402 protein-coding genes, 14 tRNA genes, 3 rRNA genes and 6 pseudogenes (2 of these 425 running past the window's edge) are annotated in these 461,373 nt (G+C 66.0%); 275 read left to right on the top strand and 150 right to left on the bottom strand.

Annotation, left to right across the window (positions count from 1 at the left end; all coding sequences use genetic code 11):
* The 3 genes in view from DM992_RS08370 to DM992_RS08380 are tightly spaced (at most 57 nt apart) and all read right to left on the bottom strand, a layout consistent with a single transcriptional unit that may run on beyond the window.
* Positions 1-843 carry the 5' portion of a benzoate/H(+) symporter BenE family transporter gene (locus tag DM992_RS08370; RefSeq protein ID WP_111016398.1) on the bottom strand. The gene continues 369 nt to the left of window position 1, outside the view, so only the first 843 of its 1,212 coding nucleotides appear in the window; its start codon is at positions 841-843; the stop codon falls past the left edge of the window.
* Between the two features lie 57 nt (positions 844-900).
* Entirely contained in the window at positions 901-2,076 is a 1,176-nt protein-coding gene (locus tag DM992_RS08375; protein ID WP_034184810.1) for a VWA domain-containing protein, read from the bottom strand.
* 24 nt (positions 2,077-2,100) lie between these two features.
* Positions 2,101-2,943 carry a MoxR family ATPase gene (locus tag DM992_RS08380; protein ID WP_034184811.1) on the bottom strand — a complete coding sequence of 281 codons (843 nt, stop codon included), beginning with the start codon at positions 2,941-2,943 and terminating at the stop codon, positions 2,101-2,103.
* A 245-nt stretch (positions 2,944-3,188) separates the two neighbouring features.
* Between DM992_RS08380 and DM992_RS08385 the strand changes: the two genes are divergently transcribed.
* Together DM992_RS08385 and DM992_RS08390 are read left to right on the top strand one after the other, a co-directional pair.
* The gene (locus DM992_RS08385; RefSeq protein WP_011885616.1) at positions 3,189-3,548 is read left to right on the top strand and encodes a cytochrome c; all 360 of its coding nucleotides are present in this window, start codon (positions 3,189-3,191) and stop codon (positions 3,546-3,548) included.
* Between the two features lie 40 nt (positions 3,549-3,588).
* On the top strand, positions 3,589-3,948 hold the full coding sequence (locus tag DM992_RS08390; protein ID WP_034184812.1) for a cytochrome c: 360 nt from the start codon (positions 3,589-3,591) through the stop codon (positions 3,946-3,948).
* Between the two features lie 99 nt (positions 3,949-4,047).
* On the opposite strand, the gene DM992_RS08395 is transcribed toward DM992_RS08390, so the two are convergent.
* On the bottom strand, positions 4,048-4,482 hold the full coding sequence (locus DM992_RS08395) for a DUF1841 family protein (protein ID WP_034184813.1): 435 nt from the start codon (positions 4,480-4,482) through the stop codon (positions 4,048-4,050).
* 289 nt (positions 4,483-4,771) lie between these two features.
* On the opposite strand from DM992_RS08395, the gene DM992_RS08400 reads away from it, so the two are divergent.
* On the top strand, positions 4,772-5,701 hold the full coding sequence (locus DM992_RS08400; RefSeq protein ID WP_111016399.1) for a DMT family transporter: 930 nt from the start codon (positions 4,772-4,774) through the stop codon (positions 5,699-5,701).
* A 90-nt stretch (positions 5,702-5,791) separates the two neighbouring features.
* Here DM992_RS08400 and nth read toward each other — a convergent pair whose 3' ends face one another.
* Positions 5,792-6,436, bottom strand: a complete 645-nt coding sequence (gene nth / locus DM992_RS08405) for an endonuclease III (protein ID WP_111016400.1) — start codon at positions 6,434-6,436, stop codon at positions 5,792-5,794.
* Positions 6,433-7,437: an electron transport complex subunit RsxB gene (rsxB, locus tag DM992_RS08410; protein ID WP_111016401.1), complete on the bottom strand. Its 1,005-nt coding sequence runs from the start codon at positions 7,435-7,437 to the stop codon at positions 6,433-6,435. Before rsxB ends, nth begins: the two co-directional genes overlap by 4 nt.
* Positions 7,438-7,593: 156 nt before the next feature.
* Here rsxB and DM992_RS08415 point away from each other — a divergent pair, with 156 nt between their 5' ends.
* On the top strand, positions 7,594-8,226 hold the full coding sequence (locus DM992_RS08415) for a TetR family transcriptional regulator (RefSeq protein WP_111016403.1): 633 nt from the start codon (positions 7,594-7,596) through the stop codon (positions 8,224-8,226).
* 81 nt (positions 8,227-8,307) lie between these two features.
* Here DM992_RS08415 and phaZ read toward each other — a convergent pair whose 3' ends face one another.
* Together phaZ and DM992_RS08425 are read right to left on the bottom strand one after the other, a co-directional pair.
* Positions 8,308-9,786, bottom strand: coding sequence for a polyhydroxyalkanoate depolymerase (gene phaZ / locus DM992_RS08420; protein ID WP_111016405.1), 1,479 nt, complete (start codon positions 9,784-9,786; stop codon positions 8,308-8,310).
* Positions 9,787-9,997: 211 nt separating this feature from the next.
* Positions 9,998-11,827 carry a glycoside hydrolase family 15 protein gene (locus tag DM992_RS08425; RefSeq protein WP_111016407.1) on the bottom strand — a complete coding sequence of 610 codons (1,830 nt, stop codon included), beginning with the start codon at positions 11,825-11,827 and terminating at the stop codon, positions 9,998-10,000.
* A gap of 163 nt (positions 11,828-11,990) precedes the next feature.
* On the opposite strand from DM992_RS08425, the gene DM992_RS08435 reads away from it, so the two are divergent.
* Positions 11,991-13,235 carry a lactonase family protein gene (locus DM992_RS08435; RefSeq protein ID WP_111016409.1) on the top strand — a complete coding sequence of 415 codons (1,245 nt, stop codon included), beginning with the start codon at positions 11,991-11,993 and terminating at the stop codon, positions 13,233-13,235.
* 100 nt (positions 13,236-13,335) lie between these two features.
* On the opposite strand, the gene DM992_RS42640 is transcribed toward DM992_RS08435, so the two are convergent.
* Both DM992_RS42640 and DM992_RS08445 read right to left on the bottom strand, forming a co-directional pair.
* Entirely contained in the window at positions 13,336-18,027 is a 4,692-nt protein-coding gene (locus DM992_RS42640) for a DNA translocase FtsK (RefSeq protein ID WP_111016411.1), read from the bottom strand.
* Positions 18,028-18,204: 177 nt separating this feature from the next.
* Positions 18,205-18,750, bottom strand: a complete 546-nt coding sequence (locus DM992_RS08445; RefSeq protein ID WP_111016413.1) for an META domain-containing protein — start codon at positions 18,748-18,750, stop codon at positions 18,205-18,207.
* 212 nt (positions 18,751-18,962) lie between these two features.
* Between DM992_RS08445 and purT the strand changes: the two genes are divergently transcribed.
* The 4 genes from purT to DM992_RS08470 all read left to right on the top strand — a co-directional run bounded on the left by purT (position 18,963) and on the right by DM992_RS08470 (position 22,796).
* Entirely contained in the window at positions 18,963-20,177 is a 1,215-nt protein-coding gene (gene purT, locus DM992_RS08450) for a formate-dependent phosphoribosylglycinamide formyltransferase (RefSeq protein ID WP_111016415.1), read from the top strand.
* A gap of 18 nt (positions 20,178-20,195) precedes the next feature.
* A complete protein-coding gene (locus tag DM992_RS08455; protein WP_072440792.1) occupies positions 20,196-20,381 on the top strand; it encodes a DUF6726 family protein in 186 nt (61 codons plus the stop codon).
* Between the two features lie 79 nt (positions 20,382-20,460).
* Positions 20,461-20,841, top strand: a complete 381-nt coding sequence (locus DM992_RS08460) for an MliC family protein (protein WP_111016417.1) — start codon at positions 20,461-20,463, stop codon at positions 20,839-20,841.
* 395 nt (positions 20,842-21,236) lie between these two features.
* Complete coding sequence (locus DM992_RS08470) at positions 21,237-22,796, top strand: DEAD/DEAH box helicase (protein WP_111016419.1); 1,560 nt, start codon at positions 21,237-21,239, stop codon at positions 22,794-22,796.
* Positions 22,797-22,974: 178 nt separating this feature from the next.
* On the opposite strand, the gene gluQRS is transcribed toward DM992_RS08470, so the two are convergent.
* Entirely contained in the window at positions 22,975-23,868 is an 894-nt protein-coding gene (gene gluQRS / locus DM992_RS08475; protein ID WP_111016420.1) for a tRNA glutamyl-Q(34) synthetase GluQRS, read from the bottom strand.
* A 19-nt stretch (positions 23,869-23,887) separates the two neighbouring features.
* Complete coding sequence (locus DM992_RS08480) at positions 23,888-24,742, bottom strand: sulfurtransferase (protein ID WP_111016422.1); 855 nt, start codon at positions 24,740-24,742, stop codon at positions 23,888-23,890.
* A 330-nt stretch (positions 24,743-25,072) separates the two neighbouring features.
* Between DM992_RS08480 and dnaE the strand changes: the two genes are divergently transcribed.
* The 3 genes from dnaE (at position 25,073) to DM992_RS08495 (ending at position 31,328) form a co-directional block, all read left to right on the top strand.
* Positions 25,073-28,606, top strand: coding sequence for a DNA polymerase III subunit alpha (gene dnaE, locus DM992_RS08485; RefSeq protein ID WP_111016424.1), 3,534 nt, complete (start codon positions 25,073-25,075; stop codon positions 28,604-28,606).
* 269 nt (positions 28,607-28,875) lie between these two features.
* The gene (locus DM992_RS08490; protein ID WP_111016426.1) at positions 28,876-29,964 is read left to right on the top strand and encodes a glycosyltransferase family 9 protein; all 1,089 of its coding nucleotides are present in this window, start codon (positions 28,876-28,878) and stop codon (positions 29,962-29,964) included.
* Positions 29,965-30,149: 185 nt separating this feature from the next.
* Positions 30,150-31,328 carry a glycosyltransferase family 9 protein gene (locus DM992_RS08495; protein WP_111016428.1) on the top strand — a complete coding sequence of 393 codons (1,179 nt, stop codon included), beginning with the start codon at positions 30,150-30,152 and terminating at the stop codon, positions 31,326-31,328.
* A 139-nt stretch (positions 31,329-31,467) separates the two neighbouring features.
* On the opposite strand, the gene DM992_RS08500 is transcribed toward DM992_RS08495, so the two are convergent.
* From DM992_RS08500 to DM992_RS08510, 3 genes are all read right to left on the bottom strand, one after another.
* The gene (locus DM992_RS08500) at positions 31,468-32,748 is read right to left on the bottom strand and encodes an O-antigen ligase family protein (RefSeq protein WP_111016430.1); all 1,281 of its coding nucleotides are present in this window, start codon (positions 32,746-32,748) and stop codon (positions 31,468-31,470) included.
* 132 nt (positions 32,749-32,880) lie between these two features.
* On the bottom strand, positions 32,881-33,723 hold the full coding sequence (locus tag DM992_RS08505) for a glycosyltransferase (protein ID WP_111016432.1): 843 nt from the start codon (positions 33,721-33,723) through the stop codon (positions 32,881-32,883).
* A gap of 132 nt (positions 33,724-33,855) precedes the next feature.
* Positions 33,856-34,608, bottom strand: a complete 753-nt coding sequence (locus tag DM992_RS08510; RefSeq protein WP_111016434.1) for a glycosyltransferase family 2 protein — start codon at positions 34,606-34,608, stop codon at positions 33,856-33,858.
* Between the two features lie 225 nt (positions 34,609-34,833).
* Here DM992_RS08510 and msbA point away from each other — a divergent pair, with 225 nt between their 5' ends.
* A complete protein-coding gene (msbA, locus tag DM992_RS08515) occupies positions 34,834-36,585 on the top strand; it encodes a lipid A export permease/ATP-binding protein MsbA (RefSeq protein ID WP_239511330.1) in 1,752 nt (583 codons plus the stop codon).
* Positions 36,586-36,676: 91 nt separating this feature from the next.
* Positions 36,677-37,060, top strand: a complete 384-nt coding sequence (locus DM992_RS08520) for an RcnB family protein (RefSeq protein ID WP_111016438.1) — start codon at positions 36,677-36,679, stop codon at positions 37,058-37,060.
* A 48-nt stretch (positions 37,061-37,108) separates the two neighbouring features.
* On the opposite strand, the gene DM992_RS08525 is transcribed toward DM992_RS08520, so the two are convergent.
* The 13 genes from DM992_RS08525 to upp all read right to left on the bottom strand — a co-directional run bounded on the left by DM992_RS08525 (position 37,109) and on the right by upp (position 48,667).
* On the bottom strand, positions 37,109-37,675 hold the full coding sequence (locus DM992_RS08525) for an FUSC family protein (protein WP_034184836.1): 567 nt from the start codon (positions 37,673-37,675) through the stop codon (positions 37,109-37,111).
* Between the two features lie 41 nt (positions 37,676-37,716).
* Positions 37,717-38,985 carry an MFS transporter gene (locus tag DM992_RS08530; protein ID WP_111016440.1) on the bottom strand — a complete coding sequence of 423 codons (1,269 nt, stop codon included), beginning with the start codon at positions 38,983-38,985 and terminating at the stop codon, positions 37,717-37,719.
* A complete protein-coding gene (locus tag DM992_RS08535; RefSeq protein ID WP_111016442.1) occupies positions 38,982-39,947 on the bottom strand; it encodes a PRC-barrel domain-containing protein in 966 nt (321 codons plus the stop codon). Before DM992_RS08535 ends, DM992_RS08530 begins: the two co-directional genes overlap by 4 nt.
* Positions 39,948-40,332: 385 nt before the next feature.
* Positions 40,333-40,668 (bottom strand): 50S ribosome-binding protein YggL, encoded by a 336-nt coding sequence (locus tag DM992_RS08540; RefSeq protein WP_034184839.1) that lies wholly within the window; start codon positions 40,666-40,668, stop codon positions 40,333-40,335.
* 126 nt (positions 40,669-40,794) lie between these two features.
* On the bottom strand, positions 40,795-42,264 hold the full coding sequence (rng, locus tag DM992_RS08545; protein ID WP_111016444.1) for a ribonuclease G: 1,470 nt from the start codon (positions 42,262-42,264) through the stop codon (positions 40,795-40,797).
* An 8-nt stretch (positions 42,265-42,272) separates the two neighbouring features.
* A complete protein-coding gene (locus DM992_RS08550) occupies positions 42,273-42,905 on the bottom strand; it encodes a Maf family protein (RefSeq protein ID WP_111016445.1) in 633 nt (210 codons plus the stop codon).
* A 51-nt stretch (positions 42,906-42,956) separates the two neighbouring features.
* Positions 42,957-43,427, bottom strand: a complete 471-nt coding sequence (gene rlmH / locus DM992_RS08555) for a 23S rRNA (pseudouridine(1915)-N(3))-methyltransferase RlmH (RefSeq protein WP_006484265.1) — start codon at positions 43,425-43,427, stop codon at positions 42,957-42,959.
* A gap of 19 nt (positions 43,428-43,446) precedes the next feature.
* Positions 43,447-43,896: a ribosome silencing factor gene (gene rsfS, locus DM992_RS08560; protein WP_111016447.1), complete on the bottom strand. Its 450-nt coding sequence runs from the start codon at positions 43,894-43,896 to the stop codon at positions 43,447-43,449.
* Between the two features lie 4 nt (positions 43,897-43,900).
* Positions 43,901-44,626, bottom strand: coding sequence for a nicotinate-nucleotide adenylyltransferase (locus DM992_RS08565; protein ID WP_204356114.1), 726 nt, complete (start codon positions 44,624-44,626; stop codon positions 43,901-43,903).
* 14 nt (positions 44,627-44,640) lie between these two features.
* Positions 44,641-45,564 carry an oxygen-dependent coproporphyrinogen oxidase gene (gene hemF / locus DM992_RS08570; RefSeq protein WP_111016451.1) on the bottom strand — a complete coding sequence of 308 codons (924 nt, stop codon included), beginning with the start codon at positions 45,562-45,564 and terminating at the stop codon, positions 44,641-44,643.
* Between the two features lie 117 nt (positions 45,565-45,681).
* Complete coding sequence (gene purD, locus DM992_RS08575; protein ID WP_034184846.1) at positions 45,682-46,962, bottom strand: phosphoribosylamine--glycine ligase; 1,281 nt, start codon at positions 46,960-46,962, stop codon at positions 45,682-45,684.
* Positions 46,963-47,066: 104 nt separating this feature from the next.
* Positions 47,067-47,795 carry a YebC/PmpR family DNA-binding transcriptional regulator gene (locus DM992_RS08580; RefSeq protein ID WP_111016453.1) on the bottom strand — a complete coding sequence of 243 codons (729 nt, stop codon included), beginning with the start codon at positions 47,793-47,795 and terminating at the stop codon, positions 47,067-47,069.
* A 221-nt stretch (positions 47,796-48,016) separates the two neighbouring features.
* The gene (gene upp / locus DM992_RS08585) at positions 48,017-48,667 is read right to left on the bottom strand and encodes a uracil phosphoribosyltransferase (RefSeq protein WP_111016454.1); all 651 of its coding nucleotides are present in this window, start codon (positions 48,665-48,667) and stop codon (positions 48,017-48,019) included.
* Between the two features lie 209 nt (positions 48,668-48,876).
* On the opposite strand from upp, the gene DM992_RS08590 reads away from it, so the two are divergent.
* The 16 genes from DM992_RS08590 (at position 48,877) to DM992_RS08665 (ending at position 66,165) form a co-directional block, all read left to right on the top strand.
* Positions 48,877-49,656 (top strand): SDR family oxidoreductase, encoded by a 780-nt coding sequence (locus DM992_RS08590; protein ID WP_072440755.1) that lies wholly within the window; start codon positions 48,877-48,879, stop codon positions 49,654-49,656.
* A gap of 55 nt (positions 49,657-49,711) precedes the next feature.
* Positions 49,712-50,104, top strand: coding sequence for a methylglyoxal synthase (locus DM992_RS08595; RefSeq protein ID WP_111016456.1), 393 nt, complete (start codon positions 49,712-49,714; stop codon positions 50,102-50,104).
* A 177-nt stretch (positions 50,105-50,281) separates the two neighbouring features.
* Positions 50,282-51,256, top strand: coding sequence for a quinone oxidoreductase (locus DM992_RS08600; protein ID WP_111016458.1), 975 nt, complete (start codon positions 50,282-50,284; stop codon positions 51,254-51,256).
* Positions 51,257-51,555: 299 nt separating this feature from the next.
* Entirely contained in the window at positions 51,556-51,648 is a 93-nt protein-coding gene (kdpF, locus tag DM992_RS08605) for a K(+)-transporting ATPase subunit F (protein WP_006752209.1), read from the top strand.
* Positions 51,645-53,450 carry a potassium-transporting ATPase subunit KdpA gene (gene kdpA, locus DM992_RS08610; protein ID WP_111016460.1) on the top strand — a complete coding sequence of 602 codons (1,806 nt, stop codon included), beginning with the start codon at positions 51,645-51,647 and terminating at the stop codon, positions 53,448-53,450. The genes kdpF and kdpA overlap by 4 nt, the downstream gene beginning before the upstream one ends.
* 54 nt (positions 53,451-53,504) lie before the next feature.
* The gene (gene kdpB / locus DM992_RS08615) at positions 53,505-55,589 is read left to right on the top strand and encodes a potassium-transporting ATPase subunit KdpB (RefSeq protein WP_111016462.1); all 2,085 of its coding nucleotides are present in this window, start codon (positions 53,505-53,507) and stop codon (positions 55,587-55,589) included.
* Positions 55,590-55,607: 18 nt separating this feature from the next.
* The gene (gene kdpC / locus DM992_RS08620) at positions 55,608-56,189 is read left to right on the top strand and encodes a potassium-transporting ATPase subunit KdpC (RefSeq protein WP_111016464.1); all 582 of its coding nucleotides are present in this window, start codon (positions 55,608-55,610) and stop codon (positions 56,187-56,189) included.
* A gap of 163 nt (positions 56,190-56,352) precedes the next feature.
* Positions 56,353-59,196 (top strand): DUF4118 domain-containing protein, encoded by a 2,844-nt coding sequence (locus DM992_RS08625; RefSeq protein ID WP_111016465.1) that lies wholly within the window; start codon positions 56,353-56,355, stop codon positions 59,194-59,196.
* Entirely contained in the window at positions 59,189-59,887 is a 699-nt protein-coding gene (gene kdpE, locus DM992_RS08630) for a two-component system response regulator KdpE (protein ID WP_111016467.1), read from the top strand. Before DM992_RS08625 ends, kdpE begins: the two co-directional genes overlap by 8 nt.
* A 158-nt stretch (positions 59,888-60,045) precedes the next feature.
* Positions 60,046-60,327 (top strand): DUF333 domain-containing protein, encoded by a 282-nt coding sequence (locus DM992_RS08635; protein ID WP_111016469.1) that lies wholly within the window; start codon positions 60,046-60,048, stop codon positions 60,325-60,327.
* A gap of 165 nt (positions 60,328-60,492) precedes the next feature.
* Positions 60,493-60,813, top strand: coding sequence for a quaternary ammonium compound efflux SMR transporter SugE (gene sugE, locus DM992_RS08640; RefSeq protein WP_111016471.1), 321 nt, complete (start codon positions 60,493-60,495; stop codon positions 60,811-60,813).
* A gap of 221 nt (positions 60,814-61,034) precedes the next feature.
* Entirely contained in the window at positions 61,035-61,652 is a 618-nt protein-coding gene (locus DM992_RS08645; RefSeq protein ID WP_072440937.1) for a DUF4126 domain-containing protein, read from the top strand.
* A 47-nt stretch (positions 61,653-61,699) separates the two neighbouring features.
* Positions 61,700-64,261: an FtsX-like permease family protein gene (locus DM992_RS08650; RefSeq protein WP_111017864.1), complete on the top strand. Its 2,562-nt coding sequence runs from the start codon at positions 61,700-61,702 to the stop codon at positions 64,259-64,261.
* A gap of 43 nt (positions 64,262-64,304) precedes the next feature.
* Positions 64,305-64,715: a group II truncated hemoglobin gene (locus DM992_RS08655; RefSeq protein ID WP_017331548.1), complete on the top strand. Its 411-nt coding sequence runs from the start codon at positions 64,305-64,307 to the stop codon at positions 64,713-64,715.
* A gap of 105 nt (positions 64,716-64,820) precedes the next feature.
* Positions 64,821-65,552: an alanyl-tRNA editing protein gene (locus DM992_RS08660; RefSeq protein WP_111016473.1), complete on the top strand. Its 732-nt coding sequence runs from the start codon at positions 64,821-64,823 to the stop codon at positions 65,550-65,552.
* Positions 65,545-66,165, top strand: coding sequence for a DUF924 family protein (locus DM992_RS08665; RefSeq protein ID WP_111016475.1), 621 nt, complete (start codon positions 65,545-65,547; stop codon positions 66,163-66,165). Before DM992_RS08660 ends, DM992_RS08665 begins: the two co-directional genes overlap by 8 nt.
* A 200-nt stretch (positions 66,166-66,365) precedes the next feature.
* On the opposite strand, the gene DM992_RS08670 is transcribed toward DM992_RS08665, so the two are convergent.
* The 11 genes from DM992_RS08670 to DM992_RS08720 all read right to left on the bottom strand — a co-directional run bounded on the left by DM992_RS08670 (position 66,366) and on the right by DM992_RS08720 (position 75,875).
* The gene (locus DM992_RS08670) at positions 66,366-68,258 is read right to left on the bottom strand and encodes a glycosyl transferase (protein ID WP_111016476.1); all 1,893 of its coding nucleotides are present in this window, start codon (positions 68,256-68,258) and stop codon (positions 66,366-66,368) included.
* A gap of 229 nt (positions 68,259-68,487) precedes the next feature.
* Positions 68,488-69,249: an SDR family oxidoreductase gene (locus DM992_RS08675; RefSeq protein ID WP_111016478.1), complete on the bottom strand. Its 762-nt coding sequence runs from the start codon at positions 69,247-69,249 to the stop codon at positions 68,488-68,490.
* A 22-nt stretch (positions 69,250-69,271) separates the two neighbouring features.
* Positions 69,272-69,853: a TIGR00730 family Rossman fold protein gene (locus tag DM992_RS08680; RefSeq protein WP_111016480.1), complete on the bottom strand. Its 582-nt coding sequence runs from the start codon at positions 69,851-69,853 to the stop codon at positions 69,272-69,274.
* Complete coding sequence (locus DM992_RS08685; RefSeq protein ID WP_111016482.1) at positions 69,850-70,608, bottom strand: TetR/AcrR family transcriptional regulator; 759 nt, start codon at positions 70,606-70,608, stop codon at positions 69,850-69,852. The genes DM992_RS08680 and DM992_RS08685 overlap by 4 nt, the downstream gene beginning before the upstream one ends.
* 206 nt (positions 70,609-70,814) lie before the next feature.
* The gene (locus DM992_RS08690) at positions 70,815-71,351 is read right to left on the bottom strand and encodes a diacylglycerol kinase (RefSeq protein ID WP_111016484.1); all 537 of its coding nucleotides are present in this window, start codon (positions 71,349-71,351) and stop codon (positions 70,815-70,817) included.
* Positions 71,348-72,382 carry a glycosyltransferase family 1 protein gene (locus tag DM992_RS08695; RefSeq protein WP_111016486.1) on the bottom strand — a complete coding sequence of 345 codons (1,035 nt, stop codon included), beginning with the start codon at positions 72,380-72,382 and terminating at the stop codon, positions 71,348-71,350. The genes DM992_RS08690 and DM992_RS08695 overlap by 4 nt, the downstream gene beginning before the upstream one ends.
* 29 nt (positions 72,383-72,411) lie before the next feature.
* The gene (locus DM992_RS08700; RefSeq protein ID WP_111016487.1) at positions 72,412-73,350 is read right to left on the bottom strand and encodes a UDP-2,3-diacylglucosamine diphosphatase; all 939 of its coding nucleotides are present in this window, start codon (positions 73,348-73,350) and stop codon (positions 72,412-72,414) included.
* A gap of 224 nt (positions 73,351-73,574) precedes the next feature.
* Positions 73,575-74,090: an RDD family protein gene (locus DM992_RS08705; RefSeq protein ID WP_111016489.1), complete on the bottom strand. Its 516-nt coding sequence runs from the start codon at positions 74,088-74,090 to the stop codon at positions 73,575-73,577.
* Positions 74,087-74,848, bottom strand: coding sequence for a DUF3106 domain-containing protein (locus DM992_RS08710; protein WP_111016491.1), 762 nt, complete (start codon positions 74,846-74,848; stop codon positions 74,087-74,089). The genes DM992_RS08705 and DM992_RS08710 overlap by 4 nt, the downstream gene beginning before the upstream one ends.
* Positions 74,849-74,874: 26 nt before the next feature.
* Positions 74,875-75,315: a DUF3619 family protein gene (locus DM992_RS08715; protein WP_111016493.1), complete on the bottom strand. Its 441-nt coding sequence runs from the start codon at positions 75,313-75,315 to the stop codon at positions 74,875-74,877.
* Complete coding sequence (locus DM992_RS08720) at positions 75,312-75,875, bottom strand: RNA polymerase sigma factor (protein WP_111016494.1); 564 nt, start codon at positions 75,873-75,875, stop codon at positions 75,312-75,314. The genes DM992_RS08715 and DM992_RS08720 overlap by 4 nt, the downstream gene beginning before the upstream one ends.
* 355 nt (positions 75,876-76,230) lie before the next feature.
* Here DM992_RS08720 and DM992_RS08725 point away from each other — a divergent pair, with 355 nt between their 5' ends.
* From DM992_RS08725 to DM992_RS08755, 6 genes are all read left to right on the top strand, one after another.
* Positions 76,231-77,994: an acetolactate synthase 3 catalytic subunit gene (locus DM992_RS08725; protein ID WP_072440714.1), complete on the top strand. Its 1,764-nt coding sequence runs from the start codon at positions 76,231-76,233 to the stop codon at positions 77,992-77,994.
* A 112-nt stretch (positions 77,995-78,106) separates the two neighbouring features.
* Positions 78,107-78,598, top strand: a complete 492-nt coding sequence (gene ilvN, locus DM992_RS08730; protein WP_006750445.1) for an acetolactate synthase small subunit — start codon at positions 78,107-78,109, stop codon at positions 78,596-78,598.
* Positions 78,599-78,702: 104 nt separating this feature from the next.
* Positions 78,703-79,719, top strand: a complete 1,017-nt coding sequence (gene ilvC / locus DM992_RS08735) for a ketol-acid reductoisomerase (RefSeq protein WP_047898620.1) — start codon at positions 78,703-78,705, stop codon at positions 79,717-79,719.
* Between the two features lie 127 nt (positions 79,720-79,846).
* On the top strand, positions 79,847-80,491 hold the full coding sequence (locus tag DM992_RS08740; protein ID WP_034184876.1) for a phosphatidylserine decarboxylase: 645 nt from the start codon (positions 79,847-79,849) through the stop codon (positions 80,489-80,491).
* A gap of 16 nt (positions 80,492-80,507) precedes the next feature.
* Entirely contained in the window at positions 80,508-81,380 is an 873-nt protein-coding gene (gene pssA / locus DM992_RS08745; RefSeq protein WP_111016497.1) for a CDP-diacylglycerol--serine O-phosphatidyltransferase, read from the top strand.
* 313 nt (positions 81,381-81,693) lie between these two features.
* Positions 81,694-83,238, top strand: a complete 1,545-nt coding sequence (locus DM992_RS08755) for a 2-isopropylmalate synthase (RefSeq protein ID WP_111016499.1) — start codon at positions 81,694-81,696, stop codon at positions 83,236-83,238.
* 71 nt (positions 83,239-83,309) lie between these two features.
* Here the strand turns inward: DM992_RS08755 and DM992_RS08760 are convergent, their stop codons facing one another.
* The 3 genes from DM992_RS08760 to DM992_RS08770 form a co-directional block, all read right to left on the bottom strand.
* Positions 83,310-84,860, bottom strand: coding sequence for a SulP family inorganic anion transporter (locus DM992_RS08760; protein WP_111016501.1), 1,551 nt, complete (start codon positions 84,858-84,860; stop codon positions 83,310-83,312).
* Positions 84,861-84,896: 36 nt separating this feature from the next.
* Entirely contained in the window at positions 84,897-85,538 is a 642-nt protein-coding gene (locus DM992_RS08765; protein ID WP_111016503.1) for a carbonic anhydrase, read from the bottom strand.
* Between the two features lie 383 nt (positions 85,539-85,921).
* Entirely contained in the window at positions 85,922-86,434 is a 513-nt protein-coding gene (locus tag DM992_RS08770; RefSeq protein WP_111016505.1) for a hypothetical protein, read from the bottom strand.
* Between the two features lie 170 nt (positions 86,435-86,604).
* Here DM992_RS08770 and DM992_RS08775 point away from each other — a divergent pair, with 170 nt between their 5' ends.
* The 28 genes from DM992_RS08775 to DM992_RS08915 all read left to right on the top strand — a co-directional run bounded on the left by DM992_RS08775 (position 86,605) and on the right by DM992_RS08915 (position 113,441).
* Positions 86,605-87,864 (top strand): branched-chain amino acid ABC transporter substrate-binding protein, encoded by a 1,260-nt coding sequence (locus DM992_RS08775; RefSeq protein ID WP_111016506.1) that lies wholly within the window; start codon positions 86,605-86,607, stop codon positions 87,862-87,864.
* Between the two features lie 106 nt (positions 87,865-87,970).
* The gene (rpsO, locus tag DM992_RS08780; protein WP_006398792.1) at positions 87,971-88,240 is read left to right on the top strand and encodes a 30S ribosomal protein S15; all 270 of its coding nucleotides are present in this window, start codon (positions 87,971-87,973) and stop codon (positions 88,238-88,240) included.
* A 292-nt stretch (positions 88,241-88,532) separates the two neighbouring features.
* Positions 88,533-90,680, top strand: a complete 2,148-nt coding sequence (gene pnp / locus DM992_RS08790) for a polyribonucleotide nucleotidyltransferase (RefSeq protein ID WP_111016508.1) — start codon at positions 88,533-88,535, stop codon at positions 90,678-90,680.
* 145 nt (positions 90,681-90,825) lie between these two features.
* On the top strand, positions 90,826-91,845 hold the full coding sequence (locus DM992_RS08795) for an NAD(P)H-quinone oxidoreductase (RefSeq protein WP_111016510.1): 1,020 nt from the start codon (positions 90,826-90,828) through the stop codon (positions 91,843-91,845).
* Between the two features lie 141 nt (positions 91,846-91,986).
* Positions 91,987-92,742: a triose-phosphate isomerase gene (gene tpiA / locus DM992_RS08800; protein ID WP_111016512.1), complete on the top strand. Its 756-nt coding sequence runs from the start codon at positions 91,987-91,989 to the stop codon at positions 92,740-92,742.
* A 72-nt stretch (positions 92,743-92,814) separates the two neighbouring features.
* Complete coding sequence (gene secG, locus DM992_RS08805) at positions 92,815-93,192, top strand: preprotein translocase subunit SecG (protein ID WP_034184886.1); 378 nt, start codon at positions 92,815-92,817, stop codon at positions 93,190-93,192.
* Between the two features lie 110 nt (positions 93,193-93,302).
* A tRNA-Leu gene (locus DM992_RS08810) sits at positions 93,303-93,387 on the top strand.
* Between the two features lie 153 nt (positions 93,388-93,540).
* On the top strand, positions 93,541-93,900 hold the full coding sequence (locus DM992_RS08815; protein ID WP_006398798.1) for an NADH-quinone oxidoreductase subunit A: 360 nt from the start codon (positions 93,541-93,543) through the stop codon (positions 93,898-93,900).
* A gap of 62 nt (positions 93,901-93,962) precedes the next feature.
* Complete coding sequence (locus DM992_RS08820; RefSeq protein WP_006398799.1) at positions 93,963-94,442, top strand: NADH-quinone oxidoreductase subunit B; 480 nt, start codon at positions 93,963-93,965, stop codon at positions 94,440-94,442.
* 20 nt (positions 94,443-94,462) lie between these two features.
* Positions 94,463-95,065: an NADH-quinone oxidoreductase subunit C gene (locus DM992_RS08825; RefSeq protein WP_006478264.1), complete on the top strand. Its 603-nt coding sequence runs from the start codon at positions 94,463-94,465 to the stop codon at positions 95,063-95,065.
* Positions 95,066-95,074: 9 nt separating this feature from the next.
* Positions 95,075-96,328 (top strand): NADH-quinone oxidoreductase subunit D, encoded by a 1,254-nt coding sequence (locus DM992_RS08830; protein ID WP_111016514.1) that lies wholly within the window; start codon positions 95,075-95,077, stop codon positions 96,326-96,328.
* Between the two features lie 174 nt (positions 96,329-96,502).
* Positions 96,503-96,988, top strand: a complete 486-nt coding sequence (gene nuoE / locus DM992_RS08835) for an NADH-quinone oxidoreductase subunit NuoE (RefSeq protein WP_006756903.1) — start codon at positions 96,503-96,505, stop codon at positions 96,986-96,988.
* Entirely contained in the window at positions 96,985-98,295 is a 1,311-nt protein-coding gene (gene nuoF / locus DM992_RS08840) for an NADH-quinone oxidoreductase subunit NuoF (protein ID WP_034184889.1), read from the top strand. The genes nuoE and nuoF overlap by 4 nt, the downstream gene beginning before the upstream one ends.
* An 82-nt stretch (positions 98,296-98,377) precedes the next feature.
* Complete coding sequence (gene nuoG, locus DM992_RS08845; protein ID WP_111016516.1) at positions 98,378-100,708, top strand: NADH-quinone oxidoreductase subunit NuoG; 2,331 nt, start codon at positions 98,378-98,380, stop codon at positions 100,706-100,708.
* Entirely contained in the window at positions 100,709-101,776 is a 1,068-nt protein-coding gene (gene nuoH / locus DM992_RS08850; RefSeq protein WP_047898607.1) for an NADH-quinone oxidoreductase subunit NuoH, read from the top strand.
* 12 nt (positions 101,777-101,788) lie between these two features.
* Complete coding sequence (nuoI, locus tag DM992_RS08855; protein WP_006478270.1) at positions 101,789-102,277, top strand: NADH-quinone oxidoreductase subunit NuoI; 489 nt, start codon at positions 101,789-101,791, stop codon at positions 102,275-102,277.
* Between the two features lie 103 nt (positions 102,278-102,380).
* The gene (locus DM992_RS08860) at positions 102,381-103,031 is read left to right on the top strand and encodes an NADH-quinone oxidoreductase subunit J (protein ID WP_034184892.1); all 651 of its coding nucleotides are present in this window, start codon (positions 102,381-102,383) and stop codon (positions 103,029-103,031) included.
* Between the two features lie 17 nt (positions 103,032-103,048).
* Positions 103,049-103,354, top strand: a complete 306-nt coding sequence (gene nuoK, locus DM992_RS08865; protein ID WP_004185739.1) for an NADH-quinone oxidoreductase subunit NuoK — start codon at positions 103,049-103,051, stop codon at positions 103,352-103,354.
* 17 nt (positions 103,355-103,371) lie between these two features.
* Positions 103,372-105,426: an NADH-quinone oxidoreductase subunit L gene (gene nuoL / locus DM992_RS08870; RefSeq protein WP_072440691.1), complete on the top strand. Its 2,055-nt coding sequence runs from the start codon at positions 103,372-103,374 to the stop codon at positions 105,424-105,426.
* Positions 105,427-105,444: 18 nt separating this feature from the next.
* Positions 105,445-106,935, top strand: coding sequence for an NADH-quinone oxidoreductase subunit M (locus tag DM992_RS08875; RefSeq protein ID WP_111016517.1), 1,491 nt, complete (start codon positions 105,445-105,447; stop codon positions 106,933-106,935).
* Positions 106,936-106,974: 39 nt separating this feature from the next.
* Positions 106,975-108,429: an NADH-quinone oxidoreductase subunit NuoN gene (gene nuoN, locus DM992_RS08880; protein WP_034184895.1), complete on the top strand. Its 1,455-nt coding sequence runs from the start codon at positions 106,975-106,977 to the stop codon at positions 108,427-108,429.
* The gene (locus DM992_RS08885) at positions 108,429-108,725 is read left to right on the top strand and encodes a DUF2818 family protein (RefSeq protein WP_111016519.1); all 297 of its coding nucleotides are present in this window, start codon (positions 108,429-108,431) and stop codon (positions 108,723-108,725) included. The genes nuoN and DM992_RS08885 overlap by 1 nt, the downstream gene beginning before the upstream one ends.
* Positions 108,726-108,761: 36 nt before the next feature.
* Positions 108,762-109,352 (top strand): NUDIX hydrolase, encoded by a 591-nt coding sequence (locus DM992_RS08890; protein ID WP_111016521.1) that lies wholly within the window; start codon positions 108,762-108,764, stop codon positions 109,350-109,352.
* 136 nt (positions 109,353-109,488) lie between these two features.
* The gene (locus DM992_RS08895) at positions 109,489-109,911 is read left to right on the top strand and encodes a DUF1178 family protein (protein ID WP_006478278.1); all 423 of its coding nucleotides are present in this window, start codon (positions 109,489-109,491) and stop codon (positions 109,909-109,911) included.
* 201 nt (positions 109,912-110,112) lie between these two features.
* Entirely contained in the window at positions 110,113-111,309 is a 1,197-nt protein-coding gene (locus DM992_RS08900) for an acyl-CoA dehydrogenase family protein (RefSeq protein ID WP_111016523.1), read from the top strand.
* 25 nt (positions 111,310-111,334) lie between these two features.
* The gene (locus tag DM992_RS08905; RefSeq protein WP_111016525.1) at positions 111,335-112,468 is read left to right on the top strand and encodes an acyl-CoA dehydrogenase; all 1,134 of its coding nucleotides are present in this window, start codon (positions 111,335-111,337) and stop codon (positions 112,466-112,468) included.
* A 38-nt stretch (positions 112,469-112,506) separates the two neighbouring features.
* A complete protein-coding gene (locus DM992_RS08910; protein ID WP_034184920.1) occupies positions 112,507-112,968 on the top strand; it encodes a MaoC family dehydratase in 462 nt (153 codons plus the stop codon).
* Entirely contained in the window at positions 112,965-113,441 is a 477-nt protein-coding gene (locus DM992_RS08915; protein ID WP_111016527.1) for a MaoC family dehydratase, read from the top strand. Before DM992_RS08910 ends, DM992_RS08915 begins: the two co-directional genes overlap by 4 nt.
* Before the next feature lie 47 nt (positions 113,442-113,488).
* On the opposite strand, the gene DM992_RS08920 is transcribed toward DM992_RS08915, so the two are convergent.
* From DM992_RS08920 to DM992_RS08925, 3 genes are all read right to left on the bottom strand, one after another.
* Positions 113,489-114,181 carry a glutathione binding-like protein gene (locus DM992_RS08920; protein WP_111016529.1) on the bottom strand — a complete coding sequence of 231 codons (693 nt, stop codon included), beginning with the start codon at positions 114,179-114,181 and terminating at the stop codon, positions 113,489-113,491.
* Positions 114,182-114,242: 61 nt separating this feature from the next.
* Positions 114,243-114,416: a hypothetical protein gene (locus tag DM992_RS41555; RefSeq protein ID WP_162631560.1), complete on the bottom strand. Its 174-nt coding sequence runs from the start codon at positions 114,414-114,416 to the stop codon at positions 114,243-114,245.
* Positions 114,417-114,438: 22 nt separating this feature from the next.
* The gene (locus tag DM992_RS08925; RefSeq protein ID WP_111016531.1) at positions 114,439-115,230 is read right to left on the bottom strand and encodes an enoyl-CoA hydratase; all 792 of its coding nucleotides are present in this window, start codon (positions 115,228-115,230) and stop codon (positions 114,439-114,441) included.
* Positions 115,231-115,431: 201 nt separating this feature from the next.
* On the opposite strand from DM992_RS08925, the gene DM992_RS08930 reads away from it, so the two are divergent.
* A complete protein-coding gene (locus DM992_RS08930; RefSeq protein WP_111016533.1) occupies positions 115,432-116,088 on the top strand; it encodes a glutathione S-transferase in 657 nt (218 codons plus the stop codon).
* Between the two features lie 44 nt (positions 116,089-116,132).
* Here the strand turns inward: DM992_RS08930 and DM992_RS08935 are convergent, their stop codons facing one another.
* Positions 116,133-117,305, bottom strand: coding sequence for a pyridoxal phosphate-dependent aminotransferase (locus tag DM992_RS08935; protein ID WP_111016535.1), 1,173 nt, complete (start codon positions 117,303-117,305; stop codon positions 116,133-116,135).
* Between the two features lie 33 nt (positions 117,306-117,338).
* Positions 117,339-117,836, bottom strand: a complete 498-nt coding sequence (locus DM992_RS08940; protein ID WP_111016537.1) for a putative toxin-antitoxin system toxin component, PIN family — start codon at positions 117,834-117,836, stop codon at positions 117,339-117,341.
* A gap of 56 nt (positions 117,837-117,892) precedes the next feature.
* Between DM992_RS08940 and yaaA the strand changes: the two genes are divergently transcribed.
* Positions 117,893-118,675 carry a peroxide stress protein YaaA gene (gene yaaA / locus DM992_RS08945; RefSeq protein ID WP_111016539.1) on the top strand — a complete coding sequence of 261 codons (783 nt, stop codon included), beginning with the start codon at positions 117,893-117,895 and terminating at the stop codon, positions 118,673-118,675.
* A gap of 137 nt (positions 118,676-118,812) precedes the next feature.
* Entirely contained in the window at positions 118,813-119,967 is a 1,155-nt protein-coding gene (locus tag DM992_RS08950) for a M14-type cytosolic carboxypeptidase (protein WP_111016541.1), read from the top strand.
* Positions 119,968-120,049: 82 nt separating this feature from the next.
* Here DM992_RS08950 and DM992_RS08955 read toward each other — a convergent pair whose 3' ends face one another.
* The 4 genes from DM992_RS08955 to DM992_RS08970 all read right to left on the bottom strand — a co-directional run bounded on the left by DM992_RS08955 (position 120,050) and on the right by DM992_RS08970 (position 123,858).
* Positions 120,050-120,703, bottom strand: a complete 654-nt coding sequence (locus DM992_RS08955; protein ID WP_034184908.1) for a hypothetical protein — start codon at positions 120,701-120,703, stop codon at positions 120,050-120,052.
* Between the two features lie 139 nt (positions 120,704-120,842).
* Positions 120,843-121,517: an energy-coupling factor ABC transporter permease gene (locus tag DM992_RS08960; protein WP_111016543.1), complete on the bottom strand. Its 675-nt coding sequence runs from the start codon at positions 121,515-121,517 to the stop codon at positions 120,843-120,845.
* A gap of 74 nt (positions 121,518-121,591) precedes the next feature.
* On the bottom strand, positions 121,592-122,428 hold the full coding sequence (locus DM992_RS08965) for a response regulator transcription factor (protein WP_111016545.1): 837 nt from the start codon (positions 122,426-122,428) through the stop codon (positions 121,592-121,594).
* Positions 122,429-122,640: 212 nt separating this feature from the next.
* A complete protein-coding gene (locus DM992_RS08970) occupies positions 122,641-123,858 on the bottom strand; it encodes a DUF2863 family protein (RefSeq protein ID WP_111016547.1) in 1,218 nt (405 codons plus the stop codon).
* A gap of 567 nt (positions 123,859-124,425) precedes the next feature.
* Here DM992_RS08970 and DM992_RS08980 point away from each other — a divergent pair.
* The 8 genes from DM992_RS08980 to DM992_RS09020 all read left to right on the top strand — a co-directional run bounded on the left by DM992_RS08980 (position 124,426) and on the right by DM992_RS09020 (position 131,140).
* Positions 124,426-125,958 (top strand): 16S ribosomal RNA (locus DM992_RS08980).
* 63 nt (positions 125,959-126,021) lie between these two features.
* A tRNA-Ile gene (locus DM992_RS08985) sits at positions 126,022-126,098 on the top strand.
* Between the two features lie 36 nt (positions 126,099-126,134).
* Positions 126,135-126,210 (top strand) — tRNA-Ala (locus DM992_RS08990).
* A 291-nt stretch (positions 126,211-126,501) separates the two neighbouring features.
* Positions 126,502-129,383: ribosomal RNA gene (locus DM992_RS09000) — 23S ribosomal RNA — on the top strand.
* A 152-nt stretch (positions 129,384-129,535) separates the two neighbouring features.
* Positions 129,536-129,648 (top strand): 5S ribosomal RNA (gene rrf, locus DM992_RS09005).
* Together the 16S, 23S and 5S rRNA genes with 2 tRNA genes alongside form the textbook arrangement of a ribosomal RNA operon.
* Before the next feature lie 241 nt (positions 129,649-129,889).
* On the top strand, positions 129,890-130,294 hold the full coding sequence (cueR, locus tag DM992_RS09010; RefSeq protein WP_111016549.1) for a Cu(I)-responsive transcriptional regulator: 405 nt from the start codon (positions 129,890-129,892) through the stop codon (positions 130,292-130,294).
* Between the two features lie 216 nt (positions 130,295-130,510).
* Entirely contained in the window at positions 130,511-130,657 is a 147-nt protein-coding gene (locus tag DM992_RS09015; protein ID WP_072445473.1) for a DUF3563 family protein, read from the top strand.
* Between the two features lie 114 nt (positions 130,658-130,771).
* Entirely contained in the window at positions 130,772-131,140 is a 369-nt protein-coding gene (locus DM992_RS09020) for a hypothetical protein (protein WP_111016551.1), read from the top strand.
* Positions 131,141-131,155: 15 nt separating this feature from the next.
* Here DM992_RS09020 and rlmJ read toward each other — a convergent pair whose 3' ends face one another.
* Both rlmJ and DM992_RS09030 read right to left on the bottom strand, forming a co-directional pair.
* On the bottom strand, positions 131,156-132,001 hold the full coding sequence (rlmJ, locus tag DM992_RS09025) for a 23S rRNA (adenine(2030)-N(6))-methyltransferase RlmJ (RefSeq protein WP_072445471.1): 846 nt from the start codon (positions 131,999-132,001) through the stop codon (positions 131,156-131,158).
* A gap of 110 nt (positions 132,002-132,111) precedes the next feature.
* Positions 132,112-133,083: an aldo/keto reductase gene (locus tag DM992_RS09030; RefSeq protein ID WP_111016553.1), complete on the bottom strand. Its 972-nt coding sequence runs from the start codon at positions 133,081-133,083 to the stop codon at positions 132,112-132,114.
* Between the two features lie 163 nt (positions 133,084-133,246).
* Between DM992_RS09030 and DM992_RS09035 the strand changes: the two genes are divergently transcribed.
* Positions 133,247-134,035: a 3-hydroxybutyrate dehydrogenase gene (locus DM992_RS09035; protein WP_034183481.1), complete on the top strand. Its 789-nt coding sequence runs from the start codon at positions 133,247-133,249 to the stop codon at positions 134,033-134,035.
* A gap of 119 nt (positions 134,036-134,154) precedes the next feature.
* On the opposite strand, the gene DM992_RS09040 is transcribed toward DM992_RS09035, so the two are convergent.
* Positions 134,155-135,354 carry an amino acid aminotransferase gene (locus DM992_RS09040; RefSeq protein ID WP_111016555.1) on the bottom strand — a complete coding sequence of 400 codons (1,200 nt, stop codon included), beginning with the start codon at positions 135,352-135,354 and terminating at the stop codon, positions 134,155-134,157.
* 251 nt (positions 135,355-135,605) lie between these two features.
* Here DM992_RS09040 and uvrB point away from each other — a divergent pair, with 251 nt between their 5' ends.
* From uvrB to DM992_RS09070, 5 genes are all read left to right on the top strand, one after another.
* On the top strand, positions 135,606-137,696 hold the full coding sequence (gene uvrB, locus DM992_RS09050; RefSeq protein WP_111016557.1) for an excinuclease ABC subunit UvrB: 2,091 nt from the start codon (positions 135,606-135,608) through the stop codon (positions 137,694-137,696).
* 227 nt (positions 137,697-137,923) lie between these two features.
* Positions 137,924-138,475 (top strand): iron transporter, encoded by a 552-nt coding sequence (locus tag DM992_RS09055; RefSeq protein ID WP_034183484.1) that lies wholly within the window; start codon positions 137,924-137,926, stop codon positions 138,473-138,475.
* 55 nt (positions 138,476-138,530) lie between these two features.
* Positions 138,531-138,863 (top strand): cupredoxin domain-containing protein, encoded by a 333-nt coding sequence (locus DM992_RS09060; protein WP_072445375.1) that lies wholly within the window; start codon positions 138,531-138,533, stop codon positions 138,861-138,863.
* A gap of 58 nt (positions 138,864-138,921) precedes the next feature.
* Positions 138,922-139,764 carry an FTR1 family protein gene (locus DM992_RS09065; protein ID WP_111016559.1) on the top strand — a complete coding sequence of 281 codons (843 nt, stop codon included), beginning with the start codon at positions 138,922-138,924 and terminating at the stop codon, positions 139,762-139,764.
* A complete protein-coding gene (locus tag DM992_RS09070; RefSeq protein WP_111016561.1) occupies positions 139,761-141,158 on the top strand; it encodes a 4Fe-4S binding protein in 1,398 nt (465 codons plus the stop codon). The genes DM992_RS09065 and DM992_RS09070 overlap by 4 nt, the downstream gene beginning before the upstream one ends.
* 312 nt (positions 141,159-141,470) lie before the next feature.
* On the opposite strand, the gene DM992_RS09075 is transcribed toward DM992_RS09070, so the two are convergent.
* From DM992_RS09075 to DM992_RS09085, 3 genes are all read right to left on the bottom strand, one after another.
* Positions 141,471-141,716: a hemin uptake protein HemP gene (locus DM992_RS09075; RefSeq protein ID WP_111016563.1), complete on the bottom strand. Its 246-nt coding sequence runs from the start codon at positions 141,714-141,716 to the stop codon at positions 141,471-141,473.
* Between the two features lie 137 nt (positions 141,717-141,853).
* Entirely contained in the window at positions 141,854-142,336 is a 483-nt protein-coding gene (locus DM992_RS09080; RefSeq protein WP_111016565.1) for an SRPBCC family protein, read from the bottom strand.
* A gap of 100 nt (positions 142,337-142,436) precedes the next feature.
* On the bottom strand, positions 142,437-143,309 hold the full coding sequence (locus DM992_RS09085) for a pirin family protein (RefSeq protein WP_111016566.1): 873 nt from the start codon (positions 143,307-143,309) through the stop codon (positions 142,437-142,439).
* 122 nt (positions 143,310-143,431) lie between these two features.
* On the opposite strand from DM992_RS09085, the gene DM992_RS09090 reads away from it, so the two are divergent.
* Together DM992_RS09090 and DM992_RS41560 are read left to right on the top strand one after the other, a co-directional pair.
* Positions 143,432-144,406, top strand: a complete 975-nt coding sequence (locus DM992_RS09090; protein WP_111016567.1) for a LysR family transcriptional regulator — start codon at positions 143,432-143,434, stop codon at positions 144,404-144,406.
* A gap of 121 nt (positions 144,407-144,527) precedes the next feature.
* A complete protein-coding gene (locus DM992_RS41560; RefSeq protein WP_162631615.1) occupies positions 144,528-144,758 on the top strand; it encodes a hypothetical protein in 231 nt (76 codons plus the stop codon).
* 46 nt (positions 144,759-144,804) lie between these two features.
* Here the strand turns inward: DM992_RS41560 and DM992_RS09100 are convergent, their stop codons facing one another.
* From DM992_RS09100 to DM992_RS09140, 9 genes are all read right to left on the bottom strand, one after another.
* Positions 144,805-145,233 (bottom strand): biopolymer transporter ExbD, encoded by a 429-nt coding sequence (locus DM992_RS09100; RefSeq protein WP_006478310.1) that lies wholly within the window; start codon positions 145,231-145,233, stop codon positions 144,805-144,807.
* A 13-nt stretch (positions 145,234-145,246) separates the two neighbouring features.
* Positions 145,247-145,978 carry a MotA/TolQ/ExbB proton channel family protein gene (locus DM992_RS09105; protein WP_111016568.1) on the bottom strand — a complete coding sequence of 244 codons (732 nt, stop codon included), beginning with the start codon at positions 145,976-145,978 and terminating at the stop codon, positions 145,247-145,249.
* 35 nt (positions 145,979-146,013) lie between these two features.
* Complete coding sequence (locus DM992_RS09110; protein WP_111016569.1) at positions 146,014-146,748, bottom strand: energy transducer TonB; 735 nt, start codon at positions 146,746-146,748, stop codon at positions 146,014-146,016.
* A 218-nt stretch (positions 146,749-146,966) separates the two neighbouring features.
* Positions 146,967-147,203 carry a (2Fe-2S)-binding protein gene (locus DM992_RS09115; protein WP_111016570.1) on the bottom strand — a complete coding sequence of 79 codons (237 nt, stop codon included), beginning with the start codon at positions 147,201-147,203 and terminating at the stop codon, positions 146,967-146,969.
* Positions 147,204-147,353: 150 nt separating this feature from the next.
* A complete protein-coding gene (gene murI, locus DM992_RS09120) occupies positions 147,354-148,217 on the bottom strand; it encodes a glutamate racemase (RefSeq protein ID WP_111016571.1) in 864 nt (287 codons plus the stop codon).
* A 28-nt stretch (positions 148,218-148,245) separates the two neighbouring features.
* On the bottom strand, positions 148,246-148,722 hold the full coding sequence (bfr, locus tag DM992_RS09125; protein ID WP_111016572.1) for a bacterioferritin: 477 nt from the start codon (positions 148,720-148,722) through the stop codon (positions 148,246-148,248).
* A gap of 193 nt (positions 148,723-148,915) precedes the next feature.
* On the bottom strand, positions 148,916-150,439 hold the full coding sequence (locus DM992_RS09130) for a fumarate hydratase (protein ID WP_034183495.1): 1,524 nt from the start codon (positions 150,437-150,439) through the stop codon (positions 148,916-148,918).
* A 35-nt stretch (positions 150,440-150,474) separates the two neighbouring features.
* Positions 150,475-151,083: a TIGR00645 family protein gene (locus tag DM992_RS09135; protein WP_111016573.1), complete on the bottom strand. Its 609-nt coding sequence runs from the start codon at positions 151,081-151,083 to the stop codon at positions 150,475-150,477.
* Between the two features lie 113 nt (positions 151,084-151,196).
* The gene (locus DM992_RS09140; RefSeq protein WP_111016574.1) at positions 151,197-152,105 is read right to left on the bottom strand and encodes a DMT family transporter; all 909 of its coding nucleotides are present in this window, start codon (positions 152,103-152,105) and stop codon (positions 151,197-151,199) included.
* A 302-nt stretch (positions 152,106-152,407) separates the two neighbouring features.
* On the opposite strand from DM992_RS09140, the gene acs reads away from it, so the two are divergent.
* The 3 genes from acs to DM992_RS09160 all read left to right on the top strand — a co-directional run bounded on the left by acs (position 152,408) and on the right by DM992_RS09160 (position 156,839).
* Positions 152,408-154,390: an acetate--CoA ligase gene (acs, locus tag DM992_RS09150; RefSeq protein WP_111017865.1), complete on the top strand. Its 1,983-nt coding sequence runs from the start codon at positions 152,408-152,410 to the stop codon at positions 154,388-154,390.
* A gap of 85 nt (positions 154,391-154,475) precedes the next feature.
* Positions 154,476-154,820, top strand: a complete 345-nt coding sequence (locus DM992_RS09155; protein ID WP_111016575.1) for a DUF4212 domain-containing protein — start codon at positions 154,476-154,478, stop codon at positions 154,818-154,820.
* Between the two features lie 3 nt (positions 154,821-154,823).
* Entirely contained in the window at positions 154,824-156,839 is a 2,016-nt protein-coding gene (locus tag DM992_RS09160) for a sodium:solute symporter family protein (protein WP_111016576.1), read from the top strand.
* 215 nt (positions 156,840-157,054) lie between these two features.
* Here DM992_RS09160 and DM992_RS09165 read toward each other — a convergent pair whose 3' ends face one another.
* The gene (locus tag DM992_RS09165; protein ID WP_111016577.1) at positions 157,055-158,524 is read right to left on the bottom strand and encodes a PLP-dependent aminotransferase family protein; all 1,470 of its coding nucleotides are present in this window, start codon (positions 158,522-158,524) and stop codon (positions 157,055-157,057) included.
* A 92-nt stretch (positions 158,525-158,616) separates the two neighbouring features.
* Between DM992_RS09165 and DM992_RS43495 the strand changes: the two genes are divergently transcribed.
* On the top strand, positions 158,617-160,689 hold the full coding sequence (locus tag DM992_RS43495) for a PepSY domain-containing protein (RefSeq protein WP_111016578.1): 2,073 nt from the start codon (positions 158,617-158,619) through the stop codon (positions 160,687-160,689).
* Here DM992_RS43495 and DM992_RS41565 read toward each other — a convergent pair.
* The gene (locus DM992_RS41565; protein WP_162631616.1) at positions 160,686-160,907 is read right to left on the bottom strand and encodes a hypothetical protein; all 222 of its coding nucleotides are present in this window, start codon (positions 160,905-160,907) and stop codon (positions 160,686-160,688) included. The genes DM992_RS43495 and DM992_RS41565 overlap by 4 nt on opposite strands.
* Here DM992_RS41565 and DM992_RS09175 point away from each other — a divergent pair, their 5' ends adjacent.
* On the top strand, positions 160,908-161,651 hold the full coding sequence (locus tag DM992_RS09175; RefSeq protein WP_105391874.1) for a DUF4198 domain-containing protein: 744 nt from the start codon (positions 160,908-160,910) through the stop codon (positions 161,649-161,651). It begins immediately after the preceding gene.
* A 130-nt stretch (positions 161,652-161,781) separates the two neighbouring features.
* Positions 161,782-162,936 (top strand): porin, encoded by a 1,155-nt coding sequence (locus DM992_RS09180; protein WP_105391903.1) that lies wholly within the window; start codon positions 161,782-161,784, stop codon positions 162,934-162,936.
* Between the two features lie 239 nt (positions 162,937-163,175).
* Here the strand turns inward: DM992_RS09180 and DM992_RS09185 are convergent.
* Positions 163,176-163,266: transfer RNA gene (locus DM992_RS09185), tRNA-Ser, on the bottom strand.
* 50 nt (positions 163,267-163,316) lie between these two features.
* Here DM992_RS09185 and DM992_RS09190 point away from each other — a divergent pair.
* From DM992_RS09190 to DM992_RS09220, 7 genes are all read left to right on the top strand, one after another.
* Positions 163,317-163,628: a hypothetical protein gene (locus DM992_RS09190; protein WP_204356072.1), complete on the top strand. Its 312-nt coding sequence runs from the start codon at positions 163,317-163,319 to the stop codon at positions 163,626-163,628.
* A gap of 353 nt (positions 163,629-163,981) precedes the next feature.
* Positions 163,982-165,070: a toxic anion resistance protein gene (locus DM992_RS09195; protein WP_111016579.1), complete on the top strand. Its 1,089-nt coding sequence runs from the start codon at positions 163,982-163,984 to the stop codon at positions 165,068-165,070.
* A 10-nt stretch (positions 165,071-165,080) separates the two neighbouring features.
* Positions 165,081-165,821: a VWA domain-containing protein gene (locus DM992_RS09200; protein ID WP_111016580.1), complete on the top strand. Its 741-nt coding sequence runs from the start codon at positions 165,081-165,083 to the stop codon at positions 165,819-165,821.
* 43 nt (positions 165,822-165,864) lie between these two features.
* Complete coding sequence (locus tag DM992_RS09205; RefSeq protein ID WP_111016581.1) at positions 165,865-166,881, top strand: DUF475 domain-containing protein; 1,017 nt, start codon at positions 165,865-165,867, stop codon at positions 166,879-166,881.
* A 92-nt stretch (positions 166,882-166,973) separates the two neighbouring features.
* Positions 166,974-167,630, top strand: coding sequence for a TerD family protein (locus DM992_RS09210; protein WP_111016582.1), 657 nt, complete (start codon positions 166,974-166,976; stop codon positions 167,628-167,630).
* Between the two features lie 51 nt (positions 167,631-167,681).
* Complete coding sequence (locus DM992_RS09215) at positions 167,682-168,548, top strand: hypothetical protein (protein WP_111016583.1); 867 nt, start codon at positions 167,682-167,684, stop codon at positions 168,546-168,548.
* Between the two features lie 136 nt (positions 168,549-168,684).
* Entirely contained in the window at positions 168,685-169,305 is a 621-nt protein-coding gene (locus DM992_RS09220; RefSeq protein ID WP_111016584.1) for an HAD family hydrolase, read from the top strand.
* A 24-nt stretch (positions 169,306-169,329) separates the two neighbouring features.
* Here the strand turns inward: DM992_RS09220 and DM992_RS09225 are convergent, their stop codons facing one another.
* A complete protein-coding gene (locus DM992_RS09225) occupies positions 169,330-170,439 on the bottom strand; it encodes a fatty acid desaturase (RefSeq protein WP_111016585.1) in 1,110 nt (369 codons plus the stop codon).
* Positions 170,440-170,673: 234 nt separating this feature from the next.
* On the opposite strand from DM992_RS09225, the gene DM992_RS09230 reads away from it, so the two are divergent.
* Positions 170,674-171,711, top strand: a complete 1,038-nt coding sequence (locus DM992_RS09230; RefSeq protein WP_111016586.1) for an AraC family transcriptional regulator — start codon at positions 170,674-170,676, stop codon at positions 171,709-171,711.
* Between the two features lie 60 nt (positions 171,712-171,771).
* Here DM992_RS09230 and DM992_RS09235 read toward each other — a convergent pair whose 3' ends face one another.
* The 5 genes from DM992_RS09235 to cysD all read right to left on the bottom strand — a co-directional run bounded on the left by DM992_RS09235 (position 171,772) and on the right by cysD (position 178,610).
* Positions 171,772-172,821, bottom strand: coding sequence for a beta-propeller fold lactonase family protein (locus tag DM992_RS09235; protein WP_111016587.1), 1,050 nt, complete (start codon positions 172,819-172,821; stop codon positions 171,772-171,774).
* Positions 172,808-174,175, bottom strand: a complete 1,368-nt coding sequence (locus DM992_RS09240) for an MFS transporter (RefSeq protein ID WP_111016588.1) — start codon at positions 174,173-174,175, stop codon at positions 172,808-172,810. Before DM992_RS09240 ends, DM992_RS09235 begins: the two co-directional genes overlap by 14 nt.
* 299 nt (positions 174,176-174,474) lie before the next feature.
* Positions 174,475-175,662: a helix-turn-helix transcriptional regulator gene (locus DM992_RS09250; RefSeq protein WP_111016589.1), complete on the bottom strand. Its 1,188-nt coding sequence runs from the start codon at positions 175,660-175,662 to the stop codon at positions 174,475-174,477.
* 132 nt (positions 175,663-175,794) lie between these two features.
* A complete protein-coding gene (gene cysN / locus DM992_RS09255) occupies positions 175,795-177,714 on the bottom strand; it encodes a sulfate adenylyltransferase subunit CysN (RefSeq protein ID WP_111016590.1) in 1,920 nt (639 codons plus the stop codon).
* Entirely contained in the window at positions 177,714-178,610 is an 897-nt protein-coding gene (gene cysD / locus DM992_RS09260) for a sulfate adenylyltransferase subunit CysD (protein ID WP_111016591.1), read from the bottom strand. The genes cysN and cysD overlap by 1 nt, the downstream gene beginning before the upstream one ends.
* Before the next feature lie 212 nt (positions 178,611-178,822).
* Between cysD and DM992_RS09265 the strand changes: the two genes are divergently transcribed.
* The 4 genes from DM992_RS09265 to DM992_RS09280 are packed head-to-tail and all read left to right on the top strand — an operon-like array spanning position 178,823 to position 182,953.
* Positions 178,823-179,932, top strand: coding sequence for a DUF1214 domain-containing protein (locus DM992_RS09265; RefSeq protein WP_111016592.1), 1,110 nt, complete (start codon positions 178,823-178,825; stop codon positions 179,930-179,932).
* Entirely contained in the window at positions 179,929-181,122 is a 1,194-nt protein-coding gene (locus tag DM992_RS09270; RefSeq protein ID WP_111016593.1) for a sulfotransferase, read from the top strand. The genes DM992_RS09265 and DM992_RS09270 overlap by 4 nt, the downstream gene beginning before the upstream one ends.
* A gap of 41 nt (positions 181,123-181,163) precedes the next feature.
* On the top strand, positions 181,164-181,955 hold the full coding sequence (locus DM992_RS09275; RefSeq protein ID WP_111016594.1) for an SDR family oxidoreductase: 792 nt from the start codon (positions 181,164-181,166) through the stop codon (positions 181,953-181,955).
* A 17-nt stretch (positions 181,956-181,972) separates the two neighbouring features.
* Positions 181,973-182,953, top strand: a complete 981-nt coding sequence (locus DM992_RS09280) for an acetyltransferase (RefSeq protein WP_111017867.1) — start codon at positions 181,973-181,975, stop codon at positions 182,951-182,953.
* 68 nt (positions 182,954-183,021) lie between these two features.
* Here DM992_RS09280 and DM992_RS09285 read toward each other — a convergent pair whose 3' ends face one another.
* Together DM992_RS09285 and DM992_RS09290 are read right to left on the bottom strand one after the other, a co-directional pair.
* Complete coding sequence (locus tag DM992_RS09285; protein WP_111016595.1) at positions 183,022-183,474, bottom strand: nuclear transport factor 2 family protein; 453 nt, start codon at positions 183,472-183,474, stop codon at positions 183,022-183,024.
* Between the two features lie 13 nt (positions 183,475-183,487).
* Positions 183,488-183,967 (bottom strand): SRPBCC domain-containing protein, encoded by a 480-nt coding sequence (locus tag DM992_RS09290; protein ID WP_111016596.1) that lies wholly within the window; start codon positions 183,965-183,967, stop codon positions 183,488-183,490.
* 321 nt (positions 183,968-184,288) lie between these two features.
* On the opposite strand from DM992_RS09290, the gene DM992_RS09295 reads away from it, so the two are divergent.
* A complete protein-coding gene (locus DM992_RS09295) occupies positions 184,289-185,767 on the top strand; it encodes a deoxyribodipyrimidine photo-lyase (RefSeq protein WP_111017868.1) in 1,479 nt (492 codons plus the stop codon).
* A 30-nt stretch (positions 185,768-185,797) separates the two neighbouring features.
* Here the strand turns inward: DM992_RS09295 and DM992_RS43370 are convergent, their stop codons facing one another.
* The 3 genes from DM992_RS43370 to DM992_RS09305 form a co-directional block, all read right to left on the bottom strand.
* On the bottom strand, positions 185,798-185,920 hold the full coding sequence (locus DM992_RS43370; RefSeq protein WP_006478335.1) for a hypothetical protein: 123 nt from the start codon (positions 185,918-185,920) through the stop codon (positions 185,798-185,800).
* On the bottom strand, positions 185,911-187,143 hold the full coding sequence (locus DM992_RS09300; RefSeq protein WP_111016597.1) for an MFS transporter: 1,233 nt from the start codon (positions 187,141-187,143) through the stop codon (positions 185,911-185,913). Before DM992_RS09300 ends, DM992_RS43370 begins: the two co-directional genes overlap by 10 nt.
* 170 nt (positions 187,144-187,313) lie before the next feature.
* Positions 187,314-188,255 (bottom strand): LysR substrate-binding domain-containing protein, encoded by a 942-nt coding sequence (locus tag DM992_RS09305; protein WP_111016598.1) that lies wholly within the window; start codon positions 188,253-188,255, stop codon positions 187,314-187,316.
* A 218-nt stretch (positions 188,256-188,473) separates the two neighbouring features.
* Between DM992_RS09305 and DM992_RS09310 the strand changes: the two genes are divergently transcribed.
* Positions 188,474-189,514, top strand: coding sequence for an alpha/beta fold hydrolase (locus DM992_RS09310; RefSeq protein ID WP_111016599.1), 1,041 nt, complete (start codon positions 188,474-188,476; stop codon positions 189,512-189,514).
* A gap of 183 nt (positions 189,515-189,697) precedes the next feature.
* Complete coding sequence (locus tag DM992_RS09315) at positions 189,698-190,453, top strand: 4'-phosphopantetheinyl transferase superfamily protein (protein WP_111016600.1); 756 nt, start codon at positions 189,698-189,700, stop codon at positions 190,451-190,453.
* A gap of 21 nt (positions 190,454-190,474) precedes the next feature.
* On the opposite strand, the gene DM992_RS09320 is transcribed toward DM992_RS09315, so the two are convergent.
* A complete protein-coding gene (locus tag DM992_RS09320) occupies positions 190,475-191,395 on the bottom strand; it encodes a glutamate/aspartate ABC transporter substrate-binding protein (RefSeq protein ID WP_111016601.1) in 921 nt (306 codons plus the stop codon).
* A gap of 214 nt (positions 191,396-191,609) precedes the next feature.
* On the opposite strand from DM992_RS09320, the gene hutH reads away from it, so the two are divergent.
* The 10 genes from hutH to DM992_RS09375 all read left to right on the top strand — a co-directional run bounded on the left by hutH (position 191,610) and on the right by DM992_RS09375 (position 204,131).
* Positions 191,610-193,133, top strand: a complete 1,524-nt coding sequence (hutH, locus tag DM992_RS09325; RefSeq protein ID WP_111016602.1) for a histidine ammonia-lyase — start codon at positions 191,610-191,612, stop codon at positions 193,131-193,133.
* A 4-nt stretch (positions 193,134-193,137) separates the two neighbouring features.
* Positions 193,138-193,833 (top strand): histidine utilization repressor, encoded by a 696-nt coding sequence (gene hutC, locus DM992_RS09330; RefSeq protein WP_111016603.1) that lies wholly within the window; start codon positions 193,138-193,140, stop codon positions 193,831-193,833.
* A 39-nt stretch (positions 193,834-193,872) separates the two neighbouring features.
* Complete coding sequence (gene hutU / locus DM992_RS09335) at positions 193,873-195,561, top strand: urocanate hydratase (protein ID WP_111016604.1); 1,689 nt, start codon at positions 193,873-193,875, stop codon at positions 195,559-195,561.
* 2 nt (positions 195,562-195,563) lie between these two features.
* On the top strand, positions 195,564-196,187 hold the full coding sequence (locus tag DM992_RS09340; protein WP_111016605.1) for a HutD family protein: 624 nt from the start codon (positions 195,564-195,566) through the stop codon (positions 196,185-196,187).
* A 4-nt stretch (positions 196,188-196,191) separates the two neighbouring features.
* The gene (gene hutI, locus DM992_RS09345; protein WP_111017869.1) at positions 196,192-197,415 is read left to right on the top strand and encodes an imidazolonepropionase; all 1,224 of its coding nucleotides are present in this window, start codon (positions 196,192-196,194) and stop codon (positions 197,413-197,415) included.
* 152 nt (positions 197,416-197,567) lie between these two features.
* Complete coding sequence (locus DM992_RS09350) at positions 197,568-198,944, top strand: formimidoylglutamate deiminase (protein WP_111016606.1); 1,377 nt, start codon at positions 197,568-197,570, stop codon at positions 198,942-198,944.
* A gap of 59 nt (positions 198,945-199,003) precedes the next feature.
* Positions 199,004-199,804 carry an N-formylglutamate deformylase gene (gene hutG / locus DM992_RS09355; RefSeq protein ID WP_111016607.1) on the top strand — a complete coding sequence of 267 codons (801 nt, stop codon included), beginning with the start codon at positions 199,004-199,006 and terminating at the stop codon, positions 199,802-199,804.
* Between the two features lie 744 nt (positions 199,805-200,548).
* A complete protein-coding gene (locus tag DM992_RS09365; protein WP_111017870.1) occupies positions 200,549-201,355 on the top strand; it encodes a gamma-glutamyl-gamma-aminobutyrate hydrolase family protein in 807 nt (268 codons plus the stop codon).
* 12 nt (positions 201,356-201,367) lie between these two features.
* On the top strand, positions 201,368-202,705 hold the full coding sequence (locus tag DM992_RS09370) for a glutamine synthetase family protein (RefSeq protein ID WP_111016608.1): 1,338 nt from the start codon (positions 201,368-201,370) through the stop codon (positions 202,703-202,705).
* A gap of 28 nt (positions 202,706-202,733) precedes the next feature.
* Positions 202,734-204,131 (top strand): aspartate aminotransferase family protein, encoded by a 1,398-nt coding sequence (locus tag DM992_RS09375; protein ID WP_111016609.1) that lies wholly within the window; start codon positions 202,734-202,736, stop codon positions 204,129-204,131.
* A 210-nt stretch (positions 204,132-204,341) separates the two neighbouring features.
* Here the strand turns inward: DM992_RS09375 and cysC are convergent, their stop codons facing one another.
* Both cysC and DM992_RS09385 read right to left on the bottom strand, forming a co-directional pair.
* A complete protein-coding gene (cysC, locus tag DM992_RS09380) occupies positions 204,342-204,884 on the bottom strand; it encodes an adenylyl-sulfate kinase (RefSeq protein WP_111016610.1) in 543 nt (180 codons plus the stop codon).
* 858 nt (positions 204,885-205,742) lie between these two features.
* Entirely contained in the window at positions 205,743-206,303 is a 561-nt protein-coding gene (locus DM992_RS09385; RefSeq protein ID WP_111016611.1) for a hypothetical protein, read from the bottom strand.
* A 155-nt stretch (positions 206,304-206,458) separates the two neighbouring features.
* Here DM992_RS09385 and DM992_RS41570 point away from each other — a divergent pair, with 155 nt between their 5' ends.
* Positions 206,459-206,713, top strand: coding sequence for a hypothetical protein (locus DM992_RS41570; RefSeq protein ID WP_162631617.1), 255 nt, complete (start codon positions 206,459-206,461; stop codon positions 206,711-206,713).
* 238 nt (positions 206,714-206,951) lie between these two features.
* Here DM992_RS41570 and DM992_RS09395 read toward each other — a convergent pair.
* Positions 206,952-207,026: transfer RNA gene (locus DM992_RS09395), tRNA-Val, on the bottom strand.
* An 82-nt stretch (positions 207,027-207,108) separates the two neighbouring features.
* Positions 207,109-207,591, bottom strand: coding sequence for an Lrp/AsnC family transcriptional regulator (locus tag DM992_RS09400; protein ID WP_111016612.1), 483 nt, complete (start codon positions 207,589-207,591; stop codon positions 207,109-207,111).
* Positions 207,592-207,782: 191 nt separating this feature from the next.
* Here DM992_RS09400 and DM992_RS09405 point away from each other — a divergent pair, with 191 nt between their 5' ends.
* From DM992_RS09405 to DM992_RS09420, 4 genes are all read left to right on the top strand, one after another.
* Positions 207,783-208,997, top strand: a complete 1,215-nt coding sequence (locus tag DM992_RS09405) for an amino acid aminotransferase (protein ID WP_111016613.1) — start codon at positions 207,783-207,785, stop codon at positions 208,995-208,997.
* Positions 208,998-209,028: 31 nt separating this feature from the next.
* On the top strand, positions 209,029-209,415 hold the full coding sequence (locus tag DM992_RS09410) for a RidA family protein (RefSeq protein WP_111017871.1): 387 nt from the start codon (positions 209,029-209,031) through the stop codon (positions 209,413-209,415).
* A gap of 104 nt (positions 209,416-209,519) precedes the next feature.
* The gene (locus tag DM992_RS09415) at positions 209,520-210,557 is read left to right on the top strand and encodes a porin (protein ID WP_204356115.1); all 1,038 of its coding nucleotides are present in this window, start codon (positions 209,520-209,522) and stop codon (positions 210,555-210,557) included.
* Positions 210,558-210,648: 91 nt separating this feature from the next.
* The gene (locus DM992_RS09420; protein WP_111016614.1) at positions 210,649-212,067 is read left to right on the top strand and encodes an amino acid permease; all 1,419 of its coding nucleotides are present in this window, start codon (positions 210,649-210,651) and stop codon (positions 212,065-212,067) included.
* A gap of 17 nt (positions 212,068-212,084) precedes the next feature.
* Here the strand turns inward: DM992_RS09420 and DM992_RS09425 are convergent, their stop codons facing one another.
* Positions 212,085-212,987 carry a LysR family transcriptional regulator gene (locus tag DM992_RS09425; protein ID WP_111016615.1) on the bottom strand — a complete coding sequence of 301 codons (903 nt, stop codon included), beginning with the start codon at positions 212,985-212,987 and terminating at the stop codon, positions 212,085-212,087.
* Between the two features lie 172 nt (positions 212,988-213,159).
* Between DM992_RS09425 and DM992_RS09430 the strand changes: the two genes are divergently transcribed.
* The 3 genes from DM992_RS09430 to DM992_RS09440 all read left to right on the top strand — a co-directional run bounded on the left by DM992_RS09430 (position 213,160) and on the right by DM992_RS09440 (position 217,619).
* Positions 213,160-214,911: an acyl-CoA dehydrogenase family protein gene (locus DM992_RS09430; protein ID WP_111016616.1), complete on the top strand. Its 1,752-nt coding sequence runs from the start codon at positions 213,160-213,162 to the stop codon at positions 214,909-214,911.
* Positions 214,908-216,104, top strand: coding sequence for a CoA transferase (locus DM992_RS09435; RefSeq protein ID WP_111016617.1), 1,197 nt, complete (start codon positions 214,908-214,910; stop codon positions 216,102-216,104). Before DM992_RS09430 ends, DM992_RS09435 begins: the two co-directional genes overlap by 4 nt.
* Positions 216,105-216,206: 102 nt before the next feature.
* On the top strand, positions 216,207-217,619 hold the full coding sequence (locus tag DM992_RS09440) for an MFS transporter (RefSeq protein ID WP_111016618.1): 1,413 nt from the start codon (positions 216,207-216,209) through the stop codon (positions 217,617-217,619).
* Between the two features lie 109 nt (positions 217,620-217,728).
* Here DM992_RS09440 and DM992_RS09445 read toward each other — a convergent pair whose 3' ends face one another.
* Together DM992_RS09445 and argA are read right to left on the bottom strand one after the other, a co-directional pair.
* Positions 217,729-218,004 (bottom strand): oxidative damage protection protein, encoded by a 276-nt coding sequence (locus DM992_RS09445; protein WP_006478357.1) that lies wholly within the window; start codon positions 218,002-218,004, stop codon positions 217,729-217,731.
* A 51-nt stretch (positions 218,005-218,055) separates the two neighbouring features.
* The gene (argA, locus tag DM992_RS09450) at positions 218,056-219,435 is read right to left on the bottom strand and encodes an amino-acid N-acetyltransferase (RefSeq protein WP_111016619.1); all 1,380 of its coding nucleotides are present in this window, start codon (positions 219,433-219,435) and stop codon (positions 218,056-218,058) included.
* Positions 219,436-219,458: 23 nt separating this feature from the next.
* Between argA and hrpA the strand changes: the two genes are divergently transcribed.
* The 5 genes from hrpA to DM992_RS09475 all read left to right on the top strand — a co-directional run bounded on the left by hrpA (position 219,459) and on the right by DM992_RS09475 (position 227,547).
* A complete protein-coding gene (gene hrpA, locus DM992_RS09455; protein ID WP_111016620.1) occupies positions 219,459-223,661 on the top strand; it encodes an ATP-dependent RNA helicase HrpA in 4,203 nt (1,400 codons plus the stop codon).
* A gap of 154 nt (positions 223,662-223,815) precedes the next feature.
* Positions 223,816-224,805: a beta-propeller fold lactonase family protein gene (locus tag DM992_RS09460; RefSeq protein WP_111016621.1), complete on the top strand. Its 990-nt coding sequence runs from the start codon at positions 223,816-223,818 to the stop codon at positions 224,803-224,805.
* Positions 224,806-224,821: 16 nt separating this feature from the next.
* The gene (locus tag DM992_RS09465) at positions 224,822-225,796 is read left to right on the top strand and encodes a sterol desaturase family protein (protein WP_111016622.1); all 975 of its coding nucleotides are present in this window, start codon (positions 224,822-224,824) and stop codon (positions 225,794-225,796) included.
* Positions 225,797-225,907: 111 nt separating this feature from the next.
* Positions 225,908-226,735 carry an EI24 domain-containing protein gene (locus DM992_RS09470; protein ID WP_111016623.1) on the top strand — a complete coding sequence of 276 codons (828 nt, stop codon included), beginning with the start codon at positions 225,908-225,910 and terminating at the stop codon, positions 226,733-226,735.
* Complete coding sequence (locus tag DM992_RS09475) at positions 226,732-227,547, top strand: molybdopterin-binding protein (protein ID WP_111016624.1); 816 nt, start codon at positions 226,732-226,734, stop codon at positions 227,545-227,547. Before DM992_RS09470 ends, DM992_RS09475 begins: the two co-directional genes overlap by 4 nt.
* Before the next feature lie 110 nt (positions 227,548-227,657).
* Here DM992_RS09475 and DM992_RS09480 read toward each other — a convergent pair whose 3' ends face one another.
* Complete coding sequence (locus DM992_RS09480; RefSeq protein WP_111016625.1) at positions 227,658-228,122, bottom strand: rhodanese-like domain-containing protein; 465 nt, start codon at positions 228,120-228,122, stop codon at positions 227,658-227,660.
* 405 nt (positions 228,123-228,527) lie between these two features.
* Between DM992_RS09480 and glnA the strand changes: the two genes are divergently transcribed.
* The 4 genes from glnA to DM992_RS09500 all read left to right on the top strand — a co-directional run bounded on the left by glnA (position 228,528) and on the right by DM992_RS09500 (position 235,016).
* Positions 228,528-229,943, top strand: coding sequence for a type I glutamate--ammonia ligase (gene glnA / locus DM992_RS09485; RefSeq protein WP_006755024.1), 1,416 nt, complete (start codon positions 228,528-228,530; stop codon positions 229,941-229,943).
* A 162-nt stretch (positions 229,944-230,105) separates the two neighbouring features.
* Positions 230,106-231,248, top strand: a complete 1,143-nt coding sequence (gene glnL / locus DM992_RS09490) for a nitrogen regulation protein NR(II) (protein WP_034183539.1) — start codon at positions 230,106-230,108, stop codon at positions 231,246-231,248.
* A gap of 46 nt (positions 231,249-231,294) precedes the next feature.
* Positions 231,295-232,809, top strand: a complete 1,515-nt coding sequence (gene ntrC / locus DM992_RS09495) for a nitrogen regulation protein NR(I) (RefSeq protein WP_111016626.1) — start codon at positions 231,295-231,297, stop codon at positions 232,807-232,809.
* Positions 232,810-232,898: 89 nt separating this feature from the next.
* A complete protein-coding gene (locus tag DM992_RS09500; RefSeq protein WP_111016627.1) occupies positions 232,899-235,016 on the top strand; it encodes a prolyl oligopeptidase family serine peptidase in 2,118 nt (705 codons plus the stop codon).
* Positions 235,017-235,036: 20 nt separating this feature from the next.
* Here DM992_RS09500 and xth read toward each other — a convergent pair whose 3' ends face one another.
* Positions 235,037-235,813: an exodeoxyribonuclease III gene (gene xth / locus DM992_RS09505; RefSeq protein WP_111016628.1), complete on the bottom strand. Its 777-nt coding sequence runs from the start codon at positions 235,811-235,813 to the stop codon at positions 235,037-235,039.
* Positions 235,814-235,996: 183 nt separating this feature from the next.
* On the opposite strand from xth, the gene DM992_RS09510 reads away from it, so the two are divergent.
* Positions 235,997-236,073, top strand: a tRNA-Met gene (locus DM992_RS09510).
* A 107-nt stretch (positions 236,074-236,180) separates the two neighbouring features.
* Here the strand turns inward: DM992_RS09510 and DM992_RS09515 are convergent.
* Positions 236,181-236,873 (bottom strand): aspartate/glutamate racemase family protein, encoded by a 693-nt coding sequence (locus DM992_RS09515; protein ID WP_111016629.1) that lies wholly within the window; start codon positions 236,871-236,873, stop codon positions 236,181-236,183.
* A 150-nt stretch (positions 236,874-237,023) separates the two neighbouring features.
* On the opposite strand from DM992_RS09515, the gene dinB reads away from it, so the two are divergent.
* Positions 237,024-238,187 carry a DNA polymerase IV gene (gene dinB / locus DM992_RS09520; RefSeq protein WP_111016630.1) on the top strand — a complete coding sequence of 388 codons (1,164 nt, stop codon included), beginning with the start codon at positions 237,024-237,026 and terminating at the stop codon, positions 238,185-238,187.
* 58 nt (positions 238,188-238,245) lie between these two features.
* On the opposite strand, the gene DM992_RS09525 is transcribed toward dinB, so the two are convergent.
* The 4 genes from DM992_RS09525 to fixL all read right to left on the bottom strand — a co-directional run bounded on the left by DM992_RS09525 (position 238,246) and on the right by fixL (position 244,824).
* Positions 238,246-240,333 (bottom strand): M3 family metallopeptidase, encoded by a 2,088-nt coding sequence (locus DM992_RS09525; protein WP_111016631.1) that lies wholly within the window; start codon positions 240,331-240,333, stop codon positions 238,246-238,248.
* Positions 240,334-240,581: 248 nt separating this feature from the next.
* Positions 240,582-241,442: a bifunctional methylenetetrahydrofolate dehydrogenase/methenyltetrahydrofolate cyclohydrolase FolD gene (gene folD / locus DM992_RS09530; protein WP_111016632.1), complete on the bottom strand. Its 861-nt coding sequence runs from the start codon at positions 241,440-241,442 to the stop codon at positions 240,582-240,584.
* 230 nt (positions 241,443-241,672) lie between these two features.
* Positions 241,673-242,311 carry an oxygen response regulator transcription factor FixJ gene (gene fixJ, locus DM992_RS09535; protein WP_006493245.1) on the bottom strand — a complete coding sequence of 213 codons (639 nt, stop codon included), beginning with the start codon at positions 242,309-242,311 and terminating at the stop codon, positions 241,673-241,675.
* Complete coding sequence (gene fixL / locus DM992_RS09540; protein WP_111016633.1) at positions 242,308-244,824, bottom strand: oxygen sensor histidine kinase FixL; 2,517 nt, start codon at positions 244,822-244,824, stop codon at positions 242,308-242,310. Before fixL ends, fixJ begins: the two co-directional genes overlap by 4 nt.
* Positions 244,825-245,097: 273 nt before the next feature.
* Here fixL and aceE point away from each other — a divergent pair, with 273 nt between their 5' ends.
* From aceE to lpdA, 3 genes are all read left to right on the top strand, one after another.
* Positions 245,098-247,794 carry a pyruvate dehydrogenase (acetyl-transferring), homodimeric type gene (aceE, locus tag DM992_RS09545; RefSeq protein ID WP_111016634.1) on the top strand — a complete coding sequence of 899 codons (2,697 nt, stop codon included), beginning with the start codon at positions 245,098-245,100 and terminating at the stop codon, positions 247,792-247,794.
* A 68-nt stretch (positions 247,795-247,862) separates the two neighbouring features.
* Entirely contained in the window at positions 247,863-249,512 is a 1,650-nt protein-coding gene (gene aceF / locus DM992_RS09550) for a dihydrolipoyllysine-residue acetyltransferase (protein ID WP_111016635.1), read from the top strand.
* Between the two features lie 274 nt (positions 249,513-249,786).
* Entirely contained in the window at positions 249,787-251,553 is a 1,767-nt protein-coding gene (gene lpdA / locus DM992_RS09560) for a dihydrolipoyl dehydrogenase (RefSeq protein WP_111016636.1), read from the top strand.
* Between the two features lie 206 nt (positions 251,554-251,759).
* On the opposite strand, the gene DM992_RS09565 is transcribed toward lpdA, so the two are convergent.
* Complete coding sequence (locus tag DM992_RS09565) at positions 251,760-252,326, bottom strand: phasin family protein (RefSeq protein WP_034183551.1); 567 nt, start codon at positions 252,324-252,326, stop codon at positions 251,760-251,762.
* Positions 252,327-252,980: 654 nt separating this feature from the next.
* On the opposite strand from DM992_RS09565, the gene pbpG reads away from it, so the two are divergent.
* Positions 252,981-254,147, top strand: coding sequence for a D-alanyl-D-alanine endopeptidase (gene pbpG / locus DM992_RS09570; RefSeq protein ID WP_111016637.1), 1,167 nt, complete (start codon positions 252,981-252,983; stop codon positions 254,145-254,147).
* A 100-nt stretch (positions 254,148-254,247) separates the two neighbouring features.
* Here pbpG and DM992_RS09575 read toward each other — a convergent pair whose 3' ends face one another.
* On the bottom strand, positions 254,248-255,057 hold the full coding sequence (locus DM992_RS09575) for an IclR family transcriptional regulator (protein ID WP_034183553.1): 810 nt from the start codon (positions 255,055-255,057) through the stop codon (positions 254,248-254,250).
* 183 nt (positions 255,058-255,240) lie between these two features.
* On the opposite strand from DM992_RS09575, the gene DM992_RS09585 reads away from it, so the two are divergent.
* From DM992_RS09585 to iscX, 12 genes are all read left to right on the top strand, one after another.
* Positions 255,241-255,963: a (Fe-S)-binding protein gene (locus tag DM992_RS09585; protein ID WP_111016639.1), complete on the top strand. Its 723-nt coding sequence runs from the start codon at positions 255,241-255,243 to the stop codon at positions 255,961-255,963.
* A 34-nt stretch (positions 255,964-255,997) separates the two neighbouring features.
* Positions 255,998-257,410: a lactate utilization protein B gene (locus DM992_RS09590; protein ID WP_111016640.1), complete on the top strand. Its 1,413-nt coding sequence runs from the start codon at positions 255,998-256,000 to the stop codon at positions 257,408-257,410.
* A gap of 129 nt (positions 257,411-257,539) precedes the next feature.
* On the top strand, positions 257,540-257,767 hold the full coding sequence (locus DM992_RS09595; protein WP_034183556.1) for a hypothetical protein: 228 nt from the start codon (positions 257,540-257,542) through the stop codon (positions 257,765-257,767).
* A gap of 101 nt (positions 257,768-257,868) precedes the next feature.
* The gene (locus DM992_RS09600) at positions 257,869-258,351 is read left to right on the top strand and encodes a low molecular weight protein-tyrosine-phosphatase (protein ID WP_111016641.1); all 483 of its coding nucleotides are present in this window, start codon (positions 257,869-257,871) and stop codon (positions 258,349-258,351) included.
* Between the two features lie 114 nt (positions 258,352-258,465).
* A complete protein-coding gene (gene iscR / locus DM992_RS09605; RefSeq protein ID WP_009691731.1) occupies positions 258,466-259,005 on the top strand; it encodes a Fe-S cluster assembly transcriptional regulator IscR in 540 nt (179 codons plus the stop codon).
* 65 nt (positions 259,006-259,070) lie between these two features.
* Entirely contained in the window at positions 259,071-260,294 is a 1,224-nt protein-coding gene (locus DM992_RS09610) for an IscS subfamily cysteine desulfurase (RefSeq protein WP_111016642.1), read from the top strand.
* 67 nt (positions 260,295-260,361) lie between these two features.
* Positions 260,362-260,769 (top strand): Fe-S cluster assembly scaffold IscU, encoded by a 408-nt coding sequence (iscU, locus tag DM992_RS09615; protein ID WP_006481982.1) that lies wholly within the window; start codon positions 260,362-260,364, stop codon positions 260,767-260,769.
* 71 nt (positions 260,770-260,840) lie between these two features.
* A complete protein-coding gene (gene iscA, locus DM992_RS09620; protein WP_011885413.1) occupies positions 260,841-261,164 on the top strand; it encodes an iron-sulfur cluster assembly protein IscA in 324 nt (107 codons plus the stop codon).
* Between the two features lie 94 nt (positions 261,165-261,258).
* Positions 261,259-261,786 (top strand): Fe-S protein assembly co-chaperone HscB, encoded by a 528-nt coding sequence (hscB, locus tag DM992_RS09625; RefSeq protein WP_111017873.1) that lies wholly within the window; start codon positions 261,259-261,261, stop codon positions 261,784-261,786.
* Positions 261,787-261,840: 54 nt separating this feature from the next.
* Positions 261,841-263,709 (top strand): Fe-S protein assembly chaperone HscA, encoded by a 1,869-nt coding sequence (gene hscA, locus DM992_RS09630; protein WP_111016643.1) that lies wholly within the window; start codon positions 261,841-261,843, stop codon positions 263,707-263,709.
* 87 nt (positions 263,710-263,796) lie between these two features.
* Complete coding sequence (gene fdx / locus DM992_RS09635) at positions 263,797-264,138, top strand: ISC system 2Fe-2S type ferredoxin (RefSeq protein ID WP_034188939.1); 342 nt, start codon at positions 263,797-263,799, stop codon at positions 264,136-264,138.
* 17 nt (positions 264,139-264,155) lie between these two features.
* Positions 264,156-264,365: a Fe-S cluster assembly protein IscX gene (iscX, locus tag DM992_RS09640; RefSeq protein WP_021157676.1), complete on the top strand. Its 210-nt coding sequence runs from the start codon at positions 264,156-264,158 to the stop codon at positions 264,363-264,365.
* A gap of 123 nt (positions 264,366-264,488) precedes the next feature.
* Here the strand turns inward: iscX and DM992_RS09645 are convergent, their stop codons facing one another.
* The 5 genes from DM992_RS09645 to DM992_RS09665 form a co-directional block, all read right to left on the bottom strand.
* Positions 264,489-265,229: a glycine zipper 2TM domain-containing protein gene (locus tag DM992_RS09645; RefSeq protein WP_111016644.1), complete on the bottom strand. Its 741-nt coding sequence runs from the start codon at positions 265,227-265,229 to the stop codon at positions 264,489-264,491.
* A gap of 348 nt (positions 265,230-265,577) precedes the next feature.
* Positions 265,578-267,104, bottom strand: coding sequence for a lysine--tRNA ligase (gene lysS / locus DM992_RS09650; protein WP_111016645.1), 1,527 nt, complete (start codon positions 267,102-267,104; stop codon positions 265,578-265,580).
* Between the two features lie 82 nt (positions 267,105-267,186).
* Positions 267,187-268,291, bottom strand: a protein-coding gene (gene prfB, locus DM992_RS09655) for a peptide chain release factor 2 (RefSeq protein WP_111016646.1) whose coding sequence is annotated in 2 segments (ribosomal slippage) — positions 267,187-268,209 and positions 268,211-268,291 — 1,104 coding nt in all. Because the reading frame shifts where the segments join, the coding sequence is not laid out codon by codon here.
* Between the two features lie 152 nt (positions 268,292-268,443).
* The gene (recJ, locus tag DM992_RS09660; RefSeq protein WP_034183564.1) at positions 268,444-270,141 is read right to left on the bottom strand and encodes a single-stranded-DNA-specific exonuclease RecJ; all 1,698 of its coding nucleotides are present in this window, start codon (positions 270,139-270,141) and stop codon (positions 268,444-268,446) included.
* Positions 270,142-270,155: 14 nt separating this feature from the next.
* Positions 270,156-271,220: a regulator gene (locus DM992_RS09665; protein WP_111017874.1), complete on the bottom strand. Its 1,065-nt coding sequence runs from the start codon at positions 271,218-271,220 to the stop codon at positions 270,156-270,158.
* A 161-nt stretch (positions 271,221-271,381) separates the two neighbouring features.
* On the opposite strand from DM992_RS09665, the gene DM992_RS09670 reads away from it, so the two are divergent.
* The 9 genes from DM992_RS09670 (at position 271,382) to ftsB (ending at position 282,352) form a co-directional block, all read left to right on the top strand.
* The gene (locus DM992_RS09670) at positions 271,382-272,635 is read left to right on the top strand and encodes a lipoprotein-releasing ABC transporter permease subunit (RefSeq protein WP_034183566.1); all 1,254 of its coding nucleotides are present in this window, start codon (positions 271,382-271,384) and stop codon (positions 272,633-272,635) included.
* A 55-nt stretch (positions 272,636-272,690) separates the two neighbouring features.
* Positions 272,691-273,386 carry a lipoprotein-releasing ABC transporter ATP-binding protein LolD gene (gene lolD / locus DM992_RS09675; protein ID WP_111016647.1) on the top strand — a complete coding sequence of 232 codons (696 nt, stop codon included), beginning with the start codon at positions 272,691-272,693 and terminating at the stop codon, positions 273,384-273,386.
* Positions 273,387-273,452: 66 nt separating this feature from the next.
* A complete protein-coding gene (locus DM992_RS09680; protein ID WP_111016648.1) occupies positions 273,453-274,241 on the top strand; it encodes a TatD family hydrolase in 789 nt (262 codons plus the stop codon).
* Between the two features lie 57 nt (positions 274,242-274,298).
* Positions 274,299-276,782 carry a DNA internalization-related competence protein ComEC/Rec2 gene (locus DM992_RS09685; protein ID WP_111016649.1) on the top strand — a complete coding sequence of 828 codons (2,484 nt, stop codon included), beginning with the start codon at positions 274,299-274,301 and terminating at the stop codon, positions 276,780-276,782.
* 137 nt (positions 276,783-276,919) lie between these two features.
* The gene (locus tag DM992_RS09690; RefSeq protein WP_072437005.1) at positions 276,920-277,765 is read left to right on the top strand and encodes an alpha/beta hydrolase; all 846 of its coding nucleotides are present in this window, start codon (positions 276,920-276,922) and stop codon (positions 277,763-277,765) included.
* Between the two features lie 180 nt (positions 277,766-277,945).
* On the top strand, positions 277,946-279,604 hold the full coding sequence (locus DM992_RS09695) for a CTP synthase (protein WP_034183570.1): 1,659 nt from the start codon (positions 277,946-277,948) through the stop codon (positions 279,602-279,604).
* On the top strand, positions 279,601-280,455 hold the full coding sequence (gene kdsA, locus DM992_RS09700; RefSeq protein ID WP_034183571.1) for a 3-deoxy-8-phosphooctulonate synthase: 855 nt from the start codon (positions 279,601-279,603) through the stop codon (positions 280,453-280,455). Before DM992_RS09695 ends, kdsA begins: the two co-directional genes overlap by 4 nt.
* 106 nt (positions 280,456-280,561) lie before the next feature.
* Positions 280,562-281,845 (top strand): phosphopyruvate hydratase, encoded by a 1,284-nt coding sequence (eno, locus tag DM992_RS09705; RefSeq protein ID WP_011352544.1) that lies wholly within the window; start codon positions 280,562-280,564, stop codon positions 281,843-281,845.
* A gap of 81 nt (positions 281,846-281,926) precedes the next feature.
* The gene (ftsB, locus tag DM992_RS09710; RefSeq protein ID WP_039364737.1) at positions 281,927-282,352 is read left to right on the top strand and encodes a cell division protein FtsB; all 426 of its coding nucleotides are present in this window, start codon (positions 281,927-281,929) and stop codon (positions 282,350-282,352) included.
* A gap of 86 nt (positions 282,353-282,438) precedes the next feature.
* On the opposite strand, the gene DM992_RS09715 is transcribed toward ftsB, so the two are convergent.
* From DM992_RS09715 to DM992_RS09725, 3 genes are all read right to left on the bottom strand, one after another.
* Entirely contained in the window at positions 282,439-282,789 is a 351-nt protein-coding gene (locus DM992_RS09715; RefSeq protein ID WP_111016650.1) for a hypothetical protein, read from the bottom strand.
* 134 nt (positions 282,790-282,923) lie between these two features.
* On the bottom strand, positions 282,924-283,874 hold the full coding sequence (gene hslO / locus DM992_RS09720; RefSeq protein WP_111016651.1) for an Hsp33 family molecular chaperone HslO: 951 nt from the start codon (positions 283,872-283,874) through the stop codon (positions 282,924-282,926).
* A 25-nt stretch (positions 283,875-283,899) separates the two neighbouring features.
* Positions 283,900-284,424, bottom strand: a complete 525-nt coding sequence (locus DM992_RS09725) for a gamma carbonic anhydrase family protein (protein ID WP_034183575.1) — start codon at positions 284,422-284,424, stop codon at positions 283,900-283,902.
* A 147-nt stretch (positions 284,425-284,571) separates the two neighbouring features.
* On the opposite strand from DM992_RS09725, the gene DM992_RS09730 reads away from it, so the two are divergent.
* The 10 genes from DM992_RS09730 (at position 284,572) to DM992_RS09775 (ending at position 293,644) form a co-directional block, all read left to right on the top strand.
* Complete coding sequence (locus DM992_RS09730; RefSeq protein ID WP_111016652.1) at positions 284,572-285,429, top strand: ferritin-like domain-containing protein; 858 nt, start codon at positions 284,572-284,574, stop codon at positions 285,427-285,429.
* Positions 285,430-285,606: 177 nt separating this feature from the next.
* Positions 285,607-286,497 carry an alpha/beta hydrolase gene (locus tag DM992_RS09735; protein WP_111016653.1) on the top strand — a complete coding sequence of 297 codons (891 nt, stop codon included), beginning with the start codon at positions 285,607-285,609 and terminating at the stop codon, positions 286,495-286,497.
* A gap of 79 nt (positions 286,498-286,576) precedes the next feature.
* Positions 286,577-287,407, top strand: a complete 831-nt coding sequence (locus DM992_RS09740) for a 3',5'-nucleoside bisphosphate phosphatase (protein WP_111016654.1) — start codon at positions 286,577-286,579, stop codon at positions 287,405-287,407.
* Positions 287,408-287,479: 72 nt separating this feature from the next.
* Positions 287,480-288,112 carry an L-threonylcarbamoyladenylate synthase gene (locus DM992_RS09745; RefSeq protein WP_111016655.1) on the top strand — a complete coding sequence of 211 codons (633 nt, stop codon included), beginning with the start codon at positions 287,480-287,482 and terminating at the stop codon, positions 288,110-288,112.
* Positions 288,113-288,163: 51 nt separating this feature from the next.
* Positions 288,164-288,826, top strand: a complete 663-nt coding sequence (locus DM992_RS09750) for a site-2 protease family protein (protein WP_111016656.1) — start codon at positions 288,164-288,166, stop codon at positions 288,824-288,826.
* Positions 288,827-288,834: 8 nt separating this feature from the next.
* Positions 288,835-290,037 (top strand): tryptophan--tRNA ligase, encoded by a 1,203-nt coding sequence (locus DM992_RS09755; RefSeq protein ID WP_012328807.1) that lies wholly within the window; start codon positions 288,835-288,837, stop codon positions 290,035-290,037.
* 14 nt (positions 290,038-290,051) lie between these two features.
* Positions 290,052-290,654, top strand: coding sequence for a class I SAM-dependent methyltransferase (locus tag DM992_RS09760; RefSeq protein ID WP_111016657.1), 603 nt, complete (start codon positions 290,052-290,054; stop codon positions 290,652-290,654).
* Between the two features lie 46 nt (positions 290,655-290,700).
* Positions 290,701-291,606, top strand: a complete 906-nt coding sequence (dapA, locus tag DM992_RS09765; RefSeq protein ID WP_034183581.1) for a 4-hydroxy-tetrahydrodipicolinate synthase — start codon at positions 290,701-290,703, stop codon at positions 291,604-291,606.
* A 111-nt stretch (positions 291,607-291,717) separates the two neighbouring features.
* Positions 291,718-292,863 carry an outer membrane protein assembly factor BamC gene (gene bamC, locus DM992_RS09770; RefSeq protein ID WP_111016658.1) on the top strand — a complete coding sequence of 382 codons (1,146 nt, stop codon included), beginning with the start codon at positions 291,718-291,720 and terminating at the stop codon, positions 292,861-292,863.
* Positions 292,864-292,867: 4 nt separating this feature from the next.
* The gene (locus DM992_RS09775) at positions 292,868-293,644 is read left to right on the top strand and encodes an MBL fold metallo-hydrolase (RefSeq protein WP_111016659.1); all 777 of its coding nucleotides are present in this window, start codon (positions 292,868-292,870) and stop codon (positions 293,642-293,644) included.
* 610 nt (positions 293,645-294,254) lie between these two features.
* On the opposite strand, the gene DM992_RS09790 is transcribed toward DM992_RS09775, so the two are convergent.
* Positions 294,255-295,475, bottom strand: a complete 1,221-nt coding sequence (locus tag DM992_RS09790; protein WP_111016660.1) for a cupin domain-containing protein — start codon at positions 295,473-295,475, stop codon at positions 294,255-294,257.
* Between the two features lie 32 nt (positions 295,476-295,507).
* Between DM992_RS09790 and DM992_RS09795 the strand changes: the two genes are divergently transcribed.
* Positions 295,508-296,050, top strand: a complete 543-nt coding sequence (locus DM992_RS09795; RefSeq protein ID WP_034183585.1) for a peptidylprolyl isomerase — start codon at positions 295,508-295,510, stop codon at positions 296,048-296,050.
* On the opposite strand, the gene DM992_RS09800 is transcribed toward DM992_RS09795, so the two are convergent.
* Both DM992_RS09800 and mutS read right to left on the bottom strand, forming a co-directional pair.
* The gene (locus DM992_RS09800; RefSeq protein ID WP_111016661.1) at positions 296,030-297,301 is read right to left on the bottom strand and encodes a hypothetical protein; all 1,272 of its coding nucleotides are present in this window, start codon (positions 297,299-297,301) and stop codon (positions 296,030-296,032) included. The two genes, DM992_RS09795 and DM992_RS09800, sit on opposite strands and share 21 nt — an antisense overlap.
* The gene (gene mutS, locus DM992_RS09805; protein WP_111016662.1) at positions 297,282-299,939 is read right to left on the bottom strand and encodes a DNA mismatch repair protein MutS; all 2,658 of its coding nucleotides are present in this window, start codon (positions 299,937-299,939) and stop codon (positions 297,282-297,284) included. Before mutS ends, DM992_RS09800 begins: the two co-directional genes overlap by 20 nt.
* A 294-nt stretch (positions 299,940-300,233) precedes the next feature.
* Here mutS and DM992_RS41575 point away from each other — a divergent pair, with 294 nt between their 5' ends.
* Genes DM992_RS41575 through DM992_RS09815 form a run of 3 tightly spaced genes read left to right on the top strand, consistent with a single transcriptional unit; the run spans position 300,234 to position 302,224 of the window.
* Complete coding sequence (locus DM992_RS41575; protein ID WP_162631619.1) at positions 300,234-300,653, top strand: hypothetical protein; 420 nt, start codon at positions 300,234-300,236, stop codon at positions 300,651-300,653.
* A complete protein-coding gene (locus tag DM992_RS09810) occupies positions 300,595-301,863 on the top strand; it encodes an IS256-like element ISBcen18 family transposase (RefSeq protein WP_081938342.1) in 1,269 nt (422 codons plus the stop codon). Before DM992_RS41575 ends, DM992_RS09810 begins: the two co-directional genes overlap by 59 nt.
* 4 nt (positions 301,864-301,867) lie before the next feature.
* Positions 301,868-302,224: a hypothetical protein gene (locus tag DM992_RS09815; protein WP_162631620.1), complete on the top strand. Its 357-nt coding sequence runs from the start codon at positions 301,868-301,870 to the stop codon at positions 302,222-302,224.
* A 106-nt stretch (positions 302,225-302,330) separates the two neighbouring features.
* Here the strand turns inward: DM992_RS09815 and DM992_RS41580 are convergent, their stop codons facing one another.
* On the bottom strand, positions 302,331-302,639 hold the full coding sequence (locus DM992_RS41580) for a hypothetical protein (protein ID WP_162631621.1): 309 nt from the start codon (positions 302,637-302,639) through the stop codon (positions 302,331-302,333).
* Between the two features lie 1,133 nt (positions 302,640-303,772).
* Between DM992_RS41580 and DM992_RS41585 the strand changes: the two genes are divergently transcribed.
* Positions 303,773-304,219 (top strand): hypothetical protein, encoded by a 447-nt coding sequence (locus DM992_RS41585; RefSeq protein WP_155687620.1) that lies wholly within the window; start codon positions 303,773-303,775, stop codon positions 304,217-304,219.
* Between the two features lie 179 nt (positions 304,220-304,398).
* On the opposite strand, the gene DM992_RS41590 is transcribed toward DM992_RS41585, so the two are convergent.
* From DM992_RS41590 to DM992_RS09825, 3 genes are all read right to left on the bottom strand, one after another.
* Entirely contained in the window at positions 304,399-304,707 is a 309-nt protein-coding gene (locus tag DM992_RS41590; RefSeq protein ID WP_162631622.1) for a hypothetical protein, read from the bottom strand.
* Positions 304,708-305,280: 573 nt separating this feature from the next.
* Positions 305,281-306,903 (bottom strand): NAD(P)/FAD-dependent oxidoreductase, encoded by a 1,623-nt coding sequence (locus DM992_RS09820; protein WP_111016664.1) that lies wholly within the window; start codon positions 306,901-306,903, stop codon positions 305,281-305,283.
* 473 nt (positions 306,904-307,376) lie between these two features.
* Positions 307,377-308,180, bottom strand: a complete 804-nt coding sequence (locus DM992_RS09825) for an inositol monophosphatase family protein (RefSeq protein WP_111016665.1) — start codon at positions 308,178-308,180, stop codon at positions 307,377-307,379.
* 280 nt (positions 308,181-308,460) lie between these two features.
* Between DM992_RS09825 and DM992_RS09830 the strand changes: the two genes are divergently transcribed.
* Positions 308,461-309,285 (top strand): RNA methyltransferase, encoded by an 825-nt coding sequence (locus tag DM992_RS09830; protein ID WP_111016666.1) that lies wholly within the window; start codon positions 308,461-308,463, stop codon positions 309,283-309,285.
* Between the two features lie 294 nt (positions 309,286-309,579).
* Positions 309,580-310,353: a serine O-acetyltransferase gene (gene cysE / locus DM992_RS09835; RefSeq protein WP_111017875.1), complete on the top strand. Its 774-nt coding sequence runs from the start codon at positions 309,580-309,582 to the stop codon at positions 310,351-310,353.
* A 48-nt stretch (positions 310,354-310,401) separates the two neighbouring features.
* Here cysE and DM992_RS09840 read toward each other — a convergent pair whose 3' ends face one another.
* From DM992_RS09840 to DM992_RS09855, 4 genes are all read right to left on the bottom strand, one after another.
* Positions 310,402-311,202, bottom strand: a complete 801-nt coding sequence (locus DM992_RS09840; RefSeq protein ID WP_111016667.1) for a UDP-2,3-diacylglucosamine diphosphatase — start codon at positions 311,200-311,202, stop codon at positions 310,402-310,404.
* 23 nt (positions 311,203-311,225) lie between these two features.
* Positions 311,226-311,717 carry a peptidylprolyl isomerase gene (locus tag DM992_RS09845; protein WP_006478428.1) on the bottom strand — a complete coding sequence of 164 codons (492 nt, stop codon included), beginning with the start codon at positions 311,715-311,717 and terminating at the stop codon, positions 311,226-311,228.
* Positions 311,718-311,805: 88 nt separating this feature from the next.
* A complete protein-coding gene (locus tag DM992_RS09850; protein WP_111016668.1) occupies positions 311,806-312,381 on the bottom strand; it encodes a peptidylprolyl isomerase in 576 nt (191 codons plus the stop codon).
* Between the two features lie 39 nt (positions 312,382-312,420).
* A complete protein-coding gene (locus DM992_RS09855; protein ID WP_162631623.1) occupies positions 312,421-313,146 on the bottom strand; it encodes a tetratricopeptide repeat protein in 726 nt (241 codons plus the stop codon).
* Positions 313,147-313,380: 234 nt separating this feature from the next.
* Here DM992_RS09855 and cysS point away from each other — a divergent pair, with 234 nt between their 5' ends.
* From cysS to DM992_RS09890, 6 genes are all read left to right on the top strand, one after another.
* Positions 313,381-314,778: a cysteine--tRNA ligase gene (gene cysS, locus DM992_RS09865; protein ID WP_111016670.1), complete on the top strand. Its 1,398-nt coding sequence runs from the start codon at positions 313,381-313,383 to the stop codon at positions 314,776-314,778.
* 43 nt (positions 314,779-314,821) lie between these two features.
* Complete coding sequence (locus tag DM992_RS09870) at positions 314,822-315,646, top strand: DNA-3-methyladenine glycosylase (protein ID WP_111016671.1); 825 nt, start codon at positions 314,822-314,824, stop codon at positions 315,644-315,646.
* 103 nt (positions 315,647-315,749) lie between these two features.
* The gene (locus tag DM992_RS09875; protein WP_006478433.1) at positions 315,750-316,721 is read left to right on the top strand and encodes an acetyl-CoA carboxylase carboxyltransferase subunit alpha; all 972 of its coding nucleotides are present in this window, start codon (positions 315,750-315,752) and stop codon (positions 316,719-316,721) included.
* A 46-nt stretch (positions 316,722-316,767) separates the two neighbouring features.
* A complete protein-coding gene (gene tilS, locus DM992_RS09880) occupies positions 316,768-318,186 on the top strand; it encodes a tRNA lysidine(34) synthetase TilS (RefSeq protein ID WP_111016672.1) in 1,419 nt (472 codons plus the stop codon).
* 343 nt (positions 318,187-318,529) lie between these two features.
* Positions 318,530-319,780 carry an aspartate kinase gene (locus tag DM992_RS09885; protein ID WP_034184693.1) on the top strand — a complete coding sequence of 417 codons (1,251 nt, stop codon included), beginning with the start codon at positions 318,530-318,532 and terminating at the stop codon, positions 319,778-319,780.
* Positions 319,781-319,893: 113 nt separating this feature from the next.
* A tRNA-Ser gene (locus DM992_RS09890) sits at positions 319,894-319,987 on the top strand.
* 160 nt (positions 319,988-320,147) lie between these two features.
* On the opposite strand, the pseudogene DM992_RS09895 reads toward DM992_RS09890, so the two are convergent.
* A pseudogene (locus DM992_RS09895) lies at positions 320,148-320,666 on the bottom strand (DUF932 domain-containing protein); the annotation flags it as partial.
* Positions 320,667-320,757: 91 nt separating this feature from the next.
* Positions 320,758-321,510 carry a hypothetical protein gene (locus tag DM992_RS42655; protein ID WP_239511260.1) on the bottom strand — a complete coding sequence of 251 codons (753 nt, stop codon included), beginning with the start codon at positions 321,508-321,510 and terminating at the stop codon, positions 320,758-320,760.
* Positions 321,511-321,916: 406 nt separating this feature from the next.
* Between DM992_RS42655 and DM992_RS09910 the strand changes: the two genes are divergently transcribed.
* The 15 genes and pseudogenes from DM992_RS09910 to cyoD all read left to right on the top strand — a co-directional run bounded on the left by DM992_RS09910 (position 321,917) and on the right by cyoD (position 342,904).
* Positions 321,917-331,372, top strand: a complete 9,456-nt coding sequence (locus DM992_RS09910; protein WP_239511261.1) for a hemagglutinin repeat-containing protein — start codon at positions 321,917-321,919, stop codon at positions 331,370-331,372.
* Positions 331,369-331,782: a hypothetical protein gene (locus DM992_RS41595; protein ID WP_162631624.1), complete on the top strand. Its 414-nt coding sequence runs from the start codon at positions 331,369-331,371 to the stop codon at positions 331,780-331,782. Before DM992_RS09910 ends, DM992_RS41595 begins: the two co-directional genes overlap by 4 nt.
* 40 nt (positions 331,783-331,822) lie before the next feature.
* A complete protein-coding gene (locus DM992_RS41600; RefSeq protein ID WP_162631625.1) occupies positions 331,823-332,068 on the top strand; it encodes a type IV secretion protein Rhs in 246 nt (81 codons plus the stop codon).
* Positions 332,065-332,433 (top strand): hypothetical protein, encoded by a 369-nt coding sequence (locus tag DM992_RS09920; RefSeq protein ID WP_111016674.1) that lies wholly within the window; start codon positions 332,065-332,067, stop codon positions 332,431-332,433. The genes DM992_RS41600 and DM992_RS09920 overlap by 4 nt, the downstream gene beginning before the upstream one ends.
* A 69-nt stretch (positions 332,434-332,502) precedes the next feature.
* Positions 332,503-332,856 carry a hypothetical protein gene (locus DM992_RS09925; RefSeq protein WP_162631626.1) on the top strand — a complete coding sequence of 118 codons (354 nt, stop codon included), beginning with the start codon at positions 332,503-332,505 and terminating at the stop codon, positions 332,854-332,856.
* Between the two features lie 71 nt (positions 332,857-332,927).
* Positions 332,928-333,629 (top strand): annotated as a pseudogene (locus tag DM992_RS09930) (POTRA domain-containing protein); the annotation flags it as partial.
* 62 nt (positions 333,630-333,691) lie between these two features.
* A complete protein-coding gene (locus DM992_RS09935) occupies positions 333,692-333,937 on the top strand; it encodes a hypothetical protein (protein WP_111016676.1) in 246 nt (81 codons plus the stop codon).
* A gap of 266 nt (positions 333,938-334,203) precedes the next feature.
* Positions 334,204-334,374, top strand: coding sequence for a hypothetical protein (locus tag DM992_RS41605; protein WP_162631627.1), 171 nt, complete (start codon positions 334,204-334,206; stop codon positions 334,372-334,374).
* Positions 334,375-334,416: 42 nt separating this feature from the next.
* Positions 334,417-334,746, top strand: coding sequence for a hypothetical protein (locus DM992_RS43375; RefSeq protein WP_111016677.1), 330 nt, complete (start codon positions 334,417-334,419; stop codon positions 334,744-334,746).
* A 105-nt stretch (positions 334,747-334,851) separates the two neighbouring features.
* Positions 334,852-336,612 (top strand): ShlB/FhaC/HecB family hemolysin secretion/activation protein, encoded by a 1,761-nt coding sequence (locus DM992_RS09945; protein ID WP_111016678.1) that lies wholly within the window; start codon positions 334,852-334,854, stop codon positions 336,610-336,612.
* 653 nt (positions 336,613-337,265) lie between these two features.
* Positions 337,266-338,795: an NADH-quinone oxidoreductase subunit M gene (locus DM992_RS09950; RefSeq protein ID WP_111016679.1), complete on the top strand. Its 1,530-nt coding sequence runs from the start codon at positions 337,266-337,268 to the stop codon at positions 338,793-338,795.
* Positions 338,796-339,065: 270 nt separating this feature from the next.
* Complete coding sequence (gene cyoA / locus DM992_RS09955) at positions 339,066-339,953, top strand: ubiquinol oxidase subunit II (protein WP_111016680.1); 888 nt, start codon at positions 339,066-339,068, stop codon at positions 339,951-339,953.
* 3 nt (positions 339,954-339,956) lie between these two features.
* Complete coding sequence (gene cyoB, locus DM992_RS09960; protein ID WP_111016681.1) at positions 339,957-341,963, top strand: cytochrome o ubiquinol oxidase subunit I; 2,007 nt, start codon at positions 339,957-339,959, stop codon at positions 341,961-341,963.
* Positions 341,963-342,571: a cytochrome o ubiquinol oxidase subunit III gene (gene cyoC, locus DM992_RS09965; RefSeq protein ID WP_111016682.1), complete on the top strand. Its 609-nt coding sequence runs from the start codon at positions 341,963-341,965 to the stop codon at positions 342,569-342,571. The genes cyoB and cyoC overlap by 1 nt, the downstream gene beginning before the upstream one ends.
* Positions 342,572-342,904 (top strand): cytochrome o ubiquinol oxidase subunit IV, encoded by a 333-nt coding sequence (gene cyoD, locus DM992_RS09970; RefSeq protein WP_011352504.1) that lies wholly within the window; start codon positions 342,572-342,574, stop codon positions 342,902-342,904.
* A 99-nt stretch (positions 342,905-343,003) separates the two neighbouring features.
* Here the strand turns inward: cyoD and DM992_RS09975 are convergent, their stop codons facing one another.
* On the bottom strand, positions 343,004-343,300 hold the full coding sequence (locus tag DM992_RS09975; RefSeq protein ID WP_111016683.1) for a DUF4148 domain-containing protein: 297 nt from the start codon (positions 343,298-343,300) through the stop codon (positions 343,004-343,006).
* 218 nt (positions 343,301-343,518) lie between these two features.
* Between DM992_RS09975 and DM992_RS09980 the strand changes: the two genes are divergently transcribed.
* From DM992_RS09980 to DM992_RS09990, 3 genes are read left to right on the top strand one after another with little or no spacing between them, the layout of a single operon-like run.
* Complete coding sequence (locus DM992_RS09980) at positions 343,519-344,193, top strand: response regulator transcription factor (protein ID WP_006483985.1); 675 nt, start codon at positions 343,519-343,521, stop codon at positions 344,191-344,193.
* Between the two features lie 11 nt (positions 344,194-344,204).
* On the top strand, positions 344,205-345,596 hold the full coding sequence (locus DM992_RS09985; RefSeq protein WP_111016684.1) for a HAMP domain-containing sensor histidine kinase: 1,392 nt from the start codon (positions 344,205-344,207) through the stop codon (positions 345,594-345,596).
* Positions 345,597-345,615: 19 nt separating this feature from the next.
* Positions 345,616-346,281 (top strand): response regulator transcription factor, encoded by a 666-nt coding sequence (locus DM992_RS09990; RefSeq protein ID WP_111016685.1) that lies wholly within the window; start codon positions 345,616-345,618, stop codon positions 346,279-346,281.
* Positions 346,282-346,354: 73 nt separating this feature from the next.
* On the opposite strand, the gene DM992_RS09995 is transcribed toward DM992_RS09990, so the two are convergent.
* The 4 genes and pseudogenes from DM992_RS09995 to DM992_RS10010 all read right to left on the bottom strand — a co-directional run.
* Complete coding sequence (locus DM992_RS09995) at positions 346,355-346,597, bottom strand: DUF4148 domain-containing protein (RefSeq protein ID WP_111016686.1); 243 nt, start codon at positions 346,595-346,597, stop codon at positions 346,355-346,357.
* Positions 346,598-346,707: 110 nt separating this feature from the next.
* Positions 346,708-347,637, bottom strand: a pseudogene (locus DM992_RS10000) (TolC family protein).
* Positions 347,630-347,800: pseudogene (locus DM992_RS42660) on the bottom strand (efflux RND transporter periplasmic adaptor subunit); the annotation flags it as partial. The pseudogenes DM992_RS42660 and DM992_RS10000, both read right to left, overlap by 8 nt.
* Positions 347,801-347,817: 17 nt before the next feature.
* Positions 347,818-347,976, bottom strand: a pseudogene (locus DM992_RS10010) (efflux RND transporter permease subunit); the annotation flags it as partial.
* Positions 347,977-348,273: 297 nt separating this feature from the next.
* Here DM992_RS10010 and DM992_RS10015 point away from each other — a divergent pair.
* The 6 genes from DM992_RS10015 to DM992_RS10040 all read left to right on the top strand — a co-directional run bounded on the left by DM992_RS10015 (position 348,274) and on the right by DM992_RS10040 (position 355,321).
* Positions 348,274-348,633 (top strand): hypothetical protein, encoded by a 360-nt coding sequence (locus DM992_RS10015; RefSeq protein ID WP_111016687.1) that lies wholly within the window; start codon positions 348,274-348,276, stop codon positions 348,631-348,633.
* A 140-nt stretch (positions 348,634-348,773) separates the two neighbouring features.
* Entirely contained in the window at positions 348,774-350,657 is a 1,884-nt protein-coding gene (locus tag DM992_RS10020) for an extracellular solute-binding protein (RefSeq protein WP_111016688.1), read from the top strand.
* Positions 350,658-350,709: 52 nt separating this feature from the next.
* The gene (locus tag DM992_RS10025) at positions 350,710-351,753 is read left to right on the top strand and encodes an ABC transporter permease subunit (RefSeq protein WP_111016689.1); all 1,044 of its coding nucleotides are present in this window, start codon (positions 350,710-350,712) and stop codon (positions 351,751-351,753) included.
* Between the two features lie 48 nt (positions 351,754-351,801).
* Positions 351,802-352,899 carry an ABC transporter permease gene (locus DM992_RS10030; RefSeq protein WP_111016690.1) on the top strand — a complete coding sequence of 366 codons (1,098 nt, stop codon included), beginning with the start codon at positions 351,802-351,804 and terminating at the stop codon, positions 352,897-352,899.
* Positions 352,896-354,518, top strand: a complete 1,623-nt coding sequence (locus DM992_RS10035; protein ID WP_111016691.1) for a dipeptide ABC transporter ATP-binding protein — start codon at positions 352,896-352,898, stop codon at positions 354,516-354,518. Before DM992_RS10030 ends, DM992_RS10035 begins: the two co-directional genes overlap by 4 nt.
* 128 nt (positions 354,519-354,646) lie before the next feature.
* Positions 354,647-355,321, top strand: a complete 675-nt coding sequence (locus DM992_RS10040; RefSeq protein WP_111016692.1) for a C40 family peptidase — start codon at positions 354,647-354,649, stop codon at positions 355,319-355,321.
* Positions 355,322-355,477: 156 nt separating this feature from the next.
* On the opposite strand, the gene DM992_RS10045 is transcribed toward DM992_RS10040, so the two are convergent.
* Positions 355,478-356,404, bottom strand: a complete 927-nt coding sequence (locus DM992_RS10045; RefSeq protein WP_111016693.1) for a patatin-like phospholipase family protein — start codon at positions 356,402-356,404, stop codon at positions 355,478-355,480.
* A 280-nt stretch (positions 356,405-356,684) separates the two neighbouring features.
* On the opposite strand from DM992_RS10045, the gene gltX reads away from it, so the two are divergent.
* The 9 genes from gltX to DM992_RS10090 all read left to right on the top strand — a co-directional run bounded on the left by gltX (position 356,685) and on the right by DM992_RS10090 (position 360,077).
* Positions 356,685-358,094 carry a glutamate--tRNA ligase gene (gltX, locus tag DM992_RS10050; protein ID WP_111016694.1) on the top strand — a complete coding sequence of 470 codons (1,410 nt, stop codon included), beginning with the start codon at positions 356,685-356,687 and terminating at the stop codon, positions 358,092-358,094.
* A gap of 128 nt (positions 358,095-358,222) precedes the next feature.
* Positions 358,223-358,298 (top strand) — tRNA-Ala (locus DM992_RS10055).
* A gap of 140 nt (positions 358,299-358,438) precedes the next feature.
* Positions 358,439-358,514 (top strand) — tRNA-Glu (locus DM992_RS10060).
* Between the two features lie 78 nt (positions 358,515-358,592).
* A tRNA-Asp gene (locus DM992_RS10065) sits at positions 358,593-358,669 on the top strand.
* A gap of 63 nt (positions 358,670-358,732) precedes the next feature.
* Positions 358,733-358,808: transfer RNA gene (locus DM992_RS10070), tRNA-Glu, on the top strand.
* 80 nt (positions 358,809-358,888) lie between these two features.
* Positions 358,889-358,965: transfer RNA gene (locus tag DM992_RS10075), tRNA-Asp, on the top strand.
* 65 nt (positions 358,966-359,030) lie between these two features.
* Positions 359,031-359,106, top strand: a tRNA-Glu gene (locus DM992_RS10080).
* A gap of 73 nt (positions 359,107-359,179) precedes the next feature.
* Positions 359,180-359,256, top strand: a tRNA-Asp gene (locus tag DM992_RS10085).
* 356 nt (positions 359,257-359,612) lie between these two features.
* Entirely contained in the window at positions 359,613-360,077 is a 465-nt protein-coding gene (locus DM992_RS10090) for a GNAT family N-acetyltransferase (RefSeq protein WP_111016695.1), read from the top strand.
* Positions 360,078-360,096: 19 nt separating this feature from the next.
* On the opposite strand, the gene DM992_RS10095 is transcribed toward DM992_RS10090, so the two are convergent.
* Entirely contained in the window at positions 360,097-360,975 is an 879-nt protein-coding gene (locus tag DM992_RS10095) for a helix-turn-helix transcriptional regulator (protein ID WP_111016696.1), read from the bottom strand.
* Positions 360,976-361,228: 253 nt separating this feature from the next.
* Here DM992_RS10095 and DM992_RS10100 point away from each other — a divergent pair, with 253 nt between their 5' ends.
* Complete coding sequence (locus tag DM992_RS10100; RefSeq protein ID WP_111016697.1) at positions 361,229-361,642, top strand: gamma-glutamylcyclotransferase family protein; 414 nt, start codon at positions 361,229-361,231, stop codon at positions 361,640-361,642.
* A gap of 124 nt (positions 361,643-361,766) precedes the next feature.
* Here the strand turns inward: DM992_RS10100 and aceB are convergent, their stop codons facing one another.
* Together aceB and DM992_RS10110 are read right to left on the bottom strand one after the other, a co-directional pair.
* A complete protein-coding gene (gene aceB, locus DM992_RS10105; RefSeq protein WP_111016698.1) occupies positions 361,767-363,359 on the bottom strand; it encodes a malate synthase A in 1,593 nt (530 codons plus the stop codon).
* Between the two features lie 65 nt (positions 363,360-363,424).
* Complete coding sequence (locus tag DM992_RS10110) at positions 363,425-364,186, bottom strand: haloacid dehalogenase type II (RefSeq protein WP_111016699.1); 762 nt, start codon at positions 364,184-364,186, stop codon at positions 363,425-363,427.
* Between the two features lie 153 nt (positions 364,187-364,339).
* Between DM992_RS10110 and DM992_RS10115 the strand changes: the two genes are divergently transcribed.
* Positions 364,340-365,245 carry a LysR family transcriptional regulator gene (locus tag DM992_RS10115; RefSeq protein WP_111016700.1) on the top strand — a complete coding sequence of 302 codons (906 nt, stop codon included), beginning with the start codon at positions 364,340-364,342 and terminating at the stop codon, positions 365,243-365,245.
* A 165-nt stretch (positions 365,246-365,410) separates the two neighbouring features.
* Complete coding sequence (locus DM992_RS10120; protein WP_111017878.1) at positions 365,411-365,845, top strand: universal stress protein; 435 nt, start codon at positions 365,411-365,413, stop codon at positions 365,843-365,845.
* A gap of 191 nt (positions 365,846-366,036) precedes the next feature.
* Here DM992_RS10120 and aceA read toward each other — a convergent pair whose 3' ends face one another.
* The 3 genes from aceA to DM992_RS10135 all read right to left on the bottom strand — a co-directional run bounded on the left by aceA (position 366,037) and on the right by DM992_RS10135 (position 369,903).
* Complete coding sequence (aceA, locus tag DM992_RS10125) at positions 366,037-367,344, bottom strand: isocitrate lyase (RefSeq protein WP_111016701.1); 1,308 nt, start codon at positions 367,342-367,344, stop codon at positions 366,037-366,039.
* Positions 367,345-367,732: 388 nt separating this feature from the next.
* Complete coding sequence (locus tag DM992_RS10130; protein WP_111016702.1) at positions 367,733-369,274, bottom strand: DEAD/DEAH box helicase; 1,542 nt, start codon at positions 369,272-369,274, stop codon at positions 367,733-367,735.
* Between the two features lie 359 nt (positions 369,275-369,633).
* A complete protein-coding gene (locus DM992_RS10135) occupies positions 369,634-369,903 on the bottom strand; it encodes an acyl-CoA-binding protein (protein WP_011352486.1) in 270 nt (89 codons plus the stop codon).
* A gap of 147 nt (positions 369,904-370,050) precedes the next feature.
* Between DM992_RS10135 and tsaB the strand changes: the two genes are divergently transcribed.
* From tsaB to DM992_RS10155, 4 genes are read left to right on the top strand one after another with little or no spacing between them, the layout of a single operon-like run.
* Positions 370,051-370,818 carry a tRNA (adenosine(37)-N6)-threonylcarbamoyltransferase complex dimerization subunit type 1 TsaB gene (tsaB, locus tag DM992_RS10140; RefSeq protein WP_111016703.1) on the top strand — a complete coding sequence of 256 codons (768 nt, stop codon included), beginning with the start codon at positions 370,051-370,053 and terminating at the stop codon, positions 370,816-370,818.
* Entirely contained in the window at positions 370,815-371,315 is a 501-nt protein-coding gene (rimI, locus tag DM992_RS10145) for a ribosomal protein S18-alanine N-acetyltransferase (protein ID WP_111016704.1), read from the top strand. Before tsaB ends, rimI begins: the two co-directional genes overlap by 4 nt.
* On the top strand, positions 371,302-372,420 hold the full coding sequence (locus DM992_RS10150) for a uracil-DNA glycosylase (protein ID WP_111016705.1): 1,119 nt from the start codon (positions 371,302-371,304) through the stop codon (positions 372,418-372,420). Before rimI ends, DM992_RS10150 begins: the two co-directional genes overlap by 14 nt.
* Entirely contained in the window at positions 372,417-373,382 is a 966-nt protein-coding gene (locus DM992_RS10155; protein WP_111016706.1) for a DUF1853 family protein, read from the top strand. Before DM992_RS10150 ends, DM992_RS10155 begins: the two co-directional genes overlap by 4 nt.
* 18 nt (positions 373,383-373,400) lie before the next feature.
* Here DM992_RS10155 and thiD read toward each other — a convergent pair whose 3' ends face one another.
* Together thiD and lplT are read right to left on the bottom strand one after the other, a co-directional pair.
* On the bottom strand, positions 373,401-374,210 hold the full coding sequence (thiD, locus tag DM992_RS10160) for a bifunctional hydroxymethylpyrimidine kinase/phosphomethylpyrimidine kinase (protein ID WP_111016707.1): 810 nt from the start codon (positions 374,208-374,210) through the stop codon (positions 373,401-373,403).
* A 58-nt stretch (positions 374,211-374,268) separates the two neighbouring features.
* Positions 374,269-375,576, bottom strand: a complete 1,308-nt coding sequence (gene lplT / locus DM992_RS10165) for a lysophospholipid transporter LplT (RefSeq protein WP_111016708.1) — start codon at positions 375,574-375,576, stop codon at positions 374,269-374,271.
* Positions 375,577-375,793: 217 nt separating this feature from the next.
* Here lplT and alr point away from each other — a divergent pair, with 217 nt between their 5' ends.
* The 3 genes from alr to DM992_RS10180 all read left to right on the top strand — a co-directional run bounded on the left by alr (position 375,794) and on the right by DM992_RS10180 (position 378,665).
* A complete protein-coding gene (gene alr, locus DM992_RS10170) occupies positions 375,794-376,864 on the top strand; it encodes an alanine racemase (RefSeq protein WP_105390452.1) in 1,071 nt (356 codons plus the stop codon).
* Between the two features lie 11 nt (positions 376,865-376,875).
* Positions 376,876-378,252 (top strand): DNA repair protein RadA, encoded by a 1,377-nt coding sequence (gene radA / locus DM992_RS10175; protein ID WP_111016709.1) that lies wholly within the window; start codon positions 376,876-376,878, stop codon positions 378,250-378,252.
* Positions 378,253-378,398: 146 nt separating this feature from the next.
* The gene (locus DM992_RS10180; protein ID WP_034184728.1) at positions 378,399-378,665 is read left to right on the top strand and encodes a DUF2866 domain-containing protein; all 267 of its coding nucleotides are present in this window, start codon (positions 378,399-378,401) and stop codon (positions 378,663-378,665) included.
* 166 nt (positions 378,666-378,831) lie between these two features.
* Here the strand turns inward: DM992_RS10180 and DM992_RS10185 are convergent, their stop codons facing one another.
* A complete protein-coding gene (locus DM992_RS10185) occupies positions 378,832-380,763 on the bottom strand; it encodes an ATP-binding cassette domain-containing protein (RefSeq protein WP_111016710.1) in 1,932 nt (643 codons plus the stop codon).
* Between the two features lie 136 nt (positions 380,764-380,899).
* On the opposite strand from DM992_RS10185, the gene DM992_RS10190 reads away from it, so the two are divergent.
* A complete protein-coding gene (locus tag DM992_RS10190; protein ID WP_111016711.1) occupies positions 380,900-381,379 on the top strand; it encodes a glutathione peroxidase in 480 nt (159 codons plus the stop codon).
* A 63-nt stretch (positions 381,380-381,442) separates the two neighbouring features.
* Here the strand turns inward: DM992_RS10190 and cls are convergent, their stop codons facing one another.
* The 6 genes from cls to dapC all read right to left on the bottom strand — a co-directional run bounded on the left by cls (position 381,443) and on the right by dapC (position 387,614).
* On the bottom strand, positions 381,443-382,891 hold the full coding sequence (gene cls / locus DM992_RS10195) for a cardiolipin synthase (protein WP_111016712.1): 1,449 nt from the start codon (positions 382,889-382,891) through the stop codon (positions 381,443-381,445).
* Between the two features lie 107 nt (positions 382,892-382,998).
* On the bottom strand, positions 382,999-383,907 hold the full coding sequence (gene prmB / locus DM992_RS10200; RefSeq protein ID WP_111016713.1) for a 50S ribosomal protein L3 N(5)-glutamine methyltransferase: 909 nt from the start codon (positions 383,905-383,907) through the stop codon (positions 382,999-383,001).
* Positions 383,908-383,918: 11 nt separating this feature from the next.
* Complete coding sequence (gene dapE / locus DM992_RS10205) at positions 383,919-385,058, bottom strand: succinyl-diaminopimelate desuccinylase (protein ID WP_111016714.1); 1,140 nt, start codon at positions 385,056-385,058, stop codon at positions 383,919-383,921.
* 83 nt (positions 385,059-385,141) lie between these two features.
* Positions 385,142-385,510, bottom strand: a complete 369-nt coding sequence (locus DM992_RS10210) for an ArsC family reductase (protein ID WP_111016715.1) — start codon at positions 385,508-385,510, stop codon at positions 385,142-385,144.
* Positions 385,510-386,337 (bottom strand): 2,3,4,5-tetrahydropyridine-2,6-dicarboxylate N-succinyltransferase, encoded by an 828-nt coding sequence (gene dapD, locus DM992_RS10215; protein WP_111016716.1) that lies wholly within the window; start codon positions 386,335-386,337, stop codon positions 385,510-385,512. The genes DM992_RS10210 and dapD overlap by 1 nt, the downstream gene beginning before the upstream one ends.
* Before the next feature lie 44 nt (positions 386,338-386,381).
* The gene (gene dapC, locus DM992_RS10220; protein ID WP_111016717.1) at positions 386,382-387,614 is read right to left on the bottom strand and encodes a succinyldiaminopimelate transaminase; all 1,233 of its coding nucleotides are present in this window, start codon (positions 387,612-387,614) and stop codon (positions 386,382-386,384) included.
* A gap of 159 nt (positions 387,615-387,773) precedes the next feature.
* Between dapC and DM992_RS10225 the strand changes: the two genes are divergently transcribed.
* The 5 genes from DM992_RS10225 to def all read left to right on the top strand — a co-directional run bounded on the left by DM992_RS10225 (position 387,774) and on the right by def (position 396,501).
* On the top strand, positions 387,774-388,715 hold the full coding sequence (locus DM992_RS10225) for a DMT family transporter (protein ID WP_111016718.1): 942 nt from the start codon (positions 387,774-387,776) through the stop codon (positions 388,713-388,715).
* A 139-nt stretch (positions 388,716-388,854) separates the two neighbouring features.
* The gene (gene smc, locus DM992_RS10230; RefSeq protein WP_111016719.1) at positions 388,855-392,367 is read left to right on the top strand and encodes a chromosome segregation protein SMC; all 3,513 of its coding nucleotides are present in this window, start codon (positions 388,855-388,857) and stop codon (positions 392,365-392,367) included.
* Between the two features lie 85 nt (positions 392,368-392,452).
* Entirely contained in the window at positions 392,453-393,730 is a 1,278-nt protein-coding gene (locus tag DM992_RS10235) for a cell division protein ZipA C-terminal FtsZ-binding domain-containing protein (protein ID WP_111016720.1), read from the top strand.
* 165 nt (positions 393,731-393,895) lie between these two features.
* Positions 393,896-395,971: an NAD-dependent DNA ligase LigA gene (gene ligA, locus DM992_RS10240; RefSeq protein ID WP_111016721.1), complete on the top strand. Its 2,076-nt coding sequence runs from the start codon at positions 393,896-393,898 to the stop codon at positions 395,969-395,971.
* The gene (gene def, locus DM992_RS10245) at positions 395,968-396,501 is read left to right on the top strand and encodes a peptide deformylase (RefSeq protein WP_111016722.1); all 534 of its coding nucleotides are present in this window, start codon (positions 395,968-395,970) and stop codon (positions 396,499-396,501) included. Before ligA ends, def begins: the two co-directional genes overlap by 4 nt.
* Positions 396,502-396,619: 118 nt before the next feature.
* On the opposite strand, the gene DM992_RS10250 is transcribed toward def, so the two are convergent.
* The 3 genes from DM992_RS10250 to map are packed head-to-tail and all read right to left on the bottom strand — an operon-like array spanning position 396,620 to position 401,910.
* Positions 396,620-398,455, bottom strand: a complete 1,836-nt coding sequence (locus DM992_RS10250; RefSeq protein ID WP_111016723.1) for a pseudouridine synthase — start codon at positions 398,453-398,455, stop codon at positions 396,620-396,622.
* Positions 398,456-398,471: 16 nt separating this feature from the next.
* Positions 398,472-401,048, bottom strand: a complete 2,577-nt coding sequence (locus DM992_RS10255; RefSeq protein WP_111016724.1) for a [protein-PII] uridylyltransferase — start codon at positions 401,046-401,048, stop codon at positions 398,472-398,474.
* A 46-nt stretch (positions 401,049-401,094) separates the two neighbouring features.
* The gene (gene map / locus DM992_RS10260; protein WP_034184742.1) at positions 401,095-401,910 is read right to left on the bottom strand and encodes a type I methionyl aminopeptidase; all 816 of its coding nucleotides are present in this window, start codon (positions 401,908-401,910) and stop codon (positions 401,095-401,097) included.
* A 379-nt stretch (positions 401,911-402,289) separates the two neighbouring features.
* Here map and rpsB point away from each other — a divergent pair, with 379 nt between their 5' ends.
* The 16 genes from rpsB to DM992_RS10345 all read left to right on the top strand — a co-directional run bounded on the left by rpsB (position 402,290) and on the right by DM992_RS10345 (position 417,917).
* A complete protein-coding gene (gene rpsB / locus DM992_RS10270; RefSeq protein ID WP_011352461.1) occupies positions 402,290-403,030 on the top strand; it encodes a 30S ribosomal protein S2 in 741 nt (246 codons plus the stop codon).
* Between the two features lie 162 nt (positions 403,031-403,192).
* Entirely contained in the window at positions 403,193-404,074 is an 882-nt protein-coding gene (gene tsf / locus DM992_RS10275) for a translation elongation factor Ts (protein ID WP_111017879.1), read from the top strand.
* A gap of 156 nt (positions 404,075-404,230) precedes the next feature.
* Positions 404,231-404,944: a UMP kinase gene (pyrH, locus tag DM992_RS10280; RefSeq protein ID WP_006402648.1), complete on the top strand. Its 714-nt coding sequence runs from the start codon at positions 404,231-404,233 to the stop codon at positions 404,942-404,944.
* A 91-nt stretch (positions 404,945-405,035) separates the two neighbouring features.
* The gene (gene frr / locus DM992_RS10285) at positions 405,036-405,596 is read left to right on the top strand and encodes a ribosome recycling factor (protein ID WP_021159105.1); all 561 of its coding nucleotides are present in this window, start codon (positions 405,036-405,038) and stop codon (positions 405,594-405,596) included.
* Positions 405,597-405,645: 49 nt separating this feature from the next.
* Positions 405,646-406,428 carry a polyprenyl diphosphate synthase gene (gene uppS, locus DM992_RS10290; RefSeq protein ID WP_006478494.1) on the top strand — a complete coding sequence of 261 codons (783 nt, stop codon included), beginning with the start codon at positions 405,646-405,648 and terminating at the stop codon, positions 406,426-406,428.
* Positions 406,422-407,243, top strand: a complete 822-nt coding sequence (locus DM992_RS10295) for a phosphatidate cytidylyltransferase (protein ID WP_111016725.1) — start codon at positions 406,422-406,424, stop codon at positions 407,241-407,243. Before uppS ends, DM992_RS10295 begins: the two co-directional genes overlap by 7 nt.
* A gap of 15 nt (positions 407,244-407,258) precedes the next feature.
* Positions 407,259-408,455 (top strand): 1-deoxy-D-xylulose-5-phosphate reductoisomerase, encoded by a 1,197-nt coding sequence (locus DM992_RS10300; protein ID WP_111016726.1) that lies wholly within the window; start codon positions 407,259-407,261, stop codon positions 408,453-408,455.
* 11 nt (positions 408,456-408,466) lie between these two features.
* Positions 408,467-409,852, top strand: a complete 1,386-nt coding sequence (rseP, locus tag DM992_RS10305; protein ID WP_111016727.1) for an RIP metalloprotease RseP — start codon at positions 408,467-408,469, stop codon at positions 409,850-409,852.
* A 62-nt stretch (positions 409,853-409,914) separates the two neighbouring features.
* The gene (bamA, locus tag DM992_RS10310) at positions 409,915-412,224 is read left to right on the top strand and encodes an outer membrane protein assembly factor BamA (protein WP_105390464.1); all 2,310 of its coding nucleotides are present in this window, start codon (positions 409,915-409,917) and stop codon (positions 412,222-412,224) included.
* Between the two features lie 64 nt (positions 412,225-412,288).
* Positions 412,289-412,786 (top strand): OmpH family outer membrane protein, encoded by a 498-nt coding sequence (locus DM992_RS10315; RefSeq protein ID WP_204356074.1) that lies wholly within the window; start codon positions 412,289-412,291, stop codon positions 412,784-412,786.
* Between the two features lie 16 nt (positions 412,787-412,802).
* A complete protein-coding gene (gene lpxD, locus DM992_RS10320) occupies positions 412,803-413,885 on the top strand; it encodes a UDP-3-O-(3-hydroxymyristoyl)glucosamine N-acyltransferase (protein ID WP_111016729.1) in 1,083 nt (360 codons plus the stop codon).
* Positions 413,886-414,014: 129 nt separating this feature from the next.
* On the top strand, positions 414,015-414,482 hold the full coding sequence (fabZ, locus tag DM992_RS10325; RefSeq protein ID WP_006495559.1) for a 3-hydroxyacyl-ACP dehydratase FabZ: 468 nt from the start codon (positions 414,015-414,017) through the stop codon (positions 414,480-414,482).
* A 53-nt stretch (positions 414,483-414,535) separates the two neighbouring features.
* Entirely contained in the window at positions 414,536-415,324 is a 789-nt protein-coding gene (gene lpxA, locus DM992_RS10330; RefSeq protein WP_111017880.1) for an acyl-ACP--UDP-N-acetylglucosamine O-acyltransferase, read from the top strand.
* Positions 415,325-415,327: 3 nt separating this feature from the next.
* Positions 415,328-416,497 carry a lipid-A-disaccharide synthase gene (gene lpxB / locus DM992_RS10335; RefSeq protein ID WP_034184750.1) on the top strand — a complete coding sequence of 390 codons (1,170 nt, stop codon included), beginning with the start codon at positions 415,328-415,330 and terminating at the stop codon, positions 416,495-416,497.
* A complete protein-coding gene (rnhB, locus tag DM992_RS10340) occupies positions 416,494-417,138 on the top strand; it encodes a ribonuclease HII (protein WP_111016730.1) in 645 nt (214 codons plus the stop codon). The genes lpxB and rnhB overlap by 4 nt, the downstream gene beginning before the upstream one ends.
* Complete coding sequence (locus tag DM992_RS10345) at positions 417,135-417,917, top strand: RNA methyltransferase (RefSeq protein ID WP_111016731.1); 783 nt, start codon at positions 417,135-417,137, stop codon at positions 417,915-417,917. Before rnhB ends, DM992_RS10345 begins: the two co-directional genes overlap by 4 nt.
* 101 nt (positions 417,918-418,018) lie before the next feature.
* On the opposite strand, the gene DM992_RS10350 is transcribed toward DM992_RS10345, so the two are convergent.
* A complete protein-coding gene (locus DM992_RS10350) occupies positions 418,019-418,834 on the bottom strand; it encodes a pyruvate, water dikinase regulatory protein (protein ID WP_034181125.1) in 816 nt (271 codons plus the stop codon).
* Between the two features lie 158 nt (positions 418,835-418,992).
* On the opposite strand from DM992_RS10350, the gene DM992_RS43380 reads away from it, so the two are divergent.
* From DM992_RS43380 to DM992_RS10370, 4 genes are all read left to right on the top strand, one after another.
* Positions 418,993-419,118: a hypothetical protein gene (locus DM992_RS43380; RefSeq protein WP_275427568.1), complete on the top strand. Its 126-nt coding sequence runs from the start codon at positions 418,993-418,995 to the stop codon at positions 419,116-419,118.
* Positions 419,119-419,211: 93 nt separating this feature from the next.
* Positions 419,212-421,611 carry a phosphoenolpyruvate synthase gene (gene ppsA, locus DM992_RS10360; RefSeq protein WP_111016732.1) on the top strand — a complete coding sequence of 800 codons (2,400 nt, stop codon included), beginning with the start codon at positions 419,212-419,214 and terminating at the stop codon, positions 421,609-421,611.
* A 253-nt stretch (positions 421,612-421,864) separates the two neighbouring features.
* Positions 421,865-422,299 (top strand): NfeD family protein, encoded by a 435-nt coding sequence (locus DM992_RS10365; protein ID WP_111016733.1) that lies wholly within the window; start codon positions 421,865-421,867, stop codon positions 422,297-422,299.
* Positions 422,300-422,332: 33 nt separating this feature from the next.
* On the top strand, positions 422,333-423,268 hold the full coding sequence (locus DM992_RS10370; RefSeq protein ID WP_072437102.1) for an SPFH domain-containing protein: 936 nt from the start codon (positions 422,333-422,335) through the stop codon (positions 423,266-423,268).
* A 240-nt stretch (positions 423,269-423,508) separates the two neighbouring features.
* Here DM992_RS10370 and smpB read toward each other — a convergent pair whose 3' ends face one another.
* Complete coding sequence (gene smpB, locus DM992_RS10375; protein WP_006478511.1) at positions 423,509-423,955, bottom strand: SsrA-binding protein SmpB; 447 nt, start codon at positions 423,953-423,955, stop codon at positions 423,509-423,511.
* 98 nt (positions 423,956-424,053) lie between these two features.
* Between smpB and DM992_RS10385 the strand changes: the two genes are divergently transcribed.
* Positions 424,054-424,491: a type II toxin-antitoxin system RatA family toxin gene (locus tag DM992_RS10385; protein WP_034181130.1), complete on the top strand. Its 438-nt coding sequence runs from the start codon at positions 424,054-424,056 to the stop codon at positions 424,489-424,491.
* A gap of 4 nt (positions 424,492-424,495) precedes the next feature.
* On the top strand, positions 424,496-424,819 hold the full coding sequence (locus DM992_RS10390) for an RnfH family protein (RefSeq protein WP_111016734.1): 324 nt from the start codon (positions 424,496-424,498) through the stop codon (positions 424,817-424,819).
* 61 nt (positions 424,820-424,880) lie between these two features.
* On the opposite strand, the gene DM992_RS10395 is transcribed toward DM992_RS10390, so the two are convergent.
* From DM992_RS10395 to DM992_RS10405, 3 genes are all read right to left on the bottom strand, one after another.
* A complete protein-coding gene (locus DM992_RS10395; RefSeq protein WP_111016735.1) occupies positions 424,881-425,864 on the bottom strand; it encodes a DMT family transporter in 984 nt (327 codons plus the stop codon).
* A 178-nt stretch (positions 425,865-426,042) separates the two neighbouring features.
* A complete protein-coding gene (locus tag DM992_RS10400) occupies positions 426,043-426,729 on the bottom strand; it encodes a glutaminyl-peptide cyclotransferase (protein WP_111017881.1) in 687 nt (228 codons plus the stop codon).
* Between the two features lie 31 nt (positions 426,730-426,760).
* Positions 426,761-427,981: a helix-turn-helix domain-containing protein gene (locus DM992_RS10405; protein ID WP_111016736.1), complete on the bottom strand. Its 1,221-nt coding sequence runs from the start codon at positions 427,979-427,981 to the stop codon at positions 426,761-426,763.
* A gap of 114 nt (positions 427,982-428,095) precedes the next feature.
* On the opposite strand from DM992_RS10405, the gene DM992_RS10410 reads away from it, so the two are divergent.
* The 6 genes and pseudogenes from DM992_RS10410 to DM992_RS10435 all read left to right on the top strand — a co-directional run.
* Complete coding sequence (locus DM992_RS10410; protein ID WP_111016737.1) at positions 428,096-428,860, top strand: DUF899 domain-containing protein; 765 nt, start codon at positions 428,096-428,098, stop codon at positions 428,858-428,860.
* A gap of 30 nt (positions 428,861-428,890) precedes the next feature.
* A complete protein-coding gene (locus tag DM992_RS10415) occupies positions 428,891-429,697 on the top strand; it encodes a DUF2182 domain-containing protein (RefSeq protein ID WP_111016738.1) in 807 nt (268 codons plus the stop codon).
* Between the two features lie 277 nt (positions 429,698-429,974).
* A complete protein-coding gene (guaB, locus tag DM992_RS10420; RefSeq protein WP_034181136.1) occupies positions 429,975-431,435 on the top strand; it encodes an IMP dehydrogenase in 1,461 nt (486 codons plus the stop codon).
* A gap of 6 nt (positions 431,436-431,441) precedes the next feature.
* The gene (locus tag DM992_RS10425) at positions 431,442-432,041 is read left to right on the top strand and encodes a hypothetical protein (RefSeq protein WP_111016739.1); all 600 of its coding nucleotides are present in this window, start codon (positions 431,442-431,444) and stop codon (positions 432,039-432,041) included.
* A gap of 114 nt (positions 432,042-432,155) precedes the next feature.
* Entirely contained in the window at positions 432,156-433,775 is a 1,620-nt protein-coding gene (guaA, locus tag DM992_RS10430; protein ID WP_111016740.1) for a glutamine-hydrolyzing GMP synthase, read from the top strand.
* Positions 433,776-433,996: 221 nt separating this feature from the next.
* Positions 433,997-434,272: pseudogene (locus tag DM992_RS10435) on the top strand (Arm DNA-binding domain-containing protein); the annotation flags it as partial.
* A gap of 9 nt (positions 434,273-434,281) precedes the next feature.
* Here DM992_RS10435 and DM992_RS10440 read toward each other — a convergent pair.
* Both DM992_RS10440 and DM992_RS10445 read right to left on the bottom strand, forming a co-directional pair.
* Complete coding sequence (locus DM992_RS10440; protein ID WP_239511262.1) at positions 434,282-434,881, bottom strand: type VI secretion system accessory protein TagJ; 600 nt, start codon at positions 434,879-434,881, stop codon at positions 434,282-434,284.
* Positions 434,878-435,600, bottom strand: coding sequence for a TagK domain-containing protein (locus DM992_RS10445; RefSeq protein WP_111016741.1), 723 nt, complete (start codon positions 435,598-435,600; stop codon positions 434,878-434,880). The genes DM992_RS10440 and DM992_RS10445 overlap by 4 nt, the downstream gene beginning before the upstream one ends.
* Positions 435,601-436,087: 487 nt before the next feature.
* Here DM992_RS10445 and tssH point away from each other — a divergent pair, with 487 nt between their 5' ends.
* The 15 genes from tssH to DM992_RS10520 all read left to right on the top strand — a co-directional run bounded on the left by tssH (position 436,088) and on the right by DM992_RS10520 (position 459,042).
* The gene (gene tssH, locus DM992_RS10450; protein WP_111016742.1) at positions 436,088-438,769 is read left to right on the top strand and encodes a type VI secretion system ATPase TssH; all 2,682 of its coding nucleotides are present in this window, start codon (positions 436,088-436,090) and stop codon (positions 438,767-438,769) included.
* Positions 438,770-438,808: 39 nt separating this feature from the next.
* On the top strand, positions 438,809-439,351 hold the full coding sequence (gene tssB / locus DM992_RS10455) for a type VI secretion system contractile sheath small subunit (RefSeq protein WP_111016743.1): 543 nt from the start codon (positions 438,809-438,811) through the stop codon (positions 439,349-439,351).
* Between the two features lie 27 nt (positions 439,352-439,378).
* Complete coding sequence (gene tssC / locus DM992_RS10460; protein ID WP_111016744.1) at positions 439,379-440,872, top strand: type VI secretion system contractile sheath large subunit; 1,494 nt, start codon at positions 439,379-439,381, stop codon at positions 440,870-440,872.
* A gap of 91 nt (positions 440,873-440,963) precedes the next feature.
* Entirely contained in the window at positions 440,964-441,449 is a 486-nt protein-coding gene (locus tag DM992_RS10465) for an Hcp family type VI secretion system effector (RefSeq protein WP_111016745.1), read from the top strand.
* Positions 441,450-441,534: 85 nt separating this feature from the next.
* Positions 441,535-442,035 carry a type VI secretion system lipoprotein TssJ gene (gene tssJ, locus DM992_RS10470; RefSeq protein ID WP_111016746.1) on the top strand — a complete coding sequence of 167 codons (501 nt, stop codon included), beginning with the start codon at positions 441,535-441,537 and terminating at the stop codon, positions 442,033-442,035.
* A 31-nt stretch (positions 442,036-442,066) separates the two neighbouring features.
* Entirely contained in the window at positions 442,067-443,413 is a 1,347-nt protein-coding gene (gene tssK / locus DM992_RS10475; RefSeq protein ID WP_111016747.1) for a type VI secretion system baseplate subunit TssK, read from the top strand.
* 51 nt (positions 443,414-443,464) lie between these two features.
* Complete coding sequence (tssL, locus tag DM992_RS10480; protein WP_111016748.1) at positions 443,465-444,727, top strand: type VI secretion system protein TssL, long form; 1,263 nt, start codon at positions 443,465-443,467, stop codon at positions 444,725-444,727.
* Positions 444,728-444,752: 25 nt separating this feature from the next.
* Complete coding sequence (gene tssM / locus DM992_RS10485; protein ID WP_111016749.1) at positions 444,753-448,823, top strand: type VI secretion system membrane subunit TssM; 4,071 nt, start codon at positions 444,753-444,755, stop codon at positions 448,821-448,823.
* Positions 448,824-448,841: 18 nt separating this feature from the next.
* Positions 448,842-450,107 (top strand): type IVB secretion system protein IcmH/DotU, encoded by a 1,266-nt coding sequence (icmH, locus tag DM992_RS10490; protein ID WP_111016750.1) that lies wholly within the window; start codon positions 448,842-448,844, stop codon positions 450,105-450,107.
* A 41-nt stretch (positions 450,108-450,148) separates the two neighbouring features.
* Positions 450,149-450,400 carry a PAAR domain-containing protein gene (locus tag DM992_RS10495; RefSeq protein WP_046428851.1) on the top strand — a complete coding sequence of 84 codons (252 nt, stop codon included), beginning with the start codon at positions 450,149-450,151 and terminating at the stop codon, positions 450,398-450,400.
* Between the two features lie 19 nt (positions 450,401-450,419).
* Positions 450,420-453,179 (top strand): type VI secretion system Vgr family protein, encoded by a 2,760-nt coding sequence (gene tssI, locus DM992_RS10500; RefSeq protein WP_239511263.1) that lies wholly within the window; start codon positions 450,420-450,422, stop codon positions 453,177-453,179.
* Entirely contained in the window at positions 453,176-454,408 is a 1,233-nt protein-coding gene (locus DM992_RS10505) for a hypothetical protein (protein WP_111016751.1), read from the top strand. Before tssI (DM992_RS10500) ends, DM992_RS10505 begins: the two co-directional genes overlap by 4 nt.
* 1 nt (position 454,409) lies before the next feature.
* On the top strand, positions 454,410-455,300 hold the full coding sequence (locus DM992_RS10510; protein ID WP_111016752.1) for a hypothetical protein: 891 nt from the start codon (positions 454,410-454,412) through the stop codon (positions 455,298-455,300).
* A 2-nt stretch (positions 455,301-455,302) separates the two neighbouring features.
* A complete protein-coding gene (gene tssI, locus DM992_RS10515; protein WP_239511264.1) occupies positions 455,303-458,065 on the top strand; it encodes a type VI secretion system Vgr family protein in 2,763 nt (920 codons plus the stop codon).
* Positions 458,062-459,042, top strand: coding sequence for a hypothetical protein (locus DM992_RS10520; RefSeq protein WP_111016753.1), 981 nt, complete (start codon positions 458,062-458,064; stop codon positions 459,040-459,042). Before tssI (DM992_RS10515) ends, DM992_RS10520 begins: the two co-directional genes overlap by 4 nt.
* Here DM992_RS10520 and DM992_RS10525 read toward each other — a convergent pair.
* Positions 459,007-460,026, bottom strand: coding sequence for an IS30 family transposase (locus DM992_RS10525; RefSeq protein WP_080484403.1), 1,020 nt, complete (start codon positions 460,024-460,026; stop codon positions 459,007-459,009). The genes DM992_RS10520 and DM992_RS10525 overlap by 36 nt on opposite strands.
* A 341-nt stretch (positions 460,027-460,367) precedes the next feature.
* Here DM992_RS10525 and DM992_RS10530 point away from each other — a divergent pair, with 341 nt between their 5' ends.
* Together DM992_RS10530 and DM992_RS41610 are read left to right on the top strand one after the other, a co-directional pair.
* Positions 460,368-461,228, top strand: coding sequence for a hypothetical protein (locus tag DM992_RS10530; RefSeq protein ID WP_111016754.1), 861 nt, complete (start codon positions 460,368-460,370; stop codon positions 461,226-461,228).
* Between the two features lie 114 nt (positions 461,229-461,342).
* Positions 461,343-461,373 carry the 5' end (the start) of a hypothetical protein gene (locus tag DM992_RS41610; RefSeq protein ID WP_162631628.1) on the top strand. It continues 206 nt past the right edge of the window, so the window shows 31 of its 237 coding nt (coding positions 1-31); the start codon lies at positions 461,343-461,345; its stop codon lies off the right edge, out of view.

The raw sequence follows: 461,373 nt of genomic DNA on the forward strand, positions 1-461,373 counted from the left end.
GTTCACGCCGTGCGAGCCGAACGGCGCGAGCAGCAGCGACGCGAGGCCGGTCGTCGCGATCAGCGGCGACGACGGCGTCGGGTAGCCGTCCGCGCGCAGCACCGCGATGCCCGGCACGTTCTGCGACGCCATCGCGACGACGAACAGCGGAATGCCGATGCTGACGATCGACGCGATCGAGAATGCGGGCATCGTGAACACGGGCTGCGCGAGCGCGATGTGGAACCGGCTGAAGTCGAGCAGCCCGAGGCCGCCGGCCACCGCCGTGCCGACGATCAGCGTCGTTACGATCGCATAGCGCGGCGCGAGCCGCTTGACGATCAGGTACGTGAAGAACATCGCGAGCACCAGCGCGGTCTGGAACTGCGCGGCGCGGAAGATCTCGATGCCGATCTCGAACAGGATGCCCGCGAGCAGCGCGGCGGCGATGCCGGCCGGAATCCGGCGCATCAGCGTGTCGAACAGGCCGCTCACGCCGATGGCTGTCAGCAGCAGAGCACACACGACGAACGCGCCGATCGCCTCGGCGTAGGGCACGCCGGGCAGCGACGCGATCAAGAGCGCGGCGCCGGGCGTCGACCACGCGACGACGACGGGCGCGCGAAAGCGCAGCGACAGGCCGATCGTCGTCAGCGCCATGCCGATCGACAGCGCCCAGATCCACGACGAGATCTGCGCATCGGTGAGGTGGGCGGCGCGGCCGGCCTGGAACATCAGCACGAGCGAACTCGTGTAGCCCGTCATCATCGCGACGAAGCCGGCGACGAGCGCCGAGACGGACGTGTCGGCGAAAAAGCGGCGGCCGCCGGCGCGGCCTGCGCTCGCGGTGGGCAAGGGGTTCATGCTATCTCCGGGAGGAGGCCGCGTGGACGCGGCCTTCGTGTCTGCTGGTTGGATTCGTTACTTGCTGAGTGCGCGCATCGCGGTTTCGAGGCCCGCGAGCGTGAGCGGATACATGCGATGGCCGAGCAGGTCGCGGATGACCGCGACCGACTGCCGGTATTCCCATAGCCGCTCGGGCTCGGGGTTCAGCCATGCATGATGGGGGAACTGGTCGGCGAGGCGGCGCAGCCACACGGCGCCGGCTTCCGGGTTGTTGTATTCGACCGAGCCGCCGGGCTGCAGCACTTCGTACGGGCTCATCGTCGCGTCGCCGACGAAGATCAGCTTGTAGTCGGGCGTGAACTTGTGCAGCACGTCCCACGTCGCGGTGCGCTCCGAGTGGCGGCGGCGGTTGTTCTTCCACAGGTGGTCGTACACGCAGTTGTGGAAGTAGAAGAATTCCAGGTGCTTGAATTCGGCCTTCGCGGCCGAGAACAGCTCTTCGGTGCGCTTGATGTGGTCGTCCATCGAGCCGCCGACGTCGAGCAGCATCAGCACCTTCACGTTGTTGTGGCGCTCGGGCACCATCCGCAGGTCGAGCCAGCCGGCGTTCGCGGCCGTGCTGCGGATCGTGCCGGGCAGGTCGAGTTCCTCGGCCGCGCCTTCGCGCGCGAAGCGGCGCAGCCGCCGCAGTGCGACCTTGATGTTGCGCGTGCCGATCTCGACCGAATCGTCGTAGTCGCGGTATGCGCGCGCTTCCCACACCTTCACCGCGGTGCGGTTGCCGTTCGACGGGCCGCCGATGCGCACGCCTTCCGGGTTGTAGCCGCCGTGCCCGAACGGCGACGTGCCGCCCGTGCCGATCCACTTGTTGCCGCCTTCGTGGCGCTCCTTCTGCTCGTCGAGCAGTTCCTTCAAGCGCTCCATCAGCTTGTCGAGCCCGCCCATCGCTTCGATCTGCGCCTTTTCCTCCGGCGACAGCTCGCGCTCGAGGCGCTTCTCGAGCCAGTCGAGCGGAATGTCGAACGCCTCGGACGGCAGCGCGGACACGCCGTGGAAATACGCGCCGAACGCCTGGTCGAACTTGTCGAAGTACTGCTCGTCCTTGACGAGCGTCATCCGCGCGAGGAAGTAGAACGCGTCGATCGACGGCGAGATCAGCCCGGCCTTCAGCGATTCGAGCAGCGTCAGGTATTCCTTCACCGAGACGGGCAGCTTGGCTGCGCGCAGCGCGTAGAAGAAATTGAGCAGCATGGCCGGGCCTTCGCGGGTGGGGGATTACCGGTTGTGCCGGTTCATGTAGACGAGCCGTTCGAGCAGGCTCAGGTCCTGCTCGTTCTTCAGCAGCGCGCCCGCGAGCGGCGGCACGATCTGCTTTGCGTCCGTGCCGCGCAGCGCGTCGGCCGGGAGGTTCTCGGCGAGCAGCAGCTTCAGCCAGTCGAGCAGTTCGGACGTCGACGGCTTCTTCTTCAGGCCCGACACGCCGCGCAATTCGAAGAAACTCTCGAGCGCCGCGCGCAGCAGCTCCTCGCGGATGTCGGGGAAGTGGACCGCGACGATCTTCTGCATCGTCGACGGGTCGGGAAACTGGATGTAGTGGAAGAAGCAGCGGCGCAGGAACGCGTCGGGCAGCTCCTTCTCGTTGTTCGACGTGATGATGACGAGCGGGCGGTGTTTCGCGCGTACCGTCTCGCGCGTCTCGTACACGTGGAATTCCATCCGGTCGAGCTCGCGCAGCAGGTCGTTCGGGAATTCGATGTCGGCCTTGTCGATCTCGTCGATCAGCAGCACGCTCGGGTGCTCGGCATCGAACGCCTGCCAAAGCACGCCCTTGACGATGTAGTTCGAGATGTCCTTCACGCGCTCGTCGCCGAGCTGCGAGTCGCGCAGCCGCGACACCGCGTCGTATTCGTACAGGCCCTGCTGCGCCTTCGTCGTCGACTTGATGTGCCACTGCAACAGCGGCATGTCGAGCGCGGCGGCCACTTCCTCGGCGAGCATGGTCTTGCCGGTGCCGGGCTCGCCCTTGATCAGCAGCGGGCGTTGCAGCGTCAGCGCGGCATTGACCGCGAGCTTCAGATCGTCGGTGGCGACGTAGTGCGAGGACCCTTCGAAACGCATGGCGGCGCTCTTCTTTCTCGGGAAAAAAACCCAGTATAAGTCAGAAGGGCTGTGCGGTTGGGCCGCGCCCGCGTATCGTAGCGGGGCTGTGGCGGGGCGGACCGGGGCGCCTGGTGGACGCGTTCCCCGCCGACGCGGTACAATCTGGCCGTTTTTTTTGGCCTGCGTGGCGATCCGATAAGCAAAACGGCGCGGGCCGTTGCCGCTTAGGCGCCAGTTTCCCCTCAAGCTAGGTTACAAGAGCTATGAACAAATTCGTCGGCAAACACGTCGTTGTCGCAGCGCTCGTGGCGCTCGCGGGCAGCGCGCAGGCGGCCGGTGTGGTCGGCAACCCGAAGGACGGGGCGAGCAAGGCCGCCATGTGCATCGGTTGCCACGGCATCCAGGACTACCGCGCGGCGTACCCGGAGGTCTACCGGGTGCCGGTCCTCGGCGGCCAGAACCAGCAATACCTCGAGAACGCGCTGAAGGCCTACCGCAAGAAGGATCGTCATTTCCCGTCGATGAACGCGATCGCCGGTTCGCTGACGGACCAGGACATCGCGGATCTGGCGGCCTACTACGCCGCCCAGAAGGCCGACACGAAGGACAATCCCTACAAGTAAAGCGCGCGCCGCCGATCTCTCCGGCGGGACAGGAGCATTCATGAACAACGCATTCAAGACGGCGGCGGTTGCACTGGCGGCCGGCCTCGCGATCGGTACCGCGCACGCAGCGGACACCACGAAGGGCAAGGAACTGGTCGAATCGCACAACTGCGCGGCCTGCCACGGCGCGCAGATGAACAAGCCGATCAACGCCGAATATCCGCGCCTCGCCGGCCAGCATGCCGACTACCTCGTGTGGGCGATGCGCCAGTACCAGATGGGCCTGACGAACCCGCTGATCGGCCGCAACAACGCGATCATGCAGGCGCAGGTGCAGAGCCTGTCGGTCAGCGACATGAAGGACATCGCGGCCTACATCGAATCGCTGAAAGAGACCGATCTCGTGTTCAAGAAGTAAGCGCGACGGGCCTGTCGGGCCCGCGCAGCAACAATACCCCGCCGAGGCGGGGTATTTTTTTGTCCGCGGCCCGGGGGCTGCGTGCGGGCGCCGCGGCGCTCAGTCGCGCGACGCGCGGCGCAGGATGCGCTGCAGGTACGCGTCGGTGTCGGGCGGCGTGTTGGTGCGCTGCGCCTCCCAGATCGTCTCGCCGAGGCATTCCATGATCGCGTGCTGCGCGTCGTGGGTCGAATCGAGTTTCGCCGCCAGCTTGTCGTGCGCGGCGCGGATGCCGGGCGGCTGGTCGATCGACAACTGCTCGCTGATCGCGAGGTGCATCGACAGGTGCAGGAACGGGTTCGTGCGGCCTTCCTCAGGCGTGTAGTTGCGCGCGGCCGCGCCGTCGGCATCGTCGAGTTCGGCGTGGTATTCGGGATGCTCGACGATCCAGTCGGCAGCCATCGCTTCCAGCGGCGTCAGGATCTCGCCCGCGCGCTGCTTGCGCCAGGTCTCGGTGAAAAAGCGACGCACTTCGTCGCGGCTTGGATTGAACATGGTGGGGGAACGTCGTGATTCGGGCGGCGTCATGCCGCGTCGCGCATTGTACGCCGGGCCGGCGGACGGCGCTGGAGACGATCCGGCGGCGGGCTGGCGCGGTTGGCGCGGCAGTGGTGGCGGGCGGCCTGCCGGTGCGGGTGCGAGCCGATGGCCGGTTGAACCCGCAGCCAGTTGCGGCCGCTCCGTACCGGGGCGGCGAAACGGGTAAGCGCGGGCTAGGCTTGCCGCCGCCGCGCCGCTAAACTCCGACGATTCCTTTCACCGCGCCGTTCTCATCCGTTCCGTCATGACCGCCACCTCCCGCTCATCGTCCGCCGCCCTGCAGGGCACGCTCTACGTCGCGCTGTCCGCCGCCGCGTTCGGCGCGATGGCGATCTTCGGCCGGTACGCATACGCGGCCGGCGTCGACGTGCTCGGGCTGCTGATCGTGCGCTTCGCGATCGGCGGCGCGGTGCTCTCCGCGATCGCGCGGCACCGCCGCGTCGCGTGGCCGCGCGGACGCGCGCTCGCGCCGCTCGTGGCGATGGGCGCGCTCGGCTACGTCGGCCAGTCGTTCTGCTATTTCAGCGCGCTGCAGCACGCGCAGGCGAGCCTCGTCGCGCTGCTGCTGTACCTGTATCCGGCGTTCGTCACGCTGCTGGCCGCGTGGTGGCTCGGCGAGCGCCTCACGCGCGCGAAGGCCGTCGCGCTCGTGCTGTGCGTCGCGGGTTCGGCGCTGATGGTCGGCGGCGGGCACGGTGAGCCGCTCGGGATCGCGCTCGCGCTGGCCGCCGCGGTGATCTATTCGCTGTACATCGTCGGCGGCACGAAGGCGACACGCGGCGTCGATCCGCTCGCGACCACCGCGATCATCTGCCTGTCGGCGACCGCGACGCTCGTGGCGATCGCCGTCGTGCGGACCGCGGCGTTCGGCGCACCGCCGCGCTGGCCCGCGACGGCCGGCGGCTGGGCGTCGATGCTCGCGATCGCGCTCGTCTCGACGGTCGCGGCAATGCTCGCGTTCTTCGCCGGGCTCGAGCGGCTCGGGGCCGCGCGCACGTCGATGCTGTCGACGCTCGAACCGGTCGTGACGGTCGCTCTCGCGGCGCTGCTGTTCGGTGAAGCGCTGTCGCCGCTGCAGTGGGCGGGCGGTGTCGCGATCCTTGCGGCCGTGCTGGCGCTCGTGCGCGCGGGCGGCGCGGCGGCCGACGATGCCACCGCGACGTCCAACGCGTAACCGGACAGGGGAAGGGGGTGTGCGCCGTGACGGAGCCCGCGTGGCGGGCTGCGCCGGACCGGCGCGGTGCGACTCTGCCGCGCCTGACGCTTATTCGTCGGGCGGCGGCGTCTTCGGCCTGAATTCGCACAGCGGCTCGATCGCGCAGTGCCAGCATTCGGGCTTGCGGGCCTTGCACACATAGCGTCCGTGCAGGATCAGCCAGTGATGCGCATCCTGCAGGAATTCCTTCGGCGTGAACTTCTCCAGCGCGGCCTCGACGGCCCGCACGTCCTTGCCCGGCGCGAGCCCCGTACGATTCGCGACACGGAAGATATGCGTGTCGACCGCGATCGTCGGCTGGCCGAACGCGGTGTTCAGTACGACGTTTGCGGTCTTGCGGCCGACGCCCGGCAGGCTTTCGAGCGCTTCGCGATCGGCCGGCACCTCGCCGTCGTAGCGGTCGAGCAGGATCCGGCACGTCGCGACCACGTTCTTCGCCTTGGTTCGGTAAAGACCGATCGTCTTGATGTACTCGGTGACGCCTTCCTCGCCAAGCGCGACGATTTGTCGCGGGGTGTTCGCGACCGGAAACATCTTCCGCATCGCCTTGTTGACCGACACGTCGGTCGCCTGCGCGGACAGCATCACGGCGATCAGCAGCTCGAACGGCGTCGTGTATTCGAGCTCGGTGGTCGGATGCGGATTGAGGCTCTGCAGCGTTTCGTAGATCGCGTGTCTCTTGCTGGCGTTCATGGCGCGTTCTGGTCGGGCGGTGCGGACGGGCCGTCTTGGCCGTCGTTGCCTGCATCGTGGTCGTCGCCGTCCGCCGCGGCGGCTTCGGCGTCGCGCTGCGCCTGCTGTTCGGCGAGCCGTTTGCGGCGGGCCTCGGCCGCGTCGATCTGCGCCTGGACGGCCGCGCTCACGCCTTCGGTGTTCTTCGGCCCGGCGCCTTGCCCGGAGAGTTCTTCCTTCTTCTTGCGCGCGCGCTCGAGCGCGGCGGCGATGATCGCGCGTTTCTTCGCGTCGGCATCGTCCGCGGCCGGCTCGGTTGCCGGCGTGCCCGGCTGCGCTGCGGGTCGCTCCGTGGCCGGCTTCGCAGCGCCGGCACTGGCCGCGCGGCGTGCGGCGGCGCGCGCTTCGGCGGCCTCGCGTTCGCGGCGCTGGCGGGCGAGCCGCAGGTCATGGCGTTCGCGCGCGGCATCGGCCTGTTCCTGCGACCACGCGTCCCAGCCCGTGCGATCGCCGGTCACGGGCAGCATCGCGATGCAGTCGACAGGGCATGGCGGCACGCACAGGTCGCAGCCCGTGCAGAGCGACTCGACGATCGTATGCATCTGCTTCGGTGCGCCGACGATCGCGTCGACCGGGCACGCCTGCATGCACAGCGTGCAGCCGATGCACAGGTTTTCGTCGATGAATGCGACGGCGCGCGGATGCTCGCTGCCGTTGACGGGGTTCAGCGGAATCACCGGCTTGCCGAGCAGGCCGGCGAGGCGCGCGATGCCTTCGGCGCCGCCGGGCGGACACTGGTTGTAGTTCGCATCGCCGGCGGCGATTGCCTCGGCATACGGGCGGCAGCCGTTATAGCCGCACTTCGTGCATTGCGTCTGGGGAAGCAGATCTTCGATGCGATCCGCGAGTGTTTTGGAGTCGGTCACGGTGACAACGGGCGCAGCGGCGCCGAATGGCTCTCGGCCGCACGGGGGGCGGCCGGAAAGGTTTGCCAAAGCTTGATTATCGCCGATTTCCCGCATTGCGCTGGACGCCGTCTGTGCGCATAATCGAACCGCTTTTTTGCAGGGGCTCAGCAGGAGGGCGGCCGCACGCGGCGCGCCCGTTCCACGGCGGCCGGCGCCGAGGCGGTGGGGGTGCCGGTCCGGATCACGCGGCTCACATAGCAAAACGCCACCATGAATCAGCCAAAAATCAAAAGAGATCCTGAAGGTACGCGCCGTCGCATCCTGATGGCGGCAGCCGAAGAGTTCGCAAGTGGAGGGCTGTTCGGCGCACGCGTCGACCAGATCGCGCGCCGTGCCGAAACCAACGAGCGCATGCTCTATTACTACTTCGGCAGCAAGGAGCAGCTGTTTACGGCCGTGCTCGAACACGCGTTCTCCGCGCTGACCGAGGCCGAGCGCGTGCTCGATCTCGACGGCGTCGCGCCGGTCGAAGCCGTCACGCGGCTCGCGCATTTCGTTTGGGACTACTACCGCGACCATCCGGAGCTGCTCCGGCTCATCAACAACGAGAACCTGCACGAAGCGCGCTACCTGCACAAGTCGACGCGGATCCGCGAGATGATGTCGCCGATCGTCGCAAAGCTCGGCAACGTGCTGATGCGCGGCCAGAAGGCCGGGCTGTTTCGCAGCGACGTCGATCCGCTGCGCTTCTACGTGACGCTGTCGGGGCTCGGTTACTACATCGTGTCGAACCGCTTCACGCTCGCTGCGACGCTCGGCCGTGACTTCACCGACGCCGACGAGCGCGCGGAAATGGTCCGGATGAACACCGAGGTGCTGCTCGCGTATCTGCTGCGGCGCTGACGCGCCGACCAGCGCCAGCCGGATGCAAAAACGCCGCCGTGCGCAGGCAACGGCGGCGTTTTTTCGTCGGAACGCCGTGCGTCAGGCGGCCTTGCGCGCGCGTACGGCTTTTGCACGCGGGCTGCTGCCGGCGCGCTCGCGCTTCGCGGCCGGTGCGGCCTTGGCGGGGGCAGCGGCCGTGACCGGTGCCTTCGCGCGCGTGCGCTTCGCCACGGTGGCCCGTGTCGTTTCGGCTTGCGCGTCGCCGGCCGGCACGGCCGCGAGCGTCGCGGCCGCCGGTGCGACGGGCTGCGCTTTCGTCGCGCCGGGCTTCGGTTCCGGCGCATGCTCGCGGATGAAGTCGCGCAGCTGCGGGTAGATGATCGTGCGCCAGCGGCGGCCCGAGAAGATCCCGTAGTGACCGCACTTCTCGGCGGTCAGGCTGCGGCGCTGGTCTTGCGGGATGCCCGTGCACAGCTCGTGCGCGACGTGCGTCTGGCCGCTGCCCGAGATGTCGTCGAGTTCGCCCTCGATCGTCATCAGCGCGGTGTGCCTGATGTCCTGCGGACGCACGCGCTCGCCTTCGACATCCCACGTGCCTTCGGCCAGCCGGAATTCCTGGAACACGACACGGATCGTCTCGAGGTAATACTCGGCGGCCATGTCGAGCACCGCGTTGTATTCGTCGTAGAAGCGGCGGTGCGCTTCGGCGTCGTCCTCGTCGCCGCGCAGCAGGCTCTGGTAGAAATCCCAGTGCGATTGCGCATGCCGTTCCGGGTTCATCGCGACGAAACCCGTGTGCTGCAGGAAGCCCGGATACACGTGGCGGCCTTCGCCCGGATAGTTCGCGGGCACCGTGTGGATCACGTTGTTCTCGAACCACGCGGTGGAGTGCTGCGTCGCGAGCGAGTTCACCGACGTCGGGCTGCGGCGTGCGTCGATCGGGCCGCCCATCATCGTCATCGTGAGCGGCGTGTCCTCGCCGCGGCTCGCCATCAGCGAGATCGCCGCGAGCACCGGCACCGTCGGCTGGCATACCGAGATCACGTGCAGGTTGCGCGCGCCGATGTGACGGATGAATTCCTGGATGTACGCGACGTAGTCGTGCAGGTGGAACGGGCCGGTCTCGACCGGCACCATCCGCGCGTCGATCCAGTCGGTGATGTAGACCTTGTGATCCTGCAGCAGCGTGCGCACCGTGTCGCGCAGCAGCGTCGAGTGGTGGCCCGACAGCGGCGCGCAGACCAGCACGACCGGCTCGTCCTTCAACTGCGTGACGGCGTCGGCGTCGTCCGAATAGCGCTTGAAACGCAGCAGCCGGCAGAACGGCTTCTCGACGATCGTCTGCTCGACGATCGGAATGTTGTGGCCGTCCTTGACGATCTGGTGAATGTTGAATTCGGGCTTCTCGTAATCCTTGCCGAGCCGGTACATCAGTTCGTACGCGGCGGCCATCCGCGTCGCGCCCGGCATCAGCGAGAACGGGCTGGACGGATTGGCGAACGACTTGGAGGCGGCCTGGGCCCAGGCCGTGAGCGGGCTCAGCATCGCCCGCTGGAATTCGTGCAGTTGGTAAAGCATGCAGACTACTCCCGCGTGGGGGACGGTGCGCAAGGGCGGCGTGGGGCGTCGCGGCGTGCCGTGGGGGTCAGCGGCCGGCCATGTTGCACTGCGGCCGGTCAATCGCGTCGATCATATCGGACAACAATGAATGTTGCAACGCAACAATTCCCCGATCTTTCATCAAAACTTTGCGATTTGACGTTCTCTGAAGAAGCTGCCTGCGCCCCGTTCAGCGCCCCGTGGCCATCGCCGGCGCGGGCTGGCCGGCCGCGCGCGCCATTGCGTCTTCGTGGTGCATCAGGTTCATCGCGGTATGCACGAGCGCCACGTGCGAGAACGCCTGCGGGAAGTTGCCGACGAGCCGCCCGGCAACCGGGTCGTATTCCTCCGCGAGCAGCCCGAGGTCGTTCGACAGCGAGAGCAGCCGGCTGAACAGGCGGTGCGCGTCGTCGATCCGGCCGAGCAGCGCGTAATTGTCGACCAGCCAGAAGCTGCACGCGAGAAACGTGCCTTCGCCGGGCGGCAGGCCGTCGTCGTATTCGGTCGTGCGGTAGCGCATCACGAGCCCGTCGTGCAGCAATTCCCGCTCGATCGCTTCGACCGTGCCGACGATGCGCGGGTCTTCCGGCGGCAGGAAGCCGAGCAGCGGCATCAGCAGCACGCTCGCGTCGAGCTCGTCGCTGCCGTAGCTCTGCGCAAACGCCTGCTTGTCTTCGTGCCACGCGTTGTCGCATACGTCGGCATGGATCCGCTCGCGCAGCGCGCGCCAGCGGTCGAGCGAGCCGGGCAGCCGGAACATTTCCGCGGACTTGATCGCGCGGTCGAACGCGACCCACGCCATCACCTTCGAGAACGTGAAATGGCGGCGGCCGCCGCGCGTTTCCCAGACCCCCTCGTCGGGTTCCTGCCAGATCTTCTCGAGATGGTCGAGCAGCGCGCACTGCACGGACCAGACCGTGTCGTCGGCCTGCAGCCCGCCCACGCGCGCGAGGTGCAGAGCGGCCATCACCTCGCCGAACACGTCGAGCTGGAGCTGGTTCGCGGCACCGTTGCCGATGCGTACGGGCTTCGAGTCCTGATAGCCGGGCAGCCAGTCGAGTTCCATTTCCGGCAGCCGGCGCTCGCCGGCGATCCCGTACATGATCTGGATCTGCTCGGGCGAGCCGGCCATCACGCGGCCGAGCCATGTGCGCCACGCGCGCGCCTCGTCGTAGTAGCCGCCGCGCATCAGCGCGAGCAGCGTGATCGTCGCGTCGCGCAGCCAGCAGTAGCGGTAGTCCCAGTTGCGGTTGCCGCCGATCTTTTCGGGCAGCGACGTGGTCGGCGCCGCGACGATGCCGCCGGTCGGCTCGTACGCGAGCGCCTTCAGCGTGATCAGCGAACGGCGCACGGCGGCCGCGTAGCGGCCCTGCACCTGGCAGCGGCCCGACCATTCGAGCCAGTAGTTCTCGGTGCGCGCGAGCATCGACAGCGGATCGCGCGCGGGCGGCAGCCGCATGTGCGATGCCGCGTAGCTGAGCGAGAACGGCACGCGTTCGTCGGCGCTCACCGTGAATTCCGCAATCGTATGGAGATTCTTGCCGGTGAGCGGCACCGGCGTACGCAGCACGACGGTGTCGGGGCCGGCGATCGCCTTCATGCCGTCCTCGCGGGTCAGTTGCGTGACCCACGGAACCGAGAAGCCGTAGTCGAAGCGCAACACGAGCTCCATGCGCATCTTCATCGTGCCGTGGCGGCCGACGACGATCCGCACGAGTTCGGACCAGCCATTGCCGGGCGGCATGAAGTCGATCACGGTGACGGCGCCGTCGGCGCTTTCGTAATCGGTTTCGAGAATCAGCGTGTCGCCGCGATAGCGGCGGGTCGTGTGCGTGATCGCGGCGTCGGCGGCCGGCGCGAGCAGCCAGCGGCCGTGCTCGGGCGTGCCGACGAGCGCCGCGAAGCAGGCGCCCGAATCGAAGCGGGGCCAGCACAGCCAGTCGACGGAGCCGTCTTTTGCGATCAGCGCGGCGGTGTGGCCGTCGCCGACGAGGGCGTAGTCTTCGATCAGGGCGGGCATGGGCAGGCGATCCTTGGTTTCGAGTTCACAATGCGGACGGCGGCGCCCGGGCTTCACGCGCCGGCGCTGCGCCCCGTATACTCGGCCGGGCGGCGGAGCGCGTGAACGGCCGGCGTTTCGTCCTATCTCAACACTTGAAGCGACTCGATGCAAGGAGGATTCAATGCCCAACCGTTTACGCGAGCATGACGCACGCGCTTCGACACGAGGGTTCCCGCTTAGGCTCGCTCACTGGATGAAAGGTTTCGCGATCGTGCTTTCCCTGTCCGCGACCCATGCATTTGCGCAGCAATCGCCCGCCCCGGCCGACGGCGTCTACAACCTGCTCGTCGGCACCTATACGGGGGGCGGCAGCGACGGGATCTATGTTTACCGCTTCGATACGAAAACCGGCAGCGTCGCGCCGGTGTCGTCGGCGAAGACCGTGAATCCGTCGTATCTGTTGCCGAGCCGCGACGGTCGCACCGTCTACGCGGTCAACGAACTGCCCGGCGACGACGGGCCGGCGACGCAGCGCGGCGGCGTCAGCGCGTTCCGCTTCGACGCGAAGACGGGCGCGCTGACCTTCATCGACCGCGTGTCGTCGGAGGGGAACGATCCTTGCTATCTCGCGCTGTCGCCGGACGGCAAGTACCTCGTGACGGCCAACTATTCGGTTGCGTCGGATCCGGGCGGCAGCTTCGCGGTGTTCCCGCTGCGCGACGACGGCGCGGTCGGCCAGGCCGTGCTGGCCGTGCACCATGAAGGCACGGGGCCCGTGAAGGGCCGCCAGGACGGCGCGCACGTGCACTCGACGGTGTTTTCGCCGGACGGCCGTTACCTGTTCGTGCAGGATCTCGGCGCGGACAAGCTCTACGGCTACCGCTACACGGTGGACGGCAGCCGCGGGCTGATCGGCCCGACCGACACGCGCTACACGCCGGTGAAGGCCGGTTCGGGCCCGCGTCACATGGTGTTCGGCGCCGACGGCCGGTTCGCGTACGTGACGAGCGAGCTGAACGCGTCGGTCGAGGTGTTCGGCTACCACGACGGCAAGCTGACGCCGGTCGAGACGGTGCCGATGACGGCGCCGGGTTTCAAGGGCAAGGTCGGCGGCGGCGCGATTCATCTGTCGCCGGACGGCCGCTTCCTGTATGCGAGCAACCGCGGCGACGCGAACGACATCGTGATCTACGCGGTGAACCAGGCCGACGGCCGCCTGAAGCACGTCGGCCGCCAGTCGAGCCTCGGCAAGACGCCGCGCGAGTTCCTGATCGATCCGACCGGCAAGTGGCTGATCGTCGGCAACCAGGACAGCGATACGTTCTACGTGTTCAGCCGCGATGCCGAAACGGGGCAGCTCGGCGCGAATCCGCAGAAGGTTGCGGTCGGCAAGCCGGTCGACTTCAAGCTGGTGCCGGCGCTGTAAATGACAAAGGGCGCTGCCGATGCAGCGCCCTTTGTGTTCCGGGGCGGCCGGTTTCGCGGTGCGTCCGCGCCGGCCGATCGCGGCCGGGCGGCCGCCTTGGTCAGTCGGCCGCGGCCGGCACGAGCACCTCGCGGCTGCCGTTGATGCCCATCGCCGATACCAGCCCGGCCGCTTCCATCTGCTCGACGAGGCGCGCGGCGCGGTTGTAGCCGATGCGCAACTGCCGCTGCACCGACGAGATCGACGCGCGCCGCGTGCGCACGACGAACGCGACGGCTTCGTCGTACAGCGGATCGGCTTCCGCGTCCGGCGCTTCGCCGAACAGGTCCTGCGTCGCGCCGTCGGCGGCCGGGCCGTCGAGAATTCCTTCCTCGTACTGCGGCTCGCCGAACTGCTTCAGGTACTCGACGATCCGGTGCACTTCCTCGTCGGCGACGAACGCGCCGTGCACGCGCTGCGGATAACCGGTGCCCGGCGGCAGGAACAGCATGTCGCCCATCCCGAGCAGCGATTCGGCGCCCATCTGGTCGAGGATCGTGCGCGAGTCGATCTTCGACGACACCTGGAACGCGACGCGCGTCGGGATGTTCGCCTTGATCAGGCCGGTGATCACGTCGACGGACGGACGCTGCGTCGCGAGGATCAGGTGGATGCCGGCCGCGCGGGCCTTCTGCGCGAGACGCGCGATCAGCTCTTCGATCTTCTTGCCGGCGACCATCATCAGGTCGGCCAGCTCGTCGATCACGACGACGATCAGCGGCAGCTTCGACAGCGGCTCGGGATCCTCGGGCGTCAGCGAGAACGGGTTGCCGATCTTCTTTTCCTTCGCTTCCGCGTCGCGGATCTTCTGGTTGAAGCCCGCGAGGTTGCGCACGCCGACGGCCGACATCAGCCGATAGCGCTTTTCCATTTCGCCGACGCACCAGTTCAGCGCGTTCGCCGCAAGCTTCATGTCGGTGACGACCGGCGCGAGCAGGTGCGGGATGCCTTCGTAGACCGACAGTTCCAGCATCTTCGGGTCGATCATGATGAGCCGCACGTCCTCGGGCGTCGCCTTGTACAGCAGCGACAGGATCATCGCGTTGATCGCGACCGACTTGCCCGAGCCCGTCGTGCCGGCGACGAGCATGTGCGGCGCCTTCGCGAGATCGGTCACGACCGGGTGGCCGGTGATGTCCTTGCCCATCGCGATCGTCAGTTGCGACGGCGAATGCTGGTACTCGCGCGCGGCAAGGATTTCCGACAGGCGAATCATCTGGCGCTTCGCGTTCGGCAGTTCGAGGCCCATGCAGGTCTTGCCGGGAATCGTTTCGACGACGCGGATCGACGTGAGGCCGAGGCCGCGCGACAGGTCCTTCATCAGGCCGACGATCTGGCTGCCGCGCACGCCGAGCGCGGGTTCGATCTCGAAGCGCGTGATCACGGGGCCGGCCGACGCGCCGACGACCGTCACCGGCACCTTGAATTCCTGCAGCCGCTGTTCGATCACCTGGGCCGTCTGCGCGAGGTGTTCCTCGGTGATCATTTCGACGTCGTCGGACGCGGGCTCGAGCAGGTCGAGCGTCGGCAGTTCGACGTTGAACGACGCGGGCGCGTGGAATTCGAACGCGTTCGGGCGCGGCTGGCGCGCGGGGGTGTCGGGAGCGACGGCTGTGTCGGTTGCGGCGGGCGCGGCCGGTTCGGTTGCCACGGCGGCGATGGCTCCGATGGGGGCGGCAACGGGAAGCGTCGACGCGGCAGCGACAGTCGCCGGCGTGGGCAGGCCCGCGCCGGGAATGGTTGTTGCCGGTTGCGGTGTGTCGGTCGATGCGACAGCCGGCGTTGCGGACATATTCGGCGTCGACCAGCTCGCCGACGAGGCGGCAGGGGCGGGCGGCGTTGCGAACGTCGGGGTTGCGGTTGCCGCAGGCGCCGATGCGATCGACAGGGGCTGCGTCGCCGTTGTTGCGGCGATGGACGCCAGCGATCCGGCCGCGATGACAGGCGAGCCTGCGACCGGTTGAGCCGGGCCCGCTGTGGCCGTGGTCATCGGGGTGACTGCGCCCGAGGACGGTGTCGTTACGACGGAAGCGGCTGGCGGAACCGGCAGGCTGGCCGCCGGCTGCGGTACGGTTGAGCCGGATTCGCCGAACGTCGTGCCGGTCGACGCGGTTGCCGTGCTCGTCGAAAGAGTCGATGCGGGCGCGAAAGGCTGCGCGGCGATCGAGCCGGACGCGAAACTCACAGGCGCCGCGGGAGCGGTCGCAGGCGTTGCCGCCGGTGCAGGCGCTTGGGTTGTCGAACCGGATGTCAAATTCGGCGCGCCGGCGGTCGATGGTGCGGCGGCGGGTGCGGCTATCGATGCGGGCGTTGATTCGCGGGAGAGGGAACCGTAAGTCGCGCCCGTAACGCTGGCCGGTGCCGCCGATACTACCGATGCGACGGCCGGTGCCGAGGCGGCAGGCTGTGAAAGCGAAGCGGATGCCGGACCGGTTGCGCCGACCGTGGAAGTCGAAGCGACTGGTGCAACGGTTAATGCGGACGCGGCCGGTTGCGAAAGCGAACCGGATGCCGTACGGGTTACGCCAACCGGTGAAGCCGCAGCTGTGTCGAGCGCAATGCTCGATGCAGATGCAGGTACCTGCGCGGTCGCACCGCGAGCGGCGCCGCCGAGCGGCGAAGTAGCGGCGGCCGAAGCCGTCGGTGCTGCGGCAAACGGTTGAGCTGCCTGCGATTTCGGCAATTCCACGGAGACGGCCGTATCTGTCGTTGCAGGTTGCACGGTCGGCGGAATCGACGGTGTCCGCGTCCAATCTGTCGCGGGCGTGGCGCCTGGTGCGATTACCGACAGCGGCGCGGCACGCTCGCCGGCTTTCGGCTCGACGGTTTCCGATGCGGTACGCGATGCAGTCAACGCCGACCCTGCCGCAAGCGGCACGGCGTCGGAACTGACGCGTGCCGACGATTCTGCGATCGACGAAGAGGGGAGGGCCGCAAACGGCGCGATCTCCGCGGCGGGTTTGACGTCGGCGTGAGCATCGGCGATGCGCTGCGGCGCATGGGCCGGTGCAAGGCGATCGATCGCAGGAGCCGGTTGCGCGTCGTACTTGCCATCGATATCGATGGACGCAACCGTTTTGCTTGCAGCGATGTCGTGAACCGCCTCGTCTTGCGGCTGCGCGAAGGCCGCATCGGCCGGCTCCGCTCCCGCCGCGTCCGTCGGCGACGCGGCGATCGGGCTACCGGCCGATCCATCGAATGCGGAAACCGGCCGGCTGGCGAGGTCTTCCCACGGAGCGAGGTCGATCGGCGCGTCGAACGACGGCGCGGGCGCGATCCCGAATGCCGGCGCGGCGGGCACATCGTCGGCGTGCCGGATCTCGGGGGCGCCGTGATGCGAAAACGCCGCATTGTCGATGTCGGTATCCGGCAGCGTCTGCGGGACGACGTCGCCGAACGTCGTGGTGCCCGTATCGGTAACCGGAGCATGCGCCGTGCCGGACGCTGCCGGCATGAATGCATCCAGCAGGATCGGCGCGTTGTCGGCGTAAGCGGGCGCCGCATCGTGTTCGACCGGGGCGCTGGCGTCATGGTCCGCGAGGCCATGCGTCGCGGAGACGAACCCGTTTGACACGGCAGCCGACACCGGCGCGGCAACGCTGCCGGCTGCCGCTGCCATACCGGCCACGGTTGCGGCGGCTGCCGCCGCGCGCACGGCATCGGTCGACTGCGAACCGCCGAGCGTGGCCCATTGTGCGGTGCTGGCCTCGATCGAGCGCAGCGTGTCGTGAACGCTCGGCGCCGGCGTGATCGGCGCCGCGGGTTTTTCCGTCCATGCATAGAGCGGCGCGCGCGCCGGCGTTGGCGGTGCCGGGCGGCGGCGCGCGGTATCCGGCGGCAGGCCGGCCGCGCCGATTCCCGCCACCGGTCGCACCGGCGGGCGCGGCGACGGTGCGCCCGCCGGCCGCGGCGTGACCGTGGTGTGCGGAGCGGTCTGTTTCAGTGCAGCGGTGGCCGGTCGCGCAGCCGTCGGCCGTGGCCGGACGGGTTCGAATCCAACCGGAAGCGGGGCGGGATCGGGGCGCGGCACTTGCGAGTTAGCGGCCGCGCGCGCGAGGCTCGCGGTACTGCCGGTCGTCGGGGGCGGCATCGCGCTGGTCGGGATCGGTGCGGGCGGTGCCGGCATGCTGCGACCGGTCGCGGTCGGTTTCAGCCAGCCTGACGGCGCGACGGGTTCCGTGTGCGGACGCGGGGGCGTCTTGCTGCGCGGCTTCGGCCGTGCCTGCGGGTCGGGTTTCCACAGCGTCGGGCGCGAATACCGGCCGTTCTGGCGCGGTGCCATCGAGTTGACGGTATGCGCGGTGGTCGGCTGCACGACGTCGTCGTCGCGATGCAGCGCGCTGCGCGGCAGGTCGGCGATACCGCGGGCGTCGTCGTCGTCGCGCTCGCGCGACAGCTTGACGCCGAACGATGTGTCGACCCATGCGGCGAACCGGCGCCAGCCGATGCCGGTCAGCCAGGGCAGCCCTGCGAAGAGCAGCACGACCATCGCGACCGGCGTGCCGATCGGGCCGAGCACATGGGCGAAGCCGGCGGAGAACGCGTGGCCGAGCGCATTCGTGTCGGGGCCCGACAGCGCGCTCGTCAGCGTGCAGCTTGCGACGAACACCGCGGCGAAGCCGAGCCACAGGCGGATCGAGCCGCGGCCGGCGAGGCCGCCGCCGCCGGGCAGCATCGCCTGCACGAGACGCCAGAACAGAAGGAGGAACCAGACGGCGGAGATGCCGAACCAGCCGAAGACAACCGTGTGCATGCTTTGAAACAGGAGTGGGGAGGGGCGCACGGGGCGCGACCCGCCGAGTTTAACCGGCCGGCGAACAAGATTCTAAGGCGGCGTGAATTCGTTTCACGCCGTGCGGCGCGTGCGTCCGGCACACGCGCGCGGCGCGCAGCGCGAAGGCGGTCGGCCGGCCTTCGCGCGCGCGGTGCGTCAGGGGCTCCGGTGCGTGAAGGTCAGCGTTGCGCCGGCATTGGTCACGATCTGCAGTTGCTTGGGTTCGCGCATCTGCAGGCCGGTCTTCTCGATATGGGCGAGCGCGTCGAGGTACGCGTGTTCGAGCTGGCCGCCGAGCGTATTCGGGCAGGCCATCCGCGTGCCGGCGAGCGGCCCGAAGCTCAGCAGGCCGTTCTTGATCGTATAGGTGCCCATATAGCGGTTGCAGCCCGAGAAGCCGCTGGCGCGCCGGATGCCCGAATCGGTCGACAGCGCGAGCTTGATCGGCTCGCCGTTGTCGCCGTGCGGGATCGTGCGCGGCGTGCCGTCGGCGTTCAGCCAGCTGGTGAGTTCCCAGCTCGTGTCGTCGAGCAACTGGACCGCGGCCGGGTTGTACGGGTCGGGGGCGGGGGCGGCGGAATCGGGGTGGGTCGGCATCGCGCAGGCGGCGAGAAGCGTGGCAAGCGTCAACGCGCAGAGCGGCGCGCGCAACGGGCGAAGCAGGCCGGTGCGTGCGCGTGCGGCTGCGAACAGGTGGGACATGAGCCTCGTTCCTCATCGGATTCTGATCAAGGCGTAAGAGTAACGCACCCGCCCCGCGGCAGGCGAGCCGACACTTCGCGCGTGAAAACGTTCGCAGCCTGCCCGCGCGCGGCGCGCGGCCGGGCAGCGGCACGGCGAAACCGCCAAACCGGCGCCGTGGCGCGTGTTAACATCGGAGCCGTTTTCGTCCTCCACCAGAAGCGGGAAATCACATGCAGATCGGTCAGCGGCTCGGTACGCCGCTTTCACCCTCGGCCACGCGCGTCATGCTGCTCGGCGCCGGCGAACTCGGCAAGGAAGTCATCATCGCGTTGCAGCGGCTCGGCGTAGAAGTCATCGCGGTCGACCGCTATCCGGACGCACCGGGCCATCAGGTCGCGCATCGCGCGCACGTGATCGACATGACGGACGCCGCCGCGCTGCGGGCGATCGTCGAGGCCGAGCGCCCGCACCTGATCGTGCCGGAGATCGAGGCGATCGCAACCGACGCGCTCGCGGCGATCGAGGCGGCCGGCCTCGCCGAGGTGATCCCGACCGCCCGCGCGACGCAGCTCACGATGAACCGCGAAGGAATCCGCCGGCTCGCGGCCGAGGAGCTCGGCTTGCCGACGTCGCCGTATGCATTCGCGGATTCGTTCGAAGCGTTCAGCGCGGCCGTCGCGAAGATCGGCATGCCGTGCGTCGTGAAGCCGGTGATGTCGTCGTCGGGCAAGGGGCAGTCGGTCGTGAAGACCGAAGCCGACGTGAAGCCCGCGTGGGACTACGCGATGGCGGGCGGGCGCGTGAACCACGGCCGCGTGATCGTCGAAGGCTTCGTCGATTTCGAATACGAGATCACGCAACTGACCGTGCGCGCGATCGACCCGGCGACGCTCGGCACGCGCACCTACTTCTGCGAACCGGTCGGCCACGTGCAGGTCGCGGGCGACTACGTCGAGTCTTGGCAGCCGCAGCCGATGAGTGCGGTGGCGCTCGAGAAGTCGCGCGAGATCGCGCACAAGGTTACCGAGGCGCTCGGCGGGCGCGGGATGTTCGGCGTCGAGCTGTTCGTGCGCGGCGACGACGTCTGGTTCTCCGAGGTGAGCCCGCGGCCGCACGATACGGGCCTCGTCACGCTCGCATCGCAGCGCCAGTCGGAATTCGAGTTGCACGCGCGCGCGATTCTCGGGCTGCCGGTCGATCCGACGCTCGGTACGCCGGCCGCGTCGGCCGTGATCTACGGCGGGCTCGACGAGCGCGGGATCGCGTTCGAAGGCGTGCGCGACGCGCTCGCGGTGCCGGGCGCCGACCTGCGCCTGTTCGGCAAGCCGGAAAGTTTCGCGAAGCGGCGCATGGGTGTCGCGCTGGCGACCGGCGCGACCGTCGACGAAGCCCGCGAACGCGCGAAGCGCGCCGCCGCGGCCGTGCGGCCCGTGTCGGCCCGCTGACGGAACGAGGAGAGGGCGATGGCGCCGATCTGGCTGCGTATCGGAAAGCTGGGCGCCGCGCTGGCGCTGGCCGCGAGCCTCGCGGGTTGCGGCCTCGCGGCCGCGCCGTGCCGGGTGGCATCGGCCGGGCTCAAGATCGTGCCGCTCGTCGGCCATGTCGCGGCCGCGCCGACCGACGCGTGCGCCGACGTCATCGATCCCTGACGACAATAACCGGTGCGATAAGCAACGATAACCGCGCCCCGCGAGGGCGCGTTTCGACCCGTCTCGTGAAAGGACCTGCATGATTCGCCAAACCGTCGCCGCACTCGCGCTCGCCGGCACCGCCGTTTCCGTCGCGCATGCCGCGCAACTGACCGTCGAAGAGATCGACGCCGATTCGCGCCAGCAGACCGTCTACCAGTGCGCGAACCAGAAGCAGCCCGTGCGCGTGTCGTATTGGCTCGCGGGCAACGGCCAGAGCTTCGCGCTCGTGCCGGTCAACGGGCGGCAACTGCTGTTCGTCGATACCGTGTCGGCCTCGGGCGCGCGCTATCAGGCCGGCCGCTATACGTGGTGGACGAAGGGCAAGGAAGCGACGCTGCGCGACGAGATCGCCGACCAGAAGTCGCCGCCGCTGCTGGGCGACTGCGTGCAGGTCGATAAGAAAAAGAAGAAGGGCTGAGTGCCGGGCGCAATCGTCGATCGTGCGCCGTCGGCGCCTGCCTGCTGCCGGACCTGAGACCTGACGGTTCGGCGCTCGGGGCGGCCGCGGACGCCGGGCGACGCAGTCCTTGATCGGGCCCCTTATATCGCTCGACGACCGATCGGGATAGCCCGACCGGGCCGTCCGCCGGCCGCGCGGTGCCGTCCGGGCTCGTCGCGCGAACCGCCGCTGCGGCCGTTCGCGGCGTTGTCACGGACAGATGGCCGCGCAGTGCTACAATACGGCCCTTTCCGCCGGCATTCGCGCCGAACGGAGTCCGCACGGCCTGGTGTCCAGCGTTCGCATTGAACCGGTCCCAAGCGCCAGAGCGGCGCCGCGCGGCGCGCCGCGGCTCCGTCTATTTCCGAATTGTGATGAGCGCAGGCCCGGCTGGCCTGACGCACGATGTCCCCGCCGCGCCTTTTGAGCGAAACGCCACCATGTCCGATTCTGTCGCCAAGCCCGTCGACGCAACCTTCGACCAATTCGGCCTTGCCGCCGATATCCTGAAAGCCATTGTGGAGCAGGGCTATACGACGCCGACGCCGATCCAGGCGCAGGCCATTCCGGTCGTGCTCGCCGGCCGCGACGTCATGGGCGCCGCGCAAACAGGCACCGGCAAGACCGCGAGTTTCTCGCTGCCGATCATCCAGCGCCTGCTGCCGCAGGCCAACACGAGCGCATCGCCCGCGCGCCACCCGGTGCGCGCGCTGATTCTGACGCCGACCCGCGAACTGGCCGACCAGGTCGCCGCGAACGTGCATGCGTACGGGAAGCACACGCCGCTGCGCAGCGCGGTCGTGTTCGGCGGCGTCGACATGAACCCGCAGATGGCCGAGTTGCGCCGCGGCGTCGAGATCCTGATCGCGACGCCGGGCCGCCTGCTCGACCACGTGCAGCAGAAGACCGCGAACCTCGGGCAGGTGCAGATGCTCGTGCTCGACGAGGCCGACCGGATGCTCGACATGGGCTTCCTGCCGGACCTGCAGCGGATCCTGAACCTGCTGCCGAAGGAGCGCCAGACGCTGCTGTTCTCGGCCACCTTCTCGCCGGAAATCAAGAAGCTTGCGTCGACCTACCTGCGCAACCCGCAGACGATCGAGGTCGCGCGCAGCAATTCGACGAACGCGAACGTCACGCAGATCGTTTACGACGTCGCCGAAGGCGACAAGCAGGCGGCCGTCGTGCAGTTGCTGCGCGATCGCGGGCTCAAGCAGGTGATCGTGTTCTGCAACAGCAAGATCGGCGCGAGCCGGCTCGCGCGCAATCTCGAGCGCGATGGCGTGGTCGCGTCGGCGATCCACGGCGACAAGACGCAGATCGAGCGGATGCAGGCGCTCGACGCGTTCAAGCGCGGCGAAATCGAGGCGCTGGTCGCGACCGACGTGGCCGCGCGCGGCCTCGACATCGTCGAGCTGCCGGCCGTGATCAACTTCGACCTGCCGTTCAGCGCGGAAGACTACGTGCACCGGATCGGCCGTACGGGCCGTGCGGGCGCGACCGGCGACGCGCTGTCGCTGTGCAGCCCGAACGAGCGCAAGCAGCTCGCCGATATCGAGAAGCTGATCAAGCGTCCGCTCGAAGTGCAGACGCTCGCGCTCGACAAGCCGGCGCGCCATCGTCAAGACGACCGTGGCGGCGAGCGCGGCGGCGACCGCAACAGCGAGCGCGGTGGCGAACGGGGCGGTCGTCGCGAACGCGACGAGCATCGCGGTGCATCGGGGCGCCGCTCGGCCGGTTCCGAGCGCAGTGGCCATCACCGTCGCCACGAAGCGCCGGTCGACGATTTCTTCCTGAAGCCGTATGAGCCTTCGGCGGCGGCGAAGCAGTCGGACGACGCGCAGCCTGCGCAGCAGCCCGAGAAGAAAGGGCCGAAGCGACAGGTCGCTGCGCTGCTCGGCGGGTTCGGGATGCCGCGCAAGCCGTCGGCGTAAGCCCGGCGGACGTGGCGGTGCGGCGCGCGAGCGCTGCCGCAAAAGCGGGTGCATGCGATGAGCATGTGCCCGTTTTTTTATTGGGGCTGTGGTTGGATGGGGCGGGCGGGATGCGGGCTTCGCGGCACGCGATGCTAAACCGGCACTCGGTCGGCGCGAAACCGGCTTGCCAGGCGCGTTAGCCGGCCAGCGGCCCGAAGCGTTGCGCCCACGCGGCCGTCGCGGCCGCGTAGAACGCATCCAGCGTCGTGCCCGCGAGCGCGCCATCGGGCGCGAGGCCCAGATGCGCGGCCGCGGCCTGCAGCGCCGGCAGCGGATCGTCGCGTTCGAGCGCGGTCGCGCCCGTCTGCTTGCTGAGCTTCTCGCCGTTTGCGTCGACGACGACGGGCACGTGCAGATACCGCGGCGTCGGCACGCCGAGGCAGTGTTGCAGATGGATCTGGCGCGCGGTCGAATCGAGCAGGTCGGCGCCGCGCACGACGTGCGTGATGCGCGCATCGGCATCGTCGACGACGACCGCAAGCTGATAGGCCCATTGCCCGTCCGCGCGCTTCAACACGAAATCGCCGACTTCGGTCGCGAGGTTTTGCGATTGCGCGTGCTGCCAGCGGTCGTCGAACGTGACGATCGCCGCGTCGCCGTCCGGTACGCGCAGCCGCCATGCGCGCGCGGGTTTGCCGTGCAGACCGGTGCGGCAGGTGCCCGGATACGCGAGCGTCGTGTGGCGCTCGTGCGCGGCGCGCAGCGAGTCGGCGATTTCCTTGCGTGTGCAGCCGCACGGATAGACGAGCCCCGCTGCGACGAGCTGCTCGAGCGCGGCCGTGTACGCGGCATCGCGCGTGCTTTGCCATACGGGCGGCTCGTCGGGCGTCATGCCGAAATGCGCGAGCGTCGCGAGGATGTCGTCGGCCGCGCCGGGTACCGTGCGCGGGCCGTCGAGGTCCTCGATGCGCACGAGCCATGCGCCGCCGTGCGCGCGCGCGTCGAGCCAGCTCGCGAGCGCGCCGACCAGCGAGCCGAAGTGCAGCGGCCCGGTGGGCGACGGCGCGAAGCGGCCGCGATAGCCGTTCATCGGGGCGCGGGCCGTGCGCTTACGCCGCGCTGGCTGCCTGCGCGCAGGCCGGGCACGACTTGCCGGGCACGTAGCTCGGCGACTGTTGCGCTTCCGGCGTGACGACCGCGCGGCACGCGAAGCACGTGACGTTCTCGGTGGGCTGGAGTTGCGGGTTCAGCGCGGTGCGGTAGTCGAACACGAAGCAGTCGCCGTGATAGTGCGCGCCGCCGACTTCCTCGAAATACTTCAGGATCCCGCCTTCGAGCTGGTACACGTTCTCGATGCCGATTTCCTTCATGTGGATCGCGGCCTTCTCGCATCGGATGCCGCCCGTGCAGAACGACACGACCGTCTTGCCGTCGAGGTCGGCGCGGTTCGCATCGATCACTTCCGGGAATTCGCTGAACTTGTCGATCCGGTAGTCGAGCGCGTCGTCGAACGTGCCGACGTCGACCTCGAACGCATTGCGCGTGTCGAGCATCACGACCGGGCGGCCGGCGTCGTCGTGGCCGCGGTCGAGCCATGCCTTCAGCGTGCGCGCGTCGACCGACGGCGCGCGGCCGAGCTCGGGCTTGATCGCCGGCTTCTTCATCGTGATGATCTCGCGCTTCAGGCGCACGAGCATGCGGCGGAACGGCTGCGAGTCGGACAGGCTTTCCTTGAACTGCAGCGTCGCGAACTTGCCCTCGAACAGCGGATCGTGGCGAAGATAGTCGACGAACGCGTCGGCCGCTTCGCGCGTGCCGGCGATGAACAGGTTGATGCCTTCAGGCGCGAGCAGGATCGTGCCGCGCAGGTCGAGTTCGTTGCAGCGGGCGGTGACGAGCGGGCGCCATTGCTCGTTCGCGTCGAGCGAGACGAAGTGGTAGGCGGCGAGGTTGACGATGGTCATGATGGTCCGACGGGAAAACGGCCGCACGGCGGCCCGCAAAAAAGGGTGCGAAGCCGTGGCGATGATTCGAAAACCCGTATTATCCCGCAAACCGCGCACGTACCGGCATCCAGGGCCTGTTCCCGCTAATAACGGGCTTGCGAACGAGCGTTGCCGGTCGCAGTGCAAGAAGCAAGGAGCGCCGTCTGGCGGCCAGCGCAAGCCCGTTATTAGCGGGAACAGGCCCTGACCTTGGCCAGCCGCGCGGCGTGGCGTCGCGCGCATCGGCCGAACGGCCAGTGCGGGGATTTTTTGGGCAGCCTGCGCGGCGACGCGGCTACAATAACGCCCATGTCAGATCCCCGCTTCGTTCATCTTCGCGTTCACTCCGAATTCTCGATTGCCGACGGCATCGTGCGTCTCGACGACATCGTCAAGGCGGCGGCCGCAGACGGCCAGGGCGCGCTCGCGCTCACCGATCTCGGCAACGCATTCGGCCTCGTCCGTTTCTACCAGGAAGCCCGCGGCAAGGGCATCAAGCCGATCGCCGGCTGCGACGTCTGGATCATGAATCCGGACGATCGCGACAAGCCGTCGCGGCTGCTGCTGCTGGTGAAGGACAAGGTCGGCTACCTGAATCTTTGCGAGCTGCTGTCGAAGGCATGGCTCACGAACCAGTATCGCGGCCGCGCGGAACTCGACGCGAGCTGGCTCGACGGCGAGCTCGCGCAGGGGCTGCTCGCGCTGTCGGGCGCGCAGCAGGGCGATATCGGGCTCGCGCTCGCGGCCGGCAACGAAGAAGCTGCGCGCCGTCACGCCGAACGCTGGGCGAAGGTGTTTCCGGGCGGCTTCTACATCGAGCTGCAGCGGTACGGCCAGCCGGGCGCCGAGGCGTACATCCAGCAGGCCGCGACGCTCGCCGCGTCGCTGAAGCTGCCGGTCGTCGCGACGCACCCGACGCAATTCATGACCGACGACGATTTCACCGCGCACGAGGCGCGCGTGTGCATTTCGGAAGGCGACATCCTCGCGAACCCGCGACGCCAGAAACGCTTCACGACCGACCAGTATTTTCGCACGCAGGACGATATGGCCGCGCTGTTCGCCGACCTGCCGTCGGCGGTCGCGAACACGGTCGAGATCGCGAAACGCTGCAACCTGAAGCTCGAGCTCGGCAAGCCGAAGCTGCCGCTGTTCCCGACGCCGGACGGCATGTCGCTCGACGACTACCTGGTCCAGCTGTCGAAGGAAGGGCTCGAGACACGGCTCGTGCAGCTCTATCCGGCCGAAGCCGAACGCGACGCGCAGCGCGACACGTATTACAAGCGCCTCGAATTCGAGTGCGGGACCATCACGAAGATGGGCTTTCCCGGCTACTTCCTGATCGTCGCGGACTTCATCAACTGGGCGAAGAACAACGGCGTGCCGGTCGGCCCGGGCCGCGGCTCCGGCGCCGGCTCGCTGGTCGCGTACGCGCTCGGCATTACCGACCTCGACCCGCTGCGCTACAACCTGCTGTTCGAGCGCTTCCTGAACCCGGAACGCGTGTCGATGCCCGACTTCGACATCGACTTCTGCCAGCACGGCCGCGACCGCGTGATCCAGTACGTGAAGGAGAAGTACGGCGCGGACGCCGTGTCGCAGATCGCCACCTTCGGCACGATGGCTGCGAAGGCGGCCGTGCGCGATATCGGCCGCGTGCTCGACCTCGGCTACATGTTCACCGACGGCGTTGCGAAGCTGATCCCGTTCAAGCCGGGCAAGCACGTGACGATCGCCGATGCGATGAAGGAAGAGCCGCAGTTGCAGGAGCGCTACGACCACGAGGACGAAGTCCACCAGCTGCTCGATCTCGCGCAGCGCGTCGAGGGCCTCACGCGTAACGTCGGGATGCACGCGGGCGGCGTGCTGATCGCGCCCGGCAAGCTGACCGATTTCTGCCCGCTGTACACGCAGGGCGACGATGGCGGCGTCGTCAGCCAGTACGACAAGGACGACGTCGAAGCCGTCGGCCTCGTGAAATTCGACTTTCTGGGCCTCACGACGCTGACGATCCTCGACTGGGCCGAGCGCTACATTCGCCGCCTCGATCCGTCGAAGGCCGACTGGTCGCTCGCGCAGGTGCCGCTCGACGATCCGGCGTCTTTCCAGATCCTGAAGAAGGCCAACACGGTCGCGGTGTTCCAGCTGGAAAGCCGCGGGATGCAGGGCATGCTGAAGGATGCGCAGCCCGACCGCTTCGAGGACATCATCGCGCTGGTGTCGTTGTACCGTCCGGGCCCGATGGACCTGATCCCGAGCTTCTGCGCACGGAAGCACGGCCGCGAGAAGGTCGACTATCCGGATCCGCGCGTCGAACCCGTCCTGAAAGAGACCTACGGCATCATGGTCTATCAGGAGCAGGTGATGCAGATGGCGCAGATCATCGGCGGCTACTCGCTCGGCGGCGCGGACTTGCTGCGTCGTGCGATGGGCAAGAAGAAGCCCGAGGAGATGGCCAAGCACCGCGAGATCTTCGCCGAGGGTGCGGCGAAGAACGGCCTCACGCGCGAGAAGTCCGACGAGATCTTCGACCTGATGGAGAAGTTCGCGGGCTACGGCTTCAACAAGTCGCACGCGGCCGCGTATGCACTGCTCGCGTATTACACCGCGTGGCTGAAGGCGCACCATCCGGCCGAATTCATGGCGGCCAACATGACGCTCGCGATGGACGACACCGACAAGGTGAAGATCCTGTTCGACGACTGCGTCGTGAACAACCTCGTCGTGTTGCCGCCCGACATCAACCAGTCGCATTACCGGTTCGAGCCCGTCGCCGAAGCCGACGGCAAGCGCTCGCGCACGATCCGCTACGGCCTCGGCGCGGTGAAGGGCAGCGGCCAGAACGCGATCGAGGAAATCCTGCGCGCTCGCGAGGAAAAGGCGTTCACCGACCTGTTCGATTTCTGCGAACGGATCGACCGGCGCGTCGTCAACCGCCGCACGGTCGAGGCGCTGATCCGCGCCGGCGCGTTCGATTCGCTGAACGCGAACCGCGCGCAGATGCTCGCGTCGGTGCCGCTCGCGATGGAAGCGGCCGACCAGGCCGAGGCGAACGCGATGCAGGCCGGGCTGTTCGACATGGGCGCCGAGTCGCCGCACGCGCATGCGCTCGTCGATGAACCGGCGTGGGACGACAAGCGTCGCCTGCAGGAAGAAAAGGGCGCGCTCGGCTTCTACCTGTCCGGCCACCTGTTCGACGCGTATCGCGACGAGGTGCGCCGCTTCGTGCGGCAAAAGGTCGGCGACCTGAAGGAAGGGCGCGACAAGCTCGTCGCGGGCATCATCGCATCGCTGCGCACGCAGATGACCCAGCGCGGCAAGATGCTGATTGCGTTGCTCGACGACGGTTCGGGCCAGTGCGAGATCACGATCTTCAACGAGCAGTTCGAGGCGAACAAGGCGCTGTTCAAGGAAGACGAACTGCTGATCGTGCAGGGGCAGGCGCGCAACGACGCATTCACGGGCGGCATCCGCTTTACGACCGATACCGTGATGGATCTCGAACGCGCGCGCAGCCGCTATGCGCAGGCCGTGCGGCTGACGATGAACGGCAACGCCGACGCAGCCGCGCTGCGCCGCGTGCTCGAGCCGCACGTGTCGAAGGACGATCCGGCCGCCGCGCACGCGGTCGAAGCGCCTGCACCGCGCGGCGGCGGGCGTGACGGCGGTCGTCGCCCGCAGGCGCCGTTGCCGAACGGCCTCGCGGTCCAGATCCACTACAGCAACGCGCGGGCGCAAGGCGAAATGCGTCTGGGCGACGCGTGGCGCGTGAAGCCGAGCGACATGCTGCTCGCGGAACTGCGCGCGGCGTTCGACGGCAGTGTCGTCGAAATCACGTACTGACCACATCCCTACCGGACGGCTGTCGCGATACGCGGCCCGTTGCATCGCCATCGTGCGGTGCGGCGGGCCGTGTCTACATCTTCGGGTACCCGGGTCTTGGGCCGGCCATCCGGACGCTATACAATCCGGCGCAAGCCGCGCTCGCACACGCACACAAACGGGGGCGGATCCGCGCGGCGAGCGGCAACGCGCGACAGGGCCGCCCCGGAACAGGATGCCGGGGCATCGGCCCGTCGCGACGATAAAAACTGACAGTCCATCACATGACCATGGCCAACGGGAACCCGACGGGGCGGATCCTCGTGATCCGGATTGATTTTCTGGGCGACATGCTGTGCACGACCGCGTTCCTCGGTGCGCTGAAGGAGCGCTGGCCCGGCGCGGAACTGCATGTGGTCGCGAACCGCTACAACGCGGCCGCGCTGGCCGGCAACCCGGACGTGCACACGGTTCACACGTACGTGTACAGCCGCCAATGCGAACGCAACGATCGTCCCGGGCGGATGCGCGCGTTCTTCGACCGGCTGCGGCTCGTGCGCCGCCTGCGTCGCCTGCGGTTCGACCTCGTGGTCGTGCCGAACGGCGGGATGCATCGCAGCAGCATGCAGTTCGCGCGCCAGCTCGGCGCGAAGGATTGCCGCTGGCACGATGCCGACACCGAATTCGACGATCGCAAGCCCGAGCACGTCGCGCAGCGGCCGATATGCCACGAGGCGCTGTCGGGGTTCCGGCTCGTGCCCGAACTCGGCCGCGCCGATCTCGACCGCCTCAAGCTGTCGGTTCATCCCGATCGCACGCTGCAGGACGTGTGGTATCGCCTGCTCGGGGAGCGCACGAAGCCGCGCGTCGGTTTGTTCGTGTCGAACAAGGCAGTGGAACGCCGCTGGCCCGCGGACCGCTGGCGCGACCTCGGCGAGCGGCTCGCGCCGTTCGCCGACGTGATCGTGTTCCGCGATCCGGCCATCCGCAATACCGCCGAGGACGAGGCGTGGCGCGATGTGAACGCACGCCATGTAGCGCCGTCGTCGGTCGCCGATCTGGTGGCTGCCGCGAGCCTGCTCGATACGATCGTGTCGGCCGACAGCGCACCCGTGCATCTCGCGTCCGCGCTCGGCGTGCCGGTCGCCGCGCTGTTCGAGGACCGTCCCGAGAAATACCTGCGCTGGCATCCGCTCGGCGTGCCGCACGTGATCCTGCGCGCCGGCGCGACCGTCGACGCGATCGGTGTCGACTCGGTCGAGCGCGCCGTGCTTCATCTGCTGCCGCAGGCCGGCCATTGCGACGAGCCGGTGGCGGATGCGGGGCGCGCGCGCCGTGAGGCCGCCGCGGCATCCGCGGCCCCGACCATCGCTTCGTAGCACCGGGACACCGCACACGGTGCAAGCGCCGGCGCGCGGGCGCCTGCCGCACCGCGTCCCGCAGGCAGGGCCGCATCAGGGTCACGTCAGCGCGTCCTGAACGGCCGGTTCGCGATGCCGCGCCGGCTGCTGCAAAATCCTGTACATTGCCAGCCTTGTTCAGCCAGCTAGACAGACCGATCGCCGTGGCCCTGTTTTCCTCCGCCCGCCCGCCCAGAACCATCCTCGTTGCCGCGCCGCGCCGTATCGGCGACGTGCTGCTGACGACGCCGCTCGTGCGTTCGCTGAAGGCCCGCTGGCCCGATGCGCAGATCGACATGCTGGTGTTTCGCGGCACCGAGGGCGTGCTCGAGCACAATCCGGACGTGCGGCGCGTGATCGTCGTCGCGCAGCGGGCGGGATTCCGCGAGCGGCTGCGCGACGCGCTGTCGATGTGGCGCCGCTACGATCTCGCGTGTGCGGCGCTGAGCTCCGACCGGCCGCGTTTCTATAGCTGGTTCGCGGGCCGCAAACGGGTCGGCCTCGTCGACCCCGACCGCGTCACGTGGCTCACGCGGATGATGCTGAACGGGATCGCGATCAATCACCATGAATCCGCGCATACGGTCGTCAGCACGCTCGCGCTCGCACCCGTGATCGGCATCGAGCCGGTGTCCGAGGTCGTCGCGCCCGGCATCGGCGACGATCCCGCGCGGCGCGCGCGCTTCGACGCATGGCTCGCGGAGTCGCCGGCGATCCGCGACGGCAAGCCGCTGGTCGTCCTGCATCCGTATCCGATGTTCCGCTACAAGCAATGGCGGCTCGAAGGCTGGGTCGAGATGATCGGCTGGCTGCGCGAGCGCGGCTTTGCGGTCGCGTTGTCGGGCGGTCCGGCCGATCGCGAGCGCGAGTATGCGGAGCAGGTCGCGGCCGAAGCGGGCGGCGACGTGCTGAATCTGGTCGGCCGCCTCACGTTCGGCGAGAGCGCGGAGCTCGTGCGGCGCGCGCGGCTCTTCATCGGGCCCGACACCGGCGCGACGCACGTCGCGGCTGCGACGGGCACCGACACGATCGCGCTGTTCGGCCCGTCCGACCCCGTGCGCTGGGGTCCGTGGCCGCAGCACTGGCCCGCGACCGAGAATCCGTGGCCGCTGCGCGGCTCGGGGCGGCACGGGAACGTGTGGCTGCTGCAGGGGGAGGGTGACTGCGTGCCATGCCGGCACGAGGGCTGCGAGCGCAAGGTCGACAGCCGCAGCGATTGCCTCGCCAATCTCGGCGCGCAGCGCGTGAAAGCCGCGGCGGCCGAGATGCTCGGGCTGAATCCGCCGGATCAGCCCGGAGCCGTCGTCGACACGTCGCGACTGCATCGCGCCGGATCCGACTGACGACCGACGCGCTGGAGACGCGCGTTTTTGCTTCGTTGCAGGCGGCTTGTTTCGCGACGAGCGGCGCAGCCCGCTCGCTTTGACGGCGGGCCTCCGCTGCCGCCGAAGCTGCCGGCGGCAGTGCGGATGCCGTTGCGCGTTACGCGCTGCGCCGGATCGCCGACGTCTCGCGCGGCAGCGCCTCGCCGCGCGCGCCGCAACCGAGCAGGATGCCGGCCAGCAGCACGATCAGGTGCCCTTCGGCGAAATCGAGCAGTAGCGAATTCGCGAGGCTGCCGATCGTGAAGATCGCGAGCCATGCGAGCAGCAAGTGCTGCGAGCGCGGATCGAGCGTGCGGCTGCCGCGCGCGATCTGCACGATCAGGTTGATGAACAGCAGCACGCCGAGCGAGCCGAGCTGCACGGCCATCAGCAGGTATTCGTTATGCGGGTTCGACGTGAGCTGGCCTTCGGCGGCCGTCTTGCCGGCCGTGAGCTTCTCGAATTCGAACTCGAGGCCGCCCGCGCCGTAACCGATCACCGGGCGCTGACGAAACAGCTCGAGCCCCTTCTTGTACCACTCGAGGCGCAGCCCGGTCGACGTGGCCGCATCGCTCTGCCGGTATTGCTGCACTTCCGTCACGACCTTCACGAGCCGGCCGTTGTGAACCGTGCACGCGGCGACCACGAGCGCGACGCCGAACAGGACGAGCAGGCCGGCGGCGAGCCCCGCGCGCAGCGCCGATTGCCGGCGCAGCAACAGCACGAAACGCACGGCGACGACGAGGATCAGCAGCAGCGCGATGACCTGCCCCGTGCGTCCCTGCAGCATCACGAACACGTTGACGAGCGACCACGCGGCGACGCCCGCATACGCGATGCGGGACAGCGCCGTGCGGGCGGCAAGCGCGAGATCGGCCGCCTGGTAGAACAGCAGCGCGCCGAACATGCCGGCGGCGATGTGGTTCTTGAACACCCACGCGCGCGACAGCGGCAGTTGGGTCGCATAAGCGGGGCCGATCGCGGTCAGCCCGAGATAGTTGGTCGTCGACAGCAGCAGGATCACGCACAACGTGCCGAACCAGCAGCGCAGCACGATCGGCGCCCAGTTCGAATGACGGAACGCGAGCACGGCGAACGGCAGCAGCAGCAGCTTGTCGTATTTGGCGACCCAGTTCCACGCCTTGTTATGGGGCGCGACCGTGTACGCGACGCTGGCAGTCAGCGCGGCGAGGATCAGCAGCGCCGCGAGCGAAGCCGGGTCGGTCACGAACGAGCGCAGGTCGCGCCAGAATTCGGGGGAGATCACGAGCGCGGCCGCGAACAGCGCGCAGAAGACGTTGGTCAGCGCGGTCGAGACGGGCACCATGCAGAGCGCGGCGACGGCGAATGCACGGGCGGCGGTCAGGCGCCGCGTGGCGGGAGCGGAAAACGAAAGCATCGGAACCTGTCGAATGGACGAATGCGGCTTGCGGACATCGTGCTCGCGCCGCGCGTCCCGGCGGGAGTTCCGGGACGAACGGCGCAGTATACGCGAAGCAGGCGGCGTTTCTGTGCCGTTTTCGGGGCCCGATCAGCTGAACGCGCGCTTGATCCGCGAGCGCAGCAGCGCGCGCTTCAGGCGCCCGACGACTGCCGGCGTATCGAGCGCGATGCGCGTACCGGCCGGCTCGCCGCGATGCAGGTAGTAGCGGTCGAACGTCGCCTGGGTCATGCCCCATTTGTTCAGGAACTGGCGGCGGCCGTCGTTCTTGACGATCTTGCCCGTGCTCTTCTGCTGGAAGTGGTAGACGAGGCTGTCGCCGACGCCGAGGAAGATCCGGCAGCCGGCATCCCAGAATTTCATCGAGAAGTCGTTGTCGCTGCTCATGCCGGGCGACAGCTCGCTGCTGTAGCCGCCGATGCGGTGCCACCAGTCGCGGTGCACGAGCGTCGGCGGCCAGGTCGAGCCGAGCCAGTCCGCGCGCGCGAGCCGCGGGGTCGCGTCGACGAGGCCCGCCGCGTCGAAATGCTCGGCGTCGCGGCCGAAATTACTGACGACGACGCACGGGTTGCGCGTGTCGACCGGCTCGATCATCGTGCCCGACAGCATGAAGAGGTCGGTCGGCATCTGTTCGATGCGGCGCACGAGCGCAGCGTCCCAGCCGGGGCAGCAGAACATGTCGTCGTTCATGTAGACGACGTAGTCGCGCGTCGCGCGCGCGGCGGCCAGGTTCACTGCGTGGCAGATGCCGATGTTGGTCGGCGACGCGGTGTGCTCGATCCCTTCGCTGCGCACCCAGTCGAGCGTGCCGTCCGAGCCGTCGTTCACGTGCACGATGATCTGGTGGTCGTACGCGGAGTGGCGGCGCAGGCTGTCGACGACGAGCTTGAGGTACGGCAGGTTGTTCCAGGTCGGGATGATGATGGAGAACATGGCGGTCGGATTCGGTGGTCGTCGTGGCGGGCGGCGCGCGGTGCAGCCGGTTGGGCGGGCACGCGCGGCGCGGGCAGCCCGGCATTGTAACGCCGGGCCGGCCGCTTGCCGGCGGCGTGCAGGGGCGGGCGCTCAGCGCGCCGGTTCGTGGCCGAGCTTCAGGAAGCGGTAATACACGGTCTCCGCGTTGAACACGGCGATCATGAAGCCCGCGCGGCCGTCGAGGAACCCGCGCCGCAGCACGTAGGTGCGCACGAACGCCCACGCACCGCGCGCGAGCGCCTTGCCGAAGCCGCCGCGCTGGCCGGCCGCGCGGCGCTGGCGCGCGCCGGCCGTCGAATACGCGTCGAGCTTGCGCACGACGGTTTCGAAATCCTCGTACGAGTAGTGCATCAGCTTGCCGGGCAGGCGCTGCGCGGCGGTATCGAACACGAGGCGCTCATGCACGAGATCGTCCGAGAAACGCGCGGCGCCGCGCCGGAACAGGCGCGGCACCCAGTCCGGATACCAGCCGCTGTGATGGATCCACTGGCCGCAGAAGCTCGACAGCCGGTCCAGCGCATAGACTTGCGCGGCCGGCGCGCGGATTGCGTCGCGGATCGACTGCGCGAGCTCCGGGCTGACGATTTCGTCGGTATCGAGCGACAGGATCCAGTCGGTGCGGAGCGCGTCGAGCGCGCGGTTCTTCTGCGGGCCGAAGCCCGGCCAGTCGCGCTCGACGATCACGCGCGCGCCGTGCGCCTGCGCGATCGCGACGGTATCGTCGGTGCTGCCGCCGTCGATGACGACGACATCGTCGGCGAACGACAGCGCATCGAGGCACTGGGCGAGCCGCGCGGACGCGTTGAGGGCGATGAGGGCGACGCCGAGGGAGGGTTCAGCCATGAAATCGTCGGAAAGGCGGAGAAAACGGTGAGCGGCAGTATACCCGCGGGCCGGCCGCCGCCCGCATCGGCCATGACCGTGCCGGCGGGGGCGGTGCGGCTATAATGTTGAGCCCTTTTCGGCACCCGCCCGACAGGGGCGAAATCCCGGGCGGCCACGCGCCGGGCGCCGCATCGCGGCTCAAGAAGGATTGCCTTGGAAACCCAGAACACTCTTCGCAAACCGATGGACGGCACCGGCACCTCGCCGGTCACGGTCCTCAAGCGCCTGTGGCCGTACATCCGGCCGCTCATCGGCATCGTGGTGCTCGCCGTGATGACGATGGGCGTCGTCGCGGCCACCGAAGCCGGCATTCCGGCGCTGCTCAAGCCGCTCCTCGACCACGGTTTCGGCGTGCACGGCAGCGACCGCGCGAAATGGTACGTGCCGATCGCGGTGATCGGCCTCGCGCTCGTGCGCGGCGTATCGCAGTACGCATCGAATTACCTGCTCAACTACGTATCGAACCGCATCCTGCTGCAACTGCGGCTGGAGATGTTCCAGCGGATGCTCCACACGGGCGCGTCGTTCTTCCAGCGCGAAACCGCGAGCACGGTGATCAACGCGATCGTGTTCGAGGTCAACCAGATCCTGGCGGTGCTGACGGGCGTGATGGTCACGCTCGTGCGCGATTCGCTGACGGTGATCTTCCTGCTCGGCTATCTGTTCTACCTGAACTGGCGGCTCACGCTGATCGTCGCGGTGATCCTGCCCGGCATCGGCTGGCTCGTCAGCAAGATCAACCGCCGCCTGCGCCGCCTGAACCGCGAGCATCAGACGCTGACCAACGAGCTGTCGTACATCGTCGAGGAGACGGTCGGCGGCTACAAGGTCGTCAAGGTGCACAACGGCGAAGCGTACGAGATGGACCGCTTCGCGTCGATGAGCAAGCGCCTGCGCGGCTACGCGATGCGCATGACGATCTCGGGCGGTCTCGCGCAGCCGCTCACGCAGTTCCTCGCGTCGATCGCGCTCGCGGTCGTGATCACGATCGCGGTCGTGCAGTCGACCAACGACCAGACGACGGTCGGCGGTTTCGTCGCGTTCGTCACGTCGATGCTGCTGGTGATTTCTCCGCTCAAGCACCTGATCGACGTCAATCAGCCGCTGCAGCGCGGGATGACGGCCGCCGAGCTGATCTTCGGGCTGATCGACGAGCCGGCCGAGCCGCAGGGCGGCGGCCGGCCGTTGCCGCAGGCGCGCGGCGAGATCGAGTTCCGCGGCGTGTCGTTCGACTACGGCGCGGCCGAGCGGCCGACGCTCGACCGCATTTCGTTCAAGGTCGCGCCGGGCGAGATGATCGCGCTCGCAGGCCCGTCCGGCAGCGGCAAGACGACGCTCGTGAACCTGCTGCCGCGCTTCTTCGATCCGACGGACGGCGCGATCCTGGTCGACGGCGTGCCGGTTGCCGACTACGACCTCCACGCGCTGCGCGGCCAGATGGCGATGGTCAGCCAGGACGTCGTGCTGTTCAACGACACGATCGCCGCGAACGTCGCATACGGGCAGACGCCCGACCGCGCGCGCGTGCAGGCCGCGCTCGAGGCCGCGAACCTCGCCGACGCGGTCGCCGCGATGCCCGACGGGCTCGACACGCTGGTCGGCGGCAACGGGATGCGGCTGTCCGGCGGCCAGCGCCAGCGGCTCGCGATCGCGCGCGCGATCTACAAGGACGCGCCGATCCTGATCCTGGACGAAGCGACGTCGGCACTCGATTCGGAATCGGAGCGCCACGTGCAGGCCGCGCTCGAACGGCTGATGGAAGGCCGCACGACGCTCGTGATCGCGCATCGGCTGTCGACGATCGAGCGCGCGGATCGCATCCTCGTGCTCGAGGCCGGCAAGATCGTCGAAGAGGGCAGCCACGACGAACTGCTGCGCCACGGCGGCCTCTATGCGCACCTGCACCGGATCCAGTACCAGCAGCAGGCGGCGTGACGCGCGTTCCGTTCGCGTCAAACCGTGTGCTAGTCTTCATTGGGCAGGCCCGGTCGTTTGCTACGACGTGACAACACGGAGGGAAGGCACGATGAAGAAGATGCACTGCATGATGCTGGCCGCGCTGATCGCGGCGGGTTTTGCCGCGCCGGCCGCGATGGCGCAGGATCACGGCAACTACGACAACCGCGACAATCACGGCATGCATCGCGGCCATGGCCCGAAGCACATGCCGCCCGGCCAGGCGATGCACCGCGAGGACGACGTGCCGCCGCGCTGGGCCGACCAGCCGCGCCGCGACTGGCACAAGGGCGACCGGTTGCCCGACGAATTCCGCGACCGCCAGTACGTGATCGACGACTGGCGCGGCTACCACCTGAGCCCGCCGCCGCGCGGCTATCACTGGGTCGGCGTGGGCGGCGATCACCTGCTCGTGCAGATCGGTTCGGGCATCGTGCTGCAGGTCGGCCAGTAACGTTTCCCGTCGTTCAGCCGGTTGCCGGGCCTGCGCCCGGCAACCGCGTCACTTTGCCGCCGCGCGGCGGAACCAGCGCCGCTCGATTCTCGACATCCCCCAGCACACGCCCAGCGCACACACGGTGCCGAGCGTTACCTCGCCGAGCCGCATCAGCGGAATGTCCCACAGCGGGCCGTTGCCCGGAAACAGCAGCACGATCGTCGCGGTCACGCCGCCGAGCCGTGCCGCGCTGCCGACGTTCAGGCACCAGCAGCAGACGATCGTGAGCGCGACCGCGAGTGCATAGGCGACGAGGCGATCGCCGCCGAGCGCGGCGCCCGCGAAGCCGAGCACGCCGCCGATCATCGCGCCGACGAACTGGTCGCGCGACAGCGACATCGTGTCGGAGTAGTTGTGCTGCGTGACGGCGATCGCGGTGACCGCCGCCCACACGGCCTGCTCGGTGTGCAGCGCACGTCCGATCGTGTACGCGAGGCACGCGCCGCAGACGGCCTGGATGGCCATCAGCACGCCTTGCACGAAACGCTCGCCGAAGGTCAGTCCCTTGAACAGATCGAAGACCGACTGCTGGATCTGCTGGCGGGCTTCGTTGAGTGTCCTGATCGTATCCATCATGAGTTGGCCAGGAAGCGGGTAACGGCGGCGCGCCGCTCTCAGTGCGCCTGTTCGGGTGATGCTGCGGCTGTCTCGTCGGCCGCAGCATCGCCGTTCTCGACGCGCGTTTCGGGCATCACGAGCCAGACCAGCAGCACCGCGAGCGCACCCGCGCCCGCGAGCCCGAAGAAGCTGACCGTGTTGCCGAAGTGATCGGCGACGTAGCCGGCCGCGGCCGTGCTGAGCGTCGCGCCGATCCCGGCCGCGAGCCCGAAGAGCCCGATACACAGGTTATAGCGGCCCTTGCCGCCCGCGACGTCGGCCGCGATCAGCGGCAGCATCACGCCGAACACGGCTGCGCTGATGCCGTCGAGCATCTGCACGGGCACGAGCAGGTACGGGCTGCTCACGCCGGCGAACAGCAGCGCGCGCACCGGCAGCGCGGAGAAGCCGAGCAGCAGGATCGGCCGGCGCCCCCAGCGTTGCGCGGAGCGGCCGACCCACGGCGACAGCATCGCGACGATCGCCTGCGGCACGATGATGCACGCGGCGATCACGAGCTGCACGTTCTCGCCCATCCCGGCCGTGACTTCGCCGGCCGCGAGGTTCAGCATCGCCGCGTTCGACAGGTGGAACAGCACGACGCACGCCGCGAAGATCAGCATCCGGCGGTCGCGCAGCAGTTCGAGCAGCGTTTCGCGATCACCGGCTTCATCGTGATCGCCGTGGTCGTCGGGCTTCGACGACTGCGGAATCACCTCGTGCGTCGGCTGGATCATCGCGAGCGCGAACAGCGCGGGCAGCGCCAGCACTGCGGTCAGCCAGAACACCGCGCGTGCGGAGAAGTATTCACCGGTGAGCCCCATCAGGCCCGCCGCGACCGCGCTGCCGATCGACGCCCAGCGCGCGTTGCGGCCGAGCCGGTCGCCGAGGTCGGCGCGGCCGACGAGCGAGAACGAGATCGCGGCCATTGCCGGCACGAGCATGCAGCTCGCGAACCCGTGGAACACCTCGGCGGCGATCACCGGCACGATCGTCGGGCTCGACGCGAGCAGCACCGCGGACAGGATGATGGCCGCGATCGCCCACGCGGCCGCGCCTTTCTTGTTCTTCAGCGCATCGACGGCCGCGCCGCCCGGCACCTGGCTGACCATCGCGCTGATCGTGCCGATCGACAGCACCATGCCGATCTCGCCCTGCGTCCACTTGTGCGACGCGAGGTAGGACGCGATGAACGGACCGAACCCGGTTTGAACGTTTGCAACGAAAAAGTTGAGCCAGTCGAGGGACCGCAGACTGCGAACGCTGACGGAATGCTTGATCGTCATCGGGTGGCACTCGCAGACGAAGCCGGCGCGGGGGCGGCAGGGGGCGGCGAGACTGCGACGATCGGCTTGTCGGCCGCGTAGGGCGGCGACGCCTTGATCTGCGCGTCGTTCAGGTCGAGCTGCGGATGCAGCGCCTTGTCGCGCGTGACGAAGCGCAGCGCGGCCCAGTTCGCGGCGATCGAGCGGCGGTCGGTATTGACGAGCCCGCCGAGGTCGAGCACGACAGCCTGCGGCTGCGCGGCGCGGTCGATCAGCACGTCGACGATGCGGCCGATCTTCGTGCCGTTCGGGCGCTCGACGTCGCTGTCGAGCATCGGCAGCCGCGTCGCGGGCGATGCCGCTGCGGAGCCCGACAGCGGCACGGCCTTCGGCCGCGCGGCCGGCGGCAGGTCGCCCGACGGCACGTCGAGCACGATCGGCTCCTGTTTGCCGCCCGGCGTGAAGCGGAACACGTTCCACGGGAAGATGACCTTGCGGTCGCCGACGCCCATGAAGCCTTGCAGGTTGACGATCATCTCGCGCGGTTTGCCGCTCGCGTCGGTGACCATGTCGACCGCGCGGCCGATCACCTTGCCGTTGCGGCGCGCGACTTCGCTGTCGAGCAGCGCATGGATCTGGGTGCGGTCGAGCGTGCGCGTCGCGACGAGCGGCGCGGGTGGCGGAGGCGGCGGCGTCGGCGATTCGGGGCGCTGCACCGGCTTCGGCCGAGTTACCTCGCGGTGCGGCTTTTTCGGCGCTTCCGGTTCTTCCGGCTGCGTCGGCGCCGGCACGGGCGGCATCGTCAGCGGCTCGCCGGCGGTTTCCTCGACCGGCTCGACGAGCGCCTCGCTGATCGGCGCGGGCGGATTCTGGGTCGGCAGCAGCCCGCAGCCGGACAGCAGCACGGCGGCGGCGAGAATCAGGAAGACCGTCGACGACGGAAACGACTTGCGGGATGCGGGAAACGGAAGTCCGCCGCTCATTGACACTCACTCCATGGGTCGGGGGCGGCCCGAGGGCACGCGGCTGGCGATGGATGGCGGGTGCGGGCGGCGCACCACGCGAGGTGAGAGTTTAACGTGTCTTGCTTTCAGGACCGATTTCGATGGCCGATTGGAGGCGGACTGTCGGGAAAAGGAAGGGATCGGAGGCGGGCGGGGGAGGCCGAACGACGGGCGACGTCGAGGCTGCGGCGCTTGATTAGGGGGGAGTCGCGGTCGACGCGTTGCGAATCGCGTGAGTCGGTGCCGGTCGCGCGGGTGTCGGGCGACGGGGATGGAAGTGGGGTGCGGGGCGCAGGTGCCGGCCTGGCCCGCCTTCACGGCGGGCAGGCTCGGGCGCTGCCAGATGTAGGGAGAAACCGGAAGATCAGGCGTCCGGATACCACGCGTCGGTGAATTCGCTGACCTTGACGTCGGTCAGTTCCGGCCGTGCGGCCAGCCAGCCGCGCACGATCTCGCGATCGGCGTCGGTCGTCGTGCCGCGCGGTGCGCCGGAGATCACATAGGCGCCGATGCCTTCGTCCGCGGACGCGACGGTCAGCAGCCCGTTCGCTTCGACGAAGTCGATGAACGCGTCGATCAGCTCGCCGCGTTCGAGGTCGGTCATCTCGTTGCGGTAGTGCGCGGTCGCGTTGAACGCGAGTTCCTGGAATTCGCCGATGTGGAGTTTCTTGCGCTGGCGGCGGTTGTGGCCTTGGCTCATGGTGCGTGATGAATACGAAAAGGGTAAGGGAAAGGGCGGCGGCGGGCGCCGGCGCGGGATGCGCGAGCGGCCCGGGCGCCGCATCGAAGCGCCGCGCGGCGATGCCGGCGGCGGATGGGCGGAACGTTACATCAGCACGATATCGTACTGCTCCTGGCTCAGGTTCGATTCGACCTGCAGCGACACCGGCTTGCCGATGAAGTCGATCAGCATCGCGAGATGCTGCGACTCCTCGTCGAGGAACAGATCGATCACCTGCTGCGCGGCGATCACGCGGAATTCGCGCGGATTGAACTGCCGCGATTCGCGCAGGATCTCGCGCAGGATGTCGTAGCACACGGTGCGCGGCGTCTTCACCTGGCCCTTGCCCTGGCAGGTCGGGCAAGGCTCGCACAGCACGTGCGCGAGCGATTCGCGCGTGCGCTTGCGCGTCATCTCGACGAGCCCGAGCTGCGAGAACGTGTTGACCGTCACGCGCGTGCGGTCGCGCGACAGCGCCTTCTTCAGCTCGGACAGCACCGCGTCGCGATGCTCGGCGTTCTCCATGTCGATGAAGTCGATGATGATGATCCCGCCGAGGTTGCGCAGCCGCAGCTGCCGCGCGATCGTGTGTGCGGCCTCGAGGTTGGTCTTGAAGATCGTGTCGTCGAAGTTGCGCGCGCCGACATAGCCGCCGGTGTTCACGTCGATCGTCGTCATCGCCTCGGTCTGGTCGATCATCAGGTAGCCGCCCGACTTCAGGTCGACGCGGCGCGACAGCGCGCGCTGGATCTCCGTCTCGATGTTGTACAGGTCGAACAGTGGACGCTCGCCCGTATAGTGGTGCAGCTTCGGGCTCACGGCTGGCGTGAATTCGGACGCGAATTCCGCGAGGCGCTGGTATGTCTCGCGCGAATCGACCTGGATGCGCGTCGTGTCGTCGTTCGCGAAATCGCGCAGCACGCGCTGCGCGAGATCGAGATCCTGGTACAGCAGGCTCGTCGCCGGCAGCCGCTGCGCCTGCGCGACGATCGTCGCCCACGTCTTGCGCAGGTAGGCAACGTCGCCGGCGAGCTCGTCGGAGGTTGCATCCTCGGCGATCGTGCGCACGATGTAGCCGCCTTTCTCGTCAGGCGGGATCACGGCCGTCAGGCGCGCGCGCACGGCTTCGCGCTCGGCCTCGCTCTCGATCTTCTGCGAGATGCCGATATGCGGCTCCTGCGGCAGGTAGACGAGCGTGCGGCCCGCGATGCTGACCTGCGTCGACAGCCGCGCGCCCTTCGTGCCGATCGGATCCTTGATCACCTGGACCATCAGCGTCTGGCCCTCGAACACGGTCTTCTCGATCGGCTGGTGCGACGCGCTCGATTGCGGCTCGCCCGCGAGGCGTGGATGCCAGATGTCGGCGACGTGCAGGAACGCCGCGCGCTCGAGGCCGATGTCGATGAACGCGGACTGCATGCCGGGCAGCACGCGCACGACCTTGCCGAGATAGATGTTGCCGACCCGCCCGCGCGACAGCGTGCGCTCGACGTGAAGCTCCTGCACCGCGCCTTGCTGGACGAGTGCGACCCGCGTTTCCTGCGGCGTGAGGTTGATCAGGATTTCTTCGTTCATGGTGGGATTCAGAAGGCGACACGCGCGGCGCGCAACAGCGCCGCGGTCTCAAAAAGGGGCAGACCCATGATACCCGAATGGGAGCCGTCGATCCGCTCGATGAATTCGGCCGCGCGCCCCTGGATCGCGTACGCGCCGGCCTTGCCGAACGGCTCGCCCGTTTCGACGTAGCGCGCGTATGCGTCGCGCGATGCCGCCGCGAAGCGCACCGACGAACGCGACAGCGCGGGCGGCAGCAGTTCGCCGCGCGCGTCGATCACGGCGACGGCGGTCAGCACCGCGTGTTCGCGGCCCGCGAGGCGCATCAGCATCGCGAGCGCGTCATCTGCGTCGGCCGGCTTGCCGAGGATCGCGCCGTCGATCGTGACGGTCGTATCGGCAACCAGCACCGGCGCGGCCGGCTTGCCGCTCGCGACGAGGCGCGCGCGCGCGGCTTCGGCCTTCGCGACGGTCACGCGCCGCACGTACGCATCGGCGGCTTCGCCGGGCAGTTCGGCTTCGAGCGCCTCGGCGTCTTCGTCGGGACGCGGCAGCAGCAGCTCGAAGCGTACGCCGATCTGCAGCAGCAGCTCCTGGCGGCGCGGGCTTTGCGAAGCGAGGTAAAGGATCGGGAAAAGCGCGGGGGACGTGCTGGACGGCATGGTGTCGTTATCTCGGTGAGCGCGCGCGGCGCGCGTCTCGAGGACGACACGTCATGCGCGGTGGTAGGGGTGATTCTGCGTGATGCTCCACGCCCGGTAAAGCTGTTCGGCGAGCAGCACGCGCACCATCCCGTGCGGCAGCGTCATGCTCGAGATGCGCAGCAGCACGTCGGCGCGCGCTTTCAGTTCCGGATCGAGCCCGTCGGCGCCGCCGATCACGAACGCGACGTCGCGGCCGTCCTGCTGCCAGCCGGGCAGCGCCTGCGCGAGCTGCATCGTGGTCCAGTCGCGGCCGCGCTCGTCGAGCGCGACGAGGCGTGCGCCCTTCGGTAGCGCGGCCTCGATTTTCTGCCGCTCGGCGGCCATCACGCTTTCGGCGCTGCGGCCGCCAGAACGCAGTTCGGGCTTGATCTCGCGCAGCTCGATCCGCAGCTCGGGCGGCATCCGCTTCGTGTATTCGTCGAAGCCGGATGCGATCCAGCCCGGCATCTTGTGGCCGACCGCGAGGATGAAAAGCTTCATCGGGACGATTCGTAAAGACTTAGCGGCGGCGGGCGGCCGTCTTGCGTGCCGGGCGGGCCGGCGCTGCTTCTTCCTCGTCTTCGTCGTTTTCGCTGGCCGTTGCGAAGCCATTCTGGCCCTTGTCGCCGCCGAGCTTCATCCGCACGGGCTTGTCGCCCCAGATTTCCTCGAGGTTGTAGTACTGGCGCAGGGCCGGCTGCAGGATGTGCACGACGGCGTCGCCGCAGTCGACGAGCACCCATTCGCCGGTTTCCTCGCCCTCGGAGCTGACGATGTCGCCGCCGGCTTCCTTGACCTTGTCGCGCACGCTCGACGCGAGGGCCTTGGTCTGGCGGTTGGAGGTGCCCGATGCGACGACCACGCGGTCGAACAGTTCGGTCAGGTGGCTGGTGTTGAACACCTTGATGTCTTGCGCCTTGACGTCTTCGAGGGCGTCGACGATCACGCGCTGCAGTTTGCGAATATCCATGGAATCAGGTGTGGTAGAGGCGATGTTGAAGAATATAGGCCCATACGGCGGCCGGTACATGTTCGGCCGATGCGTCGGGCATTTGCGCATGGCGCGCGATGCATTCGCGCAGGTGCGCGCGGATGTCGGTCGCGGCGATGTCGAACGCGAGGGTCGTGTCGATCAGCAGGCGGCCGGCCGGCGTGGCCTTCAGCACGTCGGCGCCGGCCTGCCGCGCGGCGATTTCCTGCGCAACCTCCGGCGGCGCCGCGCCGAGCTCGAAGCCCGGGCGCGTCGACGCGCAGATGTGCGCGTAGTCGAACAGCTTGCGCCAGTCGCGCCACGTGTCGAGGCGCACGAGCTGGTCGGCGCCGATCAGCAGCGACAGCGACGCGTCGGGGCCGATCCGCTCGCGCCAGCGCGCGAGCGTGTCGACCGTGTAGGTCGGGCCGGCGTGCTCGATCTCGTCGGTGGCGACGGTCACGGTCACGCCCGGCAGCACGAGCGAATCCGCGGCCGCGCGCGTCATCGCGAGCCGATGCCCGGCGGCCGATACGTCGCGCTTCTGGTACGGCTGCCCGGCGGGCAGCAGCACGAGCTCGGTCAGCCCGAGCAGTTTGGCAAACCGGCGCGCGAGCGCGAGATGGCCGTCGTGGATCGGGTCGAAAGTGCCGCCCAGCAAGCCGATACGACGCGGCAGCGGGGCGGGGCGGGCGGTGGTGTCCAGAAACGCGTCCTTTTCTTGGGGCAGCGGGGCGCGCGGGCTCAGACCCAGTCGCGCGGCACGATGAAGTCGCTGTACAGGCGCGCTTCAGGCGTTCCGGGTTCGGGCTGCCAGTTGTAGCGCCAGTTCGCGACCGGCGGCATCGACATCAGGATCGATTCGGTCCGGCCGCCGCTTTGCAGGCCGAACAGCGTGCCACGGTCGAACACGAGGTTGAATTCGACGTAACGGCCGCGGCGGTAGGCCTGGAAGTCGCGCTCGCGCTCGCCGTACGGCAGGTCGGCGCGGCGCTCGACGATCGGCAGGTAGGCCTGCAGGAACGCATCGCCGACGCTTTGCATCATGTCAAACGAGCGTTCGAAACCGGGTTCGGAGAAATCGTCGAAGAAGATCCCGCCGATGCCGCGCATCTCGTTGCGATGCTTCAGGAAGAAATACTCGTCGCACCATTTCTTGAAGCGCGGGTAGAGCTCGGCCCCGAACGGGTCGAGCGCATCCTTGCAGGTCCGGTGGAAATGGCGCGCGTCGTCCTCGAAACCGTAAACCGGTGTCAGATCCATGCCGCCGCCGAACCAGAACACGGGATCCTCGCCCGGTTTCGTCGCGATCAGCATCCGCACGTTCATGTGCACGGTCGGGCAGTACGGATTGCGCGGGTGCAGCACGAGCGACACGCCGAGCGCCTCGAAGCCGCGGCCCGCGAGTTGCGGGCGCGCCGCGCTCGCCGACGGCGGCAGCGCGTCGCCCGCGACGTCGGAAAAACCGATTCCCGCGCGTTCGAACACGCGGCCGCCTTCGAGAATCCGCGTGCAGCCGCCGCCGCGCAGGCGTTCGGCCGGCCCGCGCTGCCAGGCGTCGGTCGCGAGCGGCGTGCCGTCGAGCGCGCCGAGCGCGTCGGCGATGCGTGCCTGCAGGCCCTGGAGGTACGTGCGCACGCGCGCTACGTCGTAGGTCGAATCGGTCATGTCTGGACTGGGTGCCCCCGCCCGAAGCGGGGCCGTAAAAAAGGCATCTGCCGGGCATTCTATCGAACCCCGGCAGAGGAGCGGCCGCGCCGCGTTGCGGCGCGCCCGAAGCGATCGTCACACGCTCTTGCGGTTGAGCGCGCGGAAACCGATGTCGCGGCGGTACTGCATGCCTTCGAAATTGATCTGGTTGATCGTGTCGTACGCATGCTGCTGCGCTTCGCGCACCGAATCGGCGAGGCCGACCACGCACAGCACGCGGCCGCCGGACGTCACGAGCTTGTCGCCGTCGCCGAGCGTCGTGCCCGCATGGAACGTGACGGCCTGTTCGGTCTCGGCCGGGATCCCGTTGATGCGGTCGCCCTTGCGCGGCGCGTCCGGGTAGCCGTGCGCGGCCAGCACGACGCCGAGCGCGGTGCGGCGGTCCCAGTCGAGCTCGACCGTATCGAGCGTGCCCGCGATCGCCTGCTCGACGACCTTCGAGAAATCGCTCTTCAGGCGCGCCATGATCGGCTGCGTTTCCGGGTCGCCCATCCGGCAGTTGAACTCGAGCGTGCGCGGATTGCCTTCCTTGTCGATCATCAGACCCGCATACAGGAAGCCCGTGAAGCGGATGCCGTCCTTCTCCATTCCGCGCACGGTCGGCATGATGATTTCGCGCATCACGCGTGCGTGCATCTGCGGCGTGACGATCGGCGCGGGCGAGTACGCGCCCATGCCGCCGGTGTTCGGGCCGCGGTCCTCGTCGAGCAGGCGCTTGTGGTCCTGGCTGGAAGCCAGCGCCAGCGCATGCTTGCCGTCGACCATCACGATGAAGCTCGCTTCCTCGCCGTCGAGGAATTCCTCGATCACGACGCGCGCGCCGGCGTCTCCAAGCTTGTTGCCCGACAGCATCATGTCGACGGCGGCGTGTGCCTCTTCGAGCGTCATCGCGACGACGACGCCCTTGCCGGCCGCGAGGCCGTCGGCCTTCACGACGATCGGCGCACCCTTCGCGTCGATGTACGCATGGGCCGCGGCCGCATCGGAGAAGGTTTCGTAGTCGGCCGTCGGGATGCCGTGACGCTTCATGAACGCCTTCGCGAAATCCTTCGAGCTTTCGAGCTGCGCGGCTTCGCGGGTCGGGCCGAACACCTTCAGGCCGCGCGCGCGGAACAGGTTGACGATGCCGGCCGCGAGCGGTGCTTCCGGCCCGACGAGCGTGAACGCGACGCCTTCGCTTTCCGCGAAATCGGCGAGTTCGTCGAGCGACGTGATGTCGACGTTCTTCAGACGCTCGTCCTGCGCCGTGCCGCCATTGCCGGGTGCGACGTAGACCATCTGGACGCGCGGCGACTGCGCGAGCTTCCACGCCAGCGCATGTTCGCGGCCGCCGGAGCCAACGACGAGTAGTTTCATGGGATTCCCCGCAGACTAGAAAACAGGGCGGCCGGCACGCTCAGGCGCGCCGGCCGCGGATTCGGTCGGGCCGCCGCCGCGACAGGAGCACGGCGGCCGGCATTTCATTCCTCGACGATGACGGCGTTCGTATACACGTCCTGCACGTCGTCGAGGTTCTCGAGCGCGTCCAGGAGCTTCTGCATCTTCGCCGCGTCGTCGCCGGTGAATTCGACTTCGTTTTGCGGCTTCATCGTCACTTCGGCGAGTTCGGCCTTGAAGCCGGCAGCTTCGAGCGCGTCCTTCACCTTCGAGAATTCCTGCCAGTCGCACAGCACTTCGATCGAGCCGTCGTCGTTCGTGTTCACGTCGTTCGCGCCGGCTTCGAGCGCGGCTTCCATCAGCGCGTCTTCCGACGTGCCGGGCGCGAACAGGAACTGGCCGACGTGATCGAACATGAACGCGACCGAGCCGTCGGTGCCCATGTTGCCGCCGAACTTCGAGAACGCGTGGCGGACTTCCGCGACCGTGCGGGTGCGGTTGTCGGTCAGCGTGTCGACGATGATCGCCGCGCCGCTGATGCCGTAGCCTTCGTAACGGATTTCCTCGTAGTTCGCGCCGTCCGCGCCGCCGACGCCGCGATCGATCGCGCGCTTGACGTTGTCCTTCGGCATGTTCGCGTCGGCCGCCTTGTCGACCGCGAGACGCAGGCGCGGGTTCGAGCCGACGTCGCCGCCGCCGAGGCGGGCCGCGACCTGGATTTCCTTGATCAGGCGGGTCCAGACCTTGCCGCGCTTCGCGTCGGCCGCTGCCTTCTTATGCTTGATGTTGGCCCATTTCGAATGACCAGCCATACCTTTCTCCGTGCCCGGGCGCGCTGCGCGGGCGATTGTGCCAATGTGTCGTTGAATCGGCGGCCGTTTCGGCGGGCATGAAGCCGCGGGGCCGCGCGTGTCGAGTGGATCGAGATTTTATCACGCGGCGACCGTCGGTTCGGGGCCGTCGCGCATGGCCGAACGGCCGGGCAGGCTGCCGCGGGACCCCCGACGGCGCGCCGCGCGGCCGCGCAGGCATGTCAGTTCTTGGTGCCGAACAGGCGGTCGCCCGCGTCGCCGAGGCCCGGCACGATGTACGCGTGCTCGTTCAGGTGCGAGTCGAGCGAAGCCACATACAGCTTCACGTCCGGGTGCGCGTCCTGGAACACCTTCACGCCCTCGGGCGCGGCGACGAGCGCGACGAACATGATGTTCGCGGCCGGCACGTTGCGGCGCTTGAGCACGTCGACCGCATGCACGGCCGAATAGCCGGTCGCGACCATCGGGTCGCACAGGATGAAGATGCGGTCCTCGAGGTCGGGCAGGCGCACGAGGTATTCGACCGGGCGGTGGTCTTCGGCGCGGTACACGCCGATGTGGCCGACGCGCGCGGACGGGACCAGGTCGAGCAGGCCGTCCGACATCCCGATGCCCGCGCGCAGCACGGGCACGATCGCGAGCTTCTTGCCCGCGATCACGGGCGCGTCGACCTCGACGAGCGGGGTTTCGACCCGTCTGGTCGTGATCGGCAGGTTGCGGGTGATCTCATAGCCCATCAGCAGCGTGATCTCGCGCAGCAGCTCGCGGAACGTGCGCGTCGACGTGTCCTTGTCGCGCATGTGGGTGAGCTTGTGCTGGATCAGCGGGTGATCGAGGATGAAGAGATTCGGGAAACGGCTGTCCTGTTTCATGACGGGGGCGCCTTGACGGCAAAAGGGGATCGGGGCGACGGCGGCGCCAGGCCGGCCGCTGCTTATGGCCGCAATTTTACCAAGGCGCGTCGCATGATCCGGATATTATCGACGTCTCACGACAATCCGCGTGCCGGGCACGCCCGTTCGCCTGCCCACCGGCGCGACTCGGGGCCGCATCGGCGCGCGTCGCCACCAGGGAATCGACGATGGATCTCGGCATCGCAGGAAAGACCGCGCTCGTGTGCGCGGCAAGCAAGGGCCTCGGGCGCGGCTGCGCGGAAGCGCTGGCCGCCGAGGGGGTGAACCTCGTGATCGTCGCGCGCACGCGCGATACGCTCGACGCCACCGCCGACGCGATCCGCGCGGCGTCCGGCGTGTCGGTCACGGCGGTCGCGTGCGACATCACGACGCCGGACGGGCGCGCGGCCGCGCTCGCCGCATGCCCGCAGCCGGACATTCTTGTGAACAATGCGGGCGGCCCGCCGCCCGGCGACTTCCGCGACTTCTCGCACGACGACTGGATCCGTGCGCTCGAGTCGAACATGCTGACGCCGATCGAGCTGATCCGCGCGACCATCGACGGGATGATCGCGCGCGGCTTCGGCCGGATCGTCAACATCACGAGTTCGGCCGTGAAGGCGCCGATCGACGTGCTCGCGCTGTCGAACGGCGCGCGCTCGGGGCTGACCGGCTTCGTTGCCGGGCTGTCGCGCAAGGTCGCCGGCCAGGGCGTGACGATCAACAGCCTGCTGCCGGGGCTGTTCGACACCGACCGGATCGCGACCACGCTCGCCGCGTCGGCGCAGGCGCAGGGCGTGACGGTCGACGAAATGCGCGCGCGGCGCACGAAGGACATCCCGGCCGGCCGCCTCGGCACGCGCGAGGAATTCGGCGCGGCGTGCGCGTTCCTGTGCAGCGTGCATGCCGGCTACATCACCGGGCAGAACTGGCTGCTCGACGGCGGCGCGTATCCGGGCACGTTCTGACGCGCGCTCGCCAAATCACGATCACGACAAAAACCAAACGACGAAGGAACTGGAGATGAGCAAACCCCGCATCGCACTGATTGCGCACGACGCGAAGAAGGACGAGATCGTCGCGCTCGCCGGCCAGTACCGCGCGACGCTCGCGCAATGCCGGCTGGTCGCGACGGGCACGACGGGCGGCCGCATCGCGGCCGCGCACGGGCTGGAGGTCGAGCGCAAGCTGTCGGGGCCGCTCGGCGGCGACCTGCAGATCGGCGCGGAACTGGCCGACGGCCGCGTCGACATCGTCGTGTTCCTGCGCGACCCGATGACCGCGCAGCCGCACGATCCCGACATCACCGCGCTCGTGCGTGCATGCGACGTGCACGACGTGCCGGTCGCGACCAACGTTGCTACGGCGCGGATGCTGCTCGACGATCTGGCGCGGAACATGCAGGACGTTTGCTAGGCGTGTGCTGCGCCCGATTGCCCCTGCCGGGGGCAGGGCCATGCACGGACGGCGGCGGCGCGCGAGAATCGTGCGTCGCGACGCGCACCAGCCGCCCGGTTCCCACATGAATCGGCCGGCCCGCGCATCGGCGCCCCGGATTTTTTCCTGACCGATTGACAGACGAGGAGCGAAACGATGCCGAAAGCAATCCGATACGACCAGCCGGGCGGCCCGGACGTGATGAAGTGGGTCGATGTCGAGGTCGGCGCGCCGAAGGCGGGCGAAGTCCGCATCCGGCAGCACGCGGTCGGGCTCAACTACATCGACGTGTATTTCCGCACGGGCCTCTATCCGCAGCCGCTGCCCGGCGGCCTCGGGATGGAGGCGGCGGGCGAGGTGACGGCCGTCGGCGACGGCGTGACCGCGCTCAAGGTCGGCGACCGCGTCGCCTATGTCGGGCAGCCGCCGGGCGCGTATGCGCAGGAGCGCGTGATGCCGGCCGAGCGGCTCGTGAAGCTGCCGGACGGCATCAGCTACGACGACGCGGCGTCGGTGATGCTGCAGGGCCTGACCGCGCACTACCTGCTGCGCCGCACGTATCGGGTGAAGGCCGGCGACACGATCCTGATCCACGCGGCGGCCGGCGGCGTCGGCCTGCTCGTGTGCCAGTGGGCGAAGGCGCTCGGCGCGACCGTGATCGGGACGGTCGGCTCCGACGAGAAAGCCGGGCTGGCGAAGGCGCACGGCTGCGACCATCCGGTCGTCTACACGCGCGAGAACTTCACGCAGCGCGTGAAGGAGATCACGAACGGCGCGGGCGTGCCGGTCGTCTACGATTCGATCGGCAAGGACACCTACATCGGCTCGCTCGACAGCCTCGCGCCGCTCGGGCTGTTCGTCAGCTTCGGCAACGCGTCGGGCCCGCTGCCGCCGATCGACTCGAAGGAGTTCTCGTCGCGCGGCTCGCTGTTCTTCACGCGGCCGACGCTGTTCTCGTACATCGCGAAGCGCGCCGATCTCGAAGCCGCGGCCGCCGAGCTGTTCGACGTGATCCTGTCGGGCAAGGTGAAGACGAGCATCAACCAGCGCTATCCGCTCGCGGAAGTCGGCCGCGCGCATGAAGATCTCGAAGCGCGCAAGACCACCGGCTCGACGATCCTCGTTCCCTGACCGTTCCCTTCGTGCCGGCGCCATGCCGGCACGCGCCTTCGCGGGCGGCGCTGCGGCGCCGCTCGTCCTGCCTCCGTTGTTCTCCCGCCTCGCGTTTACACGTTTTTTATATCCGCCCCGATACCTTTGACCCGTCCTTTACGTGCGTTCCCATAAGGTTCTAGTCGTCTGATTTCGACGACGGAGAACACAAAAATGGATGGGGTATTCATCGGCGCCCTGGTGCTTTTCACCGTGCTGATCCTCGGTTTGGTTGCCGGTTGCGAGAAGCTCGTGCAATACGGTCGCGGGGGGCGAGCATGACCTGGATGCTTTGGCTGGCGGGCGCATCGACAGCCCTGCTGTTCGCGTATCTCGTCTTTGCGCTGCTGCGCGCGGAGGACATCGAATGAACGCGAACAACCTGTTGCAGATGCTGCTGTTCATCGTCGTGCTGCTGGCGGCGGCCGTGCCGGTCGCGCGCTACCTGACGGCGGTGATGGACGGCAGCTCGCGCGTCGTGCGCGTGTTCGGGCCGCTCGAACGCGCGCTGTACCGCATCGCCGGCGTCGACGCCGGCAGCGAGATGAGCTGGAAGCAGTACGCGATCGCGACGATCGCGTTCAACGCGCTCGGCGCATTGTTCCTCTACGGCCTGCTGCGCCTGCAGGGCTTCCTGCCCGGCAACCCGCAGCAGTTCGGCGCGATGACGGTCGACGGCGCGTTCAACACGGCCGTCAGCTTCGTCACCAACACGAACTGGCAGGACTACACGCCGGAGCAGACCGTCAGCTACCTGACGCAGATGCTCGGCCTGACCGTGCAGAACTTCCTGTCGGCGGCGACCGGCATCGTCGTCGTGATCGCGCTGGTTCGCGGCTTCGCGCGCCACACCGCGCAGACCATCGGCAACTTCTGGGTCGACCTCACGCGCGTGACGATGTACGTGCTCGTGCCGATGGCGATGATCGTCGCCGCGCTGCTGATGAGCCAGGGCGTGATCCAGAACATGAAGGCGTACGAGGACGTGCCGGTGCTGCAGGCGAGCACCTATGCGGCGCCGAAGCTCGACGCGCAGGGCAACCCGGTGAAGGACGACAAGGGCGCTCCGGTGACGGTGCCGACCCCGCTCACGAAGCAGACGCTCGCGATGGGCCCGGTCGCGTCGCAGGAAGCGATCAAGATGCTCGGCACCAACGGCGGTGGCTTCTTCAACGCGAACTCCGCGCATCCGTACGAGAATCCGACGCCGTTCGCGAACTTCATCCAGATCTTCGCGATCCTGATCATCCCGGCCGCGCTGTGTCTCGTGTTCGGCCGCGTGATCGGCGACCGCCGGCAGGGCATCGCCGTGCTCGCGGCGATGACGGTCGCGTTCGCGGTCGCGGTCGGCGTCGAGGTGAGCGCCGAGCAGGGCGGCAACCCGACGCTCGCCGCGCTGCACGTCGACCAGTCGGCGAACGCGCTGCAGTCGGGCGGCAACATGGAAGGCAAGGAAACCCGCTTCGGGATCGCGCAGACCGGCATCTTCACGGTCGCGACGACGGCCGCGTCGTGCGGCGCGGTCGACACGATGCACGATTCGCTGACGCCGCTCGGCGGCCTCGTGCCGATGCTGCTGATGCAGCTCGGCGAGGTGATCTACGGCGGGGTCGGCTCGGGACTCTACGGGATGCTCGTGTTCGCGCTGCTCGCGGTGTTCGTCGCCGGCCTGATGATCGGCCGCACGCCGGAATACGTCGGCAAGAAGATCGAATCGTACGAGATGAAGATGGTGGCGATCGTCGTGCTGCTCACGCCGCTGCTGGTGCTGGTCGGCACGTCGATCGCCGTGCTCGCCGATGCGGGCAAGGCCGGCATCGCGAACCCGGGCCCGCACGGCTTCTCGGAAATCCTGTACGCGTTCAGTTCGGCCGCGAACAACAACGGCAGCGCGTTCGCGGGCCTGACGGTCGGCACGCCGTTCTACAACTGGATGACCGCGATCGCGATGTGGTTCGGCCGCTTCGGCACGATCGTGCCGGTGCTGGCGATCGCCGGCTCGCTCGCCGCGAAGAAGCGCATCGCGGTGACGAGCGGCACGCTGCCGACGCACGGTCCGCTGTTCGTCGTGCTGCTGCTCGGCACCGTGCTGCTGGTGGGCGCGCTGACCTACGTGCCGGCGCTTGCGCTCGGCCCTGGCGTCGAGCACCTGATGATGTGGCTGGGCGCGTGACGCGCGCCCGCATGGCGACACATTGAAAAGACTGAAGAGATTGAAGAGATCGCAATGACTCAACATTCCGCAACACGGTCCATGTTCGATCCGGCGCTGCTGCGCCCGGCGATCGTGGATTCGTTCAAGAAACTCACGCCGCGCACGCAGTTCCGCAATCCGGTGATGTTCTGCGTATACGTCGGCAGCATCCTGACCACGATCCTGTGGATCGCGGCGCTTGCCGGCCAGGCCGAGGCGCCCGCGGGCTTCATCCTCGCGATCGCGCTGTGGCTGTGGTTCACGGTGCTGTTCGCGAACTTCGCCGAAGCGCTCGCCGAAGGGCGCTCGAAGGCGCAGGCCGCATCGCTGCGCAGCGCGAAGAAGGACGTGATGGCGAAGAAGCTCAACGAGCCGCATCCGAAGTCGCCGATCCGCATCACGACCGCATCCGACCTGCGCCGTGGCGACATCGTGCTCGTCGAGACCGGCGACGTGATCCCGGCCGACGGCGAGGTCGTCGACGGCGTTGCATCCGTCGACGAATCGGCGATCACCGGCGAATCCGCGCCGGTGATCCGCGAATCGGGCGGCGACTTCTCGTCGGTGACGGGCGGCACGCGCGTGCTGTCCGACTGGATCGTCGTCAGGGTCACCGCCAACCCCGGCGAGGCGTTCCTCGACCGGATGATCGCGATGGTCGAAGGCGCGAAGCGCAAGAAGACGCCGAACGAGATCGCGCTGACGATCCTGCTGGTCGCGCTGACGATCGTGATGCTGCTCGCGACCGCGACGCTGCTGCCGTTCTCGACGTTCGCGGTCGACGCGATGAAGGCCGGCCACGTGGTGACGATCACCGCGCTCGTCGCGCTGCTCGTGTGCCTGATCCCGACGACGATCGGCGGCCTGCTGTCCGCGATCGGCGTGGCGGGGATGAGCCGGATGATGCAGGCGAACGTGATCGCGACGTCGGGCCGCGCGGTGGAAGCGGCCGGCGACGTCGACGTGCTGCTGCTCGACAAGACCGGCACGATCACGCTCGGCAACCGTCAGGCGTCGACGTTCGTGCCCGCGCCGGGCGTGACCGAGGAAGCGCTGGCCGACGCCGCGCAACTGTCGTCGCTCGCCGACGAGACGCCGGAGGGCCGCAGCATCGTCGTGCTCGCGAAGGAGCGCTTCAACATTCGCCAGCGCGACATGGGGCAACTGCACGCGACGTTCATCGGCTTCTCCGCGCAGACCCGGATGAGCGGCGTCGACCTTCCGGGCCGTGAAATCCGCAAGGGCGCGGCCGACGCGATCCGCCGCTACGTCGAGACGCACGGCAGCCGCTTCCCGGAAGAAGTGCGCCGCGCCGTCGACGACGTCGCGCGCCGCGGCAGCACGCCGCTCGTCGTGGCCGACCTGCATGAAGGGGCGGCGCGCGTGCTCGGCGTGATCGAGCTGAAGGACATCGTGAAGGGCGGCATCAAGGAGCGCTTCGCGGAACTGCGCAAGATGGGCATCAAGACCGTGATGGTGACGGGCGACAACCGGCTGACGGCCGCGGCGATCGCGGCGGAAGCGGGGGTCGACGATTTCCTCGCGGAAGCGACGCCGGAAACCAAGCTCGCGACGATCCGCGAGCATCAGGCGGCCGGGCGCCTCGTCGCGATGACGGGCGACGGCACCAACGACGCGCCGGCGCTCGCGCAGGCCGACGTGGCGGTCGCGATGAACACGGGCACGCAGGCCGCGAAGGAAGCGGGCAACATGGTCGACCTCGATTCGAACCCGACGAAGCTGATCGAGATCGTCGAGATCGGCAAGCAGATGCTGATGACGCGCGGCTCGCTGACGACGTTCTCGATCGCGAACGACATCGCGAAGTACTTCGCGATCATCCCGGCCGCGTTCGTGACCACGTACCCGCAGTTGCGCGTGCTCGACATCATGCACCTGACGTCGCCGGCGTCCGCGATCCTGTCGGCGGTGATCTTCAACGCGCTGATCATCGTCGCGCTGATCCCGCTCGCGCTGAAGGGCGTCGCGTACCGGCCGCTCGGCGCCGCGTCGCTGCTGCGCCGCAACCTGCTCGTGTACGGCCTCGGCGGCTTGCTGCTGCCGTTCCCGTTCATCAAGCTGATCGACATGACGCTCGCCGCACTCGGCTGGGCCTGAGGTCTTGAAGGAAACATCATGAAAACGTTGATTCGTCCGCTCGTCGTGCTCTTTGTCGTGCTTGCCGCGGTGACGGGGCTCGCGTATCCGGCCGTGATGACCGTGTTCGGCCAGGCCGTGTTCCCGTCGCAGGCGAACGGCAGCCTGATCGAGAAGGACGGCAAGGCGGTCGGCTCCGCGCTGATCGGCCAGCCGTTCGATGCGCCGAAGTACTTCTGGGGCCGGCTGTCGGCCACGGCGCCGATGCCGTACAACGCGACCGGTTCCGGCGGCTCGAACCTCGGCCCGCTGAACCCGTCGCTCGCCGACCAGGTGAAGGGGCGCATCGCCGCGCTGCGCGATGCCGGCACCGACATGTCGAAGCCGGTGCCGGTCGACCTCGTGACGGCGTCGGCGAGCGGCCTCGATCCGGAGATCACGCCGGCCGCCGCCGCATACCAGGTCGAGCGGGTCGCGAAGGCGCGCAACCTGGCGCCCGACGCGGTCGCGCAGCTCGTCGCCGCGAACACGACGGGCCGCCAGTTCGGCGTGCTCGGCGAGCCCCGCGTGAACGTGCTGAAGCTGAACCTCGCGCTCGACGCGGCGCAGGCCGCGCGCTGATTGCGCGTCCGGGCTCCCGGCCCGGCAACCGGTGCCCGGCGCGGCTCGAGCCGCGCCGGACGCACTTTTCCCGACGGCGCGTGCGCCGTCTTTGCCTTTTGCGGCGATTTGGAACAACAATGCTCGTACTCGCGCGCATCCGGCCGCTCCGCTTTCCTGACGCATGAACCGTCCCGATCCAGACCAACTCCTCGACAAGCTGCAGCGAGACGAAGAAAAGCAGCGGCGCGGCCAGCTCAAGATCTTCTTCGGCGCATCGGCCGGCGTCGGCAAGACCTACGCGATGCTGCAGGCCGCGCGCCAGCGCCTGCAGGACGGCGTCGACGTCGTCGTCGGCATCGTCGAAACCCACGGCCGCGGCGAAACCGCCGCGCTGCTCGACGGCCTCGACGTGCTGCCGCTCGCGCGCATCGACTATCGCGGCCGCACGCTCGCCGAATTCGATCTCGACGGCGCGCTCGCGCGCCAGCCGCAACTGATCCTCGTCGACGAACTCGCGCATTCGAACGTGCAGGGCGCACGGCACCTGAAGCGCTGGCAGGACGTCTACGAACTGCTCGACGCGGGCATCGACGTGTATACGACCGTCAATGTCCAGCACCTCGAAAGCCTGAACGACGTGGTCGGCGCGATCACCGGCATCCGCGTGTGGGAGACCGTTCCCGACCGCGTGTTCGACGCGGCCGACGAAGTCACGCTCGTCGACCTGCCGGCCGAGGAGCTGCTCGAGCGGATGCGCGACGGCAAGGTCTATCTCGCGCAGCAGGCCGAGCGCGCGGTGCGCAACTTCTTCCGCAAGGGCAACCTGATCGCGCTGCGCGAACTGGCGCTGCGTCGCACGGCCGATCGCGTCGATGCGCAGATGCGCGAATATCGCGCCGACCGTTCGATCCAGCGCATCTGGCAGGCGCGCGAGCGGCTGCTCGTGTGCGTCGGTCCGGGCGCCGAAGCGCCGACGCTCGTGCGCGCGGCCGCGCGGCTCGCCGCGAGCCTGAAGGCCGACTGGATCGCCGTGTATGTCGAGACGCCGCGGCTGCAGCGGCTGCCCGACGCGCAGCGGCAGCGCACGCTCGATGCGCTGAAGCTCGCGGCCGAACTCGGCGCGGAAACGGCCACGCTCGCCGGCGGCGACGCGGTGGCCGCGCTGATCGGCTATGCGAAGGTGCGCAACGTGTCGAAGATCGTCGCGGGCGGCTCGCCGAAGGTCGGGCTCATGCGCCGCTTCGCGCGGCCGTTCGGCGAGCAGCTCGCCGAACGCGCGGGCGACGTCGACCTGATGCTGATCCGTGCGTCCGCGAGCGACGAGGCGCGCGCGGCGCCGCTCGACCCGCGTGCGCGCGACTGGCGCGATGCGTTCGCGAAGTTCGGCACGCACCGTTCGCCGCCGCGGCACTACGTGTACGCGGCCGCGATCTGCGCGGCGATCACCGTCGTCGCAAACGTCGTGTCCGAGCGGCTCGACCTCACGAACCTCGTGATGCTGTACCTGCTCGGCGTCGTGTTCTCGGCCGTGCGGCTCGGGCGCGGCCCGGGCGTGCTGCAGTCGTTCCTGTCGGTGGCCGCATTCGATTTCTTCTTCGTGCCGCCGCGCATGTCGTTCTCGGTCAGCGACACGCAATACCTGCTGACCTTCTTCGGGATGCTGCTGACGTCGCTCGTGATCAGCCACCTGACGTCGACGCTGACGCGCCAGGCGAGCATCGCGCAGCGCCGCGAGCGCCGCACCGGCGCGATCTACGCGATGGCGCGCGAGCTGGGGGCGGCACTGACGACCGAGCAGATCGTCGAGATCGGCAGCCGCCACGTGGGCGAGGTGTTCCGCGCGCGCGTCGCGTTCCTGCTGCCCGACAGCGCGGACAAGGTGCGCCAGAAGATCGAGGAACCCGACGCGGCCGTCACGCTGACGGGTGCCGATCTCGACAGCGATGTCGGCCAGTGGGTGTACGACCAGCAGAAGCCGGCCGGCCGCGGCACCGACACGCTGCCCGCGACGGCCGCGCTGTACCTGCCGCTGAAGGCGCCGATGCGCACGCGCGGCGTGCTCGCGGTCGTGTCGCGCGAGCCGCGCGAACTCGAGGTGCCCGAGCAGCAGCGGATGCTCGACGCATTCGCCGCCCAGATCGCGCTCGCGCTCGAACGCGTGCACTACGTCGAGATCGCGCGCGACGCGCTCGTCAACATGGAATCCGAGCGGCTGCGCAACTCGCTGCTGTCGGCGATCTCGCACGACCTGCGCACGCCGCTCACGACGATCGTCGGCTTCTCGTCGATGCTCGCGAACGGGCGCGCGGCCGCGCAGGGCGGCGATGCCGCGGCGGCCGAACGCTTCGCGCAGCGCGAGGGCGAGCTCGTCGACGCGATCCACGACGAGGCGCTGCGGATGACGGGCATCGTCACGAACCTGCTCGACATGGCGCGGCTGCAGGCCGGCAGCCTGCAGCTCAAGCGCCAGTGGTCGCTGCTCGAGGAAACCGTCGGCGCCGCGCTCGCCGCGTGCAAGCGCGTGCTCGCGCACCATCCCGCGCGCGTATCGCTGCCGGCCGACCTGCCGCTGCTGCAGATGGACGCGGTGCTGATGGAGCGACTTTTTACCAACCTGTTCGAGAACGCGGCGAAGTACACGCCGCCCGACACGCCGCTCGACATCGGCGCGGAGCGCGTGACCGAAGACGGGCTGCCGTTCGTGCGCGTGCACGTCGACGATTACGGCCCGGGCCTGCCGGCCGGCATGGAAACGCGGATCTTCGACAAGTTCACGCGCGGCGAGAAGGAATCGGCGACGCCGGGCATCGGGCTCGGCCTCGCGATCTGCCGTGCGATCGTCGAGGCGCACGGCGGTAGAATCGGCGCGCTCAACCGCACCGCGCCCGACGGCCGCGTGACCGGCGCGCGCTTCTGGTTCACGCTGCCGGTCGAGACGCCGCCGGCCGCGCCCGCCGTGCCCGACGACGAATCCGACGTGCCCGGCGCATCGTCCCCATCCGAGCCATTGCCAGACCATGAGTGAACCCAGCCTGACCGTTGTCCTGATCGAGGACGAAAAGCAGATCCGCCGCTTCGTGCGTGCCGCGCTCGAAGAGGAGGACATCGCCGTGTTCGAGGCCGAGACGGGCAAGCAGGGGCTGATCGACGCGGCGACGCGCAAGCCCGATCTCGTGATCGTCGACCTCGGCCTGCCCGATACCGATGGCCTCGACGTGATCCGCGAGCTGCGCGGCTGGTCCGAGGTGCCGGTGATCGTGCTGTCCGCGCGCACGCAGGAAGAGGAGAAGGTCGCGGCGCTCGACGCGGGCGCCGACGACTACCTGACCAAGCCGTTCGGCGTGTCCGAACTGCGTGCGCGGATTCGCGCGCAACTGCGCCGGCGCAACCAGGGCGGCGCGAACGAGACGCCGAAGGTGAGCTTCGGCACCGTGAGCGTCGATCTCGCGCTGCGCCAGGTGTGGCGCGACGGCGAGATCGTGCATCTGACGCCGCTCGAATACCGGCTGCTCGCGACGCTCGTGCGGCACGCGGGGCGCGTACTCACGCACCGCCAGTTGCTGCGCGACGTGTGGGGGCCGTCGCACGTCGAAAGCCATCACTACCTGCGCATCTACATGGCGCACCTGCGCCAGAAGCTCGAGCGCGACCCGGCACAGCCCGAGTACATCGTCACCGAGACGGGCGTCGGCTACCGGCTGGTCGGTGCCGCATGACGGGCATCGCGCGGCAGCGGCAGCGCGGGCCGGCGTGACGCCGCGCGCCGGCAGGGTTGCATCGGCGCGACAGTCGCGCGGCCGGCGCCGGCCTTGCACACCGGCCGCGGATTCCCCGTTATGCTGACCGTTCCGCGAACAAAAACAAGGAGCGTGCAATGTCCGTCCGTCTGGCCGTCATCTGTGCGCTGGCGCTGACTGCGCCCGGCGCGTTCGCCCAACCGCTGCCGCCGGGGCAACAGCCGCCCGCCCAGGCCGCGCTCGCCAATCCCGCGTCGGTCAACTGCGAGAAGCTTGGCGGTCGCCACGTGATCCGCAGCCTGCCGCGCGGGCAGGTCGGGATGTGCATGTTCAAGGACGGCCGCGTGTGCGAGGAGTGGGCGCTGTACCGCGACGACCGCTGCGTCGGCGGCGTCGCGCCGACGCGCGTGTCGAATTGATGCCGAGCTGACCGGGCCCGGCCGATCCTGCCCCGGATCGGCCGCCGGCCGTGCGCCGCGTCCGGCGTGTCCGTAAGCCTCTTGTTATACTCGGCGCCGCCCGGGGACGACCCCGTGTCATTTGCTTCAACGGGGACGGCCCCATCCGATACGGAGTACGTCGCGATGGCGTGGGTATTGTTGTTGATTGCCGGTTTGCTGGAAGTGGCCTGGGCGGCCGGCATGAAATCGTCGGACGGCTTCACGAAGCTCGGTCCGTCGGTGTTTACGATCGTGACGGCGCTGGCCAGCTTCGGGCTGCTCGCGGCCGCGATGCGCCAGTTGCCGCTCGGCACCGCGTACGCGGTGTGGACGGGCATCGGCGCGGTCGGCGCGTTCGTGTTCGGCATCGTGATGATGGGCGAGGCGCTGACCGTCGCGCGCGTCGCGAGCGCTGCGCTGATCGTCGCCGGGTTGATCGGCCTCAAGCTGTCGTCGGCCGCCTGACGCCGGCGTCCCGGACGACGGAGTCCCGGACGCGCCGCGCCCGGACGCCGCACTGCGGAATTGCGCCGGCTGCCCGGTTAGCCTGTCTATAATGGAACGCATTCGGGCCTGAATGTCGTTGTGCCGTTTGTGGCCTGCGGCGCCGGTCGCCACGCGCCGCGCGGCCGGTCTGTCCGACCCGATCGATCGGCAAAGCGCACGGAAAGTGCAAGGAGAGGGCCATGATCGAAGCCATTTCGCTCGGCGCGGGGCTCGCGTGGGCGAGCGGGCTGCGCCTGTACCTGACGGTGCTGATCGCCGGCGTGCTGGCGCGGGTCGGCTGGCTCCATCTGCCCGACACGCTGGCCGTCCTGATGTCGCCGTGGGTCATCGGCGCCGCCGCCGTGCTCACCGTCACCGAATTCCTTGCCGACAAGATCCCCGCGTTCGATTCGCTGTGGGATGCCGTGCATACCTTCATCCGCATCCCGGCCGGTGCGGTGCTCGCAGCCGGCGCGCTCGGCCACGCCGATCCGACCGTGCTCGCGGTCGCGGGCCTTGCAGGCGGTTCGCTTGCCGGTGCCGCGCACGTGGCGAAGGCCGGTACGCGCGCGCTGATCAACCTGTCTCCCGAACCGATTTCGAACTGGGTTGCGTCGTCGACCGAGGACGGCCTCGTGGTCGGCGGGCTCGCGCTCGCGTTCTTCGTCCCGCTTGCGTTCCTCGTGCTGCTCGCGGCCTTCGTCGCCGCTTCTGCCTGGGCGCTGCCGCGCCTGTGGCGCGGCGTGTCGGGCGGTTTTCGCGGGATGGCGAACCACATGGTGTCGCGGCTCAACTCGATCGGGGGTAAGCGCGATTGAAGGGGCCGCAACACGCGCAGCCGCCGGCCGGGCAACCCGGCCATGACATGTCCGCGCATGCCGGCCGCTTCGGCCTGCGCGACCTGATTCGCCAGGCCGCACGGATGACCGCGCGCGACTGGCGCGCGGGCGAGTTGACGCTGCTCGTACTCGCACTGGTGCTCGCGGTCGCGGCACTGACGAGCGTCGGTTTTCTCGCCGACCGGCTGCGCCAGGGGCTCGAGCGCGACGCGCGCCAGATGCTCGGCGCCGATTTCGTCGTGCGCGCCGACCGCCCCGTCGATCAGTCGTTCGACCGTCAGGCCCGCGCGCTCGGCCTGCGTACCGCGACGACGGCGATTTTCCCGAGCATGATCGCGTCCGCCGCGGGCGGACAGGCGACCGACGCGGCGCCCGCGCGCCTCGCGGCCGTGAAGGCCGTATCGTCCGGGTATCCGCTGCGCGGCGCGGTCGAGATCCTGCCGGCCGGCGCGGCGGCCGCGCACAAGGCGACCGCGATTCCCGCGCCCGGCACCGTGTGGGCCGATCCCGCGCTGCTCGACGCGCTGCACCTGAAGGCGGGCGATACGGTGCGCGTCGGGCTGCGCACGTTTACGGTCGCCGCGTCGATCTCCCGCGAACTCGATCGCGGCTTTTCGTTCGTCAATTTTTCGCCGCGGCTGATGATGCGCGCGGACGAACTCGCCGCGACGGGGCTCACGGGCTACGGCAGCCGCGTCACGTACCGGCTGCTGGTCGCCGGCGACGCGCAGGCCGTCGCGCGCTTCGAAACCTATGCGCACGAGCGCGTCGATGGCGGGAAGCTGCGCGGCGTCGGTCTCGAGTCGTTGCAGGAAGGCCAGCCGCAGGTGCGGCAGACGCTGGATCGCGCGCGTCATTTCCTGACGCTCGTCGCGCTGCTGACCGCGCTGCTCGCGGCGGTCGCGATCGCGATGGCCGCGCAGCGCTACATGCGGCGCCATCTCGACGGCTGCGCGACGATGCGCTGCCTAGGCGTGAGCCGCCGCACGCTCGGCGCACTGTTCGCACTCGAATTCGTCGGCATCGGGATCGTGTCGGGCGCCGCGGGCGCGGTGCTCGGCTACGGCGGCCACTGGGCGTTACTGGCCGCGCTCGGCGGCCTGATCGAAGTCGTGCTGCCGCCGCCCACGCTGTGGCCGGCGGTCATCGGCGTGGGTGCCGCGCTCGTGCTGCTGCTCGGCTTCGCACTGCCGCCGCTCGTGCCGCTCACGCGCGTGCCGCCGGTGCGCGTGCTGCGCCGCGAATGGGGCGATGCGTCGCGCACCGCGTGGGCCGGGTATGCGGTCGGCGTCGTGCTGTTTGCGGGGCTGCTGATCGCGGCCGCCGGCAACCTGAAGCTCGGCCTGATCGTCGCGGGCGGCTTCGCCGGCGCGCTGGTCGGTTTCGCGCTGATCGCGCGGTTCGTGCTGTTCGCCGCCGCGCGCGCAGTGCGCAACGCGCGCGTGGCCACGGGCGTCGGCTGGCGCTACGCGCTCGCGTCGCTGCACCGGCGCGGCACGGCCAGCGCGCTGCAGATCACCGCGCTCGCGCTCGGCCTGATGTGCCTGCTGCTGATCGCGATCACGCGCAACGATCTCGTCGCGGGCTGGCGGCAATCGACGCCGCCCGATGCGCCGAACCAGTTCCTGATCGACATCCAGCCCGACCAGCGCAACGACGTCGCGGCCTATCTGACCGCGCACGGCGTGCACGACGCGGTGCCCGCGCCGATGGTGCGCGGCCGCCTCGTCGCGATCAACGGCAAGCCGGTGAATCCGGACGCGTACCCGTCCGACGAGGCGCGCCGGCTCGTCGACCGCGAGTTCAACCTGTCGTATACGACCGAGCTGCCGTCCGACAACCGGATCGTCGCAGGCGACTGGTTCGGCACCGCGGCCACGCCGCAGATCTCGATCGAGGCCGGCCTCGCGAAGATGCTGAACGTGAAGCCGGGCGACACGCTGCGCTTCGACGTGACGGGGCTGACGGTCGACGCGCCGATCACGAGCGTGCGCAAGCTCGACTGGGGCACGTTTCGCGTCAACTTCTTCGTGCTGATGCCGCCGCAGGTGCTGAAGGATTTCCCGGCCGTCTACCTCACGAGCTTCCATCTGCCCGCATCCGACGCCGCGCTGCTCGATCCGCTGATCGCGCGCTACCCGAACCTGACCGCGATCGACGTCGCGCCGATCCTCGCGCAGCTGCAGCGGATGATGCTGCAGGTGGTCGGCGCGGTGCAGTTCCTGTTCGCGTTCACGCTCGCGGCCGGCGTGCTCGTGCTGTACACGGCGCTCGCCGGCTCGCGCGACGAGCGGGTGCGCGAGGCCGCGCTGCTGCGCGCGCTCGGCGCGTCGCGCGCGCAGGTCAATGCGGTGCAGCGCGCGGAATTCGTCGTGGTCGGCGCGCTGGCCGGCGCGCTGGCGGCGGCGGGCGCGATCGCGGTCGGCTGGGTGCTCGCGTCGCGCGTGTTCGACTTCCGGCTCGCCGTCGATCCGTGGCTCGTGCCGGCCGGTATCGCGGCCGGCGTCGCGTGCGCCGGTGCGGCCGGCTGGCTGAGCCTGCATAATGTGTTGCGGCGTCCCGCGCTGCAGTCGCTGCGCGACGCATGAGCGTCGCCGGCAGCCCCGAAGATCCTGTTTTCCGACTATCCGTATGACCGATGTGAATGACGATGCGCCGTCGCAGCCGACGGCGTTCGAGCTCGTGGGCGGCGAAGCCCGCGTGCGCGAAATGGTGGACCGCTTCTACGACCTGATGGACCTCGAGCCCGAGTTCGCGCAGATTCGCGCGCTGCACCCGGCATCGCTCGACGGTTCGCGCGACAAGCTGTTCTGGTTCCTGTGCGGCTGGCTCGGCGGGCCCGACCACTACATCGACCGGTTCGGCCATCCGCGGCTGCGCGCGCGGCACCTGCCGTTCCCGATCGCGTCGGTCGAGCGTGACCAGTGGCTGCGCTGCATGGCGTGGGCGATGGAGGATGTCGGGCTGCCCGAGCCGCTGCGCGAGCGGCTCATGCATTCGTTCTACGACACGGCCGACTGGATGCGCAACCGGCCCGGTTGATCGACCGGTACGCCGCTGCTCGCGCGCGGGACGATCTGCGTCTGGGCGCGCGCGCCGCGCGGCGCGACACTGTCCGTTTCCCGCAATCGATACGAGGCTCGCCCGATGACGACACAAGCGCTGTTTCGCGAAGACGCGTACCTCACGCGGTGCGACGCGATCGTTCAGGCCGTCGGCGACGACGGCATCCGGCTCGACCGTACCGTGTTCTATCCGCTCGGCGGCGGCCAGGCCGGCGACACCGGCACGCTGACCCTGCCCGACGGCAGCACGATCGCGATTGCCGATACGCGCAAGGCAAAGTTCGACGGCGCGACGCCCGACGACGCCGTGCACGTGCCGGCACCGGGGCAGGAGGCACGCGTCGCGGCGCTCGTGCCCGGCACGCGCGTGGTCGCGGAGATCGACTGGCGGCGCCGCTACCGGCATATGCGCCTGCATACGGCCGCGCACCTGATGTGCGCGGTGTTGCCGTACTCGGTCGATGGCTGCAGCGTGACGGCCGACTATGTGCGGCTCGATTTCGCGACGTCCGAAGCGATCGACCGCGATGACGTCGAGCGGCGCCTCGCCGGCCTGGTCGCCGGCGCGCATCCGGTCACGACCGAATGGATCACCGACGACGAGATGGCCGAGCGGTCCGAACTCGTGCGCACGATGAGCGTGAAGCCACCGATGGGCCTCGGCCGCGTGCGGCTGCTGCGCATCGAGCAGGTCGACCTGCAGCCGTGCGGCGGCACACATGTGCGCAACACGTCGGAAATCGGCAGCCTGCGCGTCGCGAAACTTGAAAAGAAGAGCGCGCGCACGCGGCGCCTCGTACTGGAGTTTGCATGACGATCGACACCGGGGGGCGGGTGCGGGGGCGCTGGATCCGCAGGCGCGGGAGATTCTCGATTTCTGGTTCGGCGAGCCGGGCTCGGCCGAATTCGGGCAGGAACGCAAGGTCTGGTTCAACGGTGGCGCGGCGTTCGACGACGTGCTGCGCACGCGCTACCGCGCGCTGCTCGACGCCGCGTGCGACGGCGCATGCGATCACTGGGCCGGTTCGCCGGAGGGGGCGCTTGCTTTGATCGTCGTGCTCGACCAGTTCTCGCGCAACATCCATCGCGGTACGCCGCGCGCGTTTGCCGCCGATCCGAAGGCGCTCGCGCTCGCACGCCGCGTCGTCGCGGCCGACTGGGATGCGCAACTGCCGAGCGGCCATCACCGCGCGTTCGCGTATCTGCCGTTCGAGCACGACGAGTCCGCAGAGAGCCAGCGCGAGGCCGTGCGCCTGTGCGCGGGCATTCGCGACGAGGCAGGGTGCGAGAGTTATCACCGCTTCGCGTTGCGGCATGCTGCCGTGGTCGAGCGCTTCGGCCGCTTTCCGCATCGGAACGCGATTCTCGGCCGTGCATCGACCGATGAGGAGACGGCGTTTCTTCGCGAACCCGGTTCGTCGTTCTGACGATCAGCGCAGTTGCCGTTGCGTGACTGAAGAGGGAGAGAGGCGCGCCCGCGGATTCGCGCGGGTGCGTTGGCGGTCGGGGAAACCGGCCGGCGGCGCGGCGTATCGCCCGGAAGAGCCTGCGCGCTGCTCAGGCGGCCGGTCTCAATCTTTTTGTCGGAGATGAAAGCAGGCAAGACGGCGTGCGGCGCCGTCCTGCGTCACTGCAGGTGCTGTTCGGGCGTGCGCACGTAGACGCGCAGCAGTTCCTCGTTGTCGCCCGGGCGCGCGCCCGTCCAGAACAGTTTCCATTCGCTGCCGGGCGCCGGATCGACGGTCCGCACGCCCTGGACGATCATCCACGTGCAGCGCGTCGTCTTCGCGTCGTCGATCGGCGTGTGCTGGATGCCGGAGAAGTAGTACAGCATCGGCGCTTCCGATTCGCCGAGCCCGTGCAGGCTCGCCATGCAGTCGCCGTCGTTCCATTCGAGCGCGAGATGCGCGTTCAGGTCGTCGAACACCGAGCGGTAGCTCTTCGCGGCGTCGAGCCATGGCAGCAGCAGCGTATAGATGAGCCCCCACGCGACGACTGCGCCGGCGCCCCACGACAACGCGCCGCGCCAGAGGCCCGTCGTGCGCAGCTTCGGCAGCAGCGCCAGCCAGCCGACCGTCAGCGCGAGCGCACCGACCACGAGCGCGGGCTCGATCGGCATCGTCCAGTCGAGCGGCAGCCAGCGGCCGAGCGGCGCGAGATCCGCGCGCGACGCGGCCGGATCGGCCATCACTGCCCAGATGACCCAGGCGAGTGCGGCGGTCGTACCGAACAGCACGCGGCTGAAGTAATCCCACGCGAGATGCAGCGTGCGCGGAATGCGTTCGATCGCCTGCGCGGCGACCAGCGCGAGCGGCGCGAAGAACGGCAGGATGTAGAGTTGGCGCGACGTTGCGGACACCTGCAGCACCACGAGCCCCACGCCGGCGAACAGTACGGGCAGCGCGATGCGCGGCGTGCGCCAGTCGCGCCATGCACCGCGCGCGAGCGCGACGATCGCGAGCGGCGCGACCGGGAAGCCGACGAGCAGGAACGCGCGCAGGATGAAGAAAGGCTTGTCGTTTTCCGCGCCGAGTTCGGGGACGGAGAAACCGAAGAAGCGGCCGACGTTGTTGTCCCAGAACCACGTCATGAACAGCGTCTCGGAACGCAGGAGCAGCGCGGTCGGCCAGATCAGCGCGAACGGCGCGAACACGAGCGCGGCGACGCCGAGCGCGCGCGCGAACGAGCGGGTGCGGCAGGCCGGGTACAGCACCAGCGCGCCGACGAGCGTGGCCGCGAACACGAGCGGCACGAACAGCCCCTTCGTCATCAGCGCGATGCCGACGCCCGCGCCGAAGATCGGCGCGGCCCAGCGGCCCGACGGCCGGACCGGCAGCCCGTGCCGCATCTGCTGCGCGTGCGCGACGTGCCGCATCACGAGTTCGAACAGCCCGCAGAAGCCCATTGCCGTGCCGGCGAACAGCGCGACGTCCGTCATCATGTCGTGCATGTGCTTGATGACGACGAGCGTACCCGCGCTCAGCACGACGGGACCGATCACGCGCAGGTCGAACCAGCTGTCCGCGCGGTTGGCGATGCGCGCCGCGCGCGCGATGAAGCCGAACGCGAGTGCGGCGAACAGTGCGCTCGCGAGCCGTGCCGCGTCGTGCAGCGGCATCACGCGCTGCAGCAGCCACGCGAGGCTGGTCGCGACCCACGCGTAAAGCGGCGGTTTTTCCATGAACGGCAGGCCGGCATTGGTCGGCACGACGAAATCGCCGGTCTCGAGCATGTGCTGGATGATGCCGAACGTGTAGGTTTCGTCCTGTTTCCAAGGATCGTGGCCGAGCACGCCGGGCAGCACATACGCGCAGACCAGCGCGGCGACGAGCAGCCACGCGCGCCAGCCGAGCAGGAGCGAGCGGTCGCGCGTGGTGCTGGTCGCGGCGGTCACGGCCATGACGGGCGTGCCGGCGGCGTCAAGCGTCGCGGTGAGGTCGGCGTCGGCGGTTGAGCGGGGGTGCGGGGCCGGAGCGGGCACAGACGTGCGTCGCCGGCCGGGCGCTGCGGTTCCAGGCATGGAAAAGATCTCGGGTCGAGTCGAGCCGGTTCGGCGACATGGGCCGGACCGATAAGGGCCACATCAGGGCGGCAAGAAACAGGGCGTTTACGACGCCTGTCTGGTTGGCCGCTAGTAAATCACGGAACTGTTACGGATGTTTACTGAAACCGTCACAAAATTGTGGAGATTTGTGGCGCCGTGACGACAGCTTGCTTCAGAGGACGGTTTTGATGTGCCGCGCGTGCGGTTACCGGCCGCCGCCGACGTCGAGCAGGGCGCCGGTCGTGTAGGACGCCGCGTCGCCGAGCAGCCAGACGATCGCTTCGGCGATTTCGTGCGCTTCGCCCGCGCGGCCGAGCGGCGTCTGCGCGCCGAGGCGGGCCGCACGGCCGGGCTGGCCGCCGCTCGCGTGGATTTCGGTCTCGACCAGCCCGGGGCGCACCGCGTTGACGCGCACGCCGTGCGGGCCGAGTTCCTTCGCAAGACCGATCGTCAGCGAGTCGACCGCGCCTTTCGAGCCCGCGTAGTCGACGTATTCGTTCGGCGAGCCGAGCCGCGAGGCGATCGACGATACGTTGACGATCGCGCCGCCCTGGCCGCCGCGGTCGGTGGACAGCCGGCGCGCGGCTTCGCGCGCGCACAGGTACGCGCCGAGCACGTTGGTGTCGAACATCCGCCGCAGCCGGTCGGCCGGCATGTCGGCGAGCGGCATCGACGGCGCGACGATGCCCGCGTTGTTGACGAGCGCGTCGAGGCGTCCGAACGCGGCCGCGACGGTGTCGAACATCGCGACGACGTCGGCTTCGTTCGCGACGTCGCCCGCGACGACGCACGCACGGCCGCCCGCGTCGCGGACGGCCTGCGCGGTGCGTTCGGCTGCCGCCGCGTCGCGCGCGTAGTTGATGCCGACGTCCCAGCCGCGTTCGGCCGCGAGCACGGCGGTCGCGCGGCCGATGCCGCGGCTCGCGCCGGTGACGAGGACGGCCTTGCGGCCGGACGGTGCGGTCATCGCGTGCGGCTCCCGGGGAGGGTTACTTCGCTGCGTCGGGCGCCCACTTGTCGCGGGCGGGCGGTTGATAGCGGCGCAGCCGCTCGATCAGTTCGACCGGTTCCGAATCGACGCACAGCGCGTCGAAATAGGCCGGACGCATGAAACCCTCGTCGACCGTATGACGCAGCAGCGCGATCAGCGGATCGTAGAACGAATCGATGTTGTAGAGCGCGACGGGCTTGCGGTGGTAGCCGAGCTGCGCCCACGTGTAGACCTCGAAGAGTTCCTCGAGCGTGCCGGCGCCGCCGGGCATCGCGACGAAAGCGTCCGAGAGGTCGGCCATCATTTTCTTGCGATGGTGCATGTCGGGCACGACGTGCAGTTCCGACAGCCCCGTATGGCCGACTTCCTTGTCGACGAGCAGTTCGGGGATCACGCCGACAGCATGGCCGCCGGCCGCCATCACTTCGTCGGCGATCACGCCCATCAGGCCGACACGGCCGCCGCCGTATACGAGCGTCAGGCCCGCACCGACGAGTGCGCGGCCGAATGCGCGCGCGGCGTCGGCATAGACGGGCCGCACGCCGGACGACGAGCCGCAGTAAACGCAGACTGCCTTCATTGCTTGGAATCCTTGGAGGGGGCCTGCCCAACGGCGACCGGCCCGCCGGCGGGGCGCGGCGAACCGTCGCGCGGCGGCAGGTAGTCGGTGAACTGGCGCTTGGGCAGCTTGCCGGAGACCAGGTCGTCGAACAGCTGGCGCGAACGGCCGCGCAGGTACGGCGCCATCACGGAGATCACGTGCATGCTGACCTGGTGCAGTTCCTCGCGAATCGCGTCCTGGTCGTTGTACTTGCGCGGATGCATCACGTACTGATACGACAGCCAGTACGTCGAAATGACGGCCATGTTGGTGGCGATGACTTCGATCTCGGCGGGCGTCGCGACCATCTCGGCGTCGGACACGAGCAGTTCGCACATCTCGCGCGCGAAGCGCACCTTGTGGCTGATGATCTGCTTGAAGTGCGTCTCGAGCGTGCGGTTGCGGGCGAGCAGGTCGTTGAGGTCGCGATACAGGAACCGGTAGGTCCACATGAAATCGGCCATGTACTGCAGGTACGACCAGGTTTCGTCGATCGTCGGACGATGATCTTCGGGAAAGCGCAGCCGCCGTTCGATCTGCTGCTCGAACTGCGCGAAGATGCTGTTGATGATGTCGTCCTTGTTGCGGAAATGGTAGTACAGGTTGCCTGGACTGATTTCCATTTCCTCGGCGATCGTCGTGGTCGTGACGTTCGGCTCGCCGATCTCGTTGAAGAGTTTCAACGACAACTCGAGAATCCGTTCGCGGGTGCGGCGGGGAGGTTTCGCTTCCATGTCGTCCGGCCCTGTGTGTGCCGGACTGGCGGGCGCTGCAATCGATGCTGCGAGATTCGTCCGGCGCGGGTTGCTGTTCTATGTCTGGCGGACGATTATAAACCGGGGTTTCGCCACATCGGGCGCAATTCTTGATCGCGGCCCCGCGCGGCGGATGGTGCAGCGCCGCACGCGGGCGATGCGCGACGCGCGCGGCGGGCAGCCGGCTAGAAGCCGAGCCAGTGCGCGACGATGGGTCCGAGCACGAAGCCCCAGGTCGTCACGCACGCGAACAGCGCGACCGTCACGGCCGCGCTGCCGAGGTCCTTCGCGCGTTTGGAAAGTTCGTGGCGTTCCAGCGAGATGCGGTCGATCGCGGCCTCGACGCTCGAGTTCAGCAGTTCGACGATCAGCACCAGCAGCACCGAGGCGATCAGCAGCGCGCGCGATGCGGCCGGCACCGGCGCGAACGCGCCGATCGGGAGCATCAGCGCGGCGAGCGTGAGCTCCTGGCGAAACGCGCTCTCCTCGCGAATCGCGACACGAAAGCCGTTCAGCGAATGCTTGAGTGCGTACCATGCGCGCGTGATGCCGCGGTGGCGCTTGTACGGATTCGGCGGCAGCGGCGTCAGTTGATCGTCGGGGCCGAGCGGCTCGGACGCGTGCGCGTCCGTGTCGCCATGCGGCTCTTCCTCGTCGAACGGGCGGTGCCGTTGCTGTATCGCGGCGGGGGGAGGGGTCTTGTCGTTCAGGTCTCGTTTCAAACGGCGGCACCTTCGGCTGGCGAGTACGCGGTTTTCGGCAGCGGCTTCAGATGCGATGCGAACTGCTCGGACGCCGCGCGCCACGAGAAGCGTTCCGCCCACGCGCGCGCGGTCGTGCGTTCGATCTTCAGCGCTTCGAGGCAGGCTTCCTGCAGGTCCTCGTGCATCGCGCCGGCGTCGCCGCCGCTGAGCACGTCGATCGGGCCCGTGACGGGATACGCGGCAACCGGCGTGCCGCACGCGAGCGCCTCGAGCAGCACGAGGCCGAACGTGTCGGTGCGACTCGGGAACACGAACACGTCGGCCGCAGCATACACCTTCGCGAGTTCGCCCTGTGACAGCACACCGAGATAGTTCGCCTCCGGATAGCGCGACTTCAGCTCCGCGAGCGCGGGGCCTTCGCCCGCGACCCACTTCGAGCCGGGCAGGTCGAGACGCAGGAACGCCTCGACGTTCTTTTCGATCGCGACACGGCCCACGTACAGGAAGATCGGCCGTGCGGTGTTGAGCACCTTCGACTCCATCGGGTGGAAGATGTCGAGATCGACGCCGCGGGTCCACAGCACGACGTTCGTGAAGCCGAACTTCTCGAGGTCTTCCTTGACGACCGGCGTCGGCGCCATCACCGCGAGCGACGGGCCGTGGAACCAGTGCAGGAAGCGGTAGGTCGCGGCCAGCGGAATGCCGAAGCGCGCCTGCACGTATTCCGGAAAGCGCGTGTGGTACGCAGTCGTGTACGGCAGCTTGCGCGAGCGCGCATAGCGTCGCGCGGCGAGGCCGAGCGGGCCTTCGGTCGCGATGTGCAGCGCGTCCGGTGCGAACGCGTCGATCCGTGCGCGCAGCTTGCGGTACGGCAGGATCGACAGGCGGATCTCGGGGTAGGTCGGGCAGGGCACCGTGCGGAATTCCAGCGGCGTCAGCAGTTCGACGCGGTGGCCGAGCGCCGTGAGTTCACGCGACGTGCTCTTCAGCGTGCGCACGACGCCGTTGACCTGCGGTTCCCACGCGTCGGTGACGATCATGATCTTCATCGCGGCATTGTCCTGTAAGTAGGGTTGTGTCAGGCAGTGGCCTTGGCCTTGCGCGACGTGGTCTCCGACGGTGCGGTGCGCATCACCGTCCAGTAGACGATCTTCAGCTCGCCTTCCATCGTTTCGACGAGCGCGGACAGGCTTTCGACCCAATCGCCGTCGTTGCAGTACAGCACGCCGTCGATATCGCGGATCTCTGCCTTGTGGATGTGACCGCACACGACGCCGTCGCAGCCGCGGCGGCGCGCCTCGTCGGTCATCACGGTCTCGAATTGCGAGATGAAGTTGACCGCGTTCTTGACCTGGTGCTTCAGGTACTGCGACAGCGACCAGTACTGGAAGCCGAGCCGGCTGCGGATCCGGTTGAACCAGCGGTTCAGCACGAGGATCAGCGTGTAGAGCGTGTCGCCGAGGTACGCGAGCCATTTCGCGTGCTGGATCACGCCGTCGAACAGGTCGCCGTGCACGATCCACAAACGTTTGCCTGCGAGCGTCGTGTGAAACGCCTCGCCGCGCACGTGGATGTCGCCGAACGCGAGGTCGCAGAACTGCCGCGCGCCTTCGTCGTGGTTGCCGGGGATGTAGACGACCTGCGTGCCCTTGCGCGCCTTGCGCAGGATCTTCTGCACGACGTCGTTGTGCGCCTGCGGCCAGTACCAGCCTTTCTTCAACTGCCAGCCGTCGATGATGTCGCCGACGAGGTACAGGTATTCCGAATCGTTGTGACGCAGGAAATCGAGCAGGTACGGCGCCTGGCATCCGCTCGAGCCGAGGTGGATGTCGGACAGCCAGATGGTGCGGTAGCGATGCGCGGACGGGTCGGGGTCGTCGTGCCGCGTGGCGTGAGCGGCAGGCGGTTCTTGCGACGCCAGCCCATCGGCTGCGCCCGAGCCGGACAGGAAAGCGGTGGCGGCGCGAGCGCCGAGCGGGTGACGGAACAGGGAGGTCGCGGACGGTTTCTGGCCCATGCATGACTCGCGCCGGTTGACATTACCGGCATTCCGCCATGCGGGCGTGACTGTGCCGTGACAGTCACGAGACGTTCTTATTACGACCTATGCAGGGTGTTTGGCAGTGAATGAAAGGCGTTGTGCAATCTGCCGCACCGAACGGTCGGCGGTTGTCCGGCAGGCGCGTCAGGCGACGCGGGAAAGGCCTCGGCGAACTGATTTCGTCTGGCGAATACGGCGCGTCAGCGCGGCATGGCGACGACGCGCGTGCGCGCGATCCGGTCGTGCGGAAACTGGCGGCCGGCATGCAGCCGGGCGGCGCCGGCCCACGCGACGATCCACGCGGCCGTGAGCGCCAGCGTGACCGGCACCGACAGGTCGAGGAGCGGATGCAGCGCGAGCGGCGGCAGGAACCACAGCCAGCCGAGCGCATAGCGCACGAGCGCGTGGCCGGCGCTCAGCGGCCGGCCGCTCGACGATTCGAGCCGCAGCCGCCAGGTCTTCATCGGCAGCGTCTGGCCGCCGTGGGTCCAGAACCAGACGAAGTACGCGCCGACGACGAGCGCGATCCACGCGGCGAGCAGGTTGTGATGGGCGAGGCCGTTGCGCTGCTGCGTCGCGAGGCTGAACGCGAGCCCCGCGAAGAACACGACGCCGAACAGCAGCACGCCTTCGTAGAGCAGCGCGGCGAGGCGCCGCCGCACCGACGGCGCGGCGGCCGGAGTCTCGGGGCGCGGGCGTTTGCCACGGCCGCTCAGGAGCCCTTGAACAGCGAAGGCGCGTCGGCGGGCGACACCGGTGCCACCGCAGCGGGCACCGACGCGGCGCCGGCCGTCGCCGACGCGGGCACCGGCGGCACGGAGGCGCTGGCCGAGGCGGGCGCCGGCGCGGGGGCTGCACCGCTTGCCGGGTGCTCGTGCGAATTGACGAGGCGGCGGACGTCACGGTCGGCGACGGTCGGCGGCGCGCTGACGACGCTCGGCCGGCGGCGGCGCTCGGCGGCCGCGAGACGTTCCTTCTGCTCCTCGGGGAGTTGCTGGTAGGCCTTCCAAGCGCGCTCGCGCGCCTGCGCGGAAAGCTCCTTCGCGCTCTGGTAGTTCTCGCGTGCGACGCGGCGCTGCTCGGGCGTCATCCGCGCCCATTCTGACATCCGGTCTTGCAGGCGCTTTTGGTCATCCGGCGTCAACTTCGCGAAACGTGAAGCGATCTTCAGCCATTTGCGCTTGCGGGCGTCGCTGAAGCCGTCCCACTGGTCGGCGAACGGCGCGAGTGCCGCGTGCTGCGCCGGCGTGAGGCGCGCCCACGACAGCGGGCCGGTGGCGGCCGGCAGCGGCAGTGGCAGCGGCGGGAGGTCGGCGGTCAGCCCGGTCGCGGCCGATGCGGGCGCAACAGGGCTGGTGGCCGCGACGGTAGTCGTCGCGGGGGGCGGGTGGAATCGCGAATACGTGGCGACGTAGGAAACGGCGATCGCAATCACGCATCCGAAAAATACGGCCAGGCCGCGCTTCTGACTCACCCGTGCGATCCCCTCGTTATTGTCTGTTAGTGAGCGTGCGAAAGATACGCGTTGAACCCGTGATCGAGATACGCGTTGAGCGGCAGGTCGTCGCTGAGCATCGCCGCGTCGATGTCGGCGAGTTCGGCGGTGCGCTGCATGTCTTCCCAGTAGGCGATGCCAATGAGCCCCGCGAGCAGCAGCGCGAGCGGCCACGCGCGCAGCAGGCGGCGCGCGAACGACGCGTACGGGCGGCCGGCCTGCGGGCGGCTCGTGGGCGCCGGGCCGTAGGCGCCGGCCGCGCCGGCGAAGGCCGGCACGAACACCGGCGCGGTCGCGGGCTCGGGCTTCTTGCGCGCGAGCGCAGCCCGGCGGGCGACGGCCAGCCGATCGGTGGTCGCGGCAGGCAGTGCGGCCGCGCGCTCGTCCAGCGCGCGGCGCACCTTCAGCGCGAATTCGTGTTCTCGGTTTGCGGGAGCGGAGCTCATAGCGTGATTCCTTTGGCCTTGAGCGCGTGCGCCAGGGCGTGGGTGGCTCGTGAGCAGTGCGTCTTGACGCTGCCTTCGGAGCACCCCATTGCGGCGGCAGTCTCGGCGACATCCATATCTTCCCAATAACGCATCAGGAACGCTTCCCGTTGACGCGCCGGAAGTTTCTGGATTTCTTCGTCGATCAGGGCCAGAACCTGCTCTCTTTCGAGGCGGTGCTCGCTGCTCTCGACGCCCGCGTTGTCGTCCGCGGATTCGAGCGTTTCGAGCGGGTCGAAGTCTTCGTCGTCGGTGTTGTTCAGCGACGAGAAGAGCGTGACCCAGGTGTTGCGGACCTTCTGCCGGCGGAACCAGTCGTGGATCGCGTTCTGCAGGATCCGCTGAAAAAGCAGCGGCAACTCGGCCGCCGGCCGGTCGCCGTATTTTTCGGCCAGCTTGATCATCGCGTCCTGCACGATGTCGAGCGACGCATCGTCGTCACGCACCGCGTACGCAGCCTGCTTGAACGCGCGCCTTTCGACGCCCGCCAGAAAGTCGGCGAGTTCCTTGTCTGATGCCATTCCGTGAAGGTATGCGCTGCGGACCGCTGCGTGGTGTAAAAGGTCGAAAAATTTCGTAAAACCCGCGGATGCTAACAAATTTTCGCGCTGGTTGGCACCGGGTTGGGCGCCGCGCGTTGCGCGCGAGCCGCGGCGGCGGGGTGCCGGGCGGCGCGCATGATGCGGTGCGGGATATTTTGCTTGACGGCCCAATCACGACCCGCTATCGTCAACGATTCGCAACATGAAGTGATGGTCTCATTTGAGGCTGGCCCAAGAAGCCCGCCCTTCAAACTGGACGCGCCGCTTGAACCCGAGCCACAAGCCCGGCAGAGAGCACCCGATCAATTTTTTGCCGAAAATTCGAAAGGTCAAAATGAACATGCCCAGCGCGGAATTCTCCACGTCGGAACCCCTTTCCCCTCCCGATAGCGACTCCATCGGCGCCACCGTGCTCATGAAGGCACTGGCCGACGAGAACGTCGAATTCATCTGGGGCTACCCCGGCGGCTCGGTTCTCTATATCTACGACGAGCTTTACAAGCAGGACAAGATTCAGCACGTGCTGGTGCGCCATGAACAGGCGGCCGTGCACGCAGCCGATGCTTATGCGCGTTCCACCGGCAATGTCGGCGTCTGCCTCGTGACGTCGGGCCCGGGTGTCACCAACGCGGTGACCGGCATCGCGACGGCGTACATGGATTCGATCCCGATGGTCGTGATCAGCGGCCAGGTGCCGACTGCCGCGATCGGCCAGGATGCATTCCAGGAGTGCGACACCGTCGGCATCACGCGTCCGTGCGTGAAGCACAACTTCCTCGTGAAGGACGTGCGCGACCTCGCGGAAACCGTCAAGAAGGCGTTCTATATCGCCCGCACGGGCCGTCCGGGCCCGGTGCTGATCGACATCCCGAAGGACATCTCGAAGACGCCGTGCCAGTACGAGCCGGTCAAGAGCGTGTCGCTGCGTTCGTACAACCCCGTCACGAAAGGCCATTCGGGCCAGATCCGCAAGGCCGTGTCGCTGCTGCTGACGGCGAAGCGTCCCTACATCTACACGGGCGGCGGCATCATCCTCGCCGACGCGTCGCGCGAACTGAACCAGTTCGCGGACCTGCTCGGCTACCCGGTCACGAACACGCTGATGGGCCTCGGCGGCTATCGCGCGTCGGACAAGAAATTCCTCGGCATGCTCGGCATGCACGGCACCTACGAAGCGAACATGGCGATGCAGCACTGCGACGTGCTGATCGCGATCGGTGCCCGCTTCGACGACCGCGTGATCGGCGACCCGGCGCACTTCGCGTCGCGTCCGCGCAAGATCATCCATATCGACATCGACCCGTCGTCGATCTCGAAGCGCGTGAAGGTCGACATCCCGATCGTCGGCGACGTGAAGGAAGTGCTGAAGGAACTGATCGAGCAACTGCAGACGGCCGAGCATGGCCCCGACACCGAGGCGCTCGCGCAATGGTGGAAGGACATCGAAGGCTGGCGCGCAAAGGACTGCCTGAAGTTCGACCGCGAAAGCGAGATCATCAAGCCGCAGTACGTGGTCGAGAAGGCGTGGGAGCTGACGGACGGCAATGCGTTCGTGTGCTCGGACGTCGGCCAGCACCAGATGTGGGCCGCGCAGTTCTACCGCTTCAACAAGCCGCGTCGCTGGATCAACTCCGGCGGCCTCGGCACGATGGGCTTCGGCCTGCCGGCAGCGATGGGCGTCAAGATGGCGCACCCGGACGACGACGTGCTGTGCATCACGGGCGAAGGCTCGATCCAGATGTGCATCCAGGAACTGTCGACCTGCCTGCAGTACGACACGCCCGTGAAGATCATTTCGCTGAACAACCGCTACCTCGGCATGGTTCGCCAGTGGCAGCAGATCGAATACAGCAAGCGCTATTCGCATTCGTACATGGATGCGCTGCCCGACTTCGTGAAGCTCGCCGAAGCGTACGGCCATGTCGGCATGCGGATCGAAAAGACCTCGGATGTGGAGCCGGCGCTGAAGGAAGCGCTGCGCCTGAAGGATCGCACCGTGTTTCTCGACTTCCAGACCGATCCGACCGAAAACGTCTGGCCGATGGTACAGGCCGGCAAGGGCATCACCGAGATGCTGCTCGGATCGGAAGATCTGTAACGGCGCGACGCGCGCTCAGGCCTGATGCGGCCGCCTTCACGAAGGGCGGTGCGGCACGCGGCGGCGCGCGGCGCGAGTGAATCGACACGGACACATTCTGGAAGAAGCGAACATGAGACACATCATTTCCGTCCTGCTGGAGAACGAACCGGGCGCGCTGTCGCGCGTGGTCGGTCTGTTTTCCGCGCGCGGCTACAACATCGAAACCTTGACGGTGGCGCCGACCGAAGACCAATCGCTGTCGCGGCTCACCATCGTTTCCATTGGCTCCGACGACGTGATCGAACAGATCACGAAGCATCTGAACCGCCTGATCGAGGTGGTGAAAGTGGTGGACCTGACCGACGGTGCACACATCGAACGCGAGCTGATGCTGATCAAGGTACGTGCAGTGGGCAAGGAGCGCGAAGAAATGAAGCGGATGTCGGACATTTTCCGCGGCCGCATCATCGACGTGACCGAAAAGACCTACACGATCGAATTGACGGGCGCGAGCGACAAGCTCGACGCATTCATCCAGGGGCTGGACGCGAGCGCGATCCTCGAGACCGTGCGCACCGGCAGCTCCGGCATCGGACGCGGCGAGCGCATCCTGAAGGTTTGATGCCGAAAATGCCGAAGAGGCACGCCGGGTGCGCCGTCATGTCCCGGCCCGCAGTACTCCATCCGAACGAATTGTTGAATTTTTGAATTAGCGAAGGAACCATCATGAACGTTTTCTACGACAAAGACGCCGACCTCTCCCTCATCAAGGGCAAGCAAGTCACGATCATCGGCTACGGCTCGCAAGGCCATGCACACGCGCTGAACCTGAAGGAAAGCGGCGTGAACGTGACGGTCGGCCTGCGCAAGGGCGGCGCGTCGTGGAGCAAGGCCGAAAACGCCGGCCTGTCGGTCAAGGAAGTCGCGGAAGCGGTGAAGGGCGCGGACGTCGTCATGATGCTGCTGCCGGACGAGCAGATCGCCGACGTGTACGCGAAGGAAGTGCACGCGAACATCAAGCAGGGCGCGGCGCTCGCGTTCGCACACGGCTTCAACGTCCACTACGGCCAGGTGATCCCGCGCGCCGACCTCGACGTGATCATGATCGCGCCGAAGGCACCGGGCCACACCGTGCGCGGCACGTACTCGCAAGGTGGCGGCGTGCCGCACCTGATCGCGGTTGCGCAGAACAAGTCGGGCGCGGCACGCGACATCGCGCTGTCGTACGCGGCAGCGAACGGCGGCGGCCGTGCGGGCATCATCGAGACGAACTTCCGTGAAGAAACCGAAACCGACCTGTTCGGCGAGCAGGCCGTGCTGTGCGGCGGCACCGTCGAGCTGATCAAGGCCGGCTTCGAGACGCTGGTCGAAGCGGGCTACGCGCCGGAAATGGCGTACTTCGAGTGCCTGCACGAACTGAAGCTGATCGTCGACCTGATCTACGAAGGCGGCATCGCGAACATGAACTACTCGATCTCGAACAACGCCGAGTACGGCGAGTACGTGACGGGCCCGCGCGTCGTCACGGAAGAGACGAAGAAGGCGATGAAGCAGTGCCTGACCGACATCCAGACGGGCGAGTACGCGAAGAGCTTCATTCTCGAGAACAAGGCAGGCGCTCCGACGCTGCAATCGCGCCGCCGCCTGACGGCCGAGCACCAGATCGAGCAGGTCGGCGCGAAGCTGCGTGCGATGATGCCGTGGATCGCGAAGAACAAGCTCGTCGACCAGACGAAGAACTAAGCACCGCGTGCTGTTCCGGCCCTTCGAGTGGAGGGTCGGCATCAAAAAGCCGTCCGAAGGCAGCAGTGCCCCGGGCGGCTTTTGTTATGCTACGGGCTTTGCAATTCACCGAACACAGAACGAATCCATGAACTATCCTCATCCGATCATCGCGCGCGAAGGCTGGCCGTTCATCGCGATTGCTGCCGTCATCGCGCTGTTGATCCATGCCGTCGGGGGCTTCGGCTTCGCGTGGCCGTTCTGGCTGCTGCTCGCCTTCGTCGTCCAGTTCTTCCGCGATCCGCAGCGCCCGATTCCGGCGCAGCCGAACGCGGTGCTGTGCCCGGCGGACGGCCGCATCGTCGCGGTCGAGACCTCGCAGGATCCGTACGCGAACCGCGAAGCGCTGAAGATCAGCGTGTTCATGAATGTCTTCAACGTCCATTCGCAGCGTTCGCCGGTCGATGGCGCGATCACGAAGGTCGAGTACTTCCCGGGTGCGTTCCTGAACGCGGCGATCGACAAGGCATCGACCGAAAACGAGCGCAATGCGGTCGTGATCCAGACGGCGAGCGGCAAGACCGTTACTGCCGTGCAGATCGCGGGCCTCGTCGCCCGCCGGATTCTCTGCTACGTGCGCGCCGGCGAGCCGCTGTCGCGCGGCCAGCGCTACGGTTTCATCCGCTTCGGTTCGCGCGTCGACGTCTACCTGCCGATCGGCAGCCGCGCGAAGGTGTCGATCGGCGAGAAGGTCTACGCGTCGTCGACGATCCTCGCCGAGCTCGAACAGTAAGCGGCGGGGCGCCACGATGGCCGCATTCAAACCGCGCCGGTCGCGCAACGGCTCCAGCCAGACGCCACGCCCGTTCCGGCGCAACAAGGGGATGGCACCCGATCCGGTGCCCATCGAGAGCCGCCGCGCTTCGCGCCAGCGGTTCCTGAAGACGCGCGGCATCTACCTGCTGCCGAACGCGTTCACGACCGCCGCGCTGTTCTGCGGTTTCTTCGCGGTCGTGCAGGCGATGAACGTGCGTTTCGAGATCGCCGCGATCGCGATTTTCGTCGCGATGGTGCTCGACGGGATGGACGGGCGCGTCGCGCGCATGACGCATACGCAGAGCGCGTTCGGCGAGCAGTTCGACAGCCTGTCGGACATGGTGTCGTTCGGCGTCGCGCCCGCGCTCGTGATGTACGAGTGGGTGCTGAAGGATCTCGGCCGCTGGGGCTGGCTCGCCGCGTTCGTCTACTGCTCGGGCGCCGCGCTGCGCCTCGCGCGCTTCAATACGAACATCGGCGTCGTCGACAAACGCTTCTTCCAGGGGCTGCCGAGCCCGGCCGCCGCCGCGCTGATCGCGGGCTTCGTGTGGCTCGCGACCGACAACCGCGTGCCGATGAAGCTCGGCTGGCTGCCGTGGGTCGCGTTCGTGCTGACGATCTACGCGGGCGTGACGATGGTGTCGAACGCGCCGTTCTACAGCGGCAAGGCGCTCGACGTGCGGCACCGCGTGCCGTTCGCGGCGATCCTGCTGGTGGTCGTCGCGTTCGTGCTCGTGTCGTCCGACCCGCCGCTGATGCTGTTCTGCCTGTTCGTGCTGTACGGGTTGTCCGGCTATGTGTTCTGGGCCTACATGGCGATCCGCGGGCGCGCGAATCCGGCGCGCTCGTCGCAGCGCGATCACTGACGCATGATTTGACCGAAAACGGCGGCCGCGAGGCCGCCGTTTTCATTTGCCCCTTTTTCAAGCCGGGCCGACGGACTCCCGGGGTGCTGTCCGATTGCGCGCCCAACGGAATGTCGCTATAGTCTTCGGCATGACTGCATTTTCCCGCCTCTCCCCCCTTCTAGCCGGTGCGCCGCTACGCGCGCTAGCTTTGGCGCGCCTGCCGCGCTGACCGTTCTCGCCCTCCGTCAAGCCTCGTCTGTTGTTGAGCGTCGCCAGCGGTGGCGCGATCTCATTACGTTTGACTTCCGTATAAAGAGCCCTGGAGCCCCCCATGACAGACAAGCTGATCATTTTCGATACGACGTTGCGTGACGGCGAGCAATCGCCCGGTGCGTCGATGACGAAGGAAGAGAAAATCCGGATCGCGAAGAACCTCGAGCGGATGAGGGTCGACGTGATCGAGGCCGGCTTCGCGGCCAGCTCGAACGGCGATTTCGACGCGATCCACACGATCGCCGGTCTCGTGAAGGACAGCACGATCTGTTCGCTGGCGCGGGCCAACGACAAGGACATCCAGCGCGCGGCCGACGCGCTGAAGCCGGCCAACAGCTTCCGGATCCACACGTTCATCGCGACGTCGCCGCTGCACATGGAGAAGAAGCTGCGGATGACGCCCGACCAGGTGTTCGAGCAGGCGCGCCTCGCGGTGCGTTTCGCACGCAAGTTCACCGACAACATCGAATTCTCGCCGGAAGACGGCAGCCGCTCCGACCTGGATTTCCTGTGCCGCGTGCTGGAAGCCGTGATCGCCGAAGGCGCGACGACGATCAACATCGCCGACACGGTCGGCTACGGCGTGCCGGAGCTCTACGGCAACCTCGTGAAGACGCTGCGCGAGCGCATTCCGAACTCGGACAAGGCGATCTTCTCGGTGCACTGCCATAACGACCTCGGGATGGCAGTCGCGAACTCGCTCGCGGGCGTGAAGATCGGCGGTGCGCGTCAGGTCGAGTGCACGATCAACGGTCTCGGCGAGCGCGCGGGCAATACGTCGCTCGAAGAGATCGTGATGGCCGTGAAGACACGCAAGGATTACTTCGGCCTCGACGTCGGCATCGACACCACGCAGATCGTGCCGACGTCGAAGCTCGTGTCGCAGATCACCGGTTTCGTCGTGCAGCCGAACAAGGCGGTGGTCGGCGCGAATGCGTTCGCGCACGCATCGGGCATCCACCAGGACGGCGTGCTGAAGGCGCGCGACACCTACGAGATCATGCGCGCGGAAGACGTGGGCTGGTCCGCGAACAAGATCGTGCTCGGCAAGCTGTCTGGCCGCAACGCGTTCAAGCAGCGCCTGCAGGAGCTCGGCGTGTCGCTCGACAGCGAAGCGGAATTGAACGCCGCGTTCATGCGCTTCAAGGATCTGGCCGACCGCAAGGCCGAGATCTTCGACGAGGACATCATCGCGATCGTGTCCGAGGAATCGGCGCTCGCGCAGGAGCAGGAACACTTCAAGTTCGTGTCGCTGTCGCAGCGTTCGGAAACGGGCGAGCAGCCGCAGGCGAAGATCGTGTTCGCGGTCGAAGGCAAGGAGGTGACCGGCGAGGCGCGCGGCAACGGTCCGGTCGACGCGACGTTCAACGCGATCGAGGGCGAAGTCGGCAGCGGTTCCGAACTGCTGCTTTACTCGGTGAACGCAATCACGACCGGCACGCAGGCGCAGGGCGAAGTGACCGTCCGGCTGTCGAAGAGCGGGCGGATCGTCAACGGCGTCGGCACCGATCCGGACATCGTTGCCGCGTCCGCCAAGGCGTACATCTCTGCGCTGAACAAGCTGCATTCGAAGGACGACAAGCTCAACCCGCAGCGCTCGTAAGCGCCGCGCGTTGCGCATCGTCGAAACGCCCCGTGCGGCCCTGCGCCGCCGGGGCGTTTTTCATCTGCCGGTCATTCGGCGGCCGGTGCGCGGAACAGCCAGCGTCGCGCGGCCGGGCGGGGCGCCGGGTTGCGTCGGCGGAACTCGACCGCGATTCCGCGCCGCGGCGCATCGGCGACGAACGCGTCGAGCAGTTCGAGCACGTCGTGATCGATATAGTCGGCGCGCGTCGCGTCGATGATGACCGCCGCCCGGTCCGGAATGTGCCGCAGGTGGTGCTTGACCTGCACCTTGCCGAGAAACGACACGTCCTTGCGGAACGACAGCAGGAAGTGATCGTCGTGCTGAGCGAGCGTGACGGGGCTCTTCAGGTTCGCGACGGCGACCGCCAGCACGCTGCATGCGAGGCCGAGCGCGATGCCGAACAGCAGGTCGACCGCGAGCACGCCGGCGATCGTCGCGGCGAACGGCACGAACGCGGCCGGCCCCTGCTTCATCACCGAGCGGAACAGCGCCGGTTTCGCGAGCTTGAAGCCGGTATGGATCAGGATCGCGGCGAGGCTCGCGAGCGGGATCAGGTTGATCAGGCCGGTGAGCGCGAACACGCTCGCGAGCAGCAGCATCCCGTGGACGATTGCCGACATCCGGCTTTGCGCGCCCGCATTGACGTTCACGGAGCTGCGCACGATCACCGACGTGATCGGCAGGCCGCCGAACGCGCCCGCGACGAGATTGCCGACGCCCTGGGCCTTCAGTTCGCGGTCGGGCTGGGTCGGCCGGCGCTTCGGGTCGATCTGCTCGACCGCTTCGAGGCTCAGCAGCGTCTCGAGGCTCGCGACGACCGCGAGCGTGATCGCGACGCGCCACACGTCCGGATTGACGAGCTGCGCGAAGTTCGGGCCGAGCTCCGCGTGCTTGAGCGATGCCGCGAAGGCCGCGAACGATCCGAGCTCGGGCAGCGTCACGCGATGGGCGGCGCCCGGCGCGACCGACGGCGCGACGAAGCCCAGCACGAGCGTCGCGCCGATGCCCAGTACGACGACTGCGAGCGGTGCGGGCACCGAACGCACCAGCGCGAAGCGGCGCAGCGCGGGCGTGTCCCACGCGACCAGCAGCGCGAGCGATGCAAGTGCGATGGCCGTGGCGGCCCAAGCGACCGGCAGGCCCGGCCAATTCGCAAACGATTGCGCCGCCGAGCCGCCGATGCCGAATGCGAACGGAATCTGCTTCACGATCAGCAGCAGGCCGATCGCGGCGAGCATGCCCTTGATGACGGGCGACGGCACGTAGGCAGCGAAGCGGCCGGCGCGCAGCATGCCGAACCCGAACTGCAGCACGCCGGACAGCAGCACCGCGAGCAGGAATGCGGAGAAGCTGCCGAGTTGCGCGATCCCTTCGACGACGATTACGACGAGGCCGGCGGCCGGCCCGCTGACGGACAGCGACGAGCCGCTCAGCAGCGCGACGACGATGCCGCCGACGATGCCGGATACGAGACCGGCGAACGGCTCGACGCCGGACGCATTGGCGATGCCGAGACAGAGCGGCAGTGCGACGAGGAAAACGACGATGCCGGCGACGACGTCGCGCGGCAGGGTGGACAGGCGCTCGTTCAGTTTCATGATTGGGGCGATTTCATTGGCGTAGGGGACGGGGAATCAGCCGAGCGCGGCGGCCGTAGCGGCCTGCACGGGCTCGACGTTGGCAGGCGGCGTCGCGTAGCCGGAATCGAGTTCCTGCAGGCGGCCGTCGGCGAGCGAAAAGATCCAGCCGTGCACGAGCGGCGGCCGTTCCCGGCCGCGCACGATCGGCGACGCGCGCAGCAGCCGCACCTGTTCGAGCACGTTCAGCTCGGCGAGGCGGTCGGCGGCGGCTGTGTCGTCGAGCCCGTCGAGCGTGTCGCGATGGCGCCGCGCGAGCGCGCAGAGCGGTGCGATGCGGCGCGCGACGTGCGGCAGCTCGGACGGCGGCGGCAGCAGCGACGCGCGCACGCCGCCGCACCCGTAGTGTCCGCACACGATCACGTGGTCGACCTGCAGCACGCGCACCGCGTACTCGAGCACGCTGGCGGAATTGTCGTCGTCGGGATGGAACAGGTTCGCGATGTTGCGATGGACGAACAACTCGCCGGGTGCGCAGTGCGTGATGGTTTCGGCGGGCACGCGGCTGTCCGAGCAGCCGATCCACAGCACGCGCGGATTCTGGCCGCGCGCGAGCGCGTCGAAAAAGCCGGGCGTGTGTTCGCGCGTCTCGCGGGCCCAGGCGATGTTGGCAACCAGCATGCTCTTGGGGCGATTCATGAGGACTCCTTTATGACAAAGGCAAATAAATATCGGCCGAAATGGCGCAATAGGATGCTTTCTGGATTGAAAGGTTTGAATTTCGACTGATATTAGGGGTATGCCCTAGCACTCCGGGTGCATTGAAACAAATTGTTTCAAATTGGTTTGGTGTAGTGCATTGCGTGCACCAACCCAACGCATGACATGCGTTGCGCATGCCTGTTTTCGCGCAAAGGCCCGCATGACGGGGATTTCAGCGTATTGCCATCGGAATGTCATCGATCGGAAAAGATTTCCGTCGTATTTCCTGGATTAATCGGATGGCGGAAAAAATGAAATGGCCATTCACGCAATAATTCGTGAATGGCCATTGTGAAAATTGCGCGTAAATGCGTAATCGGTCAGAACAGGTTGCGGCGATCGGGATCGTGCAGCGGGTCCGGCGTTTTTTGCGTGATGCGCAGGATGCCCTGCGGATCGAAGTAGAAGCTGTACATCATGTACCAGACGTTGTCCTCGAGATACCGGTACGTCCACACCTCGCGCTTCATCAGCGGGAAGTAGGACGTCTCGACGGGGCGTCCGAAATTGACGAGGACATCGGTCTTCGTCCACTTGCCGATCTCAGCACGATAGAACTCGCTCGGCTGCAGCACCTGGCGCACGTTGACGATCTTGTGGGCCGCGTCGACGTCGGCCGCGATCGTGACCTCGCCCATCGGCTGGGTCGGCCACATCAGGCGCTTGCCGCCGCCGGGCAGGTCGTAGATCTCGCGCGGCGGGCCCATGCGCGCGACGATCGCCGACTCGTCCTGGCCGGCCTGGTATTGCTGCCACGGTTGCGCACAACCGGCCAGCAGCGCGGCGGCGCAGGCGAACAGCACCGGCAGGCGCGCGGGAATGCGTATGCGCATGGGTATTCTCCAGAATACGGAAACAAGTTCCGTTTTATCACGGCCGGCGCGCGACGGCGCATCGCGTCGCAAAAAATCGGTACGGATCGCCGGCGATGTCGCGCTTGCGGCCGGCAGGGGCGCCGGCCTATGATCCGCGCTTCTCGGGCAGATCGAAGGGCAGGTAGCCGATGCAGGGGTGGAAGCGGTGCGCGCTCGCGTTGAGCGCGGGGTGGATGCTGGTGTCGTCCGCGTTTGCCGGCGGCGAGCCGGTGCGGATCGCGCTGATCGAGGGGATGTCGGGCCCGTTCGCGAACGCGGGCGCGGCGGTCGAGCGCAACCTGCGCTTCGGCGTCGAGCAGGTCAACGCGGCGGGCGGCGTGAAGCTGCGCGACGGCGCGCATCCGCTCGAACTCGTCGTGCTCGACAGCAAGGGCAGCCCGGAGGAGGCGCTCGTGCAGTTGCGCGCGGCCGCGGACCGGCATATCGGTTTCGTCGCGCAGGGCAATAGTTCGGCCGTCGCGGCCGCGCTCGTCGCGGCGCTCGACAAGCTCAACGCACGCGACCCGGACAACCGGATGCTGTTCCTCAACTATTCGGCCGACGATCCGGCGCTGACCGGCGCGCGCTGCAGTTTCTGGCATTTCCGCTTCGACGCGCACGCGGGGATGCGGATGGCCGCGCTCGCGGACGTGATGGCGCGCGACCGCGCGCTGCGCAAGGTCTATCTGCTGAACCAGGACTACAGCTTCGGCCGCGACGTCAGCACGCTCGCGCGGCAGGCGCTGGCCGCGCGGCGCCCGGACGTGACGATCGCCGGCGACGAATTCCACCCGATCGGCCGGGTCAAGGATTTCTCGCCGTATATCGCGAAGATCCGCGCGAGCGGCGCGGACGCCGTCGTGACCGGCAACTGGGGCAACGACCTCACGCTGCTCGTGAAGGCGGCGCGCGAGCAGGGGCTGAATGCGAGGTTCTACACGTTCTACGGCAACAGCCTCGGCGCGCCGGCCGCGCTCGGCGATGCGGGCGTCGGGCGGGTCGTCGCCGTGGCGGACTGGCACCCGAACGCGGGCGGCGCGAAATCTGAAGCGTTCTACCGCGCGTTCCGGACCCGTTTCCCGGCCGCGCAGGACGACTATCCGGTACGGCGAATGAGCGTGATGATCGAAATGTTGGCCGCCGCGATGAACCGCGCGGGGTCGGCCGACCCCGTCGCGGTCGCGCGTGCGCTCGAGGGCTTGTCGTTCGACGACGGCTTCCATGCGTCGCGGATGCGCGCGCAGGATCATCAGTTGATCCAGCCCCTTTACGTGATGGAGATGGGCAAGGCCGGCACGCCGGGCGTGCGCTTCGACAACGAGGGTTCGGGCTACGGTTTCCGGACGGTGCTGGCGCTCCCGGCGCAGCGCACGGAAATGCCGTCCGCCTGTTCAATGACGCGCCCGTGACAGGGGCGGTGGGAACGGTGTGGAGTTGTGTTACAATGCCCGCCGGTTGTAAGTCACGGCACGGCCATTCTTCCGTGTCCGCCTGTTCAGTTAGAAAGGAAATCACATGTCTGTTGCAGATATCAAGAAGTCGGAAGTCGTTGCTCAGTTCGCCCGCGGTACCAACGACACGGGGTCGCCCGAAGTCCAGGTCGCACTGCTGACCGCACGTATCGTCGAACTGACGGGTCACTTCAAGACCCACGCGAAGGATCACCACAGCCGCCGCGGCCTGCTGCGCATGGTTAGCCGCCGCCGCAAGCTGCTCGACTACCTCAAGGGCAAGGATGCCGACCGTTACCGCGCACTGATCGAGAAGCTGGGTCTGCGTAAGTAATCGAGGCGATTGCCGCCAGCAAGATGCCTGTGTCAGTCCGCTGATACAGGCATTTTGTTTTTTGCGCGGTGCGTAGCGTCACACGCACCGCAGGCTGTCGGGCACGTTCGTGCCGGGCTGCCGCAACGGCTGATACCGGGGTCGGGATTTGTGTCATTCCAGCGCGTCGCTGCCTGAGCGCCGCGCTGGAATGGCATAAAAAACACACCTTGCTCCGGGTGATTCGGTCGGGACGCCGCCGCGCGGGATGGCCGGCGCGGCGAATGAAATGCATGAATTCAAAGGAGCAACCATGTCCATGTTCAACAAGGTCGTGAAGGAATTCCAGTGGGGCCAGCACAAGGTGCGCCTCGAAACCGGTGAAGTCGCTCGCCAGGCAAGCGGCGCCGTGATCGTCGACGTCGAAGACACCGTCGTGCTGGCAACCGTCGTCGGCGCGAAGTCGGCGAAGCCGGGTCAGGATTTCTTCCCGCTGACCGTCGACTACCTCGAAAAGACCTACTCGGCCGGCAAGATCCCGGGCGGCTTCTTCCGCCGCGAAGGCCGTCCGTCGGAGCACGAGACGCTGACGTCGCGCCTGATCGACCGTCCGCTGCGCCCGCTGTTTCCGGAAGGCTTCTACAACGAAGTCCAGGTTGTGATCCACGTGCTGTCCGTGAACCCGGAAATCCCGGCGGACATCCCCGCGCTGATCGGCGCATCGGCTGCGCTCGCCGTGTCGGGCCTGCCGTTCAACGGCCCGGTCGGTGCTGCGCGCGTCGCATACATCGACAACGCCTACGTGCTGAACCCGACGCGCGACCAGATCAAGGCGTCGAGCCTCGACCTCGTCGTTGCGGGTACGGAACGCGCGGTGCTGATGGTCGAATCGGAAGCTGACCAACTGTCGGAAGACGTGATGCTGGGCGCCGTGGTGTTCGGCCACGAGCAGATGCAAGTGGCGATCGACGCGATCCACGAACTGGTGCGCGAAGGCGGCAAGCCCGAGTGGGACTGGCAGCCGGCGCCGAAGAACGAGGCGCTGATCGCGCGCGTGACCGAGCTGGCGCAGAACGACCTGCTCGCCGCTTACCAGCTCCGCGACAAGCAGGCTCGCTCGACGAAGCTGAAGGAAGTCTATTCGGCGACTTCGGCGAAGCTCGAGGAAGACGCGCTGGCGGCCGGCACGGTTGCTGCCGACAAGGCCACCGTCGGCAACGTCCTGTTCGACATCGAGGCAAGGATCGTCCGTTCGCAGATCCTGAACGGCGAGCCGCGCATCGACGGCCGCGACACGCGCACCGTGCGCCCGATCGAGATCCGTACCGGCGTGCTGCCGCGCACCCACGGCTCGGCGCTGTTCACGCGCGGCGAGACGCAGGCGCTGGTCGTCGCGACGCTCGGCACGAAGGGTGACGAGCAGATCATCGACGCGCTCGAAGGCGAGTACCGCGAGCGCTTCATGCTCCACTACAACATGCCCCCGTTCGCGACCGGCGAAACGGGCCGCGTCGGCTCGCCGAAGCGCCGTGAAATCGGTCACGGCCGCCTCGCGAAGCGCGCGCTGGTCAAGTGCCTGCCGAGCGCCGACGAATTCGGCTACTCGATCCGCGTCGTGTCGGAAATCACCGAATCGAACGGTTCGTCGTCGATGGCATCGGTGTGCGGCGGCTGCCTCGCGCTGATGGACGCCGGCGTGCCGATGAAGGCGCACGTCGCGGGCATCGCGATGGGCCTGATCCTCGAAGGCAACAAGTTCGCGGTGCTGACCGACATCCTCGGCGACGAAGATCACCTCGGCGACATGGACTTCAAGGTGGCCGGCACGGAGCAAGGCGTGACGGCGCTGCAGATGGACATCAAGATCCAGGGCATCACGAAGGAAATCATGCAGGTCGCGCTCGCGCAGGCGAAGGAAGGCCGCATGCACATCCTCGGCAAGATGACGTCGGCGGTCTCGGGTGCGAACACGCAGCTGTCGGAATTCGCGCCGCGCATGATCACGATCAAGATCAACCCGGAAAAGATCCGCGACGTGATCGGCAAGGGCGGTTCGGTGATCCGCGCGCTGACGGAAGAAACGGGCACGACCATCGACATCTCGGACGACGGCGTCGTGACGATCGCGAGCACGAACAGCGACGGCATGGCCGAAGCGAAGAAGCGCATCGAGAACATTACGGCAGAGATCGAAGTCGGCCAGGTCTACGAAGGCACGGTGCTGAAGCTGCTCGATTTCGGCGCGATCGTGAACCTGCTGCCGGGCAAGGACGGCCTGCTGCACATCTCGGAAATCGTCAACGAGCGTGTGAAGGACATCAACGACTACCTGAAGGAAGGCCAGCAGGTCAAGGTCAAGGTGATCCAGACGGACGAAAAGGGTCGCGTGCGTCTGTCGGCAAAGGCGCTGCTGAATGAAGCAGCGGCGGCGGCGCAGTCGGACACGCCGCCGCAGCAGTAAGCGGGCAGGCGGACCAACGGCCGGCAGTGCGAAAGCGCGCCGGCCGTTTTTTCTGTAGCATCGTTGTGCGGCGCAGCAGCGCTGGCGAGGCGCCCGAGCCGTGCACGGGCGCGCCATCCGATTCCGATCCTGGAGCCACCACACCATGAAAGCCATCGAAATCACCGAATTCGGCGCCCCCGACGTGCTGAAGCTCGCGGAACGTCCGCGCCCCGAACCGAAGCGCGGCGAGGTGCTGATCAAGGTGGCGGCTTCCGGCGTGAACCGGCCCGACGTGTTTCAGCGCAAGGGCGCCTATGCGCCGCCGCCGGGTGCGTCGGATCTGCCGGGCCTCGAGGTCGCGGGCGAGATCGTCGGCGGCGACCTGTCCGATGCCGCGCTGAACCCGTTCGGCCTGAAGCTCGGCGATCGCGTGTGCGCGCTGCTCGCGGGCGGCGGTTATGCCGAGTATGCGGTCGCACCGCTGCCGCAATGCCTGCCGGTGCCCGACGGGCTCACCGATATCGAGGCCGCGTCGCTGCCTGAAACGTTCTTCACCGTGTGGAGCAACGTGTTCGACCGTGCGCAGCTCGGCGCGGGCGAGGGCGGCGAGCAGGAAACGCTGCTCGTGCAGGGCGGCTCGAGCGGCATCGGCGTGACAGCGATCCAGATCGCGCATGCGCTCGGTTTTCGCGTGTTCGCGACAGCCGGCACCGCCGACAAGTGCCATGCGTGCGAGGCGCTCGGCGCCGAGCGCGCAATCAACTACAAGACCGAAGACTTTGTCGAGGTCGTGAAGTCGCTGACGCACGATCGCGGCGTCGATGTGATCCTCGACATGGTGGCGGGCTCGTACGTGCCGCGCGAGCTGTCCGCGCTCGCGGACGGCGGCCGTCTCGTGCTGATCGCGCTGCTCGGCGGCGCGAAGGCCGACGTCAACCTGAGCGAGATCCTGCGGCGCCGGCTGACGGTCACGGGGTCGACGCTGCGACCGCGTCCGGTCGAGTTCAAGGCGCGCATCGCCGCGCAGCTGAAGGCGCGCGTGTGGCCGCTGATCGCCGACGGCCGCATCAAGCCGGTGATCTATCGCGTGCTGCCGGCCGCGGACGCCGCACAGGCGCACGCGCTGATGGAAAGCAGCGAGCACACCGGCAAGATCGTGCTCGATTGGGGTGCGAACGCCTGACGGCCCGTGCGGCCGGCCTTGACATGCGCGGTTTGACCGGTTCAAGCCGTGCGCAGTAAAATCGCGGGTTTGCTTCGCCAGATCAAACCTGACGGCCGGTTTCCGGCGCGTTAATGACATAGCGGTGACGAGACAGACACGATGTCGAAACAGAGAACTAAGCGGGTGATCGGCAACTGGAAGATGCACGGCCGGCTGGCCGGCAACCAGGCGTTGCTGAACGAAGTGGTGCAGGGTGCGGGCGCGGTGGCGGCCGAAACGTCGGTCGGCGTGTGCGTGCCGTTCCCGTATCTCGCGCAGGTTCAGGCGCAGCTCGACGGCGGCCGTGTCGCCTGGGGCGCGCAGGACGTGTCTGCGCACGAGCAGGGCGCGTTCACCGGCGAAGTGGCGGCCGCGATGGTTGCGGAATTCGGCGCATGCTATGCGATCGTCGGCCACTCGGAGCGTCGGGCGTATCACGGCGAGCGCAACGAGACGGTCGCGGCGAAGACGCAGCGCGCGCTCGCGGCCGGTCTCACGCCGGTCGTGTGCGTCGGCGAGACGCTCGACGAACGCGAGTCGGGTGCGACCGAGCAGGTCGTCGGTGCGCAGCTCGACGCGGTGCTGGCCGTGCTGACGGCCGACGAGGCTGCGCGCATCGTCGTCGCGTACGAGCCGGTCTGGGCGATCGGCACGGGCAAGAGCGCGACGTCGGCGCAGGCACAGGACGTGCACGCGTTCCTGCGTGCGCGTCTCGCGGCAAAGGGTGCGGCGGACGTGTCCGTGCTGTACGGCGGCAGCGTGAAGCCGGACAACGCGGAAGAGCTGTTCGCGCAGCCGGACATCGACGGCGGCCTGATCGGCGGCGCGTCGCTGAAGGCGGAAGATTTCCTGGCGATCTGCCGGGCCGCGCGTTGAGCGGTCCGCGATCGAATTGAACCATGACGGCGGCCGGTCGATCCGGTCGCCCGATCCAATCGGGTGGGTGTGATGCTGTTATTCAAGACGCTGATTATTGTGGTGCAGGTGCTGTCTGCACTCGGTGTGATTGGTCTCGTGCTGCTGCAGCACGGCAAGGGTGCCGACATGGGCGCTGCATTCGGTAGCGGCGCGTCGGGCAGCCTGTTCGGTGCGACGGGCTCGGCGAACTTCCTGTCGCGCACGACGGGCATTCTCGCGACGATCTTTTTTATCGCGACGCTCGCGCTGACGTACCTCGGTTCGTACAAGTCGACGCCGTCCGCGGGCGTGCTCGGCGCGGCTGCGACCGCACCGGCATCGGCGCCTGCAGCGTCGGCGCCGGCCGTTGCGGCATCCGCTGCCGCGGGTTCGGCTGCAAGCGCGCCGGGCCAGGATGTCCCGAAATAAAAAGTTAAATTTTTTGCGTTTGTGCGTTGAACAATTCTAGAAGTCAGGTTAGAATTTAAGTCTTGAAGCGATTCGCGGGAACAAGCAGCACAACCCGAGTTGCATGCAGTGCCGACGTGGTGAAATTGGTAGACACGCTATCTTGAGGGGGTAGTGGCGAAAGCTGTGCGAGTTCGAGTCTCGCCGTCGGCACCAAAGTTACTCAATGCCAGCCGCTTCCAGTGGCTGGCATTTTTCATTTCTGGGGTGTCCTTGCGGTTGTCTTGCGATCGCCTGCACTCCGAAATGATTCCTTCCGCCGGAAGTGGTATTCTCCGGACGCTCAGAACCAACCGATAGAGGATTGCCTTGAACCTCGCAGCCTATTACCCCGTTTTGTTGTTCCTCCTCGTGGGCACTGGTTTAGGTATAGCGCTGGTCAGCATCGGCAAGCTCCTTGGTCCCAACAAGCCGGACGTCGAGAAGAACGCACCGTACGAGTGCGGCTTCGAAGCCTTTGAAGACGCCCGGATGAAATTCGACGTCCGGTATTACCTCGTCGCCATCCTGTTCATCATCTTCGATCTCGAAACCGCATTCCTGTTTCCGTGGGGCGTCGCGCTCCGGGACATCGGCTGGCCGGGTTTCATCGCAATGATGATTTTTCTGCTCGAATTCCTGCTGGGCTTTGCCTATATCTGGAAGAAAGGCGGGCTCGACTGGGAGTGATGGGTTAATCGCCGGTTTGCATGGGCGGCCACGCTCGGTCGCTCGTCTGGAGTGGAAAGCAAATGAGTATCGAAGGGGTCTTGAAGGAAGGGTTTGTCACCACGACGGCTGACAAGCTGATCAACTGGACGCGTACCGGCTCGCTGTGGCCGATGACGTTCGGGCTCGCGTGTTGCGCCGTCGAGATGATGCATGCGGGCGCGGCCCGTTACGATCTGGACCGGTTCGGCGTCGTGTTTCGTCCGAGCCCGCGTCAGTCGGACGTGATGATCGTCGCCGGCACGCTCTGCAACAAGATGGCGCCCGCGCTGCGCCGCGTGTACGACCAGATGGCCGAGCCGCGCTGGGTGATCTCGATGGGATCGTGCGCGAACGGCGGTGGCTACTACCACTACTCGTACTCGGTGGTCCGCGGCTGCGACCGGATCGTGCCGGTCGACGTCTACGTGCCGGGCTGCCCGCCCACGGCCGAGGCGCTGGTCTACGGCGTGATCCAGCTTCAGGCGAAGATCCGCCGCACCAATACCATCGCCCGTCAATAAAGCCCCGAGCGTCCCCTCATATGGCAAGCAAAATCGAGACTCTCAAGGCAAACCTCGAAGCCGCGCTCGGCGCGCGCGTGGTGAGCCTCACCGAAGCGATCGGTGAACTGACGCTCGTCGTGAAGGCGAGCGATTACCTCGAAGTCGCAAAAACGCTGCGCGACGATCCGAAGCTCCGTTTCGAGCAACTGATCGACCTCTGCGGCGTCGACTACCAGACCTTCGGCGACGGCGCCTACGACGGCCCGCGCTTCGCGGCCGTGTCGCACCTGCTGTCGGTCACGAACAACTGGCGCCTGCGCCTGCGTGCGTTCGCGCCGGACGACGACCTGCCGATCGTGGCATCGCTGGTCGACATCTGGACCTCCGCGAACTGGTACGAGCGCGAAGCGTTCGACCTGTACGGCATCGTGTTCGAAGGCCACCCCGACCTGCGCCGCATCCTCACCGACTACGGCTTCATCGGCCACCCGTTCCGCAAGGACTTCCCGGTGTCGGGTTATGTCGAAATGCGTTACGACCCGGAAGAGAAGCGGGTCGTGTACCAGCCGGTGACGATCGAGCCGCGCGAAATCACGCCGCGCGTGATCCGCGAGGATCGCTATGGCGGTCTGAAACATTAAGGGGGCGTCATGGCAGAAATCAAGAACTACACGCTCAACTTCGGCCCGCAGCACCCGGCAGCACACGGCGTGCTGCGCCTCGTGCTCGAGCTCGACGGCGAAGTCATCCAGCGTGCCGATCCGCACATCGGCCTGCTGCACCGCGCGACCGAAAAGCTCGCGGAATCCAAGACCTTCATCCAGTCCGTGCCGTACATGGATCGTCTCGACTACGTGTCGATGATGGTCAACGAGCACGGCTACGTGCTCGCGATCGAAAAGCTGCTCGGCATCGACGTGCCGGAGCGCGCGCAGTACATTCGCGTGCTGTTCGACGAGATCACGCGCGTGCTGAATCACCTGATGTGGATCGGCGCGCACGCACTCGACGTCGGCGCGATGGCCGTGTTCCTGTACGCATTCCGCGAACGCGAAGACCTGATGGACGTGTACGAGGCAGTGTCCGGCGCCCGGATGCACGCGGCGTACTACCGTCCGGGCGGCGTCTACCGCGACCTGCCTGACGCAATGCCGCAATACAAGGCGTCGAAGATTCGCAACGAGAAGGCGCTCGCGAAGATGAACGAAGCGCGCAGCGGCTCGGTGCTCGACTTCATCGACGATTTCTTCACGCGCTTCCCGAAGTGCGTCGACGAATATGAAACGCTGCTCACCGACAACCGGATCTGGAAGCAGCGTCTGGTCGGGATCGGCGTGGTCAGCCCCGAACGTGCGCTGCAGATGGGCATGACTGGCCCGATGCTGCGCGGCTCGGGCATCGCGTGGGACCTGCGCAAGAAGCAGCCGTACGAAGTGTACGATCGCATGGATTTCGACGTGCCGGTCGGCGTGAACGGCGATTGCTACGACCGCTATCTGGTGCGCGTCGAAGAAATGCGCCAGTCGATCCGCATCGCGAAACAGTGTATTGAGTGGCTCCGCAAGAATCCGGGCCCGGTGATGACGGACAATCACAAGGTTGCACCGCCGTCGCGCGTCGGCATGAAGACCAACATGGAAGACTTGATTCACCACTTCAAGCTCTTCACCGAAGGTTTCCATGTGCCGGAAGGCGAAGCGTACGCTGCGGTCGAGCATCCGAAGGGCGAGTTCGGCATCTACCTCGTGTCGGACGGTGCCAACAAGCCGTATCGCCTCAAGATTCGCGCACCGGGTTTCGCGCACCTGGCGTCGCTCGACGAAATGGCGCGCGGTCACATGATCGCCGACGCCGTCACGATCATCGGTACGCAGGACATCGTGTTCGGCGAGATCGATCGCTAATGGTTGCGCCGCCCGTTTGCTCCGGGCGGCGAGCGGTAAGTCACACGCGATGCGCGCTGAACCGGCGCGACTTCGCAAGCTGTCAACAGAGTGAGCGCCAGGTCTGCCGTCCATGCACCCCAAGTGTGCGGCAGGTTCTTCGTTCGGTAGGAATTGAAAGAGTCGTGTCTGAAAATGATCTCAGCTGAAGGCCTGAAGGAAATCGATCGAGCGTTGACGAAGTATCCCGCCGATCAGAAACAGTCCGCCGTGATGTCGGCGTTGGCCGTTGCTCAGGAAGAGCACGGCTGGCTGTCGCCCGAACTGATGCAGTTCGTTGCGGACTATCTCGGCATGCCGGCCGTCGCCGTGCAGGAAGTCGCGACGTTCTACACGATGTACGAGCTCAACCCGGTCGGCAAGCACAAGATCACGCTCTGCACGAACCTGCCGTGCCAGCTTGGCCCGCACGGCGGCGCGGAAGCGACTGCCGACTACCTGAAACAGAAGCTGGGCATCGGCTTCGGCGAAACCACGCCCGACGGCAAGTTCACGCTGAAGGAAGGCGAATGCATGGGCTCGTGCGGCGATGCGCCGGTGCTGCTGGTGAACAATCACAGAATGTGCAGCTTCATGAGCCGCGAGAAGATCGACCAGCTGCTTGAGGAGCTCTCGAAATGACGTCCCTCCACGACCGTCACATCAAACCGCTGATCCTCGCTGGTCTGAACGGCGAGAACTGGCATCTCGAAGACTACGTCGCGCGCGGCGGCTACAAGCAGCTGCGCCGCATTCTCGAAGAAAAGATTCCTCCCGAGCAGGTGATTGCCGACGTCAAGGCGTCGGGCCTGCGCGGCCGCGGCGGTGCGGGCTTCCCGACCGGCCTGAAGTGGAGCTTCATGCCGCGCCAGTTCCCGGGGCAGAAGTATCTCGTCTGCAACTCGGACGAAGGCGAGCCGGGCACGTTCAAGGATCGCGACATCCTGCGCTGGAACCCGCACGCGCTGATCGAAGGCATGGCCATCGGCGCATACGCGATGGGCATCACCGTCGGCTACAACTACATCCACGGCGAAATCTTCGAAGTGTATCGACGCTTCGAGGCCGCGCTCGATGAAGCGCGCGCCGCAGGCTTCCTCGGCGACCACATCATGGGTTCCGAATTCTCGTTCCAGCTGCACGCGCACCACGGTTACGGCGCGTACATCTGCGGCGAGGAAACGGCGCTGCTGGAGTCGCTCGAAGGCAAGAAGGGCCAGCCGCGCTTCAAGCCGCCGTTCCCGGCGAGCTTCGGCGTGTACGGCAAGCCGACCACGATCAACAACACCGAGACGTTCGCCGCGGTGCCGTTCCTGCTGTCCATCGGGCCGCAGAATTATCTCGAGATCGGCAAGCCGAACAACGGCGGCACGAAGATTTTCTCGGTGTCGGGCGACGTCGAGCGTCCGGGCAACTACGAAGTGCCACTCGGCACGCCGTTCGCGACGCTGATGGAGCTCGCCGGCGGGATGCGCGGCGGCAAGAAGATCAAGGCCGTGATTCCGGGCGGTTCGTCGGCACCGGTGATCCCGGGCGACATCATGATGCAGACCGATCTCGACTACGATTCGATCGCGAAGGCGGGCTCGATGCTCGGTTCCGGCGCGGTGATCGTGATGGACGAGACGCGCTGCATGGTGCGCTCGCTGCTGCGTCTGTCGTACTTCTACTACGAGGAATCATGCGGCCAGTGCACGCCGTGCCGCGAAGGCACCGGCTGGCTGTATCGCGTCGTGAACCGTATCGAGCACGGCGAAGGCCGCCAGGAAGATCTGGATCTGCTGAACTCGGTTGCCGAGAACATCATGGGCCGCACGATCTGTGCGCTCGGCGATGCGGCGGCGATGCCGGTCCGCGGGATGCTCAAGCACTATTGGGACGAATTCGCGTACCACGTCGAGCACAAGCACTGCATGGTCGGCGGCCACGCGCACGCGGCTGCGGCCTGAAGCGAACCCGGTTGCGGAATTTGAGCGCACGGTCGGGCGAAGGCGCGAACGGGCGGAAATAGGTTAAGGACCATTCACCATCATGGTTGAACTTGAAATAGACGGCAAGAAGGTCGAGGTGCCCGAAGGCAGCATGGTGATCCAGGCTGCGCACAAGGCGGATACGTACATTCCTCACTTCTGCTATCACAAGAAACTGTCGGTAGCGGCCAACTGCCGGATGTGTCTCGTCGAAGTCGAGAAGATGCCGAAGGCGGTGCCTGCCTGCGCGACTCCCGTGTCGGCCGGCATGATCGTCCACACGCAGTCCGACAAGGCCGTGAAGGCGCAGCAGTCGGTGATGGAATTCCTCCTCATCAATCACCCGCTCGATTGCCCGATCTGCGATCAGGGCGGCGAATGCCAGCTGCAGGATCTGGCGGTCGGCTACGGCAAGTCGTCGTCGCGCTATTCGGAAGAAAAGCGCGTGGTGTTCCACAAGAACGTGGGCCCGCTGATCTCGATGGAAGAAATGTCGCGCTGCATCCACTGCACGCGCTGCGTCCGCTTCGGCCAGGAAATCGCCGGCGTGATGGAGTTCGGCATGCTGGGCCGCGGCGAGCATTCGGAAATCACGACGTTCGTCGGCAAGACGGTCGACTCCGAGATGTCGGGCAACATGATCGACCTGTGCCCGGTCGGCGCGCTGACCAGCAAGCCGTTCCGCTACAGCGCCCGGACGTGGGAACTGTCGCGCCGCAAGTCGGTGAGCCCGCACGATTCCGTCGGCGCGAACCTCGTCGTGCAGGTGAAGAACAACCGCGTGATGCGCGTGCTGCCGTTCGAGAACGAAGCGATCAACGAATGCTGGATCTCGGACAAGGACCGCTTCTCGTACGAAGGCCTCAACAGCGAAGAGCGCCTGACGAAGCCGATGCTGAAGCAGGGCGGCCAGTGGATCGAGACCGACTGGCAGACCGCGCTCGAATATGTCGCGAAGGGCCTGAAGGGCATCGCTGCGGATCACGGCGCGAACGCGCTGGCGATGCTCGCGAGCGCGCACAGCACCGCTGAAGAGCTGTTCCTCGTGAAGCAGCTCGCACACGAACTGAAGACGCCGAACGTCGATTTCCGTCTGCGTCAGCAGGATTTCTCGGCGCCGGTCCAGGGCGCGCCGTGGCTCGGCATGCCGATCGCCGACCTGTCGAACGTGGACGCCGCGTTCGTCGTCGGTTCGTTCCTGCGCCGCGACCACCCGCTGTTCGCCGCACGCCTGCGCCAGGCCGCGAAGAACGGCGCGAAGCTGCATTTCCTGCACGCAACCGGTGACGATGCACTGATCCCGACGGCGCAGCGCATCGTCGCTGCGCCGTCGGCATGGCTCGACGAGCTGGCCGGCATCGCCGCGGCCGTCGCGCAACTGCGCGGCGTCGCGCTGCCCGACACGCTCGCCGGCGTCACCGCATCGCCGGCCGCTCAGGCGGTCGCGCAGTCGCTCTCGAACGGTGAGCGCCGCGCGGTGCTGCTCGGCAACGTCGCGGTCCGCCATCCGGAATTCGCGAAGCTGCACGCGGTCGCCCAGTGGATCGCCGACAATACCGGCGCCACGTTCGGCTTCCTGACGGAAGCGGCGAACACGGTCGGCGCGCACGTCGTCGGCGCGCTGCCGGGCGAAGGCGGCCTGAATGCACGCGAAGCGTTCGCGCAGCCGCGCAAGGGCTATGTGCTGCTGAACGTCGAACCGGAATTCGACACTGCAGATCCGGCGCAGGCGCTTGCCGCGCTGAACCAGGCGGAGATGGTCGTCGTGATGTCGCCGTTCAAGCACGGCCTCGACTACGCCGACGTGCTGCTGCCGGTTGCGCCGTTCACGGAAACGGCTGGCACGTTCGTCAACGCGGAAGGCACCGTGCAGAGCTTCAACGGCGTCGTGCGCCCGCTCGGCGACACGCGTCCGGCGTGGAAGGTGCTGCGCGTGCTCGGCAGCCTGCTCGGCCTGCCGAACTTCGAATACGAGACGGCGGAAGAAGTGCGTCTCGCGGCGCTCGGCGATGAAGGCGTCGCGGGCCGCCTGTCGAACCAGACGTCGGTCGCGCCGGCACGCGTCGCGGCGAATGCCGCGAACGGCGGCTTCGAGCGCCTGGCCGATGTGCCGATCTATCACGCCGACGCGCTCGTGCGCCGCGCAGGTGCGCTGCACCTGACGGCCGCCGCGAAGGCGGCGAATGCCGCAGCCCTGCCGGCCGCGCTGTTCGACAAGCTGGGCTTGAAGGAAGGCGACGCCGTGCGCGTGCGCCAGGGCGAGCGTGCGGTGCAGTTGCCGGCCGTGCGCGACGCGAATCTTGCGGAGACGGTCGTTCGCGTGTCGGCGGCGACGCCTGCCGGCGCAGCGCTCGGCAGCCTGTCCGGTGAACTGGTGGTGGAGAAGGCGTAAATGAGCTTGTTCGATACGATCAACGCGGGCGGAGCCCAGCTTCTCGGCTTCGCGTGGCCGACGGTGTGGGCAATCGTGCGCATCCTCGTCGTCTCCGTCGTCATCCTGCTGTGCGTCGCGTACCTGATTCTGTGGGAACGCAAGCTGATCGGCTGGATGCACGTGCGTCTCGGTCCGAACCGCGTCGGCCCCGGCGGCCTGCTGCAGCCGATCGCCGACGTGCTGAAGCTGCTGCTGAAGGAAGTCATTCAGCCGAGCGCCGCCAGCCGCTGGCTGTACCTGATCGCGCCGGTCATGACCGTCGTGCCGGCATTCGCCGTGTGGGCCGTGATCCCGTTCCAGGCCAAGGCCGTGCTCGCGAACATCAACGCGGGCCTGCTGTACGCAATGGCGATCTCGTCGATCGGCGTGTACGCGGTGATTCTCGCGGGCTGGGCGTCGAACTCCAAGTACGCGTTCCTCGGCGCGATGCGCGCCGCGGCGCAGATGGTCTCGTACGAAATCTCGATGGGCTTCGCGCTGGTGCTCGTGTTGATGACGGCCGGCAGCCTGAACATGTCGGAAATCGTCAACTCGCAGCAGCATGGCTTCTTCGCGGGCCACGGCGTGAACTTCCTGTCGTGGAACTGGCTGCCGCTGCTGCCGGCGTTCGTCGTCTACTTCATCTCGGGCATCGCCGAAACGAACCGTCACCCGTTCGACGTGGTGGAAGGGGAGTCGGAGATCGTCGCGGGTCACATGATCGACTACTCGGGCATGGCGTTCGCGCTGTTCTTCCTCGCCGAGTACATCAACATGATCGTGATCTCGGCGCTGGCTGCGACGCTGTTCCTCGGCGGCTGGGATGCACCGTTCGAGTTCCTGTCGTTCATTCCGGGCATCTTCTGGCTGGTGCTGAAGGTCTTCGCACTGCTGTCGGTGTTCATCTGGGTTCGCGCGACGTTCCCGCGCTACCGTTACGACCAGATCATGCGTCTGGGCTGGAAGGTTTTCCTGCCCGTCACGGTGATCTGGGTGGTCGTGGTCGGCTTCTGGATGATGTCGCCGCTCAACATCTGGGTGAAGTAATCGGACGAAATCATGACGGCAATCCAACACTTCTTTAAGACCTTCTTCCTGACCGAGCTGCTGAAGGGGCTCGCGCTGACCGGCCGTTACACGTTCAAGCGCAAGTTCACCGTGCAGTTCCCGGAAGAGAAGACCCCGATTTCGCCGCGTTTTCGCGGGCTGCATGCACTGCGCCGCTACGAGAACGGCGAAGAGCGCTGCATCGCGTGCAAGCTGTGCGAGGCCGTGTGCCCCGCATTGGCGATCACGATCGAATCGGAAACGCGCGCGGACAACACGCGCCGCACGACGCGCTACGACATCGACCTGACGAAGTGCATCTTCTGCGGTTTCTGCGAAGAGAGCTGCCCGGTCGATTCGATCGTCGAGACGCAGATTCTCGAGTACCACGGCGAAAAGCGCGGCGACCTGTATTTCACGAAGGAAATGCTGCTCGCGGTGGGCGATCGCTACGAGAAGGACATCGCCGCGGCGAAGGCTGCCGACGCGCCGTATCGTTGATTGTGTTTGCAGTGCCGGCCCGCAGCACGGGCCGAGCCGCCGCGACGGGTGCGGGCGTCCCGCAAGCCGCGCCTGACTATGGCCTAACGATGAACCGGTAATCATGGAATTCACGACCGTACTGTTCTACATCTTCGCGCTGCTCCTGGTGGTATCAGGGCTGAAGGTGATCACTTCGCGCAACCCGGTGGCGTCTGCGCTTTTCCTTGTGCTGGCGTTCTTCAACGCCGCCGCGATCTGGATGCTGCTGGAAGCGGAGTTCCTCGCGATCCTGCTGGTGCTGGTCTACGTGGGCGCCGTGATGGTGCTGTTCCTGTTCGTCGTGATGATGCTGGACATCAACATCGACTACCTGCGCCGCGACTTCAAGCGCTTCGTACCGATGGCGACCGTGGTCGGCGCGATCATCGTGATCGAGACCGCGCTGATCCTGTGGCGCGGCTACGGCGACACGCACACGGTGCACGCGATGGCGACGGGCGAGATGGCCAACTGGTCGAACACGCGACTGATCGGCAAGGTGATCTACACCGACTACATCTTCGCGTTTGAAATCGCCGGCCTCGTGCTGCTGGTCGCGATCATTGCCGCGATCGGGCTGACCGAGCGCAAGGGCAAGGACAGCAAGCGCCAGCGCGTGTCGGATCAGGTCAAGGTGCGCCGCAACGACCGCGTGCGCCTCGTGAAGATGGAAGCGGACAAGCCGGAGCCGGAAACGGCGCAGAGCGAAGCCGGTACGAGCACCAACGGCTAAGCGGAGGAAAGAAAACCATGTTGACTCTTGCTCATTACCTCGTGCTCGGCGCGATCCTGTTTGCGATCGCGATCGTCGGGATCTTCCTGAACCGCCGCAACATCATCATCATCCTGATGGCGATCGAACTGATGCTGCTGGCGGTGAATACCAACTTCGTCGCGTTCTCGCACTACCTCGGCGATGTGCACGGCCAGATCTTCGTGTTCTTCGTGCTGACGGTCGCCGCAGCGGAAGCCGCGATCGGCCTCGCGATTCTGGTGACCCTGTTCCGTAAGCTCGACACGATCAATGTCGAGGATCTCGATCAGCTCAAAGGTTAATTTCAGGCAACGCTGTTATGTCAACGACACTCAATGAAAACCTGCTGCTGGCGATTCCGCTCGCTCCGCTGGCCGGCTCGCTGATTGCGGGGCTGTTCGGGAACGCAGTCGGGCGCAAGGGCGCACACCGGATCACGATCCTCGGCGTGATGATCGCGTTCCTCCTGTCGGCGAAAGTCTTCGTCGACGTGATGGGCGGCGCGAGCTTCAACGCGACCATCTACGAATGGATGCGGGTCGGCTCGCTGAAGCTCGAAGTCGGCTTCCTGGTTGATTCGATGACCGCGATGATGATGGTCGTCGTGACCTTCGTGTCGCTGATGGTGCACATCTATACGATCGGCTACATGTCGGAAGAAGACGGCTACCAGCGCTTCTTCTCGTACATCTCGCTGTTCACGTTCTCGATGCTGATGCTCGTGATGAGCAACAACTTCCTGCAGCTGTTCTTCGGCTGGGAAGCGGTGGGTCTGGTGTCGTACCTGCTGATCGGCTTCTACTTCACGCGTGAGAGCGCGATCTACGCGAACATGAAGGCGTTCCTCGTGAACCGCGTGGGCGACTTCGGCTTCCTGCTCGGCATCGGCCTGCTGCTCGCGTTCGCCGGCTCGATGAACTACGGCGAAGTGTTCGCGAAGCGCGCGGAGCTCGCGAGCCTGCACTTCCCGGGCACCGACTGGGGCCTGCTGACCGTCGCCTGTATCTGCCTGTTCATCGGCGCGATGGGTAAGTCGGCGCAGTTCCCGCTGCACGTGTGGCTGCCGGACTCGATGGAAGGCCCGACCCCGATCTCGGCGCTGATTCACGCGGCGACGATGGTGACGGCCGGCATCTTCATGGTGTCGCGCATGTCGCCGCTGTTCGAGCTGTCGGATACCGCGCTGTCGTTCGTCACGGTGATCGGCGCGATCACGGCGCTGTTCATGGGTTTCCTCGGCATTATCCAGAACGACATCAAGCGCGTGGTCGCGTATTCGACGCTTTCGCAGCTCGGCTACATGACGGTCGCGCTCGGCGTGTCCGCGTACCCGGTCGCGTTGTTCCACCTGATGACGCACGCGTTCTTCAAGGCGCTGCTGTTCCTCGGCGCGGGCTCGGTGATCATCGGCATGCATCACGACCAGGACATCCGCAACATGGGCGGCCTGCGCAAGTACATGCCGATCACGTGGATCACGTCGCTGATCGGCTCGCTCGCACTGATCGGCACGCCGTTCTTCTCGGGCTTCTACTCGAAGGATTCGATCATCGAGGCCGTGAAGGAATCGCATCTCGCGGGTTCGGGCTTCGCGTACTTCGCAGTGGTCGCAAGCGTGTTCGTGACTGCGCTGTACTCGTTCCGCATGTACTTCCTCGTGTTCCACGGCGAAGAGCGCTTCCGCAACCCGAAGCATCCTGAATCGCCGATGGGCATGGCAGCCGCGCACGGTCACGACGATCACGGCCACGGCCATGGTCACGACGACCACGCGCACGAACCGCACGAGACCCCGTGGGTCGTGTGGCTGCCGCTCGTGCTGCTCGCGATTCCGTCGGTGATCGTCGGTGCGATCGCGATCGGCCCGATGCTGTACGGCAGCTTCTTCGAACATGGCGTGGCATTCGACAAGGTGATCTTCATCGGCGAAAACCATCCGGGCCTCGAAGAGCTGGGCAAGGAATTCCACGGCTGGGCCGCGATGGGCCTGCACTCGCTGACGACGCTGCCGCTGTGGCTCGCGATCGCCGGCGTCGTGGTCGCGTGGTTCCTGTACCTGAAGCGTCCTGAGTTGCCTGCCGTGATCCGCCGCGCGTTCGGCCCGATCTACACGCTGCTCGACAACAAGTACTACATGGACAAGATCAACGAGGTGGTGTTTGCCAAGGGCTCGGTCGCGATCGGCCGCGGCCTGTGGAAAGAGGGCGATGTCGTGGTGATCGACGGCCTCGTCAACGGCAGCGCCCGGTTCATCGGCTGGTTCGCCGGCGTGATCCGCTTCCTCCAATCCGGTTACATCTATCACTACGCGTTCGCCATGATCATCGGCATGCTGGGGCTCCTGACCCTGTTTGTAACGCTCGGCGGCAAATAAGGCGAGGGGACAAGAACAATGCACGCTTTTCCGATTCTCAGTACCGCGATCTGGCTGCCGATCGTTTTCGGCCTCCTCGTGCTCGCGGTGGGTAACGACAAAAATCCTGGGCCGGCGCGCTGGCTCGCGCTGATCGGCTCGCTGCTCGGCCTTGCGGTCACCATTCCGCTGATCACGGGCTTCGACGCGAGCACGGCCGCGCTGCAGTTCGTCGAGCAGTCGACGTGGATCGAGCGCTTCAACATCTCGTATCACCTTGGCGTCGACGGCATCTCGATGTGGTTCGTCGTGCTGACCGCGCTCATCACCGTGATCGTCGTGATCGCGGGCTGGGAAGTGATCACCGAACACGTGTCGCAGTACCTCGCGGCCTTCCTGATCCTGTCGGGGATCATGGTCGGCGTGTTCTCGGCGGCCGACGGCCTGCTGTTCTACGTGTTCTTCGAGGCGACCCTGATCCCGATGTACATCATCATCGGCGTGTGGGGCGGCCCGAACCGCGTGTATGCGGCGTTCAAGTTCTTCCTGTACACGCTGGCCGGCTCGCTGCTGATGCTGGTCGCGCTGATCTATCTGTACACGGAAACGCATTCGTTCGACCTCGCGACGTGGCAGAACGCGAAGATCGCGATGACGCCACAGATACTGCTGTTCATCGCGTTCTTCCTTGCGTTCGCGGTGAAGGTGCCGATGTGGCCGGTGCACACCTGGCTGCCGGACGCGCACGTGGAAGCGCCGACGGGCGGTTCCGTCGTGCTGGCCGCGATCATGCTGAAGCTCGGCGCGTACGGTTTCCTGCGTTTCTCGCTCCCGATCACGCCTGACGCGAGCCACTTCCTGGCACCCGTCGTGATCACGCTGTCGCTGATCGCGGTGATCTACATCGGCCTCGTCGCGATGGTGCAGGCCGACATGAAGAAGCTGGTCGCGTATTCGTCGATCGCGCACATGGGCTTCGTCACGCTCGGCTTCTTCATCTTCAACCAGCTCGGCGTCGAAGGCGCGATCATCCAGATGATTTCGCACGGCTTCGTGTCGGGCGCGATGTTCCTCTGCATCGGCGTGCTGTACGACCGCGTGCACTCGCGCCAGATCGCCGACTACGGCGGCGTCGTCAACGTGATGCCGAAGTTCGCGGCATTCGCGATGCTGTTCTCGATGGCCAACTGCGGCCTTCCGGGTACGTCGGGTTTCGTCGGCGAGTTCATGGTGATTCTCGCGGCCGTCCAGTACAACTTCTGGATCGCATTCGGCGCGGCATTCACGCTGATCCTCGGCGCCGCATACACGCTGTGGATGTACAAGCGCGTGTACTTCGGCGCGGTAGCGAACGATCACGTCGCCAAGCTGAAGGACATCGGCCGTCGCGAATTCCTGATGCTGGCCGTGCTGGCCGCGTTCACGATGCTGATGGGCCTGTATCCGAAGCCCTTTACCGACGTGATGCACGTTTCCGTCGAAAACCTCCTCTCCCACGTCGCGCAGTCCAAGCTGCCGCTGGCCCAGTAATCGCGAGCGGAGGAAATCAAGATCATGCAAAACGCTCCTATGAATGTCCTGTTGCCTGACGCGCTGGTGATGGCCGCCATCGTCGTCGCATGGCTGAACGACACCTTTACCGGTGCTTCCGGCCGCCGACTGACCTATCTGATCGCGGTCGTATCGTCGGTCGTCGCCGGCGTGTGGTTCGCGGTGCAGGCGCTCGACCCGCAGCAGTACTACTTCTTCTCGAAGATGGTCGTCGTCGACTCGTTCGCGAGCACGATGAAGGCCGTCGTGTCGTTCGGTTTCGCGGTCTCGCTCGTCTATTCGCGCAAGTACCTCGAAGATCGAGACATGTTCCGCGGCGATGTGTTCCTGCTCGGCATGTTCTCGCTGCTCGGCCAGCTGGTCATGGTGTCGGGCAACAACTTCCTGACCCTGTACCTCGGTCTCGAACTGATGTCGCTGTCGCTATACGCGGTCATCGCGCTGCGCCGCGACGCCCCGCAGTCGAGCGAAGCCGCGATGAAGTACTACGTGCTGGGCGCGCTTGCGTCGGGCTTCGTGCTGTACGGCATCTCGATGCTCTACGGTGCGACCGGCTCGCTCGAGCTGGGCGAGGTGTACAAGGCGGTCGGCGGCAACACCGACGCAGCCGTGCTGATGTTCGGCGTGGTCTTCATCGTCGCCGGTATCGCGTTCAAGCTCGGCGCCGTGCCGTTCCACATGTGGGTGCCGGACGTCTACCAGGGCGCACCGACCGCGATGACGCTGTTCGTCGGCGGCGGTCCGAAGGTTGCCGCGTTCGCGTGGGGTCTGCGGTTCCTGGTGATGGGCTTGCTGCCGCTCGCCCAGAACTGGCAGACCGCGCTCGTGATCCTCGCCGCGCTGTCGCTGATCGTCGGCAACATCACGGGTATCGTCCAGCGCAACATCAAGCGGATGCTCGCCTACTCGGCGATCTCGAACATGGGCTTCGTGCTGCTCGGCCTGCTCGCGGGCATCGTGAAGGGCGACGCGGCGGCACCGGCGAACGCATACAGCTCGGCGATGTTCTACGCGATCGTCTACCTGATCACGACGCTCGGCTCGTTCGGCGTGGTGATGCTGCTCGCGCGCCGCGACTTCGAAGCGGAAACGATCGACGATTTCAAGGGCCTCAACAAGCGCAGCCCGGTGTTCGCGTTCGTGATGATGGTCATGATGTTCTCGCTGGCTGGCATCCCGCCGACCGTCGGTTTCTACGCGAAGCTCGCCGTGCTCGAGGCAACCGTCAACGCGGGCCTCACGTGGCTGGCCGTGCTGGCCGTGATCACGTCGCTGTTCGGCGCGTTCTACTACCTGCGCATCGTGAAGCTGATGTACTTCGATGCGCCGCAGGATTCGACGCCGATCTCGGGCGATATCTGCAAGCGCACGATCCTCGTACTGAACGGCCTCGCGGTCGTCGTGCTCGGCCTGATCCCGAGCCCGCTGCTGACGGCCTGCCTGCAGGCGATCCGTCACACGCTGCCGCTGTAATGTCGGCAGCCGGCTGGTTTATCGTGCTGTTGGCGCTCGTGTGCGCCAACCTGCCGTTCCTGAACCAACGCCTCTTCGCCGTGGTGCCGTTCGGCGCGACGAAGAAGAGTGCGTGGGTGCGGATCGGCGAGCTGATCGTGCTGTACTTCATCGTCGGTGCGCTCGGCTTCTGGCTCGAGTCGCGCGCCGGCAACCGCTTCGAACAGGGCTGGCAGTTTTACGCGATCACGTTCAGTCTCTTCATCGTGTTCGCGTTTCCCGGCTTCACGTTCCAGTATCTCGTCAAACGACGCTGACGGCTCCGGCCGTCGCGCTCAATCTTGGAGCCGCCGATGGCCGAACTACCCAATCACGACGCCGCACTGACCGAAACCTGCCTCGAAAGCGAGGCGATCTTCGAAGGCTCGTTCCTCAAGCTCAAGCGCGATACCGTCCGCTTGCCGGACGGCAAGAAGGCCACGCGCGAATACGTCCAGCATCCGGGTGCGGTGATGGTGATCCCGCTGTTCGACGACGGCCGCGTGCTGATGGAAAGCCAGTATCGCTACCCGATCGGCAAGGTGATGGCCGAATTCCCGGCCGGCAAGCTCGATCCGGACGAAGGCGCGCTTGCGTGCGCGATACGCGAACTGCGCGAGGAAACGGGTTACACGGCGCGCGAATACGTGTTCCTGGCCCGCATTCACCCGATCATTTCCTATTCGACCGAATTCATCGACCTGTATCTCGCGCGCGGGCTGACGGCCGGCGAGCGCAAGCTCGACGAAGGCGAATTCCTCGAAACCTTCACCGCCACGCAAGCCGACCTGCAGGAATGGGTGCGCACGGGCCAGATCACCGACGTGAAGACGATCATCGGCACGATGTGGCTCGACAAGGTGGCGTCCGGCACCTGGCCGCTCGGGCCGGTCCTGACGCCCTGAGCATGGCGTCGGCGGCGGGTGGGGCGCCGCGTTACAATCCGATGACGCGGCGCTTTCGCGTCGCGCGATCGAGATTTAGCACGATCGTTCACAAAACCGCTTTTTGCGCTACACTCGTCACACGCCCTGATTCAGCATGAAGGTCCTCGATTTACAGTGCCCGCACGGTCATCGGTTCGAAGGGTGGTTCGCTTCCGCCGATGAATTCGAAGCGCAGTTGTCCCGCAAGCTGGTCGAATGTCCGGTGTGCGGGACGACCGAGGTCAACCGTCTGCCGTCGGCGCCGCGCCTGAACCTGTCGGGCGCGACGCAGGCCCAGCCGGCCGATCCGCGTGCGCTGCAGGCGCAGGTGATGCGCGCGCTGCGCGAGGTGCTGGAGAAGACCGAGAACGTGGGCGAACGCTTCGCCGAGGAAGCGCGGCGCATCCATTACAACGAGGCGCCGGCACGCAGCATCCGTGGCGTCACGACGCCGGAAGATGCGCAATCCCTGGTCGAAGAAGGCATCGACGTGATGCCGCTACCGATTCCTGCCGCGCTGAAAGAACCGCTGCAATGACGTACGCAGTGGGTCCTTGCCGGGCCGGACGGGCGCGGCGAGCCTTGCATGGGGCCTGAGTAAGCGCTGAAGCACTAACTCTGGCCGACCGCGAAGCATGGGATCGGAGCAAGTGCTAAAGCGCTAACTCCGGTCGACCGCGAAGCATGGGACCGGAGTAAGCGCTAAAGCGCTAACTCCGGTCGACAGGAGACACTGCGCATGGATCTGGATTATTCCCCCGCCGACGACGCGTTCCGCGTCGACGTCCGCACCTGGCTCGAGGCCAACCTGCCTCACGCACTGCGCGCCAAAGTTCTCGATCACAAACGACTCGACCGCGAGGATTTCGCGAGCTGGCACCGGATTCTCGGCCAGCGCGGCTGGTCCGCGCCTGCATGGCCGGCCGAATACGGCGGCCCGGGCTGGAACGCGACGCAGCGGCACATCTGGGACGAGGAGTGCGCGCGGATCGGCGCGCCGACCGTTCTGCCGTTCGGCGTGTCGATGGTCGCGCCGGTGCTGATGAAATACGGCAGCGAAGCGCAGAAACGTCACTATCTGCCGCGCATTCTCGACGGCTCCGACTGGTGGTGCCAGGGCTATTCGGAGCCGGGTTCCGGGTCCGACCTCGCGTCGTTGCGCACGCGCGCCGAGCGCCAGGGCGACCACTACGTCGTCAACGGCCAGAAGACCTGGACGACGCTCGGCCAGTACGCGGACATGATGTTCTGCCTCGTGCGCACCGATCCGGCCGCGAAGAAGCAGGAGGGCATCTCGTTCCTGCTGATCGACATGAAGACGCCCGGCATCACGGTGCGGCCGATCATCACGCTCGACGAAGATCACGAGGTCAACGAGGTTTTCTTCGAGGATGTGAAGGTGCCGGTCGAGAATCTCGTCGGCGACGAGAACCGCGGCTGGACCTACGCGAAATACCTGCTTGGCCATGAGCGCACCGGTATCGCGCGTGTCGGCGCGTCGAAGCGCGAACTCGCGTTCCTGAAGCGCGTGGCGTCGAACCAGCGCAAGAACGGCAAGCCGCTGCTCGCGGACCCCGTGTTCGCCGCGAAGGTCGCGGCGCTCGAAGTCGAGCTGATGGCGCTCGAGGTGACGGTGCTGCGCGTCGTCAGCCGCGAGACGAGCGGCAAGGGCCCGGGCCCTGAGGCGTCGATGCTGAAGATCAAGGGTACCGAAGTGCAGCAGGCGCTCACCGAGCTGATGTTTGACGCGATCGGCCCGCTCGCCGCGCCGTTCGACGTACCGTTCCTCAATGGCGAACGCGAGCACAGCATCGCGGGCGACGACGATGCGGCGCCGCTCGCCGCGTACTACTTCAATTATCGGAAGACGTCGATCTACGGCGGTTCGAACGAGATCCAGAAGAACATCATCGCGCAGATGATTCTGGGCCTGTGAACAGGGTACGGATGCGGAGACAACCATGGATTTCAGCTTTACCGATGAGCAGCAGCAGTTCGCCGACGCGCTGCGCCGTTATCTCGGCGAGCAATACGGCTTCGATGCGCGCCAGGCGATCGTGCGCAGCGATGCGGGCGTGTCGGATACGCAATGGAGCGCGTTCGCCGAACTGGGGCTGACCGCGCTGCCCGTGCCGGACGCGCAGGGCGGATTCGGCGGCGGCCCCGTCGACATGCTGGTTGCGATGCAGGAACTCGGCCGCGCGCTCGTGATCGAGCCGTACTGGGCAACGGCGGTCGGCATCGAGGCATTGCGCATCGCCGGCTCCGGCGCAGGCGACGATGCCGCACTGCTGGAGGCGGTTGCACAGGGGCAGAAGCGGTTGGCGGTTGCATTCCACGAACCGCATGCGCGCTATGACCTGTTCGAGCTCGACACGCGCGCACGCGAGCAGGGTGGCACGCATCGGCTGACCGGCACCAAGTCGGTCGTTCAGCACGGCGCACAGGCGCACGCGTGGATCGTGCCTGCGCGTGTCGACGGTGGCGGCATCGGCCTCTTTGTCGTCGAACGCGATGCGGCGAACGCGATGGTGGTCGACTACCGGACCATCGACGGCCAGCGTGCGGCAACGATCGAGTTCAACGAAACGCCGGCCCGACTGCTGACAGGCGGCGCACGCGACGCGGCGGCGCTCGAGCAGATTGCCGATTACGCGACGTTCCTGCTGTGCGCGGAAGCGGTTGGCGCGCTCGACGAACTGAATCGCGCGACGGTCGAATACACGAAAACGCGCGAGCAGTTCGGCGTGCCGATTGCGCGTTTCCAGGCGCTGCAGCACCGGATGGTCGACATGCTGATCCATGCCGAGCAGGCGCGTTCGCTGACCTACCTGGCCGCGGTGCGCTATGCGGGCGGCGATGCCGATGCGCGACGCAAGGCCGTGTCGGCCGCGAAGGCGCGCGTCGGCGCGGCCGCGCGCTTCGTCGGCCAGCAGGCCGTCCAGTTGCACGGCGGCATGGGCGTGACCAACGAGGTTGCCGCCGCGCACCTGTTCAAGCGGCTGTCGATCATCGAGACGACGCTCGGCGACACCGATCATCATCTTGCCCGCATCGCGGCGCTGCCCGATTTCGCGCAGGCCGACGCGGCATGACGGCGACGCGCGAGCGCGTCAGACAAGGGGACACACAAGTGGGTATCAGTTACGAAGATCTGGTGGTCGGCAGCACCATCGAAGTGGGCAGCTACACGTTCGAGCCCGATGACATCAAGGCGTTCGCGCAGCGCTACGACCCGCAGCCGTTCCACCTCGACGAGGAGGCAGCGAAGGCGTCGCCGTTCGGCGGACTGGTCGCGAGCGGCTGGCACACGTGCTCGGTGTTCATGAGCCTGCTCATCAAGAAGCTCGGGCCGGACTCGACCAGCATGGGCTCGCCCGGCATCGACTCGATCCGCTGGCTCAAGCCGGTGCGCGCCGGCGACACGATCACGATGCACCAGAAGATCCACGACAAGCGCGTCTCGGAGAGCAAGCCCGATCGCGGCATCGTATCGACGGAGTGGATCGGCATCAACGGTAGCGGCGAGACGGTGATCACCGTGCATAGCAAGGTGATTTTCGGGCTGCGCGATCCGCGAGGCACGAACGCATGACCGACGTGACATTGCCGCTGATCGCGTCGGCGCAGGCGTTGCAGGCACGTGTCGGCGCAGAGCCGCTCGCGAGCGGCTGGATCGCGATCGACCAGCGTCGCGTCGACGGCTTCGCCGACGCGACCGGCGATCATCAATGGATTCACGTGGATCCGGAACGTGCGCGGCGCGAGTCGCCGTTCGGCGGCCCGATCGCGCACGGGTTCCTGACGCTGTCGCTGATTCCCGCGTTGATGACCGACGCGATGCGCTTCGAGCAGAAGATGGGCGTGAACTACGGACTGAACCGCGTGCGGTTCCTGAAGCCGGTGCCGGTCGGTGCGCGCGTGCGCGCGTTGTTCGCGGTGAAGGAAACCGCCGAGGTCGCGCGGGGCGGCGTGCAGGTGACATGGTCGGTGTCGATCCAGGCCGAGCGTCCCGACGCGCCGTTGCTTGTTTGCGCGGCGGAATTCATCACGCAGCATTACTTCTGACGGGCGGGGCGGCATGCACGGGTGCCGCTCCGCCCGTCACGCTCGGGTCAGTGCTTCGCGTATTGCGTCGCGCCGAACAGCACCTCGCGTGCCTTGTCGTCCTGCAGCGCCTTGCGCATCGATGCGAGCACTGCGACGCCGCGCTGCACGGCCGGTCGCGCGGCGATTGCCTCGTGCCAGCGCTTCACGTTCGGAAACTCGTCGAGCACGATGCCCTGGTTCTGCCACGAGCGCGTCCACGGGAACGTCGCAATGTCCGCGATCGTGTACGCGTCGCCCGCGAGATATTCGGATTCGCCGAGGCGCTTTTCCATCACGTTGTACAGGCGCTTTGCTTCGTTCGTGTAGCGGTTGACCGCGTATTCGATCTTTTCCGGCGCGTACAGCCGGAAATGGTGCGCCTGCCCCAGCATCGGGCCGATACCGCCCATCTGGAACATCAGCCACTCGAGCGTCGCATAGCGCGCGGCCGGATCGGTCGGCAGGAACTTGCCGGTCTTCTCCGCGAGGTAGATCAGGATCGCACCCGATTCGAACAGCGAGATCGGCTTGCCGCCGGGGCCGTCAGGATCGACGATCGCCGGAATCTTGTTGTTCGGGCTGATCTTCAGGAACTCGGGCTTGAACTGGTCGCCTGCGCCGATATCGACCGGAAGCGCACGGTAGGCGAGGCCCGTTTCCTCGAGCATGATATGTACCTTGTGGCCGTTCGGGGTCGCCCAGCTGTAGACGTCGATCATCGTCAACTCCTTGGTTGCATGCGCGAAAACGGCGCCGGCAGCGCGCCGCGACAGGCGGTCATTAGAGCATGGTTCGACGCGGGCCGCTGGCGACGGAAACGTGCCCGTCGATGCGTACGCGCAGGCGAACGGGAGATGATCGCCTGCGTGTCGACAGTTCCCGGTCGAGCACGGCGGGCGCGCACGGTTCGTGCGGATGGAAGATACGGTTGTCGAGCCGGTAGTCGTCGTGCACGATCGTCGTCGGCCGACGCGGATCAGCGCTTGTAGCGGGGCTGGCGTTTCTCGAGAAAGGCGGTGATGCCTTCGAGCCCGTCCGCGTGATGCAGCGAGGCGACGAAATGGTCGCGCTCGGTACCGAGATGCGGTTCGAGCGGCTGAGTCGTCGCAACGTCGAGCAGCGACTTGACGCGCGAGAGTGCGTTCGGCGAGATGCCGGCGAGTGCGTCGGCCCATGCGAGCGCGTCGTTCAGCGCTGCGCCGGGCGCGGCGAGCCGGTTGACCACGCCGAGCGCATGCAGGCGTTCGGCCGCGACCGGCTTGCCTTCGAACAGGATCTCGGCCGCGATCGCACGTGGCAGCGCGCGCGCGAGGAACCACGAGCCGCCGCCGTCGGGCGTCAGGCCCACGCGCGCGTACGACATCACGAACTTCGCATCGTGCGCGGCGACGATCAGGTCGCACGCAAGCGCGAGCGAGAAGCCCGCGCCGGCCGCCGCGCCTTCGACCGCCGCGATCACCGGCTTCGTCGACTCTCGAATCGCCGTTACCCATGCCCCGAGCTGATCGATGCTGTCGGCCTGATAGGACGGATCCTTCGAGCGGTTGTCGAGCAGGCGGTTCAGGTTGCCGCCTGCGCAGAAGAAGCGGTCGGCACCCGTCAGCACGACCGCGCGAATCCCGGGATCGCGCTCAGCAGTGGCGAGCGCTTCGACACCGGCCGCGTACATGTCGGGATGCAGCGCGTTGCGTGCACCGGGATTGGATAGCGTGAGGACGAGCGTCGAATCGCTCTCGGGCGGACGCGAGGCCAGCAGTTCAGCACTCATGCGAGCGTGTCTCCATCGGATGGCGAGGCTGCGGCGCCGCGCGCGTTGCGTGGACTGGCGGCGCTGCCGCCGCAGCGGATGTAATGTTGTCGTGACGGACGTGAAACTGTTTTAGACTAGCACGAACGTGCTTTTCAGCGCGATGAATCACGATGCGGCCGGCGTCGTTGCGGCCGCGCTCTCGCAAGGAAGGAGACTCCGATGCTACAGCTGTGCGGTATCCCGTTGTCCAACTATTACAACAAGGTGAAATTCGTCCTGCTCGAGCACGACATTCCGTTCGAGGAGTCGGTGTGCAGTTTGCCGATCACCGATCCGGCCCAGCTCGCCGATTCTCCGCTCGGAAAGATTCCGTTCCTGAAGACTGAAGAGGGCGCGCTGTTCGAGTCGCAGGTGATCATCGAATACCTGGCGGCGCGCTATCCCGAGAAAGCTATTTTCCCGGCGGGGCCGTTCGCGGCGGCGAAGGTGCGCGAGCTGGTCGAGACGCTCGAGCTTTATCTCGAATGGATGGCGCGCGAGGTCTATACGGAAGCGTTTTTCGGCGGCAAGGTCAGCGACGGAATGAAGGCACACGTCGAGAAGCGCCTGCCGCGCGCGATCGATGCGTTCAAGCAGATGACGCAGTTTTCGCCGTACGTGCTCGGCGAGTCGTTCAGCCTCGCGGACATCGCCGCATCGATCCATCTGCCGGTCATCGGTATGGCGACGAAGGCCGTGTTCGGACGCGACTTCCTGCTCGATGCAGGCATCGACTGGAAGGCTCACGCGAAGAAGGTCGGTGAGCGTGCCGCCGCGCAGCGCGTGGCAGCCGAACGCAAGGCATATGTCGACGCGACGGGCGGCGCGCGTTCGTAAGCGCGATTCTCCGGCGGGGCGGCGCGCGGCCGCCCGCGCGGGACTTACAGTCGGGCGAGCCGTTCGAGTGCGGATGCGAGCGTGCTTTCCTGCTTCGCGAAGCAGAAACGTACGACACCCGATTCGTGCGGCTCGTGATAGAACGCCGACACCGGAATGGCGGCCACGCCGATTTCCGACGTGAGCCACTTCGAGAATTCCGCTTCGGGCAGGTCGCTGATCGCCGAGTAATCGACACACTGGAAGTACGTGCCCGTGCACGGCAGCAGCTTGAAGCGCGTGCGCTCGAGGCCTGCGCGGAAGAAGTCGCGTTTCTTCTGGTAGAAGCCGGCGAGTGTCAGGTACGGTGCCGGGTCGCGCAGGTAATCGGCGAGCCCGATCTGCATCGGCGTATTCACTGTGAATACGTTGAACTGGTGGACCTTGCGGAATTCCGCGGTCAGCGCGGCAGGCGCCGCGACATAGCCGACCTTCCAGCCCGTCACGTGATAGGTCTTGCCGAAGCTCGACACGATGAAGCTGCGTGCGGCGAGTTCCGGATAGCGCGCGACGCTCTCGTGGCGTGCGCCGTCGTAGACCATGTGCTCGTAGACCTCGTCCGACAGGATCAGCACGTTGGTGCCGCGTACGATCTCCTCGAGCTTGCGCATGTCCGCCTCGCGCCACACGGTGCCTGTCGGGTTATGCGGCGTGTTGATCAGGATCATGCGCGTTTTCGGCGTGAGCGCGGCTGCGAGACGGTCGAACGGGATCGCGTAGTCGGGCGCCTCCAGCGTGACGAATACCGGCTTGCCTCCTGCGAGCTCGATCGACGGCAGGTAGCTGTCATAGGTCGGTTCGACGACGATCACTTCGTCGCCCGGATGCACCGCGCACAGGATTGCCGTCAGCAGCGCCTGCGTCGCGCCGGCCGTCACCGTGATCTCGGTGGCCGGATCGTAGCGCCGGCCGTAGACGTGCGCGATCTTGTCGGCGATCGCGTCGCGCAGCGGCGCGACACCGGCCATCGGCGGGTACTGGTTGTGCCCGTTGCGCATCGCGGTCGCGACCGCGTCGACGATGCGTGGATCGCAATCGAAATCCGGGAAGCCCTGGCCGAGGTTCACGGCGCCTTTTTCGGCGGCAAGCGCGCTCATGACCGTGAAGATCGTCGTGCCGACGTTCGGCAGGCGCGAAGGGAAAACGGGAGTCGTTGGCATGTCTGAAGGAGCGTTCATCGATACGGTCGAAATCGGGTGCCGCCGCGTGCGTCAGGCCGGCGTGGCAGGAGTGGCCGCTGCGGCGTCGAGCGCGCAGGCTTCGGCAAACGGCGCAGGTTGCGCGATCCGGAAACCGAAGTCGCGTGCGGTGCGCTTCGCGAGCTTCAGCAGTGCACGGTCTTTCGACACGAGCCACTCGGCCTGCGCGGCGCGGGCGAGTTCGAGAAACTTCTGGTCGTCGCGGTCCTTGCACTTCGGCAGCGGCGGCGCGTCGGCGTCGACGGGCGGCGGCTCGACGAGGCTCGCGAGGCGGGCGACCGTCGCGAGCGCGGCGGCCTTGTCGATCGCACGCGCCTGGAACTGCGGATAATCGAGCACGTACTCGAGTTCGGTCAGGCAGCGGCCGTCGATCACGGCGGCAAGCGCGCCGCGTTCCAGCGCGGCCCGGATCGGGCGCGTAGCGGGGTCGTCGAATACGAGGATGTCGATCCAGACGTTCGAGTCGAGCACGACGCGGTGCGCGACGTGCGGGGCGAGGGAGCTGGTCATTCGTTACAATCGGTGGTTTCGTCTGACCGCAAGGCACGGCGTGCCAGCGAGCCTCTATGATAATCGTTCTCTCTCCCGCCAAATCCCTCGACTACGATACGCCCGCGCACGTCCAGTCTTACACGAAGCCTGCATTCGTCGACGACGCGTCCGAGCTGATCGACGGCCTGCGCAAGCTTTCGCCGCAGGACATCGCAACGCTGATGGATATCTCCGATCCGCTCGCGCGCCTGAACTTCCAGCGCTACGCGGACTGGTCGCCGATCTTTACGCCGGCCAATGCGAAGCAGGCCGTGCTGGCGTTCAACGGCGACGTCTACGAAGGATTCGATGCGAAATCGCTGTCGTCCGCTGATCTCGACTATGCGCAGCAACACGTGCGCGTGCTGTCGGGCCTGTACGGGCTGCTGCGCCCGCTCGACCTGCTGCAGCCGTACCGGCTCGAGATGGGCACGCGCTTCGCGAACGCGCGCGGCAAGGATCTGTACGCGTTCTGGGGCGACCGCATCACGCGGGCGCTGAACGAGCAGCTCGAGACGCGCAGGGGCGCGGCGCGCGTGCTGGTCAACTGCGCGTCGACCGAATACTTCAAGTCGGTCAAGCCGAAACTGCTGGCCGCGCCTGTCATCACGCCGGTGTTCGAGGACTGGAAGGGCGGCCGCTACAAGATCATCAGCTTCCATGCGAAGCGCGCGCGCGGCCTGATGGCGCGTTTTATCGTCGAGAACCGGATTGCCGAGCCGAAGGCGCTGAAGGAGTTCGCGACGGAAGGCTATGCGTTCGACGTGGCTGCATCGAACGATTCGACTTACGTATATCGCCGGCGAGTCGGCGAGTGACCATGCCGGCCGTTCACGAGATGGCCGGCGCATGCATGAGGCCGGGCAAGCGGTACACCGTCCGTTCCGGTCGACAGCGTTGCATGGGACCGGAGCAAGTGCTGAAGCACTAACTCAGGTCGACACTGGAGAAACAGATGACCCTTTCGATCACCAGCAATTTCGACGCAGGCGCAATCGACGTCGTGTCGTGCGACAGCCCCGCTGCGATTCGGCTGCGCGTGCGCAGCGACAGCCGCTCGGAATTCGCGCAATGGTTTTACTACCGCTTGACGGGCGCGCGCGGCGAGCGGTGCGTGATGACGTTCGAGAATGCCGCCGAATGCGCCTATCCGTCCGGCTGGCGCAACTACTGCGCGGTGGCGAGCTACGACCGGGTCGACTGGTTCCGCGTGCCGACGACGTTCGACGGCAAGACGATGACCATCGACCATACGCCGGAGTTCGACAGCATCTACTACGCGTATTTCGAACCGTATTCGGAAGAGCGTCACGCGGCATTTCTCGGCGCGGTCCAGCAGTTGCCGCAGGCGAGCGTCGTCGAGCTCGGCCGCACGGTCGAAGGCCGCCCGATGTCGCTGCTGACGCTCGGCACGCCGGAAACCGACGGCGCGCCGAAGAAGAAGGTGTGGATCATCGCGCGTCAGCATCCGGGCGAGACGATGGCCGAGTGGTTCGTCGAAGGCCTCGTCAAGCGGCTGGCCGGATGGGGCGACTGGGCCGGTGATCCGGTCGCGCGCAAGCTCTACGATCGCGCGACGTTCTACATCGTCCCGAACATGAATCCGGACGGCAGCGTGCATGGCAACCTGCGCACCAATGCAGCAGGTGCGAACCTGAACCGCGAATGGATGATGCCCGATGCCGAGCGCAGCCCAGAGGTGCTGGCCGTGCGCGACGCGATCCACGCGATCGGCTGCGACATGTTCTTCGACATTCACGGCGACGAGGATCTGCCTTACGTGTTCGTTGCCGGTTCGGAGATGCTGCCGAGCTTTACCGAGCAGCAGGGCAAGGAGCAGACTGCGTTCATCGATGCGTTCAAGGTCGCGAGCCCCGACTTCCAGACCGAGCATGGTTATGCGGCGAGCAAGTACAAGGAGGACGCGCTCAAGCTCGCGTCGAAGTACATCGGCCATCAATTCGGCTGCCTGTCGCTGACGCTCGAGATGCCGTTCAAGGACAACGCGAACCTGCCCGACGAGCGTGTCGGCTGGAACGGTGAGCGCAGCGCGGCGCTTGGCGCGGCGATGCTGGCCGCGATCCTGGTGCACGTCGATACGTTCGCGTAGGCGTATCGTCGTCGCATGAAAAAAGCCGGCGCATCTCAGGATGCCCCGGCTTTTTTGCTTCTGTCGTTGCCGCTCCGTCGTATCAGGACTTCTTCGCGGTTTTCTTCTTCACGGCGTTCTTCTGGCCACCTGATTTCTTCGTTGCGACGGCCTTCTTGCCGGTGCGGCCCGATGCCTTCGCTTTTGCCTTGCCCCGGTGCGATTTGCCCTTGAACTTCTTCGTCGAGGACGTGGAGCGCTCGACGCGCGGCTTCAGCGGCGGAACAGGATCGTTCCAGCTAAACGCGAGCATTTGCTGGCCGACATAACCGCAGCGGAATTTCAGCGGCGTCGGGTCGCTGCCGTCGCTGTGGACGCCGAGTCCGTCGACCGTGACGATGTTATCTACCTTCACGCGCTGCTTGCCCTGGTCGAACGAGTCGTTCCACGGCGTGATCGTCGCGTTGCCGCTGTCGAATGCGTTCGGCGCGAAGTCGACGCGGTCGAAGGCCGACGACGTGCTGGCGATGAAGCTGCCGTGCGCCGCACAATCGGCCGCGAGCGGATCGGCATGCATTTCGTTGACGAATTTGTTGATCAGTTCGGAGCGCTGATCGAGCAGGTCGGCGAATACCGGTGTCGGAAGCGCAAGCGACAGGCCCGCGACACAGGCTGCCAGCTTGCCGAGCGCCCGGAGAATCCGGAGCGAGGCAGGTGAGCTGTCCATCTGGTTATTGGTGAGGAGCGAAGGAGACATCGGGCACGTATAGATGCCCGATGGAGAACAGGAGTTCAATCTTAGCGTAAAAAAGTTGTGCGGCAGTAGACGGCCTATTCTCCCGCGCTGCGGAAAATGCCGCCGGCACGTGCTGACGGTGCCCCGATCCGAAGGAGTTTCAGGCGCGCGGGCCGCCGAGGCGATAGCGCCGGACGTCGAAGGTCGTGACCCACGCAGGGCGATAGACGGCGATGAGCGCAGTCGCCATGCCGGTGAACCACGCTTCGCCGAGCGCGAGTAGCGCGGTGTTCAACAGATAGCCGGCAGGAATCACGACAGGCACGCCATCCGCGAGGGCGAGCTGGACGCCGGCTGCTGCTGCGGCGACCGCGATGATCGCGACGGCCGGCGACAGAAATCCCTGTCCGGTGATGAACGACGCGAGGTTGTGCGGTAGCCATGCGAGCGCGGCGCGCTGCAGCAACGCCGACACGGCGACAGGCAGCGCGCCGTAGATCAGATAGGTCAGGCCAATGCCCTGCCACGGCGCGTCGAAGATGATCGAGGCCACCGCCGTGACGGCGCCCATCGCAATCAGCGCGAGCGTCCAGTCGAACAGCGTGACGAGCAGCGTTGCGCCCAGCAGATGCATGACGATGCCATCGTCGAGCCACGCATTCGAGGCCCACAGGACCGCGATTGCGGTGACGAGCGCGAGCCACACGTGCTGGAGCGTGGCGTCCTGGAGGCGCACGAAGGGGCGATTCCAGATCGCGAGCGTGAGCAGGGCCACGGCGGCGATCCAGCCACCGATGCCAACCCAGAGCGGAAGCGGTGTGAAAAGAAAACCCATGCGTTCATATTACTCGTTGAGCATCAAAGGTGGGAATCCGCGCATATCGACCGTCGCAATATCGAGACTGTCTGCTAGCGCTCGCGCCGGAACCGTGCCCGCGGCTCGGCGGCGAGCGGCAGGTCCTGCGTGCCGGCATGCGCGGCTGGCAACGGGTACCGATGATCGTTCCGTGGCGTGCGTAGTGGAACGGTGCCGCGTTCGCCGATGGCCGGTTTGCGCGCGCGGTTGCGATTCGCCAGTAGCACTTCGAGGTGCGGCGACAGCCAGCCGTTGTAGATTGCGACCGCGGCGGCGCGGTTGACGGCGCCAAGCTGCTGGAAGATGCTGGCAAGGTGGATTTTCACGGTGCCTTCGCTGATGCCGAGCGTGCGGGCAATCATCTTGTTCGTGCTGCCCATGTGGACGAAGCGCATGATCTGCGCTTGCCTGGGCGACAACAGGCCGCTCGGCGGGCGGCGGGGCAGCGATCCGGCGAGCGTCTGGAAATGGGCCTCGTGGCGGGCTCCGGCGGCGGAGGGCAGCAGGCGGAGCGCGATCGGCGGGATGTAGTGTCCACCCAGCAGCACCATCTCGAGCGCACGCACGATCAGGTGCGGCCGCGTGGAATGCGGGATCACGCCTGCTACGCCATAGTTGAAGAAGCGCTGGATGGCCTCCGGAGAGGCTTCGTCGATCATTACAGCCGCGGGCGTTGGCGAGCAGGCGCTGCAGAGTGCCTGCAGTTCACTTAGCCGGCCGACGTCCAGCCAGTCGATCACGACGAGGTCGAAACGCTGGGTGCGCAGCAGCCGGCGCGCCTGGAAGCTGTCGGGCGCATCGTTGATGCTGGCGTGGCGGTCGATCTGTCGCAACAGGGCCTTCAGTCCGTCACGCCGTTCGGCGTCTGAGTAAAGCACCAGGAACCGCATATTCAACCTCCGTAAGGGTGGGTCATTGATCTGCTGTCGGGCATGCGTTGGTCCCGATAATGACAAAAACCTTACACGATGTCTGCTTGGCTGAAAGGCTTAGGAAAAGTCTGAAATTTCGAGCGACGGAATATAGGACAAGAAAAAAGCCGCTCCGGCGGGAACCGGGAGCGGCTTCGGGAGGGCAGGCCGTTCGAGCCTGCTGCGAGAGGTTAGTGGAAGTGCGGCTGGGCGGGCGAGGCGTCTTCCGGCATTTCCGCGTGGACGATTTCGCCGAGCGGATCTGCGTAAAGCGGCACGCCGCAGTCGTCGCAGTATTCGGGTTCGAAGCGGCCCGCGTGCCGGCGGACGTCGGTTACACCGCATTCCTTCAGCAGACTCACGATTTCCTCGAGCGGCCCTTCGATCGGCGCCTCGCCTTCGAGCGTCGCGCTGTCGATCGACACGTCGCCGTTTTCACGGCCGTAGAGCGGCCACACGACGCCGTAGATTACGTCGTTGCTCGCGCGTCGAGTGAAGCCGACACGATATTCGTCGATCCGGCGTTCGCCGAAGCCGGCGACCACCGCGCGCAGCTCCTGCGGTGCCGTACCAAGTGTGTCGAAAAGATAACGAATGGCAGTTCGCACCGTGTGTGGACGAATGCGTTCGTCCGCATCGCGGCAGGCCGAGTAGTACGCGTCCGGAAGCAGGCACTCGAACTCGCATCCCGGCAGCGCGATCGACAGATTCGGGCCGCCCTGGGCCGTCCATTGTTCGAGGCACTGACCGCGCTCGATCCGGCTACCGCCTTCTTCTTCCTGCCAGCGGAACAGCGGTGCGCCGGCGGGCGCGGCGACGACGGCGAGCAGGAAGCGCGGGTCGGCCAGGATCGGCGAGGTTTCGGGCAGGTCGCCGAAGCTGAGCTTGGGCGTGTGCTGGCCGATCGCCGCATGCGCGAGCTGCTGGGCAAGACGGTAGGTCTCGACGTGATGCCGCGGCAACTGGTCGATGCTGTAGAGGAACGGGGCAAGCCCGACGAGCGTGCCGTTCGCAAGGACATGAGCCTGCAGGTGCGTTCGCAGCGCGTCGGCCACGTCGCCCTTGAGCGGGCCCGACGGAATCATGTAGCGCGTCCATGCGAGAACCGGGACGGCGACCAGCAGCGCATCGTGCGGCTGGCCGTCGTGCTCGATCACCATCGACTCGCTGTGGGTCTCGGCCATGTCGGCGAGCGCGCCGTAGGCGTCTGGGTGATTCTGCTGCAGATGGTCGAGGGCTGCGTCGAGCGTAGTCTGGTTGCCGTTGCGGACTATCTTGGCGAGCAGCGCGTCGAGCTTCGCTTCCCAGAAGCGATCCTCGATGCGGCTGCCCGAGGCGAAGAGCGCAAGCGACAGACCGACCAGTTTGTCGGCATCGGGGGGGAGGCGTTTGGCGATTCGCTGGCGCATATTAAAGACGTATATAGAAAGAGGCGAAGAGCCTCACATTCTAGTCCGTTCTTTGCACCATAAGCGGTCTTGTGCCCTGGCATGGCTGGACGGCCGAATTGCGGCTTTTGTAAAAAAGTGGCTTCAAACCCCTTGCGCGATCGACGCGGGGTGCATAGAATCACGCCTCTTTCGCGCTAACGGAAACGCGGCGCGGAAGAGGGGAAGCGAAGCCGGTGGTGTGCAGCAGGTTGGGCGCACGGCTGGCGCAGGAAGATGAGCCCCGCAGTCGCAACGAAGTGGTTGAAAAAGTTGTTGACGAGCTGCGAAACACGGTTCATAATCTCGCTTCTCTGCTGCTGAAAACGCAGCGCTGCTGAGAAACACGAAGTTTCTCGCGGAAATGCTCTTTAAAAATTAACAGCCGATAAGTGTGGGCGCTTGATGGAAGCGAGCTGATCCTCGGATCAGATAGCGAAAGTATCAAGAGTCTCACACTAAAGTAAGTCAGGTTTATGAAGTGATTCATATTCCTGTCAGCTTTGAGTGAGCGACCGGTTCGAAAGAACCGAAAACAGTAACAGGTTTAAACTGAAGAGTTTGATCCTGGCTCAGATTGAACGCTGGCGGCATGCCTTACACATGCAAGTCGAACGGCAGCACGGGTGCTTGCACCTGGTGGCGAGTGGCGAACGGGTGAGTAATACATCGGAACATGTCCTGTAGTGGGGGATAGCCCGGCGAAAGCCGGATTAATACCGCATACGATCTACGGATGAAAGCGGGGGACCTTCGGGCCTCGCGCTATAGGGTTGGCCGATGGCTGATTAGCTAGTTGGTGGGGTAAAGGCCTACCAAGGCGACGATCAGTAGCTGGTCTGAGAGGACGACCAGCCACACTGGGACTGAGACACGGCCCAGACTCCTACGGGAGGCAGCAGTGGGGAATTTTGGACAATGGGCGAAAGCCTGATCCAGCAATGCCGCGTGTGTGAAGAAGGCCTTCGGGTTGTAAAGCACTTTTGTCCGGAAAGAAATCCTTGGCTCTAATACAGCCGGGGGATGACGGTACCGGAAGAATAAGCACCGGCTAACTACGTGCCAGCAGCCGCGGTAATACGTAGGGTGCGAGCGTTAATCGGAATTACTGGGCGTAAAGCGTGCGCAGGCGGTTTGCTAAGACCGATGTGAAATCCCCGGGCTCAACCTGGGAACTGCATTGGTGACTGGCAGGCTAGAGTATGGCAGAGGGGGGTAGAATTCCACGTGTAGCAGTGAAATGCGTAGAGATGTGGAGGAATACCGATGGCGAAGGCAGCCCCCTGGGCCAATACTGACGCTCATGCACGAAAGCGTGGGGAGCAAACAGGATTAGATACCCTGGTAGTCCACGCCCTAAACGATGTCAACTAGTTGTTGGGGATTCATTTCCTTAGTAACGTAGCTAACGCGTGAAGTTGACCGCCTGGGGAGTACGGTCGCAAGATTAAAACTCAAAGGAATTGACGGGGACCCGCACAAGCGGTGGATGATGTGGATTAATTCGATGCAACGCGAAAAACCTTACCTACCCTTGACATGGTCGGAATCCTGCTGAGAGGTGGGAGTGCTCGAAAGAGAACCGGCGCACAGGTGCTGCATGGCTGTCGTCAGCTCGTGTCGTGAGATGTTGGGTTAAGTCCCGCAACGAGCGCAACCCTTGTCCTTAGTTGCTACGCAAGAGCACTCTAAGGAGACTGCCGGTGACAAACCGGAGGAAGGTGGGGATGACGTCAAGTCCTCATGGCCCTTATGGGTAGGGCTTCACACGTCATACAATGGTCGGAACAGAGGGTTGCCAACCCGCGAGGGGGAGCTAATCCCAGAAAACCGATCGTAGTCCGGATTGCACTCTGCAACTCGAGTGCATGAAGCTGGAATCGCTAGTAATCGCGGATCAGCATGCCGCGGTGAATACGTTCCCGGGTCTTGTACACACCGCCCGTCACACCATGGGAGTGGGTTTTACCAGAAGTGGCTAGTCTAACCGCAAGGAGGACGGTCACCACGGTAGGATTCATGACTGGGGTGAAGTCGTAACAAGGTAGCCGTATCGGAAGGTGCGGCTGGATCACCTCCTTTCCAGAGCTATCTCGCGAAGTTGAGCGCTCACGCTTATCGGCTGTAAATTAAAGACAGACTCAGGGGTCTGTAGCTCAGTCGGTTAGAGCACCGTCTTGATAAGGCGGGGGTCGTTGGTTCGAATCCAACCAGACCCACCATTGTCTGGCGGTAGTACCCTGAAGTTCTCTGTATATGGGGGCATAGCTCAGCTGGGAGAGCACCTGCTTTGCAAGCAGGGGGTCGTCGGTTCGATCCCGTCTGCCTCCACCAATCACCAACGCTAAGGGCTTGGTTCAGAGACTGAACCGAGAATTTTGCATTGGCGATTGAGCCAGTCAGAGTGATACGTAGTAGGTATCGGCTGTCGTTCTTTAACAATCTGGAAGAAGTAAGTAATTTGGATAGCGGAAGCGTCTTGAGATGGACGTGGAAGTTATCCGGGTTGTGATTGTATCGATGTATCTCAAGATGATTCGAACTCTATGTTTGACTCAATTTGGAATACGGCACAACGCGAGAACTCAACCTGTAGCGACTGTCGATGAGACAGACTCGTTATAGGGTCAAGCGAACAAGTGCATGTGGTGGATGCCTTGGCGATCACAGGCGATGAAGGACGCGGTAGCCTGCGAAAAGCTACGGGGAGCTGGCAAACGAGCTTTGATCCGTAGATGTCCGAATGGGGAAACCCGGCCCTTTTGGGTCATCCTGGACTGAATACATAGGTCCAGCGAAGCGAACGCGGTGAACTGAAACATCTAAGTAACCGCAGGAAAAGAAATCAACCGAGATTCCCAAAGTAGTGGCGAGCGAAATGGGATGAGCCTTGCACTCTTTATTTGTATTGTTAGCCGAACGCTCTGGAAAGTGCGGCCATAGCAGGTGATAGCCCTGTAGGCGAAAACAGTATGAAAGAACTAGGTGTGCGACAAGTAGGGCGGGACACGTGAAATCCTGTCTGAAGATGGGGGGACCATCCTCCAAGGCTAAATACTCGTGATCGACCGATAGTGAACCAGTACCGTGAGGGAAAGGCGAAAAGAACCCCGGGAGGGGAGTGAAATAGATCCTGAAACCGCATGCATACAAACAGTCGGAGCCTCGTAAGGGGTGACGGCGTACCTTTTGTATAATGGGTCAGCGACTTACGTTCAGTAGCAAGCTTAACCGTATAGGGCAGGCGTAGCGAAAGCGAGTCCGAATAGGGCGTTCAGTTGCTGGGCGTAGACCCGAAACCAAGTGATCTATCCATGGCCAGGATGAAGGTGCGGTAACACGTACTGGAGGTCCGAACCCACTAACGTTGAAAAGTTAGGGGATGAGCTGTGGATAGGGGTGAAAGGCTAAACAAACTTGGAAATAGCTGGTTCTCTCCGAAAACTATTTAGGTAGTGCCTCGTGTCTCACCTTCGGGGGTAGAGCACTGTCATGGTTGGGGGGTCTATTGCAGATTACCCCGCCATAGCAAACTCCGAATACCGAAGAGTGCAATCACGGGAGACAGACATCGGGTGCTAACGTCCGGTGTCAAGAGGGAAACAACCCAGACCGCCAGCTAAGGTCCCCAAATATAGCTAAGTGGGAAACGAAGTGGGAAGGCTAAAACAGTCAGGAGGTTGGCTTAGAAGCAGCCACCCTTTAAAGAAAGCGTAATAGCTCACTGATCGAGTCGTCCTGCGCGGAAGATGTAACGGGGCTAAGCTATATACCGAAGCTGCGGATGCGAGCTTTGCTCGCATGGTAGGAGAGCGTTCCGTAAGCCTGCGAAGGTGCGTTGAAAAGCGTGCTGGAGGTATCGGAAGTGCGAATGCTGACATGAGTAGCGATAAAGGGGGTGAAAGGCCCCCTCGCCGTAAGCCCAAGGTTTCCTACGCAACGTTCATCGGCGTAGGGTGAGTCGGCCCCTAAGGCGAGGCAGAAATGCGTAGCTGATGGGAAGCAGGTCAATATTCCTGCACCATTGTTAGATGCGATGGGGGGACGGATCGCGGAAGGTTGTCCGGGTGTTGGAAGTCCCGGTCGCTGCATTGGAGAAGGCGCTTAGGCAAATCCGGGCGCGTAATTCAAGGGTGTGGCGCGAGCTCCTTAGGGAGCGAAGCAATTGGAAGTGGTTCCAAGAAAAGCCTCTAAGCTTCAGTCTAACGATGACCGTACCGCAAACCGACACAGGTGGGCGAGATGAGTATTCTAAGGCGCTTGAGAGAACTCGGGAGAAGGAACTCGGCAAATTGGTACCGTAACTTCGGGATAAGGTACGCCCTTGTAGCTTGACTGGCCTGCGCCAGGAGGGTGAAGGGGTTGCAATAAACTGGTGGCTGCGACTGTTTAATAAAAACACAGCACTCTGCAAACACGAAAGTGGACGTATAGGGTGTGACGCCTGCCCGGTGCCGGAAGATTAAATGATGGGGTGCAAGCTCTTGATTGAAGTCCCGGTAAACGGCGGCCGTAACTATAACGGTCCTAAGGTAGCGAAATTCCTTGTCGGGTAAGTTCCGACCTGCACGAATGGCGTAACGATGGCCACACTGTCTCCTCCCGAGACTCAGCGAAGTTGAAGTGTTTGTGATGATGCAATCTACCCGCGGCTAGACGGAAAGACCCCATGAACCTTTACTGTAGCTTTGCATTGGACTTTGAACCGATCTGTGTAGGATAGGTGGGAGGCTATGAAACCGGAACGCTAGTTTCGGTGGAGCCGTCCTTGAAATACCACCCTGGTTTGTTTGAGGTTCTAACCTTGGCCCGTGATCCGGGTCGGGGACAGTGCATGGTAGGCAGTTTGACTGGGGCGGTCTCCTCCCAAAGCGTAACGGAGGAGTACGAAGGTACGCTAGGTACGGTCGGAAATCGTGCTGATAGTGCAATGGCATAAGCGTGCTTAACTGCGAGACCGACAAGTCGAGCAGGTGCGAAAGCAGGTCATAGTGATCCGGTGGTTCTGTATGGAAGGGCCATCGCTCAACGGATAAAAGGTACTCTGGGGATAACAGGCTGATACCGCCCAAGAGTTCATATCGACGGCGGTGTTTGGCACCTCGATGTCGGCTCATCTCATCCTGGGGCTGTAGCCGGTCCCAAGGGTATGGCTGTTCGCCATTTAAAGAGGTACGTGAGCTGGGTTTAAAACGTCGTGAGACAGTTTGGTCCCTATCTGCCGTGGGCGTTGGATATTTGAAGGGGGCTGCTCCTAGTACGAGAGGACCGGAGTGGACGAACCTCTGGTGTACCGGTTGTCACGCCAGTGGCATCGCCGGGTAGCTATGTTCGGAAGAGATAACCGCTGAAAGCATCTAAGCGGGAAACTCGCCTTAAGATGAGATATCCCTGGGGACTAGATCCCCTTGAAGGGTCGTTCGAGACCAGGACGTTGATAGGTCAGGTGTGTAAGCGCAGTAATGCGTTCAGCTAACTGATACTAATTGCCCGTAAGGCTTGATCCTATAACAAGTCTGCCTTGTAGATCGGCGCCGTGCGAAAGCACTGGCTGCAAGATCCAGAGCGACAAGTTGGATTCTCGTGTGTGATACACACAACCTAATTACTGCTTCTTCCCGATTGGTCGCGCTGCGAAGCAACGCGACAACCCTCTTTGCCTGATGACCATAGCGAGTCGGTCCCACCCCTTCCCATCCCGAACAGGACCGTGAAACGACTCTACGCCGATGATAGTGCGGATTCCCGTGTGAAAGTAGGTAATCGTCAGGCTCCCTAAGCCAGGAACCCCCGCCCAAAAGGCGGGGGTTTTTGCATTGGCGCGGCGCAAATGCGTGCCGCGCCGGGCAGGGGGGGGCGCGCCCCTTTTATCGCATCATCAGCCGTCTCCCATCCATCTACCTGCGCCCACCGCGGAACGAAACCGCGTGATTTGGTACGATCGAAATGTCGTCGGCGATTGCATGCGTCGACGTTCACGTTCGAAACCAGGGCTTGATGGAGAGGGTGGGGAATGAATATCGGCGACGCGTCGCGCGCATCAGGAGTCAGCGCAAAAATGATCCGCTACTACGAGCAGGTCGGCTTGCTTGCACCGAGCAAGCGTACCGAAGCCGGCTACCGGATCTACGGCTCGGACGAAATCCACATCTTGCGCTTCATCCGTCAGGCGCGACGGCTTGGTTTTCTCGTCGAGGACATCGGCAAGCTGCTGATGCTCTGGCAAGACCGCTCCCGCGCCAGCGCCGAGGTGAAGTCGATCGCTCTCGAGCACGTAGCCGAACTCGACAGGCGTATCGCGGAACTGAGCGACATGCGCGATACGCTGGCCGATCTGGCAGCGCACTGCCATGGTGATGGACGGCCCGAATGCCCGATTTTGGCGCGCCTGGCCGATCCCGTCAGTGAACCAGATTAGTGCGTACACTCAGGGCTCGAAATAGGCACCTGACTCAATATCTATAAAAATCAATGGCTTGCAATCTATTGATGCGCATCCATTCCGAATCGGAATGGCTCCCATGCAAGTATTTCACTAGCATCTTGGTGCGCCGTCGCTATAATTCGGGAATACCCTATACGGGAAATCCCTGAATCTCGATTCGCCAGGGGTCCCCCTTCCTTGGAGAACATCATGATCGCCTACATCGTCGAAAAGCTGAGCAACTGGTTCGAATCCGCAGAACGTGAGCGCCGTGAGGCTTACCTCGCCACGTCGTCGGACATCGTCCAGCTCGAGCACCGCATCCGTTCGCTCGAAACCAACGGCTACTCGCTGTAATCGGAGTTACCGTCAGGTGCCGTGTGGCACCGAATGATAAGCAAGCCCCGTATTGACGGGGCTTTGTTTTTTTGTGCGCCGGATCTGGCGAAATCACTGACGCGGCGCTATGGTATGGACCTGCTTTTCACCGTGAAGGACACGATCATGCGTTTGCGTCTCGATGTGCGTCGCAGTGCCCGCGCGCGTCTTGTTCTGGGCGCGGCCGTGCTTGTCCACGGCCTCGCGGCCGGTGCCGCGACTTCGTCCAAACCGCTGATTCTCGATACGCAGCGCGGTATCCAGGACGGCAAGGGTGGGCTGGTGCTGCAGACAGCGCCGTTGTCTTCCGAGCCGATCGTCGAGCCGGCGGGCATGCGGGCTCCGGCCGGGCAAGCGCCGAACACGTCGGTGCCGCTGTTCGTCGCACCCTATATCAATGTGCCCGGCTGGGGCGTACCGCCGGCAAACCAGCCGAGACTCGCACCGAGGCCGCAGCCGTAGCGGCCGGTCGCCCGGTCAGTTTCCGCGGTGCTCGATCTGGCACCGGGCGCCACTATCCTGTCCCAGCACCTCGACCAGATAGGGCAGTGCCTCGTTCATGCTCTGCGCGAGCGTATACGGCGGATTCAGGATGAACATCCCGCTGCCGTAGAGGCCCAGTCCATCGGCAGGCGGATTCGATACCGTCAGCGTCAGGTGCAGCCAGTTGTTCGGTTGCAGGCGCTTCAACTGCTCGGGAAAGCGTTGCGATTCCGTCCGCGTGACCTGCGGATACCAGATCGCGTAGCAGCCCGTCGCGAAACGCTTCAGGCATTCCGTCACGCAGCTTACCGTGCGCGCGTAATCCTTCTTGTCCTCGTAGGACGGGTCGATCAGCACGAGTGCGCGTCGCGGCGGCGGCGGCAGCAGCGCCTTGATGCCTTCGAAGCCGTCGCCGGCGAAGATCATCGCGCGTCGCCCGGCGTCGCGGAAGTTGTGGCGCAGCACGTCGATTTCCGTCGTGTGCATTTCAAACAGGCGCATCCGGTCCTGTTCGCGCATCGATCGCCATGCGATATACGGGGAGCCAGGGTAGAAGCGCAGTTCGCCGTCGTCGTTCAGTGCGCGTACTTCGTCCACGTAATCGCCCAGCGCTTCCGGCAGGTTCTTGTCGTTCCACAGCCGGCCGATGCCGGTGTCGAATTCCGCCGTCTTTGCCGCGTAGCCGTCGCGCAGCGAGTACACACCGGCACCGGCATGCGTGTCGATGTACCAGTACGACTTGTCTTTCTTGTTCAGGTAGCGCAGCAGTTGGACGACGACGGCGTGCTTGAGCACGTCCGCGTGATTGCCTGCGTGAAAACCGTGACGATAACTGAGCATGGCGGGCTGCCTGAAACAGAAGGTGAATCGATGAAAGCGGTCGATCGGGCGCGGCTGTCAGGCCGGTGCCGATGCGGCCGCGTATTGTACGCGAGTGGCCGTGAGTCGCCTTACTCGTATGCGTTGCCGACGACCTCCTCGATGCGTTGCTTCACATCCGGCGTCAACTTCGCGGCGACGTCGAGCGCGCGCATGTTCTCGCTGATCTGCTCGATCCGCGATGCGCCGGTGATCACCGAACTCACGCGCGGATTCGCGAGCACCCACGCGATCGCGAGCTGGCCCGTGCTGCAGCCGAGGTCGACCGCGATCCCGCCGAGCCGTTCGACGATGTCGTTGCTGGCCTGATCCGTCAGGCGGTCGCGCATCCAGTCGTAACCCTGCAACTGCGCGCGGCTGCCGGGCGGCACGCCGTTGCGATACTTGCCGGTGAGCAGGCCCGATGCCAGCGGGCTCCAGGTCGTGAGGCCGAGGCCGTAGTCGTCGTAGAGCCGCGCATATTCCTGTTCGACCCGCGTACGGTGGAACAGGTTGTACTGGGGTTGCTCGACGACCGGCTTGTGCAGGTGATGCCGCTCGGCGATCTCGCACGCGGCGCGTATCTCGTCGGCGCTCCATTCCGACGTGCCCCAGTAGAGCGCCTTGCCGCGCACGATCATGTCGCTCATCGCCCAGACGGTTTCCTCGATCGGTGTATTCGGATCGGGCCGATGGCAATAGACGAGGTCGACATAGTCGAGCTGCAGCCGGCGCAGCGAGCCGTCGATCGCGTTCAGCAGGTATTTCCGGTTCAGCGTGTGATACTGGTTCGGTGCTTCCGCCAGCCCCCAGAAGAACTTCGTGGACACGATATAGCTGATGCGCGGCCAGTCGAGCGACTTGAGCGCGTGGCCCATGATTTCCTCGGATTTGCCGCCGGCGTAAACCTCGGCGTTGTCGAAGAAATTGACACCCGCGTCGCGGGCCGCGGCGAGGCATTCGCGCGCGACCCGCTGGTCGACCTGGTTGCCGTACGTGACCCACGAGCCGAGCGAGAGCGCGCTGATCTGGAGGCCGGAACGGCCTAGCCGTCGATAGTGCATGCGAATCTCCTGCGTGACAGAACCGACCTTAAGCTTAGACGTTTTGCGCGCGAACGGCGGGGCCGATCGTGCACAATGACGGCTGGCCCGTCGGTACGTCGCGCGATGAAAGCGGATGCGGCCGGCGCGTGTTTTATCGATCCGATAACGGGAGGAGACGGACATGGCAGCAGATCTGAATGGCAAAACCGCAGTCGTCACGGGCGCCGCGAGCGGCATCGGCAAGGAAATTGCGCTGGAGCTCGCGAAAGCGGGCGCGGCCGTCGCGATCGCCGACCTGAACCAGGACGGCGCGAATGCGGTCGCCGACGAGATCAACAAGGCAGGCGGCAAGGCAATCGGCGTCGCGATGGACGTGACGAACGAGGAAGCCGTGAACAGCGGCATCGACAAGGTTGCCGAAACGTTCGGCTCGGTCGACATCCTCGTGTCGAACGCGGGCATCCAGATCGTCAACCCGATCGAGAACTACGCGTTCTCCGACTGGAAGAAGATGCAGGCGATCCACGTCGACGGCGCGTTCCTGACGACGAAGGCCGCGCTCAAGCACATGTACAAGGACGATCGCGGCGGCGTCGTGATCTACATGGGTTCGGTGCACTCGCACGAAGCGTCGCCGCTGAAGTCGGCATACGTGACGGCCAAGCACGGCCTGCTCGGCCTCGCACGCGTGCTCGCGAAGGAAGGCGCGAAGCACAACGTGCGCTCGCACGTCGTGTGCCCGGGCTTCGTGCGCACGCCGCTGGTCGACAAGCAGATTCCGGAGCAGGCGAAGGAGCTCGGGATCAGCGAAGAGGAAGTGGTGAAGAAGGTGATGCTCGGCAACACGGTCGACGGCGTGTTCACGACGGTGCAGGACGTCGCGCAGACGGTGCTGTTCCTGTCGGCGTTCCCGAGCGCCGCGCTCACCGGCCAGTCGGTCGTCGTCAGCCACGGCTGGTTCATGCAGTAACGCGGGTGCGGGCGGTGTAGCCGCCCGCTGCCGAACGGCACAAAAAACGCGCTCCGGGGAGCGCGTTTTTCATTTCGGCAGGGCGGGGCCGGCGACGGCTGCCGCCTGCTGGCGCCGGGTTACTTCAGCACGGCTGCGATTGCATTGGCGACCGTGTCAAGGTTGCGCGTGTTCAGCGCTGCGACGCAGATCCGGCCCGTGCCGACCGCATAGATGCCGAACTCGTCGCGCAGGCGATCGACTTGCGCCGAGGTCAGGCCCGAATACGAGAACATCCCGCGCTGCGCGTTGATGAAGCTGAAATCGCGATCGACGCCGCTCGCCTTCAGGCGCTCGACGAGACCGTTACGCATCGCGCGGATCCGATCGCGCATCTCGCCGAGTTCCTGCACCCACGAGGCGTGCAGTTCCGGCGACGCGAGCACGGCTGCGACGACGGCGCCGCCATGGGTCGGCGGGTTCGAGTAGTTCGTGCGGATCACGCGCTTCAGTTGCGACAGCACGCGCGTGGCTTCTTCCTTGCTCGACGTGATGATCGACAGCGCGCCGACGCGCTCGCCGTACAGTGAGAACGACTTCGAGAACGACGACGACACGAACGCGTTCAGGTCGGCCGCGGCAAACAGGCGCACGGCGGCTGCATCGGCCTCGATGTTCTCGCCGAAGCCCTGGTAGGCCATGTCGAGGAACGGCACGAGGTTGCGCGCCTTCACGACGTCGACGACTTGTTGCCATTGCGCTTCGGTCAGGTCTACGCCGGTCGGGTTGTGGCAGCACGCGTGCAGCACGACGACCGTGCCTGCCGCATAGCCGTTCAGCGCCGACAGCATGCCTTCGAAGTTCACGCCGTTGGTGGCGGCGTCGTAATACGGGTACGCGACGACCTCGAAGCCGGCCGCTTCGAACAGCGCGCGGTGGTTTTCCCAGCTCGGATCGCTGATTGCGACCTTCACGTTCGGGTTCACGGTGCGCAGGAAATCGGCACCGATCTTCAGTGCGCCGGTGCCGCCCAGTGCCTGGGCCGTGACCACGCGGCCCGCTGCGATCAGCGGCGAATCGTTGCCGAGCAGCAGCTTCTGCACGGCCGCATCGTAGGCGGCGATCCCGTCGATCGGCAGGTAGCCGCGCGGCAGGCCGGCCTCGACACGCACCTTCTCTGCTTCGCGAACCGCGCGCAGCAGCGGAATCTTGCCTTCTTCGTTCGTGTACACGCCGACGCCGAGGTTGACCTTGGTCGGACGCGCATCGGCGTTGAAGGCTTCGTTCAGGCCCAGGATCGGGTCGCGGGGAGCAAGCTGGACAGCGGAGAAGAGCGACATGATGATTCGGCAGTAGTGAAAAGAGGGTCAGGCTTTCAGCCGGCGGGGCGGGCGCAGCGGACCGCGCGCCTGCGGGCACGACGCCGGAAAGCGCAGCAGCCTGACATTGTAGCGAATTCGCGCTGGCGGGGGCGGGCGATTCGGCGGCGAATCGTGATTTCGGGCGGCCGGCGCGCGTCAGGAGCCGACAGCAGTTCGCACGGCCGCGAAGCGCTAGAATGCTTTCTTTGCCCTCGCTCCAGCCGCATTCCATGTCCGAACATCATGCCGAAGCCGGCGACGCGCTCGACGAATCCAAATTCGTCACCTTCGAAGGGTCGCCGTTCCAGCTGTATCAACCGTATCCGCCCGCAGGCGACCAGCCGACCGCGATCGACACGCTCGTCGAAGGCATCGGCGACGGCCTTGCCTTCCAGACGCTGCTCGGTGTGACGGGTTCGGGCAAGACCTTCACGATGGCAAACACGATCGCGCGGCTCGGCCGCCCGGCGATCGTGTTTGCTCCGAACAAGACGCTCGCGGCACAGCTCTATGCCGAGTTCCGCGAGTTCTTTCCGCGCAACGCGGTCGAGTACTTCGTTTCGTACTACGACTACTACCAGCCTGAGGCCTACGTGCCCCAGCGCGACCTGTTCATCGAGAAGGATTCGTCGATCAACGAGCACATCGAGCAGATGCGGCTGTCGGCGACGAAGAGCCTGATGGAGCGCCGTGACGTGGTGATCGTCGCGACGGTGTCGGCGATCTACGGTATCGGCAACCCGTCCGAATACCACCAGATGATCCTGACGCTGCGCACCGGCGACAAGCTCGGCCAGCGCGACGTGATCGCGCGGCTGATCGCAATGCAATACACGCGCAACGAGCAGGATTTCCAGCGCGGCACATTCCGCGTGCGTGGCGACACGATCGACATCTTCCCGGCCGAACACGCGGAAATGGCCGTGCGCGTCGAGCTGTTCGACGACGAGGTCGAGACGCTGCATCTGTTCGACCCGCTGACCGGGCGCGTGCGGCAGAAGATTCCGCGCTTCACCGTGTATCCGTCGTCGCACTACGTGACGCCGCGCGACACCGTGATGCGTGCGGTCGAGACGATCAAGGACGAATTGCGCGAACGCCTCGAATTCTTCCACCGCGACGGCAAGCTCGTCGAGGCGCAGCGGCTCGAGCAGCGCACGCGCTTCGATCTCGAGATGCTGCAGGAACTCGGCTTCTGCAAGGGCATCGAGAACTACTCGCGGCATTTCTCGGGCGCGGCGCCCGGCGAGCCGCCGCCGACGCTCGTCGACTACCTGCCGCCCGATGCGCTGATGCTGCTCGACGAATCGCACGTGCTGATCGGCCAGTTGAACGGCATGTACAACGGCGACCGCGCGCGCAAGGAAAACCTCGTCAATTACGGGTTTCGCCTGCCGTCGGCGCTAGACAACCGGCCGCTCAAGTTTCCCGAGTTCGAACGCAAGATGCGCCAGGTCGTGTTCGTGTCGGCCACGCCGGCCGACTATGAGAAGCGCGTGACGGGGCAGATCGCCGAACAGGTCGTGCGGCCGACGGGGCTCGTCGATCCGGAAATCGAAGTGCGGCCGGCGAGCTCGCAGGTCGACGACGTGCTGACCGAGATCAACGCGCGGGTGAAGGCCGGCGAGCGCGTGCTGATCACCGTGCTGACGAAGCGCATGGCCGAACAGCTCACCGAGTTTCTGGCCGACCATGGCGTCAAGGTGCGCTACCTGCACAGCGACATCGACACGGTCGAGCGTGTCGAGATCATCCGCGACCTGCGGCTCGGCACGTTCGACGTGCTGGTCGGGATCAACCTGTTGCGCGAGGGGCTGGACATTCCCGAAGTGTCGCTCGTCGCGATCCTCGATGCGGACAAGGAGGGCTTCCTGCGCGCCGAACGCTCGCTGATCCAGACGATCGGCCGCGCCGCGCGGAACGTGAACGGCAAGGCGATTCTCTATGCCGACACGATGACCGAGTCGATGAAGCGCGCGATCGGCGAAACCGAGCGGCGCCGCGCGAAGCAGATCGCGCACAACGAGAAAATGGGCATCACGCCGCGCGGCGTCGTGAAGCGCATCAAGGACATCATCGACGGCGTCTACAACGCGGACGAGGCGCGCGCGGAGCTGAAGGAAGCGCAGCAACGCGCGAAATTCGAGGACATGTCGGAAAAGCAGCTCGCGAAGGAAATCAAGCGTCTCGAGAAGCAGATGGCCGACTACGCGAAGAACCTCGAGTTCGAGAAGGCCGCTGCGACCCGCGACCAGCTTGCGCTGCTGCGCGAGCGCGTGTTCGGCGCGAACGTCGGCGACCACGTCAGCGGCGGCCGGTAAGTCTTTCCAAACGTCACCGAAACCTGTCAGTAACAGGTCTGTAAGCCTTGTCGGATCAGGGTTTTACACGGTATCCGGTTTGTTCCGGAACGGGTTCGGTGCTAAACTTCGCAATTATTGAGAATAGTTCGCATTAACGTTCTTCATTGCGTTAGTGTTTTCAGCGAGCGGCCCCGGCGGCGGCTCGCATGTCGTCAAGATAGTCAGACAAATAACAAGGAGTGTCCATGTTGGGTTCTTCGTTCATCCGCACGACGGTTGCGGTAGCAGCGGCGCTTGCCGCGATGTCGGCCTCGGCGGCCGAATATCCGATCGGCAAGCAGCAGATCCAGGGCGGCATGGAAATCGGCGCGGTGTACCTGCAGCCGATCACGATGGACCCGGAAGGGATGATGCGCAAGGCGTCGGATTCCGATATCCACCTCGAGGCCGACATCCATGCGGTCAAGAACAACCCGACGGGGTTCGCGGAAGGCGACTGGATGCCGTACCTGCAGGTCGCGTACAAGCTGACGAAGCAGGGCGACACGAAGTGGAAGGCTGAAGGCGACCTGATGGGCATGGTCGCGAGCGACGGTCCGCACTATGGCGACAACGTGAAGCTGAACGGCCCGGGCAAGTACCACCTGACGATGGTCGTCAAGCCGCCGATGCAGTCGGGCCATATGGCGTTCGGCCGTCACGTCGACAAGGAAACGGGCGTGGGCGCATGGTTCAAGCCCATTACCCTCGAGTACGACTTCCCGTTCGCCGGTATCGGCAAGAAGGGCGGTTACTGATCGGCGGCATCACGAACGGCGCGCTTCGGTGCGCCGTCGGCGTAGAGAACCCAGAATGAAAATTCCCCAGAAAATCATCGCCGCAGCCGCTGCGTTGTGGCTTGCCGGCGCAGCGCACGCTGCCGATCTGCCGACGTTCAAGCTCGAGATGGCGGACGGCAAGCTGAATCCCGCCCGTATCGAAGTGCCGGCCGGCCAGCGTTTCAAGATCGAGATCAAGAACACCGGCAAGGGCGCCGCCGAATTCGAGAGCGTGCAACTGCGCAAGGAGAAGGTGCTCGCGCCGGGCGCCGATTCGTTCGTGGTCGTCGCTCCGCTGTCGCCGGGCGAATACAAGTTTTTCGACGATTTCCACCAGCAGGCACAGGGCGTGATCGTCGCGAAGTAACGCGTTTTATCTGCGCGCGGGCATGCTAGTCCGTTGCTTCGCGCGTCAGGAGATATCGATGGGTCAGATCTTGTTCATCGTCTGGCGGGAGAGCGTCGAAGCGCTGCTCGTCGTCGGCATTCTCTATGCATGGCTGAAGAACGGCGACGATGATGCGCGCCGCGGCCTGCCTTTTCTCTGGGCCGGCGTCGGTGTCGGCTTGCTGATGGCGGTCGGCCTTGGTGCCGCGCTGGTCGGTTTCACCGAAGTGCTGTCCGGCGACGCGCAGGACTACTTCCAGACTGCGATGGTGCTGATCGCGTGCGTGCTGATCGTGCAGATGGTGCTGTGGATGCGCCGGCACGGCCGCACGCTGAAGCGCGACATGGAGCAATCGCTGCAGCAGAGCACGCGCGATTCGAACTGGTGGGGCGTCGCCGTGCTGGTCGCGCTCGCGATCGCACGCGAAGGCAGCGAGACGGTGATCTTCCTGTATGGTCTCGGGTTCGGCCAGTCGGGCCATGTCGACGGCAACCAGATGCTCGCGGTCGTGATCGGCCTCGGCCTCGCGTTCTTCACGTTCTATCTGCTGCAGCTCGGCGGCAAGTACTTCTCGTGGCGGCATTTCTTCCGCGTCACCGAAGTGATGCTGCTGTTCCTCGGAGCGGGCCTGTTCCAGACCGGCGTCGACAAGCTGATCGACAAGGAAATCCTGCCGCTCGGCATCTCGCAGGTGTGGGACACGTCCGCGATCCTCGATGATTCGGGCACGTTCGGCTCGCTCGTCGCGACGCTGACCGGCTATCGCGCGCACCCGGCACTGACCAACCTGGTCGCCTATGCGGTGTACTGGGCGGTTGTCTGGCTGCTGCTGAAGCGCGCGAGCCGTCGTCCGGCCGTTGCCGCAGGCCGCGCGGCATGAGCGTTGTCGCCGCAGCCAAGCCGGGCTGGCTCGCGCAGGCCGGCCAGTGGATGCAGCGCCACGGTGCGCTGATCCGCGGCATCCAGTGGGGCGTCGTCGCCGTCTACGCGTTCCTGATCATCGTGCCGGCGGTGTTGCCGCTGCCGGACGATTCCGCGCATCTGTGGAGCAACCTGACGCTGATCGCGCAATTCGCGTTCTGGGGCATCTGGTGGCCATTCGTGCTGCTGTCGATGGTGATGCTCGGCCGCGTCTGGTGCGGCGTGCTGTGCCCGGAAGGCGCACTCACCGAATACGCGAGCAAGTTCGGCCGCGGCGGCCCGATTCCGCGCTGGATACGGTGGGGCGGCTGGCCGTTCGTCGCGTTCGGGATCACGACGATCTACGGGCAGATGGTGAGCGTGTACCAGTACCCGCTTGCGGTGCTGCTCGTGCTCGGCGGCTCGACCGTCGGCGCGATCGTGATCGGCGTGCTGTACGGCCGCGAGAAGCGCGTGTGGTGCAAGTACCTGTGCCCGGTCAATGGCGTGTTCGGGCTGCTCGCGCGGCTCGCGCCGATGCGCTACAAGGTCGACGAGGATGCGTGGCGCCGTTCGTACAAGAGCGGCGAGCACGGTCATCGCGTGATTCCGATCAACTGCGCGCCGCTCGTGCCGTTGCGCAGCATGAAGGGCGCCGCGGCGTGCCATATGTGTGGGCGCTGCAGCGGGCACCGCGACGCGATCTCGCTGTCGTCGCGCTCGCCGTCCGACGAGGTCGTGAACCTCGGCGCGCAGCAGGCGAACCCATGGGACACCGCGCTGATCCTGTACGGCCTGCTCGGCGTCGCGATCGGCGCGTTCCACTGGACCGTCAGTCCGTGGTTCGTGCAGATCAAGCAATGGCTTGCGGGTTGGCTGATCGACCGTGACATCACGTGGCCGCTCGAAACCAATGCGCCTTGGTTCCTGCTCACGCATTATCCGGATCGCAACGACGTGTTCTCCTGGCTCGACGGCGGGCTGATCGTCAGCTATATCGTCGGCACGGGGCTCGTGTACGGTACGGTACTGCTGGCGCTGCTGGCCGGCGCCACGCTGATGCTCGGCCGATTCGATCGCGTGCGGCTGCATCACCTCGCGCAGGCGCTGATCCCGATCGCGGGCGCGGGCGTATTCCTCGGGTTGTCGGCAACGACGTTGTCGCTGCTGCGTGCCGAACACGTGCCGCTCGGCTGGGCGACCGACGTGCGCATCGCGATCCTGGTCGGCGCCAACGCATGGAGTGCGTGGCTCGCGTGGCAAGTGACCGGGCGCTATGCGGCGTGGCCGCGCCGGCTCGCGGCATTCGCGTGGTTCGCCGTCGGGCTTGCGGTCGTCGACAGCGCATGGTGGTTGATGTTCTGGGGTTTCTGAAGCGGCTTGCGTGCGGCTTCGGCTGCGGTGCGAAGCCGCGAGGAAACGAGCGCGGTTCAGCTTTCGGCACGCATTGAGCGACTACGAACGCGGGCGACCTGCTTCACGCATTGGTCGCTCAAACGAAAAAGCGACACGTCCTTCGACGTGTCGCTTTTTTTCTTCCTTGTGCGAGAACCAAAAAAGTGGCTTGGCTTGCTGCAACGGCTGCTTGAGTGTGTTTGCACGAAGGGGTCTAGATCTCGCGTGCAAGCCGTTACGCTGGCTAATGCCCAACACCTCTCAGGGAGGTGGTCCCCACAATACTCTGTCTTACTTCGTCAGGATCAGTTTGCCGAGCCGGGTGGCACGCAACTGATAGGTTTCTCCGTTATGCGCGATGCTGATGTGGCTGTGGCCTTGCAGCAGCGCATCGCTGTTGACGACCCGCGTGCCTGCATCGCGGTTGCCGGCGGGCTTCGCCGGCGTCGTGACCGCTGCCGTCTTCTGACGGCTGCTGCCTGCGGTGCCGGTTGTGCGGTGCAAGGTCAGCGTAGTCGGGCGCATGGTGTCGGTCATTCGGTTGATCGGTGACTGTCGATACGATGGAATGAATTCTAAATGATAACTATTCCCATTTACAAAAACTCTTTATCGATCGAGATGGTGAACTTGATAGCTTGAATCAAAAGGCGGCCCGCCGGCCGCCACCGGGTTCAATGCAGCGGATCGGGATCCTGGCGGCCCTGTGCGTATTCACGGATCAGGCGGACCGTGTCGATATCCGACGTGCGGTACGCTTCCTTGACGATTCCGTGCGTCTGCCGTGCTTCTTCACTGTCGTCCGAGACGGTCAGCGTCGTGCGGTATTCGAAACGCAGGAACAGCTCGTGGTCTTCGCGCTCCTCGATCGTCATCGTCAGCGAGCCGCCGATCTCGCCATCGGCCGCGCGGATGTCGTAGCGGACCTGCTGGTTCGGCGTGAGCGTGACGTGGTCGCGCACGGTCGCGTGGCCGTAGTGCAGTTCGCGCTCGAGCGTCGTGTCCGTCCGTTCGTGGATGACGCAGCTGTCGAGGCCGAGCACGAACAGTTGCGGCTGTTCGGCACGCAACACGAGGCCTTCCCAGAGCTGGTCGCGGGTGAGGGCAGGCACGGCCGGATCGTCGGAATTGATCTGGATCAGATGTTCGAAGTTCAAGGGGACGGATTCCTTCTGGTGGCGGGCGGCCACATGGTTCAAGAAGTTATTGTGACGCAAAACCATCCGTTTCGCGGCACCTGCCGCCCTCGATCGGGCGTCAGGCTTCGATACGGCCCATGTGGCCGGTCTGGTAGTCGACGACGGCCTGCCGGATCTCTTCCTCGGTATTCATCACGAACGGGCCGTAGCGGACGATCGGCTCGTTGAGCGGTACGCCGCCGATCAGCAGCAGGTCGAGCGACGTGTCGCCGGCGGCGAACGTGACCGTGTCGCCGTCGTCGCCGTACACGATCATGTGCCGTGCGTCGACAGCCTGCCTGTCGGGCCCGTAGAGGCCCGTTCCGTCGATCGGATAGGCAAACACGCGATAGCCGGCCGGCACGGGCTGCGTGACCGTCGCGCCCGGTTCCAGCGTGAAATGCTGGTAGAGGATCGGCGTGCGGGTTTCGATCGCGGCTCGGACGCCGAACGCTTCGCCGGCGATGACGCGCACGCGCGCGCGGCCGTCCGGCGACGTCGCGCTCGGAATGCGGTCGGCCGGGATCTCCTGATAGCGCGGCGCGATCATCTTGTCGCGGCGCGGCAGGTTGACCCATAGCTGGAAGCCGTGGGAGCGGCCGCCCGCCTGCGCGAACGCCGGATCGGGCATCTCGCTGTGCACGACGCCTGAGCCGGCCGTCATCCACTGCACGTCGCCGGGGCCGAGCGTGCCGGCATGGCCGGACGAGTCGCGATGGCGGAAGCGCCCGTCGAGTGCGTAGGTCACGGTTTCGAAGCCGCGATGCGGATGGTCGGGCGCGCCCACGGCTTCGCCGGGGGCGTAGTCGACGGGGCCCATTTCGTCGAGCAGCAGGAACGGATCGAAATCCATCAGCAGCCGGGTCGGGAACGGGCGGTGAACCACGAAGCCGCCGCCTTCGGTCGTGCGAAGCGCGGGGTATATGCGGTCAAGCGAGCGAGCGGTCGTCATGCGGAAGCCCTCGAAATCATCGGAATAGCGTTATTTTTGAAACATAGGGCTATTATATTGGGCGTTTAACCGTTCGATTTGCAGCGGTTCGCAATGGATTGTTCTGAAATTGGAACGATGACATGAATATCGATGCACATAACTTGAACGACCTGATGTACTTTTCGCAGGTCGTCGAACATGGTGGTTTCTCGGCTGCGGAGCGTGTGCTGGGCATCTCGAAATCGCGTCTGTCGCGGCGCCTGACCGAGCTCGAGGCGGCGCTCGGCGTGCGCCTGCTGCAGCGCTCGACGCGCAAGCTCGCGCTGACCGAGGCGGGAGAACTGTTCTACCAGCATTGCCAGGCGATGCTCGCCGAAGCGCAGGCCGCGATGAACGCGGTGCAGCAGTTGCGCGCGTCGCCGCGCGGCTCGGTGCGTGTCAGCGTGCCCGTCACGCTGTCACAGACGATGTTATCGCGCATCCTGCCCGAATTCCTGCGTCGTTATCCCGAGGTGAAGGTGCACGTCCGCGTGACGAACCGCGTGATCGACCTGTTCGAGGATTCGGTCGACGTCGCGCTGCGAGTTCGCTCGGAGCCGCCGCAGAACGCCAACATCGTCGTGCGGCCGCTGTGGCGCACCGAGCAGATGCTGGTCGGCGCGCCGAGCCTGCTGAGCCAGAATGCGCCGCCGCTGGTGCCGGACGACCTGACTTACTTCGAGACGCTCGATACGCCGAGCGTCGACGGGCGGCATGTGTTCAACCTGATCGCGCCGGACGGTACGCGTCATGTGCACGAGCACGACCCGCGGCTCGTGACGGCCGACCTGATGACGATCCGCGAGGCCGTGCTCGACGGCCTCGGCATCGCGGCGCTGCCGGAGATGATGTACGGCAACGCGCTGCGCGCGGGCCAATTGTCGCCCGTGATGCCGGGCTGGACGCTGCCGGTGCCGCAACTGTATGCGGTGTTCGTGTCGCGGCAGGGGATGCCGCCCGCAGTGCGTGCGTTCGTCGACTACCTGGTCGAGAAGCTCGATCACGGCGCCTACAAGGAGCCGGGTTGCCCCGAGCGAGCAAAGAAGGAAGCGGCGGCCGATGCTTCGGCGACCTGAACACGACGCGCCCGACGAGGCAAATTTGTTTTGTCATTGAAGCGTCGCCGGCAATCGCAAGTTTCAATCGCCGGAACCTTGAATGCACGGGCGGGCGGGCCTATATTGAAATCCCATTTTCGTGAAGGAAGTTTCTGAGCGAAATCAGGTGGCCGCATATATTGTGAGCCAGATAGGGCAGAACGCGCAGTCCGTGCAGACCACGGTAGCCGCATTTGCGTTGCTCGAGGCGCAACCGATACCGCCGAAGAGCCCGCCGCCCGAAGGCGCCCGCGTGCGCATGAAAAAAGGCCTTCATCTGGCGATGAAGGCCTTTTACTTTGGGGACGCCCGGTTAGGGACGCCCGGTTAGGGACGCCCGGTTAGGGGCGGCCGGCGAGGTGCGAAGCGCGCGTGCGTTACTTCGCTTTCGCGCCCGGCTCCGTCACGAAGCCAAGCTTCGTCAGGCCGCCGGCCTGCGCATCCGACATCACTTCGGCCACATGCTCGTATGCAACCTTGCGGTCCGCACGCAGGTGCAACTCCGGCTGCGGCGTGCGTTTCGCCGCTTCCGCGATGCGTGCCTGCAACTGTTCGCGCGTGACCGTGTGGTCGTCCCACAGGATCGTGCCATCGCCCTGGATCGCGACGTCGACCGTCTGCGGTTTTTCGTCGACGGGCTGGCTGCTGGCGTGCGGCAGGTCGATCTTCACCGCATGCTGCATCGCCGGGATCGTCACGAGGAAAATGATAAGGAGTACGAGCATCACGTCGACGAGCGGCGTCATGTTGATCTCGCTCATCACGGCATCGTCGTCATCGTCGCTGAAACCGGTATTCATTGCCATGGTTCACCTCGCTTCAGCTGGCGCGCGTCGCGAGACGCAGGCCGTCGCGCGTCGACGACGATGCGAGGCTCGCGCCCGTCACGAAGTACGCGTGCAGGCCGTGTGCGAAGCGGCGCAACTTGCTGACGACACCCTTGTTCGCGCGGGTCAGTGCATTGTAGCCGAGCACGGCCGGGATCGCGACGAACAGGCCGAAGGCCGTCATGATCAGCGATTCGCCGACCGGGCCCGCGACCTGGTCGATCGACGTCTGGCCGGTTGCGCCGATCGCGAGCAGTGCGTGGTAGATCCCCCAGACCGTGCCGAACAGGCCGACGAACGGTGCCGTGCTGCCGATCGATGCGAGGATCGCGAGACCGCTTTGCATGTGCGAGATGCCTTCGTCCATCGTGTCCTTCAGGCAGCGCGTGACCCAGTCCGACACGTCCATGCGATCGTGCAGGTGCGGTTGGGTCTGGTGGTGGTGATCGGCGGCTTCCTTGCCCGACAGCGCGAGTGCGAGGAACGGGTTGTCGTTCGGCGTCGATGCGGCGAGGCCGAGCTTCTTGACACCGTCGTCGAAATTGTCCGAATGCCAGAACGCCTGTTCGGCGTTCTTCGTGAGGCGGTTCAGGCGAATCACGTTCCAGCCCTTGATGACGATCACGATCCACGACAGGACCGACATCACGAGCAGCGTGATCGCGATGGCGCGCGTGACGAAATCACCTTGCGCCCAGACGTGCGCGATACCGTAGCTTTGCATTTTTTGTTTCCTTTGAATCTTCCGGATGAGGCAGGTTAGTCGGTGAGCCCGAAGCTGTAGGGCTGTGTGCGGGCGGCGCGGATCGCCTGGCCGTTCTCGATGTACGGACGGCAGGTGGTCGAACGCATCGCGTCGAGTGCGGCATCGTCGAGGCGCGGGTAGCCGCTGCTCTTCTGCAGATCGATGCTTTCGATCTTGCCGGTCACGCCGACGACGAAGTGAACGTAGGCCGTACCCGATTCGCCGCGGCGGCGCGACATCGACGGGTAGTCAGGCTTCACGAAGTTGCATTGGAGCGTCGGCACGTTCTTCGGCGCGCTGACTTGCATCGTCTCGCGAGCCGGGCCGGGCGCGGCAGCCGGTGCTGCGGGAGCGGGCGCGGCCGGAGCGGGCGTCGGATCGGCGGCTGCCGGAGCGGGTGTCGGCGACGGGGCCGGCGATTGCGTAACCGGCTGAGGTGTCGGCTTTGCCGCTTTCGGCACCGGCTTCGGCTCGACCTTCGGCTTCACGCGCGGCACCGGTTTCGGCGGCGCGGGCTGCGGGATCGATTCGGCCGCGACCTGCTGGGCGACCGGTGCAGGCGTGATGAGTTGCGCGCTGATCGTCTGGACCTCGACCGATTTCGGCGGCGGCGCGTTGCGATGCAGCCAGGCGGCCGTCAGCATGACCGCGTGTGCGGCAAGCACGCCGACCGCGACGGCGATCACTCGGGGATTCATACGTGGTGCAGCCGGCAAGACGCCGGCAGGAGCGGAATGCGAAGCCTGCATGTTAGCTTGAAAGAACGATGTCGCACCCGGGGCGCGGCGGGTGAATCGGCATCACTTGCGGAAGATCAGCAGCGAGATGCAAACGGTGGTCACGAATCCGATCAGCAATTCCATCACAGGCTCCTTGGCAGGTAAGCCGCTGGCTCGCGCAGACGGTGGCTTGCTGACGGTCAAAACAAAAAATGCGGCCGGGGCCGCATGCGCACACTCGGTGCCGGTCAGGCTGCCTTGCGTTCGTAGAACGTGACCGGGATCGGGTGAGCGTGATGCTCGACACTGCACCGGCTCGCGCAGACGCCTTGCTCGGCCATGAGGTCGCGTACGGACTCCTCGCACTTGCCGCAGCACGTGGCCACGCCGAGCTCGAACTGGAGTTCATCGAAAGAGTTCGCGCCCTCCGCGAGGGACGCGCGAATCTTGCGATCGGAAACAGACTTGCACACGCAGACGATCATGATGAGTTGCGATAGCTAACGGTAATGCGAATTATTATCATTAATTTTGCTGGCGTTGACAAGTCTGGGTCGGGCTTTTTTTAAGGTCATCGGACCCTTGAAACGGCGGGGGCGGCGCAGCCGCGTCGGGAGAGGGCGTGCCGGCCCGCGTCAGGCGGTCGCGCAAGCGCGCGCGTTCGGCGAGGAAATGGTGACGGATTCGACCGGCGCATCGAGGCCGAGCAGCGTCGACGCGAGTGCCTGCAACTGCCGGCCGTCGCCGGTCGAGCAGAAGCGGGGCGACGCGGCGGGCGTGCCGTCGGGCGCACGCAGGCCGTGCTGGTCGAGCACGCGCGCGAGCTGGAGCGCGATCGCGTCGCTCGTGTCGATGATCGCCATGCGGTCGCCGACAATGTCACGAATCGTTGCGGTGAGAAACGGATAGTGCGTGCAGCCGAGGACGACCGTATCGGCGCCGTCGTCCAGCATCGGTTGCAGATAGCTGTCCAGCAGCGCGCGCAGCGCGGGCGAACCCGTGTCGCCGCTCTCGATTGCCTGCACGAGCCCGTGGCCCGGCTGGCAGATGAAGCGGCAGCCGGCGCCGTGACGTTCGAGCAGCGCCTGGAAGCGCGCGCTGCGCAGCGTCGCCTGGGTGGCGAGCACGCCGGCGACGCCGCTCGCGGACTGCTGGACGGCCGGCTTGATGCCCGGCTCGACGCCGACGAGCGGGATTGCGAGATGCTCGCGTACCGCCGCGATCGACTGGGCGGTCGCCGTATTGCATGCGACGACGAGCGCCTTCGCGCCCTGCCGGACAAACCATTCGCCGATCGCGAGCGTGCGCTCGGTGATGAATGCGTCGTCGCGTTCGCCGTACGGGATGTAGCGCGTATCGGCCGTATAGACGAACGATTCGCCGGGCAGGTGTGCACGCACGGCGCGCAGCACCGACAGGCCGCCAAGCCCCGAATCGAAAATTCCGACAGGGGCGGCGGCGTGCATCGCGGGAGCGGCTGGCTGGTTCGTCATCGTCATGCGGACGGTGCGGTGGCGGGCGGGGGGATTACTCGGCCGAACCCATCATCGATTGCTGGTAGTTCTGCAGGCCGACCTTGCCGATCAGGTCGATTTGCGTTTCCAGCCAGTCGATGTGCTCTTCGGTGTCGTCGAGGATCTTTTCGAAAATCTCGCGCGACACATAGTCGCGAACCGATTCGCAGTAGGCGATCGCTTCCTTGCACGTGGTCTGCGAGATCTGCTCGAGCTTCAGGTCGCACTTCAGGATTTCTTCGGTTTCCTCGCCGACGAGCAGCTTGTGCAGGTCCTGCAGGTTCGGCAGGCCGTCGAGCATGAACACGCGCTCGATCAGCCAGTCGGCGTGCTTCATTTCGCCGATCGACTCGTCGTACTCGTGCTTGCCGAGCTTGTCGAGGCCCCAGTGCTTGTACATGCGCGCATGCAGGAAGTACTGGTTGATCGCCGTGAGTTCATTCTTCAGTTGGGCGTTCAGATATTCGATGACTTTCTTGTCGCCTTGCATGGCTGTTCCTTGTTCAGTGGGGCTTCAGAAACCGAACGATAATCGCTCGAACGAGAAAAGCCAAGCCTCGAAGCCTTGTCGGGCCTGCCTTTTGCGTGTAATGAGAATCAGCCTCGAGCAATCGGCTGCACGCAATAACGAGAACGAGAAGCAAAAAGGCCGAACTCCCGTCCGGCCTTTCGTGCGATCGCGCTTAAGCGGCTGCGACCGGGATTTTGCCGATCTTCGCCTGCCACTCCTTCGGACCGGTCTGGTGCACCGACGTGCCCGACGAATCGACGGCAACCGTCACCGGCATGTCCTGCACGTCGAACTCGTAGATCGCTTCCATGCCGAGGTCTTCGAACGCGAGCACCTTCGCGCCGCGGATCGCCTTCGACACGAGGTAGGCCGCGCCGCCGACCGCCATCAGGTAGGCCGCCTTGTGCTTCTTGATCGCGTCGATCGCGACCGGGCCGCGCTCGGCCTTGCCGACCATCGAGATCAGGCCCGTTTGCGCGAGCATCGTCTCGGTGAACTTGTCCATGCGCGTGGCCGTCGTCGGGCCAGCCGGGCCGACCACTTCGTCGCGCACCGGATCGACCGGGCCGACGTAGTAGATCACGCGGTTCGTGAAGTCGACCGGCAGCTTCTCGCCCTTCGCGAGCATGTCGGCGATGCGCTTGTGCGCGGCGTCGCGGCCGGTGAGCATCTTGCCCGACAGCAGCAGCGTCTGGCCCGGCGTCCAGCTCGCGACTTCTTCCGGCGTCAGCGTGTTCAGGTCGACGCGCTTGCTGGTTTCCGTGTTCGGTTCCCACTGGACCTTCGGCCAGGCGTCGAGCGACGGCGCTTCAAGCTTGGCCGGGCCCGAGCCGTCAAGCACGAAGTGCGCGTGGCGCGTGGCCGCGCAGTTCGGGATCAGCGCGACCGGCTTCGATGCCGCGTGCGTGGGTGCGGCCATGATCTTCACGTCGAGCACGGTCGCGAGGCCGCCGAGGCCCTGCGCGCCGATGCCGAGCGCGTTGACCTTCTCGTGCAGCTCGACGCGCAGTTCCTCGACCCAGTCCTTCGGGCCGCGCGCGATGATTTCCTGGATGTCGATCGGCTCCATCAGCGATTCCTTCGCCATCAGCATCGCCTTCTCGGCGGTGCCGCCGATGCCGATCCCGAGCATGCCGGGCGGGCACCAGCCCGCGCCCATCGTCGGGACCGTCTTCAGCACCCAGTCGACGATCGAGTCGGACGGGTTCAGCATCACGAACTTCGACTTGTTCTCCGAGCCGCCGCCCTTCGCCGCGACCTGCACGTCGACCTTGTCGCCCGGCACGATCTCGTAGTGGATCACGGCCGGCGTGTTGTCCTTCGTGTTCTTGCGGGCACCTTCCGGCGGGTTGACGATCGACGCGCGCAGCACGTTGTCCGGGTGCGTGTAACCGCGGCGCACGCCTTCGTTGATCATGTCGGTGAGGCCCATCGTCGCGCCGTCCCAGCGCACGTCCATGCCGACCTTCACGAAGATCGTGACGATGCCGGTGTCCTGGCAGATCGGGCGCTTGCCTTCTGCGCACATGCGGCTGTTCGTGAGGATCTGCGCGATCGCGTCCTTCGCGGCCGGGCTCTCTTCCAGCTCGTACGCGCGGCCGAGTGCCTGGATGTAGTCGAGCGGGTGGTAGTAGCTGATGTACTGCAGCGAATCCGCGATGCTCTGGATCAGGTCTTCCTGTTTGATGACGGTCATGGCTGAGACTCTGTGAGGACAGTGGGGAATGCGTTTTATGCGTTGACGGCTGCTTCGGCCGGTTTGCGGGACGCGGCCGCGGCGGGCGCATGCGTCTCGTGGAAATGGGCCGGGTGCGTGTGGGTCGTCAGGCGGTCGACCCACGCCATCACGAGCGCCGACACGAGGAACGACACGTGGATGATCACCTGCCACATGATCGCGTGCGTCGTGTGCTGGTCGGGGTTGATGAACGTTTTCAGCAGGTGGATCGACGAAATGCTGATCAGCGCCATCGACAGCTTGACCTTCAGCACGCCCGCATTCACGTGGTCGAGCCATTCGGGCTCGTCGGGGTGGCCCTCGATGCCGAGGCGCGACACGAACGTTTCGTAACCGCCGACGATCACCATGATCAGCAGGTTCGAGATCATCACCACGTCGATCAGGCCGAGCACCGCGAGCATCACGCTGACTTCGTCGAGGCCGGCCGCATGCGACAGCAGGTGCCAGACTTCCTTCAGGAACAGGAACACGTAGACGGCCTGCGCGACGATCAGGCCGAGGTAAAGCGGAACCTGGAGCCAGCGGCTCATGAAAATCAGCGCGGGAAGCGGGCGAAGCGAGCGACGGGCGGGGTGGCCGGGCGAATGCGGGGCGGACATGATGGCGGTGCGGGCGCGGTGCGCAGGTATCGGGGGTAATCTTGAAAAGGCGCGCTATTGTAACGCGTCGGCCGGCGCGACTGCAGCGACGCGCCGGCACTGGCGGGGACCGATCAGGATGCGGCCGCCGGCACGTGCTTCACGCGCAGGCTCGCGAGCACGATGCCGGCGACGACGCACGCGAGCGCGATGCCGTGCGCGAGCGTCGGGCGCTCGCCGAGGAATGCGATCCCGTACGCGGCCGCGGCGATCGGCAGTACCGCGCTGAACACGCCGGCGAGGCTGCCCGGCACGTGCCGGATGCCTTTCATCCACAACCAGAACGAGAAGATGCTGGCCGACAGGCCATACCAGACGATGAGGGCCCACGTGCCGGCCGGCACGCTTGCGTAATCGAAATGCCACAGCGCCGTCGCGCCGAGCGGCAGCATCAGGAACAGGCCGAACAGGTGCGTGTACGCGCAGATGTCGATCGGCGCGAGCGTCTGCGTGAGCCGGCGCGACAGGATCACGTAGATCGATTCGCAGCACACCGCGCCGAGGATCAGCAGGTTGCCGGTCAGCGAGCCGGACGCGTCGCCATGGGCGCCGTGCGCGGCCGTGCTGCCGTTGGCGAGATTGATCGTCACGACGCCGGCGATCGCGAGCGCGATCGACACGAGCGCACGGCCGTTCGGTTTTTCACGCAGGATCAGCCACGCGAACAGTGCGACGATCGCCGGGATCGTGCTCGTGATGACGCCGGCCGCCACCGCGCTCGTGCGCTGCACGCCGTTGAGCATCAGCAGCGTGAACATGAAGGTGCCGAAGAACGCCTGCAGGAACAGGTTCAGCCACTCGCCGCGCTTGACCGCGCGCATCTTCACGGGGCTGAACAGCGGCCACAGCACGGCGATCGCGATCACGAAGCGCAGCGTGGCGAGGATGGCGACGGGAACGAATGCAACGATGGATTTACCGATACCGACGTTGCTGCCGACGAACAGCATCGACAGGATGAGGAAGAGGGCGTAGCGATTCAAGCTGGAATCCGGGGGGCGAGTTCAGTTAGGATTGTAGGGTCGCGGTCGTTACAGCGCAAAGCGCCGCCCGGCGTGCGAAACGGCCATGCCGCGTAAGTGACGGGTAAGTTGGAGCGCTTATCGTGGAAACTGCCGCGCCGCACGTTCATCGTTGCGTGACGTGGTGCGGTGCAGCATCGCGCGCAGCCTTCGCGGCCGCGTGCGGGTGGTGGGAGACAGCGGCGCGGATGCGCCGGCCAAGACGCGCGGCGCGCACGATCGCGCTGCCATGCAGAGGATTCATGTTCACCAAGGGGTTGTCGATGTCTGCGATTGAATCGGTTCTTCACGAAACCCGCCAGTTTGCGCCGCCCGCGGCGCTCGAGCAGGCGGCGGCCATTTCCGGCATGCCGGCCTATCGCGCGCTCGTCGCCGAGGCCGAGCGCGATTACGAAGGCTTCTGGGCGCGTCTCGCGCGCGAGGGCCTCGCGTGGCGCAAGCCGTTCACCAAGGTGCTCGACGAGAGCAACGCGCCGTTCTACAAATGGTTCGACGACGGCGAGCTGAACGCGTCGTACAACTGCCTCGACCGTCACGTCGAAGCCGGCAACGGCGAGCGCGTCGCGGTAATCTTCGAAGCCGACGACGGCACCGTCACGCGCGTCACCTATGCCGATCTGCTCGCGCGCGTGTCGCGCTTCGCGAATGCGCTGAAGCAACGCGGCATCGGCAAGGGCGATCGCGTCGTCATCTATATCCCGATGTCGATCGAAGGCATCGTCGCGATGCAGGCCTGCGCGCGCATCGGCGCGACGCACTCGGTCGTGTTCGGCGGCTTCTCCGCGAAATCGCTGAACGAGCGGCTCGTCGACGTCGGCGCGGTCGCGCTCGTCACCGCCGACGAGCAGGCGCGCGGCGGCAAGACGCTGCCGCTCAAGAGCATCGCCGATGAAGCGATCGCAATGGGCGGCTGCGAAGCCGTGAAGAGCGTGATCGTCTATCGCCGCACCGGCGGCAAGATCGACTGGCATGCGGGCCGCGACCTGTGGATGCACGAGATCGTGGACGGCGAGTCCGACCGCTGCGAGCCGGAATGGGTCGGCGCCGAGCATCCGCTGTTCATCCTGTATACGTCGGGCTCGACCGGCAAGCCGAAGGGCGTGCAGCACAGCACCGGCGGCTACCTGCTGTGGGCCGCGCAGACGATGAAATGGACCTTCGACTGGAAACCGACCGACGTGTTCTGGTGCACGGCCGACATCGGCTGGGTCACCGGCCATACGTACATCACGTACGGCCCGCTCGCGTGCGGCGGCACGCAGGTCGTGTTCGAAGGCGTGCCGACCTATCCGGACGCGGGCCGTTTCTGGAAGATGATCGGCGACCACAAGGTCAGCGTGTTCTACACCGCGCCGACCGCGATCCGTTCGCTGATCAAGGCGGCCGACGCCGACGACAAGGTGCATCCGAAGAGCCATGACCTGTCGAGCCTGCGCATCATCGGCACGGTCGGCGAGCCGATCAACCCGGAAGCGTGGATGTGGTATCACAAGCACGTCGGCCAGGAGCGCTGCCCGATCGTCGATACGTGGTGGCAGACCGAGACGGGCGGCCACATGATCACGCCGCTGCCGGGCGCGACGCCGACCGTGCCCGGTTCGTGCACGCTGCCGCTGCCGGGCATCATGGCGGCGGTGGTCGACGAGACGGGCCAGGACGTGCCGAACGGGCAAGGCGGCATCCTCGTCGTCAAGCGCCCGTGGCCCGCGATGATCCGCACGATCTGGGGCGATCCGGAGCGTTTCAAGAAGAGTTACTACCCGGAAGAGCTCGGCGGCACGCTCTATCTGGCCGGCGACGGCACCGTGCGCGACAAGGACACCGGCTACTTCACGATCATGGGCCGGATCGACGACGTGCTGAACGTGTCGGGCCACCGGCTCGGCACGATGGAGATCGAGTCGGCGCTGGTGTCGCACGAGCTCGTTGCGGAGGCGGCCGTGGTCGGCCGGCCGGACGACACGACGGGCGAGGCGGTGGTCGCGTTCGTGGTTCTGAAGCGTTCGCGCCCGGAGGGCGAGGAAGCGGCGGCGCTCGCGAAGACGCTGCGCGACTGGGTCGGCAAGCAGATCGGGCCGATCGCGAAGCCGAAGGACATCCGTTTCGGCGACAACCTGCCGAAGACGCGCTCGGGCAAGATCATGCGGCGCCTGCTGCGCTCGCTCGCGAAGGGCGAGGCGATCACGCAGGACACGTCCACGCTCGAGAATCCGGCCATTCTCGATCAGCTCGCCGAAGTGCGCTGATCTCACCTGTCGTGCGCCACGCGCGCATGAGCCCCTGCGCGGCAATCCCGATTGTCCGCGCAGGGGCTTTTTGCTAAATAACGGCATGACCGTTCCGACCCGTCCGGCGCCTGTCGCGCCGCCGCCCGTTCCCGAGCCGCTCGCGCGCGCCCACGCGCGCTACTGGCGTTTCAACGTCGCGTTGATCGCGGTGCTGATGGCGGTCGGTTTCTCGGTGTCGTTCATCGTGCCGTTCTTCGGGCCCGCGCTCGCCGGGGTCCGGTTCGCCGGCTTCAGCCTGCCGTTCTATGTCGGCGCGCAGGGCGCGATTCTCGTGTATCTCGTGCTGATCGTCGTCTACATCGGGCTGATGCAACGCGCGGACCGCACGCTGCGCCGCGCGTACGACGACCATGCGGCACGCACCGGCAATGCGCACGGCGGGCGCTGATTCATGCTGACGCATCGACTGATACGCGCATACGCGCTCTACACGCTGGGTTTTCTCGGGTTCGTGCTGCTGATGTGGCGGATCGAGCGTGCAACCGGCTCCGGTGTCTGGATCGGCTATGTGTTCCTGTTCGTGCCGATCGCCGTGTATGCGGTGATCGGGCTGCTGTCGCGCACGTCCGATCTCGTCGAGTACTACGTGGCCGGGCGGCGCGTGCCTTCCGCGTTCAACGGGATGGCGACGGCGGCCGACTGGCTGTCGGCCGCGTCGTTCATCGGCCTGGCCGGATCGCTGTACTCAACCGGCTACGACGCGCTGGCGTACGTGATGGGCTGGACGGGTGGGTTCTGCCTCGTCGCGTTCCTGCTCGCGCCTTATGTGCGCAAGCTCGCGCGCTACACGATTCCCGACTTTCTCGGCACGCGCTTTTCGAGCACGGCTGTGCGCGCGCTGGCGGCCGGTGCGGCGATCCTGTGTTCGTTCGTGTATCTGGTCGCGCAGATCCAGGGGATCGGCTTGATCGCGACGCGCTTCATCGGCGTCGATTTCGCGATCGGGATCTTCTGCGGGCTCGCGGGGATTCTCGTGTGTTCGTTTCTCGGCGGGATGCGCGCGGTCACGTGGACGCAGGTCGCGCAGTACATCATCCTGATCAGCGCGATCCTGATTCCGGTGTCGCTGATCGCGATGAAGAACGGGCTCGGCCCCGTGCCGCAGTTCAATTACGGCAAGCTGATGGAGCGTGTCGCGGCGCGCGAGGCGCAGGTGCGCGATGCGGCCGACGAGCAGCAGGTGCGTGACGCGTATCGGCGGCAGGCCGCGGACATTCAGACGCGGCTCGACCGGTTGCCGGCGTCCTATGCGGACGCGCGCCGGCATCTCGTTGACCAGCTCGCCGACTTGCGGCGCCATAACGGGCCGCTGCGCGAGATCAGCCAGCGCGAGCGCGAGTTGGCCGACTTCCCGCGCGATCCGGCGGCGGCGCGCGTCGCGTGGACGCAGGCGCGCGACGATCTGCTGGCCCGTGCCGAGCCGCCCGTGCCGATGCACGAGCCGTTTCCCGCCGCGAGCGACGACGAACGCAAGCCGCGCGAGCGGAATTTCCTCGCGCTGCTGCTGTGCCTGTCGCTCGGCACCGCGAGCCTGCCGCATATCCTGACGCGCTACAACACGACCACGTCGGTCGCGTCGGCGCGACGCTCGGTCGGCTGGACGCTGTTCTTCATCGCGCTGTTCTACCTGAGCGTGCCGGTGCTCGCGGTGCTGATCAAGTACGAGATCCTTGCGAACCTCGTCGGGCGGCCGTTCGCCGAATTGCCGGCGTGGGTCATGCAATGGCATCACTTCGAACCCGATCTGATCAGTGTCGTCGAGGTGATTCGCGACGGCATCGTGCACTGGTCGGAAATCCAGATGCAGCCGGACATGGTCGTGCTGGCCGCGCCGGAGATCGCCGGGCTGCCGTATGTCGTGTCGGGACTGATCGCGGCCGGCGCGCTTGCCGCGGCGCTGTCGACTGCGGACGGGCTGCTGCTGACGATCGCGAACGCGCTGTCGCATGACGTCTATTACTGCATGGTCGCGCCGGACGCGTCGAGCCAGCGACGCGTGACGATCTCGAAGGTGCTGCTGCTCGGCGTCGCGCTGTTCGCGTCGTATGTCGCGTCGCTCAATACGGGAAAGATCCTGTTTCTCGTCGGCGCTGCGTTCTCGCTGGCGGCATCGAGCTTCTTTCCGGTGCTCGTGCTCGGCGTGTTCTGGAAGCGCACGACGACGCGCGGCGCGATCGCCGGGATGGTGACGGGGCTCGCGGTGTGCGTGTACTACATCGTGTCGACCTATCCGTACTTCACGCAGCTGACGGGGTTCGCGGGGCGCACGTGGTTCGGGATCGAGCCGATCAGTTCGGGCGTGTTCGGCGTGCCGGCCGGGTTTGCGGTGGCAATTGCGGTGAGTCTGTGCGATCGGCGGCCGGATGAATATACGCGGGCGCTGGTGGATTACATTCGGCATCCGTGAGGGGGAGGGCGCGGGGAGGCCGGCGGGACGGAACGGTCGCATTGCCGCACGCGCCGACGATCAAGTAGATGGGTTCGTCCATCACGGCTTCGACGGCTTCGGGAAAGAGATATGGCCGAGTATGACTGATGAAAAGCATCGAACAAGCGCCAATGCTACTCGAGATATTGAACGAATCAGGCGACGTGGTTTGTGTTTGACGCTCGCCGGGTTCGCTACCTCGAATCCTGAACGGATATGACGCGCTCGACGATATGGGCGAAGGTCTGGACGGAGGGGCGGATGGCTTCGACATCGAGCGCGCCGAACCCCAACAGAAATCCGTCACGAAATTTTGGATCGCCTTGATTGAACGTGTGAAGCCGGCGAAGGTAAATGCCCTGTTCGAGAGAACGCGATATGGTCGTGTCGAAGTCGACCAGATCGCGAATCCTGACAGTCATATGCAGACCCACCGCGTTTCGCGACGTCTCGAGTGCATCGCCAAAACTCTGATCCAGGCATCGGAGCAATTCCGAATGTCTTGCACCGTAGATATCGCGCATCCGCCGAATATGCTTCGCGAAATGCCCGTCGGCAATGAAGTCGGCCATCGCCGCCTGTAACGAAAGGTGCCCTGGCCTGTACAAGCGTAACGAAGCGGCTGCAAAGGAATCGACCAGATCGGGCGGAACGACGATATAGCTGAGCCTCATGCCGGGATACATGATCTTGCTGAACGTTCCCATCAAAATGACGCGATCGCTTTTATCGGCACCTTGAAGAGACGGAAGCGCGCGCTGGTCATATCGGAATTCACTGTCGTAGTCGTCTTCCAGCACGAATGCGTCCCACCGCTCGGCAGCCTCGCACAGCCGGGTGCGCCGTTCGTCCGACAATGTGACGCCCATCGGAAACTGATGCGATGGCGTCGTCACGATCAGGCGGGGCCGACGCACGCATCGTTCGATCTGTATGCCGTTGTGATCGACGGCAATAGCCTCCACATCCAGCCCATTGGCGCGCAACAGGATCGGTGTCGCCCAATGGCAAGGGTTCTCGACATAAGCCAGTTCACCCGCATCGGCCAGAATGCGCGAGCAAAGATCGATCGACTGATTGCTGCCCATGGTCACGATGATCTGCTCCGGGGTAGTTCGGACTGCTCGCGATATGCGCAAGTAATCGGACAGCGCGCGGCGCAACGGGAGATATCCCCCTGGATTGGAGTAGCCCATGAGATCCACGTGCTGCTCCCCGAGATAGCGATTCTGGATACGCCTCCATGTCTGATAAGGAAAGTGAGCCGTATCGCAGACCCCAGGCACGAACGCGCCGTTGCGCTCCTGAATGCCGGCGGGAGCGCGTATCAGTTGCTCCCCGCGTTCAGACAGCGTTCGTGCCGTCGACGCTCGGAGCGACGGCTTCGTCGATTGCGGCAGCGTGTCGGCGACAAGCGTGCCGCTCGTGGAGTCGGAACGAAGATAGCCGTCGGCCGAGAGCCTTTCATAAGACGTTACGACGGTTATCCGGGAAACCTCGAGTGCCGCTGCGAGCGTTCGCGACGACGGCAAACGCGTCGAGGCCTTCAGCGTGCCGTCGGATATCGCGTCTCGGATCGCGTTCGCGATCTGGACCTGTAGCGGTGCGGACCCGTCTCGACGAAGGCGGCTGATCAGGAGGTCGGCGAGCAGCGAGTCAGCCATTGGACCTATCGAACTTTCTGAATTGGACTCATAGCATCACCACGGGAACACGTACTGTCAAGGCCAACCTCTTTCCGTTTATTGGCGGTCCTATGCGAGTATCTCTGGGCAAGAATATTCTTCAGTTACATCGGGTGATAGGTCTGAGCATTGGCCTGTTCGTCGTCATGGTGGCGATGACGGGCGCGGGCATGCTATTTCGTGCGCAGCTCGAACCGGTCGTCTACCCTGGTCTGCTCAAAGTTCAGACGTGTAACGCGCGCCTGCCGCTTGATACGTTGATCGCCAATGCCCGCGCTTCCAATCCGGCAGCAGGCCGGCCAAAGCAACTCCGCATATACGGTGACGCGGATTCCAGCACACGTATTCTCCTTGGCGACAACCGGTGGTACTACGTAAATCCATGCACCGGCAAAGTCCTCGGAAGCGAGGATCGTTACGGCGGCCTGTTCGGTGCGATGGCTGCCCTCCACAGTTTTCATTTCCTGAAAAATGGAAGCGTTGTCGCAGGATCGCTTGCGCTGACATTTGCGTTCGTCCTCGTCGTTGGCGGCCTGGCGGTGTGGATTCCGGAGACGCTGCGCAAACGCAGGCGAGCCGACGCGACCGCGGTCAACCTTCCCGTTCGTGCGCGCCGGCTCAACCTGCACAAACGGCTCGGCGGCTATGTCAGCGTCATCCTGCTTGCGTGTGCGCTCACCGGTGCCTTGCAGTCGTTCCAGTTCGTGAGGGACGCGCTCTATGCACTGACGGCCTCCATGCCCCCCACGCCGTCCCCCAAACTGGTCGTACAGTCCACTACGCCCGGTTTGCCCGTGGAGGAACTGTGGCAACGAGCACAGGCTCTGGTGCCGAAGCCGGAATATGCCCGCATTCACTACCCAGCCAATCCCGGGGATGCTTTCAACGTCGACCTCGTCGCACGCGACGCACCGCATATCAATGCATTTTCCTATGCAAGTCTCGATACGAGAACGGGCAAGGTATTGCGGTTTACTTCCTATTCCGATAACAGCTTAGGTCATCGAATTTACCTGACGGCGCTTGCACTGCATTACGGATGGCTGAGCGGCGGGTTTTTGCAAGTGCTGCAACTCATCGGCGTACTCTCGGTGCCGGTCCTGGCTTACATCGGCATCGGAAGCTATCTGCGCGGAAAACGCAAACGGCCTGAATCGGCGCTCGCGTCGGCGCCCGCGGCTCAACAGACGACGCTCACGTTGAAAGTGGCCAGGAAAACAGCCGAGGCGGAGAACGTTCAATCGTTCGAACTCGTCGACCCTGCCGGAAAACCGCTGCCGCCATTTACGGCCGGCTCCCACATCGATGTTCATGTACCCGGTGGAAAGGTGCGTCAATACTCGTTGTGCAATTCCTCAGCGGAGAGGCATCGTTATCTGATTGCCGTCATGCTGGCCGAATCGACGCGCGGCGGATCGAAGGCCATGCATGAGCGGCTCGGCGAAGGGGACTTGATCGAAGTCGGCCTGCCTAAAAATTTCTTCCCGCTCGTGGAAACCGCGAAGCGCTCCGTGCTTGTCGCGGGCGGTATCGGTATCACGCCGATCCTGAGCATGTCGGAACACCTGGCTGATGTGGGAGCCGATTTCGACATGCACTACTTTGCGCGCTCCGCGTCTCGCGCTGCCTTTGTCGAGCGCATCCAGCGTTCGACATTCGCCCACCGCGCTTTCTTTCACTTCACGCAAGACGAGCAACAGCAGCGGCTGGACCTGGCCGGATTTTTCGACAGTCACGATACCGAAACGCACCTGTACGTATGCGGCGGTGAAGCATTCATGAATGCGGTCATCAACGCAGCATTGGGAAAGGGGTGGCGCGAAGACCGAATACACCGGGAGTACTTCAGCGCAGAGCAGAGGGAATGTGACGGAAATTTCGAATTCGATGTCGTGATCGCAAGCACGGGCAAGACGATTCGGATACCAGAAGACAAGACCGTCATGGTGGCTTTGGCCGATTGCGGAATCCATATTCAGGCGTCGTGCGAACAAGGCGTCTGCGGCACCTGCGTGACGCGTGTGCTGGATGGCGAACCGCAACATCGCGACTTGTTTCTCTCCGATGACGAGAGAAAAAGAAACGACCTCTTCACTCCCTGCTGCTCGCGCGCCAATAGCCGGACGCTGGTACTCGATCTTTAAGTGAAACGACCGGCGGCGCCGGTAAAACCATAAACAAATTTCTGATTGGAGAGGCCGTTGGCGCGATCGAGGATCGCACTCTCGGCTTGGCATGCGCTCGTCAAGCGCAGGTGCGAGCTATTTGCAGCGTTGCTGAGACTGCACGGCGCATCGCCTTCATGGCCAATGAGATCGACAGGAATCGACCGTTTTTTTTCAACCACTGGATGGAGATACAAATGAAGATCCCGACAAAGCTGGCCGTCGTGGCAAGCCTGCTCGCAGGCATGGGCACGAGCAGCCTCGCGCAGGCCCATGGCATCTGGTTCGCGCAGCGCTCGAACCAACTGGCGTTGGTCTACGGCATCGGCGCCGACGACCTGGACATGATCAAGCGGCAGTCCAAGGTAAAGAGCGTCACCGCCTACGACGAACAAGGCAAGGAGGTTTCCACGCAACTCACGGCCAGTGGCCCGCTGCTCGTAGTGAATACCGACAACCAGCCGGCAATCGTTGCCGGCGTGTTGGACAACGGCCTGTGGAGCAAGACGACGGACGGCAAGTGGTACAACAAGGGCAAGGATGAAGTGCCCAACGCCGAGATCAGCTTGCACACGTTCAAGTACGCGGTGCATCTGCGTCGCCCTCTGCATGGGGCGATGCCGATACTGCCAGGGCAGAAGCTGCAGATCGTGCCGGTCGGCAATCAACTGCCGGATCGGATGGGCCAGCCGCTCACGGTTCGGGTGCTGTATGACGGCAAGCCCGCAGCGGGCGTCGAGGTGCAGCCAGACCTTCTCAACGATCCAGACTCCGAACCGCTTAAGACGGGAGCCGACGGCAACGTGACGATTCCGGTGCGCAACCAGGGTTTGAACGTCGTCGTTGCGAAATTCGACTCGCCGTCGTCGGAACCCGCGAAGACGAACAGCGACGAGCACGAGGCCACGCTGTCTTTCGTGCTGCCGCATTTGCCGGAGTGATCGACCGGACCGCCATCTGCTGGTCGCCTGCAACGATGATTGCCGGCGTTCTCTTCGTTCCCGAAAGCGCTGCCTGCCACGCATGAAGGACATTGTTTCAACTGCCTTTATTCACCCATACCGCATTCACATGAAAAAGTCTCTGATTGCAGCGGTCCTGCTAGCCTCGGTCGCATGTACGGCACGTGCCCAGAGCAGCGTTACGCTCTACGGCTTGATTGACGTCGGGATCAACTATGCGAACAACATTGGCGGTCATAGCCAGTATTCAATGGGCGCGGGCAATCTCGCCGGCAATCGCTGGGGGATGCGTGGTTCCGAGGATCTCGGCGGCGGCCTGAAAACGATTTTCGTGCTGGAGAATGGATTTAGTATTGCGAACGGAAGGCTTGGCCAAGGGGGAGACGAATTCGGGCGACATGCGTATGTCGGCCTGTCGTCATCGAACATGGGTACCGTTACGTTCGGCCGTCAATATGATCCGATTACCGACCTGATCTACATGTTCGTCGCGGCTCAGACTTGGGCCGGATACGCGAGCGCCCATCCTGGCGATGTAGACAACACCGATGGCAGCAACCACATCAACAATGCGATCAAGTTCACCAGCGTGTCGTATGGTGGATTCACATTCGAGGGCGCCTACAGCTTCGGCGGTATCGCTGGAAAATTCAACCAGAATCAGATCTGGTCGGTCGCGGCGAACTATGTTCGGGGGCCGCTCACACTTGGGGCCGCCTTCGCCGATGCACGGGATCCCAACTTCTCCTACTTCGGCAATAACGCGGCTTCAAGCGCTACCGGGTCCAATATGGGCGCAAGTCGTGTGTATTCGGGCTATGCGTCCGCGAAAAGACAGCAGATCTTCGTTGCGGGCGCTTCTTACGTCGTCGGTGCCGCGACCCTCGCTGTCGACTACAGCAACACGCAGTTCAAGAATATCGGGGCGTTGCCGGGTCTCCCGGCAACAGGCGCGGGTGGCGATGCACGATTCCACGACATTGAAGTCAACATCCTCTATCGCCTCACGCCTGCACTCCAGTTGGGCGTCGGCTACAACTTCTTGAAAGGCTATGGCGTCAACGGTGCGATTTACAATCAAGGTGCGATTGGCGTCGATTACTTTCTGTCGAAGCGGACGGATTTATACGCAAACGCGGTCTATCAGCACGCGTCGGGCACTGATTCGACAGGTGGGAGGGCGGTCGCCAACCTCAACGGCCTGACGGCTTCCACCACCCAGAGTCAAGCGGAAGTCGTTTTCGGCATTCGACATCGCTTTTAGCAATCTGCGTTCGAGGACTGAAACCTATTCGCACGTCGCGGGCACGATACGAGGTCGTGCCTGCGTCGTCGCACTGCATAGCGATCGTCTCGTCGAGCTTGCTGAACGACATGCATCATGCACTGGCCGAACCCGGTGGGCGAAACGAATACCTGCCGCTGCTTGGGTAGCCGATTCGTGAGCTTGAAAACAAAAAACCCCGCAAATCATTGATTTTGCGGGGTTTTCGCCAAGAATTCTGGCGGAGAGAGGGGGATTCGAACCCCCGATAGGCGATTAACCTATACACGCTTTCCAGGCGTGCGACTTAAACCACTCATCCATCTCTCCGGAAGACCGAGAGTATAGCAAACTCTGGCGGCGGCCCGCCACTCCCTTGCATGCACGTCAGAAATCCGTCGTCATCGACAGCCATACCGGCCGCGCATCTGCTCGTCACCGACTACGACTGCCCGTTCGAGGAAGCCGTCACGTTCACGCTCGTGTCGAAGGATCCGCTGAAGGTGCGCGCGCAGCGCGCGGTCGGCGCGATGTATGCGTCGTGCCATCTGGACGACATCACGTGGGCCGACGACCGGCATTTCAGCGCGACATTCGTGGATATCGACGGGCGGTGGGGTTTCACGAGTCGTGACCGATCCGTGCCGTTCATTCTGCCTCGGCTCGGCATGCATCGCGTACATGATCGGTAGTGTGCGATCGACTGCCGCGAGCGCCTCATGCGTGCGTGCGCACCATCTGAAATCCGCCGGAATCGGTGGTTTCATTTTTCTTTCGCATTGGTCAGACATGTAAGTTTCGGCGCGCGCTGATCTTGCATGGTCCGCGCGCATGGCGGCAGGAACGGCGATGTTCGGGCATCGCGTCCGCACGCAACATTACAAAATGAATGGAAAGTGAAAGAATTCCGTCCCTTGACGTAATGCAGCCGTGCCATTTATTGTCCGTCTGCCGCCCGTGAGAGAGCACGGCGGTTATCGCGGATGCGCGCCTCGCGCGCACGACAATACGTAGCAAAAAGCAGAAAAGGAAACGTGCTAGCCACATGAAGCCGCTATTCGACGACAAGAAATCCGATGCGGTCAGCGATCGTCCTTCCACCCCGTCTTTGTCACCCGTCGCCACACCTGTCGCCGCCGTCGTGCCGGCAGCGCAGCCGACGGAGCACGCGCGCCTGATCACCGTCGACGAGATCGATCAGCTCGGCGCGACGCAAGGCACGCGGATCGCCGCCTTTTCCCAGCAGATTCTCGCAAGCGTCCGCGCGTCCGACGCCGACCAGTTTGGCGACAAGCTCAACGAACTGATCGCGACCGCGAAAGGACTCGACCCGCGCGGCGCCGACAAGGGCGGGCTGCTCACGCAAGTCACGCGGCTGTTCCGCTCGACAAAGGAAAAGCTGCTGTCGCAATACGAGTCGGTGAGCAAGCGGATGGATACGCTCGTCGTCGAGCTCGAGAACCATGCGCAGCGCCAGAAGGCCGGCATCGACGAGCTCGAGCGGATGTACAACGACAACTACGCGCTGCACCAGGAGCTCGCGCAGTCGAAGGCGCACGGCGAAACGGCGCTCGCGACGCTGCGCGCGCATCTCGCGGCCGGCCGGCAGCCGGCGGACGACGCGTTCGCCGCGCAGCGCCTGCTCGACGTGAAGCGCACGGTCGACGCGCTCGAAAGCAAGCTCGACGACCTCGACCGCGCAATGCTGATGTCGAAGCAGCTCGCGCCGCAGATCCGGATGGAGCAGGACCAGAAACGTACGCTGACGTCGAAGTTCATGACGATCAAGACCGTGCTGATCCCCGCGTGGACCAACGCGTTCGCGCTCTATCTCGAGCAGCTCAGCACGAAGCGCGCGGCGGCGCTCGCGAACGCGACGTACGACGCGGCCGACGAGGCGATCCGCGCGCAGGCCGACCTGAACCGCCGGAACGCGCAGGAAGTCGCGAAGCTCGGCCAGCGCCCGGTGATCTCGACCGACACGTTCGAATATGCGCAGCAGCAGCTGTTCGGCGCATTCGACGACATCACGCAGATCATCGCCGACGGCAAGCGCCAGCGTGAGCAGGACGCGCCGCGCCTGCGCCAGCTCGAACAGGACCTGATCACCCGATTCGCTCCGAAGCATAATTAAGGAATACCGCATGATTACGCTTGAGAAACGCGCGGCAAAGGTCGCAATCGTCCTCGAAAAACGCCAGATCCTGAAGCCGCCCGTCGTGCGCGTCGGCGCGGCGCTCGACATCTCGGGCTCAGCCAAGCCGCTGTATCAGTCGGGCGTGATCCAGGACACGCACGACCGGATCCTCGGCATCGCGCTGAAGTTCGACGACAACGGCGAAGTCGACACGTGGACCTTCACCGAAGGCTACGACCGCCTGCCGACCGCGACGCCGGACAACTACGGCTCGTACATCTCCGATCACGTGCTCGAAGCCCGGATCGACAAGTGGGGCGGCACGCAGTACGCGCCGGTGATGAACGATATCGTCGACTTCTTCTTCCGCGCGCCGGAGCCGAAGCGCGAAGAAAAGCGCGGCTTCCTGAGCCGGCTGTTCGGCAGCGCGGACGAAGCGGCCGCGCCGGCCGCATCCGCACCGGTGAACGGCCATCTGCCCGCATGGGTGCTGTTCGTCACCGACGGGCAGAACCCGAAGAACGACCGCAAGCGGGTGCGCCAGTTGATGGCCGAGTCTCAGCACTTTCCGCTGTACTGGTCGCTCGTCGGCGTCGGCGATCCGAACGAATTCGGCTTTCTCGCGGAAGTCGCGGACGAAATGCCGAACGTCGGTTTCCTGCATCTCGAATCGCTCGATCTCAGCGATGAACAGATCTACGAACAGTTGATCACGCAGGAATTCTGCGACTGGGTGCGCGCGAAGTAAGCGCGGCCCGCATGCCCCTTTTTCAAAACTCGATTACCCCATCATGTTGAAAGACTTCAAGATCCCGCTGTCGCTCACGGTGCTCGCGCTGATCGCGGCCTATCTCCTCGGCGGCGTAAAGGACATGCTGATCGTCGCGGTCCTGTGTGTGCTCGAAATTTCGCTGTCGCTCGACAACGCGGTCGTCAACGCATCGGTGCTCAAGAACTGGTCGGAGAAGTGGCGCAACCGCTTCATGGTGTTCGGCCTGCCGGTTGCCGTGTTCGGCATGCGGCTCGTGTTCCCGCTGCTGATCGTCGCGGTGATCGGCCACATCGGAATGTGGGATGCGCTGACGCTCGCGATCGAATCGCCGGAGAAGTACGCGGCGATTCTGACCTCCGCGCATCACCAGGTGTCGGCGTTCGGCGGTGCGTTCCTGTTGATGGTGTTCTTCAAGTTCATGCTCGACACCGAGAAGGACGAGCACTGGATCGGTTTCCTCGAAGGCCCGATGCGCCATCTCGGCCGCATTACGGCGCTGGAAGTGGCGCTGACGCTCGCGATCGTGATCGTCGCGTCGTTCTACGTGCCGGCGGGCGAGCAAGTGAGCTTTCTGCTCGCGGGTGCGTTCGGCGTGATCAGCTTCGTGATTGCGCACGGCATCGGCGACCTGATCGGCGGTGAGGACACCGGCACGCGCGTGGTGCGCGAAGGCGTCGCGGGTTTCATGTATCTCGAAGTGCTCGATTCGTCGTTCAGCTTCGACGGCGTGATCGGCGCATTCGCGCTTTCGAACAACATCTTCCTGATCGCGCTTGGCCTCGGCGTCGGCGCGGCCTACATCCGGGAGATGACGCTCGTGCTGCTGAAGAAGGGTACGCTCGCGCAGTATCGCTTTCTGGAACACGGTGCGTTCTGGGCGATCGGTGCGCTCGCAACGATCATGTTCCTCGGCGTGAAGTTCGAGGTGCCCGAGGTCGTCACGGGCCTGATCGGCGCGGCGATGATCGCCGCGGCCGTGTGGTCGTCGATCGTCGTGCAACGCAAGGAAGACCGGACCGCGGTGGCGGTCAAGTAATACACGCGGCACGAAAACCATCAACGAGGGGCCGCGCACGGCGGCCCGGCATTGCCGCCGGCGCAACGGCGGTTCCAGCAGAAGAGGTTCAGATGATCAATTTGTCGAAAGGCGGTCGCGTCAACCTGTCGAAGGAAGCGCCCGGCACGCAGAAATTCCGCATCGGTCTCGGTTGGGACGCGAACGCGACGGACACGGGCACGGATTTCGATCTCGACGTGTCGGTGTTCCTGTGCAAGTACGATGCGCAGACCAATCCGAAGCTGATCTCGGATCAGCACTTCGTGTTCTACAACAGCGAAGTGCGCACGATGGACCGCGAAGAAACCTTCATCCAGCCGGGCGACGATTTCCCGAAGCGCGGGATGCCGGCGTCGAAGTGCATGGGCGTCGTGCATAGCGGCGACAACCGCACGGGCAGCGGCGGCGGCGACGACGAAGTGATTTTCATCGACATGACGAAGCTTGCTGCCGACGTTGAGGAGATCTCGGTGGTCGTGACGATCGACCAGGCCGAAGCGCGCCGCCAGAATTTCGGGCAGGTTCGCAACAGCTACATCCAGATCGCCGACGAGGTGTCGGGTACGGTGATCGCGAAGTATGCGCTCGAGGAAGACTTCTCGATGGAGACGTCGGTGCAGGTCGGCAGCTTCTATCGCCGCGACGGCCACTTCATGTTCAAGGCGGTCGGCGCCGGCTACAACCGCGGCCTCGGCGACTTCGTGCGCGCGTACGGCGGCGCGGTCTGACTGGCGGCAGCCCGGCGTGCGGGAAACCGCCGCGCCGGGCAGGATGCAGCGATGGCGAATCCGTCCGACGAGCCGAAGCGGCTCGAGTTCGATACGACGCCCGAGCGCACGCCCGGGCGTCTTGCGTTCGACGTGCCGCCCACGGCCGGTGCGCCGGCCGCGCGCGCGCCTGACCGTCCGGCGCCGCAGGCGCTCGACTTCGGGCCGACGCCCGGCAAGGCCGTGCGCGCGGCGCCCGCCGCTACGGTCGGCCGCGCGCTGTTCGGCGAAGCGAATCACCCGCTGCTGGAATCGTGCTTCCGCGCCGCGCAGGCCAGCTTCCCGAATCTCTATCCCGACTTCGCGCCGCGCATCGAGCGGCACATCCGGCAACTGGTGCCGCTCAAGCTCGCGACGGTCGCGACGATCGGCGACGGTGCGCTGGAGGCGGCGGGCAACCTCGTCGAAGCCGTCGCGGCGACGACGCGCGAATTCAACGAACTCGGCGCGGCCGACATGATGGCCGGCATGCTCGCGCAGGCGACGCGCAAGGCCGGCATGTTCGAACGCTGGTTCGGTGCGGCGTCGGGCCATGTCGACTACCGCGCGGCGCTCGGTGCGCTCAAGCAGTCGCTCGGCTTCTTTCCGCGTCGCACCGAGGAACTCGCCGCGAAGATCCGCCATGCGGAAGAAAACCTCGTGGTCGTGCTCGCGGCACTGAGTGCGGTGGCGGACGTCGTGCGCGTGCCGGACGATGCGGGCGTCGAGCGCACGCTGTTCGACCGTCGCAACATCGTCGGGCAGGCGGTCCAGCAGATCCGGATGCAGCCCGCGCAACTGCGCGGGCTCGACGAGCGCGTGACCGATCTGCTGTCACGCGCCGATCACCTGATGAATGTCGTGCTGCCCGCGGCACTGGCGGCGCGGCCGCAGCGATGAGCCAACGGCACGACGGCCACGTGCGTTTCGGCGCGCGTGGCCGCTGCCCGGGCCGCGCTTCGTCACGCCGTTTCGCGTGCATTGGCGCGAGTCTGCTATCTTCCCGGGCACCTCATCGCTTTCCCGCCGATCCTCCATGACTGACCGCATCGTCGCCGCATTCGATTTCGATGGCACCATCACGACCACCGACAGCTTCCGCCATTTCGTCCGCTACGCGGTCGGCACGCCGCGCTTCGCGTGGGCAGGGCTGCGCGCGCTGCCGTGGATTGTCGCGATGAAGGCCGGGTTGCTGTCGCGCGGCGACGCGAAGGCGAAGTTCGCGTGGTTCGCATTCGGGCCGGTTCGCGAGGACGCGCTCGACGCTCAGGCGCGCACGTTCGTCGACACGTATCTGCCGAACTTCGTGCGTCCGGAAATGCTCGAACGGATTCGCGAGCATCGGGCGCGCGGGCATGAAGTCGTGCTGGTCAGCGCGTCGCCGTCGCTGTATCTGGAGAAGTGGGCGAAGACGGCCGGTTTCGACGCCGTGCTCGCGACGCGGCTCGCGTTCGAACGCGGCGCCTTTGCCGGGCGGCTCGACGGCGAGAACTGCTGGGGGCCGCAGAAGGTCGTGCGGCTGAACGGGTGGTGGGGCAACCGGCCGCCGAAGCAGTTGTTCGCGTACGGCGACAGCCGCGGCGACAAGGAAATGGCCGAACTCGCGAACTGGTCATGGATCCGCGGGCAGGGAGCGATGCCGCCGATCGGCGAATGATGCGGCGCGCTGCCGGCGCCGGTATTACGCGTCGGCCTGCGCGTTGCGCGTGCCGTGAGACGCGCGACAAGCGCCCCAGCGATTCGCACGCGCAAACGTGCCGATGTCGTTGAAGCGCACACCGACTTCGCGCAGCGCCGCATGCGCGGTTCGCGCGGTGAGTTGCCGGATGTAGAACGGATCGCGCACGACGAAGTGATGGATCGCGTGCGTGCTGCCGAAATTGAAGCAGAACAGCTGGAACGGCACCATCCACCACGGGTTGAGCACCTGCGTCTGCTGGATCACGTTGCGCGAATCGATGTCGCCGAAGTAATGCATGTTCGAGCTGACGAAGTTGATGCAGAAGCTGCGCACGAAGTTCGGCGCGAGCCACACCACCGCGAGAAAATCGACGACGTTCATCGCGCGCTCGACGAGGGCCGGCACCGTCACCGCATAGCCGAACGCATGCAGTGCGAACAGTCCGACGTGATAGACGATGAACGCATGCCACAGCGCGTAGTACAGGTGACCGACCGGCATGTACGACGACACCTGTTCGACACGCAACTGCACTCGCTCGGCCGGATCCTGCACTGGCTGCGCGGCAACGTATTGCTTCACCTTGCGGCGCATCGCGGCCGGCCGCAGCACGACGGCGAGCATCCCGTCCGCGATCATCAGCAGGCGCTTCACGCCCCAGCGCTCGCCGTTGGTGATGCCGAATTCCTCGAGATCCGATTCGCCGCCCGACACCTTGTGATGATGCAGGTGCATGCGCCGTCGCGTCCACGGGTTGATCGTGCCGGGCCGCGTGAGCCAGCACAGCGTCATCATCAGGTGATAGGCCCACGGCGTCTTCTTGAAGTACATCAGGTGGATCAGGTCGTGCTCGAGTTCGTGGATCAGCGACGTGGCGAACGCGGCGAGCGGCAGCGCGACGTACCACGCGATCGTGCCGCGTGCATACAGCCACGCGATCGCGAGCATCGCGGCGACCGACACGGCCATCACGGTCGCGCCGACGAGGTTCTGGTTGTCGAGCAGCGGAAAGCGCGCGCGGATCGCATCGCTCGCGGCGTTGACCTCGCGGCGGACGTACGCGAGCTTGTCTGCGTCGTTGCGAAAGACGGTTCGTGCGGGTTGGCTCATCGACTGGAATCCGTGCGGAAAGAGTAGGGCAGCAGGGCGCAATGCCGATGTGACAAGCATAGGCGGGCGCCGCGCCGCACGCGAGGGCCGCCGGTGCCAATGATGGTGTCATTTCGGGTCACGATGGCCGACGAGCGGGCGCCCGACGGTGCGCCGCGCGGCTAGAGCACCGCCGCGGTGTCACTGCGGGCCAGCGGCGCTACAATCCGCCGAAACCGCTCCGGAGTCCGCCGCATGACCCTGTCCGTCCCGGATGCCGCGCGCCAGTTGAACAAGGCGACGGTGTCGTCCGCGTATGCGCTGTTCATGCTGATGCTGGCCGAGGAGCGCGGCATCGATGGCGGCCGCATTCTCGCCGGCTCGGGCGTCGAGCGCGAACGGCTCGCGCAGCCCGATGCGCGCATCACGCCGCTGCAGCAGGCGGCGATCGTGTTCAACCTGCTCGACGCGACCGACGATCCGTCGATCGCGATCGAGATCGGCCTGCGCAGCAGCCTGACGAAAGCGGGGCTGATCGGTTTCGGGCTGATGAGCTGCGCGACGCTTGGAGAGGCGATCGCGCTCGGCATCCGCTATCTGCCGACGCGGGTGCCGTTCTTCTCGGTGCGGCTCGCGCAACTCGACGGGATCGTCGACATCGACGTGTTCGAAGCGTTTCCGCTCGGCCGGCTGCGCCAGTTCGCGGTCGAGAACTTCCTGGTCGAGACCGCGATCCTGTTCAATTCGCTGCTGTATCCGGCGCCGGGGCGCACGTTGCAGTCGCGCGCCGAGCTGTACTTCGCGTGGCCCGAGCCGCCGTGGTTCGAGCGGTATCGCGCGCGGTTGCCGCGCTGTCATTTCGATGCGAGCGCGAACCGCATCCGCTGCGACGCCGCGCTGCTCGACGAGCCGATCGGCACCGCGAACGCACAGACCGCGCAGATGATCGTCCAGCAGTGCGAGGCCGAACTCGCGCGGCTCGGCTATGCGGAGAGCATCGTCGAGCGCGTGCGCAACCTGCTGATCTGCGGCGATGGCGGTTATCCGTCGGTCGACGACGTTGCGCGCGAGCTGCACGTATCGGCGCGCACGCTCAAGCGCAAGCTCGCCGAGTACGGCGCGACGTATTCGGCGCTGCTCGACGAGATCCGGCTGCGCGATGCACTGCGGCTGCTTGAGGGCACGCGGCTGCCGGTCGACGAGATTGCGGCGCGCGTCGGTTATACCGACCGCGCCAACTTCACGCGCGCGTTCAAGCGCTGGACGGGGGTTGCGCCGAGCGAGCGGCGCTGAGCGCGGGGGCGAACGGATCTTTGCTGCGGCCTTCCCGATCCCGCGCCCGGCGCCGCTTCGTCAGACGATCTCGACCCAGTTCGCACCGCGCCCGCCTGCCGCACGCGCGTGCAGCGACAGCGCGCCGTCGTCCGGCGCGATCGCATACACCGACACGTATTCCGACCGCTCGCCGCACGCGACGAGCCAGCGCCCCGACGGATCGATCGCGAACCCGCGCGGCTGTGCCTCGGTGGCCGTCGCGTGTGCGGGCTCGAACGTGCCGTCGGCGGTGCGGCGATAACAGAGCAGTTGGCTCGACGTGCGTTCGCTGACATACGCGAAATGCTCGTCGGGCGTCAGGTGCAGGTCGGCGGCCCACACGGACGGTTCGGCAGGCGCGGGCGGCCGCGCATGGCCTTGCGCGAGTTCGGCGACGGCCGGGTGGCGTGCGCTCACATGTGCGTCGCCGAGCCGGCCGCTGTCGGGATCGCGCGCGAACGTCGCGAGCGTGCCCTGGAATTCGCTGACGACGACGAGCGCGCGGCCGTCGCGTGCAAATCGCAGGTGACGCGGGCCGAAGCCGGCCGGCACGCGCGTTTCGCCGTGTTCGGCCAACCGCAGGCCGGCTGCGTCCTCGACGAGCGCGAAGCTGAACACGCGGTCCGAGCCGAGCGAACTGACATACGCGAAACGGTTGTCCGGCGACACGATCACCGCATGCGCGTTCGCGATGCCACCGGCCACCTGTAGCGGCGCGCCGTCACCGTCGCGCACGCGCGCCGCGTCGTAGAGGCTCAGCGAATTCCCGCCGTACGACGCGCCGAGCAACCAGCGGCCGCTGCGGTCGAGCGACAGGTACGCGTGGCTCGCGTCGATCGCGGTCGCGCCGATGCGCGCGAGCGCGCCTGTGGCCGGGGCGACGCGGAACGCGACGATCGTCGGCTGCTCGCCGCGCGTCGCGACGTAGAGCCGCGCGCGGTCGGCCTGCACGGCGATCGGCATCGCGACGTCGGCGGCCGGGTAGCGGGCGAGCGGCGCGAGCGTGCCGTCGCTCGCGAGGGAGAACGTGGCGAGGTCGCCGTCGGCGGCATTCGAGACGACGACGGTCAGGCGGTCAGTGTTCGGCATGGCGGAGCATCGTGGCGTTCGTGAAGGACTCGTCGGCCGGCAGGCCGCGCGGCGGATCGCTGCGCCGGTGCGTGCGCGCGAACAGTGCGGCGACCGCGGCGACGAGGGACGCGATCGCGAGCGCATACAGCCCGCCGGTGATCGAACCCGTATGTTGCTTAAGATAGCCGAATGCCGTCGGCGCGACGAAGCCGCCGAGGTTGCCGACCGAGTTGATCAACGCGATCACGGCCGCGGCCACGCGCGTGTCGAGGTAACCCTGCGGGATCGGCCAGAACAGCGACGCCGCGGCCTTGAAGCCGAGCGCGGCGAAGCAGATCGACGCGAACGACCACACGGGATCGTGCGACGTCGACGCGAACAGACCGCACGCGGCGAGCACGAGCGCGAACGCGAGCCAGCGCTGCGGATGCTTCCATTTCGCGGACAACACCGCGAAGCCGTACATCGCGCCGATCGCGATCATCCACGGAATCGTGTTGTACAGGCCGACCTGGAAATCGGTGAGGCCGCCCATCTTGCGAATGATCGTCGGCAGCCAGAACGTGGCCGCGTAGATCGTCAGCTGGATCGAGCAATACAGGAAGCAGAACAGCATGATTTGCGGATCGCGCAGCAGTGCGGTGACACGCACGGGCGCGTTCGAGCGTACGTCGCGCGTCGCGCGCTCCTCGTCGAGCGCCGTTTCGAGCGCCGAGCGTTCGTCGGTCGTGAGCCACGTCGCGTCGCGGATGTGCGATTTCAGCAGCAGCCAGCTCGCGCCGCACAGCGCGACCGAGAACAGCCCTTCGATCAGGAACATCCATTGCCAGCCTTCGAGGCCGAAGCCGCGGATCGACAGCAGCGCGCCGGTGACGGGCCCGGACAGCACCGACGCGAACGCGGAGCCGCCGAGGAAGATAGCCATCGCCTTGCCGCGCTCCCGCGGCGGCAGCCATTGCGACAGGTACAGCACGACGCCGGGGAAGAAGCCGGCCTCGGCCGCGCCGAGCAGGAAGCGCAGCACATAGAACGACGTGTCGTTCCACACGAACGCCATCGCGGCCGCGACAATGCCCCACGTCGCCATGATCCGCGCGAGCCACACGCGTGCGCCGTAGCGCTGCATCAGCAGGTTCGACGGCACTTCGAACAGCGCATAGCCGACGAAGAACAGCCCGGCGCCGAGCCCGTAGGCGGCCGCGCCGATGCCGATCGACGCTTCGAGGTGGCGATCGACGAAACCGACGTTCACGCGGTCGATGTAGTTCGCGATGAACATGATCAGCACGAGCGGCAGCACGTGCCACTTCACTTTCGAGACGGCGGACGCGAGCGGGTCGCGGCCGGGCAGCGGGGGCGAGGGCGGGTTCAACGGTGTCTCCGGTCGGGCGGCGGACGGGGCGGCAGCCCGCGTCGGCGTCTGGGTGGCGGTTTATGTAGTATGTCGTCGTATGACATGGTACGCCTGAGCGCAGAGGAAGACGTCGCGGGTTTACCCGGAAATTCCCAGATATTTGGGAATTTCATGAGATCGGGTGGCTAGTCGATCATGTCTGATGACGTATGACGTCAAATGAGATTGCGTCGACCATCGGGGGCGCGGTCTCGACCCGAGACCCGCGCGTCGTGCCGCGGCCGCGCAGGCTGTCCGGCGACCGCCGTCATGACACGCTACGCCATCGACACGACGCTGTTGAGCAGCGTCTTCACGAGCACGGCTTGCCGCGTCGCGCCCGTTTTCGCGAAGATGCCGCGCAGGTGCGCGCGCGCGGTGTTCTTCGTGATGCCCGTCGCGGCGGCCGCTTCGTCGAGCGTCAGCCCGTCGACGAGCAGCAGCGCGATTTCGGTCTCCATCGGCGTGAGCCGGAACAGCCGGTGCAGCATGTCGCGCGACGTCTGCGGCGACGACGCCGGATCGCGGACGAACACCGCGACGGCCGGCCGGTGCTGGCGGTCGTCGGCGCCGCGGTAGGGCGCGAGCGGACGCAGCAGCACGCTCAACGGCATCGCGCCGCCGGGGCGCGACAGCGTGGTGGCTTCGATGCGCGCCAGCGCGCCCGCGCGGAAATGCTCGAGCGCGGCCTGCAGCGCCTTCTGCAGCCGGCGCTCGTCGAGCGGGCACGACGCGTGGAGCCGCTGCTGGCGCATGCACAGCCCGTCCTGCTGCTCGATCAGCCGCTCGGCGATGCGGTTGCGCTTGATCACACGACCGTCCTCGTCGACGATCGCGGTGCCGACGTCGAGCCGGTCGACGGTGCCCGCATACAGCGCGCGTTCGGCATCGAGCACGTCGAGCGCCGCGTGCAGCTCGACTGCGCGCTGCAGGTGCGGCAGCAGCGTCGCGACCTGCGCGCGCTCGGACGCGTCGAAATCGCGGCCACCGTGCGCGCGGCTCACGAAGAACGCACACTCGACGCCGCGTTCGCCGCGCAGGTTCGCGCCGAGGATGTAGCGCAGGTCGAGCGGCTGCAGGTACTGCCGATAGAAGTCGTGCGCGCGCCATGCGGTTTCGCCGAACAGCCGGTCGGCCGTGAAGACCTGGCCGGGCGGCTGGTCGAGAAACGGGCACAGCGCATAGAACTGCTCGCTGTACGACGGCTCGCCGGGCAGCAGCGGGCCGTGCGTCGATGCATTGATGATGAGCCCGTGCCGCGAGCCGCCCGGATTGCGCAGCACGAGCGTCGTGAAGCTCGCGTCGAGCCGCACGCGGACCGCTTCGAGAAAACTTGCCCATGGGGTCGCTTCCGACGGGCCCTGGTAGACGAGCCCGAGCCACGCGCTGAGTTCGCGCGCCGTCCACGCCGCGTCGTCGAAACCGTCGTGCGCGGCCGTGTCGCAGGGTGCCAGCGCGATCCGCATGCTCGTGTTCTCCTTGGTCGGGATATGAAGTGTTCCCGAACCAGCATACCGGCCGGCCGGCGGCCCGCGTCATCCGAACGGAGCAGGCGACGCGGGCATGCGGGCAACCGCCGGGCTGCCCGCATGCGGCGCTTATGCCGCGCGCTCGCGCAGCAGGTACGTGACGACGCGGTCCGCCGCTTGCTCCGGCGACTCGGCCACCGTGTCGACGCGCAGCTCGGGCTGCGCGGGCGGCTCGTACGGCGAATCGATGCCCGTGAAGTGCTTCAGCTCGCCGCGCCGCGCCTTCTTGTACAGGCCCTTCGGATCGCGTTCCTCGGCGACCGCGAGCGGCGTGTCGACGAACACTTCGACGAACTCGTCGGGGCCGACCAGCGCGCGCGCCATGTCGCGTTCCGCGCGGAACGGCGAGATGAACGACACGAGCGTGATGAGCCCCGCGTCGAGCATCAGCCGCGCGACTTCGGCGACGCGCCGGATGTTTTCCACGCGATCGGCCTCGGTGAAGCCGAGATCGCGGTTGAGCCCGTGCCGCACGTTGTCGCCGTCGAGCAGATACGTGTGTCTGCCGAGCGCGTGCAGCCGTTTCTCGACGAGGTTCGCGATCGTCGACTTGCCGGCGCCCGACAGCCCCGTCAGCCACACGATGCGCGGCGTCTGCGCCTTCTGCACGGCGCGCGCGTCGCGATCGACGTCGACGGTCTGCCAGTGCACGTTGTGCGCGCGTCGCAGCGCGAAGTGCAGCATCCCGGCGCCGACCGTGTCGTTGGTGAAGCGGTCGATCACGATGAAGCCGCCCGTATGGCGGTTCCGGTCGTACGGATCGAACGCGACGGGCCGGTCGAACCTCAGGTTGCATACGCCGATCTCGTTGAGCGCGAGCGTGCGCGCGGCGAGGTGCTCGCGCGTGTTCACGTCGATCTTGTACTTCGGCGTCGCGCAGGTCGCGCCGACCGTCTGCGTGCCCAGCTTCACGAGATACGGGCGGCCGGGCAGCAGCGGCTCGTCGTGCATCCACACGAGCGTCGCCTCGAACTGGTCGGCCACTTCGGGAGGCGCGTCCGCGCGCGCGATCAGGTCGCCGCGGCTGATGTCGATCTCGTCGGCGAGCGTGAGCGTCACCGCGTCGCCGGCGCGCGCGATGTCGCTTTCGCCGCGCTGCGTGATCACCGTCGCGACACGGCTTTCCTTGCCGGACGGCAGCACGCGCACGCGCTCGCCGACGCGGATCTCGCCCGATGCAATGCTGCCCGCGTAGCCGCGGAAGTTCAGGTGCGGGCGGTTGACCCACTGCACCGGCAGCCGGAACGGCTCGTCGCGCGTCACGCGCGCGGCGAGCGGCAGGCGGTCGAGATGCTGCATCAGCGTCGGGCCCGCGTACCACGGCATCTGCGCGCTCGGCACGATCACGTTGTCGCCGCGCAGCGCCGACATCGGGATGCTGACGATCTCCGCCAGCCCGAGCTCGGCCGCGAGCGCGCGATAGTTGGCGTCGATGCGGTCGAACACGGTCTGGTCGTAGTCGACGAGATCCATCTTGTTGATCGCGAGCACGACGCGCTTGATGCCGATCAGCGCGACGAGATGGCTGTGGCGGCGCGTCTGCGTGAGTACACCCTTGCGCGCGTCGATCAGGATCACCGCGAGATCCGCGGTCGACGCGCCGGTGATCATGTTGCGCGTGTACTGCTCGTGGCCGGGCGTATCGGCGACGATGAACTTGCGTCGCGCGGTCGCGAAGAACCGGTACGCGACGTCGATCGTGATCCCTTGCTCGCGCTCGGCCGACAGGCCGTCGACGAGCAGCGCGAAATCGAGTTCGCCGCCCTGCGTGCCGACCTTCTTCGAATCGGCCTCGAGCTGCGTGAGCTGGTCGTCGAACAGCATGTTCGATTCGTAGAGCAGGCGGCCGATCAGCGTGCTCTTGCCGTCGTCGACGCTGCCGCACGTGATGAAGCGCAGCAGGTCTTGGGTTTGCGCGTCGCCGTCGGCGGCGGACGCGGCAGTGCCGGGGTGCGCGAGCGTATCGGGCGCAGTGAGAACGTGTGCCATCAGAAATATCCCTCCTGTTTCTTCTTTTCCATCGAACCGGCCGAATCGCTGTCGATCAGGCGCCCATGGCGCTCGGACGTGCGCGTCTCGCGCATCTCGCGCAGGATGTCGTCGAGCGTCGTCGCATCGCTGTCGATCGCGCCCGTCAGCGGATAGCAGCCGAGCGTGCGAAAGCGCACCTTGCGCATCTGCGGCACTTCGCCTTCGCGCAATGGCAAACGTTCGTCGTCGACCATGATCAGCGCGCCGTCGCGTTCGACGACAGGGCGCTCCTTAGCGAAGTAAAGCGGCACGATCGGGATGTCGTGAAGCTGGATGTATTGCCAGATGTCGAGTTCGGTCCAGTTCGAAATCGGGAACACGCGCAGGCTTTCGCCTTTGCGCTTGCGCGCGTTGTACAGCGACCAGAGTTCGGGGCGCTGGCGCTTCGGGTCCCAGCGGTGCTGTTCGGAGCGCAGCGACACGATGCGTTCCTTCGCGCGCGATTTCTCCTCATCGCGGCGCGCGCCGCCGAACGCGGCGTCGAAGCCGTGGTGATCGAGCGCCTGCTTGAGCCCCTGCGTTTTCCACACGTCGGTATGCACGGCCGAGCCGTGCGTGAACGGATTGACGTCGTTCGCGACGCCGTCGGGATTGATGTGCACGCGCAGGTCGAGACCGAGCCGTTCGGTCGTCTCGTCGCGAAACGCGATCATCTCGCGGAACTTCCAGGTCGTATCGACGTGCAGCAGCGGAAAGGGCGGCTTCGCCGGGTAGAACGCCTTCATCGCGAGATGCAGCATGACCGAGCTGTCCTTGCCGATCGAATACAGCATCACCGGGTTCTCGCTCTCCGCGACCACCTCGCGCATGATGTGGATGCTCTCGGCCTCCAGCCGCTCCAAGTGGGTCAACATCGTTCGTCTCCTTGTTTCATGCCGGCGCCGCGCGACATGTGCGGCGTTTCGTGCATGACGCCAACGGTATCGAGCGAGGGCATGCCGCTCTTCGTCCGGGTGGACTAAACCGCCGCGCAGGCTGCAGCGGATCTTTCCTTAGTCCACCCGGACGAAGTGGTGCGCGACGCGGGCGCTTAAGGTGAGCGCTCGACCATCGGCGGAGACGACACATGACGGACGACACACGTGCCACGCAATTGCTTTCGGGCCAGACCTGGGCGGATTTCTGCGACACCCTGAAACGCAGCGGACAACAGATCCTGCGCGCCGAGGCGCCGGACGATCCGCTGACGCGTGCGGAAGGATTCCGCTACCTGAGCCGGCTGATGCGCATCGCACTGGAAATGCACGTCGAATTCGCGGACGGCGCATGGCCCGGCTTTTTCTCGCCGTCGCACGAGACCGCGAAGATCGGCGCCGACAATCCCGACAACCTCTACCAGTACGCACGCGTCGACGGCCGCCGCGAATACCGCGTGACGGGGCGGCGCGGCACGGTTGCGTACCTGAGCTTCGGCACGCAGAAGGGTGGCTACGAGACCGACGGCAAGATGCTGCAGACAGGCTTTCTCGATGCGAAGCAGCTCGGGATCGCGCCGGACGGCAGCTTCGAGATCGTGCTGAGCGAAACGCCGTGCACAGGCAACTGGGTGCGCATGGAGCGCGGCACCAACGCGCTGCTGGTGCGCCAGACTTTCCTCGACCGTCGCGCGGAGACGCCCGCGCAACTGAAGATCGAGCGCATCGGCGCGCGGGAGCGCCCGGCGCCGCTCGACCCGCTCGTGCTGCACGGCGGCCTCACGCGTGCCGCGCAGTTCGTCGAGCAGACTGCGAAGCTGTTCGCCGACTGGGCCGCGAGCTACCGGCCGCACGTCAATGCGCTGCCGCCCGCCGACCAGGCGCTGTGCCAGTCGGTCGGCGGCGACCCGAACATCTACTACTACCACTCGTGCTGGTCGCTGGCTGACGACGAAGCGCTCGTGATCGACGTCGACACGGTGCCCGACTGCGATTTCTGGAACGTGCAGCTCAACAACTACTGGATGGAGTCGCTCGACTACCGGCACTTCGACATCTGCGTGAACAAGCACAGCGCGCGGCTGAATGCCGGCGGCGGCGTGACGGTGGTCGTCGCGGCAGCACGGCCGGGCGACGCGAACTGGCTCGATACGGCCGGGCACCGGGCAGGCACGATCTGCTGGCGCTGGGTCGGCGCCGCGCAGCCCGTGCATCCGCGCACGCGCGTCGTCAAGCTCGCCGCGTTGAAGGAGGCCGCGTGAACGCGCCGCTCGACCGGATCCGCACGCTGCTCGCTCCCGACGGATTGATCGCCGAGGCCGCGTCGCGCACGGGCGGGCTCGCCGCATTCGGCGACGGGCCGTATCGCGACGCGCTCGACGTGATGTGCGCGTCGCTGATCGACGAAGCGAAGCTGTCCGCGCGCGGTGCGGAGATGATGCGCGAGAAGCTCGTCGGCCAGCTAGTGAACCGGCTCGTCGTCGAGTATTACTTTCGGCGTCATCCGGAGATCGCGGACATCGCCATCGACGATCCGCTCGTGATCGTCGGCCTGCCGCGCACGGGCACGACGCTGTTGCAGCGGCTGCTGGCCGTCGACCCGCGCTTTCATTCGGCCGCGTGGTGGGAAACGCGCTACCCGGCGCCGCTCGCCGGCGAGACGCTCGACGCGCCGGCCGTGCGCATCGCACGCGCGCAGGCCGAGGTCGCGACGATGATCGACTGCATTCCGCAGATCCTGACGATCCATCCGCTCGATGCGATGCTCGCCGACGAGGAGTTCATGCTGATGGAGCATTCGTTCGTGTGCGCGATGGATTCATACGCGAACGTGCCGCGCTACACGGGCTGGCTTGCGCAACAGGATCTCACGCCGGTCTACACGTACCTGATACGGATGCTGCAGTTCCTGCAGTGGCAGAAGGCGCGGCGTGGCGTCGCACCGGCCGAGCGCTGGCTGCTGAAGACGCCGCAGCACCTGCATGCGCTCGACGTGCTGTGCCGCGTATTCCCGCGCGCGCAGGTCGTGCTCACGCACCGGGATCCCGCGCAGACGATTCCGTCGATGGCGAGCATGGCGCACACGCTGTGGCAGATGTATGCGGACGATCCGGATCCGCTCGCCGTCGGCGCGCAGTGGAACGCGGGGATGGCGCGCGCGATCGGCGCGGCGATGACCGCGCGCGACGCGCTGCCGGCCGACCGGTTCCTCGACGTGCGTTTCGAGGACACCGTAGCGAATCCGCTCGGCGTCGCGGAAGCCGTGTACCGCTTCGCCGGCATGCCGCTCGATGCGCGGCAGCGCGCGGCGATGACGGACTGGATGGCGCGCAACGGCCGCGACAAGCGCGCCGCGCACGACTATTCGATTGCGCGCTTCGGCTTCACCGATGCGCAGCTCGCGCGCGACTTCGCCGCGTATCGCGCGCGGCACCTGCGGGCGGCCGGCTGACGGCCGCGCTTGCGGGACGAACGACAACCAGGAGACAACCCATGTTGCTGAAGGACAAGATCGTCGTGATTTCCGGGATCGGCCCGGGCCTCGGTGTGAAGCTCGCCATCGAGGCTGCGCGCGAGGGCGCGCGCGGCGTGGTCGTCGCGGCGCGCACGATGGAAAAGCTCGACGATGCCGAAGCGAGGATCCGCGCACTCAGTGTCGATTGCGACGTGCTGAAGGTGAAGACCGACATCACCGACCGCGCGCAATGCCGGCAGCTCGCGACGCAGGCCGTCGAACGCTTCGGCCGGATCGACGCGCTCGTGAACAGCGCGTTCGTGCACGGCACGTTTCCGGAGCCGGTCGACGAAGCCGATCTCGACGGCTGGCGCGCGGTGTTCGACACCAACGTGTTCGGCACGATGGCGCTCACGCAGGAAGTCGTGCCGTACATGAAGCGCGAGAAGCGCGGTGCGATCGTGATGATCAACACGCAGGCGACTCGAAAGCCTTTTGCAGGGGAGGGCGGCTACGCTGTATCGAAGGGGGCGCTCGCGGTTGCGGCAAAATACCTGGCGCGCGAACTCGGCGTGCACGGCATCCGCGCGAACAGCATCCACATGGGCTGGATGTGGGGCGTGCCGACGCAGACGTATTTCCGGCAGGCGGCCGCAGAATACGGGATGACGGAAGAGCAGATCATTGCGCCGATCGCGTCGAACATCGCGCTCGCGAAGCTGCCGACCGACGACGATTGCGCGCGCGCGGCGCTGTTTCTCGCGTCCGACTATGCGAACGCGGTGACGGGCGCGACGCTCGACGCGAACGGCGGCGATTTCATGCCCTGACGATGGAGCAAAGGATCATGCAGGACAACCACAACGCGCGGCACTTTTTCGCGTTCAACGGCGACGCGGACGGCCTGTGCGCGCTTCAGCAACTGCGGCTCGCGGAAGGCGTGCGCGGCACGCTCGTGACCGGCGTGAAGCGCGACATCAAGCTGCTCGAGCGGATCGAGGCACGCGCGGGCGACATCGTCACCGTGCTCGACGTGTCGCACGACCAGAACCGCGACGCGTGCGCACGGCTGCTGCGCGACGGCGCGACGGTCCGCTATTTCGATCACCACTTCGCGGGTGAACTGCCCGACGATCCGCGCTTCGACGCGCATATCGATACGGCGGCCGACGTCTGCACGAGCGCACTCGTGAACCGCCATCTCGGCGGCCTGCACGTGCGCTGGGCGATCGTCGCGGCATTCGGCGACGAACTGCCGGCGCTCGGCGACACGCTCGCGCGCGAGCAAGGGATCGAAGACGCCGAACGCTGCACGCTCGCGGAACTCGGGCGCTATCTGAACTACAACGCATACGGCGATTGCATCGGCGACCTGCACTTCGATCCGGCATCGCTCGCCGACGCGATGCTGCCGTGCGTCGATCCGCTCGATTTCGTGCGCGAGACCGCCGTGTTCGCCGCACTGCGCGACGGCTACCGCGACGACATGGCGCGCGCGTGCGCGCTAGTGCCGCTGCGCGAGGTGCCGGGAGCGACGCTGGTACGGATGCCTGATCAACCGTGGGCGCGGCGCGCGACGGGGATGCTCGCGAACGAACGCATGCGCAACGCGCCGCATGCGGCGCTCGCGGTGCTGTCGCCGCGCGCCGATGGCGGGCTAGTCGTCAGCGTGCGCGTGCCCGACGGCCGGCCGCTCGGCGCCGACGAGTTCTGCCGCGGCTTTGCGACCGGCGGCGGGCGCAAGCGCGCGGGCGGCATCAACCATCTGCCGGAAACCGAGTTCGACGCATTCGCCGCACGCTTCGAGGCGGCGTTCCGGCTCGATTGACGAAGCGACCGGCGACGCGCGCGCCGTGCAGCCATTGCACGGCGGGCGTCGTGGCCGGATCAACCGCATCAGCCGGACGCACCCGCGAGCACGGCCGGCACGTTGTGGCCGTAGCAGCGCTCCTCGATGCGCTCGGCGATGCGCCAACCTTGCGCGGTGCGGACGAACCGGTCGACGTACCACAGCCCGAGAAACATCACCTGCATGCCGCCGTCCGGCAGCGCGACTTCCATCGGATTGAAGCAGATCGTGCGGCCGCGCGCGGTGTCGCCGTCGAGCCGGATCGACAGGTTGCCGACCATGTGCTGGTATTGCGGAAACTGCGGCAGCACGGTGCGCAGCCATGCCTTCACGTCCGGATAACAACCGGCGATGCCGCCCATCGCGCGATAGTCGATCGCCGCGTCGGGCGTGAATATGGCATCGAGCGCGTCGAAGTCGCGCGTGTCGATCGCGCTCGAATACGCGACGATCAGTTCGCGGATGTCGTGATGGTCGGACAGCGTTTGCAGATCGGGCATCGACCGCTCCCGGTCACGCGCTGTTGCGCCGGCGTGCCGCATGCAGCGCTTCGGCGCGCTGCTTCACGTCGCGCGCGCACTGGTCGAAACCCTGTTTCACCCATGCGCCGTGGTTCTGCATGATCGTGTCCGCGTTGACGCCGAGGAACTGGTCGGTCGTGAAATAGCGGCAGCGATCCGGGCCGTCGGCGTCGATGTACTGGTCGCGGCGCGCGGCGTCCTTGTTGTCGTCGGTCGGGCGCTGCTCCCACGACAGCAGGCGCGCGGGCTCGTACGCGACGAGGATTTCGCTGACGGGAATCACGGTCTCCGTACCCGGGATGCGAACCTGCATGTGGACGAAGTCGCCGAGCTTGCCGGTCGTTTCGAAGCCGACACAAAACGTGTTCCATTCGCCGTAGCGCGGGAAGTCGGTCAGCACTTCCCACACGACGGAAGCCGGCGCGTCGATGTCGACGGTGATCGAGGTGACGAGATTCGAGGGTTTGGTCATGGAGGTCTATCGGGTGAGGCCGCGCGCGCCCGGGTGGCCGGGCGCCGCGGCGGTCGGAAGGACCCGCGCCGGCATCGGCCGGCGCGCGGCGGGTGCGGATCGGGACGCGCGGTGCCGGTCGAGGCCGGCACGTGCCGCGCATCGCGGTGCACCTGACTTCGAGCGTAGGCCGGCAGACGCGGCGAAGAATCGTCGGAATGGACTAAGGCGTTTCACCGGGCGCGCGATGCGGTGCGATGGCCGCGGCGCGTCGAACGTCGACAACGCGCGGTGCAGCCGCGACAATACGCATCCTGTTTCGCTTTCCGCATCGAGGTGCCCGTGCCCGCCAAGTCGTCCGTTGCTCCCGCGATCGTCTGGTTTCGCGACGATCTGCGCGTGACCGACCAGCCCGCGCTGACGCGCGCGGTCGAGTCAGGCCGGCCGCTCGTGTGCGTGTTCGTCGACGATACGGGCGCCGGTTCGGCGCGCCCGCTGGGCGGCGCAGCGCGCTGGTGGCTGCACGGGTCGCTGGCCGGGCTCGACGCCGCGCTCGCGCGTCACGGCGGGCGCCTGCTGCTGCTGCGCGGCGACGCGCAGCGCGAGATCGAGCGCGTCGTACACGACACGGGCGCGGCGGCCGTGTACTGGAACCGCCGCTACGCGCAGCCGCAGCGCGACGCCGACGCGGCGCTGAAGGCGTCGCTCAAGGCACGCGGCGTCACGGTCGAGAGCAGCAACGGCAGCCTGCTGAACGAGCCGTGGGAGGTGCTGACGGGCAGCGGTGCGCCATACCAGGTGTTCACCGCGTACTGGCGCGCGGTGCGCCGCGACCGCACGGTCGCCGCGCCGCTGCCGGAACCGGAACGGATCGTGTTTCAACCATGGCCGGAGACGGTGCGCGACCGTGCGCTGGCGCTCGACGCGCTCGCGTTGCGTTCGCCCGTGCCGGATTGGGCCGGCGGCCTGCGCGACGCATGGCCCGCGCCCGACGAGGCCGGTGCGCACGAACGGCTCGACGCGTTCCTGACGGCGTCGCTTGCCGGTTATGCGGATGCGCGCGATCGTCCCGACCGGCCCGCGACGAGCCGGCTGTCGCCGTTCCTGCGCTTCGGCAACGTATCGCCGCGGCAGGTGTGGCACGCGGTGCAGGGCGCCGCGAATGCAGGCGGCGCGGCGTACGTTGCGGGCACCGACAAGTTCCTGAGCGAGCTCGGCTGGCGCGAATTCAGCTACGCGCTGCTGTATCACTTCCCGGCGCTCGCGACCGACAACTTCCGCGCGCAGTTCGACGCGATGCCGTGGCGTGACGATGCCGCCGCGCTGCGCGCGTGGCAGCGCGGCCGGACCGGCTATCCGCTCGTCGATGCGGGCCTGCGCGAGCTGTGGACGACCGGCTGGATGCATAACCGGGTGCGGATGGTCGTCGCGTCGTTCCTGGTCAAGCACCTGCTGATCGACTGGCGCGCGGGCGAAGCCTGGTTCTGGGACACGCTGGTCGACGCCGATCCCGCGAACAACGCGGCGAGCTGGCAGTGGGTGGCCGGCTGCGGCGCCGACGCCGCGCCGTATTTCCGCATCTTCAATCCGGTCGCGCAGGGCGAGAAGTTCGACCCGGACGGTGCATATGTGCGGCGCTGGGTGCCCGAACTCGTGGGCCTCGACGCCGCGTCGATCCACGCGCCGTGGGAAGCGTCGCCGCTGCAGCTCGACGCGGCCGGCATGCGGCCTGGCATCGACTATCCGGTGCCGCTCGTCGATCACGCCGCCGCGCGCGCTCGCGCGCTCGATGCGCTGGCCGCATTGCCGAAACGTCGCTGACCGTCTGCCCGCGCGGCACGGTTCGCCGCGTCAGTTGCAGAACGCGACGTGTTCGAGCAGCGCGTACGCGACTCCCGAGTCGAAGTAGGCCGCGCCGCACCACGCGACGAACGCGAGCGTGCCGGCCGCCAGCGCCGCGCGGATCATGCCCATGCCGCGTTGCGCGACGCGGGGCGCGCAACGCGTGCGTCGTCGATCGGCAGGTGCAGGAGCGCCGCGAGCACGCCGAGCGCGATCGAGCCGATCCACAGCGGCAGGTACGAATGCGTCGCGTCGTACACGAGCGCGCCGAGCCAGACGCCGAAGAAGCTGCCGAGCTGGTGTCCGAAGAACACGAAGCCGAACAGCGTCGCGATGTAGCGCACGCCGAACACCTGCGAGATCACGCCGTTCGTCAGCGGCACCGTGCCGAGCCACGTGAACCCCATCACGGCCGCGAACACGTATACGCTCGCGGGCGACAGCGGCGCGGCGACGAACGCGGCCATCGCGAGTGCGCGCACGAGGTACAGCACCGACAGCACATACTTGCGCCGCAGCAGCCCGCCGAGATGCCCGCATGCATAGGTGCCGGCCACGTTGGTCAGCGCGATCAGCCCGAGCGCGACGCTCGCGTGGCGCGCCGGCAGCCCGTGGTCGAGCAGGTAGGCGGGCAGGTGTGTCGCGATGAACGCGAGCTGGAAGCCGCACGCGAAGAAGCCCGCGTTCAGCAGCCAGAAGCCGCGATGCGCGAACGCCTCGCGCACCGCTTCGCCGATCGACTGGTCGGGGCCGGCGCCGCCGCCGGCCGCTTGCGCGGGCCGGTCGCGCAGCAGCACGGCGAGCGGCGCGAGCAGCGCGGCGACGAGCGCCAGCGCGACGAACGCGTGCCGCCAGCCGATGCCGCCGATCAGTTCCTGCGCGACTGGCACCATGCAGAACTGGCCGAGTCCGCCGATCGCGCCCGCGACGCCGAGCGCCCGGCCGCGCCGGTCGGGCGGAAACAGGCGGCTCAGCGCGCCGTAGATCGATGCAAACGCCGAGCCCGACAGTGCGATGCCGATCACGAGCCCGGCGCCGACCGTGAACATGCCGGTCGACGCCGCATGCGCCATCGTGACGAGCCCGGCCGCATACAGCAGCATCCCGGCGACGATCACGCGCACCGAGCCGAAGCGGTCGGCGACCATCCCCGTGAACGGCTGCGCGACGCCCCAGATCAGGTTCTGCAGCGCCAGTGCGAGCCCGAACGCTTCGCGCGACCAGCCGTGGTCGAGCGATACGGGCGCGAGGAACAGGCCCTGCACATGGCGGATGCCGAGCGCGGCACCCATGATCAGGCCGCCCGCCAGCACGGGCAGCCAGCGGCGTCGGACTTCCTGTTCGATCGGCGTCATGCGTGTCTCCGGATGTAGGCGCGCGGCGAAACGGCCGCGCTCGATCCGATTAGACGATCGGGCCCGGCATCGCTCAAGCGATCATTCGGTCAGGTTGGCATGCGTGCGGGGAATGTGACGGGTGCGGCCGGCCGTGCGTGGTCAGGGTTATCCGAAAAGCCGGCGCCGGCTCACGTCGACGCCGTGTCGTGCGCGCGCATCGCGGTATCGCATTCGGCCGCTTCGGCGAGCATCCAGTCGCGCACGTCGGCGACTTCGCGGCGCGGGGCCGGATCGTGCTGGAACAGCCAGTAGCCGTACGCATCCGACAGCGCCTGCGTGTGCGGCCCGAGCACCGCGAGCCGCCCGTCCGCGAGCATCGGCGAGACCAGCGCGAGCCGGCCGAGCGCGACGCCCTGGCCCGCGATCGCGGCCTGGATCACCTGGTCGTACTGGTTGAAGCGCAGCACGCCTTTCGGGCGCGCGTCGCCGAGCCCGGCCGCATGCAGGTGCGTGCGCCACTGCAATTGCGGTTGCGGCGGCCCGTCGAATTCGAGCAGCACGTGGTCGGCGATCGCGACCGCGCTCGTGACCGGCCGTGCGGCGAGCGCGGGATGCGCGACCGGCACGACGATCTCGTCGAACAGGCGCAGCGCGCCGGCCGGCGCGCGGTCGCGCGGGCAATAGCGGATGCCGAGGTCGATGCCCTCGGCGCGCAAATCGAGTACCTTGTCGTTCGCGGCGACGCGCAGGTCGATCTCCGGCAGGCGCGCCTGCAGCCGCCCGAGCCGCGGCAGCAGCCACAGCGCGGTGACGCCGATGCTCGCGGTGATCGTGACGGGCTGGCGTTCGCGCGCGGCGGCGAGCGACGCGACGGTGTCCTGCAGGCTGTGCAGCGCCGCGTCCGCGACGCGGAACAGCCGTTCGCCTTCCGGCGTGAACGCGATCTTGCGGTAGCCGCGCTGCAGTAACGCGACGCCGAGATGCGCTTCGAGCGCATGCACCTGGCGGCTGACCGCCGACTGCGTGACGCACAGGTCCTGCGCGGCGAGCGTGATGCTCATGCGGCGGCCGACGGCGACGAAACCGCGGACCAGGTCGAGCGACGGGAGACGGACGAGAGACGTTGACATGCGCGTGACTCATGCGAACGGAGCAGCAAGATTGGTTGAGAACGCGGCACGCGTCAAGTTCAATGGAGGCTGGCCGATGGGCGCGGGCGGCGGCTCGCGCCGGCCCGGAGCGTGAAGCACGGGGCCGGAGCAGGCGCTGAAGCGCTGACTCTGGCCGACCGCAAAGCATGGGATCGCAGTAAGCGCTAAAGCGCTAACTGCGATCGACAGGAGACAGGATGACGATTTCGAACGAAGGAGACGGAGCGGCACCGGGCAGTCGCGCGGCGGGCGCCTTGCCACCCGAGCCCGTGACGCTGCGCGCGGCCGACGGCTTTGAATTGCGCGGCCATGTGTGGCGCCATCGCGGCGGCGGTGCGGTGCGGCCCGTGACGGTCGTCAATTGCGCGACGTCGGTGCGCTGCGACTATTACTTCCGTTTCGCGGCATGGCTGTTCGCGCAGGGGCGCGACGTGCTCGTCTACGACTATCGCGGCATCGGCGGGTCGCGCCCGGCGCGGCTCGCGAAGCTGCGCGCGAACTGGCTCGACTGGGGGCAGCGCGATTGCGAGGCCGCGCTGCAATACGCGCGCGATGCGTTTCCGGGCCAGCCGATCGACGTCGTCGCGCACAGCATCGGCGGCTGCGTGCTCGGGCTCGCGGCATCGAACGTGCATGTGCGGCATGCGGTGACCGTCGGTGCGCAGTATGCGTACTGGCGCGATTACCTGCCGGCCGAACGGCGGCGCATGTGGTGGAAGTGGCATGTCGCGATGCCGGCGCTCGCGGCCGTGTTCGGCTACGTGCCCGCGAAGCGGCTCGGCTGGATGGAGGACACGCCACGCGGCATCGCGCTGTCGTGGGCGCGTTCGCGGCCGCGTTTCGAGGACGGCTACGTCGGCGGCCTGTTCGAGGAAGGCGCCGTGAGCCGTGCGGCGCTGCCCGCGCGCTTTGCGGGGCTGTCGGCACCGATGCTCGCGATCGGCGTCGACGACGACGCATTCGGCACGGTCGACGCGATCGAGCGGCTGGTCGGTTACTACACGGGCAGCGATGTCACGCACCTGCGGATCGCGCCGGCCGACATCGGTGTCGACGCGATCGGTCATTTCGCGTTCTTCCACAGCCGCTTCACCGACACGCTGTGGCCCGTCGCGCTGTACTGGCTGCAACACGGCGTGCTGCCGGCCGATGCGCCGGGCAGCGTGCACGCGCTGCATCCGGCGTCGCGTGCGCGGATGACGGGCAGCGGCGTGCCGGGCGTTGCCGCGAACGGATGAAGCGGCGCGGTCGCGCAATGAGGTGCCTACGCGGCACGTTGTTGCGCGCGGCCTTCGAGTGCCGTTCGTGACGCATCCGTCGTTCGATGCCGGCGCGGCAATCCGCGCACACGCCGGTTCGCGCGCCGGCGCGATCGATTAACATCGGACGTTTCATTCCACAGCCCAGGCTGCCGCGTGCCGATGTCCATTCCGTCCGATTCCGCTTCCCCGGTCGACACCCCCCGTGCGTGGCGCATGCATGCGCTCGACGGGCCGGCCGCCGCGTCCCGCGCCGGCGTGCGGATCGCGCGCATCGATTTCGACTGGCGCGTGCCTCTGGCGTCGCCCGCGTATGCGGCGCTCAGCGATGACGAGCGTGCACGGGCCGCACGGTTCATGCGGCACGAGGATGCGGTGCGCAGCGCCGCGACGCGCGCCGCGCTGCGCGACGTGCTCGGCATGGCCCTCGGTGTTGCGCCGCATGCGGTCGCGATCGTCGTCGACGAAGCGGGGCGGCCGTCGCCGGACCCCGCGCATCGCACGACGCTCGATTTCAACGTGTCGCACGCGGGCGATCATGCGCTGCTCGCGTGGGTGCCCGCGGGCCGTGTCGGCGTCGACATCGAATCCTGCAGCCGCACGACCGACTGGCGTGCGCTGACGAGCGAAGTCTGCGCGCCGGCCGAGGCCGCGTATCTCGACGGCCTGCCGCCCGACGCGCGCGCACGCGAATTCATGCGAGTCTGGTCCGCGAAGGAGGCGCTGCTCAAGGCGCTCGGCACCGGCATCGGCGGCGGGCTGCGCGCGTTCGCGGTCGTGCCGCCGCGCGATGCGGCGACACCGGCGGCGACGATCGTCGAGCCGGCCGCGCCCGCCGCCGGCGTCGCGGCGTTCGACGCGGCGTGGATCGACGCGGCGCCCGGCTATGCGGCGTGCGTCGCGTGGACGCGCGCGTGAACCGGCGTCAACGAGCGGCGTTCATTCGAGCGGCGTGTCGTTCGGCGCCGCGTAGCGCGCCCTGATCACGTCGCTCATCGGGAAGTCGAACGACAGCCCCTTCGGCGGCACCGGCTTCATGAACCACTTGTCGTACAGCGCGTCGATCTCGCCGCGCTTCATCAGTTGCATGAGCACGCCGTCGACGAGCGCCTTGAACTGCGGATCGTCCTTGCGCAGCATGAACCCGTAGGCTTCCGACGACTGCGGCGTGCCGACGATCTGCCAGTCGGCCGGCTTCGCGGCGAGCTGGCGCGCACCCGCGAGCAGCACGTCGTCCATCATGTACGCGGCCGCGCGGCCCGATTCGAGCGTGAGGCGTCCTTCGCCGTAGTCCTTCGCGCTGATGATCTGCATGTTCATCTTCTTTTCCTCGTTCATCTTGCGCAGCAGGCGTTCGGACGTCGTGCCCTGGTTCGTCACGACCGTCTTGCCGGCGAGGTCGGGGAAGTCGCGGATGCCCGACGTCGTGCGCGTGAGCAGGCGCGTCGTCGCGACGAAGAACGTGGTCGAGAACGCGACCTGCGCGTGGCGCGCGGCCAGGTTCGTGGTCACGCCGCATTCGAGGTCGACGGTGCCGTTCTGCACGAGCGGGATGCGGTTCTGCGACGTGACGGGGATAAAGCGCACCTGCAGGTCGGGCTTGCCGGTACGCGCCTTCACCGCGGCGATCACGCGGTCGCACAGGTCCTGCGAGAAGCCGATTACCTTGCCGCCCGCGTCGACATAGGAGAACGGCACCGACGTTTCGCGATGTCCGATCGAGATCAGGTTGCTCTGCCGGATCTTCTCGAGCGTGCCCGACAGCGGCTCGGCGGCGAGCGACACGCCGCACGCGAGCGTGCACGCGGCGACGAGCAGGCTGTGGCCGAACAGGGCGGCGAACCGCGGCGGGATGTTCATGACGGGTCTCCTTGGCGAATGATGATCCGTATGTTGCCAAAGAAAAAATAACTGCAACATATGTTAATGCCAGGATCCCGCCGGCCGGTCCGGCGGGCTGTGCCGGACATCAGGGAAACTCCCAAGGCGAAATCGGCGAAAAACGGGTTGTCTAGACAAGTTTGGCTGGCTACACTTCAATCCATTCCGAACTTGTCTAGACAGGATTGCTCACATGATTACGTTGACCCCCGGCCACCTGACCCTCCCGCAACTGCGCCGGATCGCACGCGAATCCGTGCAACTGACGCTCGACCCGGCCAGCTTCGCGCAGATCGACGCCGGCGCGAAGGCGGTCGCCGACATCGCCGCGAAGGGCGAGCCGGCCTACGGCATCAACACGGGCTTCGGCCGCCTGGCCAGCACGCACATCCCGCACGACCAGCTCGAACTGCTGCAGAAGAACCTCGTGCTGTCGCACGCGGTCGGCGTCGGCGAGCCGATGGCGCGTTCGTCGGTGCGCCTGCTGATGGCGCTGAAGCTGTCGAGCCTCGGCCGCGGCCACTCGGGCATCCGCCGCGAAGTGATGGACGCGCTGATCACGCTGTTCAACGCGGACGTGCTGCCGCTGATCCCGGTGAAGGGCTCGGTCGGCGCATCGGGCGACCTCGCGCCGCTCGCGCACATGTCGGCCGTGCTGCTCGGCGTCGGCGAAGTGTTCATCCGCGGGGAGCGTGCCAGCGCGCTCGACGGTCTGCGCGTCGCGGGCCTCGCGCCGCTGACGCTGCAGGCGAAGGAAGGCCTCGCGCTGCTGAACGGCACGCAGGCATCGACGGCGCTGGCGCTCGACAACATGTTCGCGATCGAAGACCTGTACCGCACCGCGCTCGTCGCGGGCGCGCTGTCGGTCGACGCGGCAGCCGGCTCGGTGAAGCCGTTCGACGCGCGCATCCACGAACTGCGCGGCCATCAAGGCCAGATCGACGCGGCCGCGTCCTACCGCGACCTGCTCGAAGGCTCGCCGATCAACCAGTCGCACCGCGACTGCGACAAGGTGCAGGATCCGTACAGCCTGCGCTGCCAGCCGCAGGTAATGGGCGCGTGCCTGGACCAGATGCGCCACGCGGCCGACGTGCTGCTGATCGAAGCGAACGCCGTGTCGGACAACCCGCTGATCTTCCCGGATACCGGCGAAGTGCTGTCGGGCGGCAACTTCCACGCGGAACCCGTCGCGTTCGCGGCCGACAACCTCGCGCTCGCCGCAGCGGAAATCGGCGCGCTGGCCGAACGCCGCATCGCGCTGCTGATCGACGCGACGCTGTCGGGCCTGCCCCCGTTCCTCGTGAGGGACGGCGGCGTGAACTCGGGCTTCATGATCGCGCACGTGACGGCCGCCGCGCTGGCGTCGGAAAACAAGACGCTCGCACACCCGGCGTCGGTCGACTCGCTGCCGACTTCCGCGAACCAGGAAGACCACGTGTCGATGGCGACGTTCGCCGCGCGCAAGCTCGCCGACATCGCGGACAACACGAAGCACATCCTCGCGATCGAGCTGCTGGCCGCCGCGCAGGGCGTCGACCTGCGTGCGCCGTATCACACGAGCCCGAAGCTGGCGCCCGCGATGGAAGCGATCCGCGGCAAGGTCGCGCACTACGAGCTCGACCACTACTTCGCGCCGGACATCGCGGCAATCGCGAAGCTGGTCGGCGAGCGCGCGTTCGCGAAGATCAGCCCGTTCTCGTTCGCATCGGAACAGTAAGCCGATGAGCGCGCCGGTCTACCAGGAGATCAAGGATTTCATCCTGGGCCGCATCCACGCCGGCGAGTGGGAGGAGGGCGACCAGGTGCCGTCCGAGAACGAGCTGGCGCGCGAGTTCAAGGTTGCGCGCATGACCGTCAACCGCGCGCTGCGCGAGTTGACGGCCGAGCAGGTGCTCACGCGCATGAAGGGCGCGGGCACCTACGTCGCGCGGCCGAAGTATGAGTCGACGCTGGTGGCGATCCGCAGCATCTCGGAGGAGGTCGGCGCGCGCGGGCATGCGTATCGCGCCAGCGTGCTCGGCCTCGAGACGATCCGCGCCGACGACGCGCTCGCCGACGAAATGCAGGTGGCCGTGCGCGCGAAGCTGTTTCATTCGCAGGTGCTGCACTTCGAGAACGACGAGCCGGTGCAGCTCGAAGAACGATGGGTGAATCCGGCGGTCGCGCCGGATTACGCCGAGCAGGATTTCACGAACACGACACCGAACCTGTACCTGATGCGCGCGGCTCCGCTGCAGCGCGTCGAGTACCGGATCGAAGCGGCGGCCCCGGCGCCGGAGCGGCGCGAGCAGCTGCGGATGGACGACGTCGAGCCGTGTCTGGTTTTACATCGGCGCACCTGGTCGCAGGGCGTCGTCGCCTCGGTGGCGAATCTGTGGCATCCCGGCAGCCGTTATCGCTTCACCGGGCATTTCTGATTCCTATTTGATATTCATTTTCCTTCGGGAGCAGTCGTCATGAACCATCCGAAACACATCGATCCCCGTCTCGATCCGACGCGCACGATCCGCGCGCCGCGCGGCAGCGAGAAGACCTGCAAGACCTGGCTGGCCGAAGCGGCCTACCGGATGATACAGAACAACCTGGATCCGGAAGTCGCCGAGCACCCGCACGCGCTCGTCGTGTACGGCGGCATCGGCCGCGCGGCGCGCAACTGGGAATGCTACGACCAGATCCTCGCGTCGCTGAAGGATCTCGAAGAGAACGAGACGCTGCTGATTCAATCGGGCAAGCCGGTCGGCGTGTTCCGCACGCACAAGGATGCGCCGCGCGTGCTGCTCGCGAACTCGAACCTCGTGCCGCACTGGGCGAACTGGGATCACTTCCACGAACTCGACCGCAAGGGCCTGATGATGTACGGCCAGATGACGGCCGGCAGCTGGATCTACATCGGCAGTCAGGGCATCGTGCAGGGCACCTATGAAACGTTCTTCTCGGTCGCGAACCAGCACTTCAACGGCGATCCGTCGGGCCGCTGGATCCTGACGGGCGGCCTGGGCGGGATGGGCGGCGCGCAGCCGCTCGCCGCGACGATGGCTGGCTTCTCGATGATCGCGGTCGAATGCGACGAGACGCGCATTGACTTCCGCCTGAAGACGCGCTACGTCGACAAGAAGGCGACGACGCTCGACGAGGCGCTCGGCATGATCGACGAAGCGAAGCGCACGGGCAAGCCCGTGTCGATCGGCCTGCTCGGCAACGCGGCCGACGTGTTCGCGGAACTCGTCGAGCGCGGCATCACGCCGGACTGCGTGACCGACCAGACGAGCGCGCACGACCCGATCAACGGCTACCTGCCGCAGGGCTGGACCGTCGCGCAATGGCGCGAAGCGCAGAAGGTCGATCCGCAGAGCATCGTGAAGGTCGCGAAACAGTCGATGGCCGTCCAGGTGCGCGCGATGCTGGCGCTGCAGGATCGCGGCGCGGCGACGCTCGACTACGGCAACAACATCCGCCAGATGGCGCTGGAAATGGGCGTCGAGAACGCGTTCGACTTCCCGGGTTTCGTGCCGGCGTATATCCGCCCGCTGTTCTGCGAAGGCAAGGGCCCGTTCCGCTGGGTCGCGCTGTCCGGTGATCCGGAAGACATCTACAAGACCGACCAGAAGGTGAAGGAGCTGATCCCCGACGATCCGCACCTGCACAACTGGCTCGACATGGCACGCGAGCGCATCGCGTTCCAGGGCCTGCCGGCACGGATCTGCTGGGTCGGCGTGAAGGATCGCTACCGCCTCGGCCAGGCGTTCAACGAGATGGTGAAGAACGGCGAACTGAAGGCACCGATCGTGATCGGCCGCGACCACCTCGACACGGGTTCGGTCGCAAGCCCGAACCGCGAGACGGAATCGATGAAGGACGGTTCGGACGCGGTCAGCGACTGGCCGCTGCTGAACGCACTGCTGAACACGGCAGGCGGCGCATCGTGGGTGTCGCTGCACCATGGCGGCGGTGTCGGCATGGGCTTTTCGCAGCACTCGGGCGTCGTGATCGTCGCCGACGGTACCGCCGAAGCGCACGAACGTCTTGGCCGCGTGCTGCTGAACGACCCGGCGACGGGCGTGATGCGCCATGCGGATGCCGGCTACGAACTCGCGCAGCAGACGGCCCGCGAAGCCGGCCTGAAGCTGCCGATGCTCGGCCGCTGAGCATGACGGCGCTCGACCAGGCGCCGGCAGACGCGACGCTGGCCGCCGCGATGATTCGCGCAGCGGATCTCGTCGCGTCGCCGTGGAAGAACGGCGGCGGCGTGACGCGCGAGATCGGCGCTTTTCCGCCCGGCACCGCGCTCGACGCATTCGCGTGGCGCGTGAGCGTCGCGGACGTCGGCGCGGCCGGCCCGTTCTCGCGTTTCGACGGGATCGACCGCACGCTGGTGCTGCTGTCCGGCGCGGGCATGACGCTTGCCGAAGAGGGCGGTGCACGCCACGTGCTCGATACGCCGCTGGCGCGCGCGGATTTCGCGGGCGAGACGGCGATCGATGCGACGCTGCACGACGGCGCGACGCGCGACTTCAACCTGATGACGCGCCGTTCGGCCGCGCGCGGCGCGCTCGACGTATGGCACGCAGGCGCGCACCGCATCGAGCGTGCCGATACGGTGCTGCTGTTTTGCGCGGCCGGTGCGGTCGGCGTTGAAATCGACGGCACGCACTACGCACTGGAAGAAATGGACACGCTGCGGCTCGACGGGCCGCAGCGTGCGTTTGACGTCGTCGTGAGCGGGGGCGGCGCGCTGCTTGCCGTCTCGCTCGCCGTCGGCGAACGAGGCTGAACGCATGAAACCGACTGTCTGGCATCACCTGAGGCTGTGTCCGCACGGCCATCCCGACGAGACGATCGACGACGCGGCGATCGCCGTCGACGAAACCGGCACGATCGTCTGGCTTGGCGCGTTGTCCGCGCTGCCGCACGGTCATGCGCACTGGCAGCGCGAGGATCTGCACGGCGCGTGGGTGACGCCGGGCCTCGTCGACTGCCATACGCACCTCGTATATGGCGGCACGCGCGCCGACGAATTCGCGCAGCGCCTCGCGGGCGTCAGCTACGAGGAAATCGCGCGGCAGGGCGGCGGGATCGTGTCGACGGTGCGCGCGACGCGCGCGGCCGACGAGACGACGCTGTTCGTGCAGGCCGCCGCGCGCCTGCAGCCACTGCTCGCCGAAGGCGTGACCGCGATCGAGATCAAGTCGGGCTACGGGCTCGACCTCGCGAGCGAACGCAAGATGCTGCGCGTCGCGCGCCAGCTCGGCGAGCGCTTCCCGGTCACCGTCTACACGACCTTCCTCGGCGCACATGCGCTGCCGCCCGAATATGCGGGCCGCGCGGACGCGTACATCGACGAAGTGTGCGAACGGATGCTGCCGGCGCTGGCCGACGAGGGGCTCGTGGACGCGGTCGACGTGTTCTGCGAACGCATCGGTTTTTCGCTCGCGCAGACCGAGCGCGTGTTCGAGGCCGCGACGCGGCGCGGGCTGCCCGTGAAGCTGCATGCGGAGCAACTGTCGAACGCGGGCGGCACGGCGCTCGCCGCGCGCTACCGCGCGCTGTCCGCCGATCACCTCGAATTTCTCGACGAAGCCGGCATCGAGGCGATGAAGGCGGCCGGTACGGTCGCCGTGCTGCTGCCCGGCGCGTACTACTTCATCCGCGAAACGCAAATGCCGCCGATCGAGCTGCTGCGCAAGCACGGCGTGCCGATCGCGCTCGCGACCGATCACAACCCCGGCACGTCGCCGCTCGAATCGCTGCTGCTGACGCTGAACATGGGCTGCACGCTGTTCCGCATGACGGTTCCCGAGGTGCTGCAGGGCGTCACGCGCCATGCGGCCGCGGCGCTCGGTCGCGCGGATCGCCACGGTGCGCTTGAGGTCGGCCGCCAGGCCGACTTCGCCGCATGGTCGGTCGGTTCGCTGTCGGAACTCGCCTACTGGATCGGCCGGCCGCTGTGCGAGCAGGTCGTACGCGGCGGCACGACCGTGTTTCGCCGGATGAACGGATAGATCTGCATGGGACCGGACCAGGCGCTGAAGCGTATTCGGTCTGGTCGACTGCAACGGGGCATGAGCCAGCACGGACGCGCCGGCGCCTGCCAACCGTGGAATCGGACCGGATCGAACGCTGGAGCGTCGATTCCGGTCAATGAGGACTCGCAATGACCGACACCATGTTGTTCGCGGACCATGCCTACCTGCCCGATGGCTGGCGCCGCAACGTGCTGCTGCGCTGGGACGCGACCGGCACGCTGACCGAAGTGACGCCCGACACCGACGCACCGGCAGGCGTCGCGCGCGCGGCCGGGCCGGTGCTGCCCGGCATGCCGAACCTGCATTCGCACGCATTCCAGCGCGCGATGGCAGGGCTCACCGAATACCGCGCGAATCCCGCCGACAGCTTCTGGAGCTGGCGCGACCTGATGTACCGCTTCGCGTTGAAGATCACGCCCGACGCGCTCGCGGCGGTCGCGCGCTGGCTGTACGTCGAGATGCTCAAGTGCGGCTACACGTCGGTGTGCGAATTCCACTACGTACATCACGCGCAGGACGGTTCGCGCTATCCGCACATCGCGGAACTCGGCACGCGCGTGGTCGACGCCGCGCGCTCGGCCGGCATCGGCATCACGATGCTGCCCGTGTCGTATCAGTTCGCGGGCTTCGGCAACAAGCCGCCGCGCGACGACCAGCGCCGCTTCATCAACACGCCCGAAGGCCTGCTCGAACTGCTGGACGCCATGCGTCGCGCCGCGCCCGAGCACGGCGGGCTGCGCTACGGCGTCGCGCCGCACTCGCTGCGCGCGGTGTCCGAGAACGGGCTGCGCGCGCTGCTCGACGGGCTGCCCGACGACGCGCCCGTGCATATCCATATCGCCGAGCAGACGGCCGAAGTCGACGACTGCGTCCGTATATACGGCGCGCGCCCCGTGCAATGGCTGCTCGATCGTTTCGACGTCGATGCGCGCTGGTGCCTCGTGCATGCGACGCACATCGACGCGGCCGAAACCGCAGCGCTCGCGAAGCGTCGCGCGGTCGCCGGCCTGTGCCTGACGACCGAGGCGAACCTCGGCGACGGCGTGTTCCCGGCCGTCGACTATCTCGCGCAGGGCGGCGTGATCGGCGTCGGCTCGGACAGCCACGCGTCGGTCGACTGGCGCGCGGAACTGCGCCTGCTCGAATACGGGCAGCGGCTCGTGCACCGCGCGCGCAACGTACTGGCGAGCGACAAGCAGGCGCATGTCGCCGATCGCCTGTTCGACGCATCGCTCGCGGGCGGCGCGCAGGCAAGCGGGCGGCGCGTCGGTGCGCTGCGCGAAGGCTGCCGCGCCGACTGGCTCGTGCTCGATCCCGATCATCCGGCGATCGCCGAGCACGGCAGCGCATCCTGGCTGTCGGGCGTCGTGTTTGCCGAGCACGGCGAGACACCCGTGCTCGACGTCTATACGGGCGGCGAGCGCGTCGTGAGCGGCCGCCGCCATCGCGACGAAGCCGCCGCGTATGCAGACTACCGCGCCGCGCTGGCGCAACTGCTGCGCTGACGCGCGGCAACCGGCGCACGCCGCCCGCGTGCGCCGGCAGACTCTAACGGTGATGCGACATGACTGAACAACCGGCTGTAATTACGCTGAAGCAGGGCACGCTGCCGCTGCTGATCTCGATTCCGCACGCAGGCACGTACATCCCCGACGACATCGCCGCGACGATGACACCCGACGCGCGCTTCGTCGACGATTGCGACTGGCATCTCGAGCGGCTGTACGGGTTTGCGGCGGGCCTCGGCGCATCGATCCTCGTGCCGTCGCATGCGCGTTACGTGGTCGACCTGAACCGTCCGCCCGACAACGAGAACCTGTATCCGGGGCAGGACACGACGGGGCTCGTGCCGGTCGATACGTTCGACAAGGCGCCGCTGTATCCGGCGAACGCGCTGCCCGGCAACGACGAGATCATGCGTCGCCGCGACCTTTACTGGCGTCCGTATCACGACGCGCTGCAACGCGAAGTCGCTCGCCTGAAGCGCGAGCACGGCCGCGTGCTCGTATGGGAGGCGCATTCGATCCGCTCGCACGTGCCACGCTTCTTCGAAGGCCGCCTGCCGGACTTCAACTTCGGCACGTCGGGCGGCGCGAGCGCAGCGCCGGGCCTCGCGCAGGCGCTGGCCGAGCGCGTGCGCGCACATGGCGGCGGCTATACGGCCGTCGCGAACGGGCGCTTCAAGGGCGGCTACATCACGCGTCACTACGGCGTGCCCGACACCGGTGTCGAAGCCGTGCAGCTCGAGCTGTCGCAGATCACCTACATGGAAGAGACTCGCCCCTACGCATACGACGAAGCGCGTGCAGCGCGGATTGTGCCGCTGCTGCAGACGCTCGTCGAAACCGCGCTCGCGCATCGCTGAGCACGGGCCGCCCGCTTGCGGCGGCGCGGCGGAGCAGCGGGCGGCAGCCCGCCGGCGTGCAGTATCCGCGCCGACGCAATGCACAACACGGCATCGATCCCGGCGATCGATGCCGTTTTTTTGTCTGATCGATATCGTCATCGGGACCTGAAAATTTGACGCAATTTTTAGGTGATATAAGCTGAATGTCAGGAAGGCGTCACGCGCGCACCGGCGGCGGAGCCATCGATCATGGCCGCACCGCGCCGGAATCCGTAGCGAGACACCTTGCCGACGTGTCGCCGCGCGGCATTGCCGCATGCGCTTCATCGCGACACGTGTCCTGCATCCGTCAGTCAGTCGAGTACGATCGTGAAAGCCGCCAGCCCTTCGATACGCCGGACCCGAAGTCCGTCGGCGGGCGCGCCGCCTCAGGCCGGGCCGATCCGGCATGCTGATCGCGGCACGCGTGCCGCCCCTTTACGCGAGCCTCGTTTCTTCGCTGTTTCCCATCGCGGCCTGCGCCGCTACAACCTCGTGACCGCGCACGTGTTCAGCGCGGTGCAGTGCGACGGCAGCGCATCCTTGTTGCCCTAGCGTCCTTTTCCGCTTTCGTCCCGAGCCGCGCTGCCTGTTACCGCATCGTCCGTGCGGCAGGATCACGCATGCGCGTGCGTCGCGTCATGGTGCGCGCATGCGGCGCAATCGCGGCCCCTTGTCGTTCCGCGCGCGAACGCGTTGCGCGCGCTCATCGGAGAGACGCCCATGCATGCGCGCCCGATCGTAGCCGTCACCGCCGACCGCATCTTGCGCGGTGCGCATCCGAACCACACGGCGGGCGAGAAGTACCTTGCCGCGCTCGTCGACGGCGCCGGCGCGCTTGCGTTCGTGCTGCCCGCGCTCGGCGCGCGCCAGCCGGCCGGCGCGATTGTCGCGGCGGTCGACGGGCTGCTGTTTACCGGCAGCTATTCGAACGTCGAGCCGCATCATTATGGCGGCACTGCGAGCGTGCCCGACACGCTGCACGATCCCGCGCGCGATGCGACCGCGTTGCCGCTGATCCGTGCGGCGATCGACGCGGGCGTGCCGGTGCTCGCGATCTGCCGCGGCATGCAGGAGCTGAACGTCGCGTACGGCGGCACCCTGCATCAGCGGCTGCATGCGACGACCGGCTTCGACGACCATCGCGAGCGGGCGGCCGATCCGCTCGAACGGCAGTACGGCCCCGCGCACGTCGTGCAGCTCGCGCCGGGCGGCCTGCTGCAGCGGGTCGCGCGCGGCGCGCACGAGGCGACGGTCAATTCGCTGCACGACCAGGGCATCGCGCGTCTCGGTGCGGGGCTCGTCGTCGAAGCGAGCTCGCCCGACGGACTGGTCGAGGCCGTCAGCGTGCGTGGCGCGCGCGCGTTCGCGCTCGGCGTGCAGTGGCATCCCGAATGGCGTTTCGCGGAACAGCCGCTGTCGCGCGACATCTTCGCGGCATTCGGCGCGGCGTGCCGCGCGCATATGACGCACCGCATTCATGCGGCCGGCGACGCGACGCCGTCGCAGGCCGCATCCGACGTCGACTGAAAGAGGCCGATCATGCAACCCGAACTGAGCGAATTCCTGCGACAGCACCGCATCACCGAGGTCGAGGCGATCATTCCCGACATGGCCGGCATCGCGCGCGGCAAGATCATCCCGCGCAACAAATTCGAGTCCGGCGAATCGATGCGCCTGCCGCAGGCCGTGATGGTGCAGACCGTCACCGGCGACTATCCGGAGGACGGCTCGCTGACCGGCGTGACCGATCCCGACATGGTGTGCGTGCCCGATCCGTCGACGATCTGCCTGATACCGTGGGCTGTCGATCCGACTGCGCAGGTGATCCACGACTGCGTGCACTTCGACGGCTCTCCCGTCGAGATCTCGCCGCGATACGTGCTGCGCCGCGTGCTCGACCTGTACAACGCGAAGGGCTGGAAACCCGTGGTCGCACCGGAGCTCGAGTTCTATCTGGTCGATATGAACGCCGATCCCGACCTGCCGCTGCGCCCGCCCGTCGGCCGCACGGGGCGCGCGGAGACCGGCCGCCAGTCGTATTCGATCGAGGCCGTCAACGAGTTCGATCCGCTGTTCGAGGACATCTACGAGTACTGCGAGATGCAGGGCCTCGATATCGAGACGCTGATCCACGAAGTCGGCGCCGCGCAGATGGAGATCAACTTCGTGCACGGCGACGCGCTGCCGCTGGCCGACCAGGTGTTCCTGTTCAAGCGCACGGTGCGCGAGGCTGCGCTGCGGCACAACATGTACGCGACGTTCATGGCCAAGCCGATGGAGGGCGAGCCGGGGTCCGCGATGCATATCCATCAGAGCCTTGCCGATGCGCGCACGGGGCGCAACCTGTTCGCCGTCGAAGACGGCGCCGTGTCGCCGCTGTTCCACAGCTATCTCGCGGGGCTGCAGAAATATACGCCGGCGCTGATGCCGATCTTCGCGCCGTACATCAACTCGTATCGCCGGCTGTCGCGCTTCATGGCCGCGCCGATCAACGTGCAGTGGGGCTACGACAACCGCACGGTCGGCTTCCGCATCCCGCAGTCGAGCCCGGTGGCGCGACGCATCGAGAACCGGATTCCGGGTGTCGACTGCAACCCGTACCTCGCGTTCGCGGCGACGCTCGCCGCCGGTTATCTCGGCATGACGCAGCAGCTCGCGCCGACCGAGCCGATCGCATCGGACGGCTACGACCTGCCGTACCAGCTGCCGCGCAATCTCGAGGAAGGCATCTCGCTGATGGCCGCGTGCGAGCCGCTCGCCGGCATCCTCGGCGACAAGTTCGTGAAGGCCTACCTGGCGTTGAAGGAAACCGAATACGAAGCGTTCTTCCGCGTGATCAGCTCGTGGGAGCGCCGGCATCTGCTGCTGCATGTATGAGCGTGCGGCACTGCTTTACGGAGGAAACATGACCGATCGAAACGAAGCCGTTTCACCGCGACCGTTCGCGCACACGACCGCCGAATACCGTGCGCTCGACGCCGCGCACCACATCCACCCGTTCTCGGACATGGGCGCGCTGAACCGCGCGGGCAGCCGCGTGATCGTGAAGGCCGACGGCGTCTACCTGTGGGACTCGGACGGCAACAAGATCATCGACGGGATGGCCGGCCTCTGGTGCGTGAACGTCGGCTATGGCCGCAAGGAACTCGCCGATGCCGCGTATCGCCAGCTGCAGGAACTGCCGTTCTACAACACCTTCTTCAAGACGACGCATCCGCCGGTGATCGAGCTTTCCGCGATGCTCGCGGAAGTGACGCCCGCCGGCTTCAACCACTTCTTCTATTGCAACAGCGGCTCGGAAGGCAACGACACCGTGCTGCGCCTCGTGCACCAGTACTGGCGCGTGCAGGGCAAGCCACAGAAGAAGTACGTGATCTCGCGCAAGAACGGCTACCACGGTTCGACGATCGCGGGCGGCACGCTCGGCGGCATGGGCTACATGCACGAGCAGATGCCGTCGAAGGTCGAGCACATCGTGCATATCGATCAACCGTATTTCTTCGGCGAAGCGCAGCCGGGCGAAACCCCGGAAGCGTTCGGCCTCGCGCGCGCGCAGCAGCTCGAAGCGAAGATTCTCGAACTCGGTGCGGAGAACGTCGCGGCGTTCATCGGCGAGCCGTTCCAGGGCGCGGGCGGCGTGATCTTCCCGCCGTCGACGTACTGGCCGGAAATCCAGCGGATCTGCCGCAAGTACGACATTCTGCTGGTCGCCGACGAAGTGATCGGCGGCTTCGGCCGCACCGGCGAATGGTTCGCACACCAGCACTTCGGCTTCGAGCCGGATCTGATCACGATGGCGAAGGGCCTCACGTCGGGTTATGTGCCGATGGGCGCGGTCGGCATTCACGAGCGTGTTGCACGGCCGATCATCGACAACGGCGAATTCAACCACGGCCTCACGTACTCGGGCCACCCGGTCGCCGCGGCCGTCGCGGTCGCGAACCTGAAGCTGCTGCGCGACGAAGGGATCGTCGAGCGCGTGAAGAGCGACATCGGGCCATATTTCCAGCGCCGGCTGCGCGACGCGCTGGGCGACCATCCGATCGTCGGGGAGATTGCGGGAACGGGGCTGGTGGCGGGCGTTCAGCTAGTGCGCGATCGCGGCCGGCGCGAGCGGTTCGGAGCGGATGTCGATATCGGCACGATCTGCCGCGACTTCTGTTTCAACGGCAACCTGATCATGCGCGCGACCGGCGACCGAATGCTGCTGTCGCCGCCGCTCGTGATTCGCGAGGCGGAAGTCGACGAGATCGTCGACAAGGCGCGGCGTGCGTTCGACGCGACGGCGGAGCGGGTGGGGTAGTCGCGCAACGATTTACGTGAGGCCGCAATCATGCGGCAGCGCGGCGCGTCATTTTCGACCGAGATTCGATGAATTCCGGCGGACCGGACAGGCGTGAGGTTTCGGGCGACGCTGCCCGGCGTTTCCGGCACCAGGCGGCCTTTGAGGCGGGCCCGATCGCCGGAAAGCGAGCAGCCCGTCGCCTGAACGTGAAATGACGATGGACCGGGATTACGCGTGCGCGAATCGCTGCCGCTTGAAATCCATGACGAGCGCAACAGAAGAGGCGACATCCATCATTCCCGTTTCTACGATGAGATCGGGAGTGGTTGGTACTTCGTATGGATCCGAGATGCCGGTGAATTGCGTCGTCTGACCGATGATCGCTTTTGCATAAAGCTGCTTCGGATCACGTGCGGAACACGTTGCAATATCGGTCTTCAAGTAGACCTCGACGAACCGATCCGGGCCGATGATTTGTCGTGCTCGTTGTCGGTCGGCCTCGTAAGGCGAGATCAGGGCGACGATTACGGCAAAACCCTGGGCATTGAGCAATTTCGCGATTTCGGCGGTGCGACGACAGTTTTCAGTGCGATCTTCCCGCATGAAGCCGAGATCAGGGGAAACGCCCGCCCGCAATTCGTCTCCATCGAGTATGCATGTCGGAATATTGCGCGCGCGCAACTGTCCGGCAATTTCGCGCGAGAGGGTTGACTTGCCGGCGCCGCTCAGGCCGGTAAGCCACAGGGTGTAGTCGTTCTTCTCTTGTGCCATGGGCGTGCAATCACTATCACCAGATCATCATCGCAAGTCATGATTCCGTGCCTACATGCGATGCCGATTCGGCTGGCTGTTATATGGTGTAACAATTCTATGCATCTGGATTTCTACAAATGTTACAGGATAATTACTAAAAATTACACTGGCAATTTTCTTTCTTTCGTGTTGAAAGCTTGGTGATGGTTTGAATGAAACGTCTGAACTTTGTGCGGGCGTCGGACTGGTCGATGGCGCCGACCTTACGGTGCATGTTTGGTGAAGAAATAGGGTCTTTTGCGATTGATGACCGATTTGTCTGATTTATATCGCCGATACAAGCAATTTGTGTTTGGCGCATTGCGCGGCATCAGTGGCCAAACGACATTTGCGGAGGCCATTCTCGAAGAGAATTTCGATTGGTGGTATCTCGCTATGTCGGGAAATCGGGCCAGCCTCACATCCTCCCTCCTTGGCGACAGCGGGCGGATTGCCCCCTTTCCGCTAGCGGGGCGGGCGGGGGGGAGAGGGCGGATTGACCATGCAATATGCGCTCGAGCAACGCCTCACGTTGCCGTTGCATGTCGGTCTTTACGGTCTTGTGAGGTACCCAGTTGGTCAGCGGATCGTCTGCTTCGATCAACGCTTGTCGAATCTGTTGAGGAACCATTCGTCATGCGACTGGTGTGTCATTGTTTTCGCTCTCTGGATGTCGATCACTCGAACGATATCAGGCAGATTTTGAGGATACGAGTCGTTTCATCGTAGCGACCATCCCATCAGTAGTGATTTCTCCGCGCACATCGGCGGCAGATAGTGCATCAAGCACCATTCCGTTGGCCGATCACTGGTAAGCGATCTGGCTTCTAAGGAGGGCTACGATCCTGTCCGTCCAGGTAGGGTAGCCACAGAGACCTGGCTGCCGGCGAGCATCTTGTTCGCTCGGCGCACAAACACCCAGTGCCAAACCCAGAGGAAAACCGCAACTCCGCTGGCGATGGAGCCAATGGTATCGGGTATTAACGAAAGAACCTGGGCAAGACACCACCCGATGCCGCTGATCCGGCCGAACGAGCGCAAACCCGACAGAGCCGGATTGATACGAGACTCCGCTTCCAGGGACTTCGCAACGTTGGAAACAATGAAGAAGTCCTCGATGAAGTTGTATGGCAAGAGGAACATAAACCAGACGCTGTTGGGTTCGGCCACACGCGATCCTCGGTTGACCGATTTCAGGGTAGTCCTGAGGTCGCTCGCGTAGGCATAGACCAGAGCTAGGAAAACCGCGATGACGACGATGCCACCGATTGTCCCAAGCATCTCTATTTCGCCGAGAACGCCTCCGTCTCTTGAGGGATAGATAAAGGGATAGGCGAGCCCAAAGGCAATGGGGATGCTCAGAATGGCTTTGAGAATGGTCCGTGCAGTTGTGCTCATGTGTATCGGATGGAATAGGTGCGTTGTCACAGGCAGCATAGCGAACGATCATCCTCGCTGTGCGACTTTGTCCTGGTATATGCCGCCTTGTGGCCCGTCATCACCGACAGTTCCAGCACGTTGTCGAGGCGCTCGGCGATCCGCGATGTAGCTTCGTGCCGAAGATCATGGAAATGCAGGCGACGATGCCTGCCCGCTCACCGGCTCGGACAAAAGCCTTCTTCAATGCCTTCGGGGTGATCGGAAGTACTCGGCCGCTATTGTGGCGCGGCCCATTGGATAAGCGTGCGTTCGGCGGCGTGCATAAGCGGCGCGTGCCGTTGCTGCATGCCGCCTGCCGTTCAGAAGTAGAAGCCATCGCGAATGCCGCAATCCTTATCCGATGCGTCCCGCGCTTCACGTGTATCTAACGGGCGTGTACGGGACGGTAAAGGTCCTGGAGTGCGGGGGGGAACCCCTGACGACGGACGATCGCCTGAAATTGGAAGTCGCCGCGTTTGCGAATGGTTGGCACCAGACACCTCGAAGAAGAAGTGTGACAAGAATGTGCCAACAATCCGGTTGGGCGAGAGGACACTTAACGAACACTTCGCCAAGTGCTGACCCGGAAAGCAAGAAGGGCCGGCGATTGCCGGCCCTTCGAATCTTTGGTGGGCGGTACTGGGATCGAACCAGTGACCCCTGCCGTGTGAAGGCAGTGCTCTACCGCTGAGCTAACCGCCCAAAGAAGCTGAAATTATGTCAGAGCTTTTGGGGTTCGTAAAGCCCTTTCTGCAAATTTTTTTCAGACCCGCGCAACGATCGGTCAGCCGGCCGTCGACGGCTCGACGAGATCGAGGATCGAACCGTCGCGCTTGAGCGTCGCGAGCACGATGCTCGAATTGATCGACATCACACCCGTCGCGCGGTGCAGCCGGTTGATCACGAAGTCCGAGTAGTGATCGAGGTCGCGCGCGCGAACCGTCAGCACGTAGTTCGATCCGCCCGTCACGATCTGCGCCGCGATGACTTCCGGCCACTGCTGGATCGCCTCGACGAACCGGTCGTGCCATTCGGGCACGTCCGGCCGCATCGACACATGCACGAGCGCCTCGAACGCGACGCCGACCTTCTTCGGCTCGATCGTGCAGCGATACCCTGAGATGGCGCCGCGTTCCTCGAGCAGCTTCACGCGCCGCAGGCATGCCGACGGCGACAGCGCGACCGCGTTCGCGAGGTCCTGATTGCTGATGCGTCCGTCACGTTCGAGGTGCCGGAGGATTCGCATGTCGGTTCGATCCAGAGTCATTTCGCAGAATCCGGTGAGTTTTGGGACAAGAGTCGCAGACTCTACTGCAATCGGGCCGGTTCGTCATCGAAAAGTGAAGCTCATTCTATTTCGTCCTCGATAACATGCGCCCCATGCATCGACCGCACGGCCCGACGCAACGCGATATCGCCGGTCGTGCCGCCGCCTTCAATCTTTACCGTCATTCCGCCATGTACGAACACATTCCCGCCTATCCGGGCGATCCGATCCTGTCGCTGTTCCAGGCGTTCCAGCAGGATGGGCATCCGCACAAGGTCAACCTGAGCATCGGCCTCTACTACGACGACACGGGCCGGATTCCGGTGCTCGACAGCACGCGCGTCGCGGCCGGGCGCTTGCGCGAAGCAGGTGCGCCGCATACGTATCTGCCGATGGAAGGGCTCGCCGCCTACCGGCAGGGCGTGCAGCGTCTCGTGTTCGGCGACGATTGTGCGGCGCTCGCCGAAGGGCGCATCGCGACGCTGCAGACGCTCGGCGGATCGGGCGCGATCCGGCTCGGCGCGGAATTCGTGAAGCGCTATTTCCCCGACAGTGCGATCTGGATCAGCGACCCGACGTGGGACAACCACCGCGTGATCTTCTCGGCGGCCGGCCTCGACGTGCACACGTATCCGTACTACGACGAAGCGCGCAACGACATCCGCGTCGACGCGATGCTCGCGACGCTCGACGCGTTGCCGGCGCGCAGCGTCGTGCTGCTGCAGCCATGCTGCCACAACCCGACGGGGCTCGACCTCGATCGCAATGCATGGCGCGCGGTGATCGACGTGCTCGCGCGGCGCGGGCTGATTCCGTTCCTCGACATGGCGTACCAGGGTTTCGGCGATGGTCTCGCCGATGATGCATGGGCCGTGCGCGCGATCGTCGATGCGGGGCTGCCCGCGATCGTCGGCAGCTCGTTCTCGAAGAACTTCTCGCTGTACGGCGAGCGCGTCGGCGGGTTGTCGATCGTCGGCGCGAACGCGGGCGAGGCCGCGACGGTGCTGAGCCAGTTGCAGGCCGGCGTGCGCCGTACCTATTCGAGTCCGCCGCTATTCGGCGCGCAGTTGGTGTCGACGGTGCTGAACGACGACGCGCTGCGCGCGCGCTGGGAAGACGAAGTCGCGCAGGTGCGTACGCGCATCAAGCGGATGCGCGGCGAACTGAAGGCGCGGCTCGATACGCGCCTGCCGGCACGCGCGTTCGACGCGCTCGTCGCGCAGCGCGGGATGTTCAGCTATACGGGCATCGGCGCGGTCGACGTCGACCGGCTGCGGGCATCGCACGGCGTCTATCTGCTGCGCTCGGGCCGCATGTGCATCGCGGGCCTGAACGACGCGAACGTCGACCATGTCGCGAACGCGATCGCCGATGTGCTCGGTGGCGCGTCGCGCCAGGCCGCCTGAGCGTCCCGATCCCGATCCGAAGGAGGACACGATGGCTGAAGCGATCCCGGTCGACCTGCCGCAGCTCGCGCAACCGTTCTCGTGGGCGACCCGCGCGGGCGGGCTGATGTTTACCGGTCACGGGCCGGTCGCTGCGTCCGGCGCGATCGTCGGCGACACGATGGCCGAGCAGGCGCGCATCACGCTCGCGAATCTCGCGAAGGCCGTCGCGGCGGCCGGCGCGACGATGGACGATGTCGCGCAGGTGCTCGTCTACCTGTCCGACGTGAAGGCGATGCCCGAATTCGACGCCGAATACCGGCGCCATTTCCGCGAACCGTATCCGAACCGTACGTGTGTCGGTGTGCAGGGTTTCGCGCATCCGGCGATGCGCGTCGAGCTCGTCGCGTACGTCGCGCTGCCTGCGGCGCGTACCTAGCAGGAACGCCGCATTGCGCGGCGTGCAGTCACCACAATCATCGAGAAACGAAAACAGGACTGGAGGAGAACATGAGGAAAATTAGTCGATTCGCACTGCAAATGATGACGGGTGCGCTCGCCGCGAGCGGCGCGATGGCGCAGAGCAGCGTGACGCTGTACGGCGTCGTCGACCAGAGCATCCGCTACACGACGCATGCTGACGCGTCGAACGACGCGAGCGTGCAGATGACCAACGGCGCGATCACGAACAGCCGCTGGGGGCTGAAGGGCAGCGAAGCGCTCGGCGGCGGGCTGCAGGCGATCTTCCGGCTCGAGAGCGGCTTCGAGCCGCAGAACGGGCAGCTCGACGGCGCGCTGTTCGGCCGCTACGCGTATGTCGGCCTCGCGAGTGACTGGGGCACCGTGAAGCTCGGCCGCCAGGCGACCGAGGCGTTCAACCTGTTCGGCGATCTCGATCCGCTGACGGTCGGCAACTACACGGCCAACATGTGGCCGTACTTCCTCACGCAAGGCCGCGCGAGCAACGTCGTCAGCTACGACGGCACGTTCGGCGGGCTGAACGTCGGCGCGAGCTATGGCTTCGGCGGCGTCGCGGGCAGCCTCGGCGCGAATGCATACTGGGGCACGCGCGTGTCGTACACGCAGGGCGGCCTGATGGTCGGCGCGACGTACCAGCAGGTGCGCGACCTGAAGAGCCGCGCGCAGCAGGCGTGGGGCGCGGGCGCGCGCTACGCGTTCGGCGCTGCGACGCTGTACGCGGGTTATCTCGGCGGCATCGATCGCTCGGGCGTGCTCGACGAGGCGCTGCTGAACGCGCCGGGCCGCCAGGTGAGCTACGGGTCGTTCGCGGGCAACCCGCGCCGCGACGCGGTCTTCTACACGGGCGCGAGCGTCAAGGTCACGCCGGCGGTGTCGGTGACGGGCGTCGCGTATTACGACGACATCCGCAACGTCAACGGCGTCGCCGGCAACGGCGGCAAGCGCTATACGGGCGTGCTCGAGGCCGAGTACGCGCTGTCGAAGGCGACGCAGGTCTACGCGACGGTCGACTACAACCGCGTGACCGGCGGCGCGTTTACCGAAATGCCCGGGCGCGGCAACCAGACGGGCATCGCGGCCGGCCTGCGCCATCTGTTCTGAACCCGCGGCGCGCGGCGGCCGGCCGGTCCGGCGCCGGCCTGCGCGCCGCCGACGTTTCGACCGGACAATCGCTTTCGAACGAGGTCATTCGATGCAACCAGAAGGGCAATTCCAGCATATCGCGGCGCGCGAGCAAGGCCTGCGCCGCACGCTTTCCGCACGGCAGATGGCGATGATCGCAATCGGCGGCGCGATCGGCACCGGTCTTTTTCTCGGCAGCGGCTTCGCGATCGGCTTCGCGGGCCCGAGCGTGCTCGTCAGCTACGCGATCGGTGCGTTCATCTCGCTGCTGCTGATGGGCTGTCTCGCCGAGATGACGGTCGCGCACCCGACATCCGGTTCGTTCGGCGCGTACGCCGAACACTATGTGAGCCCGTGGGCCGGGTTCCTCGTGCGCTACGCGTACTGGGCGTGCATCGTGCTCGCGGTCGGCACCGAAGTCACCGCGATCGCGCTGTACATGAAGTACTGGTTCCCCGGCGCGCCCGCCTGGCTGTGGATCGTCGGTTTCTCGGCGCTGCTGGTGTTCGTCAACGCGCGCAGCGTCGACGTGTTCGGCGCGGTCGAATACGGTTTCTCGGTCGTGAAGATCGCGGCGATCGTCGGCTTCATCGTGCTCGGCGCGTATGTCGTGTTCGGCAATCCGGGGCTGGTCGGCGACGGCGCGGCACGCGCGGGCTTCCACCATTACACGGATCGCGGCGGCTTCTTTCCGAAGGGCCTGTGGGGGACGTGGGTCGCGGTGATCGTGTCGATCTTCAGCTACCTGAGCATCGAGATGATCGCGGTCGCGGCCGGTGAAGCGGAGGATCCCGAGCGCGCGGTCACGCGCGCGTTCCGCTCGACGATCGTGCGGCTCGTGCTGTTCTACCTCGTCACGCTCGCGCTGATGCTCGCGATCGTCCCGTGGACGGCGGCGGGGCGCGACGAAAGCCCGTTCGTGAAGGTGATGGAGGCGATCCACCTGCCGGGCGCGGCCGGGCTGATCAACTTCGTCGTGCTGGTTGCCGCGCTGTCCGCGATGAACAGCCAGCTCTACATCACGACGCGGATGATGTTCAGCCTGTCGCGGGCGGGGCATGCCCCGAAGGCGCTCGGCGAAGTGAACGCGCGCGGCGTGCCGTTCGGCGCGCTGATGCTGTCGACGCTCGGCATCGCGCTCGCGACGGTGCTGAGCGTGCTGTATCCGGACGCGTCGTTCACGATCATGATGGCGGTGTCGATGTTCGGCGCGCTGTTCACGTGGATGATGATCTTCGTCACGCATTACTGCTTCCGGCGGCGCCGCGCGGCGCTCGGCCTGCCGGCGCCCGCATTCCGGATGCGCGGCTTTCCGTTGCTGACGCTGCTCGGCGCGGGGCTGATGCTCGCGGTGATGGTGACGACCTACTTCACGGCCGAATTCCACATGACGCTGATCTTCGGCATTCCGTTCCTGGTTGCTTTGTCGGTCGTCTACGCGGTGTGGTATCGGCGTGCGCAGCCGGTGCTGCAGCCTGAAGCGAAGTAGCGGAGGCAGCCTCCTGCTCAGCCCGCGAGCGCGGGCAGCGCGTCTATCGATGCGCGCACGTAGTCGGCGAAGCGCAGCGCCACCGGTTCGGCGGTGCCGCTGCGCTTCAGCGCGAGCGTGCGCGATTCGAGCGATGCGTCCTTCAGCGGCCGGAACGCGAGCCGGTCGCTTTTCACCTGCTGCAGCACGCGCGGCACCAGCGCGATACCCATCCCGAACTCGATCATCGACAGGATCGTCTGCCACAGCCGCGCTTCGTGGCGGATCAGCGGGCTGAATCCGGCGTTCACGCACTGCGCGATGATCAGGTCGTGATAGTGCGGTGCGGCGTCGCGCGGAAACAGGATGAACGGCTCCGCCGCGAGCGCGGCGAGCGCGACCTGCCTGCGGCGCGCGAGCGGATGCGCGGCCGGCAGGCAGCAGATGAACGGTTCCGCATAGACGGGCGCCGATTCGACCTCGGGCGGGAAGTGGCCCCAGTGCGCATAACCGAGATCGATCTGGCCGCGCTGGATCGCCTGCACCTGCGCGTGCGTGTTCATCTCGCTCAGCACGACTTCGACGCTCGGGTAGTCGGCCTCGAAGCGCCGCACCGCATCGGGCAGCCCGCGATACAGCATCGAATGGACGAAGCCGATCCGCAGCCGGCCCGCGAGGCCCGACGCGGAGCGCACCGTCAGGCGCTCGGCCTCGGCCGCCTGCAGCAGCAGCCGGCGCGCTTCGCCGAGCAGCACGTCGCCCGCGTTGGTCAGCGCGACGGTCTTGTTGGTGCGCGAGAAAAGCTGTACGCCGAGCGCCTCCTCGAACTTGCGGATGTCGAAACTCAGCGCCGGCTGCGAGATGAACAGGCGCTTCGCCGCGCGCCCGAAATGCAGTTCCTCGGCAACCGCCACGAAGTAGCGCAACTGCCTCAGTTCCATGGTGTCTCCTCCTGGCGTCGGCATCGATAAGCGATATCTATCGTACCGGATAAATCCTGTATTGGACGCTTATCGATGGCGCGCCTACGCTCTGCGGAAGGCTTTGCACCGGGCCGGCCGGGCGCCGCGGCGTCAGTCCGGCCGACGTGCGGGCGACCCAGGAGACACACGCATGAACGACCCCGCCCGCACGCCGGATACCGGCGCATCCAACATCCCCGACAGCCGGGGCATCGATTTCTTCACCGCCGATCCCGATCTCGGCGCGTTGCTGAAGCTGCATCTCGGCAACGCGCTTTATGCCGAACTCGAACCGCAGCTCCGTGCGCTCGGCGCGCGCGTATCGGGCGAGCTCGACGAATGGGCGTCGCGCGCGGACAAGCACCCGCCCGTGCTCGAGCACCGCAACCGGCGCGGCGAGGCCGTGCAGCGGATCGACAAGGATCCCGCGTATGTCGCGCTCGAACGCGTCGCATATTCCGAGCTCGGGCTCGCGTCGCTGAGCCACCGGTCCGAATCCGTGCCGCCGCTCGTCAAGTACGCGCTGACGTTCCTGTTCGTGCAGGCGGAATTCGGGCTGTGCTGCCCGGTCAGCATGACCGATTCGCTGACGCGCACGCTGCGCCGCTTCGGCGATCCGGCGCTCGTCGCGCGTTACCTGCCGATGCTCGCGTCGCGCGACTTCGACACGCTGTACCAGGGCGCGATGTTCATGACCGAGCAGGCGGCCGGCTCCGACGTCGGCCGCATCACGACGCGCGCGGCGCGCGAGACCGACGCGCACGGCGAGACCGTCTGGCGTTTGACGGGCGACAAGTGGTTCTGCTCGAACGCGGATGCCGATCTCGCGATGGTGCTCGCGCGGCCCGACGGCGCGCCGGACGGCATCAAGGGCCTCGCGCTGTTCCTGCTGCCGAAGACGCTGCCGGACGGCACGCGCAACCGCTACCGGATCGTGCGCTTGAAGGACAAGCTCGGCAGCCGTTCGATGGCGAGCGGCGAGATCGCGCTCGAAGGCGCGCAGGCCTATCTGATCGGCGAGATCGGCCGCGGTTTCCACCAGATGGCCGACATGATCAACATGTCGCGATTGTCGAACGGCGTGCGCGCGGCCGGGCTGATGCGGCGCGCGCTGAACGAGGCGCTGCACGTCGCCGCGCATCGCGAAGCGTTCGGCCGCAAGCTGATCGAGATGCCGCTGATGCAGCGCCAGTTGATGAAGATGCTGCTGCCGGCCGAGGCCGCGCGCGCGATGTTCATGCAGATCGCGCTGCTGCTGCCGCAGGCCGATGCGGGCGACGAGCAGGCCGCGCGCTGCGTGCGGATCCTGACGCCGCTGATCAAGTTCCGCGCGTGCCGCGATGCGCGCCGCGTGACCGGCGACGCGATGGAAGTGCGCGGCGGCACCGGCTACATCGAGGAATGGAGCGACGCGCGGATTGTGCGCGATGCGCACCTCGGCTCGATCTGGGAGGGCACGAGCAACATCGTCGCGCTCGACGTCGCGCGGGCCGCGCAGCGCGAGCATGCGCTCGACGCGCTGCGCGCGTTCCTCGGCGACCGGCTCGGCGCGGCGCCGCTGCCAGACGCGAGCCGCGAGGCGCTGCGGCGCGTTCTCGCGCGCGCATGCGATGCGCTCGCGCGGGTCGCGGCCGAAGGCGACGATTCGCGCGTGCGGCAGGCCGCATCCGCGCTGTACTACACGAGCGCGGCCGTGCTGATGGCCTGCGAGGGCGTGCGGCTCGCGCCGGATTTCCGGCGCCTCGCGCTCGCGCACCTGATCGTGCGCCACAAGCTGCTGCCGGTCGATCCGTTCGCGCCGGCGTCGCACGACGACGAATCGGCCGCATTCGACGCACTGCTGCGCGGCACGCCGATCGCGCTCGACACGGCACTCGACCTGCTGCCGGAGGTCGAGCGATGAACGCGACGCGAGGTGCGCTGGACGGCCTGAAGGTCGTCGACCTGAGCCGCGTGCTCGGCGGCCCGTACTGCACGCAGGCGCTGGCCGACCACGGCGCGACGGTGATCAAGATCGAGCCGCCGGCCGGCGACGAGACGCGCGGGTGGGGGCCGCCGTTCCTCGACGACACCGCGTGGTACTTCACGGGCGTCAACCGCAACAAGGAAGGGCTCGCGCTCGACCTGTCGCGCGACGAAGGGCGCGCGATCCTGTGGCGCCTGCTCGAAGCGGCCGACGTGCTCGTCGAGAACTTCAAGCCCGGCACGCTCGCGCGCTGGGGGATGGATTATGCGCGCGACCTGCAGCCGCGCTTCCCGCGCCTGATCCACTGCGCGGTGACGGGCTTCGGCGCGGACGGTCCGCTCGGCGGGCTGCCCGGCTACGACGCGGTGATCCAGGCGATGGCGGGGCTGATGAGCGTCAACGGCGAGCGCGACGGCGACGCGACGCGCATCGGCTTGCCGATCGTCGACATGGTCACGGGGCTCAATGCGCTCGCGGGCATCCTGCTGGCACTCGCGGAGCGCGAGAAGAGCGGGCGCGGACAGTCGATCGACATCGCGCTGTACGACTGCGGCGTGTCGCTGCTGCATCCGCACCTGCCGAACTTCTTCGGCTCGGGGCGCGTGCCGGCGCGCAGCGGCAACGCGCATCCGAACATCGCGCCGTACGACAGCTACCGCACGTCGACCGTGCCGATCTTCCTCGCGGTCGGCAACGATCGGCAGTTCGCGCGGCTCGTCGCGCATCTCGGCGCGCCGGCGCTCGCGGCCGATCCGCGCTTCGTCGACAACCGCAGCCGCTGCGCGCACCGGCCCGAGCTGAAGGCCGAACTGGAGGCGCGGCTCGCCGCGCACGCGTGCGAGCCGCTCGCGCGCGACCTGATGGCGGCCGGCGTGCCGTGCGGGCCGGTGCGAACGGTGGCAGACGTCGCGCACGATCCGCATGCGCTGCACCGGAACCTGTTCGTCGAGATCGGTGCGTATCGCGGCACCGCGTCGCCGGTGAAGCTGTCGCGCACGCCGGCCACCTATCGAACGCCGCCGCCCGCGCTCGGCCGCGACACGCGCGCGGTGCTCGATCGGCTCGGCGTCGATCGCGCGCTTCAGCAGCAACTGCTCGATGCCGGCGTGCTGAAAACGGCACCCGACTAGGCGGACCCGACCGACACAACGCCGCCGGCCGGCGGTGCAATTCCGGCCACCCGGGAAAGGTGCGCGGCAGTCGCGCCCCCGAACACAAACCTGGAGACATCGATGAGCCGTCCGCAATCCTCGCCCGCCGCGCAACCGCGGCCCGGCCGCGCCGCCTTCGCGGCGTTCGTCGGCACCACGATCGAGTGGTACGACTTCTACATCTACGGCACGGCCGCGGCACTCGTGTTCGGCAAGGTGTTCTTTTCGAGCACGATGGACCCCGGCGTCGCGACGCTGCTCGCGTTCGTCACGTTCTGGGCCGGCTTCGCCGCGCGGCCGCTCGGCGGGATCGTGTTCGGGCATCTCGGCGATCGCGTCGGCCGCAAGACCGCGCTCGTGATCACGCTGGTGATGATGGGCCTCGCGACGACCGGCATCGGCCTGCTGCCTGGTTATGCGCAGATCGGCGTATGGGCGCCGGCCGGTCTCGTCGTGCTGCGCGTGCTGCAGGGCATCGCGGTCGGCGGCGAGTGGGGCGGCGCGGTGCTGATCGCGAGCGAGAACGCGCCCAAGCACCGCAGCATCCTGTATGCGGCGTTCGCACAGCAGGGCTCGCCCACCGGCAACCTGCTCGCGACGGCCGCGTTCTTCGCGCTGAGCGCGCTGCCGACGCCGTCCTTCCTGATGTGGGGCTGGCGCATTCCGTTCCTGCTGTCGGCGGTGCTCGTGATCATCGGCATGGTGATCCGGCTGAAGCTCGAGGAATCGGCCGACATGCAGCGCGTGCTCGCGCGCAAGCGCACGGTGAAGCTGCCGCTGCGCGAGGTCGTGCGCGATCACTGGGTGGTCGTGCTGCTCGCGGCCGGCACGCTGCCGGTGATCAACGTCACGTATTTCCGCAGCACGTTCGCGCTGTCGTGGGCAACCAAGGAGCTCGGTTACGCGCAGGGCACGTTCCTCGGCATCCTGTCGATCTCGCTCGTCGTGCAGTTCCTGATGCAGCCGGTCGGCGCGTGGTTCGTGTCGAAGATCGACATGCGCCGCGCGATGTGCTGGATCCTGATTCCGGAAATCGTGCTGATGCCCGTGATGTTCCATGCGCTCGCGACGCGCTCGTACTGGGTGGCCGTCGCGGGCATGTGCATCTCGACGATTCCGTCCGCGATGTTCTACGGCGCGGTCGGCGGCGTGCTCGCGCGCGTGTTTCCGGCGAACATCCGCTACACGGGCCTGTCGCTCGCGTATCAACTGAGCGCGCTCGTCGTCGGCGGCGGCACGCCGGTGCTCGCGCAGGCGATCCTCAACGCGACGGGCAGCATCGTCGGCGTCGCGGTCGCGTCGGGACTTTACGCGCTCGTGTCGCTCGCCTGCATGCTGGCGCTGCTGAACCGCACCGGGTATCGCGCTGACGAACTGTCGACCGCCGAGCGCAGCGACGCGGCCGAATGGGGTGCCGAAGGCGGAAGCGCCGAAAGCGCGAGCGGCGAGCCGCAGCAGCCGGGCAACGGCGGCGCGCTGAAACCGGCGGGTTGAGTCGCGTCGATCGCGCGACCCAAAATGAAAAACGGCACCGTGCGATACACGGTGCCGTTTTTCTCTGGATCACGCAGCCGGCAGGCTGCGGATTCCGCGCATCACGTCATCAGCCTTCCGTCGGCGGCACGTAGCCGGACGCCTGGTCCGCGCCGTCGCCGAAGAAGTACTTCTCGGTCTGCTTCATCAGGTACTGGCGTGCCCGCGGGTCGGCCATGTTCAGGCGGTTTTCGTTGATCAGCATCGTCTGCTGCTTGAGCCAGCCCTGCCAGGCTTCCTTCGAGACGCTTTCATAGATGCGCTTGCCGAGTTCGCCCGGCAGCGGCGGGAAATCGAGACCTTCGGCTTCCTTGCCGAGCTTCGCGCATTGAATCATACGGGCCATCGTGTACTTCTCCTGTAATCGGACTGGGGGAGGGCGGGCGTCTTGCGCCGCTCAGAGCTGTTTCATCAGCACGAGCGACTTGCGCTGCCAGTTATAGAGCTTGCGGCGGTCTTCCGGCAGGTCGTCGACGCTGACCTTGACGAAGCCGCGCTTGAGGAACCAGTGCTCGGTGCGCGTCGTGAGTACGAAGATGTGCGTGAGGCCGCGCGCGCGTGCGCGCTGCTCGATGCGCTTGAGCAGGCGCTCGCCGTCGCCCGAGCCCTGCGCTTCCGGCGCGACCGTCAGGCACGCCATCTCGCCGATCTTCTCCTGCTGGTACGGATACAGCGCCGCGCAGCCGAACAGCACGCCATCGTGCTCGATCACCGAGAAGTGGTCGATGTCGCGTTCGATCTGATGGCGGCCGCGCCGCACCAGCGTGCCGTCCGACTCGAGCGGCTCGATCAGCGACAGGATGCCGCCGACGTCGTCCGGTGTCGCTTCGCGCAGGCTTTCGAGGTTCTCGTACGAGATCATCGTGCCGACGCCGTCATGCAGGAACAGTTCGAGCAGCATGCTGCCGTCGAGCGATTGCGGGATCAGGTGCGCACGCGTCACGCCGCCGCGGCACGCGCGGATCGAGTGCTTCAGGAAGAACGCGTCGTCGCCCTGGATGTTGCCGGAATCGAGCAGCTCGGCCGCCGCGTCGAGCGACATTTCGCGGATCAGCCCGCCTTCGTCGTCGACGATGCCGGGGCCGTCGGTCAGGAACACGATCTTGTCGGCGCGCAGCGCGATCGCGGCGGCCGACGCGACGTCTTCCATCGACAGGTTGAACGCCTCGCCGGTCGGCGAGAAACCGAGCGGCGACAGCAGCACGAGCTTGCGGCTCGCGAGCGAATGGCGGATCGATTCGGCGTCGATCTTGCGCACGATGCCCGTATGCGCGAAATCGACCCCGTCGAGAATCCCCACCGGCCGCGCGGTCACGAAGTTGCCCGACACGACGCTGATGTGCGCGTGCGCCATCGGCGAGTTCGGCAGACCCTGGCTGATCGCGGCCTCGATGTCGAGACGCACTTCGCCGGCCGCTTCCTTCGCTGATTCGAGCGCGCGCGCATCGGTGATGCGCAGGCCGTGCGAAAACTCGGATTCGACACCGTGCAGGCTCAGCTGCTCCTCGACCTGCGGGCGCGAGCCGTGCACGAGCACGATCTGGATGCCCATCGCCTGCAGCAGCGCGATGTCGGACACGAGCGCGTTCAGCAGCCCCTGCTGCACCACCTCGCCGCCGAACCCCACGACGAACGTGCTGTTGCGGAACTTGTGGATATAGGGCGCGACGGAGCGCATCCAGTCGACGAACTGCGCGTGGCTGGCGGCCGAATCGTCGGCGGCCGGCGTCGTTGCGGTGCCGGTCTGGGCGGGAGGGAGGTCGGTTTGGGAATTCATGGGCGGGATTATAATGCGCCCCCATGTCGAATGTACCTAAAAGTCCCGCGCCGACGCGGGCCAAAGCGCCGTCGGCCCGGCACCCGGATGGTGCGGCCGATGCGCGCGAGCAGCAGGGCCGGCCGCCGCGCCAGCAGCAGGAAAAGCAGGCGGGCCAGCCGTCGCGCGGGCCGCGCGGCGACGAACGCCGCGGCGATGCGCGCCAGCCGGCCGGGACGGCGGATGCGCCCCGCGCAGCGGATGCACGCCCCCCGCGCCGCGAGCGTCCGCCGCGCGCCGCCGTCGCGCCGAATCCCGTCCCGCCGATCACCTACCCCGAAAGCCTGCCCGTGTCGGGCAAGCGCGACGAGATCGCGCGCGCGATCGCCGGTCATCAGGTCGTCATCGTCTGCGGCGAAACCGGCTCGGGCAAGACCACGCAGTTGCCGAAGATCTGTCTCGATCTCGGCCGCGGCCTCGGTGCCGGCGGCACGGGCCTGATCGGCCACACGCAGCCGCGCCGGCTCGCCGCGTCGTCGACCGGCCGCCGGATCGCCGAGGAGCTCGGCACGCCGTTCGGCGAGGTGGTCGGCTACAAGGTGCGCTTTACCGACAACCTCGCGCCGGGCGCTTCCGTGAAGCTGATGACGGACGGCATCCTGCTCGCGGAGACGCAGACCGACCCGCTGCTGAAGGCGTACGACACGCTGATCATCGACGAGGCGCACGAGCGCAGCCTGAACATCGACTTCCTGCTCGGCTACCTGAAGGAAATCCTGCCGAGGCGGCCGGACCTGAAGCTGATCGTCACGTCCGCGACGATCGACGCCGATCGCTTCGCGCGCCATTTCGGCACCGACGAGCGCCCGGCGCCCGTGATCGAGGTGAGCGGGCGGCTGTATCCGGTCGAGATGCGCTACCGCCCGGTGGCCGAGGATCGCCCGGCCGTGAAGAATGCCGAAGGCACGGCCGGCCGCGATCGCGTGAAGACCGCGCGCGAGGCCGAGCGCGACCTGATGGACGCGATCGTCGACGCGGTCGACGAGCTGTGCCGCGAAGGTCCGGGCGACGTGCTGGTGTTCCTGCCCGGCGAGCGCGAGATCCGCGAGGCGGCAGAGGCGCTGCGCAAGCACCATCCGCCGCACACCGAGATCCTGCCGCTGTTCGCGCGGCTCTCGGCGGCCGACCAGGACAAGGTGTTCAAGGCGTCGAACGCGCGCCGCATCGTGCTCGCGACCAACGTCGCCGAAACGTCGCTGACGGTGCCGGGCATCCGCTACGTCGTCGACACCGGTCTCGCGCGCGTGAAGCGCTATTCGTACCGGAACAAGGTCGAGCAGCTGCAGGTCGAGTCGATCTCGCAGGCCGCCGCAAACCAGCGCGCGGGCCGCTGCGGCCGCGTGGCCGACGGCATCTGCATCCGCTTGTACGAGGAAAGCGACTACCAGGCGCGCGCGCGCTTCACCGATCCGGAAATCCTGCGCTCGTCGCTCGCGTCGGTGATCCTGCGGATGAAGTCGCTGCACCTGACGGCGATCGAATCGTTCCCGTTCCTCGAGCCGCCGCCCGGCCGCGCGATCGCGGACGGCTACCAGTTGCTGAACGAGCTCGGCGCGGTCGACGACGACAACGCGCTGACGCCGCTCGGCCGCGAACTCGCGCGGCTGCCGCTCGACCCGCGCGTCGGCCGGATGATTCTCGCCGCGCGCGACCAGCAGTCGCTGCGCGAGGTGCTGATCATCGCGAGCGCGCTGTCCGTGCAGGACCCGCGCGATCGGCCGATCGAAGCGCAGGAGCAGGCTGACCAGGCGCACCGCCGGTTCGCCGACGAGCGTTCCGAATTCCTGCAGTGGCTGAAGATCTGGGCGTGGTTCGAGGAAGCCGTCGCGCACAAGAAGTCGAATCGCCAGCTGGTCGACGCGTGCCGGCAGAACTTTCTGTCGCACCTGCGGCTGCGCGAGTGGCGCGACGTCCATTCGCAGTTGCTGACCGTCGTGCGCGAGCACGGCTGGCGGCTCAACGAAGTCGAGGCGACCTACGAACAGGTTCATCTGGCCCTGTTGACGGGCCTGCTCGGCAACCTCGGCCTGAAGGCCGACGACGATCCGCACTATCTCGGCGCGCGCGGGATCAAGTTCTACCTGTGGCCGGGCTCCGTGCTCGCGAAGAAGGCCGGCCGCTGGGTGATGGCGGCCGAGCTCGTCGAGACGAGCCGGCTGTACGCGCGCTGCCTCGCGAAGATCGAGCCCGAATGGGTCGAGAAGATCGGCGCGCACCTGCTGAAGAAATCGCTGTCGGAGCCGCACTGGGAAAAGCGCCCGGCGCAGGTCAGCGCGTACGAGCGCGCGACGCTGTACGGGCTGCCGATCTACCACCGCCGGCGCGTCGCGTTCGGCAAACAGGATCCGGCGCGCGCGCGCGAGCTGTTCATCCGCGGCGCGCTGGTCGAAGGCGAGTTCGACACGAAGCTCGCGTTCTTCGCGCACAACCGCAAGCTGCTCGCCGACATCGAGCAGCTCGAGCACAAGTCGCGCCGGCAGGACGTGCTGGTCGACGACGAGCTGATCTACGCGTTCTACGACCAGACGATTCCGGAAGGGATCCACACGGGCGTCGCGTTCGAGCGCTGGTATCGCGACGAGGTGAAGCAGGGCGGCCAGCCCGAGGACAAGCTGCGGCTGCTGTACCTGTCGCGCGACGACCTGATGCGCCACGAGGCGGCCGGCGTGACGACGGAGCTGTTCCCGAAGCGCGCGACGATGGCCGGCGTCGAGATGGCGCTCACGTACCACTTCGAGCCCGGCACGCCGCGCGACGGCGTGACGCTCGCGGTGCCGCTGTACGCGCTGAACCAGGTCGATGCGCGCCGCTGCGAGTGGCTCGTGCCGGGGATGCTGAAGGAAAAGGTGCAGCTGCTGCTGAAGTCGCTGCCGCAGAAGCTGCGCCGCCACTGCGTGCCGCTGCCCGAGTACGCGGCCGGCTTCGTCGAGCGGATGGGCCGCGAGCGCTTCGGCGCGGGCGGGCTCGTCGAGGCGCTGATCGCCGACGTGCGCGGCGAGACGCAGGTCGCGATGAAGACGGCCGACTTCAAGCTCGAGACGCTGCCCGCGCACCTGTTCATGAACTTCAAGGTGATCGACGAGCACGGCCGCCAGCTCGCGATGGGGCGCAATCTCGCGCAGCTTCGCCAGGAGCTGGGCGCGCAGGCGCAGCAGCAGTTCCAGAAGATCGCCGCGGCGTCGACGATCTCGACCGGCGGCGAGGCCGATGCCGGTCCGGCAGCCGGCCAGGCCGCGGCGCCAGCCGCCGCGGCCGGTGCCGCCGGCCGCGGTGCGAAGGCCGGCAAGGGCGCAGCGCCGCAGACGGCGGCACCGGCGGAAGCCGGCGCGACGGCGCTGTACGAGAACCTGACGACGTGGAATTTCGGCAAGCTCCCCGAGCTGCTGGAGATCCGCCGGCGCGGCCAGACGCTGTACGGCTACCCGGCGCTCGTCGACCGCGGCACGCATTGCGACGTCGAGGTGTTCGACTCGCCGGAGGAGGCCGCGCGCGTCCACCGGGCCGGCTTGCGGCGGCTGTTCGCGCTGCAGCTCAAGGAGCCGATCAAGTTCCTGGAAAAGAACCTGCCGGGCCTGCGCGAGATGGCGATGCAGTACATGTCGCTCGGCACGCAGGACGAGTTGCGCGACCAGCTGATCGACACGGCGCTCGACCGCGCATGCCTGCAGGACCCGCTGCCCGACGACGACGCGAGCTTCCACGCGCGGCGCGACGAGGGCCGCAGCCGCCTGAACCTGCTCGCTCAGGAAATCGCGCGGCTGGTCGGGCAGATCCTCGCCGAATATGCGGGGCTCGTGAAGAAACTCGCGCAGGCGAAGCCGTTCGCGCAGGCCCATGCGGATCTGCAGCAGCAGCTCGCCGCGCTGGTCGGCAAGCGCTTCGTGATCGACACGCCTTACGTGCAGCTTGCGCACTTCCCGCGCTACCTGAAGGGCATCGCGCTGAGGATCGACAAGCTGAAGGCCGATCCGGCACGCGACGCGAAGCAGTCCGCCGACCTGCTGCCGCTCGCCCAGCAATACCAGCGCGCGGTGTCGCAGCGCGGCGGCGTCGCCGATCCGCGGCTCGCGGAATTCCGCTGGCTGCTCGAGGAACTGCGAATTTCGCTGTTCGCGCAGGAACTGCGCACGCCGATGCCGGTCTCTGTCAAGCGTCTGCACAAGGTCTGGGAGTCGATGCAGCGTTAGCGCAACATCGGTTTCCCGGGCCCGTACGGCGCATGCCGCGCCGGCCTGTCCGGTTGCCGCGGCATGCGTCGAAGTGGCGCAACGCCGATTTCGGTCAACCGGCGAGGCCGGTTGAGCGTTTTACAATGACGGTTGTTCCACGACGTGAGTCTTCATGCGCACTTTCCTTTCCCTCGGCCGCACGCTCGCGCTGGCCGCCGCCGTGCTGGCGCCCGCCGCCCACGCGAATAACGTGATCATCCTCAATTCGGCCGAAGCGACGCTTTCCCTGATCGATCAGCAGACCCGCCAGGTCGTCGGCACGATGCCGACCGGCAAGGAGCCGCACCATCTGATGGCGGTGCCGGACAATTCGTCGCTGATCGTCGCGAATTCGGTCTCGAACAGCCTGATGTTCGTCGATCCGAAGACGGGCAAGCTGCAACGCACGGTCGAAGGCATTGAGGATCCGTACCAGCTCGGCTTCTCGCCCGATCACAAGTGGTTCGTGTCGACCGGGCTGCGCCTCGATCGCCTCGACATCTACAGCTACGACGGCCGTGACGTGAAGATCGCGAAGCGCCTGCCGCTCGCGGTGATGCCGAGCCACCTCGCGTTTACGAAGGACAGCAAGACGGTGCTCGTGTCGCTGCAGGTGTCCGGCGAGATCGCGGCGGTCGACCTTGCTACCCAGACGGTCAAGTGGAAGATGCCGGTCGGCAAGGTGCCGGCGGGCCTGTGGCTCACGCCGGACGACAAGTACCTGCTCGTCGGGATGACGGGCGCCGATTACGTGGCGGTCGTCGACTGGCGCAACCAGAAGGTTGTGAAGACGATCCAGACCGGCAAGGGCGCGCACAACTTCCGCTCGCTCGCCGACGGCACGCACGTCGCGGTGACGAACCGGGTCGCGAACACGATCAGCATCATCGACGAGAACACGCTCACCAACGTCGGCGACATCACCGGCCTGCTGCCGGGCCCCGACGACATGGAGCTGTCCGCCGACAAGAAGACGCTGTGGGTGACGTTCCGCTTTGCGAAGAAGGTCGGGATCATCGACCTGGCGTCGCGCAAGCTGGTGCAGACGATCTCCGTCGGCCGCTCGCCGCACGGCATCTACTTCTACGACCGCGCGCCGTGGAAGGCGGCGAACGGCGCGTAACGGGCGGGGGCGAACGATGCTGCACCTGATCGATGCGTTCGTGTCGGACATCCAGACCTGGCTGTACGTCGACGTCGTGCAGCCGCTCCTCTTCAAGTTCAACCTGATGGACTATGACGAGGACACCTACGACGCGCTGTACTGGGTGATCATCGGCGCGCTGCAGATGGTGCTGATGTTCGCGCTGCTGCGCCCGCTCGAGGCGCTGCTGCCGGTCGAGCGCTGGAAGAACCGCCGCGCGGTGCGGGTCGACGTGATCTATACGGCGATCTCGAAGCTCGGCATCTACACGCTGTTCTTCTTCTTCGCGCTGCAGCCGGTATTCGACAACTTCCAGGCATGGCTGCGCCTGCACGGCGTCGCGAACTTCAACCTCGACTATCTGTGGCCGGGCGTGACCTCGCAGCCGATCGTCGCGTTCGCGATCTATCTCGTCGTGCTCGACTTCGCCGGCTACTGGTATCACCGCTGGCAGCACAAGTTCGGCATCTGGTGGGAGCTGCACGCCGTGCACCACAGCCAGCGGCAGATGTCGCTGTGGTGCGACGACCGCAACCACCTGCTCGACGACGTGATCCAGTCGTGCTTTTTCGCGGCGATCGCGCTCGTGATCGGCGTGACGCCGTCGCAGTTCGTCGTGCTGACCGCGTTCACGAACTTCATGCAGAGCATCCAGCATACGAACGCGCGGCTGTCGTTCGGCTGGCTCGGCGAGCGCCTGCTCGTGAGCCCGATCTTCCATCGGCGCCACCACGCGGTCGGCTACGGCCACGAAGGCACCAAGTACGGCTGCAACTTCGGCGTGCTGTTTCCGTGGTGGGACATGATGTTCGGCACCGCGTCGTGGAACCGCACGGTCGAACCGACCGGCATCCGCGAACAGGTCGACGGCGTGTCCTACGGCGACGGCTTCTGGGCGCAGCACGGCCTCGCGTTCGTGCGGATCTTCCGGCGCCTGTTTCCCGCGAAGCGCGGCGCGGCGTCGGCCTGATCCGGCCACACTCCCGTTGAGCGGCTCTCCCACGCGGCCCGCATGCGCTTTGGCGCATGCGGGCCGCGTGGTTTATCCTTTCCCCGTTTTTCTCCGTCGATACAGGCTCGCATGAACGATTTGCTGCGTTCCTTCGTCCGGGCATTGGCGAGCGCCTTGCACCCGCGCATGCTCTGGCTCACCCTGATGCCGTTCCTCGTCTCGGCCGTCCTGTGGGGCGTCCTGCTGTGGTTCTCGTGGCAGACGCTGCTGGACCTCGCGCGCGGCGCGCTCGACGGCTTCGTGCTGACGTCCGCGCTGTATCGCGCGTTCGACGCGATCGGCATGTCGCAGCTGCATGCGGTCGTCGCGCCGTTCGTGGTCGTGTCGCTCGCGATTCCGCTGATCGTGCTGACCGTGCTGCTGCTGATCGCGACGATTTCGATGCCGGTCGTGATCAAGCACCTGTCGAACCGGCAGTTCGCGGCGCTCGAGCCGAAGCGGGGCGGCACTTTCTTCGGCAGCGTGTTCAATTCGCTGTGGGCGGCGCTGGCCGGCGTCGTCGTGCTCGTCGTCACGATCCCGCTGTGGCTGATCCCGCCGTTCTTCGCGCTGCTGCCGCCGGTGATCTGGGGCTGGCTCACGTACCGCGTGATGACCTACGACGCGCTCGCGCTGCATGCAAGCCGCGACGAGCGCCGCGCGCTCGTGCGGCAGCATCGCTGGCCGCTGATCGGCATCGGCGTCGCGACCGGGCTGCTCGGCACCGTGCCCACCTTCGTGTGGGTATCGTCGGTCTGGATGATGGTGCTGTTCCCGTTCGTCGCGGCGGCCATGATCTGGGTTTACGCTTTCATCCTCGTCTTCTCGGCGCTGTGGTTCGGGCACTATTGCCTGCGCGCGCTGGAGGACCTGCGCGCGAGCTCGCGCGCCACCGCAATCGACATGGGGCAGGTATGAGCATCGGCATCATCATCATCGGCGACGAAATCCTTTCGGGCCGTCGGCAGGACAAGCATCTGGCGAAGGTCATCGAGCTGCTCGGCGCGCGCGGCCTCGCGCTCGACTGGGCCGAATACGTCGGCGACGATCAGGCGCGCATCACGGCGACGCTCGCGCGCGCGATCGCGTCGGGCGACATCGTGTTCTCGACGGGCGGGATCGGCGCGACGCCGGACGACCACACGCGCCAGTGCGCGGCCGCCGCGCTCGGCGTGCCGCTCGAACTGCATCCGGAAGCGAAGGTGCTGATCTCGGAGCGGATCCGGGAAACGCACGGCGATCCGGCCACGCCGGTCGACTTCGACTCGCCGGAGAACCAGCACCGCTTCAACATGGGCGTGTTTCCGGTGGGCGCGACGATCATCCCGAACGGCTATAACCGGATTCCCGGCTTCTCGGTCGGCGATCTGCATTTCGTGCCGGGCTTCCCGGTGATGGCCTGGCCGATGATCGAATGGGTGCTCGATACGAAATACGCGCACCTGCATCATGCGACGCCGCACGCGGAGCGCTCGCTGTACGTGTTCGAACTGCCGGAATCGACGCTCACGCCGCTGATGGAGCGCATCGAGCGCGACTTCCCGGGCGTGCGCGTGTTCAGCCTGCCGAGCGTCGGCGATACGGAGCGCGGCGGCATCTACGCGCGCCGTCACATCGACCTCGGCGTGAAAGGGGAGCCGGAAGCGGTCGCGGCCGCGTTCGTGAAGCTGCGCGAAGGCGTGCACCTGCTCGGCGGCGACGTCGTCGAGCCCGACACGCCGCGCGCCTGACCGGGAGCGGGCGTACAAAAGGCGACGGGCCGCGCAACGCGGCCCGTCATCGGCATGTCATCGCCCGGCTCGACGATGAGGCTGTCGCAACCGGTCGGGAGCGCGTGCTGTCAGGCGCCGATCCACGGCAGCTTGCGGAAGCACCAGCCGTCGACCGTCTTGCGGTGGCCTTCGGCGTCCTTTGCACCCTCGAAGCCTTCGAGCAGGTCGAACGCCTTCGTGAAGCCGGCCTGCGACGACGCGACCGCGGCGAGCTTCGAGCGCGCGGCGCTGCGGCACAGGAACAGCACTGGCGTATCGGGCGCGATGGCCGCCTTCAGTTCGTTGACGAATTCCGTGTTCGGCACGCCGCCGGGGTAGCGTGTCCATTCGAGGTGCAGGTACTGGCCGTCGCCGACGAGCGGACGGCCGATCCAGTCGAGCTCGGCACGGGTGCGCACGTCGACGAGGCGCGCCGACGGGTCGAGCTGCAGCAGTTCGAACGCCTCGACCGGCAGCAGCGCGCCGGCGTAGTTGAGCGCGCCTTGTGCGCGGCGTTCGTCGGCCTTCGCGTAAAGCTGGTCGAGCGTACTCATGGTGGGAGTCTCCTGATCGGTCAAACGAACATTCTAGCGCGGCGCCGCGGCCCGGACGTCCGCATGCGGTACGGTGGACGCATCGCACACGCGCTCACCAAAAGAGTGCAGAATGGCTTGCGTGCACCATGATGATTCAGTCGGCGCGGCGCATCGCGGAGATTGCACCATTGCGGTGCTTTCGGTTGATGGCCGGTGCGGCGCCAGGCCCCGGAATCGCGCAGCGCAGCCCCGTCGCGGCGAGCGCCGGCGCGATTCGTGCCGGTCTTGCTCATGGGTGGCACGGAAGCTGCTTAATAGAATTCGGTCGAATCGGGGCGCGCTGCGCCAAAGCAAGACCCCGATCAGCTCGATAAACGAGGCGGTTCCCAGTCCGCCGGAATTGTTCAATCAGGAGAAGAGGTTATGAGTAAAACCGTCGCCGACGTCATGCAGCTCGTGAAGGACGAGGACGTCAAGTTTGTCGATTTCCGCTTCACGGATACGCGCGGCAAGGAACAGCACGTGTCGGTGCCGGTTTCGGCGTTTGACGAAGACAAGTTCGAAAGCGGGCATGCATTCGACGGTTCGTCGATCGCGGGCTGGAAGGGCATCGAGGCGTCGGACATGCTGCTCATGCCGGACCCGAGCGCCGCATTCATCGACCCGTTCTATGAAGAGTCGACCCTCGTGCTGACCTGCGACGTGGTCGAGCCGGCCGACGGCAAGGGCTACGAGCGCGATCCGCGTTCGCTCGCGAAGCGCGGCGAAGCGTACCTGAAGAGCACGGGCATCGGCGACACGGCCTACTTCGGTCCGGAACCGGAATTCTTCATTTTCGACTCGGTCCAGTGGAACACGGACATGTCGGGCTGCTTCGTGAAGATCAACTCGGAAGAAGCACCGTGGTCGTCGGGCAAGGAATTCGAAGGCGGCAACACGGGCCACCGTCCGGGCACGAAGGGCGGCTACTTCCCGGTCGCACCGGTGGACACGTTCCAGGACATGCGTTCGGAAATGTGCCTGCTGCTCGAACAGCTCGGCATCCCGGTCGAAGTGCACCACCACGAAGTGGCGGGCCAGGGCCAGAACGAAATCGGCACCAAGTTCTCGACGCTCGTGCAGCGTGCGGACTGGACGCAATGGTCGAAGTACATCATCCATAACGTCGCGCACTCGTACGGCAAGACGGCGACGTTCATGCCGAAGCCGGTCGTCGGCGACAACGGTTCGGGCATGCACGTTCACCAGTCGATCTGGAAGGACGGCCAGAACCTGTTCGCGGGCAACGGCTACGCCGGCCTGTCGGAACTGGCGCTGTTCTACATCGGCGGCATCATCAAGCACGCCCGTGCGCTGAACGCGATCACGAACCCGACGACGAACTCGTACAAGCGTCTGGTCCCGCACTTCGAAGCACCGGTCAAGCTGGCCTACTCGGCACGCAACCGTTCGGCATCGATCCGCATTCCGCACGTGTCGAACCCGAAGGGCCGCCGCATCGAAACGCGCTTCCCGGATCCGATGGCGAACCCGTACCTGTGCTTCACGGCGCTGATGATGGCCGGCCTCGACGGGATCCAGAACAAGATCCATCCGGGCGAAGCTGCGGACAAGAACCTGTACGACCTGCCGCCGGAAGAGGATGCAAAGATCCCGACCGTCTGCGCGGGCCTCGACCAGGCACTCGAAGCGCTCGACAAGGATCGCGAGTTCCTGACGCGCGGCGGCGTGTTCACGGACGGCATGATCGATGCGTACCTCGCGCTGAAGGAGCAGGAGCTGGCGAAGTTCCGCATGACGACGCACCCGATCGAGTTCGAGATGTACTACTCGCTGTAATCGGCGATGGCGCTTCGATTCAGCGCCGTTTTGCCGGTTCCGTTCCCGTCGCGCAGCCTGCGGCGGGAACCGCGGAGTCTGAAAGGGGACGGCGTCCAGCCGTCCCTTTTTTGTTCCGACGATTTTCATTTTCTGGCCCGTTGAGGCGCGACAAGCACGCAGATGGTTCTGAAGAATCTGATCAAGGCGAAGACGGGGCAGCCCGAGCGGCTGACGGACGACGAGCGGCTTGCGCGTTCGGGCCTGCTTGCGGGGCTGGAAGCGTTGCCGACGGTCGTGATCGTGCTCGACCGCAAGACGCTGCGGATCGCGTTCGCGAACCCGTCGGCGGAGGCGATGCTCGACATCTCGCGCAGGCAGCTCGCGCAGCGGCCGTGGGGCGAGATTTTTCCGAACGCGAACGAGCTCGCGTCGACGATCACCGCGATCGGCGAGGAGCGCTTTCACGCGACGCACCTCGATACCGTGCTCGACCGGCCCGGCCGCGAACCGCTGCATGTGCACGCGATCGTCGGTTTCCTCGAGACCGCGCCCGATTTCGTGCTCGTCGAGCTGTTCGAGAACGAGCGGCAGTCGCGCACCGATCGCGAGGAGCGCATTCACGACCTGACCGCGGTCAACAAGCAGTTGATCCGCAACCTCGCGCACGAGATCAAGAACCCGCTCGGCGGAATTCGCGGCGCAGCCCAGCTGCTCGAATTCGAGCTCGGCGAGCGCGAGCGCGGCGAGCTGCGCGAATACACGCAGGTGATCATCAAGGAGTCCGACCGCCTGCAGACGCTCGTCGACCGGTTGCTGGAGCCGCACCGGCATCCGCACATCGTCGGCGACGTGAACATTCATGAAGTGTGCGAACGCGTGCGCGCGGTGATGCTCGCGGAATTCCCGCGCGGGCTCACGATCGAGCGCGACTACGACGTGAGCGTGCCGGATCTGCGCGGCGACAAGGAGCAACTGATCCAGGCGCTGCTCAACATCGTGCGCAACGCCGCGCAGGCGCTGCGCGAACGGATCGCGCAGGGCGACGCGAAGATCGAGCTGCGCACCCGCATCGCGCGCAAGATCACGATCGCGAAGCGCCTGTACAAGCTGGCACTGGACTTGCACGTGATCGACAACGGGCCCGGCATTCCGGAAGAGATCCGCGACCGGATCTTCTACCCGCTCGTGTCCGGGCGCGACGACGGCAGCGGCCTCGGCCTCACGCTCGCGCAGACGTTCGTGCAGCAGCACGACGGGATGATCGAGGTCGAGAGCCGGCCCGGACGTACCGAATTTCAGATTCTGCTGCCGCTCGACCATTGAGCGGCGGCAGCACGATTCACCGGATTCACCCATACCTGACCGACCTATGAAGCCGATCTGGATAGTAGACGACGACCAATCGATCCGCTGGGTGCTTGAAAAGGCACTCGCCCGGGACAGCTTCGCGACGAAGAGCTTCGCGAACGTGCGCGACGCGCTGGCCGCGCTCGACCACGAGACGCCGCAAGTGCTCGTGTCCGACATCCGGATGCCGGGCGGCTCGGGACTCGAGCTGCTGCAGGCGATGCACGAGCGGCTGCCGGGCCTGCCCGTCATCATCATGACGGCGTTCTCCGATCTCGACAGTGCCGTCGCGGCGTTCCAGGGCGGCGCGTTCGAATATCTCGCGAAGCCGTTCGACGTCGACAAGGCGGTCGAGCTGATTCGCCGCGCGGTCGAGGAAAGCCTGCGCGGCGGCGCGCCGCAGGACGAGCGGGTCGCTGAGGCGCCCGAGATGCTCGGCCAGGCGCCCGCGATGCAGGACATGTTCCGCGCGATCGGCCGCCTGTCGCATTCGGCCGCGACCGTGCTGATCACCGGCGAGTCGGGCACCGGCAAGGAGCTCGTCGCGCGTGCGCTGCACCGTCACAGCCCGCGCGCGAACGGGCCGTTCATCGCGCTGAACACCGCGGCGATTCCGAAGGACCTGCTCGAATCCGAGCTGTTCGGCCATGAGCGCGGCGCGTTCACGGGCGCGCAGACGACGCGGCAGGGCCGCTTCGAGCAGGCCGAGAACGGCACGCTGTTCCTCGACGAAATCGGCGACATGCCGTTCGACCTGCAGACACGCCTGCTGCGCGTGCTGTCGGACGGGCAGTTCTATCGGGTCGGCGGACACAACCCGCTGCGCGCGAACGTGCGCGTGATCGCCGCGACGCACCAGAATCTCGAATCGCGCGTGCGGCAGGGGCTGTTCCGCGAAGACCTTTACCACCGGCTCAACGTGATCCGGCTGCGCCTGCCGCCGCTGCGCGAACGCAGCGAGGACATCGCGCTGCTCACGCGCCACTTCCTGCAGAAGAGCGCGCGCGATCTCGGCGTCGAGCCGAAGCGCGTGTCCGACGATGCTCTGGCGTACCTGACGTCGCTGCCGTTTCCCGGCAACGTTCGGCAGCTCGAGAACCTCGCGAACTGGCTGACCGTGATGGCGCCCGCGCAAACGGTCGAGATCAAGGACTTGCCGCCCGACCTCGTGCCGGCCGGCGCACCGGTCGTCGCGACGGGCGACGGCGCGGATGCGCGCGGCAGCGGCGATGCGGCGCTCGCGCAACCGGCGATCGGTGCGGCACCGGTGGCGTCCGCGGCTGTCGCGGCCGCGCCGAGCAGCGGCGCGCCGGCCGGCTATCCGGTGTGGGAGCATGGCCTGCGCACCGAAGTCGCGCGGCTGTTGCGCGAGAACTCGGCCGACGTGATGGACGAGCTTGCACGCCGCTTCGAGGCGGCGGTGATCCGCGAGGCGCTCGACTTCACGCGCGGCCGCAAGGTCGAGGCCGCGGAGCGGCTCGGCATCGGCCGCAACACGATCACGCGCAAGATCCAGGAACTGCACCTGGAGCCCTGAGCACGATTCGCGGCATGCGCGGGCGTCGCGCATGCCGCGATCGGACATAATCGCGGTTTGCACGCAGTTTCCCAATCCGCCGATCCGCAATGTCCGATTCCTTCCGCTGGCCCGCCGGGGCCGACCCGTTCCGTTTCCTCGAAGCGCTCGACAGCAAGCGCGCCCGCACGTGGGTCGACGAGCAGAATGCGCGCACGCGCGCCGCACTGCGCGACGACGACGCGTTTCGCGCGCTCACGGCGCGTCTCGCGAAAGCGTATCTGCCGCGCGAACGCCCGGTGATTCCGACCCGCTGGCGCGACTGGGCCTACGACCTGTGGCAGGACGATCTCCATCCGAAGGGGCTGTGGCGCCGCACGCGCTGGGACGACTGGCGCGCCGGGCGGCCGGCGTGGGAAACGCTGCTCGACATCGACGCGCTCGGTGCCGAGGAGGGCGAGTCGTGGGTGTTCGAGCAGGAGGCGATCCTGTATCCGGACGGCGATCGCGCGCTGCTGTCGCTGTCGCCGGGCGGCGCCGATGCGGTCGTCGTGCGCGAATTCGATCTCGTCGAGCGCCGTTTCGTCGACGGCGGTTTCACGATCGACGAGCCGGGGCATCACACGATCGGCTGGATCGACCGCGATACCGTCTACGTGAGCTGGGATCGCGGCGAAGCGCATGCGACCGCGGCCGGTTATCCGTATGAAGCGCGGCGCTGGGTGCGCGGTACGCCGCTTGCCGACGCGCCCGTCGTATTCCGCGGCGAACCCGACGATATCAGTGCGGGCGCGGGGTTCGATCCGATCGACAACCGCCACGTCGCGTGGCGCAGCGTCGATTTCTTCGACGCGCATGCGTACCGGCTGACGGAGGCGGGCGAGTGGGCGCGCTACGACGTGCCGACGCATGTCGAGGTCGGGTTCTGGGAAGGCTGGCTCGTGCTGGAGCCGCGCCTCGACTGGGACTGCGGCGGTGTGCGCCATGCGGGCGGGTCGCTGCTCGCGATCCGCGAGCAGGCGTTCCTGGCCGGCTCGCGCGAGCTCACGACGCTGTTCGCGCCGCAACCGTCGACGTCCGCCTGCACGTGGACGCACACGCGCACGATGCTGATCGCGAGCTGGCTCGACGACGTGCACAACCGGACGATGCTGTGGCAGCCGCGTCAGGCCGACGACGGCACGTGGACGTGGGACGCGCGGCCGTTCGGCTGGCCGGGCGATGCGCAGATCGACGTCGAGCCTGTCGAGTCGACGCTGAACGACGAGGTCTACGTGGACGTCGACACCTATCTCGATCCGCCCGAATGCTGGCTGGCCGACCTTGCCGATCGCGCGGCCGATGCGCCGTCGCGCCGCGTGCTGCTCGACCGGCCGCCGGTGCAGTTCGATGCGGCCGGGCTCGTCGTGCGTCGTGCAAGCGCGCGCTCGCGCGACGGCACGGTGGTGCCGTACACGCTGATCGGGCCGCGCGATGCGCTGGACGCACTCGATGTGCCTGGCGGCGCCGCGCGCGTCGCGCGGCCGTGCCTGCTGTCCGGCTACGGCGGCTTTGCGATCCCGAACCTGCCGGGCTACAGCGATGCGTTCGGCATCGGGTGGCTCGAGCGCGGCGGCGTCTTGGCGTTCGCGCACATCCGCGGCGGCGGCGAGTTCGGGCCGAGCTGGCACGTCGATGCGCAGCGCGAACACCGGCAGCGGTCGTTCGACGATTTCATCGCGGTGGCCGAGGATCTGGTTGCCACCGGCGTGACGACCGCCGCGCAGCTCGGGATCGAGGGCGGCAGCAACGGCGGGCTGCTGGTCGCCGCGTGCATGGCGCAGCGGCCGGAGCTGTTCGGCGCGGTGCTGTGCCGCGTGCCGCTGCTGGACATGCGCCGTTATCCGAAGCTGCACGCAGGCGCCGCGTGGCTCGACGAATACGGCGACCCGGACGATCCGCGCGAGGGTGCGGCGCTGGCCGCGTATTCGCCGTATCACCGCGTGCGCGAAGGCGTCGCGTATCCGCCGCTGCTGCTGACGACGTCGACGCGCGACGATCGCGTGCATCCCGCGCATGCGCGCAAGATGGCCGCGCGCATGCATGCGCTCGGTCACGAACGGGTGTGGTACTGGGAGAACACCGATGGCGGCCACGGCAGCGCCGACGATCTGGAACGCGCCGAATCCGACGCGGCCGAATTCGGGTTCCTGTGGACCCATCTCGGGCCGGCGCCCGCGCGGCGCTGAACGCGCGGGCTACTGCGCGATCAACCGACGACCGCGACGACGGGCGTGTGGTCGGACGGCTGTTCCCACGTGCGCGGCGTGCGGTCGATCTCGCACGACGAGCAGGTTGCGGCGAGCGCCGGCGACAGCAGGATGTGGTCGATGCGCAGCCCCGCGTTGCGGCGGAACGCCATCATCCGGTAGTCCCACCACGTGAAGGTCTTCTCGGGCTGTTCGAAGCGGCGGAACGCATCGACGAAGCCGAGCTCGATCAGCTTCGCGAAGTGCGCGCGTTCCTGCGGCGACACGAGGTTCTGGCCTTCCCATTTCGCGGGATCGTGCACGTCGCGGTCTTCCGGCGCGATGTTGTAGTCGCCGAGCAGCGCGAGCTTCGGGTGGCGCTGCAGCTCGGTGCTCAGCCACGCGTGCAGCGCATCGAGCCACTGCATCTTGTAGACGAACTTGTCGGAGTCGGGCGCCTGGCCGTTCGGAAAATAGGCGCACACGATGCGCACGCCGTCGATCGTCGCGGCGATCACGCGCTGCTGCGGATCGTCGAAGCCGGGGATGTTGCGCACGACGTCCGATTCGTCGACGGACAGCGTGTCGCGCGCGAGGATCGCGACGCCGTTGTAGGTCCTCTGGCCCGTGAACCAGCTGCGGTAGCCGATCGCTTCGAGATCGGCGCGCGGAAATTTCTCGTCCGGCAGCTTCAGTTCCTGCAGGCACAGCACGTCGGTGCCGCTTTGCGCGAGCCAGTCGAGCACGTGCTGCTTGCGGACGTTGAGCGAGTTGACGTTCCAGGTGGCGATTTTCATGAACGGGAGTGTGCGTGCGGGGTGAATGCGAAGGCCGCCATCTTACCGCGAGCACGCGGCGCGAACGCGTGCGATGCGCGACGCAGCGAAGGCGTCACGCGTCGCTGCAGCGGGGAGGGGAGAAGAAATTGTGACAAAAGTGTTGACGTAAGTACTCCCTCACCCTATAATTTATTTCTCTGACGCGGGGTGGAGCAGTCTGGCAGCTCGTCGGGCTCATAACCCGAAGGTCGTAGGTTCAAATCCTACCCCCGCAACCAAGCACACCAGACGATGTGCAGCGCAAGTGACCGATGCGCGCTTCGTCGACAGGAACCCGGCCTCGTGCCGGGTTTTTTGTTTTCTGCGCGTGCGTCGTTGCGCGTCGCTATTGCGCAGCCCATTCCACGGCCGCCTTCGCATGCAGCGCGGTCGTGTCGAATACCGGCAGCGGTGAGTCGTCCGCGCCGATCAGCAGCGTGATTTCCGTACAGCCGAGGATCACGGCCTGCGCACCGCGCTTCGCCAGTCCTTCGATGATCGTCACGTACGTCGCACGCGATTCGGGCGAGACGACGCCGTGACACAGCTCGTCGTAGATGATCCGGTGCACGTCGTCGCGCCCGCGTTCGTCGGGCACGAGCACGTCCATCCCGAACTTCCCGCGCAGCCGTTCCGCATAGAATGGCAACTCCATCGTGTAGCGCGTGCCGAGCAGCGCAACGCGCTCGACGCCCGCGTCGCGCAGCGCGGTGCCCGTCGGATCGGCGATGTGCAGGAACGGCAGCGTCACCGCGGCTTCGATCGCGTCGTGCACGCGGTGCATCGTATTGGTCGTCAGCACGACGAGATCGGCGCCGGCCGCTTCGAGCTGCCGCGCGGCGTCGGCCATCCGTTCGCCGAGCGCGGCCCAGTCGTGCGTGCGCTGCAGCGCTTCGATCTCTGCGAAATCGACCGTCACCAGCACGCTCTTCGCGTTGTGGTGTCCTCCATGCAGCCCTTTCGAGTGCCGGTTGATCATCCGGTAGTACTCGGCCGACGATTCCCAGCTCATTCCGCCGATCAGTCCGATCGTCTTCATTCGTCACCTTTGCGTTTCGTGTGTCGCGGCAGACGAGTATAGGCGCCGCTCTCCGCGCACGGCCGGTACGATCCGCGCAAAGCGGGCCGGTACGGCGCGGCCGGGCCGGGCGGCCGATGACGGGCGCACGCGACAGTTGAAACCGGCACTGTGTTTTTGTACAGTATCGGCACCGTGAACCCGACCACCATTCCGCCTGCCGATCCGCACGCACCGCCGCCGGGCGAGGCGCTGCCGCGCATGCGCAAGATCATTCACTGCGATTGCGACTGCTTCTACGCGTCGGTCGAGATGCGCGACGATCCGTCGCTGCGCAACCGGCCGCTCGCGGTCGGCGGCCGGCCCGACCAGCGCGGCGTGATCGCGACCTGCAACTACGAGGCGCGGCGCTACGGCGTGCATTCGGCGATGTCGTCGGCGCTGGCGATGCGCAAGTGTCCGGACCTGCTGATCCTGCCGTCCGCGATGGACAAGTACCGCGCGGCGTCGCGGCAGATCATGGCGATCTATCGCGACTACACGCCCGACGTCGAGCCGCTGTCGCTCGACGAGGCGTACCTCGACGTCAGCGGGTCCGAGCGGTGCCAGGGCAGCGCGACGCTGATTGCGCGGGAGATCCGCCAGCGCGTGCACGACACGGTCGGCGTGACCGTGTCGGCAGGCGTCGCGCCGAACAAGTTCATCGCGAAGATCGCGTCCGACTGGAACAAGCCCGACGGCCTGTTCGTCGTGCGGCCGCACGAGATCGACGCGTTCGTCGCGGCACTGCCGGTGCGCAAGCTGCACGGCGTCGGCAAGGTGACGGCCACGCGGCTCGACCGGCTCGGCATCCAGACCTGCGCGCAATTGCGCGACTGGCCGCTGATCGACCTGCACCGCGAATTCGGCGCGTTCGGGCGGCGGCTGTACGAACTGTCGCGCGGGATCGACGAGCGGCCGGTGCAGGCCGACCAGGAGCGCAAATCGGTCAGCGTCGAGACGACCTACGTGACCGACCTGACGACGCTCGAGCAATGCGCGGAGGAAATCCGCCGCCTGGTCGTGCAGCTCGACGCCCGGGTCGCGCGCGCAGGCGCCGCGCGGTCGATCCGCAAGCTGTACGTGAAGATCCGCTTCGCCGATTTCCAGCGCACGATCGTCGAGTGCGTGGCCGACGCGACGAATGCGGATACGGCCGTCACGCTGCTTGCGAAGGGGCTGCAGCGGCGCGCGCAGGCCGTGCGGCTGCTCGGCGTCGGCGTGCGCATCGACGAGGACACGGCCGAGCGTCACGGGCAATTCTCGCTGTTCGACGACGAATCGCCCGCACCATGAAAAAAGGCACCGCCGAAACGGTGCCTTTCGATGCAGCCCGAAGGGCCGGGCGGCGCGCTCAGTGCGCGGGCGCGGTCATCCCGTTGTGGCGCAGCAGCGCATCGATTTCCGGCTCGCGGCCGCGGAATGCCTTGAACGAATCCATCGCCGGACGGCTGCCGCCGACCTCGAGGATTTCTCGGCGATAGCGCGTGCCGGTCGCCGCGTCGAGCACGCTGCCGCCCCCGGCGGCCGCTTCCTCGAACGCCGCGTACGCGTCGGCCGACAGCACCTCGGCCCACTTGTAGCTGTAGTAGCCGGCGGCATAACCGCCCGCGAAGATATGGCTGAACGTGTTCGGCCAGCGCGAGAACGCCGCCTGCGGGATCACGTGATAGCGCTCGTTGATCTCGCGCGCGAACGCGGTTACGCCGGTCGGGCCCGCCGGGTCGAAGTCGACGTGCAGCAGCATGTCGAACATCGAGAACACGATCTGGCGCAGCGTGCCGAGCCCGCTCTGGAAATTCTTCGCGGCGATCATCTTGTCGAACAGTTCGCGCGGCAGCGTGGCGCCCGTGTCGACGTGCGACGACATCGACGACAGCACGTCCCATTCCCAGCAGAAGTTTTCCATGAACTGCGACGGCAGCTCGACCGCATCCCATTCGACGCCGTTGATGCCCGACACGCCGAGCTCGTCGACGCGCGTGAGCATGTGATGCAGCCCGTGGCCGAACTCATGGAACAGCGTGATGACTTCGTCGTGCGTGAAGCACGCGGGCTTGCCACCGACCGGCGCCGAGAAGTTGCAGGTCAGGTACGCGACCGGCGTCTGCACGGTGCTGCCGCGCTTCGCACGCGAACGCGCGTCGTCCATCCATGCGCCGCCGCGCTTGCCTTCGCGCGCGTACAGGTCGAGATAGAACTGCGCAACGAGCGAGCCGTCGCGGTTCTCGACGCGGAAAAAGCGCACGTCCTTGTGCCACACCGGCGCATCGTCCGGCTTGATCCGCACGCCGAACAGCGTCTCGGTGACGGTGAACAGGCCCTTCAGCACGGCCGGCTCGGGGAAGTACTGCTTGACCTCGTTTTCCGAGAACGCGTAGCGCTGCTGGCGCAGCTTTTCGGCCGCGTACGCGACGTCCCACGGCGCGAGTTCGGCGAGGCCGAGTTCCTTCGCGGCGAATGCGCGCAGCTCGTCCCAGTCCTTGTCCGCGTGCGGGCGCGCACGCGTCGCGAGATCCTCGAGGAACGCGATCACCTGCTGCGGCGATTCGGCCATCTTCGGCGCGAGCGACACTTCGGCGAAGTTGCGGTAGCCGAGCATCTGCGCCTCTTCGCGGCGCAGCTTCAGCTCGTCGGCGACGATTGCCGTGTTGTCCCATTCGGCGTTGCCGCCGCCGTACTGCGGCCCGAGCTCCGACGCGCGCGTCGCATAGGCGCGGTAGAGCGTCTCGCGCAGCGCGCGGTCGTCCGCATACTGCAGCACCGGGAAGTACGACGGGAAGTGCAGCGTGAATTTCCAGCCGTCCTTGCCGTCCTTTTGCGCGGCTTCGCGGGCGGCCTCGATCGCGTCGCCGGGCAGGCCGGCCAGTTCGGCGTCGTCCTGCGCGAAGTACGCGTACGCGTTGGTCGCGTCGAGCACGTGGTCGGAGAACGCCTTCGACAGCGCGGCCTGCTGTTCCTGCAGTTCCGCGAAGCGCGGCTTCCGGTCTTCGGGCAGTTCGGCGCCCGACAGGCGGAAATCGCGCAGTGCGTTGTCGAGGATCTTCTTGCGCTCGGCGGACAGCGTCGCGTATTCGGCACTCGCGGCGATCGCCTTGTATTTCTCGTACAGCGCGAGATTCTGGCCGACGCTCGACCAGAACTCGGTCACGCGCGGCAGGTTTTCGCCGTACGCGGCTCGCAGTTCGGGCGTATCGGCGACCGCGTTCAGGTGGCCCACGACGCCCCATGCACGACCGAGCGGCTCCGTCGCCTGCTCGACCGTCTCGACGACGGCGGCCCAGGTCGCCGGCGTCGCGGGCGCGCTCGCGGCGTCGACCGCGCGGCTGGCTGCGTCGAGCAGCGTATCGAGCGCGGGCGTCACGTGTTCCGGACGGATTTCGCCGAAGCGGGGCAGGTCGGAGAAGTCGAGGAGCGGATTGGTGTTGGCGCTGGCGGACATAAGACTCCCTGTCTGTTGCCGGATGAACCGGGATGAAAAGGGTAACGGCGCGATGGCGCCCGATACCGACATTATTGGGGCGCATCGTGCGCTTTCCAATCGTTAGTTTCTAACGGCGCGATTGACGCAGGGTCGGATGCGGGGCAGAAAGCCGTCGGGCAACGTGCGGCCGGCGCAGTGCGGCCGGCGCGGTGCCGCTGGCGAGGCGCCGGCGCACGGAACCGCGCGCCGGCTGAACGGGCAGGGGGTCAGGCGGCCGCGGCGGCAGCGCGCTCGGCGGCTTCGATCGTGTTGATCAGCAGCATCGTGATGGTCATCGGGCCGACGCCGCCCGGCACCGGCGTGATGTGGCCGGCGACTTCCTTCACGCCCGCGAAGTCGACGTCGCCGCACAGCTTGCCCGCGTCGTCGCGGTTCATGCCGACGTCGATCACCGTCGCGCCCGGTTTCACCATGTCGGCCGTCAGGATGTTGCGCTTGCCGACCGCGGCGACCACGACGTCGGCCTGCCGCGTGTGCGCGGCGAGGTCGCGCGTCTTGCTGTGGCAGATCGTTACGGTCGCACCCGCTTCGAGCAGCAGCATCGCCATCGGCTTGCCGACGATGTTCGAGCGGCCGATCACGACCGCGTTCGCGCCCTGCAGCGCGATGTCATGCGCCTCGAACATCTTCATCACGCCGTACGGCGTGCACGGGCGGAACAGCGGCTTGCCGGTCATCAGCGCGCCGGCGTTCGCGACGTGAAAGCCGTCGACGTCCTTCTCCGGCGCGATCGCCTCGATCACCTTGTGGCTGTCGATGTGCGCCGGCAGCGGCAGCTGGACGAGGATGCCGTGGATCTTCGGGTCGCGGTTCAGTTCGTCGATGCGCGCGAGCAGGGCGGCTTCCGACAGCGTTGCCGGGTACGCGTCCTTCAGCGAGAAGAAACCGTTGTCCTCGCATGCCTTGATCTTGTTGCGCACATAGACTTCGCTCGCCGGGTTCTCGCCGACGAGGATCACTGCGAGGCCGGGCTGGTGGCCGCGTGCGGTCAGGGCGGCGGCGCGTTCGGCGGCCTGCGCGCGCAAGGTCTTCGAAAGGGCGTTGCCGTCGATGAGGAGGGCTGTCATGGTGGTGGGTCCTGCCGGGAAGTTGGAATGCGTGCGTACGGCACCCGAAGCGCCGCAGCAAAACACGCAATTATACCGTTCGCCTGCTGCCGTCCGACAGCGAATAAGCGGGAAACGTCATGGCCGCGGCGCTCGCGCGCCGGGAGGAAAGGCCGCCGCCGCGCGAGTGGGCCGCATCGCGCGGGGCGGCTGCGGGCCGGGCGGGCAGTGCCGCCGCGGCCGGCGAACGCTCAGGCCTGTTTCTTCGACAGCGCGAGGCGCAGCAGGTCGGCCACCGTGTTGACGTTGAGCTTTTCCATGATGTTCGCGCGGTGCGCTTCGACCGTCTTGATGCTGATGCCGAGGTCGTCGGCGATCTGCTTGTTCAGGCGGCCCGCGATGATCCGTTCGAGCACCTGTTGCTCGCGCGCGGTCAGCTTCGACAGGCGTTCGCTCGCGGCACGCTGTTCCTGGACGCTCTTGCTTTCGCTTCGGGCCTTGTCGAGCATCCGCTCGACGAGCTTGCGCAGCTCGGCTTCGTCGAACGGTTTCTCGATAAAGTCCATCGCACCCTTTTTCATCGTCGACACGGCCATCGGCACGTCGCCGTGACCGGTGACGAAGATGATCGGCAGCGCGGCGTTGTCGGCGATCAGGCGTTCCTGCAGTTCGAGGCCGCTCATGCCCGACATCCGCACGTCGAGGATCAGGCATGCGATCTGGCCGGCCTGCTGCGCAGGCTGGTATGCATCGAGGAATTGTTCGGCGCTCGAGAAGCATTGCACGCGATAGCCGTTCGCCTCCAGCAGCCAGCGCAGCGAGTCCCGTACGGCCTCGTCGTCGTCGACGACAAAGACGGTTTCCTGAGTGGTGGTGACAGGGCTATTCATAGTTCTCCCGTTACGGTATGTGATGCCGATGCCTCGCGCCCCCCTTGGCCGAGATCAGCGGGTTCCCCAATGGGCAGGCTGCAGTGGAACGTCGCGCCGGAAATGCGGCCATCCAGCTCGACGTTGTTGACCACCCACAGACGCCCCCGATGCGATTCGATGATCGAACGGCAGATGTTCAGCCCCATGCCCATGCCATCGGACTTGGTGCTGTAAAACGGTTCGAACAGGCGTTCGGCGGTCGCCTCGTCGACGCCCGGACCCTGGTCGATCACGCGGATGTCGACGAAGCCCGCATCGATGTCGGCGACGACGCGGATCACGCCGTCCGCCGACGCCGGCTTCACGTCGGCCATCGCCTCGGCTGCGTTCTTCATCAGGTTCATCAGCACCTGCTCGATCAGCACGGGGTCGACATAAATAATAGGCATTCTTGCGAGGATTTCCGTGACGATCCGGATCCTGCGTTTCCTGGCCTCGATTTCGGCGAGCCCGACCGCGTCGGCGACGATGTCCGCGACGCGCGCCGGCTGGCGCTTCGGCTCGCTGCGCTTCACGAATTCGCGGATCCGCTTGACGATCATCCCCGCGCGCAGCGCCTGCTGCGCGGTCTTTTCCAGCGCGGGCTGCAGCGTCTCGGGCGTGCCGCGGCCGCTCTTGACGAGCGCGAGCGTGCCCGAACAGTAGTTGTTGATCGCGGCGAGCGGCTGGTTCAATTCGTGAGCAATCGACGACGCCATTTCACCCATCGTCATCAATCGGCTCGTGAACTGCAGCTTCTCTTCCTGCTGGTGCGCGAGTTCCTGCGCCTTCTTGCGGGTCGTGATGTCGGTCGCGATCTGCATCTGCGCGAGGTGGCCGTCCACCCACTGGATGTACTGGCGGCGCACCTCGAACCACTTCTGGATGCTCTCGACGTACACCTCCTGCGCATCGGCGGTGCTGCTCGTCAGCGCGGCGGCCGGCAGGCCGGCGAACGCGTCGACCATGTCGATCGAGTCGGACGATGCCTGCGCGCGGTCGAAGCCGCCGCCCGACAGCTCGAGATGGCCGTCCGGGCGGATGCCGAACAGGTGGCGGTAGTAGCGGTTCGCGAACAGCAGCTCGGCCTCGTCGGCGGCCAGCACCGACACCGCGGCGTCGAGGCTTTCGAGCACCGTCGTGAAGCGCTCGTGCGCGGCCGCAAGCTCCTCGCGCGCGCGCTTCGGCTCGGTGATGTCGGTCATCGACGACATCCAGCCGGTCTGGCGGCCGGAGCTGTCGATCAGCGGCGATACGTACAGGCGCGCATGGAACAGCGTGCCGTTCTTGCGCCGCACGCGCAGCTCGAACCCCGAGCTCGGCGCCTTGCCGCGCAGCGTCATGTCGAGCTGGCGCTGCATTTCCGGGTAAGCGTCGCGCGGCCAGTACGGGAACGGCGCGACCTTGCCGACGAGGTCGGTTTCGTCCCAGCCCGTCATCCGGCAGAACGCGGGGTTCACGTGCGTGATGCGGCCGTGCATGTCGAGCACGCGCATGCCGATCAGCACCGAGTTTTCCATCGCGCGGCGGAAGAACGCTTCCGCGTACAGCGCCTGCTGCGCCTCGAAGCGCTGGCGCGTGTGCTTCCACAGGCTCCAGAGGCTCCACAGCACGAAGCACGACAGCCCCGCGACGAGCCACACGAGCGTGTTGTTGGTCAGGTTGGTGAGCTGCGGGAACGCGTACACGCGCACGGTCAGTCCCTGGCCGGGCGGATCGAGCGGCAGGTCGTAGTGCGAGTCGCGCGGCAGGCGCGGGCGCGTCGACGTGGACGACAGCTCGCGGTTGTTCGAGTCGGTGATCGAGATCTTGTACTTCGACGACAGCTCCTGCGGGATGTCGTGCTTCAGGATGCCTTCGACCGAGAACACCGCGGCGATCGAGCCGAGATATTCGCGGTCGCCGCGCATCACGGGCGTCTGCAGCGTGATGAAGCCGTTGCCGAAGTCGTCGTAGATCAGCGGCGAATAGGCCTGGCGGCGCGTGCTGCGCGCTTCGTCGTAGGCGCCGCGCACGGCGTCCTGCATCTGCGCATCGCCGGGCTTCGCGAGCCGCTGGCCGAGCAGCGGCGGATGCACGGTCGGCCAGCGCTGCACGCCGGGTGCCGTGTACCAGTTCAGGTAGAGGATTTCCGGATGCGTCTGCATCACATCCGCGACGGCCATCTGGAACGCGTTCTGGTCGAGGCGGCCCGACGCGAGATCGCGCGACAGCGCCTGGAGCTGTTCCTGCGCGCCCGTCATCGACAGGCGGATCTGCTGCTGCGCCCACGCGACGTTGCGGAAGAGGGTGTCTTCCTGCTGCTGCTGTTCGCGGCGATTGAGGCTCCACAGGATGAGACTCATCACCACGAGGAACACGAGGATCGACAGCAGCGGCGTCAGCAAATAAGAATTGGACCACCACGGTCCGTGGTGCCAACGGGACGGCTGCGACTCCGCCGGCGGGCCCGACGGTCGCGCCGAGCGTGCGAAAAGCCGATCGGTCAACATGGCAGGATTGTAGCGCAGCGCAATACATGGAAAACCCATACCGGATATGTTGAACGGAAACGGATTTATGCCGCCGGGACGTGCCGCGGAGCCCCGAAGCGTGGGTGCGGCGCAGCAATATTTCGTATTGTGAGAAAAGATCTCACGATTCGAAAATTTTGTTGCGCAGGCCCGCGCACGCTCATTACAATCCGCTGGAGCTTGCCCGCAGCCGGTCGCTTCGCGTCGTCTGCACGAGAGCGATCCTCACATTCCAGGACCCAGGAGACGAGAATGTCCGCTGTACCGAACGAAGTGATGAAATATGTCGCCGCCGAACATGACGACGACCCGCAAGAAACCGTTGAGTGGCTGGAATCGCTCGATGGCGTGATCTCCTCCGTGGGCACCGGCCGCGCGCATTACCTGATCGAAAAGCAGATCGAGTTCGCCCGCATGCACGGCGAGCACCTGCCGTTTTCCGCGAATACCCCGTACATCAACACGATTCCGGTCGAAGCCCAGGCGAAGATTCCGGGCGACCAGGATATCGAGCACCGCATCCGTTCGTACACGCGCTGGAACGCGCTGGCGATGGTGCTGCGCGCTGGCAAGGACACGAACGTCGGCGGCCACATCGCATCGTTCGCGTCGGCCGCGACGCTCTATGACGTCGGCTACAACCACTTCTGGCACGCAGCATCCGACCAGCACGGCGGCGATCTCGTGTTCGTGCAGGGCCACTCGTCGCCGGGCGTGTATTCGCGCGCGTTCCTGCTCGGCCGCCTGAAGGAAGAGCAGCTCGACAACTTCCGCCAGGAAGTCGACGGCAACGGCATTTCGTCGTACCCGCACCCGTGGCTGATGCCGGACTTCTGGCAGTTCCCGACCGTGTCGATGGGTCTCGGCCCGATCATGGCGATCTACCAGGCGCGCTTCATGAAGTACCTGCAGGCGCGCGGCATCGCGACGACGGAAGGCCGCAAGGTGTGGGCGTTCCTCGGCGACGGCGAGACGGACGAACCGGAATCGCTCGGCGCGATCGGGATGGCGAGCCGCGAGAAGCTCGACAACCTCGTGTTCGTGATCAACTGCAACCTGCAGCGTCTCGACGGCCCGGTGCGCGGCAACGGCAAGATCATCCAGGAACTCGAATCGGAATTCCGCGGCGCCGGCTGGAACGTGATCAAGGTCATCTGGGGCAGCCGCTGGGATGCGCTGTTCGCGCGCGACAAGACGGGCGCGCTGATGCGCCGCATGATGGAAGTCGTCGACGGCGAATACCAGACCTACAAGTCGGAATCGGGCGCGTTCGTCCGTGAGCACTTCTTCAACTCGCCGGAACTGAAGGCACTCGTCGCCGACTGGTCGGACGACGACATCTGGGCGCTGAACCGCGGCGGCCACGATCCGCACAAGATCTATGCGGCGTTCCACGAAGCCAGCAACTCGAAGGGCGCGCCGACCGTCATCCTCGCGAAGACCATCAAGGGCTACGGGATGGGCGAGTCGGGCCAGGCGATGAACATCACGCACCAGCAGAAGAAGCTGCCGGTCGAGCAACTGAAGAAGTTCCGCGACCAGTTCCGCCTGCCGATCACCGACGAGCAGATCGCCGACGTGCCGTACCTGAAGTTCGAGGAAGGTTCGAAGGAGCTCGAATACATGCGCAAGCAGCGCATGGACCTCGGCGGCTACCTGCCGCACCGCCGCGAGAAGGCGACGTCGCTGCCGGTGCCGGCGCTCGACGCGTTCGAGCCGCTGCTGAAGGGCACGGGCGAAGGCCGCGAGATCTCGACGACGATGGCGTTCGTGCGGATCCTGAACATCCTGCTGAAGGACAAGGCGCTCGGCAAGCGCGTCGTGCCGATCGTCCCGGACGAGTCGCGCACGTTCGGCATGGAAGGCCTGTTCCGCCAGATCGGCATCTGGAACCAGCAGGGCCAGAAGTACGTGCCGGAAGATTCCGACCAGCTGATGTTCTACAAGGAATCGGAAACAGGCCAGATCCTGCAGGAAGGCATCAACGAAGCGGGCGGCATGTGCGACTGGATCGCGGCGGCGACGTCGTACTCGACGCACGGCGAGATCATGGTGCCGTTCTACATCTTCTACTCGATGTTCGGCTTCCAGCGGATCGGCGACCTCGCATGGGCCGCGGGCGACATGCGCTCGCGCGGCTTCCTGCTCGGCGGTACCGCGGGCCGCACGACGCTGAACGGCGAAGGCCTGCAGCACGAAGACGGCCACTCGCTCCTGTGGGCGGCGTCGGTGCCGAACTGCGTGAGCTACGACCCGACCTTCGGCTACGAACTGGCCGTGATCGTCCAGGACGGCCTGCGCCGCATGGTCCAGGACCAGGAAGACGTGTACTACTACATCACGGTGATGAACGAGAACTACGAGCACCCGGCGATTCCGCAGGGCGAGCACGTGGCGGCCGACATCATCAAGGGCATGTACGCGTTCAGGAAGGCCGACGCCGACAAGAAGGCGCCGCGCGTCCAGCTGCTCGGCGCGGGCACGATCTTCAACGAAGTGATCGCTGCCGCCGACCTGCTGAAGAACGACTGGGGCGTCGCCGCCGACCTGTGGAGCGTGCCGAGCTTCACCGAACTCGCGCGCGAAGGCCACCAGGTCGAGCGCTGGAACCTGCTCCATCCGACCGAGGAGCGTCGCCTGTCGCACGTGCAGAAGTGCCTGAAGGACACGCAGGGCCCGGTCATCGCATCGACCGACTACGTCCGCGCGCTGGTCGACCAGATTCGCGGCCAGATCGATCGCCGCTTCGTCGTGCTGGGCACGGACGGCTTCGGCCGCTCGGATACCCGCGAGAAGCTGCGTCACTTCTTCGAGGTCGACCGTCACTGGGTCACCGTCGCTGCGCTCAACGCGCTGGCCGACGAAGGCACGATCGAGCGCAAGGTGGTCGCGGACGCGATCGCCAAGTACAACCTCGATCCGTCCAAGCCCAACCCGATGACCGTTTAACGCACACGCCGTGTGATGTCGCGCGTCGCTTCCGCGAGGAGCGCGCGCGGCCATGGAGACAGATACAGATGAGTCAAGCGATCGAAGTGAAGGTGCCGGATATCGGCGATTACAAGGACGTGCCCGTCATCGAAGTGCTCGTGAAGGCGGGCGACACGGTCGAGCCCGAGCAGTCGCTCGTCACGCTCGAGTCCGACAAGGCGACGATGGACGTCCCGAGCCCCGCGGCGGGCACGGTCAAGGAAGTGAAGGTGAAGGTGGGTGACTCGGTGTCGGAAGGCACGCTGATCATCCTGCTCGAAGGCGGCGCGGCCGCACAGCCGAACGGCGCGGCTGCGCCGGCTGCAGCCCCGGCTCCGGCGGCAGCACCGGCACCGGCCGCCGCAGCACCGGCTGCCGCACCGGCAGCGGCCGGCGGCACGCTCGAAGTGAAGGTGCCCGACATCGGCGACTACAAGGACGTCCCGGTGATCGAGATCGGCGTGAAGGTCGGCGATACGGTCGAGAAGGAGCAGTCGCTCGTCACGCTCGAATCGGACAAGGCGACGATGGACGTGCCGAGCCCGGCTGCGGGCGTCGTGAAGGACATCAAGGTGAAGGTGGGCGATTCGGTGTCGGAAGGCACGCTGATCGTGCTGCTCGAAGCCGCAGGCGCACCGGCAGCCGCACCGCAGGCGAGCGCACCGGCACCGGCCGCTGCTGCATCGGCTCCGGCGCCCGCCGCCGCACCCGCGAAGGCTGCGCCGGCACCGGCTGCCGCCGCGGCACCGGCCGCAGCGCCGTCGGGCGAATACCGCGCCAGCCACGCATCGCCGTCGGTGCGCAAGTTCGCGCGCGAACTCGGCGTCGAAGTCGCACGCGTGCAGGGCTCGGGTCCGAAGGGCCGCATCACGAAGGACGACGTCACGGGCTTCGTGAAGGGCGTGATGACGGGCCAGCGCGCAGCGCCGGGCGCGGCAGCTGCCGCGCCGGCAGGCGGCGGCGAACTGAACCTGCTGCCCTGGCCGAAGGTCGACTTCTCGAAGTTCGGCCCGTTCGAGGCGAAGCCGCTGTCGCGCATCAAGAAGATCTCGGGCGCGAACCTGCATCGCAACTGGGTGATGATCCCGCACGTCACGAACAACGACGAAGCGGACATCACCGATCTCGAGGCGCTGCGCGTCCAGTTGAACAAGGAGCACGAGAAGGCGGGCGTGAAGTTCACGATGCTCGCGTTCGTGATCAAGGCGGTCGTTGCCGCGCTGAAGAAATTCCCGACCTTCAACGCGAGCCTCGACGGCGACAACCTCGTGTTCAAGCAGTACTTCCACGTCGGTTTCGCCGCCGATACGCCGAACGGCCTCGTCGTGCCGGTGATCCGCGATGCGGACAAGAAGGGCCTCGTCGACATCGCGAAGGAAATGAGCGACCTGTCGAAGGCCGCGCGCGAAGGCAAGCTGAAGCCGGACCAGATGCAGGGCGGCTGCTTCTCGATCTCGTCGCTCGGCGGGATCGGCGGGACGAACTTCACGCCGATCATCAACGCGCCGGAAGTGGCGATCCTCGGGTTGTCGCGCGGGCAGATGAAGCCGGTGTGGGACGGCAAGCAGTTCGTGCCGCGTCTCATGCTGCCGCTGTCGCTGTCGTATGACCATCGCGTGATCGATGGCGCGGAAGCCGCGCGGTTCAATGCGTATCTCGGCGCGTTGCTCGGCGATTTCCGGCGCATCGTTCTTTGATGAGCGGGGAGGGGCTCGCGGGGGCGTGGGGTTTATGTTGGTTATCCACGCTTCGTCGTTGAACTGGCTTTCCTGACGGTCTGCTGGCGTCGCCCCTGCGCGGGGCGGCGGTCACTTTTCTTTGTCTTCCAAAGAAAAGTGACCAAAAGAAAGGCGCGTCCTTGGGCGGACGGCAAGGTGGTTCTGCCCCGAGTCGCCGTTCTTTTGTCAGGCCGTAGTTCGCTCGCGAGTTTCTTCCCCCCTCTGTCTGCAGCTAATCAAGAAGGGGACAGCAATGAGTCTCATCGAAGTCAAGGTTCCGGATATCGGCGATTTCAGCGGCGTCGATGTCATCGAAGTCAACGTGAAGCCGGGCGACGTGATCGAAAAAGAGCAGACGCTCATCACGCTCGAATCGGACAAAGCCTCCATGGAAGTGCCCAGCGACGTCGCCGGGACAGTCAAGGAAGTCAAGGTCAAGGCCGGCGAGAAAGTCTCGCAGGGCACGGTCATCGCCATCGTCGAAGCATCGGCAGGCGCCGCCGCACCCGCGAAAGCACCGGAACCGGCCAAGCCCGCAGCGGCTGCTCCGGCACCGGCCGCAGCCGCGCCGGCGCCCGCGCCGCAAGCCGGCAGCTACGCCGGCGCAGTCGACATCGAATGCGACATGCTCGTGCTCGGCGCCGGCCCCGGCGGCTACTCGGCCGCGTTCCGCGCAGCCGATCTCGGCATGAAGACGGTGCTCGTCGAACGCTACTCGACGCTCGGCGGCGTATGCCTGAACGTCGGCTGCATCCCGTCGAAGGCGCTGCTGCACACGGCGCTCGTCATCGACGAAGCCGCGGCGCTCGCGTCGCACGGGATCACATTCGGCAAGCCGCAGGTCGATCTCGACAAGCTGCGCGACTTCAAGGGCGGCGTCGTCAAGAAGCTGACGACGGGCCTCGCCGGCATGGCGAAGGCGCGCAAGGTCGAAGTGGTCACGGGCGTCGGCGCATTCGTCGATCCGTATCACATGGAAGTGCAGGGCGAAAACGGCAAGAAGGTCGTCAAGTTCAAGCAGGCGATCATCGCCGCGGGCTCGCAGGCCGTGAAGCTGCCGTTCATGCCGGAAGACCCGCGGGTCGTCGATTCGACGGGCGCGCTCGAACTGCGCCAGTTGCCGAAGCGCATGCTCGTGATCGGCGGCGGCATCATCGGCCTCGAAATGGCGACGGTGTACGCGACGCTCGGCGCCGAGATCGACGTGGTCGAAATGATGGACGGCCTGATGATGGGCGCGGACCGCGATCTCGTGAAGGTATGGGAAAAGTACAACGCGAAGCGCTTCGGCAACGTGATGCTGAAGACCAAGACGGTCGGCGCGGAAGCGAAGGAAGACGGCATCTACGTGAAGTTCGAGGGCGAAAAGGCGCCGGCGGAAGCGCAGCGCTACGACCTCGTGCTCGTCGCGGTGGGCCGCAGCCCGAACGGCAAGAAGATCGGCGCCGACAAGGCCGGCGTCGCCGTCACGGATCGCGGCTTCATCGAAGTCGACAAGCAGATGCGCACGAACGTGCCGCACATCTTCGCGATCGGCGATATCGTCGGCCAGCCGATGCTCGCGCACAAGGCCGTGCATGAAGGCCACGTCGCAGCGGAAGCCGCGCACGGCGAGAAGGCGTACTTCGACGCACTGCAGATCCCGTCGGTGGCGTACACCGATCCGGAAGTGGCGTGGGCCGGCAAGACGGAAGACCAGTGCAAGGCCGAAGGCATCAAGTACGGCAAGGCCGTGTTCCCGTGGGCCGCTTCGGGCCGCGCGATCGCGAACGGCCGCGACGAAGGCTTCACGAAACTGATCTTCGACGAGGAAACCCATCGCGTGATCGGCGGCGGGATCGTCGGCCTGAACGCGGGCGACCTGATCAGCGAAGTGTGCCTCGCCGTCGAGATGGGCGCGGACGCGGAAGACATCGGCAAGACGATCCATCCGCACCCGACGCTCGGCGAATCGGTCGGCATGGCCGCCGAACTGTACGAAGGCGTCTGTACGGACCTGCCGCCGCAACGCAAGAAGTAACGCGACCGGCACGGCCGGTCATGCGCCGGCCATGAAAAACGCCGCTGCCCCGGGTAATCCGGGCGGCGGCGTTTTGTTTTGCTCGCGGCCGGCGCGGCGATCAAACGGCTGTTCTAGCGTAGCGAACGGCGGCCGGTTCGCGCCGTTTCCGGCGCCGGAAACGAAAAAGCCGCGCTGGGCGCGGCTCTTTCAGGAGCGAGGGACGCTTACGCGGCCGGCTTGCTCGAACGACGCGCAGCGGCGGCGGTGGCAGCCTTCGTTGCGACGGCAGCAGCAGCGTTGAAGTTCGTCTCGGCGATCTCGACGGCTTGCTTCGTTGCCTTCTGAACCGTTTCGTACGTGGTGTTCGCAGCGTTCAGTGCCGACTTCAGCGCGGCGACAGCCGTTTCCGAACCGGCCGGCGCGTTCTTCGCGACGTTGTCGACGAGTGCCTGAACCTTCTTGTTCTGCTCTTCGAATTGCGCTTCGGCAACCTTCGTGAACTCGGCTTGCGTCGACGATGCGATTTCGTACAGGTGACGGCCGTACGACAGCACCTTTTCAGCGACCGGTTGCGACAGGCTCGCTTGCAGTGCGATCAGTTCCTGAGCGTCCTTCACCGACAGCAGACGCTGTGCGTTTTCCTGGCTCTCGACCAGCGTCGACTTCACGACCTGCAGGTTCAGTTCGATCAGCTTTTCGACGCCTTCGAACGCCTTGGTCGTCAGACCGAACAGGCTTTCGAGGTTGGCTTTCTGTGCGGCGGCGATTTGCTCGGGGGTCAGCAAGGACATGTCAAGCTCCTGAAAAGCGATCGCGTCGATCGCAGGGTAAAGGGGCACTACGATGGGGAACCTCGGATGCGCGTCCTTTGTGCAACGCAGCAATGAAACGTATTTTAGGGCAGAGAAAACGGATGTCAAGTATTTTTTGTGCGTTGCACAATCGTGACAAATTATCGATAAAACAACGAGTTATCATGGCCGTTCGGAATCGGTTTCACGCTCGATCCCAAATGGTGCGCACGGGCGCGGGGCAGGCGCAGCGCACCATGAGTGCGTACAGGTAAACCTGACAGGCTTGTGGAACGTTATCCTTCCGTTCCTGTCGAAAACGCGCCGTTTCGATGCGCATGCCGTGGCGACGTGCCGTCGTCATGGTCAAGAGGCGCTGCAGGCACGCTCCGAGCGCCGGATACGTAGTTTCCCCGCTTTAAATTGCCCCGAAAGTGACGTTATCTCAATTAACCGTGTGGTAATCGGGAGACGGGTACTGTCGGGCAGCGCATCCCATGATTTTTTTCGATGGGGGCGGGAGGGTCGATTGGCCTGAGGTTGGCCGACCCTTACATTCCGGTTTAACGACGATCGGTAAGTGCCTAATATTGCTCTTTTTTTAAGCTTTAACTACACTTGCGGAAACCTCCCGCCCGCTTTGTCCAGACCCCAATGAAAGCCGAATCGTTTTCACCGCGCAGATTGTTGCAGAGCATGACGCTCGGCGCGGCTGTGTCGGTCGCCGTCGCCTTGCTGGCGACCGCCGCGTCCGTCGCGCCCGCTGACGCCTTTGCCGCCACTGCGAAGACCCAACAAGCCGCCAAGAAAAAGGCCGTCGCTCCTGCTTCGTCCGCGAAGAAGAAGTCGGTCAAGGCAGCATCCAGCCAATCCGCCAAGGTCGCCGCGGCCGATGCGCCGCGCGCGAAAGCGTCGCGCAAGCGCATGACGCTCGCAGCGGGCGTGCACGGCGGCCATCGCGGCGCAGTGCGCCAGGTCGCGTTCCAGCCGCGCCGGCCGACCGTCGGCCAGGCGTTCGGCCTGCACGAAACGCCGGACGCGCTCGCGCTGCGCTCGAGCGTCGCGTACGTCGTCGACCAGAATTCCGGCGAGCCGCTGTTCGACAAGAATTCGCACGCCGTCGTGCCGATCGCGTCGATCTCGAAGCTGATGACGGCGATGGTCGTGCTCGATTCGAAGACGCCGATGACCGACCAGATCGAAGTCACCGACGAAGACCGCGACTACGAGAAGGGCACGGGCTCGCGCCTGTCGGTGGGCTCGGTGCTGTCGCGCGAGGACATGCTGCATATCGCGCTGATGGCGTCGGAAAACCGCGCGGCCGCCGCGCTGTCGCGTTACTACCCGGGCGGCCGTCCGGCGTTCATCGCCGCGATGAACGCGAAGGCGAAGGCGCTCGGCATGGCCGATACGCATTTCGAGAATTCGACCGGCCTGTCGAGCTCGAACGTGTCGAGCGCGCGCGATCTGGTGAAGATGGTCAATGCGGCGTACCAGTACCCGATGATCCGCCAGTTCTCGACCGATCGCAGCTACGAGGTGTACACGGGCAAGCGCAATCTCGCCTACAACAGCACGAACGCGCTGATCCGCGGCAACGGCTCGTGGGACATCGGCCTGCAGAAGACCGGCTTCATCAACGAAGCGGGCGAGTGCCTCGTGATGCAGGCGACGATCCACGGTCGGCCGATGGTGATCGTGCTGCTCGATTCGTACGGCAAGTATTCGCGCTTCGCCGACGCGGCACGCCTGCGCAACTGGCTCGATGCCGGCGGCGGCGAGCGCCTGACGGCGGCCAACACGCCGAACGGCGGCACCTGATCGCCTGCGGCGGTCCCGCCGCCGCGCCGATTGGTCGCAAGAAAAAACCCCGCAATCGCGGGGTTTTTTCGTTGGAGAGAACCCGGGCGGTGAAGGCGGCTTATGCCTGCCGCTGCAGCCCGTCCGCATCCTTCGCGGGCGCCGGCCGATAGCCGAGCGATTCCGAGATGGTGAGCGCCGTGCGGCTCAACTGGCCGAGCCACGCGTCCTGCAGGCGATCGGCCGGTGCCGACAGCGACAGGCCCGCGACGAGCTTGCCCGAATCGTCGTAGATGCCGGCCGCGATACAGCGCACGCCGAGCTCCAGCTCCTCGTTGTCGCGTGCGCACGATTGCTGGCGGACGATCGTCAGCTCGCGCTCGAGCTTCGCGATGTCGGTGATGCTGTTCTGCGTATGGCCGGACAGCCCCGTGCGCGTCGCATAGGCGCGCACGCGCGACGTTTCGTCGGCCGCGAGGAACAGCTTGCCGACCGACGTGAGGTGCAGCGGCGCGCGGCCGCCGATCGCGCGGACGACCTGCATCCCCGAACGCTCCGAATAGGCGCGCTCGATATAGACGATCTCGTCGCCCTGGCGCACCGACAGGTTCACGGTCTGCCCGGTGAGGCGGTGCAGCTCGCGCATCGGCATCAGCGCCGCGTCGCGCACCGACAGGCGCGCCTTCACGAGGTTGCCGAGCTCGAGCAGCCGCATGCCGAGGCGGTACGTGCCGGGATCGGAGCGGTCGACGAGACGGCAGGTCACCATGTCGTTGAGGATGCGGTGTGCGGTCGACGGATGCAGCTCGGTCCGCTGCGCAAGCTCCTTCAGGCTGACGGGGTCGCTGTGCGCGGCGAGCGCGTCCAGCAGCCGCATCATGCGTTCGATCACCTGGATCGACGTTTTTGAATCCGGGGTGGGTTGGCTCATGTCGGGGGAGGAATCGGTTGACGCGTCAGGCGGTGTTGGGCTGATTGTATCTCGTATTGTGAAAAAAGCGAACGCCGTTCGAGGAAGTCCTCGCTTTGCGCAGCGCAGGCTTGCGCGTGAGCCGGCGTTGGTCTTGCCGGCCAAACGGCGGATAATGAGAGCCGTTTTCTCGAAGGAGCACGTATGCGAGTCGGTTTGTTCGTGACCTGCCTGGTCGATCTGATGCGCCCCGAAATCGGTTTCTCGGCGCTCAAGCTGATTCGCGACGCCGGCTACGAGGTGATCGTGCCGCCCGCGCAAACCTGCTGCGGCCAGCCGGCCTACAACTCCGGCGAGCGCGCGCTTGCGCGCGATCTTGCGGAAAAGACGCTGCGCGAGTTCGAGCAGTTCGATTACGTCGTCGCGCCGTCGGGTTCGTGTGGCGGGATGATCCGCACGCACTATGGCGACCTGTTCCGCGACGACCCCGAACTGATGGGGCGCTACGCGCGATTCCAGCAGAAAGTCTACGAACTGACCGATTTCCTTGCGAACGTCGCCAGGGTCTCTCTCGAGCCCGGTGAATTCACCGGGCCCGTTACCTATCACGACTCGTGCTCGGGCCTCCGCGAACTCGGCGTGAAGGCGCAGCCGCGCGCGCTGCTCGCGCAGCGCGGCATCGCGGTCACCGAGATGAAGGATTGCGAGCACTGCTGCGGCTTCGGCGGCACGTTCGCGGTCAAGTACGGCGATATTTCGGCGGCCATCGCGGACGAGAAATGCGCGAACGTGCGTGCGTCGGGCGCGGGCGCCGTCGTGCTCGGCGATCTCGGCTGCATGCTGAACATCGAAGGGCGGTTGCGCCGCACCGGCGACCGCGACACGCGCGTGCTGCACGTCGCGCAGGTGCTGGCGGGCGACGTCTGACGCCCGGTTTCGCTCACTCTTCCCCGATACCGCGATGCAAGTCCAATCGATGCATTTCAAGGCGCGCGCCGGCCAGAAGCTGGCCGACCAGCGCCTGCAGCAGAACCTGAAGAAGCTGTCGACGAAGTTCGTGTCCGCACGCGCCGATGCGATGACCGCGATCGACTTCCCGGCCACGCGCGCCGCGCTCAAGGCGCGCCGCAATCGAGCGCTGGAGAACCTCGACGTGTGGCTCGACGCATTCGAGCGCGAGGCGGCGCGGCGAGGCACGACGGTACTGTTCGCCGAAACGACCGCGGATGCCGCGCGGCTCGTGGCCGACATCGCGCGCCGGCACGACGTGAAGAAGGTCATCAAGACCAAGTCGATGGTGTCCGAGGAGATGCGTCTGAACGCGGTGCTCGCGGAGATGGGCGTGCAGTCGATCGAGACGGATCTCGGCGAATACATCCTGCAGATCAACGACAACGAGCCGCCGAGCCACATCATTGCGCCCGTCGTGCACAAGGACAAGGAAGAGATCGCCGACCTGTTCGCGCGCACGCACCACCGCGATCGGCTCACCGAGATTCCGGACATGACGCGCGAGGCGCGCGAGGTGCTGCGCCCGCATTTCATGTCGGCCGACATGGGCGTGACGGGCGGCAACTTCGTGATTGCCGAGACGGGTTCGGTCGCGATCGTGACGAACGAAGGGAACGAGGGGATGTGCACGGTGATGCCGCGCGTGCATGTCGCGGTAACGGGCATCGAGAAGGTGCTGCCGACGCTCGAGGATCTGGCGACAGCGATGCGCCTGTTGCCGCGCTCGGCAACGGGGCAGAAGACGTCGAACTATTTCTCGCTGCTGACCGGGCCGCGCGGGCCGGGCGATGAGGACGGCCCCGAGCATAACTATGTGGTGCTCGTCGATGGCGGCCGCACGGGCCTGATCGGCGGCGAGTTCCAGGAGATGCTGCGCTGCATCCGCTGCGGTGCGTGCATGAACCACTGCCCGGTTTACCAGAAGGTCGGCGGCCATGCGTACGGCTGGGTCTACCCGGGGCCGATGGGGGCGGTGCTGACACCGAGCTACGTCGGGCTCGAGCGCACGCTCGACCTGCCGCAGGCCGCGACGCTGTGCGGCGAATGCGACAGCGTATGCCCGGTCGGGATTCCGTTGTCGCACCTGTTGCGCACGCTGCGCGAGAAGCAGGTCGAGCGGCACCTGCGGCCGTGGCGCGAGCGGGCCGCGCTTGCCGCCTGGGGCTTCGTCGCGCGGCGGCCAACACTGTACGCGCTGACGACCAAGCTCGCGGTGCGCGTCCTCGAGCGGCTGGGCGGCAACGGCGGCACGCTGCGGCGCCTGCCGATGATGGGCGGCTGGATGGACACGCGCGACATGCCGACGCCGACCGGGCGCACGTTCCGCGAACTGTACGCGGCATCGCAAAGCCACCTCGGCTGAGCACTGTTCATCGGGCGACAACAGTGCGTTCGCTATTTGTATATTTATCTCGATAGATGCGGTCTATAGAATCTTGTCTGTAGTCCCCGGAATTGGGTTTCGGGGAACGAGGTCAAGGAGGTCCGCATCATGAAAAAGACAATATCGATGTACTGGCCGCTGGCAATCGTCGTCCCGCTGGCGGCGGCTGCCTATCTGCATGCGATGGCCGATGCGCCGGCGCGCGGCCCGCTCGCGGTTCACCAGGCGTCCGCCGAACTGGCGCGCGCGGTGTCGTTCGGGCTGGTCGACGACGCGGCGAAGCCGCTGCCGGCGGCATCCGGCGACGTCGTGCTCGCCGCGCCGAAGGCGCTGTAATGCACGGCGCCGTCGCTTTGCGCGGCGGCGCGATTTCGGGCGCCTTTGTATAATGGCGCGTTCTTCTCCCACGCGGTCCGCCGCGGCTTTCCGATAGTGCGATGACCCGCGTTGCGATCTGTTTCGTCTGTCTCGGCAACATCTGTCGTTCGCCCACTGCGGAAGGCGTGATGCGCCACCAGGTCGACGCTGCCGCGCTGGCGGACCGGATCGCGATCGATTCGGCCGGCACCGGCGACTGGCATGTGGGCGAGCCGCCCGATAAGCGTGCGCAGGCGGCCGCGCGCAGCCGCGGCTACGACCTGTCGGCGCTGCGCGCGCGGCAGGTGAGTGGGGCGGACTTCGAGCGTTTCGACCTGCTGCTCGCGATGGACGAAGCGAATCTCGCGGAACTGCACCGCCGCTGCCCGCCGCAGCATCGTGACAAGGTGCGCCTGCTGATGGAGTTCGCGCCGGGCGCGACCGAAACCGAAGTGTCCGATCCTTATTTCGGCGGCGCGCAAGGCTTCGAACAGGTGCTCGATCAGGTCGAACGCGCATGCGCGGGCCTGCTGGAGACGCTTCGGGCCCGCACGGAGCGCTGATCGCGCGGTATTCAGCGATCTGCGAATACCCTTTCGAAGGCATGGATACTTGACTAAAATCGTCAAATATTTATACTTGACCAAAATCGTCAAGATTGCAGTCCCCTAGACACCATGAGACTCACCACCAAAGGCCGTTTCGCCGTCACGGCGATGATTGACTTGGCACTGCGCCAGGAGCAGGGCCCGGTGACGCTTGCAGGCATCAGCCAGCGCCAGCGGATTTCGCTCTCGTATCTCGAACAGCTGTTCGGCAAGCTGCGCAGGCATGAAATCGTCGAATCCGTGCGCGGCCCGGGCGGCGGCTACAACCTCGCGCGTCGCGCGCAGGACGTTACCGTTGCCGACATCATCATCGCGGTCGACGAACCGCTCGACGCCACGCAGTGCGGCGGCAAAGGCACGTGTGACGGCTCGAAGCAGCCCGACGGCCATTGCATGACGCACGAGCTGTGGTCGACCCTGAACCAGAAGATGGTCGAATACCTCGATTCGGTGTCGCTGCAGGATCTCGTCGATCAGCAGCGCGCACGCGAGGGCGCACCCGCGGTGCTGCGCGACCGGCGCACGCCGGAGCCCGTCGCCGCACCGGCCGAGCCCGTGCGCACGATGCCGCTCGGCCCCAATTCGGTGTTCAACATCGCGAGTTCGTGAGCGCGAAGGCGCCCGCCATACCCCATAACGCACATAGTCCCTGCACAGAATACCCGGAGCGACAGATGACCCAAGAGACTCTCCACCTGCCCATCTATATGGATTACAGCGCGACGACGCCTGTCGATCCGCGCGTGGTCGACAAGATGGTGCCGTACCTGCGCGAGCAGTTCGGCAATCCGGCGTCGCGCAGCCACGCTTACGGCTGGGACGCGGAGCGTGCAGTCGAGGAAGCGCGCGAGCAGGTGGCCGCACTCGTGAATGCGGATCCGCGCGAAATCATCTGGACGTCCGGCGCAACGGAATCGGACAACCTCGCGATCAAGGGTGCAGCGAACTTCTACAAGGGCAAGGGCAAGCACATCGTCACGGTGAAGACCGAGCACAAGGCCGTGCTCGACACGTGCCGCGAGCTCGAGCGCGACGGTTTCGAAGTGACCTACCTCGACGTGAAGGATGACGGCCTGATCGACCTCGACGCGTTCAAGGCCGCGCTGCGCCCCGATACGATCCTCGTGTCGGTGATGCACGTGAACAACGAGATCGGCGTGATCCAGGACATCGAGACGATCGGTGAAATCTGCCGCGAGAAGGGCATCGTGTTCCACGTCGATGCCGCGCAGTCGACCGGCAAGGTCGGGATCGACCTCGCGAAGCTGAAGGTCGACCTGATGTCGTTCTCGGCGCACAAGACTTACGGCCCGAAGGGCATCGGCGCGCTGTATGTGCGCCGCAAGCCGCGCGTGCGCATCGAGGCACAGATGCATGGCGGCGGCCACGAGCGCGGGATGCGTTCGGGCACGCTGGCGACGCACCAGATCGTCGGCATGGGCGAAGCGTTCCGTATCGCGCGCGAAGAAATGGCGACCGAGAACGAGCGCGTCCGCATGCTGCGAGACAAGCTGCTGCGCGGCCTGTCGCAGATCGAGGAAACGTACGTGAACGGCGACATGGAGCACCGTGTCCCGCACAACCTCAACATCAGTTTCAACTTCGTCGAAGGCGAGTCGCTGATCATGGCGATCAAGGACGTCGCGGTGTCGTCGGGCTCCGCATGTACGTCGGCGTCGCTGGAGCCGTCGTACGTGCTGCGTGCGCTCGGCCGCAACGACGAGCTCGCACACAGCTCGATCCGCTTCACGGTCGGCCGCTTCACGACGGAGCAGGAAGTCGACTTCGTGATCAATCTGCTGAACAGCAAGATCGCGAAGCTGCGCGAACTGTCGCCGCTCTGGGAAATGCACCAGGAAGGCATCGATCTGTCGACGATCGAATGGGCCGCACACTGAACACCGCATTGAATGCACCCGCGGGCGGATTGGCGCACGCAGCGTAACGAGTCAAGGAGTCTGAGTCATGTCTTACAGCAACAAGGTTCTGGATCACTACGAAAACCCGCGCAACGTCGGTTCGTTCGCGAAGGACGACGACACGGTCGGCACGGGCATGGTCGGCGCGCCGGCCTGCGGCGACGTGATGAAGCTGCAGATCCGCGTCGGTGCGGACGGCGTGATCGAAGACGCGAAGTTCAAGACCTACGGTTGCGGTTCGGCGATCGCGTCGAGCTCGCTCGTGACCGAATGGGTGAAGGGCAAGACGCTCGACGAGGCGCTGTCGATCAAGAATACGCAGATCGCCGAAGAGCTCGCGCTGCCGCCGGTGAAGATTCACTGCTCGATCCTCGCGGAAGACGCGATCAAGGCAGCCGTGGCCGACTACAAGAAGCGCCACGACACGAAGGAAGGCGATCAGGCAGCGGCCTGAGCGGCATCGAGCGGGGTTGGGTTCAGAAGGAACGCGGCGGGCCCCCGGTGGCGCGTCGCGGCAAGGACATCATGGCAATTACACTGACCGAAAAAGCAGCACAGCACGTCCAGAAATACCTCGTCCGTCGCGGCAAGGGTGTTGGCCTGCGGCTTGGCGTTCGCACGACCGGGTGCTCGGGGCTCGCGTACAAGCTCGAGTATGTCGACGAGCTGGCTCCCGAGGATCAGGTGTTCGAGAGCCATGGCGTAAAGGTCGTCGTCGATCCGAAGAGCCTCGCGTATATCGACGGCACCGAGCTCGACTTTGCCCGCGAAGGCCTGAACGAAGGGTTCAAGTTCAATAATCCGAACGTGAAGGACGAGTGCGGCTGCGGCGAATCGTTCCGCGTGTGACGCGGATCTCCGCGCGATGCGGGCAAGAGGCGGCACGGGCCGCCTTTTTAATGTGCGGCGTTTGCCGCGCGACGAACCGGAATTGAACGCGACGATGGTTTCGCTGAAAGACAGCCACTTCGACCTGTTTCACCTGCCGGCGCAATTCGCGCTCGACGAGGCGGCGCTCGATGCCGCCTACCGGACGGTGCAGACGCAGGTGCATCCGGACCGCTTCGCGGCGGCCGGCGACGCGCAGAAACGCATCGCGATGCAATGGGCGACCCGCGCGAACGAGGCGTACCGCACGCTGCGCGATCCGCTGAAACGCGCGTCGTATCTGCTGTCGCTGCGCGGCGTCGATATCGGCGCTGAAAACAACACGGCGATGGAGCCGGCGTTCCTGATGCAGCAGATGGAGTGGCGCGAGGGCATCGAGGATGCCGCGGCCGCCCGCAACGTCGACGCACTCGACACGCTGCTCGCGGAGTTGCGCGACGAGAAGCGCGTGCGCGTCGAGCGCCTCGGCACGCTGCTCGACAGCGGCGCCGATCAGGCGGCCGCCGAGGCCGTGCGCCAGTTGATGTTTATCGAACGCGTCGCGTCGGAAGTGGGCGCACAGATCGAGCGCCTCGAAACTTAACCGCGTGCCTTGCGGCACGCGCAGCAAACGGGCCGAGCGCCCGAACGAACCAAGATGGCTTTACTGCAAATTTCCGAACCGGGCATGGCGCCGGCGCCGCACCAGCGGCGACTCGCCGTCGGGATCGATCTCGGCACGACGAACTCGCTCGTCGCGGCCGTGCGCAACAGCGTCGCCGAAGTGCTGCCGGACGAAACGGGCCGCGTGCTGCTGCCGTCGGTGGTCCGTTATCTCGAGAAGGGCGGCCGCCGCATCGGCCACGAAGCGAAAGAGCAGGCCGCGACCGATCCGCGCAACACGATCGTGTCGGTCAAGCGCTTCATGGGCCGCGGCAAGGCCGAGGTCGAAGGCGCGGCGAACGCACCGTACGAATTCGTCGACGCGCCGGGCATGGTGCAGATCCGCACCGTCGACGGCGTGAAGAGCCCGGTCGAAGTGTCGGCGGAGATTCTCGCGACGCTGCGCTATCGTGCCGAGGATTCGCTCGGCGACGATCTGGTCGGCGCAGTGATTACGGTGCCCGCGTATTTCGACGAAGCGCAGCGCCAGGCGACCAAGGATGCCGCGCGTCTCGCGGGCCTCAACGTGCTGCGCCTGCTGAACGAACCGACCGCCGCGGCGATCGCGTACGGCCTCGACAACGCGGCCGAAGGCCTCTACGCGGTGTATGACCTCGGCGGCGGCACGTTCGACCTGTCGATCCTGAAGCTGACGAAGGGCGTGTTCGAAGTGTTGGCTGCGGGCGGCGATTCCGCACTCGGCGGCGACGACTTCGATCACGCGCTGTTCGGTCACGTGCTCGCGCAGGCCGGCATCGACGCCAAGACGCTCGCTCCCGAGGACGTGCGCCTGCTGCTCGACCGCGTGCGCGTGCTGAAGGAAGCGCTGTCGTCCGCGCCGCACGCGTCGCTCGACGTGACGCTGTCGGGCGGCGCGCACGTCGTGCAGACGATCTCGCACGACACGTTCGCATCGCTCGTCGAGCCGCTCGTGCAGCGTACGCTCACACCGACCCGCAAGGCGCTGCGCGACGCGCAGGTGACGCCGGCCGACATCAAGGGTGTCGTGCTCGTCGGCGGCGCGACGCGCATGCCGGTGATTCGCGACGCGGTCGCGAAATATTTCGGCCAGCCGCCGCTCGTGAATCTCGATCCGGATCAGGTCGTCGCGCTCGGCGCGGCGATCCAGGCCGACCTGCTCGCAGGCAATCGCGGCACCGGCGACGACTGGCTGCTGCTCGACGTGATTCCGCTGTCGCTCGGTGTCGAGACGATGGGCGGCCTGGTCGAAAAGATCATTCCGCGCAACTCGACGATTCCGATCGCACGCGCGCAGGAATTCACGACTTTCAAGGACGGCCAGACCGCGATGGCGATCCACGTCGTGCAGGGCGAGCGCGAGCTCGTCGCCGACTGCCGGTCGCTCGCGCGCTTCGAGCTGCGCGGCATTCCGCCGATGACGGCCGGCGCCGCGCGGATTCGCGTGACCTATCAGGTCGACGCTGACGGCCTGCTGTCGGTGTTCGCACGCGAACAACTGTCGGGCGTCGAGGCGTCGGTCGTCGTGAAGCCATCGTACGGTCTGGCCGACGACGACATCGCGAAGATGCTCGAGGACAGCTTCAAGACCGCCGAAATCGACATGCGCGCACGCGCGCTGCGCGAAGCGCAGGTCGAGGCCGAGCGGATGCTCGAGGCGACGCAGGCCGCGCTGGCGACCGACGGCGAACTGCTCGATGCGGACGAACGCACGCAGATCGACGCGCTCGCCGCGGCGCTGCGCGCGGTTGCGCAAGGCGACGATACGAATGCGATCGAAGCGGCGACCAAGACGCTGGCCGACGGCACCGACGAATTCGCGGCGCGCCGGATGGACAAGAGCATCAAGCGCGCACTGTCGGGCCGCCGGCTCGACGAGATCTGAACGACGAACTGCGCATCGGCTGGCGACGGCCCGCGCGATAATGAACCGTGCGGCGCCTGTCGCCGCACCCTGACTGACGGAACGGACATGCCTCAACTGGTGGTGCTGCCTCACGTCGAACTGTGCCCGGACGGCGCAGTGATCGACGCGACGCCCGGCAAGAGTATCTGCGACAACCTGCTCGACCACGGAATCGAGATCGAGCATGCATGCGAGAAGTCGTGCGCGTGCACGACGTGCCACGTGGTGATCCGCGAGGGCTTCAACGATCTGGCGCCGTCCGAGGAGGACGAGGACGACCTGCTGGACAAGGCGTGGGGCCTGGAGCCGACGTCGCGCCTGTCGTGCCAGGCGATCGTGACGGAAGATTCGGACCTGGTGGTCGAGATTCCGAAGTACTCGATCAACCACGCGAAGGAAAATCACTGACAAACCGGAGGCAGGCGATGAAATGGACCGATTCGCGCGAAATTGCCATTGCGCTGGCGGACAAGCACCCGGACATCGACCCGCAGCGGATCAACTTCGTCGACCTGCGCCAGTGGGTGCTTGAACTCGACGGTTTCGACGACGATCCGAAGCACTCCGGCGAGAAGATCCTCGAAGCGATCCAGGCGCACTGGATCGACGAATCGGATTTCGACGACGAAGACTGAGCACGGGGTGCGCCGCAATGGCGCACACGGCCCGCAATGAAAAAACGGCTCGCGAGCAATCGCTCGCGAGCCGTTTTCGTTTTCAGGTCGCTTGCCCGCGCACGACACGCGGGCAGCGGCCGCTTACGCGCCGACCAACGTGCCGTTCTCGATCCGCACGCGCTGGCCCTGGCCGAACGGCGGCGGGTTGTGGTACGTGAACGTGCGCGTCGCGCCGCTTTCCATCTGCACTTGCACCTGGTAGTCGGTTTCCGCGCGTACCTGCTTCTCGACCTGGTTGCCGGCGAGGCCGCCGCCCAGCGCGCCGATGATCGTCATCGCGGTGCGGCCGTTACCGTTGCCGAACTGGTTGCCGAGCAGGCCGCCGGCCGCCGCACCGCCAACGGCGCCGATCCCCGAGCTCTGGCCCGGCGTGCGCGTTTGCGTGATCGCGACGACCGTGCCGCAGCTCTGGCAGTAGGCCGCCTGGGCAGGCGCTGACGGCTGCTGCGCGTATTGCGGCGGCTGCGGTGCCTGCGTATGACGGCGGTGCGTCGTCGCCGGGCGCGGCGCGGGCTTCGGTTCGGGCTTCGGTTCGGCCTGCGCGATCGCCTTCTGCTGCGCGGCGGCTTGTTCGGCCGCCTGCTGCCGGGCTTGCGCGGCCAGCGCGGCGCTGGCGGCCGCGGCCGTATCGACGGCCGGCTGCGACGCGATCAGCGCGGCCTGGGTCTGGCCGTTCTGTTCGTTGCTGCTGCTGGCCTTCGGGAATACGCCCGTGATCGCTGCCGTTGCCGCAAGGCTGGCGACGATGACGGCGCCGGCTGCAGTGGCGATCAGCGGATGGAGGCGTTGCTTTTGCGGCGTGGTCTGATTCTGGTTGTCCATTTTTTTCTCCGATGTCGATCCGGATCGGCACGTTATCGCCGGGCCGGATCCCACGCTTCGGGGTCAAGCAGACTCGGCGTTCCGGCGCCTCGTTCTGGTCCCGTGGTCATGCGTGGTGACGCAAAAGGAGTGTCGTCGACCGGTGAGGGGCGCGCCGTATCAAGGTGTAACGAATTGCAGCGGGGCGTGGGCGATCGTTACCGGGAAAACCCGGGGCAGGCCGTCGCGACGAGGGAATAAAACGGGGGAGGATCGAAAGCCGGCGGACGCCGGCTGGCGGGACTTACGCGTCGTTACAAAGCTGATGCGTGTACGCCGCAGGGCGCGGCGCACACGCGGGTACGGCTGTCAGTCTTCGCGGCGCAGATGGGGGAACAGCAGCACGTCGCGGATCGTCGGGCTGTCGGTCAGCAGCATCACGAGACGGTCGATGCCGATCCCGCAGCCGCCGGTCGGGGGCATCCCGTATTCGAGCGCGCGGATGTAGTCGGCGTCGAAGAACATCGCTTCCTCGTCGCCCGCATCCTTCTGCTCGACCTGCTTCTTGAAGCGCGCGGCCTGATCTTCCGGATCGTTCAGTTCCGAGAAGCCGTTCGCGATCTCGCGGCCGGTCATGAACAGCTCGAAACGCTCGGTGATGCCCGGCACCGTATCCGATGCGCGTGCGAGCGGCGAAACCTCGACCGGGTAGTCGATGATGAACGTGGGTTCCCACAGCTGCGCTTCGGCCGTTTCCTCGAACAGCGCGAGCTGCAGTGCGCCGATGCCCGCGTTCAGGAACGCCGGCTGCGCGACATCGACGCCGAAGCGCTTCAGTTCGCTGCGCAGGTACGCGTCGTCCGACAGCTGGCCGTCGGTGTATTGCGGCGCGTACTTCTGGATCGCCTGCGTGATCGTCAGGCGATGGAACGGCTTCGCGAGGTCGAGCTCGCGGCCCTGGTACTGGATCGTCGCGGTGCCGAGCGCATCGATCGCCGCCTGGCGGATCAACTGCTCGGTGAAGTCCATCAGCCAGCGGTAGTCGGTGTACGCGGCGTAGAACTCCATCATCGTGAATTCCGGGTTGTGACGCGGCGACACGCCTTCATTCCGGAAATTGCGGTTGATCTCGAACACGCGTTCGAAGCCGCCGACGATCAGGCGCTTCAGGTACAGCTCCGGCGCGATGCGCAGGAACATCTGCATGTCGAGCGCATTGTGATGCGTGACGAACGGCTTCGCGGCCGCGCCGCCCGGGATCGGGTGCAGCATCGGCGTCTCGACTTCCATGAAGTCGGCCGAATCCATGAACTTGCGGATCGACGCGATCGTCTTGGTGCGTGCGCGGAACGTGTCGCGCGTTTCCGGCGTGACGATCAGGTCGACGTAGCGCTGGCGGTAGCGCATTTCCTGGTCGGAGAGGCCGTGGAACTTGTCCGGCAGCGGACGCAGCGCCTTCGACAGCAGGCGCAGCTCCTTGCACTGGACCGACAGCTCGCCCTTGTTGGTGCGGAACAGCACGCCGCGCGCGGCCACGATGTCGCCGAGGTCCCACTTCTTGAATGCGTCGTAGGTTTCCGCGCCGACGTCGTTCGGCGTCACGAAAAACTGGATCTGGCCCGAACCGTCCTGCACCGTCGCGAAGCTCGCCTTGCCCATCACGCGCTTGAGCATCATGCGGCCGGCAACCGACACCTCGACCGGGTTCGCTTCGAGCGCGGCCTTGTCCGAGTCGGCGAATTTCGCCTGGAGATCGGCTGCGTGGTGCGTCGGCCGGAAGTCGTTCGGGTAGGCGACGCCTTGCTCGCGCAAGGCGCGCAGCTTCTCGCGGCGCTCGGAGATGATCTGGTTTTCGTCCGCTGCGACGGCGGGCTGCGTTTGGGTCGGTTCGGTCATGATGGTCGGAATTCGGAGTGGGTGCGGCAACGCAAACGGGAAGGGCAAGGCGGCGCGACCTGGCCAGGCCGCGCCGCGGTGCTTACACGCCCTGTTTGAGGCTCGCGCTGATGAAGTCGTCGAGATCGCCGTCGAGCACCGCGCGGGTGTTGCTCATTTCGACGTTCGTGCGCAGGTCCTTCACGCGGCTCTGGTCGAGCACGTACGAGCGGATCTGGTGGCCCCAGCCCACGTCGGTCTTGCTCGATTCGAGCTTGTCCTGTTCGGCCTGGCGCTTGCGCATCTCGACTTCGTACAGGCGCGACTTCAGCATCGCCATCGCTTCCGCGCGGTTGCGGTGCTGCGAGCGGTCGTTTTGGCACTGCACGACGATGCCGGTCGGCATGTGCGTGATCCGCACCGCCGAGTCGGTCTTGTTGATGTGCTGGCCACCGGCGCCCGAGGCGCGGTACGTGTCGATGCGCAGGTCGGCCGGGTTGATCTCGACTTCGATCGAGTCGTCGATTTCCGGATACACGAACACCGACGAGAACGACGTGTGGCGGCCGCCCGACGAATCGAACGGCGACTTGCGCACGAGACGGTGAATGCCCGTTTCGGTGCGCAGGAAGCCGTACGCGTATTCGCCCGAGACCTTGACCGTCGCGTTCTTGATGCCGGCGACGTCGCCGTCGGACTCTTCGAGCACCTCGGCCTTGAAGCCCTTGCGTTCGCAATAGCGCAGGTACTGGCGCAGCAGCATCGACGCCCAGTCACACGCCTCGGTGCCGCCGGCGCCGGCCTGGATGTCGATGAAGCAGTTGTTCGGGTCGGCCGGGTTCGAGAACATCCGGCGGAATTCGATGTCGCCGACGCGTGCCTCGAGCTTCGCGGCGTCGTCTTCCGATGCGACGAGCGTGTCCTCGTCGCCTTCCTCGCGAGCCAGCTCGAACAGGTCGAGCGCGTCGCGCAGGTCGCTATCGAGCGCCGTCAGCGTCGTGACGACGCCTTCGAGCAGCTTCTTCTCGCGGCCGAGTGCCTGGGCGTTCTTCGAATCGTTCCAGACGTTCGGGTCTTCAAGTTCCTTGTTGACTTCGGTCAGACGCGCAGCTTTGGCGTCGTAGTCAAAGATACCCCCGAAGCTCGCCCGCGCGGTTGCGCAGGTCGAGCAGGGAGCTTTCGATCGCGTTGAGACGTTCCGCTTCCATGATCGTTCGCTTTTCTTGCTTCGTAAAAAAGCGGAATTATAGCCGATCGGCAGGGTTGCCCGGTGACGCGAACGGTGCTCGCACGCGTGCCGCGGCCCCGTCCGGTGCGGCGTGCATGCATCGGCGGGCACCGCGGGCAGGGCGGCCCGCGCTCAGCCGGCCGCGTGTTCGACGATCAACTGGACGCGCGTGACGCCGTTCCATGTGTCGGCGACGAGGCGGTACGCGATCAGCGCACTCGCCGGCAGCGGCTCGGTGTGGTTGAACCAGATCGCGTTGAAGCGCTGGCGGCCGCGCGCAAGCTGCAGCTTCAGGTGTTTTTCCTTCACGAGCGATTGCGACACGACGTCGAATTCGCCCGAGAAAAGCGGGGCCGGAAAGCCTTGCCCCCAGACGGCCTCGTCGAGCAGCCCGACGAACTGCGGTGTGAAGTATGCGTCCTCGAGTTCGCCGTCGGTCTCGATCACGCGGGCGAGCGCATCGTCGGACAGCCATTCGCGCGCGACGGCCTCGAACGCGGCCGCGAAGCGCGGCACGTTCTCGGTGTCGAGCGTGAGGCCGGCCGCCATCGCATGGCCGCCGAACGCGACGATCAGGTCCGGTTCGCGTTTCGACACGAGGTCGAGCGCGTCGCGCAGATGGAAGCCGGCAATCGACCGGCCCGATCCCTTGACCCGCTTGCCTTCGTCGTCCGCGTGCGCGAACGTGAACGACGGGCGGTGGAATTTTTCCTTGAGCCGACCGGCGACGATGCCGATCACGCCCTGGTGCCATGCGGGGTTGAACAGCGTGATCGTGCACGCGTCGGCCGGGTCGACGTCGGCGAGATCGGCGAGCGCCTGCTGCTGCATGCCGGCCTCGATCTCGCGGCGCTCCCGGTTCATCACGTCGAGCTGCTGCGCGAGATCCCATGCGCGGCCGATGTCGTCGGTGATCAGGCACTCGATGCCCAGTGACATGTCGGACAGCCGCCCCGCAGCGTTGAGCCGTGGACCGAGGCCGAAGCCGAGGTCGAAGCCCGACGCGGTGCGCGCTTCGCGCGCGGCGGCGCGGAACAGCGCCGCGATGCCCGGCTGCATGCGGCCGTTGCGGATGCGCTGGAGCCCCTGCGCGACGAGCACGCGGTTGTTGCCGTCGAGCCGGACGACGTCGGCGACGGTGCCGAGCGCGACGAGGTCGAGCAGGCCGTCGAGGCGCGGCTCGGCTTCCTTGCTCGCGAATGCGCCGCGCCGGCGCAGTTCGGCGCGCAGCGCGAGCAGCACGTAGAACATCACGCCGACGCCGGCGATGTGCTTGCTCGGGAACGCGCAGCCGGGCTGGTTCGGGTTGACGATCGCGCGGGCGGCGGGCAGCGCGTCGCCGGGCAGGTGATGGTCGGTGACGAGCACGTCGATGCCGCGTGCGTTCGCGGCTTCGACGCCCGCGACGCTCGCGATCCCGTTGTCGACGGTGATCAGCAGGTCAGGCTTGCGCGCGGCCGCGAGCTCGACGATCTCGGGCGTGAGGCCGTAGCCGTATTCGAAGCGGTTCGGCACCAGGTAGTCGATCTGCGCGCCGAACATCCGCAGGCCGCGCACCGCGACCGCGCAGGCAGTCGCGCCGTCGCAATCGTAGTCGGCGACGACGAGCAGGCGTCGCTTGTCGGCAATCGCGTCGGCAAGCAGCGACGCCGCGTCGGCGCAGCCTTTCAGCTCGGTGGGCGGGACGAGGCGCGCAAGCGCGGTCTCGATATCGGTCGGGGACTGCACGCCGCGCGACGCATACAGGCGCGCCAGGACGGGATGCAGGCCGTGGCGCGCGAGCACTTCGGCGTCGGCGGGCGCGACGGGGCGGGTAACGATCCGGGTCATTCGGGGTCTGCTTGTTATTCGAACAGGGAGGCGAGCGCACGGCGGCGCCAGAACTTGCGCAGGTCGCCGCGTGTTGCGCGCAGCGTCACGGAGCTCGTGTCGCCGCACAGCGTGAATTCGGCGCTGGCGAGCGTGCCGTTTTGCAGCGCGGCGAGCACCGGTGCGAACCAGTCGCGCTCGAGCGCGGCGAGCCCGTCGTGCCAGCGTGCCCAGTCCTGTTCGATGAATGGGGTGGTCAACGCCGGCAGTTCGACGAGCGTCGCGCCGTCGCCGGCGGGCAGCGCGCCGAACGCGGCGGGTGGGGCGCCGGCTTCGGCCTGCGCGGCGCGCGCGAGGCCGAGCGCGGCGGGCGACGCGGACAGCACGCGCGCGAACGGCTTGCCGACCGGCTTCAGCGTGCCCTGCGCGTGGAACCAGATCGAATTGACGGCCGGCAGGCCGCGTGCCTCGCGGGCTTCGTTGACCGGGTGCTGGAACCACGCCATCTGCACTTCGTTCTGCAGTTTCATCCACATCCGCGAACGTTCGCCCGTATGCGCCTCGTGCGGCAGCCAGATCTCGATGTTGCGGCCGCTTGCACGCAGCGGCGCGGCACCGGCGAGCCGTGCGAGCTGTTCGCTCGACAGGTACCAGCGCGCGGGGTTCGGCGCTTCGAGCCGCACGCCGAGCTCCTCGATCAGCGGCCGCGCGACCGCGAGCAGCGCGGCCGCGTCGCCGTCGTCGAGCGCGAGGGCTGCCGGATCGACGAGCACCAGGTGATCGTGCGCGATTTCGACGTGCACGGGCTCGACGCATGCCCATGCTTGCGCGCCGGGTTCGCCGCCGTCCGCCAACAACATGTAGGGCGCGAGCGGCGCCTCGTCCGCGGCGTTGCCCTGGGTTGCGCCGAACTGGCGGGCCAGCCAGCGCTCGTGCGGCAGCGTGCGCTGGAAGTCCTCGCCGGCCACGCGCTCGACGAGGCTCGCACGGGCGAGCAACTTTTCGAGCGCGGGGCTGTCCAGCGTGTGCAGGGACGAGGTCGCATCGGCCGCCGACGGCAGCGCGAACGGAACGAGAAAATGGAGGCGTCGGTCGTGCATGATGGTGCGCATTGTATGGCAAACTGCGCGCGTGATCGGGCCGGCAGACGGCCCGTTCGCGTCCGGCGGCCGTTTTCGACCGCGCCCGGGCCGGCGGCCGCCGCCGGGCGGCGGTCCGGCCGCGGGGCGCCTTCCCGCCGTAACCAGCAGAAAGGATTCGCTTGAAACTTCCGTACGAATGGCAGATCGGCTGGCGCTATACGCGCGCCGGCAAACGCACGACCGGCAACGGCTTCATTTCCTTCATCGCCCTCGTGTCGATGCTCGGGATCGCGCTTGGCGTCGCGGCGCTGATCGTCGTGCTGTCGGTGATGAACGGCTTCCAGAAGGAGGTGCGCGACCGCATGCTGTCGGTGCTCGCGCACGTCGAGGTGTTCTCGCCGACGGGCTCGATGCCCGACTGGCAACTGACCGCGCAGGAAGCGCGCCGCAATCCGTCGGTGGTCGGTGCGGCGCCGTACGTCGACGCGCAGGCGCTGCTCACCCGCCAGGACGCGGTGAGCGGCGTGATGCTGCGCGGCGTCGAGCCGACGCTCGAGCCGCAGGTTTCCGACATCGGCAAGGACATGAAGGCCGGGCAGCTCGGCGCGCTCGTGCCGGGCCAGTTCGGCATCGTGCTCGGCGACGCGCTCGCCGGCAACCTCGGCGTGACGGTCGGCGACAAGGTCACGCTGGTCGCGCCCGAAGGCTCGATCACGCCGGCCGGCATGATGCCGCGCCTGAAGCAGTTCACGGTCGTCGGCGTGTTCGAGTCGGGCCACTACGAATACGACAGCACGCTCGCGATGATCAACATCCGCGATGCCGAGGCATTGTTCCGGATGGCTGCGCCGACTGGCGTGCGGCTGCGGCTGACGGACATGCAGAAGGCGCCGCAGGTCGCGGTCGAGCTGTCGCATACGCTGTCGGGCAGCCTGTACATCCGCGACTGGACGCAGCAGAACAAGACGTGGTTCTCGGCCGTGCAGATCGAGAAGCGGATGATGTTCATCATCCTGACGCTCATTATCGCGGTGGCCGCGTTCAACCTCGTGTCGTCGCTCGTGATGACCGTGACCAACAAGCAGGCCGACATCGCGATCCTGCGCACGCTCGGCGCGCAGCCGGGGTCGATCATGAAGATCTTCGTCGTGCAGGGCGTGACGATCGGCTTCGTCGGCACGGCGTCGGGCGTCGCGCTCGGCTGCCTGATCGCGTGGAGCATCCCTTGGCTGATCCCGATGATCGAGCACCTGTTCGGCGTGCAGTTCCTGCCGCCGTCCGTGTACTTCATCAGCGAGCTGCCGTCCGAACTCGTCGCGAGCGACGTGATCCGGATCGGCCTGATCGCGTTCGCGCTGTCGGCCGTCGCGACGCTCTATCCGAGCTGGCGCGGCGCGAAGGTGAAGCCGGCGGAGGCGCTCCGCTATGAATGACCGCGCAACCGCATTCGCGGATTCAGAACAACACAACAGACAGGATTCGGCAGGTATGCAGGAATACGTGCTTCAGGCGCGCGGGATCACGAAGGCGTTCGTGCAGGGCGGCTTCAACGTGCAGGTGCTCAACAATACCGAGCTGACGGTGCGGCGCGGCGAGAAGCTCGCGGTCGTCGGCGCGTCGGGCTCCGGCAAGAGCACGCTGCTGCACGTGCTGGGCGGGCTCGACGAGCCGAGCGCGGGCGAAGTGTCGCTGCTCGGCAAGCCGTTTACGCAACTGGCCGAGCGCGAGCGCAACGAGCTGCGCAACCGCGCGCTCGGCTTCGTCTACCAGTTCCATCACCTGCTGCCGGAGTTCACCGCGCTCGACAACGTCGCGATGCCGCTGCGCATCCGCCGGATGACGACCGAGGACGCGCGCGCGCAGGCCCAGGCGATGCTCGAACGCGTCGGTCTCGGCCCGCGTGCGAAGCACCGGCCGGGCGAGCTGTCGGGCGGCGAGCGGCAGCGCGTCGCGATCGCGCGCGCGCTGGTCACGAAGCCCGCATGCGTGCTCGCCGACGAGCCTACCGGCAACCTCGACGGCGCGACGGCAGACACGGTGTTCAACCTGATGCTCGAACTGTCCGAGACGCTCGAAACGAGCTTCGTGATCGTCACGCACGATCCCGATCTCGCCGCGCGCTGCGACCGCATCATGCGGCTGCGCGACGGCGTGCTGCACGAGGAGCCGGCGCTGCCGGTGTAAGCGAACGCCCCTGGCCGGACCGCCGGGTTCGTCCCGGCGCGGCGCGAGGGGTACAGGAATGCAGTCATGTGGATCGATACGCACTGCCATCTCGATGCCGCGGAGTTCGACGCCGACCGCGACGCGGTCGCGCAGGCGGCGCGCGCGGCCGGCGTGTCGCGCATCGTGATCCCGAGCATCGGGCGCGATAACTTCACGACGGTGCGCGAACTCGCGCAGCGCACGCCGGGCGCGGTCTATGCGCTCGGCATCCATCCGATGTATACGCCGCATGCGCGCGACGAGGATCTCGACCGGCTGCGCATGGAGATCGAAGCGAGCCTCGACGATCCGCGCTTCGTCGCGATCGGCGAGATCGGCCTCGACTATTTCGTGCCGGGGCTCGACGGGGACCGGCAGCAGTTCTTCTACCAGGGGCAGCTCAAGCTGGCGCGCGAATTCGACCTGCCCGTGCTGTGTCATGTGCGCAAGTCGCAGGATCGCGTGCTCGCGGGGCTGCGCCGCTTCGGCGTGCGGCGCGGCATCGCGCATGCATTCAACGGCAGTTTCCAGCAGGCCGAAGCGTATCTCGCGCAGGGGCTGCACCTCGGCTTCGGCGGCAACGTGACATTCACGCGCGCGTTGCAGATCCGCCGGCTCGCCACGGAATTGCCGCTCGACGCGATCGTCGTCGAGACGGACGCGCCCGACATCGCGCCCGAGTGGGCGTACAAATCCCGCAACACGCCCGACCAGGTGCCGCGCATCGGCGACGTGCTCGCCGAACTGCGCGGTCTCGACGCCAGTTCACTCGGCCTATCCACTTCGGCTAACGCGCTCGCCGCGCTGCCGCGACTCGCACTTTCGTCCGCATAATCGTTGCCGGAAGGCGCCGCATTCGCAATGGCGGCGCCAGGTCGACGAGGAGGCGGGATGCGCGTGTGGTGGATCGCGTTCGCGCTCGGCGTCGTCGTGCTGCAGCGGCAGGCGGCGTTGCCGGGCGCGATCGCATGGACGGCTGGTGCGGTCGTGCTTGCCGGTTGCGCGGTGCTGGGAGCGTGGTGCATGAGCCGCCGGCGCACGAGCACGGCCGTCGCGCTCGGATGGATGCTGTGCGCGCTCGCGGCCTGCGTGGCGGGGTTCGGTTATGCGGCGGCGCGGGCCGAGTGGCGGCTGCACGACAGCTTGCCCGTCGAGTGGGAAGGGCGCGACATCGTCGTCACCGGCGTGATCCGGGGGCTGCCCGTCGTCGACGAGACGGGCGCACGGCTGCTGCTCGCGGTCGAGTCGAACGATGCGGGGCTGGCCCGTTTTCCGCCATTGGTCCGGCTGTCGTGGCGCGCATATGGCGCATCCGCGACGCGCGATCCGCTTCCCGAGCTGCGCGCCGCGCAGCGCTGGCGCTTCGTCGTGCGCCTGAAGCGCCCGCACGCCGAGGCCAATGCCGGCGTGCGCGACAGCGAGGCGGCGTGGCTCGCCGCCGGCATTCGCTCGATCGGTTATGTCAGCGCGACGCGGCGGTCGGTATTGCTCGATGCGCACGCATCGGGTTGGCGTGCATCGATCGATCGGCTGCGCGACGTGCTGCGGGTACGCATCGGCGAGACGCTCGGTGTCGACGCCGGCCATCGCGGCATCGTCGCCGCGCTCGCGATCGGCGACCAGTCCGGCATCGGCGACGACGACTGGCGCGTGCTGCGCAACACGGGTACGAGCCACCTGGTCGCGATCTCCGGACTGCACGTCGGGCTCGTCGGCGCGATCGCGGGCGGGCTCGTGTCGATGGTCTGGCGCCGCCTGCGCTGGCGTGCGCGGGCCGCGACGCTCATGTTGCCGGCGCCGTACGCGGCATCGCTCGCCGCGCTGGCGGCCGCAGCCGGCTATGCGGCGCTCGCCGGCTTCAACGTGCCGGCGCAGCGTGCGTGGTGGATGATCGCGGCCGGCGGCATCGCGTATCTGGCCGGGCGCAGCGTGCCGACGTCGGCGGTGCTGTGCGCGGCGCTCGGCGGCGTGCTGCTCGCCGATCCGTGGGCCGTGCTGTCGGCCGGGTTCTGGCTGTCGTTCGGCGCGGTCGCCGTCATTCTGCTGACCGTTGCGGGTTGGCGCGCGGCGCGTGAGGTCGACGCGCACGGCGAGGAGGGCAGCGACACGGCCGGCCTGTCGAGCCGGTTGCGCGCGTGGGGTAGGCGCGCCGCGAGCCGTATCGCGGAAGCCACGCGCGTGCAGTACGCGGTGACGATCGGTCTCGCGCCGCTGACGGCGGCGTGGTTCGCGCAGATTTCGTTGTCGGGTCCGTTCGGCAATGCGTTCGCGATTCCCTGGGTGAGCACGGTCGTGACGCCGATCGTGCTGGCCGGTATCGCGCTGCCCGCGCCGCTCGATGCGTATGCGTTCCGGCTTGCGCATGCGGCGCTCGAACCGATGATGACGCTGCTCGGGCGCCTCGCCGACTGGCCGGCGGGCGTGTTCTGGCTGCGCATGCCCGACTGGCCGGTGCTGGCGCTTGCGTGCGTGGGCGTCGCATGGGCGCTGATGCCGCGCGGCTGGCCGTTGCGCTGGGCGGCGCCGCTCACGTGGCTGCCGCTCGTCGCGCCGGCACCCGATGCGCCGCCGCCAGGCGGCTTCCGACTGACCGTGCTCGACGTCGGGCAGGGCGCGTCGGTGCTGGTGGAAACCGCGCGCCGAACCTTGCTGTTCGATGCGGGGCCGGGCGCGGAGTCGACGCATGCCGGGACGCGGATCGTCGCGCCGGCGTTGCGCTCGCGCGGCATCGCGGTGATCGATTCGCTCGTGCTCAGTCACGCGGACGCCGATCACGCGGGCGGCGCGCCGGCCGTCTATGCGGCAGCCGACGTGCGCCAGCTGCTGGCCGGCATTGCGCCGAGGAGCCGGCTGTGGCGCGACGCGACGGCCGCCGGCGTCGCCGACCGGCTGCCGTGCGCGGCCGGGCAGCGCTGGACCTGGGACGGCGTTGTCTTCACGATGCTCTGGCCATCGGGCGGCCCAGGCGCGGGCGCGTCGAACGGGCAATCGTGCGTGCTGCGCATCGACGCGGGCGGCACGTCCGCGCTGCTGACGGGCGACATCGACGCATGCGCCGAACGCCGGCTCGTGGACGCCGCGCGCGACGCGCTGGCCGCGCAGATCCTGGTCGTTCCGCACCACGGCAGCCGCACGTCGTCGGTCGAGCCTTTCCTCGATTCGGTCGGGCCGCGCGTCGCGGTATTTCCTGTAGGCTATCGCAATCGTTTCGGACATCCGCACCGGAGCGTCCTCGCTCGCTACGAGGCACGCGGGATTCCGCTGCCGCGCACCGATCGCGACGGCGCCGTGCGGTTCGACGTCGCACCGGCCGACGGCGGGTTTGCATTCGAGCGGTATCGCGACGTACGGCGACGATACTGGATGGACCGTTGAGCGGGGCGAGGGCTGGTTTATAAAGAATGCATGGGCCCCGCGCAAAGTGCCGAAGCACGGGCCCGGCAGAACGCGAAGCACGGGACGGGAGTAAGTGCTGAAGCACATACTCCCGTCGACAAAGGAGACATCGGCGTTTGAAGGACATCCTCCACTTCTCGCATGCGAACGGCTTTCCGGCGTCGACGTACCGGACGATCTTCGCCGAACTGGCCGACGACTACGAGCTGCGCTACATCGAACGGATCGGCCACGACCGCCGCTACCCGGTGACGCGCGACTGGCCGCATCTCGTCGAGCAGCTGCTCGACGACATCGGCAGCCGCTACGAGCGTCCCGTCTGGCTCGTCGGCCATTCGCTCGGTGGCTACCTGTCGCTGATGGCCGCGCTGAAGAAGCCGCAATGGGTGCGCGGCGTCGTGATGATCGATTCGCCGATCATCGCGGGCTGGCGTGCCGGCGCGTTGCGCGCGAGCCAGTGGGCGGGGCTCGACGAGCGGCTGTCGCCGGCCGCCGCGACGCGCAACCGGCGCACGCACTGGGTGAGCCGCGACGAAGTCTGGCGGCACTTCCGCGAGAAGCCCGCGTTCGCGCGCTGGGACGAACGGATGCTGGCCGACTACATCGACTACGGCATTCCGCAGGCCGGCGCCGACGGCGAGCGCGCGCTCGCGTTCGACCGGCAGGTCGAATACCTGATCTACCGGACGCTGCCGCACACGCTCGGCCCGCGGCTCGCGCACGGCGCGCCGGTGCCGATCGGTTTTCTCGCCGGCACGCGTTCGCGCGAGGTGCGGCAGGTCGGGCTCGACGCGACACGCCGTGCGGCGCGCGGCCGTGTCGAATGGCTCGAGGGCAGCCACCTGTTCCCGATGGAGAGGCCGCTCGAGACCGCCCGTGCATTGCAGCGGATGCTGAATTCGCTGAAGGCGGAAGAGGGCGGTGTGTCGCAGGGCGGCGCCCCGCTCGCGAAGCGCGCCTGACGCTTCGTCCGGCGGCCCGGTACGCGCCGCGGCGGGTGCGGCCGCGCCGACCGGCCGGCCGGTTCGCCCCCGGCGCACGATTGGCGCGGATCCGCCCGAAAGGGCGCGATCATCACGTCAGTTGCTGAGAAAAGGGCGGGCTTTACGGTATAATCCGTTTTTTCCCGCGAGCATCCAGCGATGACCAAATATGTTTTCGTCACCGGCGGCGTAGTTTCTTCCCTTGGCAAGGGTATTGCCGCCGCTTCCCTCGCCGCGATCCTCGAATCGCGCGGTCTGAAAGTCACCCTCCTCAAACTCGATCCGTACATCAACGTCGACCCCGGCACGATGAGCCCGTTCCAGCACGGCGAAGTGTTTGTGACGGAAGACGGGGCGGAGACGGACCTCGACCTCGGCCACTATGAGCGCTTCATCAGCACGAAGATGCGCAAGGCCAACAACTTCACGACCGGCCAGATCTACGAATCGGTGATCCGCAAGGAACGCCGCGGCGACTATCTCGGCAAGACCGTGCAGGTCATTCCGCACATCACGAACGAAATCCAGGCGTTCATCGAGCGCGGGGCCGCATCGGCCACCTGCGGCGAGCCGGATGTCGCGATCGTCGAAATCGGCGGCACGGTCGGCGACATCGAGTCGCTGCCGTTCCTTGAAGCCGCACGCCAGATGAGCCTGCGCCTCGGCCGCAACAGCGCGTGCTTCGTGCACCTGACGCTGGTGCCGTACGTCGCGACGGCCGGCGAGCTGAAGACGAAGCCGACCCAGCACAGCGTGCAGAAGCTGCGCGAGATCGGGATCCTGCCGCACGTGCTGCTGTGCCGCGCGGATCGCCGCATCCCCGACGACGAATCGAAGAAGATCTCGATGTTCTCGAACGTGCCGGAAGACGCCGTGATCTCGGTGTGGGACGCCGACAGCATCTACAAGATTCCGCAGATGCTGCACGACCAGGGCCTCGACAAGATCATCTGCGACGAGCTGAAGCTGACGCCGCACGATGCCGACCTGAGCATGTGGTCGGAGCTCGTCGAGAAGCTGGAGAACCCGAAGCACGAAGTGACGATCGGCATGGTCGGCAAGTACGTCGACCTGACCGAATCGTACAAGTCGCTGATCGAGGCGCTGCGCCACGCATCGCTGCACACGTCGACGAAGGTCAACATCGAGTACATCGACTCGGAAGAGATCGAGACGAACGGCGTCGACAGTCTGAAGCACCTCGACGCGGTGCTGGTCCCGGGCGGTTTCGGCCGTCGCGGCACCGAAGGCAAGATCGCGGCGATCCGCTATGCGCGCGAGGCGAAGGTGCCTTATCTCGGCATCTGCCTCGGCATGCAGCTCGCGGTGATCGAGTTCGCGCGCGACGTCGTCGGCCTGAAGCAGGCGAACAGCACGGAATTCGATCCGGACACGCCGGAACGCGTGGTCGCGCTGATCACCGAGTGGTACGACCGCGACGGCAAGGTCGAGACGCGCACCGAGGAATCCGATCTCGGCGGCACGATGCGCCTCGGCTCGCAGCGCTGCCCGATCAAGCCCGGCACGATGGCGGAAGAAATCTACGGCAAGGACGTGAACGAGCGTCATCGCCACCGTTATGAAGTCAATAACCGCTTCGTGCCCCAGCTCGAAAGCGGCGGCCTTATCATCAGCGCGCGTACCCCGAGCGAGGATCTGCCGGAAATGATGGAACTGCCGCGCTCGATGCACCCGTGGTTCGTCGGCGTCCAGTTCCACCCGGAATTCACGTCCACGCCGCGCGACGGTCATCCCCTCTTCAAGTCGTTCGTCGAAGCCGCGCTCGCCAACAAGCAAGCGCGCGGAGTGAAAGCATGAAGCTGTGCGATTTCGAGGTCGGTCTCGACAAGCCTTTCTTCCTGATCGCGGGTACCTGCGTCGTCGAATCGGAGCAAATGACGATCGACACGGCGGGCCGCCTGAAGGAGATCTGCGCGAAGCTGAACGTTCCGTTCATCTACAAGTCGTCCTACGACAAGGCGAACCGCAGCTCGGGCAAGTCGTTTCGCGGCCTCGGAATGGACGAGGGCCTGCGGATCCTGTCCGAGGTGAAGCGCCAGCTCGGCTTGCCGGTGTTGACCGACGTGCATTCGATCGAGGAGATCGAGCAGGTCGCGTCGGTCGTCGACGTGCTGCAGACGCCCGCGTTCCTGTGCCGCCAGACCGATTTCATCCACGCGTGCGCGCGCTCGGGCAAGCCCGTCAACATCAAGAAGGGCCAGTTCCTCGCGCCGCACGACATGAAGAACGTGATCGACAAGGCGCGCGACGCGGCGCGTGAAGCGGGGCTGTCGGAAGACCGTTTCATGGCGTGCGAGCGCGGCGTCTCGTTCGGCTACAACAATCTCGTGTCGGACATGCGTTCGCTGGCGATCATGCGCGAAACGAACGCGCCCGTCGTATTCGACGCGACCCACTCGGTGCAACTGCCGGGCGGGCAGGGCACGAGCTCGGGCGGCCAGCGTGAATTCGTGCCGGTGCTCGCACGGGCGGCGGTCGCGACGGGCGTTGCGGGCCTCTTCATGGAAACGCACCCGAATCCGGCCGAGGCGAAGTCGGACGGCCCGAACGCGGTGCCGCTGAACCGGATGGGCGCGCTGCTGGAGACGCTCGTCACGCTCGACCAGGCGGTGAAGCGCAACCCGTTCCTGGAAAACGATTTCAATTAAAGATCGAATGAACCTTGCGACGGCTTCGCGCGTCAGTAGCGAAAGCGGTTCCGGCACGCACGCCGTCGCAGTTTGAAGAATCCATCGTCATTCTCAGAGGAAACCCATGAGTGCAATCGTAGATATCATCGGCCGCGAGATTCTGGATTCGCGCGGCAACCCCACCGTCGAATGCGACGTGCTGCTCGAATCGGGCACGATGGGCCGCGCGGCGGTGCCGTCGGGCGCGTCCACGGGCTCGCGTGAAGCGATCGAGTTGCGCGACGGCGAAGCCGGCCGCTACAACGGCAAGGGCGTGCTGAAGGCAGTCGAGCACATCAACACCGAAATCTCCGAAGCCATCATGGGCCTCGATGCGTCGGAACAGGCGTTCCTCGACAAGACGCTGCTCGAGCTGGACGGCACCGACAACAAGTCGCGCCTCGGCGCGAACGCGATGCTGGCCGTGTCGATGGCCGTCGCGAAGGCTGCCGCCGAAGAGGCAGGCCTGCCGCTGTACCGCTATTTCGGCGGTTCGGGCGCGATGCAGCTGCCGGTGCCGATGATGAACATCGTCAACGGCGGCGCGCACGCGAACAACAGCCTCGACATCCAGGAATTCATGATCGTCCCGGTGAGCCAGCCGACGTTCCGTGAAGCCCTGCGTTGCGGCGCGGAAGTGTTTCACGCACTGAAGAAGATCCTGAGCGACCGCGGCATGAGCACGGCAGTCGGCGACGAAGGCGGCTTCGCGCCGAACTTCGGCAGCAACGACGAATGCCTGTCGACGATCCTGCAGGCGATCGAGAAGGCCGGCTACCGTGCGGGCGAGGACGTGCTGCTTGCGCTCGACTGCGCGGCATCCGAGTTCTACCACGACGGCAAGTACCAGCTCGCGGGCGAAGGCCTGCAACTGTCGTCGGCCGAATTCACCGACTACCTCGCGACGCTCGCCGACAAGTTCCCGATCGTGTCGATCGAGGACGGCATGCACGAAAGCGACTGGGAAGGCTGGAAGCTGCTGACCGACCGCCTCGGCAAGAAGGTGCAGCTCGTCGGCGACGACCTGTTCGTCACGAACACGCGCATCCTGAAGGAAGGCATCGAGAAGGGCATCGCGAACTCGATTCTCATCAAGATCAACCAGATTGGTACGCTGACCGAAACGTTCGCGGCGATCGAAATGGCGAAGCGCGCTGGCTACACGGCCGTGATCTCGCACCGCTCGGGCGAAACGGAAGATTCGACGATCGCGGACATCGCGGTCGGCCTGAACGCCGGTCAGATCAAGACGGGTTCGCTGTCGCGCAGCGACCGCATCTCGAAGTACAACCAGCTGCTGCGCATCGAGGAAGATCTCGGCGACATCGCGAGCTACCCGGGCAAATCGGCTTTCTATAACCTGCGCTAACGCGCTAATATCGGGTTCGTCATATCGACGCCGCTCTGTGCATGTGCGCGGAGCGGCGCTTCTTATATCTGCGTCTCTTACATGCGGCTTGTCACTGTCGTCCTGATTGCCTTGCTGGCGCTCATTCAGTACCCCCTATGGTGGGGACACGGCGGTTGGCTGCGGGTGCATGAATTGCGTCAGCAACTCGACGACCAGCTCCGGAAGAATGCGGACGAGAAGCTGCGCAACGAGCGGACCGCAGGCGAAGTGCAGGATCTGCAGGGCGGCACCGCGGCCATCGAGGAGCGCGCGCGCTACGAGATGGGCATGGTGAAGGACGGCGAAGTATTCGTGCAGTTCGTGTCGCCGAATGCACCGGCGGTGCCGCTGAACAATACGCCTTCGAACACGTCGACGCGCGGTGCCGTGTCGGCGGCGCCGGTGCGTGTCGTGCCGAATCCGCAGTCGATCGCGAAGCCGTCGCGGCATCATGGCGGCGACAAGGGCAAGGCCGCGCATCACTGAGCGCGGCAGCTCGAACCCATTGAAAAAGCGCGGGAAATGCCGCGCTTTTTTATTTCCTGCCAGTGTTCAATCGGCCGGGCGATCGCTTACCACCACCAGCCCGGGTAGCCGTAGCCGATACCCGTTCCCCAGCGATTTCCCCATCCGCCGTAATACCCGCCATAAACGGTCACGGGCGGCGGCGAGTAATAGGCCCACGCGCGCGCGGCTGCCTCGGCCGCCATCGCGCTGTTCTGTTCGCGCAGCACCTGCCGGTCGATCTCGTCGTAGCGCTTGCGTTCTGCGCTCGACAGCGCGGGCGGCTGCCCGCCCGACGCGCCCGGTTCGGGCAGGCGGCTCAGGATCGTGGAGGTCGGCGGCGGCATCGCGCAGCCGGCGAGCGCGAGCGTGCCGGCGGCAACGCTCGTCAGGACGATGGTGCGAAACGGGCGATTCATGTGTTTCTCCTGCAGCGCGCCGACGGCGGGAAGCGGCTTGCGCCGAAGGCCGAGCCTCCGGCGCCGGAGCCGTGCGTGCGACGCTTGTGCGCATTATGCGCCCGTGCCCGGACGGCGGGCATCGGGCGCGCCGCTCAGTGACGCTGGCCGGTCGCCGGCGCGATGCCGGTCTCGACGCCCGGTGCCGCAAACAACTGTGCGACGTCGACGGGATCGAATTCGTAGCGCTGGTTGCAGAACTCGCAGTGGATCTCGACGTGGCCGCGCTCGACGATCACGCTGTCGACTTCGTCGCGGCCGAGCATGCGCAGCATCGCACCGACCTTCTCGCGCGAGCATGAGCACTGGAAGCGCGTGCCGGCCGGCTCGAAGTGCTGCACGTTCTCCTGCCAGAACAGCCGGCGGAACACGACTTCCGGTTCGACCTCGAGCAGTTCCTGCGCGGACAGCGTGCCGCCGAGCGTGCAGACGCGCTCCCACGTGTCGATATCGGTTTCGGCGTTGCGCGGCACGATGCCGCCGTCGCCCGGCAGCTTCTGCAGCAGCATGCCGACCGCGCGGTCGCGATCGGCCGCGAGCCACAGCCGCGTGTCGAGCTGCTCGGAGTGGTGCATGTAATGCTCGAGCACCTGCGATACCGATTCGAGCGGGCCATCGACGCCGTTCAGCGGCACGATGCCCTGGTACGGCTGCTGGCCCGGCAGCTTGTCGGCCGGGTCGAGCGTGATCACGCAGCGGCCGTGGCCGCTCGCGTTGACGAGCGACGCGAAACTCGTGTCGTCGCCGATCGTTTGCGCCGCGTCGCCGGAGAATTTCGCGGTGGCCCGCATCGACAGATCCGAACCGCACTGGACGACCAGCATCTGGACCGGCCCGTCGCCGAAGATCTGCATGATCAGGGTGCCGTGAAATTTCAGGTTCGCGGACAGCAGCGCGCACGCGGCCATCATCTCGCCGAGCACCGTGCGCACGGGGGCAGGGTAGTCGCGGCGGGCGAGCACTTCCTGCCACGTATTGCGCAGCGAAACGATCTCGCCGCGCACGGGCGCCGCATTGAACATGAATTTCTGTAACTGGTCGCTCACTCTTCTTCCTTGAAATCCGCGCGAATCACCCGATCCGCACGAGTTGCTCCTTGAAATGCGCGCGCCGCTCGACATACGTCTTCGCGTTCGCGCGCAGCCGCGCGATGTCTTCTGCCGACAGCTCGCGCACGACTTTCGCCGGTGCGCCGAGAATCAGCGAATTGTCCGGGAACGTCTTGCCTTCCGTCACGACCGCGCCCGCACCAACCAGACAGTTGCGGCCGATGACCGCTCCATTCAAGACCACCGCCTGAATACCGATCAGCGAACCTTCGCCGATCGTGCAGCCGTGCAGCATCGCCTGGTGCCCGATCGTCACGTTTTCGGCAATCGTCAGCGGAAAACCCGGGTCCGTGTGCAGTACCGCGCCTTCCTGAACGTTGCTGCCGGCGCCGACGGCAATCGTCTCGTTGTCGCCGCGTATCGTCGCGCCGAACCAGACGCTCGCGTTTTCCTCGAGCACGACCTTGCCGATGATGGCCGCCGTATCGGCGACGAATACGCTTTCGTGGATCGTCGGGGCCGTATCGCCCAGCTTGTAGATCGTCACGGAGTCTCCTTGTCTCTTCGGTGATGGGCGCCGGTAGAATGGCGCGTCTGGTTTGCCCGGCGCGTTGCGCCGCGGAACGATCGCATATTGTAAACCGTCGCGTGCATGCGCTCCCGCGAGCGATGCGCGTGCAGGGTGTCCCCATTTATGAGCGTGGAGTCTTCTTCTTTCGGTCATGTGCCGGCCTGCGTGCGCCACGCAGCGCTCGACGCGCTGCGCACATCCGAACCCGCGGCCAAGGCCGCGCAGGTGAAATCGCTGTACGACGCGCTGCTGGCCGGGCAGGCCGCGATCGCGCCTTCGCTCGAACTGCGCGAACCGGCCGGCCTGCCCGGGCGCCCGGGACGTCCGACGCTGGTCGAGCCGCGCCGGCTCGAGCGACGCAGCATGCGTTCGCCCGAAGGGCGCGCGGTGCTGCTGCACGCGCTCGCCCATATCGAATTCAATGCGATCAATCTGGCGCTCGACGCGGTCTGGCGCTTTGCGGGCCTGCCGGACGCGTTCTATGCGGACTGGCTGAAGGTCGCGGCCGAAGAGGCCTATCACTTCACGCTGCTGTCCGACCGGCTGGCGGCATTCGGGCATGCGTACGGCGATTTTCCCGCGCACAACGGGCTGTGGGAGATGTGCGAGCGGACCAGGGGCGATGTGCTGGCGCGCATGGCGCTCGTGCCGCGCACGCTCGAGGCCCGCGGGCTCGATGCTTCGCCGCCGATCCGCGCGCGGCTCGTGCAGGCCGGCGACGATGCGTCGGCCGCGATCCTCGACGTGATTCTGCGCGACGAGGTCGGTCATGTTGCGATCGGCAACCGCTGGTTCCGGTATCTGTGCGACGAAACCGGCCGCGAGCCGGTGCCGGCCTACCGCCAGCTCGCCGAGCAATACCATGCGCCACGGCTGCGCGGCCCGTTCAACTTCGATGCGCGTCGCGATGCCGGATTCGAGCAGGCCGAACTCGACGAACTGGCCGCGCAGGACGCAGCGGCCGGAAACGCGGCGCGTTAGCGGGATCGCGTCCGGCTGCATGTCGTCTGCCGCCAGGCCGGCCCGCACCCGACCGGTGGCGGTTCCCGGCGGACCCTTGAACGACTCGACCGCTAGAGCTTGACCTCGAATGCCGGCCGCCTGAACAGAGGCGCGACCGCTATAATCGAACGATCATTCTTTTTTCTGGCGGCTGCAATGAGTGCGTCGAGTTCTGTTTCCGATTTCGTCACGGTGCGCGGCGTGAAGCTGCATGTGCGGCGCTGGGGCCGGCCCGATGCGCCGATGCTGTTCATGCTGCACGGCTGGATGGACGTCGCGGCGTCGTTCCAGTTCGTCGTCGATGCGCTCGCGGGCGACTGGCAGGTGATCGCGCCCGATGCGCGCGGCTTCGGGCTGTCCGACTGGCCGGTCGCGCGGCAGGGCGGCGGCCACTACTGGTTCCACGAATACCTGGGCGACCTCGATGCGCTCGTCGATCACTATGCGCCGACCGGCGAAGTCAACCTGGTCGGGCACAGCATGGGCGCGAACGTCGTGTGCCTGTACGCGGGCGCGCGGCCGGAACGCGTGCGCCGCGTGGTCGACCTCGAGGGTTTCGGGCTCGCGCCCGCGCGGGCCGAGCAGGCGCCGCGCCGGCTGCGCGGCTGGCTGGACGAGCTGCGCGAGCCGCCCGCGCTGCGGCCTTACGCGTCCCTCGACGAGGTGGCGGCGCGCCTGACCAGGACCAATCCGCGGCTCGACCCGCACCGCGCCGCCTTCCTCGCCGCGCACTGGTCGAAGCGCGGCGACGACGGCCTCTATCACCTGCTGGCCGACCCCGCGCACAAGATGCCCGGCCCGCTGCTGTACTGGCTCGACGAGGTGATGGCCACCTGGACGCAGGTGCGCGCGAAGGTGCTGCACGTCGAGGCCGTCAATTCGCCGACGCTCGCGCACCTCGCCGGCGACATCCCGCTGCCGGAATTCAAGGCGCGTTTCAGCGCGTTCCCCGACTGGCGCGAGAAGCTGGTCGAGGATGCCGGTCACATGGTGCATCACGACCAGCCCGAGCAGATCGCGGCGCTGATCGAGGCGTTCTGCGCGTAGGTGCGCGGCGGCGGGGGGGCGGGCTGGCGGTGCAATTGCCGCATTGCAGTAGAATGAAGCCTTACCTGCCATACCGACAATGAACGCCGATCTCCACTGCCATTCGAATGTTTCCGACGGGTTGCTGTCACCTGCCGACGTCGCGCGCCGCGCCCATGCCGGCGGCGTGACCCTGTGGGCGCTGACCGACCACGACGAGATCGGCGGCCAGGCGGAGGCGCGCAGCGAAGCGGAAGCGCTCGGCATGCGCTACCTGAGCGGCGTCGAGATTTCGGTCACGTGGGCATCGCGCACCGTGCACATCGTCGGCCTGAACACCGATCCCGCGAACCCGACGCTCGTCGACGGCCTGTATCGCACGCGCCACGGCCGTGCCGCGCGCGCGCTGGCGATCGGCGCGCAGCTCGAGACGCTCGGCATCCCCGGCGCGTACGAAGGCGCGCTGAAGTACGTATCGAATCCCGACCTGATCTCGCGCACGCACTTCGCGCGGTTTCTCGTCGAGCACGGCCACGCCGAATCGACGTCCGACGTGTTCGACCGCCTGCTCGGCGATGGCAAGCCCGGGTTCGTCCCGCATCGCTGGGCCGCGCTGTCCGACGCGGTCGGGTGGATCCGCGCGGCGGGCGGCGAAGCCGTGGTCGCGCATCCGGGCCGTTACCGCTATACGCCCATCGAATTCGACGCGTTCTTCGGCGAGTTCATCGATCTGGGCGGCCGCGCGATCGAGGTCATCACGGGCAGCCACACGCCCGACCAGTACCGCGAGTACGCGGACGTTGCCCGCCGCTTCGGCTTCGAAGTGTCGCGCGGCTCGGATTTCCATGCGCCGGGCGAGGGCCGCGTCGAGCTCGGCAGCCTGCCGCCGCTGCCGTCCGACCTGACACCGGTCTGGGAGCGCTGGCTCTGACGCCGGGCGGCTGCCCGCCGCCCGCGTCGTGGCCGACGCGCGTATCCGACTTTTCCCTCTTTACCTGCTTCCATGTCCCAGTTCTTCAGGATTCATCCGGATAATCCGCAGCCGCGCCTGATCAAGCAGGCCGTCGAGATCGTCAGCAAGGGCGGCGTGATCGCGATGCCGACCGATTCGAGCTATGCGCTCGCGTGCCATCTCGACGACAAGGATGCGGTCGAGCGGGTGCGCCGGATTCGCGGCCTCGACGAGAAACAGCACCTGTCGCTGCTCGTGCGCGACCTGTCGGAGCTCGCCAACTTCGCGATGGTCGACAACCGCCAGTACCGGCAGATCAAGTCGGTGACGCCGGGCCCGTACGTATTCATCCTGCAGGCGACGAAGGAAGTGCCGCGCCGGCTGTCGCACCCGTCGCGCAAGACGATCGGGCTGCGTGTGCCCGATCACGCGATCACGCTCGCGCTGCTGGAATCGCTCGGCCAGCCGCTGCTCGGCACGACGCTGATCCTGCCGCCGGACGACGAGCCGCTCAACGATCCCGAAGACATCCGTGCGCGGCTCGAGAAACAGGTCGATCTCGTGATCGACGGTGGCGCGTGCCCGCGCGAGCCGTCGACGGTAATCGACCTGACGGGCGACGAGCCGGAACTCGTGCGCGCGGGGCGCGGCGCGCTCGAACCGTTCGGACTCTCGCCCGCGTAAGCGCGCGACGTTCCATTTTTTGCGCGAAGGCGCTTGTTACAATAACGCGATATGGATGCTTCCCTGATACAGACCATCGCCGTCTACGCGCTGCCCGTGATCTTCGCGATCACGTTGCACGAGGCCGCGCACGGCTACGCCGCCCGCCTGCTCGGCGACAACACCGCCTACGTGATGGGGCGCGTGTCGTTCAATCCGATGCGCCACATCGATCCGATCGGCACGATCGCGATCCCGCTCGCGATGTATTTCCTGACGGGCGGCGCGTTCCTGTTCGGCTATGCGAAGCCGGTGCCGGTTTCGTTCGGCAACCTGCGCGATCCGCGCTGGGGCAGCCTGTGGGTAGCGCTCGCGGGCCCGGCCTGCAACTTCGTGCAGGCGCTGATCTGGGGCCTGCTGACCCTCGTGCTGCCCGCGGTCGGCGTCGACGAGCCGTTCTTCACGCGGATGGCGTTTGCCGGCGTCAGCGCGAACCTCGTGCTCGGCGTGCTGAACCTGTTTCCGCTGCCGCCGCTCGACGGCGGCCGCATCCTGGCGGCGCTGCTGCCGCCGAAGCAATCGATCGTGCTGTCGCGCATCGAGCCGTACGGTTTCATCATCGTCCTCGTGCTGGTCGCGACGGGCGTGCTGACGAACTTCTGGCTGCGCCCGCTCGTCAACGTCGGCTACGCCGTGCTGAGCGCCATCCTGTCCCCATTCGCCTCGCTTTTCTAACCACAATCATGTTCCCAGAACGTATTTTCTCCGGCATGCGACCCACCGGGTCGCTGCACCTCGGTCATTACCACGGCGTGCTGAAAAACTGGGTGAAGCTGCAGTCCGAGTACCCGTGCTTCTTCTGCGTCGTCGACTGGCATGCGTTGACGACGCACTACGAGACTCCCGAGGTCATCGAGAAGAACGTATGGGACGTGCTGATCGACTGGCTCGCGTCCGGCATCGATCCGGCGCAGGCGACGCTGTTCATCCAGAGCAAGGTGCCCGAGCACGCGGAACTCGCACTGCTGCTCGGCATGAGCACGCCGCTCGGCTGGCTCGAACGCGTGCCGACCTACAAGGAGCAGATGGAGAAGCTGAAGGACAAGGACCTGTCGACCTACGGCTTCCTCGGCTACCCGGTGCTGATGGCGGCCGACATCCTGCTGTATCGCGGCTCGCTCGTGCCGGTCGGCGAGGATCAGGTGCCGCACGTCGAGATGACGCGCGAGATTGCGCGCCGCTTCAACTACCTGTACGGTCGTGAGCCCGGTTTCGAGGAGAAGGCGCTCGAGGCCGCGAAGAAGCTCGGCGGCAAGCGTGCGAAGCTCTATCACGAACTGCGCAACGCGTATCAGCAGGAAGGCGACGACGAGGCGCTCGAACAGGCGCGTGCGATGCTGCAGGAATCGCAGAGCCTGTCGATGAGCGACCGCGAGCGCCTGTTCGGCTATCTCGAAGGCGCGCGCAAGATCATCCTCGTCGAGCCGCAGGCGCTCCTGACTGAAGCGTCCCGGATGCCGGGCCTCGACGGCCAGAAGATGTCCAAGTCGTACGGCAACACGATCGGCCTGCGTGAAGACGCCGACACGATCACGAAGAAGGTCCGCACGATGCCGACCGATCCGGCGCGCGTGCGCCGTACCGATCCGGGCGACCCCGACAAGTGCCCGGTGTGGCAGCTGCACCAGGTCTATACGGACGAAGCGACGCACGAGTGGGTGCAGAAGGGCTGCCGCTCGGCGGGCATCGGCTGCCTCGACTGCAAGCAGCCGGTCGTCGAAGGCATCCTGCGCGAGCAGCAGCCGATGCTCGAGCGCGCGCAGAAGTACATGGACGATCCGTCGCTGCTGCGCGCGATCGTCGCGGACGGTTGCGACAAGGCGCGCAAGTACGCGACGGAAACGATGCGCGACGTGCGCGACGCGATGGGCCTGTCGTACAACTGATCCGGTCCGCGCGCATGAACGAATCCGTCATCGCCGCCGCGGGCGGCCACGTCGCACAGGCCGAGCCATCGCGCTGGGTCGCCCGATGGTCGCCGCTCGTTCCGGCGGGCGGCGCGGTGCTCGACGTCGCTGCTGGCGGCGGCCGCCATGCGCGCTGGTTCGCGTCGCACGGGCATCCGGTCGTCGCGCTCGACCGCGACCCGGCCGCGCTGGCTGCGTTGCGCACGATCGCGGGCGTCGATGCGCGCGACGCCGATCTCGAAGGCGCGCCGTGGCCGCTGCCGGCCGGCGAGCGGTTTGCCGCCGTGATCGTTACCCATTATCTGCATCGTCCGCTCTGGCCCCATCTGATCGACGCGGTGGCGCCGGGCGGCGTGCTCATCTACGAAACTTTCGCGCAAGGAAACGAAACGGTCGGCAAACCGTCCAACCCCGCGTTCCTGCTCGCTCCGGGCGAGCTGCTGGACGCCGTGCACGGCCGCCTGCGGGTGGTCGCGTACGAGGACGGTTTCGTCGCCGCGCCGCGCGAGGCGTTCGTCCAGCGTCTCTGCGCAGTGCGCGAGGGCGCGACCCCGAAGGCGGGGGCGGGAATTCCACGTTACGAACTGCCCGGCTAATCCGCTACAATCTCAACGTTTACCGGTACACAATCAATCGCGTTTCATGGCTAACGGCACCCAAGACGGCATTCAAATCCGCGGCAGCATCCCCGCGATCGTCACCCCGATGCTCGAAGACGGCAGTCTCGACCTGCCGGCGTTTCGCAAACTGATCGACTGGCACATCGCGGAAGGCACCGATGCGCTCGTCGTCGTCGGTACGAGCGGCGAGTCGGCAACGCTCAACGTCGAAGAGCACATCCTGATGATCCGCACGGCGGTCGAGCATGCGGCGAAACGCATCCCGATCATCGCGGGCGCGGGCGGCAACTCGACCGCCGAGGCGATCGAGCTGACGAAGCACGCGAAGTCTGTCGGCGCGGATGCGACGCTGCAGGTCGTGCCGTACTACAACAAGCCGACGCAGGAAGGCATGTACCGTCACTTCAAGACGATCGCCGAAGCGGTCGACCTGCCGGTGATCCTGTACAACGTGCCGGGCCGCACGGTCGCCGATATGGCGAACGAGACGATGCTGCGTCTCGCGCAAGTGCCGGGCATCATCGGCGTGAAGGAAGCGACCGGCAACATCGATCGCGCCGCGCACCTGATCAAGGCCGCGCCGAAGCATTTCGCGATCTACAGCGGCGACGATCCGACCGCGATCGCGCTGATGCTGCTCGGCGGCCACGGCAACATCTCGGTGACGGCGAACGTCGCGCCGCGCGCGATGAGCGAGCTGTGTCGTGCGGCGCTGGCCGGCGACGTGCAGACGGCCCGCGAACTGCACATGAAGCTGCTGTCGCTGCACAAGAACCTGTTCATCGAGGCGAACCCGATTCCGGTGAAGTGGGCGCTGCAGGCGATGGGCAAGATGCAGGGTGGCATCCGGCTGCCGCTCACGGCGCTCGACGAGCGCTACCACGATGCCGTGCGTTCGGCCCTCGTCGAGGCCGGCGTCCTCGCCTGATGCCGAGGCGGCCGCGTCCTGCGGCCGCCGGCTCGACCCCTGATCAACCCGCACCGGCCGGCTCCGTCCGGCGCCGCTCCTGACGAGCGTTCAAGCAAGACGAAGGATTTCATGAAACGTTTCGCCTTTTCCTCTCGCGCCATCCAGATGTCGGTGGTGGCGCTGGCGCTGGGCGCGCTCGCCGGCTGCGATACGCTGAACGACTACCTGGCTCCCGACCGGGTCAACTACAAGAACACCGGTTCGGCGCCGCCGCTTGCGGTGCCGAGCGACCTGAAGCCGGTGCCGACGACCCAGCAGTTCGTCGCGCCGCCGACCAACGCGGGGCTCGGCACGCTGCCGCCACGGGCCACGACGCAGGCCGGCAACGCGACCGACGGCATCCCGAGCGCGCAGGATCCGCTCGGCATGCACATCGAGCGCGACGGCGATCGCCGCTGGCTCGTCGTCGATGGCCGGACGCCCGAGCAGCTGTGGCCGATCCTGAAGGAATTCTGGCAGGAGAACGGCTTCTCGCTGAAGACCGATGCGCCGTCGACGGGCATCATGGCCACCGACTGGGCCGAGAACCGCGCGAACATTCCCGACGACTGGTTCCGCCGCACGATCGGCAAGGTCATCGATTTCGCGTACTCGTCCGGCACGCGCGACCGTTTCCGTACGCTCGTGAACCGCACGTCGGACGGCAATACCGACATCTCGATCACGCACAGCGCGATGGAAGAAATGATGGTCGGCCCGCAGGGCGGCACGTCGTCGCGCTGGGAAGAGCGTCCGCGCAACCCGGTGCTCGAAGCCGTGTTCCTGTCGAAGCTGATGCAGAAGTTCGGCCTGACCGACGCGCAGGCGAAGCAACTGCTGACCGATGCGCGTCCCGCGACGGCGCCGGCGCAGGTCAGCGACACGAGCAGCGGCGCCGCGACGCTGCAGCTGTCCGAGTCGTTCGACCGTGCATGGCTGCGCGTGGGCCTCGCGCTCGACCGTACCAACTTCACGGTCGACAATCGCGACCGCGAGAAGGGTGTGTACACCGTGCGCTATGCGAATTCGATGGAAGAGCTCAAGCGCGACGGCCTGTTCGGCAAGCTGTTCTATGGCGGTCCGGCGGCGGCGAAGCCGGGCAGGGAATTCCTGGTCAACGTGCGTGCGCAAGGCAACGGCGGCACGCAGGTCGCGGTGGTCGGCGCAAACGGCCAGATCGACAACTCGTCGGACGCGCAGCGGATCATTTCGCTGCTGCACGCGCAGTTGAACTGAGCGCGTGCGATTCGCCAGCCTCGGAAGCGGCAGCGAAGGCAACGCGCTGGTCGTCGAGGCCTCGAGCGGCACGACGACCACCCGCGTGTTGCTCGACTGCGGCTTTTCTGCCAAGGAGGTCGAGCGCCGGCTCGGCCGACTGAATCTCTGCATCGGGGACCTCGATGCGATCCTCATCACCCATGAACACAGCGACCACGTCGGCAGCGCGCTGACGCTCGCCCGGCGCGCGTCGCTGCCGCTCTACATGAGCTGGGGCACCGCGCGCGCGGTAGGCGCGGACGAAGCCGATGTCGATCTCCATGTGCTGTGGGGCGACGAGACGGCTGCGATACGCGATCTGGCCGTCATGCCCTATACGGTTCCTCACGATGCGCGCGAACCGCTCCAGTTCGTCTTTATGGACGGCTGCAGCCGGCTCGGCGTGCTGACGGACGTCGGGATGGCCACGCCGCACATCACGGCCGTCCTGAGCGGCTGTGACGCGCTGGTGCTCGAATCCAACCATGACCCCGCGATGCTGGCCGCGAGCCGCTATCCGCAGTCGCTGAAGGCGCGGATCGGCGGCAACCACGGCCACCTGAGCAACGACGCGGCGGCCGACATCCTCGCGTCGCTCGAACGCAGCCGCCTCAAGCACCTGGTCGCGGCGCATCTGAGCCAGCAGAACAACCTGCCGGAACTGGCGCGCCAGGCGTTTGCCGGCGTGCTGGGGACGAGCGGGGAGGAGGTGGTCGTGGCCACGCAGGACGCGGGATTCGACTGGCTGATGCTCGGATGAGCGGGGCAGGGCCGCTTCGGCGGTCCGGTGCGGCTGACGGGCGATCGATCCGGAACCCGCAGACGTAAAAAAAAACCGGCCCTCGGGCCGGTTTTTTTTCAGCTGACGCTGAGACTTACTGGCTTGCGCCCGAAGCCGGAGCAGCCGTCGCTGCCGAAGCAGCCGACGCCACTGCAGCAGCAGCGTCGCTCGCAGCAGCCGTTGCCGACGAAGCAGCAGCCGAAGCGTCGCTCGCAGCACCAGCAACTGCCGAAGCAGCCGACGAAGCAGCAGCAGCTGCGTCGCTTGCAGCCGACGAAGCAGCTTGATCAGCGCTCTTGTTGCAAGCAGCCAGTGCAACAGCAGCCAACAGGGAAGCTACGAGGAGGGATTTCTTCATGATCACGTCCTTTTATGGTTAAAGGTAAGCAACAGCGCGAAACAATACCGGTAATGTGCTCCAACACCGACCTGGGCCGCTGGTGGAGACGCACTTCTAGAGCGTGAATCTTCCCTACGGCTTGGGCGGAAATTATATGCACTTTCCTATCGACCGTCGACAAATGCGGGGTCAATACGTTGTCTTTCCCATACAAAATTTGATCTGTACGGGCATACGGGGCGACTCACACTAATTCCGGCTTCCGACCCGTATCCAGCCCGCACGATACCACTCGTGCAACAAGGCTGTCATCGAGGGAACCCGGGATAGTGTTACAAACCGTTTCGCCTCCATCTGGCGTTGATTGGCCAGTTCGGGCAGCCATTCGCCGGCCTGCTCGAGTGGTCCTTCCTCGCCATTAATGAAGTACGATCGCGCGTTATACATCAATGCGGCCCTTCTGTCGAGACGCACGCCGCGGCGTGACGCTTGCGCGACGAACGCGGCCTCGGCCAGCGGGCGTGCGGGCGGGTCGAATACGACGTTCGGCTTGGGCTCGCTCAGGTAGCAGCCGAGGAATTCGGCGACGTCGCGCTTGCGCCAGCGGATTGCGTCGACGATCCCGGCGACGCGTTCGACCATCGCCGGAGGCAGCTGCGCGGGCGTGTCGACGGCCGGCTGCTTCGGATCGCGGTAGAGGACGTCGCCGTTCCCGTCGCGCAGGCCGCCGCGCTCCGCGAGATAGTACAGGAACTGGGCGCCCAGCTCGCCCGCTGACGGGGCCCGGAAGCCGATCGAGCAGGTCATGCATTCGCCTTCGGCGACGCCGTCGTGCGCGATGTGCGGCGGCAGGTACAGCATGTCGCCGGGCTCCAGCACCCATTCGTCGCTCGGCTCGAAGTTCTCGAGGATCTTCAGCGGCACGTCCGGCTGCAGCGACAGATCCTTCTGCGCACCGACGCGCCAGCGACGCCGGCCTTCGACCTGAAGCAGGAATACGTCATACGAATCGAAGTGCGGGCCGACGCCGCCGCCGTCGGTCGCATACGAGATCATCAGGTCGTCCAGCCGCGCGTCCGGGATGAAGCGGAAGCGGTCGAGCAACGCGCGTGCCGAGTCGGCATGCAGGTCGAGTCCCTGTACGAGCAGGGTCCAGGACTTGCGCGTGACGGCCGGCAGCGAGCCGGGCTCGAACGGGCCGTGCGCCAGTTGCCACTTGTTACGAAAATGGGTGATCAGTCGCGATTCCGCGTCATAGTCGGACGCGAGCTCGAACAGCGTATCGCGCGTGACCGGCGACGCCACGCCGGGGATCGCCTGGCGGATCAGGAGCGGCTTTTTTTGCCAGTAGCCGCGCATGAATTGCGCCGGCGTGAGACCGCCGAGCAGCGGTGTGGGAAGATCGGAAGGCGGCGCGCCGAGCGGGGCGGCAGCGGCATCCCGCGGTTCGGCTTGAGACCGGTTGCGCATCGTATAATGAGAGTTGTATTTGGGAGAATTGGATGAAAATCGCAAAAAACACCGTCGTGTCGGTCACTTACAAGCTGTCGGATGCACAGGGCAATCTGATCGAGGAAAGCGACGAGCCGATGGTCTATCTGCACGGCGGCTATGATGGCACGTTCCCCAAGATCGAGGAACAGCTCGACGGGCACGAGCCGGGTTACCAGGCGCAGATTCAGCTCGAGCCGCAGGACGCGTTCGGCGACTACGATCCCGAACTCGTGAAGATCGAGCCACGCGATCGTTTCCCCGAGCCGCTCGAAGTGGGCATGCAGTTCGAAGGCACGCCGGAAGACGGCGACGAGGACGTCGATTCGCTGATCTATACGGTCACCGACGTCGCCGAAGACAAGGTCGTGCTCGACGGCAATCACCCGCTGGCAGGCATGGCGCTGCGTTTCGCACTCACGGTGAAGGATGTCCGCGAAGCAACCGAAGACGAAATCGAGCATGAGCACGCACATGGCGCGGAAGGGCTCGAGATCGTCGACGAGGACGAAGACGAAGACGGCGAGTCGCCGTCAGGGCGCACCCTGCACTGAGCTCGCGGGCAGGCCGGGCGCCGGCCCCGATGCAGGGGGCGGTGCCGGCCACGACGCGCCGCCGGGTGCGGCGCCGTCACCCTGCAGCGGCGGCACGACCGCCGACGAGTCGGGCAGCGCCGGCAACGCGGGGATTTCCGGCATCTGCGGCAGCGGGACATCGTCGTGCGGCACGGGCTGCAGCGCGGGCGGCACGGGCAGGTTCTTCGGCACCTCCTGCAGGCTCACGTTGAAGATCGTCTGCCGTGCCGGTGACACGCTCACCTTTACCCACTGATTCGCCGGATGGCGCGGTCCGATCGCGACGCGCGTCACGTTTCCTACCAGTTCGCCGTCGTCGGTCCGCAGCGGTCGATCGATCAGAAAGCCGTTCGCGAGCGGTTCGCCGCTCGCGTGCATCACCAGTATCGGGCCGCGGAACGTCGCCGCCGCCTTCACCAGCGTTCGTTTCAACTCGCGGAAGCCGTCGCGCACGCGCGGCCGGTTGAAACGCAGCCACGCGAACCGCTCCGAGCGTTCATAGCGTTCGAATTGCGGGTCGCCTTCGAAAATCACCACCATCGCACGCGCTTCGCGCCGCTTCGCGTATTCGGCTGCGTGATCGATCCAGAACCCGTTCGCGATGACGCGATCCTCGAATTCGCCGTTGCGGCCGCCGGCCGTCAGGAAGTGGTTGTTCGGCGCCGGTGCGTTGAGTGCGACATAGACGATGTCGTCGCGCATCCAGCGTGCGTTTTCGCGATACGGCCGGAACCGGGCGATCTCGCTTTCCCGCGTGATCTGCAGCGCGCCCGGGTCGGGCAGCGCCGAATCGGCGAGCAGCGTCTGCCGCAGGAAGTCGAGCCGTTCGACCGGGTCGTAACTGCCGCCGGCCACGGTGTTGCACGTTACCCAGTCGTCGTGGCCGGGGATGAATACGAGCGGCACGCGTGCGGCGTCCAGGATCGCGCCGCGCTGCGAATACAGCGCATCGCGGCACGCTTCCTTCGAGCCCTTGAGATCGCCCGCATAAACGACGAAAGCGAGGTTGCGCTCGCGCGCGATCGAATCGAGCAGCCGCTGGGTCGCCGGTTCGTCCGCCGGTACGTTGATGACGCCCGACACGACCGCGAACGAGTAGGGCGCGGGGGCACGCTTCGGCGGCGCTGCCAGCGCGCCGGCCTGCGCGAGCGCCAGCGCCGCCGCGGCGAGCATGGCGGCGGCGCGGGCCGGCAGGCGCCGCGGGATGCGCTTACGCGTGCCCGTCGGCATCGTGCGACCGGACCAGCGTGCGCAGCTCGTACAGCAGGTCGAGCGCCTCGCGCGGCTTGAGATCGTCGGGGTCGATGTCGCGCAGCTTCTCGAGCGCCGGATGCGGCGTGTCGGGCAGCACCGGAGCGTCCGCGCATTCGAAATCGTCGGCGACCACCGGCTGCGCGCTGAACAGGTCGAGTTGCGGCGTGTGCTGTACCGCCGACTGCTGTTCGAGATACGCGAGGTGCTTGCGCGCGGCGCGGATCACGGGCGCCGGGACGCCCGCGAGCTGCGCGACCTGCAGGCCGTAGCTCTGGTTCGCCGGGCCTTCGTTGACCGCGTGCAGGAACACGATACCGTGGCCGTGCTCGACGGCCGACAGGTGGACGTTGGCCGCTTGCGGGAATTCGGCCGGCAGTTGCGTCAGCTCGAAGTAGTGCGTCGCGAACAGCGTGTAGCAGGCGTTGTGCGCAAGCAGGTGGCGCGCGATGGCCCACGCGAGTGCGAGGCCGTCGAACGTCGACGTGCCGCGGCCGATCTCGTCCATCAGCACGAGGCTTTGCGGGGTCGCGTCGTTGAGGATCGCTGCGGCCTCGGTCATCTCGACCATGAACGTCGAACGGCCGCCCGCGAGGTCGTCGGCCGCGCCGATGCGTGTGAAGATCCGGTCGATCGGACCGAAGCATGCGGACTTCGCCGGCACGTAGCTGCCGACGTAAGCCATCAGCGCGATCAGTGCGGTCTGCCGCATGAACGTCGATTTACCGCCCATGTTCGGACCGGTGATCAGCAGCAGCTTGCGCTCGGTGCCGAACCGGCAGTCGTTCGCGATGAACTGCTCGACCTGCGCTTCGACGACCGGGTGGCGGCCCTGTTCGATTTCGATGCCGATCTCGTCGGTGAAGGTCGGTGCGACCCAGTCGAGCGCGCGCGCGCGTTCGGCGAAAGCGGCGAGCAGGTCGAGCTCGGCGAGTGCCGACGCGACGCGCTGGCACTCGGGGATGAACGGCAGCAGCGCCTGCAGCACCGCGTCGTACAGCGCGCGCTCGCGCGCCAGCGCGCGTTCCTGCGCGGACAGTGCCTTGTCCTCGAAGGTCTTCAGTTCGGGCGTGATGTAGCGCTCGGCGTTCTTCAGTGTCTGGCGGCGACGGTAGTCGTCGGGCACCTTGTCGGTCTGGCCGCGCGTGACCTCGATGTAGAAGCCGTGCACCTTGTTGTATTCGACGCGCAGGTTCGCGATGCCGGTGCGCGTGCGTTCGCGCGCTTCGAGATCGATCAGGAACTGCCCGCAGTTCTCCGAGATGTCGCGCAGCTCGTCGAGCTCGGCGTCGTAGCCGCGCGCGATCACGCCGCCGTCGCGCACCATGGCGGCCGGCTCGGGCGCAATCGCGCTCGTTAGCAGATCGAGGCATTCGGCGGGCGGCGCGAGCGCCGCGTCGACACGGGTGAGCGCGTCCGCATTCGCGACGATCGCGCTGATGCGCTCGCGCAGCGCCGGCAGCGCGGCGAACGTATCACGCAGGCTCGACAGGTCGCGCGGGCGCGCGGACAGCAGCGCGAGGCGCCCGGTGATCCGTTCGACGTCGGCGATCTGGCGCAGCGCGCTGCGCAGCGCATCGAGGCTGGCATTCGCCGGTGCATCGAGCAGCGCGCCGATCGCCTGCTGGCGCGATTGCGCGGCGATCGACGCGCGCGGCGGGTGATGCAGCCAGTGACGCAGCAGGCGGCTGCCCATCGTCGTGCAGCAGGTGTCGAGCAGCGAATACAGCGTCGGCGACTCGGTGCCACGCAGCGTTTCGGTCAGTTCGAGGTTGCGGCGCGTGGCCGGATCGAGCCCGATGTATTCGGTTTCGTTCTCGACCTTCAGGCTGCGCACGTGCCGCAGTTGCTGGCCTTGCGTGGCCGCTGCGTAGAGCAGCAGCGCACCGGCCGCACCGCAGGCGCTCGTCAGCGAATGCGCACCGAAACCGTCGAGGCTCGCGACATCGAGCTGATCGCACAGGCGCTGCGTGCCCGACGCGATGTCGAAGTGCCACGCCGGCACGCGCTTGGTTGCGCCCGTGCCGGGCGGCACGGCGTCGGTCGCGCCGTCCGCCGTCAGGATTTCGGCCGGCCGGATGCGCTCGAGCGCGGCGCCGAGCTGCTCGGGTTCGATTTCGGCGAGCCGCAGCGCACCGCTTGCGAGGTTCAGCCACGCGAGGCCGATGTTGACCGCGACGCCGCGCTTGTTGTGGCCCGTGCACATCGCGAGCAGGTAGACGTCGTTCTTGTCGGACAGCAGTGCGGCATCGGTCAGCGTGCCGGGCGTGACGACACGCACGACCTTGCGCTCGACGGGGCCCTTCGACGTGGCCGGATCGCCGATCTGCTCGCAGATCGCGACCGATTCGCCCATCTTCACGAGCTTCGCAAGATACTGCTCGACCGCGTGATGCGGCACGCCGGCCATCTTGATCGGCGTGCCGGCCGATGCGCCGCGCTGCGTGAGGGTCAGGTCGAGCAGGCGCGCGGCCTTTTCGGCATCTTCGAAGAACAACTCGTAGAAGTCGCCCATCCGGTAGAACACGAGCGTGTCGGGATGGTCGGCCTTGATGCGCAGGTACTGCTGCATCATTGGAGTGACGGGTGCAGGTGCTGCGGTGGGTTGCGTGCTCATGTGACCGGGAAAAGTTGCTTTGGCTGCCCGAGTTTACCAGCGGGCCACCCGGGACTGCTCAAAGTTCGCCGTTCGGCCAGTTGCTGGAATCACGACCGGCGGCTGTCGGCAGTAACAGACATTGACGTACTTACTCCCCGAGGCCGATTGCCGGCCTCGCAGCATCAATTCCCACCGTGAGCAGGGGTAGCTTAAGGTATTGTCAGAATCCGAATAGGCACACTGATCGGCGCCCATGGACCACGATGGACGGCAAGCAAATTCGCGCTCGTATAAGGGAGACTAGTCGACGCCATGACTCGCCTTGAGGAGGAGTTTTCCCGATCCGTCGCATTATCAGATTGGTTCCACTGCACACTGAGCGAAGAGGGGTTGGTGCTTGCCGATCGCAGGCAAATGATCGCTCTCGCGTTCGCGGCACTCTGCTTAGAACACCGTGCCGCATTTCTGCTCTTGGTGGAGCACGGCGCAAACGCCGGGGCCATGGCTTTGACGCGGGCGGTTCTCGAAGCACATATCCGCACGCTATGGGCCCATGAGGTTGCATCAGGTGAGCAAATCGAGCGATTCTTTTCGGGTCAATACGATCCGAAGGACCTATCCGTCATTTCGTGGGCGGGGCATATCATGAGGTATAAAAGTCATGGATATGCCGATGAAGAAGAAGAGGCAAACCGTAGCGCGTCAGGCAGCGGCCCGCGGGCCGCTGCCTGAGTTGCCCAAGGAACTGCTGGACCAGTTGGTCAAGGGGCCGATGACGCCGACCGAGGTTCAGGATCTGATGCTGGCGTTCAACAAGGCGATCATCGAACGGGCGATGGGCGCCGAGATGAATCTGCATCTGGGCTACCCGTCGGGCCAGTCCAAGCCGGCCGGACAAGCCAACGAGCGCAACGGCGCCAGCGGCAAGACGGTCATCACGGATCGCGGCCCGGTTCGTGTCGAAGTCCCTCGTGACCGTGACGGCAGCTTCGAGCCGATCCTGATTCCCAAGCACGAGCGCCGCTTCACCGGCTTCGACGAACGCATCATTGCGATGTACGCGCGTGGCATGAGCGTGCGCGAGATTCAAGGGTTTCTGGCCGAGCAATACGGCACCGAAGTGTCGCCCGACTTCATCAGCTCGGTCACCGACGAGGTGATGGCCGAAGCGCTGAGCTGGCAGAGCCGCCCACTCGAGGCGATGTATCCGGTCGTGTTCTTCGATGCGCTGCGGGTCAAGATCCGCGACGACGGGGTGGTCAGCAACAAGGCCGTCTATCTGGCCTTGGGCATCCAAGCCGATGGCCAGCGCGATGTGCTGGGCCTCTGGATCGAGCAGACCGAGGGCGCCAAGTTCTGGCTCAAGGTGTTCAATGAACTCAAGACGCGCGGCTGCCAGGACATCCTGATCGCCGTGGTCGATGGCCTGAAGGGGCTAACCGAAGCCATCAGCGCGGCCTATCCGCGGACCACCGTTCAGACCTGCATCGTGCATCTGATCCGCAACAGCCTCGAATACGCCAGCTACAAGGACCGCAAGGTACTCGCCACGGCGCTGCGCCCGATCTACGCGGCTGCCAGCGAAGAGGCAGCAAGGCAAGCGCTGCAAGACTTCGCCGACGGACCTTGGGGCGCGAAGTACCCGACGATCGTGCAGTCGTGGCAACGCGCGTGGGAGCACGTCGTGCCGTTCTACGTGTTCCCGCCGGAAATTCGGCGAGTCGTTTATACGACAAACGCCATCGAGAGCTTGAACATGCAATTGCGCAAGATCATCAAGACGCGCGGTCACTTCCCGAACGACGAGGCGGCCATCAAGCTGCTCTGGCTGGCGCTGCGCAACGTACTGGCCAAGACCGTGAGGGCCGCCTTCGACTGGAAATCAGCGATGAACCAGTTTGCTATTCTGTTCGGCGAACGGTTTACGCAGGCGCGTGGATAACCTGTTGTTCAACCGCCTCGCCCACAAAAATGCGGACAGGTTCGATCCGAAGGTCGAGTCAACCCTGCAGGCGCTCAAGCGAAAGGGGCCGGAGCATGGTGCTCTCTTTGAAATCCTTAGGGCGCACCACGCTACTCTCAGCGATTACGCTCATGGCGGCGCTCGGCATGTCTCACGTTGGATTCAACATAGTGAGATTGGTCCGAATTACAGTGAAGAGCAGATGATTGAGGCGCTACAATTCGTTGACGTTATTGGCGTCATGTCAGCCGCCGCAAGAGAGGCTCTGCTCGATAAATCGACCAAACATCTTACGGACCGCCTTCACGAAATGCTTGCGAGGGCCCATTCATCAGGGTAATTCTTGATTTGGACAGCCTCGCACACCGCGAAGCAAATCACACAAATTCAATTGGCGCCTCAATTTCGTCCGCGAAAATGAGGCGCACGAAAAAATACAATCCCGATTAAACTGACTGGAACGCAACACCAACAATCTGCGCGTAACCTTGGTTGGTATAGTTTCCAGAAGTCGTAAGATTCAACGTCGGAGGATTACTGTTGGCGGCAGCGGAGAGGATGACGTTCCTGATATTCTCAAATCTCTCCAAAATTGAACTTTCGATGATGAATGAATCGGGAACATCCGTGCCACCCGTCGTCTTGAATTTAACAAGGATGTTTTTGGTATCTGACAACTTCGGGGCGGGCACCTGAACTGAAGCGACCACAACCGAAGAAACAGTATCGAGCCTTTCGGAGCCAACTTGTGTCATTTTTTTCACCATTCGCATGATTTAAAAGACGTACTATTATCCCTCCCAACACACAGCGGCCGGAGGGGGTAAGAATACGACCAACTCCACACACTTAGACAAAAAACCAACTCCATACTTGCATGGACAACGCTCCTCTCGATCTCCGCGGCAATTCTAAGCGGACCCTGTACAAAGCGATTGCCCGGACACAATATTAGGTTGGGCACATTACGAGATCAATTACACGTAATTACACGATGGCCAAATTCAGGGTCAGCGAAATCAATCCTCTCGACTTAAGGATGTCTACGTAACGGTTTTGGCGGCGAAAGGATTGTGCGGCTCGGGTTGCGGAGGTCGAGGACGATTTCGTTCGGGGATGAATCGGATGAGGCTGGCAGCAAGATGACGAAGCAATCGAGCAAACTTGTCGGTGGTACTGATCAGAAGCAATCTGCGCATGCAGCTGGATCACACCCCGCTTGCTCCCGAGACGTATAGCAGGCCAAGGACTGCTCACTGACAGGCAGCGTGATTTCACCAACTGGCCGCCATCGACAGCAACCGCTGCAAAGCAGCCCTTGCCAGCTGCAAATCAAACGACGGCAACGGGTCGAGGCTACCTGAAAACTCACACCGAACGCGCCAGCCAACGAACTCGGCTCATCAGAACGCCGCGTACGGGCCTCGAAGCGGTTCGGGAGGGGTAAAAAGTGACACGCGAAGACCTGCCAGCTTCGAGTTTTAACGCAGCCTCGGTCGGTAACGGCAAGTCTCCAAAAAGCGCCGGCGTAGGTCTTGGCGTAGCTTTGTATGCCAAGCCTTGTCAGCGAAGGCGCAGGTACTGCTGCATCATTGGAGTGACGGTTGCAGGTGCTGCAGTGGGTTGCGTGCTCATATGACCGGGAAAAGTTGCTTTGGCAGCCCGAGTTTACCAGCGGGCCGGACGCACCCGCGCGAAGTTCGCCGTTTGGCCAGTTGGCGGTATCGAGAGTCCGCGGCGACTAGTGTTCCTGTCCCAACTCGTGGGCTTAGCGCTGCTGGCACAACCCGTGACATAGTGCTAATCCCGACGCGCCAGTTGAGATAGACCGCCTAGATTATGACTGTTTGGGTTCGTCGATCGCCAGGGACGCATCAGGGGGGGCGGTGTGCTTCTTGAAATTATCAATCACGGTTCAGTGAGGCTACAAATGAGACCAGAGTCACGCGCAAATGCTTACGCGATCATGGGTCTGGGATCTACCTTGCTGGGTAGCTATGCATTGGAGCGCGCTATTGCGTACTTTGGCATCACTGGTGATTCAGTAGGAGGAATAGCGTTTGGGAGCGCGGGTGTTTGTTTATTCGTTGTTGCGATTGCCCACTTCTACATGGCAATTGGATACAGATTTGGTCGCCTTGAAGCAGTCGAAGGAAGCCTGGAAAGTGCGACCTTGAAAGCAGGGGTGGGTGTTGTTGCTAAGGCGGTTAAAATTCGTTTCTTGCGAAGGCCGGATGCTAGAAATCCGATTTCAGAACAAGGCATTCGCTACATCTTCTTCATCGGTAATGGCCGGCCGTGGGTTTGCCCAGAATCTAGGTTCTTGATGGACTGAGCTAATGGCTCCTCAAAACAGCAGGCGTAAGTCTTGGCGTAGGTTTTTGCGCTGACCCGTATCAGATAAGGCGCAGGTACTGCTGCATCATTGGGGTGGCGGTTGCAGGTGCTGCTGTGGGTTGCGTGCTCATGTGACCGGGAAAAGTTGCTGTCAGTGAGCCCACATGGGGCATTTGTTTAACGGTGATGTGTAAATATTCCTAGGTAGTTCGGTACAACCAAAACGAGCACTGCACACGCCACAATACCCCGCATGCAGTACAGATACACCTTGCCACCGCGGCTCTTGATTATGTGACGCGCCGCATCGCTATCGCGACTAATCCGGCTAAGTAAGAGGCCGCAACCGACCGTAACGAGACCGACGATTAGAATCGACGCAAACCCAAACGAAACAATCGATACCAGCAGACAGAGCGCAAGAAGGACATGGAGAACGAGCAGGCTGACGAAGATCTTGGATTGATTTGCCGCATTTTTTTCCATATTGCACCTCCTGTCGGAAGGCTTCGAAAGCGGTGGTCGTATATGCCCGACGGGGGCAAAGAATGTCGCGGACGCGCCTATCATGTGTGTCGCCCATTCATCATCGGATATGGGACGCAGTATTGCAAATGGATGTGGACCGCGAGTGCATAGACAACGAAAAGCCCGCTGATAGCGGGCTGCTCTGGCCGCAACGAGTTTGCTGTAGCAGTGGCCGAATGCCGCGCGTCATTCCATCTCCTGACCGACGAGGTGGCGTAGGTCTTGGCGTAGCTTTGCGTATCTAGCCTTGTCAGATAAGGCGCAGGTACTGCTGCATCATTGGAGTGTGGCCTGCAAAGGCTTCGGGCGACAGCGTGGTCATAGGTCAGGCATGAAGTTGTTGCTTGGGTCGCCCGAGTTTACCAGCGGCCCCGACGTGCAAGTGCGAAGTTCGCCGTTCGGCCAGGTGCCGGAGACCACGACCGGCTGCTGCCGGCACTGTCCGACGAGTCGGCCCCGCACTCGGGCGGGCCCGCGAAAGTCGGCGTCACCCGGCTCACGGCGCTTTGCGCGCCGATCCTGTCCGGCGCGTCAGGACGCGTGTGCCGACGTCAGACTGAGCGCCACCGCCTGCGCGACTTCGATGCCGTCGATGGCCGCCGAATAGATGCCACCTGCATACCCCGCGCCTTCGCCGGCCGGATACAGGCCTTCGACGTTCATGCTCTGGTAATCGTCTTTGCGTCGAATCCGGATCGGTGACGAAGTGCGCGTCTCCACGCCGGTGAGCACGGCGTCGTGCATCGCGAAGCCCGCGATCTTCTTGTCGATCTGGGGCAATGCTTCACGGATCGCTTCGATCACGTAGTCCGGGAGCGCGGTGCTGAGATCGGTCGGGCGCACGCCAGGCTTGTACGACGGCTCCACGGAGCCAAGCGACGTCGACGGCCGGCCTGCGATGAAATCCCCGACCAGTTGGCCCGGTGCGTGGTAATCGCCGCCGCCGAGTTCGAATGCGCGCTCTTCCCATTTGCGCTGGAACGCGATGCCCGCCAGCGGACCGCCGGGATAGTCTTCCGGCGTGATGCCGACGACGATGCCCGCATTCGCGTTGCGCTCGGCACGGGAATACTGGCTCATGCCATTGGTAACCACGCGTCCCGGCTCCGAGGTCGCCGCGACCACCGTGCCGCCAGGGCACATGCAGAAGCTGTAGACCGCACGCCCGTTGCTGCAGTGGTGGACCACCTTGTAGTCAGCCGCACCGAGTTGCTTGTGGCCGGCAAACTTGCCGAAGCGGCTGCGATCGATCAGCCCCTGCGGATGTTCGATGCGAAAACCGAGCGAAAACGGCTTGGCTTCGATATACACACCGCGATCGTGCAGCATCTGGAAGGTGTCGCGCGCGCTGTGGCCCACGGCCAGCACCACGTGGTCGCACCGCAGCGTTTCCCCGTTCGAGAGCTTGAGCGAGCGCACCTTGCCCTGATCGATTTCGATGTCGTCGACCCGGGTTTCGAAGCGCACTTCACCACCGAGTTCGTGGATGGAAGCGCGCATTTTTTCCACCATGCTGACGAGGCGGAACGTGCCGATGTGCGGCCGGCTCAGATACAGGATGTCTTCCGGCGCGCCCGCCTTGACGAATTCGTCGAGCACCTTGCGGCCATAGTGGTTCGGATCCTTGATCTGGCTGTACAGCTTGCCGTCGGAAAACGTCCCGGCGCCGCCTTCGCCGAACTGCACGTTGGATTCGGGATTGAGTACGCTCTTGCGCCACAGGCCGAAGGTGTCCTTGGTGCGCTCGCGCACGGCCTTGCCGCGTTCGAGGATGATGGGGCGGAATCCCATCTGCGCGAGGATCAGTCCTGCAAACAGGCCGCACGGCCCCATGCCGATGACGACCGGGCGCAGGAAATCGGCGTGCTCCGGGGCTTTTGCGACGAAGTGGTACGCCATGTCGGGCGTGACGCCGCAATGCGGCTTGCCGGCGAGTTGCCTGAGCGCGGCCGCTTCGTCCTTGATTTCGACATCGACGATATACGTCAGCTTGATGTCGGAGCGCTTGCGTGCATCGTGCGCACGGCGGAACACGGTGTAGCGGACGAGCCCGTCTGCCGCCACGCCAAGCTCCTCGAGGCGCGCGCGAATCGCGGCTTCGAGAGCGCTTTCGGGATGGTCGAGGGGGAGTTTAATTTCGCTTAGCCGTAACATGGGTACTCGGAATGCTGTCGCCACGACGTCGTGGCGGTGTTGAAACAGGCGGGGCAGGCATGCGGGTGGGGGTATTGTTCGCCACGCGGGCATCCCGGATGCAAATCGTTCATCGCTGGAAAACGCGGTACGACGGGCTGCATACTGACCAGGCCGGACAACTCGGGCAACTTCGGGACGGAAGCATGAAGCACGGGGAAGATTTTTCCGTCCCGAACCATCGGAACGCGAAAGTCGCTCCATCGTCACGGTGCTGGCGAGTGGTTTGTCGAAAGCCACGCCAGGCGGGCGTAGCGCCCTTGTCGTTCATGCCGGCCAACATAGCACATTGATATCAATGCCACGCAAAAATGCGGCCGCCAGAGCGAAAAGGGCGGTAGCGACGCACGCGGCATCGCTTTACCGACGGCCCGTGCCGCGCGAAGCGGGCCCGGGCCGTCGAAGCGCATGACGCAGGCGGGCGCCGCCGAGGCTTATTCGGCCGCCGGATGCACGCGGGTGTAGCGGTTCAGGATCGGGATCATCTGCGCGTAGATCTTCGGGTTCGCGGCGACGATCTCATGGCGATGCAGGAAATCGGCGTCGCCCGTGTAGTTGCCGACGAGGCCGCCGGCCTCGGTGATCAGCAGGCTGCCCGCCGCCATGTCCCACACGTTGATGCCCTGCTCGAAGAATGCGTCGAGGCGGCCGGCCGCGACGTTCGCGAGATCGAGTGCCGCCGCGCCCGGGCGGCGCAGGCCCGTGCACGCCTGCGTCATTTCGGTGAAGAGGCGCGCGTACGCGTCGAGGCCGTCCTTCTCGCGGAACGGGAAGCCCGTGCCGACCAGTGCGTCGGACAGGCGGTCGCGGCGGCCGACGCGGATGCGGCGATCGTTCAGGTACGCGCCGCGGCCACGCGTGGCCGTGAACAGGTCGTTCTTGTTCGGATCGTAGACGACGGCCTGCGTGACGACGCCCTTGTGCTCGAGCGCGATCGATACGCAGTAGTACGGGAAACCATGGATGAAGTTGGTCGTGCCGTCGAGCGGATCGATGATCCACTTGAATTCGGATTCGTTCTCCGATTCGCCCGATTCCTCCGCGAGGATCGCGTGGTCGGGGTAGGCGGTCTTCAGCGTCTCGATGATCGCGTCTTCGGCGGCCTTGTCCACTTCGGTGACGAAGTCGTTCTGCTGCTTCCTGCGGATCTCGATCAGGTCGAGATCGAGGGACGCGCGATTGATGATCTGTCCGGCGCGGCGCGCAGCCTTGACAGCGATGTTGAGCATGGGATGCATGAGCCTGGATCCTGTAGCCGGCGGCACGGGCCGCCACGAAGTGGAACAACCGCCCGGGACGGCGCAAGCGTGCCGGGCGAGGTGAGACGCGAATTGACAAAGAGCGGGGTACGACCCGCGCCGCACGGAGCGCGACGCGTAAAGGCATGATTTTACCCGATTTTTGGCGGTTTCAGGCGACCGGAATGCGGGGAAACCCCTGCTGGCCGTCCGGACGAGTGGGTTTGCCGGAGCGATAGCGCTACCATACGGCCATTCTGATGAACCGAGTCGTATCGTAGTGGAAACCCCGCAGAACACCGCCGCGCCGTCCGAGTCGGGCGCGGACACGTCCCGGCCGCCGTCCGGCGGCTTCACGTCCACCCGTTTCGTGCTCGTCGAGCCGAGCCATCCCGGCAATGTCGGGGCGGCCGCCCGCGCGCTGAAGACGATGGGCTTCTCGCGTCTCGTGCTGGTCGCGCCGCGCGCGCCGCACGTGCAGAGCGACCCCGAGGCGATCGCGATGGCCAGCGGCGCGGACGACGTCCTCGCGTCCGCGCATGTCGTGCCGACGCTTGGCGACGCGCTGTCCGGCGTCCACTGGTCGATCGCGCTGACTGCGCGCGCACGCGAATACGGGCCGCCGCGCCTTGCGCCGCGCGCGGCCGCCGCGCAGGCATGCGCTCAGGTCGGCGCGGGCGACATCGCGCTCGTGTTCGGCAACGAGCGCACGGGCCTCGCGAACGAGCATGTCGAGCAGTGCAGCGCGCTTGCGCACATCCCGGCGAACCCTGCATACAGTTCGCTGAACCTCGCACAGGCCGTGCAGGTACTCGCGTACGAGCTCCGCGTCGCGTTTCTCGAGCAGGCGAGCGGGCCTTCGCCGCAACCGCCGGCCGAGGCCGGCACGCTTGCGCAGAGCGACGAGATCGAGCGGATGTACGTGCACCTCGAGAACGCGCTGATCGCGCTCGATTTCCTCGATCCGCGCAATCCGAAGAAACTGATGCCGCGGCTGCGGCGCCTGTTCGCACGCACGGGCCTCGAGCGCGAGGAGGTCAACATCCTGCGCGGCGTCGCGAAGCACATCCTGCTGAAATCGGGCCAGCCCGACGGCGACGCTTAAGCAGCCGGCGCGCAGGCAACCGGCGTTCAGGTGCAGCGTCCCGATCGGGCAGGTGTTTTGTCGGCCTTCGGGTGCGCTGGATCCCGAGTGTTTCCGCCCGGCCGAACCTCCTGCAAACACCGCAACAGCAAGCCTCCCGCCCGAATACCCGTGCCGGCGGCGGGGTGAACGCGCGACGTCGTGCGGCCGTGCGCGACTGGCCCTACAATCGCCGGACGTCATAAGCAAATTACCCGGCGCGATAACGGCCGGCCATTGCCGGCGGTGCGCGCCGGCCTTTTCCCTGATCAGATCATGTTCACGAGACTGCGCGAAGACGTTGCAACGATTCGCGAGCGGGATCCCGCCGCTCGCAGTGCCTGGGAAGTGCTGACCTGTTATCCGGGGCTGCATGCGCTCGTGCTGCACCGTTTCGCGCATGCCTGCTGGCGCGCAAAGCGCTACTGGCTTGCACGTTTCGCTTCGCAGGCCGGGCGGTTTCTGACGGGTATCGAGATCCACCCCGGTGCGACGGTCGGCCGGCGCGTGTTCATCGATCACGGCATGGGTGTCGTGATCGGCGAGACGGCGATCATCGGTGACGACTGCACCATCTATCAGGGCGTGACGCTGGGCGGCACATCGCTCACGCGCGGCGCGAAGCGCCACCCGACGCTCGAGGCCGGCGTGATCGTCGGCGCGGGCGCGAAGGTGCTGGGCGGTTTCACGGTCGGCGCGGGCGCGAAGATCGGTTCGAACGCGGTCGTCGTGAAGCCGGTGCCGGCGGGCGGCACGGCGGTCGGCAATCCGGCGCGCATCGTGATGCCGGCGCAGCCGAAGCCGCAGCCGGAACGCGCGGCGTTCTGCGCCTACGGGATCACGCCGAACGCCGACGATCCGATGTCGCTCGCGATTCACGGGCTGATCGATCACGCGGCGAAGGAAAGCCGCCGCGTCGACGAGATCGTCGCGGCGCTCGAGCGGCTCGGCACGCATCTGGAAACGCTGCAGGGCGCCGATGCGGCGCGCCTCGACCTGCGCAGGCTGTCGGCGGTGCTGGAAGGAAAGGCGGTCGAGCGTCAGGCGTAATGCGATGCGCACCGACGGCTGCCAGTCGGTGAGGCGGCAGTGGCGGCGTCAGTCGAGCGGCATCGCGTGGATGCCTTCCGCGTCGACGCGCAGGTAGCCGCCGCGCGGTGCACCGTGGTCGAGATCCCAGTCGGGCAGCACCCAGCGGATGCCGCCCGGTTCGGCGTGGCTCGCGGGGCGGTGCGTGTGGCCGTGAATGATCACGGCTGCGCGGCTTTTCCGGAACAGCGCGGCCACGCCTTCACGCGTGACATCGTAGATCGCCGAAGCAGGGCGCATCCGGCCTGCTTCGCTGTTCGAGCGCATGCGTTGCGCGAGCGCGCGGCGCCAGCGCAACGGCCATGCGAGAAACAGCCATTGCGCGACGCGGTTGCGTGCGAAGCGGCGGAACACCTGATAGCCGCGGTCGGCCGTGCATTGCGCGTCGCCGTGCGCGAGCACGATGCGCTGGCCGAACGCCATGATCAGCGAAGGATCGGGCAGCAACATGGCGCCGGCTGCCTTCATGAAGCGCCGGCCGAGCAGGAAATCGCGGTTGCCGTGCATCACGTAGAGCGCGATCCCGCGTTCCGAGAGCGTATGCATCAGCGCGGCCATGCGCGCCGCGAACGGATCGTCGTCGAGGATGTCGTCGCCGATCCAGTATTCGAAAAGATCGCCGAGGATGAACACCGAGTCGGCGCTGTCGGCGGTGTATTTCACGAAATGCTCGAACGCGGCGACCGTCTTCGGAATCGCTTCGCTCAGGTGCAGATCGGAGAGCAACAGGAACGGGCGTGCGGCTTGCGCGTATTCGCGCTCGCCCGGCACGCCCGCGGAGACGCTTCGCGGCGGACTCTCCTGCAACATCGAAGTGCCTCCGTTACCGTGCGTCAGACCACGACGGCCTTTTCGATCACGACGTCGTCGGTCGGCACGTCCTGGTGGAAGCCGGCGTTGCCCGTCTTGACGCCCTTGATCTTGTCGACCACGTCCTGGCCTTCGACGACCTTGCCGAACACCGCGTAGCCCCAGCCCTGCGGCGTCGGCGACGAGTGGTTCAGGAAGTCGTTGTCGTTCACGTTGATGAAGAACTGGGCGGTCGCCGAGTGCGGATCGTTCGTGCGCGCCATCGCAACCGTGTAGTTGTCGTTCTTCAGACCGTTGTTCGCCTCGTTGTCGATCGGCGCGTCGGTCGGCTTCTGCTTCAGGCCCGGCTCGAAGCCGCCGCCCTGGATCATGAAGCCGTTGATCACGCGATGGAACACGGTGCCGTCGTAATGGCCCTTCTTCACGTAGTTCAGGAAGTTCTCGACCGTCTTCGGTGCCTTCGCGGCGTCGAGTTCGAGCTTGATCACGCCGTGGTTCGTATGCAGTTCAACCATGATGAATTCCTTCGGTGAGGCGGTTTAAATGGCACGCGGCCGGTCGTGCGACGCGGCCGCGTGAGTCGCCGGACGTGCCGGCAGGTTCTTACTTCGAGACGATGCTGGCCGATTCGATCACGACCGGTTGTGCGGGCACGTCCTGCATCGGGCCGCGCGAGGTCGTCGCCACGCCTTCGATCTTCTTCACGACGTCGAGGCCCGACACGACCTTGCCGAACACCGCATAGCCGTTGCCGTCCGGGTTCGGGTAGTCGAGGCCGCTGTTGTCGACCGTGTTGATGAAGAACTGAGCGGTGGCCGAGTTCGGATCGCTCGTGCGTGCCATCGCGATCGTGCCCGTCAGGTTCTTCAGACCATTGCGGCTCTCCAGCGGAATCGGCGCGCGGGTCGGCTTCTCCTCGAAGCTGGTCTTGTAGCCGCCGCCCTGGATCATGAAGCCCTTGATCACGCGATGGAAGATCGTGCCGTTGTACTGGCCGGACTTCACGTAATCGAGGAAGTTGGCGACCGACTTCGGCGCCTTCTCCGGGTAGAGCTCGACACGGATGTCGCCCTGCGAGGTCTTGAGCTGCACGACCGGGTGCGCGGTGGCCGTTTGCGCGAAAGCGGGCGCGGTCGCGAGAAGGGCGGCGCCGCCAAGCGCCAGCAACAGACGTTTCATTGCGATCCTCAGGTTGGGAGGGAAAGGGGGCCGCGCCGCTTATTGCGACGGCGGCGCGACATACGGTGCCGCCAGTGCGCCCGACGGACCGCTGAACTGGAACGTCGGCGACATCGGCAGCGTGGTGGTGCTCACGTTCGCGGCTGCGCGTTCGGAGTAGTCGCGCGTGGCCGGTGCGACCGCGCGGGCATTCGGCGCAGCCTTCGGCGGCGACACGATCTTCTGCAGGTCGGCGAGGCGCTGCGCGGTCGCGCCGCTCGTGCGGCCGAGCGATTGCGCGCGCTTGTACGATTCGGCCGCGAGGCGCAGGTACAGGTCGCCGAGGTTCTCGTACGCGAGCGAGTAGCTCGGGTTCGATTGCGTCGCCGTGACGAGCGCGGTGCGCGCTTCGTCGTAGCGGCCGTGCTTCGCGTAGAGCGCCGCGAGGTTGTTGTACGGCTCGGGCAGTTCGGGGTACGCCTGCGTGATCGCGACGAACTGCTGGATCGCATCGTCGTCGCGGTTCAGGCGGGCCAGCACGGTGCCGCGCTTGAACTGCGCCTGCACGTCACGCGGGTTCGACGCGATGCGCGCGTCGAGCTGCGCGAGCGCCTGCTTCCACTGCTTGCCGGCGATCGACGCGTCGATTTCGGGGGTGCCGTCGGCGGTGGCCGGGGCTTTCTGCGCATGCGCCGCGGGGGCCGCGAACAGCGTCAGCGCGACGCCCATGACGGTGGTCGCAACGAGGGTCGCAGCGCTCGGCGCGCGGCCGCGATGAGGTTTCATAGGCGTAAATCGGAATGTTATACTCCGAGCCATTCTAACAAAACGTCTGCGCGTTCCGGCGAGCCGCAGGCAGTCTTTCTTAGCCTCTCGTGGCCGTCACCGCTGTGCTTGCAGCTTGACCGCCCCATGTGATAGCGAGGACGCTCGGCCTGGCGCCGCAGCAGATGGTCCGTCCGTTTCGCATGCTGGGCGAGCTTCGCCAGGGCGGTCTCCTTCGGCTCACGGTTCATCTCTATGGAATCACTGCGCATCTACAACACGCTCGCGCGTGACAAGCAAGTTTTCGTGCCGCGCCAGTCCGGCGAAGTGCGGATGTACGTATGCGGGATCACCGTCTACGACTATTGTCACGTGGGCCACGCGCGCATGCTGGTCGTGTTCGACCTCGTCCAGCGCTGGCTGCGTGCGATCGGCTACCGGGTCACGTATGTGCGCAACATTACGGACATCGACGACAAGATCATCCGCCGCGCGGTCGAGAACGGCGAGACGATCAAGTCGCTGACCGACCGCTTCATCGGCGCGATGCAAGAGGATGAAGGCGCACTCGGCATCCAGCGGCCCGACATCGAGCCGCGTGCGACGCAATTCATTCCGCAGATGCTCGGCATGATCGAGACGCTCGAGACGAACGGTTACGCGTACCAGGCGACCGACGGCGACGTCAATTACTCGGTGCGCAAGTTCGCGAACTACGGGAAGCTGTCGGGCAAGTCGCTCGACGATCTCCGCGCAGGCGAGCGCGTCGCCGCGAACGACGCGAAGGAAGATCCGCTCGATTTCGTGCTGTGGAAGCGCGCGAAGCCGGAAGATCCGGAGGGCGCTTCGTGGGCGTCGAAGTACGGGATGGGCCGCCCGGGCTGGCACATCGAATGCTCGGCGATGGGCTGCACGCTGCTCGGCGATCATTTCGACATCCATGGCGGCGGGCAGGATCTGCAATTCCCGCACCACGAGAACGAGATCGCGCAGAGCGAAGGCGCGACCGGCCAGACGTTCGTCAACTACTGGATGCACAACGGCTTCGTGCAGGTCGACAACGAGAAGATGTCGAAATCGCTCGGCAACTTCTTCACGATCCGCGAAGTGCTCGAGCGGTACGACGCCGAAGTCATGCGTTTCTTCATCGTGCGCACGCACTACCGGTCGCCGCTCAACTATAGCGACGTGCATCTCGACGATGCGCGCGCGTCGCTCACGCGTCTCTATACCGCGCTGAAGGATGTCGAGGCCGACACGCTCGCGCTCGACTGGAACGAGCCGCATGCGCAGCGTTTCGCGGCCGCGATGAACGACGACTTCAACACGCCCGTCGCGGTGGCAACGCTGTTCGAGCTGGCGGGCGAGGTGAATCGCACGCGCGACGCGGTGCTCGCGCGGCAACTGAAGCAACTGGCAGGCCTGCTCGGCCTGCTGGGCCGCGAACCGCGCGCGTTCCTGCAGCAGGCGTCCGGCGCCGCGCAGGCGGGCGCGCTCGCCGCCGACGAGATCGAAGCGAAGATCGCCGCGCGCGTCGCGGCGAAGCAAGCGAAGGACTATGCCGAAGCGGACCGGATCCGGGCAGAACTGCTCGAGGCCGGCATCGCACTTGAAGACAAACCGGGCGGATCGACCGAATGGCGTCGCGTATGAGCGCGGTGCGTTCCACTGACCGATCCGTCAGGTAGGAGGCAGGATGGCAACGGCCAGAAAAGCGCCGGTCAGGCGCGCGACCCCGGTCGCCGCGCGTCCGGCAGCCAAGCGCGTGCCGTCGAAGGCGGACGCGACGCGCGCCGCGCCGAACGGCGCGCTCAACGGTCATGCGCAGCCGGCGGCTGCGCTGCCCGCCGCTGACGCGGCCCGCAAGACGCGTGTGTCCGAAGCGGACGGCGAGGAGGTTGTCGTGCGTCCTGCATACTGGGACAAGGCATGCGCCGACCTCGTCAAGCGCGACCGGATCCTGAAGAAACTGATCCCGAAGTTCGGTCCTGCGCATCTCGTGAAGCGCGGCGACCCGTTCGTCACGCTCGCGCGATCGGTCGTCGGCCAGCAGATTTCGGTGCCGTCCGCGCAGTCGCTGTGGGCGCATATCGAGGACGCCTGTCCGAAACTCGCACCGCAGCCGGTGATCCGGCTCGGCGCGGACAAGCTGATCGCTTGCGGGCTGTCGAAGCGCAAAACCGAATACATTCTCGATCTCGCGCAGCATTTCGTGTCGGGCGCGCTGCACGTCGACAAATGGACGTCGATGGACGACGAGGACGTGATTGCGGAACTCACGCAGATCCGCGGCATCAGCCGCTGGACGGCCGAGATGTTCCTGATCTTCAACCTGTCGCGGCCGGATGTGCTGCCGCTCGACGACCCGGGCCTGATCCGCGCGATCAGCGTCAATTACTTCAGCGGGGAACCCGTCACGCGCAGCGAGGCGCGCGAGGTCGCGGCCAACTGGGAACCGTGGCGCACCGTCGCGACCTGGTACATGTGGCGCAGCCTCGATGCACCCGACAGCGACGCCTGAGTGTTGGCTATCGGGTTTTAAACATCAATAGTTGAGAGCCGGTTTTGAGCGTCGCCCGCGCGGGTAGAATACGCGCTGCCGCAAGACCCAAGGATTCGAACACATGAAGACCACGTTTCTGGATTTCGAACAGCCGATCGCCGAACTCGAGGCCAAGATCGAAGAACTGCGATTCGTGCAGGATGACTCGGCTGTCGATATTTCGGAAGAAATCGAGCGGCTGTCGAAGAAAAGCCAGCAACTGACGAAGGACCTCTACGCGAACCTGTCGCCGTGGCAGGTTTCGCAGATCGCGCGGCACCCGCAGCGTCCGTACACGCTCGATTACGTTGCGGAACTGTTTACCGATTTTCACGAACTGCACGGCGACCGCGCATTCGCGGACGATCTGTCGATCGTCGGCGGTCTCGCGCGCTTCGGCGGCCATCCGTGCATGGTGATCGGTCACCAGAAGGGCCGCGACACGAAGGAACGCGCCGCGCGCAACTTCGGGATGCCGCGTCCGGAAGGCTATCGCAAGGCCGAACGCCTGATGCGCCTCGCCGAGAAATTCGGGCTGCCGATCTTCACGTTCGTCGACACGCCGGGCGCGTACCCGGGCATCGGCGCGGAAGAGCGCGGCCAGTCGGAGGCGATCGGCCGCAACCTGTACGTGATGGCCGAGCTGAAGACGCCGATCATCACGACGGTGATCGGCGAGGGCGGTTCGGGCGGTGCACTCGCGATCGCCGTGGCCGACACCGTGATGATGCTGCAGTTCTCGACCTACTCGGTGATCTCGCCGGAAGGCTGCGCGTCGATCCTGTGGAAGAGTGCCGCGAAGGCACCGGAAGCCGCGGAAGCGCTGGGCCTGACCGCGCACCGCCTGAAGGCGCTCGGCCTGATCGACAAGATCATCAACGAGCCGCTCGGCGGCGCGCATCGCGATCCGAAGGGCATGGCTGCGCTGCTGCGCCGCGCGCTCGCCGATTCGCTGCGCCAGTTCCAGGGCATGAGCATCGATGCGCTGCGCGAGCGCCGCTTCGAGCGCCTGATGGCCTACGGCAAGTTCAAGGAAACCACGCCGGGCGCATGACCGGCCGCGTGCTCGATACGCGCGCCGCTGAGCGCGCGTCCCTCTCGTGATCCCACCGACCGAATTCTCCGCCGACCGCGTCGTACTCGACGCGGTCGGCGTTGCGCTTTCCGGCATGCCGCCCGATGCACGCATCGCGATCGCCTACAGCGGCGGCCTCGATTCGACGGTGCTGCTCGACGCGGCCGTGCGTGTCGTGGGCGCGTCGCGCTGCGTCGCGCTGCACGTGCATCACGGCCTGAGCGCGAACGCCGACGCGTGGGTCGCGCATGCCGAAGCGGAAGCGGCGCGGCTCGGCGTCGAATTCGAATCGATGCGCGTCGACGTGCCGCGCGACAGCGGCCTCGGTATCGAGGCGACCGCGCGCGAGCGTCGTTATGCCGCACTCGACGCGATGTGTGAACGCCATGGCGCGGCCGCGCTGTGGCTCGCGCAGCATGCGGACGACCAGGCCGAGACGGTGCTGCTGCAACTGCTGCGCGGCGCAGGAATCGCGGGGCTCGCCGCCATGGCGCCGCGCTACCGTCCCGACGGCGTGAGCGTCGAGCGCGTGCGCCCATTGCTGCGATTGTTGCGCGCGCAACTTGAGCGCTATGCGACGCAGCACGAACTCGAATGGATCGACGACGAATCGAACAGCGACACGCGTTACGCGCGCAATGCGCTGCGCCTCGACGTGCTGCCGGCACTGGCCGTGCATTTCCCGGGCTTTCGCGACGCGCTCGGTCGTGCGGCCCAGCATGCGGCCGCCGCGCAGCGGCTGCTCGACGATCTGGCCGAACTGGATTTCGCCGTCGCCGCGCGCGACGACGGGCGGGCGCTGTCGCGCGAGTCGCTGGTCGCGTTCGACGACACGCGCGGCGCGAATCTGCTGCGTTTCTGGATGCGCCGGCTCGGTTTGCCGGGTGCGTCGGCCGCCCGGCTCGCCAACATGATGCGGCAGTTGCGCGCCGCGCACGACGCGCATGCGCTGCGCGTCGATCACGCGGGCCAGTGCCTGCGGCTGTATCGCGATGTCGTCTATTGGGAGGCGGGCGACAGCGCCGAACCGGCCGACGACGGCACCGGCACGCCGCACCCGGAATCGACGCTCGCGTGGGATGGGCAGGAAGTCTGGCACCTGCCGGGATGGCGCGGCACGTTCGTGTTTGCGCCGGCCGATGCGGGAAGCGCCGGCGCGGTGCCGGAGGCGCTGCTGCGCGGCGCTCGGCTCGCCGCGCGCGCCCGGGCAGGCGGCGAGCGAATGCGCACGTCGCCGGGCGGGCCGGGCCGGACGCTGAAGAACCTGTTCCAGGAGCGCGGCGTGCCGGCATGGCAGCGCGACGTGCCGCTGCTGTTCGCGGGCGACCGGCTGATCTACGTGCCGCGGCTTGGCGTGAACCGCGATGGCGAGTTGTTCGGCAATGGGCCGTCCGGCGGCACATGGCGCCGGATCGAATGGTGTCCCGACCTGCTGATCGCGTAACGGAGGGCAGGCTTCCGGCAGCGCGATGGCGTGCCCATTTTCACCATTTGGTAAACAGCGCCGGAACGCCTGTGGGCACGGCGAGCGGCTTGTCAAGCCGGCTTCTATCGGGTACGCTCGGACGTTTGCTCGGCTCGATTTTTGAGCGATTTGTGCAGGTTTCCCGCGTGACGTACCCGGTTTGCGCGGCCTGATCGGCCTTCCGGGCAAAATCCGTCACGCTTGCGTGTTGCGTCCCAGCCGTCCCCCTCGTCGTCCGTCCACAGCCACAAGCCGCGTGACCGAACGGCAACGCGGCCTGCCCAGCGCGCCCGTGCGGTCTCTCCTCCAGTTCAGAACGACAATGGCACTCATCGTACACAAATACGGCGGCACCTCGATGGGCTCGGTCGAGCGCATCAAGAACGTCGCGAAACGCGTCGCAAAATGGCATCAGGCCGGGCACCAGATGGTGGTCGTGCCTTCGGCGATGTCCGGCGAAACCAACCGTCTGCTCGGTCTTGCGAAAGAGATTTCGAGCCAGCCGAGCCCGCGTGAGCTCGACATGATCGCGTCGACCGGCGAGCAGGTCAGCGTCGGCCTGCTGTCGATCGCGCTGCAGGAAATCGGCGTCGAGGCCGTGAGCTACGCCGGCTGGCAAGTACCGATCAAGACCGACAGCGCGTTCACGAAAGCGCGCATCCACTCGATCGACGACGAGCGTGTGAAGGCCGATCTGAACGCCGGCAAGGTCGTGATCATCACGGGCTTCCAGGGCGTCGATCCGGATGGCCACATCACGACGCTGGGCCGTGGCGGCTCGGACACGTCGGCGGTCGCGGTCGCGGCTGCGCTGGATGCCGAAGAGTGCCTGATCTACACGGACGTTGATGGCGTCTACACGACCGATCCGCGTGTCGTCGAAGAGGCGCGACGCCTCGATCGCGTGACGTTCGAGGAGATGCTGGAAATGGCCAGCCTCGGCTCGAAGGTCCTGCAGATCCGCTCGGTCGAATTCGCCGGCAAATACCAGGTGAAGACGCGCGTGCTGTCGAGCCTGACCGATCCGCTGATTGCGCTCGACGAAGAAATGCGCTCGGGCACCCTGATTACTTTTGAAGAAGACGAGACCATGGAAAAGGCAGTCATTTCCGGCATCGCGTTCCAGCGCGACGAAGCACGCATTGCTGTGATGGGCGTGCCCGACAAGCCGGGCATCGCGTATCAGATCCTCGGCCCGGTCGCCGATGCGAACGTCGACGTCGACATGATCATCCAGAACCAGAGCGTCGAAGGCAAGACCGACTTCACGTTCACGGTCGGCCGTGGCGATTATCAGAAGGCAATGGACATCCTCACCAATCAGGTGAAGGGCCATGTGAACGCCGAGCAGGTGCAGGGCGACCCGAAGGTGTCGAAGGTGTCGGTCGTCGGCGTCGGCATGCGTTCGCACGTGGGCGTCGCGAGCAAGATGTTCCGCACGTTGTCGGAAGAGGGCATCAACATCCAGATGATCTCGACGTCCGAAATCAAGATTTCGGTGCTGATCGACGAGAAATACATGGAGTTGGCCGTCCGCGCGCTGCACAAGGCATTCGAACTCGACCAGGCATGATGAAATTTTCGTGATGCGTTGACGAAAATGCATCACGGAAATTGACGCGCGGTTCGAAACCCTATATTATTTCGTTCTCGTCGCACTGCCTCCCTGGTGCGAGCGAAAGTTTGGGAGACGTGGCCGAGAGGTCGAAGGCACTCCCCTGCTAAGGGAGCATCTGGGCCAAAACCTGGATCGAGGGTTCGAATCCCTCCGTCTCCGCCAAAAGCGGTGACAAAGCCCCGCAAGTTCTCGGACTTGCGGGGCTTTTTCTTTTTCAGCCCCTCATCAGGCCCATCAGCAGGAATGCGCTGGGCGGAACTTATCGTCGGTGCGCATTGCCTTCGAGTGCGGCGGTGGCGCTCAATGATTGCTCATCTCGTATTCCCAAGGCTATTTGCAGGGTGTTGTTGCAAACGACTCTGATCGACGTGAACTGCGCCGTCGTCGCAAGCGTACCGTCGCACGCCGTGGCGAGCAGCAGGTAGCCATTTACCTCGTCTTTGCCTTTGAGAGTGCCGGATTGACCGGTGCGAGCGAGCGCCCAGAGCTTACGGCCTTCCTTCAACACGCCGGCCGTTTCCAGCTGGAAGCCACCGATCTCCGTCAGGTCTCGATAAAACTCCAAAATCTCGTCGGGTTGCACGACGTGATAGCGCGCGGAGACGACCGATAGCGGTGCCTTGGTGTCCGAGCGATACAGGACTTTCTGTTCGGGAAACGCGTGAATTGAACCGAGATTCTGATTGCCGGCGGCGACGAATCTGACTTCAGCTTCCTCGATGGTCCAGTCCATGCCGGCGGCGCGTCTCCAGACTTCGAGAGGTTGTTTCGGGGCGAGCCGATTACCCAGACCATGCCAGGGTTCGGCTCCGACGTAGGCCATTGTTTGAACGAGATGCATGATTGCTCCTAGAAAAAAGACGAGGGCATACAGCCCGGCGAGCGCCGAGCGGAAGAGAAATCGAGGGAGAAAGGCGAGAGGGGCGAGCTGTTCAGCCTTGCTTGGTGCTGAAGGCGTGCCCGCAGGCGAGGCACTGGAGATTGTCGAGCACGTTGTCGTCAATAGCACCACCAACAGCCGAACCGGCCGCGCAGCCCGCGGCGCTACCGACGAGCCCAGCAATCACCGCGCCGGCGAGGCCACCGAACAAGGTGCCGATCGGACCGACGACCGAACCGACGACCGCGCCGGTCTCGGCTCCGGCGAGTGCGGTGGCCATGCCGCCCGTCGCTCCAGCAACGCTGCCGATCGTGCTGCCGGCCTTGCGGGCGCGGTTACGCGTATCGATACGCGAGGACAGACAACGCGGACAGCGGATTGCCCGATTGGGCGATGACGGCGCGGTGGTCTTGGCCGGCGCCGGATCGGGCTTGTCCGGCTCACCCATCAACGATTCAATCGCATCGTGCAGGTCGTGGCGAGCCTCGGTCCCAGGAGATGCGTAGGCGGGTTCTTCGCGCCGACCGAACGGCGGATAGCTATCGCCCGATTCGGCGTTGGCTTCTTGCGCGGCGTGGACAACGTGGTCGGGATACTGCGCGAACGCTTGCCATTCGTCGAATTCGTCGACATCGACGGAATGTGGGACGCTAACGGTGGGGGCCGGTGAGGAGGCGGCGGGTGCGTGTCCGCGTCCGCGTGCCGGCCGGTCCATGGTGGCGAGCCAATAGAAACCCATCGCGAACATTGCGACGAGCACGAGGCCCAGCCCGATCAACACACAGGTAGGGGGATCAGAGATCACGGAAACTCCTGCGCGAAGTGCACCGGTGCGGGAATGCATCGGCGGAGCGGCCGTAGCTGGCCGTGCTCAGGAAGGTGATATGTGGTTGAAAGAAAGTTGATTACCGGTTGTGCGCCGATTCGACCTCGCAATTCTGTCAGGAATTTTTGAGATGATGGGTGAGGTAATATTCGCGCGAATTGCCGTAGCCAATACCGTCGATATTTGCGACTAATCGAATACGCTGTTTAGTCTGCGTGGTTGGGATTGCCGGTTGGCGTGCTCGTCGCTAATACGAGTGCGGAGAGGTCCCCAGTTCGTCGCTTCTCGGTAACGCTTGACACTTGTTGACGCTGTTCAATTAGATTCCGTGCGATGTTCGAGGCCAGTGAGAGCGGATCGGACGAATCGCGAGTAGACCAAGATCATGAATAAAAACCATTATCGGCTGGTATTCAGCCGCGTACGCGGTATGTTGGTTGCCGTGGAAGAAACCGCCAGTGCATCAGGCAACGCAGGGCGGGGCGAAATCGGTTTCGCCATTCGCTCGCCGCACGTATTCGCAAGCTTCACGCTTCGTCATGTGGCACTCGCCGTACTGGTTGCGGCCGGCGTGATGCCGATATGGGCCAATGCCCAGGTTGTTGCGGGCGGCGCGCATGCTCCGTCCGTGATTCAGACACAGAACGGACTTCAACAGGTGAACATCAACCGCCCCGGCTCGTCGGGCGTGTCGATGAACACGTACAACCAGTTCGACGTACCTAAGCCCGGGATTATTCTCAATAACTCGCCGATTAACGTCCAGACTCAACTGGGCGGCATTATCGGTGGTAATCCCAATTTCCAGGCGGGCGACGCGGCACGTCTGATCGTCAATCAAGTCAACAGCAACAACCCGAGCTTCATTCGCGGCAAAGTCGAGATCGGAGGCGCAGCCGCGCAGCTCGTGATCGCGAATCAGGCCGGCTTGGTCGTCGATGGCGGCGGCTTCATTAATACGAGCAGAGCCACGCTGACAACCGGCAATCCGAACTTCGGGCCTGACGGGTCGCTCACGGGTTTCAACGTCAACCAGGGCTTGATTTCGGTTGTCGGCGCGGGGCTCGACACGACCAATGTCGATCAGGTGGATTTGTTGGCCCGCGCCGTACAGATCAACGCCAAGGCTTACGCGAAGAACCTGAACGTGGTCGCTGGATCGAACCAGGTCGACTACAACACGCTGAACGCCACGCCGATCGCAGGCAACGGCGCAGCGCCCACCATCGCGATCGATGTTAGCCAGCTCGGTGGTATGTACGCGAACAGGGTGTTTCTCGTTAGTTCCGAGAATGGAGTCGGTGTTGCGAACGCGGGCGACATCGCGGCACAGGCGGGTGATCTGACGCTGCAGGCAAACGGTCGTCTCGTGCTCTCGGGCCACACCAATGCGGCCGGCAACATGTCGCTGTCGGCCTCGGGTGGCATCCAGAACAGCGGCGTCACGTATGGCAAGCAATCAGTCACGGTCAACACTGGCGCTGCCGATCTGACCAACAGCGGCGCGCTGACCGCCCAGCAGAACCTGACCGCTAACGTTGGCAGTCTCAACTCGACGGGCACGCTCGGCGCAGGCATCAACGTCGACAGCACGGTCGGCACGAGTGGCGATCTGAGCGTCTCGGGCAGCGGCCAGTTGACCGCGACGGGGACCAACAGCGCGGCCGGCAACGCGACGTTCACCGGTAGCGATGTGAATCTGTCGAACAGCGCGACGGCCGCCAACGGTAACCTCGCGCTGACCGCAACGGCGGGCGATCTGAATCTGACCGGCTCGACCGCCAGCGCCAAGGGCGCCGTGAACGCACAGGCGAGCGGCACGGTCATCAACGACCGGGGTAATCTGTCCAGCGGCGCGGGCATGACGCTGGGCGGCGGCAACCTGTCGAACCAGGGCGGCCGTGCCAATTCGCAAGGCCCGCTGTCGGTGCAGATGGCCGGCACCGTGTCGAACCAAAACGGCATGCTGAGTTCCCAAAGCACGGCCGACGTTCGTGGGAGTGCGATCCAGAACGATGCCGGGCTGATTCAGAGCGCGGGCAAGCAAACGATTGCTGGCGCATCGATCGACAATAGCGCCGGTCGGCTGATTTCCTTGAACGCGGACGGCCTGTCGGTGACGGCAACTGGTGCCGTCACAAATGCGACCGGCACGAACGTGAGCGGCGACCCGGGCGGCGTCATCGGCGGCAAGGGCGACGTCACCGTACAGGGGAACACGGTCACGAACAGCGGTTCGGTGTCGGCCGACGCGAACCTGCACGTGATTGGCCAGAGCGTCGACAACGGCAAGGGTACGCTGCACGCCGGACAGACCACCACCGTCGACGCCGGCAATCATTTTGCGAATGCCATCGGCCGGGTTGAGGGTCAAAGTGCCGTGTTGAACGGCGCGACGCTGGACAACTCCCAAGGCACGGTCAATGCGGCGGCGGTCTCGCTGAACGGTTCGACGCTGCTGAACCACGGCGGTACGGTCACGCAGACCGGCACCGGCCCGATGACGGTCGCCATCACCGACACGCTGGACAACTCGAATAACGGTCTGATCCAGACGCGCAGCACGGATTTGTCGCTCGCGCCTGCTGCGCTGATCAACGACAACGGCGGTACGATCACGCACGTCGGCACGGGCACGCTGACGGTTGGTAACGCTTCAGGCTCCGTCAGCAACAAAGCGGGCTCGATTGCCAGCAACGGCCGAACCGTCCTGCAAGGAAAGACGATCGATAACTCGGCCGGTTCGGCGTCTGGCCAAACGGGCCTGAGCGTCAATGCGGCCGACTCGATCGCGAATACGAGCGGCAAGCTCACGTCAAACGCCAATGTCGACGTGACCGCGGGTGGTGCACTGGTCAACGACGGCGGCGAACTCGGTTCGAAAACGGCCACGACGGCGATTCACAGCGCCTCGCTGTCGAACCTAAGCGGCAAAATCGTCTCCCCCACCCTGACGGCCACCGTCGCCGGCCTGATCGACAACAGCCAGAACGGCGACATCGAAGGCAACCAGCTTGCGTTGACGGCAGCGAACCTGAAAAACCAGGGCGGCCACATTTCGCAATGGCAGAGCGGCCCGACGACACTTGCTGTCTCTGGCACGCTCGACAATTCGAATGGCGGCGTCATCCAGACCAACAGCACGGACCTGACGCTCGCACCGGCCGCCCTGGACAACTCGAAGGGCACTATCACGCATGGCGGCACCGGCACGCTGACGCTCACGCCCGGCAACGGCGCGGGGGACTTGAGAAATATCGGCGGCACGATCGGCTCCAACGGACAGGCCATCGTGAAGGCCGGCAACCTCGACAATGGCAGCGGGGTTATCGCGGCGAGACTGGGCCTGTCGGCGACGATCGCCGGGGCCGTCAACAACGCCCAGGGCCTGATGCGCTCGAACGCCTATCTATCGATTTTCAGCAACGGCGCTTTGTCGAACCAGCAGGGGCACATCGAAGCGGGCCAGGTGGGCGACGCCAGCACCCTGACGCTTCAGGCGACCTCGATCGACAATACCGACGGCGCGGTGCACGACTTCGGCAGCGGCGCGATGAACGTGCAAGGCGGCAGCCAGATCGTGAACAGCCATGCGGGCGGCGTCGCCGGCATGGGGCAGATGACCGGCCTGGGTGATGTGACGATCGGCGCCAGTTCGATTTCGAATACGCAGGGCGGCCAGTTGATGGGCGGATCGCTCCATGTCAAAGGCGATACGGTCGACAATTCCGGCGGGCAATTGGGCAACGTCGCGAACTCGACTGGCGACGTGGTTGCTACGACGACGGGCGCGATCTCGAACGCCAATGGTTCGATCAGCTCGACGCGCGACCTGTCGGTAGCGGCTTCCACGCTGCTCGGCGGCGGCACGTACAGTGCGGCGCGCGACGCGGCGATTAATCTGCAAGGCGACTTCACGACCACGCCGCAAACGCAGTTCAACATCGGTCGTGATCTGACGTTCACGTTACCGGGCACGTTCACGAACAATGCGGACCTGCAATCGGTCCACAACCTGACGGTAAACGCCGGCAACATCGTCAACACGGGCGCGATGACGGCCGGCAGCCTGCTCAGTACGCATTCGGGCGACCTGACGAACTATGGCGCGATGGTCGGCGGCAGCGTCGCCATCCAGGCAAGCGGAACGGTGTCGAACCTCGGCCCTGTCGCGCTGATCGGCGCATCGGACACGTCGGGCCTGCTCGAAATCCTCGCGCACGACATCGAGAACCGCGACGACACGACGCTGGGCGATTCGATGCCGACCACGACGATCTTCGGGCTTGGCAAAGTGGCTTTGGCGGGTGGCAAGGACGCGAACGGCAACTATACGAACGCAGCGTTGATCAACAATTCGTCAGCGGCGATCCAATCGGGCGGTTCGATGGAACTGCACGCCGACAAGGTCACGAACACGCGGCGCGTGATGCAGACCTCGGGCGATACGACCCAGGTCGATCCGGCACTGCTGCGACAGCTCGGCATCAGCATGTCGGGGTGCGCCGCTTACTACATCGCGGCCTGTAGCGGTCAGGACGTGCACTGGATCAACCTGTTCCACGATCCGAATTACCCCGATTACGATCCCGCGCCCATCATCGCCGCGCTCAAATTGCAGCCGGGCGGTGTATTCACCGTTCCACCGAACGGCGGCCAGTGGAACAGCGGTTATCAGTACACGACCTACGAGAGCAAGGCGGTCGCTAACACGGTGACGAAACTGAGCCCGGGTGCGCAGATCGCGTCGGGCGGCGACCTGGACGCGTCGACGGTCAAGACATTCCAGAACTACTGGAGCAGCGTGACGGCGGTCGGCAACATCAAGCAGCCCGCGAGCCTCGATATGGACGGCTGGGGCGCGACGGGCCAGCAAGCGCCGGGCGTGACAGTCACGTATTCCGGCTACTACCACTACAACAACTACGACAACTCGGAACACAACTGGACCTTGCCGTTCGGCGACAAGCCGTTCGTCGGCGGGCCAGGCGGCTATACGCAGGCCGCGCCGGCTGACGTGCGGCAATACAGCCTGCCCGACTACCGCTCAACCTGGGGCGCGAACGGCACGATCTCGGGCAACGGCGTGAGCGTGAACAACACGGCGGCCAATGCGACCATTCCGTCGCTCGGCCTGCTGCCCGGCCAGGCCGTGCCGGGGCTGACGATCGGCACGGTCAGCGGCAACGCGAGCGGTACGCAATCGGGAGGATCCGCGATTAAGGGCGGCACGCCCACCTGGGTCGATCCGGTGATCGCGAGCGCGACGGCCGTGAACGTGTTGAGCAACCTGACGATTCCGCAAGGCGGCCTGTACCGGCCGAATCCTGCCCCGAACCCGACGTACCTGATCGAGACGAACCCCGCGTTCACGCGGATGAACAATTTCCTGTCGAGCGACTATTACCTGAACCAGATCGGCGTGAACCCGCTGACGACAGAAAAGCGCCTCGGTGACGGGTTCTACGAGCAGCAGCTCGTGCGCAACCAGGTCACGCAACTGACGGGCAAGGCGGTATTGGGGCCGTATACGGACCTTCAGGGTATGTATCAGTCGCTGATGCTCGCGGGCGCGGAATTGTCGAAGTCGCTGAACCTGCCGCTCGGCATGAGCCTGTCGGCGCAGCAGGTGGCCGCGCTCACGACCAACGTGATCATCATGCAGACCGAGACGGTCGGCGGCCAGCAAGTGCTCGTGCCGGTCGTGTATCTGGCGAAGGCCGATCAGCAAAACTCGAATGGCCCGCTGATCACGGCCGGCAATATCGACTTGAAGAATACGCAGGTCTTCACGAACAGCGGAACCGTGAAGGCGGATGCGACGCTCGCGCTTCAGGGCAAGCAGATCGACAACGCGTTCGGTGCACTGCAAAGCGGCGGGCTGATGTCGCTCGACACGACGGGCAATGTGGATCTCACGTCGGCCAACGTGAAGGCCGGCAGCCTTGACCTGAACGCGGGCAACAAACTGATTCTGGATACCGCGACGCAGACGACGCACCAGGTCAGTCGCGACGGCGCGACGAGCGACAAAACGACGCTCGGGCCGGCCGCGAACCTGAACGTGGCCGGCGACGCGTCGATCAAGACCGGCGGCGACTTCCAGCAGAACGCGGGCAACCTGAATGTCGGCGGGAACCTGAACGCCAATATCGGCGGCAACTGGACGCTTGGCGCGCAGCAAACCGGCGAACACAAGGTCGTGCAGCGCGCGAACGGGGTGTCGGATACGGACCTCAACAGCGCGACCGGCAGCACGGTGAACGTCGGCGGCAAGTCGGCCATCGGTGTGGGCGGCGATCTGACCGCGCAAGGTGCGCAGCTCGACTTCGGTCAGGGCGGCACGGTTGCGGCCAAGGGTAACGTGACCTTCGGTGCGGCGAGCGTCACGTCGACGATCAACGCCAACAGCTCGGGCGACCAGGGGAGTCGCAGCTATGCGGAAACCCGGCATGGGTCGGACCAGGCGCTGACCGGCACGACCGTCAAGGGCGGCGATACGCTGAATGTGGTGTCGAACAAGGACATCAACGTCATCGGCAGCACGATCGATCTGAACAAGGGCGATGCGAATCTGCTGGCGGCCGGCGATGTGAATGTCGGGGCCGCGACCGAAACGCATGTGTACAACTCGCGCGAGACGCATAGCCGCAGCGGCGTCGTGAGCGGCACGAAGATCGCCAGCAGCCAGGATGCGACCAGCACGGTGGCGAACGGCAGCCTGATTTCGGCCGACGGCGTGTCGATCGGCAGCGGCAAGGACATCAACGTTCAGGGTAGTACGGTCGTCGGTACGCACGATGTGGCGCTGAACGCGGCGCACGACGTGAACGTGACGACTTCGCAGGACACCAGCCAGTCGTCGACCACCTATCAGGAACAGCACTCGGGCCTGATGTCGGGCGGTGGCCTGTCGTTCTCGGTCGGCAACAGCAAGCTCGCGCAACAGAATCAATCGTCCAGCGTGACGAACAACGCCAGCACGGTCGGTTCGGTCGACGGCAATTTGACCGTCAACGCGGGCAATACGCTGCACGTACAAGGTAGCGATCTGGTCGCGGGCAAGGACGTGACCGGCACGGCGGCGAATATCGTCGTCGATTCGGCAACCGACACCTCGCACCAGGCGCAACAGCAGCAGACGAGCAAGAGCGGGCTGACTGTCGGCCTGTCGGGCTCAGTGGGCGATGCGATCAACAATGCGATCAGCGAGACCCAGGCCGCGCGCGAATCGGCGAAGGACAGCAACGGGCGCGCATCGGCGCTGCACAGCATCGCGGCGGCCGGCGACGTGGCATTTGGCGGCATGGGTGCAGCAAAGCTGCTGGACGGTGCCAAGGGACCGCAGGCCCCGAGCATCGGCGTGCAGGTCAGCGTTGGTTCGAGCCATAGCTCGATGCAGTCGTCGGAAGACCAGACGATTCAGCGGGGTTCCAGCATCAATGCGGGCGGGACCACGAAACTGATCGCGACGGGCAACGGTACGCCGAAGGACGGCAACATCACGATCGCGGGCTCGAACGTGAACGCTGCCAACGTGGCGTTGATCGCGAACAACCAGGTCAATCTCGTCAACACGACCGATACCGACAAGACGCAGAGCTCGAACTCGTCGTCGGGGTCGAGCGTCGGCGTGTCGATCGGCACGAACGGCATCGGTGTGTCCGCGTCGATGCAGCGCGCACATGGCGACGGCAATTCGGACGCGGCGATCCAGAACAACACGCACATCAACGCCAGCCAGACCGCGACCATCGTAAGCGGCGGCGACACAAACGTGATCGGCGCGAACGTGAACGCGAACAAGGTGGTGGCCGACGTGGGCGGAAACCTGAACGTGGCGAGCGTTCAGGATACGACCGTGAGCGCCGCGCATCAGTCGAGCGCGGGCGGCGGCTTCACGATCAGCCAGACCGGTGGCGGGGCCAGCTTCAGTGCGCAGAACGGCCATGCAGACGGCAACTATGCGGGCGTGAATGAACAGGCAGGCATCCAGGCCGGTGCTGGCGGGTTCGACGTGACCGTGAAGGGCAACACCGACCTGAAGGGTGCGTATATTGGCAGCACGGCCGATGCGTCGAAGAACAGCCTGACGACCGGCACGCTGACGACCAGCGACATCGAGAACCACTCGCACTACAGCGCGAACAGCGCGGGCTTTAGCGCGGGTGCATTGGTCGGGCCGAGCAACAAAGCAGTTGGCCCGTCGTCGGTATCGGGCTCGGGCGGCGTCACGCCGATGGTGTTCCAGAACGACAGCGGCGACCAAAGCGCGACGACGAAGAGCGCGGTGAGCGCCGGCACGATCAATATCACGAAGCCGGGCGAGCAAACGCAGGACGTCGCGAACCTGAACCGCGACGCGACGAATCTGAATGGGACTGTTTCGAAGACGCCGGATGTTCAGAAAACGCTGTCGCAGCAGGCCGATACGATGAATGCGGCGCAGGCGGCCGGTCAGACGATTTCGCAGGGGATCGGGTTGTACGCTGACGGCAAGCGCAAGGATGCGATCGACGCGGCCAAGGCCGCTTACGAGCGCGGCGACCTTGTTGCGATGCAGTCGTACATTGACCAGGCGAAGAGCTGGGACGAGGGCGGGGCGTCGCGTGCGGAATTGCAGATGGGCGGTGGTGCGCTTATCGGCGGGCTCGGCGGCGGCAGTGCGCTCACGGCAATCGGCGGCGCAGCGGGTGCCGGCATGTCGTCGCTGCTGGCTGGACAGGCAGAGAAGATCAGCAAGTCGGTCGGCGATTCGACCGGTTCGTCGCTGGCCGGCAATATTGCTGCGAACGTCGCGGCGACAGTCGGTGGTGGACTGGTGGGTGGCAGTGCGGGCGCGGCGATGGCATCGAACGTCGAGCTTTACAATGCAGGCAACGACCCCCAAAAAACGGACGACCGAGCGACAATCGCGGGACTGCAGGGGCTGCTCAATCGGACTGCTGCGATGGCTTCGGATGCCAAGGCCGGTGTCTGGAACGGAATGGTCAACGTCGCGGGCGTGATCGTCAATATTCCGAACGGCGGGCCATTCGCGTCGCCCGGTGATCCGGGCTATGTCTCGCTGGATGGGCTGAAGAAGCCGTATAAATCTGGGACTTCAATCGGCCCGGATACGGAATTCCTGACGCCTATCTTGGCGACGCTGGGTCTCGGCGGCAAAGCGGCAGTTGGAACTGACGCGGCGGCAACATCGGCGGATGTCGCCACGGTCGGCGGCGGTGCGCTGAAGAATGCGAGTGGTGATCTCTCCGCAGCAGCGAATTCGGCGAGAAATCAGCCGTATGGTCAGGGAGCAAGTGCCAGTCGCTCTCCAGGAACCCAGACGGTGACCAGTTCCGGAAGTGGCATCTCGTCCTCACAAAATACTACGTCGACAACTGCGGTAGGGCCAGGGACTCAATATTCGGACGGTCTTGCGTACAGGTTTGATTTGCCGGACCATCTCGTGGGTCCTGATGGCTTTACGAAATCCGGACAGTTGAGTGGAACGCACAATCTGGAGAGTGCCACTACCGCACTGAGCGCTAAGGGCGCGACCTATAATTTAACATCGACAGGAACGCCGGGTATCTCCGAGATGCAATACACCTACACCAATGCTTCCGGGAAAGTGGTGACCGGCTCAAAAACTGTGTACGACCCTGCGGTGTACAGCGATCAAGCTATTTTGAATATGGCTCAAAACGCTGGTCAGCGTGGGTATGCGTTATATCTGAAGGATACGTCGCAGAGGATATTTGATGTGAGCCAAAATGGTGTAAATTTTCGAGTATACATCAATACCGATCCGAAGACGGGGGCGTCATTCGTAGGCAATGTGCATCCAATTAAGTGAGTGAAAAAATGGATTATTTTAATGAGGCGTTTGGCGGGTTTAATCCAGAAAGTGATAAGGACGCAGCGCTAAAATTTAGTCTCTGTGTGTTGGTGCTCGATAGCAGGATGCAGGAGCTGCTTCAGTTAATCGAAGGGGCTAATGATATTGGTGGTGTTGAGGGTGATCCGGGGTGGATTATTGAGCGCCGAGAGGGTGATGATGTTGTCGGGTATGAAGGGTGGCCAAATGGAGCTGAATTCAGAGCTTTCGTCGATCCAAATGAGTATTCACTTTCTCATCCAGAGTTCTTCGTTGATCGGCGGACATTTATTCGGTACGTTGTTGCGCTGATGAAAGTTTATAGACGTCGTCATCATGACGAAACAGATGTGGTGCGTCGCATCGCGGAGGTGATTGGAATATCTTGACGCATCGCGGTGACGGACACGAAGTTCAGTGGACTGATGGATGACCATCTATCGCGATGGTGCCCGGATTGGCACCGGGAGTACTGCTAGTACTGCTGATGCGGTTTGCTATGAAGCCGAGACTGGGAGTCCAGCCGATGGTGTTTTCCATACTCGGAAAGTGCAAGATTATTCAACGGCGCTGCAAGAATGGTTCGCGTCAAATCTAGATGCTGCATTCAGCGATCGTTCGGTAGCGCAGAACGATCTGAGAGATCTCCAGAATGCATTGAAAGGAAGGCGATGAACACATGGAAAGATTTTGTTGGCGATTTGATGAAAATAGAATCTCTTCGGCTGGCTAGAGATGAGGCTGTCGAGAATTGGGGGGCAGACATTCCTACTACGCTCCTCTTCGGAAGGCTGGGAAAGAGCGTGGCCGAAAGATTCGACGAATATTCCCCCGAAGACAGAGCTTATATCTTCGATACTATCGAGCGGGGGATGAGGTCAAAGAGCGTCGATCTGAAGACCTTTGTTGCAACGGGCCTATTGGAGTCTCTCTATACGCAAGCACGTGGGGATGATGCCTTTTTGACGCGTATGGAAGTGCACCTTGGGAGTGTGTCAAGAGCGCACTTGAGAGATTGGGGAATGTGGCATCAATCGTAATTATTTGTTGCTACAAATACAGGTGCTTATCTATCTGACAGGGCTGTTGTCCAGTTAAGTGGGCAGAAAATGGCAGGATCGATAGTTATTTCTAAGGATGTGCGTGTTTCGGTGAGTACGGGGCAGTTTGGTTATCTGATTGATCGAATCGGTGGTCGATTTGACTCGTCGGGTATGCATGTTAAGGCTAAAGTTTACCTTCCTATGGATGAGGGAGGGATGACGTTTGTCTCTACGGAATCGTTGAATCCGAGTGAGTTGGTGATTTTTTTGAAAACCGTGATGCAAGCTAAAAATGCTTCTCAGGATGAGGAATCGTTCGCCATGTACGAGGATCTATGGAATCAGTTGATTGAGAAATTGCGACAGGATGCTCGTTTCATCGACTTCGGTGGATTGGATAAATTGGGGCATTGGTGCTAATTGATGGTCGAGTGGTGTGTCTATAGCGGGCCAATTTTTTTGCGGCCTATCTTCGCGAATCAAAAAATTAAATGAAAACGACCAGACGGCTGGCGGTTTTACCAATCACTACTCTGATCACGCTTGCTGCGCAAGCACAACAGGCGCCGTCTCCCAGTGACCAGGCCGCCGCTGCCCGCGCGAACGCCGAGCAGAATCAGCAAGCTCAGCAGCGCCGTGATGCGCTGCAGCGAGAAGCCACCGTGCAAGCGCCGGGCGTGCGCTCGGACGTGCCGCGTCCGGAAGCCTATCCCGTATTGCCGACCGAAACACCATGCTTCCGGATCGATCATTTCGCGCTCGACGTGCCCGACTCGCTACCGGCCGCATCAAAGGCGCAAGGCGCGTCAGCATTGCCGATGGACCGCTTCGCCTTTGCGCGCGACTGGCTTGCGCACTACGCCGGCCAATGCGTAGGTAAGCAAGGCGTCGACCTGATCGTAAAGGGACTATCGCAAGCCATCCTCGCACGCGGCTACATCACGACTCGCGTACTCGTGCCGGAGCAGGATTTGTCCACTGGCACATTGAAGCTTGCCCTGATTCCGGGCGTGATCCGCCACGTGCGTTTCGAGGACGAGAAGTTGCGCGGAACGTGGAAGACCGCTTTCCCGACTCGCGACGGCGCCGTGTTGAACCTGCGCGACATCGAACAAGGGCTTGAGCAGATGAAGCGCGTTTCAAGCCAGGATGTGTCGATGCGGATCGCACCGGGCGACATGCCTGGCGACTCGGGCTCAAAAAATGTTTGATAATCTCGGAATAACCAACATCACTGTGAAGGTGGTCCCGTCAAATGGAAAATAAGTACCTCGCAAGAATAGTTGTCGATGTTTCGATATTTTTGGAATATTCTGATGAGAACATCATCGATCCGGATGCATCAATGGAGTTGTTGGAGCAAATTAGTAGTGAATTGCAAAAAATGACGGATGCTGAAAGAGCTTCTCTGTCGAAGAGTATCCGTGAATTGGCGCCGCAATATGGTCCGAGAGCGAATTTCGTGACCGACCTTCCGTCAAATTTGGGAATTTCAGTGTAGTGATGAATTCGCGGTGCCTATCAGAGTGACACCGGGTTCGCCTCCGTCGGTTCCTACCGCATATCCGATACGAGGTGCGAAATGAAGTGGGGTCATGCGCATGAAGTCGAGGGACCCGAGCAACTACTATATAGGGTTCTTACATGGGTGGTCGCACAGTCAGTGCCCCTGGATCACTGGCTCACTCTGATATTGCAGCCTAATGGGGATTGGGGGGCGATTCCGAATGGGAAATAGACCATATCCCAGACGCAGATCACCCTGGGGTGTACAAGGTGTGGGCTGATGCCGATGTGAGTGGAATTGAGCCATCTGAAAGTATCTTTGACGCCCAGGCGTTTCGAAATGCATTGAAGGTGACATTGCTGGCCTTTGGGGATGAATTCTCTGAAAGAGAGGAAGAGGTTCGCGATGTTATTGCGAGATTTGATTTGTGAATTTAAATTTGTCGATTTCACTTCTGATCAAGTGAGGCCGAAATGGCGGGATCGATAATTATTTCTAAAGACGTTCGCGTTCAGGTGGGTGCGAGTCAATTGGATTATTTGGTCAGTCGAATCGGTGATCAGTTTCACTCGTCCGACATGTGGATTAAGGATGAGGTTTACCTTCCGATGGAAGAGGGCGGGATGAGCTTTATCTCAACGGAATCGTTGAACTCTAACGGGCTGTCAATTTTTCTGGCGACTGTGATGCGGGCTAGAGCCGCTTCTCAGGCTGAGGAATCATTTCCCCTATACGAGAATGTATGGAATCAATTGGTTGAGAAGTTGCGGCAGGATGCGCGGCTCGGAGTTTCGGGGAATTGATTTAAACCTCAGTCAGGGGGAGACGCTGATGCGGATTGATGATCAGTGTTTTATCGATAACGGGGATGTTTGTTGTCTATTCCCGTCAATTCAAAACATAATTAAATGAAAACGACCAGACGGCTGGCGGTTTTACCAATCACTACTCTGATCACGCTTGCTGCGCAAGCACAACAGGCGCCGTCTCCCAGTGACCAGGCCGCCGCTGCCCGCGCGAACGCCGAGCAGAATCAGCAAGCTCAGCAGCGCCGTGATGCGCTGCAGCGAGAAGCCACCGTGCAAGCGCCGGGCGTGCGCTCGGACGTGCCGCGTCCGGAAGCCTATCCCGTATTGCCGACCGAAACACCGTGCTTTCGAATCGATCATTTCGCGCTCGACGTGCCCGACTCGCTACCGGCCGCATCAAAGGCGCAAGGCGCGTCAGCATTGCCGATGGACCGCTTCGCCTTTGCGCGCGACTGGCTTGCGCACTACGCCGGCCAATGCGTAGGTAAGCAAGGCGTCGACCTGATCGTAAAGGGACTATCGCAAGCCATCCTCGCACGCGGCTACATCACGACCCGCGTGCTCGTGCCAGAGCAGGATTTGTCCACTGCCACATTGAAGCTCGCCCTGATTCCGGGCGTGATCCGTCACGTACGTTTCGAGGACGAGAAGTTGCGCGGAACGTGGAAGACCGCTTTCCCGACTCGCGACGGCGACGTGTTGAACCTGCGTGACATCGAGCAAGGGCTTGAGCAGATGAAGCGCGTCTCAAGTCAGGACGTGTCGATGCGGATTGCACCGGGCGACATGCCCGGTGAGAGCGATGTCGTGCTCGACGTGAAGCGCGGCAAGCCATGGACCGTTGTTGCGTCCATCGACAATTCGGGCACGCGCGCAACCGGCAAGCTGCAAGGCAATGTGTCGCTCGGCATAGACAACCCGCTGGGCCTGAACGACATCTTCAACGTCGGCTTCAACCAGGACCTGGAGTTTGGCGACAAGCGTTTCGGTTCGCACGGCTGGAATGCGTTCTACTCGATTCCTTGGGGATACTGGACCGGTACCCTGTCGGCCTATACCAGCACGTACTTTCAACCGCTCGCGGCCGTGAACCAGACGTTCGTTGCCAGCGGCAACATGAAGACGGTCGACTTCAAGCTCAACCGCGTGTTGGCACGCAGCCGAAACGATGTGTTCGGTGCGCAGGTTCGCCTGACGCGCCGTTTCGGCGACAGCTACATCGAAGGCACGACGATACCGTCGTCGCACCAGAACGCGACCTTTCTCGAATTCGGGTTGAACGACCGACACTATTTCGGCTCGTCGCAGTTCGACGGCTCGCTTGCCTATCGTCAGGGCTTGGGCTGGCTCGGTTCGACCGACAGCATGTTCGCGGCGGAGGGGGGACAGACTTACCGATTCAAGATGGTCGTGCTCGATGCGAACCTGTCGACGCCGTTCGTCATCGGCGCGCAGCCGTTCAAATATGTGACGACCTTTCATGGTCAGTACACCGGCAACACGGTTTCATACCTCGATAGCGTCACGATCGGCAGCCGTTATACCGTGCGGGGATTCGACGGTGAAACGCTGCTGGCGGGATCGCGTGGGTTCTACTGGCGCAACGAATTGCAGGTCCCCATCGCGCAGACCGGGCTCGCGGCCTATGCCGGTCTCGACTACGGTCGGGTCTGGGGCCCGGAGCCGGTTGCCTTGGTTGGCACGCAACTGGCAGGAGCGGTGATCGGCGTGAAGGGCAGCGTATCGACGCGCTTCGGCGCATATGCTTACGACCTCTTTGCAGGTACACCTGTCTACAAGCCTTCAGGTTTCGAGACCGCGCGCGTCACGCTTGGATTTCAGCTTACGGCGCAATTCTGAGCGAGGCGTGTAAAAGAAAATAGCCGTTCGCGCGAGCCATGGCATGCATATAGAGCCGTTGGGGATATTCAATGCTGAAGAATGCTTGGGCCGGTAATGAGCCACTCTGGAAGGTATGGTGCGCCTGTGGGACCGTCTGAGTCATCAGCGCTAGCGGCCGGGAACATGAACGATGCGGTGCCTGCAGCGACGCCAAACGGTGGGTCGGCCATGCGCGCCTGACCTGTATCGAGCAACGCCGAACGAAATAAAAATGAAAGCAGTGATGTAAGGCTGGAAGCGCCGTTCGATCGCTGCCCGACGCGGCGTCAACCAGCGAGTTTCGGTGCTCCGAAATGATGTGTCGACACCAAAATTGCGGCGCCGCGTCGATTCTCACCGCATCCCTCATCGCGCAATACAAAAAATTACTCATAAAAAACAGCGTTCTGCGCCGATGCCGAAAATCGATGCGCTGCTGCGATGCAAAAAATAATCGATCGCCTTATGCTGGTTAACCCGATTGCGCTTGAGCGACATCAAGTTTTCGCGTGGTGCCGCTTTACATTTTGCCAACATTGGCGATTCACGAAATCTATCTGTCGATTTGATTTCGTTTCTTTCGTTTCGCCTGTCCCCGATGCAGTGCGCAACCTCATCAAGGCCTTGTTGACATGCATGATTTTCCCTTCCTGAGCCTGGCCATCTGGGTTCCGATCCTGTTCGGTGCGTGCCTGCTGCGCGCCGGTTCCGACCGTCATCCACGCCGGACGCGACTGATTGCGCTCGCCGGCGCGCTGGCGGGGCTTGTCGCCGTCGTCCCGCTGGTCGCCGGTTTCGATGCACACTCGGCGGCGATGCAGTTCGTCGAAAGCCGCAACTGGCTGGCGGCGTTCAATTCGGGATGGCGGGTCGGCATCGACGGCGCGTCGCTGTGGCTCGTCGTGCTGACCGCATTCACGACGCTCATGGTGGTGGTCGCGTCGTGGGAAGCGGTCACGGTGCGCGTCGCGCAGTACTACGCGTCGTTCCTGATCCTGTCGGGGTTGATGGTCGGCGTGTTCGCCGCACAGGACGGGCTGCTGTTCTTCATCTTCTTCGAGGCGACGCTGATCCCGCTTTACCTGTTGATCGGCACGTGGGGGCGCGAGCGCCGCGTGTACGCGGCCGTGAAGTTCTTCTTCATTTCGTTCGCCGGCTCGCTGTTGCTGCTGATGGCGATGCTGTACCTGTACGCGCAGTCGCATACGTTCGACCTGGCCGTGTGGCGCACGCTGCAGCTCGGTTTCGCACCGCAGTTGCTGGTGTTCCTCGGCTTCTTCGTCGCGTTCGCGGTCAAGGTGCCGATGTGGCCGGTCCACACGTGGCTGAGCGACGTGTACACGGACGGCCCGACGGGCGCCGCGCTGATGCTCGCGATGCTCAAGCTCGGCGGGTACGGGTTCCTGCGCTTCGCGCTGCCGATCACGCCCGACGCGAGCCATTTCTTCGCACCGGCCGTGATCGCGCTGTCGCTGTTCGCGATCGTCTACGCGAGCCTGATCGCGCTCGCGCAGACCGATCTCGGCAAGCTGCTCGCGTATTCGACGGTCGCGCACATGGGCATCGTCACGCTCGGGTTGTTCCTGTTCAACCGGATCGGCGTCGAAGGCGCGATCGTGCAGCTCGTGTCGTACGGCTTCGTCGCGGGCGCGATGCTGCTGTGCGTGAACGTGCTCGTCGATCGGACGAAGCAGCGCGAGATCGCCGCGTACGGCGGTGTGGCGGGCGTGATGCCGCGTTTCGCGACCTTCACGCTGCTGTTCGCGATGGCCAACGTCGGCCTGCCGGGCACGTCGGGGTTCGTCGGCGAGTTCATGGTCATCATGGGCGCGATCCGTTTCAACTTCTGGATCGGCGCGATCGCGGCGCTGACGCTGATCCTCAGCGCGTCGTACACGCTGTGGATGCTCAAGCGCGTCGTGTTCGGCAAGGTCTCGAGCCAGCGGATCGCGAAGCTCGCCGACCTGAATCGTCGCGAGATCGCGATGTTCGCGTCGCTCGCGCTGATCGTGCTGGCGATCGGCATCGATCCGAAACCGTTTACCGACGCGATCGATCCGACCGTCGGCAAGCTGATCGACGAAGCCAGCCGTTCGAAGGTGCCGGCAGCGGACGGCCCGGTGCACGCGCAGCCGGCGTACATGGCATCGACGCACGGCTGATCGCGGCGCGCCGCGAGAGCGGGGCGCATCGCACGGCGATGCAGCGGTTGCGCACACATCGATCGCGGTCCGGCGCTTGCGGCGCCGGGCCCGCTTCCGGCTGCGTGAAATTGCCCCGCGACAATGTGTCTCACAACAGATTTTGCAATGATGATTTGCCGCATCCACCGGTTTTTCATCGCACCCGCGCGACGTATGATTCGGCCACTTTCGTGGATCGAATGCGCATCGGGCATACGCAAACGGATTCAATGACCCTCGGGCTGTGTGATGAAAACAAGAGCTTCAAGAGGCTGGTCGGCGCTGATGTCAATCGGCGCGGCGCTGAGCCTGTCAGGCTGTAATTTAGATGTACTAAATCCGAAAGGAAGCGTGGGTTCAGCCGAAAAGGCGCTGATCGCGACGTCCACCTGGGCGATGCTGATCGTCGTCGTGCCGGTGATCCTGCTCACGCTGTGGTTCGCGTGGCGTTACCGCGCATCGAACCGCAACGCAACCTACGCGCCGAACTGGTCGCACTCGACCGCGATCGAAGTCGTGATCTGGACGGTGCCGACGCTGATCATCCTGTTTCTCGGCGTGCTCACGTGGAAGACTACGCACGAGCTCGACCCGTACAAGCCGCTCGAGTCGTCGGTGAAGCCGATCGACGTCGAGGTCGTCGCGCTCGACTGGAAGTGGCTGTTCATCTATCCGGAACTCGGCATCGCGTCGGTGAACCAGCTCGCGATTCCGGTGGGTACGCCGGTGAACTTCCGCATCACGTCGGATTCGGTGATGAACTCGTTCTTCATTCCGCAGCTCGGCGGCCAGGTCTACGCGATGGCCGGCATGCAGACGCGCCTGCACCTGATCGCCGACGAGCCCGGCAACTACGCGGGCACGTCCGCCAACTTCAGCGGCCGCGGCTTCTCCGACATGAAATTCCGCACGCTCGCCGAGCCGCGCGAACAGTTCGATGCATGGGTGCAGAAGGTGAAGGCATCGCCGGACCGGCTCGACGCGACCGTATACGGCACCGTCGCGCAGCCGAGCGAGAAGGCGCCCGTGCGCTATTTCTCGTCGGTCGATCCGCGGCTCTTCCACAACATCATCGCGAAATACAACGATGGCCACGTCCTCGACCTGAAGGACGCCGCCTGCGGCACGAAGGGGTAACGCATGTTCGGCAAACTCACACTATCGGCGATCCCGTTCGATCAGCCCATCATCATGGTGGCAGGCGCCTTCATGGGGCTGGCCGTGCTGGGCATTCTCGCCGCGCTGACGATCACCGGCCGGTGGAAATGGCTGTGGACGGAATGGTTGACGACAGTCGACCACAAGAAACTCGGCGTGATGTACATCATCGTCGCGCTGATCATGCTGCTGCGCGGCTTCGCCGACGCGATCATGATGCGCATGCAGCTCGCGCTCGCGTACAACGCGCCCGGCTACCTGCCGCCGCACCACTATGACCAGATCTTCACGGCACACGGCGTGATCATGATCTTCTTCATGGCGATGGTGTTCATGGTCGGCCTGATGAACCTGATCGTGCCGCTGCAGATCGGCGCACGCGACGTCGCATTTCCGTTCATCAACTCGCTGAGCTTCTGGATGACGGCGGTCAGCGCGATCCTGATCAACATCTCGCTCGTGATCGGCGAATTCGCGCAGACGGGCTGGCTCGCGTACCCGCCGCTGTCGGAGCTGCAGTTCAGCCCGGGGGTAGGCGTCGATTACTACCTGTGGGCGCTGCAGATCTCGGGCGTCGGCACGCTGCTGACCGGCGTGAACTTCTTCGTGACGATCATCAAGATGCGCGCGCCGGGCATGACGCTGCTGAAGATGCCGGTGTTCACGTGGACCGCGCTCTGCACCAACGTGCTGATCATGGCGTCGTTCCCGATCCTGACCGCGACGCTCGCGCTGCTCGGCCTCGACCGTTACCTCGGCATGCACTTCTTCACGAACGAAGCCGGCGGCAACGCGATGCTGTACCTGAACCTGATCTGGGCGTGGGGCCATCCGGAGGTGTACATCCTGATTCTGCCGGCGTTCGGCATCTTCTCGGAGGTCATCGCGACGTTCGCGAAGAAGCCGCTGTTCGGCTACAAGACGATGGTATACGCGACCTGCGCGATCATGGTGCTGTCGTTCCTCGTGTGGCTGCATCACTTCTTCACGATGGGCTCGGGTGCGAACGTGAACGCGTTCTTCGGCATCATGACCATGATCATCGCGATCCCGACCGGCGTGAAGGTGTTCAACTGGCTGTTTACGATGTATCGCGGCCGGATCGAATTCACGACGCCGGTGCTGTGGACGATCGGCTTCATGGTCACGTTCACGCTCGGCGGCATGACCGGCGTGATGATGGCGATCCCCGGTGCGGACTTCGTGCTGCACAACAGCCTGTTCCTGATCGCGCACTTCCATAACGTGATCATCGGCGGCGTGCTGTTCGGCTATCTCGCGGGCTTCAACTACTGGTTCCCGAAGGCATTCGGCTTCAAGCTGAACGAGAAGCTCGGCAAGGCCGCGTTCTGGTTCTGGCAGGTCGGCTTCTACGTCGCTTTCGTGCCGCTCTACGTGCTCGGCTTCATGGGCATGACGCGTCGCCTGAACCACTACGACAACCCGGCCTGGCATCCGTGGCTGCTGGTCGCCGCGTTCGGCGCCGTGCTGATCGCGATCGGCATTGCATGCCAGCTGCTGCAACTGGTGGTCAGCATCCGCAACCGCAACCTGCCTGAATACCGCGACACGACGGGCGACCCGTGGGGCGGCCGCACGCTGGAGTGGGCGACCTCGTCGCCGCCGGCCGACTACAACTTCGCGGTGATCCCGCAGGTGCGCACGCTCGACGCGTACGCGGACCTGAAGGCGCGCGGCGAAGGCCGGCCGAACCCGGCGTCGATCCGCGATATCCACATGCCGTCGAATACCTGCGCGGGCCTCGTGGTCGCGATTTTCAGCCTGGTGCTCGGCTTCGCGCTGGTGTGGCACATCTGGTGGCTCGCGATCACCGGGCTCGTCGGGATCGTCGCGACGCTGGTGATCTACAGCTCGCGCGATAACGACGGCTATTACATCCCCGCGTCGACGGTGCGGAAGATCGAAGACAAGCAGCCGACCAAGCGCGTGCCTGCGCGTGTCGACGACGTGGAACTGGAGGCCAACTGATGTTGCAGAAAACCTTGAGCGCAACCCTGCTCGAGCACGACGACCATCCGCCGTCGCATTCGGTGTTCGGTTTCTGGCTGTACCTGATGACCGACTGCGTGATTTTCGCGGCGCTGTTCGCGACATTCGCGGTGCTCGGCCAACAGTATGCGGGCGGGCCGACCGCGAAAGACCTGTTCGACATTCCGGGCGTTGCGGTGGAAACCGCCGCGCTGCTGCTGTCGAGCATCACGTACGGTTTCGCGATGCTCGCTGCATACAAGCAGCGGCGCGGCGCGCTGCTCGCGTGGCTCGCGGTGACGTTCGTGCTCGGCGCGGCGTTTCTCGCGATGGAGCTGCGCGAGTTCTCGCACCTGATCGCGGAAGGCGCCGGCCCGCAGCGCAGCGCGTTCCTGTCGGCGTTCTTCACGCTGGTCGGCACGCACGGGCTGCACGTGACGGCCGGCCTGCTGTGGATGCTCGTGCTCGCCGGGCAGATCGTGTTCCGCGGCGGCGACCTGACCGATCGCGACCTGCGGCGCCTGACGTGCCTGAGCCTCTTCTGGCACTTCCTCGACATCGTGTGGATCTGCGTGTTTTCCTTTGTCTATCTCGCGAGCGTGATCTAAATGGCCCATTCGCATTCGTCTCAACTCGAAGAAGGGCACGGCAGTGTCGGCGGCTACGTCGCCGGCTTCATCCTGTCGGTGCTGCTCACGGCCGCGTCGTTCGGCCTCGTGATGGGCGGCGTGCTGTCGCCGCATGCGTCGCTGATCGCGTTGGCCGTGCTGGCATTCGTGCAGATCGTCGTGCACCTCGTGTACTTCCTGCACATGAACGGTTCGTCGGGCCAGCGCTGGAACGTGATGGCATTCAGCTACACGGTGCTGACCGCGGCGATCCTGATCGTCGGCACGCTGTGGGTGATGCACAACGTCAGCATGAACATGATGTCGCGCTGAGCGGCGTCGCGGCGCAGCGGTCGATTTCCATGCGCGTTCATGAAAGAAAGGCGGCACGCGAGTGCCGCCTTTTTTATTCCTGCTGCGTGGTGCGAGCGGTCAGTGCTTGCCCGCGTCCGCCGTCAGCGCATGCGTGCAGTCCGTACGGTACTCGGCGGCGAGCCGATGCTTCGCGGCGTCGAGATCGTCCGGGTAGTAGGGGCTCGCGTGCGCCGGATCGTAGCCGGCCTGTTCGAGTTCGGTCAGCTCGCGCACGAGGTCCGCGTGCGTGACTTCGTGGCCCGTGTGAACGAACGGGTAGGCGTTGCATTCCTGCGGCGTCAGGTGTGGTGCCGCGAACGCGGCGGTGCTCGCGCATGCGAACAGCATGCAGGCGACGGTGGTCGACAGTTTCATTCGGTGGCTCCTGTGTTCGCGGCCCGATGCCGCATGACGTCAGCGTAGGCGGAGCGCACGAGCGGGCGGGCGACGCATGGATGAAACATGTTTCACGCGCGTTGGCCCCGGCGCCGGATGAAGCAATTTTCATCTGGCGCCGGACGGCGATCGCGTCGTCTACGATAACCGCGGGCGCATGGCGTGCGCCCGTCATGAAGTTCATTGCGAGGACAGGCATGCGAGTACTGACGGTCGAGGACGATGCAGTGACCGCGAACGAAATCGTCGGCGAACTGACCGCGCGCGGGTTCGAGGTCGACTGGATCGACAACGGCCGCGAAGGGATGATGCGCGCGATGAGCGCATCGTACGACGCGATCACGCTCGACCGGATGCTGCCGGGCGCAGACGGCCTCGCGATCCTGACCGCGATGCGCACGGTCGGCATCGATACGCCGGTGCTGATGCTGAGCGCGCTCGGCGATGTCGACGAGCGCATCCGCGGGCTGCGCGCGGGCGGCGACGATTACCTGACGAAGCCATTCGACTCCGGCGAACTGAGCGCACGCATCGAGGTGCTGCTGCGCCGCCGGCAGGCGTCGGGTGTGCCGCAGCAGACACTGTTGAAGGTCGGTGCGCTTGAGCTCGACCTGATTTCGCGCTGCGCGCGCCGCGGCGCCGACGAGATTCCGCTGCTGCCGACCGAGTTTCGCGTGCTCGAATTCATGATGCGCAACGCGGGCCAGACGATCACGCGCACGATGCTGTTCGAGGCCGTGTGGGGTTATCACTTCGATCCCGGTACCAACCTGATCGACGTCCACATGGGCCGGCTGCGCAAGAAGATCGACCCGCCCGGCGCGAACCCGATGATCCAGACGGTGCGCGGTTCGGGCTACATGCTCGCGTAACGGAGGCACGGATGGATGCGGCCCGCGCGGCGAACTTCACACGCCGCTGGCATACGACGACGTTTCGCTGGCTGTGCGCGTATGCGGCGATCTTCTCGGTTTCGCTGCTGCTGCTCGCGGGCGTGATCAGCGTCGCCGCGACGCACACGATGGCGCGCGACACCGACGAGGTGCTCGCGTGGCAACTGATCTATTTCGATTCGATTCCCGATGCCCAGTTGCCGCTCGCGATCCACCGGCGACTCGAGCACGAACACTTGCATACGAGTTTCTACGGGCTGTTCGACGCGGCCGGGCGCCGCGTGGCCGGCGACATCGCGACGCTGCCCGCGCTGCGTACGGATCGCAACGGACGCACGCTGAACCGCACGCTTGTGCCGCTCGACGGTCAGCCCGCACGGATCACGCGCGCGATGGCCGTGCGCCGCGACAACGGGATGACGCTGGTCGTCGCGCGCGACCTGTCGCATTTCATCCAGATCCGCGATGTCGCGATCCGCGGGCTCGTGATCGGCGGCGTGATGATCCTGATCGCGGGCATCGCGGGCGGCAGCATGCTCGGCATGCGGCAGATGCGCCGCGTCGCCGCGATCCGGCGCGCCACGCGGCAGATCGCCGAGGGCGATCTCGGCAAGCGGCTGCCGGTCGGCCGCTACGACGAGCTCGACCTGCTCGCGCATCTCGTGAATCACATGCTCGACGAAGTCGAGCGACTGATGGGCGAGGTGCGTCATACCTGCGACGGCATCGCGCACGATCTGCGCACGCCGCTCGCGCGCGTGCATACGATGCTGGCGCGACTGGCCGAGCAGCCGTTTTGTGCGGACGATCCCGCATCGGCGGCGCTGCTGGCGTCGGCGCGCGACGAGACCGACCGGCTGCTCGAGCGCTTTCGCGCAATGCTGCGCATCTCCGAGATCGGTACGCTGAGCAGGCGCGGCGGCTTTGCCGCGGTCGACGTCGCAGCATTGCTGCGCGACGTGTGCGAACTCTACGAGCCGCTCGCCGAAGCCGTCGACGTATCGTTCGAACTCGACGCGGCACCGGTCGACGGCATTCACGGCGACCGCGCATTGCTGTTCGAGGCGTTCAGCAATCTCGCGGACAACGCCATCAAGTTCACGCCGCCGGGTGGCCGCGTGCGCGCCGTACTCCGCTCGACGCCGGGCGGCCCGCTCGTCCGGTTCGAGGACACCGGGCCCGGCATCCCGCCCGGCGAGCGCGACGCGGTGCTCGAACGCTTCTATCGCGGCGAGCACACGCGTCATGTGAAAGGCTCGGGGCTCGGGTTGAGCATCGTATCGGCGGTGATGCACGTGCACGGCTTCGCGCTGCGGATCGGCGATGCGCAGCCCGCCGGTGCGGCGATTACGGTCGAATGCTGGCCGCGCTCGCTGGCATGACGGCGTCGGGGAACGGTCGATGCGCATCCTGCTGATTGCTCCGCCGCATCCGGAGGCGGCGCGGCTCGACAAGGCATTTCGCGAGAGCACACACGGCGTCGAGCGTGTCGGGGAATGGCGCGACGGCTGCTTCGCGGCGACGCAGGACCGGTTCGATGCAATCGTGATCATTGCGCCCGATGCGGCTGACGGCCCGGCGGTCCTCGATGCATTGCCGCGACTCGCCGGATCGGCCGCAGGCGCGACGATCGCCGCGATCGTCGCCGGTGCAACACCGACACAGCGTGCGCGGATGCTGCAGGCCGGCTGCGACGTGTGCCTTGCCCATCCGTGTTCGTTCGTGGAATTGCACGAGCGTTTGCGCGCGCTGTGGCGCCGCGCAGGCGTCATCGAGATGCGCGAGCCGGTCCGGCTTGACACGGCGACGCGCGCCCTCGAAGAGGGGGGGCGGAGGCTGGCGCTCAGCGCACGGGAATTCCGCCTCGTCGAATGCCTGTTGCGCGCATCGGGGCGACCGGTCGGGCGCGATGCCGTGCTGCGTTACGCATGGGGCGATGCCGACATCGAACCCGAAACGGTCAATGCGCTGGTCGTCCGGCTGCGGCGCAAGCTGGCCGCGCACGCCTTTTCCGCGCGCATCGAAACGGTTGCGCGATTCGGGTTCAGGTTCGACTCGGGCGCATGACGGTGCGGAATCGCGCCACGTTTGTGGACGGTGGGCATGCCGCGCGTCGCGCGGCCTGCCCGGTCGCGTGCGGTCAGTGCGAATAGAGTTCGCGATCGAGTTGCGCAAGCTGGCCGTCGCGTTCGGCATGGACGAGTTCGCGATAGACCTGCGCACGCGTCAGCGGCATTGCCTGCGGCGTATTCCATGCAGCGTGTGGCGACGACGGTGCGGGCGTCTGCGGCGCGGTGGCCGCGGTGGGCTGCGTTGCGCCGGCCCGGCCGGGCAGCGCGACGCAGAAGGCGGAGAGGAGGATGGCGAACATCGATGTCTTCATGGCGTGGTCCTTTTCGTATGGCGGTGGCCGGCGCCGCGTGTGCGATGCCGGCCGGAAACACGTTATCGGGCGCGGACTTCAAGGCGCCCGGCGCGCCGATGAAGAAACGTTCATGAACGCGCGTCGCGCCAGCCGCCGCCGAGCGCGCGCACGAGCCCGACGGACGCCTGCAGGCGTCGCGCATCGGCATCGAGCGACGCGATCTGCGTATCGAGTTCGGTCGTCTGCGCGATGACCACGTCGAGATAGCTGACGGCACCGTCGCGATAGCGCGACATCGCAAGCGCAAGCGAATGCCGGGCCGCGACGAGCGCCGCGTCGTCCTGGCCGGATTCGTCGCCAAGGCGGTGCAGCAGCGCGAGATCGTCCTCGACTTCGCGAAACGCCTGCAGCACGATGTTCGAGCAGCGTCGACGCGAATCCGGTCGGAATCGACGGAACGCGCGGCAGCGCGGCGGCGGGCGGCAGCGAGAACGTCGACGCGGATACGCCGACGAGCGCGGCGATCGCGTGCTCGTCGAGCGCGCGGCGCGCGGCGATGTCGGACGCGCGCGCCCGTGCGAGCGCGAGCTGGGTTTGCGCACGCGAAACGTCGAGCCCCGATGCGAGGCCGCCGCGATGGCAGTTGACCGTCAGTTGCCACGCGCGGCGGTATGTGTCGATCGTTTGCGCGAGCGTATCCGCTTCGCGGTCGAGCCCCGCGAGATCGAAATAGGTGCTGGCGACGGCGGCCTGCAGGCTGAGCCGGACGGAGGCGAGGTCGCGGCCGGCCGCGACCGTGTTGCGGACCTTGCCCTACAGATCGACGTCGTAGCCGAGCCCCGCTTCGAGCGTGTTCGACTCGTACATGTCGGGCTGGCCGCTGCCTCGCAGCGGCCGGCGCGCGATAGGCGGTCGGCCGGCGCGGCATCGACCCACGGGCCCGTTTCGCGAAAGGCAGCCGGAAGCGGAGCGGCCGGCGCGCGATAGGCCGGCGCCAGCGAACGGCCGGCGAGCAGGGCGACGCTGCCCAGCAACCCGGCGAGCAGGCGGTCAGCCATGCGCACGCTCCATCCTCGCGGTGCCCGCGATGCGCACGGGGTCGCCGTCCGCGAGCGAATCGGGCGGATTGTCGATCACGCGGTCGCGGGCTGCGAGCCCCGATGCGATCTCGACGCGCGTGCCGAGATCGGTCGCGATCGATACGTTGCGCAGCCGCGCATGTCGGCCGGCTGCGGGCTCGCGTAGTTCCACACGACGCTGATGACCGGAATCCGGATGTCGGGAAAAATGTCGGTCGGCGTGCGCAGCGCCGCGAGCGGTCCCGCGATCAGGATCAGCAGCGCGAGGACGATGAAGGTGTAGGGGCGCGCGAGCGCGAGTCGGACGAGTTTCAGCATCGGCGAGGTCTCCGCCGGCGCGGGGCGCCGGCCTGTCAGCGAGGTGCCGAAGTGTGGCGGGAACCCGGTTCGGCTCGCGCAGTGCGCGCGGCGCCGCTTAACGCCGGGCGCGGACCAGGATGAAAGTTGTTTTAGGAAAGGTCGCGGTGAGGGCTGGCCGGCGCCGATTGTTACAAGACGTTAGCGCACGCTTCCCGTTGCGATGCCGCGCATCAGTTCTTACAAACTTGAAATATGCGGGGACGGTGCTTGCCGTTATAGTCGAATCACCACATGACACAATCAGAAGAGGAATCCATGAAGACCTTGCGTGTTGCCTCGCTCTTGACCGCTATGACGGCCTTGCTCGTGTCGGGCGCAGCAATGGCGGGAGTCAATGTCGGGATCAACGTCGGCGTGCCGGCACCGGTCTACGTCGCACCCGCGCCCGTGTATGCGCCGCCGCCGCCGGTCATCTATCAGCCGGCGCCCGTGTATGCACCTGCGCCCGTCTATGCGCCGGCGCCGGCGATCGTGATCGGCTGGCACGGCGATCGCTATTGGGACGGCCGCCGCTACTGGGGCCGCGACGAGTGGTATCGCCACCATGGCCGCGGCTGGGGCGGTGATCGCGATCGTGGTCACTGGGATCATGGCCGCCACAACGGCTGGCGCTGATCGACACGCTGCGCCCGGGTGACGCGGGCGCGCTGTCCGTTCGTGAAGAAACCGCCCGAGTGGCGGTTTTCTTTTGGCTCGAAGGATGAATGGGTAGAATCGTCCCACGTTACTACCCTCATTCGACCGACAGGGCCTCTATGACGAAGGGTTCGCCCCGGGCCGCCATCGCGCGCGTCCGTTTCGGCGCGCTGCGTGCCGCACGGGCCGCCGGCCGCGGTGCCGCGGTGTTTGCGTTGCAGGCGGCGCTGGCCGCGACGGCCGCGCACGCGGCCTACGCGATTGCACAGTACGGCGAGCCGAAATATCCGCCGGGCTTCAAGCATTTCGATTACGTCAACCCCGCTGCACCGAAGGGTGGCACGCTCGTGCTCGCGAACCCGAACCGGCTGACGTCGTTCGACAAGTTCAATCCGTTCACGATGCGCGGCAACTCCGCGCCGGGCATCGACATGCTGTTCGAGAGCCTGGCGACGGGCAGCTCTGACGAACCGGCATCCGCGTACGGGCTGCTTGCCGACGATATCGACATTGCGCCCGATCGCCGTTCGGTCACGTTCCACCTGAATCCTCGCGCACGCTTCTCGAACGGCGACGCCGTCACGGCCGACGACGTCAAGTTTTCGTTCGACACGCTGAAGAGCAGGCTGGCCGCACCGCAGTTCGGCGCCTATTTCGCGGAAATCGCGAAGGCCGTGGTCGTCGACCGGGCCACCGTGCGCTTCGAGTTCCGCAGCGCGAATCGCGAGCTGCCGCTGATCGCCGGCGGCGTGCCGGTGTTCTCGCGCAAGTGGGGATTGCGCGCGGACGGCTCGCGCATCCCGTTCGACCAGCTCGCGTTCGAGCAGCCGATCGGCAGCGGCCCGTACCTGATCGAGCGCTACGACAACGGCCGCACGATCACCTACCGGCGCAACCCCGCGTACTGGGGCGCCGACCTGCCGGTGCGGGTCGGCACCCACAATTTCGAGCGGATCGTCTACAAGCTATACGGCGACGGCGTCACGAGGCTCGAGGCGTTCAAGGCCGGCGAATACGACGTGCTCGTCGAGTACATCGCACGCAACTGGGCGCGGCGCGACGTCGGCAAGCGTTTCGACAGCGGCGAGCTCGTCAAGCGCGAATTCCGCCAGCACAACGGCGCGGGCATGCAGGGCTTCTTCATGAACCTGCGCCGGCCGCTGTTCCGCGACGCGCGGGTGCGCCAGGCGCTCGATCTCGCCTTCGACTTCGAATGGCTGAACCGGCAACTGTTCTACAGCGCCTACACGCGTCTCGACAGCTATTTCGCCGACACCGACCTGCAGGCGACCGGCACGCCGGGCGCAGGCGAGCTGAAGCTGCTGGAGCCGCTGCGCGCGCAGCTCGATCCGGCCGTGTTCGGCCCGATGGTCGCGCAGCCGGACACGAACCCGCCGGGCTCGCTGCGCGCGAACCTGCTGAAGGCGCGCGCGCTGCTCGCGCAGGCCGGCTGGACCTATCGCGACGGCGCGCTGCGCAATGCGAAGGGCGAGCCGTTCACGTTCGAGATCCTTGACGATGCGGGCGGCGCGATGGAAGGTGTCGTGACCGCCTACCGGCGCAATCTGGCAAAGCTCGGCATCGACGCACGCTTTCGCACGGCCGATTACGCGCTGCTGCAAAAGCGCCTCGACGCGTTCGACTACGACATGACGACGGTCCGCCTGCCGGGCGTGCAGGTGCCGGGCGCCGAGCAGTTCTCGCGTTACGGCAGCAAGTTCGCCGACGTACCGGGCTCCGACAACATCATCGGGCTGAAGTCGCCGGCCGTCGACGCGCTGCTGCACGCGCTCGGCACCGCGCAGACGCGCGACGAGCTGCTCGACGCGACGCACGCGCTCGATCGCGTGCTGATGCACGGCTACTACGCGGTCCCGCAGTGGTACAGCACGACGCACCGGATCGCGTACAAGCGCACGCTCGCCTATCCGCAAACGCTGCCGCTGTACTATTCGGCCGAGGGCTGGGTCGTGTCGACCTGGTGGGCGAAGCCCGATCACTGACCCGCGCCGGCCCTTCGTCCAACCCAGCCTACCGATCACGAGTCGACGCCCTATGTGGAGCTACATCCTCAAACGCCTGCTGCTGATGATCCCGACGCTCGTCGGCGTGCTGACCCTCACGTTCGCGGTGACCCAGTTCGTGCCGGGCGGCCCGGTCGAGCAGACCGTGCAGGAGTTGCGCAAGGGCGCGACGGAGCAGGGCGCGGTGCCGTTCGGGATGCGTGCGCACACCGGCGTCGACGCGCAGCAGCTCGCGCAGATCAAGGCGCTGTACGGTTTCGACAAGCCGCCGCTCGAGCGCTACTGGCTGATGCTGAAGCGCTTCGCGCGCTTCGATCTCGGCGACAGCTACTTTCGCCACCAGAGCGTGTGGTCGCTGATCGTGCAGAAGCTGCCCGTGTCGATCAGCATCGGGCTGTGGACGTTCTTCCTCACGTATCTCATATCGGTGCCGCTCGGCATCGCGAAGGCCGTGCGCAACGGTTCGCCGTTCGACGTCGCGACGAGCCTCGTCGTGCTCGTCGGCTATGCGATCCCGGGCTTCGTGCTCGGCGTGCTGCTGCTCGTGCTGTTCGGCGGCGGCTCGTTCTGGCAGCTCTTTCCGCTGCGCGGCCTCACGTCGGACAACTTCGCCGAGCTGTCGCTGGTCGGCAAGGTGCTCGACTACCTGTGGCACATTGCGCTGCCGATCACGGCGTCGGTCGTCGGCAGCTTCGCGGTCGTGACGATGCTCACGAAGAATGCGTTCCTCGACCAGATCCGCCGGCAATACGTGCTGACCGCGCGCGCGAAGGGACTCTCCGAGCGCAGCGTGCTGTGGAAGCACGTATTCCGCAATGCGATGCTGCCGCTGATCGTCGGTTTCCCGGCCGCGTTCATCGGCGCGTTCTTCACCGGCAGCCTGCTGATCGAGACGCTGTTCTCGCTCGATGGCCTGGGGCTGCTGTCTTACGAGTCGGTGGTGCGCCGCGATTACCCGGTCGTGCTCGGCACGCTGTACCTGTTCACGCTGATCGGGCTCGCGACCAAGCTGATTTCCGACCTCTGCTATGTGTGGGTCGATCCACGCATTCAATTCGACAACCTGGAGCGCTGACATGAAACCGTCCGTCTGCATGCCCGGCGTCACCGGGCGAGGTGCGCGATGAACCGGGCCGTCGTGTCGTCCCGCATCGACGTGGCGCGCGCGCACGTGTCGCCGTCGCCTGCGCGCCGCGTGTGGCAGCGCTTCCGGCAGCAGCGCATCGGCTACTGGAGCTTCGTGATCTTTGTCGTCGCGTTCGCCGCAAGCCTTGCGGCGCCGCTGTGGTCGAACGACAAGCCGCTCGTCGTGCGCTACGACGGCCAATATTATTTCCCGCTGTTCCATGCGTACCCGGAGACGACCTTCGGCGGCGATTTCCCGGCGCCGGCCGACTATCTCGATCCGTATGTGCGCAAGCGGCTCGAGGCGCCCGGCAACTTCGTCGTCTACCCGCCGAACCGCTATTACTACGACACGCTGAACTACTTCTCGAACGTGCCGAACCCGGCGCCGCCGTCGCGCCAGAACTGGCTCGGCACCGACGCGCAGGGACGCGACCTGCTCGCGCGGCTCGTGTACGGGTTCCGCGTGTCGGTCGAGTTCGGGCTGATCCTGACCGTGATCGGCACGCTGCTCGGGATCGCCGCCGGCGCCGTGCAGGGCTTCTTCGGCGGACGCATCGACATCGTCGGGCAGCGGCTGATCGAGATCTGGAGTTCGCTGCCCGAGCTGTACCTGCTGATCATCTTCGCGTCGATCTTCGAGCCGAGCTTCCTGCTGCTGATCGTGCTGCTGTCGCTGTTCGGCTGGATCGGGCTGGCCGACTACGTGCGCGCGGAATTCCTGCGCAACCGCACGCAGGACTACGTGCGCGCGGCGCGCGCGATGGGGCTCACGAACTGGCAGATCATCTGGCGCCACGTGCTGCCGAACAGTCTCACGCCGGTGATCACGTTCCTGCCGTTCCGGATGAGCGGGGCGATCCTCGCGCTGACGAGCCTCGATTTCCTCGGGCTCGGCGTGCCGCCGCCTACGCCGAGCCTCGGCGAGCTGCTCGCGCAGGGCAAGGGCAACCTCGACGCATGGTGGATCTCGCTGTCGACGTTCGGCGTGCTGGTCGCGACGCTGCTGCTGCTGACCTTCATGGGCGATGCGCTGCGCAACGCGCTCGACACGCGGATCGCCGATTCGATACGTGCGGCGGGAGGCCAGCGATGAGCGAAACGGTCGTATCGAAGCACGACGAGCCGCTGCTGTCGCTCGAACGTCTGCATGTACGCTTCGGCGACACGGTCGCGGTGGACGACGTGACGCTCGCGATCGGCCGCGGCGAGCGCGTCGCGCTGGTCGGCGAGTCGGGTTCGGGCAAGAGCGTGACCGCGCTGTCGATCCTGCGGCTGCTGTACGACGCCGACGTGAGCGGCGCGATCCGCTTCGCGGGGCAGGACCTTTCTACCAAGAGCGAGCGCGAGATGCGCGGGCTGCGCGGCTCGGACATCGCGATGATCTTCCAGGAGCCGATGACGGCGCTCAACCCGCTGTATACGATCGGCGCGCAGATCGGCGAGACGATCGTGCTGCACGACGGCGTATCGGCCGTCGAGGCGCGCAAGCGCGCGATCGCGCTGCTCGCGCGCACGGGCATCGCGGAACCCGACAAGCGCGTCGACAGCTACCCGCACCAGTTGTCGGGCGGCCAGCGGCAGCGCGCGATGATCGCGATGGCGCTCGCGTGCCGGCCGCGCCTGTTGCTCGCCGACGAGCCGACCACCGCGCTCGACGTGACGATCCGCGCGCAGATCGTCGAGCTGCTGCTGGAACTGCAGCGCGAGGAGGCGGAAAAGCGCGGGATGGCGATCCTGCTGATCACGCACGACCTGAATCTGGTGCGCCACTTCGCCGATCGCGTCGCGGTGATGGAGCACGGCCGGCTCGTCGAGAGCGGGCCGGTCGAGCGGATCTTCGCGGAGCCCGAGCATCCGTATACGCAGCGGCTGCTGAACAGCCGGCCGCAACGCGCGGTCGCGCCGGTGATGCCGATCGCGCCCGTCGTGCTCGACGCTCGCCATGTGAGCGTGCAGTTCGCACGCAAGCGGCCGGGCTTCGCGGGCTGGTTCGGCACGGTGCCCGTGACGGCCGTCGCGGACGTGTCGGTGTCGGTGCGACAGGGCGAAACGCTCGGCATCGTCGGCGAATCGGGTTCCGGGAAGTCGACGCTCGCGATGGCGCTGCTCGGGCTGCAGAAGACGGCCGGCGGCGAGATCGAATTCCAGGGGCGCGCGCTGTCGACCTATCGCGGCCGCGAACGGACCGCGCTGCGCTCGAACATGCAGGTCGTCTTTCAGGACCCGTTCAGTTCGCTTTCGCCGCGTCATACGATCGAACGGATCGTCGGCGAGGGGCTCGAGCTGCATCGCCCGGAAATGACGCCCGATGCGCGCCGCGCGAAGTCGCTCGCGGTGCTGCGCGAAGTCGGCCTCGACCGCACGGTATTGCACCGCTATCCGCACGAATTCTCCGGCGGGCAGCGCCAGCGGATCGCGATCGCGCGCGCACTGGTGCTGGAGCCGCGCATCCTGATCCTCGACGAGCCGACTTCCGCGCTCGACGTGTCGATCCAGCAGCAGGTGCTGAAACTGCTCGCCAACTTGCAACAGAAATACAACCTCGGCTATGTATTCATCAGCCACGATCTGGAGGTGATCGGCGCGATGGCGCACCGCGTCGCGGTGATGCAGGATGGCGCCGTCGTCGAGTCGGGAGACGTCGCCGACATCTTCACTAAACCGTCACATCCTTACACACAAAAGCTGTTGAAAGCGGTCTGGAAAGCGTGATAGGCGTCAAATGGTCTGATGATCTCGATTGTATTTTTTAATTTGTTTTGACAAACGATTACGCGCTGGCTAGTATCGACCGAAATTTTCCGCCAATCAGCTGATTTTTAAGCACATTCCATCGACCAATGCAGCATCGATCCCTGACCCAGGCATGCGCGCGCACCATCGCCGGGCTGTTCATCGGCGCCCTGTTCGCAGCAGTTCCCGGCGCGTTCGCCGACGAAGTCAGTAGTTTTAATCAGAATGTCACGAATTCGACTCAAATCGGGTCGGGTTCCTCCCTCCAGCAGACCAGTGCCCAGCCGTCGGGCGGCGGCGCGAAGTCGTTCCTTGCCGGCATGGCGGGCAAGGCAGGTGACGTCGTCGTCGGCGCGCTGAACATGATCGGCGTGCGTTATCGCTGGGGCGGCAACTCGCCGGATTCGGGCCTCGACTGCAGCGGTTTCGTCCGCTACGTGTTCCAGGACACGCTCGGCATGTCGCTGCCGCGTCGCGCGGAAGAGATGAGCCGGGTCGGCGAGAAGGTGAGCATGAGTAACCTCAAGCCGGGCGACCTCGTGTTCTTCAACACGATGCGCCGCACGTTCTCGCACGTCGGCATTTATATTGGCGACAACAAGTTCGTGCATTCGCCGTCGACGGGCAGCACCGTTCGTGTCGACGATCTCGACAGCGGCTACTGGGAAAAGCGTTTCACCGGCGCGCGCCGGCTCGAGTCGGAGTTCCCGATGAAGGCCGAGGATCTGCGCCAGCGCGTGCGCGCGACGATCGGCGACGATTCTGCGAGCGGCAATAACTGACGTTCGCCGGACAGTCGGACCGGATCGAAAAAACCCTGTCGCCGAAAGGCCGCAGGGTTTTTTGTTTTGGGGCCGGCGCAGGCGACGACGCGGAAGTCGTTCAGCTGGTCGCGGGGCGGCGGCGTGTGCCGTCCCGTCCCGCGACCAGCGTGCTTCTTACGCGGCGGCCACGCCGCGCGCCGCCGCGAGCTTGCGCTGCAGTTCCGGCATGATGCGCGCGACTGCTTCCTCGCCTGCGAGAATCGCCGCGTTGCGCTGGTTGAAGTCGCTGCCGCCCATCGCCGCGAGGTTCGGGCGGACCACGACGTCCGCGTATTTGTCGAGCTCGTAGGTCTTGATCGTCTGGCCCATGATCGTGAAGGTCTGCAGCAGCATCTCGATCGGGTTGTTGGTCGCCGCGCCGTCCGGCCGGGCCGAGATGTCGACCGCGATCACGAAGCTCGCGCCCATCTTGCGCGCGTACGACGCCGGCACCGGGCTCACGAGGCCGCCGTCGACGTATTCGCGGTTGCCGATCTTCACCGGTTCGAACACCGACGGCACGCTGCACGACGCACGCACCGCGAGCCCCGTGTTGCCTTGCTGGAACAGGATCGGCTGGCCGCTCTGCAGATCCGTCGCGACGATGCCGAGCGGCTTCGCCATCTTCTCGATCGATCGGTTGTTGAGCGTCTTGTTCAGGAAGTTCTGCAGTGCGACACCCTGCAAGAGGCCGCGCGAGCGGAACGGCAGCGCCCAGTCGCTGATCGCCGCCTGATCCATGTCGAGCGCGATCTTGTTGATCTGCAGCGCGCTCATGCCCGACGCATAGAGTGCGCCGACCACCGAGCCCGCGCTCGTGCCCGCGACGATCTCGATCGGAATGCCGCGCGCCTCGAGTGCCTTCAGCACGCCGATGTGCGAGAAGCCGCGCGCGGCGCCGCCGCCGAGCGCGATGCCGATCTTCACGGGCTTCTCGTTCGGCTGCGCGGGGTTGGATGCGTTGTCGGGACGGGACTTGCCGCCGAACGACGTACACGCGGCGAGGCTGGCGGACGCGCACGCGATCGTGAAATGGCGGCGCGACAGGCGAGGGGACGACATCGAATGGTTCTCCGGCGGCTTGGCGGCGGGTTACACGGCCCGCGGCGGCGATAGGTTCCGAGCGGCCGCGCGGCAGGTTCCGTGCGGCCGGCGCCGCGCCGGTTGGCGGCCGCGGCGCGCACATCATAATGCAAGCGGTGCGCTTGGCGCGATGTCCGGCGCGAGTATAATTCCGGCTTCTTTCCCGTTCCGGGCGTCGCCGGCCCCATTGCTGTCCGGGCAGCCGCCGTCGATCCCGCGTCGAATCATTCATGCGCCCCAGGCGTTCGAGTTACCGTTTATGACCCGTCCTGTCCGTACCCGCTTCGCGCCGAGTCCCACCGGCTTCATCCACCTCGGCAACATCCGCTCAGCGCTCTATCCGTGGGCGTTCGCCCGCAAGATGAAAGGCACGTTCGTGCTGCGCATCGAGGATACCGACGTCGAGCGCTCGTCGCAGGAAGCGGTCGATGCGATCCTCGAGGGGATGCAATGGCTCGGCCTGGATTTCGATGAAGGCCCGATCTACCAGATGCAGCGGATGGACCGCTATCGCGAGGTGCTCGCGCAGATGCTCGAGAAAGGCCTCGCGTACCCGTGCTACATGTCGGCCGAGGAGCTCGACGCGCTGCGCGAACGCCAGCGCGAGGCCGGCTTGAAGCCGCGCTACGACGGCACGTGGCGTCCGGAGCCCGGCAAGGTGCTGCCCGAGCCGCCGGCAGGCGTGAAGCCCGTGCTGCGCTTTCGCAATCCGCTGACCGGCACGGTCGTGTGGGACGACGCCGTGAAGGGGCGCGTCGAGATCTCGAACGAGGAGCTCGACGACCTCGTGATCGCTCGCCCGGACGGCACGCCGATCTACAACTTCTGCGTGGTGGTGGACGACATGGACATGGGCATCACGCACGTGATCCGTGGCGACGACCACGTGAACAACACGCCGCGCCAGATCAACATCCTGAATGCGCTCGGCGGAGAGGCGCCCGTCTATGCGCACCTGCCGACCGTGCTGAACGAGCAGGGCGAGAAGATGAGCAAGCGGCATGGCGCGATGAGCGTGATGGCGTATCGCGACGCGGGCTTCCTGCCCGAAGCGGTCGTCAACTATCTCGCACGCCTCGGCTGGTCGCACGGCGACGCGGAGATTTTCTCGCGCGAGCAGTTCGTCGAATGGTTCGATCTCGAGCATCTCGGCAAGTCGCCCGCGCAGTACGACCACAGCAAGCTGAGCTGGCTGAACGCGCATTACATCAAGGAAGCCGACAACGCGCGCCTCGCCGCGCTCGCGAAGCCGTTCCTCGATGCGCTCGGCATTGACGACGCGGCGATCGCGACGGGCCCGGCGCTCGACGCCGTGGTCGGCCTGATGAAGGATCGCGCGACGACGGTCAAGGAGATCGCGGAAGGTGCCGGGATGTTCTACCGCGTGCCGGCACCGGAAGCCGATGCGCTCGCGCAGCACGTGACCGATGCGGTGCGGCCGGCGCTGGCCGATCTCGTCGTCGCGCTGAAGGCGGCCGACTGGACGAAGGAAGCGGTGTCCGCCGCGCTGAAGGCGACGCTCGGCACGCACAAGCTGAAGATGCCGCAACTCGCGATGCCGGTGCGCCTGCTGGTGGCGGGTACGACGCACACGCCGTCGATCGATGCGGTGCTCGTGCTGTTCGGTCGCGACGTCGTGGTGTCGCGCATCGAGGCCGCGCTGGCCTGAGGTTCGTGCGTGAGCGAAGCTGTCTGCGCGTGAGATCGCGGCGGCTTCGCAAAAAATTTCGCTCGAATCGCAAAAAGGGTATTTACAAGTTCAAAGTCGGTCCATATAATCTCATTTCTGTTCTGCAAGGGGGTATAGCTCAGCTGGGAGAGCGCTTGCATGGCATGCAAGAGGTCAGCGGTTCGATCCCGCTTACCTCCACCAACAGAACAAATTGGATTGATTTGCGAAGCAGTAGTGGTAGTAATAAATGCTTCACAGAATGATCCAAAGCAGTTAGAATTCCGGCCTTCGCTGTTGATGAGAAGTGAATAGCGAAAGTCAGACAGATCTGAAAAGATTTTGTCCCCTTCGTCTAGAGGCCTAGGACATCACCCTTTCACGGTGAGTACAGGGGTTCGAATCCCCTAGGGGACGCCAGATTCAGCGGCGTTTCGTAGAAGTGTCGCGAGGCTTGCAGGAACGTAACCGACGTCCTGCGGGTTGGGTAAGGAAGTTGGAGCGGTAGTTCAGTCGGTTAGAATACCGGCCTGTCACGCCGGGGGTCGCGGGTTCGAGTCCCGTCCGCTCCGCCAGAACGAAGCCCGTTCAAGACGTTTTTGAGCGGGCTTTTGTATTAAAGATGTAAGCAGTACGTTGTCCCCTTCGTCTAGAGGCCTAGGACATCACCCTTTCACGGTGAGTACAGGGGTTCGAATCCCCTAGGGGACGCCAGATTCAGCGGCGTTTCGTAAGAAGTGCCGCAACGCTTGCAGGAACGTGAACGATGTCCTGCAGGTGGGGTGAAGAAAGCTGGAGCGGTAGTTCAGTTGGTTAGAATACCGGCCTGTCACGCCGGGGGTCGCGGGTTCGAGCCCCGTCCGCTCCGCCAGAACGAAGCCCGTTCAAAGAACGTTTTTGAACGGGCTTTTGCATTAAGGATGTAAGCAGTACGTTGTCCCCTTCGTCTAGAGGCCTAGGACATCACCCTTTCACGGTGAGTACAGGGGTTCGAATCCCCTAGGGGACGCCAGATTTCGGCGTCGTTCGAACAAACGATGCGCCGGCAGGAAGCAACCGACGCCTGCCAGGCAAGCAGCAAGACTGGAGCGGTAGTTCAGTCGGTTAGAATACCGGCCTGTCACGCCGGGGGTCGCGGGTTCGAGTCCCGTCCGCTCCGCCAAACAAACGAAAGTGCCCGCCTCGTGCGGGCATTTTCGTTTGTGCTGTCCGGTTGTTGCGCCCGTTCTCGGGCGCGTGACTGCGGAGCGGAGGAAGCCGCCTGCGCGGCTTCCGGCGGGACTCGAAGGGCTGCGCCTGCAAGCGCAGCCGCGGCCTGCGGGATGTAGGCGAGTCCCGTCCGCTCCGCCAAACAAACGAAAGTGCCCGCCTCGTGCGGGCATTTTCGTTTGCGTTTCCGGTTGCGTCCGTCGTGCACCTTGATCCAGGAATCAAGCGCCGCGCCACTACGAGAAATTCGCGATTGCATCCGTGCGCGACTGCGCTATCGTGGCGGAATGCGTTCTTGACCCCTGCGCGATGCTCGATCCGACCGACCTGCGACTCCTGTATCAGCTCCGGCCCGCGGAGCCCGACGATTTCCCGTTTGCCGAAGCGCTGACGCACGGCAACATGGGCGGCTACTACAAGCGCCATGGGCTCGTGTGGCGCAGCGACCTGTTCTACGCGAGCTGGCGCGAATCCGAGAACTTCATCCTCGAGGCCGACGGCGAGCGCATCGGCGTGCTGCGCGTGACCGAGGAGGGCGATTCGCTGCATATCCGCGACGTCCAGATCGCAGCCGGTCATCGTGGGCAGGGCGCCGGCACCTACATGCTCGACATGTCACACCGCTGGGCGCGTGCGCGCGGGCTGCACGAATTGCAGTTGCGCGTGTTCGTCGACAATCCCGCCGCGCGTCTCTACCTGCGCATGGGCTACCAGGTAGCCGGCCCGCGGCTCGCGCAACTCGGCTCGATCCGCCATATGGTGCGGCCGGTCTGAAGGTCTGACGATCCGGAGCTCAGCGGCCGGCGTCGATCGCGTCGTCGTCCGGCGACTCGTCGTCCGCAATGCGGCCTTCCGCGCCGCGGTGCTCGTAGCCGCGCAGCATGAACGCGCGCGGGCTTTCGCCGAATGCACGGCGGAACATCGCCGAGAACGCGCTTTGACTCTGGTAGCCGAGTTCGCGCGCGATATGCGACAGCGGGCGCCCCTGGTTCAGCAGCGGGATCGCCCGCGCCAGCAGCGCCTGCTGGCGCCACTGCGAAAAGCTCACGCCCAGCTCCTGCTTGAAGAGCCGCGATATCGTGCGCGTGCTCGCGCCGACCTCGCTCGCCCAGTGTTCGAGCGATTCCGCATGCGCCGGTTGCGCGAGTACCGATTCGCACAGCATGCGCAGCCGCTTCTCGTCGGGCATCGGCACCGCAAGCGGCAACGGCTCGGCATGGCTCAGCTCGTCGAGCACGAGCCCGCAGAGCAGGCGCTCGCGCGCGGTGCCGAGGTTGCGCGCATCGAGTGCGACGATCAGCTCGCGCAGCAATCCCGTCACTTCGACGACGCGGCACGCGTCGAGCCCGTCCGGCACGATCGACTCGTCGATATACAGCGTGCGCAAATACGCTTCCTCGACGATCACGACCTCGTGCGTCACGTGCGGCGGCACCCAGATCGCGCGGGACGGCGGCACCATCCACGTCGTGCCGGTCGTCGCGACGCGCAGCACGCCGCGCGACGCGTACGCGAGCTGCGCCCACGCATGCGTGTGCAGCGGGATGCGGTGGCCGGCGTCGACCCGCCGCGCGCGCACGCGCATCGGATGGACGGTGGTCGGCGCGAATTCAGGCGGGATGTCGATGACGTCGTATGGGTTCGATGCGTCGGCTTGGACGGGCGGATTCATGGACGGTTCGGGCGCGGCGACGATGCCGTTATTTTAGAAGGCGCCGCGCAAGCGCATGCGGCGGTTTTTCGGGCGATCATGCCGCGTTCAAATGAACTTTGTATGGGACCGGGCGAATTCGGCGCGGCTGCGCGACGCCGCGCGCTCGCCGGTCAGAACCATCGGGCCGATCCGATGGTCTATCGATGCGTGCGCAATTTCGCACGAATCGCGCGCGAACACGGCAGCATACGAATCGAAGAGGAGAACCACGATGCGCTACGTATTCGTCTACGGCACCCTGAGAGCCGGAGAGACCAACGACATCGGCCATGCGGCCGCACGGCACGGGATCGCCGCGCCGACGCTGCTTGGCGCGGTCGCGCTGCCGGGCGAGCTGTACGATTTCGGTACGTATCCGGGGATGGTCGCCGGGCCGGCCGGCAAGTCGCTGGTCTGGGGCGATGTCTACGAGGTCGACGAGCAGCTCGTTCCCGTGCTCGACGAGATCGAGCGCGTTTATCCGGGCGTCGACACGCTGTTCAAGCCGGAAAAGGTGACCGTCGAGCTCGGCGGCCGGAGGTACGCATGCCTGTATTACCCGGTCGCCGCGCACGCGGCAGCCGGGCGTCCGCGCATCGCGTCGGGAGACTGGGTCCAGCACCGGCGCGAGCGGGAAGTCGCCTGAGCGTCCGCGCGGCAGTCGGTTTCGCCGCAAAAGAAAAGCGCCCCGCAGGGCGCTTTTTTCATGCTGTCGCCGCGTGCGATTGCCGACGGCGCGTGCCGGCCGACGATCGCAGCGGGCCGCTTCGTCAGATTTCCTCGTACAGCGGCAGCGTCAGGAATTCGGTGAAGCCTTCCGACGTCGACATCTGCTCGAAGATCGCCGCGGCGCGCTCGTACGGCTGCGTGTTGCCGCCGACCGAACGCTTCACGTTGTCGAGCTCGACCTTTGCGTATTCGCGCACGAGGTCGGCCGTGACCTTGCGGCCGTCGTCGAGCACACCCTTCGGCGAGCGGATCCACTGCCACACCTGCGAGCGGGAAATCTCGGCGGTGGCCGCGTCTTCCATCAGGTTGTGGATCGGCACGCAGCCGTTGCCGTCGAGCCACGCGCCGAGGTAGTGGATGCCGACGTTGATGTTGTTGCGCAGGCCGGCTTCCGTGATCGGCGCTTCAGGCTGGAAGTCGAGCAGGTTCTTGCCTTCGACCTGCACGTCGTCGCGCTGCTTCGCGATCTGGTTCGGCTGGTCGCCGAGCACCTTGACGAACTCTTCCATCGCGATCGGCACGAGGCCCGGGTGCGCAACCCAGCCGCCGTCGTAGCCGTCGGTCGCGTCGCGCTGCTTGTCCGAGCGCACGCCGCCCATTGCCTTGTCGTTCGCTTCCGGATCGTTCTTGATCGGGATCAGCGCGCTCATCCCGCCGATCGCCGGCGCGTTGCGCTTGTGGCAGGTTTTCAGCAGCAGCAGCGCGTACGCGCGCATGAACGGCACGGTCATCGTGATCTTCGAACGGTCGGCGAGGCAGAAATCGCGGTCGTTCTTGAACTTCTTGATCGCCGAGAAGATGTAGTCCCAGCGGCCGGCGTTCAGGCCCGAGCTGTGCTCGCGCAGTTCGTACAGGATCTCGTCCATCTCGAACGCGGCGAGGATCGTCTCGATCAGCACGGTCGCGCGGATCGTGCCGCGCGGGATGCCGACCTGTTCCTGTGCGGCGACGAAGATGTCGTTCCACAGGCGCGCCTCGAGATGGCTTTCCATCTTCGGCAGGTAGAAGTACGGGCCCGAGCCGCGCGCGATCAGCTCCTTCGCGTTGTGGAACAGGAACAGCGCGAAATCGAAGATGCCGCCGGACACGCGCTGGCCGTCGACCGTCACGTGCTTCTCGTCGAGGTGCCAGCCGCGCGGACGCACGATCAGCGTCGCGACCTTGTCGTTGAGCTTGTACGACTTGCCGTTCTGCTCGAGCGAGATCGTGCGGCGGATCGCGTCCTTCAGGTTGATCTGGCCGTCGATCTGGTTCGTCCAGCTCGGCGCGTTCGAATCCTCGAAGTCCGTCATGTACGAATCGGCACCCGAGTTCAGTGCGTTGATGATCATCTTGCGCTCGACGGGGCCCGTGATCTCGACACGGCGGCACTGCAGGTCGGCCGGCAGCGGCGCGACCTTCCAGTCGCCTTCGCGGATCGCCCTGGTATCGGCCAGGAAGTCCGGGCGCTCGCCCGCGTCGAGGCGTTTCGTGCGCTCGATGCGCGCCTGCAGCAGCGCCTGGCGGCGCGGTTCGAACGCGCGGTGCAGCGCTGCGACGAGTGCGAGCGCGTCGGGCGTCAGGATCGCTTCGTAACCCGGCTTGATTTCGCCGGTGATCGTCATGCCTTGCGGCAGCGTGATCGGGGTGCTCATGAGTCTCATCTCCTTGGTCGGTCAGTTGCGGTTTCGGTGAAGGGGGAAGGCGGCAGCTGCGAGCGTCATGCACCCGGGCCGGGGCGCGTGCGATTTGCGTGTCTGCCGGACGGAGCCGGGGCGGCGAGGAATGCGAGCAGGTCGGCCATGCCGGCGCCCGTGCCGTCGGGCGGCGCGCCGAGTTCCTCGGCGGGCGCGCCGGTGCGGTTGAGCCAGAACGTCGTGTAGCCGAACCACGCGGCTCCGGCGACGTCCCACGCGTTCGACGACACGAACACGATGCCGCGCGGGTTCGGTCCGAACGCGGCGGTGCCGAGCGCGTAGACGGCCGGACTCGGCTTGTAGGCGCGCACGGTGTCGGCCGACAGCACGCGATCGAACAGCCCGGACATGCCGGCGCTCTTGATCGCGATGTCGAGCATCTGCGGGTTGCCGTTCGACAGGATCGCGAGCGGCGGGCGCGGCTCGAGGGCGCGCAGCTTGCGCAGCGCGGGCACCGTATCGGGATAGGTGGACAGGCACGCGTATTCGTCCATCAGCCGTTTCTCGGCTGCGCCGTTCAGCGCGAGGCCGAGCGCGCGCGCGGCGAACCGCAGCGCGTCGAGCGTGATGTCCCGGAACGGGCGATAGCGGGCGCCGGCCGGATCGGCGAGCGTGCGCAGCTGCGAGTATTCGATTTGCTTGCGTCGCCACAGCTGCGACAAACGTTCCCCGTGACCGGGAAACATCTGCTCTGCCGCGGCCACGACCGCATGCACGTCGAACAACGTGCCGAATGCGTCGAAGAGGATTGCGTCGGGAGAGGAGAGTGTCGTTGTGGCCGACATAGCCTTGCGCTCCAGTTTCAGAGGTCGAGTCGATTCTATTCGTGATCGCAGGTGCTAAAAAAGATGCTAATCATCACTTGATCTTTTACTTTCATATACATAATCTGAGCGGCTTAAGCTATTTGAAGGGCGGCGGTGCCGTCCCTGCGAGTCATGGACCGGTTCAAACAGATCGAAACCTTCGCCGCGGTCGCGGCGAAAGGCAGCCTGTCGGCGGCCGCGCACGCGGAAGGCGTCGCGCCGGCGATCATCGGCCGCCGCCTCGACGCGCTCGAGGAGCGGCTCGGCGTCAAGCTGCTGGTGCGCACGACGCGCAAGCTCACGCTGACGTTCGAGGGGTCGGCATTCCTCGAGGATTGCCAGCGGATCATCAACGACATGCAGAACGCGGAGGCGAGCGTGTCCGCCGGCGGCGTCAAGGCGAGCGGTCACCTGCGCATTTCCGCGCCGGCCGGCTTCGGCCGGCGGCACGTCGCGCCGCTCGTGCCCGAGTTCAGCGGCGGGCATCCGGACGTGTCGGTCACGCTCGACCTGTCCGACCGGATGGTCGACCTCGTCAACGAAGGGTTCGATTGCGCGGTGCGGCTCGGCGAACTCCCGGACTCGTCGCTGGTGTCGCTGAAGCTCGGCGAGAATCGCCGCGTGTGCGTCGCGTCGCCCGCGTATCTCGCTCGGCGCGGCACGCCGGCCACGCTCGCGGAACTGGCGCGGCACAACTGCCTCGCGCTCGCGGCAAACGCGAACCAGCAGCGCGGCTGGGCGTTCCAGGAGGACGACAAGGTCGTGTCGATCCGCGTGAACGGCACGATGGAATGCTCGGACGGCGCGGTGCTGCATGAGTGGTGTCTCGCCGGCCACGGCCTGGCATGGCGCTCGTGGTGGGAGGTCGGCGAGGACATCGCGGCCGGCCGGCTCGTCAGCGTGCTCGACGCGTTCGCCGCGCCGCCGATCGGCATCCACGCGGTGTTTCCGCAGCGCCGCCACCTGCCGCTGCGCGTGCGCCTGTTTCTCGATTACCTGAAGCACACGTACGAGCGGCCCGGTTATTGGGGCGAGTAGGCCGCGCGTGCCCGCGCCCGCGCGTTTCCGATATGAGGGCGAACCCGCTGCCGGTGCCGGTTGCGCGGTTTCGCACACTACAATCGTAGGAGGCACGCGCGACGCTTCGCGGTCGGCCCGAACGGGATCGCGGCGCGCGGAGTGCGATTGACGAAGGAGGGCGCGATGTTCCGGCACATCCTCGTTCCAACCGACGGTTCCGAACTGTCGCAAAAGGCGATCGACGGCGCGATCGACCTGGCTCGCGCGGTCGGCGCGCGCGTGACGGCCTACGCGTGCCTGCCGCAGTATCCGTACTCGCCGTTTTCCGAGGTGATCATCGAGCCGCCCGCCGATTTCCGGGCGCGCAGCGAGCGCGAGGCGCGCACGCACCTCGACGAGGTCGAATCGGCCGCGAAGGTGGCCGGCGTCGTCTGCGACACGTGGACCAGCGTACATCCGTCGCCGTATCTCGGCATCATCGAGGCGGCCGAACGCGGCGGCTGCGACGTGATCTTCATGGCGTCCCACGGACGCCGCGGGCTCGGCAGCCTGCTGATCGGCAGCGAGACGCAGCGTGTGCTGACCCATACGAAAATTCCGGTGATCGTCTATCGGTAGGGCTGCGCCGGTTGTGGCCGCGCGGGCGGCGGCAGGACCGGCACCGTAGAAAAAGGGCGCGCCGGACAGAGCCGGCGCGCGTCGTTGCTGGCGGCCCGCGGGCCGCGCGGCCGGTCGCGCGATCTGCATCGCGCGCCTGCCGTCTCCTCCCTGATTGTGTTCTGTTGCCGATGCCACGCCGCTTGCGCGCGTTACGCGACCTTCTTGCCGTCGAAGAACTGTTCGTCTTCGGTCGAGCCGTGCAGCGCGGTCGTCGATGCTTCGCGCTCGACCGTCTGCGTCACCGCGTCGAAGTAGCCGGTACCGACTTCACGCTGGTGCTTGACGGCCGTGAAGCCCTTGTCGGCTGCCGCGAACTCGGCCTGCTGCAGTTCGACGAATGCGCTCATCTGCGTGCGGGCATAGCCGTGCGCGAGGTTGAACATCGAGTAGTTCAGCGCATGGAAGCCGGCCAGCGTGATGAACTGGAACTTGTAGCCCATCGCGCCGAGTTCCTTCTGGAACTTCGCGATCGTCGCGTCGTCGAGGTTCTTCTTCCAGTTGAACGACGGCGAGCAGTTGTACGACAGCAGCTTGCCCGGGAACTGCTTGTGGATCGCTTCCGCGAACTTCTTCGCGTACTCGAGATCCGGCTTGCCGGTTTCGCACCAGATCAGGTCGGCATGCGGCGCGTACGCGAGACCGCGCGAGATCGCCTGCTCGAGGCCCGGCTTCGTGCGGAAGAAACCTTCCACCGTGCGCTCGCCCGTCAGGAACGGCTTGTCGTTGTCGTCGACGTCGGACGTGATCAGGTCGGCCGCTTCCGCGTCGGTACGTGCGACCAGCACGGTCGGCGTGCCCATCACGTCAGCCGCGAGGCGCGCAGCCGACAGCTTCGCGACGGCTTCGCGCGTCGGCACGAGCACCTTGCCGCCCATGTGGCCGCACTTCTTCACCGAAGCGAGCTGGTCTTCGAAGTGGACGCCCGATGCGCCTGCCTCGATCATCGCCTTCATCAGCTCGAACGCGTTCAGCACACCGCCGAAACCGGCTTCCGCGTCGGCCACGATCGGCGCGAAGAAGTCGACATAGCCTTCGTCGCCCGGGTTCTTGCCTTCCGACCACTGGATCTGGTCGGCGCGCGTCAGCGTGTTGTTGATGCGCTTCACGACGAGCGGCACCGAGTTTGCCGGGTACAGCGACTGGTCCGGGTACATTTCGCCCGCGACGTTCGCGTCGCCGGCCACTTGCCAGCCCGACAGGTAGATGGCCTTCAGGCCGGCCTTTACCTGCTGCATCGCCTGGTTGCCGGTCAGCGCGCCGAGCGCGTTGACGAACGGCTCGTTGTTGATGAGGCCCCACAGCTTTTCCGCGCCGCGCTTGGCCAGCGTGTGCTCGATCGGGATCGAGCCGCGCAGGCGGACCACGTCCTCGGCCGAGTAGCCGCGCTTGATGCCTTTCCAGCGCGGATCGGTTTCCCATTGCTTTTGCAGTTCCTGTGCCTGTTGCTGACGCGACATGATGAGCTCCTTGATGCGGTGTGTTGCCTAATGGGTCGAATCTGACGGTGGGAATGCTGTTCTCGAAGCGGGAAGCGGTGCGTTCCGTTTCGTGAAGTCTTGTATAAGAGTCTAGGCAAATCGACGGGAGCGAAACAGCGGCTGTATCAGAAAGTGTGTAAATTTTTAGTTGTTTTAAATCAACTATTTGGATTCTGTATTTCGGGATAAGAAATGCTCTTTCCCATCCCGCAATCGTCTGGGTTGTGCCACGCAGCATGACTTTTTACGACACAAAAAAATTTTTCGCATCGTGAAATGTATGGCGAGGCGAAAAAAAAACCGGCGCAGGTGCGCCGGTCGGCTGATTGGCGGGGCGGCCATCCGTGGGGCGGCCGCCCGTGCGTGCTTACGACGCGGAATTGCCGCGGCGCGGGCCGCTGCTGCGCTGGCCGTCGCGACGCGGGCCGCCGTCGCGGCTGCCGCCCGGCTTGCCGCTCCAGCCGCCGCCATTGCCGCCGCCGTAGCTGCGACCGTTGCCGCCATGACCGCCGCCCGGCTTGCCGCCGAAACGCCGGCCGCCGCCGTTGCCGCCGCCCGGACGGCCGCGGCCGCCGTTGCCGCCGCGCGGGGGCGCCGACTTGCGCGGCTCGAAACCTTCGATCACGTTGACCGGCAGCGGCGAGCGCACGAAGCGCTCGATGCGCTTGAGCGCGCCCTGTTCGGCGTGGTGCACGAGGCTCACCGCGATACCCGAGCGGCCCGCACGGCCCGTACGGCCGATACGGTGCACGTAGTCTTCCGCGAACTTCGGCAGGTCGTAGTTGAACACGTGCGTGATGCCCGGGATGTCGATGCCGCGTGCCGCGACGTCGGTCGCGACCAGCACGCGCACGCGGCGCTCGCGCAGCGCACGGATCGTGCGGTTACGCGCGCCCTGCGGCAGGTCGCCGTGCAGCGCGGCCGATTCGAAGCCTGCGTCGGCGAGACGGCCGGCGAGCTGGTCGGCGTCGATCTTGGTTGCCGTGAAGATGATCGCCTGGTCGAGCGCGTCGTCGCGCAGCAGGTGATCGAGCAGGCGATCCTTGTGGTCGCGGTCGTCGACGTAGTGCACGGTCTGCGCGATGTTCGCGCGCGACTCGAGGCGCTGCTGGATCTCGATGCGCTCGGGGTCCTTCAGCAGGCGGCTCGTCAGCGAACCGATCTTGCCGTCGAGCGTGGCCGAGAACAGCATCGTCTGGCGCGACGCGGGCGTCGCGGCGACGATCGTTTCGATATCGTCGATGAAGCCCATGTCGAGCATGCGGTCGGCTTCGTCGAGCACGAGCATCTTCAGCTCGGACAGGTCGATGCGGCCGCGCTCGAGGTGGTCGAGCAGGCGGCCCGGCGTGGCGACCAGGATTTCGGGGTTCTTCGCGAGCAGCATCAGCTGCTGGCCGTAGGCGACGCCGCCGAGGATGCTGACCGTGCGCAGGCGCTTCAGATGCTTGCCGTAGGTCGATGCGGCCGTGGTGACCTGCATCGCGAGTTCGCGGGTCGGCGTCAGCACGAGCAGGCCCGGGCGCGCGACGGGTTGCGGGCGGCGCACGCGGCGGTCGCCCTGGTTCGGTTCGCGCGGCGCGCGCGGTTGCTGCGCCAGCGTCTTCTGGAGCTGCGCGAAGCGTTCGATCGCGGGCAGCATGAATGCGGCCGTCTTGCCCGAACCGGTCGGGCTCGACACCAGCAGGTCGCGGCCGGCAATGCCGGCCGGAATCGCGCGCTGCTGGACCGGCGTCGGCTTCACATAGCCGGCGGCCTGCAGCGCGGAGACGATCTCCGGCGACAACCCGAGCGACGCGAAGCTCGGCTCGTCCGACGCCGGTTCGACCGCGGCCGGTGCGGCGGCGTCGTCGAGACCGAGCGCCTGGTCGGCGATCGCGTTGAGCGGGCTGGAGTTGATGCTCGAAGTCATAACAATCCTTGAAACACAGTGGGTGAAACGTCGGCGCCAATCGCGCATACCCAAGTCGTCGGATTCAGCGAGCAAATCGGGAAACGGGTGCAATCCGCCGAACAGTCGGCGGATGAGGCATTAGAAGCTGTTTTGGGTGCGGCGCGCTTCAGGAGCGGGGCCGCCAGCCTGATAAGTGACGACCGCGAGGGTCGAAGCAGGAGGGGACAGGTTCTAAACCGGATTGGAGCTTAACGCTACGAGGCGTCGGGCCGGAACGGCATGCGAGCCGAGCGCGGAGGTGACGCAGGCCGCATTATAAAGAGATTTGCTGCGCTGCGCCACTGATTTGATTGCCTATTGCGAACGGCGTGGTTCGGTCAGGAAGCCGTGCCGTTTTTCAGTGATTCGACGAGCTCGATGTACTGTTGCTTCGCGGCATCCTGCGACGTGCCCTTCAACGCATCCCATGCGTCGTACTTGTATTTGCCGACGATGTCGGTGAAGCCCGGCTTGTCGCCGTGGGCATCGCCGTCGGTCGCCTGCTTGAAGAGCGCGTACAGGCGCAGCAGGGTCAGGTTGCCAGGCCGTTCCGTCAGTTGCTTGACGTCGATCTGGGCCTGGTCGAATTGGGCGGTGAGTTCGCTCATCGGGTGTCTCCGTAAGGGTTTCAGGTCGGGCGATCTTAACAAGCGGACCGCCGCGCGGGGTCGAGCGATCCTTCCAAACCGCCGCCGGCGCCGCGCGCACGCACGGATCGGGCCCGATCGCCCGTGGGAGCGGGGCGCCGCATTACAATGTCGCCCATGACGCAAACAGTGCTCCTCGCCATCGATACGTCGACCGAATACTGCTCGGTCGCGCTGCTGCGCTCGGCCCATGCCGATGACGCCGTTTCCACCCCGCAAACCTGGGTCCGCCACGAACAGACGGGCGCCGTGTCGAGCACGCGCGTGCTGCCGGCGATCCAGGAACTTTTCGCCGAATCCGGGCTGACGCTCGCCGACTGCGACGCGATCGCGTTCGGCGCGGGCCCCGGCTCGTTCACCGGCCTGCGTACCGCGACCGGCATTACGCAGGGGCTCGCGTTCGGGCGCGGGCTGCCGGTCGTGCCGATCGGCACGCTGCTCGCGTGCGCGGAGCACGCGCGGCTGCGCGCGCCCGGCACGGCCCGCGTGCTTGCCGCGCTGGACGCGCGGATGGACGAAGCCTACTGGGCGGACTTCGCGTGGGACGACAGCGCCGGCGACTGGCGCACGCTGCATCCGGCGTCGCTCGATGCGCCGGGCGCCGTCGGCGTGCCCGACGCGCCATTCACGCTTGCGGGCAATGCGGCTGCCGCGTTCGGCGCGCAATTGCCGGCCGCGGCGCGCGCGGCCGTGATCGATGGCGAAGCATTGCCGCATGCGCTGGCAGTCGCGCATGCCGCACTGCGCGCGTTCCGCGCCGGGCGCACGGTGCCGGCCGATCAGGCCGCACCCGAATACGTGCGCGACAAGGTCGCGCAGACGACTGCCGAGCGGATCGCGGCACGGGCCGCGCAGACGGGCGGAGCGAAGGGATGACGGGTGTACTGCTGAGCGACCGCTATCTGGCGCCGATGACGGACGCGGATCTCGACGAGGTCGTTGCGATCGAGCAGGTCGCGTACGAATTCCCGTGGAGCCGCGGCAACTTCGAGGATTCGTTGCGCAACGGCTATCTGGGCGTGTGCCTGCGGCACGTGACGGGTTCGCTAATCGGCTATTGCGTGCTGATGCCCGTGATCGACGAGATGCACCTGCTGAACCTGTGTGTCGCGCCGGCCGCGCAGCGCGCGGGCGCGGGCCTCGCGCTGCTGCGTGAGGCCGTGCGCATTTCGCGCGCGGAGCGGCTCGACGGCGTGCTGCTCGAGGTGCGGCCGTCCAATCCGCGCGCGATTCATCTGTACGAGCGTTTCGGCTTCGTGACCATCGGCCGGCGCAAGAACTACTATCCGGCGAAGCATCGCAGCCGGGAGGACGCGATCGTGATGCGTCTGACGCTGAGCAAGGACGAGGGGGACGCACATGGCGTGGGCTGAAGCGGCGCTCGAGGAAATGGGCCTCGCGCAGATCTGGGTGCGGCGCGGGCAGCGCGCGGACGACGGCGCGGCAGCCGACGCGCCCGCCGTGGCGCAAACCGGTGCGGCGGACGACGTTTCCGCCGTTGCGGCCGATCGGCCGGCGCGCGCGGTGCGTGCGCCGGTGCAAGACGATGCGCCGCCGGCTGTCGTGCGAGCCGCCGAGGCGTCGCCGGCTCGCGAGCCTGGCATACCGGCATCGGGCATACCGGCTTTGGGCGTACCGGCTTCGGGCGTACCGGCTTCGGGCGTACCGGCTTCGGGCGTACCGGCTTCGGGCGTACCGGCATCGGGCGTACCGGCTGCGGACGCACCGGCGCGTCGCGTCGTCGATGGTGATCGCACGCTCGCGCCGGCGGCTTCAGCCGATTCAATGCCGCCGACGGACGACGCACCCGACGATTTCGCGTGGTTCGACGCGGCGCCGCCGGGCGAGCCCGTGCCGGCCGAATCGCGTCCCGCCGGAACGCCGGTTGCGATGCTCGACTGGGATGCGCTGGCCGCGCGCGTGCGCGACTGCACACACTGCCGGCTGTGCGAGAAGCGGACCAATACCGTGTTCGGCGTCGGCGACCGTGAGGCGGACTGGATGCTGATCGGCGAAGCGCCGGGCGAAAACGAGGACAAGCAGGGCGAGCCGTTCGTCGGCCAGGCCGGCAAGCTGCTCGACAACATGCTGCAGTCGCTGGCGCTCAAGCGCGGCGACAACGTGTATATCGCGAACGTGATCAAGTGCCGGCCGCCCGGCAACCGCAACCCGGAACCGGACGAGGTCGCAAGCTGCGAGCCTTATCTGCAGCGCCAGGTCGCGCTCGTGAAGCCGAAGCTGATCGTCGCGCTCGGGCGCTTCGCCGCGCAGACGTTGCTGAAGACGGACGCCAGCATCGCGTCGCTGCGCGGCCGCGTGCATGCATACGAAGGCGTGCCGGTGATCGTCACCTACCACCCGGCGTACCTGTTGCGCAGCCTGCAGGACAAGTCGAAGGCGTGGGCCGACCTGTGCCTCGCGCGCGACACGTTCCGGCGCGCAGAGGGTAGCGGCGCGAACGGGCCGGCCGGGCAATGACGACCGGCGCGGCGTTCGCATTCGTCGATACGCTGCGCGACGCCGCGGTTCGCGATCTGGGCTGGCTGCTCGCGAGCCCGAGCCTGCTGACCGCGGCACCCGGCGCGCCGCTCGCGCATCCGTGGCCGGATGCGGCCGGACAGTCCGCCGTCGAAGCATGGCTCGCCGCGCTCGATGCGGCGCCTGAGCCGCTGCACCTCGCGCTCGCCGGGTTGCGGCCCACCCGGCTTGGCCGCTACGCCGAATGCCTGCTCGAGTATTTCCTCACGCACGGGCCGTCGCTGCGGCTCGTCGCGGCCAATCTCCCGCTGCGCAGCAACGGCCTGACGCTCGGCGAAGTCGATTTTCTCGTCGATGCGCCGGGCGGGCAGCGCCTGCACTGGGAGCTCGCGGTGAAGTGCTATCTGTGCGCACCGGTGCGCGATGGCGCGTCGCTCGCCGACTTCGTCGGCCCCAATCTCGTCGACCGGTTCGACCGCAAGCGCAGCCGGCTGCTCGACCACCAGCTGCGGCTCGGCGATCGCGCCGGGTTTGCGCTGCTCGGCTACGGCGCGCCGTCCGACGCACAGATGTTCATCAGGGGCTGGCTGTTCTATCCGCACGGTGCGCCGTTGCCGCCCGTGTCCGCCGAAATCTCGCCGGATCACCCGCACGGTTTCTGGCTGACGCATGCGCAGTGGCCGGCGTGGGCGGCCGCGCAGCGTACCGGCGTTGCCTGGAGCGTGTTGCCGCGGCTTGCTTGGCTCGCACCGCGGCGTGTTGCCGCCGGCGCCGGTTTCGAACCCGAACCGCTGGCGGCCGCACTCGCGCTGCCGTCCGTGCTGGCGACGCGTCAGGCTCCCGACCTGATCGGCATTTATGAACAGGGTGGCGATGGCACGTGGCGCGAGACGGCGCGCGGCTTCGTCGTACCCGACGACTGGCCGGCGCGCGCGCAGGCGTTCGCGGCGCAGGACAGCTGACGCCGCGTCAGGCGACGCTTACCACCAGCGATGGAAGTGATGAACCGGGCCGACGCCGTGGCCGACGTCGAGGCGGTCGCTCGCGGCGATCGCGCCGGTCAGGTAGGTTTTTGCTTCGCGCACCGCGCTTTCGAGGTCGGGCTGCTGCGGCAGCAGCGCGGCGATCGCCGACGACAGCGTGCAGCCCGTGCCGTGCGTGTTGCTGACCGGCACGCGCGGGCCGTCGAGCCGCACGGTGTGCGCCGCGTCGACGAGCCAGTCGGGGCTCGCGGCCGCGTCGGGCAGGTGGCCGCCTTTCATCAGCACGGCGCGCGCACCCGTCTGCAGCAACGCCCGGCCTTGCCGGACCATGTCGTCTTCAGTGGTAGCGGGTGCGTCGCCGAGCAGCGCGGCCGCTTCGGGCAGGTTCGGCGTGACGACGGTCGCCAGAGGCAGCAGCGCGTCGCGCAGCGCATCGACCGCGTCGGGTGCGAGCAGCGCGTGCGAACTCTTCGAGAGCATCACCGTGTCGAGCACGACGAAGCGAGGTGCGTAACGGCGCAGCGCGTCGGCCACCGCGTGCACGATCGCCGCGTTCGCAAGCATCCCGATCTTGACCGCATCGACGCGGATGTCGCTGAATACTGCGTCGAGCTGCGCGGTCACGAACGTGGCGTCCGGCGCGTGCACGCCCGTCACGCCGCGCGTGTTCTGCGCGGTCAGCGCGGTGATCACGCTGGCGCCGTACGCACCGAGCGCGGAAAACGTCTTCAGGTCGGCCTGGATGCCTGCGCCGCCGCCCGAATCGGAGCCGGCGATCGTCAGGATGTTGGGTATCGGATGCGTCATGATGGCAACGCGCCGGTTCGAAGACCGGCGCCGGCGGACGGAAACGGGAAGTGTAGCGTCAGTGCCGCGCTTCGCCGATCAGCGCGACCGAGTCGAACTGGCGCTGGTTCGCCTGGTGGCGGCGCATCACGAGCCACATCGTCAGGCAGACGAACGTGCCGAACAGCACGATCACGACGCCGACCGGCACGTCGAGCCACACGAGTACCGCATACAGGCACAGCATCACGAGCACCGACAGGTTCTCGTTGAAGTTCTGCACCGCGATCGAATGGCCGGCCGACAGCAGCACGTGGCCGCGATGCTGGAGCAGCGCGTTCATCGGCACGACAAAGTAGCCGGACAGCGCGCCGACGCAGATCAGGAAGATGTACGCGACGATCAGGTAGACGGGCATGCGCAGGTGGCCGAAGTGCACGGCCCAGTGCGACGGGAACAGGTCGCGCGTGTAGAACGCCATCAGCATCACCGCGATGCCCATGATGATGCCGACGGGCAGCACCGTCAGCGACTTCTTCAGCGGGATCCGGGCGGCAGCGGCGATCGCGCCGGCCGCGACGCCGAATGCGACGACCGCCTGCAGCAGCGCACCTTCGGACAGCGACATGCCGAGCGACACCTCGGCCCATTTCAGCACGATGAACTGCAGCGTCGCGCCGGCACCCCAGAACAGCGTCGTGACCGCCAGCGAGATCTGGCCGAGCTTGTCGCGCCAGAGCGCCATGAAGCAGTCGGCAAAGTCGGTGACGAGCTTGATCGGGCCGTGCTGCTGCTTCGGATAGCGTGCGCCGGTGTCGGGAATGCGCAGGTTGAACAGCGCGGCGACTACGTAGATCGCGAGGATCACCGCGATCGCGGCTTCGGCGGGCGTGTTGATCCACGACGGCGTATGCGCGATTACGTGCGATGCGATGTGCGGACTGATCAGCGCGCCGCCGAGCACGGTGCCGAGGATGATCGAGCTGACGGTCGTGCCCTCGATCCAGCCGTTCGCCGCGACGAGCCGGTCGGCCGGCAGCAGCTCGGTGAGAATGCCGTACTTGGCCGGCGAGTAGGCCGCCGCGCCGAAGCCGACGATCCCGTAGGCGATCAGCGGATGCGCGCCGAACAGCATGATCAGGCAGCCGGCGACCTTGATCGAGTTGGTGATGAACATCACGTGGCCCTTCGGGCGCGAATCCGCGAAGGCGCCGACGAACGCCGCGAGCACGACATAGGACAACACGAAGAACAGCTTGAGCAGCGGTATCATCCAGTTCGGGGCGTGGAGGTCTTTCAGCAGGGCAATGGCGGCGATAAGGAGCGCACTGTCGGCCAGCGACGAGAAAAACTGCGCGGCCATGATGGTGTAAAAACCTTTTTTCATCTGATGCGATGCTTTCGTCGCTGCGGTCCGGCCGTATGGGCCGCCGGATAGGCGATCGGCTTATTCCGTTCGAAATGGGTTGTGCGCACGGCTTTATAACATGAAAATACGCCAATTCGGACTAGCAAGATTCCCCGATCGTTCCGCAAATTGTCGGCTTCGGTGCTCAAAAGGCGCGGTAAGCTGATGATTCGCAAGCGTCTTTACGTAAATTCCCATGCCGCGCCCGATCTCCGCCACCATCCACACCGCCGCTCTCGCGAACAATCTCTCCGTCGTCCGCCGCTTTGCCGGCCCGTCCAAGGTCTGGGCGGTCGTCAAGGCCAACGCGTACGGCCACGGTCTCGCACGCGTGTTTCCCGGCCTGCGCGGCACCGACGGCTTCGGCCTGCTCGACCTCGACGAGGCCGTGAAGCTGCGCGAGCTCGGCTGGGCCGGCCCGATCCTGCTGCTCGAAGGCTTCTTCCGGTCGACCGACATCGACGTGATCGACCGCTACAGCCTGACGACGACCGTCCACAACGACGAGCAGATGCGGATGCTGGAAACGGCGCGGCTGTCGAAGCCCGTCAACGTGCAGCTCAAGATGAACAGCGGGATGAACCGGCTCGGCTACCTGCCGGAAAAATACCGTGCGGCCTGGGAGCGCGCCCGCGCGTGCCCCGGCATCGGGCAGATCACGTTGATGACCCATTTTTCGGACGCGGACAACGAGCGCGGCGTCGCCGAGCAGCTCGCGACGTTCGAGCGCGGCGCGGAAAACATCGCCGGCGCGCGCAGTCTCGCGAATTCGGCGGCCGTGCTGTGGCATCCCGATACGCATTTCGACTGGGTGCGGCCGGGGATCGTGCTGTACGGCGCGTCGCCGTCCGGGCTGTCGTCCGATATCGCCGACACGGGGCTGAAACCCGCGATGACGCTTGCGTCCGAGCTGATCGCGGTGCAAACGATCGGGAAAGGCCAGGCCATCGGCTATGGCTCGACGTTCTCCGCGCAGGCGCCGATGCGGATCGGCGTCGTCGCGTGCGGCTATGCGGACGGCTATCCGCGCGTCGCGCCCGAAGGCACGCCCGTGATCGTCGACGGAATCCGCACGCGTATCGTCGGCCGCGTGTCGATGGACATGATCACGGTCGACCTGACCCCGTGCCCGCAGGCCGGCGTCGGCGCGCGCGTCGAGCTGTGGGGCAATACACTGCCGATCGACGACGTCGCCCGTCATTGCGGCACGATCGGCTACGAGCTGATGTGCGCGGTCGCCGGCCGCGTGCCCGTGCGCGCGGAATAAGGGCATTGCGCGTGGCCAAACAGAAAACCGTCTACGTCTGCAGCGAGTGCGGCGGGCAGACCCCGAAGTGGCAGGGGCAGTGTCCGTCATGCCAGGCCTGGAATACGCTGGTCGAATCGGTCGCCGAGTCGCCGTCGGCCCATCGTTTCCAGTCGCTCGCGAAGCGGGCGCCCGTCCAGCGCCTCGTCGACATCGAAGCGGCCGACGTGCCGCGCTTCTCGACCGGCATCGGCGAATTCGACCGCGTGCTCGGCGGCGGGCTGGTCCCCGGCGGCGTCGTGCTGATCGGCGGCGACCCGGGCATCGGCAAGTCGACGCTGCTGCTGCAGTCGCTCGCGGACATCGCGAGCGAACGGCGCGCGCTCTACATCAGCGGCGAGGAATCGGCCGCGCAGATCGCGTTGCGCGCGCAACGGCTTGCGCTGCTCGACGGCGGTACGCCGGCGGCCGAGCTGCAGCTGCTCGCCGAGATCCAGCTCGAAAAGATCCAGGCCGCGATCGACGCGGAGCGGCCGGACGTGGCCGTGATCGACTCGATCCAGACCGTCTACTCGGAAGCGCTCACGTCGGCACCGGGCTCGGTCGCGCAGGTGCGCGAATGCGCGGCGCAGCTCACGCGCATCGCGAAACAGTCGGGCACCGCGATCATCATGGTCGGGCACGTGACGAAGGAGGGCAACCTGGCCGGCCCGCGCGTGCTCGAGCACATCGTCGACACGGTGCTGTATTTCGAGGGCGACACGCATTCGTCGTTCCGGCTCGTGCGCGCGTTCAAGAACCGGTTCGGCGCGGTCAACGAACTCGGCGTGTTCGCGATGACCGAGCGCGGGCTGCGCGGCGTCGCGAATCCGTCCGCGCTGTTCCTGTCGCAGCACGAGCAGATCGTGCCCGGCTCGTGCGTGCTCGTCACGCAGGAAGGCACGCGCCCGCTGCTCGTCGAAATCCAGGCGCTGGTCGATACCGCGCACGTGCCTAACCCGCGCCGGCTCGCGGTCGGCCTCGAACAGAACCGGCTCGCGATGCTGCTCGCGGTGCTGCACCGGCACGCGGGCATCGCGTGCTTCGACCAGGACGTGTTCCTCAATGCAGTGGGCGGCGTGAAGATCACCGAGCCGGCCGCCGACCTCGCGGTGCTGCTCGCGATCCATTCGTCGATGCGCAACAAGGCGTTGCCGAAGGGGCTGATCGTGTTCGGCGAAGTGGGGCTGGCGGGCGAGATCCGGCCGTCCCCGCGCGGGCAGGAGCGGCTGCGCGAGGCGGCGAAGCTCGGTTTCACGGCCGCGCTGATCCCGAAGGCGAATGCGCCGAAGCAGCCGATCGACGGGTTGAACGTGATGGCTGTCGAGCGGATCGAGCAGGCGATCGACCGCGTGCGCGATCTCGAGTGATCGGCCCGGCAGCCACGCGGGCTGTGCCTGTCGGCGATCTGTCGCGTAATTCTCTGTAAAGAATATGTAGGCTGCTGTAACCCGCCGGACATCGCTTTTCCCTATCCTTTGCCGGGTTGTCGAACCGCGCAATGCGAAGGGAACCTATGTTGAAATCGTATGGGGAAGCGCCGGGCGGACGCCTTTACAACCTGCGCGGCTGCCGCGTGTCGGAGCCGATTCGCCAGCCCTGGGGCGGCGGATGCCGGATCGTCGAATGGATCGACGAGGAGGGGCGCCTGGCGCGCAAGGTCGTGTCCGAGGACGTGACGGAAGCGGAGGTCGCCGCGGCGATCCGGCGGCCGACCGAAGGGCGCCGGTACCTGATGGGCGACGACGAGCAGCTGCCGCGCGACACGTTGCCGCGGCGCTGAGCCGGCAGGTGCCCTGCGAACCGACGGACGAGGGCAGTAAAAAGGCCGGGCCAGTGTGCCCGGCCTTGTCGTATCCGGGCCCGGCGCGGGCCCGATGGCTTGTCGAGGAACCGGTGCCGCCAGCGCGCCGGGCCGGCGGCACCGGCCGGCTGCACTGCGGCCGCGTTCAGCCGATCTGCTCGAGCTCTTCGTGCGCGGCGAGCCAGTCGGCCTCGACCGTTTCGAGACGCGTGTTGACGTCCCCGAGCTTGCGGATCGCGTCGGTCAGCTCCGTCTTGCGCGCGGCCTCGTAGCTCGCCGGATCGGCGACGAACGCGTCGAGGCGCGCCTTCTCCGCGTGCAGCGTCTCCATTTCCTTTTCGAGCTTCGTGATGCGCGACTGCAGCGGTTTTTTCAACACCGACAGGCGCTGCCGCTCCTCGGCGGCCTGACGCTTCTGGTCCTTGCGGTTGGCCGCGGCGCCCGAGCCCGACGCAGCCGCGCTGTCGGCCTTCGCGGCCGCGCGCTGCTCGGCCGCGTGCTGCAGCAGCCAGTCGCGGTAGTCGTCGAGGTCGCCGTCGAACGGCTGCAGCCGGTGTTTCGCGACCAGCATGAACTGGTCGGTCGTCGCGCGCAGCAGGTGGCGGTCGTGCGATACGAGGATCAGCGTGCCTTCGAATTGCGCGAGCGCCATCGTCAGCGCGTGGCGCGTTTCGAGATCGAGGTGGTTCGTCGGTTCGTCGAGCAGCAGCAGGTTCGGCTTCTGCCAGATGATCAGTGCAAGCGCGAGGCGCGCTTTCTCGCCGCCCGAGAACGGGCCGACGGCACTCGTCGCCATGTCGCCCGAGAAATTGAAACCGCCGAGGAAGTCGCGCAGCTCCTGCTCGCGCGTGTCGGGCGCGAGCCGCGCGAGATGCGCGAGCGGCGAATCGTCCTCGCGCAGCGTTTCGAGCTGATGCTGTGCGAAATAACCGATCGTCAGCCCCTTGCCCTCGCGGACGTCGCCCGACAGCGGCGCGAGCGTGCCGGCCAGCGTCTTGATCAGCGTCGACTTGCCCTGGCCGTTCGCACCGAGCAGGCCGATGCGCTGCCCGTTCTGGATCGACAGCGCCACGCGTTCGACGATCGGGATGTCCGCACCGTTGTCGGCATGGTAGCCGCAGCGGACGTCTTCCATCACCATCATCGGGTTCGGCGCGGCGTCGGGCGTGCGGAATTCGAACGTGAACGGCGACGCGATGTGCGCGGGCGCGATCAGCTCCATCTTCTCGAGCGCCTTCATCCGGCTTTGCGCCTGCTTGGCCTTGGTGGCCTTGGCCTTGAAGCGGTCGACGAAGCTCTGCAGGTGCTCGATCGTCTTCTGCTGCTTTTCGTATGCGCTTTGCTGCAGCGCCAGTTGCTGCGCGCGCAGCACTTCGAATTGCGAGTAGTTGCCGCCGTAGCGCTTCACCTGACGGTTTTCCAGGTGCAGCGTGACGTTGCAGATCGAATCGAGGAATTCGCGGTCGTGCGAGATCACGACGAGCGTGCCGGGGTAGCGGTGAAGCCAGTCTTCGAGCCAGACGATCGCGTCGAGGTCGAGGTGGTTGGTCGGTTCGTCGAGCAGCAGCAGGTCGGAGCGGCACATCAGCGCCTGCGCGAGGTTCAGGCGCATGCGCCAGCCGCCGGAGAAGCTGGCGACGGGTTCGCGTGTCTGGGCGAGCGTGAAGCCGAGGCCGAGCAGCAGCGCTTCGGCGCGGGCGGGCGCGGTGTAGCCGTCGGCATCGGCGAAGGCCGCGTGCGCGTCGGCTTCGGCGGCGCCGTCATGCGCGGCGGACGCGGCGGCGATGCGCGCCTCGATCTCGCGCAGCGCGGCGTCGCCGTCGAGCGTGTAGTCGAGCGCCGAGCGGTCGACCGCGGGCGTTTCCTGCGACACGTGGGCGATCCGCCACGACGGCGGCATCGAGAAATCGCCGGCGTCCGAGTGCAGCTCGCCACGCAGGACCGCGAACAGCGTCGACTTGCCGGCGCCGTTCGCGCCGATCAGGCCGGCTTTCTCGCCGGGATTGAGCACGAACGAGGTCGACTCGAACAGCGGCTTGGTGCCTCGCGCAAGGCTGAACTGATTGAAACGGATCACGGCGGAAATGACTGGCCAAAACCGCTATTCTAGACTGCGCGCCGTTCTTGCCGGGCATCGGCCGCTCGGCGGATGCCGCAACGGCGCGATTTCGCCTAGACTCCACGTCGATCCGGTTTCGTAAAAGGAGTGCCCGATGTCCACCCTGTATTCGTTCAGCGCAGAGACGCTCGCCGGCGCGCCGGTTTCGCTCGACGCGTATCGCGGCAAGGTGCTGCTGATCGTCAACACCGCGAGCGAGTGCGGTTTCACGCCGCAATACGCGGGCCTGCAGAAACTGTACGACCAGTACGCGGCGCGCGGCTTCTTCGTGCTCGGCTTCCCGTGCAACCAGTTCGGCAAGCAGGAGCCCGGCGACGCCGCGCAGATCGGCGCGTTCTGCGAGCGCAATTACGGCGTCACGTTCCCGATGTTCGCGAAGATCGACGTGAAGGGCGACCATGCGCATCCGCTGTACCGCTACCTGACCGACGAGGCGCCCGGCATTCTCGGCCTCAAGGCAATCAAGTGGAATTTCACGAAATTCCTGGTCGACCGCGAAGGGCGCATCGTCAAGCGCTATGCGCCGTCGACCAAGCCCGACGAAATCGCCGCGGATATCGACAAGCTGCTGTGACGGCGCGGGGCGACGTGCGCCGCGCCGGTGCGGATCGCTCGGGTGCTGCCGTCCTCACGGCGGTTACAGGATCGGCGCGAACAGCCGCGCGACGTGCATCGCGATCCGCCGCCATGCGGGCGACTGGCGGTATTCGTTCGCATCGACGCCGTACGCCTGCGCGAAGTCGGCATCGAGCATCGTCTCGACCTCGTCGGCGAATGCGCGGTCGACGGTCAGCACCATGATCTCGAAGTTGAGTCGGAACGAGCGGTTGTCGAGATTCGCGCTGCCGATCGCCGCCGCGATGCGGTCGATCAGCACGACCTTCTGGTGCAGGAAGCCGGGCCGGTAGCGGAACACCTTGACGCCCGCGTCGATCAGGTCGCGCGCGTACAGCTTCGACGCCTCGAACACCACGTAGTGATCGCGCCGGCTCGGGATCAGGATGCGCACGTCGACGCCGCGCATCACCGCGAGCTTCAGCGCGGAGAGCACGGCTTCGTCGGGGACGAGGTACGGCGAGGTGATCCAGATCCGCTCGCGCGCGGCATTGATCGCCTCGACGAAGAACAGCGAGCCGGTTTCCTGCTTGTCGGCCGGCCCCATCGGCACCACGAGGCAATGCATGCCGTCGCCGGGCTGCGCGGGCGGCGGCATCGCGAGCGGCGGCAGCTTCTGCGTCGCCCAGTGCCAGTCTTCGGCGAACACGTACTGGATGCTCGCGACCGCGGGGCCGCGGATCTCGATGTGCGTGTCGCGCCACGGCGACAGGCGCGGATTCGCGCCGAGATATTCGACGCCGACGTTGTGGCCGCCGACGAACGCGCGATTGCCGTCGACCACGACGATCTTGCGATGGTTGCGGAAGTTGAGCTGGAAGCGGTTGACGAACGTGCGATTGGTCGCGAACGGATGGACCTCGACGCCACCCTTGCGCAATGTGTCGACGTAGCTGTGCGGCAGGTCGAAGCTGCCGATGCTGTCGTACAGCAGGCAGCAGCGCACGCCGGCCGCCGCACGCGCCAGCAGCGAGTCGAGCAGCATCTGGCCGAGCGCATCGTCGCGCACGATGAAGAACTGGACGACCACGTAGTCGCGCGCACCATCGATCGCCGACAGGATCGCCGAGAACGTCGCGTCGCCGTTCACGAGCGTGCGCACCGAATTGCCGCCGAGGAACGGCATGCCGCAGAGCCGCGTGAGCGCGAGCACGGCGGCCTGGCCGAGCGCGGCGGCGGCCGGGCCGTCGGTTGCATCGTCAGCATCGGTGCCGAGCCACGGCGAGCGCGGTGTGTGCGTGCGCAACAGTTCCAGTTCGTGGCGCCGTGCGTCGACGTAGCCGGAGAACTTGCTGCGGCCGAGGAACAGGTACGGAACGAGCGTCAGGTACGGCATCGCGGCGAGCGAGACGGCCCATGCGATCGCGCCTTGCGACGTGCGCGTGTTCATGATGGCGTGGCACGCCGCGACGATCCCGAGCACGTGGATGGTCAGGATCAGGGTGCCGAGATGTAGCCAGTCGAGGGTCATGGGCGCGTGACGGACTCCTGAGGTCGGGCGGCGCGGCGGCCGCTTACGCGCATCTTACCCAACCCTGCGGCGCAGCGGTGCGCCGCAGGGTCGGGGAGCCGGGCGGCTCAGCCCTTGCGCGGCAGGTCCGACGCCTGGATCAGGAACACGGTGTCGTCGCCCGCGCTGGTGGGCAGCCACGTGAGTTCGAGGCCGCCGAACGCGGCTTCGACGTGCTCGCGCTCGTTGCCGATCTCGACGACGAGCACGCCGTCGTCGTGCAGCCAGCGGTGCGCTTCGGCGACGATGCGTCGCACGATGTCCATTCCATCGTCGCCGCCCGCGAGCGCCATCTCCGGCTCGTGCCGGTATTCGGGCGGCAGCGCTGCCATCGACGCCGCATTGACGTACGGCGGGTTCGTCAGGATCACGTCGTAGCGTGCGCCGGGGTCGGTGCGGAACGCGGGCAGCGGCGCGTAGAGGTCGCCGCGGTGCAGCGCGATGCGGTCTTCTAGGCCGTAGTCGCGCACGTTGATCTCCGCGACTTCGAGTGCCTTGTCGGACAGGTCGACCGCATCGATCTCGGCGTTCGGGAACGCGCTCGCCGCGAGGATCGCGAGGCAGCCGGAGCCCGTGCACAGTTCGAGCACCGCGCCGACCTGCTCGGGATCGGCGACGTACGGCTGCAGCCCGTCGTCGAGCAGTTCGCCGATGAACGAGCGCGGCACGATCACGCGTTCGTCGACGTAGAAGCGGTGGCCGTGCATCCAGGCTTCATGCGTGAGGTACGCGGCCGGCACGCGATCGGTCGCGCGCCGTTCGATCACGGCGAGCACGGCCGCGATTTCGTCGGGCAGCAGCCGTGCGTCGAGGAACGGCTCGAGCGTGTCGAGCGGCAGGTCGAGCGTATGCAGCACGAGGTAGGCCGCTTCGTCGTACGCATTGTCGGAGCCGTGGCCGAATGCGAGCTTCGCCTTCGAGAAGCGCGTGACCGCGTAGCGCAGCAGGTCGCGAACGGTGGCAAAAGGTGTCGTCATGCGAGGCTCCATCAGGCGATCAGTTGTTCTAGCACGCGGCGGTACACGTTCTTCAGCGGATCGACGAAGCGCACTTCGATGTGCTCGTCGATCTTGTGGATGCTGCCGTTCGGCGGGCCGAATTCGATCACCTGCGGGCAGATGCGCGCGATGAAGCGGCCGTCCGACGTGCCGCCCGTCGTCGACAGTTCGGTCGTGATGCCGGTTTCGGCGCGAATCGCGTTTTCCAGCGCATTCGACAGCTCGCCACGCGGTGTCAGGAACGGCAGGCCGCTCACCGACCATTTCAGCGTGTATTCGAGGCCGTGCTTGTCGAGGATCGCGTGCACGCGTGCCTGCAGGCCCTCGACGGTGCTCGCGGTCGAGAACCGGAAGTTGAACAGCAGGTCGGCGTGGCCGGGGATCACGTTGGTCGCGCCGGTGCCTGCATGCAGGTTCGATACCTGCCAGGTGGTCGGCGGGAAATATTCGTTGCCTTCGTCCCACTGCTCGGCGGCGAGCTCGGCGAGCGCCGGCGCGAGCAGGTGGATCGGGTTCTTCGCGAGGTGCGGATACGCGATGTGGCCTTGCACGCCCTTGACGACCAGCTCGCCCGACATCGACCCGCGGCGGCCGTTCTTGACGACGTCGCCGAGTTCGGCAGTCGACGTCGGCTCGCCGACGATGCAGTAGTCGACGCGTTCGCCGCGCGCCTGCAGCAGCTCGACGACCTTCACGGTGCCGTCGGTGGCCGGGCCTTCCTCGTCGCTCGTGATCAGGAACGCGATCGCGCCGCGGTGGCCGGGATGGGCCGCGACGAATTCCTCGGACGCGACGACGAACGCCGCGAGCGATGTCTTCATGTCGGCCGCGCCGCGGCCGTATAGCTTGCCGTCGCGATGGGCGGGGATGAACGGCGGCGAGGTCCACTGCTCGAGCGGGCCGGTCGGCACGACGTCGGTGTGGCCCGCGAACGCGAGCAGCTTGCCGTCGCGGCCGTCGGCGCCGCGCTTGACGGCCCACAGGTTGGTCACGCCGTGCGACGCGATGGTCTCGCATTCGAAGCCGAGCGCGGCGAGGCGCCCGGTCATGATCTGCTGGCAATGCTGATCGTCCGGCGTCACGGACGCGCGGGCGATCAACTGTTCGGTAAGGGCTAGGGTGGCGGACATGGTTCGGACCACTTTCGATAAAAAATGCCGGCGCGGTGGCCGGCAGCGACATGACGTCGGGCTAGGGCGCAGCGCGGACGGCCCTATGCGGCAAACAGCGCCGCGTATTGATCGGCCGCGAAGCCGAGCGATTTCACGCGGCCGTTGACGACGAGCACGGGGCGCTTGATGACCGACGGCTTGTGGGTCATCAGCGCGACCGCGCCGGTCTTGGTTTCGGCGGCCGCCTTCATCGCGTCGTCCAGGCCGCGCCACGTGGTGCCGCGCTTGTTCACGAGCGCGTCGAGCGACACGTCCTTCAGCCAGTCTTCGATCAGCGGCGCGCTGACGCCGAGCTTCTTGAAATCGTGGAACTCGAATTCGACGCCGTGATCCTCGAGCCACACGCGGGCCTTCTTCACGGTGTCGCAGTTCGGAATGCCGTAGACGACCACGGTGTGCGGCTTCGCCATCAGTCGCCTCGCAGCAGCTCGTTCAGGCCGACCTTCGCGCGGGTCTTCGCGTCGACCTTCTTGACGATCACCGCGCAGTACAGGCTGTGCGAGCCGTCCTTCGACGGCAGGTTGCCGGCGACCACGACCGAGCCGGCCGGGATGCGGCCGTAGCTGACTTCACCCGTTTCGCGATCGTAGATCTTCGTGCTCTGGCCGAGGTACACGCCCATCGAGATCACCGAGTTTTCCTCGACGATCACGCCTTCGACGACTTCCGAGCGCGCGCCGATGAAGCAGTTGTCTTCGATGATGACGGGGTTTGCCTGCAGCGGCTCGAGCACGCCGCCGATGCCGACGCCGCCCGACAGGTGCACGTTCTTGCCGATCTGCGCGCACGAACCGACCGTTGCCCACGTGTCGACCATCGTGCCTTCGTCGACGTACGCGCCGATGTTCGTGTACGACGGCATCAGCACGACGTTCTTCGCGATGAACGAGCCGCGGCGCGCGATGGCCGGCGGGACGACGCGGAAGCCGCCCGCGGCGAAGTCTTCGGCCGTGTAGTTCGCGAACTTCGACGGCACCTTGTCGTAGAACTGCGAGTAGCCGCCGGCCGCCATCGGCGCGTTGTCTTCCAGGCGGAACGACAGCAGCACGGCCTTCTTCAGCCACTGATGCACGGTCCAGTTGCCGTCGATTTTCTCGGCGACGCGCAGCGCGCCGCGGTCGAGCTGCTCGATCGCGTGCGCGACGGCCTCGCGGACTTCGGCGGGCGCGGCCTTCGGCGACAGCTCGGCGCGGTTTTCCCAGGCGGTATCGATGATTTGCTGAAGTTGTTGCGACATGTTCGTTTTCGCAGGAGATGGATGGAATTGATCGGGATGGACGATTACCGTGCGAGAGCCCGGCAGAAATCGACGATGCGTTGCGCGCCCTCGACGCATTCGGGGGTGCCCGCGACGAGCGCGATCCGGATGAAATCGCGGCCCGGATTCGACCCGTGCGCATCGCGCGCCAGGTACGAGCCGGGCAGAACCGTCACATTATAGTCGGCGTACAGGCGGCGGGCGAACTCGGTGTCCGACAGCCCGGTGCGCGATACGTCGGCCCACAGGTAGAACGCGGCGTCGGGCAGCTTCACGTCGATCACGTCGGCGAGCATCGGCGTGACCGTATTGAACTTCTGCAGGTACAGCGCGCGGTTCTCGCGCACGTGCGCCTCGTCGTTCCACGCGGCGATGCTGGCGTGCTGCCACACCGGCGACAGCGCCGCGCCGTGGTACGTGCGGTACAGCAGGAATTTCTTCAGCAGCGCCGCGTCGCCGGCGACGAAGCCCGAGCGCATGCCCGGCACGTTCGAGCGCTTCGACAGGCTCGACAGCATCACGAGCCGCTCGAAGCCGCGGCCGAGGCGGTGCGCGGCCTCGAGGCCGCCGAGCGGCGGTGCCGCTTCGTCGAAATAGATTTCCGAATAACACTCGTCCGACGCGATCACGAAACCGTGGCGGTCGGACAGCGCGAACAGCTCGCGCCAGTCGTCGAGCGTCAGCACGGCGCCCGTCGGATTGCCCGGCGAGCACACGTACAGCAGCTGCGTGCGCGCCCAGACGTCGTCGGGCACGGCCGAGTAGTCGCACGCGAAGTTGCGGGCCGGGTCGCTGTTCGCGAAATAGGGTTCGGCACCGGCCAGCAGCGCCGCGCCTTCGTAAATTTGATAGAAGGGATTCGGACAGAGTACGATCGCCTTCTCGCCGTGCCCGGACGGGCGCGCGTCGATCACGGTCTGCGCGAGCGAGAACAGCGCCTCGCGCGACCCCGACACGGGCAGTACCTGCGTGGCCGGATCGATCGCCGGCAGCCCGTAGCGGCGCTCGAGCCAGTGCGCGATCGACGTGCGCAGCGCGTCCGAGCCGGCCGTGGCCGGGTACGACGCGAGGCCGTCGAGCGCGGCCACCACGGCGTCGCGGATCAGCGCCGGGGTCGGGTGCTTGGGCTCGCCGATGCCGAAGCTGATCGGTTTGAGGTCGCCGGAGGGCGTCACGTCCTTGAACAGGGCGCGCAGCTTTTCGAAGGGATAGGGCTGGAGCGAGTCGAGTCGAGGGTTCACGGGCGAAGCGGCCATCGCGGCCGGTTGGAGCGAAAGAAGCGGCGGGCGTGCCGCGCGGCTGCGAACGGGCGCCGACGGCGCGCGGGTCGCAACGAACGATTATAGCGTGACGGAATGCGGTCACGGCCGGCCGGAACCGCGGCCGGGCCGGTCGAATAAAGGGTATCGAACCAAATGAATAACGCGGTACGCGGCAGCCTGCCGACGCTGGCCATCCTGATCGGCGCGTCGGTATGGGGCCTGATCTGGTATCCGTTGCGGATCCTCGCATCGCTCGGCGTGACGGGCACGCTTGCAAGCGCGCTGACGAGCCTCGTCGCGTTCCTGTTCGTGATCGTCGCGCGGCACCGCACGATCGCGACGCTGCGCTGGCACTGGGTGCTGCCGGGCATCGCGGTGACGGCCGGCGTGACGAACCTCGGTTTCGTATGGGGCACGATCCACGGCGAGGTGCTGCGCGTGATGCTGCTGTTCTATCTGACCCCCGCATGGACCGCGATTTACGCGCACTTCCTGCTGCGCGAGCGGCTGACCTGGGCCGGCGCGGGGCTGGCGGCGCTGTCGATCGGCGGCGCGATGCTGATGCTGTGGTCGCCGAAGCTCGGCTTGCCGCTGCCGGCCAACCCGGCCGAATGGGCCGGTCTCGCGGCCGGGCTGAGTTTCGCGATGAGCAACGTGCTCGTGATCAAGGCGAGCCGCGAGCTGCCCGGGATGCGCGCGGAGATGCGCACCGCGACGCTGTTCGGCGGCGCGGCGGTATTCGGCGCGATCGCGTCGCTGTTCGAAGGGCTGCCGGCCGCGCCGGCGGGCGGCCAGCTCGGCGTCGCCGCGCTGATCGTCGCCGCGATCGGCGTGACGATGGCGGCGAACAACCTGCTCGTGCAATACGGCCTCGCGCGTGTGCCCGCGAACCGCGCGTCGATCATCATGCTGTTCGAGATCGTGATCACCGCGCTGTCGGCGTGGGTGTTCGCGAACGAGCTGCCGACCGCGCGCGAGTGGGCGGGCGGCGTGTGCATCGTGCTGGCGACGCTGCTGTCGAGCCGGGTCCATCGTGCCGCGCCGGCACCGCGCAAACCCGGCGACGGTCGGGACGGCGCACGTGCGATGGTATGATGGAAGCCGTTTGCGGGGCCCAACGCTGTATGCGCGCGGCCCCGCTTTTGAATTCCGGGGCGCGTCGCGCGCATGGGCCGTCCGGCCACGCGCAGCGCGGCCTCGTCCGTTTCACACCTTCTTCACATCCGATACCGCCGTGCGTCTGAGCTCGATCAAACTCGCTGGCTTCAAATCCTTCGTCGATCCCACGCATTTCCAGGTTCCGGGCCAGCTTGTCGGCGTGGTGGGCCCGAACGGGTGCGGCAAGTCCAACATCATCGACGCCGTGCGCTGGGTGCTCGGCGAGTCGCGCGCTTCCGAGCTGCGCGGCGAATCGATGCAGGACGTGATCTTCAACGGCTCGACCGCCCGCAAGCCCGGCAGCCGCGCAAGCGTCGAGCTGATCTTCGACAACTCCGACGGCCGCGCGGCCGGGCAGTGGGGCCAGTACGGCGAAATCGCCGTGAAGCGCGTGCTGACGCGCGACGGCACGTCGAGCTACTACATCAACAACCTGCCGGCCCGCCGCCGCGACATCCAGGACATCTTCCTCGGCACCGGCCTCGGGCCGCGTGCATACGCGATCATCGGGCAGGGCATGATCGCGCGGATCATCGAAGCGAAGCCGGAAGAGCTGCGCGTGTTCCTCGAGGAAGCCGCGGGCGTGTCGAAGTACAAGGAACGCCGCCGCGAAACCGAGAACCGCCTGCACGACACGCGCGAGAACCTGACGCGCGTCGAGGACATCGTCCGCGAACTCGGCGCGAACCTCGAGAAGCTCGAGGCGCAGGCCGTCGTCGCGACCAAGTACAAGGAACTCGTCGCCGACGGCGAGGAGAAGCAGCGCCTGTTGTGGCTGCTGCGCAAGAACGAGGCCGCCGGCGAGCAGCAGAAGCAGCAGCGCGCGATCGAGCAGGCGCAGATCGACCTCGAGGCGCAGACGGCGAAGCTGCGCGAGGTCGAGTCGCAGCTCGAGACGCTGCGCGTCGCGCATTACTCGGCGAGCGATGCGATGCAGGGCGCGCAGGGTGCGCTTTACGAAGCGAATGCCGAGGTGAGCCGCCTCGAAGCCGAGATCAAGTTCATCGTCGAATCGCGCAATCGCGTGCAGGCGCAGATCGCCGCGCTGAACGCGCAGCGTGAGCAATGGCGCGCGCAGGCCGAGAAGTCGCAGGACGAGCTCGAGGAAGCCGAAGAGGCGCGCGCGATGGCCGACGAGAAGGCCGCGCTCGCAGAGGACAACGCAGCAGCGAAGCACGACGCGCTGCCGGCGCTCGAGGCAAAGTGGCGCGACGCGCAGGCGCAGCTCAACGACGAGCGCGCGCGGATCGCGCAGACCGAACAGGCGCTGAAGCTCGAAGCCGCGCACCAGCGCAACGCCGACCAGCAGCTCCAGCAGCTTCAGCAGCGCCATGAGCGCCTGAAGAGCGAAGCAGGCGGGCTCGATGCGCCGGACGAGGCGCAGCTCGAAGAGCTGCGCATGCAGCTCGCCGAGCAGGAGGAAATCCTCGCCGAAGCGCAGGCGCGTCTCGCCGACGCGCAGGAAACGGTGCCGCGCCTCGACGGCGAACGCCGCGCCGCGCAGGAGCGCGTGCAGGCCGAAGGTGCGCAGATCCACCAGCTCGAGGCACGCCTCGCCGCGCTGAAACAGCTTCAGGAAAACGTGCAGACCGAAGGCAAGGTGCAGCCGTGGCTCGACAAGCACGAGCTCGGCGCGCTGCCTCGCCTGTGGAAGAAGCTGCACGTCGAAGCGGGCTGGGAAGCGGCGCTCGAAGCCGTGCTGCGCGAGCGCCTCGCCGCGCTCGAAGTGTCGAATCTCGACTGGGTCAAGGCGTTCGCCACCGATGCGCCGCCCGCGAAGCTCGCGTTCTACGCGCCGCCCGCGGCCGGTGAGCCGCCTGCGGCGGTGGCCGGGCTGCGTCCGGTGCTGTCGCTCGTGCGCATCGACGACGCGGGCATTCGCGCGGTGCTGAACGACTGGCTCGGCAACGTCTATGTCGCCGACGACGTCGCACAGGCGCTTGCGACGCGCACGCAACTGCCGGCAGGCGGTGCATTCGTCGTCAAGGCCGGCCATATCGTCACGCGCGTCGGTGTGCAGTTGTACGCGGCCGATTCGGAGCAGGCCGGGATGCTGGCCCGCCAGCAGGAAATCGAGAACCTGACGCGCCAGGTGCGTGCGCAGGCACTGCTCGCCGACGAGGCGCGCACGGCCGCCGTGCGCGCGGAAGCCGCGCATACGCAGGCCACGCAGGCGCTCGGCGACGTGCGCGCGCAGGCCGAGCGTGCGACGCAGCGTGTGCATGCGCTGCAGATGGACGTACTGAAGCTCGCGCAGGCACACGAGCGCTATACGCAGCGCAGCACGCAGATCCGCGAGGAACTCGAGGAAATCGGCGCGCAGATCGAAGAGCATCGCGCGCTGCGCGCGGAGTCGGAAGCGAATTTCGAACGCTTCGACGGCGAACTCGCGGAGCTGCAGGCACGCTTCGAGGACAACCAGCTCGCATTCGAATCGCTCGACGAATCGCTGACGCATGCGCGTCAGGAAGCGCGTGACCTGGAGCGCGGCGCTAACGACGCGCGCTTCGCCGCACGCAACGCGGTGACCCGGATCGACGAGCTCAAGCGCAGCATCCAGGTTGCGCACGAGCAGAGCGAGCGGGTCGCCGCGTCGCTGGAAGACGCGCGTGCCGAGCTCGAGACGATCAACGAGCAGACCGCGCACACCGGCCTGCAGGACGCGCTCGAGATTCGCGCGGTGAAGGAAGAAGCGCTGCAGGCCGCACGGATCGAGCTGGACGACCTGACCGCGAAGCTGCGCGCGTCGGACGAGCAGCGTCTCGTCGCCGAGCGCTCGCTGCAGCCGCTGCGTGACCGCATCACCGAGCTGCAGCTGAAGGAGCAGGCCGCGCGTCTGTCCGTCGAGCAGTTCGCCGAGCAGCTCGCGACGGCCGAGGTCGACGAGGCCGCGCTGAGCGAGAAGCTGACGCCGGATCTGAAGCCGTCGTACCTGCAGGGCGAGGTCACCCGGCTCAACAATGCGATCAACGCGCTCGGCCCGGTGAACATGGCCGCGCTCGACGAGCTGAAGGCCGCGAGCGAGCGCAAGGTGTTCCTCGACGCGCAGTCGGCCGACCTGATCGACGCGATCACGACGCTCGAGGACGCGATCCACAAGATCGACCAGGAAACCCGCACGCTGCTGCAGGGTACCTTCGACGAGGTCAACCGCCACTTCAGCGACCTGTTCCCGCGCCTGTTCGGCGGCGGCCAGGCGAAGCTGATCATGACGGGCGACGAGATCCTCGATGCCGGCGTGCAGGTGATGGCGCAGCCGCCCGGCAAGAAGAACGCGACGATTCACCTGCTGTCGGGCGGCGAGAAAGCGCTGACCGCGACCGCGCTGGTGTTCGCGATGTTCCAGTTGAACCCGGCGCCGTTCTGTCTGCTCGACGAGGTCGACGCGCCGCTCGACGACGCGAACACCGAACGTTTCGCGAATCTCGTGCGCGCGATGTCCGACAAGACCCAGTTCCTGTTCATCTCGCACAACAAGATCGCGATGGAGATGGCGCAGCAACTGATCGGCGTGACGATGCAGGAGCAGGGCGTGTCGCGGATCGTTGCGGTGGACATGGAAACCGCAGCGGGTTTTGCCCAGAATTGACGTTTGACGAAACCGGATCGCGTTCGCGCGGCGCATGGGCGCCCGTTCGCGGTCCCGACGAAAAAGAATTGCTGATGGAGCGTGCATGGACGAGTTGACACTCGGTTTGATCGGCGCGGGCGCCGTCGTGGTGGGCGGCGTCGTGGTCTACAACGCATGGCAGGGCGCGAAGGTGCGACGCAGGATGCCGCGCCCGATGCCGGAGGAAGCGGCCGAGGCGATGAACCGCCCCGAGCGCGACGAAGAGTTGCCGTTCATCGAACCGGTGCGTCAGCCGGTGCGCCGCGAGCCCGCGGCACCGGTCGCCGCGGCTGCCGCGCCGGTCGAAGCCGCGCGCGTCGAACCGACGTTCGGCGGGGCCGCCGTGGGTGGGGCGGCGCCTGCGGACATGCCGGCCGATCTGCAGGCCGAGGCGACCGGCGCCGACCTGCCGTCCGAGTCGGCCGAACCGGCCGCCGGTGAGGAAGCGGTGCCTGCCGCCGCGCACGAACCGGCCGAGTCGTCCGAACCCGTGCTGCCGGCGGCGACGACGATCTCGTCGACGCCGCCCGCGATCGTTGACCGCCGGATCGACTGCATCGTGCCGATCCGCCTCGCCGGGCCGCTGCCGGGCGACAAGATCCTGCCGGCCGCGCAGCGGCTGCGTCGTGCGGGCAGCAAGCCCGTGCACATCGAGGGCAAGCCGGAAGGCGGTCAGTGGGAGCTGCTGCAGAACGGCGTGCGCTACGAAGAGTTGCGCGCGGCCGCGCAGCTCGCGAACCGCAGTGGCGCGCTGAACGAGCTCGAATTCTCCGAATTCGTGACCGGCGTCCAGCAGTTCGCCGACACGATCGACGGTGCACCGGAATTCCCGGACATGATGGAGACGGTGGCGATGGCGCGCGAACTCGACGCCTTTGCCGCGCAGTGCGATGCGCAACTGTCGATCAACGTGATGTCGGACGGCGCGCCGTGGTCGGCGAACTACGTGCAGGCAGTCGCGTCGCAGGACGGGCTGCTGCTGTCGCGCGACGGCACGCGTTTCGTGAAACTCGACGCGAAGCAGAACCCCGTGTTCATGCTGCAGTTCGGCGACACGAACTTCCTGCGCGACGATCTCACGTACAAGGGCGGCAACATGATCACGCTGGTGCTCGACGTGCCGGTCGCGGAAGAGGACATCCTGCCGTTCCGGCTGATGTGCGATTACGCGAAGTCGCTGTCCGAGCGGATCGGCGCGCGGGTCGTCGACGATTCCCGCCGGCCGCTGCCGGAGTCGACGCTGCTGGCGATCGAGCAGCAGTTGATGAAGCTATACGCGAAGCTCGAGGAAGCCGGCATCCCGGCCGGTTCGCCGGTCACGCGCCGCCTCTTCAGCCAGTAACGCGACGTCGCGGGCGACGGGCTTCGGCGCCGTCGTCCGTCGTGGCAGCGTACGCGTTTCGTGTGCGCTGCAGCACGCTGATCCGGCGCGCATTGCACGCCCCGCCGCGGCGTCAAACTGAGATAATCGGGCATCCGATTTTCTCAGAACGAATCTGCCGCCAGCATGGCCCGAACCCAAGCCGAACCGCCAGCCAGCCAGCCCGACGCGCGCGCCGCGTGGCTGCGCGACCAACTCGAGCGGGCGAACTACGCCTATTACGTACTCGACCAGCCGGATCTGCCCGACGCCGAATACGACCGGCTGTTCCGCGAGCTGCAGCAGCTCGAAACCGACCATCCCGAACTCGTGACACCCGATTCGCCGACGCAGCGCGTCGGCGGCGAAGCGGCCGGCGGCTTCACGCCGGTCGTCCACGACGCGCCGATGCTGTCGCTGAACAACGGCTTCGCCGACGAGGACATCGTCGCGTTCGACAAGCGCGTCGCCGACGCGCTCGACAAGACGACCGATCTCGCCGGCTCGGTGACGGAGCCCGTCGAATACGCGTGCGAACTGAAGTTCGACGGGCTCGCGATCTCGCTGCGCTATGAGCACGGCGTGTTCGTGCAGGCGTCGACGCGCGGCGACGGCACGACGGGCGAGGACGTGACCGAAAACGTGCGCACGATCCGCTCGATCCCGCTGAAGCTGAAGGGCAAGAACGTGCCGGCCGTGCTCGACGTGCGCGGCGAGGTGCTGATGTTCAAGCGCGATTTCGCACGCCTGAACGAACGCCAGCGCGCGGCCGGGCAGCGCGAATTCGCGAACCCGCGCAATGCGGCGGCCGGCAGCCTGCGCCAGCTCGACTCGAAGATCACCGCGCAGCGTCCGCTGTCGTTCTTCTCGTACGGAATCGGCGTGCTCGACGGGATGCCGATGCCCGACACGCACAGCGCGCTGCTCGACTGGTACGAAGCGCTCGGCCTGCCCGTGAATCGCGAGCGGGCGGTCGTGCACGGTGTTGACGGGTTGCTCGGCTTCTTCCGCAAGATCGGCGAGAAGCGCGAGTCGCTGCCGTACGACATCGACGGCGTCGTCTACAAGGTCAACCGGCGCGACGAGCAGGAGCGCCTCGGCTTCGTGTCGCGCGCGCCGCGCTTCGCGCTCGCGCACAAGTTCCCCGCACAGGAAGCGCTGACGAAGCTCGTCGCGATCGACGTGCAGGTCGGCCGCACGGGCGCGATCACGCCGGTCGCGCGCCTCGAGCCGGTGTTCGTCGGCGGCGCGACCGTGACCAACGCGACGCTGCACAACGAGGACGAGGTGCGTCGCAAGGACATCCGGATCGGCGATACCGTGATCGTGCGCCGCGCGGGCGACGTGATCCCCGAAGTGGTCGGCGCGCTGCTCGACCGACGCCCGGGCGATGCGGCCGAATTCGTGATGCCGACCGAATGCCCGGTGTGCGGCTCGAAGATCGAGCGGCTGCCGGACGAGGCGATCGCGCGCTGCACGGGCGGCCTGTTCTGCCCGGCGCAGCGCAAGCAGGCGCTGTGGCACTTCGCGCAGCGCCGCGCGCTCGACATCGACGGGCTCGGCGAGAAGATCATCGACCAGCTCGTCGAGCTGAATCTCGTGCGCACGCCGGCCGACCTGTTCAATCTCGGCTTCGCGACGCTCGCCGAGCTCGACCGGTTCGCCGAGAAGTCCGCACAGAATCTGCTCGACTCGCTCGAGAAGGCGAAGCACACGACGCTCGCGCGCTTCATCTACGGGCTCGGCATCCGTCATGTCGGCGAATCGACCGCGAAGGATCTCGCGAAGCATTTCGGCTCGCTGACGCCGATCATGGATGCATCGATCGACGAACTGCTCGAAGTCAACGACGTCGGGCCGATCGTCGCCGAGTCGCTCCACCAGTTCTTCGCGGAAGAGCACAACCGGACCGTGATCGAGCAGTTGCGTGCGCCGGGCAAGGTCACGTGGCCTGAAGGGCCGCCCGCGCCGAAGGCGCCGCAGGGCGTGCTGGCCGGCAAGACCGTCGTGCTGACGGGCACGCTGCCGACCCTCACGCGCGATGCGGCGAAGGAGATGCTTGAAGCGGCGGGCGCAAAAGTTGCGGGCTCGGTATCGAAGAAGACGGATTACGTGGTCGCGGGCGCCGAAGCCGGCAGCAAGCTCGCGAAGGCCGAGGAACTCGGCATCCCCGTGCTGGACGAAGACGGACTGCACCAACTCCTGGAGGGCAATACGCCATGATTCGCGAGATCCTGAAGATGGGCGATCCGCGCCTGCTCGAAATCGCCAAACCGGTCGAGCGGTTCGATACACCCGAGCTGCACGAGATCGTCGCGGACATGTTCGAGACGATGCACCATGCGAACGGCGCCGGGCTGGCCGCGCCGCAGATCGGCATCGGGCTGCAGATCATCATCTTCGGCTTCGGCAACAACAACCGCTACCCGGATGCGCCGCCGGTGCCCGAGACCGTGCTGATCAACCCGAAGATCGAGTACATGCCGCCGGACATGGAGGAGGGCTGGGAAGGCTGCCTGTCGGTGCCGGGCATGCGCGGCGTCGTCAGCCGCTACGCGAAGGTGCGCTACAGCGGCTTCGACCAGTTCGGCGCGAAGATCGATCGCGTCGCCGACGGTTTTCACGCGCGCGTGGTCCAGCATGAATACGACCACCTGATCGGCAAGCTGTATCCGATGCGGATCACCGACTTCACGCGCTTCGGCTTCACCGAGGTATTGTTCCCGGGGCTCGATCCGGCGGCAGACGACTGATCGGCGCGCGGGGCGGCCAGCCGGCGTGCTGCCGGCACCCTTTTCGCGATGTTCGACGGCAACAAAAAACCCGCTTGCGCGGGTTTTTTGTTGCGTGGTGCACGTTGCGTGCCCGTGGTCAGAACGTCTCGTCGGCCGACAGATAGCGCCATTGCCCCTGCGGCAGCGCACCCAGCATCACGCGGCCCATCCGCACGCGCTTGAGGCCGACCACGTCGAGACCGACCAGTTCGCACATGCGGCGGATCTGGCGCTTCTTGCCTTCGCGCAGCACGAAGCGAAGTTGCTCGCCGTTCTGCCAGCTCACCATCGCGGGCTTCAATGCGACGCCGTCGAGTTCGAGGCCGTGGCGCAGCTTCGCGAGCGATTCCGCGGGGAAGTGCTGGTCGATGTCGATGAGCCGTTCGCCGAAGCGCACGCGCACCAGGTACTCCTTGTCGATGTCCGACTGCTCGCCGATCAGCTGCTTCGCGATCCGGCCGTTCTGCGTCAGCACGAGCAGGCCGGTCGAATCGATGTCGAGCCGGCCGGCCGGCGCGAGCGCGTGCAGGTGCTGCGGCGAGAAGCGCAGCGGCGAATGATCGCCGCTCCAGTGGTTCCCGCGCGTGATCAGCACGGCCGCGGGCTCGTAGCCGTCTTCCGCCTGACCCGATACATAGCCGACCGGCTTGTGCAGCAGGATCGTCACCTGCGCGGCCTGCGCGGCGCTCGCGCGCTCGTCGATCTCGATTTTCTGGTCGGCGCGCACCTTGGTGCCGAGCGTGTCGATGCGTTCGCCGTCGACGAGCACCCAGCCCTTTTCGATCCATTCGTCGGCTTCGCGGCGCGAGCACATGCCGAGCTCGGACATCCGCTTCGACAGGCGCATCAGGCCCGTTTCGTCACCGTAATCGGTGTCGGCAGCCTGGCGCTTGACGGGTTGCGCGGTCTTCAGGCCCGCGCCGGACGTGCGGCGTTCGCCGTCGCGTGCAGGGCGAGCCGGGCGGTCGCCGAAGCTCCGCTTCGCGCCTTCGCCGGCCGCCTTGTCGCGATAGGGCGTGCGCTTGGCGTCGTCGGCGCCTGCGCGGCGCGGTCGGGCATCGTCGTCGCTGCGACGGGGCGGGCGGTCGGACGACGTACGGCGGTCGCCGAAGCTGCGCTTCGCGCCTTCGCCGGCTGCCTTGTCGCGATAGGGCGCGCGCTTGGCGTCGTCAGCGCCTGCGCGGCGCGGTCGGGCATCGTCGTCGCTGCGACGGGGCGGGCGGTCGGACGACGTACGGCGATCGCCGAAGCTGCGTTTCGCACCTTCGCCGGCTGCCTTGTCGCGATAGGGGGTGCGCTTGGCGTCGTCGGCGCCTGCGCGGCGCGGCCGTGCATCGTCGTCGCTGCGACGGGGCGGGCGGTCCGAAGGCGTACGGCGGTCGCCGAAGCTGCGCTTCGCGCCTTCGCCGGCTGCCTTGTCGCGATAGGGCGCGCGCTTGGCGTCGTCGGCGCCTGTGCGGCGCGGCCGTGCATCGTCGTCGCTGCGACGGGGCGGGCGATCGGACGATGAGCGACGGTCGTCGAAACTGCGCTTGGCGCCTGCGCTGGTTGCATTGTCACGATAGGGCGCACGCGCGCCGCCTTCGGCGCCCGCGCGGCGCGGCCGCGCATCGGCGTCGCTGCGACGAGCCGGGCGCGAGTCGGGCTTGCCGTCAGCGCTGCGATAGCCGCGTTCGGTACCGCCGTCGCGCGGCGCACGCTTGGCCGTTGCGCGATCCGCGCCCGGGCGCTCGGCGCCCGCGGCACCGCGTGGCTTGAACGTGCGTTCGCCGGCGGCTGCCGGGCCCGACGCCTTCTTCGGGCGGGCCGGCTTGTCTGCCGCGGGCGGCGCAGCGGGGCGCACCGCCTTGCGGGCGACGAGGCTGCCGGAGCGGACAGGTGCGCGAGTCGGCGACGCCGGCCGCGGATTCTTGACGGTCAATTTGGTGCGCATAAACGCTGGGATTCATTCAGACTGCGATCGCACGCAGCAATTCGGTTTCGAGCTGGATCTGCAGGCGGTTGTCGGACAAGCCGGCGCCCGCGAGCAGGAAGATGTCCTCGACGCGTTCGCCGAGCGTATTGATCCGCGCCGCATGGACGCCGATCCGATGCTCGGCGAGTACGCGCGCGATCGAATAGAGAAGGCCCGGCCGGTCGTTGGCGGACACGGACAGGATGTAGTACTGGCCGCGCTCGTCGGCCCGCAGGTCGACGCGCGGCGTGATCGGAAAGGTTCGGGACAGCCTCGACAGGCGGCCCTTGGACGGCTCCGGCAGCGGTCCGGTTTCGGCGAGCCGCGTCGCGAGCTGCTGTTCGACGAGATTCGCGATGTCGCGGTACCGCACGTCGCGTTCGGTCTGCGTGACGATGAAGTTGTCGAGCGCATAGCCGTGCCGCGTCGTGCTGACGCGCGCGTCGAGCACCGACAGCCCGTTGCGGTCGAAATACGCGCAGATGCCCGCGAACAGGTCGGGGCGGTCCTTCACGTACACGAGCACCTGCAGCGCATCGCCGATCGGCGACGGCCGCGCGCGGACGATCGCGGTTTCGGCGTTCACGTGCCGGTACAGCACACGCGTCTGCCAGGCGATGTCGGCCGCATCGTGACGCAGGAAGAAGCCCACGTCGAGCTGGTCCCACAGCGCGCGGTGCGCGTCGTCGGGCACGGTCTCGAGGCGCAGCAGCGCGAGCGCCTGTTCCTGCCGCGACTTCAGCTCCGAATGCGCGTCGGGGTTCGCGCCGCCGAGCACCGCGAGCGTGATGCGGTACAGATCCTCGAGCAGCTTGCCCTTCCACGTGTTCCACACCTTCGGGCTCGTGCCGCGGATATCGGCGACGGTCAGCAGGTAAAGCGCGGTGAGGCGCCGTTCGTTGCCGACGAGTTCGGCGAAGCGCTTGATGACTTCGGGATCGCTCGTGTCCTGCTTCTGCGCGACCTGGCTCATCGTCAGATGATGCTGGACGAGCCATACGATCAGCGCCGCGTCGTCGCCGGCGATCCGGTGTTCGCGGCAGAAGCGCCGCGCGTCGGCCATCCCGAGCGTCGAGTGGTCGCCGCCGCGGCCCTTCGCGATGTCGTGGAACAGCGCCGCGACATACAGCACCCACGGACGGTCGAAGTTGCCGATCAACTGGCTGCAGAACGGGTATTCGTGCGCATGCTCGGCGACCGCGAAGCGGCGGATGTTGCGCAACACCATCAGGATGTGCTGGTCGACCGTGTACACGTGGTACAGGTCGTGCTGCATCTGGCCGACGATGCGGCGGAAGTTCAGCAGATAGCGGCCGAGCACGCTCGTCTGGTTCATCAGCCGGAACGCGTGCGTGATCCCTTCGGGCTGTTGCAGGATCCGCATGAACGTGTGGCGGTTCTGCGGATCGCGGCGCCACGCGTTGTTCATGATTTCGCGCGAGTTGTACAGCGCGCGCAGCGTGCGCGCGGACAGGCCCTTCACGCCGCGGGTCGTTTCGTACAGCAGGAACGCTTCGAGGATTGCATCGGGATGGCGTTCGAACACGCCGTCGTCGACGATCTCGAGCATCCCCTGCTTCTCGACGAAGCGGTCGGGCGACAGCACGCGCGTGATGCCGCTCGTCGCGGGGAAGAGCTGCGCCTCGATGTTCTGGATCAGGATCGTCGCGAGCTGCGTGACGGCTTTCGCGGCCCAGTAATAGCGGCGCATCAGTTGCTCGCTCGCGCGCTTGGCCTGCGTCGGCTGGTAGCCGAAGCTCTCGGCGGCCTGCGTCTGCAGGTCGAAGACGAGCATGTCCTGGCGGCGGCCGGCGATCACGTGCAGCCGCGCGCGGAGCGTCTTCAGGAAGCCTTCGTTGCGGCGCAGCTCACGCGCTTCGCGATCGGTGATGAGGCCGCGCGTGTCGAGCTCGCGCCAGCTGCTGCCGAAACCCGCTGCGCGTGCGATCCACAGGATCGTCTGCAGGTCGCGCAGCCCGCCGGGGCTTTCCTTCACGTTCGGCTCGAGGCTGTACGGCGTGTCCTGGAACTTCGCGTGTCGCTGGCGCATCTCGAGCACTTTCGCGGTGAAGAACGCGCGGGCGTCGAGCGCCTCGTGGTAGCGCACCGTGAAGCGCTCGAACAGCGCGGTGCTGCCGACGATGCGGCGCGCTTCCAGCAGCGAGGTTTGCACCGTGACGTCCTGCGATGCCTCCTCGATGCACTGCGCGACCGTGCGCACGCTGCTGCCGATCTCGAGGCCGAGATCCCATGCCATCCCGATGAAACGCTCGATGCGCGGGTCGAGTGCCGGGTCGTGCGCGTCAGGCAGCAGTACGAGGATGTCGACGTCGGAATAAGGGGCGAGCTCGCCGCGCCCGTAGCCGCCGACGGCGATGAGCGCAAGCGTCGCCGGCAGCCCGCAATCGTCCCACACGCGCTTCAGTGCGTCGTCGGTGAGTTTCGACTGCGCGTGCATCAGCGACGCGACGTTCGTCGCGCGGCGAAAGCGCTCGAGCAGGTCGGCTTTGGCGGCCTTGAATTCGGCGCGCCGCGACAGCGCGTCGGGCGAGGGGGCGGCGTGAGCGCTCATGGGCGGCCGTTCATGTGGGGGGCGGGGCGGGCTGGCGCGACGGCGCTCAGACTGCGGCGGCCGGTTGCGCGAACACGGGGCGCGCCGGCGTGCCGGCCGACACGGTCAGCACTTCGTAGCCGGTTTCGGTGACGAGCACGGTGTGCTCCCACTGCGCGGACAGACTGCGGTCGCGCGTCTTGACCGTCCACTGGTCGGGCATCGTGCGGATGTCGCGCTTGCCGGCGTTGATCATCGGCTCGATCGTAAAGATCATCCCGGGCTTCAGCTCGATGCCCGTGCCCGGACGGCCGTAGTGGACGACCTGCGGATCTTCGTGGAACACCGTGCCGATGCCGTGGCCGCAGTACTCGCGCACGACGCTGTAACCCTGCGCTTCCGCGTGCTTCTGGATCGCGTGGCCGATGTCGCCGAGGTGCGCGCCGGGCTTGACCTGGTCGATGCCGAGCCACATGCACTCGTAGGTGGTCTGCACGAGGCGTTTCGCGAGGATCGAGCCCTCGCCGACGATGAACATCCGGCTCGTGTCGCCGAAGTAGCCGTTCTTGATCACGGTGATGTCGATGTTCAGCGCGTCGCCGTTCTTGATCACCTTCTCGCCGGGAATGCCGTGGCAGATCACGTCGTTGACCGAAATGCAGGTGGCCTTCGGGTACGGCGGATAGCCGGGCGGCTGGTAGTTCAGCGGCGCGGGGATCGTGCCCTGTTCGTTGAGCATGAACTCGTGGCAGAGGCGATCGAGTTCGGCGGTCGTGATGCCCGCGACGACGTGCGGCGTGATGAAGTCGAGCACTTCGCTCGCGAGACGGCAGGCGACGCGCATCTCGGCGATATCGTGTTCGTTTTTGAGCGTAATAGTCATCGAGGTATGCCTGGAATGCGGTGAATTGATGGATTATCGCACCTTATGGCGGGCGTCGCAGCCCCTGCCGGCCGTGCCGATGCGGGTTTTCGCGGATTGTCCGGCCGGCTGCCGCGCGGCAAGCGAAAGTAGCGAGCGACTTGAGAGCCGACAAGTCGGCGTGCTATACTCTTTGGCTAAGTCGATATCCAAATGCCGAGTTTGCCCCATGTTGGGGCGGCATCGCGGTGACAGGCTTACGGCACGGGCGTTTTGCACGTGCCGAATCGCAAGCCGGCGCAACCAGGGTGCCGGCCGCGCGGAATTCGTTGCCTTTTGGGGCAGGTTCGCGCGGCGGTACGGCGGCCGGCTTAAGACCCAACCCTCGTGGAGAATTCACATGGCAGTTACGATGCGCCAAATGCTGGAAGCGGGTGTCCACTTCGGTCACCAGACGCGCTTCTGGAACCCGAAGATGGCACCGTTCATTTTCGGTCACCGCAACAAGATTCACATCATCAACCTCGAAAAGACGCTGCCGATGTTCACGGACGCACAGAAGTACGTGCGTCAGCTGGCAGCGAACCGCGGCACGATCCTGTTCGTCGGCACGAAGCGCCAGTCGCGCGACACGATCGCCCAGGAAGCGCAGCGCGCGGGCATGCCGTACGTCAACGCACGCTGGCTCGGCGGCATGATGACCAACTTCAAGACGCTGAAGGTGTCGATCAAGCGCCTGAAGGACATGGAAGCGGCCGTCGAATCGGGCGAAACCGAGAAGATGAGCAAGAAGGAAGCGCTGCTGTTCGAACGTGAAATCGCCAAGCTGCAGAAGTCGATCGGCGGCGTGAAGGACATGGGCGGCATTCCGGACGCAATCTTCGTCGTCGACGTCGGCTACCACAAGATTGCCGTCACCGAAGCGAACAAGCTGGGCGTGCCGGTCATCGCCGTGGTCGATACGAACCACTCGCCGGAAGGTGTGGACTACGTGATCCCGGGCAACGACGACTCGAGCAAGGCAGTCGCGCTGTACGCGGAAGGCGTGGCCGACGCGATCCTGGAAGGCCGTGCGAACGCGGTCAACGAAGTGGTCCAGGCGGCGCGTGGCGACGACGAGTACGTCGAGGAAAACGCGTAACTGGCCCCGAGCCGGCGCAAAAAGGGGGCTCTCAACAGGCCCCCTTTTTTTAAGCTTGTGCGCCGGACCTGATCGCGCCGAATCGGCGCGGGTCCGGAAACGAATCTCGGCCGTTCGCGTCCAAGCGGGCGGCGTTGTGAATACAGACTCAAGGAGCGAATGATGGCGGCAATTACCGCAAGCATGGTGGCAGAACTGCGCGCAAAGACCGACGCACCGATGATGGAGTGCAAGAAGGCGCTGACGGAAGCCGACGGCGATCTGGCCAAGGCTGAAGAGCTGCTGCGCGTCAAGCTCGGCAACAAGGCGAGCAAGGCGGCATCGCGCGTGACGGCCGAAGGCGTCGTCGCATCGTTCGTCGGCGGCAACGCAGGCGCGCTGGTCGAACTGAACTGCGAAACCGACTTCGTCGCGAAGAACGACGACTTCCTCGCATTCTCGAAGACGGTCGCCGAACTCGTCGCGACGCAGAACCCGGCCGACGTGGCCGCGCTGTCGGCACTGCCGCTCGAGGGCTCGACGGTCGACGCAGTGCGCCTGGCACTGATCGGCAAGATCGGCGAGAACGTGTCGATCCGCCGTTTCGTCCGCTTCGAAACCGCGAACAAGATCGCAACGTACCTGCACGGCGCACGCATCGGCGTGATCGTCGAGTACACGGGTGCGCAAGAGCAGGTCGGCAAGGACGTCGCGATGCACATCGCGGCAATGAAGCCGGTCGCGCTGTCGTCGGCCGACGTGCCGGCCGAGCTGATCGAGACGGAACGCCGCGTGGCCGAGCAGAAGGCTGCGGAATCGGGCAAGCCGGCCGAGATCGTCGCGAAGATGGTCGACGGTAGCGTCCAGAAGTACCTGAAGGAAGTGTCGCTGCTGAACCAGACGTTCGTGAAGAACGACAAGCAGACGATCGAGCAGATGCTGAAGGCAGCGGATTCCGCCGTGCAGAAATTCGCGCTGTTCGTCGTCGGCGAAGGCATCGAGAAGCGCCAGGACGACTTCGCCGCCGAAGTGGCCGCGCAAGTCGCAGCAGCAAAGCAGCAGTAAGCAGTCAGGCAGTACCCGCGGCGGGCGTCCGCTCCGCCGCGGCCGGCGCCGCCGCCGGCTGGCCGGGAACCCCGGTCCGGCCGTCGGCGCTTGCCCGAATCAGTATTTCGCCCCTACAGTTCGTGGTTGTCATCCTCTCGTCGCTCGGAAGCCCCTATGTCCAATGCCTATAAACGCGTCCTCCTCAAACTCTCCGGCGAAGCGCTGATGGGCGATGATGCCTTTGGCATCAATCGCGCGACGATCGAACGGATGGTGGCCGATATCGCCGAAGTCGTGCGTCTCGGTACGCAGCTGGCGGTCGTGATCGGTGGCGGTAATATTTTCCGCGGTGTCGCGGGCGGCGCGGCCGGCATGGACCGCGCGACCGCCGACTACATGGGGATGCTCGCGACGATGATGAACGCGCTGGCGCTGCAGGACGCGATGCGCCACGCCGGCATCGAGGCGCGCGTGCAATCCGCGCTGCGGATGGACCAGGTCGTCGAGCCGTACATCCGTCCGCGCGCGATCCGCCAGCTCGAGGAAGGCCGCGTCGTGATCTTCGCGGCCGGCACCGGCAACCCGTTCTTCACGACGGACACCGCCGCGGCACTGCGCGGTTCGGAAGTGGGCGCCGAGGTCGTACTGAAGGCGACCAAGGTCGATGGCGTATATTCTGCCGATCCGAAGAAGGATCCGTCGGCTACGCGCTACACGACGATCAGCTTCGACGAGGCGATCAGCCGCAACCTGCAGGTGATGGACGCGACGGCGTTTGCGCTGTGCCGCGACCAGAAGCTGCCGATTCGCGTGTTTTCGATCAACAAGCCGGGCGCGCTCAAGCGCATCGTGCTGGGCGAGGACGAAGGTACGCTCGTCCACGTGTAAACTCCCGCGGATGCGGGTCATTGGCCGTGGCGCGCAAGATGCGCCGGGCAAGGCCCGCGTTCTTTGAAGGTTTGAAGGTTCGGAGGTTGAAATGAGTGTCGCTGATACCAAGAAGGGCGTCGAGCAAAAGATGCAGCGCTCGATCGAAGCGTTCAAGAACGATCTGGCAAAGATCCGTACGGGCCGTGCGCACACCGGTCTGCTCGATCACGTGCAGGTCGACTACTACGGGTCGATGGTGCCGATCTCGCAGGTCGCGAACCTGACGCTGGTCGACGCGCGCACGATCGGCGTGCAGCCGTGGGAAAAGAACATGGTCGCGAAGGTCGAGAAGGCCATTCGCGAAGCCGATCTGGGCCTGAACCCGGCAACGGCCGGCGACCTGATCCGCGTGCCGATGCCCGCGCTGACGGAAGAGCGCCGCCGCGAGCTGACGAAGGTCGTCAAGAGCGAAGGCGAAACGGCCAAGGTCGCGATCCGCAACCTGCGCCGCGACGCGAACGAAGCGCTCAAGAAGCTCGTGAAGGACAAGGAAATCTCGGAAGACGACGAGCGCCGCGCGAGCGACGACGTGCAGAAGCTGACCGACAAGCACGTTGCCGAAATCGACAAGCTCGTGCAGACCAAGGAAGCCGAGATCATGACGGTCTGACGACCGTCCTCGCGCGCCGCCTTCTTCCCGCATTACTGTCTCAACGGCCATGACCTATACCAGCTCTACCGTTCGCGTGCCTGACGTCGGCGTCGTGCCGCGTCACATCGCGATCATCATGGACGGCAACGGCCGTTGGGCAACCGAACGCCGCTTGCCGCGCGTCGCGGGACATACCCGCGGCGTCGATGCCGTGCGGGCGGTGGTCGAAGGCTGCGCGCGCGCCGGCGTCGAATACCTGACGCTGTTCGCGTTCAGTTCGGAAAACTGGCGCCGGCCGAACGACGAAGTGTCGTTCCTGATGCGGCTCTTCATCACCGCGCTCGAGCGCGAGGTGGGCAAGCTGCATGCGAACGGGATCCGCCTGCGTGTCGTTGGCGATCTCGACCGCTTCGAGCCGCGCATCCGCGAACTGATTCGCCGCGCCGAGACCAAGACGGCGCGCAACACCCGTCTTACGCTCACCATCGCTGCCAACTACGGCGGCCGGTGGGACATCCTGCAGGCGACGAAGAAGCTCGTCGAGCAGGCCGTGCGCGAGGGTCGCGAGGTCGAAGTGACCGAGGATGCATTCGCGCCGCACCTGGCGATGGCCTATGCGCCGGAGCCCGATCTCTTCATCCGCACCGGCGGCGAGCAGCGCGTCAGCAACTTCCTGCTGTGGCAGCTCGCGTACGCCGAATTCTATTTCACCGACAAATACTGGCCGGATTTCGACGGCGCGGCGCTGGCCGACGCGATGGCGTCGTATACCGAGCGTGAGCGCCGTTTCGGGCGCACGAGCGCGCAGCTCGAACCGCAATCGCAGAACGCCGACTCCCTTTCATGCTGAAAACCCGTGTGATCACGGCGATCGTGATGCTGGCAGTGCTGCTGCCGGTGACGCTGTTCGCGCCGCTGGCCGCGTTCGGCGCGCTGATCGGCGTCGTGCTCGTGTTCGCCGCATGGGAATGGGCGCGCCTGCTGAAGCTCGGCGGCGCCGGCCCGGTCGTTTATGCGGTCGTCGCGGCGCTCGCGCTGGCGGCCACCACGCCGCTCGGCATCGATGCGACTGCGTCCCGTCCCCTTTTCATGGCGGCCGGCGTGTTCTGGCTGCTGGTCGGCCCGTTCGCGCTGCGGCGCAAGCCCGAACTTGCAGGCGGCGTCTGGCGGCCGTTCCTGCTGGCGGCCGGGTTGATCGTGTTCGCGGCCTGCTGGCATGCGCTCGTCGCGGCGCGCGCGCAGGGCGTGCCGTTCGTGCTGTCGCTGCTTCTGGTCGTCTGGCTGGCCGATATCGGCGCATACTTCGCGGGCAAGGCCTTCGGAAAGCGTAAACTGGCCATTACGATCAGTCCCGGCAAGAGCTGGGAAGGCGCGATCGGCGGCTGGCTTGCGGTGATGGTCGTCGCCGGTATCGCGACGGCCGCGCATGCGTTCGAGCCGACCCTGTTTTCCGCATTCGCCGCGCGCTACGGAATGCCCGGTGCGTGGGCCGCGCTGACGCTGCTGGTCGCGTACAGCGTGATCGGCGACCTGTTCGAGTCGCTGCTGAAGCGACAGGCCGGTGTGAAGGATTCGAGCGGACTGCTGCCCGGCCATGGCGGCGTGCTCGACCGTGTCGACGCGCTGCTGCCGGTGCTGCCGCTCGCGATGCTGCTGCTTGGTTAAACCATTATCTCTGTTATGCAAAAACGTCTGACATTGCTCGGTTCCACGGGCTCAATCGGAGACAGCACGCTCGACGTGGTCGCGCGCCATCCCGAGCGCTTCTCGGTCTACGCGCTGACCGCGCACCGCAACGGCGACAAGCTCGTCGAGCAGTGCCTGCGCTTCGCGCCTGAAGTGGCGGTGGTCGGCGATGCCGCGACGGCCGCGCACGTCGAAGCGAAACTGCGCGCGGCGGGCAGCAAGACGACCGTGCTGCACGGGCCGCAGGCACTCGTCGACGTGTCGAGGAGCGACGGCTGCGACACGGTGGTCGCGGCGATCGTCGGCGCGGCAGGCCTGGCGCCGAGCCTCGCGGCCGCGCGTGCCGGCAAGCGGATTCTGCTCGCGAACAAGGAAGCGCTCGTGATGTCGGGCGCGATCTTCATGGACGCCGTGCGCGACCATGGCGCGATCCTGCTGCCGGTCGACAGCGAACACAACGCGATCTTCCAGTGCATGCCGCGCGATGCGGGCGAGCACGGCGGGGTCTCGAAGATCATCCTGACCGCGTCGGGCGGTCCGTTCCGCACGCGCGAGCCGGCCACGCTCGTCGACGTGACGCCGGACGAGGCGTGCAAGCACCCGAACTGGGTGATGGGCCGCAAGATCTCGGTCGATTCCGCGACGATGATGAACAAGGGTCTCGAGGTGATCGAGGCGCACTGGATCTTCGGGCTGCCGGGCGACCGGATCGACGTGCTGATCCATCCGCAGAGCGTGATCCATTCGCTCGTGTCGTACCGCGACGGCTCGGTGCTCGCGCAGCTCGGCAACCCCGACATGCGCACGCCGATCGCGCATGCGCTCGCGTTTCCCGATCGCGTCGATGCGGGCGTCGACCAGCTCGACCTCGCGCAGATCGCGCAGCTGTCGTTCGAGAAGCCCGATTACGCGCGCTTCCCGTGCCTCGCGCTCGCGCTGAAGGCACTTGAGGAAGGCGGCATCGCGAGCGCCGCATTGAACGCGGCGAACGAAGTTGCGGTCGAAGCGTTTCTCGAGCGCCGGATCGGCTTCATGGCGATCGCGGCGACGGTCGACGCAGTGCTCAACGCGCTGCCGAACCGTGCGCCCGACGGGCTCGACGACGTCCTGGCGGCGGATGCCGAGGCGCGCCGCCTCGCCGCCGCGATCATTGCAAAAGCGCCTGCGCCCCGCGTGGAGCGTACTGTCTGAATGGAGTGCTCATGAACGTGCTGGTCGAACTGATCGCGTTTGCAGTGGCGATCGGGGTGCTGGTCGTCGTGCATGAGTACGGACATTATCGCGTCGCGCGCTGGTGCGGCGTGAAGGTGCTGCGTTTCTCGATCGGCTTCGGCCAGCCCGTCGCGCGCTGGGTCAGCCGCAGGACGGGCACCGAGTGGACGCTGTCCGCGCTGCCGCTCGGCGGCTACGTGAAGATGCTCGACGAGCGCGATCCGGGCCCCGGCATCAAGCCGGAGGAGCTGGACCAGGCGTTCAACCGCCAGTCGGTCTACAAGCGCATCGCGATCGTCGCGGCCGGGCCGATTGCGAACTTCCTGTTGGCAATCGTGCTGTTCTCCGTCGTATTTGCGTCCGGCGTGACCGAGCCGGCCGCGATCGTCGCGCCGCCGGCCGCCGGCACGGTGGCGGCCCGCGCGGGCTTCGACGGCAGCGAGACGATCGTGTCGATCCGCAACGTGCGCGTAGGCGATGCGCAGGGCGGCGAGTCGGAGCCCGTGCGGTCGTGGTCGGACCTGCGCTGGAAGCTGCTGGCGGCCGCGTTCGATCATCGCGAGATCGTGCTCGGCGCGCGCGACGGCAGCGCGACGTTCGATTTCCGCGTCGACCTCCGCAACGTTCCCGAAAGTCAGCTCGACGACGATTTCATGACGTACCTGGGCTTCGAGGCCGGCGGCGGCACGCTGTCGGTCGCGTCGGTGCAGCCCGGCAGCGCGGCGGAGCAGGCGGGCCTGAAGGCCGGCGACAAGCTGGTCGCGCTCGACGGCAAGCCGATCGGCGGCGCGTCGCGCTTCATCGATTCCGTCAAGCACCATGCGGGCAAGGCGCTGGACCTGCGGATCGAGCGCGACGGCGCCGCGCAGACGGTATCGATCGTGCCGCAGATGCAGCGCGACGACGAATCGGGGCAGCAGGTCGGCCGGATCGGCGCGGCGCTGTCGATGCACGCGCCGTCCGTCGACGTGCGCTACGGGCCGATCGAGAGCCTGCGGCTCGGCGTGCGCCGCACGTGGGACATCTCCGTGTATTCGCTGCGGATGTTCGGGCGGATGATCACGGGCAATGCGTCGCTGAAGAACCTGTCCGGCCCCGTGACGATCGCCGACTACGCGGGCAAGAGCGCACGGCTCGGTCCGTCAGCGTTCCTGTCGTTCCTCGCCCTTGTCAGCATTAGCCTTGGCGTCCTGAACTTGTTGCCGATTCCCGTTTTGGACGGGGGGCATCTGTTATATTATGCGGTTGAAGCCGCGACCGGGAAAGCCGTCTCGGAGCGCTGGCAACTGATTCTGCAAAGAGCCGGGTTGATCTGCATCGTCGCGTTGTCGGCGATCGCGCTGTTCAACGATCTGGCTCGGCTAATCCATTTCTGAAGCGTCAGGCGGCCGCCGCTGGGCAGTCGCCCGATTTGATGCAGCTTAAATATTGGGGATGCATGTTGTTCAAACCTCATCGCTTTGTACCTAAGACAGTTGCAGCGGCCGCGCTCGCCGCGCACGGCCTCGCGGCGCATGCAGCGGCACCGTTCGTGGTGCAAGACATCAAGATCGAGGGGCTGCAGCGCGTCGAAGCGGGTTCGGTGTTCGCCTATCTGCCGATCAAGCAGGGCGATACCTTCACGGACGACAAGGCATCCGAAGCAATCCGCGCGCTGTACGCGACGGGCTTCTTCAACGACGTGCGCATCGCCACGCAGGGCAACGTCGTGATCGTGCAGGTGCAGGAGCGTCCGGCGATCGCGTCGATCGACTTCACCGGCACGAAGGAATTCGACAAGGACAACCTGACGAAGGCGCTGCGCGCCGTCGGTCTCGCCGACGGCCGCTACTACGACAAGGCGCTCGTCGACAAGGCGGAGCAGGAGCTCAAGCGCCAGTACCTGACGCGCGGCTTCTACGCGGCCGAAGTCAAGACGACGGTCACGCCGGTCGACGCGAACCGCGTGTCGATCCTGTTCGCGGTCGCCGAAGGCCCGAGCGCGAAGATCCGCCAGATCAACTTCATCGGCAACAAGGCGTTCAAGACGAGCACGCTGCGCGACGAGATGCAGCTGTCGACGCCGAACTGGTTCTCCTGGTACACGAAGAACGACCTGTACTCGAAGGAAAAGCTGACGGGCGACCTCGAGGCCGTGCGCTCGTACTACCTGAACCGCGGCTACCTCGAGTTCAACATCGAGTCGACCCAGGTGTCGATCTCGCCCGACAAGAAGGACATGTACCTGACGGTCACGCTGCACGAAGGCGAGCCGTATACGGTGTCGGGCATCAAGCTGTCGGGTAACCTGCTCGATCGCGAGGCCGAACTCAACAAGCTGATCAAGATCAAGCCGGGCGACCGCTTCTCGGCCGAAAAGCTGCAGCAGACCACCAAGTCGATCGTCGACAAGCTCGGTGAATACGGCTACGCATTCGCGGCCGTCAACGCGCAGCCGGACATCGACCAGGCGAACCACAAGGTGAACCTGAACCTCGTCGTCGATCCGAGCCGCCGCGTGTACGTGCGCCGCATCAACGTCGTCGGCAACACGCGCACGCGCGACGAAGTGGTGCGCCGCGAAATGCGCCAGCTCGAAAGCTCGTGGTTCGATTCGAACCGTCTCGCGCTGTCGAAGGACCGCGTGAACCGTCTCGGCTACTTCACCAACGTCGACGTGACGACGGTGCCGGTCGAAGGCACGAACGACCAGGTCGACGTGAACGTGAAGGTCGACGAAAAGCCGACCGGCGCGATCACGCTGGGCGCCGGCTTCTCGTCGACGGACAAGGTCGTGCTGTCGGCCGGCGTGTCGCAGGACAACGTGTTCGGTTCGGGTACCAGCCTGTCGGTGAACGTCAACACCGCGAAGAGCTACCGCACGCTGACCGTCACGCAGGTCGACCCGTATTTCACGGTCGACGGCATCAAGCGGATCACGGACGTCTACTACCGCACGTACCAGCCGCTGTACTATTCGACGAGCTCGAGCTTCCGGATCATCAGCGCGGGCGGCAACCTGAAGTTCGGCATCCCGTTCTCGGAAGTCGACACCGTCTACTTCGGCGCGGGCTTCGAGCAGAACCGCCTCGACGTCGATTCGAACACGCCGCAGAGCTACCAGGATTACGTGAACGAGTTCGGCCGCGTGTCGAACACGGTGCCGCTGACCGTCGCGTGGTCGCGCGACGCGCGCGACAGCGCGCTGATCCCGAGCCGCGGCTACTTCACGCAGGCGAACGTCGAATACGGCGTGCCGGTCGGCAAGATCCAGTACTACAAGGCCGACCTGCAGGCGCAGTACTACTATTCGTTCTCGCGCGGCTTCATCCTGGGCCTGAACCTGCAGGGCGGCTACGGTAACGGTATCGGCAACCCGTACCCGATCTTCAAGAACTACTACGCGGGCGGTATCGGCTCCGTGCGCGGCTACGAGCCGAGCTCGCTGGGCCCGCGCGACACGAAGACGAACGACCCGATCGGCGGTTCGAAGATGCTCGTCGGCAACATCGAGCTGACGTTCCCGCTGCCGGGCACCGGCTACGATCGCACGCTGCGCGTGTTCACGTTCCTCGACGGCGGTAACGTGTGGGGCAACGCGCCGGGCGGCACGAGCACGGGCGCCAACGGCCTGCGTTACGGCTACGGTGTGGGTCTCGCGTGGATCTCGCCGATCGGCCCGCTGAAGCTGAGCCTCGGCTTCCCGCTGCAGAAGCATGAAGGCGACCAGTACCAGAAATTCCAGTTCCAGATCGGGACGGCGTTCTGACCGAACGCATGACAACAGCAACGAGAGGGTAATTTTGCTAACCGGTAAGTTTTCGAAACGAGTGATGTGCGCGCTGACCGTTGCGCTGGCCCTGGGCGCGGCGACGGTTCACGCACAGGACGTCGCCCGCATCGCGGCGGTCAATTCGGATCGGATCCTGCGCGAGTCGGCGCCCGCGAAGGCGGCGCAGACGAAGCTCGAAGCCGAGTTCGCGAAGCGCGACAAGGATCTGCAGGATCTGGCGGCGCGTCTGAAGTCGATGTCCGATTCGCTGGACAAGGGCGGGACGTCGATGTCGGCGGCCGATCGCGCGCAAAAGCAGCGCGATCTCGCCCAGCTCGATACCGACTTCCAGCGCAAGCAGCGCGAGTTCCGCGAAGACCTGAACCAGCGTCGCAACGAGGAACTGGCGGCCGTGCTGGAGCGGGCGAACAAGGTCATCAAGCAGATCGCCGAGCAGCAGAACTACGACCTGATCGTGCAGGAAGCCGTGTACGTCAGCCCGCGCATCGACATCACCGACAAGGTGCTCAAGGCGCTCGCGTCCGGCTCGGCGAACTGAACGGAGCAGACGACGAATGGCATTGACGCTTGAGGAACTCGTAAAGCGGTTCGGCGGCGAGATCGCCGGCGACGCACAGTGCAAGGTGAGCGGACTCGCACCGCTCGACCAGGCAGGCCCTCAGCAACTCGCGTTCCTCGCGAATCCGAAGTACCTGTCGCAGGTCGAGTCGACCCGCGCAGGCGCGGTGCTGATCTCACCGAAGGATCTGGAAAAGCTGGGCGCGGCCGCGAGCGGCCCCCGCAATTTCATCGTGACGCCGAATCCGTACGCGTACTTCGCACGCGTCGCGCAGATGTTCATCGACCTGGCCGCGCCGCCGCGCGCCGCCGGCGTGCATCCGAGCGCGACGATCGATCCGGCCGCGAAGGTCGCCGCGAGCGCGGTGATCGGCCCGCACGTGACGGTCGAGGCCGGCGCGGTGATCGAGGACGGCGTGCAGCTCGACGCGAACGTATTCGTCGGCCGTGGCACGACGATCGGCGCAGGCTCGCACTTTTATCCCAACGCATCGGTGTATCACGGCTGCAAGGTCGGCCCGCGCGCGATCGTCCATTCGGGCGCGGTAATCGGCTCCGACGGCTTCGGCTTCGCGCCGGATTTCGTCGGCGACGGCGACGCCCGCACCGGTAGCTGGGTCAAGATCCCGCAGGTCGGCGGCGTATCGATCGGCCCGGACGTCGAGATCGGCGCGAACACGACGATCGATCGCGGCGCGATGGCGGACACCGTCATCGAGGAATGCGTGAAGATCGACAACCAGGTGCAGATCGGTCACAACTGCCGGATCGGCGCCTATACCGTGATCGCCGGCAGCGCCGGCATCGCGGGCAGCACGACGATCGGCCGCCACTGCATGATCGGCGGCGCGGCCGGGATTGCCGGCCATGTGACGCTCGGCGACTACGTCATCATCACCGCGAAGTCGGGCGTATCGAAGTCGCTGCCGAAGGCCGGCATCTATACCAGCGCGTTCCCGGCCGTCGACCACGGCGAATGGAACAAGAGCGCCGCGCTCGTGCGCAACCTCGACAAGCTGCGCGACCGCATCAAGGCGCTCGAAGCCGCGCTCGCCGCCCAGGGCGGCACGGACGCCTGAGCGCGCCATGCGAGACCACCAACCGGGCACGGCCAGCGCAACCGGCCCGGTTTGTCAGACTGGGCCGCACGGCGGCCCGCTTCAGCCTTTGCATCACCACCGCGCAGCCTCTGCGTGAGACGAACCATCATGAGCACTGAAAAAATCAATCTCGACATCCACAAGATCCTCACGCTGCTGCCGCATCGCTACCCGATTCTGCTCGTCGATCGCGTGCTCGAACTCGAACCGCACAAAGGGATCAAAGCGCTGAAGAACGTGTCGATCAACGAGCCGTTCTTCCAGGGGCACTTCCCGAAGCGGCCGGTGATGCCGGGCGTGCTGATCCTCGAGGCGCTCGCGCAGGCCGCAGCGCTGCTGACCTTCGCGGAAGAGCAGCCGAAGGATCCGGAGAACACGCTGTACTACTTCGTCGGGATCGACGGCGCGCGCTTCAAGCGCGTGGTCGAACCGGGCGACCAACTGATTCTGAACGTGACGTTCGAACGCTACATCCGCGGCATCTGGAAGTTCAAGGCGGTGGCGGAAGTGGACGGCAAGGTGGCGGCGGAAGCCGAATTGATGTGCACGGTCAAGACGGCCGACGCGGCGCCCTGAGCGACGCGGCACGCATGGGCAACGCGACACATCACATCGAGAGGCAACGGCGCATGACCAGGATTCATCCCACCGCGATTGTCGAGCCGGGCGCGCAGATCGACGAATCGGTCGAGATCGGCCCGTACGCGATCGTCGGCCCGAACGTCACGATCGGCGCGCGCACGACGATCGGCTCGCACAGCGTGATCGAAGGCCACACGACGCTCGGCGAGGACAATCGCATCGGCCATTACGCATCGGTCGGCGGCCGTCCGCAGGACATGAAGTACAAGGACGAGCCGACGAAGCTCGTGATCGGCAACCGCAACACGATCCGCGAATTCACGACGATCCACACGGGCACCGTGCAGGACGTCGGCGTAACGACGCTCGGCGACGACAACTGGATCATGGCCTATGTGCACATCGGCCATGACTGCAGCGTCGGCAGCCACGTGATCCTGTCGAGCAACGCGCAGATGGCCGGCCACGTCGAGATCGGCGACTGGGCGATCGTCGGCGGGATGTCGGGCGTTCACCAGTTCGTGCGCATCGGTGCGCACTCGATGCTGGGTGGCGCGTCGGCGCTCGTGCAGGACATTCCGCCGTTCGTGATCGCGGCAGGCAACAAGGCCGAGCCGCACGGGATCAACATCGAAGGGCTGCGCCGGCGCGGGTTCTCCCCCGACGCGATTTCGGCGCTGCGCAGCGCGTACCGCCTGCTGTACAAGAACGGCCTGTCGCTCGAGGAAGCGAAAGCGCAGTTGCGCGAGCTGGCGGAGGCGGGCGGCGACGGCGATGCGCCGGTGAAGGCGCTCGTCGAGTTCATCGACGCGTCGCAACGCGGCATCATCCGCTAAGCGATGCCGTTTCCGACCAATCAGCTCCGGCTCGCGATGGTGGCAGGCGAGCCATCGGGCGACCTGCTCGCGGCGTCGCTGCTCGGCGGGCTGCGCGAGCGGCTGCCCGAATCGGCGCAGTACTACGGGATCGGCGGGCCGCGGATGATCGCGCAGGGCTTCGATTCGCACTGGCAGATGGACAAGCTGACCGTGCGCGGTTATGTCGAGGCGCTGGGGCAGATTCCGGAGATCCTGCGGATTCGCGGCGAACTGAAGCGCCAGCTGCTCGCGGAGCGGCCGGCCGCGTTCATCGGCATCGACGCGCCGGATTTCAACTTCAGCGTCGAACAGGCCGTGCGCGACGCGGGCATCCCGTCGATCCACTTCGTGTGCCCGTCGATCTGGGCATGGCGCGGCGGTCGGATCAAGAAGATCGCCAAGTCCGTCGATCACATGCTGTGCCTGTTCCCGTTCGAGCCGGCGATTCTCGACAAAGCCGGCGTCGCGTCGACCTACGTCGGCCATCCGCTGGCCGACGAGATCCCGCTCGAGCCCGACACGCACGGCGCGCGCATCGCGCTCGGCCTGCCCGCGGACGGTCCCGTGATCGCGGTGCTGCCGGGCAGCCGGCGCTCGGAGATCGCGCTGATCGGCCCGACGTTTTTCGCGGCGATGGCGCTGATGCAGCAGCGCGAGCCCGGCGTGCGGTTCGTGATGCCGGCGGCGACGCCCGCGCTGCGCGAGCTGCTGCAGCCGCTCGTCGACGCGCATCCGCAGCTCGCGCTGACGATCACCGACGGCCGCTCGCAGGTCGCGATGACGGCCGCCGACGCGATCCTCGTGAAGAGCGGCACCGTCACGCTGGAAGCCGCGCTGCTGAAGAAGCCGATGGTGATCTCGTACAAGGTGCCCTGGCTGACCGGGCAGATCATGCGCCGGCAGGGCTACCTGCCGTATGTCGGCTTGCCGAACATCCTGGCGGGGCGCTTCGTCGTGCCCGAGCTGCTGCAGCATTTCGCGACGCCCGAGGCGCTCGCCGATGCGACGCTCACGCAGCTGCGCGACGACGCGAACCGCCGCACGCTGACCGACGTGTTTACCGAAATGCATCTTTCGCTGCGGCAGAACACGGCCGCGAAGGCGGCCGAAGCGGTCGTGCGCGTGCTCGAACAACGCAAGGGGCGCGCATGACGGCAATACGTGCGCCGCGCCGCCGCGCGTCGGGCGACGTGCAGGGCGGCTTCGACTTCAGCCGGCCCGACGAGATCGTCTGCGGCGTCGACGAAGCCGGCCGCGGCCCGCTCGCGGGGCCGGTGGTGGCCGCTGCGGTGATTCTCGATCCGGCGCAGCCTATCGACGGGCTCGACGATTCGAAGGCGCTGTCCGCGAAGAAGCGCGACGCGCTGTACGACCTGATCGTCGCGCGTTCGCGTGCGTATTGCGTTGCGTCGGCCAGCGTCGACGAAATCGATACGCTGAACATCCTGCACGCGACGATGCTTGCGATGAAGCGGGCCGTCGAGGGCCTGTCGGTCCTGCCGACGCTCGCGCAGATCGACGGCAACCGCTGCCCGACGCTGACGGTGCGTGCCGAGGCGATCGTCAGCGGCGATGCGCTCGTACCGAGCATCTCGGCCGCGTCGATCCTCGCGAAGGTCACGCGCGACCGCATGCTCGTCGACCTGCACGAACGCTTCCCGGTGTACGGTTTCAACGTCCATGCGGGTTACGGCACTGCGAAACACCTTGCCGCGCTGCGCGAGCACGGCCCGTGCGAAGTGCACCGGCGCTCGTTCGCGCCGGTCCGCGCGGCACTCGACCTGATTCGATGAAGAGCATTACTTCCCGTGACAACCCGTTGTACAAGCGCCTGAAGGCGCTCGCGGGTTCGACGCCCCATCAGCGCCGCAGCGGCCAGGCGTTGCTCGAAGGACTCCATCTCGCGAGCGCGTACCTCGACACGGGCGCGACGCCCGAGCTGTGCGTGGCGACCGAAGGCGCGCTCGGCCACGCCGAGGCGCAGGAGATCGTCGCACGCATCGACGCACAGCGTGTCGTCACGCTGCCGGACGCGCTGTTCGGGCAGTTGTCGAACGTCGTCAACGGCGTCGGATTCCTGCTGCTCGTCGACCGGCCGGCGCAACCGCTGCCTGAGCGCGTGACGCACACGTCGGTCGTGCTCGACGGCGTGCAGGACGCCGGCAACGTCGGCTCGATCCTGCGCAGCGCCGCGGCCGCCGGCGTGCGCCACGTGTTCTGTGCGCCCGGCACGGCCTACGCGTGGTCGTCGAAGGTGCTGCGCTCGGGCATGGGTGCGCATTTCCTGCTGTCGATCCACGAGGATGTTGAAGCCGCAGCGCTCGCCGAACGCCTCGACGTACCGGTCGCGCTGACCGATTCGCACGGCGCGCAGGCGCTCTACGACTGCGACCTGTCGGGGCCCGTCGCATGGGTGTTCGGCAACGAGGGCGCCGGCGTATCGGCGTTCTGGCGCGATGCGGCCGCGCATCGCGTGACGATTCCGCAGCCTGGCGGGATGGAGTCGCTGAATGTTGCGGCAGCAGCGGCGGTCTGCCTGTTCGAGCAGGTGCGGCAGCAGCGGCCTGTGTGACGCCCCACGCAAGTATTCCCCGCACCACGAAAAAGGCCGCGTTCGACGCGGCCTTTTTTGTTTTTCCGGCGGCGGCCGGGCGGCCGCCAGCGCGCCGGCGCTCAGTACGACTGCCGGTCGAGGCGGATTTCCTGCAGGATCGTCGTTGCGATTTCCTCGATCGACTTGTGCGTCGACGACAGCCACTTGATCCCTTCGCGACGCATCATCGCCTCGGCCTCGTTGATCTCGAAGCGGCAGTTCTCGGGCGCCGCGTACTTGCTGCCCGGCCGCCGCTCGTTGCGGATCTCGGACAGGCGCTGCGGGTCGATCGACAGCCCGAACAGCTTCTCGCGGTGCGCGGAGAGCGCCGACGGCAGCTTGCCGCGTTCGAAGTCTTCCGGAATCAGCGGATAGTTTGCGGCCTTCACGCCGTACTGCATCGCGAGATACAGGCTCGTCGGCGTCTTGCCGCTGCGCGATACGCCGACGAGGATCACGTCGGCCTCCGACAGGTTGCGGTTCGACTGGCCGTCGTCGTGCGCGAGCGAGAAGTTGATCGCCTCGATCCGCGTCTTGTATTCCTCGGTGTCCGCGTTCTGGTGGCCGCGGCCCATCGCGTGGCTCGACTTGAGCTCCAGCTCCTGCTCGAGCGGCTCGACGAAGCGCTGGAACATGTCGAGCACGAGTGCGTTCGAACGCTTGACGATGTCGTTCGACTCGCTGTCGACGAGCGTCGTGAACACGATCGCGCGGCGGCCGTCGTGCACGGCTGCCTCGTTGATCTTCTCGACGGTCGCATAGGCCTTGTCGAGCGAGTCGACGAACGGCACGCGCACGAGACGGAATTTCTGGTCGAACTGGGAGAGGATCGAATGCGCGAAGGTTTCGGCAGTAATCCCGGTGCCGTCGGAGACGATGAAAACGGTAGGCAGCATGAATCTGGGCGTCGAACGTGAAGGGCGGTTGCACGGGGCGGCTGGAGGTTCGCCTCCAGACACAGTGACAAGGTCGCGCCACATCCGGCAGCCGGCACGGTAGAATAGCGGCAACCTGTTGGATAAGCAATTGCGGGGGCAGGGCGCGAACGGCACCCATGGCTCGGCCGCTCGATTCCAATATTCCCGGCAAGTTTGGCGATTTGTCTGCAAATATCGCCGTTCTGCCGGGATTTTTGCAAATCGGGTCGGAAGATTTTTCGCCGCTGCGATTGTTTATCTAACAGGTTGCGCAAGACGCGCCGCGCCTTTTTGCAAGCGCCCGCGTCCAAGCCCACTTGCGCGATCGAGCATTTTTTTCACACTTAGGGGCTTGTATGACTAACGCAGCAAACGTCGCAAAGGACCAGGCGTATGTAATTCCGTTCGAGCAGTTGCGGATGACCGATGTGGAGATCGTCGGCGGCAAGAATGCGTCGCTCGGCGAGATGATCAGCCAGCTTTCCGAAGCTGGCGTTCGCGTACCCACCGGTTTCGCCACGACCGCGCTCGCTTTCCGCGATTTCCTCAAGCACAACGACCTTACCGACCGCATCGCCAAGCGTCTCGAGTCGCTCGACATCGACGACGTGAAGGCGCTCGCCGAAGCCGGTGCCGAAATCCGCAAGTGGATCGTCGACGCGCCGATGCAGGCGCGCCTCGAGCAGGAAATTCGCGCGCAGTTCGAAGTCCTGAAGAACGGCTCGCCGGGCGAGCTGTCGTTCGCCGTGCGCTCGTCCGCGACCGCGGAAGACCTGCCCGACGCATCGTTCGCCGGCCAGCAGGAGTCGTACCTGAACGTCGTCGGCATCGAAGACGTGCTCGACCGCATGAAGCACGTGTTCGCGTCGCTGTATAACGACCGCGCGATCTCGTACCGCGTGCACAAGGGCTTCACGCACGCCGAGGTCGCTCTGTCGGCCGGCGTGCAGCGCATGGTCCGCTCGGACGTCGGCGCCGCCGGCGTGATGTTCACGATCGACACCGAATCGGGCTTCAAGGACGCCGTGTTCATCACGTCGAGCTACGGCCTGGGCGAAACCGTCGTGCAGGGTGCGGTGAACCCGGACGAGTTCTATGTGTTCAAGACGACGCTTGCACAGGACAAGTACCCGATCATCCGCCGCTCGATCGGTTCGAAGCTGATCAAGATGGAATTCACGCAGCCGGGCGAGCCGGGCCGCGTGAAGACGGTCGACGTGTCGCACGAGCAGCGCAACCGCTACTCGATCACCGACGAGGACGTGATCGAGCTGGCGAAGTACGCGGTCATCATCGAGAAGCACTACCAGCGTCCGATGGACATCGAGTGGGGCAAGGACGGCCGCGACGGCAAGATCTTCATCCTGCAGGCGCGCCCGGAAACGGTGAAGAGCCAGGCGACCGGCAAGGCCGAGCAGCGCTTCAAGCTGAAGGGCCAGTCGCAGGTTCTCGCGACGGGCCGTGCGATCGGCCAGAAGATCGGCGCGGGTCGCGTGCGCGTGATCCAGGATCCGTCGGAGATGGAACGCGTGCAGCCGGGCGACGTGCTGGTTGCCGATATGACCGACCCGAACTGGGAGCCGGTGATGAAGCGCGCAGCCGCGATCGTCACGAACCGTGGCGGCCGGACCTGCCACGCGGCGATCATCGCGCGTGAGCTCGGCGTGCCGGCGGTCGTTGGCTGCGGCGACGCAACCGACGTGCTGAAGGACGGCGCGCTCGTCACCGTGTCGTGCGCGGAAGGCGACGAAGGCAAGATCTACGACGGCCTGCTCGAGACGGAAGTCACGGAAGTGCAGCGCGGCGAACTGCCGGAAATCCCGGTCAAGATCATGATGAACGTCGGCAACCCGCAGCTCGCGTTCGACTTCTCGCAACTGCCGAATGCCGGCGTGGGCCTCGCGCGTCTCGAGTTCATCATCAACAACAACATCGGCGTTCACCCGAAGGCGATTCTCGAGTACCCGAACATCGACCAGGACCTGAAGAAGGCCGTCGAGAGCGTCGCGCGCGGCCACGCGTCGCCGCGTCAGTTCTACGTCGACAAGCTGACGGAAGGTGTCGCGACGATCGCCGCGGCGTTCTATCCGAAGCCCGTGATCGTGCGCCTGTCCGACTTCAAGTCGAACGAGTACAAGAAGCTGATCGGCGGTTCGCGTTACGAGCCGGACGAGGAAAACCCGATGCTGGGCTTCCGCGGCGCGTCGCGCTACATCGCGGAAGACTTCGCGCCGGCGTTCGAGATGGAGTGCCGTGCACTGAAGCGCGTGCGCGACGAGATGGGCCTGACCAACGTCGAGATCATGGTGCCGTTCGTGCGCACCGTGAAGCAGGCGGAGCGTGTCGTCGGCCTGCTCGAGAAGTTCGGCCTGAAGCGCGGCGAAAACGGCCTGCGCCTCGTGATGATGTGCGAAGTCCCGACCAACGCGATCCTCGCCGAAGACTTCCTGCAGCACTTCGACGGTTTCTCGATCGGCTCGAACGACCTCACGCAGCTCACGCTCGGCCTCGACCGCGACTCGGGCATGGAACTGCTGGCAGTCGACTTCGACGAACGCGATCCGGCCGTCAAGTTCCTGCTGAAGCGTGCGATCGATACCTGCCGCAAGATGGGCAAGTACGTCGGCATCTGCGGCCAGGGCCCGTCCGATCACCCGGATTTCGCGCAATGGCTGGCCGACGAAGGCATCGTGTCGATCTCGCTGAACCCGGACACGATCATCGATACGTGGCAGGCGCTCGCCAACCGGAAGTAACGGCCGGTAACGCACCCTCGGCGAAAGCGCGGGTCCGCTGCGCTTTCGTTGAAGGCAAAATGCAAGGTTCATGCTATAAACACCCCGGTAGGCGCCGGGGTGTTTTTGTTTGTCGGTACGCGCCGGGCCGCCCCAGGCGTGCCGACCGCGCCCGCGGGGGGCAGTGAACGTGTCGATCCGGAGTAGCGCGTCAGCGCATACTCCGGTCCCATGCAACGCAAGTGAGCGTGGGGGATGTTTTCTGGAGACCACAATGATGTCGGGGCATCTGTTCTGGTGGGGCGCGGTAGGTGTGCTGGTCGTGGCCGAGTTGCTGACGGGCACGTTCTATCTGCTGATGATCGCGCTCGGCTTTCTCGCGGGCGGGTTGCTGCAACTGGCGGGTTTCGCGCCGCACGTGCAATTTGGCGCGGCGGCCGTGGTCGCGATTGTCGCAATGATCGTGCTGCGCCGTTCGGGGCTCGGGCGCAAGCAGAAACGCGACACGTCGACGAATCCCGACGTCAATCTCGATATCGGCGCGACCGTCACCGTCGACGTGTGGCGTGACGGCCGTGCGCGCGTGCAGTATCGCGGCGCCGACTGGGACGTCGAGCTGGCGAACGGCGAGCGCGACGATGCGCACGTGTATCAGGTAAGCGCCGTGCGCGGCAGCTGTCTCGTGGTCGTGGCGAAACCCGCGGGCTGATTGTCCGCTGATACAACAAGGAGGGAATATTTGATGGATTCGCTGATCATCTGGGTTGTCCTGCTCGTCATCGCGATCGTGATCGTGTCGAAGACGGTGAAGATCGTGCCGCAGCAGCATGCGTGGGTGCTCGAGCGCTTCGGGCGCTATCACGCGACGCTGTCGCCGGGGCTGAACATCGTGCTGCCGTTCGTCGATCGCATCGCGTACCGGCACGTGCTGAAGGAAATTCCGCTCGACGTGCCGAGCCAGATCTGCATCACGCGCGACAACACGCAGCTTCAGGTCGACGGCGTGCTGTATTTCCAGGTGATGGACCCGATGAAGGCGTCGTACGGGTCGAGCAATTTCGTGCTCGCGATCACGCAGCTGTCGCAAACGATGCTGCGCTCGGTGATCGGCAAGCTGGAGCTCGACAAGACCTTCGAGGAGCGCGACTTCATCAACCACAGCATCGTGTCGGCGCTCGACGAGGCCGCGGCGAACTGGGGCGTGAAGGTGCTGCGCTACGAGATCAAGGACCTGACGCCGCCGAAGGAGATCCTGCACGCGATGCAGGCGCAGATCACCGCCGAGCGCGAGAAGCGCGCGCTGATCGCCGCGTCCGAAGGCCGCAAGCAGGAGCAGATCAACCTCGCGTCGGGTGCGCGCGAAGCGGCGATCCAGAAGTCCGAAGGCGAGCGGCAGGCCGCGATCAACCAGGCGCAGGGCGAGGCCGCCGCGATTCTCGCGGTGGCCGAGGCGAACGCTCAGGCGATCCAGAAGATCGCGAGCGCGATCCAGTCGCAGGGCGGGATGGACGCGGTGAACCTGAAGGTCGCCGAGCAGTATGTCGGCGCGTTCTCGAATCTCGCGAAGCAGGGCAACACGCTGATCGTGCCGTCGAACCTGTCGGATCTCGGCAGTGCAATCGCATCGGCGATGTCGATCGTCAAGAACGCGTCGCCGGTCGCGGGCGGGAAGGGCTGAGCCGGAGCCAGGCGCGCAGGAGGCCGCCGCGTGCGATCGGCATGCGGCGAATCGTCGCGCAGCCGGGCGGCCCGGATGAGGTCCGTCGGTTGCCGGCCGGTCCGTATCGTCAGCCGAACCGGCGCGGCATCGGGAATCCCGCCGCCTGCGTCCGGTCGCCGATATGTACGAATTGCGCTGTACAAAGCAACGCGGCCCGCTTCGAGCGGGCCGTGTCGTTTGCGATGCGCGTCGAGCGCGTCAGGTGCCGGCGCGCATGATGCGCGCCTTCTCACGTTCCCAGTCGCGCTTCTTCTCGGTTTCGCGCTTGTCGTGCAGCTTCTTGCCCTTCGCGAGCGCGATGTCGCACTTCACGCGGCCGCCCTTGTAGTGGAAGTTCAGCGGCACGAGCGTGTAGCCGCGCTGCTCGACCTTGCCGATCAGTTTCTTGATTTCCTCACGGTGCAGCAGCAGCTTGCGCGTGCGAACCGGGTCGGGCTTGATGTGCGTCGAGGCTTCGGGCAGCGGGCTGATATGGGTGCCGATCAGGAAGATCTCGGCGTTCTTCACCACGACGTAGCCTTCCTTGATCTGGCCTCGCCCGGCACGCAGCGCCTTGACTTCCCAGCCCTCAAGCACGAGCCCCGCTTCGTAGCGTTCCTCGATGTGATAATCGAAGTGCGCTTTCCTGTTGTCGATGATGCTCATGAAAGGATCGGGCCAACTCGTTTAAAATCACGATTTTAGCAAAGCGGGGCGTGAATCGCCCGGCTTGCGTTCCCACCTTGAGCGATGCCGCGCGATTTATGGCAGATGTCCAGAAAACCGTATTGATCCGTCATTCGGCGGAACAGATGTTCGACCTCGTCACCGACGTGGCCGATTACCCCAATTTCCTGCCCTGGTGCGGCGGCGTCGAGATTCGCCGTCAGGACGACAGCGGGATGGAAGCGCGCATCGATATCAACTTCAAGGGCATCAAGCAGCATTTCGCGACGCGCAACACGCAGCAGCGTCCGACGCGGATCGACATGGAATTCACGGACGGCCCGTTCAAGAAGTTCACGGGCTCGTGGCGCTTCACCGCGCTGCGCGCCGATGCGTGCAAGATCGAATTCGCGCTGCATTACGAGTTTTCGAGCATCCTGCTCGAGAAAATCATCGGGCCGGTGTTCAGCCACATCGCGAACACGTTCGTCGATTCGTTCGTGAAGCGCGCGGACCAGCGCTACGGGAAGGGGTGAAACGATGCTGTCGATCGAAGTCTGCTATGCGCTGCCGGACCGCCAGACGCTGATTCCGGTGTCGCTGCCCGAAGGCGCGACCGTTCGCTCGGCGATCGACGCGAGCGGCGTGCTCGCGCTGCACCCGGAGATCGACCTCGCGCAAGCGAAGACGGGCGTGTACGGCAAGCTCGCGCCGCTCGATGCGCCGCTCGCCGACCACGACCGCGTCGAGATCTACCGCCCGCTGATCGTCGATCCGAAACTGGCGCGCCAGCGGCGCGTCGACAAGTCCCGCCGCGCCGGCTCCATCGAGGGCCGCAAGTGGATGCACAAGGACGCGCGCTGACGCGCGGTTCCGCTTCTTTCGCTCCTTTCACTCCGATTCGTCCGATCAAACGCCGCGGCGCTCAGTGGGCCGCGGCGTTCGCGTTGACCGACGCGCTGCCCGGGGTATCTCCGCCGGCGGGCGTGTCGTCGTGCTGTCGCACGGAGCCGTACACGCCAGCGAGCAGCAGCGCGAGCGCGGCGATCTCGAGCGCGTGCGGCATCCGCTGGTCGTACACGAACGCGTAGAGCATTGCGAACACGGTTTCGAACACGATCAACTGGCCCGACAGCGTGAGCGGCAACCGCTTTGACGCCGCATTCCACAGCCCGTTGCCGAGCCACGACGCGCCGATCGCGAGTACGAGGTTCAGCAGCCAGAACAGTTGCCAGCGCGACGCCGGGGCGGCCGTCTGCACCGTGCCGGCCGGCAGCGCGAGGATCGCGATCCAGCAGAGCCCACCGATCAGGCCCGTCACGACACCCCACAGCACCGACCATTCGTTGCCGCCGAAATGATGATGGCGCTGCAGGTAGCGCGCGTTCGCGACCGCATACCAGGTCCAGCTCGCGAGCGCGCCGGCCGCGCAGGCGATGCCCGCGAGCTTCTGGCCGAGTGTCGTCGCGTGCGCGGCCTCGGACGTGAACAGATCGACGTTGACGCAGGCGATGCCGGCGATCACCAGTGCGAGCGGGACGGCAAGCCGCCGCAGCGGCACGGCGCCGTGGTCGCCGAGGCCTGCGAGCGTGACGGTGACGGGCAGCACGCCGACGATCAGCGAACTGGGCGCGATGCCGATCAGGTGCACGGCGCCCGACAGCAGCATGTAGTACGCGACGTTGCCGACGACCGCGAGCTTCACGAGTGCAACGAGATCTTCACGGGTCAGTCGCACGAGCAGCGAGCGGGTGGCCGGCAGCGCGGCCGCGAGCGACACGAGGCCGTACATCGCGTAGCGGCCGGCGCTCAGCAGCAGCGGCGAGAAGTCCGTCAGCAGCCGCGGAACGAGAAACACCATGCCCCACAGGGCACCTGCCAGGACACCATAGACCACACCGCGCCGCATCGACCGCTCCGAACACATGACTGACGAGCGCGCATCTTAGCGACGCCGGTTCGGCGGCGTCTTGTTCATTCCTGCACTCGGGGCATGGCGGGGCTTCGCCGTGCCGTGCGACGGAGCGGCCGCGATCCGTTCCTGGTTATCGAGGGGGCGAGGGCTCGCGGCCGCGGGACGGCGCGAATCAGCCGTCGGCCGGGTCGGGCGTCGCACCGGCGCCGTCGCCCGACGCCCGCACGCGCGCCGGGCGACGCACGGTGCGCAGCTTGCCGCTGTTGCCGCCGCCGCAGTAGAAAAGATCGTGGCCGTCGGATTCGAGTCCCGACACGCCGACGCCGGGAGGCATGTCGACCTGCTCGAGCACCTGGCCCGTACGCGGATCGATGTGCCGCAAATCGCTCTGGTCGGCTTCCCAGGTGCCGTGCCACAGCTCGCCGTCGACCCACGTCACGCCGGTGACGAAGCGGTTCGATTCGATCGTGCGCAGCACGGCCCCCGATTCCGGATCGATCTGATGAATCTTGCGTTCGCGGTACTGGCCGACCCACAGCGTGCCTTCGGCCCACGCGAGCCCCGAGTCGGCGCCGCCGCCGGGTGCCGGGATCGTCGCGAGCACGCGGCCCGATTCCGGATCGATCTTCTCGATGCGGTCCTCGACGATCTGGAACAGGTGGCGGCCGTCGAACGCCGTGCCCGCATGCGCGGCGACGTCGAGCGAGCGGACGGTCGTGCCGTGCTCCGGATCGAGCGCATTCAGCTTGTCGCCGGACGCGTACCACACGTGCCGCCCGTCGAACGTGACGCCGTGCACGCCGTCGACGCCCGGAAACGGGCCGTACTCGCGAATGATGTCTGCATTGGAGCGTTTCATGTTCGTCACCTCGTCGTTCGGTGAGACCATCCTAGTCTCCCGGCAGTGCGGCAGGGAGTAACAAGGTCGTCGCGAATCCGGGCAGCGGCGGCGTCATCCAGCGGCGCGCGCGGCCGCGGCCGAGCGCCTGCACCTTGGCCGCTTCGGCGAGCGCGTCGAGTGCGCGCTGCACGGTGCGCTGGCTCGCGCCGAGCGCGAGCGCCAGCGCGGAGCTCGACCACGCCTCGCCGTCGGCGAGGAGCGCGAGCACGGCCGCGTGGCGATCGTCGACCGGGCGCGCGAGTACGACGGTCTCGCGCACGCCGAGCGGTTCGAGCGCGAAGCCGCGCGGCGTCGCGGTGACGTTCGCGAGCGGCCGCAGCACCGCGCGCAGCCGGCCGATCTCGACGCGCAGGCGCGCGCGATGCGATTCGTCCGCATGTTTCGCGCGGAACGCGGCGGCCACGAGCGCGTTTCTCGACACGTCGGCCGGCCATGCCTCGCCGAGCGTGCGGGCGAGCACGAACAGCACGGGGCGGCGCGCGAGCGACACGGTCGTGCGCGCGTCGCGCACCGTGTGGCGGCATGCGTCGACGACGAGCGCATTCGACGCGAACAGCGTTTCGACTTCGTCGAGCTGAACGAGCCGCGACGTGCCGCGCGTTACGAGTCGCGCGGCCGGCGCATCGAGCACGCGCGCTGCGGTGTCGACTTCGGCCGTCAGCGCGGCGATGCCGGCGTCGCGGGCGGCGGCCCGCGCACGCGCGAGCGCAGCGCGGGCCGCATGCGTGCGGATGCGGCGCATCGCGATGCCGGCCGCGATCAGTTCATGGGCGGCGCGCGACGCGGCCGGCAGCGGCGCGGGATCGAGATGCGCGAGCATCCGTTCGGCATCGTCGATGTGACCGATCAGCAGCAGCCGGCGCACGCCGAGATAGCGCGCATGCGCGGCGTTCGCGCGGTCGCCGTGCGCGTCGAGCGTCGCGCACGCGGCATCGAGGGCGCGCGTCGGCCAGCGGAGGTCGCGCGACGCGAGCGCGATCTCGGCTTCGGCGACGACGCAGCGCGCACGCGCCACGGCTTCCTTTGCGCCGAACGCGCGCGCGGCGCCGCGCACGAGTGCCCGCGCGCGTTCGAAATCGCCGAGCTGCGCCATCGCGATCCCGCGCAGCGCGAGCGCCGGCGCGTCGTCGCGCAGCGCGACGCGGTTCAGCGCGCCGAGCGCGTCACCGGCCGCGAGCGCGCGCGCGGCCGCGGTGATCAACGAATCCATCCGAATCCCGACACACTTGTCACTCCCTCCGGCCCGATGCCGAGCACTAATCTAGCACCACGCACACGGCGCCGTACGCCGTGTCCGGATACCCATCGGAAGGAGGAACCCGCAATGACGACCCATCTCACCGGAACGCGCGACGAATGGCTGGCCGAGCGCAGGGCGCTGCTCGAAGCAGAAAAGGCGCTGACGCGGCAAAGCGACGAACTCGCGCGGCGGCGCCAGGCACTGCCTTGGGTGCGCGTCGACAAGACCTACCGGTTCGACACCGAAGAAGGACAGGCGACGCTCGACGACCTGTTTCGCGGCCGTTCGCAACTGCTCGTCTATCACTTCATGTTCGGCCCCGACTACAAGGCCGGCTGCCCGTCGTGCTCGGCGCTCGCGGACGGTTTCGACGGCTTTGCCGTACATCTGGCGAACCACGACGTGACGCTCGCGGCCGTGTCGCGCGCGCCGCTCGCGAAGCTGCTCGCGTACCGGCAGCGGATGGGGTGGACCTTCCCGTGGGCGTCGTCGGTCGGCAGCGATTTCAACTTCGACTTCAATGTGTCGTTCACCGAAACGCAGCGGCGCACGGGCGACGTCGAATACAACTACGCGCGGGCGGGCCACGCGATGGACATGGATCCGCCGCCGGCGCCCGTCGTGCAGTTCGCGGCGACGTGCGGCACCGACGCCGTTACGTATTCGCTCGACCGGCCGGGGATGAGCGCGTTCGTGCGCGAGGGCGGCGCCGTCTATCACACGTACTCGACCTATGCGCGCGGGCTCGACGGGCTGTGGGGGATGTACCAGTGGCTCGATCGCGCGCCGCGCGGGCGCAACGAGGCCGGCCCGTGGTGGCGCCGGCACGACGAATACGCGCGCGGCTGAGCGCGGGCCGGCGACGGGCGGGAGCGCGCGATGACACGGCCGGCAACCGGCGACACGGGCCGCGATCGGCGCGCATTCGGCGCGGCGCTCGTCGCGGTGTTCGCCGCCGCGGCGATGGCGACACTGGCGCAGCACGCGTCGATGGACGCGATGGGCGGCGCACCGATGCCCGGCGGCTGGATGTTCTCGTCCGCCTGGCTGCGGCCGTGCGGATGGGGCCCCGGCCGCGCGTTCGCGGCGTTCGCCGGCATGTGGGGCACGATGACGGTGACGATGATGCTGCCCGTGCTGGCGCCGACGCTCTGGCGATACCGGCAGCGCGTCGGCCCGCTGGACGCGGCGCGCTCGACCGGGCTGGTCGTCGTCGCGGGCGCCGGGTATTTCGCGGTATGGATGGCGCTCGGTGCGGTGACGTTTGCGCTCGGCGGCGCGCTGACGGCCGCCGCGGCACGGCTGCCGACGCTCGCTCGCGCGATGCCGTTCGCGGCCGGCGCGATCGTGCTCGGTGCGGGCGCGTTGCAGTTCTCGGCGTGGAAGGCGCGCCGGCTGGCGTGCTGCCGGCACGCGACGGCGGACCCGCGCCGCTCGCGGGCGGCTGCCGGCGCGGCCTGGCGGCACGGCGTGCGAACCGCGATGCATTGCGGCACCTGTTGCGGGAACCTGATGGCGGTCGCGCTGGCGGCCGGCATGATGGATCTGCGCGTGACGGCCGCCGTGACGGTCGCGATCGCCGCCGAGCGGCTGGCGCCGGCCGGCGAGCGCGTTGCGCGGCTGGTCGGCGGTATCGCGGTCGGGGGCGGTCTCGCGATGATCGCGCGCGCGACCGGGCTGGTATAAGGCCAGGGAGGCGAGCCGATCCGGCGCGTTGCCGGGCCGCGGGCGACCGGTGCCGCCGCTGCAGTGTGGCCCGGCCGCGACCGGCGCAGCGCCGCCGCGCAGCCCGTTGCGCGAATGACCCGATGCGGCGGTGAAACGAAAGACGATCGAAAACGAACCGAACGGTGATCCGAACGATTCGGCCCCCGAACGCATGAAAACGGCTAAGCTGTTGTTCGTGTTGTGAAAATTCGCAGCGCTTCGCGTATAATTCGCTTTTGCGCCCATAGGATTTGCCATGCGTCTGATCCAAAAAGCACTCACTTTCGATGACGTGCTCCTCGTTCCTGCCTTCTCCGACGTTCTCCCGCGCGACACCAGCCTCAAGACCAAGCTGACCCGCAACATCTCCCTGAACATGCCGCTCGTGTCCGCCGCCATGGACACGGTCACCGAAGGTCGTCTCGCGATCGCGATGGCGCAGCAGGGTGGCGTCGGTATCGTCCACAAGAACCTCACGCCGGCCGAACAGGCCCGCGAGGTCGCGAAGGTCAAGCGTTTCGAGTCGGGCGTCGTCCGTGACCCGATCACGGTGCCGCCGCAAATGAAGGTGCGCGACGTGATCGCGCTGTCGCGCCAGCATGGCATCTCGGGTTTCCCGGTCGTCGAAGGTCCGCAGCTCGTCGGCATCGTCACGAACCGCGACCTGCGTTTCGAAACGCGCCTCGACGAACCGGTCAAGTCGATCATGACGCCGCGCGAGCGCCTCGTCACGGTCAAGGAAGGCACGCCGCTCGCCGAAGCGAAGGCACTGATGCACAGCCACCGCCTCGAGCGCGTGCTGGTCGTCAACGATGCGTTCGAACTGCGCGGCCTGATGACCGTCAAGGACATCACGAAGCAGACCGAACACCCGGACGCGTGCAAGGACGAACACGGCAAGCTGCGCGCAGGCGCGGCGGTCGGCGTCGGTCCCGACAACGAAGAACGCGTCGAGCTGCTGGTGCAGGCCGGCGTCGACGTGATCGTCGTCGATACCGCGCACGGTCACAGCAAGGGCGTGCTCGAGCGCGTCCGCTGGGTCAAGCAGAACTTCCCGCACGTCGAAGTGATCGGCGGCAACATCGCGACGGCCGCCGCCGCGAAGGCGCTCGTCGAATACGGCGCGGACGCGGTCAAGGTCGGTATCGGCCCCGGCTCGATCTGCACGACGCGGATCGTCGCAGGCGTCGGCGTGCCGCAGATCAGCGCGATCGCGAACGTCGCGGAAGCGCTGAAGGGCACCGGTGTGCCGTGCATCGCCGACGGCGGCGTGCGCTTCTCGGGCGACGTGTCGAAGGCCCTCGCGGCCGGCGCGAACGCGGTGATGATGGGCAGCATGCTGGCGGGCACCGAAGAGTCGCCGGGCGACGTGTTCCTGTACCAGGGCCGCCAGTACAAGGCGTACCGCGGCATGGGTTCGGTCGGTGCGATGAAGGACGGCGCGGCAGACCGCTACTTCCAGGACAACTCGGCGAACATCGACAAGCTCGTGCCGGAAGGCATCGAAGGCCGCGTCGCGTACAAGGGTTCGGTCAACGCGATCCTGTTCCAGCTGGTCGGCGGCGTGCGCGCGAGCATGGGCTACTGCGGCTGCCGGACGATCGACGAGCTGCACGACAAGGCCGAATTCGTCCAGATCACCGCTGCGGGCATGCGCGAGTCGCACGTGCACGACGTGCAGATCACGAAGGAAGCGCCGAACTACCACGTGGACTGACCGGCGATGAAACCGCTGCTGCGAGCCGTGCTGATCGTCGATGCCGTGCTGCTGCTGGCGTTCGGCGTGCTGTTCGTGCTGACGCCCTGGCAGTCGCTTTTCAACGCGCTGCAGCTTGCGAACGTCCAGCCGGCGATGCTCGGCCAGGCGTTCGGCATCGCTTTGCTCGGGCTCGCATGGCTCGCGTTTCATGCGGCGTTCAACGGCGATCTCACGGCGCCTGTCGCGCGGTCGGTCGGCCACGTGTACTGGCTGACCGGCGTGCTGACGATCGTCTGGTCGATCGGCACCGGCAGCGGTCCCGCGCTCGCGGCCGCCGGCCGGGTGCTGTCGGCCGTGGCCGGGGTCGCGCTGATCATGCTTGGCCTCGGCGGCGTGCGGCTCGCATCGGCCGTGCGCCGGCGCGAGAAGGCGCAGGCGCTCGAGGCACGCGCACCGGCGCAGCGTCCGGCCGAGCCGGCGATGGCGCCGGCGTCGTCGCCCGCACCGCAGCGCGTCGAACCCGTTGTCAGCCGTCCCGCGGCGCCCGCCGCGCCGTCGTCGGCCGCATCCAGCCAATCGTCAGGCGGCGTCGCACTCGACGAGCGCCCGCCGATGCAGGATTGACCGGCCATGCGTCGCGCGTGCCGCCTGCCGCCTGCCGCCCGACGCCGCTGTCCATGCTATTGACGCAGCGCATGATGCGCTGCTTTTCTTATTCTCTTCATCCCGTCCGCAGCCATGCACGACAAAATCCTGATTCTCGACTTCGGTTCGCAAGTCACCCAACTGATTGCGCGACGCGTGCGTGAAGCGCACGTCTACTGCGAAATCCATCCGAACGACGTGTCCGACGACTTCGTCCGCGAGTTTGCGCCGAAGGCGGTGATCCTGTCGGGCAGTCACGCGAGCACGTACGAAGACCACCAGCTGCGCGCGCCGCAGGCCGTATGGGATCTCGGCGTGCCGGTGCTCGGCATTTGCTACGGCATGCAGACGATGGCCGTGCAGCTCGGCGGCAAGGTCGAGTGGAGCGACCATCGCGAATTCGGCTATGCGGAAATGCGCGCGCACGGCCATACGCGCCTGCTCGACGGCATCGAGGATTTCACGACGGCCGAAGGCCACGGGATGCTGAAGGTCTGGATGAGCCACGGCGACAAGGTCGCCGAGCTGCCGCCGGGCTTCGCGCTGATGGCATCGACGCCGAGCTGCCCGATCGCCGGCATGGCCGACGAGGCGCGCGGCTACTACGCGGTGCAGTTCCACCCGGAAGTCACGCATACGGTGAAGGGCCGCCAGATCATCGAGCGCTTCGTGCTGCAGATCGCCGGCGCGAAGCCCGACTGGATCATGCGCAACCACATCGAGGAAGCCGTCGCGAAGATCCGCGAGCAGGTCGGTGACGAGGAAGTGATTCTCGGCCTGTCGGGCGGTGTCGATTCGAGCGTCGCGGCTGCGCTGATCCACCGCGCGATCGGCGACCAGCTCACCTGCGTGTTCGTCGACCACGGCCTGCTGCGCCTGAACGAAGGCAAGATGGTGCTCGACATGTTCGAGGGCCGCTTGCACGCGAAGGTCGTGCACGTCGACGCGTCCGATCAGTTCCTCGGCCATCTGGCCGGCGTGACCGATCCGGAAGCGAAGCGCAAGATCATCGGCCGCGAGTTCGTCGAGGTGTTCCAGGCCGAGGCGAAGAAGCTGTCGAAGGCGAAGTGGCTCGCGCAGGGCACGATCTATCCGGACGTGGTCGAATCGGGCGGCACGAAGACGAAGAAGGCGACGACGATCAAGAGCCACCACAACGTCGGCGGCCTGCCGGAAACGCTCGGCCTGAAGCTGCTCGAGCCGCTGCGCGACCTGTTCAAGGACGAAGTGCGCGAGCTGGGCGTCGCGCTCGGCCTGCCGCCGGAGATGGTGTACCGCCATCCGTTCCCGGGCCCGGGCCTCGGCGTGCGGATTCTCGGCGAGGTGAAGCGCGAATACGCTGACCTGCTGCGCCGCGCGGACGCGATCTTCATCGAAGAGCTGCGCAACACGACCGCGACCGCGCAGGATGCGGCTGCCGGTCTGTGCGGCGAAGTCGATGTCGGCAAGAGCTGGTACGACCTGACGAGCCAGGCGTTCGCGGTGTTCCTGCCGGTAAAGTCGGTCGGCGTGATGGGCGACGGCCGCACGTACGACTACGTGACGTCGCTGCGCGCAGTGCAGACGACCGACTTCATGACCGCACACTGGGCGCACCTGCCGTACGCGCTGCTCGGCCGCGCGTCGAACCGGATCATCAACGAGGTGCGCGGGATCAACCGTGTGGTGTACGACATCTCGGGCAAGCCGCCGGCGACGATCGAGTGGGAGTGAGCTAGACTGCTCCCAGGTCGTTCCGGGAGTTCCGTTTTTCCTGTTTTGCCGTTTAAAAACAGGGGGTTATTGTCCATCCGGATCCGCTGCGATCCGCGCAATGCCACGTGGAAATGTCGGTACCGTTGGCGGTACCGATGTTTCCTCCTCGGACGGCCTTGTCCGATACCGTCACGCTGGGTTGACGGTATCGACCGACGGTATACGTTCGAGGAGGTTTTATGCTCACCGACACGCAGCTGCGTGCCCTCAAGCCGGCTGAAAAAATCTATAAGGTCGCTGATCAGCGCGGACTATGTGCAGCGGTGATGCCATCGGGGGCGGTAAGTCTCCGGTATGACTATCGAGTGAACGGCCGCCGTGAAACCTTGGTTATCGGCCGGTATGATCCATCACTGTCGGCGCGAAAGCCGCGGAAATCAGGCGAACTCGTGTTTGGAATGGCTATCAGTCTTTCTGAGGCACGCATGCTTCGCGATCTGGCGGCAGGACAGATCCCGGGTGGGTCAGTTCTGCGTGGACATCAACAGATCGACGAGCTTCGTCGGCGGCGACACGCTCCATGCCGCCAGATCGGCAAACGGAACCCATCGGTAGTGCCCAGCCGTGATGACCTCGCAGACGGGGCCGAAGCTGGAATCGCTATCGACGATCCAGGCTGCCTTTCCCTGAGGGATCCGGACCGCGACGCTCGGCGCGGCGTCGAGTGCTGCCTCACGCGCGTCGTCTGCCTGCTCGATCTGTCCGTCGGCAGCAGAGCGGAGGGCGTTCAGCAGACCGTCAACCCACGCTGGCGGCTCGAGCACAAAGCCCGGGCGCTCGCGTCCCTCGACCACCTGCTTTCGCCAGCGCTCGGCGCGGATCAAGTCGCGGTACACCTGCGCGGTCGGCGCCTGGCTCGGCTCAAGCTTCGCCCACGTCTGCAACTGCTGAACCGCGCGCGTCCATTCACCTGTGACGCACATCAACTCGAACAGCGCCCAACGATGGGACGCCGTGGTCGGCTGAGCACGTAGGCGTGCCGAGACGCGCTCGATTTGCTCGCTGAGGGGCGCCTCACCCAAGCGATGCGTGTGGGGCGTGTCGGAGGCGGTGAGCCGGGTCATCCTTCGTCCTTGCGTGAGGGGGCGGATAGCGGACTGTCCACGGTCAGGGCGTGGTGTTCGCGCCGCGTGAGCGCAGGTGGTAGCACCGGCCCGCGTCGTGCGGCCGCCGCTTGAAATTCGGGTGGGGCAAAGAGCCGCAAGATCTCCGGGATCGGTTCATCGTCGAGCGCGGTCTCGGTGTGTCCGTCCAATCGCTCGAACACGTCGTCGAGCGTGCGATCGCCGAACAGCAGCGCTTCGATCGATTCGGCGCGTTCGGGGTCGCCGTATGCACGCAGGGCATCGGTGGAGTCCGGGCGGGTGGCATGCGCCGCTGGTTCATCCACCATTGGCGCCCACTCAGCCGCAACCGTCGCATGGGGATCGGTCAGCGCACGCCAATATTGCGAGTGCAATGTGTCCACCAGGGCGTCGGAGCTGTCAGCGGCGGCAGCGGTCGTGCGGGACGACGCGTGCATACGCGCCGCGGCGCCGTCCACGCTCCCGATGCCGAGCTGATCAAGGACGTCGTTGGTGACGTGCAGATGCTCGCCCGTCTCGTCATTTGGAAGGTCGGACTCGACCACGTCGGAAGTGCGCCACGCGTACCCTTTGCCAAGCACGGGCTCGGTGTGCGAGAGGTCCGGTTGACGGCGCCAAGGTAGGCGAAGGGGGCGCATCTTGAGTGTTCGATGAGAGGAAGTTCGCATTTTAAACACGAGTCCGCGCTTGCCGTCCATCACGACGTCGTTCGTTCAGCTATTGAGATTTGTTCAGAATGTTTTTGAGATTCTATATTAAATGTCAAAGATGTTTAAGTGTTAATTAGGAATTCGTTGTAAATCAATGATCTAGAAAAGTGTGACATACGATTTAACCTTTGGAATTTCATTTTCTCGTGAAATAACAATAACTTAGATTATATTGAAATTCACGGGATGGCTGTCGAGAGACGTCCGAGGGATGGCTGGATTGCCACCGGCTAAGCGGGGAGGTGCGCGCATTGATCTCGATTCGTTCTTGATGGTATTGACATCGAGAATGCGTTGACGCCGCTTCGATTTCGTGATGATAATTCGGCACCGATCCGACTTGGCCGTTTGACTCGTATCGGGGAGAGTACGATTTATCGAGTGTTTTCGGTTCCATCAGGTAATGTAGATGTGTAGTAGTCCTGATAGGTCTGACGGGGTGCTCGGGGCATCGTAGCCAACAACAAAGACCATCATGACGATTTCACGCCAAACGCTATTCGGTAAGCTCGGGGTCCAGCTTTACCGCGGCATCGAATCCGCAACGAGTTTCTGCAAACTGCGCGGAAACCCGTTCGTTGAGCTCGTCCACTGGCTGCATCAGGTGCTGCAGCAGCCGGACGGCGACCTCCAACGGATCGTGCGCCACGCGAGCATTGATCGGGATGCGCTCGAGCGCGATTTCGCGCGGGCGCTGGCCGCATTGCCGGCCGGCGCAAGCGCGATCAGCGATTTTTCGTGGCACATCGAATTGGCAATCGAGCGTGCCTGGGTGCTCGCGACCCTCGAATACGATGACCGCAGTGTGCGCGGCGCATGGTTGATCGCGGCACTCGTGTCCACGCCCGACCTGCGACGTGTTCTGCTTTCCATCTCTCCCGCGTTCGGCAAAATCCCGGTCGACGGACTCGGTGATGTGCTGCCTGCCTGGATTGCGGGCTCCCCGGAAGCGGCCGACGGCCCCTACGACCACAGCGAGTTGTCGCCCGCCACGCCGGGTGAGGCGTCCGGCGCGATGCCGGGCGCGCCGAAGGGCGGCTCGCTTGAGCAGTACTGCACGGATCTGACGGCGCTGGCCCGCGCGGGCGAAATCGATCCGGTCATCGGCCGCGAGCTCGAGATCCGCACGATGATCGACGTGTTGCTGCGCCGGAGGCAGAACAACCCGCTGGTGACCGGCGAAGCCGGCGTCGGCAAGACGGCCGTGGTCGAAGGTCTCGCACGCGCGATCGCGTCGGGCAACGTGCCGCCGAAGCTGGCCGACGTGCGGCTGCTTGGCCTCGATGTCGGAGCGCTGCTGGCGGGTGCCAGCATGAAGGGGGAATTCGAGGCTCGCTTGAAGGGCCTCCTCGAAGCGGCTGCGAAGTCGACTGTCCCCGTGATCCTGTTCATCGACGAGATCCATACGCTGATCGGCGCGGGCGGCCAGGCGGGCACGGGCGACGCCGCCAACCTCCTGAAGCCGGCCCTCGCGCGCGGCACGATCCGGACGATCGGCGCGACGACCTGGGCCGAGTACAAGCGGCATATCGAAAAGGATCCCGCATTGACCCGGCGTTTTCAGGTGCTGCAGGTCGCGGAGCCGTCCGAGGCCGCTTCCGTCGATATGGTGCGAGGGCTCGCGCAAACGTTTTCGGCGCATCACGGTGTCGTGGTGCGTGACGAGGCGATCCGTGGCGCGGTGACGTTGTCGCACCGCTACATTCCGGCACGCCAGTTGCCGGACAAGGCAATCAGCCTGCTCGATACCGCTTGCGCGCGGGTCGCATTGTCGCAACATGCGACGCCGCGCGAACTCGACGACGTGCGCCAGCGTCTCGCGGCCGCGCGCACGGAAGAGGCGCTTCTCGTGCAGGAGGCCCGCGTCGGTCTGGACGCGGACAAGGCACTAACCAATGTGCGCGTGCGTATCGACACGCTGGCAACGGAGGAGGCCGCGGTCGACACGCGTTGGCGTGAACAGGCCGCTGCCGCGCAGGCGCTGCTTGTCGCGCGCGAGGGCGCGGCAGGATCACCCGACGATTCGCCGGTGCCCCTTGAACGGCTGCGCGAGCTCGAGCGAGCGCTGGCCAACCTTCAGGGCGAGGTGCCGCTCGTGCTTCCGGAAGTCGATGAGGCGATCGTGGCGGAGATCGTTTCGGACTGGACCGGTATCCCAGTAGGTCGCATGGTCACGGACGAGGTGGCCGCAGTGCGCCGGCTGCCCGAAACGCTGGAGGCGCGCGTGATCGGCCAGACTGATGCGCTGCGCCTGATCGGCGAGCGCGTGCAGACCGCGCGGGCCGGCCTGACCGACCCGAAGAAACCGCTTGGCGTGTTCCTGCTCGCGGGGCCGTCGGGTGTGGGCAAGACAGAAACAGCACTGGCACTGGCCGAAGCGCTGTACGGCGGCGAACAAAACCTGATCACGATCAACATGAGCGAGTATCAGGAAGCCCACACCGTGTCGGGCCTGAAAGGGGCGCCGCCAGGGTATGTCGGTTATGGCGAGGGCGGGGTGCTGACCGAAGCGGTACGGCGCCGTCCGTACTCCGTCGTTTTGCTCGACGAGGTCGAAAAGGCTCATCGCGACGTCCACGAAATGTTCTTCCAGGTGTTCGACAAGGGCTACATGGAGGACGGCGACGGCCGCCACATCGATTTCCGCAACACCACCATCTTGCTGACCAGCAATGTGGGCTCCGACCTGAGCGCGAGCCTGTGCGCCGATCCGGCGCTGGCGCCTGACATGGAGGGTTTGCGGGACGCGCTCACGCCTGAATTGCTCAAAGCCTTTCCGGCCGCCTTTCTCGGTCGGGTGGCGGTGGTGCCGTACCGGCCGTTGGCCGACGACGGGCTTGCCCGCATCGTCCGCTTGCATCTGGGCCGCGTTGTGAAGCGCATGGCCGACAGCCACGATATCGCGCTCACCTTCGACGATGCGGTGGTCGACTACATCGTTGGCCGCTGTCTCGTCCAAGAAACCGGCGCGCGCGTGCTCATCGGCTTTATCGAGCAACACATCCTGCCGCGCCTGTCCGCCGTCTGGCTCGACGCGTTCACGTCGAAGTCTGCGATTACGCGCGTTGCAATCGGTGTTGCCGATCCCGCTGCTGCGCCGCCTCAGGCGCTGGCGTTCGATGCATTGCCTACCCATTTGGACCCGTCGCTCAGCTGAGCGCTCAGTCCACTACCCACCGTCCAGGAGAGCCTGTCCATGTCCGCTTCCAGCAGTTCGCAAAAATTCATCGCGCGCAATCGTGCGCCGCGCGTGCAAATCGAGTACGACGTCGAGGTCTACGGGTCGGAGAAGAAGGTCGAGCTGCCGTTCGTGATGGGCGTGCTGGCCGATCTGTCCGGCAAGCATCCCTCGGAGCCGCTTCCTGCCGTGACGGACCGACGATTCTTGGAAATCGATATTGACAATTTCGATGAGCGCATGAAGGCCATCCGGCCACGCGTCGCGTTCGCAGTGCCGAATACGCTGACGGGCGAAGGTCAGATGATGGTCGACATGACCTTCGAGAGCATGGAGGACTTTTCGCCGGCGGCCATCGCACGCAAGGTCGAGTCGCTGCGTCAGCTGCTGGAAGCGCGCACGCAACTTGCCAACCTGCAAACGTACATGGATGGCAAGTCGGGTGCCGAAGCGCTCGTCACGCAACTGCTGCAGGACCCGGCGCTCCTCAAGTCGCTGGCTGCGGCACCAAAGCCCGAGCGTCATGACGCGGGTGCGGCGGACACGGGCGAAGCGAACTGACCGACGAACCGATCGAGGAAGACCATCATGGCGAAACAGCAAGCACAGGCCGCCCAAGCGCAGACGGCCACCCAATCCGATTTTACGCAACTGCTCGAGAAGGAATTCCGTCCGAAGACCGAGCAAGCACGGGAAGCGGTCGAATTTGCGGTTCAGACGCTCGCGGAACAGGCGCTGAGCCAGTCGATCACGATCAGCGACGATGCGTACAAGAGCATTGCGGCCATCATCGCGCAGATCGATCACAAGCTCTCCGAGCAGATCAACCTGATTCTGCATCACGAAGACTATCAAGCGCTGGAGTCCGCATGGCGCGGCCTGAACCATCTGGTCTCGAACACCGAGACGGATGAACATTTGAAGATTCGTGTCCTGGACGTTTCGAAGACCGAACTGCATCGCACGATGCGTCGCTACAAGGGCTTGGCGTGGGATCAAAGCCCGCTCTTCAAGCAAATCTACGAGCAGGAATACGGTCAGCTCGGCGGCGAACCGTACGGGTGTCTCGTCGCCGACTACTACTTCGACCATACGCCGCCCGATGTTGACCTGCTGGGCTCGATCGCGAAGGTCGCTGCAGCGTCGCATACGCCGTTCATCACGGGTGCGGCACCGTCGGTGCTCCAGATGGAGTCGTGGCAGGAACTGGCGAACCCGCGTGATCTGACCAAGATCTTCACGCAGAACCTCGAATACGCGGCGTGGAATTCGCTGCGCAACACCGAGGACGCGCGCTACGTCGGTCTCGCGATGCCGCGTTTCCTCGCCCGTCTGCCGTATGGCGCCAAGACCAATCCGGTTGACGAGTTCGATTTCGAAGAAGACACGAATGGCTCGAACCATAGCCGCTATGGTTGGGCGAACGCTGCATATGCGATGGGCGTCAACATCAACCGCTCGTTCAAGCAGTATGGCTGGTGCTCGCTGATCCGCGGCGTCGAGTCCGGCGGCACGGTCGAGAACCTGCCGTGCCACACGTTCCCGACTGACGACGGCGGCGTCGACATGAAGTGCCCGACTGAGATCGCGATCTCGGACCGCCGCGAGGCCGAACTGTCGAAGAACGGCTTCATCCCGCTCGTGCATCGCAAGAACACCGACCATGCAACCTTCATCGGTGCGCAGTCGCTGCAAAAACCGGCCGAGTATCACGATCCGGACGCGACCGCCAACGCGAACCTGTCGGCACGCTTGCCGTACCTGTTCGCATGCTCGCGTTTCGCGCACTACCTGAAGTGCATCGTGCGCGACAAGATCGGCGCGTTCAAGGAACGCGAGGATATGCAGCGCTGGCTCAACGAATGGGTCATGCACTACGTCGATGCCGATCCCGCGAACTCGTCGCAGGACACCAAGGCGCGCCGGCCGCTGGCAGCCGCCGAGGTGCTTGTCGAGGACGTCGAAGGCAATCCCGGCTACTACCAGGCGAAATTCTTCCTGCGTCCGCACTTCCAGCTCGAAGGGCTGACGGTCTCGCTGCGGCTTGTCACCAAGCTTCCGTCGATCAAAGAAGCAGCTTGAGAGTAAGTCCGGCCTGTTCGGTCGCGCGTTAAGCCATCACTCTCGTGGTGCGCGGCCTCTTTTTATTCACTGAAGAAAAGGAGTATTTCGTATGGCACAAGATATTTTCCTGAAGATCGACGGCATCAACGGCGAATCGCTCGACGACAAGCACAAGGACGAAATCGAAGTCCTGAACTGGGACTGGGAAATCATGCAGGAATCGACGATGCACGCAGGCAGCGGCGGTGGCGCTGGCAAAGCGACGGTCAAGGATCTGACGTTCGAACACAACATCGATCGCGCGAGCCCGAACCTGATGAAGTACGCGCTGACGGGCAAGCACATCGACCAGGCGACGCTCGTGATGCGCAAGGCCGGCGGCAACCCGCTCGAGTACCTGAAGGTCACGATGAGCGATGTGATCGTCACGCGCGTGAAGCCGTCGGGCAGCAAGACCGATGCGGAGAAGAGCCGTGAGACGGTGTCGCTGTCGTTTGCAAAGGTGAAGCAGGAGTATGTCGTGCAGAACGCGCAAGGTGGCAGCGGCGGCGCCGTCACGGCGAGCTTCGACATCAAGGGCAACAAGGAAGCGTAAGCCGATGGAACGCCGCGCACCGGGCCTAAATCCAGCCCCCGCCGGCTGCGCGGCGTTTCCCGCTACCTGTCAACGTGAATCCAGTATGCGTTCGATTCTGACTGTCGCCACGCTCGCCGGCGTTGTGTTGCTTTCGGCCTGCGCGAGCGGCGAGCCGAAGCCGAAGGAGCCGATGCGGCTTGACCTGACCGTCAACGCGCGATCCGACGTCAACCCGGATGACCGAGGACGGGCCGCGCCGATCGTCGTGCGCATCTATGAACTGAAGAACGACAACGCCTTCAAGGCGGCGGATTTCTTCACGTTGCAAACGCAGGACAAAACGGTGCTGGCCGACGATGTCGTCAAGCGCGACGAGCTGCAATTGCGTCCCGGCGAGCACCAGACGATCGTGCGACGTCCGTCTGCGGACACCACCGCCATTGGCGTGATTGCGGCCTATCGCGACCTGCCGAATTCGGTATGGCGGGCCGTCTACACGATGCCTGTGCTCGACAAGGCGTGGTACAGCTTCTCCACGCCGAAGCTGAAACTGACTGTCGATCTTGAGGCCAAGGCCGTCAAGATCGAGGAAGCCAAGAAATGAATCACGTCGCTCAACAAAACGGACGATACGCATGAGCTGGTACGCCAAGGTCGCCTGGCAGGAAGGGCTGTTTTTTCGTCCGCAACTGTTCCAGCAACAGGATCGCTACTTCGAAAAGTACGTGCACATGCGTGCCGCGCCGCTGTCGCCATTCTTCTTCGGCTTCGCGCACTACGCGCTCGATCTGGAGTCGCTGGCGTTGGGCAAGGTGATCGTCAAGTCCGCCGCCGGGGTGTTTGCTGACGGCTCGCCGTTTGATGCACCGGGCAACACGCCGTTGCCGCCGCCGCTGACAATCCGACCGGAACACCTCGATCAGGTGATTTATCTCGCGGTGCCGGTCCGACTGCCGAACTGCGAAGAGACGACGTTCGAGAACACGCCGGATTCGCTGGCGCGCTACCTCGTGTTTGATACCGAACTGCGCGACACGAATTCGATCGGCCTCGCGCCCGAGCCGGTGCAATTGTCGAACCTCCGCCTGCGCCTGATGCCCGAAAAGGAGCTCGGCGATGCATGGATCGGCCTTGCGCTGACGCGCGTGAAAACCATTCGCGCGGACGGCAGCATCGAGCTCGACGACACGCTGGTGCCGCCCGTTTCGGGTTATGGCGCGAGCGGCCTCCTGATGAGCTGGGTGACGAAGATTCACGATCTCGCTCGCCTGCGCGCCAATGCCCTCGCGCAGCGGCTGGCGGGCACCGATGACACCACGGCGAGTGCTGCAACGGTCACCGACTACTTGCTGCTGCAGATCCTGAACCGGTATGAGCCTCTGCTGCAGCATATGCTGCGCGTGCCGACCACGTCGCCCGCCGATGTGTATGCGCTGTTGATCAGCATGGCCGGCGAATTGTCGACGCATCTGCGCACGGATACACGGCGGCCGCTCGACACGCATCCGCCTTATCAGCACACGACACCGCACCTGTGTCTGAAGCCGGTTGTCGACGATACGCACCGGCTGCTCAACGCCGTGCTGGTGCGCAGTGCGCAAAGCATCGCACTCGAAGACCGCGGCCACGGCATGCGAAACGCCGTGGTCGATCCGGTCGACATGCAGGGGTTTACTGCGGTCGTGCTGGCCGTGCACGCGGCCATGCCGCCGGACGTACTGCAGCAGCAATTCCTTGCGCAAGCGAAGGCAGGCCCGTCCGACAAGCTGCCGAGCCTCGTGCGCAGCCACCTGCCGGGCATTGGCTTGCAGGCGTTGCCGGTGCCGCCGCGGCAGATTCCGTTCAACGCGGGCTATATCTACTACGAGCTGACCCAGGGTGGACCGCTCTGGGACGAAGTCGTTCGCCACGGCGGACTCGCGTTGCACGTAGCGGGCGACTTCCCGTCGATCAAACTCGAACTGTGGGGCGTACGCGCGTAAGCACGCAACGGCAACCCTGAATTCACGAACCGCGATCAGCTACGTCTCACTATGAGCAACTCATCTACCGGCACCGATGTGGCCGAGGAACGGACCTCGCCAGCATCCGTACGACCGTCATCCACGTCTTCCGGCGCGAGCGTTGTTCCGTTTCGGGAGCGGCTCATTGCTGTCGAGCAGGCGTCGAATCCGTTACGGGAAGCGGCGCGACCGCTCTTGCGCGCGCTCGCGGACATGCCGGACCATCTCGCCCCCGAAGAGACCTTCGCGCTCCGAAACCTTCTCGAACAAGAGGTGCGCACATTCCAGAAGCTATGCGAGCAGACGAACATTCGGCGCGACCATACGATTGGCGCGCGCTACTGCCTGTGCACGGCACTCGATGAGGCCGCGACACAAACCGCATGGGGAACGGGGGAATCGTCCGGCATCGAATGGATCAGCACCGGCCTTGCCACCACGTTCCACGAGGACCGGCAGGGGGGCGAGAAGGTCTATCTGCTGATTGGCCGACTGCTTGCCGAACCGCGTGAGCATCTGGACTTGCTGGAAGTCATCTACGAGATTCTCAGCCTCGGCTTCGAAGGGCGCTATCGGCACGAGGCGAACGGCAAGCGCAAGCACGATGCGATTCGCCAGCGGCTCTACAACGAGATCACCTCGCAACGCGGGGTCGCACCGACGGCGCTGTCGCCGCACTGGCAGTCGGATGTGAAAGGCAAGCGGGTGTCCTTCTATGACTTTCCGGTCTGGATCACGGTCACGCTGCTGTCGGTGGTCCTCCTCGGTCTGTTCGGCTGGTTCAAATACGAATTGATGAGCCGAAGCGCAATCGTGGAGAAGCAGATCGCCGATATCGGCCGGATGACGCCGCCACCCGCACCGCCTCAATTGCATCTGAAGCAACTGCTCAAGGACGAAATCGCGGCTGGCACCGTCAGCGTCGACGAGGATGCGCGTCACAGCGCCGTGACATTCCGTGGCGATGCGATGTTCCCGCCCGGTGGCGTCACGATCAAGAGTGCGATGGCGCCGCTCGTCGCGAAAATCGCGGGCGAGATCGTGAAGGTGCCGGGCAAGGTCAGCGTCCTGGGGTACACGGACAACCTGCCGATTCGCAGTCGCCAGTTCCCGTCGAACGAAGCGCTGTCGGAGGAGCGGGCGACACAGGTCTTGCAGATGCTGCAGGCCGCTGGTGTGCCTGCCAACCGACTCGAAGCGGTGGGCAAGGGTGACGCCGATCCGATCGGCGACAACCGCACCGCCCAGGGCCGCGCGCAGAACCGGCGCGTCGAGATCGTCGTCGCGCAATAGGCCAGATCTGCTTTCGGAATAGACCATGAAGAAGTTTTTGTCATTTCTCGCCTCGCGCCAGTTTCTCGCATTCCTCGTGCTGATCGTTGTCGCGCTGGTGATCTGGTTCGTCGGACCGTTCTTCGCGTTCGGCGGCCTCAAGCCGCTGGCGGGCGCCGGCATGCGCGTGCTGTTGATTGTGCTGGTGCTCGTGGGTGTGTTGCTTTGGCTCGGGGGCTGGTCGACGAGCATCGTGTTCGTGGCGGTGTTGTGTCTGCTGATCTGGTATGCGGCGCCCTTGCTCTCGTTCGGCCACACCTCGCCGTTCGAACCCGTTTCGGCCAGGATCGGTGCGATTGCGCTGGTGGTGGCGGTGTTTGCGCTGTTCTGGATGTTCCGGCTTTGGCAGAAGATGCGGGAGGACGAGGCGTTCCTGAGGAAAGTGCTGCGTTTCGGCGGCAAGACGGAGGAATCACCCGCAGCACCGCGCCTGAAGAAGGTGGAAGCAATCGTCGCGAGCGCACTGGCGCGGCTGAAGTCGATGCGTACGGGGGCGCGGGGACCGGGCAAGCTGTTCCAGGGCAAACGCTACCTGTACGAACTGCCGTGGTACATCACGCTTGGTTCGCGAGGGACCGGCAAGACGAGCGCGCTGCTCAACGGTGGACTCGCGTTTCCCATCGCCGAGCAAATGCAGCGCGCGGCCGGGACGTCGGCCAGCGATGTCGCGGCTGTGGACTGGTGGCTCACCAATGACGCGGTGCTGATCGACACGGCCGGCTATTACACACGCCATGGCACCTCGACGATAAAGGAAGGTGATGGGCTGGCGCCGTCATCGGACCGGTCGACAACGGTCGCATCGGGCGAGGATAAAGCAGGCAAAGACGGCGAGGAGAAGAAGGGCGACGCGTCAGGCGATACCCAGGCGGCGACAGTTGCAAAGTCGAGCGCCAATATTGTTCCGATTCGCGCCGACTCGCCGGAGCAACGCGAAGCGCTGGATCGCGCGGAATGGTTGGGTTTCCTCGGCATGCTGCGCCGCCACCGACCGCGTGCCCCGATCAATGGCGCGTTGCTTGCCGTCGACCTTGACTCGCTGGTTGGCGCCGACGAGCAGAAGCGCCTCGCCGAGGCCTCGGCGCTGCGTGCGCGACTGGGCGAACTGCGCGGCGAGCTTGGTATTCGCTTCCCGGTGTACGTGCTCGTCACCAAGATGGACCGCCTGCTGGGGTTTGCGGAGTATTTCAGCGGGCTGACGGCCGAGAGCCGCGCGCAGGCGTGGGGTTTCACGTTGCCGTACGGCAAGGAAACGGTCGCGAAGGAGGGCTTGCGTGCGCGCTGTCGTGATGAGCTGATGCAGATGGCGGGACGGCTGTCCGGCATGATTCACACGCGCCTGCAGGACGAGGACGAGACACACAAGCGCCGCCAGCTCGCCGCGTTGCCGGAGGAGTTCTCCGCGCTGGTCGGATCGCTCGTCGACCTGATCGATCGTGTGTTTCTCGACTCCCGATACGACGACACCCAGCTTCATTCGACGCTGCGCGGCGTCTACTTCACCAGCGCACAGCAGGACGGCCACTCGGTCGTCGCCGAACGCGACACCGTGGTGCAACGCCTCGCACCGAAGCAAGGGCAGGCAGGCGCCGCCGGTGGGCATGAGGGCAACCGGAGCTATTTCCTGCACGACGTCCTGACCCGGGTCGTGTTTCCGGAAGCGCATCTCGTCAGTCCCAACTTGCGGTGGGAATACCGCTACCGGCTGCTGCGCCTGATTGGCCATGCGCTCGCCTTGCTCCTGTTCGTCTGGCTGGTACTCGGATTGCGCGTGAGCTTCGGCAACAACAGCGACTACCTCGACGTCATCGGGCGCAAGGTCCAGGCATTGGCGGCCCGCGTGACCCAGCTGTACAAGGAGCCCAAGCCGGAGGCCGTGCCGGATACGCTGACCGAAGCGCGCTATTTGCCGACCTTTCCGAACCTGGACCTGTCCGATCCTGGCAGCACCTGGCGTTACGGCCTCTATTCGCCACCGGACATCGTGACGGAGAGCGGCCACACCTACGATGCGCTGGAGGACAACCTGTTGGTGCCTCAGATCGTGCGCCGGATGGAAAACGTGATGTCCGGGGCGATCGCCAACAAGGATCCGAAGGCCGCTTACGATGCGCTGCGCGTGTACTTGATGCTTTACGACAAGGCGAAATTCAACGCCGGCGACGTGAAGACATGGGTGCTCGACGACTGGGCGAAAAACGACAGCGCTGCGATTTTTGGCGGCCGCGCATCGATGATCGATCACGTTCAGCAGCTCTTTTCGGGCGACCGCGTCGTGAAATCGCCGCTGATTCGCAACGATGCGCTGATCCAGCAGGCACGGGCGTTTCTCGATGGCAGCAATGCGACCGACCGCCTGTACCAGCGCGCGAAGGCCGCGATGCTGAAGGAGTCGCCGGACGAGTTCACCTTGCTGCGCGCGGTCGGGCCGCAGGCAGGGACGGTGTTCACGCGGGCAAGCGGCCAGCCGCTGTCGTGCGGCGTGCCGGGTCTGTTCACCTTCGACGGCTATCGGAACCTGTTCGACAAGCGGCTTCCCGAGTTTGTCCAGATCGCGCGCGACGACGACGCATGGGTGATGGGGCGCTCGTACCTGGGCGAGGCTCAAAAAAAAACGGCTGAGATCGTGAGCACGGTAACGGGCGCGGACGATGCTCTGACGGACGCGGTTCGCCGCCAGTATCTGCTGGAATATGCGCAGCAATGGGATGCGTTCCTCAACGATATCCGAACGGTGAGCGGCACGAGTCTCGCATTCAATCTCCAGGTGCTGCGCAGCTTCGCGGCGCCCGACTCGCCGCTCGGACGACTCGCACGCGCGGCCGTGCGTGAAACGACGCTCACGGCACCGGCGACCGCATCGGACGGGTCATTTCTGCAGAAGGCGGCCGACCAGCTCAACCAGAAGGCCGACAAGGCACTCGGCATCCGCGCGTCCGAGCGCGTCGAGCGTGAATTGGTCGATAGCCATTTCGCAGCGCTTCGCGAGGTCGTGACGGGCGACGCCGATTCGCAGGCCGGCGCCCAAGCTGCGGCGGCGCAGGCAGGGAAGACGGGACTCGACGGCGTGACCAACCTGCTGAACGATTACTACACCGCGCTCACGGTTTCCGACAACGCGTTGTCGAACAACAGCATGCCGCCGGCGAGCGATACGGCGGCGAAGCTCAAGATGACCGCCAACACAATGCCGGCACCTTTCCGGGCGGTGTTGCTGCAACTCGCCGCGGATGGCTCGCACGAAGTCAACCAGGGGATCGGCCAGCTGCTGTCGCGCCAGATGCAGGCAGTCGTCGGTGACACCTGCCGGCTCGCCATCGAAGGCAATTATCCGTTCTCGCTCGACAGCAAGCGCGACGTCAGCATCGACGACTTTACCCGTGTGTTCGCGCAGGGTGGCGTGATCGATGACTTCTTTGGGAAGACACTGGCGCCGTTTGTCGACACCTCTGCGAAGCCGTGGCGATACAAGACTCTGACGGGCGCGACGGAACCCGTGCAGGGACCGGATCTGGAGCCGTTCGAGCATGCGAAGGCGATCCGCGACGTTTTCTTTAACGACCCGGGCCACAAGCAGCTCACGTGGAAGGCCGATATCCGTATTCCCGAACTGGACCCGACGATCACCAGCCTGTCGCTCGACATCGACGGCCAGACCTCGCTTTATCAGCACGGTCCGGTTGCGCCGTTTGCAGTGACGTGGCCCGGGCCTCGTGGGGGCGTTCACACGGAAATCACTGCCAATCCTCGCATTCGTCCCGACACGTCGACGATCGCGGCTGACGGCCCCTGGGCGTTGATGCGCCTGCTCCAGAAGGGGCAGGTGGTGGAAACTGCCACGCCCGGCCGTACCCGTGTCGCGTTCGACTTCGACGGTCGCAAGGCGGTGCTCGATGTTGCGAGCACCGGAAGCGTGGCAAACCCGCTGACTAGTGACGTGCTGAAGACCTTCCGCTGTCCGAGTTCGATGCCGTTGTTCAACCTGTCGGATAGCGGGCCGCCTCCTGGGCTGCCGCGCGGTACGACGCCGGCGAGCCCGGCAAATGTCACCCAATAACGGTGAGGGGCAGGCACGGTGACGATTTCGACAGTCGATTCGCGAAACTACGCCGGACTTCTTGCGTCGCCGCCGCTCAGCGCGCGACTCAAGGCGGCGGTGCAATCGGTCAATCCGTTGCTTGAATCCGCACGCGTCTTGCTGCTCGCGCTGGCGGATACGCCTGCTGCACTGGAACCGGACGACGTATTGCAGCGGCGCAAATGGCTCGAGCAGGAACTGCGGATGTTCTTGCGGGTTTGTCGCGAGCTGCAGCTGCCGTCGGACGACGTCGTGCGGGCGAGCTATTGCCTCAGCGCCGCGCTCGACGAGGCTGCGATGCAAACGCGTTGGGGAAGAGGCGAGGGCACCGGCACCGAGTGGCAGGCCAGCAGTCTCGCGGTGGCGATGGGCCACGATCGACAGGGCGGCGATCGCGTTTTCCACATGATCGACGAGGTGCTGAACGAGCCGCGCGGACATCTCGACCTGCTCGAGCTGTTGCAGAACGTCCTTGATCTTGGCTTTCGCGGGCGATACCGCTTCGAGCACGATGGTCCGCGGCGGCTGCTGAACATCCGCGAGCGCGTGCACGGCGTGGTGATGGCAGGAGAACATGGCGTGGCCCCCGTTGTTGATGACGACCATACGGCCAGTCGTTTCGCCCCATCCGATCGTGCTCGCGGGGCGGCCGTATCGGGTGGGCGCGTGGTCGATCCGTGGGTACGTCCGGCTCGCGCGCGTCTGTCACGCTGGTGGATTGTCGTCGGTATTGTGGCGGCACTGCTGGCGGGCGCGGCAGGGTACGTCGCGGTCAGGGATTTGCGCCACGCGGATCAGTCCGCTCAGGCGTCGTCTCCGATCGATCGATTGGGCGCTGCGTTGGGCGAGCAGCTGCGCGACGAAATCGCCGCTGGCAATGTGGAGTTGATAAAGGATACGGCGGCCGATACGGTGGCGCTCCGATTCAACGGAATGTATGCGTCGGGCGACGTGACAGTGGCCCCATGGCGGGCGTCCGTGATGGCATCGGTCGGACGGACCATCGCGAGCTCGCCGGCCGCTACGCACGTGCTCGTCACCGGATACACCGACAACCTGCCAGCGAGTCCCGCCCATCAGGGTTCGAATTACGCGCTGTCCACAGCTCGCGCCCAGCAGGTCGCGCAGATTCTCGCGGCGGCCGGCGTGCCGAAGGAACGCATCAGCGTGGTGGGCCAGAGCGATGCCGATCCACTGGCCGATAACGTGTCGAAGGAAGGACGGTCGAGAAACCGTCGTGTAGAAGTGACCGTGTCGAATTGATGCTTGCAACCGAATCACCCATTTACGAAGCGGAGCTGGATATGCAGGATGCGCAAGGCCGAAATATGGTGCGCTTGGGCGACACCACCGATCACGGCGGCAAGGTCGTCGAGGCGACTGACGAGGTGAAGCACCTGGGTATCTCGGTCGCGCTGGACCAGCACGGGGTGATGTGTCCGAAGTGCGGCGGCATTTTTCCGCTGCTGGCCAGCGGCCCCCGTACGCATCGGGGGCGTCGGGTCGGTTATGTCGGCGACAAGACGGGTTGCGGCGCGACCGTGATCGGTTCGTGATCGAGGGAGAAGCCGCATCATGCTGAGTCTCACGCAGGCACGTACGCTGTCGATTTCGGGCGCAGCGCTGCCCACCTATTCGACCGGCGGGCTACCGGTGTTCGCACCGGTACGGCTGCAGGGCAGCGAGGCGGTCGGTCGCCTCGAGGACTGCCGCTACCTCGTCACGCTGCGCACCGACGACGCGTTCGCGTTCTCGCCGAGCGTGACCGCCAACCTCGACCTCGACAAGATCGTCGGCACCGAGGTGACGGTGTCGATCCAGCTCGAAGGTAAGGGGCAGTTTATCCCCGGGCTTGCGGGCAACGCAGGGCTCGGCAACATCGGCGCGGGCACGCGCGAGATCACGGGCCTCGTTACCGCGGCGCGCGTCGCCGGTGAAGACCGGCACTCGATCCTGTACGAGCTCGAACTGCGTCCGTGGCTGTACCGCGCGACGCTGACGCAGGACTGCCGGATCTTCCAGGACATGAGCGTCGTCGAGATCACCGACGCGGTGCTCGCGAAGTATCCGTACCCGGTCGACAAACGGCTGGCTGGTGCGTTCCGCGGCATCTATCCGAAGCGTGACGTGCAGCGCCAGGCGTTCGAAACGGACTGGGCATTCCTGCAGCGGCTATGGGAGGAATGGGGCATCTGGTGGTGGTTCGAGCACGAGGGCGGACATCAGCGCCTGGTGCTGTGCGACACGATGGGCGGCCATCATCCGCACGGCGCGGCATACGAGACGGTGCGCTACCTGTCGCCGGACGGCAAGCGCATCGACGAAGAACACATCCACGCGCTGTCGGTGACGAGCCGGCTGACGTCGGGCAGCGTGACGGTGGTGGACTACGACTACACGCGCCCGCGTGCCAACCTGATGGTCACCGAGGAGAACCCACGCAAGACGGCGAGCGCGGACGGGGCGGTGTACGACTGGGGCGACTACAGCCAGCCGCTGGCAGGCGCACAAGGCGTGGAAGGGCAGCCGAACGACACCGAGCAGGAGTCCCGGCATCTGGCGCGCGTGCAGCTGGAGGCGCGACGCTGCGCGGGCCTTCGCGCGAATGGTCGCGGCAACCTGCGCGGCCTGACGGTGGGTCGCACCTTCGCACTGACGGGCTACCCGCAGCAGGCGGCAAACCGTGAGTACGTGGTGCTGTCGTCGACGCTCGACATCGAGGAGGTGGGCGATCGCACGGGCGCCAGCGCGACGTATCGCTGCGAAGCGCAGTTCGAGCTGCTGCCGGCGAACGAGCCGTTCCGGCTCGAGCGCAGCGTGCGCAAGCCGGTGCTGAGCGGTCCGGAGAAGGCGATCGTGGTGGGGCCGGCCGGGCAGGAGGTCTGGACGGACAAATACGGCCGAGTGAAGGTCCAGTTCGGCTGGGACCGGCAGGGCAAGCTCGACGAGCATGCGGGGATCTGGCTGCGAGTGGTGTCGCCGTGGCAAGGCGCGGACATGGGTGCGACGTTCCTGCCGCGGATCGGCCACGAAGTGGCGGTGATGCACTACTACGGCGACCCGGACCTGCCGGTGATCACGGGCAGCCCGGTGAACGAGTTCCGGCAGCCGACGCTGGATCTGCCGGCGAACCAGGCGGTAGCGGTGCTGCGCGGCCGCGAGTTCCAGGGCACGGCGTCGGGCCACGTGGCGATCGACGATACGCAGGGGCAGATCCAGACGCAGATTGCGAGCGACGCGGGCAGCTCGGTGCTGGCGCTGGGGAACCTCCGGCGGATCGTAAAGAAGACGGGTCGGGCGGATGCGCGCGGCAAGGGCTTCGACCTGCGCACCGATTACTGGGGCGTGGTGCGCGCACTGATGGGCCTGTTCATCTCGACGGACGGGCAGCCGAATGGCGCCGGCCAGACGAAGGACGCGAAGGCGGCCGTCGGGCGTCTGACACGCGCGCGTGAACTGCAGGAGAGCCTGTCGGGGCTCGCGCAGCAGCACGAGGCGCAGCAGCGCGACGCGGACCAAAGCGAGGTCGCGAAGGCGATCAAGGCGCGCAACGACGCGATTCGCGGCGACACGCCGGCGGGCGAGAACGACTTCCCGGAGCTGAAGGAGGCGGATCTGGTGCTGGCGAGCGCAGCGGGCGTCAGTGTGGCGGCCGAGCGCAGCGCGCATATCGCGAGCAACGAGGACATTGCGGTGACGAGCGGTCGGCACGTGGGCCTCGCGGTGGGTCATTCGCTGTTCGCGAGCGTGTCGAACGCGTTCTCGCTGTTCGTGCACAAGGCCGGGATGAAGCTGATCGCGGCTGCGGGCAAGGTGCGCATCGAGGCGCAGACCGACGGCATCGACATGAAGGCGAAGCAGTCGGTGAAGATCGAGAGCACGACCGACAGCATCCACCTCTACGCGGCGACGGAAATCCTGCTGCATGCCGGCAGTACACAAATGCGGATCAGCGACAAGGGCTACACGGTCCATACCGCCGGCGAACATACCGTCCACGCGGCTAGCCACCAGACGGTCGAGCCGCAAGCTAAATCCGTGAAGATGCCGCTGACGGATATCAAAGATGCAAAGGTAGCGGAGCATTTTGTACTCCCCGATGGCGGCTCCGGCATCGCTATGGCCGAACAGCGCTATCGGATCACACTGGACGATGGCCAGGTGATCGAGGGTATCAGCAACGAACATGGGGAGACGTCGCTGGTTGCGAGCAAGAGCTTCAAGATCGCAAAGCTGGCGCTGCTGCGCGAAGACGGAACGGTTCATTCGATTTTCCGAGCTGGGATTACTCGGGATGCAAATTCGAGCTTTGGGGCGAAAGGCGATCAGCAATGAGCGATACGAATAATCAACGCACTCACAAGGTGGGGCCGCTGAAGCTGAAGGTGAATCGCGTCCAGCCGACGACGTTGGACAAGACGCCGATGTACGCGGTCTGCACGCCGGATCGATGGGGAATGCGGTATTCAGACGAAGATCCCGAGCGGCGAGACCATCTTATGTACCCAATCGCGCGCGACTACGCGAAGGCGATCCAAGACGTGCTGCTCTCGCAGGTCCAATGGGGCAATCAGTATTTCGGGCCGGCCGGAGGGAAACCCACGTTGATGCTCGAATGGCCGCTTGAGAGTCAGATAGATCAGTTGTCAAACCTGATTCGACCGGTCGCCATCAAGGCGCTCACCAGCGCCACCGGCGGCTTCGGCATTCCGGAAGCCGCGGTTCCGAATCAACTGGGCTTTTATGTGCCCACACCCGATCGCCCGGCTGGAGAGCAGGGAGCGTTCAGTCCGAACAATTGGAGTCTGTTGCTGAATGTATCGGCGCTGGCGCCGATGTTCAAGATCGACGCATTGATTGCCAAAACGTCTCCACGTACGGAGCTCGTCGGACCACTCAAGACGTTCTCTGACACGCTCTATCATGAAGCTCGGCATTGTCAGCAATGGTTCTGGATCTATGCATTGGCGCAACAGCATCCGGATAACTTCGAGACATTGCCGAATATTGCTAAGTGGCCTCAAGCCATGTCGGGCGGCACACCTGTGAAGGATCCAACGACGTCGATTCCGCAGGGGAAGGTGATTCTCGATTTGACGTCGAAACAATCGATTCCGACAGACACGGCGACGTTGATCAGTATTAAGCGCATGGCCGTTGGCCAATACGTCTATGCCTTGAATATTTGGCGGAAGGTAGGGTATCGCCCGCCGTACCTCACCGATGCAGCTGCGCTCGAGGATGAATTCCAACGCGCACGGGCGGCTGCGATCAATCTTTTGCAACATGTTGGCATAGGAGGCACCTCAATTGATGTCGATGCGATGGTGGCCGAGCCGAGCACGTGTTACTGCGATTACACAGCTCGGCCTTGGGAAAATGACGCGTTCGTGTGCGGCGAGATGGCAACCGCTTACTGGAATGCAGGTATGGGGCTCGGTCTATCGACCTATGCGCCGGATCAGTGTAGCCACGCTTATCAGTACGCTGACGCTACTTCAAGGCGTACTCTTCGCGGCTCCGACGCTGGCTCAGGAACAGGCGGGACCGGTGAAGGACAATGAGATGAGTGCGAAGACGTCAGGTAAGCCGATGACGGATGCGCAGCAGGTGACGCTCATGCGTTTTACCGAGATTGGCCTGAAATGGGTCTCGGGGGAGCTTTCGTTTGATCAGGTCGTGAGCACTTTAGGGAAGCCGGACTATCAAGCGGAAGAATCGAATTTTATCCAATATACGTTTTACCCAGAAAAGGTGATGTCGGTTCGATTCACGCTCGACAAGCTGAATCTGGTGGACGGAAAACCACGCGTCGGTGCCTTTTCGATCAAGGTGAATGAAGGCATACACACAGATATTCCCTATGACAGGTTCGAGAGACTCGGCCTACGTCGCGTGGCGCACGGCGAGTCGATCGATGGAGTTCGTACCGAGGAGGGCGAGTTCTTTTATCCGGCGGGTATTGCAGATGTCTACGGCACGCATCCAAGGAACTATGCGACGTTTAGCTATCGCCTACCTCTACCTGTCGATTCACTGTTCGATGTGTACGCAGGGTTCGGCTATCTCGGCGATTGGATAAGCGATACGAGCCACGACTGGACATTGAGCAATTTCCGCAATGCAGTGGATCTACGGATCTTGAATATCGCGCGAAATTATCTGACGCCAGCGGAGTTGCAGCAGCGCGAACAGGCGAAGCGCCAAAAGTACGGCGAGATGAACTTATGCACCGGCATGCTCTGCCCGGAGACGGGTATGTGGCAGGGCTTTTCCGAGAGCAGCAGCGGAGATGTCACGGTGGTATGGAAGGGCCAGAAATTCCCGAGCGTACGTACGTTGACCCATCAGGAAGAGCGGGAGCAGCGCCGGCCGACTAGCTGGGTGGCTGGGCGATGGATGTGGTTGAGGGCACTCGACGACAACCAATTGCAAGCGAACGACAAGGGAGTTTGATCATGCTGAGTCTCACCCAACCACGCACGCTGTCGATTTCGGGCGCAGCGCTGCCGACCTATTCGACTGGCGGGCTGCCGGTGTTCGCACCGGTGCGGCTGCAGGGCAGCGAGGCGGTCGGCCGTCTCGAGGATTGCCGCTACCTCGTCACGCTGCGCACCGACGACGCGTTCGCGTTCTCGCCGAGCGTGACCGCCAACCTCGACCTCGACAAGATCGTCGGCACCGAGGTGACCGTGTCGATCCAGCTCGAAGGCATCGGGCAGTTTATCCCCGGGCTTGCGGGCAACGCAGGGCTCGGCAACATCGGCGCGGGCACGCGCGAGATCACGGGGCTGGTTACCGCGGCGCGCGTGGCCGGCGAGGACCGCCACTCGATCCTGTACGAGCTCGAGCTGCGCCCGTGGCTGTACCGCGCGACGCTGACGCAGGACTGCCGGATCTTCCAGGACATGAGCGTCGTCGAGATCACCGACGCGGTGCTGGCGAAGTATCCGTACCCGGTCGACAAGCGCCTGGCCGGCGCGATCCGCGGCATCTACCCGAAGCGCGACGTGCAACGTCAGGCGTTCGAAACGGACTGGGCGTTCCTGCAGCGCTTGTGGGAGGAATGGGGCATCTGGTGGTGGTTCGAGCACGACGGCGGGCATCAGCGTCTGGTGCTGTGCGACACGATGGGCGGCCACCATCCGCACGGCGCAGCGTACGAGACGGTGCGCTACCTGTCGCCGGACGGCAAGCGGATCGACGAGGAACACATCCACGCGCTGTCGGTGACGAGCCGGCTGACGTCGGGCAGCGTGACGGTGGTGGACTACGACTACACGCGGCCGCGCGCGAACCTGACGGTCACCGAGGAGAATCCGCGCAAGACGGCGAGCGCGGACGGGGCGGTGTACGACTGGGGCGACTACAGCCAGCCGCTGGCGGGTGCGCAAGGCGTGGAAGGTCAGCCGAACGATACCGAGCAGGAGGCGCAGCATCTGGCGCGCGTGCAGCTCGAGGCACGACGCTGCGCGGGCCTTCGCGCGAACGGGCGCGGCAACCTGCGTGGCCTGACGGTGGGTCGCACCTTTGCGCTGACGGGCTATCCGCAGCAGGCGGCAAACCGTGAGTACGTGGTGCTGTCGTCGACCCTCGACATTGAGGAAGTCGGTGATCGCACGGGCGCCAGCGCGACGTATCGCTGCGAAGCACAGTTCGAGCTGCTGCCGGCGAATGAGCCGTTCCGGCTGGAGCGCAGCGTGCGCAAGCCGGTGCTGAGCGGCCCCGAGAAAGCGATCGTGGTGGGGCCGGCCGGGCAGGAGGTCTGGACGGACAAATACGGCCGAGTGAAGGTCCAGTTCGGCTGGGACCGGCAGGGCAAGCTCGACGAGCATGCGGGGATCTGGCTGCGAGTGGTGTCGCCGTGGCAAGGCGCGGACATGGGCGCGACGTTCCTGCCGCGGATTGGCCACGAAGTGGCGGTGATGCACTACTACGGCGACCCGGACCTGCCGGTGATCACGGGCAGCCCGGTGAACGAGTTTCGGCAGCCGACGCTGGACCTGCCGGCGAACCAGGCGGTGGCGGTGCTGCGCGGCCGCGAGTTCCCGGGCACGGCGTCGGGCCACGTGGCGATCGACGACACGCAGGGGCAGATCCAGACGCAGATTGCGAGCGACGCAGGCAGCTCGGTGCTCGCGCTGGGGAACATCCGACGCATCGTAAAGAAGACGGGCCGGGCGGATGCGCGCGGCAAGGGCTTCGACCTGCGCACCGATTACTGGGGTGTGGTGCGCGCACTGATGGGCCTGTTCATCTCGACGGACGGGCAGGCGAACGGCGCCGGCCAGACGAAGGACGCGAAGGCGGCCGTCGGGCGTCTGACACGCGCGCGTGAACTGCAGGAGAGCCTGTCGGGGCTGGCGCAGCAGCACGAGGCGCAACAGCGCGATGCGGACCAGAGCGAGGTCACGAAGGCGATCAAGGCGCGCAACGACGCGATCCGCGGCGACACGCCGGCGGGCGAGAACGACTTCCCGGAGCTGAAGGAGCCGGACCTGGTGCTGGCGAGCGCGGCGGGTGTCAGTGTGGCGGCCGAGCGCAGCGCGCACGTGGCGAGCAACGAGGACATCGCGGTGACGAGCGGGCGGCATGTGGGCGTCGCGGTGGGTCACTCGCTGTTTGCGAGCGTGTCGAACGCGTTCTCGCTGTTCGTGCACAAGGCCGGGATGAAGCTGATCGCGGCTGCGGGCAAGGTACGCATCGAGGCGCAGACCGACGGCATCGACATGAAGGCGAAGCAGTCGGTGAAGATCGAGAGCACGACCGACAGCATCCACCTCTACGCGGCGACGGAAATCCTGCTGCATGCCGGCAGTACACAAATGCGGATCAGCGATAAGGGCTACACGGTCCATACCGCCGGCGAACATACCGTTCACGCGGCTAGCCACCAGACGGTCGAGCCGCAAGCTAAATCCGTGAAGATGCCGCTGACGGATATCAAAGATGCAAAGGTAGCGGAGCATTTTGTTCTTGTCGAAGGTGGGTCGGGCTGGGTGATGCCGAACTTGCGGTATCGAATTACGCTTAGCGATGGCCAGGTCGTCGAAGGTATAAGTAGCGCGACCGGCGAGACGTCGCTTGTGATGGGCGAGAGTATGCAGATCGCGACGATCGATTTGATGCGTAAAGATGGATCGATCATATCGACCCATCGGACTGCGGTTACCCGAGATGCCAAGGCAACCTACGATTCCTCACGGAGCGATCGAGCATGACCACGACCAAACTTGGCAAGCACTCGACCGCCAAAAACAATGCGGGGCAACCGACCAGCGAGAACAAGGCTGCTCTGTATCCGATCTGTAGTCCGGACAGATGGGGTTTGCGGTTTTCCGATGCGGACACTGATCCGAAACGTAAGGGAGCGCTTGCCTATCCGGTGGCCCGCGACTATGCAAGGCTCATGGGGTCACTATTGACCAGCGTGCAATGGGGTAACGCGTACTACGGACCAGTAGGCAGCACGCCAAAGCTCAAATTGCAATGGCCACTGGATGCCGATTCGATAGAGGATCTGCGTGAACTGATCAAGCCCGTCATGCTGGCTGCGTTGACGGCCAGGTCGCCGGATGGTGGTGGTATTCCCGCTGCCGCAGTTCCGCAGGGGATCACACTGACTGATTCTCAGGGAGCCAGTGACGAAGACGGTCACTTCAGCGCACAGGACTGGAGCTTGGTTCTTGTGTTGAGCAAACTCAAAGGACTTTTTGACGTCACGTCCGCTTCAATTGACGCAGGAACCCGGTACGAGGGACTGAAAACACTGAAGGCATTCGCTGACACGATTTATCATGAAATGAGGCACTGCCAGCAGTCGTTTTGGATCTATGCGTTTGTGCAGCAGCATCCTGATAATTTCCCGGACACCCAGATCGATAAATGGCCGGCTGCCAGTACTGCGGCGCATAAGAGGGCAATGGCGATTGCATCGCAGGCGGCGACCACGCCTATTCCCGACGATCCGCCGATGATCGCGGGTATCAAGCGTATGGCCATTGCCCAGTACCTCTACTCGCTAAGTATATGGCGTAGTGTAAAGGGCTTTCATCCGCTATATCTGCCGGATGATGCATCCCTGCAGAGAGAATATGAGACGGTCCGCGCACTTGCAGTGGACTGGCTAAAACACGTAGGTCACGGAGGGCGGTCTCAAGAATCAAGTGCAACGTTTAGCCAACCCGGTGGCAGCTAATTCCATCGCCATGGCCTCTTCGGGGGTTTTCCAGTTGAGGGTTTGACGAGGGCGTCCGTTCATCAGCTTGGCAATATCGTTCAACTGCATCTGGGTCACGCCTGACAGGTCCATTCCTTTGGGTAGAAACTGGCGCAGCAGGCCGTTGGTATTTTCGTTGCTGCCTCGTTGCCAAGGCGCGTAGGGATCCGCGAACCAGATATCCAGATTCAATCGTTCAGCCAGCTCGACATGACAGGTCATTTCCGATCCGCGATCGTAGGTCAGGCTTTCCCGCAGAAAGGCCGGCAGCTTCTTCATCTGGCGCGTGAAGCCTTCCAGTGCATCCTCGGCCGTGCAGCCATCCATGCGGCACAGCACCACGAAGCGCGTCTTGCGCTCGACCAGTGTGCCGACGCAGGAACGATTGAAGGCCCCCTTGATGAGATCGCCTTCCCAATGACCGGGCCATTGGCGCGTTTCGATTGCCTCGGGCCGATGGACGATGCGAAGTTCTTCCGGCACAAAGCTCTTGCGGGCCAGCGTCTTGCGTGCGTTGCCACGCACCGGTTTCTCCTGACGCAGGGCCTCAATCATGGCCTGCTTCAAGCCGCCGCGGGGATGGGTATAAATCGCCGCGTAGATCGTTTCGTGGCTGACGCGTTGCTCGGGGTTGTCTGGATGCATCTCGCGAAGTCTCGCAGCAATTTGCTGCGGCGACCAGCACCGATAAACCAGATCGTGATGCACCCGCCAGTACAGCGTGCTTCCTGCTGCCAGTTTCGCCTGACGCCGACTTCGCTCGCGGCGCGTCCGATAGGCTCTGGCCGCGCTTGTGGCGTCATAGCAGCGAGGCGCTTCCGTACGATTGCGCGCCAGTTCTCGTGTGATCGTCGACGCGCTGCGGCCAAGCAGCCTTGCAATCGCCCTGACGCTCGTGTTCCGGGCCTTCTCGATCATGATCACCGCACGCTCTTCGGCGCTCAGATGCTTGTAATTCGTCATCGCAACACCCTATCTCATCAAAGGTGTTGCACTTGAAGCTAGAGTCTAAGGAGGAACTCCAATTGATATTGATGGCATGGTGGCGGAACCGAACCGATGCTCTGTGGCTTATCGAGCGAGGCCTTGGGAAAATGATGCGTTCTTCTGTGGTGACATGGCGAGCGCCTATTGGGACGAGATTGCGGGGTACGGCTTTCAAATCCATGCTGCTGATCAGTGCAGTAATGCTTATGACTTTGCCTATACCCACCCCGAGCCGGGCAGAAACTCAGATGGCACAACCAAGCTCGTCTCAGGCGGTGAGGGGCAATGACATGAGGGAATCACCAGTAACGAAGCAGATGGACGACGCTCAGCAGGAGCAGTTGCTGCGTATTTTCGGCATTGGTCTGCAGTGGGCCACTGGAGAAATTTCGTTCGACGAGGTGAAGCGAAGTCTAGGGGCGCCATCAAGGTTCTACGACGACGCGCCGAACGCGGGTGCGGACATGAGCCAGTATTCCTACTTCCTGAATGGAATGACGGTGAATTTTATCTACGATAAGGCCCGCCTCGTCGACGGGATGCCTGTGGTGAATGAGTTTCGGATCGACGTGGACGAACACTTCCGAACGAACATACCGAAGGAGAGCTATGAAGGCCGCCTTCCGCTACATCGACTTGTGGTGGGGGAATCAATCGACGGCGTGCGTACGGAAACGTCTCCCTACTTTCTTCCGTCCGGTATCGTCGCCGCGGATGACTTCAATCGTGCACGATTCAGCTATCGAGAAGTTCTCTTGCCCGACTCGCCTTACGATGTCTACGTCGGCGTCGATTATCTCGGAAAATTCGAAAATGACGGCCCCGAGTTCCGCAGTCTCCGGAACTCGGTGAACCTGCGTGGTATCCAGATCAATCGAGTGTATTTGACGCCCAAGGAGTTGCAGCAGCGGGAACAGGCAAAGCGCCAAAAGTACGGCGAGATGAACTTATGCACCGGTATGCTCTGCCCGGAGACGGGTATGTGGCAGGGCTTTTCTGAGAACAGCAACGCAGATGTCACGGTGGTATGGAAGGACCAGAAATTCCCGAGCGTACGCACGTTGACCCGTCAGGAAGAGCGGGAGCAACGCCGGCCGACTGGTTGGGTGGCTGGGCAATGGATGTGGTTGAGGGGACTCGACGACAACCAATCGCAAGCGAACGACAAGGGAGTTTGATCATGTCTGCCGGATGATGCTTCTCTGCAAAAGGAATATGAGACTGTCCGCGCACTTGCAGTCGACTGGCTTAAGCACGTAGGTCATGGAGGAACGCCAATTGATATCGATGGCATGGCGGAAGAACCGAATCGTTGCTCTGTGG

It is taken from the genome of Burkholderia sp. JP2-270 (assembly GCF_003233675.1).
GTDB classification, from domain to species: domain Bacteria; phylum Pseudomonadota; class Gammaproteobacteria; order Burkholderiales; family Burkholderiaceae; genus Burkholderia; species Burkholderia pyrrocinia_C.

Excerpts from the sequence above, each read along its gene's own strand:
- DM992_RS09370 (WP_111016608.1), top strand. The coding sequence starts at position 201,368 with ATGCAACCCGAACTGAGCGAATTCCTGCGACAGCACCGCATCACCGAG.
- hscA (WP_111016643.1), top strand. The coding sequence starts at position 261,841 with ATGGCTTTACTGCAAATTTCCGAACCGGGCATGGCGCCGGCGCCGCAC.
- DM992_RS10015 (WP_111016687.1), top strand. The coding sequence starts at position 348,274 with ATGAAGACCTTGCGTGTTGCCTCGCTCTTGACCGCTATGACGGCCTTG.
- DM992_RS09175 (WP_105391874.1), top strand. The coding sequence starts at position 160,908 with ATGAAGATCCCGACAAAGCTGGCCGTCGTGGCAAGCCTGCTCGCAGGC.
- DM992_RS09760 (WP_111016657.1), top strand. The coding sequence starts at position 290,052 with ATGAACGAATCCGTCATCGCCGCCGCGGGCGGCCACGTCGCACAGGCC.
- DM992_RS08540 (WP_034184839.1), bottom strand. The coding sequence starts at position 40,668 with ATGAGCCAAGGCCACAACCGCCGCCAGCGCAAGAAACTCCACATCGGC.
- DM992_RS09280 (WP_111017867.1), top strand. The coding sequence starts at position 181,973 with ATGCAGGACAACCACAACGCGCGGCACTTTTTCGCGTTCAACGGCGAC.
- DM992_RS10115 (WP_111016700.1), top strand. The coding sequence starts at position 364,340 with ATGGACCGGTTCAAACAGATCGAAACCTTCGCCGCGGTCGCGGCGAAA.
- kdpF (WP_006752209.1), top strand. The coding sequence starts at position 51,556 with ATGACCTGGATGCTTTGGCTGGCGGGCGCATCGACAGCCCTGCTGTTC.
- DM992_RS10210 (WP_111016715.1), bottom strand. The coding sequence starts at position 385,510 with ATGGCGAAGCCGCACACCGTGGTCGTCTACGGCATTCCGAACTGCGAC.
- ilvC (WP_047898620.1), top strand. The coding sequence starts at position 78,703 with ATGAACGTTTTCTACGACAAAGACGCCGACCTCTCCCTCATCAAGGGC.
- DM992_RS09795 (WP_034183585.1), top strand. The coding sequence starts at position 295,508 with ATGAAAATCGCAAAAAACACCGTCGTGTCGGTCACTTACAAGCTGTCG.
- tsf (WP_111017879.1), top strand. The coding sequence starts at position 403,193 with ATGGCGGCAATTACCGCAAGCATGGTGGCAGAACTGCGCGCAAAGACC.
- DM992_RS08415 (WP_111016403.1), top strand. The coding sequence starts at position 7,594 with ATGAATCAGCCAAAAATCAAAAGAGATCCTGAAGGTACGCGCCGTCGC.
- eno (WP_011352544.1), top strand. The coding sequence starts at position 280,562 with ATGAGTGCAATCGTAGATATCATCGGCCGCGAGATTCTGGATTCGCGC.
- cyoA (WP_111016680.1), top strand. The coding sequence starts at position 339,066 with ATGAAAACAAGAGCTTCAAGAGGCTGGTCGGCGCTGATGTCAATCGGC.
- DM992_RS09870 (WP_111016671.1), top strand. The coding sequence starts at position 314,822 with ATGGCAACGGCCAGAAAAGCGCCGGTCAGGCGCGCGACCCCGGTCGCC.
- DM992_RS09715 (WP_111016650.1), bottom strand. The coding sequence starts at position 282,789 with ATGAATCGCCCGTTTCGCACCATCGTCCTGACGAGCGTTGCCGCCGGC.
- DM992_RS10090 (WP_111016695.1), top strand. The coding sequence starts at position 359,613 with ATGCTCGATCCGACCGACCTGCGACTCCTGTATCAGCTCCGGCCCGCG.
- recJ (WP_034183564.1), bottom strand. The coding sequence starts at position 270,141 with ATGACCCGGATCGTTACCCGCCCCGTCGCGCCCGCCGACGCCGAAGTG.
- DM992_RS08755 (WP_111016499.1), top strand. The coding sequence starts at position 81,694 with ATGACAGACAAGCTGATCATTTTCGATACGACGTTGCGTGACGGCGAG.
- DM992_RS08530 (WP_111016440.1), bottom strand. The coding sequence starts at position 38,985 with ATGACGATCAAGCATTCCGTCAGCGTTCGCAGTCTGCGGTCCCTCGAC.
- tssM (WP_111016749.1), top strand. The coding sequence starts at position 444,753 with ATGAAGAAGTTTTTGTCATTTCTCGCCTCGCGCCAGTTTCTCGCATTC.
- DM992_RS10180 (WP_034184728.1), top strand. The coding sequence starts at position 378,399 with ATGTTGAAATCGTATGGGGAAGCGCCGGGCGGACGCCTTTACAACCTG.
- frr (WP_021159105.1), top strand. The coding sequence starts at position 405,036 with ATGAGTGTCGCTGATACCAAGAAGGGCGTCGAGCAAAAGATGCAGCGC.
- ligA (WP_111016721.1), top strand. The coding sequence starts at position 393,896 with ATGGCCCGAACCCAAGCCGAACCGCCAGCCAGCCAGCCCGACGCGCGC.
- upp (WP_111016454.1), bottom strand. The coding sequence starts at position 48,667 with ATGAAACAGGACAGCCGTTTCCCGAATCTCTTCATCCTCGATCACCCG.
- DM992_RS09480 (WP_111016625.1), bottom strand. The coding sequence starts at position 228,122 with ATGAGTACGCTCGACCAGCTTTACGCGAAGGCCGACGAACGCCGCGCA.
- DM992_RS10415 (WP_111016738.1), top strand. The coding sequence starts at position 428,891 with ATGACACGGCCGGCAACCGGCGACACGGGCCGCGATCGGCGCGCATTC.
- DM992_RS09755 (WP_012328807.1), top strand. The coding sequence starts at position 288,835 with ATGTTCCCAGAACGTATTTTCTCCGGCATGCGACCCACCGGGTCGCTG.
- DM992_RS41575 (WP_162631619.1), top strand. The coding sequence starts at position 300,234 with ATGACTCGCCTTGAGGAGGAGTTTTCCCGATCCGTCGCATTATCAGAT.
- DM992_RS08725 (WP_072440714.1), top strand. The coding sequence starts at position 76,231 with ATGAACATGCCCAGCGCGGAATTCTCCACGTCGGAACCCCTTTCCCCT.
- nuoH (WP_047898607.1), top strand. The coding sequence starts at position 100,709 with ATGAGCTTGTTCGATACGATCAACGCGGGCGGAGCCCAGCTTCTCGGC.
- DM992_RS09975 (WP_111016683.1), bottom strand. The coding sequence starts at position 343,300 with ATGAAACTGTCGACCACCGTCGCCTGCATGCTGTTCGCATGCGCGAGC.
- tpiA (WP_111016512.1), top strand. The coding sequence starts at position 91,987 with ATGTCGAAACAGAGAACTAAGCGGGTGATCGGCAACTGGAAGATGCAC.
- nuoG (WP_111016516.1), top strand. The coding sequence starts at position 98,378 with ATGGTTGAACTTGAAATAGACGGCAAGAAGGTCGAGGTGCCCGAAGGC.
- DM992_RS41580 (WP_162631621.1), bottom strand. The coding sequence starts at position 302,639 with ATGACACAAGTTGGCTCCGAAAGGCTCGATACTGTTTCTTCGGTTGTG.
- DM992_RS09875 (WP_006478433.1), top strand. The coding sequence starts at position 315,750 with ATGAAGACCACGTTTCTGGATTTCGAACAGCCGATCGCCGAACTCGAG.
- DM992_RS08770 (WP_111016505.1), bottom strand. The coding sequence starts at position 86,434 with ATGCGCATACGCATTCCCGCGCGCCTGCCGGTGCTGTTCGCCTGCGCC.
- DM992_RS09190 (WP_204356072.1), top strand. The coding sequence starts at position 163,317 with ATGCACGTCAGAAATCCGTCGTCATCGACAGCCATACCGGCCGCGCAT.
- rpsO (WP_006398792.1), top strand. The coding sequence starts at position 87,971 with ATGTCTGTTGCAGATATCAAGAAGTCGGAAGTCGTTGCTCAGTTCGCC.
- DM992_RS09885 (WP_034184693.1), top strand. The coding sequence starts at position 318,530 with ATGGCACTCATCGTACACAAATACGGCGGCACCTCGATGGGCTCGGTC.
- DM992_RS09415 (WP_204356115.1), top strand. The coding sequence starts at position 209,520 with ATGACGGGTGCGCTCGCCGCGAGCGGCGCGATGGCGCAGAGCAGCGTG.
- lolD (WP_111016647.1), top strand. The coding sequence starts at position 272,691 with ATGCAGGAATACGTGCTTCAGGCGCGCGGGATCACGAAGGCGTTCGTG.
- DM992_RS10250 (WP_111016723.1), bottom strand. The coding sequence starts at position 398,455 with ATGCGCACCAAATTGACCGTCAAGAATCCGCGGCCGGCGTCGCCGACT.
- DM992_RS09740 (WP_111016654.1), top strand. The coding sequence starts at position 286,577 with ATGAACGCCGATCTCCACTGCCATTCGAATGTTTCCGACGGGTTGCTG.
- DM992_RS08385 (WP_011885616.1), top strand. The coding sequence starts at position 3,189 with ATGAACAAATTCGTCGGCAAACACGTCGTTGTCGCAGCGCTCGTGGCG.
- yaaA (WP_111016539.1), top strand. The coding sequence starts at position 117,893 with ATGATAATCGTTCTCTCTCCCGCCAAATCCCTCGACTACGATACGCCC.
- DM992_RS09200 (WP_111016580.1), top strand. The coding sequence starts at position 165,081 with ATGATTACGCTTGAGAAACGCGCGGCAAAGGTCGCAATCGTCCTCGAA.
- DM992_RS09910 (WP_239511261.1), top strand. The coding sequence starts at position 321,917 with ATGAATAAAAACCATTATCGGCTGGTATTCAGCCGCGTACGCGGTATG.
- DM992_RS09195 (WP_111016579.1), top strand. The coding sequence starts at position 163,982 with ATGAAGCCGCTATTCGACGACAAGAAATCCGATGCGGTCAGCGATCGT.
- DM992_RS09065 (WP_111016559.1), top strand. The coding sequence starts at position 138,922 with ATGGGTCAGATCTTGTTCATCGTCTGGCGGGAGAGCGTCGAAGCGCTG.
- hscB (WP_111017873.1), top strand. The coding sequence starts at position 261,259 with ATGGTTTCGCTGAAAGACAGCCACTTCGACCTGTTTCACCTGCCGGCG.
- nuoN (WP_034184895.1), top strand. The coding sequence starts at position 106,975 with ATGAATGTCCTGTTGCCTGACGCGCTGGTGATGGCCGCCATCGTCGTC.
- DM992_RS09110 (WP_111016569.1), bottom strand. The coding sequence starts at position 146,748 with ATGCAGGCTTCGCATTCCGCTCCTGCCGGCGTCTTGCCGGCTGCACCA.
- rng (WP_111016444.1), bottom strand. The coding sequence starts at position 42,264 with ATGAACGAAGAAATCCTGATCAACCTCACGCCGCAGGAAACGCGGGTC.
- DM992_RS08890 (WP_111016521.1), top strand. The coding sequence starts at position 108,762 with ATGGCCGAACTACCCAATCACGACGCCGCACTGACCGAAACCTGCCTC.
- cysS (WP_111016670.1), top strand. The coding sequence starts at position 313,381 with ATGGAATCACTGCGCATCTACAACACGCTCGCGCGTGACAAGCAAGTT.
- DM992_RS09305 (WP_111016598.1), bottom strand. The coding sequence starts at position 188,255 with ATGTCAACGTCTCTCGTCCGTCTCCCGTCGCTCGACCTGGTCCGCGGT.
- lplT (WP_111016708.1), bottom strand. The coding sequence starts at position 375,576 with ATGAAAAAAGGTTTTTACACCATCATGGCCGCGCAGTTTTTCTCGTCG.
- DM992_RS10255 (WP_111016724.1), bottom strand. The coding sequence starts at position 401,048 with ATGAGCGCTCACGCCGCCCCCTCGCCCGACGCGCTGTCGCGGCGCGCC.
- DM992_RS09155 (WP_111016575.1), top strand. The coding sequence starts at position 154,476 with ATGACCGTTCCGACCCGTCCGGCGCCTGTCGCGCCGCCGCCCGTTCCC.
- DM992_RS09375 (WP_111016609.1), top strand. The coding sequence starts at position 202,734 with ATGACCGATCGAAACGAAGCCGTTTCACCGCGACCGTTCGCGCACACG.
- DM992_RS09030 (WP_111016553.1), bottom strand. The coding sequence starts at position 133,083 with ATGCACTATCGACGGCTAGGCCGTTCCGGCCTCCAGATCAGCGCGCTC.
- cyoB (WP_111016681.1), top strand. The coding sequence starts at position 339,957 with ATGTTCGGCAAACTCACACTATCGGCGATCCCGTTCGATCAGCCCATC.
- DM992_RS08655 (WP_017331548.1), top strand. The coding sequence starts at position 64,305 with ATGACCGATGTGAATGACGATGCGCCGTCGCAGCCGACGGCGTTCGAG.
- aceF (WP_111016635.1), top strand. The coding sequence starts at position 247,863 with ATGAGTCAAGCGATCGAAGTGAAGGTGCCGGATATCGGCGATTACAAG.
- kdpA (WP_111016460.1), top strand. The coding sequence starts at position 51,645 with ATGAACGCGAACAACCTGTTGCAGATGCTGCTGTTCATCGTCGTGCTG.
- cysC (WP_111016610.1), bottom strand. The coding sequence starts at position 204,884 with ATGGCACAAGAGAAGAACGACTACACCCTGTGGCTTACCGGCCTGAGC.
- DM992_RS09925 (WP_162631626.1), top strand. The coding sequence starts at position 332,503 with ATGGCAGGATCGATAGTTATTTCTAAGGATGTGCGTGTTTCGGTGAGT.
- DM992_RS08525 (WP_034184836.1), bottom strand. The coding sequence starts at position 37,675 with ATGGATACGATCAGGACACTCAACGAAGCCCGCCAGCAGATCCAGCAG.
- rimI (WP_111016704.1), top strand. The coding sequence starts at position 370,815 with ATGACGGGTGTACTGCTGAGCGACCGCTATCTGGCGCCGATGACGGAC.
- DM992_RS08820 (WP_006398799.1), top strand. The coding sequence starts at position 93,963 with ATGAGTATCGAAGGGGTCTTGAAGGAAGGGTTTGTCACCACGACGGCT.
- DM992_RS09980 (WP_006483985.1), top strand. The coding sequence starts at position 343,519 with ATGCGAGTACTGACGGTCGAGGACGATGCAGTGACCGCGAACGAAATC.
- dnaE (WP_111016424.1), top strand. The coding sequence starts at position 25,073 with ATGTCAGATCCCCGCTTCGTTCATCTTCGCGTTCACTCCGAATTCTCG.
- DM992_RS10425 (WP_111016739.1), top strand. The coding sequence starts at position 431,442 with ATGAAACCGCTGCTGCGAGCCGTGCTGATCGTCGATGCCGTGCTGCTG.
- DM992_RS10365 (WP_111016733.1), top strand. The coding sequence starts at position 421,865 with ATGATGTCGGGGCATCTGTTCTGGTGGGGCGCGGTAGGTGTGCTGGTC.
- DM992_RS09950 (WP_111016679.1), top strand. The coding sequence starts at position 337,266 with ATGCATGATTTTCCCTTCCTGAGCCTGGCCATCTGGGTTCCGATCCTG.
- lpdA (WP_111016636.1), top strand. The coding sequence starts at position 249,787 with ATGAGTCTCATCGAAGTCAAGGTTCCGGATATCGGCGATTTCAGCGGC.
- DM992_RS41600 (WP_162631625.1), top strand. The coding sequence starts at position 331,823 with ATGACCATCTATCGCGATGGTGCCCGGATTGGCACCGGGAGTACTGCT.
- DM992_RS08390 (WP_034184812.1), top strand. The coding sequence starts at position 3,589 with ATGAACAACGCATTCAAGACGGCGGCGGTTGCACTGGCGGCCGGCCTC.
- nth (WP_111016400.1), bottom strand. The coding sequence starts at position 6,436 with ATGAACGCCAGCAAGAGACACGCGATCTACGAAACGCTGCAGAGCCTC.
- DM992_RS09410 (WP_111017871.1), top strand. The coding sequence starts at position 209,029 with ATGGCTGAAGCGATCCCGGTCGACCTGCCGCAGCTCGCGCAACCGTTC.
- DM992_RS09565 (WP_034183551.1), bottom strand. The coding sequence starts at position 252,326 with ATGTCCTTGCTGACCCCCGAGCAAATCGCCGCCGCACAGAAAGCCAAC.
- DM992_RS09645 (WP_111016644.1), bottom strand. The coding sequence starts at position 265,229 with ATGGACAACCAGAATCAGACCACGCCGCAAAAGCAACGCCTCCATCCG.
- DM992_RS41590 (WP_162631622.1), bottom strand. The coding sequence starts at position 304,707 with ATGGAAAAAAATGCGGCAAATCAATCCAAGATCTTCGTCAGCCTGCTC.
- rpsB (WP_011352461.1), top strand. The coding sequence starts at position 402,290 with ATGGCAGTTACGATGCGCCAAATGCTGGAAGCGGGTGTCCACTTCGGT.
- DM992_RS09385 (WP_111016611.1), bottom strand. The coding sequence starts at position 206,303 with ATGAGCACAACTGCACGGACCATTCTCAAAGCCATTCTGAGCATCCCC.
- DM992_RS09250 (WP_111016589.1), bottom strand. The coding sequence starts at position 175,662 with ATGCGGATCGCGCTGGCACCCTGCGACACGGCCGCGCACGACGGTTTC.
- tssH (WP_111016742.1), top strand. The coding sequence starts at position 436,088 with ATGACGATTTCACGCCAAACGCTATTCGGTAAGCTCGGGGTCCAGCTT.
- DM992_RS09500 (WP_111016627.1), top strand. The coding sequence starts at position 232,899 with ATGTCCGATTCCTTCCGCTGGCCCGCCGGGGCCGACCCGTTCCGTTTC.
- DM992_RS10530 (WP_111016754.1), top strand. The coding sequence starts at position 460,368 with ATGGACGACGCTCAGCAGGAGCAGTTGCTGCGTATTTTCGGCATTGGT.
- cls (WP_111016712.1), bottom strand. The coding sequence starts at position 382,891 with ATGACCCTCGACTGGCTACATCTCGGCACCCTGATCCTGACCATCCAC.
- purD (WP_034184846.1), bottom strand. The coding sequence starts at position 46,962 with ATGAAACTACTCGTCGTTGGCTCCGGCGGCCGCGAACATGCGCTGGCG.
- DM992_RS42640 (WP_111016411.1), bottom strand. The coding sequence starts at position 18,027 with ATGCACACGGTTGTCTTCGGCTGGTTCGGCATCTCCGCCGTCTGGTTC.
- tsaB (WP_111016703.1), top strand. The coding sequence starts at position 370,051 with ATGTCGCCCATGACGCAAACAGTGCTCCTCGCCATCGATACGTCGACC.
- DM992_RS10095 (WP_111016696.1), bottom strand. The coding sequence starts at position 360,975 with ATGAATCCGCCCGTCCAAGCCGACGCATCGAACCCATACGACGTCATC.
- DM992_RS09745 (WP_111016655.1), top strand. The coding sequence starts at position 287,480 with ATGTCCCAGTTCTTCAGGATTCATCCGGATAATCCGCAGCCGCGCCTG.
- DM992_RS09180 (WP_105391903.1), top strand. The coding sequence starts at position 161,782 with ATGAAAAAGTCTCTGATTGCAGCGGTCCTGCTAGCCTCGGTCGCATGT.
- DM992_RS08940 (WP_111016537.1), bottom strand. The coding sequence starts at position 117,836 with ATGACCAGCTCCCTCGCCCCGCACGTCGCGCACCGCGTCGTGCTCGAC.
- DM992_RS09945 (WP_111016678.1), top strand. The coding sequence starts at position 334,852 with ATGAAAACGACCAGACGGCTGGCGGTTTTACCAATCACTACTCTGATC.
- DM992_RS08375 (WP_034184810.1), bottom strand. The coding sequence starts at position 2,076 with ATGCTGCTCAATTTCTTCTACGCGCTGCGCGCAGCCAAGCTGCCCGTC.
- DM992_RS43380 (WP_275427568.1), top strand. The coding sequence starts at position 418,993 with ATGGCTCGGCCGCTCGATTCCAATATTCCCGGCAAGTTTGGCGATTTG.
- glnL (WP_034183539.1), top strand. The coding sequence starts at position 230,106 with ATGGTTCTGAAGAATCTGATCAAGGCGAAGACGGGGCAGCCCGAGCGG.
- DM992_RS08470 (WP_111016419.1), top strand. The coding sequence starts at position 21,237 with ATGAGCGCAGGCCCGGCTGGCCTGACGCACGATGTCCCCGCCGCGCCT.
- DM992_RS09750 (WP_111016656.1), top strand. The coding sequence starts at position 288,164 with ATGGATGCTTCCCTGATACAGACCATCGCCGTCTACGCGCTGCCCGTG.
- nuoK (WP_004185739.1), top strand. The coding sequence starts at position 103,049 with ATGTTGACTCTTGCTCATTACCTCGTGCTCGGCGCGATCCTGTTTGCG.
- lpxA (WP_111017880.1), top strand. The coding sequence starts at position 414,536 with ATGACCAGGATTCATCCCACCGCGATTGTCGAGCCGGGCGCGCAGATC.
- ntrC (WP_111016626.1), top strand. The coding sequence starts at position 231,295 with ATGAAGCCGATCTGGATAGTAGACGACGACCAATCGATCCGCTGGGTG.
- thiD (WP_111016707.1), bottom strand. The coding sequence starts at position 374,210 with ATGACGCATCCGATACCCAACATCCTGACGATCGCCGGCTCCGATTCG.
- DM992_RS10445 (WP_111016741.1), bottom strand. The coding sequence starts at position 435,600 with ATGGACGGCAAGCGCGGACTCGTGTTTAAAATGCGAACTTCCTCTCAT.
- DM992_RS10155 (WP_111016706.1), top strand. The coding sequence starts at position 372,417 with ATGACGACCGGCGCGGCGTTCGCATTCGTCGATACGCTGCGCGACGCC.
- DM992_RS08425 (WP_111016407.1), bottom strand. The coding sequence starts at position 11,827 with ATGCCCGCCCTGATCGAAGACTACGCCCTCGTCGGCGACGGCCACACC.
- pbpG (WP_111016637.1), top strand. The coding sequence starts at position 252,981 with ATGAAAGCCGAATCGTTTTCACCGCGCAGATTGTTGCAGAGCATGACG.
- lpxB (WP_034184750.1), top strand. The coding sequence starts at position 415,328 with ATGCCGTTTCCGACCAATCAGCTCCGGCTCGCGATGGTGGCAGGCGAG.
- tssJ (WP_111016746.1), top strand. The coding sequence starts at position 441,535 with ATGCGTTCGATTCTGACTGTCGCCACGCTCGCCGGCGTTGTGTTGCTT.
- rlmH (WP_006484265.1), bottom strand. The coding sequence starts at position 43,427 with ATGAAGCTTTTCATCCTCGCGGTCGGCCACAAGATGCCGGGCTGGATC.
- nuoI (WP_006478270.1), top strand. The coding sequence starts at position 101,789 with ATGACGGCAATCCAACACTTCTTTAAGACCTTCTTCCTGACCGAGCTG.
- fixJ (WP_006493245.1), bottom strand. The coding sequence starts at position 242,311 with ATGAATAGCCCTGTCACCACCACTCAGGAAACCGTCTTTGTCGTCGAC.
- cysD (WP_111016591.1), bottom strand. The coding sequence starts at position 178,610 with ATGTTGACCCACTTGGAGCGGCTGGAGGCCGAGAGCATCCACATCATG.
- DM992_RS09430 (WP_111016616.1), top strand. The coding sequence starts at position 213,160 with ATGAACGACCCCGCCCGCACGCCGGATACCGGCGCATCCAACATCCCC.
- DM992_RS08700 (WP_111016487.1), bottom strand. The coding sequence starts at position 73,350 with ATGGGCCAGAAACCGTCCGCGACCTCCCTGTTCCGTCACCCGCTCGGC.
- DM992_RS09515 (WP_111016629.1), bottom strand. The coding sequence starts at position 236,873 with ATGAAGACGATCGGACTGATCGGCGGAATGAGCTGGGAATCGTCGGCC.
- DM992_RS08905 (WP_111016525.1), top strand. The coding sequence starts at position 111,335 with ATGGATTTCAGCTTTACCGATGAGCAGCAGCAGTTCGCCGACGCGCTG.
- ppsA (WP_111016732.1), top strand. The coding sequence starts at position 419,212 with ATGACTAACGCAGCAAACGTCGCAAAGGACCAGGCGTATGTAATTCCG.
- bamA (WP_105390464.1), top strand. The coding sequence starts at position 409,915 with ATGTTGTTCAAACCTCATCGCTTTGTACCTAAGACAGTTGCAGCGGCC.
- DM992_RS08510 (WP_111016434.1), bottom strand. The coding sequence starts at position 34,608 with ATGGCTGAACCCTCCCTCGGCGTCGCCCTCATCGCCCTCAACGCGTCC.
- iscR (WP_009691731.1), top strand. The coding sequence starts at position 258,466 with ATGAGACTCACCACCAAAGGCCGTTTCGCCGTCACGGCGATGATTGAC.
- DM992_RS10225 (WP_111016718.1), top strand. The coding sequence starts at position 387,774 with ATGAATAACGCGGTACGCGGCAGCCTGCCGACGCTGGCCATCCTGATC.
- DM992_RS09525 (WP_111016631.1), bottom strand. The coding sequence starts at position 240,333 with ATGTCCGCCAGCGCCAACACCAATCCGCTCCTCGACTTCTCCGACCTG.
- lpxD (WP_111016729.1), top strand. The coding sequence starts at position 412,803 with ATGGCATTGACGCTTGAGGAACTCGTAAAGCGGTTCGGCGGCGAGATC.
- DM992_RS08950 (WP_111016541.1), top strand. The coding sequence starts at position 118,813 with ATGACCCTTTCGATCACCAGCAATTTCGACGCAGGCGCAATCGACGTC.
- ilvN (WP_006750445.1), top strand. The coding sequence starts at position 78,107 with ATGAGACACATCATTTCCGTCCTGCTGGAGAACGAACCGGGCGCGCTG.
- DM992_RS09440 (WP_111016618.1), top strand. The coding sequence starts at position 216,207 with ATGAGCCGTCCGCAATCCTCGCCCGCCGCGCAACCGCGGCCCGGCCGC.
- DM992_RS09445 (WP_006478357.1), bottom strand. The coding sequence starts at position 218,004 with ATGGCCCGTATGATTCAATGCGCGAAGCTCGGCAAGGAAGCCGAAGGT.
- DM992_RS08505 (WP_111016432.1), bottom strand. The coding sequence starts at position 33,723 with ATGTTCTCCATCATCATCCCGACCTGGAACAACCTGCCGTACCTCAAG.
- DM992_RS09020 (WP_111016551.1), top strand. The coding sequence starts at position 130,772 with ATGGACCTGCTTTTCACCGTGAAGGACACGATCATGCGTTTGCGTCTC.
- secG (WP_034184886.1), top strand. The coding sequence starts at position 92,815 with ATGCTGTTATTCAAGACGCTGATTATTGTGGTGCAGGTGCTGTCTGCA.
- DM992_RS08885 (WP_111016519.1), top strand. The coding sequence starts at position 108,429 with ATGTCGGCAGCCGGCTGGTTTATCGTGCTGTTGGCGCTCGTGTGCGCC.
- DM992_RS09420 (WP_111016614.1), top strand. The coding sequence starts at position 210,649 with ATGCAACCAGAAGGGCAATTCCAGCATATCGCGGCGCGCGAGCAAGGC.
- DM992_RS08715 (WP_111016493.1), bottom strand. The coding sequence starts at position 75,315 with ATGAGCTCCGCTCCCGCAAACCGAGAACACGAATTCGCGCTGAAGGTG.
- phaZ (WP_111016405.1), bottom strand. The coding sequence starts at position 9,786 with ATGCTTTACCAACTGCACGAATTCCAGCGGGCGATGCTGAGCCCGCTC.
- DM992_RS09215 (WP_111016583.1), top strand. The coding sequence starts at position 167,682 with ATGGCGAATCCGTCCGACGAGCCGAAGCGGCTCGAGTTCGATACGACG.
- cyoD (WP_011352504.1), top strand. The coding sequence starts at position 342,572 with ATGGCCCATTCGCATTCGTCTCAACTCGAAGAAGGGCACGGCAGTGTC.
- dapE (WP_111016714.1), bottom strand. The coding sequence starts at position 385,058 with ATGTCCGCCACCCTAGCCCTTACCGAACAGTTGATCGCCCGCGCGTCC.
- DM992_RS10045 (WP_111016693.1), bottom strand. The coding sequence starts at position 356,404 with ATGTCGTCCCCTCGCCTGTCGCGCCGCCATTTCACGATCGCGTGCGCG.
- DM992_RS10520 (WP_111016753.1), top strand. The coding sequence starts at position 458,062 with ATGACCACGACCAAACTTGGCAAGCACTCGACCGCCAAAAACAATGCG.
- DM992_RS10505 (WP_111016751.1), top strand. The coding sequence starts at position 453,176 with ATGAGCGATACGAATAATCAACGCACTCACAAGGTGGGGCCGCTGAAG.
- DM992_RS09850 (WP_111016668.1), bottom strand. The coding sequence starts at position 312,381 with ATGAAACGTCTGTTGCTGGCGCTTGGCGGCGCCGCCCTTCTCGCGACC.
- DM992_RS08830 (WP_111016514.1), top strand. The coding sequence starts at position 95,075 with ATGGCAGAAATCAAGAACTACACGCTCAACTTCGGCCCGCAGCACCCG.
- pyrH (WP_006402648.1), top strand. The coding sequence starts at position 404,231 with ATGTCCAATGCCTATAAACGCGTCCTCCTCAAACTCTCCGGCGAAGCG.
- nuoL (WP_072440691.1), top strand. The coding sequence starts at position 103,372 with ATGTCAACGACACTCAATGAAAACCTGCTGCTGGCGATTCCGCTCGCT.
- DM992_RS08920 (WP_111016529.1), bottom strand. The coding sequence starts at position 114,181 with ATGATCGACGTCTACAGCTGGGCGACCCCGAACGGCCACAAGGTACAT.
- rsxB (WP_111016401.1), bottom strand. The coding sequence starts at position 7,437 with ATGCGGGAAATCGGCGATAATCAAGCTTTGGCAAACCTTTCCGGCCGC.
- map (WP_034184742.1), bottom strand. The coding sequence starts at position 401,910 with ATGACTATTACGCTCAAAAACGAACACGATATCGCCGAGATGCGCGTC.
- DM992_RS08765 (WP_111016503.1), bottom strand. The coding sequence starts at position 85,538 with ATGAATCGCCCCAAGAGCATGCTGGTTGCCAACATCGCCTGGGCCCGC.
- DM992_RS08740 (WP_034184876.1), top strand. The coding sequence starts at position 79,847 with ATGAACTATCCTCATCCGATCATCGCGCGCGAAGGCTGGCCGTTCATC.
- kdpC (WP_111016464.1), top strand. The coding sequence starts at position 55,608 with ATGAAAACGTTGATTCGTCCGCTCGTCGTGCTCTTTGTCGTGCTTGCC.
- DM992_RS10190 (WP_111016711.1), top strand. The coding sequence starts at position 380,900 with ATGTCCACCCTGTATTCGTTCAGCGCAGAGACGCTCGCCGGCGCGCCG.
- DM992_RS09685 (WP_111016649.1), top strand. The coding sequence starts at position 274,299 with ATGCGCGTGTGGTGGATCGCGTTCGCGCTCGGCGTCGTCGTGCTGCAG.
- DM992_RS09085 (WP_111016566.1), bottom strand. The coding sequence starts at position 143,309 with ATGACGACCGCTCGCTCGCTTGACCGCATATACCCCGCGCTTCGCACG.
- DM992_RS08520 (WP_111016438.1), top strand. The coding sequence starts at position 36,677 with ATGAAGAAGATGCACTGCATGATGCTGGCCGCGCTGATCGCGGCGGGT.
- DM992_RS08935 (WP_111016535.1), bottom strand. The coding sequence starts at position 117,305 with ATGAACGCTCCTTCAGACATGCCAACGACTCCCGTTTTCCCTTCGCGC.
- DM992_RS10315 (WP_204356074.1), top strand. The coding sequence starts at position 412,289 with ATGTGCGCGCTGACCGTTGCGCTGGCCCTGGGCGCGGCGACGGTTCAC.
- iscU (WP_006481982.1), top strand. The coding sequence starts at position 260,362 with ATGTCTTACAGCAACAAGGTTCTGGATCACTACGAAAACCCGCGCAAC.
- DM992_RS10235 (WP_111016720.1), top strand. The coding sequence starts at position 392,453 with ATGGACGAGTTGACACTCGGTTTGATCGGCGCGGGCGCCGTCGTGGTG.
- DM992_RS09985 (WP_111016684.1), top strand. The coding sequence starts at position 344,205 with ATGGATGCGGCCCGCGCGGCGAACTTCACACGCCGCTGGCATACGACG.
- purT (WP_111016415.1), top strand. The coding sequence starts at position 18,963 with ATGCAGATCGGTCAGCGGCTCGGTACGCCGCTTTCACCCTCGGCCACG.
- DM992_RS09585 (WP_111016639.1), top strand. The coding sequence starts at position 255,241 with ATGCGAGTCGGTTTGTTCGTGACCTGCCTGGTCGATCTGATGCGCCCC.
- DM992_RS08895 (WP_006478278.1), top strand. The coding sequence starts at position 109,489 with ATGAAGGTCCTCGATTTACAGTGCCCGCACGGTCATCGGTTCGAAGGG.
- DM992_RS09090 (WP_111016567.1), top strand. The coding sequence starts at position 143,432 with ATGAATATCGATGCACATAACTTGAACGACCTGATGTACTTTTCGCAG.
- rlmJ (WP_072445471.1), bottom strand. The coding sequence starts at position 132,001 with ATGCTCAGTTATCGTCACGGTTTTCACGCAGGCAATCACGCGGACGTG.
- DM992_RS08445 (WP_111016413.1), bottom strand. The coding sequence starts at position 18,750 with ATGTCCCACCTGTTCGCAGCCGCACGCGCACGCACCGGCCTGCTTCGC.
- dapC (WP_111016717.1), bottom strand. The coding sequence starts at position 387,614 with ATGGCCGCTTCGCCCGTGAACCCTCGACTCGACTCGCTCCAGCCCTAT.
- DM992_RS08580 (WP_111016453.1), bottom strand. The coding sequence starts at position 47,795 with ATGGCTGGTCATTCGAAATGGGCCAACATCAAGCATAAGAAGGCAGCG.
- DM992_RS10130 (WP_111016702.1), bottom strand. The coding sequence starts at position 369,274 with ATGACTTCGAGCATCAACTCCAGCCCGCTCAACGCGATCGCCGACCAG.
- DM992_RS09820 (WP_111016664.1), bottom strand. The coding sequence starts at position 306,903 with ATGTTACGGCTAAGCGAAATTAAACTCCCCCTCGACCATCCCGAAAGC.
- DM992_RS08590 (WP_072440755.1), top strand. The coding sequence starts at position 48,877 with ATGGATCTCGGCATCGCAGGAAAGACCGCGCTCGTGTGCGCGGCAAGC.
- def (WP_111016722.1), top strand. The coding sequence starts at position 395,968 with ATGATTCGCGAGATCCTGAAGATGGGCGATCCGCGCCTGCTCGAAATC.
- gltX (WP_111016694.1), top strand. The coding sequence starts at position 356,685 with ATGACCCGTCCTGTCCGTACCCGCTTCGCGCCGAGTCCCACCGGCTTC.
- tssI (WP_239511264.1), top strand. The coding sequence starts at position 455,303 with ATGCTGAGTCTCACCCAACCACGCACGCTGTCGATTTCGGGCGCAGCG.
- DM992_RS08500 (WP_111016430.1), bottom strand. The coding sequence starts at position 32,748 with ATGCTTTCGTTTTCCGCTCCCGCCACGCGGCGCCTGACCGCCGCCCGT.
- uvrB (WP_111016557.1), top strand. The coding sequence starts at position 135,606 with ATGTCCGAACATCATGCCGAAGCCGGCGACGCGCTCGACGAATCCAAA.
- xth (WP_111016628.1), bottom strand. The coding sequence starts at position 235,813 with ATGAAAATCGCCACCTGGAACGTCAACTCGCTCAACGTCCGCAAGCAG.
- DM992_RS09310 (WP_111016599.1), top strand. The coding sequence starts at position 188,474 with ATGACGATTTCGAACGAAGGAGACGGAGCGGCACCGGGCAGTCGCGCG.
- rseP (WP_111016727.1), top strand. The coding sequence starts at position 408,467 with ATGAACGTGCTGGTCGAACTGATCGCGTTTGCAGTGGCGATCGGGGTG.
- DM992_RS09595 (WP_034183556.1), top strand. The coding sequence starts at position 257,540 with ATGAAAAAGACAATATCGATGTACTGGCCGCTGGCAATCGTCGTCCCG.
- cysE (WP_111017875.1), top strand. The coding sequence starts at position 309,580 with ATGTTCACGAGACTGCGCGAAGACGTTGCAACGATTCGCGAGCGGGAT.
- DM992_RS08490 (WP_111016426.1), top strand. The coding sequence starts at position 28,876 with ATGGCCAACGGGAACCCGACGGGGCGGATCCTCGTGATCCGGATTGAT.
- DM992_RS10150 (WP_111016705.1), top strand. The coding sequence starts at position 371,302 with ATGGCGTGGGCTGAAGCGGCGCTCGAGGAAATGGGCCTCGCGCAGATC.
- DM992_RS09600 (WP_111016641.1), top strand. The coding sequence starts at position 257,869 with ATGACCCGCGTTGCGATCTGTTTCGTCTGTCTCGGCAACATCTGTCGT.
- DM992_RS09350 (WP_111016606.1), top strand. The coding sequence starts at position 197,568 with ATGACCGACACCATGTTGTTCGCGGACCATGCCTACCTGCCCGATGGC.
- DM992_RS08955 (WP_034184908.1), bottom strand. The coding sequence starts at position 120,703 with ATGTCTCCTTCGCTCCTCACCAATAACCAGATGGACAGCTCACCTGCC.
- hutG (WP_111016607.1), top strand. The coding sequence starts at position 199,004 with ATGACTGAACAACCGGCTGTAATTACGCTGAAGCAGGGCACGCTGCCG.
- DM992_RS10525 (WP_080484403.1), bottom strand. The coding sequence starts at position 460,026 with ATGACGAATTACAAGCATCTGAGCGCCGAAGAGCGTGCGGTGATCATG.
- DM992_RS09115 (WP_111016570.1), bottom strand. The coding sequence starts at position 147,203 with ATGATCGTCTGCGTGTGCAAGTCTGTTTCCGATCGCAAGATTCGCGCG.
- DM992_RS09220 (WP_111016584.1), top strand. The coding sequence starts at position 168,685 with ATGACTGACCGCATCGTCGCCGCATTCGATTTCGATGGCACCATCACG.
- DM992_RS09135 (WP_111016573.1), bottom strand. The coding sequence starts at position 151,083 with ATGTCCGCCCCGCATTCGCCCGGCCACCCCGCCCGTCGCTCGCTTCGC.
- tssL (WP_111016748.1), top strand. The coding sequence starts at position 443,465 with ATGAGCAACTCATCTACCGGCACCGATGTGGCCGAGGAACGGACCTCG.
- DM992_RS10025 (WP_111016689.1), top strand. The coding sequence starts at position 350,710 with ATGTGGAGCTACATCCTCAAACGCCTGCTGCTGATGATCCCGACGCTC.
- kdsA (WP_034183571.1), top strand. The coding sequence starts at position 279,601 with ATGAAGCTGTGCGATTTCGAGGTCGGTCTCGACAAGCCTTTCTTCCTG.
- DM992_RS09055 (WP_034183484.1), top strand. The coding sequence starts at position 137,924 with ATGTTGGGTTCTTCGTTCATCCGCACGACGGTTGCGGTAGCAGCGGCG.
- DM992_RS43370 (WP_006478335.1), bottom strand. The coding sequence starts at position 185,920 with ATGGGCATGATCCGCGCGGCGCTGGCGGCCGGCACGCTCGCGTTCGTC.
- kdpB (WP_111016462.1), top strand. The coding sequence starts at position 53,505 with ATGACTCAACATTCCGCAACACGGTCCATGTTCGATCCGGCGCTGCTG.
- DM992_RS09340 (WP_111016605.1), top strand. The coding sequence starts at position 195,564 with ATGACGGCGCTCGACCAGGCGCCGGCAGACGCGACGCTGGCCGCCGCG.
- DM992_RS09855 (WP_162631623.1), bottom strand. The coding sequence starts at position 313,146 with ATGAAACCTCATCGCGGCCGCGCGCCGAGCGCTGCGACCCTCGTTGCG.
- DM992_RS43495 (WP_111016578.1), top strand. The coding sequence starts at position 158,617 with ATGCGAGTATCTCTGGGCAAGAATATTCTTCAGTTACATCGGGTGATA.
- uppS (WP_006478494.1), top strand. The coding sequence starts at position 405,646 with ATGACCTATACCAGCTCTACCGTTCGCGTGCCTGACGTCGGCGTCGTG.
- DM992_RS10030 (WP_111016690.1), top strand. The coding sequence starts at position 351,802 with ATGAACCGGGCCGTCGTGTCGTCCCGCATCGACGTGGCGCGCGCGCAC.
- DM992_RS08760 (WP_111016501.1), bottom strand. The coding sequence starts at position 84,860 with ATGAAACTGAACGAGCGCCTGTCCACCCTGCCGCGCGACGTCGTCGCC.
- DM992_RS08925 (WP_111016531.1), bottom strand. The coding sequence starts at position 115,230 with ATGAGTGCTGAACTGCTGGCCTCGCGTCCGCCCGAGAGCGATTCGACG.
- hrpA (WP_111016620.1), top strand. The coding sequence starts at position 219,459 with ATGTCGAATGTACCTAAAAGTCCCGCGCCGACGCGGGCCAAAGCGCCG.
- DM992_RS10390 (WP_111016734.1), top strand. The coding sequence starts at position 424,496 with ATGCTGTCGATCGAAGTCTGCTATGCGCTGCCGGACCGCCAGACGCTG.
- DM992_RS08435 (WP_111016409.1), top strand. The coding sequence starts at position 11,991 with ATGCCCAACCGTTTACGCGAGCATGACGCACGCGCTTCGACACGAGGG.
- folD (WP_111016632.1), bottom strand. The coding sequence starts at position 241,442 with ATGACAGCCCTCCTCATCGACGGCAACGCCCTTTCGAAGACCTTGCGC.
- DM992_RS09105 (WP_111016568.1), bottom strand. The coding sequence starts at position 145,978 with ATGCAAAGCTACGGTATCGCGCACGTCTGGGCGCAAGGTGATTTCGTC.
- DM992_RS09040 (WP_111016555.1), bottom strand. The coding sequence starts at position 135,354 with ATGTCGCTCTTCTCCGCTGTCCAGCTTGCTCCCCGCGACCCGATCCTG.
- hemF (WP_111016451.1), bottom strand. The coding sequence starts at position 45,564 with ATGACCGATTCGACCTACGACGTAGCGCGCGTGCGCACGTACCTCCAG.
- DM992_RS08395 (WP_034184813.1), bottom strand. The coding sequence starts at position 4,482 with ATGTTCAATCCAAGCCGCGACGAAGTGCGTCGCTTTTTCACCGAGACC.
- nuoE (WP_006756903.1), top strand. The coding sequence starts at position 96,503 with ATGATCTCAGCTGAAGGCCTGAAGGAAATCGATCGAGCGTTGACGAAG.
- DM992_RS09365 (WP_111017870.1), top strand. The coding sequence starts at position 200,549 with ATGCATGCGCGCCCGATCGTAGCCGTCACCGCCGACCGCATCTTGCGC.
- tssK (WP_111016747.1), top strand. The coding sequence starts at position 442,067 with ATGAGCTGGTACGCCAAGGTCGCCTGGCAGGAAGGGCTGTTTTTTCGT.
- DM992_RS10350 (WP_034181125.1), bottom strand. The coding sequence starts at position 418,834 with ATGCTGCCTACCGTTTTCATCGTCTCCGACGGCACCGGGATTACTGCC.
- DM992_RS10110 (WP_111016699.1), bottom strand. The coding sequence starts at position 364,186 with ATGTCGGCCACAACGACACTCTCCTCTCCCGACGCAATCCTCTTCGAC.
- DM992_RS08645 (WP_072440937.1), top strand. The coding sequence starts at position 61,035 with ATGATCGAAGCCATTTCGCTCGGCGCGGGGCTCGCGTGGGCGAGCGGG.
- tssI (WP_239511263.1), top strand. The coding sequence starts at position 450,420 with ATGCTGAGTCTCACGCAGGCACGTACGCTGTCGATTTCGGGCGCAGCG.
- guaB (WP_034181136.1), top strand. The coding sequence starts at position 429,975 with ATGCGTCTGATCCAAAAAGCACTCACTTTCGATGACGTGCTCCTCGTT.
- pnp (WP_111016508.1), top strand. The coding sequence starts at position 88,533 with ATGTCCATGTTCAACAAGGTCGTGAAGGAATTCCAGTGGGGCCAGCAC.
- lysS (WP_111016645.1), bottom strand. The coding sequence starts at position 267,104 with ATGACCGAACCGACCCAAACGCAGCCCGCCGTCGCAGCGGACGAAAAC.
- DM992_RS08775 (WP_111016506.1), top strand. The coding sequence starts at position 86,605 with ATGCAGGGGTGGAAGCGGTGCGCGCTCGCGTTGAGCGCGGGGTGGATG.
- DM992_RS09730 (WP_111016652.1), top strand. The coding sequence starts at position 284,572 with ATGAGCGTGGAGTCTTCTTCTTTCGGTCATGTGCCGGCCTGCGTGCGC.
- DM992_RS08795 (WP_111016510.1), top strand. The coding sequence starts at position 90,826 with ATGAAAGCCATCGAAATCACCGAATTCGGCGCCCCCGACGTGCTGAAG.
- DM992_RS08625 (WP_111016465.1), top strand. The coding sequence starts at position 56,353 with ATGAACCGTCCCGATCCAGACCAACTCCTCGACAAGCTGCAGCGAGAC.
- DM992_RS08600 (WP_111016458.1), top strand. The coding sequence starts at position 50,282 with ATGCCGAAAGCAATCCGATACGACCAGCCGGGCGGCCCGGACGTGATG.
- tssB (WP_111016743.1), top strand. The coding sequence starts at position 438,809 with ATGTCCGCTTCCAGCAGTTCGCAAAAATTCATCGCGCGCAATCGTGCG.
- aceA (WP_111016701.1), bottom strand. The coding sequence starts at position 367,344 with ATGTCGCGTCAGCAACAGGCACAGGAACTGCAAAAGCAATGGGAAACC.
- DM992_RS08550 (WP_111016445.1), bottom strand. The coding sequence starts at position 42,905 with ATGCCGTCCAGCACGTCCCCCGCGCTTTTCCCGATCCTTTACCTCGCT.
- DM992_RS10120 (WP_111017878.1), top strand. The coding sequence starts at position 365,411 with ATGTTCCGGCACATCCTCGTTCCAACCGACGGTTCCGAACTGTCGCAA.
- DM992_RS09680 (WP_111016648.1), top strand. The coding sequence starts at position 273,453 with ATGTGGATCGATACGCACTGCCATCTCGATGCCGCGGAGTTCGACGCC.
- iscX (WP_021157676.1), top strand. The coding sequence starts at position 264,156 with ATGAAATGGACCGATTCGCGCGAAATTGCCATTGCGCTGGCGGACAAG.
- DM992_RS08535 (WP_111016442.1), bottom strand. The coding sequence starts at position 39,947 with ATGAGCGGCGGACTTCCGTTTCCCGCATCCCGCAAGTCGTTTCCGTCG.
- DM992_RS08680 (WP_111016480.1), bottom strand. The coding sequence starts at position 69,853 with ATGAAGGCAGTCTGCGTTTACTGCGGCTCGTCGTCCGGCGTGCGGCCC.
- dapD (WP_111016716.1), bottom strand. The coding sequence starts at position 386,337 with ATGTCGCAACAACTTCAGCAAATCATCGATACCGCCTGGGAAAACCGC.
- DM992_RS08695 (WP_111016486.1), bottom strand. The coding sequence starts at position 72,382 with ATGAAGATCATGATCGTCACCGACGCGTGGGAACCGCAGGTCAACGGC.
- DM992_RS09920 (WP_111016674.1), top strand. The coding sequence starts at position 332,065 with ATGAACACATGGAAAGATTTTGTTGGCGATTTGATGAAAATAGAATCT.
- DM992_RS08670 (WP_111016476.1), bottom strand. The coding sequence starts at position 68,258 with ATGCCTGGAACCGCAGCGCCCGGCCGGCGACGCACGTCTGTGCCCGCT.
- DM992_RS09935 (WP_111016676.1), top strand. The coding sequence starts at position 333,692 with ATGGAAAATAAGTACCTCGCAAGAATAGTTGTCGATGTTTCGATATTT.
- DM992_RS08400 (WP_111016399.1), top strand. The coding sequence starts at position 4,772 with ATGACCGCCACCTCCCGCTCATCGTCCGCCGCCCTGCAGGGCACGCTC.
- DM992_RS09575 (WP_034183553.1), bottom strand. The coding sequence starts at position 255,057 with ATGAGCCAACCCACCCCGGATTCAAAAACGTCGATCCAGGTGATCGAA.
- DM992_RS09735 (WP_111016653.1), top strand. The coding sequence starts at position 285,607 with ATGAGTGCGTCGAGTTCTGTTTCCGATTTCGTCACGGTGCGCGGCGTG.
- DM992_RS10405 (WP_111016736.1), bottom strand. The coding sequence starts at position 427,981 with ATGGATTCGTTGATCACCGCGGCCGCGCGCGCGCTCGCGGCCGGTGAC.
- bamC (WP_111016658.1), top strand. The coding sequence starts at position 291,718 with ATGAAACGTTTCGCCTTTTCCTCTCGCGCCATCCAGATGTCGGTGGTG.
- DM992_RS08900 (WP_111016523.1), top strand. The coding sequence starts at position 110,113 with ATGGATCTGGATTATTCCCCCGCCGACGACGCGTTCCGCGTCGACGTC.
- DM992_RS08660 (WP_111016473.1), top strand. The coding sequence starts at position 64,821 with ATGACGACACAAGCGCTGTTTCGCGAAGACGCGTACCTCACGCGGTGC.
- alr (WP_105390452.1), top strand. The coding sequence starts at position 375,794 with ATGCCGCGCCCGATCTCCGCCACCATCCACACCGCCGCTCTCGCGAAC.
- DM992_RS09995 (WP_111016686.1), bottom strand. The coding sequence starts at position 346,597 with ATGAAGACATCGATGTTCGCCATCCTCCTCTCCGCCTTCTGCGTCGCG.
- mutS (WP_111016662.1), bottom strand. The coding sequence starts at position 299,939 with ATGAGCACGCAACCCACCGCAGCACCTGCACCCGTCACTCCAATGATG.
- DM992_RS09790 (WP_111016660.1), bottom strand. The coding sequence starts at position 295,475 with ATGCGCAACCGGTCTCAAGCCGAACCGCGGGATGCCGCTGCCGCCCCG.
- DM992_RS09475 (WP_111016624.1), top strand. The coding sequence starts at position 226,732 with ATGAGCATCGGCATCATCATCATCGGCGACGAAATCCTTTCGGGCCGT.
- DM992_RS09235 (WP_111016587.1), bottom strand. The coding sequence starts at position 172,821 with ATGCCGAACACTGACCGCCTGACCGTCGTCGTCTCGAATGCCGCCGAC.
- DM992_RS09400 (WP_111016612.1), bottom strand. The coding sequence starts at position 207,591 with ATGACTCTGGATCGAACCGACATGCGAATCCTCCGGCACCTCGAACGT.
- iscA (WP_011885413.1), top strand. The coding sequence starts at position 260,841 with ATGGCAATTACACTGACCGAAAAAGCAGCACAGCACGTCCAGAAATAC.
- DM992_RS10410 (WP_111016737.1), top strand. The coding sequence starts at position 428,096 with ATGACGACCCATCTCACCGGAACGCGCGACGAATGGCTGGCCGAGCGC.
- DM992_RS10395 (WP_111016735.1), bottom strand. The coding sequence starts at position 425,864 with ATGCGGCGCGGTGTGGTCTATGGTGTCCTGGCAGGTGCCCTGTGGGGC.
- DM992_RS10495 (WP_046428851.1), top strand. The coding sequence starts at position 450,149 with ATGCAGGATGCGCAAGGCCGAAATATGGTGCGCTTGGGCGACACCACC.
- DM992_RS09070 (WP_111016561.1), top strand. The coding sequence starts at position 139,761 with ATGAGCGTTGTCGCCGCAGCCAAGCCGGGCTGGCTCGCGCAGGCCGGC.
- DM992_RS09230 (WP_111016586.1), top strand. The coding sequence starts at position 170,674 with ATGACCCTGTCCGTCCCGGATGCCGCGCGCCAGTTGAACAAGGCGACG.
- cueR (WP_111016549.1), top strand. The coding sequence starts at position 129,890 with ATGAATATCGGCGACGCGTCGCGCGCATCAGGAGTCAGCGCAAAAATG.
- murI (WP_111016571.1), bottom strand. The coding sequence starts at position 148,217 with ATGACGATGACGAACCAGCCAGCCGCTCCCGCGATGCACGCCGCCGCC.
- aceB (WP_111016698.1), bottom strand. The coding sequence starts at position 363,359 with ATGAGCACCCCGATCACGCTGCCGCAAGGCATGACGATCACCGGCGAA.
- DM992_RS09130 (WP_034183495.1), bottom strand. The coding sequence starts at position 150,439 with ATGACCGTCATCAAACAGGAAGACCTGATCCAGAGCATCGCGGATTCG.
- hutH (WP_111016602.1), top strand. The coding sequence starts at position 191,610 with ATGATTACGTTGACCCCCGGCCACCTGACCCTCCCGCAACTGCGCCGG.
- DM992_RS09205 (WP_111016581.1), top strand. The coding sequence starts at position 165,865 with ATGTTGAAAGACTTCAAGATCCCGCTGTCGCTCACGGTGCTCGCGCTG.
- rsfS (WP_111016447.1), bottom strand. The coding sequence starts at position 43,896 with ATGGATATTCGCAAACTGCAGCGCGTGATCGTCGACGCCCTCGAAGAC.
- DM992_RS08650 (WP_111017864.1), top strand. The coding sequence starts at position 61,700 with ATGTCCGCGCATGCCGGCCGCTTCGGCCTGCGCGACCTGATTCGCCAG.
- gluQRS (WP_111016420.1), bottom strand. The coding sequence starts at position 23,868 with ATGAACGGCTATCGCGGCCGCTTCGCGCCGTCGCCCACCGGGCCGCTG.
- DM992_RS08825 (WP_006478264.1), top strand. The coding sequence starts at position 94,463 with ATGGCAAGCAAAATCGAGACTCTCAAGGCAAACCTCGAAGCCGCGCTC.
- DM992_RS10135 (WP_011352486.1), bottom strand. The coding sequence starts at position 369,903 with ATGAGCGAACTCACCGCCCAATTCGACCAGGCCCAGATCGACGTCAAG.
- DM992_RS08480 (WP_111016422.1), bottom strand. The coding sequence starts at position 24,742 with ATGACCATCGTCAACCTCGCCGCCTACCACTTCGTCTCGCTCGACGCG.
- DM992_RS09425 (WP_111016615.1), bottom strand. The coding sequence starts at position 212,987 with ATGGAACTGAGGCAGTTGCGCTACTTCGTGGCGGTTGCCGAGGAACTG.
- glnA (WP_006755024.1), top strand. The coding sequence starts at position 228,528 with ATGAGTAAAACCGTCGCCGACGTCATGCAGCTCGTGAAGGACGAGGAC.
- DM992_RS09265 (WP_111016592.1), top strand. The coding sequence starts at position 178,823 with ATGACGGACGACACACGTGCCACGCAATTGCTTTCGGGCCAGACCTGG.
- aceE (WP_111016634.1), top strand. The coding sequence starts at position 245,098 with ATGTCCGCTGTACCGAACGAAGTGATGAAATATGTCGCCGCCGAACAT.
- fdx (WP_034188939.1), top strand. The coding sequence starts at position 263,797 with ATGCCTCAACTGGTGGTGCTGCCTCACGTCGAACTGTGCCCGGACGGC.
- DM992_RS09165 (WP_111016577.1), bottom strand. The coding sequence starts at position 158,524 with ATGGCTGACTCGCTGCTCGCCGACCTCCTGATCAGCCGCCTTCGTCGA.
- DM992_RS08875 (WP_111016517.1), top strand. The coding sequence starts at position 105,445 with ATGCACGCTTTTCCGATTCTCAGTACCGCGATCTGGCTGCCGATCGTT.
- DM992_RS09290 (WP_111016596.1), bottom strand. The coding sequence starts at position 183,967 with ATGACCAAACCCTCGAATCTCGTCACCTCGATCACCGTCGACATCGAC.
- DM992_RS08595 (WP_111016456.1), top strand. The coding sequence starts at position 49,712 with ATGAGCAAACCCCGCATCGCACTGATTGCGCACGACGCGAAGAAGGAC.
- DM992_RS09075 (WP_111016563.1), bottom strand. The coding sequence starts at position 141,716 with ATGACCGACACCATGCGCCCGACTACGCTGACCTTGCACCGCACAACC.
- DM992_RS10345 (WP_111016731.1), top strand. The coding sequence starts at position 417,135 with ATGAAGAGCATTACTTCCCGTGACAACCCGTTGTACAAGCGCCTGAAG.
- DM992_RS08460 (WP_111016417.1), top strand. The coding sequence starts at position 20,461 with ATGATTCGCCAAACCGTCGCCGCACTCGCGCTCGCCGGCACCGCCGTT.
- DM992_RS09845 (WP_006478428.1), bottom strand. The coding sequence starts at position 311,717 with ATGGTTGAACTGCATACGAACCACGGCGTGATCAAGCTCGAACTCGAC.
- DM992_RS10510 (WP_111016752.1), top strand. The coding sequence starts at position 454,410 with ATGAGTGCGAAGACGTCAGGTAAGCCGATGACGGATGCGCAGCAGGTG.
- DM992_RS09315 (WP_111016600.1), top strand. The coding sequence starts at position 189,698 with ATGTCCATTCCGTCCGATTCCGCTTCCCCGGTCGACACCCCCCGTGCG.
- DM992_RS10440 (WP_239511262.1), bottom strand. The coding sequence starts at position 434,881 with ATGACCCGGCTCACCGCCTCCGACACGCCCCACACGCATCGCTTGGGT.
- DM992_RS10465 (WP_111016745.1), top strand. The coding sequence starts at position 440,964 with ATGGCACAAGATATTTTCCTGAAGATCGACGGCATCAACGGCGAATCG.
- DM992_RS09405 (WP_111016613.1), top strand. The coding sequence starts at position 207,783 with ATGTACGAACACATTCCCGCCTATCCGGGCGATCCGATCCTGTCGCTG.
- DM992_RS10370 (WP_072437102.1), top strand. The coding sequence starts at position 422,333 with ATGGATTCGCTGATCATCTGGGTTGTCCTGCTCGTCATCGCGATCGTG.
- DM992_RS09060 (WP_072445375.1), top strand. The coding sequence starts at position 138,531 with ATGAAAATTCCCCAGAAAATCATCGCCGCAGCCGCTGCGTTGTGGCTT.
- DM992_RS09840 (WP_111016667.1), bottom strand. The coding sequence starts at position 311,202 with ATGTTGCAGGAGAGTCCGCCGCGAAGCGTCTCCGCGGGCGTGCCGGGC.
- ftsB (WP_039364737.1), top strand. The coding sequence starts at position 281,927 with ATGCGGCTTGTCACTGTCGTCCTGATTGCCTTGCTGGCGCTCATTCAG.
- DM992_RS10020 (WP_111016688.1), top strand. The coding sequence starts at position 348,774 with ATGACGAAGGGTTCGCCCCGGGCCGCCATCGCGCGCGTCCGTTTCGGC.
- pssA (WP_111016497.1), top strand. The coding sequence starts at position 80,508 with ATGGCCGCATTCAAACCGCGCCGGTCGCGCAACGGCTCCAGCCAGACG.
- DM992_RS08720 (WP_111016494.1), bottom strand. The coding sequence starts at position 75,875 with ATGGCATCAGACAAGGAACTCGCCGACTTTCTGGCGGGCGTCGAAAGG.
- DM992_RS10100 (WP_111016697.1), top strand. The coding sequence starts at position 361,229 with ATGCGCTACGTATTCGTCTACGGCACCCTGAGAGCCGGAGAGACCAAC.
- sugE (WP_111016471.1), top strand. The coding sequence starts at position 60,493 with ATGGCGTGGGTATTGTTGTTGATTGCCGGTTTGCTGGAAGTGGCCTGG.
- DM992_RS10400 (WP_111017881.1), bottom strand. The coding sequence starts at position 426,729 with ATGAAACGCTCCAATGCAGACATCATTCGCGAGTACGGCCCGTTTCCG.
- DM992_RS08960 (WP_111016543.1), bottom strand. The coding sequence starts at position 121,517 with ATGGGTTTTCTTTTCACACCGCTTCCGCTCTGGGTTGGCATCGGTGGC.
- DM992_RS09160 (WP_111016576.1), top strand. The coding sequence starts at position 154,824 with ATGCTGACGCATCGACTGATACGCGCATACGCGCTCTACACGCTGGGT.
- hutU (WP_111016604.1), top strand. The coding sequence starts at position 193,873 with ATGAACCATCCGAAACACATCGATCCCCGTCTCGATCCGACGCGCACG.
- DM992_RS09470 (WP_111016623.1), top strand. The coding sequence starts at position 225,908 with ATGAACGATTTGCTGCGTTCCTTCGTCCGGGCATTGGCGAGCGCCTTG.
- DM992_RS08930 (WP_111016533.1), top strand. The coding sequence starts at position 115,432 with ATGCTACAGCTGTGCGGTATCCCGTTGTCCAACTATTACAACAAGGTG.
- hutI (WP_111017869.1), top strand. The coding sequence starts at position 196,192 with ATGAAACCGACTGTCTGGCATCACCTGAGGCTGTGTCCGCACGGCCAT.
- DM992_RS09460 (WP_111016621.1), top strand. The coding sequence starts at position 223,816 with ATGCGCACTTTCCTTTCCCTCGGCCGCACGCTCGCGCTGGCCGCCGCC.
- DM992_RS08970 (WP_111016547.1), bottom strand. The coding sequence starts at position 123,858 with ATGCGCCAGCGAATCGCCAAACGCCTCCCCCCCGATGCCGACAAACTG.
- DM992_RS09665 (WP_111017874.1), bottom strand. The coding sequence starts at position 271,220 with ATGCACGACCGACGCCTCCATTTTCTCGTTCCGTTCGCGCTGCCGTCG.
- DM992_RS09810 (WP_081938342.1), top strand. The coding sequence starts at position 300,595 with ATGAAGAAGAAGAGGCAAACCGTAGCGCGTCAGGCAGCGGCCCGCGGG.
- DM992_RS09225 (WP_111016585.1), bottom strand. The coding sequence starts at position 170,439 with ATGAGCCAACCCGCACGAACCGTCTTTCGCAACGACGCAGACAAGCTC.
- DM992_RS09825 (WP_111016665.1), bottom strand. The coding sequence starts at position 308,180 with ATGCATCCCATGCTCAACATCGCTGTCAAGGCTGCGCGCCGCGCCGGA.
- DM992_RS08860 (WP_034184892.1), top strand. The coding sequence starts at position 102,381 with ATGGAATTCACGACCGTACTGTTCTACATCTTCGCGCTGCTCCTGGTG.
- fabZ (WP_006495559.1), top strand. The coding sequence starts at position 414,015 with ATGAGCACTGAAAAAATCAATCTCGACATCCACAAGATCCTCACGCTG.
- DM992_RS09800 (WP_111016661.1), bottom strand. The coding sequence starts at position 297,301 with ATGCCGACGGGCACGCGTAAGCGCATCCCGCGGCGCCTGCCGGCCCGC.
- DM992_RS10385 (WP_034181130.1), top strand. The coding sequence starts at position 424,054 with ATGGCAGATGTCCAGAAAACCGTATTGATCCGTCATTCGGCGGAACAG.
- DM992_RS09015 (WP_072445473.1), top strand. The coding sequence starts at position 130,511 with ATGATCGCCTACATCGTCGAAAAGCTGAGCAACTGGTTCGAATCCGCA.
- nuoF (WP_034184889.1), top strand. The coding sequence starts at position 96,985 with ATGACGTCCCTCCACGACCGTCACATCAAACCGCTGATCCTCGCTGGT.
- kdpE (WP_111016467.1), top strand. The coding sequence starts at position 59,189 with ATGAGTGAACCCAGCCTGACCGTTGTCCTGATCGAGGACGAAAAGCAG.
- smpB (WP_006478511.1), bottom strand. The coding sequence starts at position 423,955 with ATGAGCATCATCGACAACAGGAAAGCGCACTTCGATTATCACATCGAG.
- argA (WP_111016619.1), bottom strand. The coding sequence starts at position 219,435 with ATGAATTCCCAAACCGACCTCCCTCCCGCCCAGACCGGCACCGCAACG.
- hutC (WP_111016603.1), top strand. The coding sequence starts at position 193,138 with ATGAGCGCGCCGGTCTACCAGGAGATCAAGGATTTCATCCTGGGCCGC.
- cysN (WP_111016590.1), bottom strand. The coding sequence starts at position 177,714 with ATGGCACACGTTCTCACTGCGCCCGATACGCTCGCGCACCCCGGCACT.
- DM992_RS09990 (WP_111016685.1), top strand. The coding sequence starts at position 345,616 with ATGCGCATCCTGCTGATTGCTCCGCCGCATCCGGAGGCGGCGCGGCTC.
- DM992_RS09275 (WP_111016594.1), top strand. The coding sequence starts at position 181,164 with ATGTTGCTGAAGGACAAGATCGTCGTGATTTCCGGGATCGGCCCGGGC.
- DM992_RS09035 (WP_034183481.1), top strand. The coding sequence starts at position 133,247 with ATGGCAGCAGATCTGAATGGCAAAACCGCAGTCGTCACGGGCGCCGCG.
- DM992_RS10040 (WP_111016692.1), top strand. The coding sequence starts at position 354,647 with ATGCAGCATCGATCCCTGACCCAGGCATGCGCGCGCACCATCGCCGGG.
- acs (WP_111017865.1), top strand. The coding sequence starts at position 152,408 with ATGTCTGCGATTGAATCGGTTCTTCACGAAACCCGCCAGTTTGCGCCG.
- bfr (WP_111016572.1), bottom strand. The coding sequence starts at position 148,722 with ATGCAAGGCGACAAGAAAGTCATCGAATATCTGAACGCCCAACTGAAG.
- DM992_RS09300 (WP_111016597.1), bottom strand. The coding sequence starts at position 187,143 with ATGACGCCGATCGAACAGGAAGTCCGACGCCGCTGGCTGCCCGTGCTG.
- DM992_RS08965 (WP_111016545.1), bottom strand. The coding sequence starts at position 122,428 with ATGCGGTTCCTGGTGCTTTACTCAGACGCCGAACGGCGTGACGGACTG.
- cyoC (WP_111016682.1), top strand. The coding sequence starts at position 341,963 with ATGTTGCAGAAAACCTTGAGCGCAACCCTGCTCGAGCACGACGACCAT.
- guaA (WP_111016740.1), top strand. The coding sequence starts at position 432,156 with ATGCACGACAAAATCCTGATTCTCGACTTCGGTTCGCAAGTCACCCAA.
- DM992_RS08380 (WP_034184811.1), bottom strand. The coding sequence starts at position 2,943 with ATGCGTTTCGAAGGGTCCTCGCACTACGTCGCCACCGACGATCTGAAG.
- DM992_RS09435 (WP_111016617.1), top strand. The coding sequence starts at position 214,908 with ATGAACGCGACGCGAGGTGCGCTGGACGGCCTGAAGGTCGTCGACCTG.
- msbA (WP_239511330.1), top strand. The coding sequence starts at position 34,834 with ATGGACGGCACCGGCACCTCGCCGGTCACGGTCCTCAAGCGCCTGTGG.
- DM992_RS43375 (WP_111016677.1), top strand. The coding sequence starts at position 334,417 with ATGGCGGGATCGATAATTATTTCTAAAGACGTTCGCGTTCAGGTGGGT.
- DM992_RS09285 (WP_111016595.1), bottom strand. The coding sequence starts at position 183,474 with ATGCCCGATCTGCAAACGCTGTCCGACCATCACGACATCCGCGAACTG.
- DM992_RS10300 (WP_111016726.1), top strand. The coding sequence starts at position 407,259 with ATGCAAAAACGTCTGACATTGCTCGGTTCCACGGGCTCAATCGGAGAC.
- tssC (WP_111016744.1), top strand. The coding sequence starts at position 439,379 with ATGGCGAAACAGCAAGCACAGGCCGCCCAAGCGCAGACGGCCACCCAA.
- DM992_RS10295 (WP_111016725.1), top strand. The coding sequence starts at position 406,422 with ATGCTGAAAACCCGTGTGATCACGGCGATCGTGATGCTGGCAGTGCTG.
- DM992_RS09610 (WP_111016642.1), top strand. The coding sequence starts at position 259,071 with ATGACCCAAGAGACTCTCCACCTGCCCATCTATATGGATTACAGCGCG.
- DM992_RS09590 (WP_111016640.1), top strand. The coding sequence starts at position 255,998 with ATGCAAGTCCAATCGATGCATTTCAAGGCGCGCGCCGGCCAGAAGCTG.
- rnhB (WP_111016730.1), top strand. The coding sequence starts at position 416,494 with ATGACGGCAATACGTGCGCCGCGCCGCCGCGCGTCGGGCGACGTGCAG.
- DM992_RS08685 (WP_111016482.1), bottom strand. The coding sequence starts at position 70,608 with ATGGAAGCGAAACCTCCCCGCCGCACCCGCGAACGGATTCTCGAGTTG.
- DM992_RS09100 (WP_006478310.1), bottom strand. The coding sequence starts at position 145,233 with ATGGCAATGAATACCGGTTTCAGCGACGATGACGACGATGCCGTGATG.
- DM992_RS09210 (WP_111016582.1), top strand. The coding sequence starts at position 166,974 with ATGATCAATTTGTCGAAAGGCGGTCGCGTCAACCTGTCGAAGGAAGCG.
- fixL (WP_111016633.1), bottom strand. The coding sequence starts at position 244,824 with ATGTTGACCGATCGGCTTTTCGCACGCTCGGCGCGACCGTCGGGCCCG.
- DM992_RS10035 (WP_111016691.1), top strand. The coding sequence starts at position 352,896 with ATGAGCGAAACGGTCGTATCGAAGCACGACGAGCCGCTGCTGTCGCTC.
- DM992_RS09465 (WP_111016622.1), top strand. The coding sequence starts at position 224,822 with ATGCTGCACCTGATCGATGCGTTCGTGTCGGACATCCAGACCTGGCTG.
- prmB (WP_111016713.1), bottom strand. The coding sequence starts at position 383,907 with ATGACGACACCTTTTGCCACCGTTCGCGACCTGCTGCGCTACGCGGTC.
- DM992_RS08915 (WP_111016527.1), top strand. The coding sequence starts at position 112,965 with ATGACCGACGTGACATTGCCGCTGATCGCGTCGGCGCAGGCGTTGCAG.
- DM992_RS09695 (WP_034183570.1), top strand. The coding sequence starts at position 277,946 with ATGACCAAATATGTTTTCGTCACCGGCGGCGTAGTTTCTTCCCTTGGC.
- DM992_RS08455 (WP_072440792.1), top strand. The coding sequence starts at position 20,196 with ATGGCGCCGATCTGGCTGCGTATCGGAAAGCTGGGCGCCGCGCTGGCG.
- dapA (WP_034183581.1), top strand. The coding sequence starts at position 290,701 with ATGGCTAACGGCACCCAAGACGGCATTCAAATCCGCGGCAGCATCCCC.
- DM992_RS08635 (WP_111016469.1), top strand. The coding sequence starts at position 60,046 with ATGTCCGTCCGTCTGGCCGTCATCTGTGCGCTGGCGCTGACTGCGCCC.
- DM992_RS08675 (WP_111016478.1), bottom strand. The coding sequence starts at position 69,249 with ATGACCGCACCGTCCGGCCGCAAGGCCGTCCTCGTCACCGGCGCGAGC.
- DM992_RS09320 (WP_111016601.1), bottom strand. The coding sequence starts at position 191,395 with ATGAACATCCCGCCGCGGTTCGCCGCCCTGTTCGGCCACAGCCTGCTC.